This is a genomic window from Streptomyces sp. NPDC020597 (assembly GCF_044335095.1).
Lineage (GTDB): Bacteria > Actinomycetota > Actinomycetes > Streptomycetales > Streptomycetaceae > Streptomyces.
Genome location: NZ_JBIRUL010000007.1, coordinates 1 through 366,447, shown reverse-complemented (window position 1 = coordinate 366,447; position 366,447 = coordinate 1). Strand labels below are relative to the sequence as shown.

Annotated in this window: 315 protein-coding genes, 9 pseudogenes and 1 riboswitch; of the genes and pseudogenes, 174 read left to right on the top strand and 150 right to left on the bottom strand. The window is 71.5% G+C overall.

Annotated features, from left to right (window positions below; translation table 11 throughout):
- Window positions 1-275: helix-turn-helix domain-containing protein (locus ACH4ZA_RS15825; RefSeq protein ID WP_398429863.1), on the bottom strand; the 275-nt coding region annotated here is incomplete at its 3' end.
- 840 nt (window positions 276-1,115) lie between these two features.
- Window positions 1,116-1,400, bottom strand: coding sequence for a hypothetical protein (locus ACH4ZA_RS15820; protein ID WP_398429861.1), 285 nt, complete (start codon window positions 1,398-1,400; stop codon window positions 1,116-1,118).
- A 566-nt stretch (window positions 1,401-1,966) separates the two neighbouring features.
- Between ACH4ZA_RS15820 and ACH4ZA_RS15815 the strand changes: the two are divergent.
- Window positions 1,967-2,148: pseudogene (locus tag ACH4ZA_RS15815) on the top strand (IMP dehydrogenase); the annotation flags it as partial.
- 73 nt (window positions 2,149-2,221) lie between these two features.
- Here ACH4ZA_RS15815 and ACH4ZA_RS15810 read toward each other — a convergent pair.
- Complete coding sequence (locus ACH4ZA_RS15810) at window positions 2,222-2,854, bottom strand: DUF2461 family protein (protein WP_398429859.1); 633 nt, start codon at window positions 2,852-2,854, stop codon at window positions 2,222-2,224.
- A 331-nt stretch (window positions 2,855-3,185) separates the two neighbouring features.
- Here ACH4ZA_RS15810 and ACH4ZA_RS15805 point away from each other — a divergent pair.
- From ACH4ZA_RS15805 to ACH4ZA_RS15790, 4 genes and pseudogenes are all read left to right on the top strand, one after another.
- Window positions 3,186-3,557 (top strand): annotated as a pseudogene (locus tag ACH4ZA_RS15805) (DUF317 domain-containing protein).
- Window positions 3,558-3,661: 104 nt separating this feature from the next.
- Window positions 3,662-3,943, top strand: a complete 282-nt coding sequence (locus ACH4ZA_RS15800) for a hypothetical protein (protein ID WP_388818965.1) — start codon at window positions 3,662-3,664, stop codon at window positions 3,941-3,943.
- 78 nt (window positions 3,944-4,021) lie between these two features.
- The gene (locus ACH4ZA_RS15795) at window positions 4,022-4,708 is read left to right on the top strand and encodes a DUF317 domain-containing protein (RefSeq protein WP_398429882.1); all 687 of its coding nucleotides are present in this window, start codon (window positions 4,022-4,024) and stop codon (window positions 4,706-4,708) included.
- 179 nt (window positions 4,709-4,887) lie between these two features.
- Entirely contained in the window at window positions 4,888-5,958 is a 1,071-nt protein-coding gene (locus tag ACH4ZA_RS15790) for a hypothetical protein (RefSeq protein WP_398429858.1), read from the top strand.
- Between the two features lie 82 nt (window positions 5,959-6,040).
- Here ACH4ZA_RS15790 and ACH4ZA_RS15785 read toward each other — a convergent pair whose 3' ends face one another.
- Entirely contained in the window at window positions 6,041-6,733 is a 693-nt protein-coding gene (locus ACH4ZA_RS15785; RefSeq protein WP_398429857.1) for a hypothetical protein, read from the bottom strand.
- Window positions 6,700-7,263 carry a hypothetical protein gene (locus ACH4ZA_RS15780; RefSeq protein WP_398429886.1) on the bottom strand — a complete coding sequence of 188 codons (564 nt, stop codon included), beginning with the start codon at window positions 7,261-7,263 and terminating at the stop codon, window positions 6,700-6,702. Before ACH4ZA_RS15780 ends, ACH4ZA_RS15785 begins: the two co-directional genes overlap by 34 nt.
- Between ACH4ZA_RS15780 and ACH4ZA_RS15775 the strand changes: the two genes are divergently transcribed.
- Window positions 7,164-8,063 (top strand): IS5 family transposase, encoded by a 900-nt coding sequence (locus ACH4ZA_RS15775; RefSeq protein ID WP_398429856.1) that lies wholly within the window; start codon window positions 7,164-7,166, stop codon window positions 8,061-8,063. The two genes, ACH4ZA_RS15780 and ACH4ZA_RS15775, sit on opposite strands and share 100 nt — an antisense overlap.
- Here the strand turns inward: ACH4ZA_RS15775 and ACH4ZA_RS15770 are convergent.
- On the bottom strand, window positions 7,981-8,712 hold the full coding sequence (locus ACH4ZA_RS15770; protein ID WP_398429855.1) for a hypothetical protein: 732 nt from the start codon (window positions 8,710-8,712) through the stop codon (window positions 7,981-7,983). The two genes, ACH4ZA_RS15775 and ACH4ZA_RS15770, sit on opposite strands and share 83 nt — an antisense overlap.
- Here ACH4ZA_RS15770 and ACH4ZA_RS15765 point away from each other — a divergent pair.
- Window positions 8,705-9,571: a LuxR C-terminal-related transcriptional regulator gene (locus ACH4ZA_RS15765; protein WP_398429854.1), complete on the top strand. Its 867-nt coding sequence runs from the start codon at window positions 8,705-8,707 to the stop codon at window positions 9,569-9,571. The two genes, ACH4ZA_RS15770 and ACH4ZA_RS15765, sit on opposite strands and share 8 nt — an antisense overlap.
- 28 nt (window positions 9,572-9,599) lie before the next feature.
- On the opposite strand, the gene ACH4ZA_RS15760 is transcribed toward ACH4ZA_RS15765, so the two are convergent.
- A complete protein-coding gene (locus ACH4ZA_RS15760) occupies window positions 9,600-10,994 on the bottom strand; it encodes a cytochrome P450 (protein ID WP_398429853.1) in 1,395 nt (464 codons plus the stop codon).
- A 195-nt stretch (window positions 10,995-11,189) separates the two neighbouring features.
- On the opposite strand from ACH4ZA_RS15760, the gene ACH4ZA_RS15755 reads away from it, so the two are divergent.
- From ACH4ZA_RS15755 to ACH4ZA_RS15730, 6 genes are all read left to right on the top strand, one after another.
- Window positions 11,190-12,245, top strand: a complete 1,056-nt coding sequence (locus ACH4ZA_RS15755; RefSeq protein ID WP_398429852.1) for a 3-oxoacyl-ACP synthase III family protein — start codon at window positions 11,190-11,192, stop codon at window positions 12,243-12,245.
- A gap of 2 nt (window positions 12,246-12,247) precedes the next feature.
- Window positions 12,248-13,204, top strand: coding sequence for a hypothetical protein (locus ACH4ZA_RS15750; protein WP_398429851.1), 957 nt, complete (start codon window positions 12,248-12,250; stop codon window positions 13,202-13,204).
- Window positions 13,201-15,240 carry a fatty acid CoA ligase family protein gene (locus ACH4ZA_RS15745; protein WP_398429850.1) on the top strand — a complete coding sequence of 680 codons (2,040 nt, stop codon included), beginning with the start codon at window positions 13,201-13,203 and terminating at the stop codon, window positions 15,238-15,240. Before ACH4ZA_RS15750 ends, ACH4ZA_RS15745 begins: the two co-directional genes overlap by 4 nt.
- Window positions 15,237-16,277, top strand: coding sequence for an NAD-dependent epimerase/dehydratase family protein (locus ACH4ZA_RS15740; protein ID WP_398429848.1), 1,041 nt, complete (start codon window positions 15,237-15,239; stop codon window positions 16,275-16,277). The genes ACH4ZA_RS15745 and ACH4ZA_RS15740 overlap by 4 nt, the downstream gene beginning before the upstream one ends.
- Window positions 16,278-16,620: 343 nt before the next feature.
- Window positions 16,621-17,151, top strand: a complete 531-nt coding sequence (locus ACH4ZA_RS15735) for a hypothetical protein (protein WP_398429846.1) — start codon at window positions 16,621-16,623, stop codon at window positions 17,149-17,151.
- Window positions 17,152-17,469: 318 nt separating this feature from the next.
- Window positions 17,470-18,285, top strand: a complete 816-nt coding sequence (locus tag ACH4ZA_RS15730; RefSeq protein ID WP_398429845.1) for an SDR family NAD(P)-dependent oxidoreductase — start codon at window positions 17,470-17,472, stop codon at window positions 18,283-18,285.
- 160 nt (window positions 18,286-18,445) lie between these two features.
- Here ACH4ZA_RS15730 and ACH4ZA_RS15725 read toward each other — a convergent pair whose 3' ends face one another.
- Both ACH4ZA_RS15725 and ACH4ZA_RS15720 read right to left on the bottom strand, forming a co-directional pair.
- Window positions 18,446-19,615: an acyl-CoA dehydrogenase family protein gene (locus tag ACH4ZA_RS15725; protein WP_398429843.1), complete on the bottom strand. Its 1,170-nt coding sequence runs from the start codon at window positions 19,613-19,615 to the stop codon at window positions 18,446-18,448.
- A gap of 43 nt (window positions 19,616-19,658) precedes the next feature.
- Window positions 19,659-20,858: a CaiB/BaiF CoA-transferase family protein gene (locus ACH4ZA_RS15720; protein ID WP_319366558.1), complete on the bottom strand. Its 1,200-nt coding sequence runs from the start codon at window positions 20,856-20,858 to the stop codon at window positions 19,659-19,661.
- 130 nt (window positions 20,859-20,988) lie between these two features.
- On the opposite strand from ACH4ZA_RS15720, the gene ACH4ZA_RS15715 reads away from it, so the two are divergent.
- The 9 genes from ACH4ZA_RS15715 to ACH4ZA_RS15675 all read left to right on the top strand — a co-directional run bounded on the left by ACH4ZA_RS15715 (window position 20,989) and on the right by ACH4ZA_RS15675 (window position 30,680).
- Window positions 20,989-21,942: a LysR family transcriptional regulator gene (locus ACH4ZA_RS15715; RefSeq protein ID WP_398429841.1), complete on the top strand. Its 954-nt coding sequence runs from the start codon at window positions 20,989-20,991 to the stop codon at window positions 21,940-21,942.
- Between the two features lie 37 nt (window positions 21,943-21,979).
- Window positions 21,980-22,792, top strand: a complete 813-nt coding sequence (locus ACH4ZA_RS15710; RefSeq protein ID WP_398429840.1) for an alpha/beta fold hydrolase — start codon at window positions 21,980-21,982, stop codon at window positions 22,790-22,792.
- Window positions 22,793-22,935: 143 nt separating this feature from the next.
- The gene (locus ACH4ZA_RS15705) at window positions 22,936-23,472 is read left to right on the top strand and encodes a thiamine pyrophosphate-binding protein (protein WP_319366555.1); all 537 of its coding nucleotides are present in this window, start codon (window positions 22,936-22,938) and stop codon (window positions 23,470-23,472) included.
- Window positions 23,472-24,065: a thiamine pyrophosphate-dependent enzyme gene (locus ACH4ZA_RS15700; protein WP_398429839.1), complete on the top strand. Its 594-nt coding sequence runs from the start codon at window positions 23,472-23,474 to the stop codon at window positions 24,063-24,065. The genes ACH4ZA_RS15705 and ACH4ZA_RS15700 overlap by 1 nt, the downstream gene beginning before the upstream one ends.
- 15 nt (window positions 24,066-24,080) lie before the next feature.
- On the top strand, window positions 24,081-25,547 hold the full coding sequence (locus ACH4ZA_RS15695; protein ID WP_398429838.1) for an aldehyde dehydrogenase: 1,467 nt from the start codon (window positions 24,081-24,083) through the stop codon (window positions 25,545-25,547).
- A 49-nt stretch (window positions 25,548-25,596) separates the two neighbouring features.
- Window positions 25,597-26,961: an MFS transporter gene (locus ACH4ZA_RS15690; protein WP_398429837.1), complete on the top strand. Its 1,365-nt coding sequence runs from the start codon at window positions 25,597-25,599 to the stop codon at window positions 26,959-26,961.
- 42 nt (window positions 26,962-27,003) lie between these two features.
- Window positions 27,004-27,873 (top strand): hypothetical protein, encoded by an 870-nt coding sequence (locus ACH4ZA_RS15685; protein WP_398429836.1) that lies wholly within the window; start codon window positions 27,004-27,006, stop codon window positions 27,871-27,873.
- Complete coding sequence (locus tag ACH4ZA_RS15680; RefSeq protein ID WP_398429835.1) at window positions 27,870-28,694, top strand: HpcH/HpaI aldolase/citrate lyase family protein; 825 nt, start codon at window positions 27,870-27,872, stop codon at window positions 28,692-28,694. Before ACH4ZA_RS15685 ends, ACH4ZA_RS15680 begins: the two co-directional genes overlap by 4 nt.
- Before the next feature lie 435 nt (window positions 28,695-29,129).
- On the top strand, window positions 29,130-30,680 hold the full coding sequence (locus ACH4ZA_RS15675; RefSeq protein WP_398429834.1) for an amino acid permease: 1,551 nt from the start codon (window positions 29,130-29,132) through the stop codon (window positions 30,678-30,680).
- Between the two features lie 566 nt (window positions 30,681-31,246).
- On the opposite strand, the gene ACH4ZA_RS15670 is transcribed toward ACH4ZA_RS15675, so the two are convergent.
- Genes ACH4ZA_RS15670 through ACH4ZA_RS15650 form a run of 5 tightly spaced genes read right to left on the bottom strand, consistent with a single transcriptional unit; the run spans window position 31,247 to window position 35,208 of the window.
- Window positions 31,247-32,059 carry an alpha/beta fold hydrolase gene (locus ACH4ZA_RS15670; protein ID WP_398429833.1) on the bottom strand — a complete coding sequence of 271 codons (813 nt, stop codon included), beginning with the start codon at window positions 32,057-32,059 and terminating at the stop codon, window positions 31,247-31,249.
- Between the two features lie 5 nt (window positions 32,060-32,064).
- Window positions 32,065-33,246, bottom strand: coding sequence for an aminotransferase class I/II-fold pyridoxal phosphate-dependent enzyme (locus ACH4ZA_RS15665; protein ID WP_398429832.1), 1,182 nt, complete (start codon window positions 33,244-33,246; stop codon window positions 32,065-32,067).
- Window positions 33,247-33,254: 8 nt separating this feature from the next.
- Entirely contained in the window at window positions 33,255-33,869 is a 615-nt protein-coding gene (locus ACH4ZA_RS15660; RefSeq protein ID WP_398429831.1) for an RraA family protein, read from the bottom strand.
- The gene (locus ACH4ZA_RS15655) at window positions 33,866-34,546 is read right to left on the bottom strand and encodes an RraA family protein (protein WP_059081754.1); all 681 of its coding nucleotides are present in this window, start codon (window positions 34,544-34,546) and stop codon (window positions 33,866-33,868) included. Before ACH4ZA_RS15655 ends, ACH4ZA_RS15660 begins: the two co-directional genes overlap by 4 nt.
- Window positions 34,543-35,208, bottom strand: a complete 666-nt coding sequence (locus ACH4ZA_RS15650; protein WP_398429830.1) for an RraA family protein — start codon at window positions 35,206-35,208, stop codon at window positions 34,543-34,545. The genes ACH4ZA_RS15655 and ACH4ZA_RS15650 overlap by 4 nt, the downstream gene beginning before the upstream one ends.
- 74 nt (window positions 35,209-35,282) lie before the next feature.
- On the opposite strand from ACH4ZA_RS15650, the gene ACH4ZA_RS15645 reads away from it, so the two are divergent.
- Window positions 35,283-36,185: a LysR substrate-binding domain-containing protein gene (locus ACH4ZA_RS15645; protein WP_398429829.1), complete on the top strand. Its 903-nt coding sequence runs from the start codon at window positions 35,283-35,285 to the stop codon at window positions 36,183-36,185.
- Between the two features lie 870 nt (window positions 36,186-37,055).
- On the opposite strand, the gene ACH4ZA_RS15640 is transcribed toward ACH4ZA_RS15645, so the two are convergent.
- From ACH4ZA_RS15640 to ACH4ZA_RS15620, 5 genes are all read right to left on the bottom strand, one after another.
- Complete coding sequence (locus tag ACH4ZA_RS15640; protein ID WP_398429828.1) at window positions 37,056-38,501, bottom strand: family 43 glycosylhydrolase; 1,446 nt, start codon at window positions 38,499-38,501, stop codon at window positions 37,056-37,058.
- Between the two features lie 82 nt (window positions 38,502-38,583).
- Window positions 38,584-40,071 carry a family 43 glycosylhydrolase gene (locus ACH4ZA_RS15635; protein WP_398429826.1) on the bottom strand — a complete coding sequence of 496 codons (1,488 nt, stop codon included), beginning with the start codon at window positions 40,069-40,071 and terminating at the stop codon, window positions 38,584-38,586.
- Between the two features lie 128 nt (window positions 40,072-40,199).
- Window positions 40,200-41,594 carry a glycoside hydrolase family 43 protein gene (locus ACH4ZA_RS15630; RefSeq protein ID WP_359258450.1) on the bottom strand — a complete coding sequence of 465 codons (1,395 nt, stop codon included), beginning with the start codon at window positions 41,592-41,594 and terminating at the stop codon, window positions 40,200-40,202.
- A 130-nt stretch (window positions 41,595-41,724) separates the two neighbouring features.
- Window positions 41,725-43,155, bottom strand: coding sequence for a glycoside hydrolase family 43 protein (locus ACH4ZA_RS15625; RefSeq protein WP_359258452.1), 1,431 nt, complete (start codon window positions 43,153-43,155; stop codon window positions 41,725-41,727).
- Between the two features lie 275 nt (window positions 43,156-43,430).
- A complete protein-coding gene (locus tag ACH4ZA_RS15620) occupies window positions 43,431-45,617 on the bottom strand; it encodes an RICIN domain-containing protein (protein ID WP_398429825.1) in 2,187 nt (728 codons plus the stop codon).
- 343 nt (window positions 45,618-45,960) lie between these two features.
- Here ACH4ZA_RS15620 and ACH4ZA_RS15615 point away from each other — a divergent pair, with 343 nt between their 5' ends.
- Entirely contained in the window at window positions 45,961-46,959 is a 999-nt protein-coding gene (locus ACH4ZA_RS15615) for a LacI family DNA-binding transcriptional regulator (RefSeq protein ID WP_398429824.1), read from the top strand.
- Between the two features lie 23 nt (window positions 46,960-46,982).
- Here ACH4ZA_RS15615 and ACH4ZA_RS15610 read toward each other — a convergent pair whose 3' ends face one another.
- The 7 genes from ACH4ZA_RS15610 to ACH4ZA_RS15580 all read right to left on the bottom strand — a co-directional run bounded on the left by ACH4ZA_RS15610 (window position 46,983) and on the right by ACH4ZA_RS15580 (window position 56,454).
- Window positions 46,983-49,337: a glycoside hydrolase family 3 N-terminal domain-containing protein gene (locus ACH4ZA_RS15610; RefSeq protein WP_398429822.1), complete on the bottom strand. Its 2,355-nt coding sequence runs from the start codon at window positions 49,335-49,337 to the stop codon at window positions 46,983-46,985.
- A 117-nt stretch (window positions 49,338-49,454) separates the two neighbouring features.
- The gene (locus ACH4ZA_RS15605; RefSeq protein WP_398429821.1) at window positions 49,455-50,390 is read right to left on the bottom strand and encodes a carbohydrate ABC transporter permease; all 936 of its coding nucleotides are present in this window, start codon (window positions 50,388-50,390) and stop codon (window positions 49,455-49,457) included.
- Window positions 50,387-51,238, bottom strand: coding sequence for a carbohydrate ABC transporter permease (locus tag ACH4ZA_RS15600; RefSeq protein WP_398429880.1), 852 nt, complete (start codon window positions 51,236-51,238; stop codon window positions 50,387-50,389). The genes ACH4ZA_RS15605 and ACH4ZA_RS15600 overlap by 4 nt, the downstream gene beginning before the upstream one ends.
- Window positions 51,239-51,291: 53 nt before the next feature.
- Entirely contained in the window at window positions 51,292-52,470 is a 1,179-nt protein-coding gene (locus ACH4ZA_RS15595; RefSeq protein WP_398429820.1) for an extracellular solute-binding protein, read from the bottom strand.
- Between the two features lie 770 nt (window positions 52,471-53,240).
- The gene (locus tag ACH4ZA_RS15590) at window positions 53,241-54,407 is read right to left on the bottom strand and encodes an alanine racemase (protein ID WP_398429819.1); all 1,167 of its coding nucleotides are present in this window, start codon (window positions 54,405-54,407) and stop codon (window positions 53,241-53,243) included.
- A gap of 59 nt (window positions 54,408-54,466) precedes the next feature.
- On the bottom strand, window positions 54,467-55,885 hold the full coding sequence (locus tag ACH4ZA_RS15585; protein WP_398429818.1) for an amino acid permease: 1,419 nt from the start codon (window positions 55,883-55,885) through the stop codon (window positions 54,467-54,469).
- A 110-nt stretch (window positions 55,886-55,995) separates the two neighbouring features.
- On the bottom strand, window positions 55,996-56,454 hold the full coding sequence (locus ACH4ZA_RS15580) for a RidA family protein (protein ID WP_398429878.1): 459 nt from the start codon (window positions 56,452-56,454) through the stop codon (window positions 55,996-55,998).
- A 232-nt stretch (window positions 56,455-56,686) separates the two neighbouring features.
- On the opposite strand from ACH4ZA_RS15580, the gene ACH4ZA_RS15575 reads away from it, so the two are divergent.
- On the top strand, window positions 56,687-58,336 hold the full coding sequence (locus tag ACH4ZA_RS15575; protein WP_398429817.1) for a PucR family transcriptional regulator: 1,650 nt from the start codon (window positions 56,687-56,689) through the stop codon (window positions 58,334-58,336).
- A gap of 53 nt (window positions 58,337-58,389) precedes the next feature.
- Here ACH4ZA_RS15575 and ACH4ZA_RS15570 read toward each other — a convergent pair whose 3' ends face one another.
- Window positions 58,390-58,710, bottom strand: coding sequence for an NAD(P)H-binding protein (locus ACH4ZA_RS15570; RefSeq protein ID WP_398429816.1), 321 nt, complete (start codon window positions 58,708-58,710; stop codon window positions 58,390-58,392).
- A gap of 103 nt (window positions 58,711-58,813) precedes the next feature.
- Window positions 58,814-59,290, bottom strand: coding sequence for a MarR family winged helix-turn-helix transcriptional regulator (locus tag ACH4ZA_RS15565; RefSeq protein ID WP_398429815.1), 477 nt, complete (start codon window positions 59,288-59,290; stop codon window positions 58,814-58,816).
- Window positions 59,291-59,506: 216 nt separating this feature from the next.
- Here ACH4ZA_RS15565 and ACH4ZA_RS15560 point away from each other — a divergent pair, with 216 nt between their 5' ends.
- Window positions 59,507-60,562: an ABC transporter substrate-binding protein gene (locus ACH4ZA_RS15560; protein ID WP_398429876.1), complete on the top strand. Its 1,056-nt coding sequence runs from the start codon at window positions 59,507-59,509 to the stop codon at window positions 60,560-60,562.
- An 800-nt stretch (window positions 60,563-61,362) separates the two neighbouring features.
- Window positions 61,363-61,692: a hypothetical protein gene (locus ACH4ZA_RS15555; RefSeq protein ID WP_398429813.1), complete on the top strand. Its 330-nt coding sequence runs from the start codon at window positions 61,363-61,365 to the stop codon at window positions 61,690-61,692.
- On the opposite strand, the gene ACH4ZA_RS15550 is transcribed toward ACH4ZA_RS15555, so the two are convergent.
- Window positions 61,649-62,260 (bottom strand): hypothetical protein, encoded by a 612-nt coding sequence (locus ACH4ZA_RS15550; protein ID WP_398429812.1) that lies wholly within the window; start codon window positions 62,258-62,260, stop codon window positions 61,649-61,651. The genes ACH4ZA_RS15555 and ACH4ZA_RS15550 overlap by 44 nt on opposite strands.
- 426 nt (window positions 62,261-62,686) lie before the next feature.
- On the bottom strand, window positions 62,687-64,351 hold the full coding sequence (locus ACH4ZA_RS15545; protein ID WP_398429810.1) for a PucR family transcriptional regulator: 1,665 nt from the start codon (window positions 64,349-64,351) through the stop codon (window positions 62,687-62,689).
- A 101-nt stretch (window positions 64,352-64,452) separates the two neighbouring features.
- On the opposite strand from ACH4ZA_RS15545, the gene ACH4ZA_RS15540 reads away from it, so the two are divergent.
- The 5 genes from ACH4ZA_RS15540 (at window position 64,453) to ACH4ZA_RS15520 (ending at window position 68,570) form a co-directional block, all read left to right on the top strand.
- On the top strand, window positions 64,453-65,253 hold the full coding sequence (locus ACH4ZA_RS15540; RefSeq protein ID WP_398429809.1) for a GNAT family N-acetyltransferase: 801 nt from the start codon (window positions 64,453-64,455) through the stop codon (window positions 65,251-65,253).
- Between the two features lie 2 nt (window positions 65,254-65,255).
- Complete coding sequence (gene menC, locus ACH4ZA_RS15535; RefSeq protein WP_398429875.1) at window positions 65,256-66,365, top strand: o-succinylbenzoate synthase; 1,110 nt, start codon at window positions 65,256-65,258, stop codon at window positions 66,363-66,365.
- Window positions 66,362-67,471: a M20/M25/M40 family metallo-hydrolase gene (locus ACH4ZA_RS15530; protein ID WP_398429808.1), complete on the top strand. Its 1,110-nt coding sequence runs from the start codon at window positions 66,362-66,364 to the stop codon at window positions 67,469-67,471. The genes menC and ACH4ZA_RS15530 overlap by 4 nt, the downstream gene beginning before the upstream one ends.
- A 315-nt stretch (window positions 67,472-67,786) precedes the next feature.
- Window positions 67,787-68,035 carry a hypothetical protein gene (locus ACH4ZA_RS15525; protein WP_398429807.1) on the top strand — a complete coding sequence of 83 codons (249 nt, stop codon included), beginning with the start codon at window positions 67,787-67,789 and terminating at the stop codon, window positions 68,033-68,035.
- A gap of 385 nt (window positions 68,036-68,420) precedes the next feature.
- Window positions 68,421-68,570: a hypothetical protein gene (locus tag ACH4ZA_RS15520; RefSeq protein WP_398429805.1), complete on the top strand. Its 150-nt coding sequence runs from the start codon at window positions 68,421-68,423 to the stop codon at window positions 68,568-68,570.
- A 346-nt stretch (window positions 68,571-68,916) separates the two neighbouring features.
- Here ACH4ZA_RS15520 and ACH4ZA_RS15515 read toward each other — a convergent pair whose 3' ends face one another.
- Complete coding sequence (locus ACH4ZA_RS15515; RefSeq protein ID WP_398429804.1) at window positions 68,917-69,786, bottom strand: helix-turn-helix transcriptional regulator; 870 nt, start codon at window positions 69,784-69,786, stop codon at window positions 68,917-68,919.
- Between the two features lie 107 nt (window positions 69,787-69,893).
- Complete coding sequence (locus ACH4ZA_RS15510; RefSeq protein ID WP_398429802.1) at window positions 69,894-70,742, bottom strand: helix-turn-helix transcriptional regulator; 849 nt, start codon at window positions 70,740-70,742, stop codon at window positions 69,894-69,896.
- Window positions 70,743-71,198: 456 nt separating this feature from the next.
- On the opposite strand from ACH4ZA_RS15510, the gene ACH4ZA_RS15505 reads away from it, so the two are divergent.
- The 9 genes from ACH4ZA_RS15505 to ACH4ZA_RS15465 all read left to right on the top strand — a co-directional run bounded on the left by ACH4ZA_RS15505 (window position 71,199) and on the right by ACH4ZA_RS15465 (window position 79,555).
- Complete coding sequence (locus tag ACH4ZA_RS15505; protein WP_284434739.1) at window positions 71,199-71,531, top strand: carboxymuconolactone decarboxylase family protein; 333 nt, start codon at window positions 71,199-71,201, stop codon at window positions 71,529-71,531.
- A gap of 98 nt (window positions 71,532-71,629) precedes the next feature.
- A complete protein-coding gene (locus ACH4ZA_RS15500) occupies window positions 71,630-72,037 on the top strand; it encodes a cupin domain-containing protein (RefSeq protein WP_398429801.1) in 408 nt (135 codons plus the stop codon).
- 26 nt (window positions 72,038-72,063) lie between these two features.
- Complete coding sequence (locus ACH4ZA_RS15495; protein WP_398429800.1) at window positions 72,064-73,080, top strand: zinc-dependent alcohol dehydrogenase family protein; 1,017 nt, start codon at window positions 72,064-72,066, stop codon at window positions 73,078-73,080.
- A gap of 114 nt (window positions 73,081-73,194) precedes the next feature.
- Window positions 73,195-73,620: a nuclear transport factor 2 family protein gene (locus tag ACH4ZA_RS15490; protein WP_398429799.1), complete on the top strand. Its 426-nt coding sequence runs from the start codon at window positions 73,195-73,197 to the stop codon at window positions 73,618-73,620.
- A gap of 72 nt (window positions 73,621-73,692) precedes the next feature.
- Entirely contained in the window at window positions 73,693-74,775 is a 1,083-nt protein-coding gene (locus ACH4ZA_RS15485; protein ID WP_398429798.1) for an MFS transporter, read from the top strand.
- Window positions 74,772-76,358, top strand: coding sequence for a Na+/H+ antiporter (locus tag ACH4ZA_RS15480; protein ID WP_398429796.1), 1,587 nt, complete (start codon window positions 74,772-74,774; stop codon window positions 76,356-76,358). The genes ACH4ZA_RS15485 and ACH4ZA_RS15480 overlap by 4 nt, the downstream gene beginning before the upstream one ends.
- Window positions 76,359-76,415: 57 nt before the next feature.
- On the top strand, window positions 76,416-77,375 hold the full coding sequence (locus tag ACH4ZA_RS15475; RefSeq protein WP_398429794.1) for an amidohydrolase family protein: 960 nt from the start codon (window positions 76,416-76,418) through the stop codon (window positions 77,373-77,375).
- A gap of 142 nt (window positions 77,376-77,517) precedes the next feature.
- Window positions 77,518-78,504 carry an aldo/keto reductase gene (locus ACH4ZA_RS15470; RefSeq protein ID WP_398429792.1) on the top strand — a complete coding sequence of 329 codons (987 nt, stop codon included), beginning with the start codon at window positions 77,518-77,520 and terminating at the stop codon, window positions 78,502-78,504.
- Window positions 78,505-78,610: 106 nt separating this feature from the next.
- Window positions 78,611-79,555, top strand: a complete 945-nt coding sequence (locus ACH4ZA_RS15465; RefSeq protein WP_398429791.1) for an amidohydrolase family protein — start codon at window positions 78,611-78,613, stop codon at window positions 79,553-79,555.
- A 413-nt stretch (window positions 79,556-79,968) separates the two neighbouring features.
- On the opposite strand, the gene ACH4ZA_RS15460 is transcribed toward ACH4ZA_RS15465, so the two are convergent.
- From ACH4ZA_RS15460 to ACH4ZA_RS15440, 5 genes are all read right to left on the bottom strand, one after another.
- On the bottom strand, window positions 79,969-81,099 hold the full coding sequence (locus ACH4ZA_RS15460; RefSeq protein WP_398429789.1) for a sensor histidine kinase: 1,131 nt from the start codon (window positions 81,097-81,099) through the stop codon (window positions 79,969-79,971).
- Between the two features lie 26 nt (window positions 81,100-81,125).
- Window positions 81,126-81,830, bottom strand: a complete 705-nt coding sequence (locus tag ACH4ZA_RS15455) for a response regulator transcription factor (RefSeq protein WP_398429788.1) — start codon at window positions 81,828-81,830, stop codon at window positions 81,126-81,128.
- A 333-nt stretch (window positions 81,831-82,163) separates the two neighbouring features.
- Window positions 82,164-83,249, bottom strand: a complete 1,086-nt coding sequence (locus ACH4ZA_RS15450) for an amidohydrolase family protein (protein ID WP_398429787.1) — start codon at window positions 83,247-83,249, stop codon at window positions 82,164-82,166.
- A gap of 368 nt (window positions 83,250-83,617) precedes the next feature.
- On the bottom strand, window positions 83,618-83,797 hold the full coding sequence (locus ACH4ZA_RS15445; RefSeq protein ID WP_398429785.1) for a hypothetical protein: 180 nt from the start codon (window positions 83,795-83,797) through the stop codon (window positions 83,618-83,620).
- A 206-nt stretch (window positions 83,798-84,003) separates the two neighbouring features.
- Window positions 84,004-84,603 (bottom strand): TetR/AcrR family transcriptional regulator, encoded by a 600-nt coding sequence (locus ACH4ZA_RS15440; RefSeq protein ID WP_398429784.1) that lies wholly within the window; start codon window positions 84,601-84,603, stop codon window positions 84,004-84,006.
- A gap of 143 nt (window positions 84,604-84,746) precedes the next feature.
- Between ACH4ZA_RS15440 and ACH4ZA_RS15435 the strand changes: the two genes are divergently transcribed.
- Window positions 84,747-85,541 (top strand): alpha/beta fold hydrolase, encoded by a 795-nt coding sequence (locus ACH4ZA_RS15435; protein ID WP_398429783.1) that lies wholly within the window; start codon window positions 84,747-84,749, stop codon window positions 85,539-85,541.
- Between the two features lie 92 nt (window positions 85,542-85,633).
- Window positions 85,634-86,005: an antibiotic biosynthesis monooxygenase family protein gene (locus tag ACH4ZA_RS15430; protein ID WP_398429781.1), complete on the top strand. Its 372-nt coding sequence runs from the start codon at window positions 85,634-85,636 to the stop codon at window positions 86,003-86,005.
- 242 nt (window positions 86,006-86,247) lie between these two features.
- On the opposite strand, the gene ACH4ZA_RS15425 is transcribed toward ACH4ZA_RS15430, so the two are convergent.
- The 6 genes from ACH4ZA_RS15425 to ACH4ZA_RS15400 are packed head-to-tail and all read right to left on the bottom strand — an operon-like array spanning window position 86,248 to window position 94,151.
- A complete protein-coding gene (locus ACH4ZA_RS15425; protein WP_398429780.1) occupies window positions 86,248-87,909 on the bottom strand; it encodes a (2,3-dihydroxybenzoyl)adenylate synthase in 1,662 nt (553 codons plus the stop codon).
- Window positions 87,899-89,959 (bottom strand): acetate--CoA ligase family protein, encoded by a 2,061-nt coding sequence (locus tag ACH4ZA_RS15420; RefSeq protein WP_398429778.1) that lies wholly within the window; start codon window positions 89,957-89,959, stop codon window positions 87,899-87,901. Before ACH4ZA_RS15420 ends, ACH4ZA_RS15425 begins: the two co-directional genes overlap by 11 nt.
- On the bottom strand, window positions 89,956-91,509 hold the full coding sequence (locus ACH4ZA_RS15415) for an FAD-dependent monooxygenase (protein WP_398429776.1): 1,554 nt from the start codon (window positions 91,507-91,509) through the stop codon (window positions 89,956-89,958). Before ACH4ZA_RS15415 ends, ACH4ZA_RS15420 begins: the two co-directional genes overlap by 4 nt.
- A 16-nt stretch (window positions 91,510-91,525) precedes the next feature.
- Complete coding sequence (locus ACH4ZA_RS15410) at window positions 91,526-92,251, bottom strand: maleylpyruvate isomerase family mycothiol-dependent enzyme (protein WP_398429774.1); 726 nt, start codon at window positions 92,249-92,251, stop codon at window positions 91,526-91,528.
- Window positions 92,248-93,078: a fumarylacetoacetate hydrolase family protein gene (locus tag ACH4ZA_RS15405; RefSeq protein ID WP_398429772.1), complete on the bottom strand. Its 831-nt coding sequence runs from the start codon at window positions 93,076-93,078 to the stop codon at window positions 92,248-92,250. Before ACH4ZA_RS15405 ends, ACH4ZA_RS15410 begins: the two co-directional genes overlap by 4 nt.
- The gene (locus tag ACH4ZA_RS15400; RefSeq protein ID WP_398429770.1) at window positions 93,075-94,151 is read right to left on the bottom strand and encodes a cupin domain-containing protein; all 1,077 of its coding nucleotides are present in this window, start codon (window positions 94,149-94,151) and stop codon (window positions 93,075-93,077) included. The genes ACH4ZA_RS15405 and ACH4ZA_RS15400 overlap by 4 nt, the downstream gene beginning before the upstream one ends.
- 121 nt (window positions 94,152-94,272) lie before the next feature.
- Here ACH4ZA_RS15400 and ACH4ZA_RS15395 point away from each other — a divergent pair, with 121 nt between their 5' ends.
- Window positions 94,273-95,058, top strand: a complete 786-nt coding sequence (locus ACH4ZA_RS15395; protein WP_398429769.1) for an IclR family transcriptional regulator — start codon at window positions 94,273-94,275, stop codon at window positions 95,056-95,058.
- 127 nt (window positions 95,059-95,185) lie between these two features.
- On the opposite strand, the gene ACH4ZA_RS15390 is transcribed toward ACH4ZA_RS15395, so the two are convergent.
- On the bottom strand, window positions 95,186-96,391 hold the full coding sequence (locus ACH4ZA_RS15390) for an amidohydrolase family protein (RefSeq protein ID WP_398429768.1): 1,206 nt from the start codon (window positions 96,389-96,391) through the stop codon (window positions 95,186-95,188).
- Window positions 96,392-96,944: 553 nt separating this feature from the next.
- On the opposite strand from ACH4ZA_RS15390, the gene ACH4ZA_RS15385 reads away from it, so the two are divergent.
- A complete protein-coding gene (locus tag ACH4ZA_RS15385; protein ID WP_398429766.1) occupies window positions 96,945-98,009 on the top strand; it encodes a zinc-binding alcohol dehydrogenase family protein in 1,065 nt (354 codons plus the stop codon).
- A 629-nt stretch (window positions 98,010-98,638) separates the two neighbouring features.
- Here the strand turns inward: ACH4ZA_RS15385 and ACH4ZA_RS15380 are convergent.
- From ACH4ZA_RS15380 to ACH4ZA_RS15360, 5 genes are all read right to left on the bottom strand, one after another.
- Window positions 98,639-98,929, bottom strand: a complete 291-nt coding sequence (locus ACH4ZA_RS15380) for an SDR family oxidoreductase (protein WP_398429884.1) — start codon at window positions 98,927-98,929, stop codon at window positions 98,639-98,641.
- The gene (locus ACH4ZA_RS15375; RefSeq protein WP_398429765.1) at window positions 98,836-99,213 is read right to left on the bottom strand and encodes an NAD(P)H-binding protein; all 378 of its coding nucleotides are present in this window, start codon (window positions 99,211-99,213) and stop codon (window positions 98,836-98,838) included. The genes ACH4ZA_RS15380 and ACH4ZA_RS15375 overlap by 94 nt, the downstream gene beginning before the upstream one ends.
- Window positions 99,214-99,324: 111 nt before the next feature.
- Window positions 99,325-100,428, bottom strand: coding sequence for an alcohol dehydrogenase catalytic domain-containing protein (locus ACH4ZA_RS15370; protein ID WP_398429764.1), 1,104 nt, complete (start codon window positions 100,426-100,428; stop codon window positions 99,325-99,327).
- Window positions 100,428-101,417, bottom strand: a complete 990-nt coding sequence (locus tag ACH4ZA_RS15365) for a hypothetical protein (protein ID WP_398429762.1) — start codon at window positions 101,415-101,417, stop codon at window positions 100,428-100,430. The genes ACH4ZA_RS15370 and ACH4ZA_RS15365 overlap by 1 nt, the downstream gene beginning before the upstream one ends.
- A gap of 96 nt (window positions 101,418-101,513) precedes the next feature.
- Window positions 101,514-102,257: a hypothetical protein gene (locus ACH4ZA_RS15360; protein ID WP_277437018.1), complete on the bottom strand. Its 744-nt coding sequence runs from the start codon at window positions 102,255-102,257 to the stop codon at window positions 101,514-101,516.
- 416 nt (window positions 102,258-102,673) lie between these two features.
- On the opposite strand from ACH4ZA_RS15360, the gene ACH4ZA_RS15355 reads away from it, so the two are divergent.
- On the top strand, window positions 102,674-104,413 hold the full coding sequence (locus ACH4ZA_RS15355) for an FAD-dependent monooxygenase (protein WP_398429760.1): 1,740 nt from the start codon (window positions 102,674-102,676) through the stop codon (window positions 104,411-104,413).
- Between the two features lie 10 nt (window positions 104,414-104,423).
- On the opposite strand, the gene ACH4ZA_RS15350 is transcribed toward ACH4ZA_RS15355, so the two are convergent.
- The 9 genes from ACH4ZA_RS15350 to ACH4ZA_RS15310 form a co-directional block, all read right to left on the bottom strand.
- Window positions 104,424-105,008 (bottom strand): TetR/AcrR family transcriptional regulator, encoded by a 585-nt coding sequence (locus tag ACH4ZA_RS15350; RefSeq protein ID WP_398429758.1) that lies wholly within the window; start codon window positions 105,006-105,008, stop codon window positions 104,424-104,426.
- 235 nt (window positions 105,009-105,243) lie between these two features.
- A complete protein-coding gene (locus ACH4ZA_RS15345; protein ID WP_398429756.1) occupies window positions 105,244-105,444 on the bottom strand; it encodes a hypothetical protein in 201 nt (66 codons plus the stop codon).
- Window positions 105,445-105,677: 233 nt separating this feature from the next.
- Window positions 105,678-106,346, bottom strand: a complete 669-nt coding sequence (locus ACH4ZA_RS15340; protein WP_398429754.1) for a response regulator — start codon at window positions 106,344-106,346, stop codon at window positions 105,678-105,680.
- Window positions 106,343-107,602, bottom strand: coding sequence for a sensor histidine kinase (locus tag ACH4ZA_RS15335; protein WP_398429873.1), 1,260 nt, complete (start codon window positions 107,600-107,602; stop codon window positions 106,343-106,345). Before ACH4ZA_RS15335 ends, ACH4ZA_RS15340 begins: the two co-directional genes overlap by 4 nt.
- A gap of 51 nt (window positions 107,603-107,653) precedes the next feature.
- A complete protein-coding gene (locus tag ACH4ZA_RS15330) occupies window positions 107,654-108,493 on the bottom strand; it encodes an ABC transporter permease (protein ID WP_398429753.1) in 840 nt (279 codons plus the stop codon).
- Window positions 108,490-109,437 carry an ABC transporter ATP-binding protein gene (locus ACH4ZA_RS15325; protein WP_398429751.1) on the bottom strand — a complete coding sequence of 316 codons (948 nt, stop codon included), beginning with the start codon at window positions 109,435-109,437 and terminating at the stop codon, window positions 108,490-108,492. The genes ACH4ZA_RS15330 and ACH4ZA_RS15325 overlap by 4 nt, the downstream gene beginning before the upstream one ends.
- Window positions 109,438-109,698: 261 nt before the next feature.
- Complete coding sequence (locus ACH4ZA_RS15320; protein WP_398429749.1) at window positions 109,699-111,195, bottom strand: aldehyde dehydrogenase family protein; 1,497 nt, start codon at window positions 111,193-111,195, stop codon at window positions 109,699-109,701.
- A 235-nt stretch (window positions 111,196-111,430) separates the two neighbouring features.
- Window positions 111,431-112,957, bottom strand: a complete 1,527-nt coding sequence (locus ACH4ZA_RS15315; protein WP_398429747.1) for an aldehyde dehydrogenase family protein — start codon at window positions 112,955-112,957, stop codon at window positions 111,431-111,433.
- Window positions 112,958-113,602: 645 nt separating this feature from the next.
- Window positions 113,603-114,394 carry an SDR family NAD(P)-dependent oxidoreductase gene (locus tag ACH4ZA_RS15310; RefSeq protein ID WP_398429746.1) on the bottom strand — a complete coding sequence of 264 codons (792 nt, stop codon included), beginning with the start codon at window positions 114,392-114,394 and terminating at the stop codon, window positions 113,603-113,605.
- Window positions 114,395-114,466: 72 nt separating this feature from the next.
- On the opposite strand from ACH4ZA_RS15310, the gene ACH4ZA_RS15305 reads away from it, so the two are divergent.
- The 3 genes from ACH4ZA_RS15305 (at window position 114,467) to ACH4ZA_RS15295 (ending at window position 115,987) form a co-directional block, all read left to right on the top strand.
- A complete protein-coding gene (locus ACH4ZA_RS15305; protein ID WP_398429745.1) occupies window positions 114,467-114,940 on the top strand; it encodes a MarR family winged helix-turn-helix transcriptional regulator in 474 nt (157 codons plus the stop codon).
- A gap of 294 nt (window positions 114,941-115,234) precedes the next feature.
- Complete coding sequence (locus ACH4ZA_RS15300) at window positions 115,235-115,690, top strand: MarR family winged helix-turn-helix transcriptional regulator (RefSeq protein ID WP_284434780.1); 456 nt, start codon at window positions 115,235-115,237, stop codon at window positions 115,688-115,690.
- 123 nt (window positions 115,691-115,813) lie between these two features.
- Entirely contained in the window at window positions 115,814-115,987 is a 174-nt protein-coding gene (locus tag ACH4ZA_RS15295; protein ID WP_398429744.1) for a hypothetical protein, read from the top strand.
- Window positions 115,988-116,049: 62 nt separating this feature from the next.
- On the opposite strand, the gene ACH4ZA_RS15290 is transcribed toward ACH4ZA_RS15295, so the two are convergent.
- The 4 genes from ACH4ZA_RS15290 to ACH4ZA_RS15275 form a co-directional block, all read right to left on the bottom strand.
- Window positions 116,050-117,213, bottom strand: coding sequence for an XdhC family protein (locus ACH4ZA_RS15290; protein ID WP_398429743.1), 1,164 nt, complete (start codon window positions 117,211-117,213; stop codon window positions 116,050-116,052).
- Window positions 117,214-117,336: 123 nt separating this feature from the next.
- Complete coding sequence (locus ACH4ZA_RS15285; RefSeq protein WP_398429741.1) at window positions 117,337-119,523, bottom strand: xanthine dehydrogenase family protein molybdopterin-binding subunit; 2,187 nt, start codon at window positions 119,521-119,523, stop codon at window positions 117,337-117,339.
- A complete protein-coding gene (locus ACH4ZA_RS15280) occupies window positions 119,520-120,500 on the bottom strand; it encodes an FAD binding domain-containing protein (protein WP_398429739.1) in 981 nt (326 codons plus the stop codon). The genes ACH4ZA_RS15285 and ACH4ZA_RS15280 overlap by 4 nt, the downstream gene beginning before the upstream one ends.
- A 12-nt stretch (window positions 120,501-120,512) precedes the next feature.
- Window positions 120,513-121,157: a (2Fe-2S)-binding protein gene (locus tag ACH4ZA_RS15275; protein ID WP_398429738.1), complete on the bottom strand. Its 645-nt coding sequence runs from the start codon at window positions 121,155-121,157 to the stop codon at window positions 120,513-120,515.
- A gap of 926 nt (window positions 121,158-122,083) precedes the next feature.
- Between ACH4ZA_RS15275 and ACH4ZA_RS15270 the strand changes: the two genes are divergently transcribed.
- From ACH4ZA_RS15270 to ACH4ZA_RS15260, 3 genes are all read left to right on the top strand, one after another.
- On the top strand, window positions 122,084-122,593 hold the full coding sequence (locus ACH4ZA_RS15270; RefSeq protein WP_398429737.1) for a response regulator transcription factor: 510 nt from the start codon (window positions 122,084-122,086) through the stop codon (window positions 122,591-122,593).
- A 443-nt stretch (window positions 122,594-123,036) separates the two neighbouring features.
- Window positions 123,037-123,600 carry a MarR family winged helix-turn-helix transcriptional regulator gene (locus tag ACH4ZA_RS15265; protein ID WP_398429735.1) on the top strand — a complete coding sequence of 188 codons (564 nt, stop codon included), beginning with the start codon at window positions 123,037-123,039 and terminating at the stop codon, window positions 123,598-123,600.
- A 271-nt stretch (window positions 123,601-123,871) separates the two neighbouring features.
- Window positions 123,872-124,411: a heme-binding protein gene (locus ACH4ZA_RS15260; protein WP_398429734.1), complete on the top strand. Its 540-nt coding sequence runs from the start codon at window positions 123,872-123,874 to the stop codon at window positions 124,409-124,411.
- Between the two features lie 267 nt (window positions 124,412-124,678).
- Here ACH4ZA_RS15260 and ACH4ZA_RS15255 read toward each other — a convergent pair whose 3' ends face one another.
- Entirely contained in the window at window positions 124,679-124,837 is a 159-nt protein-coding gene (locus tag ACH4ZA_RS15255; protein WP_398429732.1) for a hypothetical protein, read from the bottom strand.
- 92 nt (window positions 124,838-124,929) lie between these two features.
- Here ACH4ZA_RS15255 and ACH4ZA_RS15250 point away from each other — a divergent pair, with 92 nt between their 5' ends.
- From ACH4ZA_RS15250 to ACH4ZA_RS15200, 11 genes and pseudogenes are all read left to right on the top strand, one after another.
- Window positions 124,930-125,928 (top strand): FAD-dependent monooxygenase, encoded by a 999-nt coding sequence (locus ACH4ZA_RS15250; RefSeq protein WP_398429731.1) that lies wholly within the window; start codon window positions 124,930-124,932, stop codon window positions 125,926-125,928.
- A 441-nt stretch (window positions 125,929-126,369) separates the two neighbouring features.
- A pseudogene (locus ACH4ZA_RS15245) lies at window positions 126,370-126,459 on the top strand (IS5/IS1182 family transposase); the annotation flags it as partial.
- Between the two features lie 473 nt (window positions 126,460-126,932).
- A complete protein-coding gene (locus ACH4ZA_RS15240) occupies window positions 126,933-127,844 on the top strand; it encodes an alpha/beta hydrolase (RefSeq protein ID WP_398429730.1) in 912 nt (303 codons plus the stop codon).
- Between the two features lie 185 nt (window positions 127,845-128,029).
- Entirely contained in the window at window positions 128,030-128,629 is a 600-nt protein-coding gene (locus ACH4ZA_RS15235; protein ID WP_398429729.1) for a flavodoxin family protein, read from the top strand.
- 52 nt (window positions 128,630-128,681) lie between these two features.
- Window positions 128,682-129,074 carry a nuclear transport factor 2 family protein gene (locus ACH4ZA_RS15230; RefSeq protein ID WP_398429728.1) on the top strand — a complete coding sequence of 131 codons (393 nt, stop codon included), beginning with the start codon at window positions 128,682-128,684 and terminating at the stop codon, window positions 129,072-129,074.
- A 37-nt stretch (window positions 129,075-129,111) separates the two neighbouring features.
- Entirely contained in the window at window positions 129,112-129,810 is a 699-nt protein-coding gene (locus ACH4ZA_RS15225) for a type 1 glutamine amidotransferase domain-containing protein (protein WP_398429727.1), read from the top strand.
- 145 nt (window positions 129,811-129,955) lie between these two features.
- A complete protein-coding gene (locus ACH4ZA_RS15220) occupies window positions 129,956-130,825 on the top strand; it encodes a helix-turn-helix domain-containing protein (RefSeq protein ID WP_398429726.1) in 870 nt (289 codons plus the stop codon).
- A 563-nt stretch (window positions 130,826-131,388) separates the two neighbouring features.
- Window positions 131,389-132,321 carry an NADP-dependent oxidoreductase gene (locus ACH4ZA_RS15215; protein WP_398429725.1) on the top strand — a complete coding sequence of 311 codons (933 nt, stop codon included), beginning with the start codon at window positions 131,389-131,391 and terminating at the stop codon, window positions 132,319-132,321.
- A gap of 467 nt (window positions 132,322-132,788) precedes the next feature.
- Window positions 132,789-133,364, top strand: a pseudogene (locus ACH4ZA_RS15210) (EmrB/QacA family drug resistance transporter); the annotation flags it as partial.
- A gap of 524 nt (window positions 133,365-133,888) precedes the next feature.
- On the top strand, window positions 133,889-135,157 hold the full coding sequence (locus tag ACH4ZA_RS15205) for a sensor histidine kinase (protein WP_398429724.1): 1,269 nt from the start codon (window positions 133,889-133,891) through the stop codon (window positions 135,155-135,157).
- A complete protein-coding gene (locus tag ACH4ZA_RS15200) occupies window positions 135,154-135,819 on the top strand; it encodes a response regulator (protein WP_398429723.1) in 666 nt (221 codons plus the stop codon). The genes ACH4ZA_RS15205 and ACH4ZA_RS15200 overlap by 4 nt, the downstream gene beginning before the upstream one ends.
- Before the next feature lie 241 nt (window positions 135,820-136,060).
- On the opposite strand, the gene ACH4ZA_RS15195 is transcribed toward ACH4ZA_RS15200, so the two are convergent.
- Window positions 136,061-136,546, bottom strand: coding sequence for a MarR family winged helix-turn-helix transcriptional regulator (locus tag ACH4ZA_RS15195; protein ID WP_398429722.1), 486 nt, complete (start codon window positions 136,544-136,546; stop codon window positions 136,061-136,063).
- A gap of 84 nt (window positions 136,547-136,630) precedes the next feature.
- On the opposite strand from ACH4ZA_RS15195, the gene ACH4ZA_RS15190 reads away from it, so the two are divergent.
- The 3 genes and pseudogenes from ACH4ZA_RS15190 (at window position 136,631) to ACH4ZA_RS15180 (ending at window position 139,024) form a co-directional block, all read left to right on the top strand.
- Window positions 136,631-137,683, top strand: a complete 1,053-nt coding sequence (locus ACH4ZA_RS15190) for an ABC transporter permease (RefSeq protein ID WP_398429720.1) — start codon at window positions 136,631-136,633, stop codon at window positions 137,681-137,683.
- A 139-nt stretch (window positions 137,684-137,822) separates the two neighbouring features.
- Window positions 137,823-138,284, top strand: a complete 462-nt coding sequence (locus ACH4ZA_RS15185; RefSeq protein WP_351693824.1) for a MarR family transcriptional regulator — start codon at window positions 137,823-137,825, stop codon at window positions 138,282-138,284.
- Between the two features lie 99 nt (window positions 138,285-138,383).
- Window positions 138,384-139,024: pseudogene (locus ACH4ZA_RS15180) on the top strand (TetR/AcrR family transcriptional regulator).
- Between the two features lie 69 nt (window positions 139,025-139,093).
- Here the strand turns inward: ACH4ZA_RS15180 and ACH4ZA_RS15175 are convergent.
- On the bottom strand, window positions 139,094-139,855 hold the full coding sequence (locus ACH4ZA_RS15175; protein WP_398429719.1) for an ATP-binding cassette domain-containing protein: 762 nt from the start codon (window positions 139,853-139,855) through the stop codon (window positions 139,094-139,096).
- Between the two features lie 173 nt (window positions 139,856-140,028).
- Between ACH4ZA_RS15175 and ACH4ZA_RS15170 the strand changes: the two genes are divergently transcribed.
- The 4 genes from ACH4ZA_RS15170 to ACH4ZA_RS15155 all read left to right on the top strand — a co-directional run bounded on the left by ACH4ZA_RS15170 (window position 140,029) and on the right by ACH4ZA_RS15155 (window position 145,021).
- Window positions 140,029-141,069, top strand: a complete 1,041-nt coding sequence (locus tag ACH4ZA_RS15170; protein WP_398429718.1) for a substrate-binding domain-containing protein — start codon at window positions 140,029-140,031, stop codon at window positions 141,067-141,069.
- Window positions 141,070-141,109: 40 nt separating this feature from the next.
- Window positions 141,110-142,120: an ABC transporter permease gene (locus ACH4ZA_RS15165; RefSeq protein WP_398429716.1), complete on the top strand. Its 1,011-nt coding sequence runs from the start codon at window positions 141,110-141,112 to the stop codon at window positions 142,118-142,120.
- Window positions 142,121-143,303: 1,183 nt separating this feature from the next.
- Window positions 143,304-143,735 (top strand): 4-oxalocrotonate tautomerase family protein, encoded by a 432-nt coding sequence (locus ACH4ZA_RS15160; protein WP_398429715.1) that lies wholly within the window; start codon window positions 143,304-143,306, stop codon window positions 143,733-143,735.
- Between the two features lie 65 nt (window positions 143,736-143,800).
- On the top strand, window positions 143,801-145,021 hold the full coding sequence (locus ACH4ZA_RS15155) for a metallophosphoesterase (RefSeq protein WP_398429714.1): 1,221 nt from the start codon (window positions 143,801-143,803) through the stop codon (window positions 145,019-145,021).
- A 100-nt stretch (window positions 145,022-145,121) separates the two neighbouring features.
- Here ACH4ZA_RS15155 and ACH4ZA_RS15150 read toward each other — a convergent pair whose 3' ends face one another.
- Together ACH4ZA_RS15150 and ACH4ZA_RS15145 are read right to left on the bottom strand one after the other, a co-directional pair.
- On the bottom strand, window positions 145,122-146,441 hold the full coding sequence (locus ACH4ZA_RS15150) for an RICIN domain-containing protein (protein ID WP_398429871.1): 1,320 nt from the start codon (window positions 146,439-146,441) through the stop codon (window positions 145,122-145,124).
- A gap of 100 nt (window positions 146,442-146,541) precedes the next feature.
- Window positions 146,542-147,972 (bottom strand): endo-1,4-beta-xylanase, encoded by a 1,431-nt coding sequence (locus ACH4ZA_RS15145; protein WP_398429713.1) that lies wholly within the window; start codon window positions 147,970-147,972, stop codon window positions 146,542-146,544.
- Window positions 147,973-148,610: 638 nt separating this feature from the next.
- Here ACH4ZA_RS15145 and ACH4ZA_RS15140 point away from each other — a divergent pair.
- Window positions 148,611-150,077 carry a non-reducing end alpha-L-arabinofuranosidase family hydrolase gene (locus tag ACH4ZA_RS15140; protein WP_398429712.1) on the top strand — a complete coding sequence of 489 codons (1,467 nt, stop codon included), beginning with the start codon at window positions 148,611-148,613 and terminating at the stop codon, window positions 150,075-150,077.
- A gap of 310 nt (window positions 150,078-150,387) precedes the next feature.
- Entirely contained in the window at window positions 150,388-152,091 is a 1,704-nt protein-coding gene (locus ACH4ZA_RS15135; protein ID WP_398429711.1) for a TROVE domain-containing protein, read from the top strand.
- Between the two features lie 120 nt (window positions 152,092-152,211).
- On the opposite strand, the gene ACH4ZA_RS15130 is transcribed toward ACH4ZA_RS15135, so the two are convergent.
- The 3 genes from ACH4ZA_RS15130 to ACH4ZA_RS15120 form a co-directional block, all read right to left on the bottom strand.
- Entirely contained in the window at window positions 152,212-153,468 is a 1,257-nt protein-coding gene (locus ACH4ZA_RS15130) for a cellulose binding domain-containing protein (RefSeq protein ID WP_398429710.1), read from the bottom strand.
- 133 nt (window positions 153,469-153,601) lie between these two features.
- Window positions 153,602-155,095, bottom strand: coding sequence for a glycoside hydrolase family 43 protein (locus tag ACH4ZA_RS15125; RefSeq protein ID WP_398429709.1), 1,494 nt, complete (start codon window positions 155,093-155,095; stop codon window positions 153,602-153,604).
- Complete coding sequence (locus ACH4ZA_RS15120) at window positions 155,092-156,738, bottom strand: glycoside hydrolase family 27 protein (RefSeq protein ID WP_398429708.1); 1,647 nt, start codon at window positions 156,736-156,738, stop codon at window positions 155,092-155,094. Before ACH4ZA_RS15120 ends, ACH4ZA_RS15125 begins: the two co-directional genes overlap by 4 nt.
- Window positions 156,739-157,197: 459 nt before the next feature.
- Between ACH4ZA_RS15120 and ACH4ZA_RS15115 the strand changes: the two genes are divergently transcribed.
- Both ACH4ZA_RS15115 and ACH4ZA_RS15110 read left to right on the top strand, forming a co-directional pair.
- Window positions 157,198-158,838 carry a glycoside hydrolase 43 family protein gene (locus ACH4ZA_RS15115; protein ID WP_398429707.1) on the top strand — a complete coding sequence of 547 codons (1,641 nt, stop codon included), beginning with the start codon at window positions 157,198-157,200 and terminating at the stop codon, window positions 158,836-158,838.
- Window positions 158,839-158,892: 54 nt separating this feature from the next.
- Complete coding sequence (locus ACH4ZA_RS15110; protein WP_398429706.1) at window positions 158,893-160,908, top strand: non-reducing end alpha-L-arabinofuranosidase family hydrolase; 2,016 nt, start codon at window positions 158,893-158,895, stop codon at window positions 160,906-160,908.
- A gap of 105 nt (window positions 160,909-161,013) precedes the next feature.
- Here the strand turns inward: ACH4ZA_RS15110 and ACH4ZA_RS15105 are convergent, their stop codons facing one another.
- From ACH4ZA_RS15105 to ACH4ZA_RS15095, 3 genes are all read right to left on the bottom strand, one after another.
- Window positions 161,014-162,066 carry a LacI family DNA-binding transcriptional regulator gene (locus ACH4ZA_RS15105; protein ID WP_398429705.1) on the bottom strand — a complete coding sequence of 351 codons (1,053 nt, stop codon included), beginning with the start codon at window positions 162,064-162,066 and terminating at the stop codon, window positions 161,014-161,016.
- A gap of 339 nt (window positions 162,067-162,405) precedes the next feature.
- Window positions 162,406-162,969 carry an MBL fold metallo-hydrolase gene (locus ACH4ZA_RS15100; protein ID WP_351683463.1) on the bottom strand — a complete coding sequence of 188 codons (564 nt, stop codon included), beginning with the start codon at window positions 162,967-162,969 and terminating at the stop codon, window positions 162,406-162,408.
- Window positions 162,970-163,018: 49 nt separating this feature from the next.
- Window positions 163,019-163,633, bottom strand: a complete 615-nt coding sequence (locus ACH4ZA_RS15095; protein WP_398429704.1) for a TetR/AcrR family transcriptional regulator C-terminal domain-containing protein — start codon at window positions 163,631-163,633, stop codon at window positions 163,019-163,021.
- 148 nt (window positions 163,634-163,781) lie between these two features.
- On the opposite strand from ACH4ZA_RS15095, the gene ACH4ZA_RS15090 reads away from it, so the two are divergent.
- Both ACH4ZA_RS15090 and ACH4ZA_RS15085 read left to right on the top strand, forming a co-directional pair.
- Window positions 163,782-165,467 (top strand): amidohydrolase, encoded by a 1,686-nt coding sequence (locus ACH4ZA_RS15090; RefSeq protein WP_398429703.1) that lies wholly within the window; start codon window positions 163,782-163,784, stop codon window positions 165,465-165,467.
- A gap of 83 nt (window positions 165,468-165,550) precedes the next feature.
- Window positions 165,551-167,038 carry an APC family permease gene (locus ACH4ZA_RS15085; RefSeq protein WP_398429702.1) on the top strand — a complete coding sequence of 496 codons (1,488 nt, stop codon included), beginning with the start codon at window positions 165,551-165,553 and terminating at the stop codon, window positions 167,036-167,038.
- Between the two features lie 250 nt (window positions 167,039-167,288).
- Here ACH4ZA_RS15085 and ACH4ZA_RS15080 read toward each other — a convergent pair whose 3' ends face one another.
- Window positions 167,289-168,605 (bottom strand): ferric reductase-like transmembrane domain-containing protein, encoded by a 1,317-nt coding sequence (locus tag ACH4ZA_RS15080; protein ID WP_398429701.1) that lies wholly within the window; start codon window positions 168,603-168,605, stop codon window positions 167,289-167,291.
- A 546-nt stretch (window positions 168,606-169,151) separates the two neighbouring features.
- On the opposite strand from ACH4ZA_RS15080, the gene ACH4ZA_RS15075 reads away from it, so the two are divergent.
- The gene (locus ACH4ZA_RS15075; RefSeq protein ID WP_398429700.1) at window positions 169,152-170,666 is read left to right on the top strand and encodes a glycoside hydrolase family 43 protein; all 1,515 of its coding nucleotides are present in this window, start codon (window positions 169,152-169,154) and stop codon (window positions 170,664-170,666) included.
- Window positions 170,667-170,735: 69 nt separating this feature from the next.
- Here ACH4ZA_RS15075 and ACH4ZA_RS15070 read toward each other — a convergent pair whose 3' ends face one another.
- The 3 genes from ACH4ZA_RS15070 to ACH4ZA_RS15060 all read right to left on the bottom strand — a co-directional run bounded on the left by ACH4ZA_RS15070 (window position 170,736) and on the right by ACH4ZA_RS15060 (window position 174,662).
- Window positions 170,736-172,415, bottom strand: a complete 1,680-nt coding sequence (locus ACH4ZA_RS15070) for a hypothetical protein (protein ID WP_398429699.1) — start codon at window positions 172,413-172,415, stop codon at window positions 170,736-170,738.
- Between the two features lie 532 nt (window positions 172,416-172,947).
- A complete protein-coding gene (locus ACH4ZA_RS15065) occupies window positions 172,948-173,784 on the bottom strand; it encodes an LLM class flavin-dependent oxidoreductase (RefSeq protein ID WP_398429698.1) in 837 nt (278 codons plus the stop codon).
- Window positions 173,781-174,662 carry an alpha/beta fold hydrolase gene (locus tag ACH4ZA_RS15060; protein ID WP_398429697.1) on the bottom strand — a complete coding sequence of 294 codons (882 nt, stop codon included), beginning with the start codon at window positions 174,660-174,662 and terminating at the stop codon, window positions 173,781-173,783. The genes ACH4ZA_RS15065 and ACH4ZA_RS15060 overlap by 4 nt, the downstream gene beginning before the upstream one ends.
- Before the next feature lie 94 nt (window positions 174,663-174,756).
- Between ACH4ZA_RS15060 and ACH4ZA_RS15055 the strand changes: the two genes are divergently transcribed.
- Together ACH4ZA_RS15055 and ACH4ZA_RS15050 are read left to right on the top strand one after the other, a co-directional pair.
- A complete protein-coding gene (locus ACH4ZA_RS15055; protein WP_398429696.1) occupies window positions 174,757-175,653 on the top strand; it encodes a LysR family transcriptional regulator in 897 nt (298 codons plus the stop codon).
- Between the two features lie 96 nt (window positions 175,654-175,749).
- Window positions 175,750-176,967, top strand: a pseudogene (locus tag ACH4ZA_RS15050) (NF041680 family putative transposase); the annotation flags it as partial.
- A 13-nt stretch (window positions 176,968-176,980) separates the two neighbouring features.
- On the opposite strand, the gene ACH4ZA_RS15045 reads toward ACH4ZA_RS15050, so the two are convergent.
- Window positions 176,981-178,000 (bottom strand): LacI family DNA-binding transcriptional regulator, encoded by a 1,020-nt coding sequence (locus ACH4ZA_RS15045; RefSeq protein WP_398429695.1) that lies wholly within the window; start codon window positions 177,998-178,000, stop codon window positions 176,981-176,983.
- 275 nt (window positions 178,001-178,275) lie between these two features.
- Here ACH4ZA_RS15045 and ACH4ZA_RS15040 point away from each other — a divergent pair, with 275 nt between their 5' ends.
- From ACH4ZA_RS15040 to ACH4ZA_RS15015, 6 genes are all read left to right on the top strand, one after another.
- Window positions 178,276-180,273 (top strand): glycoside hydrolase family 127 protein, encoded by a 1,998-nt coding sequence (locus tag ACH4ZA_RS15040; RefSeq protein WP_398429694.1) that lies wholly within the window; start codon window positions 178,276-178,278, stop codon window positions 180,271-180,273.
- Window positions 180,274-180,420: 147 nt separating this feature from the next.
- Window positions 180,421-181,674, top strand: a complete 1,254-nt coding sequence (locus tag ACH4ZA_RS15035; RefSeq protein WP_398429692.1) for an extracellular solute-binding protein — start codon at window positions 180,421-180,423, stop codon at window positions 181,672-181,674.
- A gap of 136 nt (window positions 181,675-181,810) precedes the next feature.
- Window positions 181,811-182,794 (top strand): carbohydrate ABC transporter permease, encoded by a 984-nt coding sequence (locus ACH4ZA_RS15030; RefSeq protein WP_398429691.1) that lies wholly within the window; start codon window positions 181,811-181,813, stop codon window positions 182,792-182,794.
- Window positions 182,791-183,624 carry a carbohydrate ABC transporter permease gene (locus tag ACH4ZA_RS15025; RefSeq protein ID WP_398429690.1) on the top strand — a complete coding sequence of 278 codons (834 nt, stop codon included), beginning with the start codon at window positions 182,791-182,793 and terminating at the stop codon, window positions 183,622-183,624. Before ACH4ZA_RS15030 ends, ACH4ZA_RS15025 begins: the two co-directional genes overlap by 4 nt.
- Window positions 183,625-183,922: 298 nt before the next feature.
- Window positions 183,923-185,629: an RICIN domain-containing protein gene (locus ACH4ZA_RS15020; protein WP_398429688.1), complete on the top strand. Its 1,707-nt coding sequence runs from the start codon at window positions 183,923-183,925 to the stop codon at window positions 185,627-185,629.
- Window positions 185,630-185,759: 130 nt separating this feature from the next.
- The gene (locus tag ACH4ZA_RS15015) at window positions 185,760-187,757 is read left to right on the top strand and encodes an SMI1/KNR4 family protein (protein ID WP_398429686.1); all 1,998 of its coding nucleotides are present in this window, start codon (window positions 185,760-185,762) and stop codon (window positions 187,755-187,757) included.
- 7 nt (window positions 187,758-187,764) lie between these two features.
- Here the strand turns inward: ACH4ZA_RS15015 and ACH4ZA_RS15010 are convergent, their stop codons facing one another.
- Window positions 187,765-188,223, bottom strand: a complete 459-nt coding sequence (locus ACH4ZA_RS15010; RefSeq protein WP_398429684.1) for a cupin domain-containing protein — start codon at window positions 188,221-188,223, stop codon at window positions 187,765-187,767.
- Between the two features lie 268 nt (window positions 188,224-188,491).
- Between ACH4ZA_RS15010 and ACH4ZA_RS15005 the strand changes: the two genes are divergently transcribed.
- Window positions 188,492-189,187 (top strand): type 1 glutamine amidotransferase domain-containing protein, encoded by a 696-nt coding sequence (locus ACH4ZA_RS15005; protein WP_398429682.1) that lies wholly within the window; start codon window positions 188,492-188,494, stop codon window positions 189,185-189,187.
- A gap of 134 nt (window positions 189,188-189,321) precedes the next feature.
- On the opposite strand, the gene ACH4ZA_RS15000 is transcribed toward ACH4ZA_RS15005, so the two are convergent.
- The 4 genes from ACH4ZA_RS15000 to ACH4ZA_RS14985 all read right to left on the bottom strand — a co-directional run bounded on the left by ACH4ZA_RS15000 (window position 189,322) and on the right by ACH4ZA_RS14985 (window position 195,153).
- On the bottom strand, window positions 189,322-189,978 hold the full coding sequence (locus tag ACH4ZA_RS15000; RefSeq protein WP_351683286.1) for a response regulator transcription factor: 657 nt from the start codon (window positions 189,976-189,978) through the stop codon (window positions 189,322-189,324).
- Entirely contained in the window at window positions 189,975-191,291 is a 1,317-nt protein-coding gene (locus tag ACH4ZA_RS14995) for a sensor histidine kinase (protein ID WP_398429681.1), read from the bottom strand. The genes ACH4ZA_RS15000 and ACH4ZA_RS14995 overlap by 4 nt, the downstream gene beginning before the upstream one ends.
- A 167-nt stretch (window positions 191,292-191,458) precedes the next feature.
- Window positions 191,459-192,556, bottom strand: a complete 1,098-nt coding sequence (locus ACH4ZA_RS14990) for an AI-2E family transporter (RefSeq protein ID WP_398429680.1) — start codon at window positions 192,554-192,556, stop codon at window positions 191,459-191,461.
- Between the two features lie 338 nt (window positions 192,557-192,894).
- Window positions 192,895-195,153 carry an MMPL family transporter gene (locus tag ACH4ZA_RS14985; RefSeq protein WP_398429678.1) on the bottom strand — a complete coding sequence of 753 codons (2,259 nt, stop codon included), beginning with the start codon at window positions 195,151-195,153 and terminating at the stop codon, window positions 192,895-192,897.
- Window positions 195,154-195,612: 459 nt separating this feature from the next.
- Between ACH4ZA_RS14985 and ACH4ZA_RS14980 the strand changes: the two genes are divergently transcribed.
- Entirely contained in the window at window positions 195,613-196,542 is a 930-nt protein-coding gene (locus ACH4ZA_RS14980) for an alpha/beta hydrolase (RefSeq protein WP_398429676.1), read from the top strand.
- 46 nt (window positions 196,543-196,588) lie between these two features.
- Here ACH4ZA_RS14980 and ACH4ZA_RS14975 read toward each other — a convergent pair whose 3' ends face one another.
- The 5 genes from ACH4ZA_RS14975 to ACH4ZA_RS14955 all read right to left on the bottom strand — a co-directional run bounded on the left by ACH4ZA_RS14975 (window position 196,589) and on the right by ACH4ZA_RS14955 (window position 205,579).
- Window positions 196,589-198,337, bottom strand: a complete 1,749-nt coding sequence (locus tag ACH4ZA_RS14975; protein WP_398429675.1) for a sensor histidine kinase — start codon at window positions 198,335-198,337, stop codon at window positions 196,589-196,591.
- Window positions 198,334-199,056: a response regulator transcription factor gene (locus ACH4ZA_RS14970; protein WP_398429870.1), complete on the bottom strand. Its 723-nt coding sequence runs from the start codon at window positions 199,054-199,056 to the stop codon at window positions 198,334-198,336. Before ACH4ZA_RS14970 ends, ACH4ZA_RS14975 begins: the two co-directional genes overlap by 4 nt.
- A gap of 31 nt (window positions 199,057-199,087) precedes the next feature.
- A complete protein-coding gene (locus tag ACH4ZA_RS14965; protein ID WP_398429674.1) occupies window positions 199,088-200,689 on the bottom strand; it encodes a streptophobe family protein in 1,602 nt (533 codons plus the stop codon).
- Between the two features lie 316 nt (window positions 200,690-201,005).
- A complete protein-coding gene (locus tag ACH4ZA_RS14960) occupies window positions 201,006-202,865 on the bottom strand; it encodes a ricin-type beta-trefoil lectin domain protein (RefSeq protein WP_398429673.1) in 1,860 nt (619 codons plus the stop codon).
- 482 nt (window positions 202,866-203,347) lie between these two features.
- The gene (locus ACH4ZA_RS14955; protein ID WP_398429672.1) at window positions 203,348-205,579 is read right to left on the bottom strand and encodes an alpha-L-fucosidase; all 2,232 of its coding nucleotides are present in this window, start codon (window positions 205,577-205,579) and stop codon (window positions 203,348-203,350) included.
- 637 nt (window positions 205,580-206,216) lie between these two features.
- Here ACH4ZA_RS14955 and ACH4ZA_RS14950 point away from each other — a divergent pair.
- Together ACH4ZA_RS14950 and ACH4ZA_RS14945 are read left to right on the top strand one after the other, a co-directional pair.
- A complete protein-coding gene (locus ACH4ZA_RS14950; protein ID WP_398429671.1) occupies window positions 206,217-207,098 on the top strand; it encodes an amidohydrolase family protein in 882 nt (293 codons plus the stop codon).
- 220 nt (window positions 207,099-207,318) lie between these two features.
- A complete protein-coding gene (locus ACH4ZA_RS14945) occupies window positions 207,319-208,083 on the top strand; it encodes a FadR/GntR family transcriptional regulator (protein ID WP_398429670.1) in 765 nt (254 codons plus the stop codon).
- Window positions 208,084-208,213: 130 nt separating this feature from the next.
- On the opposite strand, the gene ACH4ZA_RS14940 is transcribed toward ACH4ZA_RS14945, so the two are convergent.
- Window positions 208,214-209,377: a hypothetical protein gene (locus ACH4ZA_RS14940; protein WP_398429669.1), complete on the bottom strand. Its 1,164-nt coding sequence runs from the start codon at window positions 209,375-209,377 to the stop codon at window positions 208,214-208,216.
- Window positions 209,378-209,590: 213 nt separating this feature from the next.
- Between ACH4ZA_RS14940 and ACH4ZA_RS14935 the strand changes: the two genes are divergently transcribed.
- Entirely contained in the window at window positions 209,591-210,787 is a 1,197-nt protein-coding gene (locus tag ACH4ZA_RS14935) for an aromatic acid exporter family protein (protein ID WP_398429668.1), read from the top strand.
- Between the two features lie 212 nt (window positions 210,788-210,999).
- On the top strand, window positions 211,000-211,170 hold the full coding sequence (locus ACH4ZA_RS14930; RefSeq protein ID WP_398429667.1) for a hypothetical protein: 171 nt from the start codon (window positions 211,000-211,002) through the stop codon (window positions 211,168-211,170).
- 75 nt (window positions 211,171-211,245) lie between these two features.
- Here ACH4ZA_RS14930 and ACH4ZA_RS14925 read toward each other — a convergent pair whose 3' ends face one another.
- On the bottom strand, window positions 211,246-213,708 hold the full coding sequence (locus tag ACH4ZA_RS14925) for a SpoIIE family protein phosphatase (RefSeq protein ID WP_398429666.1): 2,463 nt from the start codon (window positions 213,706-213,708) through the stop codon (window positions 211,246-211,248).
- A 265-nt stretch (window positions 213,709-213,973) separates the two neighbouring features.
- Here ACH4ZA_RS14925 and ACH4ZA_RS14920 point away from each other — a divergent pair, with 265 nt between their 5' ends.
- The 16 genes from ACH4ZA_RS14920 to ACH4ZA_RS14845 all read left to right on the top strand — a co-directional run bounded on the left by ACH4ZA_RS14920 (window position 213,974) and on the right by ACH4ZA_RS14845 (window position 236,069).
- The gene (locus ACH4ZA_RS14920; RefSeq protein ID WP_398429665.1) at window positions 213,974-216,040 is read left to right on the top strand and encodes a SpoIIE family protein phosphatase; all 2,067 of its coding nucleotides are present in this window, start codon (window positions 213,974-213,976) and stop codon (window positions 216,038-216,040) included.
- Between the two features lie 278 nt (window positions 216,041-216,318).
- Complete coding sequence (locus ACH4ZA_RS14915; RefSeq protein ID WP_398429664.1) at window positions 216,319-218,118, top strand: phage tail sheath family protein; 1,800 nt, start codon at window positions 216,319-216,321, stop codon at window positions 218,116-218,118.
- An 11-nt stretch (window positions 218,119-218,129) separates the two neighbouring features.
- The gene (locus ACH4ZA_RS14910) at window positions 218,130-218,651 is read left to right on the top strand and encodes a phage tail protein (RefSeq protein ID WP_351681530.1); all 522 of its coding nucleotides are present in this window, start codon (window positions 218,130-218,132) and stop codon (window positions 218,649-218,651) included.
- A 4-nt stretch (window positions 218,652-218,655) separates the two neighbouring features.
- Window positions 218,656-219,393 (top strand): hypothetical protein, encoded by a 738-nt coding sequence (locus ACH4ZA_RS14905; RefSeq protein ID WP_398429662.1) that lies wholly within the window; start codon window positions 218,656-218,658, stop codon window positions 219,391-219,393.
- A 2,182-nt stretch (window positions 219,394-221,575) separates the two neighbouring features.
- Window positions 221,576-222,796, top strand: a complete 1,221-nt coding sequence (locus ACH4ZA_RS14900; protein WP_398429661.1) for a DUF4255 domain-containing protein — start codon at window positions 221,576-221,578, stop codon at window positions 222,794-222,796.
- Window positions 222,793-223,098 (top strand): hypothetical protein, encoded by a 306-nt coding sequence (locus tag ACH4ZA_RS14895; protein WP_398429660.1) that lies wholly within the window; start codon window positions 222,793-222,795, stop codon window positions 223,096-223,098. Before ACH4ZA_RS14900 ends, ACH4ZA_RS14895 begins: the two co-directional genes overlap by 4 nt.
- Window positions 223,095-223,733 (top strand): hypothetical protein, encoded by a 639-nt coding sequence (locus ACH4ZA_RS14890; protein WP_398429659.1) that lies wholly within the window; start codon window positions 223,095-223,097, stop codon window positions 223,731-223,733. The genes ACH4ZA_RS14895 and ACH4ZA_RS14890 overlap by 4 nt, the downstream gene beginning before the upstream one ends.
- A 68-nt stretch (window positions 223,734-223,801) precedes the next feature.
- Window positions 223,802-224,128, top strand: a complete 327-nt coding sequence (locus tag ACH4ZA_RS14885) for a LysM domain-containing protein (protein WP_398429658.1) — start codon at window positions 223,802-223,804, stop codon at window positions 224,126-224,128.
- A complete protein-coding gene (locus ACH4ZA_RS14880) occupies window positions 224,125-225,243 on the top strand; it encodes a hypothetical protein (protein WP_398429657.1) in 1,119 nt (372 codons plus the stop codon). Before ACH4ZA_RS14885 ends, ACH4ZA_RS14880 begins: the two co-directional genes overlap by 4 nt.
- The gene (locus tag ACH4ZA_RS14875; protein WP_398429655.1) at window positions 225,240-225,770 is read left to right on the top strand and encodes a phage baseplate assembly protein V; all 531 of its coding nucleotides are present in this window, start codon (window positions 225,240-225,242) and stop codon (window positions 225,768-225,770) included. Before ACH4ZA_RS14880 ends, ACH4ZA_RS14875 begins: the two co-directional genes overlap by 4 nt.
- Window positions 225,771-225,783: 13 nt before the next feature.
- Window positions 225,784-226,134: a hypothetical protein gene (locus tag ACH4ZA_RS14870; RefSeq protein ID WP_398429654.1), complete on the top strand. Its 351-nt coding sequence runs from the start codon at window positions 225,784-225,786 to the stop codon at window positions 226,132-226,134.
- A gap of 5 nt (window positions 226,135-226,139) precedes the next feature.
- Entirely contained in the window at window positions 226,140-226,505 is a 366-nt protein-coding gene (locus ACH4ZA_RS14865) for a GPW/gp25 family protein (protein ID WP_398429868.1), read from the top strand.
- Window positions 226,502-229,336 carry a putative baseplate assembly protein gene (locus ACH4ZA_RS14860; protein ID WP_398429652.1) on the top strand — a complete coding sequence of 945 codons (2,835 nt, stop codon included), beginning with the start codon at window positions 226,502-226,504 and terminating at the stop codon, window positions 229,334-229,336. Before ACH4ZA_RS14865 ends, ACH4ZA_RS14860 begins: the two co-directional genes overlap by 4 nt.
- Window positions 229,333-232,512 (top strand): putative baseplate assembly protein, encoded by a 3,180-nt coding sequence (locus tag ACH4ZA_RS14855; RefSeq protein WP_398429651.1) that lies wholly within the window; start codon window positions 229,333-229,335, stop codon window positions 232,510-232,512. The genes ACH4ZA_RS14860 and ACH4ZA_RS14855 overlap by 4 nt, the downstream gene beginning before the upstream one ends.
- Window positions 232,509-234,647 carry a hypothetical protein gene (locus ACH4ZA_RS14850; RefSeq protein WP_398429650.1) on the top strand — a complete coding sequence of 713 codons (2,139 nt, stop codon included), beginning with the start codon at window positions 232,509-232,511 and terminating at the stop codon, window positions 234,645-234,647. The genes ACH4ZA_RS14855 and ACH4ZA_RS14850 overlap by 4 nt, the downstream gene beginning before the upstream one ends.
- A 48-nt stretch (window positions 234,648-234,695) precedes the next feature.
- Window positions 234,696-236,069 (top strand): DUF6519 domain-containing protein, encoded by a 1,374-nt coding sequence (locus tag ACH4ZA_RS14845; protein WP_398429649.1) that lies wholly within the window; start codon window positions 234,696-234,698, stop codon window positions 236,067-236,069.
- A gap of 10 nt (window positions 236,070-236,079) precedes the next feature.
- Here the strand turns inward: ACH4ZA_RS14845 and ACH4ZA_RS14840 are convergent, their stop codons facing one another.
- On the bottom strand, window positions 236,080-236,712 hold the full coding sequence (locus ACH4ZA_RS14840; protein ID WP_398429648.1) for a hypothetical protein: 633 nt from the start codon (window positions 236,710-236,712) through the stop codon (window positions 236,080-236,082).
- Between the two features lie 3 nt (window positions 236,713-236,715).
- The gene (locus ACH4ZA_RS14835) at window positions 236,716-236,874 is read right to left on the bottom strand and encodes a hypothetical protein (RefSeq protein ID WP_398429647.1); all 159 of its coding nucleotides are present in this window, start codon (window positions 236,872-236,874) and stop codon (window positions 236,716-236,718) included.
- 234 nt (window positions 236,875-237,108) lie between these two features.
- Between ACH4ZA_RS14835 and ACH4ZA_RS14830 the strand changes: the two genes are divergently transcribed.
- Complete coding sequence (locus ACH4ZA_RS14830) at window positions 237,109-237,630, top strand: hypothetical protein (protein WP_398429646.1); 522 nt, start codon at window positions 237,109-237,111, stop codon at window positions 237,628-237,630.
- On the opposite strand, the gene ACH4ZA_RS14825 is transcribed toward ACH4ZA_RS14830, so the two are convergent.
- The 4 genes from ACH4ZA_RS14825 to ACH4ZA_RS14810 form a co-directional block, all read right to left on the bottom strand.
- A complete protein-coding gene (locus ACH4ZA_RS14825; protein WP_398429645.1) occupies window positions 237,593-238,225 on the bottom strand; it encodes a TetR/AcrR family transcriptional regulator in 633 nt (210 codons plus the stop codon). The two genes, ACH4ZA_RS14830 and ACH4ZA_RS14825, sit on opposite strands and share 38 nt — an antisense overlap.
- Before the next feature lie 40 nt (window positions 238,226-238,265).
- On the bottom strand, window positions 238,266-240,320 hold the full coding sequence (locus tag ACH4ZA_RS14820; protein WP_398429643.1) for a discoidin domain-containing protein: 2,055 nt from the start codon (window positions 240,318-240,320) through the stop codon (window positions 238,266-238,268).
- A gap of 316 nt (window positions 240,321-240,636) precedes the next feature.
- Window positions 240,637-241,353: an alpha/beta fold hydrolase gene (locus ACH4ZA_RS14815; protein ID WP_398429641.1), complete on the bottom strand. Its 717-nt coding sequence runs from the start codon at window positions 241,351-241,353 to the stop codon at window positions 240,637-240,639.
- 22 nt (window positions 241,354-241,375) lie between these two features.
- Entirely contained in the window at window positions 241,376-242,344 is a 969-nt protein-coding gene (locus tag ACH4ZA_RS14810) for an alpha/beta hydrolase (RefSeq protein WP_398429639.1), read from the bottom strand.
- A 312-nt stretch (window positions 242,345-242,656) separates the two neighbouring features.
- Here ACH4ZA_RS14810 and ACH4ZA_RS14805 point away from each other — a divergent pair, with 312 nt between their 5' ends.
- Window positions 242,657-243,505 carry an alpha/beta fold hydrolase gene (locus ACH4ZA_RS14805; RefSeq protein WP_398429637.1) on the top strand — a complete coding sequence of 283 codons (849 nt, stop codon included), beginning with the start codon at window positions 242,657-242,659 and terminating at the stop codon, window positions 243,503-243,505.
- Window positions 243,506-243,560: 55 nt separating this feature from the next.
- On the opposite strand, the gene ACH4ZA_RS14800 is transcribed toward ACH4ZA_RS14805, so the two are convergent.
- Complete coding sequence (locus ACH4ZA_RS14800; RefSeq protein ID WP_398429635.1) at window positions 243,561-243,854, bottom strand: DUF6355 family natural product biosynthesis protein; 294 nt, start codon at window positions 243,852-243,854, stop codon at window positions 243,561-243,563.
- A gap of 343 nt (window positions 243,855-244,197) precedes the next feature.
- Here ACH4ZA_RS14800 and ACH4ZA_RS14795 point away from each other — a divergent pair, with 343 nt between their 5' ends.
- The 5 genes from ACH4ZA_RS14795 (at window position 244,198) to ACH4ZA_RS14775 (ending at window position 249,029) form a co-directional block, all read left to right on the top strand.
- Window positions 244,198-244,788: a hypothetical protein gene (locus ACH4ZA_RS14795; protein ID WP_398429634.1), complete on the top strand. Its 591-nt coding sequence runs from the start codon at window positions 244,198-244,200 to the stop codon at window positions 244,786-244,788.
- A 2-nt stretch (window positions 244,789-244,790) separates the two neighbouring features.
- Window positions 244,791-244,958, top strand: a complete 168-nt coding sequence (locus tag ACH4ZA_RS14790) for a hypothetical protein (protein ID WP_398429633.1) — start codon at window positions 244,791-244,793, stop codon at window positions 244,956-244,958.
- A 43-nt stretch (window positions 244,959-245,001) separates the two neighbouring features.
- On the top strand, window positions 245,002-246,570 hold the full coding sequence (locus ACH4ZA_RS14785) for a hypothetical protein (RefSeq protein ID WP_398429632.1): 1,569 nt from the start codon (window positions 245,002-245,004) through the stop codon (window positions 246,568-246,570).
- Between the two features lie 144 nt (window positions 246,571-246,714).
- On the top strand, window positions 246,715-248,088 hold the full coding sequence (gene dacB, locus ACH4ZA_RS14780; protein ID WP_398429631.1) for a D-alanyl-D-alanine carboxypeptidase/D-alanyl-D-alanine-endopeptidase: 1,374 nt from the start codon (window positions 246,715-246,717) through the stop codon (window positions 248,086-248,088).
- A 242-nt stretch (window positions 248,089-248,330) separates the two neighbouring features.
- Window positions 248,331-249,029, top strand: coding sequence for a LuxR C-terminal-related transcriptional regulator (locus tag ACH4ZA_RS14775; RefSeq protein WP_398429629.1), 699 nt, complete (start codon window positions 248,331-248,333; stop codon window positions 249,027-249,029).
- 72 nt (window positions 249,030-249,101) lie between these two features.
- On the opposite strand, the gene ACH4ZA_RS14770 is transcribed toward ACH4ZA_RS14775, so the two are convergent.
- On the bottom strand, window positions 249,102-250,082 hold the full coding sequence (locus ACH4ZA_RS14770; RefSeq protein WP_398429627.1) for a hypothetical protein: 981 nt from the start codon (window positions 250,080-250,082) through the stop codon (window positions 249,102-249,104).
- Between the two features lie 245 nt (window positions 250,083-250,327).
- Here ACH4ZA_RS14770 and ACH4ZA_RS14765 point away from each other — a divergent pair, with 245 nt between their 5' ends.
- Window positions 250,328-250,618 (top strand): zinc-ribbon domain-containing protein, encoded by a 291-nt coding sequence (locus tag ACH4ZA_RS14765; RefSeq protein ID WP_398429626.1) that lies wholly within the window; start codon window positions 250,328-250,330, stop codon window positions 250,616-250,618.
- 13 nt (window positions 250,619-250,631) lie between these two features.
- Here ACH4ZA_RS14765 and ACH4ZA_RS14760 read toward each other — a convergent pair whose 3' ends face one another.
- Window positions 250,632-251,717: a sugar ABC transporter substrate-binding protein gene (locus tag ACH4ZA_RS14760; protein ID WP_398429624.1), complete on the bottom strand. Its 1,086-nt coding sequence runs from the start codon at window positions 251,715-251,717 to the stop codon at window positions 250,632-250,634.
- Complete coding sequence (locus ACH4ZA_RS14755) at window positions 251,714-254,071, bottom strand: SpoIIE family protein phosphatase (protein ID WP_398429623.1); 2,358 nt, start codon at window positions 254,069-254,071, stop codon at window positions 251,714-251,716. Before ACH4ZA_RS14755 ends, ACH4ZA_RS14760 begins: the two co-directional genes overlap by 4 nt.
- A 121-nt stretch (window positions 254,072-254,192) precedes the next feature.
- Between ACH4ZA_RS14755 and ACH4ZA_RS14750 the strand changes: the two genes are divergently transcribed.
- The 6 genes from ACH4ZA_RS14750 (at window position 254,193) to ACH4ZA_RS14725 (ending at window position 262,347) form a co-directional block, all read left to right on the top strand.
- Complete coding sequence (locus ACH4ZA_RS14750; protein WP_398429622.1) at window positions 254,193-255,284, top strand: sugar ABC transporter substrate-binding protein; 1,092 nt, start codon at window positions 254,193-254,195, stop codon at window positions 255,282-255,284.
- A 38-nt stretch (window positions 255,285-255,322) separates the two neighbouring features.
- A complete protein-coding gene (locus tag ACH4ZA_RS14745) occupies window positions 255,323-256,096 on the top strand; it encodes an ATP-binding cassette domain-containing protein (RefSeq protein ID WP_398429621.1) in 774 nt (257 codons plus the stop codon).
- 5 nt (window positions 256,097-256,101) lie between these two features.
- Entirely contained in the window at window positions 256,102-257,301 is a 1,200-nt protein-coding gene (locus tag ACH4ZA_RS14740) for a sugar ABC transporter permease (RefSeq protein ID WP_398429866.1), read from the top strand.
- Between the two features lie 196 nt (window positions 257,302-257,497).
- A complete protein-coding gene (locus tag ACH4ZA_RS14735) occupies window positions 257,498-259,756 on the top strand; it encodes a nitrate- and nitrite sensing domain-containing protein (RefSeq protein ID WP_398429620.1) in 2,259 nt (752 codons plus the stop codon).
- Between the two features lie 174 nt (window positions 259,757-259,930).
- Window positions 259,931-261,169 (top strand): nitrous oxide reductase family maturation protein NosD, encoded by a 1,239-nt coding sequence (locus tag ACH4ZA_RS14730; RefSeq protein ID WP_398429619.1) that lies wholly within the window; start codon window positions 259,931-259,933, stop codon window positions 261,167-261,169.
- A gap of 110 nt (window positions 261,170-261,279) precedes the next feature.
- A complete protein-coding gene (locus tag ACH4ZA_RS14725) occupies window positions 261,280-262,347 on the top strand; it encodes a methyltransferase (protein ID WP_398429618.1) in 1,068 nt (355 codons plus the stop codon).
- Between the two features lie 83 nt (window positions 262,348-262,430).
- Here ACH4ZA_RS14725 and ACH4ZA_RS14720 read toward each other — a convergent pair whose 3' ends face one another.
- From ACH4ZA_RS14720 to ACH4ZA_RS14665, 12 genes are all read right to left on the bottom strand, one after another.
- The gene (locus ACH4ZA_RS14720; RefSeq protein ID WP_351678178.1) at window positions 262,431-262,763 is read right to left on the bottom strand and encodes a TcmI family type II polyketide cyclase; all 333 of its coding nucleotides are present in this window, start codon (window positions 262,761-262,763) and stop codon (window positions 262,431-262,433) included.
- A gap of 22 nt (window positions 262,764-262,785) precedes the next feature.
- A complete protein-coding gene (locus tag ACH4ZA_RS14715; protein ID WP_398429617.1) occupies window positions 262,786-263,265 on the bottom strand; it encodes an SRPBCC family protein in 480 nt (159 codons plus the stop codon).
- A gap of 1 nt (window position 263,266) precedes the next feature.
- Window positions 263,267-263,521 (bottom strand): acyl carrier protein, encoded by a 255-nt coding sequence (locus ACH4ZA_RS14710; RefSeq protein WP_057580843.1) that lies wholly within the window; start codon window positions 263,519-263,521, stop codon window positions 263,267-263,269.
- Window positions 263,522-263,564: 43 nt separating this feature from the next.
- Complete coding sequence (locus ACH4ZA_RS14705; protein ID WP_398429615.1) at window positions 263,565-264,815, bottom strand: ketosynthase chain-length factor; 1,251 nt, start codon at window positions 264,813-264,815, stop codon at window positions 263,565-263,567.
- A complete protein-coding gene (locus tag ACH4ZA_RS14700) occupies window positions 264,812-266,080 on the bottom strand; it encodes a beta-ketoacyl-[acyl-carrier-protein] synthase family protein (RefSeq protein WP_398429614.1) in 1,269 nt (422 codons plus the stop codon). The genes ACH4ZA_RS14705 and ACH4ZA_RS14700 overlap by 4 nt, the downstream gene beginning before the upstream one ends.
- On the bottom strand, window positions 266,077-266,520 hold the full coding sequence (locus tag ACH4ZA_RS14695; protein WP_398429613.1) for a cupin domain-containing protein: 444 nt from the start codon (window positions 266,518-266,520) through the stop codon (window positions 266,077-266,079). Before ACH4ZA_RS14695 ends, ACH4ZA_RS14700 begins: the two co-directional genes overlap by 4 nt.
- Window positions 266,521-266,591: 71 nt before the next feature.
- Window positions 266,592-267,749, bottom strand: a complete 1,158-nt coding sequence (locus ACH4ZA_RS14690) for a SchA/CurD-like domain-containing protein (RefSeq protein ID WP_398429612.1) — start codon at window positions 267,747-267,749, stop codon at window positions 266,592-266,594.
- A gap of 137 nt (window positions 267,750-267,886) precedes the next feature.
- The gene (locus tag ACH4ZA_RS14685) at window positions 267,887-268,624 is read right to left on the bottom strand and encodes a class F sortase (RefSeq protein ID WP_398429611.1); all 738 of its coding nucleotides are present in this window, start codon (window positions 268,622-268,624) and stop codon (window positions 267,887-267,889) included.
- 115 nt (window positions 268,625-268,739) lie between these two features.
- A complete protein-coding gene (locus ACH4ZA_RS14680; protein ID WP_398429609.1) occupies window positions 268,740-268,883 on the bottom strand; it encodes a hypothetical protein in 144 nt (47 codons plus the stop codon).
- 134 nt (window positions 268,884-269,017) lie between these two features.
- The gene (locus ACH4ZA_RS14675; RefSeq protein WP_398429607.1) at window positions 269,018-270,673 is read right to left on the bottom strand and encodes an FAD-dependent oxidoreductase; all 1,656 of its coding nucleotides are present in this window, start codon (window positions 270,671-270,673) and stop codon (window positions 269,018-269,020) included.
- A 182-nt stretch (window positions 270,674-270,855) separates the two neighbouring features.
- The gene (locus ACH4ZA_RS14670) at window positions 270,856-271,839 is read right to left on the bottom strand and encodes an anti-sigma factor RsbA family regulatory protein (protein WP_398429605.1); all 984 of its coding nucleotides are present in this window, start codon (window positions 271,837-271,839) and stop codon (window positions 270,856-270,858) included.
- A complete protein-coding gene (locus tag ACH4ZA_RS14665; RefSeq protein WP_398429603.1) occupies window positions 271,836-272,192 on the bottom strand; it encodes an STAS domain-containing protein in 357 nt (118 codons plus the stop codon). The genes ACH4ZA_RS14670 and ACH4ZA_RS14665 overlap by 4 nt, the downstream gene beginning before the upstream one ends.
- Before the next feature lie 204 nt (window positions 272,193-272,396).
- Between ACH4ZA_RS14665 and ACH4ZA_RS14660 the strand changes: the two genes are divergently transcribed.
- The 3 genes from ACH4ZA_RS14660 (at window position 272,397) to ACH4ZA_RS14650 (ending at window position 276,723) form a co-directional block, all read left to right on the top strand.
- On the top strand, window positions 272,397-273,041 hold the full coding sequence (locus ACH4ZA_RS14660) for a DUF6629 family protein (RefSeq protein WP_398429865.1): 645 nt from the start codon (window positions 272,397-272,399) through the stop codon (window positions 273,039-273,041).
- Window positions 273,042-273,121: 80 nt separating this feature from the next.
- Window positions 273,122-274,693 (top strand): sigma-70 family RNA polymerase sigma factor, encoded by a 1,572-nt coding sequence (locus tag ACH4ZA_RS14655; protein WP_398429601.1) that lies wholly within the window; start codon window positions 273,122-273,124, stop codon window positions 274,691-274,693.
- A 386-nt stretch (window positions 274,694-275,079) separates the two neighbouring features.
- Entirely contained in the window at window positions 275,080-276,723 is a 1,644-nt protein-coding gene (locus ACH4ZA_RS14650) for a purine-cytosine permease family protein (RefSeq protein ID WP_398429599.1), read from the top strand.
- 61 nt (window positions 276,724-276,784) lie between these two features.
- On the opposite strand, the gene ACH4ZA_RS14645 is transcribed toward ACH4ZA_RS14650, so the two are convergent.
- Window positions 276,785-278,071, bottom strand: a complete 1,287-nt coding sequence (locus tag ACH4ZA_RS14645; protein ID WP_398429597.1) for a ricin-type beta-trefoil lectin domain protein — start codon at window positions 278,069-278,071, stop codon at window positions 276,785-276,787.
- A 286-nt stretch (window positions 278,072-278,357) separates the two neighbouring features.
- On the opposite strand from ACH4ZA_RS14645, the gene ACH4ZA_RS14640 reads away from it, so the two are divergent.
- Window positions 278,358-278,807, top strand: coding sequence for a carboxymuconolactone decarboxylase family protein (locus tag ACH4ZA_RS14640; RefSeq protein WP_398429595.1), 450 nt, complete (start codon window positions 278,358-278,360; stop codon window positions 278,805-278,807).
- Between the two features lie 345 nt (window positions 278,808-279,152).
- Here ACH4ZA_RS14640 and rox read toward each other — a convergent pair whose 3' ends face one another.
- Window positions 279,153-280,580: a rifampin monooxygenase gene (rox, locus tag ACH4ZA_RS14635; protein ID WP_398429594.1), complete on the bottom strand. Its 1,428-nt coding sequence runs from the start codon at window positions 280,578-280,580 to the stop codon at window positions 279,153-279,155.
- 440 nt (window positions 280,581-281,020) lie between these two features.
- Window positions 281,021-281,284 (bottom strand): annotated as a pseudogene (locus ACH4ZA_RS14630) (site-specific integrase); the annotation flags it as partial.
- Here ACH4ZA_RS14630 and ACH4ZA_RS14625 point away from each other — a divergent pair.
- Window positions 281,231-281,569, top strand: a complete 339-nt coding sequence (locus tag ACH4ZA_RS14625; protein ID WP_398429883.1) for a hypothetical protein — start codon at window positions 281,231-281,233, stop codon at window positions 281,567-281,569. The pseudogene ACH4ZA_RS14630 and the gene ACH4ZA_RS14625 sit on opposite strands and share 54 nt — an antisense overlap.
- A 274-nt stretch (window positions 281,570-281,843) precedes the next feature.
- Window positions 281,844-283,055, top strand: coding sequence for a phosphodiester glycosidase family protein (locus ACH4ZA_RS14620; protein ID WP_398429593.1), 1,212 nt, complete (start codon window positions 281,844-281,846; stop codon window positions 283,053-283,055).
- Between the two features lie 63 nt (window positions 283,056-283,118).
- On the opposite strand, the gene ACH4ZA_RS14615 is transcribed toward ACH4ZA_RS14620, so the two are convergent.
- From ACH4ZA_RS14615 to ACH4ZA_RS14595, 5 genes are all read right to left on the bottom strand, one after another.
- A complete protein-coding gene (locus ACH4ZA_RS14615) occupies window positions 283,119-283,313 on the bottom strand; it encodes a hypothetical protein (protein WP_351685260.1) in 195 nt (64 codons plus the stop codon).
- A gap of 161 nt (window positions 283,314-283,474) precedes the next feature.
- Window positions 283,475-284,560: an acyl-CoA dehydrogenase family protein gene (locus ACH4ZA_RS14610; protein ID WP_398429592.1), complete on the bottom strand. Its 1,086-nt coding sequence runs from the start codon at window positions 284,558-284,560 to the stop codon at window positions 283,475-283,477.
- Window positions 284,557-285,741, bottom strand: a complete 1,185-nt coding sequence (locus ACH4ZA_RS14605; RefSeq protein ID WP_398429590.1) for an acyl-CoA dehydrogenase family protein — start codon at window positions 285,739-285,741, stop codon at window positions 284,557-284,559. The genes ACH4ZA_RS14610 and ACH4ZA_RS14605 overlap by 4 nt, the downstream gene beginning before the upstream one ends.
- A complete protein-coding gene (locus ACH4ZA_RS14600; RefSeq protein WP_398429589.1) occupies window positions 285,738-286,709 on the bottom strand; it encodes an NADPH:quinone oxidoreductase family protein in 972 nt (323 codons plus the stop codon). Before ACH4ZA_RS14600 ends, ACH4ZA_RS14605 begins: the two co-directional genes overlap by 4 nt.
- 87 nt (window positions 286,710-286,796) lie before the next feature.
- Window positions 286,797-287,369, bottom strand: a complete 573-nt coding sequence (locus ACH4ZA_RS14595; RefSeq protein ID WP_398429588.1) for a helix-turn-helix domain-containing protein — start codon at window positions 287,367-287,369, stop codon at window positions 286,797-286,799.
- Window positions 287,370-287,457: 88 nt separating this feature from the next.
- Here ACH4ZA_RS14595 and ACH4ZA_RS14590 point away from each other — a divergent pair, with 88 nt between their 5' ends.
- From ACH4ZA_RS14590 to ACH4ZA_RS14575, 4 genes are all read left to right on the top strand, one after another.
- Window positions 287,458-288,996 carry an ATP-dependent DNA ligase gene (locus ACH4ZA_RS14590; protein ID WP_398429586.1) on the top strand — a complete coding sequence of 513 codons (1,539 nt, stop codon included), beginning with the start codon at window positions 287,458-287,460 and terminating at the stop codon, window positions 288,994-288,996.
- Window positions 288,993-289,466, top strand: a complete 474-nt coding sequence (locus ACH4ZA_RS14585) for an NUDIX domain-containing protein (RefSeq protein WP_398429585.1) — start codon at window positions 288,993-288,995, stop codon at window positions 289,464-289,466. Before ACH4ZA_RS14590 ends, ACH4ZA_RS14585 begins: the two co-directional genes overlap by 4 nt.
- A gap of 76 nt (window positions 289,467-289,542) precedes the next feature.
- On the top strand, window positions 289,543-290,928 hold the full coding sequence (locus ACH4ZA_RS14580) for an NADP-dependent succinic semialdehyde dehydrogenase (RefSeq protein WP_398429584.1): 1,386 nt from the start codon (window positions 289,543-289,545) through the stop codon (window positions 290,926-290,928).
- A gap of 25 nt (window positions 290,929-290,953) precedes the next feature.
- Window positions 290,954-291,190, top strand: coding sequence for a DUF6213 family protein (locus ACH4ZA_RS14575; protein WP_398429583.1), 237 nt, complete (start codon window positions 290,954-290,956; stop codon window positions 291,188-291,190).
- A gap of 139 nt (window positions 291,191-291,329) precedes the next feature.
- On the opposite strand, the gene ACH4ZA_RS14570 is transcribed toward ACH4ZA_RS14575, so the two are convergent.
- Window positions 291,330-292,556 (bottom strand): acyl-CoA dehydrogenase family protein, encoded by a 1,227-nt coding sequence (locus ACH4ZA_RS14570; protein ID WP_398429582.1) that lies wholly within the window; start codon window positions 292,554-292,556, stop codon window positions 291,330-291,332.
- Between the two features lie 174 nt (window positions 292,557-292,730).
- Between ACH4ZA_RS14570 and ACH4ZA_RS14565 the strand changes: the two genes are divergently transcribed.
- A complete protein-coding gene (locus tag ACH4ZA_RS14565; RefSeq protein ID WP_351685236.1) occupies window positions 292,731-293,375 on the top strand; it encodes a TetR family transcriptional regulator in 645 nt (214 codons plus the stop codon).
- 147 nt (window positions 293,376-293,522) lie between these two features.
- Here the strand turns inward: ACH4ZA_RS14565 and def are convergent, their stop codons facing one another.
- On the bottom strand, window positions 293,523-294,068 hold the full coding sequence (def, locus tag ACH4ZA_RS14560; RefSeq protein WP_398429580.1) for a peptide deformylase: 546 nt from the start codon (window positions 294,066-294,068) through the stop codon (window positions 293,523-293,525).
- 157 nt (window positions 294,069-294,225) lie between these two features.
- Between def and ACH4ZA_RS14555 the strand changes: the two genes are divergently transcribed.
- The 5 genes from ACH4ZA_RS14555 to ACH4ZA_RS14535 all read left to right on the top strand — a co-directional run bounded on the left by ACH4ZA_RS14555 (window position 294,226) and on the right by ACH4ZA_RS14535 (window position 298,772).
- Window positions 294,226-295,464: a MurT ligase domain-containing protein gene (locus ACH4ZA_RS14555; protein ID WP_057580793.1), complete on the top strand. Its 1,239-nt coding sequence runs from the start codon at window positions 294,226-294,228 to the stop codon at window positions 295,462-295,464.
- A 22-nt stretch (window positions 295,465-295,486) separates the two neighbouring features.
- Window positions 295,487-296,215 carry a type 1 glutamine amidotransferase gene (locus tag ACH4ZA_RS14550; RefSeq protein ID WP_398429579.1) on the top strand — a complete coding sequence of 243 codons (729 nt, stop codon included), beginning with the start codon at window positions 295,487-295,489 and terminating at the stop codon, window positions 296,213-296,215.
- 242 nt (window positions 296,216-296,457) lie between these two features.
- Complete coding sequence (locus ACH4ZA_RS14545; protein WP_398429578.1) at window positions 296,458-297,483, top strand: 6-phosphofructokinase; 1,026 nt, start codon at window positions 296,458-296,460, stop codon at window positions 297,481-297,483.
- A gap of 106 nt (window positions 297,484-297,589) precedes the next feature.
- Window positions 297,590-298,540, top strand: a complete 951-nt coding sequence (locus ACH4ZA_RS14540; protein WP_398429577.1) for a cytochrome c oxidase assembly protein — start codon at window positions 297,590-297,592, stop codon at window positions 298,538-298,540.
- Between the two features lie 61 nt (window positions 298,541-298,601).
- Window positions 298,602-298,772, top strand: a complete 171-nt coding sequence (locus ACH4ZA_RS14535; RefSeq protein ID WP_107445193.1) for a hypothetical protein — start codon at window positions 298,602-298,604, stop codon at window positions 298,770-298,772.
- Here the strand turns inward: ACH4ZA_RS14535 and ACH4ZA_RS14530 are convergent, their stop codons facing one another.
- Genes ACH4ZA_RS14530 through ACH4ZA_RS14515 form a run of 4 tightly spaced genes read right to left on the bottom strand, consistent with a single transcriptional unit; the run spans window position 298,773 to window position 302,863 of the window.
- Complete coding sequence (locus tag ACH4ZA_RS14530; RefSeq protein ID WP_398429575.1) at window positions 298,773-299,978, bottom strand: sensor histidine kinase; 1,206 nt, start codon at window positions 299,976-299,978, stop codon at window positions 298,773-298,775.
- Window positions 299,975-301,699 (bottom strand): cation acetate symporter, encoded by a 1,725-nt coding sequence (locus tag ACH4ZA_RS14525; protein ID WP_398429574.1) that lies wholly within the window; start codon window positions 301,697-301,699, stop codon window positions 299,975-299,977. Before ACH4ZA_RS14525 ends, ACH4ZA_RS14530 begins: the two co-directional genes overlap by 4 nt.
- Before the next feature lie 13 nt (window positions 301,700-301,712).
- The gene (locus ACH4ZA_RS14520) at window positions 301,713-302,111 is read right to left on the bottom strand and encodes a hypothetical protein (RefSeq protein WP_398429573.1); all 399 of its coding nucleotides are present in this window, start codon (window positions 302,109-302,111) and stop codon (window positions 301,713-301,715) included.
- Window positions 302,112-302,113: 2 nt separating this feature from the next.
- The gene (locus ACH4ZA_RS14515; protein ID WP_398429571.1) at window positions 302,114-302,863 is read right to left on the bottom strand and encodes a LytR/AlgR family response regulator transcription factor; all 750 of its coding nucleotides are present in this window, start codon (window positions 302,861-302,863) and stop codon (window positions 302,114-302,116) included.
- 77 nt (window positions 302,864-302,940) lie between these two features.
- Here ACH4ZA_RS14515 and ACH4ZA_RS14510 point away from each other — a divergent pair, with 77 nt between their 5' ends.
- The 6 genes from ACH4ZA_RS14510 to ACH4ZA_RS14485 all read left to right on the top strand — a co-directional run bounded on the left by ACH4ZA_RS14510 (window position 302,941) and on the right by ACH4ZA_RS14485 (window position 310,534).
- Window positions 302,941-303,426 (top strand): Lrp/AsnC family transcriptional regulator, encoded by a 486-nt coding sequence (locus tag ACH4ZA_RS14510; protein ID WP_398429570.1) that lies wholly within the window; start codon window positions 302,941-302,943, stop codon window positions 303,424-303,426.
- Window positions 303,427-303,593: 167 nt separating this feature from the next.
- Entirely contained in the window at window positions 303,594-304,406 is an 813-nt protein-coding gene (ddaH, locus tag ACH4ZA_RS14505) for a dimethylargininase (protein ID WP_398429569.1), read from the top strand.
- Window positions 304,403-305,632: an ornithine--oxo-acid transaminase gene (gene rocD / locus ACH4ZA_RS14500; RefSeq protein WP_398429567.1), complete on the top strand. Its 1,230-nt coding sequence runs from the start codon at window positions 304,403-304,405 to the stop codon at window positions 305,630-305,632. Before ddaH ends, rocD begins: the two co-directional genes overlap by 4 nt.
- A gap of 134 nt (window positions 305,633-305,766) precedes the next feature.
- Window positions 305,767-308,334 (top strand): SpoIIE family protein phosphatase, encoded by a 2,568-nt coding sequence (locus tag ACH4ZA_RS14495; protein ID WP_398429566.1) that lies wholly within the window; start codon window positions 305,767-305,769, stop codon window positions 308,332-308,334.
- 66 nt (window positions 308,335-308,400) lie between these two features.
- Complete coding sequence (locus ACH4ZA_RS14490; RefSeq protein ID WP_398429565.1) at window positions 308,401-309,654, top strand: PP2C family protein-serine/threonine phosphatase; 1,254 nt, start codon at window positions 308,401-308,403, stop codon at window positions 309,652-309,654.
- Between the two features lie 139 nt (window positions 309,655-309,793).
- The gene (locus tag ACH4ZA_RS14485; protein WP_398429564.1) at window positions 309,794-310,534 is read left to right on the top strand and encodes a lysophospholipid acyltransferase family protein; all 741 of its coding nucleotides are present in this window, start codon (window positions 309,794-309,796) and stop codon (window positions 310,532-310,534) included.
- A gap of 135 nt (window positions 310,535-310,669) precedes the next feature.
- On the opposite strand, the gene ACH4ZA_RS14480 is transcribed toward ACH4ZA_RS14485, so the two are convergent.
- The 8 genes from ACH4ZA_RS14480 to ACH4ZA_RS14445 all read right to left on the bottom strand — a co-directional run bounded on the left by ACH4ZA_RS14480 (window position 310,670) and on the right by ACH4ZA_RS14445 (window position 317,777).
- Window positions 310,670-312,271: an alpha/beta hydrolase gene (locus tag ACH4ZA_RS14480; RefSeq protein WP_398429563.1), complete on the bottom strand. Its 1,602-nt coding sequence runs from the start codon at window positions 312,269-312,271 to the stop codon at window positions 310,670-310,672.
- A gap of 118 nt (window positions 312,272-312,389) precedes the next feature.
- The gene (locus ACH4ZA_RS14475; protein ID WP_398429561.1) at window positions 312,390-313,148 is read right to left on the bottom strand and encodes an urease accessory protein UreD; all 759 of its coding nucleotides are present in this window, start codon (window positions 313,146-313,148) and stop codon (window positions 312,390-312,392) included.
- A gap of 1 nt (window position 313,149) precedes the next feature.
- Window positions 313,150-313,827: an urease accessory protein UreG gene (gene ureG / locus ACH4ZA_RS14470; protein WP_398429560.1), complete on the bottom strand. Its 678-nt coding sequence runs from the start codon at window positions 313,825-313,827 to the stop codon at window positions 313,150-313,152.
- A gap of 155 nt (window positions 313,828-313,982) precedes the next feature.
- The gene (locus ACH4ZA_RS14465; RefSeq protein WP_398429558.1) at window positions 313,983-314,657 is read right to left on the bottom strand and encodes an urease accessory protein UreF; all 675 of its coding nucleotides are present in this window, start codon (window positions 314,655-314,657) and stop codon (window positions 313,983-313,985) included.
- Between the two features lie 16 nt (window positions 314,658-314,673).
- Window positions 314,674-316,395, bottom strand: coding sequence for an urease subunit alpha (locus ACH4ZA_RS14460; protein ID WP_398429557.1), 1,722 nt, complete (start codon window positions 316,393-316,395; stop codon window positions 314,674-314,676).
- Entirely contained in the window at window positions 316,388-316,699 is a 312-nt protein-coding gene (locus ACH4ZA_RS14455; RefSeq protein ID WP_319282059.1) for an urease subunit beta, read from the bottom strand. The genes ACH4ZA_RS14460 and ACH4ZA_RS14455 overlap by 8 nt, the downstream gene beginning before the upstream one ends.
- Before the next feature lie 13 nt (window positions 316,700-316,712).
- Window positions 316,713-317,015, bottom strand: coding sequence for an urease subunit gamma (locus tag ACH4ZA_RS14450; RefSeq protein WP_057580927.1), 303 nt, complete (start codon window positions 317,013-317,015; stop codon window positions 316,713-316,715).
- 132 nt (window positions 317,016-317,147) lie between these two features.
- Window positions 317,148-317,777, bottom strand: a complete 630-nt coding sequence (locus tag ACH4ZA_RS14445; protein ID WP_319282056.1) for a TetR/AcrR family transcriptional regulator — start codon at window positions 317,775-317,777, stop codon at window positions 317,148-317,150.
- Window positions 317,778-317,908: 131 nt separating this feature from the next.
- On the opposite strand from ACH4ZA_RS14445, the gene ACH4ZA_RS14440 reads away from it, so the two are divergent.
- On the top strand, window positions 317,909-318,901 hold the full coding sequence (locus ACH4ZA_RS14440) for an ABC transporter permease (RefSeq protein ID WP_398429555.1): 993 nt from the start codon (window positions 317,909-317,911) through the stop codon (window positions 318,899-318,901).
- A 143-nt stretch (window positions 318,902-319,044) separates the two neighbouring features.
- Here ACH4ZA_RS14440 and ACH4ZA_RS14435 read toward each other — a convergent pair whose 3' ends face one another.
- The gene (locus ACH4ZA_RS14435) at window positions 319,045-319,323 is read right to left on the bottom strand and encodes a type II toxin-antitoxin system Phd/YefM family antitoxin (protein ID WP_319282052.1); all 279 of its coding nucleotides are present in this window, start codon (window positions 319,321-319,323) and stop codon (window positions 319,045-319,047) included.
- 74 nt (window positions 319,324-319,397) lie between these two features.
- On the opposite strand from ACH4ZA_RS14435, the gene ACH4ZA_RS14430 reads away from it, so the two are divergent.
- From ACH4ZA_RS14430 to ACH4ZA_RS14420, 3 genes are all read left to right on the top strand, one after another.
- Complete coding sequence (locus ACH4ZA_RS14430; RefSeq protein ID WP_319282050.1) at window positions 319,398-320,036, top strand: ATP-dependent Clp protease proteolytic subunit; 639 nt, start codon at window positions 319,398-319,400, stop codon at window positions 320,034-320,036.
- Between the two features lie 7 nt (window positions 320,037-320,043).
- Window positions 320,044-320,349, top strand: a complete 306-nt coding sequence (locus tag ACH4ZA_RS14425) for a hypothetical protein (protein WP_319282048.1) — start codon at window positions 320,044-320,046, stop codon at window positions 320,347-320,349.
- A gap of 370 nt (window positions 320,350-320,719) precedes the next feature.
- Window positions 320,720-320,931: riboswitch (cyclic di-AMP (ydaO/yuaA leader) on the top strand.
- 3 nt (window positions 320,932-320,934) lie between these two features.
- A complete protein-coding gene (locus ACH4ZA_RS14420; RefSeq protein ID WP_319282046.1) occupies window positions 320,935-321,408 on the top strand; it encodes a C40 family peptidase in 474 nt (157 codons plus the stop codon).
- A gap of 116 nt (window positions 321,409-321,524) precedes the next feature.
- On the opposite strand, the gene ACH4ZA_RS14415 is transcribed toward ACH4ZA_RS14420, so the two are convergent.
- Window positions 321,525-322,016 carry an ATP-binding protein gene (locus ACH4ZA_RS14415; protein WP_398429554.1) on the bottom strand — a complete coding sequence of 164 codons (492 nt, stop codon included), beginning with the start codon at window positions 322,014-322,016 and terminating at the stop codon, window positions 321,525-321,527.
- Window positions 322,017-322,229: 213 nt separating this feature from the next.
- On the opposite strand from ACH4ZA_RS14415, the gene ACH4ZA_RS14410 reads away from it, so the two are divergent.
- Together ACH4ZA_RS14410 and ACH4ZA_RS14405 are read left to right on the top strand one after the other, a co-directional pair.
- The gene (locus ACH4ZA_RS14410; protein ID WP_319282043.1) at window positions 322,230-323,102 is read left to right on the top strand and encodes a helix-turn-helix transcriptional regulator; all 873 of its coding nucleotides are present in this window, start codon (window positions 322,230-322,232) and stop codon (window positions 323,100-323,102) included.
- A 9-nt stretch (window positions 323,103-323,111) separates the two neighbouring features.
- Window positions 323,112-323,360, top strand: coding sequence for a DUF397 domain-containing protein (locus ACH4ZA_RS14405; protein ID WP_319282041.1), 249 nt, complete (start codon window positions 323,112-323,114; stop codon window positions 323,358-323,360).
- Window positions 323,361-323,414: 54 nt separating this feature from the next.
- Here the strand turns inward: ACH4ZA_RS14405 and ACH4ZA_RS14400 are convergent, their stop codons facing one another.
- Complete coding sequence (locus tag ACH4ZA_RS14400) at window positions 323,415-324,542, bottom strand: 8-amino-7-oxononanoate synthase (protein WP_398429552.1); 1,128 nt, start codon at window positions 324,540-324,542, stop codon at window positions 323,415-323,417.
- Between the two features lie 147 nt (window positions 324,543-324,689).
- On the opposite strand from ACH4ZA_RS14400, the gene bioB reads away from it, so the two are divergent.
- Genes bioB through bioD form a run of 3 tightly spaced genes read left to right on the top strand, consistent with a single transcriptional unit; the run spans window position 324,690 to window position 327,902 of the window.
- Entirely contained in the window at window positions 324,690-325,901 is a 1,212-nt protein-coding gene (gene bioB / locus ACH4ZA_RS14395; protein WP_398429550.1) for a biotin synthase BioB, read from the top strand.
- Window positions 325,894-327,183 (top strand): adenosylmethionine--8-amino-7-oxononanoate transaminase, encoded by a 1,290-nt coding sequence (locus tag ACH4ZA_RS14390; RefSeq protein WP_319282035.1) that lies wholly within the window; start codon window positions 325,894-325,896, stop codon window positions 327,181-327,183. Before bioB ends, ACH4ZA_RS14390 begins: the two co-directional genes overlap by 8 nt.
- 2 nt (window positions 327,184-327,185) lie before the next feature.
- Window positions 327,186-327,902, top strand: coding sequence for a dethiobiotin synthase (gene bioD, locus ACH4ZA_RS14385; protein ID WP_319282033.1), 717 nt, complete (start codon window positions 327,186-327,188; stop codon window positions 327,900-327,902).
- Between the two features lie 180 nt (window positions 327,903-328,082).
- On the opposite strand, the gene ACH4ZA_RS14380 is transcribed toward bioD, so the two are convergent.
- Window positions 328,083-330,326, bottom strand: a complete 2,244-nt coding sequence (locus ACH4ZA_RS14380) for a LuxR C-terminal-related transcriptional regulator (RefSeq protein WP_398429548.1) — start codon at window positions 330,324-330,326, stop codon at window positions 328,083-328,085.
- 109 nt (window positions 330,327-330,435) lie between these two features.
- On the opposite strand from ACH4ZA_RS14380, the gene ACH4ZA_RS14375 reads away from it, so the two are divergent.
- Both ACH4ZA_RS14375 and ACH4ZA_RS14370 read left to right on the top strand, forming a co-directional pair.
- A complete protein-coding gene (locus ACH4ZA_RS14375) occupies window positions 330,436-331,122 on the top strand; it encodes an alpha/beta fold hydrolase (protein WP_319279970.1) in 687 nt (228 codons plus the stop codon).
- A gap of 82 nt (window positions 331,123-331,204) precedes the next feature.
- Entirely contained in the window at window positions 331,205-331,891 is a 687-nt protein-coding gene (locus tag ACH4ZA_RS14370; protein WP_319279969.1) for a class I SAM-dependent methyltransferase, read from the top strand.
- Between the two features lie 37 nt (window positions 331,892-331,928).
- On the opposite strand, the gene ACH4ZA_RS14365 is transcribed toward ACH4ZA_RS14370, so the two are convergent.
- Together ACH4ZA_RS14365 and ACH4ZA_RS14360 are read right to left on the bottom strand one after the other, a co-directional pair.
- Window positions 331,929-332,303: a fic family toxin-antitoxin system, toxin component gene (locus ACH4ZA_RS14365; RefSeq protein WP_319279968.1), complete on the bottom strand. Its 375-nt coding sequence runs from the start codon at window positions 332,301-332,303 to the stop codon at window positions 331,929-331,931.
- Between the two features lie 4 nt (window positions 332,304-332,307).
- Window positions 332,308-332,550, bottom strand: a complete 243-nt coding sequence (locus ACH4ZA_RS14360; protein WP_319279967.1) for a toxin-antitoxin system HicB family antitoxin — start codon at window positions 332,548-332,550, stop codon at window positions 332,308-332,310.
- A gap of 140 nt (window positions 332,551-332,690) precedes the next feature.
- Between ACH4ZA_RS14360 and ACH4ZA_RS14355 the strand changes: the two genes are divergently transcribed.
- From ACH4ZA_RS14355 to ACH4ZA_RS14310, 10 genes and pseudogenes are all read left to right on the top strand, one after another.
- A complete protein-coding gene (locus ACH4ZA_RS14355) occupies window positions 332,691-333,584 on the top strand; it encodes an ABC transporter ATP-binding protein (RefSeq protein ID WP_319279966.1) in 894 nt (297 codons plus the stop codon).
- 3 nt (window positions 333,585-333,587) lie between these two features.
- Entirely contained in the window at window positions 333,588-336,155 is a 2,568-nt protein-coding gene (locus ACH4ZA_RS14350) for an ABC transporter permease (RefSeq protein WP_398429544.1), read from the top strand.
- A 77-nt stretch (window positions 336,156-336,232) separates the two neighbouring features.
- On the top strand, window positions 336,233-336,670 hold the full coding sequence (locus ACH4ZA_RS14345; protein ID WP_398429543.1) for a GNAT family N-acetyltransferase: 438 nt from the start codon (window positions 336,233-336,235) through the stop codon (window positions 336,668-336,670).
- Between the two features lie 244 nt (window positions 336,671-336,914).
- Complete coding sequence (locus ACH4ZA_RS14340; protein WP_319279962.1) at window positions 336,915-338,249, top strand: hemolysin family protein; 1,335 nt, start codon at window positions 336,915-336,917, stop codon at window positions 338,247-338,249.
- The gene (locus ACH4ZA_RS14335) at window positions 338,246-339,259 is read left to right on the top strand and encodes a hemolysin family protein (RefSeq protein WP_319279961.1); all 1,014 of its coding nucleotides are present in this window, start codon (window positions 338,246-338,248) and stop codon (window positions 339,257-339,259) included. Before ACH4ZA_RS14340 ends, ACH4ZA_RS14335 begins: the two co-directional genes overlap by 4 nt.
- Before the next feature lie 84 nt (window positions 339,260-339,343).
- Window positions 339,344-340,129 carry an SGNH/GDSL hydrolase family protein gene (locus ACH4ZA_RS14330; RefSeq protein WP_319279960.1) on the top strand — a complete coding sequence of 262 codons (786 nt, stop codon included), beginning with the start codon at window positions 339,344-339,346 and terminating at the stop codon, window positions 340,127-340,129.
- 180 nt (window positions 340,130-340,309) lie between these two features.
- A complete protein-coding gene (purB, locus tag ACH4ZA_RS14325) occupies window positions 340,310-341,755 on the top strand; it encodes an adenylosuccinate lyase (protein WP_319279921.1) in 1,446 nt (481 codons plus the stop codon).
- Window positions 341,752-342,297: a G/U mismatch-specific DNA glycosylase gene (gene mug / locus ACH4ZA_RS14320; RefSeq protein ID WP_319279973.1), complete on the top strand. Its 546-nt coding sequence runs from the start codon at window positions 341,752-341,754 to the stop codon at window positions 342,295-342,297. Before purB ends, mug begins: the two co-directional genes overlap by 4 nt.
- 138 nt (window positions 342,298-342,435) lie before the next feature.
- Window positions 342,436-342,519 (top strand): annotated as a pseudogene (locus ACH4ZA_RS14315) (DNA-binding response regulator); the annotation flags it as partial.
- A 97-nt stretch (window positions 342,520-342,616) separates the two neighbouring features.
- Window positions 342,617-343,774 carry an ROK family transcriptional regulator gene (locus tag ACH4ZA_RS14310; protein ID WP_319279920.1) on the top strand — a complete coding sequence of 386 codons (1,158 nt, stop codon included), beginning with the start codon at window positions 342,617-342,619 and terminating at the stop codon, window positions 343,772-343,774.
- Between the two features lie 189 nt (window positions 343,775-343,963).
- Here ACH4ZA_RS14310 and ACH4ZA_RS14305 read toward each other — a convergent pair whose 3' ends face one another.
- Window positions 343,964-344,725 carry a GntR family transcriptional regulator gene (locus ACH4ZA_RS14305; protein ID WP_398429540.1) on the bottom strand — a complete coding sequence of 254 codons (762 nt, stop codon included), beginning with the start codon at window positions 344,723-344,725 and terminating at the stop codon, window positions 343,964-343,966.
- A gap of 270 nt (window positions 344,726-344,995) precedes the next feature.
- Here ACH4ZA_RS14305 and ACH4ZA_RS14300 point away from each other — a divergent pair, with 270 nt between their 5' ends.
- Window positions 344,996-345,826 (top strand): alpha/beta fold hydrolase, encoded by an 831-nt coding sequence (locus ACH4ZA_RS14300; protein WP_319279918.1) that lies wholly within the window; start codon window positions 344,996-344,998, stop codon window positions 345,824-345,826.
- Between the two features lie 45 nt (window positions 345,827-345,871).
- Here ACH4ZA_RS14300 and ACH4ZA_RS14295 read toward each other — a convergent pair.
- Window positions 345,872-346,708: pseudogene (locus ACH4ZA_RS14295) on the bottom strand (DMT family transporter); the annotation flags it as partial.
- Between the two features lie 48 nt (window positions 346,709-346,756).
- Here ACH4ZA_RS14295 and ACH4ZA_RS14290 point away from each other — a divergent pair.
- The 3 genes from ACH4ZA_RS14290 (at window position 346,757) to ACH4ZA_RS14280 (ending at window position 351,555) form a co-directional block, all read left to right on the top strand.
- Complete coding sequence (locus ACH4ZA_RS14290; protein WP_398429538.1) at window positions 346,757-348,193, top strand: PLP-dependent aminotransferase family protein; 1,437 nt, start codon at window positions 346,757-346,759, stop codon at window positions 348,191-348,193.
- A gap of 131 nt (window positions 348,194-348,324) precedes the next feature.
- The gene (locus ACH4ZA_RS14285; RefSeq protein WP_319279916.1) at window positions 348,325-349,911 is read left to right on the top strand and encodes an alkaline phosphatase D family protein; all 1,587 of its coding nucleotides are present in this window, start codon (window positions 348,325-348,327) and stop codon (window positions 349,909-349,911) included.
- Between the two features lie 216 nt (window positions 349,912-350,127).
- Entirely contained in the window at window positions 350,128-351,555 is a 1,428-nt protein-coding gene (locus tag ACH4ZA_RS14280; protein WP_398429536.1) for a GNAT family N-acetyltransferase, read from the top strand.
- 185 nt (window positions 351,556-351,740) lie between these two features.
- On the opposite strand, the gene ACH4ZA_RS14275 is transcribed toward ACH4ZA_RS14280, so the two are convergent.
- Window positions 351,741-353,012: a trans-sulfuration enzyme family protein gene (locus ACH4ZA_RS14275; RefSeq protein WP_398429535.1), complete on the bottom strand. Its 1,272-nt coding sequence runs from the start codon at window positions 353,010-353,012 to the stop codon at window positions 351,741-351,743.
- Between the two features lie 60 nt (window positions 353,013-353,072).
- Here ACH4ZA_RS14275 and ACH4ZA_RS14270 point away from each other — a divergent pair, with 60 nt between their 5' ends.
- Together ACH4ZA_RS14270 and ACH4ZA_RS14265 are read left to right on the top strand one after the other, a co-directional pair.
- Window positions 353,073-353,564: an Lrp/AsnC family transcriptional regulator gene (locus ACH4ZA_RS14270; protein WP_319189114.1), complete on the top strand. Its 492-nt coding sequence runs from the start codon at window positions 353,073-353,075 to the stop codon at window positions 353,562-353,564.
- A 33-nt stretch (window positions 353,565-353,597) separates the two neighbouring features.
- Window positions 353,598-355,301, top strand: a complete 1,704-nt coding sequence (locus ACH4ZA_RS14265; protein ID WP_398429533.1) for a DUF885 domain-containing protein — start codon at window positions 353,598-353,600, stop codon at window positions 355,299-355,301.
- Window positions 355,302-355,550: 249 nt separating this feature from the next.
- Here the strand turns inward: ACH4ZA_RS14265 and ACH4ZA_RS14260 are convergent, their stop codons facing one another.
- Window positions 355,551-356,027, bottom strand: coding sequence for a rhodanese-like domain-containing protein (locus ACH4ZA_RS14260; RefSeq protein WP_319279911.1), 477 nt, complete (start codon window positions 356,025-356,027; stop codon window positions 355,551-355,553).
- Window positions 356,028-356,159: 132 nt separating this feature from the next.
- On the opposite strand from ACH4ZA_RS14260, the gene ACH4ZA_RS14255 reads away from it, so the two are divergent.
- Window positions 356,160-356,606, top strand: coding sequence for an Lrp/AsnC family transcriptional regulator (locus ACH4ZA_RS14255; protein WP_107445146.1), 447 nt, complete (start codon window positions 356,160-356,162; stop codon window positions 356,604-356,606).
- Here ACH4ZA_RS14255 and ACH4ZA_RS14250 read toward each other — a convergent pair.
- The 5 genes from ACH4ZA_RS14250 to ACH4ZA_RS14230 form a co-directional block, all read right to left on the bottom strand.
- Complete coding sequence (locus ACH4ZA_RS14250) at window positions 356,567-359,590, bottom strand: AAA family ATPase (RefSeq protein ID WP_398429532.1); 3,024 nt, start codon at window positions 359,588-359,590, stop codon at window positions 356,567-356,569. The genes ACH4ZA_RS14255 and ACH4ZA_RS14250 overlap by 40 nt on opposite strands.
- Window positions 359,587-360,750, bottom strand: a complete 1,164-nt coding sequence (locus tag ACH4ZA_RS14245; protein ID WP_319282600.1) for an exonuclease SbcCD subunit D — start codon at window positions 360,748-360,750, stop codon at window positions 359,587-359,589. Before ACH4ZA_RS14245 ends, ACH4ZA_RS14250 begins: the two co-directional genes overlap by 4 nt.
- A 119-nt stretch (window positions 360,751-360,869) precedes the next feature.
- On the bottom strand, window positions 360,870-361,496 hold the full coding sequence (locus ACH4ZA_RS14240; RefSeq protein ID WP_319282602.1) for a YigZ family protein: 627 nt from the start codon (window positions 361,494-361,496) through the stop codon (window positions 360,870-360,872).
- A gap of 135 nt (window positions 361,497-361,631) precedes the next feature.
- Window positions 361,632-362,174: a histidine phosphatase family protein gene (locus ACH4ZA_RS14235; RefSeq protein ID WP_319281782.1), complete on the bottom strand. Its 543-nt coding sequence runs from the start codon at window positions 362,172-362,174 to the stop codon at window positions 361,632-361,634.
- The gene (locus ACH4ZA_RS14230) at window positions 362,171-362,944 is read right to left on the bottom strand and encodes a hypothetical protein (RefSeq protein ID WP_319281780.1); all 774 of its coding nucleotides are present in this window, start codon (window positions 362,942-362,944) and stop codon (window positions 362,171-362,173) included. The genes ACH4ZA_RS14235 and ACH4ZA_RS14230 overlap by 4 nt, the downstream gene beginning before the upstream one ends.
- A gap of 119 nt (window positions 362,945-363,063) precedes the next feature.
- Between ACH4ZA_RS14230 and ACH4ZA_RS14225 the strand changes: the two genes are divergently transcribed.
- Window positions 363,064-363,480, top strand: a complete 417-nt coding sequence (locus ACH4ZA_RS14225; RefSeq protein ID WP_319281777.1) for a CoA-binding protein — start codon at window positions 363,064-363,066, stop codon at window positions 363,478-363,480.
- A 7-nt stretch (window positions 363,481-363,487) separates the two neighbouring features.
- A complete protein-coding gene (locus ACH4ZA_RS14220; protein ID WP_319281774.1) occupies window positions 363,488-364,696 on the top strand; it encodes a 4-hydroxybenzoate 3-monooxygenase in 1,209 nt (402 codons plus the stop codon).
- 9 nt (window positions 364,697-364,705) lie between these two features.
- Here ACH4ZA_RS14220 and ACH4ZA_RS14215 read toward each other — a convergent pair whose 3' ends face one another.
- Window positions 364,706-365,065: an ArsR/SmtB family transcription factor gene (locus ACH4ZA_RS14215; protein ID WP_398429531.1), complete on the bottom strand. Its 360-nt coding sequence runs from the start codon at window positions 365,063-365,065 to the stop codon at window positions 364,706-364,708.
- Window positions 365,066-365,127: 62 nt separating this feature from the next.
- Between ACH4ZA_RS14215 and ACH4ZA_RS14210 the strand changes: the two genes are divergently transcribed.
- Window positions 365,128-366,357, top strand: a complete 1,230-nt coding sequence (locus tag ACH4ZA_RS14210; RefSeq protein WP_398429529.1) for a cation diffusion facilitator family transporter — start codon at window positions 365,128-365,130, stop codon at window positions 366,355-366,357.
- Window positions 366,358-366,447 lie beyond the last annotated feature (90 nt).

The following is a 366,447-nucleotide window of genomic DNA, read 5'->3' as shown; positions in this document are numbered from 1 at the left end:
TGATCCAGTACGGCCTGCCGGACCGCCTGCTGCTCGACCGCGTCGAGAACCTGATGTTCCCCGACCCGGCGCCCACGCGGCCGGGCCACAAGCGCTTCGCGTCCGCCGGCAAGCCACTTCGCCCACCAGTTGTCCACGGCCTTGAGCGAGACCTGGAACACCGCCGCGACATCCTCACGCGTCCGGCCGGCCACCAACGCGGCCACCGCCCGCAGCCGAAGGGCCTCCTGCGCCGACGGCGACAACTGCCTTGCGTCTCCCACCAGTTCACTCACGCAGGGATCAACGACTCAGAACACCTACCGTTTCGGATCAATATGTATCGCCCTGCACTACGAAGGCTGCTCATCGCGCCTGTTTCCGCCTCGATCACGCGGTACGAGCGGAGGACGAGGGTGCGCCATCCGTGACGAGCACGGGCAGCCTGCCGCCGGTGAGCCGATCGAGGTCACGGGCCCTACTACCTCACAGCGCCAACAACCCAGGCGCCGTTGCGCGTTGCGGTACTGCGGTGCGCAGCGATGCACGTAGTGGCCCCTCGGCCACGGCGGTTACCGCGTTACACCAGATCCTGGCGTGCAGACACGAAGAGGCAGAGCCCTGGAAATGGCGCCAAAGCCCTCCGTCCCCGGGGCAGTCCAGGCGTTCGCGGCGCCGAGCGGGATAGGGCGCGTGATGAGGACGAACTGGAAGGTGGGACTCGACAGATGGACCTCCTCGGAGCGGGACACGGTCGTGAGACCGAGCAGCGCGGGATGCGTACTGCCATAGCGGTCAGCCCCTCTGCAGGCTGACCTTCAATGGCGCGACTCATGGCTGACCTGGCGTTTTCAGGGTCGTTGTACGTTGACATGATCCCGAACGGGGTTCCAGTCCCGTGGGCCACTTTCTCGTCTGCCGTGGGCGAATGCCGGAGCCTCGTCACGCAGAGCCACTCGCCTCTTGATGATCCCCGCTGTGGATCCGGCCGACTTCTCGGACGGTGACCAATGCGTGCGATGCCCATGGTCCAGTGCTACTGCGCTGCAGTGATCAGCTGACCGAGGTCGGCACCAAATCCCGGCAGCGCACGACTGTTTGAGGGAAGAGGGAGGCTGGCTGATCACTCACGCAGCTCACCGAGTTGCACGCCCGGAATTGGAGAAGCGCGCAAGGCTGTCCCGGATCACGATGTCGCTGGCGCTGAGAGCCGACGTCAGCTGTTCTTGCAACTCGCCCTGAATAGTCCCTGCCCCGAGGGCGCAGGCATGCACGAGAGCGCGGCCGCCGTTGTCGACCAGATAGCGCACAGCGTCGGGCATCTCGCGATGGCAGTACGCCTCCGGACGCCCGCCCCTCTTCAGCAGCCAGGCCGGCACCGGCATCGCGGCGCGGACCTCGGCCCACTCCACATCCGTCATGTCACTCGGATAGCAGCCTGCCCGCCGTCCCGGGGCGAGCGAACCGAACCGGTGTACGTAGCAGTCACACCCAGGGGTGACCGCGGTAGACGCAGCCACAGTGGTGCTGCTCAACTGATCAGGCAACGGGCTTCCTGGTCGTGCTGGTGTCGTAACCGCGTCACTACCAAGGGGCCCGTTCTCTCATGCCCGCGACCGCACCCGAACCTCCGTCCAGACGACCACCCGCTGCCGCTCGAACAAGATCCGGTTTGCCACAACGCACTCAGCAGTTGAAGCGCGGGCTCGATCCTGACGTCAGCCCGGCAGCCGCGTGTCGGTCAGCATCAGTGGCTGCCGGGTCTCGGACGGGTTGGGCGGACCATGGCGCGGTAGAGGGCAGCGGAGGCGAGAAGTGATGTCAGCTCCCAGATACGCCACCACTGGTTGACATCCAACCTAGTCGGCCCAGGTCAACAGGTTGCACACGACTGACCTTGCTGTAGGGTCAGATCGCTGACCTGCGATGTTTCACGGCCCGCTATGACCCGGGACGGCTTTGCGGTCGGAGTTCGTTCTGCCGCCGGATGCTCGACCGCAACGTCACGCTGCGCGGGGGCATCGCCCCGGCCCGCGCCTGCATTCCCAAACTCCTGCCGAGTGCGCTCTCCGGGGCCCTCGATCCGGGTCTGTCGTCGACGGTGCCGTCTCCCTGGCCGAGGTGCCGGACGGTTATCGGGCGATGGATGACCGGTCGGCGCTGAAAGTGCGCAACACCGTCAGAGTGCGGGGGCCGGCGGCACGGGCGTGGTTCCTCGCGTGCCGCCAGCGCCCTCGTGATGTCAGGCGGCGCGCTTCACGTGGCGGACCAGCCACATCAGCAGGGCATCCAGGTCGGCGGCGGCCGAGAGGACCCGGTCGACCGCCTCGGGGGTGTGCAGCCACTGCTCGCAGCCGAGGGGACGGGCGGCGATCAGCGAACGGTGGCGCAGCAGGTTCGTACGGGAGTGGTCGGTCGGGTAGCCGCGCGGGGGGCGTTTCATCACGTCCCCGGAGACGTCGTAGCCCTTGTTCCGCACGTCCTCGACGATGGCGGACAGTTCGCGGCCGCTCCCCTCGGAGGCCACGGCTTTGCGGAACATGTCCACCTGGCCGGGATCGGGGTACCACCAGGCGCCCTGGATCCGCAGGCCGTCCAGGTCGAACCGGAGACCGATCTCGATCTTGCGGCCGAGCCGGATCACCGCGCCTTGGTGCTGCCACCACCAGGAGTCGGTGCGGTAGTGCCAGACGGAGAAGTCCTCGTACCGGGGATCGGTGTCCGCGACCTCGTTGAGCAGGGCGATCATCGGCTGCCGGACCAGGCGTTCGCGGTCCGCCCGGCAGCGCTCGCGCGTCGCGTGGGTCGGTTCGCCCTGGAGCTGCCACAACACGTCCATGGCCTGCTCCGGCCAGCCGGTGAACTGTCCTCGCATGCGCGGAGGATAGCTCACCCATGATCCGCCGCGGAGAGTAAGACGGGCAGGGAGGCGTAACCCCAGACAAGGTGGGAGGTGCGGCGGCGGGGCTCGCCGGCCAGGTCGATGTGCCGTGCACGGTGGGCGAGTTCGTTGAGAAGCACGGAGAGTGCTTTCGCTATGCAGCGGGCAGTGAGATTAGGCAGCCGAACTTGAGATCCCACATCGCCGTCAACGGACAGTTCGCCGGTGGCAGACAAGGAAGATCGCCCAAAGGGCTGGTGGACGCTGCAACGGCATGTCAACCTGAACGACCTTCCGGAAAACCCCAGGTCAGAAAGGTGATGCTGTGGCATTGGATGCCGCGCAACCTGGATTCACCACGACGGTCGCGGCCCTGCGGCTCCGCTCCTGGAAGCTCGGTGCCGGCCAGGCGATGGAGGTGATCGACCAGTTTTCGGAGGCCGACTTCACGCACATCGTCGACGACCGCGCCGACGTGCACGTCAGCTCGCGCGACGGCCGGTTCTACCTCGGCTACTTCCCGAACGGCCGGCCCGGCGGCGCTGACGAAGACTGAGTGACGGGTGAGGGCTGGGCCATCGCCGTTACCGGTACCGCCAACGTCCCTGGCTACCGGATGGCCTTCGGTACGGACACGCCAGCGGAGATCGTTGCCGGCGTCGTGGCCTGGATCCTGTCAACCTCCCGGCCCCTGTGACGGGCGCATTCTCTTCCTTATATACGCGACGCGTACCCTGCCCCTGCTCTCGCGGCTTCGTCCGCTACCGCTAGGAGAACGTCTTGGACCCGCACTCGCCCGAGATGACCGTCGGCGACATCCTCGACTTGCTGTCCACCTGCGACCGCGACACACCCGTCCGTCTTGCCATCAACCCCTTCTTCCCCATGGCCCACCGTCTGGGCGGCGTGGAGAAGACGGTGGACGAGCATGGTCGGCCGATGGTCTACATCGCCGAGTCCCCGGAGGCCGAGCAGTTCGGCTCGCTGCCGCCCGCCGTGGCCGTCGCGCTGACCTGGCAGGACCCGGTCGAGGCGCCCCCGCGCCGCCGACGCGGCGCGGCCGGGCCGAACGGCGGCCAGTGATTCACCCCCGAACCCACGGAGGCGCCCCTGCATCCCCGCCATCCCATCGATCCATCCCACCCCATCTTGCCGGATCCGGTGTACTGGGTCACCCCGCGTCACCTGGCCGGTGATGACGGCGTCCTCGCCGAGCGAATCGGCGACACACTGACCGAGCTCCGCTGGCGCATGTGGCCGACCTCCCGCAACACCCTGCTCTATGTGAGCCCCGACGGCCTATGCGGCGCCGAGTGGATCCTCGCCGCCTACCCGTTCGAGCTGGGAGGTCTCTCGGTGGCCTGGCAGCTCTCCGCTCGCCTGCACGCCGCCTCGGCCCTGACCGAGTGGAACGCGTACTTCACCGCTGGCGTACCGCACGAGGCGCTCACCGATTTCCTCCTCGCGCTCGACGCGAGCGAGACACCCGATACCGGGCTCGAGAACGCCGAGTCGGTGCTCACCGCGCTCAGCGCGCGGGGTTGGCTGCGCGACATGGACCGTCCGCACACGACTGCCACCGACCCCGGTTTCTCCACGAACGTCTCGCTGGAGATGCTGCCGCCGCTCATCCACGACGCCGACCCCCGTGACGACCTTCTGGGGTGGCAGGCGTGGGCGGAGCCCGTGCTCGGGGCGCCGTACCTGTGGTGCGCGAGCTTCAGCGCGAGTACCCCGCACGAGCTGGTCGCGGCCTTCGCCTCGTCCCTCGCAGGACCCGGTCCGGTACCGCGTCGCACGCTGCCCGAGGGAGCGGAGGACCGTCTCACCGTCGTACGACGCGGCTGACGACCTGCTCATAGCCGGTGACCGAGGCGGGGAATCGGCGGGGGATGTCCCCTCTTCCAGGCCCGGTGGTTCCACTCCCTTCACGGGAGTGGAACCACCGGGCCTTCGCCGTACCGGCATCAGCGAATCCCTGACGGCGCCCTGGAACCAAGATCCAGGTCGTGCGTACGATCGCCGTCGTGGCAGGCAAAGTAATCGGCAAAGGACCACTGCGTGGCTACCTCCTGGAGGAGGTGCTGGCCTGGTTGTTGCGGTCCAGCGGCTTCGAAGTCCTCACGGCTAACGACGACAAGGACAAAGAGCCATGGAAGGTGTTGAAGCAGGACAAGAACGGTCTGCTGGTCCGTGGACGCGGGGCGTGGCACCAGGTCGACGCGCTCGGACAGTTCCGGTATGTCCCGCCGTTCTCACTGCCTGTCCGCCTGTTCGTGGAGGCAAAGTACCTGACCACAACGCCAGTTGGTCTGCCCACTGTACGCAACGGCCACGGCGTGATCCACGACGTGAACGAGGGCGAGACCACCACGCTCACCGCCCCAGGGACTGGCCGGCCGCGGACGCGATACCGCTATAGCTACGCGATCTTCTCTACATCCGGCTTCAGCCTGGAGGCGCAGGACTACGCTCTGGCCCACCAGATATCCCTGATTGACCTCTCCGCACCGGACTTCGCTGTACTGCGGAATCTCGTCGAGACCACCGCCGACACGATTCACGCAGCACTCGAAGTGACTCCCGCGGCCGAGCGGCCGAAGGTGCGCGACATACGGGCATACCTTCGCGGCCCGCTGCTGGATATGTACGACGCCGTGGACCTGACCGATTCGTTCCGCGTACCACTCGATTACCTGGCGCAGGCCCTGCACAGCCGGTCGCAGCTGGGGCTTGTCCTGGCCTTTCCTGCAGCGGCGTTCGTCTTGGGACTGGCCTCGGATGATCTGTACGCCTTCGTGGATTACGCGAGAGCGCACCCCACGCACGCGGTGCGCCTGCGTCGCATCAATCAGGCAGCGTCACATCCGGTTTGGGAACTGCGCTCCGCGGAGCACCCAACTGCATACGCGTTGAGGTTCGGTCTGCCGGAGCGGGTGGAAGCCTGGATCGTCGAACAGGACGAAGGGATGCCCGCGCGGACTCGGTATGTCAAGCGCAGCATGCTGTCGACCATGACCCTGTACTGGATGGACGGGGAGCACGCCCAGACATTCCAACTCCGCTACGAGCCCCGCGAACTCCGCTTCGCCAGCTGATCGCCTCACACGCCGAAACCCCGGTGTCCGGCCTGTCGGACGGACGGACAGGCCCGGACTCCGGGGCAGCTGGAGGAGCGGGTCAGCGTGCGGTACGGGCCTTGGCGAGCGCCTTGTCCAGGTGAGCGTCGACGAGGCCCGGCGAGCCGGAGACGATGACCAGGATGTTGCCGATGCGGATCGCCGTCTGCTTGACGACGCTGCGCCGTCCGCCGGCGGAGTAGGCGAGCAGCTGGCTCCACTGCTCGTCGCCGAGGTTCGGCGCGGACGTCTTCTCGGTGCCCATCTCGACGACCGTGCTGCCCGAGGTCACCTGATACGAGGGGCAGGAGAGCATCGCGTCGAAGACCTTCCCGATGCCCTTGGACAGCTTCGCCGGGCCGTCGCTGTACAGCTCCTCGCTCACCTCGGAGTTGCTGCTGCCGGTGTAGGTGAAGGACTCCTTCGCCTCCCCCATGAAGTCGAAGCCGGAGCCGGTGGCCGGGTTGCTGCCCAGGTTCTCCTGCGCCGGGCAGCCGATGACAGTGACGTCGTCGTTCCAGAGGGCGGGCTCGGGCTTGTGGGAGTAACCCTCGCCCAGGTCGCTCTCGTTCAGCAGCCGCTTGTTCAGCTCGGTGGAGGACAGCGGCGCGGATGCCGAGGGTGCGCCGCCCCGGTGTGCGGGTGCGGAGGACGCCGCCGAGGCTCCGGCGGGCTCGGTGTTGCTGGAGCAGCCGGTCAGGGCGAGGACGGTGAGGGCGCTCAGGCTGAGGGCGGTCGTGGTGGAACAGCGCATGCGGAACCCCTTGATAGTGCGAGATGGAGGGTCTGACCGAGTCGGCCCTCCGGGTGCCGACGAACGCAGGGGTGGGAGGAGGGGTTTCGGGCTTCAGCGGCCGAGGTGGCGCAGTCCGTCTTCGAGAGTGGGGTGGAAGTGGTCGACCGACCTGAGTTGCGGTTGTACCAGGCGGTGTTCAGCCGGATCTCCTCCGCTTCGTGGCCGACCAGGCAGCGGAGCCACACCGAGCCGTCGCGCATGTTGAAGACGATCCAGTTCCGGTACGCACCGCAGTGGCACGCGTGGACCTCGCCGTCGATGACGAGCGGCAGGTCCCAGCGCATCATGAACCCCGAGACGTCCTGGCGGGACGGTGCCCGGAAGTCCGGCGGCAGGAAGTCGGGCAACACCGTGGCTGTCGGCGCCGCCGAGGCAGCGACAGGGTCGGGTGCGTCCGGCAGCGGCAGCTCGGTGTGCATCGCCAGCACCGCCTGGCCGGCACGCTGGGCTTCACGGAACTCTCGGTCCGCACGATTGCGTCGGAACATGCGGTCTCCATTGGACGGCCGGTGCCGAAGATGGCTACGCGGCCCGCGAGAACCTGGCGCACCCTCTGTTCACCGCGATCGCCACGGACAGGCAAGCCCACGGCGTGAAGTGGGTGGCCATGCCGGTCGACTTCCCGTACTGGCGGGCGGTCTACGACTTCTTCCGCCGCTGGCGGGCCTGCGGCTACGTACGTGAACTGCACGAACGCCTGCGCCGCACGGCGAGGGAACGCTCAGGCCGCAACACTGAGCCCAGCGCGGGAGTCATCGACAGTCAGTCGGTGGACGCCTCCGAGACCGTCGGCGAGGACAGTCGCGAATACGACGGCGGCAAGTCACGTGACGGGCGCAAGCGTCACATCCTGACCGATACCGAGGGTCTGCTCCTGGAGGTGACCGTGACGACGGCCGATGTGCACGACTCCAAGGCCGCCCCCGCACTGCTGGAGACGTTCATGGACCAGCCGGGCCAACTGCTGAAGCTGGTGTGGGTCGACAGCGCCTACCAGGGCCCGGCCTTGGCCGAGGCGTTCGCCCGTCACGGGGTGCGCGTCGAGGTCGTGCGCCGCGCTGACGGGCGGCGCGGATTTGTCGTACTGGCCCGCAGGTGGATGGTGGAGCGCACGCTGAGCTGGCTTGCCCGCTCACGCCGCCTCAACCGCGACCACGAACGCCGCCTCGACCACCACGTCCAGATGGTGTGGTGGGCTGCCGTGATCAGGCTGTCCCGGCGCCTAGCCGGGGACGCTCCGCGCTGGCCTGAGAAGCGTCCCGGTCGACTGCTCCGGGCGCGGGCATGAACCGTCCGTCCCTCGCCCGCACCAGCCAGCCCCGCTTCTCCAGCACATAGGCACGGTGACGGATCTTCTCCACCTCGTTCTTGATCTCCGCTTCCCGGCCCACCGCCCGCGTCAGCTCCACCCCGTTCACCGGCCCCGAAGCAGCCACCACCGCGGCGAACACCTCCCGATACAGGCCGCTGAGCACCTCCTCGCCCATGCCCGACCGCCACACCGGCGGCCGCTCGCCATGCCCCACGCCCGGGCCGCCCGATCCCACGGCAGCAGCCGTCTCACCACCGGACGGCACGGAAACCGGCGTCGTCACCGGGCCCTCCCCGGCCAGCACCGACACGAGCTCCTCACGCCCCACCCGGGCCCGCTCGACCCGCTCCCGCGCGGCATCCACCTCGGCCTGAGCCTGCTCCAGGACCTCCGTCCAGGACTCCAGATCCTGCCTCGCCCGCGCCTCACGCTGTTCCATCAACCCCAGCACCGACGGCATCGCACCCTCCTCGATCAACAACAAGCCGCCCGCTGCCTGTCCCTGCCCCGTCGCAATCATGCCCCGCACACGAAGAAGCCCCTGCTCATCGAGCAGGGACTCCCTTTGCCACAACGCACTAAGCGTTTCCCTGATCAGGATGTGGGATAGCTTTGCTATGCACACCTTCTTCTCTCGTTCCGTGCTGTCGATGGCCGCGATACGCCGGGGCGATCTCGTGGCCGCCGCCCGGCATATCGAGGCGGCCCCGCGTGCGGCGTCGGCCGACCAGATCGCCCGGTACAACTGGTTACTGATCCAGTTCTCGGCGGCGTCGAACGGCGCCGCGCCCACGGTGTCCCGGCTCGCCGCGGAGCAGCCCCGGCTGCTCACCGACGGCGATCTGTTCGAGCTGGAGCCGGGTGCGGCGCCCTGGTTCGTACGCGTCATGCTGCGGGCCGGTGACCGGAAGTGCGCCGAGGCGGTCGTCGAGTCGGCCGGCCGGACGTCTCCGCTGGGGCAGTTGCATGCCCAAAGCCTCCTGGACCGCGACGCCGGGGGCCTCCGCCGGGCCGCGGCCGAGCACCATGACCCATGGGCCAGCGCCTTGGCCAGCGAGGACCTGGGTAGGCAACTGATGGCCGGTTCGGCGGGCCAGCGGACTGAAGCGGAGAGCCAACTGCGGAAAGCGGCCGGAATCTACCGGGAAATCGGTTGCCTCAGCGATGTCGAGCGGGTTTCCGGAATACAGCGAGAATTGTGTTCCCGAATTGAAGCCGGGGTTCGCGGTGAAAGCGGAGCCCAGGGCGAGACCGGCATCAGCGGTGGATCCGGGGCCCGCGGTGCAGCTCCGGGATTCTCCTGGGCATCCCTGACCGAGACCGAGCGGGCGGTCGCCCGGCTGGTGGGGGAGGGGTTCACCAACCGGGAGGTGGCGGCCAGGCTCTTTGTCTCTCCGCACACCGTCGACTTCCATCTGCGCCGGATCTTCCAGAAGGCGGGAGTCCGGTCCCGAGTACGGCTGGCCAGCGTACTCGGCGGCTAGGGCGCGGCAAGGCGTACCCGACGCAGACCTACGGGCTGCCCGGCGAGCGGGGCACCGTCCGGCAGCGGATCCTGCCGAGGTCTTGGATCATCAGTGCCCTGCCCAGCTCGACCCCGGTGTCCACGGGAGTGATGGTGAACCGTTGCAGCAGTACCGCCAGGCACAGGACCGACTCCAGCATGGAGAAGCGCTGTCCGATACAGGCCCGCGGGCCCCCGCCGAACGGGAACCACGCATAACGGTGGCGGCCCGCCTCAGCCTCCGGTGAGAAACGCTCGGGATCGAAACGGTCCGGGTCCGGCCAGTACGCGGGATGGCGGTGGGTCACCCCTGAGCAGACGACGACATCTGCACCCGCCGGTATGCGGTGGCCGCCGATGACCATGTCCTCGACCGAGCGGCGGCCGATGAACTGGATGGGCGAGTGGAGGCGCATCGCCTCCTTGAGCACCATTGTCAGATACGGGAGGTCTTCGAGGTCGGCGGCCCCCGGACGTCGTCCGGCGAGCGCCCCGTCGATCTCCGCGTGGGCCCGTTCCTGCGCTTCGGGATGGCTGGCGAGCAGGTGCAGCGCGACGGCGAGTGAGGTCGCGGTGGTCTCGCTGCCGGCCAGGAGGAAGACGAGCAACTGGTCGCGCAGCTCGTCCGCGACCACTGCCTCACCGTGTTCGCTGTGGGCATCGATGAACAGACTCAGCATGTCGTCGCCCCGGGCGCCGCTGTGTGCCGCGGCCCCCGAACCGGCCCGCCCGCTCAGTCGCTCGGCGATGATGCGGTCGCAGACCGCGTACAGCTCCCGTTGTCCGGCCGCCGCACGGCGGTTGGCCGGGGTGGGCCAGTGGCGCGGGATGTTGACCGGCGAGAAGCCGCGGTCGAGTGTGTACGTGACGAAGTGCTCCAGACGCCGGCGTATCACCTCGACGGCGGTGTCCATGTCGGCGCCGAAGAGAATGCTCGACAGCGTACGGACGGTGAAGTCGGGCATCTCGGTGACGAGGTCCACCACCCCGTCGGGCGCGCTGCCCCACCGCTCGGCGAGGGACGCCGCCTGCGTATAGGCGGCGTCGCCGTATCCCTGCACCCGGCGGTTGGTGAACAGCGGCTGGATCAGGCGGCGTTGACGCAGATACTCGTCATCCTGACTCGTCACCAGGCCGTTTCCGATGGACTCCCGGATCTCTTCGTAAATGTGGTTGTCCTTGCGGAAGTTCACCGCTTGGGAAGCCAGCACCTCCTGAACGCCCTCGGCCGAGAAGACCGCGTACAGCTTCATCCGCAGTCCGGGCAGGCCCCCGGTGAGGCGGACCACGTCGCCGTGTTCGCGCCGGGCCCGCGCCAGGGCGCCGATCGGATCGCGCCGCAACTCCAGCAGTGAGCCGATCAACGGCCTTCCCGCCGGGCCGGGCACAGATGTCTCCGCCATGGCTTCCCCTCCTCGCGTACTTGTCCCGTCGAGCGTGGCAAACGCTCCCCGCCCACGGGACCACGCGGATACGTGGCAGCGGACTACGGACCTGCGGGAAGCCCCGAACGGCCAAGGCCGCCAACGATGTTCGGGACGTAGTGGGAGCCCGTGGTGGCAAGCCCGTCGCGGGACGAGGGCGGTGAGAAGGCGGCAATGGTGACGGACTCGAGGTACAGCCGTTTCGAAGCACTGGGGGCATGCCTGCCCTCCGCCGTGCAGTCGAGTGCCGATCTGGCAGCCCAGGTCACCGAGGTGCCCAGGCTGTTCCTGGAAAGGATCACAGGGGTCGCCGAGCGCCGGGTCGCCGACATCGACGCCGGAGAGGACTCCTTCCATCTGGCCCTCGCCGCGGCGCGGGACGCACTCGCCCGTTCCCGCTACGACGCGGCCCAACTGGACGTGGTGATCTCGGCGTCCATCAGCCGGGCCAAGGGCGGGGACAACCTGCACTTCGAGCCGTCGTTCGCCCGCATGCTCTGCGAGGACCTGGGCGCCCACTCGGCCATCAACTTCGACATCTCCAACGCCTGCGCGGGAATGATCACCGGTGTCTATGTCCTCGACCGGATGATCCGGGACGGACTGGTCAGAAACGGGATGGTCGTCAGCGGCGAGCACATCACGGCGGTGGCACGCACCGCGGCGGCCGAGCTGAGAAGTGTCCGCGACCCGCAGTTCGCCTCCCTCACGGTGGGGGACTCCGCCGCGGCGGTCATCCTCGACGAGTCGAGGGACGACGCCGACCGCATCCACTACGTCGAGATGATGACCTGCTCCGAGTACTCCCACCTGTGCAAGGGCATGCCCAGCGACCGCTCGGCCGGCTTGGCGCTCTACACGGAGCACCAGCGCATGCAGGAGGAGGACCGGCGCAAGTTCTGGCCGCTCTTCCACCGCGACTTCCTCGCCAGGAACGGCACCGACTTCGCGAGCGAGAAGTTCGACTACGTCATCCACCACCAGGTCGGCGCCCGGTTCGTCGAGCTGTACAACGAGACGGGGGAGTCCGTGCTCGGTGTCTCCATGCCGGAGAGCCTCTCGGTGCTGCGCGAACTCGGCAACACGTCCAGCACCTCGCACTTCATGGTGCTCCATCAGCATCTGAAGGCCGGAACCGCCGGCCCGGGCTCCAAGTTCCTCCTGGTGCCCAGCGCCTCGGGCCTGGTCCTCGGCGCCCTCTCCGCCTCCATCTCCGAGCTGGAGGTGTGACGGTGGGTACGGTCATCAGGGCCGCCGCCGTCGCGGCGCCGCCACTCGGGTACACGTCCGAGACCTCGGTACGGCTGGCCGCGCGGGCCGCGAACGAGTGCCTCTCCCAGGCCGGGGTGCCGCCCCGGGCGGTGGGCGTACTCATCAACGTCGGTGTCTACCGCGAGGACAACACCGCTGAACCGGCGATGGCCGCCATGGTGCAGAAGGACGTCGGCATCAGTCTGGACTACCTGGCCGAGCCGGCCGCAGGCTTCTCCTTCGACCTGATGAACGGTGCCTGCGGAGTGCTCAACGCCGTACAGGTCGCACAGACCCTGCTGAACACGGGCAGCACCGAGCGGGTGCTGATCACCGCCGCCGACACCCATCCGGCGGGGCGCGCTGCCGACGACCCCGACTATCCGTACGCCGACCTGGGCGCCGCCCTGCTCCTGGAGCGTTCCGGCGACGGTGGCTTCGGACGGGTACGGACGTACGGCGCGCGGGGTCCCGTGGGCACGGCCGGTCTGGTGGACATGGCGCGCGTAGGCACCGAAGGACGCTGGAGGATCTCGGTGGAGCGCGACGACGACTGGGAGGAACGGCTGCTCGACCTCACCGTCCGCAGCGTCATCGACCACGTCCGTGAGGAGGGCACGAGCCTGGACCGTACTCTCCTGATCTGCAACCGGCCCACCGCGGGCTTCCCGCAGTTGCTGGCTCAGCGGCTGACCCCGGCCCCAGCGGCCGTCATGGCGCCCGAGGCACCGGATACGACGGACGGTGAGCCGCACACGGCCGCACCCTTGCTCGGTTACCTCCGGGCACTGGCCGAGGGCGTCTCCGACGGCTGTGACCGGCTGCTCTTCGTCACCGCCGGCGCCGGGCTGAGCGTGGCGTGCGCGCACTACGAATTCCCGGCCGGGCCTGCCGGGGGCACGGCCGCGGCGGCCCTCGCCGGGCAGGTGACCGCGTGACGGCCGCCGGGCCGTCCGGGCTCCTCGTCGACCGGGGCATCGGCCTGGCCGAGATCCTGGCGCACAACGCCCGCACGCACCCCGACAAGACGGCGATCCTCCATCCGGAGGGACGCGGCCCCGGCCATCGCTCCGGCAGCGGCCGAGAGATCCGTTACGGAGAGCTGACCTATCGTCAACTCCAGGACCGGGTCGAGCGGTTGGCGGACGGTTTCGTCCGGGCCGGACTGGTCCGGGGCACACGCACGGTACTCATGGCACGCCCCGGCCCCGACCTCTTCGCGATGGCCTTCGCCCTGTTCCGGGTCGGTGCGGTCCCCGTCCTGGTGGACCCGGGCATGGGGCTCCGTCGCATGCTGCACTGCTACCGAGAGGTGGGCGCGGAGGCGTTCATCGGCCCGCCGCTCGCCCACGCCGTACGCGTCCTGGGCCGCCGTACCTTCGGCGGGATACGCACCCGGATCACCCTGGGCCGTCGCTGGTTCTGGGGCGGCGAAACCCTTCAGCGGCTTCAGCGGCCGGGAGGGCCGGAACGGCAGGAACACGCCGGACTCCCGGCCACCGCTGACTCCGCGCCGCGGCCCGGCGGCGACGACCTACTGATGATCGTCTTCACCACGGGCAGCACCGGCCCAGCCAAGGGCGTGGAGTACACCCACCGGATGACCGCGGCCATGGCCCGGCAGGCACAGGAGGCCTTCGGCTACGACGGCCGGGACATCTCGCTGGTCACGCTGCCCATGTACGGCATCCTCGATCTGCTCTTCGGATCCACTGTGGTGCTCGCCCCACTCTCCCCGGCCAAGATCGCGCAGGCCCGCCCGGAGCCGCTGATCGAGGCCATGACCCGGTTCCGGGCCACCACCCTCGCCGCCTCCCCGGCCCTGCTGCGGGTGCTCGGACGGTACCTGGCGCAGCACCCGACCGACCTGCCGGATCTGCGGTTCGCCGCGGCGGGCGGCGCCCCGGTGGCCCCGGAGGTGGTCGCCGACCTCCGTACAGCCCTGGGCCCGAAAGCGGCGCTCCACGTCACCTACGGCGCGACCGAGGCGCTGCCGATCTCGTCCATCGAGTCCGCGGACATACTCGCCGACACCGCGGTTCTGTCGGCGCGGGGCGCGGGCACCTGTGTCGGCCGTCCCCTGCCCGGAACCGAGGTACGGATTGTCCGGGTGCCGGACGCACCGGTGTCCCGCTGGCAGCCCGAGTCGGTCCTTCCGGCGGGGGAGACCGGCGAGATCGTCCTCTCCGGGGAGTCGGTCAGCCGCCGCTACCACGCCGACCCCGCAGCCGACGCCCGGCACAAGATCCGCGAGGAGCGCCCCGACGGCACCGTGCGGCTGTGGCACCGTACCGGCGACCTCGGCTATCTCGACACCTCGGGAAGGCTGTGGTTCTGCGGACGCCGCTCCCAGGTCGTGCACACCTCCGACGGGGAACTGCACACGGTCAGTTGCGAGGGGGTGTTCAACGCGCACCCGGAGGTCCGGCGCACCGCGCTGGTGGGCGTCGGAGAGCCCGGCGCACAGCGGCCGGTGGTCTGTGTCGAGACCGAACCGGGAGTCGGCGACGCCCAGTGGCGGCGCGTCGTCCAGGAACTGCGGCAGTTGGCCGCCCGGGAACGGGTGACCAGAGGACTGACGGAATTCCTGCGGCACCCTGCCTTCCCGGTGGACATCCGGCACAACGCCAAGATTGACAGGGAACTGCTCGGGCGCTGGGCCGGCGGACACCCGGCGCCGGGCCGCGCCCCGGCATCCGCGCGCGACCGGGCACAACGCGCCGTACCCCTGGTCGGCTGGGCCTATCTGTTGGCAGGGCTCGTCCATCCCTTTGACCAGCCGCTCCTGCGGACGCTGTGGTGGGCGGACGCCTTTCTGTGTGTCGTCGCCCATGCGGCCCAGATCCCCTGGGCCATGGAGCGCGGCCGCGCCGCTGGCCACCGCCCTGCGGCCGTGATCGGCCGCACCATGCTCTACGGCGCGGCATGGTGGCACGGCCTGCCGAAGCCCGCGCCCAGCCGGAGGAAGCCATGAAGATCCTGGTCACCGGCGCGTCCGGATTCCTCGGCGGACATCTGGTGGACGCCGCACTGCGCCAGGGCCACCAGGTCAGGGCGCTCGTCCGGGAAACCAGCGAGCTGAGTCGGCTGTGTGCCCTCCCGGGGCTGGAACTGGCGTACGGAGACCTGGGCGACGCCGCTTCGCTGCGGCGCGCGGTCGAAGGGGTCGACGTCGTCCAGCACAGTGCCGCGCGCGTCGTCGAGCACGGGACCCGCGCACAGTTCTGGAACAGCAATGTCACCGGCACCCGGCTCCTGCTGGACGCGGCACGGGACGCGGGCGCGGGGCGTTTCGTCTTCATCAGCAGCCCCAGCGCGCTGATGCGGGTGGGAGACGGCGACCGGTACGGCATCGACGAGAGCGCGCCCTACCCCACGCGCTTCCACAACCTCTACTCCGAGACCAAGGCAGCCGCCGAACGCCTCGTACTGGCCGCGGACCAGCGGGAGTTCACCACCGTCGCGCTGCGCCCGCGCGGTGTCTGGGGCCCGCGCGATCACGCCGGATTCCTGCCCAGAGTCATCGCGAGGATGGCGGCGGGACGGTTCCCCGACCTCCTCGGCGGCCGGCGCGTCCTGGCCTCGCTCTGCCACTGCGACAACGCGGTGGCGGCCACACTGCTGGCGTCCACCGCCCCGGCCGAACGCATCGCGGGCAAGGCGTACTTCGTCGCCGACAAGGATCCGGCCGACGTCCGGGAGTTCCTGGAACGGGTGGCCGGCCTGTTCGGTGTCCCGCCGCCCACCCGGCGGATTCCCCCGCTCGTCCGGGATGCTCTGGTCGAGGCGGTCGAACTCGTATGGAAACTACCGCTGTTGGCCGCCCGCGAGCGCCCGCTCAGCCGCTACTCGGTCGCCCTGCTCACTCGCTCCACCACCTACGACATCGGTGCCGCCGAACGCGACCTCGGCTATGTCCCGGTGACCGGCCAGGAGACCGGCCTCCGCGGGTTCGAGACCTGGGTCCGCTCCCTCGGAGGCCTTGAGGTGTTTCTCCGTACCATGCGGTGAGCCCGGTGCCCCGCAGCAGAGGGGTCAACGCCGTGAGACCGGTGTCGATCGAGTCCTGCCGGTTCTCGACCAGTCCTTCGGTGTAGAGGGCGAGCAACGAGCCCGGTGCGAGCAGCAGTTCCCAATGACAAGGCCGGCTATGCGCTGCGGTCCGCCGTCGACGCCATACCCGTTCCCGTTCGGCTCGACGCCACAGTGCCCGGACGCCCGGTGGCCCTGCCTGTCCCCGTGCTGCAGCCGACGGTGTCCGCTTTGCTGCCGATGCTCGTCGGGATCACTACCGCCACGGGGAGGGGCGCAGGCAGCGCCGCCCCACCTCGCCGTTCTCCTGGGCACGATCGGGATGCTCGGCGTCGGCTGGATCGTCTCCGCCTACGCACGCCGGATCCAGGCCACGGGCTCGCTCTACAACTACGTCGGCGAGGGCCTCGGGGCCCGGGTCGGCGCCGCCGCGGGCTACGTCTACCACCTGGGTGCATTAGTCCTGGGAGCGGGTATCGCCGTCCTCATCGGAGGCACGCTGCACGACGTCCTCAAGGCGGAGTTCGGCTTTGCCGCCCTGCCCGTTTGGGCCTGGTTCGCCGTCTACATCGGCATCTCGGTCTCGGCCACCCGCGGGTTGCTCACCATGTCCCGCGACGGCTGGCTGCCGAGATCTCTGGGCAGGCTCAGTGCACGTCGGCGCACCCCGGTCGGCGGCATCGTCGTGTTTGGCGCCTCCTTCGCCGCGATGATCCTGGTCAGTCAGGCCTTTCCGGGCGCGGTCGCGGTACCGGGGCTGCCCGACCACGTCAGCTGGTTCGCCTGGCTGTCCGCCCTCGGGGTGTTCAGCCTGGCCGCCATCTACCTGGCCATGTGCCTCGGGGCTGCGTGACCACGCCAACAGACCACCGGTATGGGGGAGTTCGCTCGTCGGTGTGTCGATCACCGGCGGCGCCCTCTTCGGCGCTCTGTACAAGGTGTCGGCACCCACCATCTGGGCCCGCTGGCACCGCCATCGCCGCCATCGTGGTGGCCCTCCTGGTGGCGCCGCGTCTCGGCATCGCACCCGCCCGGGCGCCCGCCTCTGCCGAAGCCGCCCAGACCTGACCGCAGGACAGCCTTCGAGCATCTGAGCCGAAGGGTTGTTCATCCGGTCCGGGCTCGCCGTACGCCGGCGCGGGCCCGGACCGCTTCTCACAAGGGAGTACTCATGCACCGTCCTGGATCCGCATCGCACGAACCCGTCCACCTGGTCGCGGGAGCCAGCAGCGGTATCGGTGCCGCCGTGGCCGGGCAGGCGGCCGCCGCGGGAGCCCGCGTCGCCGTCTGCGGACGGCGGCCCGACACACTGCGCAAGGTCGCGGACGACTGCGGTGCCACCGCCTACGTCGCGGACGTGACCGACCGCACCCAGGTCGAGGAACTGGTGGCCGCCGTCGTGCGGGACCACGGCCGCCTCGACGGCATCGTCGCCAACGCGGGCGTCATGCGACCCGGCGGAGTGCTCGACCTCAGCGACGAGGACTGGAACACGACCCTCCGCACCAACCTCACCTCCGTGTTCCTGCTCGCCCGCGCCGGACTGCCCCATCTCGTCGCATCAAGAGGGGCCTTCGTGACCGTCGGCTCCATCGCCGGGCTGCGTGCCCCGGTGGGCATGTCCGCCTACGCCGCCTCGAAGGCTGGTGCCGCCATGCTGACCGCCACCCTCGCGGCCGAGTTCGGGCCTCGCGGGGTGCGCGGGAACACCGTCTGCCCGGGCTGGACCCGCACCGAGATGGCCGACGAGGAGATGCGGGAGTTCGGCGGGCCGCTGGGTCTCGGGATCGAGGAGTCCTACGCCGAGGTCACCGCTCTCGTGCCCCAGCGCCGCCCCGCCGAGCCGCATGAGATCGCCGACGCCGTGCTGTGGCTGCTGGGACCGCAGTCCTCCTATGTCAACGGCGCCACACTCACTGTCGACGGCGGCACCACCGTCGTCGACCCGGGAGCCGTGGCCTTCGACTTCCGCCTCTCCGAGCGCTGACACACCGGTATGACGGCACGTCATTCCTTCGGCGCAGCTCGTCGTCGTCCAGCTCGGGCAGCAAGCAGGCCAGTCCTCCCGATCGAAGTCAGATCCGGTCCGGTCACGGGGAGATTCCAGTCACCCACTGCGGGCAGGTACTTCACAGCGGCAAGGCTCCTCATGCGTGCAGACCGCCGCGCTCGACGAGCTGCCTCGCGATAACGTTCCGCTGAATCTCGTTGGTGCCCTCGCCGACGATCATCAACGGAGCGTCGCGGAAGTAGCGTTCGACGTCGAACTCCGTGGAGTAGCCGTAACCGCCGTGGATGCGCACGGCGTTGAGGGTGATCTGCATGGCGGTCTCGGAGGCGAACAGCTTCGCCATCCCGGCCTCCATGTCCACCCGACGTCCGGCGTCCGCCTCCCGGGCCGCGTACAGGGTGAGCTGGCGGGCCGCCGTCAACGAAGTGGCCATGTCCGCGAGGTAGTTGCCGATCGACTGGTGCTGCCAGATCGGCTTGCCGAACGACTCCCGCTCCTGGGCGTAGGAGAGAGCGTCCTCGAACGCCGCCCGGCCGACGCCGAGCGCGCGGGCGGCGACCTGGAGGCGGCCGGTCTCCAAACCCTTCATCATCTGCGCGAAGCCCTTGCCCTCCGCACCGCCGAGTACGGCGTCGGCCGGGGCCCGGTAGTCCTCGAAGGACAGCTCGCAGCTCTCCACCCCCTTGTAGCCGAGCTTGGGCAGGTCACGGGAGACGGTCAGCCCCGGACCGTGCTCCACGAGCAGGATCGAGATGCCGTGGTGAACCGGCGTGGCGTCCGGGTCGGTCTTGCACAGCAGGGCGATCAGGCCGGACCGGCGGGAGTTGGTGATCCAGGTCTTCGCCCCGTCGACCACGTATCCGCGATCACCGTCCTTGCGGGCGACCGTGCACATGGCCTGCAGGTCGGAGCCGCCGCCCGGCTCGGTCAGGGCCATGGTCGCGCGGATCTCACCGGTGGCCATCCTGGGCAGGTACCGGCGCTTCTGCTCCTCGGTCCCGAAGTGCTGCAGCAGCTTGGCGACCACGGTGTGGCCGCCCATCGCGCCGGCCAGGCTCATCCAGCCGCGCGCCAGTTCCTCGGTGATCAGGACATAGCACGGGGTGGAGACGGGGGTGCCGCCGTACTCCTCGGGGACGGCGAGGCCGAAGACGCCGAGCCGCTTCATCTGCTCGATCAGAGCCTCGGGGTAGGTGTTCGCGTGCTCCAGTTCCCGGACGACCGGTTTCACCTCCTTGTCGACGAAGTCGCGCACCGTACGGACGATGAACTGCTCGTCCTCGGACAGGATGTCGAGAGTGCTCATGGGGCGGGGCTCCTTGCTGAACTGGCGGGTGCCGAAAGGCGGTTCAGATGACGCGTTCGGCCCTCAGGCTGTCGATGTCGGCCGTGCCGTACCCCAGCTCGGCCAGGATCGTCTCGGTGTGTTCGCCCGCCGCGGGGACGGGATCCATGCGCGGCGCGAGGCCCGCCAGGTCTGTCGGCGGCAGCAACGCCGGCACCGTGGCTCCGCCGGGAATCCGTACGTCCCGCCAGCGGTCCCGGCCGCCGAGGACCGGGTGCTCCAGGAACTCCGTCACGTCGTTCACCCCGGCGTTGGCGATGCCCGCCGCGTCCAGCAGCTTCATCACCTCGTCGCCGTCCAGCTCAGCGAACCGCTCGGCCACGATCGCGTTCAACTCCTCACGGTGGGCGACCCGGGAGGAGCCGCCGGCGAAACGCGGATCGGCGGCGAGCCCTGGCAGACCGAGGAACCGGTCACACAGTGCGGCCCATTCGCGCTCGTTCTGGACGGAGAACAGCACCGCCTTGCCGTCGGCGGCGGTGTAGGCGCCGTACGGGGCGATGGTGGCGTGCTGGGTGCCGAGGCGCGGGGGCTGGGTGCCGCCGAAACGGGTGTAGTAGGCGGGCTGGTTCAGCCACTCGGCCAGTGCCTCGAACAGCGAGACCTCTACGGCACGGGCGACGCCGGTGGTGGCGCGGGTGAGCAGCGCGGTGAGGATGCCGGAGTAGGCGTACATGCCTGCGGCGATGTCGGCGATCGAGACGCCGACACGGGCGGAGCCGTGCTCGTTGCCGGTGAGCGAGACCAGGCCGGTCTGGCACTGCACCAGCAGGTCGTACGCCTTGCGTTCGGCCCATGGGCCGCTGGAACCGTAGCCCGAGATGGAACACGGGATGAGGGAGGGAAATCGTTCGGCGAGCGCATCAGCGCCCAGGCCCATGCGTGCGGCTGCGCCGGGGGCGAGGTTCTGCACGAACACGTCCGCGTCTGCGAGGAGTTGCTCCAGGACGGCTCTTCCCGCGTCCGACTTCAGGTCGAGCGTGACGGACTCCTTGGACCGGTTGAGCCACACGAAGTAGCTGGACTCGCCGTGCACGGTGGTGTCGTAGCGGCGGGCGAAGTCGCCTCCGCCCGGCCGCTCCACCTTGATGACCCGGGCACCGAGGTCGGCCAGCTGGCGGGTGGCGAAGGGGGCGGCGACCGCCTGTTCGAGGCTGACGACGGTCAGGCCGGCCAGCGGCAGCGCTTCGGTGGGCTCGGTCATGGATGACCTCCAGGGGGATGCGGGTCCCGAACCGGGGCTACCATCATGAATGCTCATGGTGATGCCAGTGAAATAGCATTGCGTGATACCCCCATGCACACACCGGATGGCTGCGGAAGGAAGGCCCCTCTTGGACGTCAAGCAGCTCAAGGCGATCGTCACGGTCGCCGAGGTGGGCAGCGTCACGCGCGCCGCGGCGCTGCTGCATCTGGTGCAGCCCGCGGTGACCCGGCAGATCCGCACCCTTGAACAGGAACTCGGCGTCGACCTCTTCGAGCGGACCGGGACGGGCATGCGCCCCACCGAGGCGGGCTCGATCATGGTCGACCGTGCCCGGCGGGCCCTGAACGAGCTGGAGCGCGCCCGCGCCGAGGTGCAACCGGCCCCGGGCGAGGTGTCCGGCATCGTCACCGTCGGCCTGCTGGAGAGCACCAGCGACCTGCTTTCCGAGCCGCTGGTGACCGCTGTCGCCCGCAGCCATCCCGGCGTCGAGCTTCGACTGATGACCGCCTACTCGGGTCACCTCCAGCAGTGGCTCGACGACGGCGACCTGGATCTGACCCTGCTCTACAACCTGGACAGCACGCCCTCGCTCAACGCCCACCCGCTGGTGCGCGAGCGTCTGTGGGCGGTCGCTCCGCCGTCGGCCGGCCTGCGTGCCGACCGTCCGGTGCCGTTCGCGGAGGCGGCGGGGCATCGGCTCGTCATGCCCGCCTCGGGGCATGCGCTGCGCCGACTGATCGACGCGGCGGCGGTGCGCGCCGACTCCGCCCTGGACGTCGTCGTGCAGACCAACTCCATGCGGGTGCAGAAGCAACTCGTCCGTGCGGGGCACGGCTGGACGGTGCTGCCCGGCGTGGGCATCGCCGAGGACGTCGCACAGGGCACCCTGAGCGCCGCGCCGCTGAGCGAGCCCGACGTGTGGCGGTCGATCGTCCTCGGCACTCCGCGGTCCGGGCGCACCCCGCCCGCCGTGGAGGTCGTCGCGCGTGAACTGGTCCGCAGGATCAACTCGGCGGTGGGCGAGGGCAGATGGCCGTCCGCCCGGATCCAGGGCACCGATGCCGCCGCCGAGGACGAGTGACGCCCCGCACCCCGAGAACACCGTCGAAGGAACCTCCATGAACGACACCGGCCCCCGGTCCACCGCCATCGCCCGCGCCCAGGACGGCATCGCGCTGTCCTACCAGCGCCAGGGCTGCGGATATCCGCTCGTCCTCCTGGCCGGGCAGGCGAACAATCACCACTGGTGGGACGCCGTTCGCGGGGACTTCCACGCCACGCACTCCACCATCACCCTCGACCAGCGCGGCACCGGTGACAGCGACAAGCCACGCGGGCCCTACTCCACGCAACAGTTCGCCGAGGATGTCATCGCCGTCCTCGATCACGCGGGCGTCGAGCGGGCCGACGTCTACGGCACCTCCATGGGCGGACGCGTGGCCCAGTGGGTGGCCGCCCGCCACCCGGACCGCGTGCGGCGGCTCGTCCTGGGCTGCACCTCGCCAGGCGGCCCGCACGCCGTCGAGCGCGACAGGTCAGTCCGACGGGCCCTGGCCCAACCGGACCCGGAGGCCGCCCGGCAGGCGCTGACCGACCTGATGTACTCCCCCGCCTGGCGCGCCACCCACCCCGGCCCGTACACCACCCTCGGCGATTCCGGCATGCCCCCGCACGCCCGCCACGGCCATCTGGTCGCCAGCAACGGGCACGATGCCTGGGACGCCCTCCCTCTCATCACCGCCCCCACGCTGATCCTGCACGGCGACCAGGACCGGCTCACTCCGCCGGACAACCTCCCCCTGCTCGCCGCCCGCATACCCGACGCCCGGACGCGTCTGTTCCCTGGCGCCCGCCACGCCTACTTCGAGGAGTGCCGCACGGAGGCCGGTCCGCTCGTCGAGGCGTTCCTCGGCGAAGGCGAGCGGTCGTAGCCGAACCACGGGCCATCGGGGCCCGCGGCTCCCGCTATGCGAGCAAGGCATGCGGATATCACGCATTTCTATTGTCCAACCTCATCCATCAGCACTCATGATGTGTGGCACCTTGAGCCGACCGATCAGCGGAGTCGCAACGGATGAGCCAGACACATGCCCCGGCACCCTCCTGGCAGGAGGACGTGTTCACCGCGCTGAAGAAGCACGGAGTCCAACAGATCGCCTACGTCCCCGACTCCGGTCACTCCCACACCATCCGTGAGGCCCGACGCGATCCGGACATCCACGACGTGGTGCTGACCACCGAGGAGGAAGGGGTCGCCGTGGTCAGCGGGGCGTGGCTGGGCGGTCAGCGGGCGGTACTGCTGATGCAGAGCAGTGGCGTCGGCAACTGCGTCAACATGTTCTCCCTGCCGCAGATGGCCCGGTTCCCCTTCCTCACGCTGGTGACGATGCGGGGCGAGTACGCCGAGTTCAACCCGTGGCAGAGCCCCATGGGCCGCACCACCCAGCAGGCCCTGGAACTCATGGGCATCACCGTCCTGCGGGCCGACGACCCCGAGGACGTCGCGGAGACCGTCGAGGCCGCTCTGGACTCGGTGTTCGAGGCCGGTGAGCGCGTCGCCGTGCTCCTCGGACAGAAACTGATCGGCCGCAAGAAGTGGGAGCGCAACTGATGACCGCCGCTCTCCCCCGCCTCGACCGGCGCCGCTTCGTCGCCGACCTGATCGGCCGCCTCCCCGAGGACGCCCTGATCGTCACCGGCCTCGGCTCGCCCAGCTACGACGTGTTCGCCGCCGGCGACCGCCCCGGCACGTTCTACCTCTGGGGCGCGATGGGCGCCGCCGCCCCGCTCGCCCTCGGCCTCGCCCTGGCCCGGCCGGACCGCCCGGTCGTCGCCATCACCGGCGACGGCGAACACCTCATGGGCATCGGCGCCCTGGCCACCATCGGGGCCGTACTCCCGCCCAACCTGACGGTCGTGGTACTGGACAACGCCCACTTCGGCGAAACCGGTATGCAGCCCAGTCACACCGGGCTCGGCACCGACCTCATGGCCGTCGCCCAGGGCTTCGGCATCCGCGATGTCGTGCGGATCACCGACGCCGACCGGACGGAGGACCTCGCCCTGCGGATCAAGGCGCGCGCGGCGACGACGTACGCGCAGGTGCTGATCACCACCGACGAGCCGCCGCGCGCCCTGCCGCCCCGCGACGGCGTCGCCAACAAGAACTCCTTCCGCGCCGCACTCGGTCTGAGCACCTTCTAGCCGACAGGACTCGCCATGCAGCGCTACGAGATGTTCATCGACGGGGAGAACCGGAAGCCCGGCGCGGGCGAATGGTTCCCCACCGACAACCCCTACCTGGGCACCCCATGGGCCGAGATCGCCAAGGGCACAGCGGAAGACGTCGACGACGCCGTCCGAGCCGCCCACCGCGCCCTGCACAGCGGACCCTGGGCCGAGCTCACCGCTAGCGCCCGCGGCGCGCTGCTCCGGCGGCTCGGCGACACCATCGCCGCGCACGCCCGCCGCCTCGCGGAGACCGAAGTCCGCGACAACGGCAAACTGTTCACGGAGATGTACAGCCAACTGACTTACGTCCCCCAGTGGTTCCACTACTACGGCGGGCTCGCCGACAAGATCGAGGGCACCGTCCCCCCGTTGGACAAGAAGGGCTACTTCGCCTACACGAAGAAGGAACCCGTCGGGGTCGTCGCGGTCATCACACCGTGGAACTCACCGCTGTTGCTGCTTGCCTGGAAGATCGCCCCGGCCCTGGCCGCCGGCTGCACGGTGGTGGTCAAACCGTCGGAGTTCGCCTCGGCCTCCACCCTCGAACTGGTCCGGCTCCTCCACGAGGCGGGACTGCCGCCCGGCGTGGTCAACGTCGTCACCGGCTTCGGCGAGGACGTCGGCGCCGCCCTCGTCGAACACCCCCTCGTCCGCAAGATCACGTTCACCGGCTCGGACACCACCGGCCGCCGCATCAACGAGGCCGCCGCACGCGGCTTCAAGCGCGTCAGCCTCGAACTCGGCGGCAAGTCGCCCAACATCGTCTTCGCCGACGCCGACCTGGACGCCGCTGTGAACGGCGCAGTCTCCGGCATCTTCGCCGCCACCGGGCAGACCTGCATCGCCGGCTCCCGGCTCCTGGTGCAGCAGAGCGTGCACGACGAGGTCGTGGGCAGCTTGGTAGACCTCGCGCGCACCGCCCGGATGGGCGACCCCATGGACGAGGCCACCCAGGTCGGACCCATCACCACCCCGGCCCAGTACGCAAAGATCCTCGACTACATCGACATCGCGCAGCGCGAAGGCGCCCGGCTCGCGCTCGGCGGCAAGGCCGCGGGCGACAAGGGCCGGTTCGTCGAGCCGACCGTCTTCACCGGCGTACGCAACAGCATGCGCATCGCCCAGGAGGAGGTCTTCGGTCCCGTCCTCGCAGTGATCCCCTTCCACGACGAGGACGAGGCCGTCACCCTCGCCAACGACAGCCGCTACGGCCTCGGCGCCGGCGTCTGGACCAGCGACATCGGCCGCGCCTTCCGCATGGCCGACCGCATCCGCTCCGGCACCGTCTGGGTCAACACCTACCGCGCGGTCAGCTACCTGACGCCCTTCGGCGGCTTCAAGGACTCCGGCATCGGCCGGGAGAACGGCATCGGCGCCGTCACGGCGTACCTGGAGGACAAGAGCGTCTGGATCAACACCGGTGCGGCCACCGGCAATCCGTTCGTCCTGCGCTGAAAGGCCCCACAAAGACATCTCCCCGGCGACACGAGCAACGGAGCTTCCCATGTCGCAGTCCAGCACTCCCGTCCCCGCACCGACCCGGGTCACCGCCAACGTCGTACGTGGCTGTCTGGGCAACCTCGTCGAGTGGTACGACTGGTTCATCTACGCCACGTTCAGCATCTACTTCGCGTCCGTGTTCTTCCCCAAGGGCAACCAGACGGCCCAACTCCTGTCCACAGCGGTCGTCTTCGCCGTCGGCTTTCTGATACGTCCGCTCGGCGGCTGGCTGCTCGGCGCATACGCCGACCGGCACGGCCGCCGCCAGGCACTGACCCTGTCGGTCACACTCATGAGCATCGGCTCGCTGACCATCGCGTTCACCCCCTCCCACGACGCCATCGGCCTCTGGGCACCGGCCCTCCTGGTGCTGGCGAGGCTCACCCAAGGACTGTCCGTCGGCGGCGAGTTCGGCTCCAGCGCCTCCTACCTCGCCGAGATCGCCCCGCCCGGCCGACGGGGCTTCTACTCCAGCTTCCAGTACGTGTCCATCGTGCTCGGCCAGCTGGCGGCGCTGCTCGTGATGATCGTGCTGCAGAACCTGTTGACCGAGGGCCAGTTGCAGAGCTGGGGCTGGCGCATCCCCTTCGTGATCGGCGCCGTCTCCGGTCTGGTCGTGATGTACCTGCGCCGCACCATGGAGGAGTCGCAGCACTTCCAGGAGGAACAGGCGAAAGCCGCCGCGCAGGAGGCGGACGTCAAGGAGCGCAAGGGGTTGCGGGCTCTGTTCGCCGAGTACCCGCGCCAGCTGATCGCCGTGTTCGGGCTGGCCATCGGCGGCACCGTCGCCTTCTACACCTACACCACCTACCTGCAGAAGTACCTGGTGAACACGGCGGGCATCCCCAAGTCGACGGTCTCCGTCATCGGCTTCGCCGCCCTGTTCGTGTTCATGCTGCTCCAGCCTGTGGCCGGCCATCTGTCCGACCGCGTAGGCAGACGCCCGGTGATGTTCGTCTTCTGCGTCGGCGGCATGCTGCTCACCGTCCCGATCATGACCGTCCTCGGCCGCACCGGTAGTCCGTGGATCGCCTTCCTGCTGATGACGATCGCCCTCACCTTGGTCAGCTGCTACTCGGCCCTGGCCGCCATCATCAAGGCGGAGATGTTCCCCACCAAGGTCCGGGCCCTGGGCATCGGCCTCCCGCACGCCCTGGTCGCCGCCACCTTCGGCGGGATGACCGAACCCATCGCCCTGGGCCTCAAGAACAGCGGCCACGAGACGGTCTTCTTCTGGTATGTCACCGGGTGCATCGCGCTGACCTTCCTGGCCACCCTCCTCGTACCCGAGCCGTCCCGCACCTCGCTCCTGGAGGCCGCCGAGACACCCGCCTCCCGACCCCGGCCGAAGACGGCACCGCTCACCTGACCACAGCCCAGCCGCACGCAAGACCTCAAGGACGGAAGGACGATGCAGCCCACCCCACCCCCGCTCAGCACCTACGTGGAGTCGTGGACTCCGGGGCCGGTCGAGGAGGAGGACCCGCTGGACGCCGGCCCGGCGGCGGCCCTGTCGGCGGTCCTGAACCTCCCCGGCCCCGGCCCGAGGGCCGGAGAGCCGCTCCCTCCGCTGTGGCAGTGGCTCTACTTCCTCAACTGGCCCGCCGGGCGGGAACTCGGCGCCGACGGCCACCCGGCGAACGGACACTTCCTGCCGCCCCTTCCCCACCGGCAGCGCATGTGGGCGGGCGGCCGCTGCGAGATCACCGAGCCGCTCCGCCTCGGCGTACCCGCCGAACGTCACAACTCCCTCGCTTCCGTGACCGCCAAGCGGGGGCGCACCGGGGAGATGCTGTTCGTCACCGAGCGCCGCGAGTTCCGCCAGCACGGGCGGACCTGCCTCGTGGAGGAGCAGGACATCGTCTACCGCTCCGGACGCAGCACCGGACAACACTCTTCCAGCGTCGACGAGTTGACTGCCCCTCACGGGGACGAGCCGTGGCAGCTTCCCCTGCACCCTGACCCTGCCCTGCTCTTCCGCTTCAGCGCCCTGACCGCGAACGCCCACCGCATCCACTACGACGCCCCGTACTGCCGGGGTGAGGAGGGCTACCCCGGACTCGTCGTCCACGGCCCCCTGCTGGCCCTGCTGATGCTGGAACTCGCCCGCCGTCACGCCCCCGACCGCCAGGTGCGCTCCCTGTCGTACCGGCTGCGTCGGCCCGTGTTCGCCGGCGAACACCTCCTGGTCTGCGGCACGCCTCGCGGCGACCGCGCCGAACTGCGCGTCGCCACCCATCGGGAGGAACGGCACGCCGGGGCGGAGGTGACCTTCGCATGATCCCGGTGCTCTCCGCCCGCAGCCTCCTCTTCGTGCCGGGACACCGGCCCGACCGCTTCGACAAGGCCGCCTCCTCCGGCGCCGACGTGGTGATCATCGACCTGGAGGACGCGGTCGCCGCCGAGGAGAAGGACCGCGCCCGCGCCAACGCCGCGGCCTGGCTCGCCCTGGGCAACCGCGCGATCGTGCGGATCAACGCGCCCGGGACCCCGTGGTCTGAGGCCGACCTGCGCGTGGCGGCCGACCACGGCTGCCCGGTCATGGTGCCCAAGTCGGAGGACTCCGCCGTACTGGCCGACCTGGCCGCGCGGACTGCCGGCCGATGCGGCCTCGTCCCACTCGTCGAGACCGCGCTCGGCGTGGAACGGGCGCGCGAGGTGTGCGCCGCACCGGGCGTCACCCGTGCCGCCTTCGGCAACGTCGACCTGGCCGCCCAACTCGGCATCGCTCAGGACGATCACACGGCCCTGGCCTACGCACGCTCCAGAGTGGTCGTCGCCTCGGCCGCAGCGGGCATCTCCCCGCCCGTCGACGGCGTCACCACCGCCGTACGGGACATGGACACGCTCTCCGCCGACATCGCCCACGCCCGACGGCTGGGCTTCACAGGCAAGCTCTGCATCCATCCGTACCAACTCCCCCGAGTGGCCGAGGGGTTCGCGCCCTCGGCCGAGGAAGTGCGGTGGGCACGCGCGGTCCTCGGCGCCGGGGACGCGGTCACCACGGTCGACGGGCAGATGGTCGACAAGCCGGTGCTGGAACGCGCACGACGCGTCCTGGCACAGGCTCACGGACCGCACGGACCGCACCCCGCAACCTGACAGGGCTGGTGCTCCGAGCGCGGGTGTGACGAAGTACGACGCACGTGCCGGGTGGTGGCGGTGCAGTCGGGGTGGTTCACATGTGCCTGCGCCGCCTCACTCGTGAGGCTGACTGTGGCCAGGTGGCCGGGACCGCGCACTGCCCCTCGCGACGGGCGTGGTCCAAGGACGGGTTCCAGGCACCGTCTTCGGGAGCCCGCCCTGAGGATCGGCGAGTTGCGCCGCCTCTCATTGTGAGACGAGATCGGACCTTCTCCTCATAAATGGCTTGCCCTTTAATGGTGCCCACTCCACGCCGACGCCCCGGCCCCTCGCCTATCGGGAATTCCAGCATTCAGAGAACGCGATCTGGGCCAGAAGTCCAGAACGAGAACGCAAGCCAAGCAGTCTACGGCTGAGGTGCGCCGACCCTCTTTCCCTGCCCGGAGGAATTCAATGAGCCATTCGTCGCCAACTCCACCTGACCTCGTTCCATCCATTCCGGGGTCATCGAGCTCTCCACCGGAAGGGGGCTCGGCCCCGGAAGGGTCGGGATATCGCAAAGCTCTGAAAAATCGTCAGATCCAAATGATCGCAATCGGTGGCGCCATCGGAACGGGTCTCTTCATGGGGGCCGGCGGACGCCTGAACCAGGCGGGTCCGTCCCTCATCCTCATCTACGCCGTCTGCGGGTTCTTCGCTTTCCTCATGCTTCGGGCGATGGGCGAACTGATTCTGCACCGTCCGTCATCCGGGTCGTTCGTCTCGTACGCCCGTGAGTTCTACGGCGAGAAGGCGGCGTACACCGCCGGCTGGCTGTACTGGCTCAACTGGGCGATGACCTCCATCGTGGATGTGACGGCGGCGGCCCTGTACATGAACTTCTTCAAGAAGTACTGGGAGCCGATCTCCTCGGTCCCCCAGTGGGTGTGGGCCCTGACCGCCCTGGTCGTGGTACTGACGCTGAACCTGTTGTCCGTCAAGGTGTTCGGTGAGATGGAGTTCTGGTTCGCCCTGATCAAGGTGCTGGCGCTCGTGGCCTTCCTGGTCGTCGGGACGCTGTTTGTGATCTTCGGGACTCCTGTCGACGGCCACGAGGTCGGCTTCAGCGTCATCGGTGACCACGGAGGGCTGGTTCCCAACGGAGTGCTGCAGGCGGTCGTCCTCGTCCAGGGTGTGATGTTCGCCTATGCGGGAATCGAACTCCTCGGCACGGCCGCGGGCGAGACCGAGGAGCCAGGCAAGATCATTCCTAGGGCCGTCAACTCCGTCATCCTGCGCATCGCGATCTTCTACGTCGGATCGGTGCTCCTGCTGACCCTGCTCCTGCCGTACACGGCCTATCAGGCCGGAACCAGCCCGTTCGTCACGTTCTTCGGCTCCATCGGAGTCAGCGGCGTCGACGCGATCATGAACCTGGTCGTTCTCACGGCCGCTTTGTCGTCGCTCAACGCGGGTCTCTATTCCACCGGCCGCATCCTGCATTCCATGGCCAAGAACGGGTCGGCGCCGCAGTACGCCGCACGCATGACCCCGTCAGGCGTGCCCTACGGCGGAATAGCGCTCACCGCCATCGTGACGCTGGTGGGGGTCGCTTTGAACGCGGTCGTCCCGTCCCAGGCATTCGAGATCGTCCTCAACATCGCCTCTCTGGGCATTCTGGCAAGCTGGGGAACGATCGTGCTCTGCCAGTTGAAGCTGTACCGAATGGCTGAACAGGGAAGCGTGGAACGGCCTAAGTTCCGGCTGTTCGGAGCCCCGTACACCTCGTATCTGACTCTTGCCTTCCTGGCCGCCGTGCTCGTGCTCATCGGACTCGACTATCCGGTCGGTACCTATACGATGTTCTCCCTCCTGCTTGTCATTCCCGCACTCGTCGGTGGGTGGTTTCTCTGCCGTGACCGCATCGCCCTGATAGCGAGTCAGAGGAGGGGGCACGACAGCCGGGTCGCGCCCGTCGGCGTACCGGCCCAATCGGCGGGATTCGATTCCTCCGGCACGACCTGATTCCCTCGGTTCGTCGCCGCGGTGAGACCGATCACGGCGGTAGGCGGTTGTGTGCCTCGACCGGGGCACACAACCGCCCTTCCCGTTCCGATCCCGACCGGCAGCGAGCAGGAACTCGGCGAGGCCCCGGGGACTGGTCGTCCCGTCGACGAAGCCACGGACCGAACCGCAAACGCCCTAGCGCCGAAAGTGCCGTCGCCCCATGTCCGTACGGGCGCGGAACAACGCGTCTGTGCACAGGCTTTCGGGACGACGCGAGAGCTGTCCGACGCCGAAGCGACGGCCGAGCCGGTCATGAGTGCTCTTTCCTGCCGTCCGTCGTCACCGAGGCCCACTCGGAAACCCGCTGGCAGGCCACGCTCTGCCCGGTGCCCGACTCCGGACTTCCGTGCTGTTCACGAGGCGGAGGCCGCCGAGCCGGTCCCTTTGTCCCGAGGGCTCCCGTCCGACAGGACGGCCCCGTCGACGGTGACGTCGACGGGGCCGTTGGGGTTCGTGCGGAGTCGGTCCTGTGGCGGCTGGACGTCGCCGCCGGCACGGCCGACGTCGTCTCTGGGCCCGAGCCGTCAGGCGCCGGCGTCCGCGCGTGAGACGAGGTCAGCGATACGGGCCCACATCTGCGGCGGGTTGGAGTACATCGGGAAATGGGCGCAGTGTTCGATCTCGGCGAGCTCGACGCCGCCTTCGGCCAGGGCGGGGAGGTAGGACAGCGTGTTGTTCTGCTCCCCGTACATGAACGTCTTCGGCGTGGGGAGCCCGAGGAACCGGTCGAGCAGCTTGCCGTGGTCGGAGAGGTCGACCATGGACTCGAAGATCGCCCTGACCGCTGCGGCCCGGACCTTTTGGGGAAGGCTCGACGCATACAGGGCGCCGCCGTAGAAGCGGGAGCCGGCGACGCGTTCGGCGAACAGGTCCAGGAACTCGTCGGGATCGTCGTGGGCGTGGGTGACGATCTGACGGCTGAGGAAGCAGTCCTCGGGTGCGACGTTGCCCTCGATATTGGTGAAGCTCGCGACCCTGCCGGGGTCGCCGTCGGCGAGCAGGAGCGCCGTCAGGCCGCCCATCGAGTGCCCGACGACGTGGAACCGGTCGATCTGCCGAGCCTCCAGGACCCGTTCGGCGACGGAGACGAGGAAGGGGATGGAGACGGCGCCCAGGTCCGCACAGGTGCTGTCGCCGCAGCCTGGCGCGTCGTAGGCCAGGACGGGCCGGTCGGCCAGCGCGGTCTGATGGACGACGTCCGCGTAGTCCTCCTTCGTCGAGCCGAAGCCGTGCAGGAAGACCAGGGGCGTGCCGGTCCCACCGCGGTGGAGGCCGGACACCTCGACGCGGGTCGCGCCGACGGTAAGAGGGAGCGTGAAGCGTTCAAGCTTTCTCACCGGGCTCATCGGACCTCCTCCAGTTGTTGCGCGGCCGTCTCTCGCACCGTGGTTCCGAAGGCGGTCCGCAGTCGCTCGATGGCGGTGATCAGCGTGTCGTCGTCGACAGCGAAGCACACGCGGATGTGTCGAGGCGCGTTGAACGCCTCGCCGGGTACGACCGCGAGATGGACCGTGTCGAGGAGCCACGCGGCGAGGTCGGCGCTGCCGGCCCAGCCGCGGTCGCGGAGCAGTCCGCTGACGTCGGGGAAGGCGAACATGCCGCCGTCGGGCAGCGGGCAGTCGATGCCGTCGATCCCGTTCAGCGCCTCCACCAGCAGCGCGCGCCGGCGCCGGTAGTCGCGTGCGGCCTCGACGGGGGTGCCGGTGTCGCCCAGGGCGGCGAGGGCGGCCCGCTGGTTGACCGTAGGGACATGGGTGATGGTGCGGGACACGTGCCGTCGCGCCGAGGCGATGACCTCCGGCGGCGCCGCGAGCCAGCCGACGCGCCAGCCGGTCATGGCATGTTCCTTGGACACTCCGCCGACGACGACGGTACGGCCGCGCAGTTGCGGAGCCACCCGCAGGATCGACCGGTAGGTCCCGGTGTAGTCGAACGCCCGGTAGATGTCGTCGCTGATGACCCAGATGCCGTGCTGGTGCGCCCAGTCGGCGATCTCCCGCAGCCGCGCCTCGGGGTGGACGGCCCCGGTGGGGTTGCCCGGGCTGGAGAGGATCACCGCCCGGGTGCGCGGGGTACGGCAGCGGTCGAGGGCTTTGGCCAGGAGCCGGAACTCCTCGTCGGTGGCGACCGGGACGGCGACACCGCCGGCGGCGGTGACGACTTCGGCGTGCCCGGGCCAGCCGGGCGCGGCGACCAGGACCTCGTCACCGGCGTCGATCAATGCCTGGGTGGCGAGGAAGAGGGCGTGCTTCGCACCGAGGGCGATCTGGACGTCGTCCGCGCTCCAGGGGAGCCGGGTGTCACAGGCGACGGTGGTGGCGACGAGCGCGCGCAGGGCCGGGTCGCCCTGGGCGGTCCCGTAGTGGTGGGTGGCGGGGTCGCGGACCGCGGCCATGGCGGCCTCCACCACCGCGGCACTGCTGGCGGCCTGGGGCTCACCGGCGGCGAGTGTGATGACGTCCGCGCCCCTGGCCCGCAGCGCTTCGGCTTGGGCGGCCACAGCGAAGATCGGGTTGTCCGTCATGGGTGTCGTCACCGCCCGGCAGTTTCGAAGTTGTTGTACAGGTCAAGGGTGCTGCGGCCTTCCCGAAGCTGCTTCATCAGCTCGTTCTCGTGGGCCACGCGCGCGTCGGCGCGGTCGAGGATCCGCTCGGTGTCGGACGCCGGGAGCGCCACGACTCCGTCGACGTCGCCGACGACGAGGTCGCCGGTGTGGACCGTGACGCCACCGACCTTGACGGGGCGCCCGAGAACGCCGCGGAAGTCCTTGCGGGTGCCGAGGATGGAGTTGTTGCGGGAGAAGACCGGGAAGCCGAGCGCCTCGGTCTCCGCCGCGTCGCGGACGCCGCCGTCGATGAGGAGGCCCGCGATCCCGCGCTGCCGGGCGGCCACCGTGAGAATCTCGCCCCAGTGGCCGAAGCGGGCGCCGCCGAGGTCGGCGACGAGGACCGACCCGGATGGGGCCTGCAGTACGGCGTGGTGCAGGGCGAGGTTGTCGCCGCCGGCGCCCTGCACGGTGAAGGCCGGGCCACACAGCCGGGCACCGGACCACAGCGACCGGATCTGGGGGGACAGGGCCACGGGCAGTCCGGACGCCTCGGACAGAGTCGCGCTGGAGTGGCCACGGGCTGGGTCATGCGTGCTCACGAGGGGTCCTTCCGGGTCTGGTCGTTCGGGGTCTGGAGCGAGTGGTAGCCGTGCCGCGCACGCGCCTCGGCAAGCGTGGCACCGGTGCGGACGGAGTCGACGATGGCGTCCTCGACGCGGTCGATACGGCGGGCGAGGCCGGCGACCTCGTCCCAGCGGGCGGCCGGGACGGCCACGGCTCCGTCGTCGTCGGCCACGAGGATGTCGCCGGGATGGACGAGGACGCCGTCGATGGTGACGGCCGTCTGAACCGCGGCCACCCGGACGCGGTCCTTGCCGGTGCGCATGAAACGGGAGACCGACCAGATCGGGTAGCCGGCGTCTGTCGCGATGGCGACGTCACGGCAGGTGCCGTGGATCACGGTGCCCGCAATGCCGCGCGCGTGGGCGATCTGGCTCATGATGCCGCCCCATACCGTGCAGTCGGTGCGGCCGGCGTTGTCGATGAGGATCACCGCGCCGGCGGGGACGTCGTCCAGGAAGTCGCCCACCGTGCCGCCGGCCTCGTCGACCGGTTCGTAGGTGACGGTGAAGACCGGTCCGACCGTCCTCTGGCCCTGGCGCAGCGCGCCGATGCCGTGCAGGGATCCCGGGAGCCCGAGCGAGTCGAGGGCGTCGGAGACCGACGCGGTGGGCAGGTCGGTGGCGAGGTTCGATGGGGCGGTGAGGTCACTCATCGGGCCGACTCCTTCTCTCCGGCGAGGCGGGCGTCGTGCATGGCCTGGGAGAGGGGCGCGCCCGCGCGCACCTCGTCAGCGATGGCGCGCTCCCGGGCGACGATCGCGGTGGCGATCTCGGCCACTTCCTCGGCCCGGTCCCGGGGGACGACGACGAGACCGGTCTCGTCGGCGAGGACGACGTCGCCCTGCTCGACCGTGAGCCCGGCGACGCTGACCGGCTCGCCGGTGGAGCGCTGCTGCAGCCTGCCCCGCGCCGTGGCCGGGACCGCCCCCCGCGAGAACACCGGGAAGTCCAGCTCACGGGCCTCTGCCACATCGCGGCACACACCGTCGGCGACGACGCCGCGCACACCGCGCAGGGAAGCGCCCAGGCTCAGGATGCCGCCCCAGCACGACACGTCGGTGCGGCCCTGGTTGTCGACGACGATCACGCTCCGGCCGTCCGCGTTCTCGACGGCCGTGGTGGCGATGTGGGCTCCGGCCGGTCCTTCGGCGCGCGGTTCGAGCCCCACAGTGACAGCGAACCCCACCACTGCTGCGGGACCCCACACCGGACGGATGCCGCCGACTCCGGAGGGGAGCCCGAGCTGGTCGAGCGCGTCGCTGACCGCGGCGGAGTCGAGTGCCGCGAAGCGGTCCAGGAGAGATGAGTTGCTCATGGCTTCCACTTCAACAGCCACCAGCTATATTCGGAAGGTCTGATTTCCACTATCAGTAAGAGGCTGAGCGAATCATGGTCGAGATCCGGCAGGCCCGCTATTTCGTCGCGGTCGCCGAAGAGCTCCACTTCGGCCGCGCGGCGCAGCGGTTGCAGATGTCCCAGCCGCCGCTGTCCCAGGCAATCAAGCAGCTCGAACAGCAGCTCGGCTGCGAACTGCTGCACCGCACCCAGCGGTCGGCCGCCCTCAGCCCCGCCGGGACCGTATTCCTGGACCACTGCCGCGCACTGGTCCGACAGGCCGAGGAGGCGGAGATCGCCGCACGCCAGGCCGCCACCGGACAAGGTGGGCGACTGACCCTGGGTGCGGTCACCTCGGCGTTCTCCTGGCCGTTGCCCCTTGTGCTGAAGCGGTTCCACGAGGCGCTGCCGGACGTCGAGATCCGCACCCGGGAAATCGATACCCACGAGGCCGGCCCGGGCCTCCTCGACCGCTCGCTCGACTGGGCGATCGTCCGCCAGACCGCCCCGGTCCGCGGCACCACGGCAACCTCGCTCTACGCCGACAGGTTCGTGGCGGCCCTCCCCTCGGGTCACCCGGCGGCGGACGACGCCGGTCCACTGGATTTGGCGGACCTCGCGGGCGACGCCTGGGTGTGGCTGCACCGCCACATCTCGCCCGACTACCACGACGCCATGGCGGCCATGTGCCGAGCCGCCGGCTTCAGCCCCGTTCCCAACCACTGGGCACGGTCGGTGACCTCGCAGATCGCCATGGTCGAGTGCGGGCTCGGCGTCACCGTCGTACCGGCCGCCGCGTCCGCGTCACACCCCGCCGTACGATTCAGAGCACTCCGTCACGCGACGGCGACCATCGAACTGGCCGCCATGACGAGGTCCGAACCTGGTGCGCTGGCCGAACGCCTCAGCGCCATCGCGTCGCAACTGACCACAGCGTCGGCGCCGCCGCACGACTGACTCCGGGCGAACAATCAGACGTCGTACTCGACTTTCAGACTGATCGGAAACGGCTGACTCCCTGGCGCATTTCAATCGTCAACACCGGTGACAGCCTCGGTGCGCTTCCTTCGTCGGCGAACAGGCGAACGCCGTCCGCTCCGCACCACTGGCGGCCATCCGGCACACGATGGTTGCGTCACCGGAGCCGGCATCCGCCACCGCCTGCTTCACGGCGTCGGCGCGGCACCGATCTGCTCCTCGGCTGGTGGTCACCGGCTGTTCTCTCTCCCACAGCGGGTGGTGGCGCTTGGCCCACGGGAGAGGAACGAGGCCGGTACGCAGCCCGCTGCGTACCTCGGGATCCCGGGACGCCATCCGGATAGGGCCGCCGACCAGGGACCGATGAGCAGGGCCAGCCAGTCGTGGACGAACGTTGCCCCCATACGCAGGTACAGCGGCGTGAGACGCGGGAACCACAGATGAGGCCGGTGCCGATCATCACCAATGCGTCAGCCGTGGACAACGGACAAATCCAAACCTTGTCCAGCCGGTCGGTACCTGCGGTCCCGGCACAGTTACCGGGCGACGCCTGTGTGTGGCTCAGCCCCGTCCCCAACCACTGGGCAGCGTCGATGACCTCGCCAATCGCCACGGCCGAGTGCGGGCTCGGCGTCACCGTCGCACCCGCCGCGGCTTCCGGGGCGCGGCGGGCCGTCAGGTTCCCTCCCTCACGGAACGGCGAGCATCGAGCTCAACGCTATGACCAGGTCCGGCCCAGACGCACTGGTCAGGCGCGTTACGGCGCTCGCGACGCGCCTGACGGCGGCGCGAAGCCCCACGTGACGGGAGGGCGTCGACCGCACCGTGGTGTCGCGAGCGGTGAGCTTGCTACTCCGCGTAGTAGGTGGCGTCCTGCCGGTCGAGTGTCGTGCTGACCGGTTGGACGTAGAGCAGGTTGTTGTAGTGGCGGATGTAGCGGGCGGGAAAGTTGTACGACTCGAAGGAGATGCCGTCGGCGGAGTCGGCGAGGCCGGCGCGCTGGGTGAAGGAGGCATCGCTTCTGAAGACGGTCGTGCCGTCGTTCTTCTCGACCCAGACCTCGAAGTTCTTGTGGCGCAGGTAGTACCCGGGGAAGTTGGCCGACTCGAGGGAGACCGTGCCGGTGCCGGCTAGGCCGGGGACGACGCGGAACTGAGAGTCGGCGAGGTTGGTGACGTTCACCTGGGTCTTGGCCCTGAACCCTTCGTGCCGGATGTAGCGGTCGGGGAAGTTGTACGAGGAGAAGCGGACGGGGGTGACGCCGTCGGCCACAGGGATGCCGAAGTTGGGCGTGCCGTCGGCGTTCCAGTACAGCTTCTGGAAGCGGGTGCGGCGGTTGGGGTCGTTGAGCGGGTCGCCGCTGATGTCCTTGTAGCTGCGGTCGTGGTAGACGAGGATGTCCGACTTGCCGTCCTCGGAGACGGTGAAGGAGTTGTGGCCGGGGCCGTACTGGCCGGTGGCGTCGTTGCTCTTGAACACCGCCTCGCTGCTCTTGGCCCAGGACCCGGGATCCGTCAGGTCGGCGGTGGCGTTGGCGGTCAGCATGCCGAGGCAGTAGTTGGCGTCGGTGGCGCTGGCCGAGTAGGTGACGAAGATCTTGCCGTTCCTCTGCAGGACGGCCGGGCCCTCGTTGACGTCGAATCCCTGCTTCTCCCAGGCGAACTCAGGGGTTGACAGACGTACTTGCTCTCCGGTGATCGTCCAAGGGTTGGACATCTTCGCCAGGTAGATGCCGCCGGGGCCGGAGGGGTTGGATTGCGCCCAGACAAGGTAGCGGGTGCCGTTGTTGACGAAGGTCGTGTGGTCCAGGGACCAGGAGTCCCAGTTGGTGGTGATGCGGCCCTTCTCGGTCCAGGGGCCGGTCAGCGGGTTCGCGGCGCTGGACTCCAGCGCGTACATCCGGATCTTCCACTTGTCGCCTGCGGAGCCGGCGGAGAAGTAGACGTACCACTTGCCGTCGATGAAGTGGATCTCCGGGGCCCAGATGTGGGCGCCCATCTCACCGCTGGCGTGCTTTGTCCAGATGGTGGTCTCGGGGGCGGTGGCGAGGCCCTGGAGGGTGGTGGCCCGGCGCATCACGATCTTGTCGTACGCCGGTACCGTGGCGGTGAAGTAGTAGAAGCCGTCGGTGTGCTTGAAGACGTGCGGATCGGCGCGCTGGAGCGCGACCGGGTTGGTGAAGTTCGCGGCCGAGGAGGCCGGCGCGGCAGCGCGGGCGGGCGCACCGGTGGTGGCGAAGACGACCAGTGCGATGGCCCCCGCGGTCAGCGCGCGGCGGCTTATGGGACGGGTCATGGGGCGGATCTCCTGGGGTCAGGCGTGGAAGGGGAAGACGGGTGGCTGCCAGGGGGAAGCGGCGGCCACCACTCGGGATTGCTCAGGCGACGGGCCTGAGCTGCCACTGCTGGCAGTCGTTGTTCAGCCAGGTCCACTGGCGTACGTCGGCGCCGTCGGTGGTGGAGCAGTTGGCGACGTCGGCGACCTTGCCGGTGGCCTCGTTGACGATCCGGACGTAGTCGCCGGTGGCTGTGTGCACGAGCCGGAACTTCTGGCAGTTGTTGTTCAGCCAGGACCACTGCCGGATGTCGGCGCCGTCGGCGGAGCCGCAGTTCGCGATGTCCATGACCTTGCCGGTGGCGACGTTCACCAGCCTGCTGGTGTCGTTGCCCTGGTCCTCGACGCGCCACTTCTGGTTGGCGCCCGTATGGCAGGCCCACTGCTGGATGTTGGTGCCGTCAGCGGGGCCGCCGTTCGCGACGTCCAGGCACTTACCGCTGTGGCGGTTCACCAATTGGTAGGAGGTCGGGGTGAGTGCCGTCTCCCCGGAAGGGCCGGGCAGGGTGGTGCCGAGCGCGACCGGGGTGCCGAAGTTCGGGGTGCCGTCGGCGTTCCAGGTGAACTTCTGGGCCCGGGTGGTTCGGCCGTTGCCACAGCCTCCGTTGGTGGTGTCGTTGGCGTGGTAGACGATCCAGTTCTCGGTGCCGTCGGGTGAGGTGAAGAACCCGTTGTGACCGGGTCCGTAGACGCCCGCCGCGTCATCGCGCTGGAAGACGGGGGTCTGCTTCTTCGTCCAGGAGGAGGCAAGGAGCGGGTCACTGCCGGTCAGCTCCAGCTGGCCCAGTTTGTAGTCCGGTGTGGAGCAGAAGCTCGCGGAGAAGGTGAGGAAGGTCCGACCGTCGTGGTAGAGGGGTTCGGGCCCCTCGTTGACCGGGGTGCGCGATCTCTCCCAGCTCAGGGTGGGGCTGGAGATGATGTTGAAGGTCTGGCTGCTGAGCGTGTACGGGTTGCTCATCGGCGCGATGACCAGGCTCTGCGTACTGCCGTTGATGAAGCCGCTGCCCACCAGGTACAGCTTGTCGTCGTGCTTGAGCACGCTGGCGTCGATGAGCCAGCCACCGGTCGACAGGTTGGAGCCGGTGAGTATGTTCTTGTACGTGTACGGACCCATGGGGTCCGTACCGGCGCTTTCCAGGACGTGGGTGCGCTGGGAGTCGCAACAGGCGACTCCGGCTGGGCCGGCGGAGTAGTAGAGGTACCAGTGGCCGTCGAGGAAATGCAGCTCCGGCGCCCAGATGTTGTTGTTGCGAGCCGGGTTGGTGTCGCTCCAGACCTGGACGCCGGCGGCGGTGGAGAGACCGGCCAGGGTGGGCGACTTCCGCATGGTCAGGACGCCGGTGAAAGTCGTGGTGATCAGGTAGTAGTTGCCGTTGTAGTACTCCAGCCAGGGGTCGGCGCCCTTCTGCGACTTGACCGGGTTGGTGAACGGTCGGCCGTCGGCAGCGCCGGCGGGCTGCGTGGTGACCAGTGAAGCGAACAGGGTCAGCAGAACTGCCCCGAGTACGAACCAGTGACGGGTGCGGAACACGGAAGGTCCCCTTCGGCAGTGCGTTCGAGAATTCGAACGTCGTGCGTAACATCGGACAGAGGTGGGCGGAGGGCCCGCCGTACCCGGTCGACCGCGGTACGGCGGGCTCGCCCGGCGAGTCAGCTGAGTCAGTAGACGGCTTTGAAGGTGGCGTCCGCCCGGCCGGCCGCGGTCGAGATCTCGTCGAGCCTCAGCACGAAGGACGAGTGCCGGAGGTAGCGCGTCGGGAAGCGGGCCGAGCGGAACGACGACCAGGTTCCGTCGGCGAGGCCGGCGACACGGGTGAACGTGGCGTCGGTGGCGAAGCCCGACGTTCCGTCGTTTCGGGCGACCTTGATCTCGAAGTTGTCCTGTCTCAGGTAGTAGCCGGGGAAGTTGACCGACTCGAACGACACTGCGTTCGGGTCGGACAGCCCGGGCCGCAGCCGCCACTGCGCGTCCTGGTAGGGGTCGAAGGGCATCTCACTGATGCGACCGACGAAGCTCGCGTGCCGGACGTAGTGGCCGGGGAAGTTGTAGGACTTCAGCAGGTTCCAGCTCGTGCCGCCGTACCGGGCGAGGAGCCGGTCGCGGTCGGCCGCGGTGATCGGCTGGATGGTGTTGTGCTTCGCATTCAGCGGCGCGGTGTAGGACTGGCGGCCCACCTTGGTCCACATCCCCGACACCAGGTCGCCCTGCCACAGGTCGAACTTCGCGTTGGGGCAGAAGGTGTCACCCCACAGCGACCAGGTGGACGAGGTGAGGGACTTCACCAGCGTGGGGGCCTCGGTGCACCGGTTCTCGGCCACGCCCTCGGTGTACTTGGTGAAGCTGCCCGGTTCCACCGACGTCGACCGCGCGCCGGCCAGCCGGCCCGTCGCGTTGCTCTTGTAGTAGAGGTAGTTGGATCCGTCGACGTCGGTGACGACGTGGGAGTCGAGGATGCCGGAGCCCGTGTCGTAGAACACCACCGGGTCGGTGGCGGTGACGAAGTCGGTCGTGTAGGCGGCGGCGATCACCGAGTGCGAGAAGCCCTGCGGCACGGTGGTGAACGTGATGCCGTAGGCGCCGCGGACCGGGTCCCAGTGGACGGCCGGGGCCCAGCTGTAGGAGTTCGCGTTGGTGGCGTTGACCTTGAGCAGCCGGTCCGCCGACCAGTTCACCAGGTCCGGTGAGGTCCAGACGTGGATGTTCGGGTTGGGCTGCGTGAAGCTTCCACCGACGGCGATGTCGGTCGCGAGCGCGACCCAGCTGCCGTCCCGCAGCCGGTACAGGAACGGGTCGCGGATACCCTTGGTGCCCGCGGTCGGGGTGAGTATCGCGTTGTTGTCGTTGAGCGGCGTCCACTCCCGGCCGTCGTCGCTGACGGCGAGATGCAGGGCGTTGACGTTGCCCGCTCCGCTGATCGACTCCTTGAAGTAGCCCATCACGTAGGCGGAATCGGCATCAGCCGCTTCGGCCGTCTGCGCGGGTGCGACCACACCCGCGACGATCGCGGTCAGGGCGACCAGGAACGCCCATCTTCGGATCAATCGAGCCAACATGCTCTCTCTTCCTCTCGGTGAGAGGCCGGGCGGGTGGCACACGCCACCCGCCCGGCTACGACGGACCTCAGTGATGAAGACGGCACCGAGGGGAACGACCTGCCGGGCCGGCGCCGGCTTCCCTGTCGGGTCAGCTCGTGACGCGGAAGGTGGCGTCGTTGCGTGCGGTGGCGGTGGTGATGGGGTCGAGCTTCAGTTCGAAGGCGTAGTGGCGGATGTAGCGGTCGGGGTGGTTGTACGACTGGAAGGACGACCAGGAGGAGTCGGCGAGTCCGGCGACCTGCCGGAAGGTGGCGTCGGCGGCGAACTGGGCGGTGCCGTCGTTGTAGACCAGCTGGAAGTCGAAGTTGGTGTGGCGCAGGAAGTAGCCGGGGAAGTTGACCGACTCGAAGGAGACGGTGCCGGAGCCGGCCAGGCCGGGCCGCAGCCGGAACTGGGCGTCCTGGCTGGTGATGTTCTGGTCGATGCGGACATCGAAGTTGGTGTGCCGCACGTAGCGGTCCTGGAAGTTGAAGGACTGGAGCCGCTTGGGGGCGACGTTGGCGTAGCGCGCCTGCACCCGGCTTTCCTCGGCGGCCGTCAGGGTCAGGATCTCGCCGTGGCGCTTCTTCGTCCCACCCATGGAGTAGCTTCCCGACGCCGGGAGCCGGTAGCTGCTCGACGTGGACGGGTCGGTGGACAGGACCGGCATGTAACCGCGGCTGGTGGCGTACTGGTCGAGGTAGAGGGCCCACTCGTTGCGGTCACGGAACTTCATCCACATCGGGCCCTCGACCTGGGCGCCGGTGAGGCCGATGCCGGACAGGTTGCCGATGGTGGACCAGGTACCCAAGATCGAGTTGCTGCCCTCGAGGGTGATCTGACCGTCGCCGGAGGCACGCACGTAGCGGTACTGACCGACGCCCGTCGGCTGCTCGATGATCTGGGTGTCGATGATGCCCTGGGTGCCGGGGCGGTCGATGTACAGCTGCGGTGTCGTGATGGTGTGGAAGTCCGAGGTGCGGGCGTAGTAGATGCGGTGCTTCAGCACGCCGCCCAGGGTGGCGTTGGTCGCCCAGTACAGGACGTAGTCATTGGTGTCCTCGTCCCAGATCGCTTCCGGCGCCCACGCGTTGCGCCCGTCGGGGATCGCGCCGGCGACGTTCAGCAGCCACGGCTGCGACCAGGTGACCAGGTCACTCGACTCCCACACCACGAGATTGCGGCTGCCGTTGGACGTGGAGTCACCCCACGACTGCCCGCAGCCGATGCACAGGTCGGTCGCGATGATCCAGTACCTGCTCCCGTCGGGAGAACGGACCAGAGCGGGGTCACGCACCCCGCGCGTGCCCACCGTGGAGCGCAGGACCATGCCCCCGCCGTTGAGGTCGCTCCAGTTCAGACCGTCCGAGCTGTGTGAGAAGTAGATCTGCTGCCCCGTCGCCCCCTCCCCGATGAAGTGCGCCATCAGATAGCCCGGATCGGCGGCGGCGGCTCGCTGGGGCGTGGTCAGGACCTGGGCGGTGAAAAGCAGGCAGGCGGCGACCAGTATCGCCGTCAGCCGGGCTCGAAGCATTGACATGTGCATACCTTGTCTTTCTGGGGCCACGATCAGGTGAAAGTGGAGTCGAGGGGGCGCTCGCGGTCTCTGCGCCGCTGGGGGATCTGTTGCCGCGCGACGCGGCGCTCTGCCGAGTAACCGCCGAACAGTCGGTTCGCCTGTGCGTGATCAGGACCGTAGACACCTCCGGCACGGGGAGGGGCACCCCGCGCCGGCCATGGGCAGGCGTCGAATCACAGGGCCCAGAAGATGTCCTCAGGGCCGACCCGCTCGATGTGTCCGCGCGCCGCCGCTGACTAGCCTCGGCTCCACTTCTGCGTGGCGTTGCCGAGAGCCGTCCACAGCTGGACCGGCGATCCGTTGGCCCTCGCCGAGTTCTTCACATCGATCGCGAGTCCGTTGGAACGGTTGATGACGGAGCCGTCCATGCGGAACCACCACTTCTGGCTGGACTTGCCGTTGCAGGTCCAGAGGATCAGCTTGGTACCGGCGGTGGTGCCGTCACCGGCCGCGGCCAGGCAGTCGCCCGCGACGCGGAGTTCACCTGCGGCGGTCTGCGTGATGGTCTGGTTCTGGTTCCCGGAGCAGTCCCAGATCTGTACCTGCACGCCTGTCTGCCCGTTGGGCACATCGAGGCAGCGACCCGAGTTGGCGCCCTTCAGCGTGAAGGGGTTCGCCGGTGCCGGGTCCTGGACGAGCTGCCACTCCTGTGCGTCGTCCGCCGAGGGGTCCGTGGCCGCGTTGATCGACGCCTGCAGGGTGACGGGTCCGCCCTGGGCGGCGCCCGTCATGAAGAGGCTCGTGTTACGGACCGATCGGATCTTGTAGTAGCCGTCGGTCGAGGGGACGAGGGTCCACTGCTTGTCGGTGGCTCCGTCGTCGACCCACTGGGCCAGGCGCTGCCCTGCTGTCGCGCTGCCGGTCCAGACGGCGACCGAGCGGCCACCGGCCTTGTTGAGCAGGGAGACGTTGCCGCCCTTCTCCGTCACGTGCCAGCGCTGCGTGTCGTCCGCGGCATCCTTGTCGCGCAGGACGAGGTCGGGCGCGTTCCCGGTGAGGTTCGCGTCCTGCGTCTTTCCGGCGTCCGGGCTGAGGACCTGACCGGTCGCGCGGTTGACGAGGGTGCTGTAGGCGCCGGCGGACCGGCCGAGGTCGACCTCGGCGTATTTCACCGGACCGACGCTGCCGCCCGCCCACGCGGCCTGGAGGATCAGGACGCGTCCCGTGCCGTCCACGTACTGGAGGTTGCGGCTGTACCCGGCGGCGATCGGCGTCTGGTACTCCTTCCAGGTGCCGTCACTGCGGCCGGACTCGTTCACCCAGACGTTCTTGTCACCGGCGGCGTTCATCACGATCCGTCCGTCCGGCAGGGGCTGGAGCACCGGGCTACCGCCGGTCGGCAGCGTGCGCCCACCAGCCGGCACGGGCAGCTCGGTGATCGGGTGGTCGGCGGCGGCGTAGAACTTCAGCGGATCGTCCGCGATCCTGTAGCGGACGTCCGGTCCGCCGACGAAGTACTCGTAGGTCATGATCCACTTGCCGTCGGTCGTCGGGGCCAGCGTCGTCATGCCCGGGCGTTTGCCGCCGATCTGTGTCTTGCCGTTGCCCCGACTGACCGTGGTACCTGCCATGTCGACGACCGGCTGGCTCCAGGACGTGCTGCGGCCGTCCCAGACCTTGTGCGCGAGGATCTGGCCGTCCGAGTCCGGCGCGGTGTCGTTGTCCGGGTCGAGGACCGGTATGCCGGTAGTGGTGTCGTAGCTGAGATAGTCGTTCTCGTCGGAGTAGTAGGCGACGAGTTTGCCGTTGCGGGCGAGCAGGTACGGCTCCCAGACCGGGTCCTGCTGCCGGTTGGTGTTGGCGCTCGAGTCGGTCCCGCCCTGCCAGCTGCCGGTGGCGATGATGTTCTCGACGCTCCAGGTCGCACCCTGGTCGGTACTGGCGTACAGGGCGATCGCCACGTCCTTGCGGTCACCGTTACCGGTCGGCGCCCAATTGGGGTCGCCGGCCTTCTTCTCCTTGTAGTAGTAGTCGTCCCCCGAGACCACGCTCGCCAGAAGCAGCGTGCCGGCACTCAGGTCTCCGACGTCCTGCGGGAGCACGTAGAAGTAGGGGTTGGTCCAGTTGCTCGTGTACTTCGCGTACTGGGGGTCACTGGACAGCTGGGCGGGCGGCTTCACATCGGTCAGCTTCTGCCAGGTCGTGCCGTCGTCGTCGCTCTTGTAGACGGGCAGCGTCTGTCCCACCGGAGCGCTCTGGCTGTTCTCGAACGACGCCACGATCCGGCCACCCGGCAACTGGGCGGACTTCGGGTAAAGGACACAGGGCCTCTTGTTGCAGGCGGCGGAATTGTCCGCCGCATACAGATTCGACGAGCTCGGCTGATATGCCGACGCACTCGTCCCGGAGGCAAGGGCCACTGCCACGCCGACGCAGCCGGCCGTCGCTGCCGCAAAAGCCTTCCGTACCAAGGGTCTTGTCATTGCAGGTCCTCTGAGCTCATGGCGGTGGCGGGTGAATAACCTGGTGCCTGTGTCATCGGAGTATCAGGAAGCGGAGCCCTGATGTCACCGGCGCGTTTCCGAAAGAGTTTCGTAGCCCGGTCGTCCTCGGGTGTTGACTGCGGCGACCGGGGCCCACGGCCACGTGACCGGTGGTTTTCGTCGTCCGTGCAGTGCTCTTGCCGCCGCCTGCCGAGCCCCGTTACTTTGCAGCGGAGTTTTGGCAGATACGCGGCGCGGTCCGGCACATCGGTGTTCGGCGAACAGGACGGGCATCGAGGAAGTGACAGATCGAGGTCGGGGCCGACAAGAAGCGCAGTACGGTTTGCTGACGAACATCGCCGCCGAGGCGGGAGTCTCGCTCAGTACCGTGTCCAAGGTGGTGCACCGACGTCGGGACGTCGGCGCGGCGACGCGCGCCAAGGTCGAGGAGCTGCTGGACCGCTACGGCTACGCCCGCCCGTGGGAGCGGGATCCCTCGACGCCACGGCAGATCATCGCGGTGTTCCGTGACCTGTCGGGCCCGTACACCTTGGAGGTGGCGCGCGGGATCGTGGACGCGGCCGGTGAGCTGGGCATCGACGTGGTCACCGGGACCACGGGCCGCCGGTCCATTTCCGGATGGCTCGAGGAGTGCGTGGCGCTCGGTGCGGCCGGGATGGTCATCGTGATCTCGATGCTGGCCGAAGAGGATCAGCGCCGGATCGTCGAGCAGCGGATCCCCGTGGTGCTGATCGACCCGCTCAGCGCGCCGACGGAAGACATTCCCAGCATCGGTGTGACGAACTGGAGCGGCGCCCGGGAGGCCGTACAGCACCTGCTGGACCTCGGGCACACCCGGATCGGCATGGTCGCGGGCCGCTCGCATTCGCTGGCCGGGGCGGCACGCGTGCACGGCTACCGGGCCGCCCTGGAGGAAGCCGCCCTGGGCTACGACCCCGCGATCGTCCGCTCGACCGACTTCGACTACGACGAAGCGCTCGCCGCCAGCCTGCAGATCCTGCGGGCCGACGACCCGCCCACGGCCGTCTTCGCGGCCAGCGACGCACAGGCGCTCGGGGTGCTGGAGGCCGCTCGTCAGCAGGGACTGGGCGTTCCGGACGACCTGGCGGTGATGTCCTTCGACGACACCCTGGTGGCGGCCATGGCCTGCCCGCCGCTGAGCGCCGTACGGCAGCCGTTCGAGGAGCTGGGGCGCGAGGCTACGCGGGTTCTCCTGGAACTCGCCCAGGGCCGGCCGACCGCGTCCCCGCGCATCGAGCTCGCCACGGAGCTCGTGCTGCGGACGTCGACGAGGGCTCGCGCTCCGGCGGTTTCCGGGTAACCGTTCGTCCGCCTCCCGCCGGCTCACTCCCGCTCGACGGACACGGGAACCGTGTGATTCCGCAGGACCGTCGCGTCCCGCTCCACGCCGACCAGCTGCAGGACCTTTCGCGCCGGTGTGTCCAGACTGGAGGAGCCCGCGTGGAGCACGATCTCGCCGGGTTCGACGACGCGTCGGCCGTCCAGGCCGGTGAAGGCCAGGCGGTCGGTGTGCACGTGGAAACGGATGGTCGCCTGCTCGCCGGGAGCGAGGGCGACCTTGGCGAAGCCGAGCAGGAAACGCACCGGTCGGGTCACCTGCGCGACCGGGTCGACGGCGTACACCTGGACCGTTTCGGCGCCCGCCACCGCTCCCGTGTTGCGCACCCGCGCGCTGACCGTGAACTCGCCGTCCGTGGGCACCTGGTCTCGGTCGACGGTCACCAGGTCGGTCTCGAACGTGGTGTACGACAGTCCGTGGCCGAACGGGAACGCGGGGGTGGGGTCGAGGTTGGACAGGAAGCTCTGCCGGTCGCCGAGCGGCGGGTGTAGGTAGGTGTACGGCTGGCCGCCCGGCGAGGCGGGGATCTGCACGGGGAGCTTTCCGCTGAAGTTGGCCCGCCCGGAGAGGAGTTGCGCCACCGCCCAGCCGCCTTCCTCCCCCGGCAGGAAGACCTGCACCAGGGCTGCGGCGGCGGGCGCGAACCGGCCCAGGGCGTAGGGCCTGCCGCTGCTGACGACCACCACGACCGGTTTCCCGGTAGCCAGGAGCGCCTCGACCAGTTCCTCCTGGACGCCCGGCAGCCGCAGGTCCTCCACGTCGCAGCCCTCCCCCGAGGTACCGATGCCGAACATGCCCGCCTTGTCGCCGACGACGAGGACGGTGAGGTCGGCCGCCGTGCAGGTCGCCACCGCGGCCGGGATCCCGGAGCGGTCCTCGTCGCGGATCGGGCAGCCCTGCGCGAACTCCCAATGAACAGAAGGGAGTTCCTCGGCGAGTGCGGTACGCAGGGAGGTCGCCTCGACGCCGTCGCCGAGGTCGTCGCGGTCTGCGAGGACGTGGTTGGGGAAGCTGTAGCAGCCGAACATGGTGCGCACGTCGTCGGCGCACGGGCCGATCAATGCGATCCGGCCGGCGGACGGGAGAGGCAGGGTCCCGTCGTTCGACAGCAGAACGGCGCTCGACTGTGCCACGGCGTAGGCAAGCCCACGGTTCTCCGGCTTGTCGAGGTCCAGTTCGCCCGCGCGCAGAGCGGGGGGCCGTGGGTCCCAGTCGGGATCCAGCAGTCCGAGTTCGATCTTCTGCAGCAGCACCCGGCGCACCGCGCGGTCGACCAGGTCTTCGTCCACCAGCCCCTGTTGTACGGCGTGGACGAGGGCGTCGCCGAAGCCGCGCTGGTCGGGCAGTTCCACGTCCATCCCGGCGCTCAGCGCGAGAGCGCCGGCGTCGCGAGGGTCGGCGGCCACCCGGTGGGCGCTCACCAGGAAGGGCAGGGACCAGTAGTCGGAGACGACGGTCCCCTCGAACCCCCACGCCTCACGCAGGACTTCGGTCAGCAGCCACCGGCTGGCGGCGGGCGCCTCGCCGTCGATCTCGGCGTACGAGTTCATCACCGAACCCACGCCCGCGGCGACGAGCCGTTCGAAGGGCGGCAGGATGACGTCGAACAGTTCGCGGCGGCCGACGTGCACGGGGGCGTGGTTGCGGCCGCCCATGGACGCGGAGTACCCGGCGAAGTGCTTGAGGGTGGCGTACACACCGGCGCTCTGCAGCCCGGTGACGTACGCCTCGGCCACCTCACCCACCAGGTACGGGTCCTCGCCGTAGGTCTCCTCGCAGCGCCCCCAGCGGTAGTCGCGGATCACGTCGACGACCGGGGCGAGCCCCTGGTGAACGCCGGCCTCGGCCATGTCGGCCCCGATGGCCTCGCCGACTCGGCGGATCAGTTCGGGGTCGAAGGTGGCGGCCATCGCCAGCGAGGTGGGGTAGATGGTGGCACCGTAGGCGGTGAAGCCGGTCAGGCACTCGTCGTGCGCCATGGCCGGGATGCCGAACCTGCTCTGTGCCACCACCTGCCGCTGGTGCTCGGCCAGGAGGCGGGCCTGCTCCAGAGCAGGGCGGGGCAGGGTCCCGTAGGGACGGGTGAGCTGCCCCAGACCGTGCCGGGCGGTTTCGTCGAGGTCGCCGACACGGCCGAAGTGGTTGCTGCCCGGGGCCACTTCCGGGCCGTCGGCCTCGATGTCCTCCCAGGTGCTGCTGAGCTGGGCGACCTTCTCGGGGAGGGTGAGCCGGGCGAGGAGGGCCTCAGCCCGGTCGGGGGCCGACCGGGCGAGATCGGCCCAAGGCCGGTGGTCCTGTTCCTGGGGGATGCCGCCGTGGTCCGGCATGGTGGTCGTCATTCACGACTCCTCGGGGATGGCCGACGCGCGAGGGGGCGCGCGGGTGTGCGTGGGCATCCCGACGGGACCGGGCGCGCTGCCCGGCCTCGTGCGAGGCGAACTGCCCTACAAAATGGGCTACTTGGAGAAACCGGCGGTGAGGCCGGCGACGAGCTGACGGCGGGCGAGGATGAACAGCGCGAGCATCGGCAGGGTGGAGAGCACCACCGCGGCCATCGTGGCCGGTACGTCGATGCCGAACTGGCCCCGGTAAAGGGTCAGCGCCAGTGGCAGTACGGCTTTGTCGCCGCTCTGGGTGAGGATGAGCGGGAAGAGGAAGCCGTTCCAGACCTGCAGCGCGTCGTAGACGGCGACCGTCATCAGCGCCGGGCGCGCCAGCGGCGCCGCGAGCGAGACGAGCGTGCGCCAGTCACCGGCGCCGTCCATGATCATCGCCTCGAACAGGGAGCGTGGCACGTCGCGCAGGAAGCTCACCAGAATCATCACGGTGATCGGCAGCGCGAACGCCGCCGAGGGCAGAACGATCGCGAGCAGACTGTCGTACAGGTGCATTCTGATGATCAGCAGATACACCGGGATGATCACCGCCTGCAGGGGGATCGCCAGGCCCAGCAGGTACAGCCGGAAGGACACGCGGGAAAGCCTGCTTCCGGCGTTGCGGACGATCGCGAACGAAGCCATGAGGGCGACGACGACAGCGACCACGACCGTCGCCGCGGTGACGATGACGCTGTTGAGCAGATAGGTCGTGAAGTCGCCGGCCAGAACGGTCCGGTAGTTGTCGAACGTGGGGTGGCCGGGCAAAGCCAGTGGACTGTCGGCGGTGAAGTCGGCACGGCTGCGCAGGCTGGTGATCACCAGCCAGTACACGGGTATGACGACCACCGCTGCCCAGAAGAGCGTGGCGCTGCCTGTGAGGGCCCGCCACAGCACGCCGACGGCCATGACCCGACGGAGGGATCCGGGCCGCGGCGCCGCTACACGGTGCTCGGCACCACCTTCGCGGTCGTTGCCGGTACGGGGATCGCGGGTCTTGGTGACGATGGTGCTCACATGCCCTCCTGCTGGCTGTCCATCCGGGTGAAGCCGGACAAACGGGTGGTCAGCAGCGACAGACCGAGGCCGAAGACCACCAGGAGGGCGGCGACGGCGCTGGCCCGGCCCATGTCATGGGCCTGGAAGCCGGTGATGTACATGGAAAGAGGAAGGACGCGGGTGGCGGTGCCCGGGCCGCCGGTGCCGCCGGACAGGACGAAGATCAGGTCGAAGTAGGTCAGCGACCCGACGAGCATGAGCGTGCTGGACGTGACCATCGTGTACTTCAACTGCGGAAGCGTGATCCGCCGGAAACGGGTCGCCGGCCCGGCGCCGTCAAGAGCGGCGGCCTCGTACAGGACGGTCGGGATCTGCCGTATGCCGGCCTGATAGAGCAGGGCGTGGAACGGCACGAACTGCCATGCGATCACGAAGATCACGGTGTACAGGGCCAGGTCCGGGGAGCCCAGCAGCGGCTTCGCCAGCCAGTGCAGTCCGGGTGTGGCGCCGATGCCGAAGGACGGATCGAGCAGCGCCTGCCAGGTCAAGCCGATCGCCACGGCGGACAGCAGCAGCGGGAGGAAGAACAATACGGCGAACAGGGCGCGCAGCCTCCCGCGGGGCGCCTGGAAGATGCCGAGCGCCAGGGCGACGGGCGTCTGGACCAGCCAGCTGATCACCATCACCTTGACGGTGAGCCACAGCGCCTGCCAAGTGGCACCGTCGGTCAGGACAGCGCTCCAGTTGGCGACGCCCGCCCAGCCGACGGAACCCAGGCCGTCCCAACGGGTAAGACTGAGCACCACCACGCCCACGAGCGGGACGAGGCCGAACAGCCCGAAGAGGAGCAGGGCGGGGGCGGCCATGAGGAGGCCGCTGGAGCGGCGACCCCCTGCACGGCCGACTCGAACAGCGGTGGTCACGATGTCGCCTTGCTCATGTTCGTGCCGAACTCGGCGGGCGAGATCTGGCGCAGGAGCGATTTGTCGGTGTTGGTCAGCAGCGGGTCGGCCTGGTCGGACGGCAGCGCCTGGTCCCAGGAGAGCTGGAAGCTCGGCGCGTTCTGCACCAGGCCGTAGACGAACGTGAGCCACGCCTTGTCGGACGACGACTTCACCGCCGTAAGTTTCGACTCCAGGCCGTTGACCGGCGGCACACTGCCGGCGGCGAGGTAGGCGTCGATCTGGGAGTCGTTCAGAACGTAGTCGTTGAAGTACGTCAGCGCGGCCGACTTGTTCTTGGTGCCCGAGTTCAGCGACAGGAAGTTCGAGGGGTTGCCCACGATGCTGTTCGCCTTGCCGGCACCGCCGGGCAGCGTCGGGAAGGCGGTGTAGCCCAGGTCGCCCTTGGCCAGGAAGCCGGGCGCGGCCTTGGCGATGTTGGCGTACTCCCAGGTGCCCATCACCTCCATCGCCGCCTTGCCCGTGTAGAGCAGGGCCGTGGAGGCGCCCTGGTCGTAGCTGACGGAGGAGGCGCTGTCGCCGAAGGCGCCGGCCTTCGACAGGTCCTGCAGGTACTGGTTGGCCTGGGCGACCGAGGGGTCTTTCCAGGCCGAGGCGTCACCGGAGGCGATCTTCGTGAAGACGTCGGAGCCGCCCTGGCGGTCGAGCAGGTACTCCAGGTACATCAGCGTCGGCCACTTGGAGTTCGCCGCGAGCGACATCGGCACGACGTCCTTCGCCTTCAGCTTCTTCACGGCCGCCAGCAGATCGGCGTACGTCTTCGGCGGCTCGACGCCCGCGTCAGCCAGCACCTTCTTGTTGTAGTAGAGGACGACCGGGGCGAGACCGTTGGCGGGCACACCGTAGACCTTGCCGTCGAAGGTGGCACTCTGCATAACGCTGGGGGTGAACCGGTCGGACTTCACGTCCGACGCCTTCAGTGTGTCGACCTTGCCCGCCTTGACGTAGTCGTTCAGCGCGCCGCCGCCCCAGCTGAAGAAGATGTCCGGAGCCTGGTTCGCGCCGAAGGCGACGCACAACTTCTGCTTGTAGTCGTCGTTGGCGAACAGCCTCAGGGTGATCTTCTCGTCCGGGTGGTCCTTGTTGTAGGCGTCGACGGACTCCTTCAGGATCGTCTGGTCGTTGAGCGCCCACATCGTCAGGCCCTTCGCCGACGAGGTCGTGGACGGCCCAGACGTCCCGCACGCCGCGAGGCCCAGGGCCGCCGACGCGGTGACCGCGAACGCAACGGCGCCTCGAATTCTGGGAGTTCCGAGAATTCCGCTGACAGGGATTCCCCGCATGGTGTGCCTCTCTTCTCTCGGCATGCCATTGGCATGGGTGAGGCAGGCGAACCGGAAACCGCCACGAAAAGGTTTCGGATGCCCCACCGCGGGTGGCCTGCCTGCTGACCGGGACCCTGACACGACATTCACACCGGAGACAAGGACGGGAATTCCTCGGTTACGAAACACTTTCGCGCGCCGCGCGGAAATGCCGAGCAGGATGACCGCCCGCCAGCGAGCGGAACCCCAGAGGGGGCGTCCGACGAAGGGCATGCGGACATCAGAGGGCTCGTCACAGGCCGACGTCGCCGGGCACCCGGATGACCCGGGCGGCGATGCCGTCGAGTTTCGGCCGAGCAACGTCACCGGCTCGGGATGCCGGGATACCAACGTCAATGACGGTGGGGCCGGGCTGGGCACGCTCCGACGGGACGAGACAGGGCACGTCCGTGGTCACGACGTCGCACGGCGTGCATGCCACGCACGGCGTCATGATCCTTGACCAGCTCCTTTCTGACTGCTCCTGAGCAGACCGGATGTCGAATCCGACGGCATACAGCGCCTCCACCGTAGAGCAGCAGATATGTGCTTTCCGTCGCCGATCCCCGTCCCTGATGGCGGCGTCCCTGTGGCCAAGGTAGTCACGCCCTTCTCGCCGACTCGTTGAGGGTTGTGTCGATCGACGACCGGCGGAAGTCGGTGCACCAGACATCGATCACGTCACCGTGGTCGTTGATGACGAGGTACTCGGGCCACCGGTCAAATGCCGAGCACGGATGCGAGATCCCGAACTCGACGACGTCCGTCACCTCAAGATTCCATGCGTCGGAGAGCACGGTGTGGTGGTCGTACAGCGCGCTGACGTGTCCGCGGACATCGGACTTGTCCTGTCCGGCGGCCGTGCTGGCGGACAGAAGGATCGGTGCCTCGGTGTCGTAGGGAAGGTCGCGCTTCCCGGCTCCGATCACCGCGGTGCCGTCCTCGGCGGCGGACACGACGACCGCGCGCACGGCCAGGGCCGGGACGAGGCCGGGAATCGGGCTCACGCGGGCGTAGACACCGTGATCGTGCGTGACATAGCAACCCGACCTGAGCAACCGGATGGTGCCCGGAACGTCGTCGTCCGTCGGGAGGAAATCGACGACACGGTCGGGAAAGGCCGATCCGCCCATCGAGTACACGGGGCGGTCGGTCTCGAAGAGTCCGGCGACGTCGAGGTAGACGTCGCGGACCCGGCGGCAGTGTTCGTCCACGGCCGCAAGCGTTTCGTCGGTCCTCGTGTTCGGGGCGACGCCTTCGTACCCGGCGACTCCCACGAGCCGGAGTCCGGGAGCTGCTCGGACAAGCTCCGCTGCGCGGCGGGCCTGCTCCGGGTCGCGGATACCTGTGCGGCCACCCGGGGTGCCGATGTCCAGCAGCACTTCAAGAGCGGGGCCGTGCGCGCCGAAAACCTGTTTCGCTGCGGCGATCCCGGCCGCGGAGTCGACGAAGCACCGGATCTTCCGTTCCCGCTCGGCGGTGAGCCAGGCCCGAAGTCGTGCCAGTCCGAACGGGTCGACGATCTGGTTCGCGATGAGGACGGTGTCGTGTCCCCAGCCGAGCACGGTCGCGACCTGGTCGACGGTGGCAACGGTGACGCCGACGGCGCCGGCCGCGATCTGTCGTTCGATGATGGGAGCGGACATCGTCGTCTTGACGTGGGGGGCAAGCGCGACGTCATGGGTGTCGCACCAGTCGGCCATGACGCGGATGTTGTGATCGAGGGCGGCGGCGTCGAGACGCAGTTGGGGGTATGCGGCGGAAATCACGGCTGTTCCTTCAGGTGGATGCTCGGCAGGGCGCCAGCGCCAGTGGAGGGACTCACGGCTCACAGCGCGCTCGGTGCCCGGGCCGGGACGTGCTCCTTGCGGGCGGCGTTTCGCGACGACATCCGGTAGCCGCCGATGAGAACCGCTGCCCAGACCGGCAGGGCGTACAAGGCGATGCGTTGGCCCTCGTCGAACGCGAGGAGAACCGTCAGGGCTGCGAGGAAGGCGAGAGTGGCCCAGCACAGGGCCTTGGCGTAAGGGAGCCGGAACGTACTCGCGGGTGCCTCACCGCGTTCGACGCGACGCCGGTAGACGAGGTGACATACGACGATCACACCCCAGCTCCAGATTCCTCCCAGGGTGGCGACCGACGAGATGTACGAGAACGCCTTCTCCGGGACGATCGCGTTGACCGCGACGCCGACGAGCATCAGAGTGCCGGAGGCGATGATGGCGGCCGCAGGCACGTGACCGCGGCTGGTCTTCTCGAACACCTTGGGCGCGAGCCCGTCCGCGGCGAGCTTCTTGAGCAGGCGTCCGTTGCTGTACAGCCCGGCGCTGCACGCCGACAGAGCGGAGGCGAGGACGACGAAGTTCATGACGCCGGCGGCCGCGGGAAGTCCGATCTGGGAGAAGCTCTTGACGAACGGGCTCTCGTCCGCGCTGAACTGATCCCAGGGGAACAGCGACATCAGCACGATCAGGGTGCCGACGTAGAAGATGCCGATACGCCAGGGCACGGAGTTGATCGCCTTCGGTATCACGGTCTCCCGGTTCCTGGTCTCGGCCGCGGTCATGCCGATGAGTTCCACGCCCTGGTAGGAGAAGACCACGATCTGGAAGGCCAGCAGGACCGCGAGCAGCCCGTGCGGGGCGATGCCTCCGTACTTCCAGAGGTTCTCGATCCCGCCTGCCTGGCCGGCTTCGCCGACGTTGAAGACCAGCGCGAAGATGCCGCCACCGATCAGGGCAAGGATGGTGACGATCTTGATCGACGCGAACCAGAATTCCGCCTCCCCGAAGAATCCGACCTTGGCCAGGTTCAATCCGACGAGTGCGAGCAGAGCGATCAGTGCCGTGAGGTATTGCGGCATCGACGGGAACCAGAACTTGACGAAGACCCCGGCCGCGGTGAGCTCGGCCATCCCGATGATGGTCCACGTGATCCAGTAACCCCAACCGGTGACGAAGCCGTATGCAGGGCCCAAGAACTCGCGGGCGTACTCGGCGAAGCTCCCAGCGACGGGCCGGTACATCAGCAGCTCGCCGAGGGCACGCATGATGATGAAGATGAACACACCGGTGACCGCGTAGACGCCGATCAGGGCCGGCCCGGCGTAGGAGATGCCTTTCCCGGATCCGAGGAAGAGCCCGACTCCGATGGCGCCGCCGATCGCGATCATGCGAATGTGCCGCTTGGTGAGTCCTTCCGCGAGGCCGTCCTCGTTCGCCCCTGCGGGGGAGCTGTCGACTGTCATGATGTGTCCTTGTTCGAGATCAGTGTTCGGATATGGATGTCTGGTCGGCGGGGACAGCCCTGGCAGACCGCGCCGGGCGTCGCTCGGTCGGGTCCGGCTGGGTAAAGGGGTCAGGCAACCTCGACGATGAGTTCGACTTCGACGGGGGCGTTGAGTGGCAGTTCGGCGACGCCGACAGCCGAGCGCGCGTGTGTACCGGCATCGCCGAAAACGCTTGCAAGCAGATTCGAGGCACCGTTGACGACGTCGGGCTGGCCGGCGAAGTCGTCCGCGGAAGCGACGAACCCGGTCACCTTCACCACCCGTACGACCGAGTCGAGGCCGATGAGGGCATCGATCGCAGCAAGTGCATTCAGAGTGCAGATTTCCGCTGCCCTCGACGCGTCCGTCACCGAAACCTCGCGGCCGACCTTTCCCGGTCGTTCGATCGATCCCCGCACCAACGGCAACTGGCCAGAGGTGTAGACCAGGTCACCGGTCCGTACCGCCGGAACATAGATGCCGATCGGCGTGGCCGTCGACGGCAGTTCGAACCCGAGCTCGGCGAGGTTGTCCGCCCGTGACGACATGGACGACGTGGAGACAGTTCGCCGCGCGTGGTCGGATGCACCGTTGGTGGATGGTGTCGAGAACATGTAAACGCTGCCCTGCTTTCGGGGGTGGGGGTGTCGATGGGCATCAGGGTGCAGTGCGTCACCACGACGTGCATCGTGCGGCTGCACCAATCACAACCGAGGTGTGGTGTGGATTCACGAACGACGTACTGTTGGGGCAGCAGGCAGCGAGCGAAGGGTGCCGATCATGACCAGCCCTGGAGCCAGGCTCGACAACGTCGTGAGCAGGCTCGCCGGCACTCTGCTGCAGGTTCTTGCGGGGATCGTCGACGGAACTACGTTGATCACCGACGTCGTCGTCGACGATCCACGGGAACAGGCCCCGGCTCGCCCTGGGGCCATGCTTCTGTGTACCGCCGCCGACGTCCGAGATCTGCCGGCCTTGCTCGATCGTGCGGTCACACGCCAGGCGCCCGCCCTCGTGGTACGTGCGCCGCTGGATCTCGAGCCGGAGCTGCGTGCTCGCATCGATCGCAGCGGTGTGGTCCTGCTCGGCCTCGCCGGCGGAGCGACGTGGGCACAGTTGGTCGTTCTGCTCCGCTCGCTGCTCTCCAGCAGTAGGAGCGGTGAGGAACTGCTGGCCGGAATGCCCGCGGAAGACTCGTTCGCCCTGGCCAACGCGATCGGATCACTACTCGACGCGCCGATCACCATCGAAGATCGCGACTCACAGATTCTGGCGTTCTCCGATCGCCAGAACGAGGCTGATCAAACGCGGATCGAGACGATTCTCGGACGGGTCGTCCCTCAACACGCCCGCCTCGCGCAGGAACGAGCCGGCGTCTTCAAGCGGCTCTACGCCGGCGAGAAACCGATCTTCATCGACACACCGCAGATCGAAGGAGTGCCAGGTCTTCCGCGCGTGGCGATAGCCGTACGCGCAGGTGACCAAGTACTCGGTTCGATCTGGGCGGCTGTCCCCGGGCCCTTGAGCGACGAGAAGGAGCAAGTACTCGTCGATGCCGCGAAAGTTGTCGCGCTGCAGCTGCTGCGGCACCGCATCGGTACAGACATCGACCGGCAGATTCGCGCGGACCTCATCGCAACCGCATTGACGGGAGGCGCGCCGGCCTCGGGCGCGATCGAGCGTCTTGGGCTTGCGCACCGGACCGTCACCGTGCTCGGTCTGTCCCTTCCGAATGGAAACTCGGCCGACGAGGCGGCCGCCGCGCAAACGCAACGGCAGACCTTGGAACGGATCACCGACTCCTTCGCGTTTCACCTGTCCGTCGCGGTCCCCGGCGCGGTCGCCGCATTGGTCGGCGACGTGTGTTATGCGATCGTGCCGGCGCCGATCCGGAAAGGAAGAGAAAACGTCACGGCCATGGCCCAGCGGGTTTCGAACGATTTCCTCGACCGTGCACGGGACAGACCTGGAGGAGTGGCGATCGGCATCGGCCGCGAAGTCTCGTCATCCGATCCGGCCGGCCTCGCTCGCTCGAGGCACGATGCGGACAGAACCCTACGTGTCCTGCGCCAGGAACCAGCCGGCCGAGTGGCGATGGTCGCCAACGTCCAAGTCGACGCACTCTTGCTGGAGATCGGTGACCGACTGCGCAACGAGGGTGGGCTGCTGGACGGCCCCATCGCCCGGCTGCGTCACCACGATCGAGAACACGGAACCTCGATGACGGAAACCGTGGCCCTGTGGCTCGACCACCTCGGCAACACCCTGAACGCATCTGCGGCTATGGATGTACACCCCAACACATTCAGATACCGCCTTCGCCGGGCGGCAGAAATCGCACAACTGAACCTGGACGATCCCAACGAACGCTTTGCGGCGATGCTCGAGTTCCGGCTCACTCGGCAACGACCGTCCGCGGAAAGCGGCTGACCCGCCGGCGCGAGCGCGATCGCCGTACCGGCGGAGCCGATGAGGGTCGGCGCTCACCGGGACGTCACCGTGCACCGGGCATCCGGCCTGTACGTTGACTCAATCAGCCGGGCGAATGCGGGTATCCGGTCAGAGCGGCAGACGGCCAGGAGCGGGGCAGTCGGGTCGGAGCCGTCGCGGGGCTGGGAGAGCGCGAAGACCACCGTGTCATGGCCGGCGGCGGCCTCGGCCACCTTGCCGGGCACGGAGGCGTCGAGAACCAGCGGGGTCAGGGCCGGGTGCTCGGGCAGGGCGGCGGCCGAGCCGTAGCAGGTCTCGGCTGTCACCGCATGGCCGCGGCTCAGCGCCTCCGCGACGAGGCGGGAGCCGATCACGCCCGTGGCCGCCGATCAAAAGGATCTCCACAGGGGTACTCCTGTTCGTTTCCGGATGCGTCTCAGGTGGGGAATGGCTGAAGGGGAGGGCGAGGCTGACCGGTCACGCTCGCGCGGGGCCCTGCACCGTGCCGCGCGCGGAGTGGGCCAGCAGCTTGGTCACGAGCTCGCGCAGGATCAGCCGCTCGACGGGGGTGAGCGGCTCCATCAGGTCGGTGGTGACCTGCGGGACGTGCGCGGCGAGGGCACGTTCCAGCAGTTCGCGACCCTTTGGAGTGGCTTCCAGCAGCGCGGCCCGACGGTCGTCGGGGTGGGGGTGGCGGGCGAGCAGCCCAGTTTCCTCCATGCGCGCGATCAGACGGGTCAGCCCACCCGAGGTGAACGACAGGTCTTCGGCCAGGCGGGCACTGGTGATCCGGTTCTCCCGGTGCCGGGCCAGACGAAGGAGCACCTCGAACTCGGAACCGCCCAGTCCGGCGGCCTCACGGATGGTGCGCTCGGCCCGTCCTCCGATCGCATCCGTCAGCCGCAGGATGTCGCCGTACAGGACGACTGTCTCGTCGTTCAGCAGCTCACTCATAAAGCTGACGATACAGCTACCTTGCGGCTCCCTAAGAGACACAAAAGGGAGGAATTATGCCATGCTGCCAAAGTTGAAGACTGGAATAAAGCTGCTGACGCAGGTATCTTCTCCACCGACCATTGCACTGAAGCACCGCTCTGAAGGGGAACAGTCATGCCGGTCGGATGACGTCAGGTACTCGCCGCAGGTTCGCTCACGGCCGCCGGGGTCGCGCTGGGCGCCGGAACGGGATACGCCGCGCGGTCAGGTGAGGAGACCCAGGGTCTGAAACAGCTGTACCGCGAGGCGAAGGCGGAGGGCGGCACCCTCACTGTCTACGCGGGCGGCGACACCGCCACCCAGCAGGACGGCAACAAGGCCGCCTTCGAGAAGGCGTTCCCCGGCATCACGCTGAACATAGTGGTGGACTACAGCAAGTTCCACGACGCCCGCATCGACAACCAGCTCGCCACCGGCTCCCTCGTCCCGGACGTCGTACAGCTGCAGACCCTTCAGGACTTCTCCCGCTGGAAGAAGGAAGGGTTCCTGCTTCCGTACAAGCCCGCCGGATTCTCCCGCGTCCACCCGGCCTTCAAGGACCCCGACGGCACCTGGACCGGCATATTCGTCGACGCCTTCTCGACCATCTACAACGTCGACAAGGCAGGTGGGAAGGCACCTGCCTCGGCCCGGGACCTCCTCGCCCCCCGGTGGAAGGGGAAGATCGTCTCGACGTACCCGAACGACGACGACGCGGTGCTGTACCTGTACAAGCTCATCGTCGACAAGTACGGCTGGGAGTGGCTGCGGCGGTTCGTCGGCCAGGACGTGGCCTGGGTGCGCGGTACGCAGGAACCCGCCGACCGGGTCGAGGCGGGCACCGCGGCCGTCGCACTGGGCACGGACGGCATGCTGAGCCCGGCGGCGGGCGTGAAGACTCGCTTCGTCGTCCCGAAACACGACCCGTTCATGGCCTGGGCCCAGCGCGCCGCCATCTTCCGGCACGCGAAGCGTCCCGCTGCCGCGAAGCTGTACTTGAACTGGTGGCTGTCGAAAAAGACCCAGTCCGACTTCTATATGTGGTCGGTACGCACCGACGTCCAGCCCCACGCGGGCTACCGCCCCATCTGGGAGTACCGCAACGCCCACCTCGACGGCTTCGAGGGCTTCATGGCGGACCGGAGCCTCGTCGAGCGCTTCAGGCAGCAGCTCACTCTCTACGTCGGCGAGGTGACGGGGGCGCCCTCCCCTGGGTGGCTCGGTCTGCACCCGGGACGCGGGAGTGTCTGATCAACGGCCCTGTCTCACATTCGGTGGTGACGGAGGGTTGCCAAGGTCGTTGACATTCACGTGCGAGATGTCAACGACCTTGTAGATGCGGTGTTCTCGGGGCTGACACCACTGGTCTTCAAGGACTTGACCGACGAGGGCGAGCGGATCCTGGTGCGAACACGGACGCCGGCGGACATGGGGTGTCGCCGAGGTAAGGCCACCCCCGCCAATAGTTGCTCTTGCGGTTGCAAGACATCGCGACCCGCCACCCGTTCGGTCGAGTGTCGTTGGTGGTGATGCCTGTCGTCTGTACCGGGTGGATGGTGACCCTCGATCGGCCGGACCGCTTGTCCGCGGTTCAAGAGGCTGATCACCGCGCATGAGCTGCATCTGTTCTTCACTCCGATGAGCATCGGCTCGCGTTGCTGCTGGCTCTGAAGTCGTATCAGCGGATGGGGCACTCCCCGAAGCCGGAGGAGTATCCGGACATGGTCGTCGACTTCGTGCGCCGCGCGGTCGAATTGCCGGAGGGCACGATGCCGTCGTGGGGGGGGCGGACCGGGCCGCCGAGCGCCAGCGTACGGAGGTGCGCCGACGGGTGGGCGTTGGCCTCCCGCAGTCGGCTCGCCGATGCCCGAGGTCTGAAGGCCGACGCGGGCTCGGCACCCATCACCGGCACCTCCGGCAAGAGGCACCACGTCGCACGCCGCAGGGGCATGACCAGCTCCAACAGCCCGGAGAACATGGTGCCCAACCGTCGCTTGCTCGATCAGGCGAATTCAACTCGGCCTTTTGCTCTAACTGACAGTAACTTCGCCGTGCAGGTCCTGCTGCGGCAAGTCACCGACGCACGCCACCAGTTGGAGCTGGTCTGGGCCGCCGGCGGCTACACCGGCTGCCTCGCCGAGTACTGCCTGGCCATGCTCGCGCTGGTCCTGGCGATCGTCAAACGCAGCGACGACATGCGCGGCTTCGTGGTCCTGCCCAAGCGGTGGATCGTCGAGCGGTTCTTCGCCCACCTGATGCGCACCCGCCACCTGGCCCGTGACTACGAGCACCGCACCACCAGCTCCGAGCCGATGATCTGCTGGTCGATGACCCTGCTCATGACCCGCCGTCCGGCCTGGCCAGGCCCTGGGCCAGGGTGAACCGGCCCGGCTGCCGCTCGGCCAGCCAGCCCCGCGCGACCAGGCGTTTCGCCTTCGACCGCAATGCCTCCACCTTGGCCGGCACCGCGTCAAGGCCGAATGCTACGGCCATCCCCTGGCAGGTCAGCGGCCCTTGACGGAGCCGATGCCGGTCCGTGAGGGCCTGAAGGACGGACTGATAGTTCATCGACAGTACCGACCAGGCCAGCCGATCACGCCACACCGGCACCTGCGACTTCGGCCTCGCCGCCTGCCCGGGCGCCGAGCGCGTGTCCACGTCCCGTGGGCCGGAGACGGCCTCCTCATCAACGACGTTGCCGCCGTCCGGAGCCAGGACCGTGCTTACTCGCCTGCGGGCGATCACCCACTCCTGCCATTCCTGCTCGGCGTCAGCCAGTTCGGCCTGGATGCGATCGACTTCCTCACGCAGCCTGTCGACCCGACGGCGAGCTCGTGCTGTTCCAGCAGTCTGACGACCGACGGCATCCGCAACCTCCCGGGGAGCGACGACATGACACGCCATCACTCCCGCCGAATCACCGACCCTATGCCTGACCAGCGAAAACACTGACCTCAGACTCGGCAACGACAACAGCCACCAAGCACCACCTGATCCGCGACTGCAACGGCACCCCGACCAAGGTCGTTACCTCCGCAAGCCGGGCCGTCCGCGCAGGCGTCCCAACGCCCGGCTCGGCGAGGAGGGCTACGACAGCAACCCCAACCGGCGCGAGTTACGTGGGCGACGCATCCTCCCGGTGATCTCCCCGCAAGGGTGCCCCGAACATCAAGGCCCCGGGCAAACTCCGCTACGTCGTCGAGCAGACCTTCTCGCTGCTGCACCGCTTCAAGCGCCTGGCCGTCTGCTGGGAAAGACGCCTCGGCCTGCACGAGGCCCTCGTCCCCCTTGCCTGCGGCCTCATCTGATGGAGACGCCGAAGAAGGTCCGCCCGTGATCGTGTCACGAGCTCTATGCGCGGCCAGGTGACGACAATCAGGACGTGAGAAGCCGGGCCTTCTCGTCCGTGTGAAAAGCGGCCGTCGTCTCGCGCAGCCGCAGCTGTAGCTGGGCCAGGAGCATCTGATCGGCGTCATGGAAGTCCAGACCTGACACCTCCCTGATCCGGCGCAGCCGGTATCGCAAGGTGTTGACGTGCACCCGCAGTCGGGCAGCAGCGTCCTCGGTCAGACATCCCGCGGCCAGGTAGGCCGCGAGGGTCTCGGTGAGGACGCCGTCTGGGCCGTCGTGCTCGACGAGCCGGCGCAGCGGACCGGTGGTCGGCGGCAGGCCGAGCGACTGGGCGACGTCGCCGAGGCGGTCGAGCAGCACCTGGAGTGCCGTCTCGTCGAGGGTGGCCACGGCGGGCGCCGAGCCCCCGGCACCGCGCAGGGCGCGCAGCACGGCGTCGGCCTGGGCCCGGACGGCGGGGACACGGCCGGGCTCGGCGGCGGGCCCGGCGACCGCGGCCAGATAGTCCCCTCCGGGCCCTCCCGGCGACCGGGCGACGAAGTCCGCGGCCAACGAGCGGGCCGCGGCCAGGATCTCGTCTCTGGACGGCTGCGGCCAGGCCACCAGCACGTACACCGCACGGTCGCCGCGCACGGCCACCGCCGAGGGCCGCACTGCGGTGAGGTAGAGCGTCAGGGCGTCCTCCAGTCTGCGAAGGCCGGCGGCTGAGACGGCGGCCTCTGCGGGGGCGGTGTCCGAGGCAGCGTCCGAGGCGATGTCCCGTGGGCGCAAGCCCACGGCGATCAGGCACAGCGCCCCGGTGTGCAGCTGTAGCTCACGGACCGCGCCCTCCCCGGCCGGGCCTCCGGCGAGCACTGCCGCGGCCAGTTCGCGGCGCTGCTGCCGGGCCCAGGTGGAGCCGTCGGAGCGGGTGTTGGCCAGATGCAGGGCGACGACCGGGGCGAACAGTTCGAGCCATCGGGTGTGTTCTTCCGGCAGCGGGGCGGTGACGACTGCCCAGACGTAACCGAGGACTTCGGAGTTGGCACGTACGGCAATCGCCACCCGGGGCAGGAGGCCCGGTTCGTACGATTCGATGTACACCGGCGCGGTGGAGGAGTGCAGCCGGTCGAAGGCGCCCTGCTCCGCGAGCTTGTGCAGTCGGCTCGGATGCACCGCGCGGCTGAGGATCGTCTCCACCCTTGATTCGTCCGTGTCGTCCTGTCCTGCCGACCAGGCCAGCACCGCCGAGGCCGCGTCCTCGATGGTGACCGGGGCCTGGATCATCGCGCTGACCGTGTTGGCCAGCGCGAACAGGTCGCTGGTGGCGCCCGCGGGCTCCCACTGCGCCCGCGAGTGGTCCAGCAGGCGCTGCCGCAGGATCGTCGCGACGTGCATCCAGGAGGCGTCCGGGTTGACCTCGACGACCGGCACCGGGCAGTCGGCGGTCTCGGCGGGGAGCGGTCCCTTCACTGCGAGGCCACGCGCACCGGCGCGCTGCGCGGCGCTGCCGAGGGTGAGCAGCTCTGCCCCCCGGGTCACGCCCACGCACAGCACCAAGCACCCCGCCTCCATTCCCTCCGCGTCGGCCGGGTCGTGAATGGCCACCCCGGCGAGGGGCTGGTCAGCGCCGCCCGGACCGACGGCGAGCCGCAGCAGGGGCTCGCCGATGTCCTGGACGAGGCGGTGCAGGGTAGGGGCTTGCTCCATGGCGCCACCCTAGCCGGATTGTCGTGGGCACCCACTCGACGACCTCAGGTTTGACGCTCAGCACAAAACCTCGTGGGACATGATCCGGCAGGCTACAGCCCATGGTCGTGAACACGGAGGTACGGGAGCTGACCGGCGTCGAGGAACTGCTGGCGGCGACCGACCTGATCACCGAGGTATGGCAGGCGGAGATTCCGCCGGTGCCGTTTCCCTTCATGCGGGCACTCAGCCAAGCCGGGGCACAGGTGCTCGGCGGCCTCGTCGACGGGCGGCTCGCCGGTGTGGCGGTGGGCTTCCTCGGCTCAGATCCGGACGGGACCCTGCTGCACTCGCATGTGGTCGGCGTCGGTAAGGAGTGGCGGAGCACGGGTGTGGGCCGGGCGATCAAGCTCGGCCAGCGCGACTGGTGCCTGGAGCGCGGCATCAAGCGGATGGCCTGGACCTTCGATCCGCTGCGGACCGCCAACGCCTCCTTCAACCTGGCCGGCCTCGGCGCCACGGGCGTCTCCTACCACGCGGACTTCTACGGGCAGATGAACGATGCCTTCAACCGCGGGATACCGACGGACCGAGTCCTCGTGCACTGGGATCTGGCGGCCGCCGAGCCCGGCCGCTCGCCCACTCCGGCCCGTTCCGACAGCCCCCTGTTGGATATCGGTGAGGCGGGAGGGCCGGTGCGCCGGGCCATGGATCCCCGGCCCGCCGAGGAGGTGCGGCTGCGCGTCCCGGCGCTGCTGCCTGATGACGTTTCCCTGGTCCTGGACTGGCGCCTCGCTCTGCGCAAGGCGATGCGGCCGCTGCTGCGGTCCGGATACCGATGGACGGGAGCCGACCGGAACGGCACCTACGTCCTCACCACTCCCCTTGACCTGAAGATCACGACGAGCCCGAGGAACCAATGAACCTGAAGATCGAAGCTGTCGAACTGCGGCGGGTCGCCATCCCGCTGGCGTCCCCGTTCCGCACCTCGTTCAGCACCCAGACCGAGCGCGACGTGCTGCTGGTGCGGGTGATCACCGACCAGGCCGAGGGCTGGGCCGAGTGCGTCGCGATCGCCGACCCGCTGTACTCGAGCGAGTTCACCGACGGTGCGCAGCGGGTTGTCGCGGACCATCTGCTGCCGCGCCTGTTCGCCGCGGACCGGCTCAACGCCGATCTGGTGGCCCCGCTGATGGAGCCGGTACGCGGGCACCGGATGGCCAAAGCAGCGGTGGAGACGGCTGTGCTCGACGCCCAGTTGAAGGCCGCCGGAGTTCCGCTGAGCCGCCACCTGGGGGCGACCGCGACGCATGTCGACTCCGGCGTTTCGGTGAGCATCTACGACGCCGTACCGGAGCTGCTCGACGCGGTGGCGGGCTACCTGGACGCCGGATACCGCCGGCTCAAGCTCAAGATCGAGCCGGGCTGGGACATCGAACCGGTCGCCGCGGTGCGGGAGAGATTCGGCGACGACGTGCTCCTCCAGGTGGACGCCAACTCCGCCTACACCCGCTCCGACGCCCGCCACCTCGCGCTCCTCGACGCGTTCGGGCTCCTCCTGATCGAGCAGCCACTCGACGAGGAGGACATCGCCGGCCACGCCCAGCTCGCCCGCGTCGTGCGGACCCCGATATGTCTCGACGAGTCGGTCGTCTCCGCCCAGGCCGCGTACGAGGCGATCCGCACCGGCGCCTGCGGAATCGTCAACATCAAACCCGGCCGGGTCGGCGGCTACCTCGAAGCGCGCCGCGTGCACGACGTCTGCGCGGCAGCCGGCATCCCCGTCTGGGCCGGCGGCATGCTGGAGACCGGCATCGGCCGGGCGGCCAACCTCGCCCTGGGCGGCCTGCCCAACTTCACCCTGCCCTCGGACATCTCGGCCTCCGACCGCTACTTCGAGCAGGACCTGACCGAGCCGATCACGATGACCGAGGACGGCCGCATCGAAATCCCCACCGGGCCCGGCATCGGCGTCGCCCCGATCCCCGAAGTACTGGCGGAACTCACGGTCACCACACAGGTGCTCAAGCCGTGACCCTCCTGGACGAACTGACAGCGCGCACCGAGGAGATGGCCCGGGCAACCCTAGACCTGTGCCTGGTGGAGTCGCCGTCCGAGGACTTCGGGCGACTGGCCCAGGTCGCGGAGCATACCGCCGAGCTGGGCACCCGCCTGCTCGGCCGCGCGCCCGAGCGGCTCACCGAGCAGGACCGGCCGGCGCTGTACTGGGAGCCGGCACCGGGTGGCGTGCTGCTGCTCGGCCACCTCGACACGGTGTGGCCGGTCGGCACCCTGGCCCGCTGGCCGAAGCCGTTGCGCACTCGAACCACCCTCAGTTGCCCCGGCGTCTTCGACATGAAGGCCGGGGTCGTGCAGGGCCTGTACGCGATGGCGGCGCTCGGCTCCCCCGCGGGCTGCGGCATGCTGCTGACCACCGACGAGGAGATCGGCTCACCCGTCTCCCGACCACTGATCGAAAAGGTTGCCGCCCGTGCCGGGGCGGTTCTGGTGCTGGAGGCCAGCGCGGACGGCGCGCTCAAGACCGGCCGCAAGGGCGTAAGCCAGTATGTGGTGCGGGTCCTGGGGCGGGCCGCGCACGCCGGCCTGGAACCCGAGAAGGGCGTGAACGCGCTCCTGGAGCTCGCCGAACAGGCCCGCACCGTCGCCTCGTTCGGTTCCGGCGGGCTCACCGTCACTCCCACTCTCGCCGCCGCGGGCACCACGACCAACACCGTCCCGGCCGAGGCCCACTTCCACGTGGACGCCCGCGCCGGCACCCGCGCCGAGCAGGACGCCCTGCATGCCCGGATGGCCGCACTGTCCCCGGTGCTGCCCAGTGCCTCGGTCACCGTCGAGGGCGGCCCCAACCGCCCGCCGATGGAGGCGGGCCAGGCCTTGCCCCTGCTGGATGTCGCGCGCCTCGCCGCCAGGGACCTCGGTCTCGGAGACATCCGCGCGGTCAGTGTCGGCGGCGCGTCCGACGGCAACTTCACGGCCGGGATCGGCATCCCCACTCTCGACGGCCTCGGCGCGGTCGGCGCACACGCGCACGCCGAAGGCGAGTACGCCGTCATCGCCGAAATGCCCCGCCGGGCGGCCCTCGTCGCCGGCCTCGTCGCCCGCCTGCTGCCACCTGTGTGACGTCGCCGCAGCCCTGGCGTCCATCCCTCGGCCCGGAAACCGGCGACGTCGAGGCTCTCGAGCCTCGGCGCACCACGCACCATAGGTACGGACGAAGCGCCGGACCGCCCGCGGCGTGTGGCCGGACGCACCCCGGTGTCCAACAACAGGCCGACCTGCCTACCCGCGGCGTCATCCAGGCCGACACCTGGTATCTCGCACTGCGCAAGGCCGGCCCGGCTTACGTCGTCGCGCTCAAGCCGCACCGCGGCACCTGGGCTCGCGCCGACCAGCCGCACACCCTCATCGAAGCGGCCCACGCCCTGACCTGGCGCGATGCCAAGCATCCAGGCGACCGGGCACCCGTTGAGCGTCACTTCCGCGACGGGCGCTCAGACCTGGTGGGCCGCCGATGTCCGCCTCGGCGGCCACAGCCCCGGCTCACCCTGCCGACTGATGGTGGCCACCACCGACCCGGCCACCCTGCCGGAAGAGGCCACCTGGTACCCGGCCACCAACTGCCCCACCCCGACGCACCCCGTACAGCCGGCGGCCCGGACCCACCCCCCGGCCTCCAGACCCTGATCGACGCGGTCACCACCGGACACGGCATTGACGTCCGCCACCGCATTCAACGAACTACCGCTAGCGGACGCCGCCCTGCCGCAACGGTGTGCAGGCCGCGATGGGCACCGGTGCCACTGCCCGGCCGGAACCACGAGCAGTTGCCGCAGAGCCCGACCGCTGGACCGCTGCCTACCCCCAGGCGGCTGCCCCGGACCAAGGAAGCTCCGGACCATTCCCGGACCACGTTGCCACCCGCCCGCCGACAGCGCACCGTCACCGCAGATCAGCGTGGGTACTGCTCGTGTACCACCAAGAGACGAAGAACCTCCTCGTGTCGTACTCGCCGAAGAAACTGGGCTTCTTCCAAACGCCAAAAAAGGGCGCCTGAACAGGCACTTCACCAGTGTCCGGGCACGGTGCCCGGCTCGTCCGGGACGGCGGCGAGTTCCACTTCATCGACACCGGCTTCCGTGAGCTCCAGGAAGGCGAGAACGTGAATACGACGTCACCAGGGCAAGAAGGGCCCCCGGCGGACAACATCACCCCCGCCTGAACGGCATGCGTCTACACGGCACCCGCTCGGCGACACCGCTGGGCGGGTGCGTGCGTTCTGGAGCTGACCTCCCGGCAGAGCACCAGCTGCTCCCGGCACCTCAGTACGGCGGCCGTCGTGTGGCGAGGGCGATGTCGCCAGGGTCGTGCCACTTACAGTCCCCGCCTGGGCTGCCCGCCCGACACGCGGGTGCGCGTTGGGCGGGCAGCTGTGGCTTGACGCGCCACCGGTCGGTGTCACGAACCGCTCCGGCAGGAAACCGGTCCGGTCGATGCCCTGACGGGATTCATCGCCAGCCCCGCTCAGGACCAGGCACGACGGCGTAAGCCGTCTTCCCCCGTCACGGTCAAGCTGTCGCGTCCCCGGCCGGCGTGTGCGGGTCCGCGGTCCACGACGCCAGGAAGAGCAGCCCGTCATGGGACGGGGTCCCGGGAGCGGCGGTCGCGGTCACCAGCTTCTGTGCGGGGTCGGCTGTGCAGGTCAGGCTGTCCCAGTCGAGGGTGAGGTCGCCGACGAGCGGGTGGCGCAGCCTCTTGGTGCCCATCCGCAGGCCGGTCATCTGCCGGCCTGCCCACCACAGCCGGAAGTCGGCGTCGGCCACCGAGAGCTCGCCGACGAGTGCGGCCAGACCTGGGCCGCCAGGGTGCTTGGCAGCCTCCAGGCGCAGGTGGGCGACGCAGATCCGAGCGTTGGTCCGCCAGTCGAGGTAAAGCTCCCGAAAGGCGGGGTCGGTGAAGAGCAGCCGTGCGTAGTTGCGTTTCTTCTCGGGGACCTGGTCGAAGTCGGTCAGCAGAGCGGCTGCCAAAGCGTTCCAGGCCAGGATGTCCAGCTGCCGGCCCAGAACGAGCGCGGGAGTCGCTGTCAGCTCGTCCAGGATGCGCCTGAGCCGCGGATGGACCTTCTGCGCCGGTCGGCGGCGCGGTTCACGCTCGCCGATCGCAGCCAGCTCGAACAGGTGGTCACGCTGGTCGTCGTCGAGGTGCAGGACACGGACGAGGGCGGTGAGCGTCGGCCTCGACACAGGGGCGCGCCCCTGCTCCAGCCGGGCGTAGGAGTGGGTGCTGATGCCCGCGAGTCGGGCGACCTCCTCACGGCGCAGCCCCGGCACCCTTCGGGGCGCCCCGGACTCGGGGAGGCCCACGGTCCGCGGGCTGAGTTGGGCTCGGCACTCCTTGAGGAATTCCCCCAGTTCACTCACATGTTCCTTGCTGTACATAGCAGCCAGTGTCGCAGCATTCACCGGAGGAATGAGGGGGAGATTTTTCTCCCGGGGTCCGGTGGTCACCCCGTCTTTCCCGACTCCGGGCGGATCAGACCGTCAGGTCAGTCGGTCTGACCGGCGGCCCGTGCGGCCAGGTCACGTAGCCCGTCGTACGACGGTGTGCCGGGCTCCGCCGTCCAGACGACGAGTTCCTGATCGGGAGCGCCACCGCACGTCAAGGTGTCCCAGTCGAGGACGAGTTCACCGACGACGGGATGGTGGAACCTCTTCATGCCCAACCTGCGCGACGGCACCTGACGGCTTCCCCACCACTTCCCGAAGTCCCGGTCCTCCACGGAGAGTTCGCCGACCAGACTGGTCAGCCGCGGATCGTCCGGGTGCTTGGCGGCCGTCATGCGCAGATGGGACACACAGCCACGGGCGACCGCACGCCAGTCCGCATACAGCGTCCGCATGGCTGGATCGGTGAACAGGATGCGGACGCAGTTCCGCTTGTCTTCCGGCACCTTCGCGAAGTCGGTGAGCAGGGCGGCGGCAAGCGGGTTCCACGCCAGGATGTCCATGCGGCGGCCGAGCACCACGCCGGGACTCGCGTTGAGATCGTCGAGCAGGCGGCGCAACTGCGGGTGCGCCTTCTGCGCGGCCGGGCGGCGGTGCCGTGCTCTCTGTCGGCCGGCCAGCTCGAACAGGTGGTCACGCTGGTGATCATCCAGATGCAGGACATGCGCGAGAGCGGCCAGTACTGACGGGTCCGGCGGCTGGATGCGGCCCTGCTCCAGCCGGGTGTAGTAGTCGGTGCCGATGGCGGCGAGCAGGGCGACCTCTTCCCTGCGCAGGCCCGGCACCCGTCGGCCTCCGGTGTCGGGCAGGCCGACGGTGCGCGGGCTCAACGCGGCCCTGCGTGCCTTGAGGAATTCTCCCAGCTCGTTCAGACGCGCGTCGCTGGTCATGACAGCCAGTGTTGCATCGCTCGGTCTCCGGCAGGGGGGTAAGGATTCCTCCCCTGGATAAGCGATTCCCAGGATGGAATTCTCCCCTTTGCGGGTTCCTGGGAAGGTGGCAGGGTCGATGGCGCGTCCGGCGACCAGAATCTTTCTGTCGCGAGCATTGACTCGAACAAGCGAAAAGTCCAACCCCTGGGAGAAATTACTTTCCGGATTCCGAACGTCACCGGGGTTCCGTATTTCCCCGTGACATGCGGCGGAGGCGAGTGATCGACGAGAGGACATCGGACCAGCTTCCGCAGGTGCCACGAGTACCACCGCAGTGCGCGAGGGCGGGCGAACACGCCTCCCCCCGCCCCCGCCGAGCTCGCCTCGCTCTTCGGTGAGCGCCCCGACCAACCCCCGGTCGAAGGCCGGGCAGCCTGAATCCCCCCACACAACGCACGCAAGGAGCACCACCGCATGTCCGAACGGAAGAAGTTCGCGCCGCCGGCCATCCAGGAGTTCGCCCCCAAGCTCGCGGAGGTGACCGACACGGTCCTCTTCGGCGACATCTGGGAGCGGCCGGACCTGTCCCCCCGCGACCGCAGCCTGGTCACCGTCACCGCTCTCGCCGCCCTGTACCGAAACGACCAGCTCAGCTTCCACCTCGGCAAGGCACTGGAGAACGGCGTGACCAAGGACGAACTGGTCGAGGCCATCACCCATCTGGCCTTCTACGCCGGATGGCCCAACGCCATGACCGCGATGACCCAGCTCAAGGAGATCGTGGACAAGGCCGACCAGTCCGGCTGAGGCTCCTCCGCCCGCACGCACCCCACCTCGCGGGCTCTCCCCCACACACCGCCGCCGCACGGCCCGGCGGCAGCAGCACACCCGAGGGATGTCACACCATGGAACTGCTGAAACAGCCTCCGACCATGAAGCTTCCGGCCGCGTGGTTCACCGGCGACGCCTACGCCGACGTGATCCACCGCGGCGAGGACCCCTCCCGCATACGGGCCAACATGGTCCGGTTCACTCCCGGAGCCCGCACCGCCTGGCACTCCCACGGCCTGGGACAGACCCTCTACATCGTCGAGGGCATCGCCCTGGTGCAGTCCCGTGGCGGCGACATCATCGAGGCCCATCCCGGCGACGTCATCCACACACCCCCGGGTGAGGAGCACTGGCACGGTGCCGCTCCCGACCAGTTCATGGTCCACCTCGCTCTGTGGGAGACGGACGACACCACCTGGCTCGAACACGTCCCGGACGACGACTACAACGGCCCGCGCGTCAGCACCCGCACCCGTCCCTGACGCCACGACAGAGCTGAGAAGGCATCATGCGAGCAACCATCCTGCACGCACCCGGTGACATCCGGGTGGAGAACGCCCCAGAACCGAAGATCACGGCACCGACGGACGCGATCATCCGCACCGTCGCCACCTGCGTGTGCGGCTCCGACCTGTGGAGCTACCGGGGCATCAACCCGGTCCCCCAGCCGCAGCCGATCGGCCACGAGTACGTCGGCATCGTCGAAGAGGTCGGCAGCGACGTCTCGAGCGTCAGGCCGGGCCAGTTCGTCATCGGCTCCTTCATCGCCTCCGACAACACCTGCCCGAACTGCCAGGCCGGCTACCAGACCAACTGTCAGCACCGTGACTTCCCCAACGGCTGCCAGGCCGAGTACATCCGCATCCCCCTCGCCGACGGCACCCTGGTCACCACCCCGGAACAGCCGACCGACGAACTGATCCCGGACCTGCTGACCCTCTCCGACGTCATGGGCACCGGCTGGTACGCCGCCAAGGCCGCCGAGGTGAAGCCCGGTTCGATCGCCGTGGTCGTCGGTGACGGCGCGGTCGGCCTGTCCGGCGTCATCGCCGCCAAGGAGCTGGGCGCCGAGCGCATCATCGCCATGAGCCGGCACGAGTCCCGGCAGAAGCTCGCCCTGGAGTTCGGCGCCACCGACATCGTCACCGAACGCGGCGAGGAAGGCGTCGCCCGCGTGAAGGAACTGACGAACGGCATCGGCGCTGACTCGGTCCTCGAGTGCGTCGGCACACAGGAGTCGATGCACCAGGCCCTGCAGTCCACCCGCCCGGGTGGCAATGTCGGATTCGTCGGCATGCCGCACGACGTGCAGATCGACGGCCAGCAGCTCTTCTTCTCCCACGTCGGTCTGCGCGGCGGCCCCGCCCCCGTGCGCGCCTACCTTCCCGACCTGATCGACCGCGTCCTCAGCGGCCGTATCAACCCGGGCAAGGTCTTCGACCTCACCCTGCCCCTGGACGAGGTCGCAGAAGGTTACAAGGCCATGGACGAACGCCGCGCCATCAAGACGCTGCTGCGTCCCTGACCTGAAGCCCGGGGGTGGTGGGCGCCCAATCAGCCGCGCCCACCAACCCCCGGCACCACCGAGCGCCACCGGCCGCTTGCCGTAGGAGCCGCCGAGCAGAACGGACCGACAGTCATGACCAGCGAGGCGATCGCCACCGTCGAGGCGTACTTCGAGGCCTTCGGCACGCGCGACATGGAGCGCGTCCTCTCCCACTTCACACCCGATGCGAACTGGACGATCCCGGGCGATCCCGGCCTGACCCCCTGGGCCGGGAGCCGCACCGGACCGGAGGAGATCCGGCAGTCCCTCACCGCGTTCTTCGCCGCCGTCGAGCCACTCACCTTCGAGCTGGGGACCATGGTGGAGACCGACGGACGGGTCCTGGCACCGGGCCGGTACGCCTCCCGGTTCCATCCCTCGGGACAGGTACTCGAAAGCGAGATGATTTTGCGCTTCACCGTCGCCGACGGACTGATCACCGACTACCGCGTCTTCGAGGACTCGCTCGGCATCACCCGCACCCACCTCGGTGAGCCGCTCACCACCACTCCCGCCTGACCACGGGTCTTCCGGCACCGTCCACGACAGCGGCGCCTGCCCCACGCCCTGCCCGGCCCCAGGAGTTCCCGCATGTCCGCCCCGCCCGCCGCCTCCTCACCGACCGTCGAAGGCGCCCCGCGCCGCGGTCCCGCCCCTGTCTTCGCGCTCTCGGCCGCTCTGCTCGGCTTCTTCGTCATCACCCTCGACGCCTCGGTCGTCAACGTCGCTCTGCCTGACATCCGCAGCGATCTCGGCGGCGACATGAGCGGCCTGCAGTGGGTGATGGACGGCTACACGCTGATGTTTGCGGCGCTGCTGCTGTCCGCGGGGTCCCTGAGCGACCGGGCCGGAGCACGGCGCGCCTTCGGGATCGGTCTGGCGGTGTTCGTGGCCTCCTCGACGGCCTGCGGCCTGGCGCCCGACCTGGTGACACTGGTCGTCGCCCGCATGGTGCAGGGATTGGGGGCGGCGACGATGACACCGTCGTCCCTGGCGCTGATCCGCGAGGCCTGCGACGACCCGGTCAAGCGGGGCCGGGCGATCGCGCTGTGGACCATCGGCGGCGCCGTGGCCGCGGCCGCCGGGCCCGTCGCGGGCGGTTCGCTGGCCCTCGTCAGCTGGCGAATGATCTTCTTCATCAACCTGCCGGTCGGTCTGGTCGCGCTGTTGCTGCTGCTGCGGTTGGCGCACTCGCCGCGACGTGACGTGCCGTTCGACTGGATCGGACAGATCGCGGCGGTACTGGCCATGGGCGCGCTGACCTTCGCGGTGATCGAGGCCGGCGCCGAGGGTCTCGGCGGCCCCCGGGTGCTCGTGTCGCTGGCGATCACCGTCCTTGCGCTGGTCGTCTTCGTCGCCGCTCAGGCTCGCGGAACGCAGCCGATGGTTCCGCTGGACCTGTTCCGCTCCCGCACCGTGGTGATCGCCTCGGGTACCGGCTTCGCGTTCATAGGCGGCTTCCAGGGAATGGTGTTCGTCTACAGCCTCTACTACCAGCAGCAGCGCGGGCTGTCCTCCTTGGCCACGGGGCTGGCCTTCGTACCGATGCGTCGATCCCATGGTGGCGGCACGTTCCACGACCCTGCGGCTGGTACCCAGATGACCATGACGATCCCGGTGGAAGCCGCCGAGCCGCCGCTGTCAGCCAGTCCCGCACAGGAGCAAGTGTCATGATCGGTCTCGAACTCGTCGTCGTCCTGGGTGCGGCCGTGCTGGTGGGCAACGTCCTGGGGCAGCGCTTCCGTGTCGCGCCGCCCATCGTGCTCCTGGTCGTGGGTGCCCTCATCGGCCTCGTCCCGGCCGTCCGGCAAACCCAACTCCCGCCCGAAGTGGTGTTGTTGCTCTTCCTTCCGGTGCTGCTGTACTGGGAGAGCCTGACCACGTCGATGCGGGAGATCCGTTCGAACCTGCGCGGCATCGTCCTGCTCAGCACGGTCCTGGTGATCCTCACCGCAGGCGCCGTGGCGGTCGCCGGGCACGCGCTCGGACTGCCGTGGGGGCCGGCGTGGGCCCTGGGCGCGGCCGTGGCTCCCACCGACGCCACGGCGGTCAGCGCCCTGGCCGGCTCCCTGCCGCGCCGTCAGATCACCGTCCTGCGTGCGGAAAGCCTCGTCAACGACGGCACCGCACTGGTCATCTACGGCCTGGCGGTCGGTATCACCGTCGGCGAGGAGCACCTGACCCTGCCGCACGTCGGAGCGCTGTTCCTGCTGGCCTACGGCGGAGGGACCGCGGTCGGCGTGGCGGTCGCCTGGGTCAACATGAACCTGCGGCGCCGACTGGACGACCCCCTGCTCGGCAATCTCGTCATGCTCCTTGCCCCGTTCACGGCATATCTGCTGGCCGAACAGATTCACGCCTCCGGTGTCCTCGCGGTCGTCGTGAGCGGACTGATCATGGCCCAGGTGGCGCCGAGCCTCATCCGCGCCGATCACCGCCGCCAGGCACTGGCCTTCTGGCCGCTGGCCACGTTCATCATCAACGGCGCCCTGTTCGTCCTGGTCGGAGTGGAACTGCAGTACGCGCTGCGCCACCTGAGCCGGTCCGACCTCCAACATGCCCTGATCGCGATCGGGGCAGTCAGCGTGGTCCTGGTCGCGGTCCGGTTCGCGTTCCTGTTCTCCTCCGCCTATCTGATCCGCGCGATCGACCGGCGCCCCGAGCAGCGCCTGCGGAGAATGAGCGACCGGGCACGAGTGGTCAGCGGCTTGGCGGGCTTCCGGGGCGCTGTATCGCTGGCCGTGGCGCTCTCCGTACCGGAGACCCTCGACTCCGGCGCGCCCTTTCCCGACCGCGCCTTCATCGTCTTCGTCACCTCCGGCGTCATCGTGGTGACCCTCGTGGTGCAGGGACTGCTGCTGCCGGGCGTGGTGCGCTGGGCCCGGCTGCCACGCGACACCTCCGTCGACGAGGAGCACGTCCTCGCCGAGACCACGGCGACCGAGGAAGCCATCAAGGCGCTGCCCCGGCTAGCCGCCGAACAGGGCACCGCTCCGAAGGTCGTGGAGTGGCTGCGCCAGGAGTACGAGGCCAACCTGGCGACCGTACGGGCAAGGGGCGCGGGAACCGACGACGATCCGGCCCTGCTCCACAACCGCCACTACACCGACCTCCGCCTCGCTCTCATCGCCACGAAGCGTGCGACCGTCGTCCGCCTGCGCGACGAGTCGCGGATCGACGACACCGTGCTCCGCCGTCTCCAGGCAGCCCTGGACAACGAAGAGGTCCGGCTGGCCGGAGGCGAGCAGGTGGAGTAGGCCGCTTGCGGTATACGCCCTGACGACGCGCGCCCCACGAGAAGGAATCCCGCTGCCATGTCCTCCGGCCTCATCGATGTCCACGCCCACCTCCTGCCCGACTTCTACGTCCAGCAGGCAACAGCGGCCGGCCACGCCCACCCCGACGGCATGGGCGGCTGGCCCACGTGGTCCGTGCAAGCCCACCTCGACCTGATGAACCGCAACAGCATCGACACCGCGATGCTCTCCATGTCCTCCCCCGGTGTGCACTTCGGCGACGACAAGGCGGCCTGCCTCCTGGCCCGGCGCGTCAACGAATACACCGCCGAACTGACCCGGAACCACCCGGGCCGCTTCGGCAACTTCGTGTCACTGCCCCTGCCGGACGTCGACGGCACACTGGAGGAGATCGCCTTCGCCTTCGACGAACTCGCCGCCGACGGCGTGGCCCTGATGACGCACACCCACGGTGTGTACCTGGGCGACCAGCGCCTCGAACCGGTCTTCGCGGAACTCGACCGCCGCCGCGCCGTGGTCTTCCTGCACCCCACCTCACCCGCGTGCTGGGAACAGTCGGCGCTCGGGCGACCGCGGCCGATGGTCGAGTACATCTTCGACACCGCCCGCACCGTCACCGACCTGGTGATGGCAGGCGTCCTGACGCGTCACCCGAACATGCGGGTGATCGTCCCGCACTGCGGCGGCGCGATTCCCGTCCTGGCCGACCGCATCAACGAGTTCATGAAGCTGTTCCTGCCTTCGCAGAAGTCGCCCTCCCCCGACGCCGTCAAGCAACTCCGCGGCCTGTACTACGACATGGCGGGTACAGCCTTCCCGCGCCAGGTCCCCGCACTGGTGAACCTCGTCGACCCTGACCGCGTGCTCTTCGGCAGCGACTACTGCTGGACGCCTCCCCCGCTGGCCGACGCCCACATCGCGGCGATCGACGCGGCCGAACCACCGGTGGAGGGGGCCACCTGGCGTTCCCTGACGACAGCCAACGCCCGGCGCCTGTTCCCGCCGACGGCGCGGTGAACCGCAGTAAGCGGGCCCTCAGCGCGACCACGCGAATGGAAGGCAACCTGCGACAACACCGAATGCGGCGGCGGCCTGCCTATGGCCTGAAGCCCACCCACCGGCATTGACAGCACCGAGTTGGCAGCAACGAGGAGGAAGAATGCACACCCGAACGCTCGGACGCGACCTGCATGTCTCCGCCATCGGTCTCGGCGTCATGGGAATGTCCCAGAGCTACGGCCCCAATCCCGGCGATCGAAGCGACATGATCGCCGTACTGCGTGGCGCCGTCGAGCGCGGAGTCACGTTCTTCGACACCGCGGAGGTGTACGGCCCCTACGTCAACGAAGAGCTTCTGGGAGAAGCCCTCGCCCCGGTGCGAGACCAGACGGTGATCACCACCAAGTTCGGATTCCGCATCGAGAACGGCGCCCCCGCCGGACTCAACAGCCGGCCCGAGCAGATCCGAGCCGTCGCCACGGCCTCCCTCAAACGGCTCAGGGTCGAAACGCTCGACCTTTTCTACCAGCACCGCGTCGATCCGGACGTGCCGATCGAAGACGTCGCCGGAGCCGTGGGGGAACTCGTACAGGAAGGCAAGGTGCGCTGTTTCGGGCTTTCCGAGGCCAGTGCGCAGACCATTCGCCGCGCCCACGCGGTCCACCCGGTGACGGCAGTGCAGAGTGAGTACTCGCTGTGGACCCGGGACCCCGAACACGAGGTTCTGCCGACCTGCTCGGAACTCGGCATCGGATTCGTACCCTTCAGCCCGCTCGGCAAGGGGTTCCTGACCGGGACGGTGGACGCCACGACGCCGTTCACCGCCGACGACGTCCGCACGAACATCCCGCGGTTCACAGCCGAGAACCGGGCAGCGAACCAAGCGCTCGTCGACCACGTCACCCTGCTCGCGCAGGCCAAGGACGCCACACCGGGCCAGGTCGCGCTCGCCTGGCTGCTCGCCCAGCATCCGTCGGTCGTTCCGATCCCCGGAACCCGGCGCACCGCACGCATCGAGGAGAACATCGGCGCCACCCAACTACCGCTCTCCGCCGACGAACTCGCCGACCTCAACGGACTCGTCGGCCGCGTCGGAGTACAGGGAAACCGCTACAACGAGCACCACATGTCCCTGGTCGACAAGTAGCTCGGCGAATCCATTTCGCCCAGCGGTCTTTCCTGCACCGCTGGAACGCGCTCCCATCTCCCACCACCCTCCTTCCCCCTTCCCGCGACGACTGAGGAACTCCGTCATGCGCATCGACACGCACGCTCACGTCTACCCCAGCGACTACCTGGACTTCCTGGCCGACTCGGGCGTCACGACCACCGGCGGCCAGCGCGGGCTCGGGGCCGACGACACCGACAAGGAACTCGAGGCCCGCTTCTCCCTGATGGAACGGGCCGGTGTGGATCGGCAGGTGATCTCGGCCTCACCGCTGACGGGCGCACTGCCAAATCCGGAGCGGGCCGCCGCAGCCGCACGCATGATCAACGACCGGTACGTCGACCTGGTGGACCGCCACCCCGATCGCTTCCTGGCCTTCGTCGTGCTCCCTCTGCCGCACGTCGACGCGGCCTTGGCCGAACTCGACCGCGTCCTCGACGCGCCGGGGGTGGTGGGCGTGGCCCTGACCACCTCGGCCGCGGGCCGGGCGCTGACCGACCCGGCCTTCGCACCGGTGTGGCAGGAACTCAACCGCCGCGGCACCGTGATGTACCTCCACCCCGCCGGCGACGGCGTCGCCTCCCCGCAGATCACCGACCACCACCTCACCTGGATGGTCGGCGCGCCCGTGGAGGACACCGTCGTAGCGGCCCAGCTCATCACCCGTGGGTTCGTGACGCGCTACCCCCGTGTGCGCATCCTCAACTCCCACTTCGGCGGCGCGTTGCCCATGCTGCTGGAGCGGTGGGACAACCTCGCCCACTTCGAGGCACCTGACGCCCCCCTTCCGCCGAGCCAGGCGGCGCGCCGGATGTGGTACGACACCGTCGCCCACAGTTCCCAGGCAGCGCTGCGGGCCGCGGTCCAGGCGGTCGGTGCGGACCGGCTCGTCCTCGGCAGCGACTTCCCGTACCAGGGCGGCGAGCACTACCTCGACACCGTCGCCTACATCGAGCGGGCCGGTCTCGACGCGGCGGACACCCGAGGCATCCTGGCCGGCAACGCCGAGGCGCTTCTTGGACTGGCCTGATCCTGGGGGCTGTCGAACGCATCCGGGGCCGACAGGACAGCGGTGGTCGGATGTCAGGACGGGATGGGGGTGGGACCGACGGACGCCGGCGGTCCCACCCCCATCCCGTGGAGCAGGAAGCACCGCCCCTGGTCGGCCGGCCCCTGCGCGACGCCGACGCGAACCAGCGCACGGTGTTGTACCGCGGTACCACTTGATAGACCAGCCAGGCGCGCCGTACCGACACCCCCTACGCCAAGGTTCCCGCGCTCACCGCGCTCTTCTGGGTCGTGTCGCCGGCCAGGCTCCCGCGCCGCGCCGGCCGCACGCGCCCTCGCCGTCTCCGGAGTGGGCGACACTCACTGGATGCACGGCTCGGCGTCCTTCGTGACCGCGCCCTGCTCATCACCGCCGCTCCGGGGGGGTCGATGGAGTCAGCGGGAGGCCGGAGGCCTGCCGGCTCCGGGGCCGTCTGCCTGCGGCAGGCGCAGGGTGAACGTTGCTCCCTTGCCCAGCCCGTCGGATTCCGCGGTGATGTCTCCGCCGTGGGCTCGGGCGATGCCCCGGGCGATGGTCAGGCCGATGCCACTGCCACCGGCAGCAGCAGGTCGACCGAGACGCTCGAGGCGTTCGAAGCGGTGGAAGACGCGTTCGAGGTCGTGTGCGGCGATGCCGATGCCGTCGTCCCTGACACGGACGATGACGTGGCGTGCGGGAGCAGGTTCGGTGTGCACGGACAGCGCCACATGCCCGTGCGGATCGCATGCGGCCAGTGCGTTGCCCAGCAGGTTCACCAGGATCTGAGTGATCCGGTCCGGGTCGCAGAACGTGCCGACGGGTGTGCCTGCGTCCACGGTCAGGGCTACCGTCTGGTCGTCGTACTGGGGGCGCAGCCGCTCGGCCGTGGCCTGGGCCAGCGTGGCCACGTCGGTGGGCCTGCGGTGCAGATCGAAGGCCGCCTCCTCCGACCGGGACAGGCTGGAGAGGTCGTCCGCCAAGCGCTCCAGCCGGTGAAGGTCGTCGGCGAGGGAGGCGAACATCGCCTCATCGGGGACGAAGATGCCGTCGGCCGCACCCTCGATCTGGCCGCGGAGGATGGTGATGGGGGTGCGCATCTCGTGGGCGACCTCGGAGATGAGCCGGGCGCGGCGGCGTTGGGTGTCAGCGAGGGCTGCCGCCAGCGTGTTGACGTCCTGGACCAGCGCTGCCAGGCCCGGCTCGCTGGGGAGTTCGAGGACGTCGTCGTAGTGTCCCTCGGCGAGCCGACGCGTGGCGGCGCGCACCCTGTCGAGGGGACGCAGCAGAAACCGGCTCAGGGCGAGGGACGCCGGGAAAGCCGCGGCCCCTCCGAACAACAGGCCGATCCGCAGGACCACGTCGCCCTCGATGTCGTCAAAACCGAGCCACACCTCGATCAGCGCGCTGATCGCCGCCATGGCCGCCAGAGCCAGGAGGAGGACCATGACGTGCGAGAGCACCAGCCGGTCACGCAGCGACATCCGCTGCTGGATTCGGCGCAGCCGCGCACGAAATCGGCCGTAGGCCGGGAAGCCGGAGAACGGCATGGACAGGTGTCCTTCCTGGCCGCCGGCTAGGCGGGGCGCCCGACGAACCGGTAGCCGATGGTGCGGACGGTGCCTACGAACCGAGGTGCGCTCGCCTCGTCGCCCAGCGCGCGCCGCAGAGTACGGATGTGCACGTCCACGACGCGCTCGTCGCCGAAGAAGTCCTCGCCCCACACCTGGGCCAGCAGGCCGCGCCGGGTGAAGACCCGCCCGGGGACACGCGCCATGGCGAACAACAGATCGAAGTCGAGAGCGGACAGCTCCACCGTCCGGTCGGCATCGACCTGCACGGTCCGCGTCACGCGATCGACAGTCAGTCCGTCGAAGCGCAGCACGCCGTCCTCGTGATCCGCCTCGGACCGGCTGTCGGTGCGCCGCAGGATGGCCCGCACCCGTAGTGCCAGTTCGCGAGGGCTGAACGGCTTGGTGACGTAGTCGTCGCTGCCGGTGGTGAAGCCGATCAGCCGGTCGACCTCCTCGTCGCGGGCGGTGAGCATGATCACCGGGATCTGGCTCGCCTCCCGGATGCGGCGCAGGACCTGGAAACCGTCCAGGCCCGGAAGCATCACGTCCAGTACCACGAGGTCCGGTCGGTCACGGGTGACCGACCGCAGGGCGGACGGTCCGTCCGCGGCTTCGACGACGTGGAACCCGTCCGCCTCCAGGTAGCCGCGCACGGTCATGCGGATCTTGGGCTCGTCATCGACGACCAGAACGCGCCGCGTGCTCATCGTGCTCGCTTTCCATCGCCGAGGTAGGAAGAGGGAGGGGGAAGCAGTCATGGCCGCGGGACACCGGCGGCATGGAGGCAGCGGGCCTCGAATGCAGCCAGCGTACGGTGTCTGCAGTGGCCGGCGACGCTTTGTGGGCCGGCCTCACCCAGTGAGCGCCGCCCGGTCCGGTTGGCTTCCCGTCCTCCGTGACGCGTTCGCCCGGCCGGCCGACGCCGCTCCCCGTCGATGGTCTTCCCCGTCGGCCGACGCCGGCCTTTGCACAGAGCCCGTCCGCGCTCGCGCCCCTTGCCGGGCGGCGGGCGGCAGGCCGGGCCTGCGTACGGTCGCGGGTCAGCGAGAGCCGGAGCGGCGTATACGCGCCTTCAGCTTCGGGAACTGCTCAAGGGCGTTGTTCCGCTCCAGAGCGATCCGCTGGCGCCGGCTGTAGATCTCGTCGACGGTCGGTTCGGGGTCGCCTGTCTTGAGATTCGGCAGGCTGCCCTTGAGGAAGGGCATCGTCTCGACGTTGTCGGCCGCGTAGAGATGGCGGGTCGCCGGCCAGTCACTGCCGAACATGATGTGGCTGTCGGGCACCAGTGACGACAGCGGCTGCAACTGCGCGGCGGTGAACGCCTGTGCGTTGTCGAAGTACATCCGCTTCATGTAGTCGAGGGGGCCTTCGGGCAGCACCTCGTTGAACGGCGGGAAGGCCGAGTGCCGGGTCGCGAGCCGGAAGGCCAGGAACGGCAGTGCCCCGCCGCTGTGGGTGAAGTGCCAGCGGATGTTCGGGTAGTCCCGCAGGACACCGTTGTAGATCAGGCTCGTCATCGCTCGGGTCGCGTCGAAGTTGTACTCGAAGACGTTGTTCCCGGCCGGGATGTCGGGGCCGAAGCACAGCTTGGGAGCCGGGTTGTTCTCCGGCCCCGTCGGGTGGACGTAGACGTAGGCACCGCGGTCGTTGAGGATCTCGTACAGAGGCGCGAACGAAGGGTCCCCCAGGTAGGTGCCCTTGTAGTTGGTGAGCAGGCAGATGCCGTCGAGATCCAGTTCGCCGAGCGCGCGGTCCACCTCGGCCACCGAGCCCTCGATGTCGGGCATCGGGGTGACCGCGAAGATCCCGAACCGGTCACCTCGGGTCTGCACGAGGTCGCGGGCGTAGTCGTTGACCGCGCGGGCGGTGGCGCGCCGGTCGTCGACCGGACCGACGGTCACTTGGAGGTCGCCGAACGACAGGACGCTGGCCTGGATCCGGTACTGATCCATGAAGGCCACGTGCCGCTCGACCGACCAGGGACCGTACGCCCCGGTAATGGCGCCGAGGAGGCCGTAGCGCTTGAGGTAGTCGTTGTACACGTCGGGCGAGTAGTGCGCGTGGGTGTCAATACGCCAGTTCCCCTTCGGCAATCCCTGGCCGGACGGTGCCGCCTCCCCAGCCATGGCAGCCGGCATCGCGGCCGCCGCCGCCCCGACAAGCGCCGCGGCCGATGCCCCTTCGATCATCCTTCGACGTGAGATATTCCGTCGCAGGTTCATTTCAAGTTCCTCTCTTCGTTCTGTGTGCGAGTCAGTTCATGTGTGCGTGCGTCGCCGGGCAGGCAGGGCCTGCGCGGAAGGGCGATGGCCCCCGCGATGGTGGAGACCGCTCTCTCCCCGGGCCGGCGTGCACGCGGTCCGGCCACCCGGGGAGCGTGAGCGGCCAAGTCGCTTTTCGGCCCGGGCGGTTGCCGCCGAGAGATCGGTCCGACGCTCAGGCGTGGGAACCCACAGCACCGACGTGGCCGCGTAGGCCGGCGTTCACCGGTCGGCTAGTGGAGCGGACCCGCGAGCAACACCGTCGCTGCCCCCACCGAGGTGAACAGGCGGGCGGTTCCTTCATGCAGTGCGTCATCGCCGAGCTCCGACAGCGGTGTGCCGACCGCGGCAGTCAGGTGCCGCACAGCAGGGTGGTCGACGTTGTCCACCGGCGGGACGAGGAGTACGCGCATGACCGCCAGACAACAGCCGCCTCATAAAGCACGTACCACTCAGCACATGAAGCCTCTATGAAGCCGATCGCCGCACCGGCGACCGCTCCTTCGAGAGCGGACGGCGAGGCTCACTCGGCAGAGGCGGCGATGACGGGTCGTCAGGAGCCGCGTCCAGCTGCCTGAACGCGGTTGTTCCCCTCCGTCAGGAGCGTTCGGTGGGACTACTACCGGGAGTCCCGCTGGCCGTCGGCAGGCTGCAGTGTGGTGAGCCATTGGGTGACGGTGGTGTCGATGAAGGCATCGGTGACGTGGCCGCGGTCGAGGAAGAGGCGGGCGAGGACGGGTCCGTAGAGGAGGGTGAACTGGTCGTCGTTGATCTGGATGCCGGAGGGCTCCAGGAGTTTGTTGAAGCCGGTGTGGCGGTCTTCGCCGATGCGGAGGAGTGCGCGGGCGCTGTCGGGGTCGTGGTCGGCCTGCGCGGTGACGGCCAAGGCCGCGGCTCGTACGGCGGGCACACTGACGCCGGCGCGCAGGCTCTTGAGCCAGGCGGTGGCCACGGCTCGTACGTCGCTGCCCGGTTGGGGGTAGGTGCCGAGGTCGGGGCCTTCGAGGACGAGGTCGAAGAGCAGCGCGGCCCTGGTGGGCCAGTGCCGGTAGAGGGTCTGGCGGGTGACGTCGGACCGCTCGGCCAGCAGGGCGTAGGTCAGTCCGGCCGGTCCGACCTCGGGCAGCAGTTCTCGCGCGACCGCCAGCACGCGGTTGCGGGTGCGCTGTACGCGCGGGTTGCCCGGTGTCGGCTGACGGCGGTGGAGGGGCTGCTTCATGCCACCACCTTACCCGCACATCATACGGCGTGTGTGATTGACGTCACAGGCAGCAATCATACGTACCGTGTGATAGACCTGAGGAAGCAATCACACGCACTGGATGATTCTCGTGTGTCGGCGCATCCGAAAGGCAGACCCTCATGTCACCCCGCAACCTCACCGCACCCACCTACGCCCGCACCCGCCTCGGCTCCGGCCCCGGCCTGCTCCTCGCCCACGGCGCCGGCAGCAGCCTGGCCGGCACCTACGGCCCCGTCCTGGAAGCCCTCGCCGCCCGCCACACCCTCGTCGGCATCGACTACCCCGGCAGCGGCGACACCCCCCGCTCCACCACCCCGCTGTCCGTCGACGACCTCGCCGACCAACTCGTCGCCGCCGCCGACGCCGAGGGCCTCGACCGCTTCGCCGTGTCCGGCTACTCCCTCGGCGGCCCGGTCGCCATCCGCACCGCCACCCGCCACCCCGAACGCGTCACCGCACTCGTCCTGACCGCCGCCTTCCCCCACCGCGACAACCGGCTCGCCCTCGCCTCCTCCATCCAGAGCAAGATCGCCGCGTCCGGCGACCGCGACCTGCTCGCCGCATTCCAGCTCATGATGGCCCTCGGCACCCAGGCACTGGAGTCCATGCCCGCCGAGCAGCTCCAGCAGACCCTCGGCTACCTCGCCGCCAGCACGGTCGACGGCAGCGCCGAGCAGACCGACCTCGTCGGCCAGATCGACGTCCGCGACGACCTCGCCGGCATCACCGTCCCCACCCTGGTCATCTCGACCACCGACGACCGCCTCGTCTCCAGCAACCTGCACCGCCGGCTCGCCGAGACCATCCCCGGCGCCCAACTCGCCGAAATCGCCACCGGCCACCTGCCGATGCTGGAACGGACCGAGGAATGGCTCCACCTCATGACCGACTTCCTCGACAAGCACCACGCCTGAAGACACACCACGAGCGGTACCACAGGGGCCTGGCCCCTCACCCGGACCGCTCCCTGATCACAGCTCACCACACGCGCGTATATGGAGTAACCATGCTCAGTTTCGGCCGGCTCGACGAGTCCACCCACTTCCACGACCAGCAGAAGGAGGAGGCCGGCCCGGTCACCATCATCAACACCTTTGTCGCCCCGGAGGGCAACGAGGACGAGGTGGTGGCCGCCTGGAAGGACGACGCGGAGTACATGCAGAGGTCGGGGAGCCTCCTCTCGGTGCAGCTGTACCGGGGCATAGCCGGCAGCCGGCTTTTCACCAACGTCGCAGTCTGGAAGTCCACCGAGCACCTCCGTGCAGCGCTCGGCACGCCGGAGTTCGCCTCGCATCTGGCGAACTACCCTGCCGGCACCGTGGCCTACCCGCACCTCTACCAGAAGTTCGCCGTAGAGGGCGTCTGCGACGGGGAATGACGACCGCCACCCGAGTCCGGGCTGCCCATCCGCGTCCGCCGACCGACCGGCTGGTGTTCGACGTACTCGGCCTGGTCCGCACGGAGAGACACTCAGCGGCAGGACGTAGGAGAGGACGCCTGTCGCTGGTCACCGGGACGGCGTACATCCCGCTGCCTGCCGGTCCGACGGCCGGGACACGGGGCGACGGCGACGGCGGTACCTGGAGCTGCTCCCCAGGTACCGCCGGAAGGCCGGCGCCGTCACACCGCCTCGACGGAGTCCGCCTCGCCACGGACGACCTCCCGCAGACGCTTCTTGTCGATCTTGCCGACCTTCGTCAGCGGCAACTCGTCCACGACCAGCAGGTCTTCGGGGAGTTTGTAGCGCGCCACCTGCATCGCGGTGAGGGCGGCACGCACCGATTCGAGGCTCAGGTGAGTGCCCGGCTCGACGACCACGACAGCGCACACCCGCTCCCCCAGGTCGGGGTCGGCCTTCGCGACGGCCGCGACGCGGGCGACACCGGGCAGGCAGTAGATGAGGTTCTCGACCTCCTCGGCGGAGATCTTCTCGCCGCCCCGGTTGATGAGGTCCTTGTCTCGTCCTTCGACGACGAGATTGCCCGACGGGTGCAGCCGGACGACGTCGCCGGTGCGGTACCAGCCGTCGGGGGTGAACGCTCGGGCGTTGTGCTCGGCGGCCCGGTAGTAGCCGCGTGGGGTGTACGGGCCGCGGGTGAGCAGGGCGCCCATCTCGCCGGGCGGGACCGGGTTGTCGGAGGCGTCGGCTACGAGGATCTCGTCGTCCGGGCACATGGGGCGACCCTGCGTCTCGATCTTGATGTGGTCGAGGTCATCGGGGCGCGTGTAGTTCAGCAGCCCCTCCGCCATGCCGAACACCTGCTGGAGCGTGCCACCGAGCACGGGTTCGGCGCGGCGGGCGACCTCCGGCGCGAGGCGTGCGCCCCCCACCTGCAACAGCCGTAGTGCGGGCGGGGCGGGGTGGCGGCCGGAGGCCACCGCATCGATCCAGCGCTGGACGACGGCTGGTACGGCGGCGGTGACCGTCACGCCCTCGGCGGCCATCAGCGGCAGCACCTTGGCGGGATCCGGGGTGCGGGCCAGGACGACCCGGCCGCCGTTCATGAGGGTGCCCAGGATGCCGGGGCAGGCCAGGGGGAAGTTGTGTCCGGCGGGCAGGGCCACCAGGTAGACGGAGTCGGCGTCGAGACCGCAGACCTCGGCGCTGCGGCGGGCGTTGTACTCGTAGTCGTCATGTGTGCGGGTGATGAGCTTCGGCAGTCCGGTCGTGCCGCCGGAGAGCAGGAAGACGGCGATGTCGCCGCTGTCCGGAGCGATGTCGTCGAGCCGGGCCCGCGCGCCGGCCGGGTCGTCGGCCGGTTCGGCCAGGGCGCGCAGGTCCGTGGCGTCGGTACCGGCAGTGCCACCAGCGACGAGCAACAACCGTACGCTCGGAGTGTCTTCGGCGACCTCCCGCCCCAGGGCCTGGTGGTCGAAGTCGCCGAGTCGGTCCGGTACGGCGATCGAGGTGACCTCGGCATGGGCGGCCAGGTAGCGCAGTTCGTGACCGCGGTGCGCGGGCATCGCCATCACGGGAGCGATTCCGGCCCGCAGACAGGCGAGGGTGAGTGTGACGAACTCCCAGCTGTTGGGCAGTTGGAGGAGCATCGCGTCACCGGGTTTGAGGCCACCGTCCAACAGGCGGCATGCCAGTCCGTCAGCTCTGTCGACGAGTTGGCGGTATGTCAGACGTGTGTCGCCGTCCACTACGGCCACTGTGTCGCCGTAGGTCTCCGCCCATTCGTGCAGGTACGAGCCGAGCGGCCTGCCACGCCAGTACCCGGCCTCGCGGTAGCGGTCGGCCGCCTCCTCGGGCCAGGGCACGAATCCCTCAAGCGTCATCGGATCCTCCTTGATCCCGGGGGTCTCGCAGCAGCACTACGGCGTCGAGCCCGACGACGTCGCCGTCGGGCAGGACGCGCAAGGGGTTGATCTCGCACTCGGCCACGGCGTCGTCGGCGGCGAGGGAGGCCAGGGCGAGCAGCACGTGGGTGAGTCGCGCGCGGTCGACCGGGGCGGCGCCGCGCGCGCCGAGGAACAGCTGGCGGGTGGCGAGCTCGTCGAGCATCGCGTGGGCCTCGTTCTCGGACAGAGGCGCGAGGCGCAGGGAGACATCGCCGAGGATTTCGGCGGCCGTTCCTCCGGCACCCAGAGCCAGCACGGGGCCGAAGACCGGGTCCCGACGTACGCCGACGATGAGTTCGGGACCCGCGGGGGCCATCTGCTCCACCAGCAGAGCGGGGCTCGCGGGCATGCGGGCGAGGGCTTCGTCGAGCTCGTCGTGCGTGCGGATGCCGACCTGGACCCCGCCCACTTCCGTCTTGTGCAGGATGTCCGCGTCGAGGATCTTCACGACGACCGAGCCGCCGAGCTCGTCGAGAGCCGCGTGTGCTTCGGCGAGGTCGGCGCACACGCGGCGTACGGGCGTACGGATGCCCAGGTCCGCGAGGACGCTCTTGGCGGTGTGCTCGTCGACCGGGCCCAGTGGGGGCAGGGTGGGTGCATCGGAGCTGGTGACGACGGTGGCTCCGAGGCGGGCGCGCGCAGCCGCGTCCTCGACGAGCGCGCGCACCATGGTCGATCCGGCGGCCGGCGTGGGCGCGCAGGGAATGCCGGCGTCGCCGAGTTCACGGCGGGTCCGCCGGGCCTGTTCCACGGGTCCGCCGACGACGGCGACGAGCGGGGTGGCCGTACGGGCGGCGGTCAGCGCGGCCGGGAGGTCCACGGTGGTGGGTTCCAACAGCCCGTAGACGGCGGTGACGTCGATACCAGGATCCTCCGAGACCCGCTCCACGATCTGCGTGATCGTGGGTGAGGGCCGACCGGTGTCGACGGGGTTGTTCAGATAGGTGAGGGCCGGGAGCAGGTCGCGCAGCTCCTTCACCGTCCGTTCGACGAGCGGAGGAACCTGGATGCCGTGGGAGCGCAGGTCGTCCGTGAGCAGCAGTCCGGGTCCGGCCTGGGCGGTGACCAGGCCGACGCCTGCACGGGGATGCGCGGGGAGTCGTACACGGCTGAGCGCGGTGACGGCGTCGACGAGGTCGCGTTCGTCGTCGACGAGGCAGGCTCCGGCCTGGCGCAGGGCAGTCCTGGTCACGCGCCAGGAGGTGGCCAGGGCGCCGGTGTGCGAGCGGGCGAAGTCACCGATGTCGCTGCGGCCCACGACCAGGGCCACGACGGGTACCCGATCGGTCAGGCGGCGTACGGCCTCGGTGAGGCGGCGGCCTTCCGCGGCGGTCTCCACGTGCAGGGCGACGGCCCTTACGACGTCGTCCTCGGCAAGGTGGCCCAGGACGTCGCCCTGGGTGACGTCCAGGCTGTTGCCCAGCCCGACCCCCAGACGCAGGCCCACGCCGGCCTCGGCCAGGGCGAACGCCAGCGCGTGGTTCACGCCGCCGCTCGCGGCCACGACCGCCACCGGACCCGGTTCCAGGTCGGCCACGCCCGGGACGAAACTCGCGGTGAGCTGTCGGTGGGGGGCGAGGAATCCTGAGGTGTTCGGCCCGAGGACGCGGATGCCGGTGTCCCGCACCACCTCGGCCAACGCCCGCTGGTGCAGCGCACCGTCGGCGCCGGCTTCCGCGAACCCGCCGGCGCACACGAGTGTGGCGCGGGCGCCGACGGCTGCCGCCTCGCGCAGTGCGTCGGCGGTCACGGCGGCCGGGATGCAGGAGACGACCAGGTCGGGCGTGATGCCGTGGCTTGCAGCGGCCTCACCGACGGTGGGGAAGAAGCCCCGATCGGGGTCCGGGCGGCCGGAGTTGACCTTCATCACCGGCCCTGGGAAGGAAGCCAAGGAGTCGGCCATCGCCGCGCCGAGCTTCCCTGGCGTGGCCGATGCGCCGAGCACGGCGATGGCGCGGGGTGCGAACAGCGCGTCCAGGGCGGTCACTTGGTGCCTCCGACGAGGTCGGCCCGGCCGGAGAGGACGAGCGTGGTCGCGGTGTCGTCGTCGTACGCGCCGACGATCGCGGCGGGCAGGCTGTGCACGAGCCGGGCCTCCTCCGCGACCAGTACGCGGGTCAGCGCCGTACCGCCGCGGACACCGACGAGCAGGGCGCCCGCCTGTGCCGTCTCACGCACCTCATCAAGGGCGAGCGGCAGGCCCTCCTCGGTGTCCGGGGCGTCGATCCATACGCCCGCCTCCGACGACTGACCTCTGAAGGGGACCATCGGGATGCCGGTGCCGTCGGTCCCGGTCAGGACGTCGTCGTCGGCCGTCACCCGCCGGGTCGGAAGGCGGTAAGACCCGCACCGGAAAGGCGTCTTCAGGGGCCCCGCATCGTGACGGCCCCGCCACCATCCGTCGACGCGGTCCACGTACAACGCGTCGCGCACGGCGAGTTTGCCCCGCGGGATGCTGCGGGTGAGGAAGTGGAAGGCGAACTGCGTCGGGTCGTCGAGCGTACGGACGTAGCGGCCGAAGTGCTCCCACCAGGACAGGCTGGGCCGCGCCGAGTTCTGGATCTTCTCCACCTCGGGGCGGCGGCGCTCCTCGTAGATCTCCAGTGCCTCCGGCACGCTGTGCGACGCCTCCCCCAGGGCCTCGGCCAGCGCGACCGCATCCTCCATGGCCATCTTGGTGCCGGACCCGACCGAGAAGTGCGCGGTGTGCGCGGCGTCGCCCAGCAGCACCCACTTGCCTCGTCGCCACGAACGGGCCCTGCGGGTGGCGAAGTTGGCCCAGCGGGAGTTGTTGCCGACCAGTGGGTGCCCGTCGATCTGCTCGCGGAACAGGTTTTCCAAGTAGCCCTTGGTCTTCTCGTCGCTCATGCCCGGCGGGGTCGACGGATCGAAGGCGTCGAGACCGGCCCTGGTCCAGGAGTCCGCGTCGGTCTCGACGATGAAGGTGCTCAGCGAGTCACTGATCGGATAGGCGTGGGCGGCGAAAACACCGTGGGGGCCGTCCTCGTGGACGAAAGTGAGCCCGTCGAACGCGTAGGTCGTGCCGAACCAGATGAACTTCGCGCTCGCCACGTCTGCGGTCGGTCCGAAGTCGTCGGCGAACAGGGTGCGGAAGCGGCTGTTGGCGCCGTCGCACACCACGACGAGGTCGAAGTCGTCCAGCTCGGAAGGGTCGCGGACCTCGTGCTGGAAGCGCATCTGCACGCCCTCGGCGCGGGCTCGCTCCTGCAGCAGGCTCAGCAGCGTCTTGCGGACCACGGCCGCCATGCCCATTCCGCCCACGCGCTCCCGGGCGCCGTGCACGCGGACCTCGATGTCGTCCCAGTGCCGGCCGTGCTTCTCCAGCGCCTCGCTGAGGACGGGGTCGGCGGCGTCGATGGCGTCGAGTGTGGCGTCCGAGAAGACCACTCCGAAGCCGAACGTGTCGTCCGGGCGATTGCGTTCGAAGACCGCGACCTCGGCGTCGGGCCGGCTCCGCTTGAGCAGTGTGGCGAAGAACAGTCCTCCGGGCCCTGCGCCGATGCAGGCAACTTTCATCGTCTTTCCTTCGTGCTCACAGCCACGCGGGCAGCTTCGGCAGGAATCCCCCGCCGGTCGGGTACAGGGGGCCGGGCACAGGCCGCCCGGTCGCATAGGCGGCCAAGGTGGGCAGGTCACCGCTGACCACGACCGGCTCGACGCCGTCCGAGTCGCCCAGAAGCCAGGTGTGGGCACCGTCCTCGGACCGCAGCCGGACGGAGGGACAGTCCGGACGCCCCCGCAAGGAGGCGGTCACGTCGTCGACGAGAGCCGAGCACACGTCGTGCGGTACGTCGTCGAAACTGGTGTCGATGTTCAGGTCGACGGCGTGGACCCATACCTCGCGCACCCGCATCCAGGGCACCTGAGAGACGGGCACCTCACGTCCTCGCGCGGTGCGCACGGTCGCCGCCCAGCACTCGTCGGGCAGCGCGGCGAGCTCCTCGGCGAGACGGCCGTCGGCCGCGAGCAGCTCGGCACGCAGCTTTTCGGCCGGCTGCCGGGCGCCCTCCTCGATCTCCCGCGCACGCTGGTCGCCACTTGCGTACATGGGCGTCTCGACACCTGTACGCGCCCAGATCAGCAGGTTGCCGAGGGCGTCGGCGTTGCGGGCGACATGGGCGACGACGTGGGCCCGGCTCCAGCCCGGCAGGCACGAGGTCCTGGTGAATCCCGGATCGGTCAGCCGGTGCACGGCGGCTTCGAACGCCGCCGTGCCCTTGGTCACCCGCCCCAGCATCGCGGCCGGGCGTTCGCTCACCGTGTCTCCCGACGGCAGGTGTTGCGGATCTCGCCGATCCCCTCGATCCGGGTGACGAGGAGTGTTCCGTCCTGCAGATAGCGTGCGGGCTTGCGGGCGTGGCCGACCCCGCCCGGAGTGCCGGTGGCGATCACGTCGCCGGGTACGAGGGTGACGACCTCGGACAGGTACGCGACGAGCGCGGCCGGGTCGAAGACGAGGTCACCGGTGTCGGCCTTCTGAACCGTGTCGCCGTCGACCTCGCATGTCAGGCTCAGGCCCTGTGCGCAGACCGCGGGGTCGTCGGCGGTCACCAGCCACGGCCCGATGGGCGTGGTGGCCTCGAAGTTCTTGCCCTGGTCCCACTGGGTGGTGCGGTACTGCCAGTCGCGGGCGGTGAGATCGTTGAGCACGGTGTACCCGGCGATCGCGGCCCGCGCCTGCTCCGTGTCGGCGTGCCGGACCTCGGCACCGATGACGACGCCGAGCTCGGCCTCCCAGTCCATCTGCGTGGACGCGGCGGGCAAGATCAGGTCGTCGTACGCGCCGACCAGCACCCGCGCGAACTTGGAGAACAGCGTCGGGTGCGAGGGGAGTTCGCGGCCCATCTCCAGAATGTGGGTGCGGTAGTTGAGACCGACGCACACGACCTTCTCCGGGGCGACGACCACGGGGGCGTAGTCCAGGGCGCCTTCGTACGTCTCACCGTCGGCGTCCGCGGCACGCGTCGCCCAGTCACTGTGGCGCAGGAACGCCACCAGGTCGCTCTCGCCGAGGTCGACGGCCTTGTCGTCGTCGATGCGGACGGCGCGCGTGGTGCCGTTGACCCGGATGGTGGCGAGCTTCACTTGTGTTCTCCTCGGGAGGTACGGGCGAGACCGAGGGCCTCGTAGACGGGCTCGTCGCTGAAGCGGAAGAGGTCGACCTGGGTGCGGGCGGACAGCGAGACCTCGCACCAGGACGGGACGACGAACAGGTCGCCCTTGGCGATCTCGAAGACCCTGTCGCCGACCTGCGCGACCGCCTCGCCCTCGAACACCTGCCAGACCGCGGAGCCGACCGTGCGCACCGGGGTGGTCCGGGCGCCGGCCCTCAGGCGGCGCATCTCGGTGCGGATCGTGACCAGGGCGTCCTTGCCGGTGGTGGGGTTCGAGAAGCGGACTCCGGCGTGCCCGGGCTCGAGCACGCCGGGGACGCCTTCGTCCTCCAGTTCCAGCTGGGCGGTCAGAGCGGCATCGGTGTGCTCCCAGCGGTACGCGTTCAGCGGGGAGTTGGGCTGGTCGGGCCGGCTGATCGGGCGCAGTCCGGGGTGGCCCCACAGTCGCTGGCCGCGTGAGCGCTCGGGGGTTTCGCGCGTGGAGAGCTCGTCGGGGCCGAACTCGAAGAAGCCGGCGTCCAGTTTGGATACGAGCGGGATGTCCAGGCCGTCGAGCCAGGCCATCGGCTCATCGGTGACGTTCTGGTGCTCGTGGAACGCCCAGCTCGGCGTGAGCAGCAGGTCACCCCGTCGCATCGCCACCGCGTCGCCGTCGACGTTGGTCCACACGCCTTCGCCTTCGACTATGAACCGGAAGGCACCCTGGCTGTGCCGGTGCGAGGGGGCGACTTCGCGCGGGCCCAGGTACTGGATGGCGGTCCACAGCGTCGGGGTGGCGTAAGGCAGGCCCGGAAGGCCGGGGTTGGAGAGGGCCATGGCGCGGCGCTCGCCGCCACGGCCCACCGGCACGAGTTCTCCGGAGCGCTGTGCGATGGGCAGCAGCTCCGCCCATCGCCACAGGTGCGGTAGCGCCGCGGGCTGCGGCGACATCGGCATCAGGCCGTCCACCTGCGTCCACAGCGGGATCAGGCCCGCGTCCTCGAAATCCGCGTACAGCTCGTCGAGCAGCTTGCGCTCGGTCTGTTCGCTGGTGGTGTCGGTCATGGAAACCTCCACGTTCGTGTCGTACGGCGACCGCCGGAAGAAGCGCGCATCGTTCCGCGCCGTCCCTGACGCTACGCCGCGATTTCCCCTCATCGGAATCCATGAGGGGTAGAATTCCTCTATGGAGAATTCAGGCAGTCCTTCGCCGAGCCCCTCGCCGAGCCCTTCGTATCCGGTGAGCGCCGCCGGCAACGCCCTGCGCGTCGTACGGCTGCTGCACGAGCTCGACGAGCTTCGGGTGATGGACGTCGCCGAACGGCTCGGCGTCGCGCGCTCGACCGCGCACCGGATCCTCGCGATGCTCGTCTTCGAGGGTTTCGCCGTGCAGGACCGCCACAAGGTGTACCGGCCGGGGCCGGCTCTGCGGGCGATCAGGGGAAGCCAGGCGCCCCCTCCTCCGGACCTGATCACCATCGCCCATCCCCACCTGCAACGGCTGGCGGACGCCGTCCGGGAGACGACCCACCTGATGGTGCTCGAGGGCAACGGCAGCCGCTTCCTCGACGGCGTGGAAGGCCCGCAGGCACTGCGCGTCAGCTACCGCACCGGCACACTCCTGCCCGCCCACGTGACCTCGGGCGGCAAGGCCCTGCTCGCCGCGCTGCCGACTGACCGGCTCCGGGCCCTCTACCCCAACGGGCTCCCTGAGGACCGGGCCGAAGCACCCAAGGACTTCGAGAGCCTGATGAAGGAGCTGGTGTCCGTGCGCCGCCACGGCTACGCCCTCAATTTCCAGGAGAGCGAGCGCGGAGTGCACGCCGTCGGCGTGTGTGTGCGCGACCGTACGGGTGCCGCCGTAGCCGCCGTGGTCGTGGCGGCTCCGTCCGTCCGGTGCACCCGCGCACGGCTCGCTGAACTGTCCCAACCCCTGCTCGCGACAGCGCGGGACATCGGTCAGGGTCTGTGAACGGCGGCGGCGCACGCCACCTCGACCCACAGGGTGGCGCGCGCCGTAGCAGTCGTCGAGGAATGCCGCACGACCTCCGCGAAGGGACCCCGGTGAACGCGCAGTCGCAGTCTCGGACGATCTCTGGTCACAGCCTCAGAACGCGCTCGGCGTTGCCGTGCGCGATGCTCGCGAGGTCGGCCGGCGCGTACGGTGCCGAACGCAGGAACGCCACCGCCTCGGCGCTGGACTCGAACGGGTAGTCGATGGAGAACAGCACCCGGTCGACACCGACGGCATGGACGGCTCCCAGCAGCGCGGCATGGGACATGACTCCGCTGGTGGTGGCGTACACGTTGTTCCGCAGGTAGTACGAAGGCTGGTGCCGCACCCTCTTCTCAACCGGGACTTGGACGGGGTAGCGGCTGTCGAGCCGAGCCATCTGGAACGGCAGCAGCTCGCCCATGTGACCCAACATCACTGACGCGCCCGGGAACTCGTCGAACACGCCACCGTAGATCAGCCGGAGCGCATGGGCGCCCACCGTCGCGGTCCAGCCCCAGGACGGCCCGACCAGCAGGGGATACCCGTCGAAGACACGCCAGTTGTCGGCCGGAATGACAGCCGGATGCAGATACAGCGTCACGCCGAGGCGCTCCAGCTCGGCCCATACGGGCCTGAACTGCGGCTCGTCCAGGTAGTGCCCCCGTACATGGTCGTTGTACAACACGCCCTTGAGCCCGAGCTCCTTCACCGCTCGACGCAGCTCCACGACCGCGGCCTTCGGGTCCTGCAGCGGAAGCACCGCGAAGCCCGCGAACCGGTTCGGATGACTGGCGACCACCTTGGCCAGATAGTCGTTGACCCGCCGCGCCACGGCCACCGCCTCCGCCGGATCCTCGATCACTTCGAGACCCGGCGTGGAGTACGAGAGGACCTGTATGTCGACGCCATTGGCGTCCATGTCCGCCAGCCGCAGTTCGGTCACGTCGTCCAGGCGCCGGAACCACTCCCGCTTGGTCTCTTCCGTTGCCTCCAAGCGCTGACGGATCGCTGCCTCCTGCCGGATGACTCCGGGAATGGAGAACGCTTCCTCCACGGCCACGATGCGCATCTTCTTCTCCTTTTTGGCGTTCCGATGGTCTTTCGAGCCGCCGACCGTCATGGAGTCACGGCTACCAGGGACTACCTCCGCGGCGAGCGCGGGTTGTCCCGCAGCCAGACCGCCGACCACGGCAGTTCCTCCGGCAGCGGCAGCAGTGGCGATGAATCTTCGCCGGGTGGACTTCGCAGGAGGCTCGGTACGGGGCTCAGCGGGCGGATCCATGGCTTGGAAGGAACGGTCGTCGGGCATGTCCACTCTCCCTCTGGGGCGCGCGGGTGATTGCCAGGGTCCTGCCGATGGCTGTTGCGCTCCGCGAGGGTGCGCGTCGTTCACGATCAGGCCGATGGCCCTTCGAGCCGCAGCCGTCGAAGGCATGGCGGCAGGCAGGGAGTGGGCTGGTGGTGACCGGCTCGCAGAGTTGACGGGCCGCGTCCGACGGCCGGGTCACACTCCGGAGCGCTCCTGGGTGACGTGGGGCTGCGACCCACTCCCTCTCTTGAACTGGAGCCAAGCTAGTTCTAGGATATTTTCCAGTCAAGGCCAGTGACGTAGCAGAGACAGACTCGGCCTTACCTCATGACTCATAGTCAAGAACCCGAGCGGTCTGTCCATCTGTACCGACCGCCACGGCCAGCCCACACACGGGCTACCCCGAATCGTCAGACTGGTCAGCTTCCTGGTCCGTCCCGCATGAGCCGCGTGGTCGGGGTCTGCTCGCGCAGGGTCTTCCCGGGGCGGGTGAGGTGCCGGCGGCTGTGCCGGGCCTGCGATGAGCCGCGTAACGATCTGAAGGAACGTGAGAGTGGAACAGACCATGATGGCGGTCCGCCTGTTCGAACATGGCGGGCCCGAGGTGCTCAAGTACATCGAGGCACAGATCCCCGACATCGGCCCCGACGACGTCTTGTTGCGCGTGCACGCCACGGCCGTAAACAGCTGGGACCTGCGCTACCGCTCGGGCAACCTGCCCCAGCCTCTGCCGGGACGGCCGGCCTGGCCCCTGCCGTTCCAGCTCGGCCGTGACGCGGCCGGTGAGATCGTCGCCACCGGCGAGAACGTCACCCGCTGGCGCACCGGCGACAGGGCGGTCCAGCTTCCGCACCCGCCCTGCCGCAACTGCGCCCTGTGCGTACGGGGACTCGAAAACCTGTGTGTCGACACCGCCTATCCCGGACACCAGGTCTTCGGCGGATACGCCCAGTACGTCGCACGCCGCCAGGACGCCGTCCTGCCCATCCCCGACGGCGTCGACTACGAGACGGCCGCGGCCACCATGTGGACCTACACCACCCCGCTCAACTGCGCCCGGCAAGCGCCCGTCGGCCCCGGCGACACGGTGGTCATCACCGGCGCCAGCGGCGGAATGGCGATCGCCTGCGCACAACTGGCCAAGCTGAGCGGGGCCACCGTCATCGGCACCACAACCAAGCCGGACCGCGACGAAGCACTCCGCAAGCTCGGCTACGACCACATCGTGCACTCCACCGACCCCCGGATGCCGGCACAGGTTCGGGAGCTGACCCACGGCCTGGGCGCCGACGCCGTCTGGGACTGCGTCGGCGGCAACGACTTCTTCCAGCTCTCCCTTGCCTGCACACGCCTCGGCGGAACGGTCATCGTCCTTGGCACACCGACCGACCAGGGATCCCGCCTCGAACTGGACGCACTCGCCCTCATCGGCCAACAGGTCAAGATCGCCAGCGTGCGCGGCGCCACTCTGCGCGACCAACAACTGTGCCTGGAACTGCTGGCAGACAAAAAGATCACCCCGATCATCGACCGCGCCTACCCCCTCGAAGAAGCGGCCGAAGCCCACACCTACCTCGAAAGCCAACGACAGACCGGCAAAGTCATCCTCCTGCCCTGACGCCCGGCCAACCACCGAAGGGGTACGGATGCGGTCCGGGGCGGCGGTCTTCACGGGCCGCCCCGCCGCTGTTCGCTGCGTGACCCCGCCGGGGGCTTCGCGCACACCGTGCGCAGCCTGGCCTGAGCGGGACACAGGTCGTCAGGCGCAGGTACGGGGAACTCCGTACGGGCGTCGACCTGGAACTGACCGTAGACATGCTCGTCGGGACCCTGCTCCACGGTCTACGGCCCGTCGCCTCCCTGCGCTGACACCTGGCTCCGGCGCACCGCACGCAGTGGGAGCGCGAACCCGGCATGGTGGTGGAGTCCCTGTGCGGGGTGCCTCTCCCCTTCTTCAGAGACACCCCGCTGCGTCAAGAGGGCTCAGTCTCGCGCGGCGAACGCGGTGGCCGCTTCCTCGAAGGACGCGGGTTCACGGTCGAGCAGCATCCGCAGGACGTTGCTGTTGCCGCGCAGGCCGTGCCGGTCATAGTCCTGCCACATGGCGCGCATGTCCAAGGCTCGGGACGCGGAGTCGACCACTCCCGGCGGGAGCGGTGCGACCGCCCAGTCCACCGTCCTCGCCTCCAGATCCAGTCCTCGTGCACGCCCGGCGAAACGCACCGCCTCGGCCAACGTCAGGGCGGGTCAAGCGAGTTCGTAGGCAGCCGAACCGTGCCCCTGTTCGGAGAGCACTCTCATTCCGGCTTCCCCGAAGCCGCGCAAGTCGATGAACGAGAACTCGTTGTCGACGCCGAACGGCACCTCGACGGGGCCGGCCGGAGCCCTCCCCCACGTCGACAGGACGATCTGCGCGAACATCGAGGGCTGGAGGACCGTCCAGTTCAGCGGCGAGGCCCGCACGGCGGCTTCGGCGTACGCCTTGCGCAGGTGGTGGCGCAGCCCGGGGGTGTGCGGGTGGAGGACGGACAGGTACACGAACCGGCGGGCGCCCGCGTGCTCAGCCTCCTCAAGTGCCCTGATGGCGAGCAGTCTTCCTCCGGGTGGAACGCCGGCGGAATCATGAACACGAAGTCCGCGTCCTTCAGTGCCTGGCGGACTGTGTCCGGCGTCTCCAGGCCGGCCTCGACAACGTCGTCCACGCCCAGGGCAGCCACCCGTTCCCGCCCCGCCGGTCCGTGCACCACGGCCCGGACCCGGAACGGAGTTCGCAGCGCGGCCTCCAGCACGTACCTGCCGCAGAGCCCGGCCGCCCCGACCACTGCGGTCAGGGGGGTTCCTGGCTGCGTACGGCTTCTGATTCGGACACTTTCCCGGCCTCCTCCTGCTGTTGTGAGGCGGCTCCGCGGAGCCGGTGACAATTGTGCGTCGGGTCAGGGGTTGATCACGGTCATCCACATCGGGTCGTCGGCACGTTGCTCTATGGCGTCCATGGCCTTGAGCGCTTCGGTGAGCGGGAACCGATGGGTGATGAGCTCGTCGGCGGTGAGGGTGCCTGTCTCGAGCAGCCGCAGGACATCCGTCGTGTCCTCGCGCGTGCACGCGCGAGTGGTGACGAAGCGCCAGCAGTTCATCATCAGGACGATAGGGGGCAGCGACAGCGGGGTGGAGTTGGCACCCATGTGCACGAGTGTGCCGCCGGTGGCCATGCCGGCCATCGTCTGGCCGAGGGCGGGACCCTCCGGGATGAAGTCGATGACGGCGTGGGCTCCCTCGGGTGCCAGCCGGCGCAGCCTGCGGGTGAGAGTGCCGTCGGTCGACCAGTCCTCAGGGAGTTCGTCGAGTGCGACGATGTCGGCCGGTATGCCGCCGGCGAGCCCCGCGACGCGCTGGAGACGCTCTGTGTCGCGGCCTACGAGGATGAGACGGGCGACTCCGAAGTGCTCCGCGAGTCTGACCGTCGCGGTTCCCATGGTGCCGGTCGCGGCGGTCACCACGAGAGTGGCCCGTTCCGGAAGGTCGGCGCACTTGAGTGCGCGTACGGCGTTGGCCAGATCCTGGACCTTGGCCGCGACGTCGAAGCTGACGGAGTCCGGCAGGGAATCGATCAGCCAGTGCGGGACACGGACGTACTCCGCGAGTCCGCCGTCGTGGTACTGCTCGTACAGGGGCATCGGAGCAGGCCCGAAGGCGGCGTGGCCGAGCATGGCCTGCTGGGCGCACATCATGTCCCGGCCGGTACGGCAGTAGTCGCACTCACGGCAGTTCAGCAGGGGGTGGACCCGCACCCGGTCGCCAACCGCGTGGCCGGTGACGTCGCGGCCGACGGCGGAGATGACGCCTGCGGCCTCGTGTCCCAGGGTGGTGGGCAGGTGCTTGATCGCCCCCATCTGGAGCAGGCGCATGATGCCCGGCGCCAGGCCGGCGGAGGCGACCTTCACGACCACGTCGAGCGGACCTGGCTCGGGGACGGGTATCTCGTCCAGTGCGAGTGCTTCGGCGCCTTGGTGCGCTCGCAGGGCAAGCATCGTGGCCATCAGTGGACCTCCACGGTGAGGCTCGGAAGTTGTTCGGGGGTGTAGGCGTTCGCCGTCCGTGCGGTCTCGGCGACCTGGTGCAGTTCCTGGTGCGAGAGGAGACTGACGTAGTCACCGGGCTCGGTCACCACGCTGGCGTGGGAGATGCCGAGCGGGATACGCACGAAGTCGCCCGGCTCGAGGTCGAGGATGCCGCGCTGGGTGATCAGCGTGCGGTGGCCGTGGGCCTGGTACTGGATCTCGTCGGCGTCGAGGGTGCGCCGGTAGCGGCGCTGTCCGCCAGGGGTGGTGGTGACCATGCCGAGGCGGATGCGATCGGTCGTGTACAGCCAGGTGACGTCCTGACCGGGATCGGCCCGGAGCACCGCCATCCGCTGGTCCTCCTGGTGCACCTGCTCGAGCAGGAGCTGTTCGTCGACCCCGAAGACGGTGACGTCGTGGCCGGCCGCGGCCATGCACTGGGTAATCGCCTCGTTGGCCTCGCCGGGCTGCCAGCCGGGAAAGGGCGGGAACACGGCCCCCGACTCCCGCTGGGCCGGCGCCAGCTCGGTGACCGGTGCGGGGATGTAGAACAGCAGGTGGCTGTCCTCGCGGCCGTAGTTGTCGTGGGCGACCCCGCGGGGGATACGGGAGAACTCGCCGGACTGGAACTCGATCACGCCGAGTTCCGACATCAGGGTCCGCTCGCCGCCGATCTGGTAGGAGATCTCGTCGACGTCGCAGTTGCGGTGGTAGAACGGCTGCCGGCCGTCCATTTTCTGCCACTCGACACGGATCTCGTCGTTCTCGTAGACATCGCGCGGCCGGGCGAATGCCTCTGGCTCGTACTGCTGCGGGTAGTGCACCACGGTCAGCAGCGGGTGCTCCTGCCACAGTTTGACGGGCACCTTCGGGGGATGCGGCGGCGAGAGCAGCAGATCCTCGTCGCGGACGATACTGCGCAGCGGATGGTCGGAGCCCAGGGCCATGACGTCTTCAACGACACTCACGGGGACCTCCTTGTCCTTCGGTGAACGGCTGGATCAACTTGGGCGACATGGAGTGAATGTGTGCCTCCGCCTGCTGGCCGAAGCTCGTGGCAGTGGTCACCTCTTTCGGCCCCAGTACATCTCGATGCCCTTCCACTCCATCAGCTGAGGGCTGTCGACCTTGTCCCCGAACGCCTCGCGGATCTGCTCTCCGGAGTAGTAGGGGATGTCGTCCACGGGGACGTGCCCGAAGAGTTTGTCGAACCACTGCCGAAGGTGGACGTCGGAGTCGATACGGGAGAAGAACGTCGCTCCCTTCAGGACCGCTTCGGCCAGCACAATGCGCCGGCCGGGCTTCATCACCCGCAGCAGGTCCGCAGCCGTCTCAGGCCAGTCGTCACAGTGCTGTGTCGCCTGCAGCACGGCGACACAGTCGTATGCCTCGTCGTCCACCGAGTCCGTGTACGACCAGCGCCAGCAGCCGACCTGGCCGTTCCGCCCGGGAACCTTGCCCAGGACGGCGTTTCGTCCGTCCTTGATGATCTCCACGGTGTCGATGACGCCCTCCGGTCCCACCAGGGCCCGCATGTCCTCGACCCACCCGGCGGGAGCGATGCCCTCACCGATGAGCAGAACCCGGTCTCCGCGACGGAGTTCGAGGAGACCGTAGACGATCTCGGAGATCGGCCGCGCCAGCTCCTGCCAGATGTACGGCAGGCCACCGGCGATGGCCATGGCCATTTCCCACTTCGCCCGCAGCTTGACATCGTGGATCTCCGGGCCGAAGCGCTCCTCGTCCCACGGCTGGATGTACCCCCACGGGTCTCCGCCACCGAAGCTGTCCTTGGCTTCCGTACTCATGTCGTCATGTCCTCCGTTGACTGCCGGAATCGTGTGGTGAGGGCGGCATTTCACCGGCTGGAACGCCGCCGCCGCGCCCTGACCTCAGGGCGCCGATGCCTTCGACCTCGAAGCGCACCTCGGTGCCCCCGTCAATTGGTGAGGCGCAACGGCACCATCGGGCTGCCGCATATGGGCAGTCACGCGGATGGTCTGCCGTCTGCTAACAGGTCGATCCCGGCAGCGGGCCGGCCCAGAGCCAGGCAGTGGCTCCCGGTATCGCTGTGATCAGCGGGAGTCACCATGACACTCCCTCTCTCTTGAACCCAAGACGAGCGTAGCACCGCACACTATCGGTCAGAAGTCTTGTGTTTTTCCAGGTCTTCCATACAACGACATCCGCGTGTAATTCTGACCCGGGTTCAAGAGATGGGACCATGAGTGGTCCGACCCTTGCTCAGGAAGGCAGATCTTCAATGTCTGACCAGCACGAGAGAGCCGCATCCCGGCGCGTCCTGATCGTGGGAGCAGGGCCTGTGGGCCTCGCCCTCGCGACCGAGTTGGGGTGGCGTGGTGTACCGGTCACCGTGATCGAACAGGGCGACGGCCACGTGCCCTTTCCAGCAGGTGAAGCGATCTTTTCGCGCACCATGGAACATCTGCGCCGCTGGGGGTGCGCGGAAGAGGCACGCACGGAGTCGGCACCGCCCCCGGACTACCCGCATCGCACGGTGTTCGCCACCTCCGCCACGGGGCGCGTCCTCACCGACTTCGACTACGGGGTCACCAACAGGTCTCCGGGCGTGTACACCCAGCTGACGCCGGAGGGTCCCGCGTTCCTGTCCAAGTTCTCGTTCGTGCCGTTGCTCGCGCGCACCGCCGGCGAACTGCCGGGAGTCGAGATCAGGTACGGCACCCGCCTGGAGACCATGGAGCAGGACTCCGAGGGTGTCCTGGCCGTGGTGCGCGACGTGGCGAGCGGCGCCACCGAGACGCTGGCCGGCACGTATCTGGTGGCCTGCGACGGAGGCCGCAGCGGCATCCGTCGGGCACTCGGCATCGAGTTCGAGGGCATGTTCGCCCAGGGGCACAACTTCGCCGTGCACTTCCGTGCACCGCAGCTACTGGACCTGCTGCGGGAACGGCTGGGCGGGCCCGCGGTGCAGATCCACACACTGTCGTCGGCACGCAGGCCGTACATCACGGTCGTCAACGGCGTGGACGAGTGGCGGCTCTCGGTCTACCTGGACGAGGAGCCCGACCCCGATGACGCGGTCGCCTGGATACGCGAGGCCGCCGGTGCGCCGATCGACGTGGAGATCCTCGCAGCGCAGCCCTGGAGCGGACACTGCGTGGTGGCCCGCACCTACCGTGAGGGGCGGGTGTTCCTCGCGGGCGACGCGGCGCATCTGCTCTGGCCCAAGGGAGGCTTCGGCGCCAACACCGGGATCGGTGACGCCGTGGACCTCGGCTGGAAGCTCGCCGCGACACTCCAGGGATGGGGAGGCCCGGCGCTCCTGGACAGCTACGAGCAGGAGCGGCGGCCGATCGCCGTCCGCAACGTCACCGAAGCCTCCAGCAACTGGAAGGCCGACGCGCGGCTCGTCCCCGATCCGGCGCTCGACCGCATGGACGCGGAAGGCGAACGGCTGCGCCGTGAGCTGGGCGAGGAGATCCGCCGGTCCCGGGCCAAGGAGTTCCGCTGCACGGGTGTCCAGCTCGGATACCGCTACAGCGGCTCCCCGATCTGCGTGCCGGACGGCAGTCCGGAGCCGCCCGACGAGCCGGACGAGTACGTGCCGTCGACATGGCCCGGCTGCCGCGCACCGCACGTCTGGCTGCCCGACGGCAGTTCGGTGCTCGACCACTTCGGGCGCGGGTTCACGCTCGTGGTCTCGGGTTCCGCGGACCCGACGCCCCTGGTGGAGGCCGCCCGCCGGTGTGGTGTGCCGTTGACGGTGCTGCGCCTCGCCGACCCGGCCGCCGAGGAGCTGTACGAGCGGCCGCTGGTGCTCGTCCGCCCGGACGGTCACGTCGGCTGGCGGGGCAGGCAGGCTCCGGCGTATCCCGCCGCCATGCTCGACGTGCTGCGCGGGGCGGCACTTCCGCCCCGGGACGCGGAAGCGGCCGGTGCGAGGCGGGCGGTGTCAGCGGGAGTCGGGCCTCACCTCGTCTGAGGTACCGCGTTCAGCGCTTCCGCCCCTTGGCCGCCGTACTCCTGGCCACGACGGACTCCAACAGGAACCGGATCATCTCGTGGGCCGGTCTGTTCCAGTCGTTGGGCACGTGCGCCCCTTCGAAGACGGCGACCGCGACATCGCGGACGAGCTCGGCATCGATGCCGGAGGAGTCGTCGAGGCCGCGCTCGGCCAGGAACTCGTCGACCAGTCCGACGATCCACTTCAGGAAGGTGTTGTGGGCCTCGCGAACTGCCTCCGAATGGGGAAGCCGGTCGTGCATGGCCTGGTGCAGCGGCCGGGAGTAGCGCATGTCGGACAGCCCGCGCACCAGGCGGCTCAGTGGGTCGGCACCGGCCTGCTCCTCGTTCAGGATGCGGATCTCGCGACTGAGCATGCGGTTGATGACGGCGGCGAAGATGTGGTCCTTCGAGTCGAAGTACCAGTAGACGTTGCCCCGGGCCACGCCGGCGGCGGCACTGATGTCCGCCATCGTCGTCTTGTCGTAGCCCTTCGCCAGAAAGAGCTCGGTGGCCGCGGCTAGCAGATCACCCGTGCGCTCCTCCCGGGGGATCTGCTGGCGGTTCCGCGGCATCCCGACTCCTCCCGTGAGTTCACTCGTCTCCCGTGAGTGTAGACACCCGGCAGGCCGCCCCCTGTGCGGGAGGAAGGAGTGCCGTGCCCACCGGGCCCCGGCGAGGAGTCCCCGGAACCTTCGCCGCGGAAGTGGCGGCGCGTTCCACGCACGGCGACGGCGGACATCGGCGCGGCGGCAGGGGTCGCCCGGGGCAATGTCCACGGGTCCTACTCGTCGCGGTGATGGACTCGCCCTATCGGGCGTCGTACGAGCGACTCGGCCACTCGTCGGCTGTGCGGGAGACCCACGAGCGGTTCCTGCACCGGATGTGGTCGAGTTCGGTGGCGATGCGGGCCGTGCCGGCCGGGATGAGCAGGCTGGCCCGGTGGGATGCCAGGTGCGGTTCTTCGGCGATCTTGAAGTCGTCCGGGCCCCGGATACGGGCAGACCGCACCGCCGGCCAGGTCGGAGCGTTCGACGGTCTCCCGTGAGGGGACGCGTTTCGGTGTCCGCCGCCAAGGACCGGATGGCCCGATTGACCAAGCCCAGCGCGGCCGGTCGACGCTTGTTGCAGGCGGGCCCCGGGGGCGCCCTGCCTCCGCCTGAGAACTGCGCACTCGGACCTGCTCGTCGGCGCTCGGTTCCAAGGCCGACGGACGGCGTTCCTCCAGGCCGCCGCTCGTCGGTTCAGTCCGTTGTGGGCCGGGCGAGGCCGTGGTCGTAGGCGAAGATCACGGCCTGGATGCGGTCGCGGGCTCCGATCTTGGCCAGGACACGACCGACATGCGTCTTGACCGTGGACTCGGACAGCACGAACCGCGTGGCGATCTCCCCGTTGGTCCAGCCTTTGCCGACGGCCACGAGGATCTCGCGTTCACGGTCGGTCAGGGCGGTGAGCCTCGGGTCCTCGGCCGGGTCGGTTCTGTGGGAGGGGACGTACTGGGCGTACTCCTCGAGGAGGCGGCGGGTGAGCGCGGGCGCGATGACCGCGTCGCCCACGGCGACCGCGCGGATCCCGGCGAGGAGCTCCTCGGGGCGGGCGTCCTTGAGGAGGAAACCGCTCGCGCCGGCCCGCAGGGCGGCGTGGACGTACTCGTCGAGGTCGAACGTCGTGAGCACGAGGACGTGTGAGCGGCCGCCGGCGGCGACAATGCGGCGGGTGGCCTCGATGCCGTCCATGCCGGGCATGCGGACGTCCATCAGGACGACGTCCGGGCGCAGTTCGGCCGTCTTGCGGACGGCCTCGGCGCCGTGTCCGGCCTCACCGACGACGTCGGTCTCGGGGACGGAGTCCAGGAGCAGGTGGAAGCCGTAGCGTTGCAGCGGCTGGTCGTCCACGATGAGCACGGTGGTCATCGGTCACCGCCGCTTCCCGGCGTGAGGTCGAGGACGGCCTCGACGCTCCATCCTCCGCCGGCCGTCGGTCCCGCGCTGACATCGCCGCCGTACAAGGCCGCTCTCTCCCGCATGCCCACCAGGCCATGTCCTTCCTCGTTCGGCGGTCCGGGCGATGTGTCCGAGCCGGTGTCCTGGACCCGAAGGGTCAGCCGGCTGTCCTCGACGAGGATCGCCAGGTGTACCCGGGTGTCGGGTGCGGCGTGCTTCAGGGTGTTGGTGAGGGCTTCCTGGACGATGCGGTACACCGTCAGCTGCACCCCGCTGTCCAGGGCGTCGACGTCGCCGGAGGTCCGGTAGACAACTTCCAGTCCGGCGGCGCGCACCGTGGCGCACAGGGCGCCGAGGTCCAGGATGCCGGGCTGCGGGCTGAGCTCGGGCTCACCGGTTGGACCGCCACCGGCCTCGCGCAGCACGCCGAGCACGCGCCGCAGTTCGCCGAGGGCCTGTCGGCCGGTGTCGCCGATGAGCAGCAGGGCCTCCTTGCCTCGCTCGGGTTGGGTGTCCGTGGCGTAGGCTCCGGCGTCGGCGAGCGTGATGATGACGGACAGGTTGTGGCCGACGATGTCGTGCATCTCGCGGGCGACACGGGTGCGTTCGGTGGCCGTGGCCAGCCTGCTGCGCTGGTCGCGCTCGATCTCCAGCCGGGCCGCCCTCTCGCGCAGTCCGGCGAGCTGGGCGCGGCGGATCCGGACCATCATGCCAAGCGCGAGGGCCGCGGTCGCCGTGCTCAGCAGGAAGAAGAGTGCGTCCCCGACGGACACGACCGAGGACACGCGGACCGCGACCAGCACCATGGCGGCCGCCATGGCCGCACAGGCGTACGACAGCTGCCGCAGCCGCCCGTGCAGGGCCAGGCTGTACAGAGCCACGAAGAGGGCGATGTCCGCGCGCAGCGCGGCGCCCAGGGACCACTGCAGGACGAACACCGCGGCGATGAGGCCGAAGGCCACCGCGGGCTTGCGCCGCCGCCACAGCAGCGGCAGTACCAGGCCGGCCTGCAGGGCCAGCACTCCCACCACGGGCAGGTGGGTGAAGGCGACCCGCAACCGGCGCGGGCTGTCGCCGTCGTCCACACCGCCGTGAATCAGGTCGGGCAGGCAGAACATCAGGAAGACCAGGACGACGATGGCCGTGTCCAGCATCCAGGGACGTGTCCGGTCGGCCTGCCGCAGCCGCTGGCCGCCTCGGGAGAGCCGGGCGACCAGCGGTCCCATGCCGCTGATGTCTTCGGTGGTCACGGACGTCACCTGCCCATGATGCGGGCGTCAGACGTCACTGCGTACGAGCCGGTACGCCGCGCCGCCCAGCGCCAGCACCGTCCAGCAGAGGAAGACCAGCAGTCCCGCGCCCGGCGAGAGGGTCGTGGAGTCGTGGGTCAGGGCGAACATCGCTTCACCCGCGTTGGACGGCAGGTAGGGACTGATGTCGTTCTGCCAGGAACTGGGCAGCAGGGAGATGAGCCCCGGGATCAGCATGAACGTGGCGACCAGGACCGAGATCCCGCCGGCCACCGACCGCAGCAGTGCGCCAAGGGTTGCGCCGATCACCCCGACCAGGCCGAGGTACAGCCCTGCGCCGAGCAGACTCCGCAGGACACCCGCGTGGGAGAAGCTCATGTCCGCGGGCGTGCCCGAGACGATGCCGCTCCCGATCAGGAAGGTGACGAACGCACCCAGCGTCCCGACCGCCAGGGCGACCAGCCCGAACACGGCTGCCTTGGACCACAGCACGGGCAGTCGGCGGGGCACCGCCGCGAGCGTCGAGCGGATCATGCCGGTCGAGTACTCGCCCGCCGTGACCAGCACGCCGAGCACACCCAGGGCCAGCTGGGCGAAGTTCGTACCGAACAGGGACAGGCTGACGGTCGTCGAGTCGGCGAAGTCCGAGTCCAGGTTGCCGGAGTCGATTCCGGACTTGTAGCGGCTCGCGGCGATGAGACCGAAGGCGACCAGGAAGAGCAGGCCGAGGCCCAGGGTGATCCAGGTCGAGCGCAGGGACCACAGTTTGGCCCACTCGGAGGCCAGCACGCGTCGTCCGGTTACCCGGTAGACGGGTCGGGCGGGGGTGGTGCGCGGTTTCTCGGCGGTTGCGGTGAGAGTGCTCACGCGGGCCTCCCGGCGGCCTCGAGGGTCTCGATCCCCGTCGTGGTGCCGTGGTACTCCACGGCATCCCTGGTCAGGTCCATGAACGCCTCCTCCAGCGACACCGTCCGCGCGCTCAGCTCGAACAGCGCGATCCCGTGTTCGGCGGCCTTCAGTCCGATCTCGCGGGCGGTCAGACCGGTCACCTGGAGTTCCTCGGAGCCGATCCGGCCGGTGACGTCGACGCCCGGCCCGGCCAGCACGTCCCGCAGACGCGCCGGGTCCTGGGCCGCGACGTTCACCATGTCGCCGCCCGCCTTGCGGATGAGTTCCGCCACGGTCGTGTCGGCCAGTAGCCGGCCGCGTCCCACGATGATCAGGTGGTCCGCCACCAGGGCCATCTCGCTCATCAGGTGCGAGGACACGAACACCGTCCGGCCCTCGTCGGCGAGCCCCTTGAGCAGGTTGCGGATCCAGAGGACGCCCTCCGGGTCCAGCCCGTTGACCGGCTCGTCCAGCATCACCGTCTGCGGATCGCCCAGCAGTGCCGCGGCGATGCCGAGCCGCTGGCCCATTCCGAGAGAAAAGGCGCCGGCTCGCTTCTTCGCCACACTGCCCAGTCCGGCGAGGCCGATGACCTCGTCGACCCGGCTGCCTGGAATGCCGTGAGTCAGCGCGAGTGCCTTGAGGTGGTTGTACGCGGAGCGGCCCGGATGGATCGACTTCGCCTCCAGGAGAGCACCGACCTCCTGCAACGGCGCCTGGTGCCGGGCGTAGTGGTGACCGTTGACGGTGACGGAGCCGCTCGTCGGGGCGTCGAGGCCGACGATCATGCGCATGGTCGTGGACTTGCCCGCGCCGTTGGGCCCCAGGAAGCCGGTCACCGTGCCCGGCTTCACGACGAAGTCCAGCCCGTCGACAGCCGTCTTCTCGCCGTATTTCTTGGTCAACTGCCGTGCGTCGATCATGCGCGTTCTCTCTCTCGGGCTCCGGCGTCCGTCACTTCGACGCCGCACCGGCAACGCTAGGTGCCGAATCACCCCGATCCGGTGGTACCGGGAGGCTGACCTGCGCCGTACGCGTGGTACCGCGGTACTACGCACCCACCTCCGGTGCTTTCCGTGTTCGTCGGCTCCGCCGTGGTCACGGCAGGCACCCGGCCACCGCGGAACGCGACCCACCCGCGCCGCACCGGCGAGGCGGTTACGGTGCCCCGAAGACCGGGTCGTTCATTCCTCGTGTCCGGTCACCTCGAGGGACGGCGCCCAGCGCGGGATCTCGCCCCTCCCGGAGACCAGGCGGATGTTCTTGCTGTAGCCGTACTCGCGCAGGGTTTCCGCCGCGGTCTCCCGGCCGAAGCCGCTCGCACCGACACCGCCGAACGGCGCGCCCGTGAAGTTCCGGTTGTAGTTGTTCACGAAGACGAACCCGGTGTGCAGGGCGCGGCTGACCCGCAGCGCGCGCTCGGAATTCGGCGTGAACACCGCGGCGACCAGGCCGAAGTCGGTGCCGTTGGCGATCCTGACGGCTTCGTCCTCGTCGCGGAAGGGGATCATCGAGATGACCGGGCCGAAGATCTCCTCCTTCGCGATGCGCATGTCCGGGCTGACGCCGGTGAACAGCGTCGGTGCGACGTAGAAGCCGCCTGCCAGCTCCGGGTCGTCGGGGAGCGGCGCCTGTGCGGCGATCGTGGCCCCCTCCTGGACGCCGATGTCGATGTAGTCGAGCACCCGCTTGCGCTGGGCGGCGGACACCATCGGTCCGATGTGCGTGCCGGGGTCGGCGCCGTTGCCGACGCGCAGCCGCTTCACCGCGTTGCCGTAGCGGCGCGCGACCTCGTCGTAGATGTCGGCGTGCACCAGGACGCGGGACGCCGAAGTGCAGGCCTCACCCTGGTTGAAGAGACCTCCCTCGATCGCCCACGGCAGCGCCAGGTCGAGGTCCGCGTCCTCGAAGATGATGAACGGGTCCTTGCCGCCGAGCTCCATCAGGGTCGGGGTCAGGTTGTCGGCCGCCGTCTTGATGACGGAGACGCCGGTGGTGGGCGACCCGGTGAACGAGACCTTGCCGACGAGCGGGTGCCCCGCGAGCTGCGACCCGATCGGGCCGGTGCCCGGAATGATGTGCACCACGTCGTCGGGCAGGACGGACTGGATGATCTCCACCATGCGCAGGGCCGACAGCGGGGCCTGCTCCGGCGGCTTGATCACCACCGCGTTGCCGACGGCCAGCGCCGGGGCCAGCTTGCTCGCGGTGTGGATCGGCGGCCAGTTGAACGGCACTATCGCGCCGATGACGCCGTAGGGTTCGAGCACCGTGATGTCCAGCAGACTTCCGCCGTCGTTGACCTGGCCGGGCATGGAGTCGCACAGGCTCGCGAAGTACTCGAAGATCCCGATCGCCGCATTCACGTCCCAATTGCGCGCCTGGGAAAGGGGTTTGCCGTTGTCACTGCACTCCAGGACCGCGATCTCGTCGGCGTGCTCGCGCACCGCCTGGGCGACCTTCCGCAGCCAGCTGCCGCGTTCGCGGGCGGTGCGGGCCTTCCAGGAGAAGTGCGCGTCGTAGGCCGTCTGAACAGCCTGGTCGACTTCCTTGTCGCCTGCGCCCTGCACGACGGCGAGCGGCGCGCCGGTCGCGGGGTTGTCGACGGTGAACTGATCGGCGGCGTCCTCGGACGACCACCGGGTGCGGATCGCACGTTCGGTTTGTGACGACCTTGCCATGGTTCTGCTCCGTTCAGGGATGTGCTGCGGGGTGACGACTCGCTCGCCGGATGCGGCAGCGGTCGCTTGGCGATGGCCCCCCAGGGCATGAGAACGATCTGGCCGTTCGTGTCTCGGCGTTCCAGCGCTCGGAAGCCTTCTCGAAGTCCGCCGAGCCGGTGGACGCCTTCGCCGGGGATTTCCAGTTCCCAGGCGGCGATCAACCCGTCGTCGCCCCCACCGCGCGAACCGGCTTCTACTGACCGTCTTCGGCCAGGATCCTGTTGCGTACGCCGGCGAGGGCTCCCGCCATCGCGCCCGCGGGCCTGCCGAAGGTGGTCGCCGAGAACTGGGCGGGGCCGGTCTTGGCCGTGAAGGAGTGCGGGTAGGCGAACTCCCGGAGTCCTTCCTCGCCCTGCTTGCGTCCGTAGCCGCTGTCGCCGCGGCCGCCGAAAGGCACGGCGGGGTTGATGGAGAACACCAGGGCGTCGTTGATGCTGGTCATTCCGACGCGGAGTTGACGGGCGATGGCTTCGCCGCGGTCGCGGCTGAAGACGGCGCTGCCCAGTCCGTACCGCCCTGCGTTGATGTGCGCGATGGCCTCCTCCGCGTCGGTGACCTTGACGACGGCCAGCGTGGGCCCGAACGTCTCCTGCGTCACCGCCAGGGCGTCGGGGCTCACGCCGACGAGGATGGTGGGAGTGACATAGCGTTCCCCCACCGCGTCGATGCCACCGACAGTGGCTGTCGCGCCGCGATCGAGAGCGTCCTGGATGTGCTCCCGGATGATCGGGATCTGGGTGGGCAGGGGAACCGGCCCGATCTCCGCGTCGTCGTCGCTGCCGACGCGTACCTGCTTGGCGAGGTCGCTGATCTTCTCGACGAACTCGTCGTGAACCGACTCGGCGACGTAGGCCACTTCGAGGCTGATGCAGCCGTGGCCGGTGTTCTGGAGGGCGCCCCAGACCACGTGCCTGGCGGCTTCGTCCAGGTCGGCGTCCTCAGCCACGATGACGCCGTCCTTGCCGCCGAGTTCCAGCAGTACGGGGGTCAGGGTCTGCGCGCACTGGGCGGCCACCGTCTTGCCCGTGGTGACGCTGCCGGTGAACGCGAGCTTGTTCAGGCCGGCCTCGATGAGCGCTCCGCCGGTGGCCCCGAATCCGTTGAGGCACTGGAGGACGTTCGGGAAGTCGGGGACCGCACGCTGCCAGGTCCGGACGATCCACTCCCCGACGCCGGGCGTGATCTGGCTGGGCTTGAGGATTGCGGCGTTTCCGGCCGCGATCGCCTCGATCAGGATGGCCCCCGGCGTCAGGAGAGGGAAGTTCCACGGGCCGATGACACCGACGACGCCGTAGGGCTGGTATTCGACCCATGCTCGCTGGTTGGGCACGGTGGGGCTGGCGGGGAGCTCCCGGCGTCCCAGTACGCGCTCGGCGTTCTCGATGGCGTACTGCACGTGCTCCAGAATCCCGAGCACTTCGACGCGGGCGTCGTCGAGAGGCTTGCCGTTTTCGGTGTGGATGAGGGCGGCCCCCTCCTCGCCGCCTACGGCTATCTCCCGCCGCCACGCGCGCAGTCGCTCCGCCCGGCCCTCGAATCCGAGGTCCCACCAGGGCCCGGCGGACGAGCGTGCGGCAGCGACAGCCGCGACCGCCTCTTCCTTGCCGGCCACGGGGTACCGGGCGAACTCCGCCCCGGTGGCCTGATCGACGGTGACCACCTGGTTGCCGTCCTGGCCGATGGCTCCGTCACGCGTGATCGTCGAGGTGTTGTTGATCATGAAATTTCCCACTTTCTCGGGACCGCCGGCATCCGGGCAGCACCCTGCGGGTGGTGGCAGATGGGGGACACGGCCTTCGGCGCGATGATGGGCCGCCGCACAACAGCGGGGGCACGCCGACATGAATGACTTCTGCGAAGACTCGCGAGCCTGACAACACGCAGAATATCAATCGACTGCATTGTGTCAAGCGCTTGATGGCTTGCAAGATTCCTGTTACTCAGCAAGTCCCCCAGGAACGTCACAACGCCGCTGTCCTCATCGAGGTCGCAGCGGCGACAGTCACCCTCAAGCGACCCGAACCGGCCGAGCGGCGGGCGGACGTGCAGGGTCTCGGGCTCAGCCCGTGCTTGAGCGAGATCACCTGCGAGCCGGCGGCGGTGAACACGCACCGCGGTTTCTCATGTCGGGCACCATACGGTCCGGGGATTGCCGGTTCAGGCCAACGACCCGGAGCACCCCCGCCCAGTTCACCGACCACCGGATCGAGCACCGCCTCCCGCACCGCGGCCTCGCCCGGTTCGGCATCCACCCACCAACGGGAACTGCCACCATGTGCGCACATCGCACCGGCCGACCCGCGCGGGGAAGGCAGCCGCAGGCAGGCGGCTGGTGACACTCACCTACCGGCCGGCTGTCACTGCCCTAGTCTCGCGGCTCCGTGTAGCGAACCGCGGGTGTCGGCTGGTTGCCGCCCGTGACAAAGGCGGCCTCCGCGGCGAGCAAGGCGTCCAGGGCTGAGTCCTGGCCCTCCAGACCAGGGGCACAGACGGTCTCACCGAGGCGCAGCCCGGCCAGGCTGGCCGCTGCGACGTCCTCGGGCGACATCGCCCAGGGGATGCTGCGGCCGGCGCCGCTGTTCCACTCTGTTGCCACAACGCCGGGGCACACCACCTGGACGCGAACCGGGGTGTCGGCGAGCTCAGCGGCGAGGGTGCGCGTGAAGCCCAGGACGGCGGACTTCGCGGCGACATACAAGGTGCGCCGGGGTGCCCGCGAGTCAGCAAGGCCCGCACTGAACGCGAGGAGCGAGGCGACGGTGACGATCACACCATCGCCCGCCGCGAGCATTCCGGGGAGTGCGGCGTGGACCAGCCGGACGGGGGCGACGGCGTTGAGGGTGAGCAGGCGGTCGATATCGGCAGGGTCGACGTCGGCGAGCGGGGCGTAGCCGCCGGCACCGGCATTGCTGATCAGCATGCGCACGCCCCCGGCGGCCAGCCGGTCGGTGACAGCGGCGATGCCGTCATGGGCCATGAGGTCGGCGGGCAGCACCTCGACGGCTGCTCCTTGGGCGCGGAGTTCCTGGGCAAGATCGGCGAGCCGGTCGGCGCGTCGCGCGACCAGGACCAGGTCGTGATCGTCTGCCAGGAGACGGGCGTAGGCGGCGCCGATGCCGGAGGAGGCGCCAGTGATCAAAGCGATGGGGCGAGTCATGGAACCAGGGTTCATCAACCTCTAGGCACATGCCAAACACTTGACACCTCTGAAGTGTCGTATCCTTCTCGCGTGATACGCAATGATGAGGAGCCGGTCGGGCTCGGCGCACTCGACCGGGTGACCTGGGCATTGCGCCGCGCGGAGCTGGCGGTGCAGAGCCTCAAGGAGCAGCGGCTGCGTCCACTGGGCATGGTGGCGGCGCACTACACACTCCTGATCTCCGTGCACGACGAGCCGGGGCTGACCGGCGCCGAACTTGCCCGCCGCCTCAACGTGACCCCACAGGCCGTCGCCTCACTGGTGGCACGTCTGGAGGGCCGCGGCCAGCTGGAGAGACGTGAGCATGCACGCCACCGGCACATCCAGGAGCTGCACCTCACCGACGCCGGCCGGGAGGCGTTGCGCGCGGCCGACGCAGTGATCGCCGACATCGAGCGGCAGGTCACCGATGGTCTCGGCTCCGAGACAGCAAAACTGCGAGGACTGCTCGACCAAGTGACTGAGGCGGTTCGCGAGGTCTCGGCCCACGGTCCCGTCGACTGAGCGTCACCCAAGCCGGTGGCCTCCGAGGCGGCCCGCGGGGAGGACCGACGCCGTGGCTCGCCGACCGCACGCAGATCACGAGGATCAGGCGACGCACGCGCGGAGGTGTCGGATTCGACCTCCTTCGTCATCACACCCTCCCGCCTCGGGGGACATCCGGCGTCACCACCTGCTGCACGCCAGGCCCTTTCGCGCGATGCAGGACATCAGCCGCCCGGCTGGATCCAGATTGAGCCATGCACTTGAGGGCAATCAAGTAGCTTGACAGACGCCCAGGTGTCGTATCCTCATCGGGTGACAAAGGATGATGAACGGTCGATCCCTGCCGAGCACCTGACCCGGGTGACCTGGGCCCTGCGGCGGGCGGAGTGGGCCGTGCAGGCCCGGAAAGAGCAACGGCTGCGACCGCTGGGCATCGCGGCCGCGCAGTACACCCTGCTGATCTCCGTCCACACCGATCCCGGCCTGACCGGCGCGGAACTGGCCCGCCGCCTGAACGTCACTCCGCAAGCAGTGGCCTCCCAGGTGGCCCGCCTGGAGGAGCGGGGTCAACTGGAACGCCGAGCGCACCCGCGCCACCGTCACGTGCAGGAGCTGCACCTCACCGACGCCGGCCGCGACTCCCTGCGGGATGCCGAGGCCGTGATCGTGGACATCGAACAGCGGATCGCCGAGAAGCTCGGTCCGAAGAAGGCCGCACAACTGAGGGCACTGCTGGACGAGGTGGCCGACGTGGTCCGGGAGGCGTGAGCCGACGGGCCTGCCGACCTACTCCCCTGGAGATCAGCGCGGCTTCACGGGTGGTAGGCGCCTCGTGAGTCGGCTGTTGGCCGTCGGCCATTCAGCGCGTTCCCATACCGCCCTCGACGACGGATGCCTCGCGCCACGTCGCCGGGCGGGCTGGTGCACCGCGACGCGGCGGGAGCTTCGTCGGCCGCGCTTCGCACGGCCGGTCTGCGCTCCTCACCGCTCGGCGTCCACGTCCACGACCGCGCCCAGCTCATGGTGATCGCCGACCGGGACGGCCGCGCCCACCCCGGTGCGTGACCGACCGCTCACCACTCGGTGCGCCGGGGGCCTGCGGCTGCAGGAAGCGCTTGTGCGGGGGGTTACGACGCCGTCACCAGGCCGGGTAGAGGCTGCGCGGGAACGTGTATGGGGCCGGTGCTGTGTGAAAGAGGCCGACCCGTGGCGCGGTTGGTGTGGGCGATGATCTCCGACGTGATGGAGATCGCTGTCTCCTCGGGCGTAAGGGCTCCGATGTCCAGGCCGATCGGTGAGTGCAGACGCTCCAGTTGGTCCTGCGAGACGCCGGCTTCCCGGAGCAGGTCGACGCGACGCTCGTGGGTGCGTCGCGAGCCCATGGCGCCGACGTAGCCGACGGGAAGGGTCAGTGCCAGACACAGCAGGGGGATGTCGAACTTGGCGTCGTGAGTGAGGACGCACACGACGGTGCGGGCGTCGGTCTCGGTGGCCGCGAGGTAGCGGTGGGGCCACTCGGTGACGACCTCGTCGGCGTGCGGGAAGCGGGCCGGGGTGGCGAAGACCGGGCGGGCGTCGCAGACGGTCACCCGGTAGCCGAGGAAGCTCCCCGCCCGGCTGAGGGCGGCGGCGAAGTCGACGGCGCCGAAGATCAGCATACGGGGGCGGGACGCGTGTACGTGGACCAGGACGGTGAACTTGCGTGGGCAGGTGCCGTTGTCCGGGTTCTCAGCTTCTCCCCCACCGCCGCCGACCTCGATCGAGGCGGTACGGCCCGCCCGCAGGAGTGCACGCGCATGCGCCACGACCGCCCGGTCCTCGCTCTCGACCCCGAGTGTGCCGTCGTGGGTGCCCTCGGCGGGGATGTGGAGCATACGGCCGACGAGTTCACCGGGACCGTCGACGACGTGGGCGACGGCCGACGGACGCCCCCCGATCACGGCATCGAGGGCAGCCGCGAGATGGGGTTGGGCGCCGGGCTCCACGCGCTGTACCAGGACACCGATCTCCCCGCCGCAGGTCAGGCCGGCGGCGAGGGCATCCGAGTCGGAGTACCCGAAGGAAACGCGTGCGGGGGCAGCGCGGTCTGCCAATACTTGGCGGGCCAGTTCGTACACCGCTGCTTCGACGCAGCCGCCGGATACGCCACCGACCGCGTTGCCGTCGGCGTCCACCGCCAGTGCGGTGCCGACCGGCAGGGGTGCGCTGCCTCTGACGTCGATGACGGTGGCGAGGGCGAACGGCCGGCCCTCGTGGCACCAGTCGTGCAGTGTGTCCGTGATGTTCAGCATGGGGGGCTTTCCGTGAGGTGGGGGTCAACGGGCCGTCGCCGCGCCCTAGGGGAGGAGACCGCGACGACGGCCCTGGCAACCCGGGTAGCCGCGTGTTGTGGGGTACACCGGCCGCCCGGGGGCTCAGAGCAGTGCTTCCGCGGTGATGGGCAGTTCGCGGATGCGGCGGCCGGTGGCGTTGAACACCGCGTTGGCGATGGCGGGCGCCACTCCGACGATGACGACCTCACCGAGTCCCTTGACGCCGATGGGGTCGGCTTCGTAGTCCTCCCCGTCGATGAAGATCGCCTTCAGGTCGTGGATGTCGGCGTGGCTCGGCACGAGGTAGTCGGCGAAGTTCGCGTTGACGATCCGGCCGTCGCGGTGATCGGTGACCGTGTGCTCAAGAAGGGCCTGGCCGATCCCGCCGGTCATGGCCCCGATGGCCTGGCTGTCGGCGAGCCTCGGGTTGACGATCCGGGCGGCGTCGTACACGCCGAGCATGCGCCGGACCCGGACCAGGCCGAGTCGGGCGTCGACGGCCACCTCGGCGAAGATCGCGGAGTAGGCGTAGAGAGAGAACCTCTCGGGTTCCGGCGCCCCGGCGTACGAACCCAGCACTTCGAGATGGGTCCGGTCATTGCGGGCCAGGAGCCGCTGGTACGTCTCCCCGCGGGTGGGCTCGCCCTTCGCATAAAGGCGGCCGCCTCGTACGACGATGTCGGCGGCGTCGACGCCGTACAGCGGTGATCCCTCGTCGTGGACCGCGAGCGTGATCGCCTGCCTGCGCAGCTTGTCGCAGCCGTCCTGGACGGCGGATCCTACACTGGCCATGGTCATCGAGCCTGCGTGGACGGGGGCTGGGGGCATGAGGGAGTCGCCGAGCCGGAAGGTCACCTGACGCATGGCCAGGCCGAGGGCGTCGGCGGCGACCTGGCTCATGGACGTGGCCGTGCCGGGGCCCATGTCGCTGGTCGAGGACTGCACCAGGGCGGTGCCATCGGCGTCGAGCCTGACCGAGGCCTGGGCCTGGCTGCGCGCGGTGTCGTAGACACCGGCGGCCATACCCATGCCGATGAGCCGGTCACCGTCACGCGTCGAGCGCGGTTTCGGGTTGCGCCGGTGCCAGCCGAACTCACGGGCACCCGTGAGGTAGCACTCGCGCAGGCGGCGGGTGGAGAACGGCAGGCCGCTGGACTCGTCGTCGGCCGGTTCGTTGCGCAGGCGCAGCTCGATCGGGTCCACGCCCAGTTCGTGGGCCAGTTCGTCCATGGCCGACTCGACGGGGTAGGTGCCGCTGGCGTAGCCGGGTCCGCGCATGAACCACGGCGTGCTCACGTCCAGCGGGACGTGGTCGTACGCCTGGCGGACGTTGGGCGTGCTGTAGAGCATCCGGCCCGGGACGAGAACGCTTTCGCTGTACGTCTCGTAGCGGGAGGACTCGGCGCGGACGTCGTGCGTCGACGCGGTCAGGCGGCCCCCTCGGTCGGCGCCCAGTCGTAGTCCGTACTCGTATGCGGGCCGGAATCCCACGGTGAAGTACATCTGCCTGCGGGTGAGGACTAGTTTTACGGGGCGTTTCACTTCGCGTGCGGCCATCGCCGCGATGACGGAGTGCACCCAGGTGCGGGCGGCGTTGCCGAAGGCTCCGCCGACGAACGGCGAGATGACGCGGATGTTGCCCGGAGGGATGCCGAACTCGCCGGACAGGGTGAACACGGCGCCCTGCACGTACTGGGTCTTCTCCCAGACGGTCAGCCGGTCGCCGTCCCAGTGGGCGACGATGCCGGCCGGTTCCATCGGGTTGTGGTGGTTGCGGGCCGTCCGGTACGCGCTCTCAAGCCGGACGGGGGCGGCGTCCAGGGCCCGGTCGGCATCGCCGCGTGCATAGGTCTGGGTTTCTCCGGCGGCGTCGGCGACGCTCAGGTCCGTCGAGGAGGTCTCGGCGGCGTAGGAGACCTTCACCAGGCTCGCCGCGTGCTGAGCGACCTCCAGCGTGGTCGCCACCGCGACCGCGACGGGCTGTCCGAAGAACTGGACCCGGTCGTCCTGGAAGGCGCGCAGCGGCTTGCCCGGCGGGAACCGCCCTTCGACGGGCGGCAGCTTGGGCGCGTTGAGGTGGCTGATCACCTTCAGGACGCCGGGCTGGGCTTCGGCGGCGCGGGTGTCGACGCCCGTGATCCGGCCGCGGCCGATGCTGCTTTCCACGATGACCGCGTGCACGACTCCGTCGGGATTGTTGTCGGCGGCGTACTTCGCTCCCCCGGTCACCCTCAGCCGTGCGTCGACCCGGGGCAGCCCCGCACCGACTGCTGCCTGCGGCTGGCTCATCTGATGCCTCCAACGGTGCGCAGCTGGCGCTCGACGGTGCGTTTGAGCAGCTCGGCCTTGAAGCCGTTGTGCGTGAGGGGGTGGGCTCCGTCGGCCGCGTGCTCGGCGGCCTCTGCCCACAGCCGGTCGGAGGGGCGTTCGCCGATGAGGTGGGCCTCGACGGCAGGCAGCTTCCACGGCACGGTGCCCACGCCGCCGGCGGCGACCTTCGCCTCGCGGATGATGCCGCTGCGGATGTGCATCGCGACCGCGGCCGAGGTGAGCGCGAACTCGTAGGACTGGCGGTCGCGCACCTTCAGGTAGCCGGACTTCAGCGGGCGCGCGTGGGCCGGGATTTCCACAGCGGTGATCAACTCTCCCTTTTGCAGGGCCTGTTCGCGGTTCGGCGTGCTGCCCGGCCGGAGCAGGAAGTCGCCGAAGGCGACACGGCGCTCCCCGTCCGGGCCCACCAGGTGCACCGTCGCCTCGAGTGCCGCGAAGGCCACGGCGACGTCGGAGGGGTGGGTGGCCACGCAGTGGTCGGAGGTGCCCAGGATCGCGTGGCCGCGGTTGTAGCCGTGCAGCGCGGCGCACCCGGAGCCGGGCTCGCGCTTGTTGCAGGCGGCGCTCACGTCACGGAAGTAGGCGCAGCGGGTGCGCTGCATGATGTTGCCGCCGATGGTGGCCATGTTCCGCAGCTGGGCCGAGGCGCTCAGCTCCAGCGCCTCGGAGATGACGGGGTACAGGACACGCACCCTGGCGTGGGCGGCGGCCTCGGCCATACGGACCAGGGCGCCGATGCGCAGGCCCCCGCGCGCGGTGACGGTGACCTCGCGCAGCGGCAGGGTGCTGATGTCGACCAGCGAGCCGGGGCGTTCGACGGTCTCCCGCATCAGGTCGACGAGCGTCGTGCCGCCGGCGATGTAACGCCCGCCGCGCCAACCAGCGTGGAGGGCCTCACGCAGGTCTGCGGCTTTGGTGTAGGTGAAGGGATACATGGAGAGCGGTCCTCACTTCCGGCCGGCGGCCTGCTCGACCGCCCGCTCGATCTTCACGTAGCAGCCGCAGCGGCAGAGGTTGCCGCTCATCCACTCCCGGATCTCCTCCGGTGAACCGGTGTGACCCTCCTGGATGCAACCGACGCCGGACACGATCTGGCCCGACGTGCAGAAGCCGCACTGGAAGGCGTCCTGATCGATGAACGCCTGCTGCAGTGGGTGAAGTCGGTCGCCCTTCGCCAGGCCCTCGATCGTGATGACCTCGGCGCCCTCCAGCCGCACCGCCAGCGTCAGACAGGAGTTGACCCGGCGTCCGTCGACCAGGACCGTACAGGCCCCGCAGGCACCGGCGTTGCAGCCCTTCTTCGAGCCGGTCAGGTCGAGGTGCTCGCGCAGCAGGTCCAGTAGCGAGGTGCGGTTGTCGACCGTGACGGTGCGCCGGACGCCGTTGACCGTCAGGGAGAGGCGGCTGCCTGGCGGACCCTCGGCACCCACCGCTCCCTCGGCGGCGAGCGCGGGCGGCGCCGCGATCAGGCCGCCTGCCACAGCGGCTCCTCCGACAACGGTGGTCGCGACGATGACGGTACGCCGGGTGGGTGGTGGTGTGGGGGTCGCACCAGGGGGAGTCGCGGCTTGGGGGGAACGTTCGGTGGACATGTCCACTCTCCCTCGGTGGGGGGGCCGGGTGGTGGTCAGGGCCGTATCGATGGCCGAGCCGCATCGCGAAGGCGCGTGCGGACTGCTGATGCCGCTGGCGTGACGGCAGGAGATGGGTGGTGGCGCTGGGCAGCAGGGCGGATTCGGCGCCCCGGTGGGTGTTGAGCGCGAACCCCTTGTCTTCCGGGCCCGGCACGTACACCCATTCCTCCGGGCGCAGCCCGGCGAAGTCTGCGGAGCGGCGCGAAGCCGCCCACTTTGGCGAGGCCCTCCCAGAACCGGACGTCACCGGCGGTCAGCAGGTCCGCCGCCGCTGTGTGGGCCCGGCGTCGCTTGATGGCCGGCCCGTTCGGCCGGGCCGCCGGGAGGAATGCGCGGCCGTCGGCCAAGGGCACGGCACAGGCGTGACCGTCGGCCGAAGAGCCGTCGGTGATCAGGGCCAGCGTTCGATGCACCTGCCCAGCATTAACTGCTTGATTCACATCAAGCAAGCCTAATTGCATCAAGCATCTTTACACTCACTCCTGTGGCTCGACGCCCGTGTCCACACCAGGGACCGCCGGCGAGGAGGGCTGTCGACCGCGTGCTGCACGCTGCCGCGCCCGTACTCAGGACGACACCGCGTTCGGCCGTAGGACCGATCCTGGGTAAACGGCCGGGCGAACTCCCACCGGGGGCCAAGGAGGGCCGACCGGCCAGGGCGGACCGGGCAGGGCGGACCGGGCTTGGAAGCACCTCAGCCCTCCGGTCCGGCGCGGAGGATTCACTGGACAAGGTGGTCAACGGCCACGGGACGCGCCGCTGCCCCCTCTCATGATGGGACGAAGCCGCACAGCGCACGTGACAGGGCCGTGCGCCGCGCCCCGGGCCCGGCTCCCCCGGCTGGGGAGGCGCGCCGCGGCGCTCAGCCCGGCGGTGGGAGCGACATGGCCGGCGGAGTGGCGGTGGGCCGCACCAACCAGGAGATCTGCGGCGAGCTCTACGTGTCCCTGGGCACGGTCAAGACCCACCCGGCCAACATCAAGGACAAGCTCGGCGTGCGCAACCGCGTGGAAATCGCCGCCTGGGCCTGGGAAACCGGGCTCGTACACGACCCCAGACACCGCCCGCCTGACGCGGAAGCCGGCCTCCAGGCCGACCCCGCCCGCACGCTGTCGGCCTGCGGGCCGAAGCGCGGCCACCGTCAGCGGCGGCCCACTCTCCCGGTGACAGCCGCCGTTGCCGTGGGCGGGCTCGCGTATGTGGCCGCACCGCGGCTGCTGAGCACGGAGTCGACCAGCGCCGGTCGGTTCCACGGGGAGCGTGAGCCGTGCGGAGGTCGAGAAGCAGGTCCGCGAGAACCACTCCCTGCCGCTCGTCCGGAAGACGCCGGAATCCGTGAGCTGCGCCCGGAGGTCTCAGGCCGCTACAGCGCGACTCGGTCGAGTGCACGGTGACGTCCGAAAACGGGAAGCAACAGCAGACCATGGTGTCCGTGACCAAGGCCGACGGACACAGCGTCTCGTACGACTACGCGGTGCCGGCGGACTGAAGTCGGCCCAAGCCCAAAGGTGTTGTCGGTGTCGTTGAGGTCGTCGACGGCATGAACAGGGCGTCTTCGGAGGGATCACCGATGTGGTCACCGTTCTCGCTGTCGGCGCAGTGGTACGGAGCCGCCATGCGGCATCTCTCCCTTGTGCGACGCACTGACGGGATTCCGGGCCGGCATGGCACGTGGGTCGGTCGGCCCGGCCGGGTCGGAGCCGGTCGTTGATCGCGGCGATCTGGACGTCGACCTCCGAGCGGGCGGTGAGTTTGCCCAAGCGGGTGGCGACGGCCCGGTTCCTCGGCCGCTTCGCGAGCAAGGTCACCTGTCCTGCCTCGCGCATAGAATCTGCTCATGGCCAAGAACCGCGCCGTGAAGCGAACCCTCAGCGCAGCCGCAGGCGAACACGGCCCCGGCAGGCAAACCGAGCCGGCAAAGAGCAGCGAGACTGCGGAACCGATCCGGTGGCTGAACGAGGAGGAACTCCACGCCTGGATGGCCCTGGTCGGCATGGTGACCAAGTTGCCCGCGGCAATGGATCGGCAGCTCCAGCAGGACGCCGGGCTCACCCACTTCGAGTACCAAGTCCTCGTGGGCCTGTCCCGGGCCCCCGAGCACACCCTTCGCATGAGCGAGCTGGCCGGCTTCACCGCGAGTCAGCTGCCGCGTCTCTCCCAGGTCGCCACCCGCATGGAGCGGCGCGGCTGGCTCACCCGCCGCCCTGATCCCACCGACGGCCGTTACACCCTGGCCGGCCTGACCGAGGCAGGGATGGTGAAGCTGGAGGCCAGCGCCCCTGGTCATGTCAGCGCGGTCCGCCGCCTCGTCTTCGACAGCCTCTCCCCCACGCAGGTGCGTCAGATGGGCCAGATTGCGCGGCGCATCATGCAGGCAGCGGGTAGCGCCGAACTCCACTGAGCCTTGAGGCCGTGACGCCTCGGTTCAGGCACGCGACATGACTTCACGCGTGAAGTACGTCACTCGACACATCGTTGCGCCATGAAGTGACGCCGGATATAACTTCATGCATGAAGTGATCGGGAGGGCACGGCGAACACGCCATCGCCCACCGTCCGCACCAGGCATCCAAGGTCGACGGCCACGTCATGCCCGTCGACGCGGGCAGGTCGCCGAGGAACGACTCCGAGATGCGTAAGCACGTCCCACACCAAGACGCGGGAGCAATGTCATGACAGAAGAGTCCGGCAACACCCTGGCCACGAGGCGCGGAATGATGGGGATGGCGGGGGCGGTCGCGGGCGGACTGGCGGTCAGCCAGATGGCTGCCGGCAGCGCCTCGGCCGCCACCGGCACCAGCGGATCGACCGCCACGCGGACGATCAGCCTGGCCCAGGCCCAGCGGCTCACCGAGGCCGCCATCCGCTACGTGCGCGCCCACTCGACCCTTCCACCCATGTATGTCCTGGTCGTCGACTCCGCCGGCGAAGCCAAGGCATCCCTTCGTATGGACAACAACAGCTCGGCGGCGGCCGCATTGGTCCCGCAGAAGGTACACACCGCACGCACCTACCGGGCCGCCACCGCCGACCTGGCCTCCAACATCAAGGACCCGGCCCAGATCGCCTCCCACGTCGCCAATGGCGCCAGCCTGCTGGCCGGCGGTCGACCGATCTTCGAGAACGGCCAGTTCATCGGCGCCCTCGCCGTCGGCGGAGGCACCCCGGCCCAGGACGACGAAGTCGCTCGCGCCGCACTGGCCGCACTCTGACTCCCTGCGGAACAGGCAAGCCATCTTCACCCCTGCACACCTCGTGCAGGACCGCCCGCCCCGTGGTCACCACGGCTGCGGATGCCCCGTCGGCCGGCGCATCCGCAGCCGCGCATCACCGGGACCCCCCGCGCCTGCCCGGCTGCAACCCGTGGCCGGCCGGCTCACCCCTCCCGGCCATCGTGCCCCCCATCTCAGCCGGCGCATCGCCGCCAGACTCACCACCACTGAACGCATCGGTCGGCCGGTTCAGGACCCTCTCGACGTTCACCGACTCTGCCGTTCGGCCCGGACCTCCTGAAGCCGCTCAGCCAACTCCTCGGCGAGCGTGCCCGGTTCACTCCGGCGAGTCGTGATCCGCTCGTCCACCCGGTACGGCTCGTCTTGGCGAACCAGCTCAACGGCGACCTGGAAACCGGCGTCCATTCAATGAGGACAACCGTTCCTGGAGCGCAGGACGCCCGTCAGGATCTGGAGTGGCCAGTTCATTGGCATCGACGACCCAGAGGAGTCCATCAATGCCTGCCACCGTGCCGGGTCCGCGCATTGCCATCGTCGGCGGTGGCATCGGCGGTCTCGCCGCGGGTGCCTTCCTGCACCAGGCGGGGTTCACAGCCACCCTCTACGAGCAGGCGCACGCACTCACCGAGGTCGGCGCCGGGCTCGTGATGGCTCCCAATGCCGTTCGGCTGCTGCGGCGTATCGGCGTCATGGCCCAGTTCCTCCGCCGGGCCGTGCCACTGGACTGGGGGTGGGAGTTCCGCCGCTGGACGGACGGCAACGTGCTCTCGGTCGAGAAACTGAGCGGCGTCTGTGAACGGCTCTACGGCGAGCGCACCTATGTCGTGCACCGGGCCGACCTGCTGGACTCGCTCAAGACGGCTGTGCCCAGTGAGCGGGTTCGCCTGGGCGCACGGTGCACGGCGGTCGACGTACGCAAGAACGTCGTACTGCTGCGTTTCGCCGACGGCAGCCAGGTCGAGGCGGACATCGTCATCGGCGCCGACGGCGTGCACTCCGTCGTCCGCGGCGCGGTGACCGAGCCCTCACCGCCGACGTATTCCGGTATCTGCGCCTTCCGCACGATCGTGCCCGCCCGAGCCGCGCCTGGCTTCGCTCTGCGCCGTGCCCAGACCCTCTGGCTGGGGCCCGGACGGCACTTCGTGCACTATCCGGTCGCCGGTGGGCAAGCCGTCAACGTCGTCGCCTTCGCCCCGGCCGGGAACTACACCGACGAATCCTGGAGTGCGACCGCCACCATCGAGGAGTTCCAAACCGAGTTCGCCGACTGGGACCCGCGGACGGCAGCTTCAATGTACAGATCGTCGAGTCGAGCCTTCAGGGCCTCAGCCTCGATAGGAGCGGACCAAGGTTCGTGCGGCGACAACCGTGGACCGCCTCACCCAAGCCCTCCCGGCCGATACGCAGCCCCGAGGCACGCCGTGGAGCAGCCTGAGCCAGCGGTTCAACTGGATGCTGGCGCACGGCGAGGACGACGACCCGCGATACGCGTATAACGCGGTGATCCGAAGGCTCTCCGGAGAAGTCGTCGGGACGCGGCTGATCACCATGGCGCAGTACGCGCTGGTGTTGAACATGGCCCACGGGTACCCGGGGCGCCCCTGACCCCGCCACGGCGACGCCCGTCCAGGCGAGCGGGCCTTCCTGCTCGGGCAACAATCGGCCCCCGCCCCGGTCACCCCGTGAACCCTGCCCGCCACCGAGACCGTGCGCCACACCCTCGCCCGGCACACCCTGGACGGCGCGCTGATCCGTGACGCGCTGCTCGAGCTGGTCATGCGACTCGGCACCGCCGTCGGACGTCCAGCTCGGCAGTGCGGGCCCCGGCCGCAGGGTGTGCACACGGTGAACGGGCCCGTCTCGTGGGGCGGCGGCGAACAGGATCCGCAGTCGGGCCATGGGCTCAGTACAGGCACGACCGGTCGTACCCGGCCCCCCATGCGAAGGTGCGGGCACTGGTCGAACAGGCCATCGCCACCCTCAAGTCCTGGCGGATCCTGCGCAAGCTCCACTGCTCGACCACCTGAATCACGAACCTCGTCCAGGCTGTCCTCACGCTCCATCTGGCCAGTTCAGACTGAGGATGGAAAAGACTCAAAAATTGATTTCCGAACGTCACCGGCATGCGATATTCCACCGATGCCATTCGGGGAGCTGGGGCACCAACGCACCGGCGAAGCGGACCGGGGTGGCTGACGTCTCAGGTAAACGCTCACCTATACCCGATCACCGCGACGGACGGTCTGTGAGGGGAGCCTGCGGCGCGGTAGAACTTTGACACGCCGATCCGGGTCGACTCCAACGAAATGCTTTCGGGTCGCATGCACTTCTCGATGTGCGGTCAGAGCCTCCCCATCAGGGAACGATTGCTTACCTGGCGAGCGGTATCCAGGGGAAGGATTCCTCCCCCTACCACGAGTAGACATGCTCTGAGCTTCGACAGATCATGATTTGAGGGTCGCCCGACGGCGAACCGAAGGCCGAAAGAGGGGCGCGCGCCGTGGTCGAAATCATTTCGTTCAGGAACAAGGAAGTGGAGATTGCTGGACATCTCCATCTGCCGGAAAACTTCAGCGAAGGAAAGAAGTATCCGGCACTCGTCGGAATTCATCCGGCAGGAGGCGTAAAGGAACAGACCATCGGCACCTACGCCAAGAGGCTTGCTGAGCACGGATTCGTCACTGTCGTCTACGACTCCTCCTATCAGGGAGCGAGCGGTGGCGAACCCCGCCTGCTGGAGGACCCGACAACTCGGGTCGAAGACGCTCGCTGTGCAGCCGACTTCCTCACCACTCTTCCGTTCGTGGACTCCGAGCGAATGGGGGTCTTCGGCATTTGCGCCGGCGGCGGCTACGCGATCAGCGTGGCCCAAACCGAACGTCGTTTCAAGGCAGTGGCTACGGTCAGCGCAGCTCCGATGGGTGAGGGTTCCAGGGGCTTCCTGGGGCATCTTTCCCCGGTGGCCGAGCAGATCGGCACGCTGGAAATGGTCGCCCAACAGCGCACGGCGGAAGCAAGGGGAGCAGAGCCGGCCTACGCCCCGTTCGTCCCGGAAACGCCGGAGGAGATCAACGAAACCACGCCGGACCTTTTGCGCGAAGGGTACGACTACTACAGGACGCCGCGAGGCCAGCACCCCAATTCGAAGGGCCGTTTCCTGCTGACCAGCATGGACAAGATGTTCGCCTTCTCGGCTTTCGACCAGATCCCGGAACTGCTGACCCAGCCGCTGCTCCTCATCGCAGGGAGCAAGGCGGACACAAAGGTGTTCAGCGACCAGGCCTACGAACTTTCCAAGGGGCCGAAGGAGTTGTTCGTCGTCGACGGCGCGACGCATATCGCACTCTACGACGTGCCTACGTACGTGGACCAGGCGATCCCCAAGATGGCGGAGTTCTTCGCCGTTCTTTAGTGGTTCACAACGCATCAGCTCCACGAGGATGCGGTACAGGCCACTCTGCAGGAACGGCCGCCGGACCGAAATCGCGTACGTGGAGAGCGGTAGGCAGGGGAAAATTCCTTCCCCCTCACAGCGCGCTCTTCCGGTGCAAAGCTTGGTCACACACCGCACAAAGACCCTCGAGGAGCCAGTTCACCATGTCCCATTCCGGTCGCCCCACGATCGCCGTTGCCTTTCATTCGGGCTACGGGCACACAGCTGTCGTCGCCGAAGCCGTGGCGCGTGGCGCAGCGGAAGCGGGCGCCGAGGTGGTCTCGATCTCCGTGGACACCATCACCGACGAGCAGTGGGCGCAGTTGGACGCCGCTGACGCGATCATCTTCGGTTCCCCCACGTACATGGGCACCGCCTCCGCGGCCTTCCACACGTTCGCCCAGGCCAGCACCAAGCGCTGGTACTCACAGTCCTGGGTGGACAAGCTCGCCGCGGGCTTCACCAACTCCGGTGCCAAGAGCGGCGACAAGTCGTCCACCTTGGGCTACTTCACCACCATGGCCGCCCAGCACGGAATGCACTGGATCAGCCTGGGTCTGCAGCCGGGCTGGGATTCCACCACGGGCAGCGAGGACGACATCAACCGGCTCGGCTTCTTCGTGGGCGCCGGCGCCCAGAGCCCGACCGACGCCGGTCCGGAAGCAGTCCACACGTCGGACATCGCCACCGCGGAGCACCTGGGAGCGCGGGTCGCTCGACAGGCTGCGGTCTTCCGGGCCGGACGGGCCGCTCTCGCCGCCTGATCACCAGACTTTCTTTCCGTATCCGATCCACCACCCCCCGCAAGGAGCAACCATGTCCGACTCCCCGAACCTCGCCCTCATCCGCCGACTGTACGAGTCCGGAATGTCCCCGGAGGTCACGAGCGAGGTCATGGCCCCCGACCTCGTCTGGGACATCACCCCCGGCTTCCCGAACAGCGGCGTCTACCACGGCTGGGCCAGCGCGGCGCAGGACTTCTTCGGCAGGACGATGCCGAACTACGAGTCCTTCGGCGCGGTGCCCGAGGAGTTCTACGCGGACGACGAGGGCCACGTCTTCGTGTTCGGGCACTACCACGCCGAGACCAAGACCGGGAACAAGGCCGACGTCCGGTTCATCCACCTGTGGACCGTCCGCGACGGCAAGGCCGTGAGCATGCGACAGGCCGCCGACAGCCACGTCCTCCAGGAAGCCCTCAAGGGCTGAAACCCCCACCACTTCATCAGGCCATCAGGAGCAAACCATGGCGAAGATCCTCTTCGTGATCACCGCGTCCGACCACTGGACACTGGCCGACGGAACCCGGCAGCCAGCAGGATTCTGGGCCGAGGAAGCAATCGGCCCGTACCAGGTCTTCAAGGAGGCCGGATACGAGATCGCGGCCGCGACACCCGGCGGTGTACCGCCCACGGCGGACGCGCTCAGCCTCACCGCGGACTTCAACGGCGGCGAGGAAGGCGCCGAGCGCATGCGGACCGCCCTGCGCGAGGCGACCGAGCTGGCCAACCCGATGCGCATCGAGGACGTGGCCATCGACGACTACGTGGCCGTGTTCTACCCCGGTGGCTGGGGCCCGATGGAGGACCTGCCCGACGACACCGCCTCCGGCAAGCTGCTCACCGACTGGCTCGCCTCGGGCAAGCCGGTGTCCCTGGTGTGCCACGGCCCCGCCGCCCTGCTGGCCACCATCGGTCCCGACGGGACGTCCCCGTTCACCGGCTACCGGCTGACCGGCCTCTCCAACGCCGAGGAGAAGTTGAACGGTCTCGCGGACCGCGCGAAGTGGCTGCTGCAGGACCGCCTCGTGGGCGAACTCGGCGCGGACTATCGCGAGACCGAGCCGTTCACCCAGCACGTCGAGGTCGACCGCACCCTGTTCACCGGCCAGAACCCGGGCTCGGCGGTTCCGCTGGCCCAGGAGCTGGTCAAGGCACTGAGCTGACACTCAGCTGCACCCGGTAGTGGACTCGGCGGCCCGGTACGTATTCCGGGCCGCCGAGTCCCCTACCCTCGTGCCCGGGCTGCCGCCCAACGTAGGCAAGATCTCTCCCCATCACAACGCCGGGCTTCTGTGCGAGGCTGCACATATGAACCGCAACCCCCATCTGAACGAGCTGGGTGAGTTTCTCAAGGCCCGCCGTGCCGAGCTCAGCCCCTCCGAGGTCGGACTCCGCGGAGGGCAACGACGACGCGTGAGCGGTCTGCGCCGTGAGGAAGTGGCCCTCCTCGCCGCGATCAGCACCGAGTACTACACGCGCATCGAGCAGGGCCGCCTCCAAGCGTCGGCCCCCCTGCTCGACGAGATCGCCCAGGTGCTCCGCCTGAACGACGACCAGCGCACCTACCTCTTCGACCTCGCGGCGAAAGAGCGGGCGCGCCCGTCCGCGTCACCCGAACGCCAGCAGGTGGACACACAGCTGCAGCGCATGCTGGACGATCTCACTGCCTCCCCCGCCTTCGTCATCGGCCGACGCACCGACATCCTCGGCTGGAACCAGCTCGCCGCCGCCCTGTGGACCGATTTCGGACACTACCCGGAACAGGAGCGCGTCTTCGTCCGGCTGCTGTTCACCGAACCCTGGATGCGCGAGCTGTACGCGGACTGGGAAGAGGTGACCCGGCTGGCCATCGCCCAGCTGCGCATGGAGAGCGCACGATACCCCGGCGACCAGCGCCTCACCGCCCTGGTCGAGGAACTCTCCGCCCGTGACGCACAGTTCCGGCAATGGTGGACCGAACACGACGTCGCGGCGCGGGGCAAGGGCACCAAGAAGCTTCATCACCCGGTGGTGGGCGAACTGACCCTCGACTGGAACACGCTCACCTGTGGCACGGACCCGGACCAGCACATCATCGTGTGGAACGCCGAACCCGGCTCCCCGTCCCACGACGCACTGCGCCTCCTGTCGTCCTGGGCCGCGGACCAGAAACGGACGGCGTCCGACACTGTCACCTGAGCCCTCTCCCTCGTGCGTCCGCAGGGGGAAGTCATTTCCCCGGCCAGGGCTGCCCTGCTGAACAGAATTTCGCCTGCACAGGCTCGAAAAAGTCAGCGGGCATTACTGAACGAGCACATCTCACCGGCCTGCCTCTCCTGCAGAGCCCCGACCGGCGGAGAAAACGGCCTCTCTCACGAGCAACTCGACTTCCCCGGCGCGATCGGCTCGGCCGCCGCCTCGGTGCTGTGGGCGACGGGCGGCTGGACGGCCGCGACCACCATCGGCATGCTCCTGAGCGGCTTCGTCGTCCACGCTGTCCGGACGCTCGGACCGTCGGGACCGCTCTTTCCGCCCTCGGAATGAGCCTGCCTCGGACTCCCCCACGTACGTGCTCTCATCGAGATGCCACAGCGCGACCGAGTTGAGCATCACGTCTCTCGCCGGTGCCGGTGTCATAGGGGGGAGGTATTCATCCCCCCTATAGCCGCATCCCAGCCAAGAACCTTCCCCTTTTCCCGGCACGTGCGAGGCGGAAATGTCGGACACCTCAACGACCGCATGCCGAGCAATGAGGTAATTCGATGAAGGCTGTAGGTTTCACGGAATTCGGCGGGCCTGAGGTGCTTCGGATCCTGGAGCTGCCCGCCCCCGAGGCCGGTCCGGGCGAGGTGCGCATCCGGGTGCACGCCGCGACCGTCAACGCGGTCGACGCCCTCCAGCGCAGCGGACCCGCCCGGTCGCCGGACGCCCAGCCGCCGTTCGTTCCCGGCATGGAAGCCGCCGGCGTCGTGGACCAGATCGGCCCGGGTACGGACACGGATCTGAGCGTCGGCGACCATGTGATGGCGATCGTCCTCCCCAGCGGCGCGCACGGCGCCTACGCCGAGCAGATCGCGGTCCCCGTGGACTCCGTCGTCCGCGCTCCCCGCGGCGCGACCGACGCGCAGGCCGCGTCGCTGCCGATGAACGGCCTGACCGCACGCCTGGCCCTGGACACGCTCGGCCTGGAACCCGGACAGACCGTCGCGATCACCGGAGCGGCCGGCGCGGTCGGCGGCTATGCCGTCCAGCTCGCCAAGGCGGACGGGCTGCGGGTGGTGGCCGACGCCTCGGAGCAGGACGAGACCCTGATCAAGGAACTCGGTGCCGACGCCGTACTCCGCCGCGGAGCCGAGTACCCGGACCGGGTACGCGCAGAGGTCCCTGACGGCGTCGACGGAGTCGTCGACGCCGCGTCACTCGGCGCTCTCACGGCTCGGGCGGTCCGGGACGGCGGCCGAGTGGTGACCCTGCGCGGCTTCGACGGACCCGGCGAACGAGGCATCGCCTTCGAGCCGATCGTCGTGTTCCGCTACGCCAGGGAGCGCGCCAAGCTCGACCGGCTCCGGCAGCAGGTGGAGGAGGGCCGCATCACGCTGCGGGTCGCGAAGACGTTCCCGGCGGAGCAGGGCGCCGAAGCGCACCGGCTCCTCGCCGCGGGCGGTGTGCGGGGCCGACTGGTGCTGACGTTCTGATCCGAGGCACGTATGGGCGCAGGGGCGGCGGCCCTCAACGCCGTCTCATGGCTGCGGCCGGGCTTCGTACGAAGCCCGGCCGCAGCCATGAGGGATCGGTCAGAGCCGGGCCACCGTTGGATCCTTCGTGAGGGGTCCCACCACACGCTGGTACCTGCACTGTCCGTGGCGCCGTCGGCCACGAACTTGCGGCCGCCACCGTTCACCCGGTTTCGGGGAGTCCGGATGTGCATTTTGATTCCGCACAGCTACCGTCAATCGCGCGGCCCGGCCGGACGAGGAGGAATCGACAGAGAAAACCCTTCCCTTTGTCCCATGTCGCGACGGGCGCCGGAACTGCCCGATATGAGAGTCCTGAAATACTTTGAGGCCGCAGTTCGGTCGAGGCTTGCGCAGCCCACGCTCCCGCGGGCCGGGGCGAGGCGTCGGGGGCAGATCCGGGCAGGCCCGGCGTCGTCGGCGACATCGAGATGAGCCTGTACTTCTTCGTGTTCGGCTTCGGGCTCGGCCTGGTCATGCAGGTGCTCGTGCTGATCGTGCAGAACGCGGTGTCGTACGAGGACCTGGGCGTCGCCACCGCGGGGGTCACGTTCTTCCGGTCGATCGGGGCCGCGTTCGGCGTCGCGGTCTTCGGCACGATCTTCACCAGCCGGCTCGACGACAAGCTGCGCGAGCCTTCGCGGGCACGGCGCAGCCGGAGGCGGCCTCCGCGCTCGAAGCCCGACCCGCGCTCCATATCCGAACTCCCGCCCGAACTGCGCCCGTCCGCGCTGCACGCCTACGCCACCTCGATCACCGACGTGTTCCTCTACGCGGCCCCGGTCGTCCTGCTCGCCTTCGTGCTGGCCTGGCTGTTCAAGGAGACCAGGCTGCGCAGCTCGGTCACCGCCCCCGACATGGCGCAGACCCTGAGCGTCCACCCCGTGCACCGCTCCTCGCGCGAGGAGGTGCAGCGGGCGCTGTCCGTGCTCGGATCGCGGGACGGGCGGCGCGGCATCTACGAGAAGATCACCGCCTCCGCCGGATACGACCTGCTGCCTGCGCATCAGCGACGACGGCGGCGGCCGACGCCGCCTGGCGGCCCACCGACACACCGTCGCACGGCCGTGACCTGCATAAATTCATGAGGTTCAGGACTTTGAAACCGCCCTGAGCAGGGCGTGGACAGCGGTGTGCAGAAGAAGGTGCTCTCCAGACGACCCCCTTTTCTCGCTGCAACCAAAGCACATCGGTACTCATCTCACATAGCTGTAACCGCCAAATGGCATCCAGAGAGTTGCGACGCGTTAGCCTCGAAGGTTCGTGACGGTCCACCGGTATACCCAGGAACTCAGCCCTTAAGGGGGGAAGGATTTTTCCCCAGGATAAGCCCTTCCCCTTTACACGGATTGCTGACCGTGCAAGCTTTTCATGTGCTTCTGGCCGGCGCGACAGTCATGCTCGGGCGGCGCGATGCGTGAGCCCGGTTGCAGCGGCACACCACCGACCCTCGTAATCCTTCAAGCGTGAGAAACGGGCTGCCGCATCTGCCCGAAACCGAGGACCTGTATCAAGGAACGGTGAAGTCGTGATCGGACCGGCGTCGCTGCAACGGGTCACCGGCGCTCACCCGCGCCTGCTGGACGCCGCTCTCGCCATCCTCGTGGGTGGTCTCGGCCTGCTGCCCCTGCTGTTCGGACGGTGGCCCGACGGCGTACACCCCTCGGGCGCCGGCGCCGTGGCCGCGGCGGCCGCGTTCCTGCTTGTGCTGGCCCGCCGCCGGGCACCGCTGCCCGTCCTGGCGCTGACCGTGCTCGGGGAGGTGGCTTTCACCGTCCTCGAGTCGTATCCGTCGCGGGTGCTGAAGACGGCCGCGTTGATCGCGGTCTACACCGTGGCCCGAACAGTCCGTCGGCGGATCGCCGTGATCGCCGTCTCGGGCACGGCCCTCGCCCTGTACTCCGTCATCACCTACTCGACGGATTCGGCCACCGGCCCGGAGGCCGGCGCCGTGTTCGCCTGGACCGGGATGTTCGCCGCCGTCGGCGCCACCGTACGCACCTGGCACGCCTACGCCGCCGCGATGGAGGAGCGAGCGCTGCGGGCGGAGGCGACCAAGGAAGAAGAGGCCCGCCGCCGGGTCGCCGAGGAGCGGCTGCGCATCGCGCGGGAACTCCATGACGTGATCGCCCACCACATCACCCTGATCACCATTCAGGCCGGGCTGGCCGATCGCTTCCTGCGAGGCCGGCCGGATCAGGCCGAGGTGGCGCTCGGCCACATCCGTGACGCCGGCCGCATGGTCCTGGACGAGCTGGGCCCGCTGCTGCACGTACTACGACAGTCCGACGACGAGCCGGACGAGGTCCAACCGACCGACCCCGTGCCCGGCCTGTCCCGCCTCGGAGCGCTCCTCGAATCGCTGGCCGCGGCCGGGCTGAGCGTCCGCCATCAGCAAATAGGCCACCCACGTCCCCTGCCGACCGCCATCGACCTGGCCGCCTACCGCGTCATCCAGGAAGGCTTGACCAACGCCCACAAACACGGCGCGACTGCCGAGACGGACCTGCTCCTCGACTACGGGCCCGACGATCTGTACATCCACATCACCAACCTGCCACACGTCGGCCCGTCCCCGGTGTCGACAGCGACGGGCTCCGGACACGGGCTGACGGGAATGCGCGAGCGCGCCCAGGCGGTCGGCGGCAGCCTGCTTGCCGGAGCAGACACCGACGGCCGCTTTCGCCTCGCCGTGCATCTGCCTCTGCCCGCGGTCGGCCCACCGACCGGCACCCGCGCATCAGATCGGTCCGGCACGGCCCTGCGCGCGAACTCCGCAGAGGGGAGGCAGGGATGACCATCCGCGTTCTGCTCGTCGATGACCAGGCCCTCGTCCGCACCAGCTTTCGCATGCTCATCGAGTGTGAGCCGGACTTGGAGGTCGTCGGAGAGGCTGCGACGGGCGAGGAGGCGGTCAGGCTGGCCCGCAGCACGTGCGCCGACGTCGTGCTGATGGACATCCGGATGCCCGACATGAACGGCCTCGCCGCCACGCGCGCCATTTCGGCGGACGAAGACCTCGCGGGCGTACGGGTGCTGATCCTGACGACCTTCGAAGCCGACGAGCACGTCTTCCAGGCGCTGCGTGCCGGGGCCAGCGGGTTCTTGGGTAAAAGCGTGGACCTCTCCTACCTCCTCGACGCCATCCGGCTGGTCGCCCGAGGAGAGGCGCTGCTGTCGCCCAGGGCGACCAAGGCACTCATCGCTCACTACCTCACCACACCCGACGTGACGAGCACTCCGGTGCCGGAGCTGTCGAGCCTGACCGAACGCGAGCGCCAAGTGCTCGGCCTCGTGGCCGGCGGCCTGTCCAACGACGCCATCGCCGAGCAGCTCCACATCTCGCCCTCGACAGCCAAGACCCACGTGAACCGCATCATGGCCAAGCTCGACGTCCGCGCCCGCGCCCAACTGGTCGTGATCGCCTACCAGACCGGCTACGCCCACCCCAGTGCATGACCCGACGGCAGGCGTACTGGCAAGTGCCCGACCGTGCTACCAACCGCCCCCAGGAGCGCATGTATCGGCGCCTCGGGGCCGGGTTCATCTCTCGGGGTCCGTCTGTATGAGGCCCACACACCAGGCCTTCCGGACGCAGCCCAGGTCCGCGTCCGGAAGAACCGCCACTACGACGGCACGACGCAACGGGGACAACTGCCGGAGACGGCGCACCAACGCCTCTCTGCGAAGCCCACCTCGATCACGCCGCTCCGGAGTCCGCACCGCGCAGATCCAACGGCGGCAGGGCATCAGGATTGAGCTCGGCAAGCACGCGGAGCAGCAAGGAATGAATTGCCGCCTGCTCGGCGGGGGCGAGGACCGCGAGCGCCTCCGTGTCCAGTCGCTCCACCAGCTCCCGCGCCCGATCGGCGAGCTTCGCGCCGCTGTCGGTGATGGTCAGCTGCACGGTTCTCCGGTTCGAAGGATGCTCGCGGCGCGCCAGAAGGCCGCGGTCGACCAGCGCGTTGACGGCGGCACCCATGGACTGGGGAGTCAAGCCGGTCCGACGCGCGATTTCCGCGGCGGAGGTTCCCGGCGTCCAGCCGACGTGCTGCAACGCGTTGTGCTGCGCCGCCGTGAGGTCGAGCGAACGCAACGCTCTCTCGAGCCGCGTTCCCATCACGTGGACCACCTGCCATGCCAGATAGCCCATGCGCGTGGACGGATCTGCGTACGTGCGGCTCACCAGCGACTCCGACAGTAAGGTGCCTGACATTTCTATGGTACAACTATAAGGCACCTTCTAATCAGAGATGGAGAACCTTCTCCCATGTCCACATCACCCACCACGTCCGCCGAGGCGCGGCCCGCACCCCATCACCACGCGATGGACGCCGCTCCAACGCCGCAAGGTGCCACCGGAGTGAAGGGAGTTCTGCTACCCGTCGCGATCGTGCTGGTCATCGGCTCGATCTTCGTCAGCGTGTTCCTGGCCGCCTTCCACGCCCCCCGGCCCCACGACCTTCCGGTCGCCGTCGTCGGGACGACCCAGCGACTCGAACAGGTCACCGGAGGGCTGGAGCTCGGGCTGTCCGGCGGCTTCGAGGTGAAGCGCTACGCGGACGAGAACACGGCCCGCCGCGCGCTGCAGGACCGCAAGGTGTACGCCGCTTATGTCACCGGCCCCGGGAAGTCCGCCACCCTGCTGTATGCCGGAGCCAACGGCCCTTCGGTGACCTCGACGGTCACCGGCGCCTTCTCCGGTGTCGCCAAGGCGAACAATGACCGGCTGACCGTGCGCGACCTCGTGCCGGCCTCGGCGGGCGACACCCGCGGCATGTCGGTGTTCTACGCCGGGTTCGGCGTCGTGCTGGCCGGATTCCTGTTCGGCATGATGACCTACCAGATGGCTCCGCGACTGGAGTACCGGTGGAGGTTGGCCAGCCTGGCCACTTTCAGCGTCCTCGCCGGCGTCCTCGTGGCGGCGATGGCCGGCAGCCTCGGCTTCGCGGCACTGCCCGGGCCCTTCCTGGGCATCGCAGGGATCATCGCCCTGATGGCCGCGGCCGTCGGCAGCGCGACCATGACGTTCATGCGCCTCTTCGGCCGCGCCGGGATGTCGCTGGCCGCCGTGGTCCTGCTGACCTTCGGCAACAGCACGAGCGGTGGCACGCTGCCCACCGCCTACCTGCCGGACTGGCTGCGTCCGCTCTCAGAGGTCCTCCCGGTGGGAGTCGGCGTACGAGCCGTCCAGGGCTTGTCCCACTTCAACAACGACGGTCTCACCGCGGGTATCGTCATCCTGGTGGCATGGATCCTCGTCGCCGCCGTGGTGCTCTTCTGGCTCGATGCCCGCGGATCCCGCCGCGCAGCCGTCGGCTGACCCGGCTCCTGCCCTGCCCCGTGCCCAGGCACCGTCCGTGGGGAACGGCAGTGATATTGGTCCATGGCACGGGGACGCAGCTCGGCTGCCCGGCGACGACCCGGCGAGCAACACACCTCGCTCTCGTAGACTGCGGCCCGTGACCGACGCCGCGTTCCCCACCACCGGATACCTCGCCTGGCAGTTCTCCCAGATCATCGCCGGACGGCTGGAGCGGGCACTGCGCGCGGAAGACCTCACACTGGCGCAGCACAACGCTCTGCAGCAGGCCCTCTGGACGCCGGGGGTGTCCGCCGCAGAGATCGCGCGCCGCTCGGGCATCACGGCCCAGTCCATGGGAGCCGCAGTGAGTCAGCTCGTCGAGAGAGGACTCCTACGACGCGAGCCGCACCCGACCAGCCGCCGCAGCGTGCGCCTGTTCGCGACCACCGAGGGAGAGGCGACTGCCGCTCGTGCCGCTTCGATCGCCCGGCGGATCGAACGGGAGACGACCTCACCACTCTCCCCGGACGACAAGGACAGCATTCACCGTCTGCTCTACCGTTTGGTCGAGGAACTGAACCCCGATGCCCTCGCCATCGACAGTCGCTCCTCGAACTAGCCCTGGAGCCCTGGCTGTCCAGCCGATGCCCCTGTCGGCTCCGCCGCGTCGATGGGAGCAGGAGACAAGAGACATGGCGAGACTGAGCGACGGAGAGCCATGAACCGTGCCGGAAGCCGTCCGCCGTCGAACGGCTCCGCCCGCGGGCGCCCCCGCAGCAAAGCCGTGGAACAGGCCATCCTGGAGGGGTGATGAACCTCCTGGAGGACGGCGTGCCACCGGGCGATCTCTCCGTCGAGCGGATGGCCCGCACAGCCGGCGTCGGCAAAGCGGCCATCTACCGCCGCTGGAGCGACAAAGAGGATCTGTTCGTCGACGTCATACGCGCTGCCGAGTCCGCCGTACCCGCGCTCCCCGGCAGCTCGATGCGGGACGACCTCGTCGTTCTGCTGGAGTCACTGCGGCAACGCAGCATGGTCGGCCGCTTGTCGGCGATCCTGCACAACGCGCACGCCCAGACGAGGAACAGCCCGAAGACATGGGCCGCCTACCATGCCGGCGTGATCACTCCCCGGCGTGACCTCGGACTGGCGATCCTCCGTCGAGGCCGGACGAACGGGGAACTTCGTACGGACGTCGACCTGGACCTGGCCGTCGAAATGTTCGTCGGTCCTCTGCTCATGCGCTCGTTCGCCGGCCCCGAGCCCGACCTCCCTGACGGACTGCCCGCGCAGATCGTCGACACCGTGCTCCACGGCATGGTTGCGCTTCAGGCAATCCGATACAGGTGTCACGCTTGATCTCCAGGTGCACCGCCCCGGCGGGGGCGACCGCGAGCCAATGGCACACCTCCTGGAACCACTTCCGGGTCAGGGGCTGCTCGAGATGCCTGTGATGGAGGAGATGATCCGGTCCTGAGATGTGGTCGGCACGTGGAAGAAGCCGTTGTTGTAGCCGAGCCGCAGCACCGCCGCCCGGTCCGCGACTGCCTTGACGTCTCCCATGTTGTGACTGATGAGGATCACCCCGATCCCCTGTTCGCGGAGCTCGTCGACCAGGTCGAGGACATGGCCCGCCTGCTGTGTGCCGAGTGCCGCGGTGGGCTCGTCGAGCAGGACGGCCTTCGGTTTGCCCAGGAGCGCTCGGGAGATCGCGACCGTCTGCCGCTGGCCCGCCGACAGCGTGGCGACGGGGGTGCGCACGTCGGGGACGTGAATGCCGAGTGCGTCCAGCTGTCGACGTGCCTCCGCACGCATGCTGCTCTTGTCCATGTGCCGGAAGAGGCGGCCGAGGACACCCGCGCGTATCCGCTCCCGGCCGAGGAAGAGGTTTTCGGCCACATCGAGGCCGTCACACAACGCCAGGTGCTGGTACACGGTCGCGATACCGAGGTTTTGGGCGACCTGAGGGGTCCTGATCTGCACCGCCCGGCCCTCCCACTCGATGACGCCGTCGTCGGCCGGTGCGACGCCCGCGATGACCCTGACGAGAGTGGACTTGCCGGCGCCGTTGTCCCCCAGAAGGGCGACGACCTCGCCGGGGTGGACTTCCAGCTCGACGTCTTTGAGGGCCTGCACGGCACCGAACCGCTTGGAGATGCCACGCAGTGCGAGCAGCGGCGAACCGGTCACGCGTACCTCGCCTCCTCCGTGCGACGGCGCTGAACGTACAGTCCTCGGCGGAAATCCGCCCCATGGTCAACGGTAGGTCAAAGCTCGCTTACATCGCCTTTCGGAATAATCTCGACACGTGAGGCAGAGGCAGGAATCGGCGGGCGTTGGACCAGCCGAAGGAGGGCGTGACCATGACGCACGACCATTCGGGCCGCGAGCGTGCATGTCAGTGGCGTTGCCGACGGGGAGCGGCGCTCCTCATGGCGGGTGGCCTTCTGCTCGGGGCCGCAGGATGCGGCGGCGGGCGAAGCGACAGCGGTGGCGCGGGGTCGGGGAAGGTCAAGATCGGCCTCGTGACCAAGACCGAGACCAATCCGTACTTCGTGACCCTACGCAAGGCCGCCGAGGCAGCGGCGAAGGAGAACGACGCAAAGCTCATCGCCCTGGCCGGCCGGTTCGACGGGGACAACGAGGGCCAGGTCGCCGCGATGGAGAATCTCATCTCCGGCGGCGTGAAGGGCATCCTCATCACCCCGTCGAACGGCACGGGGCTCCTGAGCACCATCGCGGAGGCCCGCCGACAGGGCATTGTGGTGATCGCGCTGGACTCCACCACCGAGCCGCCGAGCGCGACCGACGCCACCTACGCGACGGACAACGTCAAGGCGGGACGCCTCCAGGGTGCCTACCTCAGGGCTGCTCTCGCCGGCCGACCGCCCAAGGTGATCATGCTCGACGGCACGGACGACTCCACCGTCAGCGAGCAGCGTCACGAGGGGTTCCTCAAGGGCTTCGGCATCGCGAAGGACTCCCCGGCGATCCGCGGACAGGCGAACACCAATGGAGAACGCAATCCGGCACAGGCTGCGACGGAGAACCTCCTGGAGCGCACGAGCGACATCAACACGGTCTACACGATCAACGAGCCGGTGGCCGGCGGCGCATCCGCGGCCATGGCGGCCCGCGGCCTCACCCACCAGGTGACCATCGGCTCCATCGACGGTGGGTGCGACGGCGTCCGCGACGTCCGGTCCGGCAAGTACGCCGCCACGGTCATGCAGTTCCCGGACAGGATGGCTGTGCGAGGCGTCGACTCGGTCGTCGAGTACGCAAGGAGCGGGAGGAAGCCGCACCGAGTCTCGGACACGGGCACCGTCCTCATTACCGACAAGCCAGTGGACGGACTGGCGTCGCAGGACACGGACTGGGGTCTGAAGCATTGCTGGGGATGACGTACCGACGTCGAGCGGTCGAAGGGGATCAGGCTGACCGATGAGAACACCTACCACCGGACGCGCCGTCGACAACAAACGGCACGCCCGGCTCCGGGAGAGACTCCGGTACGCACTGCGCACGCCGACCGTCGGCCCTCTCGCCGCTCTGCTCCTTGCTGTGGTGGTCTTCTCGATCACCACGGATACGTTTCTGACGTTGCAGAACCTCTCGCTGGTGCTCCAGCAGTCCATCGTGATCGGCACTCTGGCACTGGGCCAGTCCCTGATCATCCTCACAGGCGGCATCGACCTCGCGAACGGCGCCATCGCGGTCCTCGGCACGATCGTCATGGCCAAACTTGCCTTCGAGGGCAGCGACCCCGGCGTGGCCCTGCTTCTCGGCCTGGCCGTGGCGACGTTCGTGGGACTGGTGAACGGCCTGCTCGTCGCCCGGCTGGGCTTGCCCCCCTTCATCGTGACCCTGGGCGCCTTGACCGTCGTCTTCGCGGTGAGCAGGCTCTACGCCGGTTCGCGCAGCTACCAGGTGACCTCCGATCTGCTCCTGTTCTGGGGAAACGGCATCCAGCTCGGAGCGATGCGCCTCACCTGGGGGACGTTCATGCTCATGGGCCTTTACGCGCTGTTTTGGTACGTACTCGCCAACACCGCCTGGGGCCCGCACGTCTACGCCGTCGGCGACGCACCTGAGTCCGCCCGCCTGACCGGCATCAACGTGTGGCGCACGGTCCTCTCGGTCTACGTCACCGCCGGATTCCTCTACGGCATCGCCGCCTGGCAGGCCCTCGGCCGGATCGCCAACGCCGACCCGAACGCCTACCAGACGGCCAATTTGGAGAGCATCACCGCCGTCGTGCTCGGCGGCACCAGCTTGTTCGGCGGCCGGGGCAGCATCATCGGCACGCTCATCGGAGCCCTCATCGTCAACGTGCTCCGCTCCGGTCTCACTCAGGCGGGCATCGACAGTCTCTACCAGGATGTCGCGACCGGGACCCTCGTCGTCGTCGCGGTCGGCGTCGACCAGGTTCTGCGGAGAAGCGGCTCACGCTGAGGCCAGTGGTCCCGTCCGCGCCTGCCGTTCGGCTTCTACCGGCCTTCCCAGCAGGTTTCGGCCGCGCCCTGATGCCGTCATCCGGGACGGCATCCGCCCTACGGCGCGTATCGAGTCGTCCGCGGCCATCAGCAGCCGTCGTTGCCGCTCATCCCGCCATGCGGTCGGCTCCGGTGCGGACAGTGGCACGGAAGACCTTGCGGTGGTCCCCCTCCGGACCTGGGTCAAGGTCCACAGGCCGTCGCCCGCCTGGGAGCCGCCTCCGGACGGGGCCTCGGAGTGCTGCGCGACCAGCGGCAGCAACCTCATACGTCGACCGAGCGGGGGTGACCACCGCCTCCGGCATTCCTCCGGCCCGGCTTCGACGGCGGTCGATGTCGCCGGCGACAGCATCGAATCGCTACGACCGCCTCGAAGTGGACCACTGGAGTCGGGGCATGAGGGCGTAGCACCAGTGCTGGGGAGGTCGCCATGTCGTCCGGGTCGCGGACCGGATTCGGTTTGGAGTTCCACGTCGAACGCGACCCGTACATGCTGTGCGTCGACATCTTCGTCGGCGGGCTCCATGTGAACACGTGGGACAACGCGTTCTATCCGCCGATGCTGGTCAGGAAACTCAAGGACGGGCTCGGTCGCTTTCGCACGCCCGTCGCGGCGCCGACGGGGTTCACCTCGCCGCTCAGGGCGTTCCGCCTTTCAGGAAGGTGCTCGTGGAAGCGCTGGAGGACGCCCTCGTCATCGCCGAACGCGAGTGGTCTGCCCGACTCGCCGCCGGCGAGGCCCCGTGAGACCCGCACCGCCGACCGGGTGGGTCGGACCAGGACACGGTGCCGGGACACGCGGCGCGGGGGCGAGGCAGATGGAACACGGCGTCGCCTTCAGCGAGGCCTGCCGGATCCGGACGGGGACCGCGAGGACCGGTGGGAGGTGGAGGTCGATGGCCTCCAGGGCCCGCCGCCGGCGCGCCGGTGTACACCTGGGCCGCGCGGTCGTCGGCGGCCTCGGCGTGGCGGGCGAGTGCTGGAGGCAGCCGTGAGAGCAGGTGCTCGGCCTTGCCGGTCCGGCAGTTCGCGGCCGCCGGAGGCAGACGGCCGGTTCTGCGGCCCGCGCCGGCCGGGTCAGAATGACCGCGGCTGACAGTGCCTCACGACGATGACGCGTACGGCGGACAGGAGATCTCCCCATGTCGATGATCCGGCTCACCGCGCCGCAAGGCTCCCTCACCCCGGAGGGCCGCAAGACGGTCCGGCGCGACCTGGCCGATGCGCTGCTGCGCTGCGAGGGGGCGCCCGACGCAGCTTTCTTCAGGGCCCAGTTGTGGAGCTACCTCGTCGAACTCCCGGAAGGGGCGCAGACCACCGCCGAGGACGACGCCGCGCGCTTCCTCGTCGACGTGACGGTCCCGCAGGCCGTGCTCTCCGAGGAGGGCAGGGAACGCCTCGTGGCCGAGGCCACCGGGATCGTGTTGTCCGCCGCCGGGCTCGTCGAGGCCGATGCGCCGCGGGTGTGGGTGCTCGTGCACGAGCAGCCCGACGGAACGTGGGGTGCGGGAGGCTCGATCGTCCGCCACGCCGATCTCGTGGCCCTCGCTCGCAAGCAGCGCACCGGGGAGTGACGCGGGCGGCCGAAGGACGACCGGATACCCTGCGCGAGACAGCAGCCCGGCCGAGTGGGGGAAGCGTGACCGACACCAGCGACACCCGGCCCGCCGAGGGCGAGGCGCAGGCTGCCCGGCAGAGCCGGCTGCACCGCCTGATGCGTCTCCTCCCCCTGATCGCCCCCGTCCTGCTGTGGACCGTGCCCTGCTGGGTCCTCCTCCACGCCGGACAGCACTGGCCGCTGACCGTCACGCTGGCCGGCACCGCGCTGTTCGTCCTCGGTCTCGTCGGCATGCCGCTCGCCATGGTGCGCGGCCACGGCCGGCGTCAGCAGGATCGGGCGGCGATCGTCGGCGACACCCTGCTGGGCACGAGCTGGGTGCTGTTCACCTGGTCCGTCCTGCTCGGCGTCTTCCTGCGGCTCGCCCTGACCGTGGCCGGCGTCGGCGAGGGTCAGGACCGGGCCCGGATCGTCACGTGGGCCGTCCTCGGCGTGGGCTCGACCCTGCTCGGCTGGGGGTACGCCGAGGCCCGGCGCGTGCCGCGGGTGCGCCGGCTCGACGTACGGCTTCCGCGGCTGGGCGCCGGGCTGGACGGCCTGCGCGTCGTCCTCGTCACCGACACCCACTACGGCCCGCTCGATCGCGCCCGCTGGTCGGCGCGGGTGTGCGAGACGGTGAACTCCCTGGAAGCCGACGTGGTCTGCCACACCGGCGACATCGCGGACGGCACGGCCGAGCGCCGCCGCGCCCAGGCACTCCCCCTCGGTACCGTGCGGGCCACCCGGGCGCGTGTCTACGTCACCGGCAACCACGAGTACTACAGCGCGGCCCAGGGCTGGGTCGACCTGATGGGCGAGCTGGGCTGGGAGCCGCTGCGCAACCGCCATCTGCTGGTCGAGCGCGGAGGCGACACCCTCGTGGTGGCGGGCGTGGACGACGTCACCGCCGAGTCCTCCGGCCTGGCAGGCCATCGCGCCCACCTCGCCGGAGCCCTGCAGGGCGCCGACCCCGAACTGCCCGTCCTGCTCCTGGCGCACCAGCCCGCGTTCGTCGACCGGGCGGCGGCAGCCGGTGTCGACCTCCAGCTCTCCGGCCACACCCACGGCGGCCAGATCTGGCCGTTCCACCACCTGGTCCGCCTCGACCAGCCCGCCCTCGCCGGCCTCAGCCGCCACGGTGCCCGCACCCTCCTCTACACCAGCCGCGGCACCGGCTTCTGGGGCCCGCCGTTCCGCGTCTTCGCCCCCAGCGAGATCACCCTGCTCGTGCTCCGTTCCCCGCAGCCGCCCGCCTCGCCGTAGCCATTCGGCGGACCGTCGATCCGGCCGGGGGCCGGTCCGGGGGCAGACGTGGACGAGTGGGACCGGGGTGGTCCCGGCCCCACTCCCTCGTGCGGACGTGTCACTGGAACTGGGTGAAGAACCTCCAGATCTCCGCCTTGGTCCAGGTGGTGACCCCGCTTTCGCCGGATGAGCCGTCCACCGGACCCGGCAGGTGGCCTCCGTCGAACGCGGCCCACTGGACCGGGTAGCCGGCACGGCAGCCCGAGTAGGCGGTGGTGATGTGCGTCCGGCTGCCCGGGGCGGGTTCGCGCGGGCTCTGGGCGGTGCAGCCGTTGTTGCGGACGAACCTGTCGCGCAGGGACCGTCCTTGCGCGATGTTGAGGACGGAGTCGCTGACGCCGTGGATTCCGAAGTAGGCGATGGGCTGGGTCCCGCCGCTGCACCCGCTGATCTCGGCGCCGGAGAAGACCGCGACGGCCCTGAAGACGTTCGCCCGGCTGCAGGCGAGGGAGTAGCTCATGCCGCCGCCCCAGCTGAATCCCGTGGCGAAACGCTGGGCCGGGTTGACACAGAGTCCGCCCTCGATGCGCCGGATCATGTCGTCGACGAACGTGACGTCCTCGTTGCCCGTGTTGGCCCAGCCGTTGCCGAGGCCCTGCGGGGCCACGAGGATCGCGGAGTTGTTCGACTGCTCCTGCTGGCCGTAGTAGGACCAGGCGCTCCCGCTCGTGCCGCCCGAGGCGACGTCGCCGGCGGTTCCGCCCCGCCAGTGGAACGCGAAGATCAGTCGGTAGCGGTGGCTGTTGTCGTAGTTGGCGGGAACCCTGAGGATGAAGCTGCGGCTCTTGCCGCCGCTCTGGATCGTGTACGTACCGCTCGCCAGGGTCGGTGCGCTGCCGCATGCGCCGCTGCCGCCGCCACCTCCACCGCCGTCGGACGACAGCTTGATCATCTGCCACTGCTGATTGGCGCCGCCCCAGTCGGCGTACTGGACGACGCTGCCTCCGTCGGCCGTGGAGGCGCCCTGGACCTCCACCGCCTTGCTGCTCGCGCGGCTGATCAGCCGTATGTGGCCCGCATCGGAGTCGGCCAGGCGGAACTGCTGGTTGGTTCCGTTGTGGTCGGTCCACTGCTGGATCGCGGCGCCGTCGGCGCTCGAGGCCCCGGCCACGTCGAGAACCTTGCCCGAGTGCCGGGCCTTGAGCCGGTAGAAGCCGCCGCCGGAGTCCACGAACTGCCACTGCTGGTCGGCCGCGTCGTTGCGCGTCCACTGGCTGACCCGCGCGCCGTCGGCGGTCGGCGCGCCGGTCACGTCCAGCGCCTTGCCGCTGTTGCGGTTGACCAGGACGTACCAGGCGTTGGTGTCCACCGTCGCCGCCTCGGCGGGCGCCGGATTCACCGCGGCGAGCGTGCCGATCGCGAGGGCCGCCGCGACCACGCCGGCGATCCTGGACCACCAGCGTTGCCTGTGCGGAGGGGCGGAGGTGTCCGCGCCGTCGGTCTTCATCGATTCACCCTTTCGGCCATGAGGGATCCCATCAGGTGCGGGTCCAGCGCTGGTTGCCGCTGTTGGAACAGGAGGAGAGCTGGATCAGGGTGCCGTTGGCGGTGCCGCCCGCGACGGTGTCGAGGCAGAGGCCGGACTGGACGCCGGCGATGGTTCCGTCGGAGTTGAGACGCCACTTCTGGTTGTCGCCGCCCCAGCAGCTGTAGATCTGCACCTTGACGCCGTTGCCGGTGCCGGCGGCGTCGAGGCACTTGTTGCCGTAGACCATGAGCTCGCCGGCGGCGGTGTACGCCCACTGCTGGTTGGTGCCGCCGTGGCAGTCCCAGAGCGCGAGTTGGGTGCCGTCGGCGGTGCTGGTGCCGGGCACGTCCAGGCAGCGGCCCGAGGCGACGCCCTTGATCGTTCCGGAACCCGAAGGAGGCGTGGAGGTACCGCCGTTGAGCGCGTCGAGGACGGCGGTGTAGGCGGGCTTCTTGCTGCCGTTGCCGTTGAACAGCAGCGGGGTGTCCTGCGATCGCCAGGAGTCGCTGTCGCGCACACCCCACACGGTGATGCCGAGGCAGCGCGAGACGGCCAGGCAGTCCTTGGTCACGTTGGCGTAGGTGGTGGACGAGGCGCCCTGGATGTCGAGTTCGGTGATGGCCACGTCTACGCCGAGCGCGGCGAAGTTCTGCAGGGTGGTGCGGAAGTTGCTGTTGTAGGGGCTGCCGCTGTTGAAGTGCGACTGGAAGCCGACGCAGTCGATCGGCACGCCGCGCTGCTTGAAGTCACGGACCATGGAGTACATGGCCTGGGTCTTGGCCCAGGTCCAGTTCTCGACGTTGTAGTCGTTGTAGCAGAGCTTGGCGGCCGGGTCGGCGGCGCGCGCGGTGCGGAAGGCGACCTCGATCCAGTCGTTGCCGGTGCGCTGCAGGTTGGAGTCGCGCCGCGCTCCCGAATTTCCGTCGGCGAAGGCCTCGTTCACGACGTCCCACTGGGCCATCTTGCCCTTGTAGTGGGCCAGCACGCCGTTGATGTGGCCGATCATCGCCTGGCGCAGCGCGCTGCCGCTGAGGCTCTGCATCCAGCCGGGCTGCTGGGAGTGCCAGGCCAGGGTGTGGCCGCGTACCTTCTTGCCGTTCTGCACCGCCCAGTTGTAGACGCGGTCACCGGCGGCGAAGTTGAACTGACCCCGCTGCGGCTCGGTGGCGTCGATCTTCATCTCGTTCTCGGCCGTGACCGAGTTGAACTCGCGGCTCGCGATCGACGTGTACGCCGAGTCGCCCAGCCGGCCCGAGGCGATGGCGGTGCCGAAGTAGCGGCCGCTCTGCGCCGCGGCGGCGCCGAGCGTGCTCTCGGCGGCGTGTGCGGTCGGCGGCACGGCCAGTGCGGCGACCACGGCGAGGACGCCTGCGACCAGCGCCAGCAGCAGGCCGCGGATCTTCCGGCGAACGGCGGGTCTGGGAAGGGCGTACGAACCCATGACGGTGCCTCCAAGGTAGGAATCACAAAACGACTGAACCGCAGGGGGACGCGTCGTCCGCTCCCCCTCGGCCGACGAAGGGCCGGAGTTCGGGCAGCACGGAGTCACCGGACACCGGTCCTGGGACCGGGACGATCTCGACCGGCACGTACGGCGCCCGGCCGGTCGTCGGCGGACGGACGGTGGGCGGAACGTGACGGGGTGGCGCGGTTCTGGTGCGCGGATCTGGTGTGCGGCCATGCAGGGAGCTGCCGTGCAGCACCGATTTGGTTCGACATCGCGAACAGCGACCGGCTCCTCAGGCTCGGATGATTGAGGTATTGACGATGACTCGTCAATACTCCCCGCAGAAAGTTTCCGTTTCCCGTCCGAAACTTCCGGAATCCCGCCGGACGGCCGGCCGCATCCTGGACAGCGGGGGCCTTCGGCCGGAGCGACAGCCTCCCGAGCCCGGAGGGGAGGCGCTGTTTGTGGACAGATCGGCGACAGACCTTGACCAATGAGCCGGGGATTCCTACCTTGTGGCGTCGAAGCTTCCGGGAATTCTTCGAAATGTTTCGGAATTCCATACGCCCGGCACGTCCGCTCCGTGGTTCATCGGGGGCACCTCACCCCCGTCCCCCGAAGGAGGCCTTCCTGTGCGGTTCCCCCACCCGTCCCCGGCCCACCTGAGACGGTTGCTCGCCGTCCTCGCGCCCCTGCTGCTCGTGGTCACCTTCCTCGGCGCCCAGCCCGCCGGCGCGGCGACCGTGGACCCCAACGCCTCGTACGTGCTGGTCAACCGCAACAGCGGCAAGGCCCTGGACGTCTACAACATGGCGACCGGCGACGGCGCCCGCATCACCCAGTGGACCAGGAACGATCAGAATCAGCAGCAGTGGCGGTTCGTCGATTCCGGGGGCGGCTACTACCGCATCGTGTCCCGCCACTCGGGCAAGGTCCTGGACGTCCAGAACCGGTCCACCGCGAACGGGGGCGCGATCGTCCAGTGGGCGGACCAGAACGCCACCAACCAGCAGTGGCGGCTGGCCGACAGCCCTGACGGCTACGTGCGGTTGATCGCACGCCACAGCGACAAGGCCCTCGAAGTGCAGGGCGCCTCCACCGCCGACAACGCGAACGTCGTCCAGTACGACGACTGGGGCGGCGCCAACCAGCAGTGGCAGCTCGTGAAGGTCGGCGCCGACAGCCCCGGCACGTGCGATCTTCCGTCGGGATACCGCTGGTCGTCCACGGGCGCCCTGGCGCAGCCCAGGTCGGGCTGGGTCTCGCTCAAGGACTTCACCGTCGTCCCCTACAACGGCAGGCAACTCGTCTACGCGACGACGCACGACACGGGGTCGAAATGGGGCTCGATGAACTTCGGCCTGTTCACCAACTGGTCGGAGATGGGCTCGGCCAGCCAGAACGCCATGTCGAACGCCACGGTCGCACCCACGCTCTTCTACTTCGCGCCGAAGAACATCTGGGTGCTCACCTACCAGTGGGGCGGGACCGCCTTCTCCTACCGGACGTCGAGCGACCCCACCAATCCCAATGGCTGGTCCGCCCAGCAGGTGCTCTTCTCCGGAAGCATCCCCGGTCCCGGAACGGGCCCCATCGACCAGACGCTCATCGGTGACGGGACGAACATGTATCTGTTCTACGCCGGTGACAACGGCAAGATCTACCGTGCCAGCATGCCCATCGGGAACTTCCCGGGCAGCTTCGGCTCGAACTCGACAGTGATCATGAGCGACACGACGAACAACCTGTTCGAAGCCCCGCAGGTCTACAAGCTGCAGGGCCAGAACCGCTACCTCATGATCGTCGAGGCGATCGGCTCGCAGGGCCGCTACTTCCGCTCGTTCACGGCCACCAGCCTGAACGGCTCATGGACGCCCCAGGCCGCGACCGAGAGCAGTCCCTTCGCCGGCAAGGCCAACAGCGGCGCCACGTGGACCAACGACATCAGCCATGGCGAACTGATCCGCACCGGCCCCGATCAGACCATGACCGTCGATCCCTGCCACCTCCAGTTGCTCTACCAGGGACGCAACCCCAACTCCGGTGGCGACTACGGTCTTTGGCCCTACCGTCCGGGGCTGCTGACACTGCAGCGCTGACGGTGCGACGCGAGTCCGGTTCCGACGGGAGCCGGCGTGGCGGGCTCGGCGAAAGGCCGGGCCCGCCGTCGTCACGCCACGAGGCCGGTGCTCGCACGGCGGGGAGGGCGGGGCCGGCCCGGGCGGGCAGCCGGTCCTCTTAAATTCGCATGCGCTCCTTCACCGCACCGGCTAGCGTGCGTGTTCGACGCCTTCCGATGCGCTGTGCCCCGGTTACTTCATATCTGACGCGCAACACCAACCCGGTGCCACTACTGATCTCGGAAGGCGTCACCCTTCTTCCCGGAACGTCTCCCAAGGGACCTTCTGCATGCCCCATTTCAACCGTCAGCGGGCCAAGTCCGAAGCCAGGAACGAGATCCAGGCGGAAATACCGGGCCTGACCGCAGGCGGAGCGACGTCGTCGCTCTCCACCCACGGCCGGTGGCTGCTCCCGCCGTCCACCGCCACGCGAAACCCGCGGCATCCTGCCGCCTTCCGGTCCCACCACCGCACCCATCAGGGCGGCGCCGGCTACGCCCGCACCCCGAAGGCGGAACTCTTCCTCCTGGCCATGGCCAACATGGTCGGCCACCACAGCTTCTACGAAGACGCCGTCGCCCGCGACCAGCGCTACGAGCAGCTGGTGCGCACGCTCGCCGTCAGCGACCCCGAGTGGACCCTCGGCCTGCTGGGCTGGCTGCGCTCCGAGGCCCACATGCGCACCGCCTCCCTCGTAGGCGCCGCCGAGTTCGTGCGGGCGAGGCTGGACGCGGGGGCCGCCGGCCACTCACGCCAGGCCGTTGCCGCCGTACTCCAACGTGCCGACGAACCGGGCGAGTTGCTGGCGTACTGGACCTCCCGGCACGGGCGGGCTGTCCCGCAGCCGCTCAAGCGCGGGATCGCCGACGCCGTACGGCGCCTCTACACCGCACGCGCGCTCCTCAAGTACGACACCGCCTCGCACACATACCGCTTCGGTGACGTCATCGAACTCACCCACCCCACCGCGGACCCCCGACGTCCCTGGCAGGGCGAGCTGTTCAGGCACGCCATCGACCGCCGCCACCGACCCGACCGCGCCCTGCCCCCGCCCGGGCAGACGCTGCTCGCCGCACACCGGGAGCTGATGACCGTGCCGGTCGGGGACCGGCGCGCCCTGGTGACCGGGCCGGACGGCGCGGAGCGGCTCAACGCGGCCGGGATGACCTGGGAGTCGGTGGCCGGATGGCTGCAGGGGCCGCTCGACGCGGCGGTGTGGGAAGCCCTGGTCCCCTCGATGGGACCGATGGCCCTCATACGCAATCTGCGCAACCTCGACCAGGCCGGCGTGAGCGACGAGGTCGCCGCCGCGGTGGCCTCCCGGATCTGCGACCCGGCCGAGGTGCGCCGCTCACGCCAGTTCCCGTTCCGCTACCTGGCCGCCCACCGCAACACGCCGTCACGCCGCTGGGAGGAGCCTCTGGAGGCGGCCCTCGGGCATTCCCTCGCCAACGTTCCCGGACTGGCGGGCCGCACGCTGGTCCTGGTGGACCGGTCGGGCTCGATGTTCGACCAGCCCGGCGAGCACAGCCGGCTCAACCGGGCCGATACGGCCGCCGTGTTCGGTACGGCGCTGGCGCTGCGGGCCGAGCAGGCGGACCTGGTGGAGTTCGGGACCGACAGCCGTCGCATCGCCCTCACCCCGGGAGAGTCCGTGCTGCGCGTCCTGGACCGCTTCCACAACCTCGGCGGCACCAACACGGGCGCGGCGCTCAGGCGGAACTACGACCGTCACGACCGGGTGGTGGTGGTGACCGACGAACAGACCGGGGCGAGCCAGTGGGCCGACCCGCTGCGGACGATCCCCTTCCACGTCCCCGTCTACACCTGGAACCTGGCGGGCTACGCCCCGGCCCATGCCCCGTCCGGCCCGCACCACCACACCTTCGGCGGTCTGAGCGACGCCGCGTTCCGGCTGATCCCGCTCATCGAGGCCGGCCGGGACGCACAGTGGCCGTGGGAGAGCGGCGCTTGCGACCCCGATCCCACGTGACGCGTCCGGTGCCCCGGACCACGGGTCATCGGGCACCGGCCGTCCGCGGCGGGCGCGCGCATCCGGCGCCGCGTACCGTCGCCGGCCCCCGAAGAGGGGCCGGCGACGACGGACCGTGGGTCACCTCCGCATGTTCGTGGTCGTGGCGCAGGCCGTGCCGTTGAGGGTGTAGGAGCTCGGCGGAGCGGTGTTGCCGGTGTGGGTCGCCTGGAATCCGATGTCCACGGACGCACCCGGAGCGATCGTCGCGTTGTGGGCGACGTTCCTGGCCGTCACCTGGCCGGCGGCGGGCGCATAGGCGGCGTTCCATCCGGAGGTGACGGTCTGGCCTGCCGGCAGGGTGAACTGCAGAGACCATCCGTCGATCGCCGTCGTGCCGGTGTTGGCGATGGCGATGCTCGACGTCAGGCCGGTGTTCCAGGCGTTGACGGTGGCGGTGACCCGGCAGGTCGCCGGCGCCGGCGACGGGTCGGAGGTCTGGAACTGGGTGAAGAACTTCCACACCTCAGTCGGCAGCCACGTCCTGGAGCCGCTGTCACCGGCGGCCCCGTCCTGCGGAGCGGCGATGTGCCCCTCGTCGAACGCGGCCCAGACGACCGGATGCCCGGCCGAGCAGCCCGTGTAGGCCGTGACCCGGTGGGTCAGGCTGCCCTGTGGCGGCTCGGGTGGGTTCTGGGCGGCGCAGCCGTTGTTCCTGACGAACCTGTCCCGCAGTCCCCGACCGCCGGAGATGCCGAGGACGCTGTCCCTGACGCCGTGCACCCCGAGGTAGGCGATGGGCTGCGTGCCGCCGCTGCAGCCGCTGAGCTGCCCGCCGCTCTGGACCGCGACCGCGCGGAAGACCGTCGCCCGGGAGCACGCGAGGGCGTACGACATCGCGGCGCCGTAGCTGAACCCGAGGGCGAAGCGCTGTGTGGTGTCGACGCACAGGTCCGCCTCGATCCGCCGGAGGATGTCGTCGACCAGGGTGACGTCCTCCCCGCCCGCGTTGCCCCAGCCGTTGTCGAGGCCCTGGGGCGCGACGAAGACGGTGCTGTTGTTCGCCAGCCGCTGGAGCCCGTAGTAGGCCCACGTGCCCGTCTCCACCGTCCGGCCCGTCGCCACGTCGGTGGAGGTGCCCCCCAGCCAGTGGAATCCGAGGACCAGACGGTACGGGTGGTTGCGGTCGTAGCCGTCGGGGAGCTTCAGGATGAAGGTCCGGTTCTTGCCGTTGCTCTGGATCGTGTACGTGCCGCTCGTCAAGGTGGGGGCCTTGCCGCAGCCGGCGGTCGGGGCGGCTGCCGCGGTGTGCGCGGCGGACACCGCGCGCGGGACGTCCGGGCCAGGGCCGTCCGCCAGCGCCGTTCCCCCGGTGGTCAGGGTGAGCAGCACCGCCATGGCGGCTCCCCATGACCGCACGCCCGCCCTCGGCCTCCACCACGGTGGCCTTCTCCTCGTCCCTCCCGCTGCCATTGCCATGCGACTCCCCTTTCCTGTGTCGGATCCTCGCCGTGCACGGACAGGGGCCGGGTCACCGCGGTGCGGTCGCGGCGGCGCCGGAGGCGAACCGCCACCAGTCCATGTTGAGCAGATAGCCGCTGCCGCCGGTGAACCGCAGATAGAGATCCTGGGTTCCGGTGGCCCCGCCGACCGGGCAGGTCACGGTCGTCCACTTCTGCCAGCCGCCGGTGCCCGGCACGGCGCACCGGCCGACGACGGCGCCGTTGGCGGAGCCCAGGCGCAGTTCGACGGTCCCTCCGCTGTTGCCCGACGCCACGCGTGCGGTGAACGAGGACGCACCCGCCCCGAAGCCCACTCCCTTGACCTTGATGTAGTCGCCGTTGTCGATCCAGCCGACGTTCATTCCGCCTTCGGCGGCCGGCTCGGTCTCGATCCCGGCCCCCCAGGCGATCGTCTCTGCTTCCTGGCGGACGTACGGGTCGAGCGTGCCGGCCTGGGGCGCCCCGGCGGCCGTCATGTTGATCACCGGGATCGTGCCGTCGGCGTTGTAGGCGAACCTCTCCACCGCGACCGAGCGGGTGTAGCCGCCCCCGCCCGGCAGTGCGCCGTTGTGGTAGAAGAAATACGAGTTGCCCTTGAAGTCGGCGATCCCCGGGTGGTTGGTGAAACTGCCGCCCTGGGTGGGCATGATCGTCCCGCGGTAGGTCCACGGTCCGGTCGGGCCGGGCGCCGTGGAGTAGGCGATGAACTCCGAGCAGCACTTGGCCGCGAACACCAGGTAGTACAGACCGTTGCGCTTGTAGACCCAGGGGCCTTCCTCGTACAGCGTGGGACGGTTGGCGTCGCCGGTGCGCGCGCCGAACCCGGCGGCGGTGAGCGGGATCCTGGTGACGCCGCCCGCGTAGGACGTCATGTCGGCGTTCAGCCGCACATACCACAGGTTGGGGTTGCCCCAGTACAGGTAGGCCTGACCGTCGTCGTCGACGAAGACGGTCGGGTCGATCTCTCCGTTCTCCACCAGCGGACGGCCGAGGGCGTCCCGGAAGGGGCCGGTGGGGCTGTCCGACACCGCCACGCCGATGGCCATCCTGCCGGTGGCCCGGCTCTTGACCGGCACATACCAGTAGAACCGGCCGTTGCGGTTGACCACCTGGCCCGCCCACGCGTCGGCGGACGCCCAGCTGAAGGTCGTCAGGCTGAGCGGTGAGCCGTGGTCGGTCCAGTTGACCATGTCGGCGGAGGACCACACCCGCCAGTCCTTCATGGTGAAGTAGGTGGAGCCGTCCTCGTCGTGTCCCGTGTAGAGGTAGACCCGCCCGTTGTGGACCAGCGGGGCCGGGTCGGCGGTGTAGACGTGTTGCACGATCGGGTTGTCGGCCCTGGCCGCGGTGGGCTGCACCGCCGCGGGCACTACGGCGAAGGCGAGCACGAGAGCCGCGATCCAGGCGGCCGCCCGCGTGAGCCTCGCGGCCGCGGGGCGGGCCCCGGGCGTGGTCGCCGTCTGCGGCGGGCGACGGCCTGCGGGTGAGGGCCGCCGGCCGGGCGACGGACGCAACTCCCTCATGTCCGGCTCCACTTCTGGCCGGCCCGGCCGTCGCACGCCCACAGGACCAGCAGGGTGCCGTTCGCGGTGCCGGAACGGTCGACGTCGAGGCACAGTCCGGACAGCGCGTTGCGGACCGATCCGTCGGAGCCGACGGCCCACTTCTGGTTGCTCTGTCCGTTGCAGGGCCAGGTGACGACCTTGGTGCCGTTGGAGGTGCCCTGGTTGTAGGCGTCCAGACACTTGTCGCCGAAGACGCGGATCTCACCGCTGGCCCACGTGGTCCACAGCTGGTTGGCGGCCGTGTGGCAGTCCCAGAGCAGGACGGTGGACCCGGCCGCGGTGGAGCCGTTGTCCACGTCCACGCAGCGGCCGGAGCCGCTGCCGCGCAGCCGCGAGGTGGTGGCGGCGAGCGGACTGCCGCCGGACACCCGGTACACCGCCACGCCGTGCGCGGGGACACTCGCCGAGATCGCTCCGGACGTGTTCGACGTGCCGCCGGTCCACAGGTCCGTCAGGGTGAAGGACCCTCCCGAGAGGCCGACCTGAGCTGCCGTGGCGCTGACCGTCGCGGCGGCGCCGCCCCGGTTGAACAGGCCCACCGCGACGGAGCCGTCGGACAGGGGCTTGGCGAACACCTCGGTGCTGCCGTCGTCGCGTACGCGGCGCCCGCCCGCCCCCAGCGGGTCCTGGTTCACCGCCAACAGCCTGGGATTGCGCAGGATCGCGCTCACGTCGGCCGACATGGTGCGGATGTCGTTGCCCGCCATGAGCGGGGCGCTCAGCAGCGACCACAGGGCGAAGTGGGAGCGCGACTCCGTCAGCGACAGACCGGGACGGCCGACGACGAGCATGTCGGGGTCGTTCCAGTGGCCCGGGCCCGATTGGGCCGCCAGTGGAGCGGTGACGTCGAGCACGTTGCCGACGCCCATCGGGTAGCTGTTGGTGTTCCCGTTCTGCCAGATGTCGAGCAGGTCCTCGGTCGTCCGCCACAGGTCGGCGACCTCACCCCAGTTGTAGTTGGCGCCGGTGATGGCGTGAAAGCTGTTGGGGTTGATGCTGTAGACGATCGGCCGCCCGGTGGCGCGCAGGGCGTTGCGCATGATCGTGAACCGCGCGACCTGCTCGTCACGGGTGCCGCTGGAGGAACACCAGTCGTACTTGAGGTAGTCGACGCCCCACGAGGCGAACGCGGCGGCGTCCTGCGCCTCGTGCCCCCTGCTGCCCGTGGACCCCGGATAGGCGCCGCTGGTCTGCGCACAGGTGCGCTCGCCGGGCACCTGGTAGATGCCGAACTTCAGGCCCTTGCCGTGGATGTAGTCCCCCAGTGCCTTCATCCCGCTCGGGAACTTGGACGGACTGGCCCTCAGGTTGCCGGTCGCGTCGCGCTGCGGGTCGAACCAGCAGTCGTCGACCACCACGTACCGGTAGCCGGCGTCCCGCATGCCCGAGGACGCCATCGCGTCGGCGGCCTGGCGTACCTGCGCCTCGGTGATCCCGCACCCGAAGCTGTTCCAGCTGTTCCAGCCCAGGGGCGGGGTGAGTGCGGGGCTGCCGGGGGCGGCCGAGGCGGTGGAGTGGGCGGAAGCCGTCACGGACGCGGTGACCGCCAACGCGGCCGCCGCGAGGAGGCGGAGGAGGCGTCCGCCTGATCGTCTGGGCACCGAGGGATCCTTTCCCGGCAGGCGTCACGACCTGTGACGCGCGAATGTCGCGTGCATGACACACGCAAGAGCGAGGTGAACGAGCGATTCGAACGTTCGCATTCCGTTCGGAAACTACGGGTCCCACGGATACTAGGGAGGCGGGCAGGCATGTCAACACCTGCCGCCACATCCACCTGCGATCCAGCCATTCCACCGCCATTGCACCGACATATCGGCACTATCCCGACGCAAACCCCTCCGCTTCATGGGATGGATTTCTTCGAATGTTTCGAAGTTTTCGACGATTCATGCGAGAAGGATTGACGGCACCCCAGGGCTCCCTATCATCCTGAATGCTCGCCACGCCGATCCCCGTTCGAGATTCCGAACGCACGGCAGCCGCTCCACATGATCCAGCAGGGCACCTCCGGACACTCCAGCCGCCCACGGCTGGGCCACAGAGGGAGTACGCCACCGATGCATATGTCATGGACTCGTCACGCCTTGTCCCGGCGTCGCGCGCTGACGGCCGCCTCCGGACTGGCCGCCGGCGCCCTGCTGCCTCCGGTGGGGATCCTCGGCGCCGCCCCGGCCCGAGCGGCGGACCTCACGACCGCGGCGGCCTTCACGAACCCCGTGATCTGGCAGGACTTCGCGGACATCGACGTCATCCGCGTCGGTGACGTCTTCTACGCCTCGGCCTCGACCATGCACTACTCGCCGGGCGCACCCGTGCTGCGGTCGTACGACCTGGTGGACTGGGAGATCGCCGGTCACTCGGTGCCCGTGCTCGACTTCGGCGCCAAGTACGACCTGAACGGCGGCCGCGGCTACGTCCGGGGGATCTGGGCGTCGTCCCTGGCCTACCGGCCGAGCAACCGGACGTTCTACTGGCTCGGTCAGATCGACTTCGCCCGCACCTACGTCTACACCGCCACCGCCGCCGAGGGGCCGTGGAGCCGGCTCACGACGATCAACACCCCTTACTACGACGCGGGATTGCTCGTCGACACCGACGACACCCTGTACGTGGCCTACGGGAACTCCACGATCAACGTGGCGCAGCTGTCCGCCGACGGCCGCACCCAGGTCCGTACACAGCAGGTGTTCACCACGCCGTCGAGCGTCGGCACCCTGGAGGGCTCCCGTTTCTACAAGATCAACGGGCAGTACTACATCTTCCTGACCCGCCCCGCGAACGGCCAGTACATCCTCAAGTCGACCAGCGGCCCCTTCGGCCCCTACACGATGCGGCAGGTCCTGCTCGACCTGCGCGGGCCCATCGCCGGAGGCGGCGTCCCGCACCAGGGCGGGCTGGTGCAGACGAGAGGCGGCGCCTGGTACTACCTGGCCTTCGTCGACGCCTACCCCGGCGGCCGGATGCCCGCCCTGGCGCCGGTCACCTGGACCGCGGACGGCTGGCCGGTCGTCCAACTCGTCAACGGCGCGTGGGGCGCCTCGTATCCCCGCCCGGACGTGCCCCCGCCACCCCGTCAGGTCACCCCGATGACCGGTGTGGACGCCTTCGACGGCACCGTCCTCAAACCGAGGTGGGAGTGGAACCACAACCCGGACAACTCCAAATGGTCGGTGAACGGCGGCCTCACCCTGCGGACCGCCACCGTCACCAACGACCTGTACGCGGCGCGCAACACGCTCACCCACCGCATCCAGGGTCCCACCTCCACCGCGACGGCCGAGCTCGACTTCTCGGCGATGCGCGACGGCGACCGGGCAGGACTGGCCCTGCTGCGCGACTCCTCCGCCTGGATCGGCCTCAAGCGCGACGGCGGCGTGACACGGCTCGTGATGGTCAACGGGCTGACCATGGACGGCAACTGGAACACCACCGGCACCGGCGTCGAGGTCGCGAGCGCGCGCGTGTCCGGCAGCCGGGTCCGGCTGCGCGCGACGGCGGACATCCGGCCCGGTGCCGCGCGCTCCGCGGCCTTCTCCTACAGCACCGACGGCGGCGCCTTCGTCCGCCTCGGCCCCACCTTCTCCCTGGGCAACGACTGGCGGTTCTTCATGGGCTACCGGTTCGCCCTCTTCAACCACGCCACCCAGGCACTCGGCGGCGCGATCCGCGTCCTGCGGTTCGAGCTGTCCACGCCCTGACCGGCTCCCACCGACCGCACCACCCAACCCCCCGCCAACCGTACGAGGAGACACATGAACCCGCTCAAACGGCTCGGCCGCCGCCGAGCCACGGTGTTATCCCTGCTGGCAGTGACCGGCCTGGTCACGCCGGTGGCAGCGACCGCCGCTCCACCCGACGCCGTCCGGGCCTCCACGCTCGGCGCCCAAGCGGCCCAGTCAGGACGGTACTTCGGGGCCGCGGTGGCCGCCGGTCGGCTCGGCGACGGCGCGTACACCTCGATCCTGGACCGCGAGTTCAACCAGGTCACACCCGAGAACGAGATGAAGTGGGATACCGTCGAGCGGTCCCGCGGCTCGTTCAACTTCGGCCCCGGCGACCAGATCGCCAACCGTGCGGCCTCGAAGGGCCAGCGTCTGCGCGGCCACACACTGGTCTGGCACAGCCAACTGCCCGACTGGGTCGGCTCCATCAGGGACGCCAACACGCTGCGCAGCGTGATGAACAACCACATCACCACCGTGGCCAACCACTACAAGGGCCGCGTCTACGCCTGGGACGTGGTCAACGAGGCCTTCGCCGACGGCGGCAGCGGCCAGCACCGCCCCTCGGTGTTCCAGAACCTCCTGGGCGACGGCTTCATCGAGCAGGCGTTCCGCACCGCCCGGTCGGCGGACCCGGCGGCCAAGCTCTGCTACAACGACTACAGCATCGAGGACTGGAACTCCGCGAAGACGCAGGGCGTCTACCGCATGGTCCGCGACTTCAAGGCGCGCGGCGTGCCCATCGACTGCGTCGGCTTCCAGTCCCACTTCGGCGCGGGCGGGCCTCCCGGAACCTTCCAGACGACGCTGTCGAACTTCGCCGCGCTCGGCGTGGACGTGCAGATCACCGAACTGGACATCGCGCAGGCGCCGGCGAACGCCTACGCCAACACGGTGCGCGCCTGTCTGAACGTCGCGCGCTGCAAGGGCATCACCGTCTGGGGCATCCGCGACAGCGACTCCTGGCGCTCCGGCGAGAACCCGCTGCTGTTCGACCGCAGCGGCAACAAGAAGGCCGCCTACCGGTCGGCACTGAGCGCGATGGGCGGCACTCCCGCCGCCCGCACCGCGGTCGCGCCCCGCACCGCCGCCGCCCTGCCCGCCAGCTTCTCGTGGAGCTCGAGCGGCCCCCTGATCGCCCCGAAGCCGGACTCGACCCACAACATCGCGGGCATCAAGGACCCGACGGTCGTCTACTACAACGGCAAGTACCACGTGTTCGCGAGCACCGCGAGGGCCGCCGGGTACAACCTCGTGTACCTGAGCTTCTCCGACTGGTCGCAGGCCGGTTCGGCCACCCACCACTACCTGGACCGCACGGCCATCGGCTCCGGGTACCGGGCCGCGCCGCAGGTCTTCTACAACACGCAGCAGCGCCTGTGGTACCTCGTCTACCAGACCGGCAACGCGTCCTACTCCACCAACCCCGACATCAACAACCCCAACGGGTGGAGCGCGCCGCGCAACTTCTACGCGTCGATGCCGGACATCATCAGGCGCAACATCGGCAACGGCTACTGGGTCGACATGTGGGTGATCTGCGACAGCGCCAACTGCTACCTGTTCTCCTCCGACGACAACGGGCACCTGTACCGCTCACAGACGACCGTCGGCCAGTTCCCCAACGGGTTCACCAACACGGTCATCGCCGCGCAGGACAGCAGGAACAACCTGTTCGAGGCGAGCAACGTCTACAAGGTGCAGGGCACCAACCAGTACCTCCTGATCGTCGAGGCGATCGGATCGGACGGCAGGCGGTACTTCCGCTCGTGGACGTCGGGCAGCCTCGCCGGCTCCTGGACGCCGCTCGCCGCGTCCGAGAACAACCCGTTCGCACGGGCCAACAAGGTGTCCTTCCCGTCCGGCGCGTGGACCCGGGACATCAGTCACGGTGAGATGATCCGCTCCGGGTACGACCAGACGCTGACGATCCCGAGCTGCCGTCTGCAGTACCTGTACCAGGGCCTCAACCCCAACGCGAGCGGCGACTACAACAGCCTGCCGTGGCGGCTCGGCCTCCTGACCCAGACCAACTCGAGCTGCTGACCGACCGGACCGAGGGGGGCGTCTCCGACGGGGGCGCCCCCCGACCCGACCCCGCCCGAACCGGCCCCGCTCGACTCCGCGGTCCGACCCCTCGGGTCGTCGCGGTCACGGAGCGGCGCTCGCCCGGCCTGCCTCGCGCCGGGTGGACCGGCGGGGCAGCAGCACGGGTGGCACGAGCCGACGCCGGTTCACCCCGCTGCGGGAGTTGATGACGGAGATCAGAAGGTCGACCGCTTCGGTGCCCACGAGGTCCGGTCGCAGACCGAGGGTGGTGACGGGCGGTGCTGTGCTCGCGTACTCCGGGTCCTCGCTGACGCACGCCACCAGCAGATCCCGCGGCACGCGCAGTCCGTGGCGGCGGGCGGCGGCGAGAATGTTGTGGCCGGAGTCGGAGTACACGCCGATGACGGCGTCGGGGCGCGGATCGCGCTCGAGCAGCCGGCCGACCGCGCGCTGTTCGGCCGTGAAGTAGTCGGGCAGCACGGCGTACTCCTCCACCAGGGCGGGCATGCGGTGTTCGTCGCACCAGCACCGGTAGGCGTGCACGACCAGCTGCGGATACGCGTCGTCGTGGACGGGCAGGGACAGCCCGATCCGCCGGGCCCCGGACTCCACGAGGTGGTCGAGCAGGAGACGGAGGCCGCTCTCGTGGTCGGAGTCCACCCACGCGTCGCACGGGTGCGGCCGCGGCGGCCGGCCCTCGCTGACCATGGGTATGCCCCGTTCCCGCAGGATGGCGGCCACCGGGTCGTCGGTGCGCGGTTCGACGTGGATGACGCCGTCCATCGGCGTGTTGAGCCACATCCACGGTGACATCGAGCTGGGCATCGTCAGGAGCAGATAGCCGCGCTCGTGCGCAGCCGCCATGGCGCTCAGCGTCAGGGCGGCGTAGAACGGGATCTCGGTGTACGAGACGGGCAGGTCGCCGTACGTGGTCATGGTCAGGCCGAGCACGCCGGTGCTGCCGCGGGCCAGGGCACGGGCCGTGCTCGCCGGGGCGTAGCCCAGTTCGCGTGCCGTGGCCAGCACGCGTTGCCTGGTTGCCTCGGAGAGCCGTCCGGTGCCGTTGAGCGCGTTCGACACCGTGGCGGTGGACACGCCGGCCCGGGCGGCCACGGCGTCGAGTGTCGGACGCCGCCAGACGCGTGAGCTCTCCATGGGCACCCCAACCGCCGTGACCGCTCGTGGTGAAGAACTGCTCCCCCGGCCCGCCGGGCGACGGCGGCCGGACGGTCGCCGGGCCGAGGGGCGATCGGATGCCGGATGTCTTCGACGGCATCCTAGGGCGTGCTCCGACCGTGCCGTCCGCCCGGCGACGCCCGGTCCGCAGCGTCGCTCACGCGGCGCTGGAGCATCACCGTCGAGGGACGGATCGGGGGGCGGATCGACCAACGGATCGCCTGCGGGAGCGGGGTGCCGCCGCTGCCTTCGCCCCGTCGGGTCACCGCCCGGCGGGACGTGGCGGGACGTGCGGGACGCGCGACGTCGCGGGCCGGGTCAGACGGGCGTCGAGGCCGACGGGGCGAAGGGCGCGCCGTGTCCCGGCACGATCAGCGCCGGGCCGAGGGCCAGGACCTTCTCCCTGGCCGCCCGCAGCTGCTCGCGATCGGGCGCGAAGGGGTCGTCGGCGGGTCCCTCGGCGGTCCACCACAGATGGGTCAGGACCACCAGGCCCTCGGCGGCCGTGACCAGGGTGCTGACGTCCTCGGCGGTGTGGCCGGGGGTCGTCATCAGCGTGATCGACGGCGACAGCCGGTATCCGTCGGCGTCGCGGTCCTCCCAGACGTCGTCGCGGTAGATCGCCATGTGATCGTGGAAGCGGGCTTCGGGGAACAGGGCCGCGTTCAGCGTGTGGTCCGGGTGGTGGTGGCTGAAGATCACGTCGGTGACGTCCTGCGGGCTCAGCCCGTGGGGCGCGAGCGGGTCCAGGATGAGCCGACGGTCCGCGACCATGCCGGGATCGACGATCGCGACGGTCTCGCCGTCGACGAGCAGGGTGACGGTGCCGGCCACCCGCTCGTCGGCGTAGCCCGTGGTCAGGACGTGGAAGGCGGCGGTCATGAGGGACTCCTCGGGGGTCGGGTGCGGCGCGGGCCGCCGGACGGGCCGCTCACCGGGGAAGCAGCGCCCGGAAGCCGGTGAGCAGCGCGCGCAGACCGGTGTCGAAGGCGAGCTCGGCCCGGCGGTGGTCGGTTGGGGTTTCGTCGAGTACGGCGCTGAGGTGCGGCGCCGCCTCGCGGGTCACGTCGGAGACCATCACCGGCGGCGCGACGAGGTCGAGGGCCGAGCCGAGGATGAAGTTCTCCAGCGCGTTGATCAGGGGCATGACCTGGGCCGCTCCGAAGCCGGCGGTCAGCAGGAGTTCGGCGACCCTCTCGTACCTGGCGTGCATGAAGGGTTCGGCCAGGGGGGCCGTCGCGAGCAGGGGGACTGCCCCGGGGTGGGCGGCGAAGGCGGTGCGATAGGAGCGGGCCCAGGACTCCAGGGACGTTTCCCAGAGCTGTGCGGGATCCCAGTCGTCGGGTCCGGTTTCCCGGCTCAGCTCCTCCCTCATGAGCGACACGATCTCCTCGCGACCGGACACATGGTGGTACAGCGCGGACGGAGCGACTCCGAGTTCGCGGGCCAGGGCGGGAATGCTGAGGGCGCCCTGCTCGTCGGCGACTCTCAGTGCGCCCGCGCCGATGCGGCGGCGGTCCAGCAACGGGGTGCGCGGCCTTGGCACGTGGGCTCCTCTTCCTGGGGCTCCCGGGCGGCGGTGTCGCCGCTCGCGTGTCGTCGCCCGGAGTTTACCGAATAACTTTCAGTAAAACCCTTCCCGGCCGTCCGGACGCGGGCCTACATTACTGAAACCGAATCGGTTTCAGTTCGGGGTGGGCGAGGACGGGAAGGGCATCACCGCCATGCAGGCCGACATCGTGTTCACCGGAGGAACGGTCAGGACCGGAACCGCCGACCGCCCGGCGCTGGACGCCCTCGCCGTCACGAATGGCAGGATCAGCGCGCTCGGAGCGCAGGCGCTCGACGCCCGCGGCAGCGGCGCCGTCGTGATCGATCTGCACGGCGGCGCCCTGCTGCCCGCGTTCGGCGACGGACACGCACACCCTCTCGCGGGCGGCCTGGGACTGCTCGGCGCCCCGGTCCGCGAGTGCACCTCCGTGGAGCAGATCGTCGAGGCCGTACGGCAGTGGGCGGACCGGAACCCCGAAGCCGCGTGGATCACCGGTGACGGTTTCGACGCCTGGCTGGCCCCCGACGGCCGGTTCGACGCCCGCTGGCTGGACGAGGCCGTCCCCGACCGTCCCGTCGTGCTGCGCACGATGGACCACCACACCGCCTGGGTGAACAGCGAGGCGCTGCGCCGGGCCGGGTTCTCCGCCGGCACGCCCGACCCGCGAGGCGGGGAGATCGTCCGCCGCGAGGGCTCGGCCGAACCGCTCGGCACCCTGCGCGAGTTCGCCGCCGTCCTTCCCGTCCTCGATCTCGTCCCGCAGCCGTCCCACGGCGCGCAGGTGAACGCGCTGCGCGCGACCGCCGCCCGGTTCGCCGCCTCCGGGGTGACCTGGGTGCAGGACGCCTGGGTGGAACCGCACCACGCCGACGTCTGGATCACCGCGGCGACCAGCGGACCCGGCCTGCCGGTCCGCGCCGACCTGGGCTTCTTCCTGGGCCCGGAGCGCTGGCGCGAGCGGGTCGGCCTGCTCGCCGCGGAGCGTGCGCGGGTGCAGGACGCCGCCCCCGGGCTGCTCACCGCGCACACCGTGAAGTTCTTCGCCGACGGGGTGATCGAGTCCGGCACGGCCGCTCTGCTGGAGCCGTACACCGACTGCCCGCACTCCCACGGCATCGCCAACTGGACCCCGGCGGAACTGGCGGACGCCGTCACCGCGGTCGACGCCCTCGGGTTCCAGCCGCACATCCACGCGCTCGGCGACGGCGGCGTCCGGGCCGCGCTGGACGCCGTCGAGGCCGCGGCCCGCACCAACGGCCCCCGCGACCGGCGCCCGGTCATCGCCCACGCCCAGCTGATCCACCCCGCCGACCTGCCGCGCTTCGCCGCACTCGGGGTGATCGCCAATCTGCAGCCGCTGTGGGCGCAGCCCGACCGTCTGATGACCGACCTCATCCTGCCGAAGATCGGCCCGGAGCGCGGGGCGCGCCAGTACCAGATCGCCGCCCTGCTCGCCTCCGGCGCGCGCATCGCGTTCGGCAGCGACTGGCCGGTCACCGATCACGAACCCCTGCGGGGCATCGCCACCGCAGTGACCCGCCAGACACCCGAGGGAGTCCCCGGGGGCGGCTGGCTTCCCCAGGAGCGGATCGACACCGCGACCGCCCTGGCCGCCTACTCCGCCGGATGCGCCCACCAGGCGTTCGAGGAGGAGGAATGGGGCGTTCTGCGCCCCGGTATGCGCGCCGACCTGGTGCATCTCGCCGCCGACCCGGTCGGGACCGCGCCCCGCGACCTCGCACGCCTGCCCGTCCTCGGGACCTGGCTGGCAGGCCGGCGCACGCACGGCTCCGGCACCCCCGGCCCCGTGGCCGCCGTGCGACGATAGCCTCTCGACGTCGTCTCGGCCGGGCCCGCGTGCCAGGGAAAGTCCCCTCCCCCGTCGACCTCACGCATCACGCGGAGACCTCCATGTCCGAGCCCCGCACCTCCCTCACCCCCCAGCAGCCCCCGGCGGCCTCGGGGACGGATCCGACCGGCCGGCTGCCGCGTGCCACCCTCGGCGTCAGCGACATCGTCTTCTTCGTCGTGGCGGCCGCCGCGCCGCTCACCGTCATGGCCGGCATCGCCCCGCTCGCGATCCTCTTCGGCGGCATCGGCGCGCCCGTCGCGTATCTGGCGGTCGGCGTCGTGCTGTGCCTGTTCGCGGTCGGTTTCACCGCCATGACGCCGTACATCCGCAACGCGGGAGCCTTCTACTCCTACGTCGCCCGGGGGCTCGGCCGCCCGGCCGGGCTCGGCGCCGCCCTGCTCGCCCTGTTCTCCTACAACGCCCTGCAGATCGGCACCTACGGGGCGTTCGGATTCTTCGCGGCCGCCACCGCCGACGACCTCCTGGGCGTCGACCTGCCCTGGCCGGTCCACGCCTTCGCCGGGATCGCCGTGGTGTGGTTCCTCGGCTTCCGGTCGATCCACGTCGGCGCCAAGGTGCTCGCCGCCCTGCTGATCGCGGAGACCGCCGTCCTGGCGCTGCTCGCCGGCGCGATCCTCCTCAAGGGCGGCGCGAACGGGCTGAGCCTTGCCTCCTTCGCCCCCTCCCATGTCTTCACCTCGCAGATGAGCGCACCGCTGGGTCTCGCCGTGGCCGCCTTCATCGGGTTCGAGGCCACCGCCCTCTACCGCGAGGAGGCCCGCGACCCCAACCGCACCGTGCCCCGCGCCACCTACCTGGCCGTCGGATTCCTCGGCCTGTTCTACACGTTCGTCGTCTGGGTCATCGTCCAGGCTTTCGGCGACGACGGGGCCGTCGGGACCGCGGCGCACAACCCCGCCGAGATGTTCTTCACCGCCATGACCCGCTATGTGGGCGGCTGGGCGACCGACCTGCAGCGCGTGCTGATCGTCAGCAGCCTGCTGGCCTCCCTCCTCGCCTTCCACAACGCCATCACCCGGTACGGCTACGCACTGTCCGCAGAGGGCGTCGCCCCCGCGGCCCTCGGACGCATCCATCCCCGGCACGGCTCCCCCTGGGTCTCCGGCATCGCGCAGACCGCGCTGGCGGCCACCGTCACGGCCATGTTCGCCGCGATCGGCGTGCACCCGTACAACGAGTTCCTGCTGTGGGTGAACACCCCCGGCGTCGTCGGCATCCTCGCGCTGCAGACGCTCGCGGCCTGCGCCGTGGCCGCCTTCTTCCGCCGCAGCCCCGGCGCGCACGCGGTGGGACGCCTGCGCACGGTCGCCGCACCGGCGACCGCCGCGCTCCTCCTCGCCGTGATCACCGGGCTGGTCTGCACGCGCCTCAATCTCTTCACCGGCGCCGCACCGCTCGTCAACTGGACGCTGATCGCGCTCACCCCGCTCGTCTTCGCGACCGGGGCGGTCCTCGCCCTGCGGATCCGCCGCAGCCGGCCCGACGTCTACGCCGCACTCGCCACCACCGACGTGGACTGCCTCTGACCGAGGGCACGGGGCCCCGTCGCGGGACGTGACGTCACCGCGGCGGGGCCCCGTGCCCTTGGGCACGGCTCCACGACGCCGGTCCGGACGCTCGACCCCGAACGGCGCCGACGGCCGGGACGACGACCGGGGCTGCGCGCCCGGCGTGCAGCCCCGGTGATCGTGGAACGGCGGGGTGCCCGGCACGCCGTGGACCGGCGGCCGGGCACCGCCCCGGGTGGGACGCGGGTGGGGCCGCCCCGGGCGGGTCTCAGGCCAGGCCGAACCGCTCGGCGTGCACCTGCCCCCGGGGGACCCGCAGGTCGCGCAGGGCGCCGAGCACGGCCGCGGTCATCGCGGGCGGCCCGCAGACGTACACGTCGCGTTCGCCGATGTCGGGAACCGTCGCCCGCAGGCTCTCCGGCGCGAAGGGCGCGCTGCCCTCTCCCGTGCGGCCGGTGAGCAGGTGCAACTGCCCACCGCGTTGCGCGACCAGGGTGCGCACCTCGTCGACGAGCACGGCGTCCGCCTCGCTGCGGACCCGGTAGAGCACGACGACGTCGCCCGACTGCTCCTCCTCCAGGAGGGCCCGGACCGGGGTGATCCCCACCCCTCCGGCGATCAGCAGCGCGCCGGGGCGTCCGCGGTGCAGCGAGGTGAACGCGCCGTAGGGCCCTTCGACGAACGCGCGGGTGCCGACCGTGAGATGCCGCAGTCCGGCGCTGGCGGCGCCGGCCGCCTTGGCGGTGAGCCGCAGCGTTCGGCCGTCGGGCGCCGCCGACAGCGAGAACGGGTTCGCCAGCCACCAGTGGTGGTGTTCGGGGAACCGCCAGATGCAGAACTGCCCGGCCCGGGCGGGCAGCTTGTCGAGGTGCCGGCCGGTGACGTGCACCGACACCACGTCGTCCGACTCCACCACCACCTCGGCGACCCGGAACCGGTGGTAGGAGTTGCGCCACACCGGCAGCACGATCCGGCCCACGACCAGGGCGCCGAACGCGAACAGCCACAGGGCCCACCAGTAGAGCTTCGCGGGCAACGACGAGCTGAAGGTCGTCGTCTCCTGCAGCTGATGGACGAAGGCCAGCCCCAGCGCCAGATACAGCAGCAGGTGCAGGCCGTGCCAGACCTCGTACCGCAGCCGCTGCCTCACATACCGGGCGGAGACCGCGGCGACCACCACGATGATCGCCGCGGCGAGCATCCCGAGCAGCGAGGCCGGCACTCCGGCCAGCGAGAAGAACGTCTTCGTCATGGACGTGCCGCTGAGATCGGCATAGCCCAGCACCACCAGCACGGCGTGGGTGAGGACGGTCCACAGCAGGGTGAAGCCGACCCATCGGTGCCACACCGTCAACCGGTCCATGCCGATACGGCGGTCCAGCCACGGCAGCCGTGCCACCAGCAGAAGCTGGAAGAGCATCAGCACGGCGGCGTGCAGGCCGAAGAACTTGGCGACGGTGAGCACACCGTTCTTGCCGGTCCCGGAGGTGAGGAACAGGGCCTCCACGATCACCGCGTTGATGATGACAAACGTCCACAGCGCCCACCGCGCCGCAACGACCGGAGGTATGGTGCTCTGCCGCACCCGTGAAATCGTCGCCTCCACCGCTTCCCCTCTTGTTCACGTGACGTACGTGTGCCGATCGCGGCACCGCGACGGTCGATGCTCCACAGGCCGGGTTCCGGCTCACCTGCCTCGACCCGCCGCCGTCGCTGCGTACGCTGGGTGATTAAGCCCTTAACCACAAGCTGTCCCTGGGTTGTTGGGACATCCGTGACCTGCCACGGCGCCGCGCTCGTCGTCGCGCTCGGGGACCTCGTCGCCCGCGCGCAGGACGCCGGTCGGGAATCGGGGCCGTATCGCACCCTCGAACCCCCGTCGATCGAAGCGCTTCGACAACGGCGCGATTCCTTGCGGCGTGTGCGAATCAGCCCAGCACGAAGCGGTATTGCCAACGTAGGGCAGCGTAGGGCACCTTGAGTGCGCGATGCCGGTCCGTTAGCTTACGCGAGGAAGTGAAGCGCTTCGACAGTCGCGCTCCGGCAGTCGACGGTCGCCTGCCGACCGACACCGCGCCTGCTTCACGTACCGCCGCGTCACCGACGAGATACCGACGAGAGGACCTCTCAGGTGCCCGCTCTGCGCCAGCCGGACGGACCCGTCGCCAACCCCGTGATCCCCGGGTTCCACCCCGACCCCAGCGTCTGCCGCGTCGGCGACGACTACTACCTGGCCTGTTCCAGCTTCGAGTACTTCCCGGGGGTCCCCCTCTTCCACAGCCGGGACCTGGTGCACTGGACCCAGATCGGCAACGTGCTGGACCGGCCGGAGCAACTGCGTCTGCCCGCCTCCATGCCCTCCTCCGGCGGGATCTACGCACCCACCCTGCGCCACCACGAAGGCCGCTTCTGGCTGATCGTCACCAACTGCAGCGAGGACGGCGGCAACCTGATCGTCACGGCCACCGACCCCGCCGGGCCCTGGTCGGATCCCGTCCGGGCGCCGGGCGTCCCCGGCATCGATCCCGACCTGGCCTGGGACGAGGACGGCGTCTGCTGGTGCACGGTCGCCGGCGTCTCGCAGGTCCGCATCGACCCGTTGACCGGGCAGACGTACGGCACTCCCCGCAGGCTCTGGTCCGGCGGTCCCGGCGCCAAGGCCCCGGAGGCGCCGCACCTGTACCGCATCGGCGAGTACTGGTACCTGCTCATCGCCGAGGGCGGCACCGAACGCTGCCACGGCGTCTCGATCGCCCGCGGCCCTACGCCCGCCGGCCCGTTCGAGCCGTGCCCGGCCAACCCGATCCTCACCCACCGGGGCACCGACCGTCCCGTCCAGAACACCGGGCACGGCGACCTCGTCCAGGGGCCCGACGGGTCCTGGTGGATGGTGCTTCTCGGCGTCCGGCCGGGCGGCGGCACACCGGGCTGGCACGTGCTCGGCCGGGAGACCTTCCTCGCCCCCGTGACCTGGGAGGACGACTGGCCGGTCGTCGGCGAGGTCGCCCTGGACCTCCCCGAACCCCCCTGGCCGCTCTCCCCCGGCCCCGCCGAGGAGCACCGGGACGACTTCGAGCTCGCCGAACTGCGCCCGTACTGGATCTCCGTGCGCGACCGGCCCGCCGAGCACTGCACCGCCAAGGAGCGCCCCGGCTGGCTGACGCTCCGCGCGCGGGGCGGCTCCCTGGACGAGCCCGACGTGGTGTTCACGGGCCGGCGCCAGCGGCATCCGTCCTGCAGGGCGCGCACGCTGGCCGACGCCGCGGACGGAAGCGGTGGTCTCGCCGTCCGGCTCGACGAGCGGCACCACTACGCGATCGAGGCGTCCGGCACGCGGGTGCGCGTGGTCGCCCGCGTCGGATCGCTGCGCACGGTCGTGGCCGAGGAGTCCGTGCCGGCCGGGCCGGTGGTCCTCGCCGTCACGGTCACGCGATCCCCGTCCCCGCACGGGCCGTGCACGGGGCCCGACCTCGTCTCGCTCGGCGTCGAACAGCCCGACGGCACGGTCTCCGAACTCGCGACCCTGGACGGCCGCTACCTGTCCACCGAGGTCGCCGGCGGCTTCACCGGACGCGTCATCGGCATGTACGCGGCGACCGGCGTCGTCCACTTCGACTGGTTCGACTACGAGCCGCTCGACGACTGAGCCGGGGCCGCGGCGGCGTCGTCGACGGCGGTCTTTGCCGGACGCCGGTCCGGCGGAGACGACGACCCCTCACCCTGCCGTCGGGCAGCCGCTCTCGTCGACGGACTCCGCGGCGTAGTCCGACGTCAGCCGGTACACGCCCGCCCGGGGCACGGTGAGCCGGGTCCACGGGCCGTCCGCGGTGACGCACGCTCCCTCGGCACGCAACCACGGCGAATACGCGATCCGCACGACGCTCGACCCGGCGCCGGGCATGCTCAGCGTCAGATCCGCCTCGCCCGCGCGCAGCAGTTCGGCCGGGGCGGAGACCAGCGGCAGAGTGTCGCGGACCCGGTAGACCTTCCAGTAACGGTCCTGCCAGACGGGCTCCAGCCAGCGCTGTCCCTCCTTGATCAGAGCCGTCTCGCGCTCCGCGGACCGATCGGGCGTGCCGTCGTGGAGGACGACGAAACCCACCGCCCAGTGACGCAGCCAGGCGTAGTACTGCGGCCCGTCCAGATGCCCTTCGTAGAACAGGCGTCCCCGTTCGACGTCCAGCTGCTGGTTCCAGCCCCGCATCAGCTCGAAGTGCGGACCGAGCAGGGTGGCCCCGCGATGGTCGTCGTCCGTCGGCAGCTCGACCCGCCCGCGGTCCGCGCCCAGCCGGTCGAGCGCGGCGATCACGCCGTCGGTGTGGGTGACCCAGCCCGGGACGGGGTCGGGGCGGCGCAGATGCGTCAGCGACGTCGCACAGAGGTAGGAGACGGACAGAGCCGTCACCAGGGCCATCGCCCGCATGCGGGTTCGCCGGCCCCCGTGCCGGAAGGCTCCGGAGCGGCGGTGCAGCGCGGCCGCGAGCAGCACCGCGGGCGCGAAGAGCAGGGCGAGGCGCTCCACGTTGTTGCCGACCGGCGAGGGGACCACCCAGGTCAGCACGACCCCGACGGCGTACACGACGCCGCTCGCCCGCACCACCCGCCACTCCCGCGGAGACGCCCACACCACGGCCGCGGACAGCAGCACGGGCAGGATCATGCGGCCCCAGGCCATGGGCTGTTCGCCCTGGAAAGGGAAGAGCAGGGTCGTCACACCGACGACGGCGACGGGCGGGAGACTCAGGGCGAGGCACTTGGCGTACTGCCGGTCGACCAGGTATCCGGCTCCCGCCACCAGCAGGAAGAGCCCGGCCACCGGGCTGCCCATGGTCGCGAACAGCGCCCCGAGCGCGGCGGCGGCGAGCCTGGCGGGCCGGGGCGCGCGATCCGCGACGGCGAGCAGGCCCGCGAGAGCGAAGGCCAGACCGAGTGCGAACGTGGTGCGGCCGAGCACGACGTTGTACCAGAGGCCCAGCGCGCCGACCAGCGCGGGCCACATCGACACGCGCGGAAGGGTGCGCTCCAGCAGCGTGGCCAGCAGCCAGGTGGCGCCGACCCCGGACAGCACGGAGACGGCCCGGACGCCGAACAGAGCCATCAAGTGCGGTGAGATGACGCTGTAGTTGACGGTGTGGACACCGCCGAACCAGAAGAGCCCGTACGGCGTGGCCGGGTGCCTGCCGACGAACCCCGCCCACGCGTACTGCGCGGCGAGGTCACCGCCGTCCGTCGCGAGAACGGCGTCCCACCCCCAGTACAGGGGGAGGAAGGCGGCGATGACGAGGAGCGGGACGCGGTACCTCGCCGATCCGGTCGAGCGGCGGTTCCGGCGCAGCGCCGGCAGGGACGGCCGCAGCGAGGAGGGGACCGACAGGGTGGAGGTCTGTGAGGGCATGATGGCTTTCCCGGTGCGGTACGGACGCGGTGCAGGTCCGGCGAGGAGTTCGCGGCCCCGAGGGCTCCTGGAACTCACCGGCCTGTACCGGCGTCACGGCCGGGCTTCTCCCGTCCGTCGCGCCCATGTGCCTGTCGCGCGGCACGCCGGCCTCGGGAGCCGCGCCGCCCGGACCGCGCCCGGCGGCCCGTTTCTCAGCCCGTGGTCGTCGCGCGGCAGGCCCCTGCCGGCGGGCCCCCCGTCCGCTGCGGCGGCGTGCGCGTGGAACGACGCCGCGCGGACCGCGCAACTCGCCGACGGCGCCAGCACCAGGAGGCCGACTTCATGCACTGAACTGCTCCGGAATCGGTGGAGGACCCGGACTCGGGCCTCCTGCCCGGCAGGCCACGGACAACAGCCGGTTCGCACCTCGCGACCATGATGTTGTGGACCACATCCCGGGCCGGCGACCCCCACCGGCTTGTGCAGAGGCTATTTCCACAGGTCAGCCACATGCAAGGCGCGTGCCGCGCGGAGGAAGAACCCGCTGGTCTCACCCGGTGCCGGGCCCGCCGGCGCCGGCCGGGCCGTCGCGGAGTACGCCGCGCACCCGGTCCAGCGACACGGTCTGCGGCGCGAATTCCGCCAGCCACCAGGTGGCGCCCGCTGCGGCGTACGGCGCCGGATCGACGCCGGGCGGGAGGGCGACGGCGATGTCGTACGGGCTCGTCCTCCCCTCGCGCAGACCGGCGAGGGTGGCGACGGCTTCGGCGAGCCGGTCCGGGTGTTGGAGGTTCACCGGGAAGAAGCCGTCGTGCCGGGCGGCGCGGCGCAGCGGTCCGACGTTGCCGGGCAGGCCCGCGGCCCACACGGGCACGCCGGGTCGCTGAACCGGCCTTGGCAGGAAGGAGACGCCGTCGACGGTGTAGTGCGGGCCGTGATGGCGCACCGGCCTGCCGGACCACGCCGCGGTGAGGATCTGCAGTGACTCGTCGAGCATGCGGCCCCGCCGCCGGTCGTCGAGTTCCTCGCCCGTCGCGCTCCACTCGCCGGCGAAGCGGTCGCTGCCGAGACCGACGCCGAGGGTGAGGCGGCCGCCGCCGAGCCGGTCCAGCGTCGCGGTCTCCCTGGCGACCTTGGGCGGCCGCCGGCGGGCGAGGGGGGTGACCATGGGGCCGAACCGCACGCGCCGGGTGGCGGCGGCGATCGCGGCCAGCGTGATCCACGGGTCGGCCACCCGCCGGACGGGCTCGCGCCAGCGCAGGTGGTCCCAGACGAACACCCCGTGCCAGCCGGCCTCTTCCGCCTCGACGGCCAGCCGGGCCACCGCCGAGGGGTCGGCGAGCTCCTCGAAGAGCGGCAGCCAGAGCGCCGACCGCAACGGGGTCATGTCCGGCCGCGCGCGGTGTGCCGGAGGAGGGCCGGGACGAACACGTCCCACAGCGGCTTCGGCAGGTCGTGCCCGGCGCCTTCCAGGACCAGCAGCGTCGCACCGGGAACCGCCTCGCACAGGGCGCGGCCGTGAGGGAGCGGGAGCACCGGGTCGTGGTCGCCGTGCACCACCAGGGTCGGCGCCCGGACGGAGCCGAAATCACGGGACGACCCGTCGAAGGACATCGCGTAGTGGTTGACGAGGGTGGAGGCGATGTCGCGGGCACGGGCCACGTCCTGCTCCACGAGCCTGCGCGTCGCGCTCTCGTCGAAATAGGGCGAGCCGCCCGAGCAGGCGAGTGCCGAGGCGACGACGAAGTCCACCACGGCGTCCGGGTCGGCGGGGTCCGGATCGGCGGGGATGCCGGCGGCGAGCTCGTCCGAGGAGGGAGGGAGTCCGTCCTCGCCGGTGGAGGTGGAGACGAACGTCAGGGACTCCACCCGGCCGGGGTGGTCCACCCCGGCGATGAGGCCGATTCCGCCGGCCATGGACCGGCAGACGAGGTGGGCGCGCTCGACGTCCAGGGCGTCCAGGATGCCGAGGGCGTCCCCCGCCAGGTCGGTGTACGTGTAGCCGGGCCGTCCCGGCGGGTAGCCGGTGGATCTGCCGGTGTCACGGTTGTCGTAGCGGATCACGTACCGGCCGCCCTGGGCGATGCGGGCGCACAGTCCGGTCTCCCACCACAGCATCGAGGCGGCGGCGCCGTCGATGAGGAGGATCGCCGGGTCGGCGGGGTTCCCGAAGGTCTCGACGCACAGCTCGACGTCGCCGACCTCGACGAGCTTCTCGCCGTGGGAGAGGCGGTGGGAGAGGTGAGGGGAAAGGTGATCGGTCATGAATGTCACGCTAGACCTGACAGTCCATCGTAAAAAGCGATAGTTTGCGATCGATTCGATCGTTGAAGCCGATCACTGCTGGTGGAGGTGGACCATGTCCGACGTCGAACTGCGGCACCTCGCCGCCATGGCCGCCGTGGCCGACGAGGGCTCCTTCGGCCGGGCGGCGGCGCGGCTCGGGTACACACAGTCGACGGTGAGTCAGCAGATCGCGGCGCTGGAGAAGGCCGTCGGCGGCGCCGTGTTCGACCGGCCCGGCGGTCCGAAACCGGTGCGGATCACCCCGCTGGGCGCGGTGGTGCTGACCCACGGGCGCGCGCTGCTGGCCGGATCCAGGGCGATGGCGGACGCCGTCGACCGGTTCAAGGCCGGCGACGGCCGGGTCGACATCGGCACCTTCCAGAGCGTGTCCAACGTGATCCTGCCGCTGGTCGTACGCAGGCTCCGGGACGAACACCCCGGCTGCGACATCCGGCTGTTCGAGGAGGAGACCGACCGGCCCCGGCTCGACGACCTCGACCTGATGTTCTTCGACGGCCGCGTCGACGGCGACGTCGAACACCGCAAACTGCTCGACGATCCCTATGTGCTGGTGGCCCGACGCGGCGTCTTTCCCGACGGTCCGGTGCGCCCGGCTCGGCTCGACGGCGCGCCGATGGTGGCGCACCCGCCGATCTGCGACCAGGCCCGGCTGGAGCGGGCGCTGGCGCGCCGAGGCGTCCGGCCGCAGATCGTCTGTCGTACCGCGGGCAACGAGACCGTGCTGTCGATGGTGCGCGCCGGCATGGGCTCGGCGGTCCTGCCGCGGCTCGCCGTCCGCGGCGCCGACCTCGGCTCCGACGCGTCACTGTGCGTCCACGCGCTCGAGCCGGGACTCCCTCCGCGCGAGATCTTCCTGCTGTGGCAGGCCGGCCGCACGCACTCGCCCCTCGCCGCGCGGGCGATCGAGATCGCCGTGGACGTCACGGGCGAGATCGCCGCCCGCCCCTGAGCGGACGCCCTCCTCCCGCCGGCGCACCCGACCGGCGTCGGGTCACCGACGGCCGGCGGCTCAGCTTGTTCTTTTTCTTCCGGCCTCGAACGGTGTCTCGACATGGATCGGCTGCGGACGGTGCTGTCCGGGCTGTCGCTGCCGCGTTTCGACGGCGGGCGCCTGGTGCTGGCGGTCGACGTGTCGCCGTGGCTTCGCTCGGACGCGCCGTGTTCGGCGGAGCGGTTGTTCTGCCACGTCTACGGCCGTGCGAAGACGGCGTCGCAGTTCATTCCGGGCTGGCCCTACTCCTTCGTGGCCGTGCTGGAGCCTGGCGCCACGTCCTGGACCGCGATCCTGGACGCGGTCCGGCTCGGACCGGTGGACGACGCCACCGCGGTCACTGCCGCCCAACTGCGGGGTGTCGTCGAGCGGCTCATCGCCGCAGGCCAGTGGCAGATCGCGGACCCGCACATCGTGATCGTCAGCGACGCCGGCTACGACGCCACCCGCCTGGCCTGGGTCCTGCGCGACCTGCCCGTCGAGATGGTCGGCCGAGTCCGCTCCGACCGCGTCATGCGTCTGCCGAAACCACCGAGGATGCACGGCGTCAACGGCCGGCCGCCCAAGCACGGCCCGGAATTCCGCTTCACCAAGCCGGAGACCTGGCCCGAGCCCGCGATCACCACCGTCACCGACACCACCGACTACGGCAAGGCCGAGACCCAGGCATGGGACCGAGTCCACCCAAGGCTCACCCACCGCTCGTCCTGGCTCGTCCACGACGGTGAACTTCCGTTGGTCGAGGGGACGTTGATGCGGCTGAAGGTCGAGCATCTGTCGAAGGACCGGGATGCCCCGCCGGTGTGGTCATGGTCCTCCAAGACCGGTGCCACCCCGGACGACGTGGACCGCTTCTGGCAGGCGTTTCTCCGCCGCTTTGATCTGGAGCACACCTTCCGCTTCGCGAAACAGACCCTCGGCTGGACCACACCGAAACTCCGTACCCCCGAAGCCGCGGACCGCTGGACCTGGATCCTGATCGTCGCCCACACCCAGCTCCGGCTCGCCCGGCCCCTCGCCGAAGACCTCCGCCGCCGCTGGGGGAAACCCGCCGCACCCGACCGGCTCACCCCGGCCCGAGTCCGCCGGGGGTTCAGGAACATCCGCGCTCACCTCGCCTGCCCGACCCGTGTTCCCAAACCCCGAGGCGCTGGCCCCGGACGGCCACTCGGCGCCAAGAACAAACACCGGGAACCCCGCTACGACGTCGGCAAGACCGTCAAACGCCCCGAGACCCTCAAGGCCATCGGCAAGCCCGGCAGGTCTTGGTAGATAAAGAACAAGCTCAGGTCGATTCGCGGACGACGAGGCGGCAGGGCACGGTGTGCCGGCCCGGCTCCGGTGCGGAGCCGATGGCGTCCAGCAGTCGCAGGGCGGCCTGGCGGCCGATCTCGGCGAGGTCCGTGTCGATCGTGGTGAGCGGCGGGCGGCAGGCGAGGGCCATCACGTCCCAGTTGTCGTAGCCCACGATCGCGATCCGGCCGGGCACGTCCAGCCCGTTCTCGCGCAGCGCGTCGGCGACTCCCCTGGCGATCTGGTCGTTGCCGCAGAAGAAGGCGTCGGTGTCGGGCGCCGTCCGCAGGACCGCCTCGGCGGCGCGGCGGCCCCACGCCTCGCTCCACTCGCCGAAGTGCACATGACCGGTGGCGAGCTCCAGCGAGGAGCGTTCGATCAGTTCGACGGTGTGGTGGGCGCGGTCGCGGGCGGCGGCGTGATGGGCCGGGCCGGTGACGTGCGCGATCCGGGTGCGGCCGGTCGCCAGCAGGTGCTCGACGGCCAGCCGTGCCCCGCTCCGGTCGTCGGAGACCACGCAGATGTCGTCCGGGTCCGTGGACGGGGAGAGCGCGTAGACCGTCGGGATCGGGTCGATCCCCTTCAGGGGCGGCCGGGGGTCGGTGCGCCGGCCGGTCACGATGATGCCGTCCACCCGCCGGTCCACGAGGTTGCTCAGATGGTGCTGTTCGCGGATGGCGTCGCCACGGGTGTCGCACAGCAGCACGGAGATCTTCCCGGCGCCGAGCGCGTCCTCGGCGCCCAGCAGCACGGGCGTGCTGAAACGGCCGATGCCGTCGGTCGTCATCAGCCCCACGGTCCAGCTGCGGCCGGTGTGCAGGCTCTGCGCATGCTGGTTGGGACGGAAGTCGAGCGCCTCCACGGCCGCGAGGACCCGCTCCCGGGTCTCGGGCCGCATCCTGCCGCTGCCGTTCAGTGCTTTCGAGGCTGTGCCGACACTGACCCCGGCCAGCTTGGCGACATCGGCGAGCTTGGCCCGCCCGCTCGGCGGAGAACCTGGAACGGCGGTCACGCGCAACCCTTTTCCTAGACGACCTCGGCGACCTACATCGTGACATCGTTCACGGTCGCTGAACAGCCCTGCCCCCTGCACTGAAGATACTTGCGCGTACCTCTTGACTCACGCTCCTCACCTTTCTACCTTTCCGGACAGAAAAACGTTTGCTCAAACGGGAACGAGAGATCGCACCGCCTGTCGGCAACCCGAGACGCCGGCCCGCGGCGCCACGAGCCCCGCATACGCCGGACCCCTCCAACCCGCCTTCCCCTCCAACGCTCCGGAGAGCCATGTCCCGCCCACGTTCCGCCGTGCCTTCCTCCCTGCCGTCGGCCCCGTCCCGACGCAGAGACACCCCCCAGGGCCCGGTCCGTCACAGCCCGGACGCCGAGGCCGCGCTCGCCCCCGCCGCCGTCGCGGTGCACGGCGGATTCTGGGACGCCCGCCGCGAGGTGAACGCGCGCATCTCCATCCCCCAGGGCCCCGGACTGCTGGAGTCGGCGGGGAACCTGCGCAACCTGCGGCTCGCGGCCGGCACGGGCGAGGGAGAGTTCCAGGGCGCTTACCCGTTCGTGGACTCGGACGTGTACAAGTGGCTGGAGGCGGCTGCCTGGCAGCTCGCCCGGACCCCGGACGGCGGCCTCGCCGACGAGGTCGCCCGCATCGTCTCCCTCGTCGCCGCCGCGCAGCAGGACGACGGCTACCTCAACACCTGGTTCCAGCTGCTCAAGGGCGGCGCGCGCTACCAGGACCTGCGGTGGGGTCACGAACTGTACTGCGCCGGGCACCTGATCCAGGCGGCGGTGGCCCACCACCGGGCCACCGGCGGCAGCGAACTCCTCGACGTGGCCGTGAAGTTCGCCGACCACATCGACTCGGTCTTCGGCCTCCCCGGCAGCGGCAGGCCGATCGACGGCGTCGACGGGCACCCGGAGGTCGAGACCGCCCTCGTGGAGCTGTACCGGGAGACCGGCGAGCGCCGCTATCTGGACCTCGCAGGCTACTTCGTCGACCGCTTCGGCCACGGCCTGCTGGGCGGCGAGGTGTACTGCCAGGACCGTGTGCCGCTGCGCGAGGCGACGAACGTCGAGGGGCACGCCGTACGGCAGTTGTACCTGCTGGCCGCCGCGACCGACCTCGCCGTCGAGACCGGGGACGCCGGACTGCGCACGGCCGCCGAGCGGCTGTGGGAGGCGATGACCGCCACCAAGACCCACATCACGGGCGGGCTCGGCGCCCACCACGACGAGGAGGACTTCGGCGACCCGTACGAATTGCCCAATGAGCGCGCCTACTGCGAGACCTGCGCCGCCATCGCCTCCGTCCAGTGGAGTTGGCGCATGGCCCTGCTCACCGGCGAGGCCCGGTACTCCGACCTCGTCGAGCGCACGCTCTACAACGGCTTCCTGGCCGGCGTCTCCCTCGACGGCGAGCGGTGGCTGTACGTCAACCCGCTCCAGGTCCGGGACGGCCACACCGACGCCGGCGGCGACCAGTCGGCCCGACGCACCCGCTGGTTCCGGTGCGCCTGCTGCCCGCCCAACGTGATGCGGCTGCTGGCCGGACTGGAGCACTACCTGGCCTCCACGGACGGCGACGGACTGCAGATCCACCAGTACGTCGCCGGGCGCTACACCGGTCACCTCGACGGGTCCGCAGTCGTCGTCAGCGCCGAGACCGACTACCCCTGGCAGGGCACGATCGCCCTGAGCGTCGAGGAGACGCCGCGGGACCGGCCCTGGACGCTCTCGCTGCGCATTCCGCAGTGGTGCCGCGACTACCGGGTCCGCGTCGGGGACAGCGTGTACGACACGGCGGGCGCACCCGTCGCCGACGGCTGGCTGCGACTGGAACGCACATGGGCGCCCGGCGACCGGATCGTCCTCGACCTCGGCATCGAGCCTCGCCTCACCGCCGCGGACCCGCGGGTGGACGCCGTGCGCGGCTGCGTCGCCATCGAGCGCGGCCCGCTCGTCTACTGCCTGGAAGGGGTCGACCACCCGGGCGGCGGGCTGGACGACATGGTGCTCGACACCACCCGTCCGCTCGCCGTCAAGCACCGTCCCGATCTGCTCGGCGGCGTCGTCACCGTCCTGGCCGCCGGTCGTCGCCGGAGCATCGCCGACGCCGGCTGGTGGCCGTACCGGACCGCGGACGCCGCTGCCGACGCCGACGAGCGCCACGGCGCAGAGTCAGCCGACGAACCCCTCGAGCTGACCGCGATCCCCTACTACGCGTGGGCCAACCGTCAGGACGGCAGCATGCGCGTGTGGCTGCCCACCTCCTGACCCGTCGCCCCCCGTCGCCCTGCCGGCCTTCCCTCCCCCCTCCTCACCTCTCCTGTCCTTCCTGTCCTTCCTGTCTCTCCTGCCTTCCCTGTCTTCCCTGCCTTCCTCCTTCGCTCACCACGAGCCGCACCAGACAACGAGGTCACCGTGAGAAACACCCGCCGCACCCTGGTCGCCGCGATCGCCGCAATAGGCGCGCTCACCTCCGTCGCCGCCTGCGGGGGCGGAGACTCCGACTCCTCCGCCTCCGGGTCCGGCAGCACCGGCGGGACGTACGCCTTCTGGGACCCCTACCCGCAGTTCGACGCCTCCTCCGACTGGGGCAAGCTCGTCAGCAAGTGCGGCACGGACGCCGGCGTCAAGATCAAGCGCACCGCCATGGACACCACGGACCTGGGCAACAAGGCGCTGCTCGCCGCCCAGCAGGGCAACGCGCCCGACGTGATGCTGGTGGACAACCCGGTCGTCTCCACGCTGGTGGCGGCGGGCATCGTCACCAAGACGAGCGATCTGGGCCTGGACACGAAGTCGATACAGCAGAACATCCTCGGCGCGGGCACCATCGACGGCGCCTCCTACGGCGTCCCGATCGGCGCCAACACGCTCGCCCTCTATTACAACAAGAAGGTGCTGGCCGCGGCAGGCGTCGACCCTGCCGCCATCAAGGACTGGAACTCGCTGACGGCGGCCCTGAAGAAGGTCAAGTCGGCCGGGAAGAAGGGCATCACCTTCTCCGCGATCGGCACGGAGGAGGGCAGCTTCCAGTTCCTGCCGTGGTTCTGGGGCGCCGGCGCCGACCTCACCGCGCTGGACTCGGCGAAGGGCGTCGCCGCGCTGTCGCTGTGGAAGGGCTGGGTCGACGACGGGCTCGCCCCCAAGGACGTCCTGCAGAACACCCAGACCACCAGCTGGCAGGAGTTCGCCACCGGCGACTACGCGTTCGGCGAGAACGGCACCTGGCAGCTCGGCAACGCGGCGAAGGCCGGCTTCGAGTACGGCGTGATCAACGTGCCCGCGCAGAACGGGGGTTCGGCTCCGGTGCCGACCGGCGGCGAGTTCGTCACCGTGCCCGTGCAGAAGGACACCGCCCGCTACGACGTCAGCAAGAAGATCGTCACCTGTCTGACCAGCGGCGCCAACCTGCTGTCCACGGACACGACCCTGGCCTACGTGGCGCCGACCGCGGCGGTACAGGCCGAGCAGGTCAAGGCGAACCCCGCGCTCAAGCCGTGGGTCGACGCCGTGGCCGCGGCACGCGGCCGCACCAGCGGCGGCCTCGGCACCAAGTACCCGACCATCTCCCAGCCCATGTGGACCGCCGTCCAGGCCGCGCTGTCCGGCGGCCAGAGCCCGCAGGCCGCCCTCGAGGCCGCCCAGAAGGCCGCCGGCAAGGCCGGCTGACCTCCGCCGCGCCGCCCACGGCGCTTCGCGAGCCGTCTTCACACCGCACGCACGACAGCGCTTCGCTGCCCGGACACCGTCACCGGACCGTCCGGGCAGTCCACCGCATTCCTGCCACCCGCATCCAGGAGTTCGCATGACCACCGCCCGCGTCGACCGCCGACCGCAGCGGTCTCCGGTGAGGTCTGGGGCGACCGACGCCGGACAACGGACGGAGATCCCGGCGCCGCAGCGCCGGCAGCGCCGCAGGAGCCGGTTGACCGCCCTCGCGTTCCTCGCGCCGCTGGCCGTCTACCTCGCCGCGTTCTACCTCTATCCCCTCTACCGCAACCTCGACCTGAGTCTGCGCGACTACACCGTGCGGTCGTTCGTGTCGGGCGACGCGCCGTTCTCCGGGCTGGACAACTTCCGGACCGTCCTGGACGATCCCACGTTCGGCCCGGCCCTGCGCCACACCATGGTCTTCACGTTCGTGTCGATCGCCTTCCAGTACGCGGCCGGGCTCGCCCTCGCCGTCTTCTTCAACCGCCGGTTCCGCCTCGCCGGAACCCTCCGGGCGCTGTTCCTGATCCCCTGGCTGCTGCCGCTGATCGTGTCGGCGTCGACCTGGTCGTGGATGTTCAACAGCGAGTCCGGGGTGCTCAACTACGCCCTCCAGCTGGTGGGCGTCGGGCCGGTCGACTGGCTGACCTCGCCCGACTGGGCGCTGACCTCGGTCATCGTCGCCAACATCTGGATCGGCATCCCGTTCAACCTGGTCATCCTCTACAGCGGACTGCAGAACATCCCGGGCGAGCTGTACGAGGCCGCGTCGCTGGACGGGGCGAACGCCTGGCAGCAGTTCCGGCGCATCACCTTCCCGCTGCTGCGCCCGGTCTCGGCGATCACCCTGCTCCTCGGACTCGTCTACACCCTCAAGGTGTTCGACCTGATCTGGATCATGACCAAGGGAGGCCCAGGTGACGCCTCGTCCACCCTGGCCACCTGGTCCTACCAGCTCGGATTCGGCACGCTGCTGCCCAAGTTCGGCCCCGGGGCCGCCGTCGGCAACATCCTCATCCTCATCGCCGTCGCCTTCGGGCTGCTGTACATCCGCGTCCAAAGGAGGCAGCAAGCATGACCGCCGCCCACCGCCCCGCCCGGCGCTCGCGTCTGCACACCGCCGTCGGCGTCCTGCTCACCGCCGTCATGCTGTTCCCGGTGTACTGGATGCTCAACGTGTCCCTCACCCCGCAGCAGGACATGCGCAAGAGCCCGCCCGACCTGCTCCCCCTGCACCCCACCTTCGAGGGCTACCGGGCCGTCCTCGACGACCAGCTGCCCTACCTCGGCACCAGCCTGCTGATCGGCCTCGGCACGGTCGCCCTCACCCTCCTGCTCGCCGCCCCGGCCGGCTACGCGCTCGCCAAGCTCCGCCCGCTCGGCGGCGGCGCCCTCGGTCTGTTCCTGCTGATCGCCCAGATGATCCCCGGCATCGTCATGGCCATGGGCTTCTACGGCATCTTCCTCGACCTCGGTCTGCTCAACTCCTGGTGGGGACTGATCATCGCCGACTCCACCATCGCCGTGCCGTTCGGCGTCATGATCTTCACCGCGTTCATGTCGGGCATCCCCGGCGAACTGATCGCCGCCTCCCGCATCGACGGCGCCGGCCCCTTCCGCACCTTCTGGTCGATCGTCCTGCCGGTCAGCCGCAACGCGCTGGTGACCGTCTCCCTCTTCAGCTTCCTGTGGGCCTGGTCCGACTTCGTCTTCGCCAACACCCTGGACGGCGGCGGCGACTGGCGCCCCATCACGCTCGGCATCTACCACTACATCGGCAACAACAACCAGGAATGGAACGCGATCATGGCCACCGCCGTCGTCGCGTCCCTCCCCGCCGCCGTGCTGCTCGTCCTCGCCCAGCGCTATGTGGCCGCGGGCGTCACCGCGGGCGCGGTCAAGGACTGACCTCCCGATGCCCGCGGTCCCCGGTCCGCCGAGCGGACGGGGGCGTGATCCGCCCTGCCCCGCCGCATCCGCACACCGTGCCCGGCTCCCACCTGTCAGGAGGCGAGAGCCCACGTCCCGTCCGTGCGACCTGTCCATGGACCCGCCCGTCACCCCCGCAGTGCCCGCAGCAACCCCATTGCCCGCAGCAATCCCTGCGCTCGCAGTGCCCACCCCTCCCTCAGGAGAGCCGCTGATGTCATACCTGAGCCCCCGCCACCGACCCGGAAGCCCTCGGGCCCGCGTCACTGCAGCCGCCGTGGCCGCGACGCTGGTCACCGGCGCCGTCGTGCTGACCGGCGCGTCCGCGCAGGCCAGCCCCACCTCCGCCACCACCCTGGTCGTCAACGCGAACCAGGTCCTGCGTCCGGTCACCCACGTCGGCACGGGCAGCCTCTACGGCCTGGCCGACAACGCCACCCCCTCCGACAGCCTCACCAACGCGCTGAAGCCGAACACCTTCGTGCAGATGGCCCCGGGCGGCTCCCAGTTGCCCAACGGGGAGCCCGCTCCCGCCGGTGACGCCCTCGTGGTGGCGCCGAAGGCGGCCCGCGCGGGCGCCAAGGTGGTCGCACGAATGCCGGACTGGTACCCGGACTTCCCCTACAAGTGGGTCAGCATGAGCAACTGGCTGTCCGCCGTGGACCAGCAGATCGCCGCCGTCAAGGCTTCCAGCGCCACCAACATCTCCGCGTGGGCCATCTGGAACGAGCCCGACGGGAACTGGGACACCGCCAAGGCCGGTCCCTTCGACGCCGCGTGGAACACGACGTACAAGGAGATCCGCTCCAAGGACACCACCACGCCGATCCAGGGTCCGAGCTTCGCGACGTACACCCGCGCCAAGATGCAGACGTTCCTGCAGGACGCCATCGCCAACAACGCCGTCCCCGACGTCATCGCCTGGCACGAACTGCAGACCAGCTCCACCATCGCCTCGCACATCGCCGACTACCGCGCGCTGGAGTCCAGCCTCGGCCTGAGCCCCCGTCCGATCGACATCGAGGAATACGGCACCCCGTCCGAGATGGGCAACTCCGGCGCCCTCATCGGGTACGCCGCCAAGTTCGAGCGCGGCGGCGTGCGCAACGCCGAACTCGCCTTCTGGAACCACTACGGCACCCTCGGCGACACCCTCACGGACACCGGCGGCTCGCCCAACGGCTCCTACTGGACCTACAAGTGGTACGGCGACATGTCCGGAAACATGCTCACCACCACCCCGCCCGCACAGACCGGCATCGACGGACTCGCCTCCCTCAACGCCGCCGGCAACCAGGTCAGCGTGATAGCAGGCGGCTGCACCGGCTCGTGCGCGGTCACCGTCAACGGCCTCTCCTCCCTGGCGGCCTTCGGCAGCACGGTGCACGTCAAAGTCGAGTACTCCCCCGCCACCGGACGCCTCAACGCCTCCCCCGGCCCGATCACCGTCTCCGACGCCAGCTACACGGTCTCGAACGGCTCGATCACGGTTCCGGTCGTCATGAACGCCAACGACGGCTACCACGTGGTCGTCACCCCCAGCGGCACCAACACCTCGCTGGCCGGCCGCTACCAGATCACCAACAAGAACAGCGGCCTCGCCCTCGACACCCTGAACGCGGGCACCGGCCAGGGCACCTCCGTCGTCCAGGCCACGTCCACCACGGGCACCGACCAGAACTGGACCCTCGTGGCCGCCGGGAGCGGCCTGTACAAGATCCAGCAGCAGGCCAGCGGCCTGCTGCTGGGCATCACCAACGCGGGCACCGCCGACGGAGGCACGGCCCTGATCTGGGGTGACAACGGCACCGCCGACCACCTCTGGCAGGTCATCCCGGCCCCGGGCGGCTACTACAAGATCGCCAACTACAACAGCGGACGCCTCCTCGGCGTCAACGGCATGAGCACGGCCTCCGGCGCCCAGGTCCTGCAGTGGTCGGACAACGGCACCGCCGACCACCTCTGGACGCTCACCGCGCGCTGACCCCGCCCGTCCCACGGTCCCTCGCCCGCCGCCCGGCGGGCGAGGGACCGTCCGTCTGTCCGCACGGTGTCCCGCGTGCGGTCGGCGCCCCGACGCGGCGCTGTCAGTGGCGGGTGGCAGCATCGCGAGCATGACGGACACCACGGCATTCGACTGGCGGCCCTTCCTTCAGGCCTGGAGCGGAGAATGGGCGGACTCCCTGCCGGACGACGAGGAGCGGAGCGAGGACGACGAGGCCGCACGCAGGGCCCGGTGGCTGGGGCTCCCTCCCGCGTCGGAGGAACGGATCGCGGCCATGGAGGAGCGTCTCGGCCGCCGGATGCCCCCGTCCTACCGGCGCTTCCTCGAGGTCAGCGACGGATGGCGGCACGCGGGCGGGTTCGTGTGGCTGCTCGCGGGGACCGAGGAGGCGCACTGGCACAACGACGAGTCCGGACTCGCGGAGATGTTCGAGGAGGACCTCGACGACGACGCGAGCCCCGAGGAGCGGCGGGAGGCCGACCTCTGGCGGCGCGGGCTGCAACTCGACGTGGAGTCCGACATCACGCACGTCCTCCTCGATCCCGACGACGTGGACGAGGACGGCGAATGGGCCGTGTACACCTGGGCGAGCTGGCGCGCCGAGCCGCCGGAGCGGCACGCCGACTTCCTCGAGTTCATGCGGGCGATGCACCGGGAGTTCCACAGCCTGCAGGCGCGCCGCAGCGACACGGAGCCGGAGTTCGCCAACGACACGACACGCGAGCTGGACGCCAGGGTGGCGCAGGCCCGGCTGGACGCGCTGCGCGGCGACTGGGAGCGGGCCCAGAAGTCGCTGAACGAGGCGAAGGCGTACGGCAGGCCGAGGGCCGCCGGACTGGGCGACCAGATACGCCGCCTGCTCGGACAGACCTACATGGTGTACTTCGACGGCCTGGTGACCGACCCCCGGTACGCTCCGGAGCTGTTGCCGCCGCTGGTCGCCGCGCACGCGGCGAACACGCACTGGGACGACTCCACGCTGACGTTCCATCTGCGGGGCGCCGACGAAGGCGTCGTGTCGCTGGCCTTCGAGACGCTGGATCAGGTGCGCAGCGGCACATACCAGTACACGGCGACCGGCCCGTTCGGGGAGACGGTCGTGCGGGCGCGGGAGATGGCGCGGTGGGGGGACGCCGACGGGGCGTGGCGGACCCTGCTGGAGGCCCTGCCCCGTTGGGAGCCGCTGGGGCCCGACCATCTGGCGCCGCTCGGATGGGTGGCCGACCCGGTGCTCGGGCCGCTGCTGACCGCGGAGCGGGGCCGTGAACTGCTGTCCAGTCCACGGGCCGGGCAGGCCGGTGAGGCGCCGGCGCCGACGGCCGTGCCCGACCCGGGCGGCCTCGCGTGGCTCGCGGAGCCGGACCGGCACCGTGACCTCACGTCGTACCGGTTCGTCCTGGTGGAGGGAGCAACGCCGGAGGAACTGCCCGCACGCCTCGCGGACGGGGAGGACGGCGACGGGGGCGAGGGCGGTGACAAGGGCCGGGGCGAGCGCGCCGTGCTGAGCGCGCCCATGACCTTCCGGGAGGCGCGCCACAAGTCGCTGGAGGGCCGCAGGGAGTTCTCCTCCTACGACGACCGGGCTCTGATGGCGGTCGGCCGAGCCGGCGCCGACTGGAGCTTCGCCTTCGACGGCGACCCGGCGGGGTTCGCCGGGCAGCGGTTCGTCTCCCCGGCCGCGGCCGCGAGCGCGGGCGCCCGCGCGGTGGTGGTGTGGTGCGGCCTGAGGGCCCGGCACGGGAGGCCGTTCTTCCACCTCTCCGTCGCGTGCGACGGCGTGGAGCAGTACGCGTTCACCTACGAGGACGGTGCGGTCCGGCACAGCGGAGAGACACCGCGGGCACTGGACCCGGGCCGGTTCTTCGGCGACGTGTCGGACGCCGCCGGGACGGAACGGGCGCTGCTGACCGCGGTGGCCGCGGAGTTCGGCGTCTCGCTGCCGCGTCAAGCGCTCGTGCACGGGCGGCTGCACACGTTCACCTCCCGTTCCTGGACCCGCCCGCCGCAGGAGGGAGAGACGTACGCGGTGATCCGGCTGCACGTGGGGGGATCCGCGCTCCCGGCGGACGGCGAGCGGGCGGCCGACGGCGGGGCGGAAGGCCGGTAGCGAGCTGTCAGCCGGTGGGAGACGGCGGGCCGTCCCCGGTCGGCCGGGAGCGGATCTGCATGCCCGGCCGACGCGGGTGGACGGTGAGATAGGACAGCCCGTCGCCGTGCGCCGTGATGCTGCGGCTGGATTCCTTCGGCAGCCAGACGAGCTTGCCCTGGGCGAGGGGCTCCGCCTCGTCGGGCGTTCCCAGGACGCCGTCTCCGGCGACGACGAGGAGAAGGACGTCCAGTTCCGGTTCGACGTGGGCGTGGACGTGCCGACCGGCCGGAAGGCGCACGAGGTTGGCGTCGAGCTGGCGTCCGGACTCGGCGAGCCTCCACAGTGCGCCGGAGTCGGCGAGGGGAAGTCCGGTCAGCTCCATGACGTCGCACAGGACGCCCGCGGCGGGCGCCGGCGTCCGGTCCTGGTCCTTCGCCGACGGGGCCTGAGGAACAGTGCCGTCCGCTTTCATGCCGTCACCCATGTGCACCAGTATGCCGACGGGCCGGCCGTCCCTGGAAGCGGGCGGCGCGGACACGCCCTCCGGCGGGGTGTCGCGTTCGCGTAGTACCGGAGTACCGGTCGGCGGGAGCCGATGTACTTCCCCGGTACCGGGTGTGACCGGCGATCACCTCCTATGGTGGTACCGGCCTGAAGGGAACAGCGGCCCGACCTGGTGTCGCCGGCGAGGCCGCGCACGGGGCCGCACGTGTCCGCACGGCGGCGCCGGCCCTCTGAACAGAAGGACACGGATGTCCCCCACGAAGCGCATTCTCATCATCGTCACCAGCACCGGCGAGTACGAGAAGGTCGGTTACCGCACCGGTCTCTGGCTGGGCGAGCTGACCCATTTCTACGACGTCGCCGAACAGGCGGGCTTCGAGCTCACCGTCGCGAGCATCGAGGGCGGCCCCGTGCCGCTCGACCCGGAGAGCCTCGCCCACAGCGTCCTCGGCGACCTCGGCACCGACAAGCGGTACGCCGACCGCGCGTTCATGGACACGCTGCGGGACGTCGTCGCCGTGAGCGAGGTCGACGTCAACGACTACGACGCCATCTACCTGACCGGCGGTCACGGTGTGATGTTCGACTTCCACCAGAGCCGGGCCCTGGAGACGCTCATCGCGCGGTTCTACGAGAGCGGCCGGATCGTGTCGGCGGTCTGCCACGGCCCCTGCGGCCTGCTCGACGTCACCCTCAGCGACGGCGAGCAGCTGGTGAAGGGCAAGAACGTCACGGGCTTCTCCTGGCGGGAGGAGGAACTCGCCCAGCGCGCCGACGCCGTCCCCTACAGCCTCGAGGACCGGCTGAAGGAACTCGGCGCGCGGTACAGCGTCGCGGAGAAGCCCTTCGACACGTACGTCGTCGAGGACGACCGTCTGATCACCGGGCAGAACCCGGGCAGCGCCAGGGCGGTCGCCGAGGCCGTGGTGCGCCGGCTCGGCTGAGCGGCGGCCGGACGAGGGGGACCGCCCGGCACGGCGCCGGTCGGCTCCCCACACCGTCCGGAGCGCCCGCGCGTCCGCGCCCACCGCCGTGGCCATCGTCGTGGTCTTGGGCTTGGGCGACGGTGCGCGCGGGTTCAGGCCGGCCGGACCAGCCCCGCGTCGTAGGCGAAGATGACGGCCTGCACGCGGTCCCGGGCGCCGACCTTGGCGAGGATGCGGCTGACGTGCGACTTGACGGTGGTCTCGGCGAGATGGAGGCGCTCGGCGACCTCGGCGTTGCTGTAGCCGCTGGCGACGACCGTGAGAACCTCGCGCTCGCGTTCGGTGAGCACCGCGAGCCGTCTTTCCTGGTCGCCGGTGTGACCGGGCAGTCGGTTGCTGAAGGCGTCGATGAGCTTGCGGGTCAGTCCGGGCGAGATGACGGCGTCCCCGGCGGCCACCGCCCGGATGCCCGCGACCAGTTCGTCGGGCAGGGCGTCCTTGAGCAGGAACCCGCTCGCGCCGGCGCGCAGTGCGTTGTAGGCGTACTCGTCGAGGTCGAACGTCGTCAGCACCAGCACCCGGGAGCGGCCCCCGGACTCCACGATGCGGCGGGTGGCCTCGATGCCGTCCATGCCGGGCATCCGGATGTCCATGAGGACGACGTCGGGGTGCAGTTCGGCCGTCATGCGGACGGCCTCGGCGCCGTGGGTGGCCTCGCCGACCACGGTGAGGTCCGCGTGCTGTTCCATCAGCATGCTGAACCCGAGGCGCTGCAACGCCTGGTCGTCGACGATCAGGACGGTGGTCATCGTGGGTCCTCCTGGGCGGGGGTGGACGGCGGGGTGGTGTGCAGAACGGCGCGGACGGTCCAGCCGCCCCGCGGATTGGGTCCCGTGCTGACGGCGCCCTGGTAGAGGGCCGCGCGTTCCCGCATGCCGAGCAGTCCGTGGCCGCCGCCGTCCGCGGTGGGTCGCCGGGGGGCGCGAGCCGGGCCGGTGTCCTCGACGGTGACGCGCACCGTGCCCTTCTGCGCGACGACGGTCACCTCGACGGCGGTGTCGGGAGCGGCGTGCTTGAGGGTGTTGGTCAGGGCTTCCTGGACGATCCGGTAGACGGCCAGCTGGAGGGCCGCCGGCAGAGCGGCCAGGTCGCCCTCCGTGTGCAGGGTGGCCGCCGGGCCCGCGGCCCGGACCCGTTCCAGCAGCGCGTCGAGGTCGGCGGTGCCGGGCTGCGGACTGAAGGGGGCGTCGGGGCGCTCGTCGTCGCGGATGGTGGCCAGCAGGCGGCGCAGGTCCGCCAGGGCGCCGCGCCCGCTGTCGGCGATGATCCGCAGGGTGTCCGCGCCCCGCTTGGGCTTCGTCTCGGCGAGCCCGGCCGCCCCGTCGGCCAACCCGACGATCACGGCCAGGGTGTGGCCGAGGATGTCGTGCATCTCCCGGGAGACACGGGCGCGTTCCGCCGCCTCGGCGAGTCGCGCCCGTTGGTCCCGCTCCACCTCCAGACGCACGGCACGGTCCTCGAGGGCGGCGATGTAGGAGCGGGCCACGCGGCCGGCCAGGCCCAGTCCGGCGATGGCGAGCATGCTGAGGACGAGTTCGGTCGTCACGGCCGGCGAGCTGTCGACGCGCTCCAGCTGCCGGTCGTCGGCGTAGGCGACGATCGTCACGATGGTCTGGGGGACCGCCACGCAGACGGCGACGGCCAGTTGGGCGGGCGGCGCGAACCGTGCGAGGTTGTACAGCATGATCAGCTGAGCGAGGAAGTGCGCGTTGGTCAGCACTCCCGAGGCGGCCTCCGCCATCGAGAAGGCCGTCACCACCGCGAAGACGAGCAGCGGGCGGCTCTCCCGCCACAGCAGCGGCACGGTGAATCCGGCCAGGAGCAGCATCGCGACGGGAAGTCCGGGCCGGCCGTCCTCGCCGGCGACGAACAGCGCCGGAAGACCGATCCCCGCGCACACCAGCGGCGCCGCCCACTTCCGGAACCGGGGATGGGCCTGGTTCATCCGGCTCATCGACATCAGCATCGTCAGGAGCCGTACGACGGTGCTCTGCTCGGGGCCGCTCAGCAGGGCGCCGGGGTCGACCGGGCGGGCGTCTGAGGATGACGTCACGGCGTGCATCTCCGGGAGTGCGGGCGGAGCGTCCGTCGGCTCCGGGGAGGAGCCGGCCGACGGACGACGACGGAGTGGTGGTGGACGACGCTACGCGATCGGCATGCGCGGTGATCACGCCCGACCGTCGGTTCGCGGCGCCCGGGCGTCCGGAGCGGTCCGACAGGTGCGCGCCGTCATTCGGCGACGGCCCTTGCCCGGGCGGTCGACGGGGACGGCGGTTCGCTCCCCGGGCGGGGTCCGCGAAGCTCCGAGACCACTCCGAACACCGCGGCGGTCAACGGGACCGCCAGCAGCATGCCGAGGATCCCGGCGACCGACGCACCCGCCGTGAGCGCCAGCAGGATCACCGCCGGGTGCATCTGCAGGGTTCGGCCCTGGATGATCGGCTGGAGCACGTTCCCCTCGAGGACCTGCACCACGAGGACGACGGCGAGCACCCACAGCGCGGTGCCCGTGCCGCGGTCCGCGAACGCGACGAGCACCGCGACCGCGCCGGAGAGCAACGCGCCCAGGTAGGGGATGTACGCCCCGATGAACACCAGCGCGCCGAGCCCGACCGCGCCCGGCACCTGAAGGATCAGCAGGACTGCGGTGATGCAGACGGCGTCGATGAACGCGACGACGGTGGTGCCGCGCATGAAGCCCTCGATCGCCCGGAAGGCACGACGGGCCATCACCACCGCGGTGTCGCCCGAGCCGCGCGGCGCGAGCGCGTGCAGCGACGCGACGGCCTTGTCGGAGTCCCGCAGGAAGAAGAACAGCAGCAGGATCGCGAGCGTTCCGGTCGTGGCCGTCTCCACGACCACGCCGACTCCGCTCAGCACGCCGGAGACAGCGGTGCCGCCGAACCTCGACGCCAGGTCCTCGGCGTTCGCGGCGAGGCCGTCCAGGGAGGTCCCCGCGAGCTCGAACCTCTCCCCCAGCGACCGCGCGGCGTCGCGCAGGCCGGAGATGATCTCGTCGCCGGTGTCGATCAGGGCGCTCACCACGATGTAGGTCGTCCCGCCCATGACGAGGAGCACGGCGGCGCAGGTCAGCGCGGCGGCCAGGGACTTGTTCAGCCTCATGGCGACCAGCCGCCGGTGGAGCGGGCCCAGCAGGGCCGCGCCGAGCAGCGCGAGCAGGACCGGTGTCACCGTGGTCTCGAACGTGACGCAGAACCACACCACGACGGAGACGACCCCGCTGACGAGGAGCAGCAGCACGCTCCCGGCGGCGACGCGGCGGGCGGCCTCGGACAGCGGACTGCGCTCTTCAGGTGCTGTGCCCATTTCACCCCGGCCGCGTGCGGCTGCGGCGGCCGTTGCTGCGGCTGCGGGGTGCCGGATCACCGGGCGGGGCCGGTGCACCGGCGCGCCCCGACGGGCCGGCCCGCCTGCGCGGCGGGCTGTCCGGGCATCCCCGGCAGGGGTGTTCATTCCGCTTCGTCTCCGCTCACGGGTGGCGCTCTCGGCGGCCACGGCTCGGCTCTTGTTCGGTGCTCTCGCACGGGACCGTCCGCCGGTCCCCAGGGGGGAAGAGGGACCGGCGGACGGTGGCTCGGGGAGGTGACGGCCGGCGCCCGTGAAGTGGGGGGTCGGGCGCCGGCCGTCGCTGGTGGGGTGAGCGGTCAGTTTCCACCGGGGGGCACGGCGGTGAGCCGCCTGCGTTCCTCGGCGTCGGCGTCGGGACCGGCGGGCGCCGCCGTCGTCAGAGTCCCGTCCGCCAGGGCGCGGCGCAGGTTCTCGCCCTCGACGTCCACGTTCGGCAGGATCCGGTCGAGCCAGCCGGGCAGGTGCCAGGCGCGGCGGCCCAGCAGGGTCATGACGGCGGGCACGATCGTCATCCGCACGACGAAGGCGTCGAACAGCACGGCGGAGGCGAGGCCGAGGCCGATCGACTTGATCAGCGAGGCGTCGGCGAGCAGGAACCCGGCGAACACGGAGATCATGATGACGGCGGCGGCGGTCACCACGCGGGCGCCGTGACGGAAGCCCGCGACCACCGCCTCCGTGGGCTCGGCGCCGTGGACGAACTCCTCCCGCATCCGGGTGACGAGGAAGACCTGGTAGTCCATGGCCAGGCCGAACACCACACCGATCATGAAGATCGGCATCACGCTCACGATGGGCGCGGTCGTGTCGACGCCGAAGAGCTCCTTGAGCCAGCCCCACTGGAAGACCGCGACCAGGACGCCCAGGGTGGCCGTCACGCTGAGCAGGAAGCCCAGCGTCGCCTTGAGGGGCACCAGGATCGAGCGGAACACCAGCAGCAGGAGGATCACCGCCAGGCCGACGACCACCGCGAGGTAGGGCAGCAGGGCGTCGCCGAGCTTCTTGGAGACGTCGATGTTGAGCGCCGTCGTACCGGTGATCACCACTTCAGCGCCCGTCGCCCGGTGCACGGCCGCGGCACTGGTGTCCCGGATCTCGGAGACCAGGTCGATCGTCTGCGTGCTGCTCGGGGAGCTCTTCGGGACGGCACGGATCAGGGCCACGTCACCGCCCTGGTTGAACACCGGCGAGCTCACCGAGGCGATGTCCGGCAGTGCGCCGAGGACGGCGCCCGTCTGCTGGGCGGCGGCCCGGGGGTCCTTGCTCTCGCGGGCGTCGACGACCACCGTCAGCGGGCCGTTGTAGCCGGCGCCGAAGCCCTTGCTCAGGGTGTCGTAGGCGACCCGCTGGGTGCTGCCCGGTGCGGCGGTGCTGTCGTCGGGCATGCCGAGGCGCAGCGACAGCAGCGGAATCGACAGGATGCCGAGGCAGGCCACCGCCAGGACGAGCGCCTGCCACGGTCGGCGGATGACGAGCCGCGCCCAGCGCACGCCCATCGTCTCGCCCTCGCCGTGCTCCAGTGCGCGCATGCGCCGCGTCTTGAGGTTCCCCTTCATGATCCGCAGCCCGGCGAATCCCAGCACCGCGGGCAGCAGGGTCAGCGCCACGAACACCGCGACGACGACGGCGAAGGCCGCAGCCATGCCCAGGTCGGTCAGCATCCGGATCCCGATGACGCTCAGGCCGGCCAGGGCGATGACGACGGTCAGTCCGGCGAACACCACCGCCGAGCCCGCGGTGCCCAGGGCCCGCCCGACGGCTTCCTCGGGTTCGTGGCCCTCGCGGATCTCGCTGCGGTAGCGGGACACGATGAAGAGCGCGTAGTCGATCGCCACTGCCAGGCCCAGCATCAGCGCGAGGGTCGACGAGGAGGAGCTCATGTCCACGAAGGCGGTGGCGAGGGTGATCGACAGGATGGCCACCATGACGCCGAGGAGCGCGGTCAGCAGGGGCAGCCCGGCCGCCAGCAGGGAGCCGAAGGTGATCACGAGCGCGACGGCGGCCACCGCGAGCCCGATGAGCTCACCCGCGTTGGCCCCTTCCTTCTCCTGGACGGCGTTGCCTCCCAGGCTGACGGTGAGGCCGGCCTTCTCTCCCTTGTCGGCGACGGCGTGCAGCGCGTCGCGCGCCTGTGACGTGACGTCGGCCTGAGCGACCCGGTACGTCACCTGCGCGTAGGTGATCGTGCCGGACGCGCTGACCAGCCGGCTCTGATAGGGGTCGGTGACGTTCGCCACCAGCGGGGCCTTCCTCAGGTCCGCGATCAGCGACTCGACCTCGGACCGGTGCGTCCCGGACGTGACCTGCTTCCCGTCCGGCGCCTCGAACACGACGCGGGCCGTGGCCCCGGACGCGGACGCCTGCGGGAACTCCTTCTCCAGCAGGTCGAGCGCCTTCTGGGACTGGGTGCCGGGGATCGTGAACTGGTCCGACGTCTTGCCGGACAGGGTCGCGGAGCCTATGCCGACGGCCGCCAGGACCACGATCCACAGCATCAGCACGAGTCGTCGTCGCCGGAAGGCGAACCGGCCGAGCCGGTAGAGGAAAGTGGCCACGGGAGTACTCCCACCTGGAAATCACTGGAAATGAACGGAAGGGGTGACGAAAGATCGGCGGGCCCTGCGACCCGGATCTCACGTTAGGCGCGGATTTCCGGCCGCCCACGGCACCCGGGAAGCGAATACGGCCGGGCGGGGCGGTACCGGGGTACCGGCCGCACTCATCCGAAAGCACGTACGCGGGACGGGCCCGAGCCGCGCGCTCGACCCCCGGCCGTGGCGGGAGGGCCCGCCGCCGACGCGGACGCCGCGGCGCCGTACCTCCTGGGGACGAGGCCGACCAGTACCCCGGTACTGCCGGGTCCCGCCGTTTTCCCTCCCGCAGGGCCTCGGTCACGGGCCCGGCGGCTCCTACGCTGAACGCGTCGCCGCGGCGATCCGCACGCGCGCGGACGCCGCTCCGCTCCGACGCGCATCGCCGTCGGCCTGGGCGACCCTTTTCCGAACGGAGCCGTCATGTCCCTTCTCGCCCGGCCGAAAGTCGCCTCCGTCGCCGCGAGGACGATGCAACGCCTCAACGCCCTGCTGGCCGACCGGCATGTCGCGTCGACCCTCCACCCCCGGTATCCGGAGTACCCCCGCAACACCTACGAGCTGACCGTGCCGTCGTCCGTCGCCCCCGCGCGGGCCGTGGTGTACCTGCCCGACGGCCCGGCGGCCGGGCCCCTGCCGGTGTACGTCAACTTCCACGGCGGGGGCTATGTGCTGCCTCCGATCGAGCTGGACGATCCGCTGTGCCGCCACCTCGCCGCGGAGGCGGGAGCGGCGGTGGTGAACGTCGACTACGCCGTCGCCCCGCAGCACCCCTTCCCCACGCCGCCGCACCAGGCGTACGACGTGGTCCGCTGGATCGCCGAAAACGGCGCCGAGCACGGGTGGGACGGCAGCCGGCTGGCGGTGGGCGGACAGAGCGCCGGGGGCGCCCTCGCCGCGGCCGTGGCGCGCCAGGCTCTGGAGAAGGGCGGCCCGTCGATCGCGCTCCAGGTCATCCACTACGCGCCGCTCGACCTCGCGACCGACGCCCGGGAGAAGCGCTCCACGGCGGCCAAGCCGGTGCTGCGCCCGTGGATGGCCGACGTCTTCGACTCCGCGTACGTCCCCGACCGGGGTCGCCGCAGCGACCCGCTGGTCTCGCCCGCGCATCCGTCGGACACGGCGGACCTGACGGGCATCGCGCCGGCCTTCGTCATCACGGCGGAGCACGACCTGCTCCGCGCGGAAGGCGTCCGGTACGCGGAGCGGCTGCGCGGTGTCGGGGCGCTGCTCGACCACTACGACGTGCCCGGGGCCGACCACGGCTACGACCAGAGCGACGCCGAGACGGCCCGGGACGTCTACGCCCTGATCGCCGGACACATGCGCCGGGCCACGGCTCCGCGTCCGTAGGACGCGCGGGGAGGCGGCGGCGCGCGCACGGGGCCCCTGCCCTGTCTCAGGGGAGGGCGGCGTCGGCGCGCGAGTCCGTCTGCCGCGGCGTCGCCGAGCCGGAGGGTACGGCGCCGGGCTCGGTCGGGGGGTTCGTGCGGGCCTCGTCGAGAGCTTCCGTGAGGGGCTCGGCCTGACGGGGCAGCAGGACCCGGAAGACGGCGCCCCGGCCCGGCGTGGTGTCGACCTCCACGCGCCCCGCGTGGGCGGTGACCAGGGAGTGGACGATGGCGAGGCCCAGACCCGCCCCGCCGGTGGCGCGGGCGCGGGAGGCGTCGGCGCGGTAGAAGCGGTCGAAGATGCGGGCCGCCTGCTCCTCGGTGAGGCCCGGCCCCTGGTCGGCCACCTCCAGGACCGCCTCGTCGCCGACGGTTCCGACGCCCACGCGCAGAGGCGTTCCCGGCGGCGTGTGGGTGACGGCGTTGCCTATCAGGTTGGTGACGACCTGTCGCAGGCGGGACTCGTCGGCGAACGCGGGGGCACAGGCCGGCGGACCGTCGCCGTCCGGACCGGTGAGCGAGACGGGGCGGCTCACGTCCAGCGCGCGTGCGTCGTGCAGGGCGTCGGCCGCCAGGGTGCGCAGGTCCATGGGGGCGCAGTCCAGGGAGAGTGGGAAGGCCGTCGACGTTCCCGGCCCGTCCTCGCCGGCCCGCAGGGCGTGCTCGTCAAGCCGGGCGAGCAGCAGCATGTCCTCGACGAGCCGCGTCAGGCGGTCCGACTCCCGAGCGATGCGGGACATGGTGGCGTCGACGTCCTGGCGATCGGGCAGGGCGCCCATGCGGTGCAGATCGGTGAGTCCCCTGATGCCGGCGAGCGGGGTGCGCAGTTCGTGGCCGGCGTCGGCGACGAAACGGCTCATCCGCGCCTCGGACTCGGCGCGGGCGGCGAAGGCCGCCTCGATCTGGCCGAGCATGCCGTTGAGCGCGGCGGCCAGCCGGCCGACCTCGGTGCCCGGCCCGGCCAGGTCCGGCACCCGGCGCGACAGGTCGCCGCGGGCGATCTCGGCGGCGGTCTGCTCGATCCGGGTCAGGGGGCCGAGGCCGGAGCGCACGGCGAACCATCCGGCCAGGGCCAGCAGCGCCAGCAGGCCGAGGCCGGTCGTCTCGTAGACGCGCCACATCCGGTCCACGGTGCCGTCCACCGGGGCCATGGACGTGGACACGATCACGCTGCCGCCGTCCTTCAAGGGGGCGCCGTCCGGCACCGCGACGCCGCCCTGCACGGGGCCGCCGTCCTTGGCTGCGGCTGCTCCGAGCGCGTCGCGCAGGGCCCTGATGTCCGCCGCCGACACGGCGATCACGCGCCAACGCCCGTCGCCCTGGCTGCTGTCGACGGTGAAGGGACGGCCTCCGCGGGCGGCGACCGACGCGGCGTCCAGGCGCGGCAGCGCCGGGCCGCGGGCGTCGCCGGACCGGTTGCGGCCGGCGAGCGAGTCGATGCTGCTCACCGTCGTCCCGTCCTCGGCGACATAGGTGACGACGGGGTTCCCCAGCACCTCGGTGCTGAAGTCGGCGAACCCCGCCGGCGGGGTCCGGCCGGCGCCGCTCTCGGCGACCCTGGGCGGCAGCAGCGAGAACACCTGGGCGGAGGCGCGCAGTTGGGCGTCGAGACGGTCTTCCAGGTAGGCGCGCAGGGCGTTGCCCGTGACGACGCTGAACGCCGCGAACCCGACTGTCAGCAACGCCACCGCCAGCAGGAGGACCCGGCTGCGCAGGGAGGCGCGCGCCCACCCCGCGCCGATGCGTCGGCCGGTCACGCCTTCGGCCCTCGCAGCACGTAACCGACTCCGTGCACGGTGTGGATGAGCTTCGGGCCGCCGTTGTCGATCTTCCGGCGCAGGTAGCTGACATAGGTGTCGACGATGCCGGTGTCGCCGCCGAAGTCGTAGTCCCAGACCCGCTCGAGGATCTGCGGTTTGGACACCGTGCGCCCGGCGTTGGTCATCAGGTAGTGCAGAAGCCGGAACTCGGTGGGCGACAGCCGGATCGGCTCGCCGGAGCGGGTCGTCTGCACCCCCTCCGGATCGAGCTCCAGATCGGCCACCCGCAGCAGCGCCGTGGGGTCGCCGCCGGTACGACGCAGGACGGCGCCGATGCGCGCGATGAGCTCCTGCAGGTCGAACGGCTTGGTGACGTAGTCGTCCCCGCCTAGGACCAGGCCCTCGATCTTGTCCCGGGTGTCGTCCCGGGCGGTGAGGAACACGACCGGGACATGCCCCTGGCTCACGGCTCCGGCGGGCGACTGCCGCTCGCGGAGCCGGCGGATCACTTCGAAGCCGGTCATGTCCGGGAGCATGACGTCCAGCAGGACGAGGTCCGGCGCCGCGGCCCGGGCCCCGTCCAGCGCTTCCTGCCCGGTGCCGGCCGCGGCCACGGTGAACCCGGCGTGCCGCAGGGCCGCGCAGAGCAGCTCCCGCACGGTCGGTTCGTCGTCCACGACCAGCAGGTGCGCGCCCGTGGCGCCGGCCTGCGGGATGTCACGCCGGGCCGGCGCCCGGGAAGAACGCTCAGCGGTTGCCAACGGGTGTCTCCAAGGGGGCACGATCCGCTCCCGGGACCGCCGCGCCCGGGGCGCCCATGCGGTGCTCGCCGCCCGCGGCGGCCGGGGTTTCGTCCGCCACCCTACGGAAGCGGCCTGTCTTCCCCCCGTAAAGGCCGTACAGCAGGCTTCCCGCGTAGCCGGCGGCCGCGCCGGCGATCAGGGCCAGCACGACGACCGTCGGCACACTGCCGCTGAGTTGTGCGTGCGTGCCGCCCATCCGGCTGCCGAACACGGTGGCCGAGATCCGGCCGTCCGCCTGTGCGAGCCAGGCCGCCGTCCCCAGGAACACGGCCATGACGACGGCGAGCCGTCCAGCGAGGGCGAGGTGCTGTCCGTGGCGTCCCGGGCCGGGGTGCGCGGACTGCGACCCCGTCCGTGCGGTGGCGCGCGCCGCCGCGTGACCGCAGACCGACAGGGCGACCACGGTCAGCGCGAGGGCGATCGCCCACAGCGGCCAGCCGCCCGGGGACAGGTGCCTGAGGTTCTCCACACGGTCGGGCCTGGCTTCGGACTGCCGGCTTCCGAGCCATTGCAGCAGTGAGGCGAGCGGGTTGCCGCCCTCGCTCTGCACCTGCCGCGTCGAGGCGGTCCAGGAGGCTCCCAGGCCCAGGGTCAGGAACACCGCCACCGCGTCCGGGGCCATCAGGATCGCGGCGCTGGCGGCGGTCGCGGCCTTCCCGCCGACGGCGACCCCGACGAACACCACGGCGACGAGCGGTACCACGGTCAACGTCAGGAACATGCGCGTGACCGCCGAGACGCACGGGGCCCATGCCGTCCTGAGGCGGCTCGCGGCCCACGGCTCGGGCATCTGCGCTCGCCGGGTGACCAGGCAGCCCAGCGCGACGACCACGGCCACCCAGAGCGTCGCGCCCCAGGCGGCGGAGCCCGCCTGCACCTGGTAGTTCATCACGAGGTCCTGCGCCTTCGAGGCTCCGCCGCCGAGACCGCCTCCCAGGCCGCCGCCGAGGTCGCCGAGCCCGCCGCCGAGACGCCCGCCGAGGTCGCCGCCGAACAGGCCGCCCAGCGAGCCGCCTCCGCCGAGACCCCCGCCGCCGGACGCGGCGTCCTCACCTCGCATGCCGCTCATCGCCGACGCCGGCAGCGTGAACGCGCCCCGGGCGAGGTGCGCCACGACGAGAAGGGCGCACAGGGACGCCGCCGCCGCGCCGCCGGTCCGGGCCGCCAGTTCGCCGACGCCGAACCGTCGGCCCCGCATCCGCCGGGAGAACACCAGCCACAGCACCAAAGCGCCGGCCAACGACACTCCCAGCGGCATCGCGTGGGCCGTGCCGCTCATCGACGGGCTCATGCCGCCGCCCAGCAACCCCGCGAGACCGGAGCCCGACGAACCGGAGGAGGCCGCCACGGGCTCCACCGAACCGCCGACGGACATGGCCGTGACCGTCAGGGCCAGCGACCACGACGATCCGACGGAGCCCGCGTCGAGCAGGGACAGCGCCAGGGCCGAGAGGGCGACCATCGCGATCACCGCACACAACGCGGCCGCCGCTCCCCCCAGGGCGTTCTCCAGCAGACCTTCCGGGCGGCCGGGTCGGGTCCGCACGGACCCTCCCGGCCTGGACTTGACGGTGACAGCAGACATCCGAGCCGCACTCCGCTCCGTTTCGATGACGCACGCGCCGCGAGGCCGCGTGTCGCTGGACAGGTACAGGCTGGGCCGCGCGACTGCCACCTTCCGGAGAGGTTCTGGGAGTCTCCTGGGAATGCCTCCGGGATCACCGCAGGTCGGGCGGCGGACCCGGGCGGACGGGCCGCACTCTCCCAGAGAACTCCCAGAACCTGCGACGACCGGGAAAAAAGGGGTGCGCCCGGCACGGCCGTGGGGGGAGCCACGCCGGGCCGGGCGCCGTCCGTCGCGGTCAGCCGCCGCTGGAGGCGGACCACTTCTGGTTGGAGGCTCCCGTGCAGCTCCACAGCTGCAGCTTGGAGCCGTTGGCCGTGGCCGTGCCGGTCACGTCGAGACACAGGCCGGACAGGTCGTTGGTGAGGCTGCCGTCCGCGTGGAACGTCCACTTCTGGCTCGCGCCGCCGTTGCAGTCCCAGGTGACGACCTTCGTGCCGTTCCCGGTGCCGTTGCCGTACGCGCCCAGGCACTTGCCCGCGACCTGCAGCTCACGCCCCGCCGAGTACTGGTACTGCTGGTTGGCGTTGCCCGCCGTGCAGTCCCAGATCTGCTGCTGGACGCCGTTGGCCGGGTTGCCCGTGTCGTCCACGCACCGGTTCGAGCCCTGGCCCACGATCTGGCCGGCCGCCGTCTGCGCGCCCCGGGTGAAGGTGACCGTGGCGTGCGAGGGGAGGGTGTAGGAGAAGGACCCGGCGTTGTTCCAGGTGGTGGTGAACGTGGTGGCGGTGGAGTTGTTGTTGTAGGCGACCAGCGCCTCGCCGCCGTCGGGGTTCTGATAGGCCTGCGCCCAGATCCCGCCGCCGTCGCTGTAGCCGATGCGGGTCGCGCCGGGGACGACGAACTTGGAGAACTGGCCCAGCTGGTAGTAGTTGTCGGTGTAGGTGGCCTTGCCGGTGGCCTGGTCGACGGTGACCAGGCCGGTGCAGTTGTCGCAGCCGACGCCCATCTTGGGGCCGCCGTTGGTGTCGAGGGCCAGGTTCCACAGCAGGGCGCCGTTGGCCCAGTTGAACGTGGACTCCAGGGCGAGCTGGGCGGCGTTCATCGGGGCGATGCCGGGCCCGGTGGAGCACTCGCTCTCGTAGATCCGCTTGTCGGGGTAGGAGTTGTGGATCGTCGTCATCTTGCCGAGGTCGTTCTGGTAGCAGTGCCACGCGGTGCCGTACATCGCGTCGCGGGCCGCCTGGTTGGCCATCAGCGTGTTGGCGTAGTTGACGTCCACGTGGTCGGCGTCCCCGCCGAGGATCTTCGTTCCGCCCAGTCCCGCCTGCTGCAGCGCCGGGGCCAGGTTGTTCGCGATGAACGTCGCCTCGTTGCCCGCGGGCCACGCCATCGCCGAGTACGTCGACGGCGAGATCGTCGGCTCGTTCTGCGGGGTGACGCCCCACACGTCGACGCCCTTGGCCTTGTATTCCTGGAGGAACTTCACGTAGTACTGCGCCAGCGGCCCGTACATGTCCGAGCGCAGGGTGCCGTTGCCCTGCCCCAGCATGGTGTTGGTGGTCTTCATCCAGGCCGGCGGGCTCCAGTCGTTGGCGAACAGCTTCATCGCCGGGTTGAGCGCCTGGGCCTGCTTGATGACCGGGATGACGTAGGCGTCGTCGTGCGCGGTGGAGAAGTTCGCCAGAGTGGGGTCGGCGACGCCGCCGTTGTCGTCGTAGGAGTACGTGCCGGGGCTGCTCACCGGGGTGGCGGTGTAGTCGGAGGAGCCCATCGGCGTGCGCATCAGCGACAGTCCGATGCCCGGGCCGCGGGTGAACAGATCGCGCATCACCCGGTCGCGGACAGCCGCGCTCAGCTTGTTCTGCAGCAGGTAGGCGGAGGTGTCGGTGAAGGCGGCCCCGAACCCGTCGATGGTCTGGAACGACTGCGTGTCGTCCACCTTCAGATTCACCGCGCCCGAGGACAACGGCCCCAGCGCGACGCCCGGTTGGGGAGTCAGCGCCTGGCTCAGGTCGGACGTCGTCAGGGTCACGCCGATCGTGCCGCTCGCGGCCTGCGCGGGCGCCGCGGCCAGGACCGCCACACCGCCCGAGAGGGCCAGCGTCAGCGCCACGGCTTGCGCGCTCAGCCTGCGCAGCGGTTGTCTCATGTTCATGGGAGCATCCCTGTTCACTTGTGGTCGGGTCGTCTGGCTTCGGCGCGGGCCGGACACGCGTCTTCGAGCCGCTCGGCCCGCGCGATCCGGTCGCAGCCGTGGTGCACGGCCGGCTGCGGCGGGGTCCTGCCTGTTCGCGTGACCCGGTGCGCAGAGCCCTCGGGGACGACGCGGACGTGTTCGCCGCCTGCCGGGCTCGGATGGGAAAACGTTTTTCTGTGTGGAAAGGTAGAAAGGCGGGGAGTGTGAGTCAAGACGTACGCATGAGTATCTTGGGGCGTACGTCGGGCCAGTTCAGTGGAGTTGGGAGGGCCGGTGCGGGCACGGCCGACCGCGAAGGAAAAAACGGTTGCGCAAAAGGAGCGCAAGGGGGTGTTGCGCCCGGAGGGCCCGTCTGTGCGTCACAGCCCGGTGCGGGCCGGTGGGGCCCGGTGCGGGCCCGGTTCGAGCGCCGCACCGGGGTAGGGGGTCCCGGGAGTAGGTCAGACGGGGCTGACGGTCCACTGCATGTTGGTGCTGTTGCCCCAGTCCCACATCTTGGTGACGGAGCCTTCGGCGACGTTGCCGCCGCCGTCCAGGAGCTTGCCCGTGGTGCGGTTGACGATGTTGTACTGACCGCCCCCTCGGTGCGTGATCTTCCACTGTTGGTTGGTGTGGCCGTTCCAGGCCAACTGCTTGCAGGTGGCGCCGTTGTTGGTGGCGCCCCAGCTGTCGGCGACCATGCCGTTGGTCCGGTTGACCAGCTTGTAGTAGCCGCCTCCGACCTCGACCGCCTGCCACTGGAGGTTGCCGTTGTCGTAGTAGTGCCACTGCTTGAGGTTGGATCCGCCGACGACGTTGCCGCCGCTGTCCAGGGCCAGGCCGTCGGTGTAGTTGATGATCTTGAGGTAGGTCGACGGGTTGAACTGCACCTTCAGCGAGGTGATCTTGTCGTTCTGGCCGGTGACCCTCAGGTCGGCGTTGTCGGCGGTGAAGGTCCACTGGGTGCCGGTGAAGTTGTCGCCGGAATAGGCGACGATCTGCTGGCCGGGGGCGAGCTTCAGCGAGGAGATGCTGAGGGCGGGTATCCCGTGCAGGTCGAGCTGGTCGGCCGTGTAGTCGCCCAGGCCCAGCGCGGCGGAGGTACCGGCGTAGTTGACGTCCGTGTAGACCAGCGCGCCGTCGACCGGCTGCAGCGTGGGGATCTGGCCGGCGAAGGTCAGCTTCAGCACGTACATGGGTGCGGAGAACGGCGCCGACGACGGCAGGGTCACCTGGAGCCCCGACGCGTCCTGGGTGCGGTTCGGGAGGTTGATGTAGGCGCCGGCGGTGCTGTCCAGCAGCTGCACCGAGCTCAGCGAGCCCAGGTTGATGCGTCCGGAGCCGAGCGTCTTGATGGTCAGCGAGCTGCCAGGATAGCCGAGCACCGTGGCGTACAGGACGGTGTTCGCCTTGTTCCGGGTGAAGCGGATGTCCTGAGCGGTGCCGGCGCTCGGGTTCATGAAGGTGCCGCCGCCCATCTTCGTCGGCCCCTCCCCGTAGGCGGTCCAGGCCCGGGTCGAGTACACCGACTCGCCGAAGCGCTTCAGGTAGTCGCCGATGCCCAGCAGGATGTCCCGCTGACCCTGGGGGATGGTGCCGTCCGCCTTCGGCGCGATGTTGAGCAGGACGGTGCCGTTCTTGCTGATCCGGTCCATCATCGCGTGGAGCAGCAGCTGCGACGTGTAGTAGCCGATGCCCTCGGTGTAGCACCAGCTCGTGCTGGACACGCTGTCGTCGGTCAGCCAGTAGGGCGATGTGACGTCGGCCGGGCCGCCGCGCTCGTAGTCGAAGACCTCGCCGTGGCTGTTGAAGGCGTCCTTGTAGGTGGCGATGACCTCGCGACCCCAGGAGTTGGCCTGGTTGTAGTAGTAGGAGAGGAAGTTCAGCAGCTGCGTCTCGGCGATCTGGTCCAGGTGGACGTCCTGGTAGATGATGTCCGGCTGGGCCAGGTCGATGACTTCCTTGAGCTTGTCGTACCAGAGCTGGTCCTCCGTGGCCTTGTCCAGCTGCCCGTAGAGCTTCTTCAGGCTGGGGTCGGACTGCGTCGGCACGGCCTGGAAGTAGCCGAGGTAGTTGTAGGCGTGGTGCATGGACACCAGCAGCTTGAGGTTCTTCGCGCGGACGGCGTCGGTGAACAGCTGCAGCAGGTTGAGCTGCGGACCCTTGTCGACCGAGTTCCACTCGTTGACCTGGCTGTCCCACATCGAGAAGCCGTCGTGGTGCTCGGCGACCGGCCCGGCGAACTTCGCTCCGGCGTCCAGGAACAGCTGCGCCCACTCGTCGGGGTCGAAGTTGCCGCCCGCCGACTTCAGCTTCGGCGCGAACTGGGTGAAGTTGCCCGCCTTGTCGTTCGCCCCGTTGATGAAGTTGTGGTACGGCCAGGCGGTCGTGGTGCCGTAGGTGGCGACGTGGTGGTTGTTCACGTTGCTGCCGTTGAAGTACATGTTGCGCGGGTACCACTCGCTGTCGTACGCCGGGACGCTGAAGACGCCCCAGTGGAAGTAGATCCCGAACTTGGCGTCCTGGAACCAGTCGGGGGCCGCCGGGTGCTGGTTCACCGAGCCCCAGGTGGGCGTGTAGGTGGACGGTGCGGCGAAGGCCCGGCCTGAGCCGAACACGCCGCCGGCGACCGCGACCGCCGCGACGGCGGTGGTGCCGGCCAGGAACTGCCGTCTGTTGATCGCTCTCGCCATGGCGAGACCTCCGGTGCAACTGATGTGGTGCGCGGGTGGCGGGGAGATCGCGGGAGCCGGGCTCCAGCATGGGTGTCCGGCGGTTGGGAAGCGGAATCACCGTTCGAGGCCCTCGATTGCTGGGATGTTTCCCGAGCTGCGAGGACGTTACGGCGACGTCACCGGCGATGACAAGAGTTCATGGACAGGATTCCTGTGGCATGCGGCACGATGCACAGGGGAAAAGAGGGCACGACACTCGCCCACGGGCCCTCCGCATGCCTCCGAACTGCCCTTTCACGCCCTTGGGTGCCTGGACGCCAGGCTCGGGAAAGTCTGCGACACGCCGGCGCCGACCCCGGGCGCCTCGCGCGATCGCCCACGACCGGGGTGACACACAGCGGGAAGTCCCGGGTAGACTCGCCCAGCGCCCGACAGACGGGCTGTTACCGGTCAGTATTGGACCCGGTCGACTCCTCATACACCCCATGTCTCCATCGCCGGCCCGACCGGTGACGTCTACAGTCGCCGCACACCAGACCTCCGATGACTCCGTTGTCCGCGCCGACTTCGCGTGACTCGTGAGCGGCCCCGGTCTCCCTGATTCGCACAGGAGTTGCTGTCATGATCGTCCACTTTGACGGACCGGACGCGGCCCGTGTCTGACCGCGCACGCCCCGGACTCGTCGACGCCCACCACCATGTGTGGGATCTCGACCGAAGGCCCCAGCCCTGGCTGAACGAACCGGGTCACGAGCCGATCCGTCGCACCTTCGACATCGGCGACCTGCGCACGAACGCGACCCGTACGATCGCGGGCCGCCGCCTGGAGCAGACCGTGGTCGTCCAGTGCGTGGCGTCCCTGCCCGAGACGCGCGAACTGCTGGCCCTGGCCGCACGGGACCCGCTGATCGGCGGCGTCGTCGGCTGGGTGGATCTGGCCTCCCTCGCCATCGACGACATCCTCGACGCGCTGCGCGCCGGACCCGGCGGCTCCTACCTGCGGGCCGTGCGCCATCTCGTCCAGGGCGAGCCGGACCACGCATGGCTGCAACGGCCCGTCGTGGAGTCGGGGTTGCGCGCGGTGCGCGACCGCGGACTCGGCTACGACGTGCTGATCCGCGCCCACCAGCTGCCGCAGGCGATCCGGCTCGCCGAGCGCGTACCCGGCCTGCCGCTGGTCCTCGACCACGCGGGCAAGCCGCCGATCGCCGACGGCGACCTGGGCGACTGGGAACGGCGGATCCGTCTGCTGGCCCGGCATCCGCAGGTCCGGTGCAAGGTGTCGGGCCTGGTCACCGAGGCCGACCCGGAGAAGTGGGATATCACGGACATCCGTCCCGTGTGGGACGTGCTGCTCTCCGCCTTCGGCCCGGCGCGGCTCATGTTCGGCTCCGACTGGCCGGTGTGCGACCTCGCCGGCGGCTGGAACGTCTGGGCGGCCACCGTCGAGGAGCTGCTGCAGGACTGCTCCGGGGCCGAGACCCGGGCGATCCTCGCCGGCACCGCGACCGAGTTCTACCGGCTGCGGCCCCGATGACCGCTCCGCCCCGAGCCGCCACGGCGGTCGCGTCCCGCCGCGTCTTCCCCGGTATCGTCGCCGTCGCCGTCGCCGTCGGCACGCCGGGTCCGGACCGGGTCGCGCGCGACGGCGGGCCGCTGGGCCGTCGCGTCCGCGGAGGCCTCCGGGACGAGCCTCGGGCCCAGGGCCCGGCCGGACCGGGTGGTCCCGGGCGGCGCGCACAAGGAGAGGGGTCGCGTTGTCCCTGACGGACAAGGCCATCGAGCAGATCCGTGAGCTGATCCGGACGGGCGTGCTGCCCCCGGGCTCGAAACTGCCTCCGGAAGCGGAGCTGGCATCCCAGCTGGGGCTCTCCCGCAACCTGGCACGCGAGGCGGTCAAGGCCCTGGCGGTCGCCCGCGTGCTGGAGGTGAAGCGGGGCGACGGCACGTACGTCGGCAGCCTCCAGGCGAGTGTGCTGCTGGAGAGCGTCGGTGGGGCCGTGGAACTGCTGCAGGGCGACTCGGCCGCGCTCCTGGACCTGATGGAGGTGCGGCGGCTGCTCGAACCCGTCGCCACCGCACTGGCCGCCCAGCGCATCTCGGACGAGCAGCTGGCCCAGGTGAAACGGCACCTGGACGCCATGCGAGACGCCCGGGACGACGTGGAACGGCTCAACACGCACGACGCCGCGTTCCATCGCGCGGTCGTCGCGGCCACCGGAAACGAGTCGCTGCTCGCCCTCCTGGAGGGCGTCTCGGGGCGCACGCTGCGCGCCCGCGTCTGGCGGGGTCTGGTCGACACCCGGGCCGCCGGCCGGACGCTCACGGAGCACGAGGCGATCTACGAGGCGCTGGCCGGGCGGGACGCCGCGCTCAGCCAGGCGGCGGCGCTGCTGCACGTGACCAGCACCGAACGTTGGCTGCGCCGGCACCTCGAGGCAGGTGACCTGCTCGCCCACGCCGGTGACCTCCCCGCCCGCACCCCCGCGGTCTCCGGCCGACCCGCCGTCGGCACACCTTGACCGGCGCTCCGCGTACGGGCGGTCCGCGTACGGGCGGTCGGGGCGCGGGAGGCGGGGCGGCCGCGGCCGCCGGCGCGTGGCCCTACCGGGCGGCTTCCGGGCGGCTTCCGGGCCGGTCGCCGCGCCGGCCCTACGGCCGGGCGGGTTCCGGTTCGGCGGCCGGCGTGTCCGCGGTCGGCCCGCGGCCCCCGGCAGCCCGCAGGGTCACGGTGGCCGCGGCTCCCGCCGCCACCCCCCAGACGAGGGCCGCCGGGACTCCGTCGCCGATGCCCGCGGACAGGTACATCAGGTCCCACTTCAGGGTCGACCCGTCCAGCGCCACCCGCAGCAGCTGACTCGCCAGGAGTCCGAGCACGGTCACGCACACCGTGGCCGTCGCCATCGCCGGAACCGTCACCCGCGTGAGCATGGCGGGCAGCCGCCGCAGGGCCGTCCACACCAGCGCCAGCACCAGGACGTCCGCCGCCCGGTACAGGAGCCAGTCCCCGAACGACACCCCCGCCGGAGCGGACCAGGCGCCGAGGAGCAGCCACTGGCGGAGCAGGTCACCCGGTTCGGAGAGCATCCCGCTGCCCGAGAAGGACGTCTGCAGACCGGCGGCGACCGACTCGTACGAGAGGACCACCAGGGACAGGGCGATCAGCGCCGTCCCCACCGTGGCGGCCAGCCGGGCCGCACGCGGCGCGACAGCCTGGCGCGGCAGCGGGTCCTCGCCCCTGGCGATCACCCGCGCGGCGAACACCGTGGCCAGCGACGCGAACAGCGCGGTCACCACCAGCATCTGCCGCCCCGAGGAGATGACGCCCGCCAGCTGCGGAAGGAGGCGGTAACTGCCGCGTCCCCGCGAGGCGATCAGCCACGGCGCGGAGACGGTCACCGCCAGGGTCCCGGCCACGACGCCCCAGCCCCACAGGGCGAGCAGCGCGGCGGGCAGCCGGCCGCCGACCGGCGGCAGCCTGCGGACCAGGAGCATCGCCCCCGACACGAAGAAGACGAAGACCGCGGCGAACCGGATCTGCAACGCCGTCTCGTACAGCGAGAGATAGCGGGTGGCGTCGCCGCCGGCCGGGTCCCCGACCTCGCCGAGCACGCCGTAGCCGAACTGGACCGACGTCGGCGGGTCGTACGACCAGGGGGCGAGCCACTGCTGGAGTTCGGCGACGACCCGGCCGCCTAGCGCGTCGGTGGCGCCCTGCAGGTGCAGCGCCTCGCTGCTCGCTCCGGCCCACCACAGCAGCGCCGTGAGCACCGCCCCGCCGATGAGCGCCGGTATCGCCGCACGCCGATGTGTCATGTGTGTCCCCCGTACTGGTCGAGCGCCCGCGAGCCGAGTCCTGCGGTCGGCTGGAGACTACGCCGCACTGATCACATACGGATCACGGTCGGGCGTTGGCCGGTTGACAGAGGCCGGGTGACGGCACGGCACTGCGCGGGGAATCCCGGGGCGGTCGCTGTGAGGTCGCGCACGGTAGGTGCGTTGCGGGCCTGGTGTGGCACTTGATGTGCCATGGAGTGCACTCACGGGACGACGACGGGGGCGACGCGGACGGCCTGGCCCGTCCGGCTGGTGCGGGCGGTCCGGCTGAGCGGCGGGAACGTCGTGCGGACCGCACGACGGGCGTGGGCCGAGCCGGGCCGGGAACGGGATCTCGTGGCGCAGGCCGGCAAGGCCGCGCTGGCCGCGTGGGTGGCCTGGGCGGTGGCGGGCTGGTGGCTCGCGGCCCCGATGGCGTTCGTGGCGCCGTGGGTGGCGGTCGTGCTGGTGGAGGCGACGGTGTACCGGTCGGTGGCGCACGGTCTGCAGCAGCTCGCGGCGATCGCGGCGGGCACCGTGGTGGCCACCGCGGTGGCGTTGCTGCTGGACGGCACGATGGTCACGATGGCCCTGGTCCTGCCGGCGGTGCTGCTCCTCGGGCAGTGGCACCGTCTGGGCAGTCAGGGCGTGTACGCGGCCACCGGCGCGCTCTTCGTGCTGACCGGCGGCCAGGTCACGATCGCCTCGTCGGCGGCCCGGGTCGCGGAGGCGGTGTTCGGTGCGGCGGTCGGCGTCGCGGTCAACGCGCTCGTCCGGCCGCCGCTCTATCTGCGCGACACCCGCTCCGCCCTGGAGGACTCGGTCCGCGAGGCGCAGGAGATCCTCGACGCGGTGGCCGACGGACTGGCCGACGGCGAGTGGGACGACCGCGCGGCCGCCGAGTGGCATGCGCGCGCCCTGCGTCTGGACCGCCTGGTCGACCAGGCCCGGTCGGCGATCGGCCGCAGCAAGGAGAGCATGCGGGGCAACCCGCGCGGGCGGCGGCTGTACGCCGCGGCGCAGCCCGACAAGACGTACGCCGACGCCCTGGTCGTGCTCGACTACATCGCCGTGCACACCGCCGGCGTGACCCGGACGGTGTGGGAGGCCGTGGACCACGGCAGCAAGGCCGCTCAGCCGACGGCGGAGATCGCGGGTCCGTACGCGGACTTCCTGCACCGCACGGCCCACGCCATCCGGCTCTACGGCAGCGCGCGCTTCGCGCCGGCCGGCCAGGACTTTGCCGCCGACGACGAGCTCCGCGAGGCCGTCGAGGAGCTGCACCGCACGCTGGACGCGCTCCGCCGTCGGCTTCCGGGCGCCGTGCGGGACGACCCCGACGCACTGCTGACGTACGGGACGCTGCTGGCCCAGGCCCACCGGCTGGCCGATCAGCTCGTCCAGGACTGACCGCCGCACCGGTCCGGCAGTCGCGCTCCTGCGCGGTGCGGGCCTGGCGAACGGGAGCGGCGGCGGACGGAGGCGCCCTTGCGCGCGAACGGGGCGGCTGTGTCAACCACACGGAGCATGTGGGCAACTCTTGTCCGACGGTTCCCCCTCATCTCCCCGGACGGCCGTGCTGCGAGGCCGAACGCCCGTGGTCACGGGCCCCGAGCTCGACGATGCTGGACCATCTGTCGCCCCGCGGCCACGGGACGCCCATGGAGCTCCCCGACTTCGCGGAGCGGTGCGCGAGCCAGGCCCCGTACGGGTCGCCGGTGGCCCTGCCGCCCCACGTCGCCCCGGACGCGGCCCCCGACTTCCAGTGCCGGCGCGACCGCGCGCTGCGCTGACCGGGACGCATCCGTGCGTCGGGGACTGCGTCGCGCTCGCCGCGTCGGGAGGCGCACGCGCTCGTCGACGCCGTGTCAGGGGATCTCCTGCTCCGCCCAGATGACCTTTCCGTCGGCCGTGTACCTGGTGCCCCAGCGGTGGGCGAGCTGGGCCACCAGGAAGAGGCCCCGCCCGCCCTCGTCGGTGATCCGGGCGTGCTTGAGCCGGGGAGCCGTGCTGCTGGCGTCGGTGACCTCGCAGGTCAGACGGGCGTCACGGAGAAGCCGCAGCCGGATGGGCGGGGTCGCGTAGCGCACGGCGTTGGTGACCAGCTCGCTCACGATGAGCTCGGACGTCATGGCCAGCTCCGGCAGGCCCCAGTCCTCCACCTGCCGGGTGGCCCGGGCGCGGACCTCGGAGACGGCGGCCGGGTCGACGGGCACCTCCCAGGAGACGACGTGTTCGGCCCGCAGGGCGTGGGTGCGGGCCAGCAGCAGCGCGACGTCGTCGGACTGCGGCGCCGGAACCAGCCGGCTGACCGCCGAGGTGCAGAGCGCGTCCAGGTCGGCGCCGGGCCGGGCCAGCACCTCGCCGAGCCGGGACATGCCCACTTCCATGTCGTGTTCGGCTCCCTGGACGAGGCCGTCGGTGTAGAGGCCGATCAGGCTGTTCTCGGGAAGGGTGATCTCGGCTGCCTCGAAGGCCATCCCGCCGAGTCCCAGCGGAGGCCCGGCCGGCGGCTCCGGGAAGGACACCCCGCCCTCCGGCGTGACGACGACGGGCGGCGGATGCCCGGCCCGGGCCATCGTGAACCGCCGGGTGGCCGGGTCGTAGACGGCGTACAGACAGGTCGCGCCGAGGAAGGCGGTGGCGCTCTGCTGGGCCGCGGGGTCGTCGGCGCGCTCCGTGCTCAGCCGGAGCACGAGGTCGTCGAGGTGCGCCAGCAGCTCGTCCGGCGGCATCTCCATGTCGGCCAGGGTCTGCACGGCGGTGCGCAGCCGGCCCATGGCCGCCGCCGCCGCGATGCCGTGCCCCACCACGTCGCCGACGGCCAGCCCCACCCGCGCCCCGGACAGCGGGATCACGTCGAACCAGTCGCCGCCGACGCCGTCCGTGGGGTCCGCCGGCTGATAGCAGGAGGCCACCTCCAGCGCCGTTCCGCCGGCCAGGGCGTGCGGCAGCAGACTGCGCTGCAGGGTGACGGCCGCCGTGTGCTCCCGCGTGTAGCGGCGGGCGTTGTCGACGCACAGCGCCGCCCGGGCCACCAGCTCCCGGGCCAGCAGGACGTCGTCCGGGCCGAACGAGACGGGGTTGAGCGACCGGACGAACGTGGCGAGACCGAGTGCGGTGTCGCGCGCCCGCATCGGCACCGAGATCAGGGAGTGCAGCCCGTACCTGCGGATCGTCGCCGTTCTCTCGGGCTGTTCGGCCAGCCACAGTTCGTCGTCGGGGTCCAGGACGGGAAGCAGGATCGGCTCGCCGTCGATGAGCAGTTTCGCGTCGTGCGGCGGCGGCAGGAAGTCCACCCGCTCCCCCACCCGGGCCACGGCCTCCGGGCAGCCCTCGCGCACCGAGCTCAGACCGGCCCGGCGCATCACCGGCCGCACCGGGGCGGGCCCGGCGTCGGTGAGCCACGTGCCGTGTCCCTCGGTGCTGAGGACCGGCTCCAGCAGGTCGACGATGACGAAGTCCGCGAACCGCGGGACGGCGAAGTCGGCGAGCTCCTGGGCGGTGCGCATGACGTCGAGGGTCGTGCCGACGCGCGCCCACGCCTCGTTGACCAGTGCCAGCAGCCGGCGGGCGGTCCACCGCTCGGTGACGTCCTGCACCATGTAGCAGACCCCGGTCACCGAGTCGTCGGAGCCGACCAGCGGGAAGAAGGACGTGGAGTAGGCGCGCCGGCGGTGCGGATCGGCCCAGCTCCACCCGAGGTACTCGTAGTCGTTGACCGGGGCGCCGGTCTTCAGGACCTTGCGCATGAGGCTTTCGATGGAGTCCGCCTGGAGGCCGGGCAACAGCTCGCTGAGCCGTCGTCCCAGGCGCTGTTCGCGGGGCACGCCGCCGAGGCGTTCCAGCGTGTCGTTCAGCCACACGTAGCGCAGCTCCAGGTCCAGCACCGCCATCCCGACCGGGGAGCGGACGAGGAACCCGTCGAGGACGGACTGGCCGACCGTCCACTGCCGGCTCTGCTCGCGTGCCGAGAGCAGAAAGCACTCGTCCGGGCCGATCCGGAAGGACGCGGAGACGCGCAGGGCCACGTCGACGGGACGGCCGTCGCTGTGCCGTGCCGTGAGCTGGCCGCTCCATCCCCTTCCGGTGCGGCACCGGGCCGCGACCGCCGCCACCCGCGACGGGTCGCGCGGCATCGCCACCAGCGCGGCGGCCGGCCGGCCGACGACCTCGAACGCGGGATGGCCGAGCAGTGCCTGTGCGCCCCGCGTCCAGGCGAGCACGATGCCGTCCACGGTCACGATCGCCGCCGCGTCGGTGGACGCGTCGAGGAGATCGCGTGGTCCCGCGGGCGTCGGGGCCTCGGAGACTTCTCGCGCTGGATCCATGAGTGCCGTCCTCTACAGGACCATGGTGCTGCTTGTCGGCCCGATGCGCACGGCGCCGCCGCGACCCGACGACGACGCACGGCGCGCATCTCCTCGACCCGGCGGCGGCGCACCGCGCGGCCTCGTTGCGCCGCACGCACCCGGCCGTGCACCCCGGCCGGCGTGCGTCCCGTGTGCCGACCGCCCGCGCCGGGCGCGCGACGGGGCCCCGCTACCGGGCGCGCCCAATGAGGCGCAGCATGGAGGTGCGGGAGGAGGCTCCGCGATGACAGCCGAACCCATCCGGTCCGACGGGACCGCGTACGCCCGGGAGGCGCCGCCGCCGACCGGTCTGCTGGACGTGCTGAGCGTCTCCGCGATGGTCGTCGACGCCGAGGGACGCATCGTGTTCTGGACCCCTCAGGCGGAGGAGCTGTTCGGCTACACCGCGCAGGAGGCCCTCGGCAAGTACGCGGCGCGGCTGTTCATCCACCCCGAGCACCTGCAGTCCGTGGTGCGGCTGTTCACGGAGGTGCTGGAGACCGGCCGGAGCTGGGCCGGCGCCTTCCCCATCCGGCACAAGGACGGAAGCAGCCGTCTCATGGAGTTCCGCAACATGCGGCTCCAGGACGATCTCGGAGACGTCTACGCCCTCGGCATCGCCGCGGACCACGAACTGCTGCAGCGCGTCGAGACCGACCTGGCCCTGTGCGAGCGGCTGATCAACCAGTCCCCCATCGGGCTGGCGCTGCTCGACCCGGACCTGCGCTACCTCCTGGTCAACCCGGCGCTCGAGCGCATCGACGGCATCCCGGCCGAGGCCCACGTGGGCCGGCGTCTGCGGGAGACCCTGCCGCTGCCCGACGTCGACACCATCGAGTCCGCGCTGCGCCAGGTGCTGACCACCGGCACGCCGCTGCTCGACCAGTACCACGTGGGCCGGCCGCGGACCGACCCCGAGCACGAGCACGCGTGGTCGCTGTCGTTCTACCGGCTGGAGGACCCGGGCGGCCGGGTGCTGGGCGCGGCCGCCTCGGTCGTCGACGTCACCGAACGGCACCGGGTGGCCGCGGAGGCCGACCGGGCCCGCCGCCGCCTCGCCCTCATCGCCGAGGCCTCGACACGGGTCGGCACGACGTTGGAGGTGGAGCAGACCGCCCGTGAGCTGGCCGAGGTGGCGGTGCCGCAGCTCGCCGACGTGGTCGCGGTGGACGTCCTGGACTCCGCGCTGGCCTGCCGTCGCGCCCGCCGGCCGGACGACGGGCCCGAACTCTTCCGCGCCCTCGCGCTCAAGGCGGCGCATCCCACCGTGGCGCTGCGGGCCGCCGACCCGCCGGGGGACGTCGCCGCCTACCAGGGCGACCAGCTGGTCACCCTCTGCGTGCACACCGGCCGGCCGGTCCTCGTGAGCCACGTCGGCGACCAGGACCTGCCGCGCATCGCCCGGGACGCCGAGGCCGGCTCCCTGCTGGCCCGCGCCGGGGTGCACTCGTATCTCGCCGTGCCGTTGATCGCCCACGGAGAGGTGCTCGGCGCCCTCGACCTCAAGCGCACCCGCAACCCGCTCCCGTTCGACGAGGACGACGTGCTCCTCGCTGTCGAGCTGGCCGGCCGGGCGGCCGTGGCCATCGACAACGCCCGCTGGTTCGAGAGCGTGCGCAACACCGCCCTCACCCTGCAGCGGAGCCTGCTGCCGGAGCACCCGCCCCACCACCTGGGCCTCGACCTCGCCTCCCGTTACCAGCCGGCGCAGGCCACCAGCGAGGTCGGCGGCGACTGGTACGACGTCATCCCGCTGGCCGACGACAAGACCGCGCTGGTCGTCGGCGACGTCATGGGCAACGGCATCGACGCGGCCGCCACCATGGGCCGGCTGCGCACCGCGACCTGCGCCTACGCGGACCTCGACCTCGAACCCGGCGCCGTGCTCCAGCACCTGGACAAGATCACCTGCGACCTGGAGCACTACATCGTGACCTGCCTCTACGCCGTGTACGACCCCCGCACGGGGCAGTGCCGGATCGCCAACGCGGGCCACATGCCGCCCGCGCTGGCCGGGCCCGGCCGTCCGGCGACGCTGCTCGACCTGCCGTCCGGGGCCCCGCTCGGCGTCGGCGGCGTCCCCTTCGAGACCACCACGGCCACGCTCGCCTCCGGCGACCTCCTGGTCCTCTACACGGACGGTCTCGTCGAGACGCGGCAGCACCCGATCGACGACCGTCTGGCGGTCCTGGTCGGTTTCCTGGACGAGCCGCACCGGCCGCTCGAGGAGATCTGCGACCTCCTGCTGTACGGCCTGCGCCATCCCGACGACCACGACGACGTGGCACTGCTGGTGGCGCGGGCCCGGTAGAGGTCTGCGCACATCGGCGCCGCACCGGGACTCCGGCCCCCTCACTCGCACTCACCGCACTCACCACGTCCACCGCGTCACGGCACCCACCGCACCCACCGCACTCACCTGATCGACGCAGTACGGGGCTCCCCGGAGCGCATTGTCACCATATGTGCGTATACGGTTAACCCGGATCACGACCAGCGTCCTTCCAGGTCGACGCCCGCGGCCCCCAGGCCCGCCCGCACTGCCCGGCATCCGGGACAGGCGCGTCCAGGATGGAGAAAGGGGCCGGCATGCCGGTGAACGTCACCTACCCGGGTGTCTACATCGACGAGGTCAAGAGCGCCGTCAGAACCATCACCGGGGTGGCGACCTCGGTGGCCGCCTTCGTCGGATACGCGCCCCGCGGACCGGCCGACCGGCCCGTGCACATCACCGGCTGGGCCGACTACGAGGCGGCCTTCGGCGGACTGCAGGTGAACTGCCCGATGAGCTACGCCGTCTACCAGTTCTACCTGAACGGCGGCAGCGAGGCCGAGATCGTCAGGGTGGTGAACACCGACGAGCCGACAGTCACCCTGTCGCTCGCGCGACCCGCGGGGGAGCCCGTCCGGTCGTCCCCTGCCTCCTCGACCCCCGCCGCGGCCGGGGGCGGCGAGGGCGGCGAGGCCGCCCCGTCCGCCGACGACGCCACCGCCGACGACAAGAAGAAGGGGCGGAGCGGGAACGACGCCGGCGGCGGCGCGAACGCCAGGGGAACCGCCGCGGGACGTTCGAGCAGCGCCTCCGCCGCCGTTCCGGTCCTCACCGCGGCATCGCCGGGGCGGTGGGCGCTGAATCTCCGTGCGCGCGTCGACTACGACACCTCAGAGGGCAAGGACACGCCCGATCCGAAGCGCAAACTGTTCAACCTGACGGTCCATGACCTGGAGACCCGCGCCGAGGAGCGGTACCTCAACGTCAGTGTCGAACAGGGCAGCCCACGCAGCCTGGAGCACCTCCTGGAGTCCTCACGGCTCGTGCGCGTCGCACCCGGCGACCCGGCCGACACGGTGCCCCGGCCCAGCCCGGACCCGGACCCGGAGGGCAAGGACACCAACCCCTTCACGGCCACATCCTCGGACGGCACCCCCTGCTCCTACGCCCCGACGCAGCCCTCCACCGGCTCCGGGACGGACACGGCTCTTCCGCCGGAGGCCGCCTACCTCGGGAAGGCGGCGGAGAAGACGGGTCTCTACCAGCTGCTGAAGACGGACATCTTCAACATCCTGTGCCTGCCGGACCTCGGTTCGCTCGACCCCCCGGCACCCAATCTGCGGGTCCAGGCCCAGCGACTGTGCGTCGAGCGGCGGGCCGTCCTCCTGGTCGACCCGCCCAAGAGCTGGACCACCGACCCGGCCTCCGTCATCGCGCGTCTGCAGGACGTCCAGGGCGACGACTCCGACAAGAACGCCGCCGTGTACTACCCCCGCGTCCTCGCGCCCGACCCGCTGCTGCCGGGGGTGGTGCGTGCCTTCCCGCCCTGCGGTGTCATGGCCGGCGTGCTGGCCCGGACCGACGTGCAGCGCGGGGTCTGGAAGGCGCCGGCCGGCACCGACGCCTCGCTGACCGGGGTCAGCGACCTCGAAGTGCCGCTCACCGATCTGGAGATCGGCCGGCTGAACCCGGTCGGCGTCAACTGCCTGCGCCGGCTGCCGGCGGCCGGTCCGGTGGCCTGGGGAGCGCGCACCCTGCGCGGGGCCGACCGGCTCGCGGACGAATGGAAGTACCTGCCGGTGCGCCGGCTGGCGCTGTTCATCGAGGAGAGCCTGTTCCGGGGCACCCAGTGGGTGGTGTTCGAGCCGAACGACGAACCGCTGTGGGCGTCGGTGCGGCTGAACGTCGGCGCGTTCATGAACTCCCTGTTCCGCGCGGGCGCCTTCCAGGGCCGCACTCCTCAGGAGGCCTACCTGGTCAAGTGCGACAAGGACACCAACCCGCAGAACGACATCGACCGCGGCATCGTCAACATCCACGTGGGCTTCGCCCCGCTCAAACCCGCCGAGTTCGTGATCGTGCACATCCAGCAGCTCGCCGGTCAGATCCAGGTCTAGGAGGACGACGGATGCCGGAAGTCACGCGCCGGGACCCCTTCAAGAACTTCCGCTTCCGGGTGAAGTTCAGCGGGGAGACCGCCTACATCGCGGGAATCAGCAAGGTCAGCGGACTCAAGCGGACGACCGAGGTCATCCGTCACCGCGACGGGGGCGACCCGGGCACCAGCCGCAAGCTGCCCGGCCGCACCGAGTACGAGGCCATCACCCTCGAACGGGGGTGCACGGTGGACACCGCCTTCGAGGAATGGGCGAACCGTGTCTGGAGTCTGAAGAACTCGGCGGGCGGTCTGGAGACCTCCCAGAAGGACTTCCGGCGGGACCTCGTCATCGACGTCTTCGACGAGGGCGGCCAGCAGGTCCTGTCGTACTCCGTCCACGAGGCCTGGGTCTCCGAGTACCAGGGTCTGCCCGAACTCGACGCCGGATCCAACGCCGTCGCCTTCGAGCACATCAAGGTGGAGCACCACGGCTGGGTGCGGGAGCACACCAACGCACCGCAGGAGTCGCAGTTCAGCGACACCGCCGGGTGACCGCGTGACCCACCGACTGACGGAGGCGAACGTGCTCGAGGTGTGGGAGGGCGGGCTGGGCACCACAGCAGCGGCCCGCTCCCTGCTGCTCGCCTCGCTGGCCGCCCCGGACGGTGAGGACGTCGCGGACCTGCCTCTGAGCACCCTCAACCGGCTGCTGCTGGAGCTGCGTCGCACCGCGTTCGGCGACCTGTTGCCCTGCACGGCGGACTGTCCCGCATGCGGCGACAGCCTCGACGTCACCGTGGCGGCGACGGAACTGCGGCCCCCGTCGCAGAGCGCGGCGGAGCACGGGGCCGAGGGCCCTACCCCGGTGACGGCGACCCTGACGACGGGCGGAATGACGGTCACCTTCCGCGCCCTCACCGGCGGGGACGTCCACGCGGTCGACCCCGCCGCGCCCCTGGCGCGCCGCACGCTGCTGCGCCGGTGCGTCGTGGACGTCAGTCCGCCGCCCGTGGACGACATGCCCGACGAGATCCTCGAACAGGTCGCCGGACGGCTGGCGCAGCTCGACCCGGGAGCCGACACGGTGCTCGCGCTGACCTGCCCGCAGTGCGCCCACCGATGGGAGGCGGCGCTGGACCTCGCCGATCATCTGTGGGCCGAAGTATGCGGCTACGCACACCGGCTGATGCACGAGGTACACACGTTGGCGCGGGCCTACGGCTGGTCGGAGGCCGACGTGCTGGCGATCAGTCCGCAGCGGAGGCGGTTCTATCTGGAGGCGAGCGCCGGATGAACGACTTCGTGGACCGGGTCCTGGGCGCGCCGGGACCGCTGCTCAGGCCCCTGACTCCGAACGTGTTCGACCCGGGGGCGCCGCGACTGCCCCGCGGGAGCCAGGAGGTCGGGCGGACGGTGATGCAAGGGCGCGGGCAGGGGGTGGGCGTCTCCGTCGCGCGTGCTCCGTCCGGCGCCTCCGGCACGTCGGTCGCGTTCGATGCGCCGGAGCCGCCGGATCCGCCGGTTGCGGCTGAGTCCTTTCCCGCTGTTGAGTCCTTTCCCGCTGTTGAGTCCTTCCCCGCTGTTGAGCCCTCCCCTGCTGGGCTCTCGGCTGCGGCTGGAACGCCCCAGGCGGCTGAACTGATCGGTGCGCCCGGGTCGTCGGGCGACCGTGAGCCGCCCGGTGCGTCCGCTGCTCCCGGCACGCCGGCCCTGCCCCCGCCGTCGCTCGCGCAGGCGTCCCCCACGTCTCCGACGACGACCGGCGGCCCGCCCTCGGCCGGTGACCGCCTCGTCGCGCACATCCAGGACTCCGCAGCGGAACTCCCGTCGTACACCGAGCGGTTGGCTTGGTCCCGGCTCGACGCGGACGGGCGGCGCACCGCGCCGACCGCGCACCCCGGCCCGGACGCCCATGGAGCGAGCGCACCGCCGCGGAACGCGCCGGCGCCGCACGCCCCCGCGCCGGCGGCCCCCGCAGACTCCGGCGCGGCGACACGGGCAGCGGCCGAGAAGTCGACGACGCTCCCCGCGCGCCCCCCGGAACCGGCGGCGCCACGTGCGGCGGCCGGCCCCGTGCCGCTCAACGACGCCTTGCCGACGGCGGTTCCATCGGCGCATGCCGCATCCCGGGGCCTCGCCCCGCATCGCCCGGACGCACCGGCCGAGCCCTCTCCCGCTCCCGCTCCCGCCCCGACGGGCGCTCCGACGCCGGCTGGGACACCCGCCGATGCCGGGGAATCCACCGGAGGCACCAGGGACGCCGCTGGGGACGCGCCACCGTACACGCCCTCCCCCGCACCCCCGACGCCCCTCGCCGCGCCGTCCCCGACCGCGGCGGCGAACACCAGCACCCCGCACGGGGGCCGCACTTCGTCCCACACCCCTGAGCGCACCGGACGGCGCAGGCCCGGCCCGCTCCCCCGGCCGGACGGTGCCGAAGAGACCCGCCCCACCGCACCGCGGACGCTCCGGCCGGTGAACGGCCCACAACCCGGGGCGCCCTTGCCGCCGCCGCCCGAGCGCGCCCCACAGCACGAGCCGAGCCCTCCCACCGCCAACGCTGCCGCTCTCGACGCCTCCGCCACCCCGAACACGCGGTCACCGGGTTCAAGGGCTACGGACGCCCCCTCGGGGAGCCGCCCGGACACCCGGCCGCGACCACCGGCCGGGGGCCCGCCGTCGACACCGTCCGCCCCGTCCGCCCCGTCCGCCCCGTCAGCGCCGTCAGCGCCGTCCAAGGCGTCAGAGTCGCCTCGCCGCGGCCAGAACCCGCCCTCCCGCACACCGGGTTCACCGCCTCGTGCGTCCGATGCCCCATCTCCGCACCCCGCGGCGGCGCGCCTCGTCGAGCGCGATGCCGCAGCCGAGCCCTGCGCCCGACCGCACCCCCTGCCTTCAAGCCCGCCGGCACGCACCGAAACGCCGTCGGCCGAGGCCCCCGAGGCGCCGAGCACGCCCCTCGCCGGCCGGGCCCCCGCTTCCCCGCCCCTGTCCTCGCCTCCGCCCTCGACCGCGTCCGGGACTTCCGAACCGTCCGCCCCGCCCACGCACCACCACACCGCCGCCGCACCGCCCCCCTCACCACTCGTCGGAGCTCCCTCACCACTCGAAGCCCCTTCACTGCTCGGGGCCTCCTCCCCGGTCCGGACGCCCCCGTCGCCCACTGTGCCGCCGGCCGACGCGCGCCCCCGCACGGCGGCCTCCGGGACGCATCCGCGTCCCGCGGCGCCGCCTGCACCGTCGGCAGCACCGCCGCCGGCGTCAGCCGCGACCGCGCGGCTCACCTCCTCCGCCGTCCGCGCCGCCCCGGGGCCCGCGAAGCCGTCCGACCTGCCGAAGCCCGCAGACGAGGTCGTCGTGCGGGTCGCCATCGACCGCCTGGTGGTCCGCTCCGCGGCCGCGCGGCCCGTCGGCGACGCGCCCGCCGCGCGGCGGCAGTCGCGGACGAGCCTCGAGGAGTACCTCGGGAGGCGGTCATGAGCGACGCGCTGGCCGTCGCCGCGGTGACGGAGACGCTGCGGGCCGCCCTGCAGACGGCGGTCCGTCGTGCGGCGCCCGACGCGATGGTGACGGCGCGTCACCCCGCCGCGCCGGAACTCGCCGACGACACCGACGGCACCGGCGACGAGGCCGGCCGGCGGGCGCCGACCCTCAACGTGTTCCTCTACCGCACCAGCGTCGACGCCGCCTGGCGGAACACCGACCCGCCGGGGACGCGCCCCGGTGAGACCCGGCCCCCGGCGCTTCCCCTCGTCCTGCACTACCTGTTCACCGGATACGCGCCCCGGGACACCGACTCCACCCTGCCCGAGCGGCTCCTCGGCGCCGCCATGTCCGCGCTGCACGACCAGCCCGTGCTGCGCGCCGACGCCCTCCGGGCGGCCGCGGACTTCAGCGATCTGCACCGGCAGCCCGAGCCGGTGCGGCTCACTCCGGCGGTGATGCCGGCCGACGAGATGTGGCGGTTGTGGACGGCGCTCGGCCACGGCTACCGGCTGTCCGTGGCGTACGACGCCCGGGTCGTGCTCCTCGACAGTTCGGCGCCGGGCCGGACCCCGCTGCCGGTGCTGCGCCGCGGGTCCGCCGGCCTGGGCCCGCAAGCCGCGCCGACCCCCGCGGACCCGTGGCCGGTCCTGCGCTCCGTGCGGCCCGCCGTCGCCGCGCCCGGCGCCGACGTCGTGCTGAGCGGAAGCGGCCTCGACCCGGGTGAGGCGACGGTCCGGCTGACGCATCCGCTGCTCGGCGGGCCGGTGGTGCTGCCGGCCCGGTCCGAGGGGAGCGCCGCCGTCCGCGTCACCCTGGACGAGGAGCTCGCCGCGGGCCGCTGGTCCGCGGTGGTCGTGCTCTCCTCGCCCGACGGCGGCGCCCGGACCAGCGCCCCCGTGGGCCTGCGCATCGCTCCCCGGCTCACCGGCGCCCTGCCGCTGACCGTCGCGCGGGCCGCGAAAGGGACGACGGTCCTGTCGGTGGAGTGCGCTCCCGCCGTCCACCCCGGTCAGCGGGCGGAGCTCCTCGTGGCGGACCTGCCGGTGCCCGCCGAGCCGTTCACGCGGGTCACGCGCAAGCTGCGGTTCCGCCTGCCCGGCGGGCTGCCGGGACGGTACCCGCTGCGGCTGCGCGTCGACGGCGTGGACAGTCCGCTCGCCGACGCGCAGGCCGAGCGGTTCGACGCCGACGCGGCGGTGGTGATCACATGACGACGACCCGGGTGGACGTGCGCATCCGCCGGCTGGTGCTGGACTCGCCCCACGAGGTGTCACGAGCCGCGCTGTGCGCCGCGGTCGAGGCGGAGCTCTCCGCGATGCTCAGCCGCTCCCCCGACGGCGGTCGGGAGCACGGCAGCGGTCCGCGGCGCGGCGGCGCGCCCCGGCCGTCAGGGGTCGCCGACGCCCACCTCGCGCTCCTCGCCCGGGCCGTCGCCCGGGCGGTCCACCGGGCCATGGCGGCCGGGGAGCAGGCGGGGCCGGACCGGCCTGGGCCGCAGGCGGGCGCCTCATGACCGGGCCGGCGCCGCGGCGGGGCGGCTTCGTCTTCCTCGACCCCGAACAGGGCCGGGTGCTGCGGGTCGTGCCGTTCCAGTACAACCCCGACGGCGTCACCCGCACGCTCCAGCCGCGGGGCATCGGTGCCGACGCCGGGGACCGGCTGGAGGCGCTGCGCCTGCAGGGCCCGCCCCGAGAGACCTTCCGCATCGACGCGGAGTTCGACGCCACGGACCGGCCGGCCCCGGTCGGCGGCCCGGCGCCGCCCGCCACGTCCGGCCTGCTCGGCATGCTGTCCGCGCTGGAGACGGCGGTCGCGCCGACCGGCGCGCAGTTGACCCGGCAGAACGACCTGGCCGCCCAGGGCATCCTCGAGATCGCTTCGATCCAGGCGCCGCTGTCGGTGCTGGTGCTCGGGGCGCACCGGGTCCTGCCGGTGCGGATGCTGGATCTCGACGTGAGCGAGGAGGCGTACGACGGCGAGCTGAACCCGATCAGGGCGCGGGTCACTCTGACGGTGCGCGTCCTCACCGTCGACGACGTCGGGTTCAGCCACCGGGCCGGCGGACTGTACCTGCAGTACCAGCAGGGCAGGGAGCGGTTCGCGGCGCTCGTCGGATACGGCCCCGGCTCGGTCGGCTATGCGGGGTGAGGAGCCGTGCGGCGAACGGCGGGGACGACAGCAAGGGGGCACCGGGCGGCGGCCGGAGGAGGCCAGTGATGTTCGAGCCGAGCAGCAGGTATCACGCGATCCCGACCACGACCCGCACGCTCGCGGACGGAAGGACCGTTCGGCACCTGCGACGACGTTTCCTGCCCCGGCCCGAGGAGCTGACGGTCGTCGGCGAGCACGTGGTGGCGGCCGGCGACCGACTGGACCTGGTCGCGCACCGGCATTTCGGCGACCCCGAGCAGTCGTGGAGGATCGCCGACGCCAACCGCGCCGTGCGCCCGGACGAGTTGACGGCCGTACCCGGCCGCCGGCTGCGGATCGCCCTGCCGGCCGAGGCGTCCACGGCGGCCGGTCACGATGCGGGGCCGCGATGACGCACGGCCTGCAGCTCCTCCTGCTCGTCGGGGACACCGTGCCGGCCCCGGCCCCGGCGGAGCTGGTGGACGCCCTGCAAGGGGTGCGGATCAACTCCGCGAGCGGCCGGACCAGCGGCTTTCAGCTGACGTTCGCCGTCAGCCCCCGGTCGCCGCTGGGCGCTGCGGTCCTGCCGGGCGGGTCGCTGCACCCGAAGCGGCGGGTGGTGGTGGCCGTGGTCCTGTCCGGCCGGTGCCATGTGCTGATGGACGGTGTGGTGACGCATCAGGAGATGCACGTGGGCCGGGCTCCCGGGTCGGCCTCCCTGTTCGTCATGGGCGAGGACCTGACGGTGCTCATGGACCTCGTCCACGTCCGGCGTGCGTACCCGGGGCTGCCGCCGCAGCTGCGGGCGGCCGCGGTCTGCGCCGGGTACGCGCAGTACGGCATCAGCCCGCGGACGGTGGCGCCGGTCCTCACCGACCAGCCGAACCCGGTCGTCGACATTCCGGTGCAGTCGGCGACCGACCTGGCGTATCTGCGGGCGACGGCCGCGGAGGTCGGGCACGTCTTCCACCTGGCACCCGGGCCCGCGCCGGGCGCGAGCACGGCGTACTGGGGGCCGCAGAACCGCGACGGCGCCCTGCAGCCGGCCCTCACCTGCGGGTGCGGTGCCGCCGACAACGTCGAGGAGCTGACCTTCTCCTTCGACGGGCTGGCGACCGCCGGCTACGGCGTCGAGCGGTACGAGCCGCCCTCGACGACCGCCTCCGAGGTCACCGCACCCGAGCCGGGCGTGCTGCGCAGGAGCCTGGCGGCCCACCCGGCGCCGGCTCTGCGCACCGGCGCGCTCACCGGGCAGACCGGCCGGTCCCTGACCCGGACCCTGCTGGCCGGGCTCGGCCGCGAACTCGCCGCCGACGCCGTCACCGCCCGCGGGACCGTCGACGTGCTGCGGTACGGCCATGTCCTCGACGCCCACGGGCTGGTGGGGGTGCGCGGGGCGGGCCGGGCGTACGACGGGCGCTACTTCGTGGCCTCCGTGACCCACGACCTCTCCCGGGACACCTACCGGCAGCACTTCACGCTGGTCCGCGACGGACTCGGCGCCGACACCCAGGCGGTGACCCCTTGACGACGGCACAGGTGAATCAGTGGCACGGGATGTACGAGGGGGTCGTGGTCTCGGCCGTCGACCCGACCGGCGTGGGCAGGCTCCTCGTGCGGGTCCCCGAGGTGCTGGGCGACGACGCCCCCGTGTGGGCCGCGCCGCTCACCCCGCTGGCCGGCTCGGACTGCGGCATGTACGTGGTGCCGCCGCCGGAGGCCTGCGTGTGGGTGCGGTTCCAGGACGGGGACCCCGGACGGGCGGTGTGCGCCGGGTTCCGGCGCGGCGGCTCGGGGGACGTGCCGTCGGCCGCGAAGTCCGCCCCTCCGGGCGTCCCGCAGATCGTGCTGGCCACGCCGACCGGCAACGCGCTCGTCATCAGCGACATGCCGGGGCCCGCCGGCGGGATCAAGCTGCAGCTGCACGGCGAGAACGGTCCTTTCATCAAGATCAACGAGACGTCGATCGAGATCTCCTGCGGCCCCGGACTGGCCACCCTGCAACTCGTCGGACCCCAGGTCACCGTCAACAACGGCGCGCTGACGGTGCTGTGAGGAGAGCCAGACCATGCCCGGACTGCTGTTGCACTACGGCGCCCTGATGATGTGCGCCCACCCGCCCGGCCTCGTGACCGCCGCCGCGCCGGTCCAGCAGCGCGTCCTGGTGGGGGCGCAGCCGGTCCTCACCGGCGCGGACGTCCTCCTCGTGGCGGGCTGCAGCTTCCCCGCCGCCTCCATGGGGGCGCCGCCGTGCACGGGCGTGACCTGGCTGCAGACCTCGACGAGGGTTCTGGTGAACGGCCTGCCCGCGCTGCTGCAGCCGACGCCGTCCGGCGTGGCCCCGGCGATCGGCGTGGGCACTCCGCCGCCGAATCCGCCGATGGTGCTGACCATGCAGTTCCGGGTGCAGGGGATGTGAGCGCGATGGACGTCGGCTTCCCCTATCGGACGGACGCCTGCGGCCGCACGGCGCGGGCCGGGCACGCCGACCACGTCCGCGACATGGTCGAGCTGGTGCTGTTCACCAGCCCCGGGGAACGGGTGAACCGGCCCGACTTCGGCTGCGGCCTGCTCGACATGGTCTTCACGGCGAACAGCCCCGAACTCGCCGCGACCCTGGAGATGACCGCCCAGGCGGCGCTGCAGCGCTGGCTGGGCGACCTCCTGCGGGTGGACTCCGTCACGGCGACGTCCGAGGAAGCCACCCTGCGGGTGGCCGTCTCCTACACGCTGACGGCGACCGGCGAACGGCACGCCGTCACGATCACCGGCGGGGGGAACCCGTCGTGAGCGTGGTGAACCACTCGCCCGGGGCGCGCGGCGCGGACGGACCGGCCGGCATCCACGAGGTGCGCACGCACGGCGACCGGCGCACGCTCACCGTCACGTTCTTCGGAGTGCTCCCGTCGGGCATGGACCGCACCCGGTTCGTCGTCGAGGGCGGCCGGCGGGTCGTCGGCGTCCGCGTCCTGCGGGTCGCTCCGGTCGCCGGCCCCGAGGACGACGGCGCGGGAATCCGGCTGCGGCTGACGCTGGACCGGCCGGGCGACGACTCCACGTACCGGCTGCGGCTGCTGGGGCGGGGCTTCCACGGCGGTCACGACCACGCGGACTTCACCTTCCACCCAGGCGTCCGCCGAACGCCGGACCGCGCGGCGGAGCGCTCACCGGGCCGTGCACCGCTGGCCGGCGACCCCGGCGGGCCGTCCCTCCCGCCGGCGCCCGCGATCGACTACCTCGCCAAGGACTACGCCAGTTTCCGCCGTCTGCTCCTGGAGCGGCTCTCGCTCACCCTGCCGCGCTGGAGCGACCGCCACGCCCCCGATCCGTGGGTCACCCTGGTGGAACTCCTGGCGCACGTGGGGGACCGGCTCAGCTACCAGCAGGACGCCGTGGCCACCGAGGCCTACCTGGACACCGCACGGCTGCGCACCTCCGTGCGACGTCACGCCCGGCTGGTGGGGTATCCCATGCACGACGGCTGCGCCGCCCGCACCGTCGTCTGCATGGAGACGGCCGCGGAGGCGAGCGTGGACACCGGGGGGCTCGCGTTCACGGCCCAGCCCGACGACGCGCCCGCCCCGCCGCCGGGCGGGCCGGTGATCCCGCCCGAAGCACTCGCCTCGGCCACCGGTCCCGTCTATCACCCCCTGGAGCACCGCACCATGCGGCTGACCCCCGCCCACAACGGGATCCGGCTGTGGGCCTGGGGGCAGGAGGTGTTCGAGCTGCCCGCCGGGGCCACCCGGGCCGCCCTCCTCGACGGCGACGGGACACATCGGGCGCTGGATCTGCGGGTCGGCGACCTGCTCGTCCTCGAGGAGACCCACGGTCCGGGCGAGGACCCGCCGCATCCCTCGCACCGGCAGGCCGTCCGGCTCACCCGCGCCACGCGTGACGTCGACGCGGCATCCGGCACGACCGTCGTGAAGATCGCGTGGGCCGACGAGGACGCCCTGGCCTTCCCGCTGTGCGTGCGCAATCCGCAGGGGCCCGACGGGCAGCCGAGTGCGAGCGTCCTGGCCCGTGGCAACGCCCTCCTCGTCGAACACGGCCTGCCGATCACCTGGTGGCCCGAGGAGGCGGGCACCCGGTCCGGTGAACTCGTGCAGACGCCCGAGGCGGGGCCGGGCGGGGCGACGGCCGGCCGGCCCGGGCGGCGGGTGTCGCTGAGCCGGGGGCCCGTCACCTGGTCGCCGCCGCATCCGCGGCCCGCCGACGTGGCCGCCGCGCAGGCGGACCGGCTGCTGAGCCTCGCCGCCGAGGCCCGCGACGGCCTGCGCGATCTGCATCACGGGGCGGCCGGGCTCCGGCCGGAGAGCCGGGAGCTGCTGGCTGCCCTCTTCGGGCCCTCCTTCACCGACGACATCGCCGGGCTCGCCGACGACGCCGAACGGCACGGCGCCGTGGCGCGGTTCCTCTGCGTCTTCGACGACTTCTTCGAACCCCGGCTGCGCCGCCTCGAGGCGCTCGCCCGCCGCGCGCGGGCCGGCTATGTGCTGGACCGGGAGGACGCGAGCTGGGAGATCGCCCAGGCGTGGGGCCGCCGCGCCGCGGACCGCCTGGACCCCGCCGACCCGGCCCTGCACGGACCCGCGAGCGCGGCGCTGCGCCCCGACCCCCGTGAGGCGCTGCCCGCCCTGAAGCTCGCGGAGACGCTGCCCGGCGGACCCTGCTGGACCCCCCGCCGCGACCTCCTGGACAGCGGGCCCCGCGACCGGCACGTGGTGGCCGAGGCCGACGACGAGGGCAGGCTCGCCCTGCGCTTCGGCGACGGCCGGTGCGGCCGGGCCCCGCAGCCGGGAGCCGTGCTGTACGCGGACTACCGGGTGGGCAACGGCAGGGCGGGCAACGCGGGCAGCGAGGCCGTCAACCGGATCGCCCACCGGACGATGCGCCTGGACGGCCTGGTCACCCGGGTGCGCAACCCCGTGCCGGCGACGGGCGGCGTCGACCCGGAGCCGACGGCGGAGGTCCGGCTGGCCGCACCGCGCGCCCCGTTCCGCACGCTGCTGCGCGCCGTCACCGCCGAGGACTACGCCGCTGTCGCCACCGGCCGTCCCGGCGTGCAGCGCGCCGCCGCCTCCCTGCGCTGGAACGGCAGCTGGTACGAGGCCGACGTGGCGCTCGACCCGGCCGGCGCGGCCGTGCCGTCGCCGGCGCTGCTGGAGGAGGTACGGGCAACGCTGCGCCGGTACCGGCGGATCGGCCACGACGTCGTCGTCCGGCCGGCGCTGCAGGTGCCGCTGGACGTGGCGCTGAACGTGCTGGTCGACCCGCACCACGTCACCGCCGACGTGCGGGAGGCGCTGATGCGGCGCTTCCTGCCGGGCCGCCGCCCCGACGGCGAGCCCGGGTTCTTCGACCCCGCCGAGCTCACCTTCGGCACCCCGGTGCGGGCGAGCGCCCTGGTGGCGCTGTGCCTCCAGGTGCCCGGTGTACGGCACGCCGAGGTCATGCGACTGCGCAGGATCGACGGACTCGGCGCAGAGGCCCCGGGGCAGGACGCGCCGCCCTCGGGGGAGCTGCGGATGGGCCCGCTGGAGGTGCCGCGGCTCGACGGCGACGTCACCCGGCAGGAGAACGGGTGGCTCACCCTGCGTCTGCGAGGTGGACGATGACCGACTGCTCCGCGGACCGGTCCGGGCCCGCGCCGGTGTGGAACCGGCCCGGGCTGCCCGAGCTGGCCTACCGGGTGGGAGTCCACCGGCAGTTCCTCGACGCGATGCTGGCCCGGCTGCCCGACGCCGGCGGCCGCGCGGCGCTCGGCCCACTCACCACCCGGGAGCCGGACGACCCGTCGATCGCCCTGCTCGACGCCTGGGCGGTGGTCTGCGACGTGCTGACCTTCTATCAGGAGCGCATCGCGAACGAGGGGTTCCTGGCCACCGCCACGGAGCACGAGTCCCTGGTCCGGCTCGGGCGGCTGGTCGGGCACCGGCCGCGCCCGGCGCTCGCGGCCTCCGCCCATCTCGCCTTCACCCTGGACCCGGGCGCGTCCTCGGTCGTGCCGGCCGGCACCCAGGCCAAGAGCGAGCCCGAGCCGGGCGAACTGCCCGTGGTCTTCGAGACCGCCGAGGACCTCGTGACCCGCGCGGAATGGAACCGGCTGCCGGTGCGCGCCACCCGGCCGGCCGCCCTCACGGCCGACGTCGCGACCCGGGTGCGGTCCCTGGACTTCGAGGGCGTTCAGGCCGCGCTGCGCGCCGGCGACCGGCTGCTGTTCGTCTATCCCGACGCCCGGCTGAACCTCACCCGCGTGGTGGAGGACGCCGAACCCGATCCCGCGCGCGGGCGGACCACGGTGCGGCTGCGGGTGCCGGACGCTCCGCGGCAGCTGGACAACGCGGTGGACGCGCTGCGGGAGGACCTGGAGCATGCCGCACGCCGGACGTCGTCCGAAGGGCCGTTCGAGGAGCTGCTGGCCCTGCTGCGGGAGGTCCGCGAACGCGCCGGTGAGCTGCGCGACCCGGACACCTTCGCGGCCCGCCTCGACCGCAGGCTGCGGCGGCTGCGCGAGCGGCTCTCCGGGCTCCGCGACGATCTGGACGTCGACGCGCTGACCGAGCGTGCCGCCGTGCGGCTGGCGACCGTACGAGACGCGGTACGGCGCCTGACGGAACCGCCCGAGCGGCCGGCGCCGACGGCCGGGCAGGCGCTGCTGCGCGACCTCGCCGATCCCGCCGGTCGCGTGCTGCACGCCCTCGACCCGCTGCTGGACGCGCTCGGCCCGGGCGAGCCGCCGCGCCGCACCCAGGCCCCGTTGGCCGAGACGCTGGGCGCGGGCTCCGACGCGCTGCCCCGCCTGCTGGCGGCGAACCGGACCGGTCTGGCGGACTCCCTCTACACGGCGATGTCGGTGGTGGCTCCCCCGGTCGCCGCGCCCGGCGTGTACCGCTTCCGGGTCGTCGCGGCGCCGCTCGGCGCATCGATCCCGGACGACGCACGCGTCCGGCGGCTGCTGCGCGGCGCGCAGCCGCCCCGGGCGGAGGGCGGCGCCGCGCTCCCGGGCGACGTGCTGCTCCTCGACGCGGTGCACGAGGAGATCCAGCCGGGCAGCTGGATCGCCGTGCGGACGGCCGGGCGGCCGCGCACCCGTGTCGTCCGGGTCGCCGAGGTCGCCCGGCTGTCCGTCGCCAACGACGTGGACGCCGTGCGGGTGACCCGGCTGGTCCTCGACGAACCGTGGACCGAGGACTGCGAGGACGTCGCCGTGCGGCGGGCCACCACCGTGTGGGCCGCGGGCGAGCCGCTGGCGCTCACGGCGTCGCCCGATCCGGCGGATGTGACGGGCGCGGCCGTCGAGTTGGACGGCACGTTCGAAGGACTCGCCCCGGGCAGGTCGGTCGTCGTCTGCGGGGAGCGGACCGACGTCGTGCCCGAGGCGGGCGCGGGCGTGCCGGGCGCGGAGCTCGCGGTCCTGGCCGGGGTGCGTCACGCCTTCGACGGCGCCGCGTTCGACGACCGGGTGCGCACCACGCTGCTGTTCACGGCCCCCCTCGCGCACCGCTACCGGCGGGACTCGGTCACCGTGCACGGCAACGTCGTCCGGGCGACCGCGGGCGAGACCGTCGAGGAGGTCCTCGGCAGCGGCGACGCCGGACGGGCGGGTCAGGTGCTGTCGCTGCGCAGGAACCCGCTCGTCTGGCTGCCGTCGGCGAGCGCCGAGGGCGGTGAGGAGTCGCTCACCGTCCGCGTCGACGGGGTGGCGTGGCGACGGACCGCGGACCTGGGCGAGGAGGGGCCCACCGCTCAGGTGTTCCGGTTGCGCACGGGCGTCGACGGCCGGGCGGCGGTGGAGTTCGGCGACGGCCTGCACGGCGCCCGTCCGCCCACCGGCACGGAGAACGTCACCGCCCGCTACCGCGTCGGCGGTGCCGGCGCGGGCAATGTCGCGGCGGGGCGCATCAACCAGATGGCGAGCAGGCCGTTCGGGGTCGCCGGGGTCACCAATCCACTGCCCGCGACCGCCGGGGCGGAGGCCGACGGCCCGACGCGGATGCGCCGGACGATCCCCCTGCGGCTGGCGGCCTTCGACCGGCTGGTGTCGGTGCGCGACTACCAGTCCTTCGCCCGCGCCTTCGCGGGCGTCGGCCAGGCCGTGGCCCGCCGCTGCCTGGAGGACGGCCGGCCGCTCCTGCACGTCACGGTGGTCGCCGCCGACGACGCCCCGATGGACGCCTCCGCACCGCTGCCGGCCGCGCTGTGCTCGGCGCTGCGCCGGTACGGCGACCCGGCGCTGCCGGTGCGGGTCGAGCCCTGCGAACGAGTGCGGCTGGTGGTGGCGCTGGGCGTCCGCACGGCGGACGGTCATCTCCCCGAGAAGGTCGAACAGCGGGTGCGTGAGGCGCTGGTCGCCCGTCTGGGCTTCGCCGGGGCGTACCTGGGCCATCCCGTGTACCAAAGCGCGGTCGTCGCCGCCGCGCAGGCGGTGCCGGGCGTGGACTTCGTGGACCTGGACGCCTTCGGGGGCGTCGCGGAAGGCTCCGGCGCGGCCGACGTGGCGCGGTTCGCCGAGCACCTCACGGTCGCCGCCATGGTGCCGGCCCTGCCGGCCGGTCTGCGCCCGGTGCGCGGTCCGGTCCCGCACGGCGGCGGCGCGGACGGCGGATCGTCCGATCCGGACCGCCCGGACGACGTCGCGCACGCGCCCACGGTCGTGCTGCACCGGCCGCCCGTCGCGGACCCCGCCGGGGTCGGCCCGCCGGCCGTCCCGCGTCTCGCCCTGCGCCCCGCCCAACTGGTCCTGCTCGACCCGGCGGTGCCCGGAACCCTGATCCTGCGGAGGATCCCATGACCCCGGACGAGCTGTACGCGCTGCTGCCCGCCGTGCACCGCAGACGCGACGCCGAGCAGGGCGGCCCGCTGTACGCGCTGCTGACGGTCGTCGCCGAACAGGCCGCGGTCGTCGAGGCGGACATCGAGCGGCTCTACGACAACTGGTTCATCGAGACCTGCGACGACTGGGTGACGCCCTACATCGGCGACCTCGTCGGCTACGAGATCCTGCCCCGGATCGCCGCCGCCCTGTCCGACGACGTCACGCGCGCGGCCGGGCTGCCGGCCGCCGCGGTGCCCCGCAGGGACGTCGCCGACACCGTCGTCAACCGGCGGCGCAAGGGCACGCTGGCGCTGCTGGAGGACCTCGCGTCGGCGGTGGCGGGCTGGCCGGCCCGGGTCGTGGAGTACCGCCGGCTGCTCTGCGTCACCCAGCCGGTGCGGCGTTACAGCGCGGACGGCTCGGACGCGCGGCGCAGAAGGACCCGCGGCACGCTGGTGAACGTGCGGGACGCCGGGGCGCTGGCCCGGCTGGGCGGCCCCTTCGACTCGCTGGCCCGCACGGTGGAAGTGCCCCGCGCCGGTTCGGTCCGCCGGGTCGGCCGGTACGGCATCCGGTCCGTCGGCCTTCATCTGTGGCGGCTGCGCGCCCACGCGGTGACCCGTGCCCCCGCCCACTGCCTGGACCGCGACCGTGCCTGCTACACCTTCAACGTGCTCGCCGTGGACACCCCGTTGTTCACGGCCCCGGTGCCCGAGCCCTCGAGCTTCCACATCGCGGACGAGTCGAACGTCCCGGAGCCCATCGGGCGACGGGCGCTGGCGGACCGGCTCTACGACTACTACGGGCCGCGCAGGAGCCTGTGCGTGTGGACCGGACCCGACCCGGACGCCGACGTGGTGCGCCTGGAGCGGATCGTCGTGGCGGACCTGTCCGACTGGCGGTTTCGGGTCGGCGCCGGCGAGGTCGCGGTCGACCCGGAACTGGGCCGTCTGATGCTGCCGCCGGGCACGGCTCCGGCGCACGGCGTCCGGGTGACGTACCATCACGCGTTCTCCGGCGACTTCGGCGGCGGCGAGTACCCCCGGCCCGAACCGGCGCCGGACGGCCCGGCGGAGCGCTACCGGGTCGGGCCCGGCGAGGACCACCGGAGCATCGCCGAGGCGATCGGCCGTTGGCGCGCGGAGAAGCGGTCGCACGAGCACAAGGCGGAGGCGGTCGTGGAGATCACCGCCAACGAGGTGTACGAGGACCTGACCGACATCCGCCTCGACCCCGGAGACCGGCTCACCGTCCGCGCCGCGGACGGGGTCCGTCCCGTGGTCCGGCTGTCCGGCCGACGCGACGAGAACCGCCGGCGGGTCCTGGCGATCACCGGATCGGGGAGCCCGGACGGCTCCCGGGCGACGGCGCGGCTCGTCCTCGACGGGCTGCTGGTGACCGGTGGCGGGGTGCGGGTGCGCGGCGGCGTGGGCGAGCTGGTCGTGCGGCACTGCACGTTCGTGCCGGGCTGGGAACTCGAGGTCCGGGGCACGCCTCTGGCGCCCGGTGCGCCGAGTCTGGACATCGCCGACAGCCCGGTGCGCACCGAGATCCGGCACAGCGTCCTCGGCGCCGTCACGGTGGCCGCACGCGACGGGCGCGCACCCAACCGGCTCGAGGTGTACGACAGCGTGATCGACGCGACCGGGAGCGAGGCGTCGGCGCTCGGCGACCCGGACGGGGGTGAGGCCGGCGTCGTCCTCAGGGCGCGGTGCACCACCGTCGTCGGCGCGCTGCGCCCGCACGCCGTGGAGCTGCTGGAGAACTGCCTGCTGGCGGGCGAGGTGCTCGTCGGCCGCCTCGATCAGGGCTCCGTACGGTTCTGCTGGCTGCCGAGGGGCAGCCGGACGCCGCCCCGCTTCCACTGCGAGCCCGACCACTCCGGCGCCCGGGCGGCGGAACTGCGCTTCGCCGCCCTGCGGTACGGCGCGCCCGACTACGTCCGCCTGGCCGACGACTGCGCCGAGGTGATCCGCCGCGGGGGCGACAACGGCTCGGAACCCGGCGCGCTGCACCATCTGTTCCAGCCGCAGCGGGAGGACAATCTCCGCACCCGGCTGGCCGAGTACACACCGGCCGGATGCGACCCGGGGCTCTTCTTCGTCACGTGAACCGCCACCCCGTCACCGTCCGCCCTCGGCAAGGCAGGAAGCCCATCCATGCACGGCGACTTCTCCCGCGTCACCTTCGATCCCGCTCGGCGGTTCTCCGCCGTGCTGTCCCAGCAGGGCCGGGTCCAGCTCGATGCCGAGATCAACGAGCAGACGGCGATCCTGCTGCACTACGTCCGCACGCTGGCCGCCGACCTCATGGGGCCCGCCGCGTACCCGCCGTCGGACGACGGCCTCGGCGGCTTCGGCGTCGACGACTACGACGGCGACACCTTCACCGTGGCCCCGGGCCGCATGTACGTCAACGGCGTCCTGTGCGAGTGCGACGGAACCGACTACTGGGACCAGCCCGACGGCTGGCTCGACCCGGACCGCGAGAGCGACCGGCTGCCGTCCGAGCCGTTCCTGGTGTACCTGCGGGTGTGGGAGCGTCTCGTCACGGCGTGGGAGGCGCCCTGGATCCGGGAAGTGGCCCTCGGCGCGGACGGCCCGGACACCACCGCGCGCAGCCGCGTGGTCTGGCAGGTGTGCGTGCTGCCGCTGGGGACCGGATCGCCGGTGCCCGACATGCGCAGCGCCTCGCGTTACCTCCGGGACCGTGTGCGCGGCGTGTTCGAGCCGCGGGGACTGCTCGCCGCGGCGACCGGGCGTGCGCAGGACGAGGACGCGGGTGACGCACCCGAGCCGTCCCCCGGGTACCGGGGGCCCGAGAACCAGCTGTACCGGGTCGAGGTGCACCGGGGTGGCACCGCGGGGACGGCGACGTACAAGTGGTCCCGGGAGAACGGCTCCGTGGTCCTGCCCGTCCGGTCCGTCGCCGGTGCGTCGGTCGAGCTGGAGACCCTGGGCCGGGACGACCGACTGGGCGTGGACACCGGCGACGTGGTGGAGCTCCTGCACGACGCGGCGGTGTGCCGGGGCGCGTCCGACCGGTTCGACGAGAGGGGTGGGGACCGCCTGTACACCGTCACGAGGGTCGATCACGCCGGATTCCGGGTCGAGCTGGACCGCTCCCCCGACGACGACCACGGCCACGGCCACGAGAGCGCCGGCCGGCCGCGGCGCCACCCGTATCTGCGCCGCTGGGACCACCGCACGACCGGCGGGGCGGACGGCTCTCCGGACGCGATGAGGAGCCTGCCGTTGCGGGAGGGGCGGTGGCTGCCGCTGGAGGACGGCGTCCAGGTGCGCTTCCACTCCGGCGACGGGGAGCCGCGGCGCTACCGCCGTGGCGACTACTGGCTGGTCCCGGCCCGGGTGCTGACCGGCGACGTGGAGTGGCCCCGCAGCCGTCAGGGGGAGCCGCTGCGCAGGCGCCCGCACGGCGTCCCGTACCACTACGCCCCGCTCGCGTACGTGGATCCCCGCGGCGACGACTTCCGGCTGGTGGATCTGCGCGTGCCGATGCCGCACCGGTTCTAGGGCGACCGGACTAGAAACGTCCGGTGATCGCGAAGATGAACACCATCCACCCGACGAAGAGCAGGATCACGACGGCGATCACGATCGCCGGCGTGGTCCGGGCCGTGACCTCGGCGCCGGTCGTCAGGTTGCGCAGCTTCTTGACGCGAAGCGTGCCGTTCTTGACCCGGCCCGTGGCGCGCACCCGGTCGCCGTCGTCGACGGCGCCCTCGAACAGGTCGCCGCGCATCGTCACGGGGACCAGCCCGACCGGACGGCCCTCACGATCGCGCATCTCCAGGCGGAAGTCGCACACGACGGTGGTGTTGACCTCGCCGTCGCTGCCGCTCACCTCGGTGCGCATCCGCACCTGTCGGGCGACGCCGTAGACGGTGCCGCTGCCCTGGAGCACGCCGGCCGGGACGTGACCGGCGTCCCGCCGGGGCCGCGGACCCCCGTCGCGGGAAGGTTCCTTCCGGCGCAGGACCGGCATCGTGCGTTGCGGCGCCTGCTCCGTGCGGAGGTGGATGCGGTGCCAGGGCCACCACGCCCGCGGCTCCTCGTCCTCGCCGTAGGCCGGGAGCCAGGCGCCGCAGTTACGGCACCGCTGTGCGTCGGGCGGCGCCTCGGCGCCGCACCGCTCGCACATCCATGCGCCGTCCACGGGTTAGTCCACCCGGTGGTCGACGAGGTACACCGAACCCTCGGCGGGCGACGAGGCGGCCTTGGCCGTCGGGCCCTCGCCGAGTTCGTGGCGGACGTGATCGGCGCCGAGGACGCCGATGACGTCACCGGGTTCCATTCGGGCTGCGTCAGTCCAGGTCATAGGGGCTCCCCAGGATAAGAGGCGGGGCACCGGACGTCGCGAAGCGGCATGCGCCACCACCATCATGACGCCGTTGCGAGGACCCCGCCACACGGATCACCTTCGTTTCAGATTCGACTTTCTCCTGGGGCAACGCGCCTTTTCCGCACAGTGGTTGCCCCCGCCACGCACCTCCCTCCGCCCGATACTGGAGCGTGGAAAGGAAAGGCAGGGGGGAGAAGGCGGGAGGCGGACATGTCCGCATTCACCATCGACGTGTCGAATCCGTTCGCCGCCGGATACACCGGCGCACTGGGCGGGCCCGGTGAAGGAGGCCACCAGTCCGAGAACTGGTACATCCAGTACGGCATGGACCTCGGTGCGGGCCCGGGCACCACGGTCCGGGCCGCTTTCGACGCCCACATCACCAAGTACAGCCCGCACGACCCGTCGGCGGACACCGCCAAGGTCTACGGCGCCCAGTTGTTCATGCGGGCCCCCAACGATCAGATGGGCGGATTCGTCACGCACGTCACCAACGTGCCGCCCGGCCTGACCGTCGGCTCCCAGGTGTCCCGCGGGGACGTGCTCGGCGAGGTGTACGAGGTGGCCGGCACCTCGTCACACCTGCATCTGGCGCTGGTCGAGATCATCGGCGGCGCGCCCGGCGGCCAGTACCAAGGGGTGGACCTCTACGGGATGTTCCTGGACACGGCGAACTCGGAGACGGTCACCCCGGTCACCTTCCACCAGGACGGTTCGCCTCCGTCGCTGTGACGTCGGCCGTGACCAGTCCCGCGACGTGGGCCGTGACGGTGTCCAGGATGTCGGACCAGGCCGTTTCGTCGCCGAGCACGAGGTAGTTGAGGGTCAGCCCGTCGGTCATGGCGGCGAGATAGCGGGCCAGGACGGGGACGGGCACGCCGAGCCGCAGCCCCATGCTGCGGCACAGCTCCCCGAGGAGCTCGGCGTAGGCCTCGCCGTACAGCTCGTACTGACGGCGGGCCAGGTGCTCGAACCCCGGCTGGCGCAGGGCGTACTGAGTGAGCTCGTAGGTCAGCATGTGCGCGTCGGGGTGGGCGCGGACGTGGTCCCAGTACGCCGCGAACCCGGCCCGGACCGTCTCCTCGAGCGTGGCGCGGGGGCGGATCGCCTCCCGCACGACGCTCACCGACTGGGCGGTGAGCGTCGTGATGACGGACTCGACGAGGGCCTGCTTGGAGTCGAAGCAGTAGTGGAAGACGCTCAGGGAGACACCCGCCTCGGCGGCGATGGACCGGGTCGTCGTCCTGGGGACGCCGTCCCGGGCCATCGCTCTGATCGCCGCCTCCGTCAGCTGTCGTCGTCGCTCCGCCGACGGCATGCGCGCCATGCGTGTCCCCCGAGTGTCGTTTCCGCGGTCGTCTCCGCGGCTAGGCGCTGTGGACTCCCACTTCGTACAGGGAGTATCCCCAGTCCGTGCCCCGGTCCAGACCGTGCACCCGGACGTAGCGGGCCGGGGCGCCGGCGAACTTCGCCGTGTCCAGGCCTCCGTCGCCGGACGTGGTCGACCAGGCGGTCGTCCAGTTCACGCCGTCGGTGGACAGTTCGACGCGGTACGACTTGGCGTACGCGCGCTCCCAGTCGAGGGTGACGCGGGAGACCCGGTTGGTGGCGCCGAGGTCGACCTGCCAGTACTGGTCGTCGCTCCAGTCGCTGGCCCAGCGGGTGCCGTCGTCGCCGTCGACGGCCCGGCCGGGCTGGTAGCTGGTGAAGGGGTTGGACTCCGACGAACTGGCGGTGGCGGCACGGCCGCCGGCGAGGTCGACCGAGGCCTGGTGCTGCTCGGTCGAGCCCCAGGTGGAGAGGTAGGACTCGGCGCCGCGGAGGAGGTCGTCCACCACGTCCTGGCCGCCGACGCGCCGGATGTCCTCGATCCAGTCGGGGATCATGCCGACGTGCGCGGCGCCGTCGGTGTTGAGGTCGAAGGTGCGTGAGCCGGTCGTCTGACGGTCGATCATGGAGCCGCCGTCGGCGCTCTTGAACGGGTAGACGACCTTGTCGGCGGCGTCGGCGCCGCGGGGGGCGGGGTGGTCGCCGATGCCGTTGAAGTCGGTGCCGAAGCCGTATCCGACGTGGTACTGGTCGCGCAGCGCGTTCGTGCGCTTCGCCTCCGCGGCGAACCCTTCGGAGCCGTGCATGTACTGCGCGACGAAGCCGCCGAGGGCGTACACGCGCTCGGTCCAGTTGAGGTCCATCCAGCTGTGCGAGGACAGCACGCCGGGGTAGCCGGCGGCCTCGAAGATGTCGAGCGCCTGACCGGTCGCCTTGACGCTCATGTGGTCGACCTCGAGCATCATCTTGCGCTTCATCATGCCGCGCACCGCGTACTCGCCGAGGGCGGTGAGGCCGCGGGTGTTGCACTGCGCGTCGGCCTTGTACGACGGGACGTCGGTGCCCGCCGGGAGGTCCGCCTCCGCCTTCGAGGCGGCGCTGCCGATGGGGTTGTCGTGCTGCGGTCCGGTGCACTTCTCGGTCTGCCAGAAGGTGCCGGTCGACAGGAACTGCCCGACGTTGATGGCCGTTCCCAGACCGCCCTCGTCGAAGCGGACGCCGCACAGCGCGTTGTCGAACTTGTGGCACAGGAACATGCTCCGCACGCCCAGCCCGTACAGCTCGTCGAGCCCCTTGTCGACGTCGGACTTGCTGCACTGCGCGATGTCGAGGATCTGCTTGCAGCCGAACGGCTCGGAGGTCTCGACGCCGAGGACGACCGCGAGCTTGCCCTGCTTGACGACCTCACGCGCCTGCGCGCTGTCGAGGACGATCCGGAACCAGCCCTTGCCGGGGCCGCCGTACATCTTGTCGATGTGGGCCTGGAGGTCGTAGCTCAGCTTGGCCTGCAGGCGGATCGAGGTCATCTCGTCGCAACTGCGTTCCTTGAACGGGTAGATGGAGCAGATCATGCCGTTGGTGACCAGGTCGTTGACGAGCACCCGCTGCCCGCCGCGCCAGGCCCGCTCGACCCAGGCGTAGTAGTTCGCCTGGTGGGTCATGGAGTCGTAGGCGGGCCAGTCCTTGAAGGTGGGCCAACCGGTCGGGTCGTGCTTGCCGTCGCCGCCGTGGGTGATGTAGTCGAAGATCGCGAGAGTGCCGTCGGGGTAGTGCTCGGGGCAGTCCTTGAGCGCGTCGGCGACGCCCGCCTCGGAGAACACCTTGCCGCAGATCAGCCGTCCGCCGAAGGCCTCGTTGGAGAACAGGTGGTTGTGCGCGTCGACGAAGCCGCGGACCTGGCCCGCCGCGTTCGTGCCGGTGAACGGCTCGCCGGTGACGCCGATCTGCGAGTCGGGGGCCGGCCGGGCCGTGGGCGTCCACCAGTCCGAGGCGGCCGCCGAGCTCGGCGTGGGCCCGAGGACGGCGGCGAGAACGAGAAGGAGGAGCGAGACGACGGTGGCGTCTCTGCGTCTGCGGTACGGGCGTCCGGTCATGGTCACAGCCCACGTCCCTCGGTCGGCGGGGATCGCGCCGTCGACGAGGGCTCTTTGGAAACCCTTGAGCTTGTCATGACCGGCGCAAGATGGTGCGACGAGGATCGCGACTGACTCTGCTGCGAGTCAATAGTCCGGGACGCTTGACCTGATGAGCCGACGCGGCGGGAACGGCGTAAAACCCCACATCCGCCCGCCAGTTGCACCAGAGCCGGAGCGCGGGCGGCCGCCTGGGTCGGGCGGCCGCCCACACAGCAGCCCGGTTCCGGCCCTCCCTGCCGTCCCGGCCGTCAGGCCGTCGCGGCCGTCCCGGCCGTCAGCTCGTCGCCCGCACCGCGTCGAGGATCAGGTCCGCGACCGCCTTCGGCCGGGAGACGGCCACCGCGTGCGAGGCGCCCTCGAGCTCGACGATCGTCGCCCCGGCCCGCTTGGCGCCGAAGCGCTCGACCTCGGGGTTGATCGCCTCGTCCGCGGCGGCGACCAGCGCCCACGACGGCTTCGTCCTCCACGCGGCCGCCGAGGCGGTCTCCTCGAACGCGGCGGCGGCCAGCGGGCGCTGGGCCGCGGCGAGGACCCTGGTGACCTCGGCCGGCACGTCCGCGGCGAACACCCACGGGAAGGCGTCCTCGGCGATGGTGACCTCGACGGCCGGGTCGCCGCCGGGCACCGGGTACCTCCACTCCTTGAGGTTGCCGACCAGCGGCGAGAGCGGGAAGCGGCCCTGCAGCTCGCCGAGGCTTTCGCCCTCCTCCGGGACGTAGGCCGCGACGTAGACGAGGCCGACGACGTTCTCCACCGTGCCGGCCACGGTGATGAGGGCGCCGCCGTACGAGTGGCCGACGAGGATCACGGGGCCGTCGATCTGCGCGGCGACGGACGCGACGTACGCGGCGTCGGAGGCGAGGCCGCGCAGCGGGTTCGGCGGGGCGATCACGGCGACGCCCCGGCCCTGCAGCTCGGAGATGACGCCGGACCAGCCGGCGGCGTCGGCGAACGCGCCGTGGATCAGGACGACGGTGGGGGTGGCGGTCATGACGGTGTGCTCCTTCTGGGGGTCAGCCGTGCAGGGCGTCGCGCAGGGTGCCGACGGCGAGGTTGATCGCGGCTTCGGCGGCATGGGTCGGACGCAGGGCGTTGAGCATCACGAAGTCGTGGATGACGCCCTGGAAGCGGACGGCGGTCACCGGGACGCCGGCCTCGCGCAGCTTGTTCCCGTACGCCTCGCCCTCGTCGCGCAGCACATCGGCCTCACCGGTGATCACCAGGGCCGGGGGAAGGTCCTTCAGCTGCTCCGGCGTCGCCCGCAGCGGTGACGCGGTGATCTGTGCGCGTTCGGACTCGTCGGTCGTGTACTGGTCCCAGAACCACTGCATCGCGTCACGGCGCAGGAAGTAGCCCTCCGCGAACTGGTGGTAGGAACCCGTGTCGAAGGCCGCGTCCGTCACCGGGTAGAACAGCACCTGCTGCACCAGCGGCACACCGCCGCGCTCCTTGGCCATCAGCGTCAGCGCGGCGGCCATGTTCCCGCCCACCGAGTCGCCCGCGACCGCGATGCGCGCCCCGTCCAGGTCCTTCGACGCGCCCTGCTCCACGATCCACCGGGCCACCGCGAAGTTCTGCTCGATCGCCACCGGGTAACGCGCCTCGGGCGAGAGGTCGTACTCCGGGAACACGACCGCGGCCCCGGCCCCCACCGCCAGTTCGCGCACCAGCCGGTCGTGCGTGTGCGCGTTGCCGAAAACCCACCCCGCGCCATGGATGTACAGCACCACCGGCAGCACGCCCTCGACGCCGGCGGGCCGCACGACACGGACCCGAACGGTCCCCGTCGGACCGCCCGCGACCGTCACCCACTCCTCGTCGACGGCGGGCTTGGCGATCTCACCCGACTGCACCTCGTCGACCGCCTTCCGGCCCTCCACCGGACCGAGATCGAAGAGGTAGGGCGGGTCGGCGGTGGCCTCGGCGAACGCCGCGGCCTGGGGTTCGAGCACCGGCGTGACCGGCTCGACGAGGTCGGACATGGAAACTCCCGCTGTTCTCGTGGTGCGTTGTCTCGAGTCATCACGCTAGGACGCGCGGGCGCCCGGGACTTGGCCGTGCGTGCACCGTCAGTGGTCCCCCGGTGCACCATCGCGGAGGCGGACCGGCCCGGATCCGTCCGCACGGCGCGGCGCGACCGGCGGGGTCGTCGGGGTCGTCGGGTCGTCGGGGTCGCCCCGCGAGCGCCGGTCGGCGGCCCTCGCGGGAACTCGGATGCACGGCTCTACCTAGGTGAACTAGCCTAAAACCTAGAGCCTCTAGCCATTACTGTCTCAGCCCTGCAGGAGCAAGCGTTGAACGCGACCCGTACCGGCACCCTCAAGGTGCCCGGCGCCACCCTCCACTACGAGATCGCCGGCAGCGGGCCGGTCCTCCTCCTGATCCCCGGCGGAGCCGGTGACGCCGGGATGTACGCGGGCATGACGCCGCGGTTGGCCGCTCACCACACGGTGGTCGCCTACGACCCGCGCGGCCTGTCCCGCAGCCCCCTCGACGGCCCGGCCGGCGCCCCGCACGCCGACGAGCAGGTCCGGGTGTGGAGCGACGACGCCCACCGCCTGCTCGAACTGCTCGCCCCCGACGGGGAGGCGGCCGTGCTCGGCTGCAGCTCCGGCGCGGTCGTGGCGGTCGACCTGCTGGCCCGACGGCCGCGGCTGGTGCGCAGGGTGGTCGCGCACGAGCCGCCGCTGGTGGAGCTCCTCGAGGATCCCGCTCCGCACCGAGCGCTCTTCGCCGAGGTGCGCGAGATCCACCGGCGGGCGGGAGCCGCAGCCGCCATGGCACGGCTCGGCGAGGGCCTGTCGGAGGGGACGGGGCGACAGGCGCCCGAGCAGCCGACGGAACTGCCGCCCGGCATACGGGAGATGGCCGGGCGGATGCACGCCAACCTGCCGGTGTTCCTCGGCCGGGTTCTGGTCCCGTTCTCCTCGTCCGTGCCCGACCTCGCGGCGCTCCGCCGGGTCGCCGACCGGCTGACGCCGGCCGCGGGGCGGGACTCCCGCGACCAGGCGGCGCTGCACGGGCCGGCCGTGCGGCTCTCGGAGCTCACCGGATCCGAGTTCGCGGAGTTCCCCGGCGGCCACCTCGGCGCCGTCGAGGACCCCGAGGAGTTCGCCGGACGCCTGCTGACCGTACTGAACTGAACGGCCCCGCCCCCTGAGGAGGACAGGGGGCGGGGCCGCCGTTCACCGCACCGCATCAGCACAGACGGCCGACGTAGTGGGCGCCCTGGATCTTTCCGGCCGGCCCCAGCCAGGTCGTGCCGGGGCCGACACAGCGCTCGTAGTCCGGCGCCAGGGCGACCTCGACCTTGACGACCACCCGGGAACCGTCGGACGTGCAGTGGTTGTAGTAGGCGTCGGAGCTGGTCTTGTAGAAGCCGCACGGGTCCGCGGCCGCGGGGCTCGCGGTGGCGGCGGTCACCGCGCCCAGCGAGGCGACCACCAGAGCGGCGGAACCGATGGTGCTGAGCACCGTACGAAGAAGGCGCACGACGAAACTCCTCGACCGATCAAAAATCAAGAGGGCCGCGCGGGGCGGATCCCCCGGCCGGCCGGTGGCGGTTGCCTGCCCCAGGATCGGGGCGCGGCGCCGGGGACGGCCACGGGTCGCGTCGGCGTTCACCCCGGGAATCGTTTCGCCGGTCCGCCGTTGGAGTGGATCTTCCTTCGAGGGCGACTCGACGGCGTGGATCCGGGGCAGGGCGGGCGGTTTCACCCGGCTGACCGCCCTGAGTGGTGGACCGGCGCGCGCTGCCTGACGGTGGATCACGTCAGGCCGGGTCAGGTGAGCTGACGAGGTGTCGGCTGCCCGGTCGGGACGGAAGGACCATCAGATGCGCTCTGCTCGAATGATCCTGGCCACCGCGGCGGCCTCGGCCGCCCTGGCGATCGGCGCCCCGGGCGCCTTCGCCGCCGACGGGGACTGGGACCACGACAGCTCCTCCTACAGCAAGGAGGACGGCTCCGCGTCCAAGGAAAACGGCTCCTGGTCCGGCAAGGAGCACGGCAAGGAGGACCACGGGAAGGAAGAGCACGGGAAGGAAGAGCACGGCAAGGGGGAGCACGACGGACCGCACGGCGGGATGCACACCGGCGGCGGCGCCCTGACCGCGGTGGACCAGGACGGCGACCACGGCGCGGCGAAGGACCCCCGGTTCGACCCGGAGACCTACAAGGACAAGGACAAGGACTGGGAGGCTGCCGACACCAACAAGGAAGAGCACGGCTCGGGCTCCTGGGAGGGCGGCAAGGAGGAGTCGGGCGGCTGGAGCGGTAAGCACGAAAAGCCCAGCGGCGGCATGCACACCGGCGGCGGCGCCCTCGCGGGCCCCTCGGTGACCGCGGCCGGACTCGGCGTCCTCGCCGTCGCCGGCACCGGCGTGTACGCCCTGCGCCGCAGGAGGACGGCGGGGGGTGTGGCCTGATCATGCCTGACGCGATAGCAGCCGCGGCCGCCACGCTCGCCCCGCGTGGCGGTCCGGCCGGCCGCCGGCGACCGCCGGCGGCCCCCGGCGCCGACGTCCTCGTCGGCGCCGGCCCCGTGCGCTTCGCCGCCGTCACCCCTGTCGGCGGCCCCGCTGCGCCCGTACACTGACAAATCGCAGATGTGCGGACGCAGTTCAACGGGGGGAGCCGCCATGTCGGGGGACCAGTACGGCAGATACGACCAGACCTTCAGCGTTCCACCCATGCCGTCGGCGCCGCCGCCGGCCCCCGCGGACGGAGTGCGGGCCGTCGCGGTCGCGGTGCTCAACCTCAGCGGACTCGGGCTGGGGTACGCGCTGACGCGGCGCTGGGTGCTGACGGCGCTGTGCTGGGCGGCCACCGCCGCCCTGCTGCTCGTGGCACTGCCGGCCGACCCGGACGGCGTTCCGGGTTCGGCGCTCGTCCTGTACGGCGTGTTCCTCGTCGCCGTGGCGGCGCACGGGGCGCGTGTGGGCCTGCGCACGCCACTGACGGGACTGCGCAACGCGCCCCTCGCACTCGGGCTCGGGCTGCTTCTGCTGGTGGCCCCGGCCGGCGGGGCGGTGCTCTACGACGGAGCGCGCGACGAAGCGATCCAGCAGATGCTGCTCGACCGGCTCGACGAGGCGAACCGCCTCGTGGAGGCGGCCGGCGACCGGCCCTTCGACTCGGCGCAGGCCGACTACCGCAAGGCTCTCGACGCCTACGCCGCCCTGCAGGCCGATCACCCCCGCTCCCGGGCCGCCGAGCGGGTGCCCGCGCAGATGAAGACCTTCTACCGGACGGTCGGCGCCTCCTACGACCAGGGGGACCACTGTGCGGCGACCGCGCCGCTGAAGTTCCTGCGCACCGTGCCGAAGAGCCTGCCCGGGACGGATCTCGGCGATCTGAAGACCTGGCCCGACGACCGGCTGGCCACCTCGCTGTACGAGTGCGCGTCCGCGTCGCTCACGGCGGGCGAGGCCGGCTGGACGGGACAGTTCGGGGAACTGCTGACGACGTTCCCCGCGTCGGCGCAGGCGGCGAAGGTGGAGCCGGCCGTGGCGGCGGCCGTCGTCAAGACGGAGAAGGACCTGGGCGGAGCCGAACCCTGCGCGGCGGTCGAGCGACTGTCCACGCTGAGCTCGCAGATCGACGGACTGCCGGCCGAGCGGACGACCTTCGCCGGCGCCCTCGACAAGGACGCCGCCCGGGCCACGGCGAGCGCCGACACGGGTGAGTACGCCTGCGGTGTGGACCAGTACCGGGACGGCGACTTCAAGTCGGCGCAGACGACGATGACCGAGTACGCGTCCGGCCACAAGAGCGCGGGGAACGCGGCCCTGGCGAAGAAGTTCGCGATAGCGGCGGAGATCGCCCAGACCGTCCCGGCAGCGGGAAAGAAGCCGCCGACGGCGCGTTCGGGCGGCAGCATCTCGGTGACGGTGCAGAACGACAGCCCCGACCAGATCACGGTTCTCTACACCGGTCCGGTCACCGGCAGTTTCACCCTCAAGGGATGCGGCAGCTGCAAGGCGTACTCCCTCGGCAGCACCCTGAACCCCGGTTTCGAGCCCTGCAGCAACAGCAGCAAGAAGTATCCGGAGCGCACCATCAGCCTGCCAGCCGGCACCACGTTCTTCCTGCACAAGCCGATGAGCGGGAGCCTCGACACGCCTGCTTCGGACACGGCCAAGCTGGAATCCGGCTACATCTACACCGAATGCGCCTATACGACGCAGCGCCTGGGATCGCTCTCCTGAACGTGGGGGAAACGCGTGGGGAATTCCGTTCGCTGAATTTCCGTCAGTTTCCGAATTCATTGCCTGTGGAGCACATGTGACAGGTGATAAGGTGCGCCGGAATTCCCCTTGCGCGACCCCCCACGAAAGCCCTGAGAAACCCCCATGGACGACATAATGCCGGAATCCTCCACCTCTTCCTTCACGCCGGGCGGCCGGCGCAGACACCGCAAGGCCCGGCAGAGCGGCGTGGGCCTGCGCAGGGCGCTCGTGCTCGCACTGGCCGTGCCCGTCACCTCGGCCGCCCTGGCGGGCCCCTCGGCGTTCGCCGTGGACAAGGGCGTCGGCACGACGGCCAAGGACACGTCCCCGTCCCCGGGTCTCGACACGGACGACCAGCAGATGGCCGCCAATCTCGCGACCCGGGTCCTGGACCAGCGGCTGGGCTCCGACGTCAGCGGCGTGGTCCTCGACGCCGATTCGGGCGCCGACCTCTGGGACCACAACGGGGCGACGGCGCTGATGCCGGCGTCCAACGTCAAGCTCGCCACGTCGACCGCGGCGCTCACCGTGCTCGGGCCCGACCACCGGTTCACCACCAGGGTCCTCTACGGGGACGGCACTCTCACCCTCGTCGGCGGCGGCGACCGCACGCTCACCGGCGCGGACCTCGGCGAGCTGGCGAGCAGCGCGGTGGCCGGCCTCAAGGCCGCCGGGCTGACGTCGGTGAAGGTCGCCGTCGACGACAGCCTCTTCCCCGAACCCACTCTGGCCAACGGCTGGAACACCGGCTACTACCCCGACTCCGTCGCGCCGGTGCGTGCGCTGGTCGTCGACGGACACGGCGTGCAGGACACCTCCCTGGACGCCGGGCAGGCGTTCGCGCGGCAGCTCACCGCGGCCGGCGTCACCGTGGACGGCGCCGTCACCCGGGCCACGGCGAAGGCGACGGACTTCCCGGTCGCCCGGCACCGGTCGGCGCCGCTGTCGGACATCGTCCACAGGATGCTCAAGACCAGCGACAACAACATCGCCGAGACCCTGCTGCGGATGACCGCCCTGGGCGCGGGCCGTCCGGCCACCTTCGAGGCGGGCACGGAGGTGGTGCGTCAGGTGCTGAGCGGGCGGTACGGGGTGTCGCTCGACCACTTCGAGATGTACGACGGCAGCGGCCTGTCCCGGGCGGACCGGATCCCGGCCGCCACCCTCGCGGACATCCTCGAACTGCTGACGAAGCCGCGCAACGCCCACGTCCTCGGCTCCATCCTGGACGGACTGCCCGTCTCCGGCGAGGCGGGCAGCACCCTCGGACCGGAGTGGGGCCGCTTCGACGACGTGAACTCCAAGTGCGCGGTCGGCAAGGTGCACGCGAAGACCGGCACCCTCACGGGAGCCATCGCACTGAGCGGCCTCACGCAGGGCAAGGACGGCAAGTGGAAGGTGTTCTCCTTCGTCGAGAACGGCTCCACCGCCAACCCGAACGACATCAAGGACGCGATGGACGGGCTCGCCGCGACCGTGAACGGCTGCTGGGCCTGACGCCGACAGCCGGGAAGTGACGAGAGAGGGCCGGCCGCCGACAGGCGCCGGCCCTCTCGCCCTGCGCGACCCCGCCATGACGCGCGCCGTGACGCGGCCGCGGGCGGTGACGTGCGCCGTGACGCACGCCACATGGAAACGATGCCGTTTCGATGGCTCCGGGGTCTATTCTGACTCACAAGTGAACGAAACAGTTTCGTTCCCTCGAGGCGTTCGCCCCCACCGCATGGAGAACGACAGCCATGGCCTGCGTACTCATCGTCGACGATCAGTCCCTCCAACGTGCCGGCCTGCGCATGCTGCTGGCCGCCGTACCCGACATCACCGTGGTGGGCGCCACGGCGAGCGGCGCCGAAGCGGTGCGCATGAGCGCGGCGCTCCGCCCCGACGTCGTCCTGATGGACGTCCGCCGTCCGCTCCCGGACGACATCGACACCATCCGCCGCATCGCCCGCCCCTCCCCCCTCGCCGCGGTCGGCGAGGGGGGAGGGGCGCCCGGGCGCGCGCCGCGCGTGCTGGTCCTGACCTCCACCGGTGACGCCGCGTACGCCTACGCCGCGCTGCGCGCGGGCGCCGGGGGCTTCCTGCTCAAGGACGCCACCCCCGACGAGCTGACCGCGGCCGTCCGCGTGGTGGCGGCGGGGGACGCCGTCATCACGCCCGGACTGACCCGGGCGCTCATCGACACCGTCCGCCACGACCGCGCCGCGCTCCCCCGCAAAGGCGCGGCCGGGCCCGACGCCCTCACCGAGCGCGAACGCGACGTGCTCGTCGCGGTCGCCTCCGGCCGGTCCAACGCGGAGATCGCCGCGCGGCTGTCCATCGCCCCGACCACCGTCAAGTCGCACGTCAGCCACATCCTCGCCAAGATCGGCGCCCGCGCCCGCGTCCAGGCGGTCGCCTACGCCTACGAGTACGGCCTGGTCCATCCGGCGGCCTGACGCGGCCCGGGCCGCTCCGACGGCCCCGGCGCCCGCTTCACGGAGCCGGGCCGCCGGCGCCTTCGGTGCGCCCTAGTTCCGGGCGCGCTGGCGTACCTGGGCCAGGACGAGGTTGGGGTCCTTCTGGGTGAAGTACGCCGCGCCGGTGACGTAGGCGGTCCGGCCGCGCACGGCCACGGCGGTGGGGTTGGACAGTCCGGCCTTGCGGTCGAGGACGACCTGGTGGGCGCCGTCCGGGCGGACCAGGGCGACCTCGCTGCCGCCGGTCAGCGCGACGAGGGCCGTGTCGCGGTGCCGCTCGACGAACCCGAAGTCGTCGAGCGCGTAGAGGCCCGTCGCCCGGGTCTCGATCGGGCAGGCCGAGCCGTTCTCCCGGACCGGGATGCGCAGCAGGGTTCCGGCGTTGGTGTTGGACACCCACACGGAGCCGCGGTGCAGGCGCAGACCGTTGGCTCCGACCCGGGCCGCGGGCCGCGCGTTGCGCGGCTCGAGCTCCGCGCCCGAGGCCCACGCGGTGGGCCTGCCGCCCGCGCGCGGTACGCGCCAGACGGTACCCAGCACCGAGTCGGCGACGTAGAACACGCCTCGGCGCTCGTCGAGGGCGAGGCCGTTGGGGAACCCCGTCGCCGGCAGCTGGGCGATCTGGCGGGGCCTGCCGCCGCCGGCGGGGACGCGCCAGATGCCGGTCGCGCGGGTGCCGGTGGCGTAGGTGACGTACAGGGTGCCGTTCTGCGCGCGGGCGATGCCGAGCACGACGGCCCTGCCGACGACGGGCGTGGACGCGTCCGGCACGGCGGGCAGCGTCGCGAGGAGCCGCTTGCGGCCCTCGCGGGTGACGTTGACGACCTGCCGGGCGGTCGAGAACGTCAGGTCGGCAGAGCCGTCGGGTTCGAGCGCGATGTTCTCCGGTGACTCGCCCTTGGCGAGGTCGAAGTGGGCGACGACGCGCGGCGCCGACACCGTCGGCTCGTCTCCGGCGGCCGGCGCCGTGGCGAGCAGCCCGAGGGCGAGTACAGCGGCGGTGACGCCCGCCGAACGGGGAAGTCGGGTCATGAGACCTCTTCTCGGAGGAAGCCTGAACCGCCTTGTGCGGCGGCCAGACGACCATGGCGGCGCCCCGGCGGCGACCGTCGCCGTCGCGGCCGGGAGATCGCCCGCGTGGCCCACGGCATCGACCCGCCTGCCGCTCACCCGGGTGATCCCGCCATGCAGCAGACTGTGCGGTGCGACAGCCGTCCCGAAGGACACCCGGACGGACCCTCGTCCGGACGGACACCCACCCCAGAAGGAAGCACGACGTGATCATCTTCGGCACCAAGGGATACCTCTACCAGCTGGCGATACTGACGCTGGTGTGCGGCCGCTGCGGCAACCCCGCCGCGCACACCCTCAGGAAGCGGGTCACGAAGTTCACGCTGTTCTTCGTGCCGTTGTTCCCGATCTCCTCGAAGTACGCGACCCAGTGCACGTTCTGCGGCGCGGAGCAGCAGGTGGCCAAGGAGCAGGCCGAGCAGCTGCAGGCGCAGGCCGCCGGTCACGTCGGCGGTCAGGCTTACGGGCAGCCGCAGCAGCAGCCGTACCAGCGCTGACGCCCGACGGGGCTCACGAGGTGAGCCCGACCCGGTCGCAGGCCGTGCGCAGTGCCGGGGTGCAGATCTGGGCGACGGTGTAGACGCCCTTCTCGACCAGGACCGGTTCGATGTCCTCGGCCGTCACGGCGGTCGGGGTGAGCAGGACCGAAGGGATGTCCTCGGTGGTGGGGCTGTCGACGGTCGTGGCGGCGCTGTCGCGGGGATCGTCGCCCCGTCCCACGGCGACGGCCATGGCGGCCACCGCGGAGGCCTCGTCCTTGAACGGCTTGTACACCGTCATGTACTGCTCGCCCTTGACGATCCGCCGCACGGCGTCGAGGTCGGCGTCCTGGCCGGTGACGGGCGGGAGCTCGGTGACGCCGGCGCTCTTGAGCGAGGAGATCACACCCGAGGCGATGGAGTCGTTGGCCGCCAGCACGCCGTCGATCCGGTCCGGGCCGAGGGCCGCGATGGCGGCGGACATGTTGGCGTGGGCGTTCTGCGCGCTCCAGTCCAGCGTGTTGTACGACCTGGCGATCGTCACCTCGCCGGCGAGGACGGAGAGCGCGCCCTTGCGGTACAGGGCCGCGTTGGGGCTGGTGGGGTCGCCGTTGACCATGACGACGTCGGCGTTCTCGGCCCGCCTGCCCAGGGCTTCGAGGAGCGCCGCGCCCTGGAGCCGGCCGACCTCGTGCCCGTCGAAGCCGACGTAGCCGGTGACGGGGCCCTCGGCGAGGCGGTCGTAGGCGACGACGGGGACGCCCGCGCGGCGCGCCTCCTGGATGGAGGAGCGCAGCGCCCGGGTGTCGGCGGCGTCGAGGATCAGGACCTTCGCGCCCTTGGTGACCATGGACACCATCTGCTGCCGCTGCCTGGTCACGTCGTTCTCGGCGTTGGCGTACTCGACTTTGCAGGCCGGGCACAGCTTCTTCACCTGCGCCTCGATCAGCGGCCGGTCCGAGTGCTCCCAGCGTGGGACGGCCCGGCTGGGGAGCAGCAGGCCGACGGTGAAGCCCCCGTGGTCGCCGCTCTGCCCCGCGCTGTCGCAGGAGGCCAGGGGCAGGGTGAGAAGGGCCGCGCCGGCCACCGCGGCTGCGTATCTGCGTCGGGTGCTCACGGCACTGCCTCCGGTACGACGATCTCGCTCCACACCTGTTTTCCGCCGGCCACCGGGACCGAGCCGAACGTGTCGGACATCGCCTCGACCAGCAGCAGGCCGCGGCCGCCGGTGGACTCCCAGTCGACGATCACCGGTTTGGCGGGGGCGCGCGGCGAGGAGTCGCTCACGCAGACGCGGACCCGGTCGCCGCGCAGGATCAGGTCCAGACGGACGGGCCCCTGTGTGTGCACGAGGGCGTTGGTGACGAGCTCGGAGACGACCAGCAGCACGGCGTCGGCCGCCTCCTGGACCTCCCAGCGGCGCAGGGTGCGCGCGGTGAAGCGGCGGGCGTGCATCACGGCGTCGGGCAGCCGCCACACCATCCAGCCGGCCCGGATGGGGCGGGTCTTCATGCCGTCGTAGCGCAGGAGCAGCAGCGCCACGTCGTCCTCGCGGCGGCCGGCGTCGCCGAGCAGGAGGTCGGCCGTGCGGCCGAGGTCCACGGGGTCGGCCGCGGCGAGCGCGGTGCGGGCGCGTCGCATGCCCTCGTCGAGTGGGAGGTCGGCGGCCTCCACCAGGCCGTCGGTGACCAGGGCGAGGACGGTGCCGGGGGTCAGTTCGACGGCCGTCATGGGGAAGTCGGCCTCGGCGAGGATGCCCAGCGGGGGGCCTCCCGCGACCTCCACCTCCTCGGTCTCGCCGTCGGGCCTGCGCAGCAGGGGCGCCAGATGACCGGCCCGCACGAACAGGGTGTTGCCCTCCTCCATGTCCAGTTCGGCGTAGCAGCAGGTCGCGAACAGGTCGGTCTCCATGCCGACGAGGAGCCGGTTGGCGTGGGAGACGACCACGTCGGGCGGGTGGCCCTCCATGGCGTAGGCCCGGACCGCCGTCCGCATCTGGCCCATGATCGTCGCGGCTCCGGCGCTGTGTCCCTGCACGTCTCCGATGACCAGCGCCACCCGGTCCTGGGAGAGGGCGATGACGTCGTACCAGTCGCCCCCCACCTGCAGGCCGCGCCGGGCCGGCAGATAGCGGGCGACGGCGGTTCCGCCGGGGAGTTCGGGCAGGCGCCGGGGCAGCAGGCTGCGCTGGAGCATGGTGGCGAGTTCCTGCTCGGCGTCGTGCGCGTGGGCCCGTTTGAGGGCCTGGCCGACGAGGGCGGCGGTCGCGGTGAGCAGGGAGCGCTCCTCGGGGACGAACTCGTGCGGCCGGTCCCAGCCGACCAGGCACACGCCGGCGACGCTGCCCTTGGCGGGCAGCGGCAGGACGGCCAGTCCCCCGGGGCCGATGCCGGACAGGCCGGGTTCGAGGTCGGCGTCGGTGGGCCACAGGTCCATCCGGCCGTCGCGCAACGCGTCCCGCAGGGTGGGCAGGGCGCGCAGCGGTGCGTCGGGCCATTCGGTGCGCCATTCCGAGCGCCAGGCCTCGGGCCAGGCCGCGGGCTGGGGCGGGTCGAGGACGGTGACCATGAGCCGGTCGTCCTGCAGCGCGGCGAGGGCGACGCGGTCGGCGGCCAGCGGCTCCCGCAGGGCGGCGACCACCACGCGGCCGACGTCGCGGACCGTCGCGGCGTCGTCGAGGGCGGCGGTCAGCCACTGGATGCGGGAGACGTCGTCGGCTCCGCGGCGCAGCACCGGGGTCGCGGTCACCACGCCGAGCACGCCGTCGGGGCGGCCGTCGGCGGCGGGCGCGGTCCGGCAGCTCAGGCTCAGCCAGCGCATCTCGCCCTTGGGGCCGCGGACCCGGAACTCCAGGTCGCGCCGGCCGGACTCCAGGTCCGCGGGCTCAAGGACCGTCATCAGGGCGTGCATGTCCTCCGGCAGGGCGTGGGCGAGCAGGGTGTCGACCTTGCCGTCGAAGTCGTCGGGGGTGATGCCGACCAGGTCGAGCAGGGTCTCGTCGGCCTCTATCAGGCCGGTGTCGGGGAAGAGGACGAAGGAGCCGACCCGCAGGCTGTGCAGGGCGGGCGCCAGCAGGGACGCCGTCTCCGTCGGTTCGGCGGCCGGTCCGAGCAGGACGGCGACGGCGTCGGCGTACCGCTCCAGGAACCGGCGCTGTTCGTTCTCGAAGCCGTCCGCGGACGAGCCGAGGACGAGGAGGCAGCCCAGCCGCCGTCCTTCCGCGTCCAGGGGGAGCGCTCCGAGTGGTCCGGGAGGGGTGCCGGGGGGCAGCCAGAGGGGGCGGTCGGTGCGGTAGGCGAGCACTGCGGGCGAGTCACCGGACAGCGGCAGGCGCTCCGGCGGCCGCTGTCCGGAAGGGGTTCCTCCGGACGTGTCCACCAGCCGGAGTTCTCCTTCGGCTGCGCCGGGCGCGTAGACCGCCGCCAGCGTCGCTCCGGCGAAGGTCAGGGCCCGGTCGAGGCATGTCCGCAACGTACCTCCCGTCCTGCCGCAGGTGCCGAGAGGTTGAGATCGGGGCACCCACCCACCAGAATCGCATATAAGGATCAGCCGAACATATCCACCTTATTGTCGTCTACGGCAGGTATCGCATATGAAGGCCTGCATTCGGGACACGGTGATGGCCCTGACCGTGCTCTGCGCGGCGGTGGTCCTGGCCGCCTGCGGGGCGGACGCCGGAAGCGAGCCCCGCGGCGGCGGGAGCGGGCCGCGCATCGGTCTGCTGCTGCCGGACTCCACCACACCCCGCTGGGAGGGCCAGGACAGGCCGCTGCTGGAGAAACGGATCGCCCGTCTCTGCGGCGACTGTAAGGTCGAACACGCCAACGCCAAGGGGGATGTGGCGCTCCAGCAGGAGCAGATGGATTCGATGATCACCAAGGGCGTCGACGCCATCGTGCTGGTGGCCGTGGACGCGCGCTCGCTCGGCCCCGCGGTCGCCAAGGCCCATGAGGCCGGCATCCCCGTCATCGCCTACGACCGGCTCGCCGAGGGCCCCATCTCGGGCTACGTCTCCTTCGACGGGGTGGAGGTCGGCCGGCTCCAGGGCAGGGCCCTGCTGCACGCGATGGGCGACAAGGTGCCCGGCGCCCAGATCGTCATGATGAACGGCGACCCGAGCGACCCCAACGCCAGGGCGTTCCGGCGGGGCGCGCTCTCCGTGCTCGCCGGCAAGGTGAAGATCGGCAAGGCGTACGACACCCCGCAGTGGCGGCCGGAGACCGCGCACATGAACATGACCGGGGCGCTGGCGGCACTCGGCCCCGAGTCCGTCGACGGGGTCTACGCGGCCAACGACGGTCTCGCCGGCGGCAGCATCTCGGCGCTCAAGGCGAACAAGGTCACCCCGCTGCCGCCGGTCACCGGACAGGACGCCGAACTTCCCGCGCTGCGCCGCATCGTCGGCGGCGACCAGTACATGACCGTCTTCAAGCCGTTCGGGCCCGAGGCGGCGGCCGGCGGCGCCATGGCCGTGGCGGCGGCGCGCGGGGAGAGCCTCGAGCCCGTCGCCACCGGCGAGGTGCCGACACGCGGCGGCGAGCCCGTCGCGTCGGTGCTGCTCACACCGGTGTCCGTGACGGTCGACAACATCGGGGACACGGTCGTCAAGGACGGCCTGCACACCGTCCAGCAGATCTGCACACCTCAACTCCGGGCCGCCTGCGACAGGGCCGGACTCACCTGACGCCGCGCGTCCCCGCTCCCGGGAAGAAGGTGGTTTGCGTGCCGGACCCCCCGTTGCTGGCGCTGCGCGGGGTGTGCAAGCGCTTCGGCGTCGTCCGGGTTCTCGACGACATCGATCTGGAGATCCACTCCGGCCAGGTCGTCGCCCTGCTCGGAGACAACGGGGCCGGCAAGTCCACCCTGGTCAAGGTGATCTCCGGAGTGGCACCCGCGGAGAAGGGCGTCATCGAGTGGCGTGGCGCGCCGGTGCACATCCGGCGTCCGCACGACGCCCGCGACCTCGGCATCGCCACCGTCTACCAGGACCTGGCGCTGTGCGGGAACCTCGACGTCGTCGGAAACCTGTTCCTCGGCCGGGAGATCCGCCGGTTCGGGTTCCTGGACGAGGTGGAGATGGAACGCCGCACCCGGCAGCTGCTGGAACGCCTCACCCGGGGCATGCCCGATCTGCGCGGCCCCGTCGTCTCGCTCTCCGGCGGTCAGCGGCAGACGGTGGCCATCGCCCGCTCGCTCCTGGGCGATCCGAGAGTCCTGCTGCTGGACGAGCCGACCGCGTCTCTCGGGTTCGAGCAGAGCACCGAGGTGCTCGACCTGGTGGACCGGTTGCGCGACCGCGGGCTGGGCGTGCTGCTCATCAGTCACAACATGGGCGACGTGAAGGCGCTCGCGGACCGGGCCGTCGTACTACGGCTGGGGCGCAACAACGGCTTCTTCGACGTGAACACCGCATCGCAGGAACAGATCGTCTCGTCCATCACCGGCGCCACGGAGAACGTGCCGCGCCGGCCGGCCGGCCGGGAGGCGGGGTGGTGAAGAGCATGCGGGCCGTCGCCCGCGCGATGGAGAGCGCAGTGACGTCGTTCCGGCGCAGGCTGAGCGCCGGCGAACTGGGTTCGCTCCCCGTCGTCCTCGTCCTGGCCGTCGTGTGGATCACCTTCCAGTCCCTCAACGAGAACTTCCTCTCGCCGCGCAACCTCTCCAATCTCAGCGTGGACATCGTGGGCACGGGGCTGATCGCCGTCGGCATCGTCTTCGTGCTGCTGCTCGGCGAACTCGACCTCTCCGTCGGCTCGATCAGCGGCCTGGCCGCGGCCGTCTTCGCCGTGCTGAACGTGAATCACGGGGCGCCGGAATGGCTCGCGCTGATCGTCGCGGTGCTGGCGGGCACGGTCGCGGGGACCGTGCAGGGCTACTCCATCGCCCGGACCCGGGTGCCGGCGTTCGTGGTCACGCTGGCCGGTCTGCTCACCTGGAACGGCCTCATGCTCGCCATCCTCGGCGACAGCGGCACCGTCAACCTGGACGAGAACGGCCTGATCGCCAGGCTCACCAGCTACTACTTCACTCAGGACGCCGTCGCCTACGGCCTGGCGGCACTCGCCGCGGGGGCGTACTTCTTCGCCTGCGACCGGGACCGGCGCCGCCGCCGGGTCCTCGACATGCCGCACCGCTCGCTGCGCGGCACCGTGGTGCGCACCGCCGCTCTCGCGGCGGTCGCCTTCGCCGTGGCCTACCTGCTGAACCGGTTCCAGGGGCTGCCGCTGGCCCTGCTGGTCTTCCTCGTGATGGTGGCCGGCCTCGACGTCATGCTGCGCCGCACGCACTACGGACGCCAGGTCTACGCGCTGGGCGGCAGCGTCGAGGCCTCCCGCCGGGCCAGTCTCAGCGTGACCTGGGTGCAGACCGCGGTGCTCGCGGTCTCGGGCACGATGGCCGCGATCGGCGGTCTGTTCCTGGCCTCGCGCATCACCTCGGTGAGCCAGAGCTCGGGGTCCGGCGTCCTGCTGGTGAACGCCATCGCCGCGGCCGTCATCGGCGGCACCAGCCTGTTCGGCGGACGCGGCACCACCTGGTCGGCGGTGCTGGGCATGCTGGTGATCCAGTCGATCGCGTCGGGCATGGCCATCACGGACACTCCGCCGGCCGTCCAGTTCATCATCACCGGCGGCGTGCTGTTCGCCGCCGTGGTCATCGACGCCCTGTCACGGCGCTCGCAGGAGTCGCACGGCCGCGCGTGAGTGCGCCCCGTGACTCCGCCCGGCGCGCGCCGCGGCCGTCGTGGGCAAAGTCATGCGGTCACCGGTAGCCAACGGGACGTGAACAGCACTAGTTTGGTGAAAGTTGCACCACTTCTGAACGCAGTGCTGCCGACGCGCCGTAGTGAGGGGTACCGGCGCATCCCGCGCGGGGCGTTCCACAGGCGATGAGGACAGCGTGCCGAACAACTCACCCGCAGCGGAGGGACGGAGATCCCTCACTCGCAACTGGCCCGTGGGCAGACGGCTGCGCGCCGTTCTCCTCATCCCGGTGCTCGTGGCCCTCGTGTTCGGGGGCATCCGGGTGAAACGTTCGGTGGACACCTGGCAGGACGCCGACGACGCGGTCCGCGTGGCGGAACTGGTCCAGGCCGCGAACAAGTACGCGAGCGACGCGATCAACGAACGCGACGTTTCGGTCATCCCGCTCGTGGCGGAGAAGAAGGAGACCGCCGCCGTCGTGCAGGCCCGGCAGATCACCGACGCAGACGCGAAGGCGTTCAACGCGGCGGTCGCCCGGATGCCGCAGAACAGCGGCCTCGTGCGGCGCGTGCAGCTGGTGCGCGAGGGCGAGAAGCAGCTCCCCGCCGTACGGGCCAACGCCTTCACCAAACGGATGTCCGGGGTGCAGACGGAGGAGAGCTACCACACCGTCCAGCACCCCCTGATGGAGATCTCCAACGAACTCGGGTACGGCAGCGACAACCAGGCCAGCTTCGGCCGGACGCTCTACGCCGTGTCCCTGACGCAGGCCGCCGAGTCCCTGATCCGCGCGATCGGCACGCATCTGCTGGTGGACGACCGCGACGCCCTCGCCCCTGGCGAACTGGAGACCCAGCTCGCCTCCTTCCGCTCGTACGCCTACCTGGAGCAGGTGGGTCTCCAGGAGTTCGCGGGCGCCGCCACCACCGCGGACATGGCACGCCTGCAGAAGGCGCTGACCGACGCCGAGGCCCGGGGCAAGCAGCAGACCGCAGCGGCCGCCGCCCAGGCCGAGGCGGCGGGGCAGAAGTACGTCGCCCCGCCTTCGATGGATGCGATGATCGCCGCGATCGCCACCGGGAAGCCCGCCGCGGACCTCGCCGAGCAGGGCATCACCCCGCAGTCCTTCTTCGCCGCGTCCACCCTGGGCTTCGACGCCTACCGCGGCGTGCAGGTGTATCTCACCGACGCCGCGCTCGCCAGCGCCCAGGACATCGCCGACCAGGCGCGCGGGGACGCGATCACCAACGCCGCGCTGGTGCTGGCGGCGGTGCTCGTCGCCTTCCTGCTCGCCACCTGGGTGGCCCGCACGATGGTCACCGGCATGCGCAAGCTGAGCGCCTCCGCCATCGAGATCGCCGGACAGCGGCTGCCCGCCGTGATCGACCAGCTGTCGCAGAGCGACCCAGGCAAGGTGGACACCCGGGTCACCCCCATCGCGATCGACACCACCGACGAGATCGGCGAGGTCGCCCGGGCCTTCGACCACGTACACCGCGAGGCCGTCCGGCTCGCGGCCGAGCAGGCGCTGCTGCGCGGCAACATCAACGCGATCTTCACCAACCTCTCGCGCCGCAGCCAGTCCCTGATCGAGCGCCAACTCGCCATGATCACCAGCCTGGAGGACAACGAGACGGACCCGGAGCAGCTGGAGAACCTCTTCAAACTGGACCACCTCGCCACACGGGTGCGCCGCAACGGCGAGAACCTCCTGGTGCTGGGCGGGGAGCGGCCCGCACAGCAGTGGGACCGCCCGCTGCCGCTGGTCGACGTCGTCCGCGCGGCCTCCTCGGAGGTGGAGCAGTACGAGCGCATCCGGTTCGCCGGCCTCCCGGAGGCCCAGATCCAGGGCCAGGCCGTGACCGACCTCGTGCACCTGCTCGCCGAACTGCTGGAGAACGCCACCGCGTTCTCCTCCCCGCACTCGGCGGTGCGGGTCACCGGCTCCCGGCTTCCCGACGGCCGGATCATGATCGAGATCCACGACGAGGGCATCGGCCTCGATGCGGACGACTTCGCGGTGATCAACCACAAACTGGCGAACCCGCCGACCGTCGACGTCGACATCGCCCAGCACATGGGACTGTTCGTGGTCGGCCGGCTCGCCGAACGCCACGGCATCCGCGTCCAGTTGCGCCCGTCCGCGGAGAAGTCCGGCACCACGTGCCTCGTCATGCTGCCCGACACGGTCGCCCAGCGTCCGGCGGACGCGATGCCCGATTCCGACACCCTGGCGCTGGCCATGGTCAGAGACCTCCCGGCGGCGCGGGGCGCGGGCGGCGCGGGGCCCTTCGGCGGTCCGGACTCCGGCGACGCCTTCACCGACTACGAGGCCTGGCAGGACGACGCGGGCAGGACGAGCCCGGTGCAGGAGGGGCCCGCCGCAGCCCGTCCGCCGCGACTCCCCCGCCGCTCGTCCGGAAACAGCCGGCGGGGCCGGGGCGACGGACGCTGAGGCCGACGGACACCGGGCGCGCCGCCCGAGCGGCGCGCCCCGGGAACCGGCGACGGCCGGCACGCCGGACACACAGGGCACGACGGATACGCCGAACGCACCGGACACGCCGGACACGCCCTTGGATGGCCCATCCCGCCGGGTAACCCGGCATCGGGTCATAGCGTGCGCAATATGAAGAAATGCCATATCGCGTACCTGGCGTGCAGTGCGACCCTCCTCGGGACGGGGCTCGGCGCCGCCGCCCCCGCCACCGGGCAACCGGCCCACCGTGTGCACGTGGTGCATCCGGGACAATCGATCCAGCGGGCCGTGGACGCCGCGGCGCCGGGCGACACCGTTCTGGTGGCCTTCGGCACGTACCGCGAGAGCGTCACCGTGAAGACACCCGGACTGACCCTGCGCGGCATGGGCCGCGGCACGGTCATCCGCCCGGCCGCAGCCGCCCCCGGCGCGACCACGGCGGGCACCGGGGCGACGGCCACCGGCGCCGCCCAGTCCGCGGCGAAGCCCGCCGCGAAGCCGGCGGCCAAACCCGCGACGAAGCCCGCCGCGAAGCCGGCGGCCAAACCCGCGGCCGAGCCGGCCGCCCCGGCCGCGGGCTGCGCCGAGAGCGGCAACGGCGTCTGCGTGCTCGGCACGAAGGAACAGCACGTCGAGGACGTCACCGTCGCGAACCTGACCGTCACGGGCTTCACCCGGTCGGGCGTCTACGCCATGGCCGCCGACAACCTGACGGTCCGCAACGTCACCGCCGAGAAGAACGGCGTGTGGGGCATCGCCCAGGAGGGCTCCCTGCACGGCGTGTTCCGGGGCAACACCGCACGGGACAACGGCGACGCGGGTCTCTTCCTCGCCAACTCGGTCAAGGAGGAGATGGGCGCCGTCGACACCGGGGGAACGGTCGTCGAGCACAACCGGCTCGAGGGCAACCGGATCGGCGTCACCGTCCGCAGGCTGCGCAACCTCACCCTCGCGGCCAACCGCCTCACCGGCAACTGCGCGGCGGTGTTCGTCGTCGGCGACGAGAACAAGCCGCGGGCCGGCCTGGTGACGGTGACGGAGAACCGTATCGAGCGCAACAACAAGTCGTGCCCGAAGACCGCCCGTCTGGACGCGCTGCAGGGCTCCGGCATCGTCCTGACCGGCGCCGAGGACAGTCTGATCACCCGCAACGTCATCAGGGACAACGTCGGCGCATCGCCGCTGTCCGGCGGCATCGTGCTGTTCAAGAGCTTCGTCGGCACCCCCAGCGAGCGGAACAGGATCAGCGACAACACGCTCGAGGGCAACGCCCCGGCCGACCTCGTCAACGCGGACACCGCGGGCAAGGGCAACACCTTCGAGGGCAACGCCTGCGCGGCGTCGAAGCCCGCCGGCCTGTGCCGCCCGGCCGACCGCACCCGTCGCTGACCCCGCGACGCACCACGGCACGGCGCGGCACCGAAGCACCGAAGCACCGAAGCACCGAAGCACCGAAGCAAGTCGAACCTCTGGGACCCGAGTACGAAGGAAGGCGGCACATGACGACCGTTCAGTCCCCCAAGCTGTCGGACCCGCCCGAGCAGGACCCGCCCCCCGCACCGCCGCCCTCCATGCGGATGCGGGAGCTCGCGTTCGGGGCCGCGTGCGCCGCCGCCCTGCGCGCGGCCGCCCGGCTGGGCGTGGCCGACGCCCTCGGCGACAGCCCGCTGCCCGTGGAGGACCTCGCGGCCGCGGTCAAGGCGGAGCCCCGGCAGCTGCGGCGGCTGCTGCGGGCCCTGTCCTGCTACGGCGTCTTCGCCGAGCGGCCGGACGGGACGTTCGCGCACACCGACGTCTCACGGCTGCTGCGCGAGGACGACCCGAACAGCCTGCGGGCCATCACCCTGTGGTGCACCGAGCCCTGGACCTGGGACGCCTGGCCGCTGCTGGACGAGGCGGTGCGCACCGGGCGCAACGTCGTGGAGGGCCTGTACGGGAAGGAGTTCTTCTCCTACCTCAACGAGGACGCCCCGGAGTCGGCCGACGTCTTCAACCGCGCGATGACCACGTCCAGCGTGCAGTCGGCGCGGGACGTCGCGGCGTTCCTGGATCTGTCGGGATGTGCGTCGGTCGCCGACCTCGGCGGCGGCCAGGGCCACGTGGTGGCGAGCCTGCTCGACAAGTACCCGGCGATGCGGGGCGCCCTGCTCGACCTGCCCCGGGTGGTGGAGAACGCGGTGCCGAGGCTGCTGCCGGGCGGCGACCTCGCCGACCGCGCCCGGATCGTGCCCGGCGACGTGCGCGAGGCCGTGCCGGTCGAGGCGGACGTCTACGTCATCAAGAACATCCTCGAGTGGGACGACGAGAGCACCGCCCGCACGCTGCGCAACGTCCGCGAGGCGGGCGGCCCGGGCACCCGGGTCGTGGTCATCGAGAACCTCGTGGACGACACGCCGTCGATGCGGTTCAGCACCGCGATGGACCTGATGCTGCTCCTCAACGTCGGCGGGGCGAAGCACACCACCGAGAGCATGGTCGCCCGGCTGACCGCCGCCGGACTGGTCATCGACGACGTCAGCCCGGTCAACCCGTACCTGCACGCGTTCGACTGTCACGTCGCGGGCTGAACCCGCACCCGTACCCCCTCGGACCACCGGTCGCCGGGCCCGCCGCGTCGCGGGCCCGGCGACCGGTGTGGTCCGGCGCGGCCTCAGCCCGCCGGCTCGCGCTCCCAGAGGTAGAAGCGCTGCGCCATGGCGTCCTTGGGCGACCGCCAGGTCTCGGGGTCGTACGCGCTGACGTACGAGGACAGCCGCTCGCTGACGTCCCGGAACTCCGGGTGCCCGGTGATCTTGGCGATGGCGGGGCCGGGGTCGCGCTCGGACTCGATCAGATGCATGTAGACGTCGCCGAACTGGAAGAGGCTGCGCCGGACGACGCCGACGAGCCGCGGGAGCTCACCGCGGTCGGACTCCTCGAACACCTTGGCGATGTCGGGCGCCGATCCGGGGGCCATCCGGGCGACGATCAGTGCTTGGTGCATGGGGGGCCGTCCTCCGTGAGGGTCAGTCGGTCAGACCGGGCGTCGCGCCGCGCTCGGCGGCCGCCTTCTCGATGCGGTCCCGGATCAGGGCCATCTGGACCTTGGAGTTCCGGTTGATGTTGTCGGTCATCCACTCGTCGTCGACCGGCGCCTGCGGTTTCATCGCGAAGTCCTGCGTCCAGACCATCCGCGTGCCGCCCGGCACCTCCTCGTACCGCCAGTGGATGTCCATGTGGTCGAAGGGTCCCGTCTCGACCCGGCGGGCCTTCACCGTGCGGGTGTCCCGGTCCGGCTCCCGCTCCGAGACCCAGCTCCACACGGTGCCGTTCTCGTCCGGGTGCATGGTCAGCCGGAAGGTGGTCTTGCGGCCCTCGCGGGAGAGGATCTCGACCGAGGCGTACTCGCTGAACAGCCGAGGCCAGTTCTCCAGGTCGTTGGTGATCTCCCAGACCAGTTCCAGGGGCGCCGCGATGGTGATCTCGTTCTGCGTGTGTCCGGACATCTCACGCTCCTGTCATGAGTGCGCTGTTGACGAGGTCGAGGAACTGCCGGGGCGTCTTGGAGCGCTCGGCGTCCGGGGGCATCGGCGTGCCGTACCGGTTCTCCAGCTCGCCCACGATGCCCAGCAGCCCGAGCGAGTCCACGCCCAGGGTCGCGAAGGCGGTGTCCTGCTGCCGGAGCTCGTCCGGCGCTACGGTGACGCCGGCGGACTTCTTCATGAGTTCGGCCAGCTCTTCCACGGTGATGCGGTCGGTCATGGGGTTCCTCTCCTCTGCTGCTTCCCTGCTGCGCGACGCCCCGCTACGAGGCGTCGGCGACGCCGTGCCGCAGCACGAGCGCCGAGTTGGAGCCCATGAGCCCCCGGCTCAGGACCAGTGCCGTGCGCACCTGTGCGGTGCGGGCGCGGCCGGTCACGAGGTCGAGGTCATGGCAGATGTCGAAGACGTTGGGGGTGGGCGGGATCAGCCCGTGTTCCATGGCGAGCACGGCGGCCGCGGTGTCCATCAGCGGCGCCGCGCAGTAGCCGCGGCCGATACCGGTCTTGGGCGCGGTGACGGGCACCCTGGCGCCGTGCGGGCCGAGCGCGTCGACGATGGCCAGTGCTTCGGCGCGGTCCGCCGCCGGGACGCCGAGCGCGTCGGCGAAGACCACGTCGATCTCCTCCGGCGCGCAGTGCGCCTCCTCCAGAGCTCCCCGGATCGCCTCGGCGAGGCCCTGCCGGGACTCCTCCCAGCGGGAGGCTCCGGTGAAGGTGGCCGCGTGACCGGCGAGGAAGGCCCGCACCCGCGCGCCGCGCGCCCGGGCCGACTCCGCCGCCTCCACGACGACCATGGCTCCGCCCTCGGCCGGTACGAACCCGCAGGCCGCGGACGTGAACGGGCGGTAGGCGCGGGCCGGGTCGTCGACGGTGCTGAGTTCCTCGTAGCCGAGCTGGCAGACCATCGAGTACGGCGCGATCGGCGCCTCGGTCGCCCCGGCCACGATCACGTCGGTGCCGCGCCGCACGGCCCGCGCCGCGTGGGCGAGGGCGTCGAGACCGCCGGCCTCGTCGGCGGCGACGACCGAGCAGGGGCCCTTGAACCCCCGGCGGATGGAGATCTGGCCGGTGCTGGCGGCGTAGAACCAGGCGATGGACTGGTAGGGGCCGACGAAACGGCTGCCCTTGCTCCACAACTGCTGGAGCTCGCGCTGGCCGAACTCGCCGCCGCCGGAACCGGCCGCGGTGACCACGCCCACGGAGTACGGCGCGGCGTCGGTCTCCGGCCGGCCGAGGCCGGCGTCGTCGAGAGCGAGGTCCGCGGCGGCCATCGCGAAGTGCGTGAACCGGTCGGTCTGGACGAGGAAGCGCTCCTCGATCGCCGCCGACGGGTCGAAGTCGCGGACCTGGCCGGCCACCCGCAGCGGAAGGTGCTCACAGCCCTCACGGGTGACCCGTTCCAGGACGCTGATGCCCTCCTTCGAGGACTTCCAGAAGGTCTCGGTGCTGGCTCCGTTGGGCGCGACCACGCCGATTCCCGTGACGGCCGCGCGCCGTGGCAGGGGTTCGCTCATCGTGTCTTCTCCCTCGGCCGGTTCATGACCACCGCGGACTGGAATCCGCCGAACCCGCTGCCCACCGAGAGCACACTGGAGAGCTTGCGCTCCCGGGCCACGCGCGGGACGTAGTCCAGGTCGCACTCGGGGTCGGGCGTCTCGTAGTTCGCGGTCGGCGGTACCACCTGGTGAGCCAACGCCAGGACGCAGGCGACGAGTTCGATCGCTCCGATGGCGCCCAGCGAGTGGCCCACCATCGACTTGATGGAGCTCATGGGGGTGTCGTAGGCGTGCCGGCCCAGGACCCGCTTCACCGCGGCGGTCTCGTGGCGGTCGTTCTGCTTGGTGCCCGAGCCGTGCGCGTTGACGTAGTCGACCGCGGTGGCGTCGGTCCGCGCGTGGTCCAGGGCGTCCTCGATGGCCCGGGCCATCTCCAGGCCCTCGCTGGTCAGGCCGGTCATGTGGTAGGCGTTGCCGTAGGTGGCGTACCCGCCGAGCTCGCAGTACACGTGCGCGCCGCGGGCCCGCGCGTGCTCCAGCTCCTCCAGGACGAGCACCGCGCCGCCCTCCCCCATCACGAACCCGTCGCGGTCGGCGTCGAAGGGACGCGAGGCGTGGGCGGGGTCGTCGTTGTTGCAGGATGTCGCCTTGATGGCGTCGAAGCAGGCCATGGTGATCGGGGAGATCGGCGAGTCCGAGGCGCCGGCGATGCAGATGTCGGCCCGGCCCTCCTCCACCGTGTGGAAGGCGTACCCGACCGCGTCGAGGCCGGAGGTGCAGCCCGTGGAGACGGTCTGCACGGGCCCCCGCGCGCCGAACCGCTCGGCGACCGTCGAGGCGAGGGTGCTGGGCGTGAACGCGCGGTGCAGCTGCGGGGCTGCCTGGCGGTGGTCGACGTCCCAGCGCTGTCCGTGCCCGCTGACCAGCACGTAGTCGTTCTCCAGCCGGGTGGTCCCGCCGACCGCGGTGCCCAGGGAGACGCCCACCCGCCAGGGGTTCTCCGCCGCGAGGTCGAGGCCCGCGTCCCGGACCGCCTCGTCTCCGGCGACCATGGCGAACTGGATGTAGCGGTCGCAGCGTTCGACGTCCCCGGCGTCCAGTCCGTGCGCCGCCGGGTCGAAGTCGCACTCGGCGGCGATCCTCGACCGCAGCCCGGCCGGGTCGAAGAAGGTGATGCCCCGCGTCGCCGTGCGGCCGTCGACGAGGAGGTTCCAGAAGGCGGGGACGCCTATGCCGCCGGGGGCGACGATGCCTATGCCGGTGACCGCCACCCGTCTCGTCATGACCGGACCTGACGTCGGCCGGCGGCCTCGGCGCCGATCACCACGGCCTCGGCGTCGGTCCCCTCGGTGTCGACGTGGCCGAGCGGCGGGCTCGGGGCCAGCGGACCGAGGTGGAAGACCATCCGGGCCTCCACCTTGCCGACGTTGCGGAAGCGGTGGCGCATGCCGAGCGGGATCAGCAGGCCCTGCTCCGGCTGCAGCTCCTGGGCCTCGCCGTCGAGGTCCACCTCCAGCTGCCCGCACACGACGTACACGAACTCCTCGGAGTACGGGTGGTAGTGCTCGCCGATGCGGTCGCCGGGCTTGATGATGGCCAGGCCCATGAAACCGCTGGTCGAGCCGACGGTGGCCGGGGTCAGCATGGCGCGCAGGTCGCCGCCGCGGCGGGTGTTGGGCTCGATCTCGCTGAGATCCACGACTCTGGGACGGGATGTGATCACGACGTTCCTCCGATGGTGTACTGCGCCGAGGTGGGGGGGCGGGTCGCCGCCCCGGCCCACGTGATGACGGATCAGGCGTCGGGCGACCTGCGGTCGGTGACGAGGTCCATGCGCGCGCGCTCGAGGAACCGCGCGAGCAGGGCGTCCTTCGCGCCGGCCGGAGCCGCGTCGGCGACGCCTTCCGCGAGCGTCGTCAGCTCCGCGGCCTGCGCCGGGTCGGACAGGCCGAGGGCCTGGCCGGGGTCGGCGCCGTCGAGTCCGCCGCGCACGTCGATCAGCCGTACGACGACGTCGTCGCGCTGGAAGATCGTGCTGCGCAGCACGGGGTTGCGCAGGTCGTCGGCGGCCGCCTCGTCCTGCCGGGCGAGCAGTTCGGCCAGCTTCATGCCGCGGTCCGGCCGGGCCGGGTAGTACAGGGCGTACCGCTCGGCCTGGGGGTCCTGCCGGTCCGCCGTCACGTGGTGGACGGCGGGCAGCGCGGCGCGGGTGAAGAAGACCCGGGCGGACTCGGGGTCGTTGAGGTCCCGGTCCTGCTCCAGATAGGGGTTGATGGCCTCCTCCACGGCCCGCACCTCGGGCTGCCGGGAGACATGGCGCAGCGCGGACAGCAGGTCGCCGCGCACTTCGATGGCCCGCACCACGCGGTTGCCGTGCATGAACAGCGAGGTGCGGCACAGCCGGGTGGTGTCGTCGACCTGCGGCTCGGGCGAGGCGTAGTCGGAGAGGATCTTGGCAACGATGTCCTCGCTGCCCGGCTTGACGGTGAAGGTGAGCGCGTGCCGGATCACGCCGTCGCCGATCCGGGGCGAGGTCTGCAGCCGGCGGCCGTTCGCCTTCGCGTCCGCCGCGGGTCCGCCGGTCTCGCGGACCACGTGGAAGCGCAGCGACCTGGTGTCGCGGACGCAGCTGTGCAGCGGCTCCACCATCCGCACGTGCTCCTCGCTGTTCACCCAGGCGAGGAACGGCGGCGCGCTCTCCCACTCGCTGGTGATGAGCCACTGGGAGGGGTTCTCGATGGACTGGCACAGCTGGTCGCTCACATGCCCGGGGACGGACGCGACCTGGTTGCACAGCTGCTCGTAGGCCTCCAGGAACTGCTGCTGGGCGCCGTCGTAGACGTCGACCAGCAGGACGACCCGGAGCCGGGAGCCGTCGAACACGGACTGCGAGACACGTTGCGACGCCTGTCGCGCCCGCGAACCTGCAACACGTTCGGACGTGGTGGTCATCCTGCGCACATCTCCTTCGCGGAGGGGGGAAGGGAACGTCGGCCGCGTGATGCGACGTCAGCGTTCCTCGATCGTGTGCCCGTCCCCGTGAGCGCGCGACCGGGGATGAACTACGCGGGTGACTGGGCGGGCCGGCGTCACAGGAGATGCGCGAAGACCACCAGGTTGTCCGTGTAGTCCTTGGCCCGGCGGTCGTACTCCCCCGCGCAGGTGATGAGCCGCACCTGCGCCTGGGGGGTGTCGCCGTACACGCGTTCGTCGGGGAAGTCGGCCTTCTCGAAGGTCTCCACGCTGTCCACCCGGAAGGACGGCTTGCTGCCGTCGGCCCGCACGACCTGGAAGACGTCGCCCTCGGTCAGCGCGCTGAGCCCGGCGAAGACGGCGGGGGACGTCCTGGTGTCGACGTGCCCGGCGATGATCGCGGTGCCCGCCTCGCCGGGAGAGGCTCCTGCGGCGTGCCAGCCGACCAGGTTGACGTTGTCCGCCGGGGGCGGGTCCAGCCGGCCGCTGGGGCCGATGGCGAGGTCGGTGAAGGGCGCGTTCACCGAGATCTTCGGGATGAGGAGGCGTACCGGTCTCGACCGGCGCAGATGCCTGCCCGAGGGCTCCTCGTCACGGGCGCCCGACGAGGAGGGGGCCGGCGGGGCGGCGGCGCGGGTGGCCTGACCGGAGGCGTGCAGGGGGCGCCCGGCGCCGGTCGACGGCTCGTTGCCGCCGCACAGACCCACGGCGAGGAAGACGGCGACCGTGGCGCAGAGCATCATCACGCCGGTGCGGGAGCCGCCCTCCGAGGGGGGCGCGGAGGACGCCGAGGACGCGGAGGGTGTGGGGGAGGAAGAGGGAGGAGGGGAGGACGGTGAAGGGGGGACTGCCATCGGTGGAACACCTCATTCGGGCGCGGCAGCGGGGCGGACGGGCGCGGGGAGCGGGCCGGGCCGCCGCACGGGTGCGCGGGCGGCGGCCGCGGCTGCGCTATCGCGGCCGGCACGGTCAGGCCGCGCCGGCGGCGGTCCGGCGGCACAGGGCGCAGACCCCGGCGACGGCGAGGACGCCGAGTCCTGCCGCGGTCGCCGAGGGGTCCGCGGGGGCGGCCGGGGCCGCCGCGGTGACCGGGATCGTCCGGGCAGTGCGCATCTGATGGCCTTTCCGTCACGGCCGGGCGACCGACACCTCGTCAGCTCGTACGATCCGACCGGGACGTGATCCACCGTCAGCCGACGGACGCCGCGGCACCACTCGGGGCGTTCACTCGGGTGAAGGGCGCCGGATCAGCCCAGTCCGAGGCCGGTCTGCAGGACGTGGCGCAGCGTGGACTCCGCGTCCGGGTCCGGGCCCGGCGACCGCCAGGCGACGAATCCGTCGGGCCGTACGAGCACCGCGCCCCCGCGGGGCGTGCCGTGGCGCTCCGCCCAGTCGGCGTCGCCCTCCGGCGTCAGGTCGGCGTCGGGGCCTTCGCCCACCCGGTACGACCTCAGCGGCACCGACAGCTCCCGGGCGAGGCGCCCGGCGGCCTCGTGCCAGCCGCTCGGCCGGGCGGCGTCGCTGAGCAGGACCAGGGACCGCTCGTAGAGGTCGAGGGTGGAGATCCGTTCGTCCCCGCGCCGCACCCACAGGTGGGGGGCCCGGCTGCCGGGTGCGCCGCTCAGGTCGAGACCCTCCGGGACGACCGGGACCGTCTCGTCGGCGCCGACGACCGCACCCTGCGGGTAGCGGTAGCCGAGAGCCACGTTCAGGATGCCGCGCTGCGGGCCTCCCGCGGAGCCGGGCGGCGGGGCGAAGCCGGGGTGGCTGTGCTCGGCCGACCGGGCGGCGGCCCGGGCGCTGGTGGCCTCCGCGACGGGACGGCGCTCGGCGTCGTAGGTGTCGAGCAGTTCCTCCCCCGCCCAGCCGTCGAGCACGGCGGCCAGCTTCCATGCGAGGTTGTGCGCGTCCTGGATGCCGGTGTTGGAGCCGAACGCCCCGGTCGGCGACATCTCGTGCGCCGAGTCGCCGGCCAGGAACACCCGGCCCGACCGGTAGCTGCGGGCGACGCGCTGGGCGGCGTGCCAGGGCGCCTTGCCGGTGATCTCCACGTCGAGGTCGGCGACCCCGACCGCGCGGCGGATGTGCTCGACGCACCGCTCGTCGGTGAACTCCTCGAGCGTCTCGCCGTGTTCGGGGTGCCAGGGAGCGTGGAAGACCCAGTTCTCGCGGTTGTCCACCGGCAGCAGGGCGCCGTCGGCGTCCGGGCTGGTCAGGTAGCAGACGATGAAACGGCGGTCGCCCACGACGTCGGCGAGGCCGCGGGAGCGGAAGGTGAGGCTGACGTTGTGGAACAGGTCGCCGGGGCCGCTCTGCCCGATGCCGAGCTGCTCCCGGACGGGGCTGCGGGGGCCGTCGGCGGCGACGAGGTAGTCCGCGCGGATGGCCAGGTGCTCACCGGTCTCACGGCTCTTGGCCACCGCGGCGACGCCGTGGGCGTCGGCCTCGAACGACATGAGTTCGGTGGAGAAACGCAGGTCGCCGCCGAGTCGCCGGGCGTGGTCGAGCAGCACCGGCTCCAGGTCGTTCTGACTGCACAGGCACCAGGAGCTGGGGCTGAAGCGGGCCAGGCCGCCGCCCGGGTCGATGTCCCGGAACAGCCATTCGCCGGCGTCGCCGACGAGGGTGGGCGCCTGCAGGATGCCGTGGTTGTCGGCCAGTGTTGCGGCCGCGTCCTGGATTCCCCGCTCCACGCCCGCCACCCGGAACAGCTCCATCGTGCGGACGTTGTTGCCGCGGCCGCGCGGATGGATGGAGGTGCCGGCGTGCCGCTCCACCAACAGGTGCGGTACCCCCAGCCGTCCGAGGAACAGCGAGGTCGCCAGACCCACCAGGGAGCCGCCGACGATGAGGACCGGGACCCTGAGGGTGGGGGGGCCGGCCTTTCCGGCTCGTTCGTTCATCACTCTCGCCTCCAGCGCGTCGTGTCCGCCGACCCGGCCGGATACGGCGGAGACCACATGCATGCCCCGTGGAGCTGACGGCGCTTCAGGCTTCACCCGGCTGCGTCGCGGCCGCGGGAGGGACCGCCGTGGTCGTCAGGGACGGTCCGGGAGGCGTGGGGGGCGGCGGAGCGGACGCGCCGTCAGCGGCCGACGCCGTCGAGGCGACCGACGAGGCCGGCGCCGGCGAGAGGGGCGACGCGGTCGAGATAGAAGCGGACGGTCGTCCCGTCGTCGGCGGTGTGCACCCGCACCAGGTCGGCCACGTAGTGCACGAGCATCAGGCCCCGGCCGCCGATCTGGCCGTGCGCGGGCGGCCTGCGGCCGGCGAGCGGGTCGATCATCCGGCCCGCGTCCCGGACCTCGCACACGACCTGCCCCCCGTCCTCCCAGAGAGCGAGCGTTCCGTGGCCGCCGCCGTGAACCACGCTGTTGGTCGTCAGCTCCGCCACCGCCAGCTCCGCGTCGGTGAGCCGCTGCCCCGTCAGGCCCAGCCGCTCGGCGCGCTCCACCGCGAAGGCTCGGGCCGCGGGCAGTTCCCGCGCGCCGAAGGAGAACTCCGCGGCGTCCGGCGCGGGCGGCAGCGGCGCGTTGTAGCGGGCGACGACGGAGCGCCAGTCGTAGGCGTCGCTCGCCGACTCCGTGTCGCCGAAGCGCACGGTCGGGTGGGTGATCCGCGCGTCGGTGAGCGCCTGTTCGTCCAGACCGGTCTCGTCGTAGGGGCACAGGACGGTCACCGCGCGGCCCTCGAAGGCCGCGTTGATCAGCGCCTCGTGCTGGGCGCACGCGGGGTACTCCAGGGCGCTGCGGCCCGGCCAGACCGGCTCGCCGATGATCCGCACCCGGCTTTGCCGGTGGGCGTCGGCGAAGCCGCGGAGCACCTTGGGGATGATGCGGCCCGGGTTGCGGCCCGCCTCGGCCATGTCCAGCAGGAGGACGGCCCGCGCGTCCGCACCGAGGGCCCGTCCGATCAGCTCCAGATGAGGGCCGGGCACGGCCACCGCGACCGGCTCGCCGGCGTCCAGACCCTGCTGGACGAACGACACCGTCCGCTCCACGTACTCCTGCTCCGAGCGGTAGAACAGCGCAGGGTGCTCGAACCTCCCCTCGACCGCGGGCGTGCTCATCGCGGCGACACCTCGATCCGGTGCAGGTCCGGCCAGAACAGGCTCAGCACCCTCGGCACCTGCGGCGGCGGATGCTCGACGACCACCCGGCCGTCGGGCAGGCCCAGCACCGTGACGGCGAGCGCCGCGACTCCGGCGACGTCCACGAATCCGACCTCAGACAGCTCCACGTAGGACACCCCGGCGTGTCGCCGGGCCAGGCCCGCCAGGGCCTCTTCCCACGGCGAGCGGGTGACCGGGCTGATCTCGCCCCGGGCCCGGATGCCGGGCCGGCCGGGCAGCGGGATCACCTCCAGCACAGCGGTCCCGCCGTGCGGCAGCCGGAACCCACCCACTCTCTGCGGGGCGTTCACCACCCTCGGTCTCCTTCGCTGTGCGCCCGGGTGTCCCGCGAGCGCGGGACGCCGACGCCGCCCTCTCCCGGGCGGCCCTCAGGACTGCCCTTACCCGTCCTGGCCGGCCTGACGCCGCTCCTGCGGGTGCATTGCCGGAACGCGACGTAGCGTGGCATGCACGGAGCAACGGAGGCGGACGACGGCCGAACCCCGGGGGACGCGATGTGCTGGAGTGCGACGGCCGATCTGGCGGCGGGGGCCGGACTGACGGCCCTCGCCGGCGTGGCCGTGGCGCGGGTCCGCCGCCGCCGGGACCTTCCGCTGGCCGCGCTGCCGCTGCTCCTCGGGGCGCACCAGATCGTGGAGGCCTTCGTCTGGGACGCGGGCGGGGGCAGCGGAGCCGCCACCGTCGTGTGGACCGTGATCGCGCTGCCGCTGCTGGCGGTGTGGGTGCCCGCGGGGGTGTGGTGCGCGGCCCGGCCGTCCGCCCGGCGCGGCGTCTCGTGCACGCTGGCCGTCGGCGTCGCGACCGCCGTGCCGCTCGCGTACGGCATCGCCGCCGGTCCGGTGACCGCCGAGATCCGCGGGCACCGGATCGGCTACCTCGTCGACCTGCCGTACCCGCCCGTCCTGGTCGCGGGCTATCTGGTGGCCACGGTCGGCGCGCTGCTCCTGTCGGGCGACCGTCGGCTGCGGGCCCTCGGGGCGGTGGCCGCCGTGGGGGCGGCGGGGTGCTTCGCGCTGTGGCGGCTGGAGTTCGTATCCACCTGGTGCGCCTTCGCCGCGGTCTGCTCGGTGATGCTGCTCGGCTGGGCCCGTGCGCCACGTCGTGAGGTGAGTCACATCTCTCCTCGATCGCAACTTTAGTTGAAAGTTCCGGCATCTAAGGTCACACAGCGTTCCGCAGAGCCTTCCGCCACCTCGCCCGGCAACTGGAGCCGTCCTCCATGACCGACAGGTCTTCCACGGCGCCCGCGCCGCCCTCCGCCGCAACCGGCGCCGCCACCGACGCCGCCGCTGCCGCCACCGCGGAGTACGCCCGGATCTACGCGGAGCAGCAACCGCGGCTCGTCGCGTACGCCCGCTCGCTCACGAGGAACGCCTGGACCGCCGAGGACCTCGTCGCCGAGGCCCACTTCCGCGTGTGGCGCCGTCTGGCCGCGGGGCACGGGATCGACAACGTGCCGGCCTATCTGAGGACGACGGTGCGGCATCTCGCGATCGCGTCCGGGAGCGCGGCGCGGGAGGCGCCGAGCGACCCGCAGGCGCAGGCCCGGGAGCGGGCCGAGACGGGCACGCACGGGGAGGATCCGGCCGACCGGGTGGCCGGCGTCGACCTGGTGGTCCGGGTGCTGGGCCAGTTGCCGGAGCGCTGGGTGAAGGCGCTGTGGCTGGCCGAGGCGGAGGGGCAGCCGCTGGCGGCGATCGGGCCGCAGCTCGGCACCAAGGACGGCGCGACGGCCGTCCTGCTGCACCGGGCGCGCGAGGGCATGCGCCAGGCCTTCCTGCGGGCGCAGACCGGTGCTCCGGACGACCCCGCGTGCCAGGTCCACTGGGCCCGGATGCCGGCGTACGTCCGTGGCGCCGCGACCGCGCGCCAGAGCGAGCGGCTGCTCGGACACGTGGACACGTGCGACGCGTGCCGCGGGTCGCTCGCCGCGCTGATGAGCGCCAACGACCGGCTGCCCGCTGTCGTCGGCCCCGCCCTGCTCGTCCTCGCCCTGGGCGGCGCCGCCAAGTTCCTGCCGGTCTTCACCGCGGCGTCGGCGGGCGCCACGGGCGCGGTCGGGGCCCACGGTGCGGGCCTGCTGCACGGAATGCGTCATGCCGTGTCCGCCGGGGCCCGGACGCCCGCGGCGACGGCGGGCGCGCTCGCGGTGGGCGCCGCCGTGGTGTGCCTCGTCCTCGGCTGGACGGACTCCGCGCCGGCGCCGCACCCGCCGGCCGCCGCGACGCCGGCGGCCGAGGCTCCGGTCGGCCGGGGCCCGGCCGACGAAGGCCCGGGGACCGGGCGGCCGGTGCCGTCGCCGACGCCGTCACCGAGTGCGGCGCGGGCCGAAGTCCCCCGCACGTCGGCGCGGGACACCGAAGGCGAGGGAGCCGGTACGCGGACCGCCGCCGCACCACGGGGCGGTGACGGCGCGGCAGGACGGGCCGCGCGACAGCCCGCGTCCGCCGTCGAGGGAACGACGCCGCCCACGCCCGCTCCGGCGCACGAGCCCTCGCCGCAAGCCCCGCAGAAGACACCGCCGCCGGACGAGGGTACCGTCGGCACGCCGCAACCCACCCCGCCCGTCGACGATCCCGGCCCCGAGCCCCCGCCGACGACGGATCCCGGACCCGACGACCCCGAGCCCGGCGGCGACGGCGGACACAAGGGGCCCGGTGGGCACGGGAAGGGATCAGGGGGCCACGGTGGGCACGGGAAGGGGCAGGGCGGCCACGGCGGGCACGGGAAGGGGCCGGGGAGCGGCGGCTGCCCGGCCGACCCCCCGCCCCCGCCGAACCCCGCCCCGTGAAATCCTGACCCCTTGACCCCCCGAACGGCCGAACACCCGGGCGGGGAACAGGAGTCACGCGAGAACCGCATCCCCTCCGTTGTCCTCCTGGGTTCGGTTGCTCCCCACGCATTCCGTACGTTCCCAGGGGCGTGATCCCTGCCCCGCCGCCCCGTTCGGGACGGCGGCGGGCCGAATTCGTGCCGCTCAACGGCCCCCGGCAGCCGTGCCCTCGGACGGGCCCCGCGTCCACGGGCGGCGCGTGCGGAAACCTGCCGTTCACGGCCTGAGGGACCGCGGGAAACACACGGTTCCTAGCATCCGGACGAACACGCCAGGACACCGTCCCGCTCGTCCACCGCCTCCGCAGTCCGGGGATTCCCGCCCCGGCTCTCGAAGGGCTGATCATGACGACCACCGAGTCATCCCCCACCGCGACCCGGCCGACGTCCCCCACCAGTCAGGCGACGAAGGAGACCCTGGAGGACTACACCCTCCGTTTCGCGCCCCGCAGTTACCGCCGCTGGACCCCGATGGTCGTCGCGACGACCGCCCTCGGCGGCATCGCCTACATGGCCGACTTCTCCATCGGCGCCGGCATCGGACTCGCCCACGGCACCGGCAACGCGCTCCTGGCGATCGCCGTCGCCGCCGTCGTCATCTTCGTGACCGGCTTCCCGCTCGCCTACTACGGCGCCCGCTACAACATCGACCTGGACCTGATCACCCGCGGTTCCGGCTTCGGTTACTACGGCTCGGTGCTGACCGGCGTCATCTTCGCGAGCTTCACCTTCATCTTCTTCGCCCTCGAGGGCTCGATCATGGCCCAGGGCCTGAAGCTGGGGCTCGGGCTCCCCCTGTGGCTGGGCTACCTGGTCTCCACGCTGATGGTGATCCCCCTGGTGATCTACGGCATGAAGGCGCTCAGCAAGCTCCAGGTGTGGACGACGCCGGTCTGGCTGCTGCTGATGGTCGGACCGCTGGTCTATCTGGTCGCCACCGACCCGGGCACGGTCGACCGCTTCCTCGCCTACGCCGGCGCCGACGGCGAGGGCGGGGTCGACACCGCGTCCGTGCTGCTGGGCGCGGGCGTATGCCTCTCGCTCATCGCGCAGATCGGCGAGCAGATCGACTACCTGCGGTTCATGCCGCCCAAGACCGAAGCGAACAAGCGCAGTTGGTGGACCGCCGTCATCATGGCCGGACCCGGCTGGGTGATCCTCGGCGCGCTGAAGCAGGCCATCGGCGTGTTCCTCGCCGTGTACATCCTGGCCGAGGTGGGCGCGGACGCCGCTCCCGAGCCGATCCAGCAGTTCAAGGGCGCGTTCGACGCGATGATGCCGTCCTGGATGGTCGTCCCGCTCGCCGTGATCAGCCAGATCAAGATCAATGTCACGAACGCCTACTCCGGCTCGCTGGCCTGGACCAACTCCTTCACCCGCGTCACCCGGCACTACCCCGGCCGCATGGTCTTCGTTCTGGTCAACCTCGGCTTCGCGCTGGTCCTGATGGAAGCCGACATGTTCAGCTTCCTCAACGACATCCTCGGCTTCTACTCGAACTGCGCCATCGCCTGGGTGGTCACCGTCGCCACCGACATCGGCGTCAACAAGTACCTGCTGAAACTGTCGCCGCTGCAGCCGGAGTTCCGCCGCGGCATGCTGCACGCCGTGAACCCGGTGGGCGTCGTCGCCTTCGTCGCCGCGTCCGGTCTCTCCATCGCGATGTACTTCCACGCCCTCGGCGACACGCTTCAGCCGTACTCGCCCGTCGCCGCGGCCGTCATCGCGTTCCTCCTCACTCCGTTCATGGCCGCCGTCACCAAGGGCCGGTACTACCTGCGACGCACGGACGACGGCATCGACGAGGCCCTGCTCGACGCGGACGGCAACCCTGCGGCGACGACGTACGACTGCCATGTCTGCCACCAGCCCTACGAGCGCCCCGACGTGGCCGCCTGCCCGACCCACGACGCGGTCGTCTGCTCCCTGTGCCTGAGCACGGACAGGACCGGCGACCACGTCCTGCCCGGGCAGGCTCCGGTGATCTGAGCCTCGCCCGGCAGTGACGAGGGGCCGCCCCGGCCCGTGATCGCGGGACGGCCCCTCGTGGTCAGCGGGTCGCCGTCCACTTCTGCTGAGCGGCGCCGGTGCAGGTCCAGATCTGGAGCCGGGTGCCGTTGGCGGAACCGCCGCCCGCGGCGTCCAGGCACTTGTTCGCCTGCGGGTTGACGATGTCCCCGGCGGCGGGGAGGGCCCACTGCTGGGCGGCGGTGCCGTTGCAGTCCCAGAGCTGCACGGCGGTGCCGTCCGCCGTGCCGCCCGAGGCGACGTCCAGGCACTTGCCGAGCGCGCGGATCGTGCCGTCGGTTCCCACGGTCCACTGCTGGGCGGCGGTGCCGTTGCAGTCGTACAGCTGCACGGCCGTGCCGTTGGCGGAAGCGGCCCCGGCCACGTCCACGCACTTGCCGCCGATCCCGGTGATCCGGCCGGCGGCCGGCTGGGCGGCGCCGGTGCTCACGCGGACGTGGTCGACCAGGAGCTGCCGGGGGAACGCCGTGCCGCCGTCGGGGTCGCCGGGCCAGTAGCCGCCGACCGCGAGGTTGAGGATCAGGAAGAAGGGCTTGTCGAAGACCCATCGCCGTCCGCCCAGGTCGGCGGGGGTGCGCCGCTGGTAGACGGCGCCGTCGACGGACCAGGTGATCGCGTTCGGGCTCCAGTCCACGGCGAAGGTGTGGAAGGCGTCGGCGAACGCCTGTCCCCCGGGCAGGCTGTACCCGGCGCCGATGCCGCCCGAGCCCGAGTAGCCCGGGCCGTGCAGCGTGCCGTGCACCGTGGCCGGCTCGAAGCCCACGTTCTCCATGACGTCGATCTCGCCCGAGTCGGGCCAGCCGACCCGGCCGATGTCGTCGCCGAGCATCCAGAACGCGGGCCACATGCCCTGGCCGCGCGGGATCTTCATCCGCGCCTCGACGTGACCGTACGTCGTGGTGAACCGGCCGGCCGTGTTCAGCCGGGCGGAGGTGTACTCGCACCGTCCGTACCAGCAGGGGTAGTTGCCCGGGTTCTCCCGCCGCGCGGTGATCACCAGGTGGCCCTGTCCGTCGAGGGCGGCATTGCGGTTGCCCGGGGTGTAGTACTGCCGCTCGTGGTTGTTGACGTTGTCACCGGTCTCGATCTGCCACTTCGTCCCGTCCACGGCCGCGCCCGCCGGCCCGTCGAACTCGTCGGAGAACGTGACGGCCACCGCCGCCCGGGCCGCGGGGGACCCGGCGAAGCGTGCCGCGGGGTCCGCGGCGGACGGTGACGCGCCCTGCGCCGGCAGCGCGGACAGTGAGGCGAAGGCCATGAGTGAGGCGAGACAGACCAGCAGGCGCCGGGTCGGGCGCGGAGGGTTCATGACTCCCCCTTCAGGGGCACGAGGGGTTGATTAAGGCATGTTCATGACAGGTTCGGGGCAGATCACATGTGGTTCGCGAGCGGTCCGCGACCGACCGGCGAGCCGCCGGAGGCCGGGCCGGCCGGGTGGATGCGGGGTGGGTGAACGAGCTTTGGCAGATGCTTAGTTCATTACGTGATTTAAGAAGTGAGCAATGCCGGTGTCAAGGGTTTGGTATATACCGGTCGGCGGCGATGTCCGGGGGCGGCGGCACACGGCGGCCGCGGTGCGGCGAAGATGGTCGACCATGACGGCACGCATCTTCATCGACAAGCAGAGCCCCAAGGCCTACCACGCGCTGGTCCAGACGTCCGAGGCGGTGCGGGCGACAGCGGCCGAGGCCGGTCTGGAACGGATTGTCGTGGAGCTGGTCAACCTCCGCGTCTCCCAGCTCAACGGGTGCGCGTCCTGCCTCGACGTGCACACCCGGGCGGCGCTGCGCGCGGGCGAGGACACCCGGCGGCTGGGCGTCCTCGCCGCCTGGCGGGACACGGCCCTCTTCACGCCCCTGGAACGGGCGGCCCTGGCGCTGGCGGAGGCGACCACTCTGCCGGCCGACGCCGCCGCACAGGAGGCCGCGTACGCCGACGCCCGCGCGGTGCTCACCGACGACCAGATCTCGGCGGTGATCTGGGTGGCCGTCACCATCAACGCCTTCAACCGCGTGTCCGTCCTCAGCAAGCACCCCGTGCGCTGAGGCGACCGGAGCGGGAGGCCAGGCGAACCTCCAGGAGGGCCGCCCCTCCCTCGCCCGGAAGATCTTCCATGGCCGGTCCGGGCAGCTCTACCAGCACTACCAGTACGGCATGGAGGACCAGATCGGCGCCCTGGGCGGTCCTCCATGCAGTGCGGCCTCTGCGCGACCCGGATGCCGCCGAGGGCGAGTGACCGGCGTCTCAGCCGCCTCCCACTCCATCTCCGCGTCAGTGCTGGTCAGTGGCCTGGAGCGGGTACAGCGTCTCCTCACGAGTGACAGCTTTGCTTTGCGCACCCGCTCCGTCCGGCGGCAGGCCCGGTGGGCTTTCGTGCCCCGAATGCGCGCTCAGCCGACCGCAGCGCCGAACCACTGGGGAAGCCGGTCGAGCAGATCCTGCTGATCGTCACCGACCCACGCCACGTGGCCGTCCGGCCGCAGCAGCACCGCGGGCGCGTCCAGTTCCTCGCTGATGTCGGCGACGTGGTCGACTCGATCTGCCCAGCCTGCCACCGAGAGGCGGCCGGTCTGGTCGAGCAGCAGCCCGCGGCCGCCGTGCATCAGCTCGTACAGGCGACCCCGCTTCAGCGCCACGTCCCGCAGCCGTCGGCCGAGCAGTTCATGCCCCTCGCCGAAGTCGTAGCGGACCCCGATCGCCGTGATCTTCTCCATCAGGTACCGGTTCACCTCCTCGAAGTCCATCAGTTCCGACACCAGCCGGCGCACTGCTCGGGGACCCGGCTCGACGGACATCAGTTCCATCTGCGCGCGGGTGTTGTCCAGCACATCGGCGGCCACCGGGTGCCGTTCGGTGTGGTAGCTGTCCAGCAGTCCCTCCGGCGCCCAGCCGTTGACTTCGGCGGCCAGCTTCCAGCCGAGGTTGAACGCGTCCTGGATGCCGAGGTTGAGCCCCTGCCCGCCGGTCGGCGGGTGGATGTGCGCCGCGTCGCCGGCCAGCAGCACCCGGCCGGTCCGGTAGCGCTCGGCCAGCCGGGTGGCGTCGCCGAAGCGGGAGAGCCAGCGCGGTGAGTGCACGCCGAAGTCGGTGCCGGCGAGCTTTTGCACCTGCCGCTTCAGTTCGTCCAGGGTCGGCGGGACCGTGCGGTCCTCGGCCACCCCTTCGGCGGGTGCGACGAGGCGGTACACCCCGTCCCCGAGGGGCATGGCGCCGAACCGCTTGTGGGTCTTGCGGACTTCGGCCATCACGGCGTTCAGCGTGTCCGGCGGCACGGTCACCTCCACCTCGCCCAGCAGCGTCTCGACCCTGGAGGGCTCGCCGGGGAAGCCGACGCCGAGCAGCTTGCGCACTGTGCTGCGGCCGCCGTCACAACCGACGAGGTAGCGCGAGCGCAGCCGCGTGCCGTCGGCTAGTTCGGCGGTCACCCCGTGTTCGTCCTGGCTGAGCCCGACGAGTTCGCAGCCGCGCCGGATCTCGACGCCGAGTTCGATGGCGTGCTCGGCAAGCAGGCGATCGGTGGTGGTCTGCGGAATGCCGAGGGTGTACGGATGTGCGGTGTCCATCCGGTCCGGCGCCGGCTTGCCGATGGCGGCGAAGAATCCACCGACCGGGTGCTGCCTGCCGAGCGCGAGGAACCGCTCCAGCAGACCGCGCTGGTCCATCACCTCGACGCTGCGCGCGTGCAGGCCGAGTGAGCGGACGATCCTGGTCGGCTCCGTGTCCTTCTCCAGCACGAGCGCGTGCACGCCGTGCAGCCGCAACTCGCCGGCCAGCATCAGGCCGGTCGGTCCGCCGCCGGCAACGATCACATCAATCATGAACCCCCCACTCAACAAGGTTGCATTTCGGCCAGCTGCTCTACGCAGTCCGGCGGCACGCACACCCGGACCTCCGCGCCGCGTGCCCGCAACCGCACCGCGAGTCCCACCCGCGGTTTCCCATCCCGCAGAAGCCACAGTCGACAAAGGCGCACGTACTTCGCGAGTCCCTGATTTCCTCAAGTCCTGGCCTCGGCCGACGATTCTGCGCCACAACCCGGGCCTTGCCGCAAGGCCCCCCGTGCGCTATACGTTGAGAGTGGCAAGGAGTGGGTAACCTCCTTGCCTTTGCTTTTTGCCGTCCGTTGTGAACGGACAGAGCCTTTCCGCATCGGGGCCCGCGATGCGCGGTCGGCAGCCGAGGCGTGGTCGCCGAAGGCGGCGATCCTCGCCCGGACCGCACCGCGTGTGAGGGCCGGCGTCCCGGCTGACTGGGTGGATCACCGCCGGGCGTCGCCGGGTGCGAGCAGGCTGGTGACTTCGGCGATCGCCTCGGCCACGGGCTTGAAGCAGCGGAGGTTCTCCGGCTTCCTGTGCCGGGACTCGGCGATGAGCATCAGCGGAGAGGCGCTCTGCTCACCGAGGTGGGTCAGGGCGCAGTGGCGGTACTCGTGCAGGTCCCAGCCCGTTCCGGGACCACGCACCGCGGTGTGCTCGTCCAGCAGGGCGCGGGCCTGTCCGCAGGAAAGCCGGGCCGGCCCGGTAGCCGTCCCGGTGGGCTGCGGGCCGCCCCGTCGGACGTCCGGCTGCTGGGCACCGTGTTCGACGGGGTCGGCGGCATGGCGCGGATGACGGTCGGCGCTGTGGTGACCCGCCGGCAGGGCGAGCCGGCCGACCAGCCCGGCGAGAGCGTCGGCGACTGGCGTCGGCACGCCCTCGACCGCCGGCCTCCGGCCCTGTTCGAGTGCAGCGCCCAGTCCCTCGCCGTGTGGCGGCCGGACCCGCCGATCGACGTCGCCCAGGCCCACTGCACTCCGTACGGCTCCTGACCGGACGGCGGTACGCGTCGGGCGCCCGGGGGCGGCGGGTCGGGCCGCACGAGGCGTGAGGCGGGGTGGGTGGGCGGGTCCGGTAGCACAAAGGCGGCCGCCGTGCGGCCGAACGGCGACGCGAGCCACCCGGAATCGTGCCTTTCCTCACCCGTTCTCGTGGACTCCCCGCCCGCCTGCCGCGGGTCGTTCCCGCAGGTCGTGGGAGAGTGACGGCCGGAATCGGACAGGGGGGCCTGTGACGCGTCGACAGAAACGTTCCAGGGCAGCCGGAATGCCTGCGCACCGCGGGTTTCCGGCGCTGCTCGTCGCCCTCGCCCTCGTGGCCGGTGCGACGCTCGCGGGAGCGGCCCCGGCCGGCGCCGCGACCTGGACAGGCGTGGCGCCGGGAGTGACGTACCGCCAGTACGACCTGGCCGCCGCGGCCGGCACGGCGCGTGCGCACGTGCTCGCCGTCGATCTCGCCAACCCCCGCGTCAGCCTGGGCCTGTTGTATCCGGGGGGGACGGCCGCCCGCGCGACCGTCTCCTCGCTGGCCGGCCGGCAGAGGGCGGTGGCCGGCGTCAACGGCGACTTCTTCGACATCACCGAGACGCAGCACCCGGGCGTCGCGGCGACCGGGGCGAGCGTCGGTCCCGCGGTCGCCGGGGGACGGGCGTTGAAGGGCGCGGTCCCCGACGCGCAGCGGTTCGGCCCCGCGCCGCCGCCGGGCACCGACACCAGGGCCGTGGTCGGCGTCGGCGCCGACGGCAGGGCGAGGCTGGACAGTCTGACCCTCAACGGCTCGTACACCGTGACGGGGCGGCGGATGCCGCTGGGCGGCGTCAACCAGTACGCCCTGCCGGAGAACTCGGTCGGCGCGTACACCTCGGACTGGGGCGGCGTCTCGCGCCGGCGGGCCACCTGCGGCTCGGACACCGAGCGGGCCGCGCCCTGCAGCGCGAGCACGTACGAGGTGACGCTGAGGAGGGGGCGGGTCGTGTCTGCCTCGGTCACGCCGGGCAGTGGCGCGATCGCCGCGGGCACCACGGTCCTCGTCGGACGGGAGGCGGGCGCACGGCGACTGCGGACGCTCGTCACGGGACAGCGGGTGGCGGTGCGCTACGCGCTGACGTCCGCTTCGGGCTCGGCGTACCGCTTCGCCGTGGGCGGATTCCCGGTCCTGTCGGGCGGCCGGCCGCTCGCCGGTCTCGACACGGCGGTCTCCGCGGTGCGCACGGCCGTCGGCATCGGCGGCGGCGGCCGGCGGGTGTTCCTGTTCGCGCTGGACGGCGCCGCCCCCTACCGCCGGGGTCTGACGCTCGCCGAGGTCGCCGCCGCCCTCCGCGGACTCGGCGCGACGGAGGGTTTCGGCCTGGACGGCGGCGGGTCCTCGACGCTGGTGGCCCGTCCGCGGGGCGCGGTGGCCGGCGTCACGGTCCGCAACCATCCGTCCGACGGGGCGGAGCGTCCCGTGGCGAACGGCGTCGGGGTCTTCGTCGGCTGACCCGGGATCACCGGACGTTCCCGGCGATCCCGGCGATCCCGGCGATCCCTGCGCCGCGGGGCCTCACGGCCGGAGGCCGCCGACGATGTCGGCCGTCGCCGTGAGTCCGCCGGCGATGGTGGGAGCCATGCTGGTGCCGGCCAGGAGGAATCCGAGCAGCAGACAGACCAGGGCGTGCGAGACCTTCAGTCCGCCGTTGCGCATGAAGATCACCGCCAGAACCAGCAGCAACAGCACCGCGGAAATCGAAACGGCCACCGTCAACCTCCTCTAGATCCGTTTTAACGGCGTTCGGCCGTAAGTGTGGCGTAAAGGAGGTTTCGTCCGGGTGGCTGACCCGTCCGCCGAAGGAGTGGTGTCACGGAGAAGCCCGCCCCCGGCATGCGCCCGGGGCGGGCCTCACCGCGTGACGGCCGGGATCAGGGCGCCCGCAGGTCGACGAGTTCGGCGACGGCCGCCCGGTGGGCGCCGGCGGTGCCGTAGGCGATCGAGTCGGCCTTGGCGCGCTTGAGGCACAGGTGGACGGGGTGCTCCCAGGTCATGCCGATGCCGGCGTGCAGTTGCAGCGCCTCCTCGGCGGCGCGCACGGCGACTCCCGCGGCGTAGCTCTGCGCGACGGCCGTCGCGAGGTCGGCGTCCTCGCCGTTCGCCAGCGCGTCGGCCGCGGCGCGGGCGGCGGCCCGGAGGTTGACGACCTCCAGCCACAGCTGCGCCAGACGGTGCTTGAGTGCCTGGAAGCCGCCGACGGACCGGTTGAACTGCTTGCGCTCCTTCAGGTAGCGCACGGTCTCGGTCAACGCCCATTCGGCCAGCCCGAGTTGCTCGGAGGCGAGCAGTCCGGCACCGGCGCGCAGGGCCCGTCGCACGGCGGGTCCGGCGTCTCCGAGCCGGCGGCCGGCGGCGACCCCGGAGAGGGTGACGGTCGCGAGGGGCCGGGTGAGGTCGAGCGACACCTGCGGGGTGACGGTCACGGCCGAGGCGTCGACCGCGTACAGGCCGCCGTCGTCCGCGGGGACGAGCAGCAGGTCGGCGGCCACGGCGTCGGCGATGCCGGTCAACTCGCCGGACAGCAGCCCGTTCTCGAGTCGCACGGCCGGGAAGGCGGCGCCGGGCGCGATGTGCAGCCCCACGGCGAGCGCCCCGACCGTGGTCGCCGACGCCAGCCCGGCGAGCAGGTCGTCGGCGCCGCACGCCAGCAGCGCCTCGGTGGCCACCACCGCGCTGGTCAGATAGGGCACGGGCGCGACCGCGCGGCCCAGTTCCTCGAGGACGACGGCCGCCTCCCGGTGCGTGGCGCCCTGTCCGTCCAGCTCCTCGGGGATCAGCAGGCCGGCGAGGCCCATGTCGCCGGTGAGCGTCTTCCACAGGGAGACGTCGTGGGGGGCGTCCGACTCGGTCCGCGCGATCGCGCCGGCCGGGTCGAGGCGGTCGGTCAGCAGGTCCCGGACCGCCGACCGCAGCGCCTCTTCCTCTTCGGAGTAGAGGAGATCCGGCTGTGTGCTCATCGGGCCAGGTCCTTCCAGGCGACGTCCTTGTCGGTGCGCGGCTCGGACGGCAGGCCCAGGACGCGCTCGGCGACGATGTTCAGCAGGACCTCGCTGGTCCCGCCCTCGATGCTGTTCCCCTTGGAGCGCAGGTAGCGGTACCCGGCGTCGCGGCCGGTGAAGTCCACGAGCTCCGGGCGGCGCATCGTCCAGTCGTCGTACAACAGGCCCTCCTCGCCGCGCAGTTCCACTTCCAGGCCGCTGATCTCCTGGTTGAGGCGGGCGAAGGCGAGCTTCATGCCGGCGCCCTCGGGGCCGGGCTGGCCGGACGCGAGCTGCTGGCGCAGGCGTTCGCCCGTGAGGCGGGCCACCTCGGCCTCCACCCACAGCTTGAGCAGCCGCTGGTGCAGGTCGTGGGTGCGCAGTTCGGGCCGTTCGCGCCACGTCCGGGAGACCGGGCCGATCATGCCGCCCTCGCGGGGCAGCCGCATGCCGCCGATGGCGACGCGCTCGTTGTTCAGCGTGGTCTGCGCGACCCGCCAGCCCTCGCCGACCTCGCCGAGGCGGCGTGTGTCGGGGATGCGCACGCCGGTGAGGAAGACCTCGTTGAACTCGGCCTCACCGGTGATCTGGCGCAGCGGCCGCACGTCGACGCCCGGGTCGGTCATGTCGCAGAGGAAGTAGGTGATGCCCGCGTGCTTGGGCAGGTCCGGGTCGGTGCGGGCGATGAGGATGGCCCAGCGGGCGACGTGGGCACTGGAGGTCCACACCTTCTGCCCGTTGACGATCCAGTCACCGTCGTCCGCACGGACGGCGCGCGTGCCGAGCGCGGCCAGGTCGGAGCCGGCGCCGGGCTCGCTGAACAGCTGGCACCAGACCTCCTCGCCCGTCCACAGCGGCCGCAGGAACCGCTGCTTCTGCTCGTCCGTGCCGTACTTCAGGATCGTCGGCGCCGCCATGCCGAGGCCGATGCCGATGCGCCGGGGGTCGTTGTCGGGGGCGCCCGCGGCCTCCAGTTCGGCGTCGACGACGGCCTGGAGGGAGCGGGGGGCGCCGAGGCCGCCGAGGCCCTCCGGGTAGTGCACCCAGGCGAGCCCGGCGTCGAAGCGGGCCTTCAGGAAGGCCGACCGCCCGGTCGTGGCGGGCGGGTGGTCGGCCAGCAACTGCGCCGTGCGGCGCTGGAGTTCGGCTGCGTCGGTCATACGGCGGCTCCGTTCTGCGGTACGACGGCGACCCGGCCGGTGGTGACGCCGTCGGCGACCCGCTGCACGGCGGCCGCGGCCCCGTCGAGCGGCGTCCGCTCGCTGATCAGCGGCTTGATCGCACCCCGGGCGGCCAGTTCGGTGAGCTGCTCGTGGCAGTGCTGGACCAGCTTCGGGTTCTTCGTGTTGTACAGGCCCCAGTGCAGGCCGAGGATCGCGTAGTTCTTCACCAGCGCGTGGTTCAGCGCGGGGCTCGGGATGGTCCCGCTCGCGAAGCCGACGACGACGATCCGGCCCTCGAAGGCGACGGTCTTCGCGGACTGCGTGTAGGCCTCGCCGCCGACGGGGTCGTAGATCACGTCGGCGCCCCGGCCGCCGGTGGCCTCCTTCACGGCGGCCACGACGTCCTCGGCCCGCCGGTCGATCACCGTGTCGCAGCCCAGCTCCCTGGCGACGGCCGCCTTATCGGCGCCGCCCACGACGCCGATGACCCGCGCGCCCGCCGCCTTCCCGAGCTGTACGGCCGCGCTGCCGACGCCTCCGGCGGCGGCGTGGACGAGCAGTGTCTCGCCCGCTTCGAGGCGCGCCCTGCGGTGCAGACCGAACCAGCCGGTCTGGTAGCCGATGTGCAGGGCGGCGGCCTCGGCGTCGTCGAGCGACTCGGGGGCGGGCAGCAGGGCTGCGGCGTCGGCGACGGCGTACTCGGCGAAGCCGCCGTGCGGCAGGGCCGGGTTGGCGATCACACGGCGCCCGTCCTCGGTCTCGCCGCAGATCTCCACGCCCGGGGTGAACGGCAGCGGCGGCCGGACCTGGTAGTGGCCCCGGCACATCAGCACGTCCGGGAAGTTGATGTTCGCGGCGCGCACCCGGAGCAGGACCTGGCCGTCGCCGGGCGTGGGCCGCGCCACGTCCGCGAGCCGCATCACCTCGCTCGGCTCGCCGTTCTCGTGCACCTGCCATGCCTGCATGCGGAGCCTCCACGGGACTACGTCGTCGGACCCTGGTTCCCCTGCATACTAAGCGGTCGCTTGTCGTCCGGGGAACCGTTGCGTGCGTCACCTCCGCGACGGCCGCGCCCGCACGTGCATCCGCTCGCCCTGCGGACCGAAGAGGCTGAGGAACTCCGCCGGCCCCTCTCCCGTCGATCCGAACCAGTGCGGCACACGCGTGTCGAACTCGGCCGCCTCCCCCGCCGTCATCACCACGTCGTGCTCCGCGAGCACCACCCGCAGCCGTCCCGACATCACGTACAGCCACTCGTAGCCCTCGTGGGTGCGCGGCTCCGGCTCCTCCTCGCGCTGCGGCACGAGCACCTTGAACGCCTGCAGACCGCCGGGCTGCCGGGACAGCGGCCAAAAGGTCCGCCCGTGCCGCACCAGGGGCTCGGCACGCACCCGGGGGTCGCCGACGGGGGGCGTCCCGACCAGCTCGTCCAGCGCCACCTGATGGGCCCGAGCGATGGGCAGCAGCAGCTCCAGACTGGGCTTGCGCAGCCCGGACTCCAGCCGGGACAGGGTGCTGACGGAGATGCCGGTGGCGCCGGACAACGCCGCGAGCGTCACCTCCCGCTCCTTGCGGATGCGACGCAGCCTGGGTCCGACCTCCGCGAGGACGTCATCGGTAGTCATCTCCCCATCTTGCCGAACCGGCAAAGACGTTTGTCAATCCCGTGCGGGCCGGGGTGTGGTCACCGGCTCCCCGTTGCACCATGGCTGCATGTTGCTGACCCGGCTCGCCGACGTGTCCCGGGAGGTCGCCGCCGTCCCGGCGCGCTCCCGCAAGATCGCCCTGCTCGCCGAGCTCTTCCGGGAGACGGACGCGCAGGACGTCCCCGTTGTGATCCCCTATCTCGCCGGGCGGCTCCCCCAGGGCCGTCTGGGCGTCGGCTGGAAGGTGCTGAGCCGCCCGGTCGCCCCGGCCGACGAGCCGACCCTCTCCGTGCGGGAGGCGGACGCCCTGCTCACCGAGCTCGGCACGGTCTCGGGCCCCGGGTCGCAGGCCGAAAGGGTGCGTCTGGTGGGCGAGTTGATGAGCGCGGCCACCGCGGACGAACAGCGGTTCCTGCTCGGCCTGATCACCGGTGAGGTCCGGCAGGGCGCGCTGGACGCCCTCGCCGTGGAGGGCCTGGCACAGGCGACCGGCGCGTCCCCCGCGGACGTGCGGCGCGCGGTGATGCTGGCCGGGTCACTGCAGTCGGTGGCGCGGACGCTGCTCGCGGAGGGGCCCGCGGCGCTGGGGTCGTTCCGGCTCACCGTGGGCCGCCCGGTGCAGCCGATGCTCGCGCACACGGCGTCCTCCGTCACCGAGGCGGTCGGCAGGCTCGGCGCGTGCGCGGTCGAGGAGAAGCTCGACGGCATCCGCGTCCAGGTGCACCGCGACGGCGACGACGTGCGCCTCTACACCCGCACCCTCGACGACATCACCGACCGCCTGCCCGAGGTGACCCGCGCGGCGCGGGGGCTGGCGGGGACGCGGTTCATCCTGGACGGCGAGGTCATCGCCTTCGACCGGGCGGGCCGCCCGCGCTCGTTCCAGGAGACCGCGGGCCGGGTCGGCTCCCGGGTGGACGTGGCGACGGCCGCGGAGGAGGTGCCGGTCTCCCCCGTGTTCTTCGACGTGCTGTCCGTGGACGGGCGTGACCTTCTCGACCTGCCGTTCGCGCAGCGGCACGCGGAGCTGGCCCGGCTGGCCCCCGAGCCGATGCGGGTGCGCCGCACGCTCGTGTCGGGCCCGGACGAGGCCGAGGCCGCGGAGGAGTTCTCCCGGCAGACGCTGCTGCGCGGCCACGAGGGCGTCGTCGTCAAGGCCCTGGACGCGCCCTACAGCGCGGGCCGGCGCGGCGCGTCCTGGCTGAAGGTCAAGCCGGTGCACACGCTCGACCTGGTGGTCCTGGCCGCCGAGTGGGGCCACGGGCGGCGCACCGGCAAGCTGTCCAACCTGCACCTCGGCGCCCGGACGCGGGACGGCGGCTTCGTGATGCTCGGCAAGACCTTCAAGGGCATGACCGACGCGATGCTGGCCTGGCAGACGGAGCACCTGCGGGGGCTGGCCGTCGAGGAGAGCGGGTACGTGGTGACCGTCCGGCCCGAGCTCGTCGTCGAGATCGCCTACGACGGACTGCAGCGCTCCTCCCGCTATCCGGCCGGCGTCACCCTGCGCTTCGCCCGCGTGCTGCGCTACCGCGAGGACAAGCCGCCCGAGGAGGCGGACACGGTGGAGACCCTGCTCGCCGCGCATCCGCAGGTGCGCCCGTGACCGCGCGCACAAGCGCCGGTCTGCTGCTGTTCCGGCGGACCGCGACGGGACTGGAGGTGCTGCTGGGTCATATGGGCGGCCCCTACTTCACCGGCAAGGAGGCCGGCGCGTGGACCGTCCCCAAGGGGGAGTACGGGTCCGACGAGCCGGCCTGGGAGGCGGCCCGGCGTGAGTTCCGCGAGGAGCTGGGGCTGGCCCCGCCCGACGGCGAGCCGATCGCGCTCGGCGAGGTGCGGCAGAGCGGCGGCAAGACCGTCACCGTGTGGGCCGTCGAGGCGGATCTCGACCCGGCCGCGGTCGAGCCGGGCACCTTCACCATGGAGTGGCCGCCCCGCTCGGGACGCGTGGCGGAGTTCCCGGAACTGGACCGGGTGGCCTGGCACGGCCTGGAACAGGCCCGTGCGGTGATCGTCACGGCGCAGGCCGCGTTTCTGGACCGGCTGGCGGAGCACTCGTCATCGGGTGCCTGAGCGGACGCGCACGCGTTGCGCCGTCCGGTGCGGCGCGCGAAGGTCGGAACACAGCCAGCTCCCCAGGAGGTCGGTCATGCCCATCGCGACGGTGAACCCGGCGAACGGCGAGACGCTCGAGACGTACGAGGCCATGGACGAGGAGGAGCTGGAACGCCGGCTCCAGCTCGCCGAGGCCACCTTCCGCACGTACCGGACGACGACGTTCCCCGAACGCGCACGGATGCTGAACCGGGCGGCCGACCTGCTCGACGAGGACCAGCGGGACATCGCCCGGACCATGACCGTCGAGATGGGCAAACCGGTCGGGCAGGCGCGGGCCGAGGCGGCGAAGTGCGCCCGGGCGATGCGCTGGTACGCCGATCACGCGCAGGAACTGCTCGCCGACGAGGAGCCGGCCGCCGCCGACGTCAAGGACTCCGGCGGCTCGCGCGCCGTGGTCCGGTACCGGCCGCTGGGCCCGGTGCTCGCGGTGATGCCGTGGAACTTCCCGCTCTGGCAGGTCGTGCGGTTCGCCGCGCCGGCGCTGATGGCGGGCAACGTGGGGCTGCTCAAGCACGCCTCGAACGTGCCGCGGACCGCGCTGTACCTGGAGGAGTTGTTCCACCGGGCGGGCTTCCCCGCGGGGTGCTTCCAGACCCTGCTCGTGGGTTCGGGCGCGGTGGACGGCATCCTGCGCGACGAACGCGTCAAGGCGGCGACCCTGACCGGCAGCGAGCCGGCCGGACGGGCCGTCGCCGCCACCGCGGGCGAGATGATCAAGAAGACGGTGCTGGAGCTTGGCGGCAGCGACCCGTTCGTGGTGATGCCGTCCGCGGACGTCGACCGGGCGGCCGAGGTCGCGGTGACCGCGCGTGTGCAGAACAACGGGCAGTCGTGCATCGCCGCCAAGCGGTTCATCGTTCACACGGACGTGTACGACGCGTTCACCGAGCGGTTCGTCGCGGGCATGGCGGCGCTGAAGGTCGGGGATCCGCTGGAGGAGGGGACGGACGTCGGCCCGCTGGCGAGCGAGCAGGGGCGGTCGGACCTGGAGGAACTGGTGGACGACGCGCGGCGCTTCGGGGCCCGGGTGCTGTGCGGGGGCGCGCGGCCCGAGGGGCCCGGCTGGTACTACCCGCCGACCGTCCTGGCCGGGGTCACGCGGGAGATGCGCATCCACCGCGAGGAGGCGTTCGGGCCGGTGGCGACCGTGTACCGGGCGGCCGATCTGGACGCGGCGGTGCTGATCGCCAACGACTCGCCGTTCGGGCTGAGTTCCAACGTCTGGACGCGCGACGAGGCCGAGGTGGACCGGTTCGTCCGGGACCTGGAGGCCGGCGGGGTGTTCGTCAACGGGATGACCGCGTCCCATCCGGGGTTCCCGTTCGGCGGGGTGAAACGGTCCGGATACGGCCGTGAGCTGTCCGGGCACGGAATCCGGGAGTTCTGCAACATCACCACGGTTTGGCACGGTGCGTGACCGCCGCGCGGCTACGATCCCGGATGTGAACCGCGAAGTGACCCTGCCCCTGATCGTCGACGACCGCGGGACCCTGCAGGTGGCCGCGGCGGATGTGAGCAAGCTTCTCCGCACGCTGGGGGGCCGGTGGCTGCATCTCGTCGAGGCCGGGGCGGAGGGTCTCGACGAGGACACGGTGGCCGCTCTGACCATCGAACTGGCCAAGCTGGCCGACCGCATCGACGTGGCGTGCATCGCCCACAGCAGCGGGGGGACTTCGTAGGAGGGCGGTTCGCCGCCGGGTGCGGGTGCGTCGCGGCCTGTCACGCGGTTCCCCGCGCGCCTTGGGCCCGTCCACCGCGCCCGGCGTCAGGGGCGCGGGGAACTGTGCGAACAGCCCCCACGCGCCCGCTGCCGCCGCACTACCGGATGGACATCCCGGAGAGCGTCCTGGCGATCACCAGGCGCTGGATCTCGCTCGTGCCCTCGAAGATGGTGTAGATGGCGGCGTCGCGGTGCATGCGCTCCACCGGGTACTCCCGCGTATACCCGTTGCCGCCGAGGATCTGGATGGCCTGCGCGGTGACCTTCTTCGCGGTCTCACTGGCGTACAGCTTCGACATCGAGCCCTCGGCGGCCGTGAACGGCTTGCCGTTGACCGCCATCCAGGAGGCCCGCCAGACCAGCAGCCGTGCGGCGTCGATCTCGGTGCGCATGTCCGCGAGCTGGAAGGCGACGCCCTGGTTGTCGATGATCGGGCGGCCGAACTGCTCTCGTGTCCTCGCGTAGTCGAGGGCGACCTCGTAGGCGGCGCGGGCGGTGCCGACGGCCATCGCGCCGACGGCGGGGCGCGAGGCCTCGAACGTGGCCATCGCCGCGTTCTTCACCCGCTCGCCGCCCGTCTTCGCCCGCTCGCGGGCCCGCGCCAGCCGCTCGTCCAGCTTCTCCTTGCCGCCCAGCAGGCACGAACCGGGGACGCGCACGTCGTCGAGGACGACCTCGGCGGTGTGCGAGGCGCGAATGCCGTGCTTCTTGAACTTCTGGCCCTGGGCGAGACCCGGGGTGCCCGGCGGGACGATGAAGGAGGCGTGCCCCTTGGAGCCGAGTTCGGGGTCCACGGCCGCCACGACCACGTGGACGTTGGCGATGCCGCCGTTGGTCGCCCAGGTCTTGGTGCCGTTGAGCACCCACTCGTCCTTGGCCTCGTCGTACACGGCCCGCGTGCGCAGGGAGGCCACGTCGGAGCCGGCGTCGGGCTCGGAGGAGCAGAAGGCGGCCACCTTGACGTCGTTCGCGTCGCCGTACATCTGCGGGATCCAGGTGCCGATCTGCTCCTCGGTCCCGTTGGCGAGGACGCCCACGGCGGCCAGCCCGGTGCCCACGATGGACAGGGCGATGCCCGCGTCGCCCCAGAACAGCTCCTCCATGGCCATCGGGATGCCGAGGCCGGTGGGGTCGAAGTACTGCTGCGCGTAGAAGTCGAGGGAGTAGATGCCGACCTTCGCGGCCTCCTGGATGACCGGCCAGGGAGTTTCCTCACGCTCGTCCCATTCGGCTGCCGCGGGGCGGATGACGTCGGCGGCGAAGCCGTGCAGCCAGTCCCGGACCTCCTTCTGTTCGTCGTTGAGCTCCATGGTGAACTCGGCCATGTCCCCTCCAGCGGCGGTGCGTGTTACTAGCGGTAACGCGAGTCTGTTACCGGTCGGTAGGAAAAGTCAACTCCTGATGACGGCACAGGAGCCCTTCCACCCGTTCGATGTCAGGCTGCTGTCAGGTGTTAGTTTGCGCAGGCGTCACCGAAACAGCACGGGTGGGGAGAGCACATGGACACCACGCAGCGGACCGAGCAACAGCGGTCCGCCGACCGCCGACGACGCGAGCTGCTGGAGGCCGCCGACCGGGTGGTGCTGCGCGACGGCCCACAGGCGTCCATGAACGCCATCGCGGCGGAGGCCGGCATCACCAAGCCGATCCTCTACCGCCACTTCGGCGACAAGGGCGGACTCTACGCCGCCCTCGCCACCCGGCACACGGACGCCCTGCTGGACTCGCTGCGCGCCGCGCTGGACGCGCCCGCCGAACGGCGGGAACGGGTCGAGGCGACCCTCGACACCTACCTCGCCGCGATCGAGGCCCGGCCGCAGGTGTACCGCTTCCTCATGCACCCGTCCGACACGGGCACGGGCCCCGACCAGGGCTTCGACGTGGGCAAGCACAGCGCGCCCCTGCTACGCCGGATGGGCGAGGAGCTGGCCCAGGTGATCGAGGACCGGCTGGATCTCGGCCCCGGCAGCCAGCAGCTCGCCCGGGTGTGGGGGCACGGGATCGTCGGGATGATGCACGCGGCGGGCGACTGGTGGCTCGGCGAGCGGCCGTGTTCCCGCGCCGAGCTGGTGCGGAGTCTGGCCGACCTGCTGTGGGGTCGTCTCGCGGCGGCCGGCGACAAGGTCGGCGGCCCCGGCTTCTGACCCGGGACCGCCGCGCGGGTACGCGGGGCGGTCCGCACGCAGGTGGATCCGGAGGGCGTCGGCACCCCACCCGGCCGCCCTACCCGGCCGCCCCGTCCGGCCGCCCTGCCCGGTGGCCGGCGCGGCCGACCCGTACCGCCCGAGCCCCTACGGGGTGTCGTGCCAGGAGGCCCGGCGCACCTGGCGCGCCAGCCGTCTGCCGCGCCAGCCCGACACCCGGTCCGCGTACACCACGCCCTCCAGGTGGTCGCACTCGTGCTGCAGGCATCTGGCGAAGAATCCCGTGCCGTGGACCCGCAGCCGCTCCCCCGTCATCGTGCGGCCCTCGACCACGGCGTGGTCGTGGCGCTCCGTCCCCGCCTCCAGCCCGGGCAGGGACAGACACCCCTCGGGACCGCGCAGAACCAGGCCGTCGGCCTCGACCAGGCGCGGGTTCACCACATGGCCCACATGACGGGCGTCCTCGTCGTCGGGGCAGTCGTAGACGAACACCCGCAGCGCCTCGCCGACCTGGTTGGCCGCCAGGCCGACGCCCTGGGCCGCGTACATCGTCGCGAACATGTCCTCGACGAGACGCGCGAGTTGGGGGCCGAAGTCGGTGACGTCCTCGCAACGGGTGTGCAGGACGGGGTCGCCGAGCAGAGTGAGGGGCCGGACGCGCCCGCGGGCGCCCGGGATGGAGCCGTGTCGCATGGCGGCAAGGGTACGGTCCTTTCTGACACGCGCATGCCGCGGGCGACGTGAAGCGGTGCCGGGATTCGGGAGTGCGAATGGATCTCGATAGGCTGACCGCCTACCACGTTGCCGTACGGCAGAGGCGCGGCGCGTACGCAAGGAGGATCGAGAACTGATGGCAGGCAACTCGGACCCGCTCACGCCGCGGGCCAAGATCGCCGTGACCGCGGGCAAGGCGGTCGCGGCGGCGTCGCGCGCCGCGGGGCGCGGCAGCGGTTCGGTGATCGGCGGCCGGGTGGCGCTCAAACTCGACCCCGACCTCCTCGCCAGGCTCGCCCAGAACCTGGACGTGGTCCTCGTCTCGGCGACCAACGGCAAGACCACGACCACCCGGCTGATCGCCGAGGCGCTGCGCGCCGCCGGCCCGGTCGTTTCCAACGCGCTCGGCGCCAACATGCCGGCCGGCATCACCTCGGCCCTCGCGGGCGGCTCCGAGGCCCGCTACGGCGTGATCGAGGTCGACGAGAAGTACCTCGCGGGCGTCGCCCGGGACACCGCGCCCAAGTGCATCGCGCTGCTCAACCTCTCCCGCGACCAGCTGGACCGCGCCGCCGAGACCCGGATGCTCGCGGAGAACTGGCGCGAGGGGCTCGCCGGCTCCAAGGCCGTGGTGGTCGCCAACGCCGACGACCCGCTGGTGGTCTGGGCGGCCTCCTCCTCCCCCAACGTCGTCTGGGTCGCCGCCGGCCAGATGTGGAAGGACGACGCCTGGTCGTGCCCGTCCTGCGGCGGCGTCATGCAGCGGCCCGGCGACGACTGGTTCTGCGGCGAGTGCGGCTTCCGCCGTCCGACGCCGAGCTGGGCGCTCTCCGGCGACCACGTCATCGACCCGCACGGATCGGCCTGGCCGATCCACCTCCAGCTGCCGGGCCGCGCCAACAAGGCCAACGCCGCCTCCTCGGCCGCCGTGGCCGCCGTCTTCGGCGTGCCTCCGCAGGTGGCGCTGGAGCGGATGTACGCGGTGCAGGCCGTCGCCGGGCGCTACGACGTCGTCCAGTTCCAGGGCCGCGACCTTCGGCTGCTGCTGGCGAAGAACCCGGCCGGCTGGCTCGAGACGTTCAGCCTCATCGACCCGCCGCCGACCCCGGTCATCCTCTCGGTGAACGCGCGCGGCGCCGACGGGACCGACACCTCCTGGCTGTGGGACGTCGACTACACGCGGCTGACCGGCCACCCGATCTTCGTCGTCGGCGACCGGAAGCTGGACCTGGCGGTGCGCCTCGAAGTCGCCAACCAGCACTTCCAGGTCTGTGAGAACCTCGACCAGGCCGTGCAGCAGGCGCCGCCCGGCCGGATCGAGGTCATCGCGAACTACACCGCGTTCCAGGACCTCCGCCGCCGCGTCGGCAACTGACCCGAAGGACGATCCCATTCCCATGAGCGACAACCAACTGCGGCTGGTGTGGATCTACCCGGACCTGCTGAGCACCTACGGGGACCAGGGCAACGCCCTCGTCGTGGAGCGCCGCGCGCGCCAGCGCGGCCTCGACGTGGCGCGGCTCGACGTGCGCAGCGACCAGCCGATCCCGACCTCCGGCGACATCTACCTCATCGGCGGCGGCGAGGACCGGCCGCAGCGGCTCGCGGCGGAGCGGCTGCGCCGGGACGCGCACCTGTACCAGGCGGTGAACAACGGCGCGATCGTGTTCGCGGTCTGCGCCGGCTACCAGATCCTGGGCCACGAGTTCGTCAACGACCTCGGCCAGCGCGAGCCGGGTCTCGGCCTGCTGGACGTGACGACGACGCGCGGCGAGGGCGAACGGTGCGTCGGCGACGTCCTCGCGGACATCGACCCGCGCCTCGGCCTGCCGCAGCTGACCGGGTTCGAGAACCACCAGGGCATCACCCACCTCGGCCCGACCGCCCGTCCGCTGGCCCGCGTGCAGCTCGGCCGGGGCAACGGCACCGGCGACGGCACCGAGGGCGCGTACAACGACACCGTGTTCGGCACGTACATGCACGGTCCGGTGCTCGCGCGCAACCCGCTGATCGCGGACCTGCTGCTGAAGCTGGCGCTCGACGTGAACGCGCTGCCGCCGATCGACGACCGCTGGTACGAGGCGCTGCGCAACGAGCGCATCGCCGCCGCCCAGCAGCCCGCGTGACCCGGCGCCCCGCGTGACCTGGCAGCCCGCGTGATCCGGCGCCCCGCGTGACTCATCTGTTCACCTGCTCTTCGGGGCGCCGTCAGCAGCCCGTCTGACGGCGCATCCGCACAGGTGAGCAGGTGCGTCCAGCAGGCGGACGCGTGCTTCGGCCCCGCCCCCTCCTGCCGCTAGGGTGGCGGGGATTCGAGCCGGACAGTGTGGTCCGGACCAGGCCCACGTGGAGAAGGTTGTTTCGGGCTATGCGCATTGGTGTCCTCACGTCCGGCGGCGACTGCCCCGGCCTGAACGCCGTCATCCGGTCCGTCGTGCACCGCGCCGTCGTCGACCACGGCGACGAGGTCATCGGCTTCCGGGACGGCTGGAAGGGCCTCCTGGAGTGCGACTACCTCAAGCTCGACCTCGACGCGGTGGGCGGCATCCTCGCCCGCGGCGGCACCATCCTCGGTTCCTCGCGGGTCCAGCCCTCGCATCTGCGGGACGGCGTGGAGCGGGCCAGGGGCCACGTCCAGGACCTCGGGCTCGACGCGATCATCCCGATCGGCGGTGAGGGCACCCTCAAGGCGGCCCGGCTGATGTCCGACAGCGGGCTGCCCGTCGTCGGCGTGCCGAAGACCATCGACAACGACATCGCCGTCACGGACGTCACCTTCGGCTTCGACACGGCCGTCGGCGTCGCGACCGACGCGCTGGACCGGCTGAAGACCACTGCCGAGTCGCACCAGCGGGTTCTGGTGGTCGAGGTCATGGGGCGGCACACCGGCTGGATAGCGCTGCACTCCGGCATGGCGGCCGGCGCGCACGCCATCGTCGTGCCGGAACGGCCCTTCGACATCGAGGAGCTGGCCCGCCGGGTCGGCGAACGGTTCGAGGCGGGCAAGCGGTTCGCGATCGTGGTGGCCGCCGAGGGCGCCAAGCCGGCCCCCGGCGGCATGGCCTTCGACGAGGGCGCCAAGGACGTCTACGGCCACGAGCGGTTCGCCGGCATCGCCCGGCAGCTCTCCATCGAGCTGGAGTCCCGGCTCGGCAAGGAGGCCCGGCCGGTCATCCTCGGGCATGTGCAGCGCGGCGGCACGCCGACCGCCTACGACCGGGTGCTGGCCACGCGGTTCGGCTGGCACGCCGTGGAGGCCGTGCACCGCGGCGAGTTCGGTCACATGACGGCCCTGCGCGGCACGGACATCGTGATGGTGCCGCTGGCGGAGGCCGTGGAGACGCTGAAGACGGTCCCCGACGAGCGGTACGCCGAGGCCGAGACCGTCCTGTAGGAGGGCCACGACTACAGCCGCCCCCGGTGACGAAGATCGCCGGGGGCGGTTCTACTCTTGGGGCGGCAGGAAACGTACAACCCCCCACGAATCAGGAGCCGGCGCAATGGACCACGGCGGGCACGGCATGACGATGGATCTGCCGCCGTTCACGCTGGGACGGGGCCTTCAGTGGTCGGCGGACCCGTTCTTCCTCGTCGCCTGTCTCCTGGGGCTCGGACTGTACGGGTGGGGCGTGCTGCGGCTGCGGCGGCGCGGGGACGCGTGGCCGGTCGGGCGGACGGTGTCGTTCGCCGTGGGCGTGCTGACCGTGATGCTGGTGATGTGCACCGGCCTGAACGACTACGGCATGGTCATGTTCAGCGTGCACATGGTGCAGCACATGGTGATCAGCATGCTCTCGCCGATCCTGCTTCTGCTCGGCGCCCCCATGACGCTCGCGCTGCGCGCGCTGCCGGCCGCCGAACGGGGGCGCAAGGGGCCGCGTGAGCTGCTGCTGATGCTGCTGCACAGCCGCTACATGCGCGTCGTCACCCATCCCGCGTTCACGATCCCGCTGTTCATCGCGAGCCTCTACGCCCTGTACTTCACCCCGCTGTTCGACTTCCTGATGGGCTCGAAGACCGGGCACCTCGCGATGATGGTGCACTTCCTCGCCGTCGGTGTGGTGTTCTTCTGGCCGATCATCGGCGTGGATCCGGGTCCGAACCGGCCGGGCTATCTGATGCGGATGCTGGAGCTGTTCGCGGGCATGCCGTTCCACGCGTTCTTCGGCATCGCGCTGATGATGGCCTCGCAGCCGATGGTGAAGACGTTCGAGAACCCGCCGGCCTCCCTCGGCATCGACGCGCTCGCCGACCAGAACGCGGCCGGCGGCATCGCCTGGGCGTTCAGCGAGATCCCCTCCGTGCTGGTGCTGATCGCGCTGCTCTTCCAGTGGTACGGCTCCGAGCAGCGCCAGGCCCGTCGCAAGGACCGGGCCGCCGACCGCGACGGGGACCAGGAGCTGGAGGCCTACAACGCCTATCTTGCGTCACTCGACGCACGCGGGCGCTGATCCCGGGGCACCATGGAGGGGGACCCGCCCGGCGGAGGGCGGCCCTGAGGAGGGTGTCGCGATGGCCGGTACCACGGACGGTTCCACGAAGACCATGGGCGTGCTCACCGTCGGCGGACTCGTCGCGGTGACCGCCTACACGGTGGCGCTCGGCAGCAACGGCTGGCTGTGGTTCGGCTGGGTGGTGCTCGGGCTGATCACCCTCGCCCTGGTGGTGATGCGGACCACCTGATCACGCGGGGCCGAGCCGGGCCGCCGAGTGCACGCCCGGCTGGTACTTCGGCAGCCGGGCGGTGATCTTCATACCCGCCCCGAGAGCCGTCTCGATGACCAGGCCGTGGTCGTCCCCGTAGACCTGGCGCAGCCGGTCGTCCACGTTGGACAGGCCGATGCCGCCGGAGGGCCCGACCTCTCCGGCCAGGATGCGGCGCAGCGCCCCCGGGTCCATGCCGGCTCCGTCGTCCTCGATGACGACGAGTGCCTCGGCGCCGGCGTCCTGCGCGGTGATCTGGATGTGACAGGTGCCGGCCTTGCCCTCCAGACCGTGCTTGACGGCGTTCTCCACCAGCGGCTGGAGGCACAGGAACGGCAGCGCCACCGGGAGCACCTCGGGGGCGATCTGCAGGGTGACGGCGAGGCGGTCGCCGAAGCGGGCCCGCACCAGCGCCAGATAGTGGTCGATGGCGTGCAGCTCGTCGGCGAGGGTGGTGAAGTCGCCGTGTCTGCGGAACGAGTAGCGGGTGAAGTCGGCGAATTCCAGCAGCAGTTCGCGGGCGCGCTCGGGGTCGGTGCGGACGAACGAGGCGATCACGGCGAGGGAGTTGAAGATGAAGTGGGGGGAGATCTGGGCGCGCAGGGCCTTGATCTCCGCCTCGATCAGCCGGGTGCGCGACTGGTCGAGGTCTGCCAGTTCCAGCTGGACGCTCACCCAGCGGGCCACCTCGCCCGCCGCCCGGACCAGGACGGCGGACTCGCGGGGCGCGCAGGCGACGAGCGCGCCGTGCACCCGGTCGTCGACGGTGAGCGGGGCGACCACGGCCCAGCGGACGGGGCAGTCGGCGTGCTCGCAGGCCAGGCGGAAGGCCTCGCCGCGACCGCTGTCCAGCGGGCCGGCCAGCCGTTCCATGATCTCGGCGCGGTGATGGGCCCCCACGCCGTCCCAGACCAGCACCTGCTCCTCGTCGGTCAGGCACAGCGCGTCCGTGCCGAGCAGGGTGCGCAGTCTGCGGGCCGACCTGCGGGCGGTCTCCTCGGTCAGTCCCGCCCTCAGCGGGGGCGCCGCGAGGGACGCGGTGTGCAGGGTCTGGAAGGTGGCGTGCTCGACAGGGGTGCCGAGGCCCCCGAGGCGCTCCGGCCGTCCGGTCCGCCGCCCGAGCCAGAAGCCGGCGGCGAGGAACGGCAGGATGGCGATGCAGACGCCCGCCAGGAAGCCGCTCACGGCTTCGCCTCCGCGGCCGGCGCGGTGCGCAGTTCCTCCGGCAGGTGGAAGCGGGCCAGGATGGCGGAGGCGCCGGACGGGACGCGGTTCGGGGTGGCCAGGGACACCAGGATCATGGTGAGGAAGCCGAGCGGCACGGACCACAGGGCGGGCCAGGCGAGCAGGGCGTGCGCCGGGCCCGCGCCGGGGAGGCCGGCCATCGTCGCGGCGACCGCGACGAACGCCGATCCGCCGCCGACCAGCATGCCGGCGGCCGCGCCGGGCGGCGTCAGCCGGCGCCACCAGATGCCGAGCACCAGCAGCGGGCAGAACGAGGACGCCGACACCGCGAAGGCCAGCCCCACGGCGTCGGCCACCGGCAGTCCGCCCACCAGCAGGCTGGCGGCCAGCGGGACGGCCATGGCGAGCCCGGTGCCGAGCCGGAAGTGCCGCACGCCGCGGGTCGGCAGAACGTCCTGGGCGAGCACCCCGGCCACCGCCATCGTCAGTCCGGACGCGGTGGACAGGAACGCGGCGAAGGCGCCGCCGGCGACCAGCGCGCCCAGCAGCTCGCCGCCGAGGCCGCCGATCACCCGGTCCGGCAGCAGCAGGACGGCCGCGTCCGCGTCGCCGGTGAGGGCGAGTTCGGGCGTGTAGATGCGGCCGAGGGCGCCGTAGACGGGCGGCAGGAGGTAGAACGCGCCGATCAGGGCGAGGACGGCGACCGTGGTGCGGCGGGCGGCGACGCCGTGCGGGCTGGTGTAGAAGCGCACGACGACGTGCGGCAGGCCCATGGTGCCGAGGAAGGTGGCGAGGATCAGCCCGTAGGTGGCGTACAGCGGCCGCTCCTCACGGCTCGTGGCGAGCGAGGTGGACATGCCGCCGCTGCTTCCGCGTTCGGCGGCGGGGACCGTGGCGCCTTCGGCGAAGGTGAGGCGGGCGCCCCGCTCGATGCGGTGGGTGCCGGCGGGCAGCCGGAGCAGCGCGTCCTCGTGCGGGCGGCCGTCGACCGTGCCGTCCACGGTCACGGTCAGGGGGCGGTCCAGCTTCAGGTCCAGGGTGTCGCCGACCCGCACCACCCGCTGGTCGCGGAAGGCCGCGGGCTCCTCGAAGACGTCGCGGGGCGCGCCGTCGCTCTGCCAGGCGAGGACCAGGAAGAGGACGGGGACGAGGAGCGCGGTGAGTTTGAGCCAGTACTGGAAGGCCTGCACGAAGGTGATGCTGCGCATGCCGCCCGCGGCGACGGTGGCCGTGACGACCAGCGCGACGATCAGCCCGCCGAGGGAGTCGGGAGCGCCGGTGAGCACCGTCAGCGTCAGTCCTGCGCCCTGGAGCTGGGGCAGCAGGTAGAGCCAGCCCACACCGACGACGAAGGCGCCCGCGAGCCGTCTCACGGCCTGCGAGGCGAGCCGCGCCTCGGCGAAGTCGGGGAGGGTGTAGGCGCCGGAGCGGCGCAGCGGGGCGGCGACGAAGATCAGCAGGACCAGATAGCCGGCGGTGTAGCCGACCGGGTACCAGAGCATGTCCGGGCCCTGGACGAGGACGAGGCCCGCGATGCCGAGGAAGGAGGCGGCGGAGAGGTACTCGCCGCTGATGGCGGCCGCGTTGAGTCGGGGGCCGACGGTGCGGGAGGCGACGTAGAAGTCGGAGGTGGTGCGGGAGATGCGCAGGCCGAAGGCGCCGACCAGTACGGTCGCGACGACCACCAGGGCGACGGCGGGCACGGCGAAGGTCGAGTTCATCGTCGCTTCGCCCTCACCGGTCCTCGACCAGCCGGACGAAGTCCCGTTCGTTGCGCTCGGCGCGGCGCACGTACCACCGGGCCAGCAGGACGAGCGGGGCGTACAGGCAGAAGCCGAGGACCGCCCATTCGAGGCGGTGGGCGTCGGGCATCGCCGCGAAAAGCAGCGGCAGCGGGCCCACGAGGAGCGCGAGGACGGCGAACACCGTGAGTGCGGCGCGCAGTTGGGACCGCATCAGGGAGCGGACGTAGGTGTCGCCCAGGGTGGTCTGCTCGTCGATCTCGGTGCGCGGGCGGTAGTAGCCGGAGGCGTGCGGGTGGCGTCCGCGGGAGCGGAGCCGGGCGTGGGGCACGGCGCGGCGGCCGGGGCGGGTGACGACGACACGTCGTTCGGCGGGGTCCTGATGGGGCACGGTCAGGGCCTCCTCATCAGCAGGTCCCGCAGTTCGCGGGCGTGACGGCGGCTGACCTGGAGTTCCTCGCCGCCGACGAGGACGCTCACCGTGCCGGCGTCGAGCCGGAGTTCGCCTATGTGGCGCAGGGCGACGAGATGGCGGCGGTGGATGCGCACGAAGCCGCGGGCGCCCCAGCGGTCCTCCAGGGTGGACAGCGGGATGCGGACGAGATGGCTGCCGCGGTCGGTGTGCAGCCGGGCGTAGTCGCCCTGCGCCTCGACGTGGGTGATGTCGTCGACGGCGACGAAGCGGGTCACGCCGCCGAGTTCGACGGGTATGTGGTCGGGGTCGGGTTCGTGGACCGGGATGCGGGGCGCTGCGCCGCGCAGTTCGGCGGCGCGGCGGACGGCTTCCGCGAGGCGTTCCTTGCGGACCGGTTTGAGGACGTAGTCGACGGCCTTGAGGTCGAAGGCCTGGACGGCGAAGTCCTCGTGGGCGGTGACGAAGACGACCAGCGGGGGCCGGGCGAAGCCGGTGAGCAGACGGGCCAGGTCGAGGCCGTCGAGGCCGGGCATCTGGATGTCGAGGAAGACGACGTCGACGGCGTGGGGGCCGTCGGGTCCGGACTCCAGTGCGCGGTTGATGCGGCGCAGCGCCTCGGTCGCGTCGCCGGCGCCCTCCACGCTGCCGATGCGGGGGTCCGCGGAGAGCAGGAAGAGCAGCTCCTCCAGCGAGGGGCGTTCGTCGTCGACGGCGAGGGCGCGCAGCATGAAGGTGGAGTGTAGGGGTGATCGGCGCGGCGGGACATGTACGGGGACCGGACGTTCGTGCTGGATACAGTGCGGACATGAGTGACGGCGGCGCCCTTTTCGACGATCTCGACCGGAAGATCATCACCGCGTTGATGGCGAACGCCAGGACGAGCTTCGCCGAGATCGGCACGGCCGTCGGGCTGTCGTCGACGGCCGTCAAGCGCCGGGTGGACCGGTTGCGGGAGACCGGGGTGATCACGGGGTTCACGGCCACGGTGCAGCCGGCGGCGCTGGGCTGGAGCACGGAGGCCTACGTCGAGGTGTACTGCGAGGGCGCCGCGCCGCCGAGGCGGCTGGCGGAGGTGGTGCGCAACCATCCGGAGATCACCGCGGCGATGACGGTGACGGGCGGTGCGGACGCGCTGCTGCATGTGCGGGCGCGGGACGTGGAGCACTTCGAGGAGGTGCTGGAGCGGATCCGGGTCGAGCCGTTCATCCGGAAGACGATCAGCGTGATGGTGCTGTCGCATCTGCTGCCGGAGAGCCCGGAGGCGGGCGCGACGCAGCCCGCTCCCGAATAAACCTGCGAACAAACCTGCGATGACGCAGCGAACCTGCGTCAGCAGGGCGAATCACGCAGCGTTCGTGCGTGGACACGCAATGCTCGTTGCTTGTCGGGCATCCCCGTCGGTTCCTACCGTGGTGTCAACCCTCAGTCGACACCGCAGGAAAACGGAGGAACCCCTCTGTGACCGAAAGCCGTGTGCGGCGCCCCCGGCGCTTCCTCGTCTGCGAACCCAGACACTTCGCCGTGCAGTACGCGATCAATCCGTGGATGCATCCCGACACCCCCGTCGACGTCGACCTCGCCCAGGCGCAGTGGCAGGGGCTGATCAGCGCCTACCGCAGCCACGGCCACACCGTGGAGGCCGTGGAGCCGGCTCCCGGCCTTCCGGACATGGTCTTCGCCGCGAACTCGGCGGTCGTCGTCGCCGGCCGCGTCTTCGGCTCCCTGTTCCACGCGCCGGAGCGGCGTCCCGAATCCGTCCACTACGACACCTGGTTCAAGGCGGCGGGCTACGAGGTCCACCGCCCGGAGGCCGTCTGCGAGGGCGAGGGCGACCTGGTGTGGACGGGCCGGTACGTGCTGGCCGGCACCGGGTTCCGCACGACCCGTGAGGCGCACCGCGAGGCGCAGGAGTTCTTCGGTCACCCGGTGATCAGCCTGACCCTGGTGGATCCGCACTTCTACCACCTGGACACGGCGCTGTTCGTCCTCGACGACGACAACGTCGCGTACTACCCGGAGGCCTTCTCGCAGGGCAGCCGCGAGGTGCTGGCGCGGCTGTACCCGGACGCGGTGCTCGCCACCCGCGACGACGCCATGGCGTTCGGCCTGAACTCGGTGTCCGACGGCCGTCATGTGTTCATCGCGCCCCGGGCCGAGGCCCTCGCCGCCCGGCTCGGCGAGCGCGGCTATGTCCCCGTCCCCGTCGACCTCTCGGAGTTCCAGAAGGCCGGCGGGGGCATCAAGTGCTGCACTCAGGAGATTCGTTCATGACCGCACCCGTCGTCCCGACGCGCTCCTCCGCCGATCTGATCCGCGCCGAGGAGCCGGTCCTCGCGCACAACTACCACCCGCTGCCCGTGGTCGTCGCGAGCGCCGAGGGCGCGTGGGTGCAGGACGTCGAGGGCCGCCGCTACCTCGACATGCTGGCCGGCTACTCGGCGCTCAACTTCGGCCACCGGCACCCCGCCCTGATCGAGGCGGCCCACCGCCAGCTGGACCGGCTCACGCTCACCTCCCGCGCCTTCCACAACGACCGCCTCGCCGGGTTCGCCGAGCGGCTCGCGGAGCTGACCGGCCTGGACATGGTCCTGCCGATGAACACGGGCGCGGAGGCGGTCGAGAGCGGCGTCAAGGTGGCCCGCAAGTGGGCGTACGACGTGAAGGGCGTCCCCGCCGACCGGGCGACGATCGTGGTGGCCGCCGACAACTTCCACGGCCGCACCACGACGATCGTGAGCTTCTCGACGGACGAGACGGCCCGGGCGGGCTTCGGCCCGTTCACGCCGGGTTTCCGGATCGTCCCGTACAACGACCTGGCCGCGCTGGAGGCGGCGGTCGACGAGACGACGGCGGCGGTGCTGATCGAGCCGATCCAGGGCGAGGCCGGCGTCGTCGTCCCCGACGACGGGTATCTGGCGGGGGTGCGGGAGCTGACCCGCCGGACGAACTGCCTCTTCGTCGCGGACGAGATCCAGTCCGGGCTCGGGCGGACCGGGCGGACGCTGGCCGTGGAGCACGAGGAGGTCGTGCCCGACGTGCTGCTCCTCGGCAAGGCGCTGGGCGGCGGCATCGTGCCGGTGTCGGCGGTGGTGGCCCGGCGGGAGGTGCTGTCGGTGCTGCGGCCCGGCGAGCACGGGTCGACGTTCGGCGGCAATCCGCTGGCCGCCGCGGTCGGCACGGCGGTGGTGGAGCTGCTCGAGACGGGTGAATTCCAGCGCCGGGCGGCCGAACTGGGCGTCGTGCTGCGCGAGGGGCTGACCTCGCTGGTCGGCAAGGGCGTCGTCGGCTTCCGCTCGCGCGGGCTGTGGGCGGGGGTCGACGTGGACCCGGCCCTCGGCACGGGCCGAGAGGTGAGCGAGCGCCTCATGCGGGAGGGCGTCCTGGTCAAGGACACCCATGGCTCGACCATCCGGCTGGCGCCGCCGCTGACCATCACCGGCGAGGAACTGGCCGCGGCGCTGGGCGCGTTGGAGCGGGTGCTGACGCGGGGCGCCTGACGGCTCCGCCGTCTGCCCGGGGCCGGTGCGGGTGGGTCCCGCGTCGCCCCGGGTGGCCCGGCCGCACTTGTGCAGGCAGGGTGAAGATTGGGTCGGGAGGTGGTAGACCACTCTCAGCGACAGAGAGGCCGGCCGTGGGCATTGAGGACGAGGACGACACTGCCCGCCGGCGGTTCGACGTGGCGGACACCGCGCCCCTGCTGCTCGACGAGCGGGGCGTGGTGACGAGCTGGACCAGGGACGCCGAGCGGCTGCTGGGGTATCCGGCGGCCGAGGCCGTGGGCAGCGACCTGGCCGCACTGCTCACCCGCGCCGACGCCGGACGGGTACCGGACGTTCTCGCGCGGTGCCGCGAGGACGGCGGCTGGGCGGGGCTGCTGTCGGCTCGCCGCAGGGACGGGCGCCCGGTGCCGGTCATGGTGCGTCTGACCTCCGCCCACGAGCCCGGCGGTCCCGCGCGCTGGCTGGCCCTGCTGAACGAGATGTCCGACGCCCCGGGCTGGAACATGAGCCGTTCGGTGCTGGAGCAGATGGTCGGCGACTCCCCGATCGGCATAGCCATCGTCAACACCGATCTGCGTTTCGTGTGGTCCAACGCGGCCCTGGCGCGGTTCGGCGGCGGGCCTCCGGAGCGCCGGCTGGGGCTGCGCCTCGCGGATGTGCAGCCGGGCCTGGACTCCGCGTCGATCGAGGAGCAGATGCGCCGGGTGCTGGAGTCCGGGGAGCCCGTCATCGGCTACGAGCTGCTGGGCACGGTGCAGGCGGCTCCGCACCGGGAGACGGCGCACATGCTGTCCTTCACCCGGCTGGAGGACGAGCGGGGCGGCCCGATGGGCGTCTACTACACGGTCGTGGACATGACCGAGCGGCATCGCGCCCGGCAGCGGCTCGCCCTGCTCGACCGGGCCGGCCGGCGTATCGGCCGCAGCCTCGACATCACCCGGACGGCACAGGAACTGGCGGACGTGGCGGTGCCGGACTTCGCCGACGTCGTCACCGTGGACCTGCTCGAGCCGGTGCTTCGGGGCGCGGAGCCCGCGCCGGCCCGGTCGGCGTGCGGCCCCGACGACGCCGTGACGCTGCGCAGGGCGGGGCGGCGGCGGGCCGGGGACGCCGAGACGACCTCCGACGCCGACGGTCCGGCCGCGGCAGCCGGGGCCGCCGCGGTCGTCTACCCCGCGGGTTCGCCGCCGGTGCGCGCTCTGGCCGACGGACGGCCCTGGCGGGTGGACCGGCTCGAGCCGGTCGGCCCGCGGGGAGCGTGGCGCCCGGGCGGCCCGCAGGACCTGGGCGCCCCGCAGGACGCGGGCCGCCCGCGCGCCGGGCGCGCCGAGGAATGGGCCGCCGTGCAGCCCGCCGGGTCGGGCCCGCCCAGCGCCCTGATCGTGCCGGTACGGGCGCGGGGCACCGTCCTGGGCGTCACCACGTTCCTGCGGAGCGACCGGCGCGAGCCCTTCGACGAGGACGACCTGGCGCTCGCCGAGGACCTCGTCTCGCGGGCCGCCGTCTGCGTGGACAACGCACGGCGCTACACCCGCGAACGGGACGCGGCCCTGGCACTCCAGCGCAACCTGCTCCCGCGCAGGCTGCCCGAACAGGACGCCGTCGAGGTGGCCGCCTGCTACCGGCCGGCCGACGAGCTGACCGGCCTCGGCGGTGACTGGTACGACCTGATCCCGCTGTCGGGGGCCCGGGTGGCGCTCGTCGTCGGCGAGGTGCCCGGGCACGGCATCGACGCCGCGGCGGCCATGGGGCGGGTGCGGACCGCGGTGCGCACCCTGGCGGCGCTGGACCTGCCGCCCGCGGAGGTCCTCGCCCACCTCGACGACCTGGTCACCCGCATGGACGAGGAGGAGGACGACACCGGGGACGAGAAGCCCGTCACGGAGGACTCCGGGTCCGGGACCGACGGCAGGCACGCGGCGGGTTCGGCGTGCGTGTACGTCGTCTACGACCCGGTCGACGGGCGGTGCGTGATGGCCGCCGCCGGACACCCCGCGCCGGCCGTCGTGCTGCCCGACGGGACCGTCGAGTTCGTCGATCTGCCCCAGGGACCCGCGCTCGGTGTGGGCGGGCCGCCCTTCGAGTCGGCCGAGCTGGTCCTGCCGGAGGGCAGCACGCTCGCCCTGCACACGGACGGCCTGCTGGCCGACGACGAGCAGGGGGCGCCGGACACCGACCGGGAACGGCTGCGCCAGGCCCTGGAACGCCCGGCCGACGCCCTCGACCTGCACTGCCGGACGGTGATCGACGCCCTCGTCCCGGCCCGTCCGTACGACGACGTGGCCCTGCTGATGGCCCGCACCCGCCGTCTGCCGGCCGGCCAGGTGGCCGACTGGGAGCTGCCCGCGGACCCGGCGGCCGTCGCCGAGGCACGCAAGGCCGCGAGCCGCCGGCTGGCGGAGTGGGGGCTCCCGGAGCTGTCGTTCACCACCGAGCTGGTCGTCAGCGAGCTGGTCACCAACGCCATCCGGTACGCCACGGGGCCGATCCGGCTCCGGCTGATCCGCGGGCGGACCCTGTTCTGCGGGGTCTTCGACGGCGGCGCCACCGCACCCCATCTGCGCCATCCGAGGGCCACCGACGAGGGCGGCCGGGGGCTGCTGCTGGTCTCCCAGGTCACCCAGCGGTGGGGCACCCGCTTCCTCCCCGAGGGAAAGGTCATCTGGGCGGAGCAGTCGCTGACGGACCCCGACGTGTGATCGGCAGGACACATTCGTCGTATCACATGAGAAAATGGCGCAATACCGGCAGATGGGGCGCAGGCCATGAACGACACGGCGATCGACTACGCGGCGGTGTTCCAGGCCCTGCCGGGCATGGTGGCGCTGCTCACGCCCGAGCTGGTGTACGCGGACGCCAACGAGGAGTTCCTGCGGGTGGCCGGGCGCAAACGCGAGCAGATGGTCGGCCGGCACCTCTTCGACGTCTTCCCCGACAACCCCGAGGACCCCGGCGCCAACGGCATGCGCAACCTGGAGGCGTCGCTGCTCCGGGTGCTGACCACCGGCGAGCGGGACACCATGGCGCTGCAGCGCTACGACGTCGAGTCGGCCGAACGGCCCGGCGAGTGGGAGGAGCGCTACTGGAGCCCGGTCAACGCCCCGGTGTACGGCCCGGACGGGTCGGTGGTGCTGCTGGTGCACCGCGTCGAGGAGGTCACCGAGCTGATCCGGGCCCGCGGTGGGCGCGGGTCGGCAGCCGACGGCGGGCGGGCCGGCAGCCGAGGCCGGGTGCTGGAGGCCGAGCTGTACACGCGCGCCCGTGAGCTGCAGGAGCTCAACGAGCGGCTGCGGCTGGCCCACGCCCGCGAGCGCGAGGTGGCCCTCGCCCTCCAGGAGGCGATGCTGCCGACACGCCTGCAGGCCGGGCACCACCGGGCCGCGGTGCGCTACCGGCCGGCGGTCGGCGCGCTCAACGTGTGCGGGGACTGGTACGACCTGGTCGACCTGGTCGGCGGCAACCGCATCGGGGTGTCGGTCGGCGACGTCGTCGGACACGGTCTGGAGGCCGCCGGGGTGATGGGCCAGCTGCGCAGCGCGCTCAGCGCGACCTCCCGGGTGGCCCGCGGCCCGGGCGAGGCGCTGAACGTCCTCGGGCGGTACGCGCACGTCGTGGACGGAGCCGAATCGGCCACCGCGGTCACCACGTTCATCGACCTCGACCGTCACACCATCACGTACAGCAGCGCCGGACACCCGCCGCCCGTCCTCGTGCACGCCGACGGGCGGGTGGAGTTCCTCGACCGGGCGACCGATCCCCCGCTGGACGCCCGGCCCGACCCCGCCCCGCGGACCGAGGCGCGCACCACCTACAGCGAGGGCGCCACCCTGGCCCTGTACACGGACGGTCTGATCGAGCGGCGACAGGAGGACATCTACACGGGGCTGAACCGGCTCGCGGAGTCGCTGGCCCGGCATCGGGACGCCGACCCGGAGAGCCTCGCCGACGCGGTGCTGTGGGAGCTCCTGCCGTCGGGCGGCGCGACCGACGACACGGCCCTGGTCGTCGTACGGCTGTGACGGGCGAGGGGGGCGGGGGCCGAAACGGAACGGTTCCGGCAGTTGCCGCCTGCCCCTACACTGGCACCCCACACCATGCCGGTTGACCTGCTGGAACACGGCCACGAGCCGATCCGCCGGACACGAGGAGCGACACCCTTTGTTCTACTACCTCCTGAAATACGTGGTGTTGGGGCCGCTGTTGAGACTGCTCTTCCGCCCCCGAATAGAGGGTCTGGAGCATGTGCCGGACTCGGGAGCGGCCATCATCGCGGGCAACCACCTGTCGTTCTCGGACCACTTCCTGATGCCCGCGATCCTCAAGCGGCGGATCACGTTCCTCGCGAAGGCCGAGTACTTCACGGGCCCCGGCCTGAAGGGCCGGCTGACCGCGGCCTTCTTCCGCAGCGCGGGTCAGATCCCGGTGGACCGTTCCGGCAAGGAGGCGGGCCAGGCAGCGATCCGCGAGGGCCTGGGAGTCCTGAGCAAGGACGAGTTGCTCGGCATCTACCCGGAGGGCACCCGCTCGCACGACGGCCGGCTCTACAAGGGCAAGGTGGGCGTCGCCGTGATGGCCCTGCGGGCGCAGGTGCCGGTGATCCCCTGCGCGATGATCGGCACTTTCGAGGCGCAGCCGCCGGGCAAGGTCGTACCGACCCTGCACCCGGTCGTGATCCGGTTCGGCAAGCCCCTCGACTTCTCCCGCTACCTCGGCATGGAGCACGAGAAGGCCGTGCTGCGCGCGATCACCGACGAGATCATGTACGCCATCCTCTCGCTGTCCGAGCAGGAGTACGTGGACCAGTACGCGGCCGTCGCCAAGGCGGAGGAGGCCGCCGCGAAGGCGGAGGCGGAGAAGTCCGGGAAGGGACGCAGGTTCCCCCGTCTGCCGTCGAAATGACGCAGCGTCAGCCCGGCAGGGTGCTCGGGTGAGGAACAGCTGAGGGGCGGCCGGATCCATCCGGCCGCCCCTCGTCGCCCCACGGGGCGGTGTCCTACCGCTCGAGCGTCACCGCCCGAGTCCTGCCCTCGAGCCCTACGGCTTGGGCGTGGCGTGCGGCGCGCACGTCACGTCCGACCGGTCCAGCTTGCCGGTGAGCAGGTAGGCGTCGACCCGGCTGTTGATGCAGGTGTTCACCAGGCTGGTGACACCGTGGGAGCCCGCGCCCTTCTCGGTGATCAGGCGGGAGCCCTGGAAACGCTTGTGCAGCTCCACGGCGCCCTCGTACGGGGTGGCCGCGTCGTTCGTGGACTGCACGATCAGCACCTGCGGCAGACCCTTGTGGGTGGTGACGTGCACCGGGGTCTGCTGCTTGACCGGCCAGGTGGCGCAGGGCAGGTTCATCCAGGCGTTGGCCCACGTCATGAACGGGTGGTTCTTGTGCAGCGCCGTGTTGTCGCGGTCCCACTTCTTCCAGCTGGTGGGCCACTTGGCGTCGGTGCACTCGACGGCCGTGTAGACGGCGTTGCCGTTCTCCGAGGAGATGTTGCCGGCGGTGTCCGTCAGGTCGGGAGAGGCCGCGTCGACGAGGGCCTTGACGTCCCCGGCGAAGTACGCGCTGAAGACGGTGGCGACCGGCACCCACGAGGAGTCGTAGTACGGGGCGCTCTGGAAGAAGGAGATGAGCTCGGCGGGGCCGACGACGCCGCCGATGGGGTTCTTCTTCGCGGTGGCGCGCAGCTCGAGCCACTTCGCCTGGACGGCGGCGCGGGTGGTGCCGAGGTGGAAGGTCGCGTCGTTGGCGGCGACCCAGTCCTGCCAGTCCTTCCAGCGGCCCTCGAAGGCGACGTCCTGGTCGAGGTTGGCCTCGTACCAGACCTTCTCGCGGGAGGGGTTGACGACGCTGTCGACGACCATGCGGCGCAGGTGCCCCGGGAACATCGTGCCGTACACGGCGCCGAGGTAGGTGCCGTAGGAGACGCCGAGGAAGTTGAGCTTGCGCTCGCCGAGCGCGGCGCGGATCACGTCCAGGTCGCGCACGGTGTTCGGCGTGGTCATCTGCTGGAGCATCGCCTTGCCGGTGCGCTCGGCGCAGCCCTGCGCGTACTCACGGGCGAGCTTGCGCTGGGCGTACTTGTCGGCCGTGGTGTCCGGGACCGGGTCGGCCTTGGGCGCCTTGACGAACTCCTGCGGATCCATGCAGGAGATGGGCGCGGAGTGGCCCACGCCGCGCGGGTCGAAGCCGACGAAGTCGTAGGCCTTGGCCACGTTGGCCCAGACGGGCGCCTTGGTGGTGACGCGGCGGGGGAAGCGCAGGCCGGAGCCGCCGGGGCCACCGGGGTTGTAGACGAGCGCGCCCTGGCGCTCCTGTGCCGTGCCCGTGTTGCCGATGCGGTCCACGGCGAGCTTGATCTGCTTGCCGTTCGGCTTGGCGTAGTCGACCGGAACGGTGACCCAACCGCACTTGATCGGCTTCTCCAGGCCCCAGTCGGCCGGGCAGTCCTGCCAGTCGATGCCGGCCTTCGCGGCGCGCTCGGCGGCGATCGCCGCGCCCCGCGCCTCGCGGTCCTGGCCCGGGCGGCTGCTGCTCGCGCTCGCCGCGGGCGCGTTGACGGCGCCGGCGAGCAGTGTCGCGGTGACGAGTATGCCCGCCGAGCCCAGCGCTGCGACGCGCTTGTTCGGTCGTATGTCCTTCAAGTGGGAACTCCCCTACCTGGTTATGGCGGCAGGGTGGATCCTCGCTGCTGTGAGGCGCCTGAGAAAAGGTGTCGTTGACCTTCTTTGCCAATCCGATAACCGGAGAGGAAGGTACCGTTCATCGGATGCGCAGGTCGGCGAGGGCTTCGTCCAGTACGCGGCGCAGCCGCAGTGCGTCGGGTGCGAGGGCCGTGACGAGCGCGGCAGGGCCGGCCAACGGCATGATGCAGGCCTGTTCGCCGAACGTCCGGGCCGTCGCCGGCCGCTCCGCGAACTCCGGCCGGACGACGACGAGTTGTCCGACGGCGCGGTGTCCCGCGAGAACGGCGGGTCCGTCCCAGCCGCCGGGCGCGCCCGGGCCGCACGCCAGCTCCTGATCGAGGACGGTCCGCCCGGCGACCTTCACGACCAGCCGACTGGTCAACCGGCCCGGCTCCTCCCCCACCCGCCCGAGCACCTGCTCCTCGCGCAGCACCAGGCGGCCGCCGGCGCCGAGGTCGGCACGCGTGGAGACGTACAGGTCACTGCCGGCGGCGGAGATCAACTGCTCGGGCGTCCAGTGCAGTTCGCCTCCGTCGGCGACGGTGAGCCGCACGTCGTAACGCGCCTCGTCCTTGGCCTGACCGGGCAGGGCGATGGTGGCGGCGGCCGAGCCGACCCGCAGCCGGGCCCCGGCGCCGACGTCCGCCTCCACGGCGAACCGGTCGCCGCCGAGGGGCCCGCTCATCGCCCCGACCAGCAGGACGCGCGCCTCGTCGCCGACGGCCCGGGTACGCCGCAGGGCGAGCGGCCCGTCGCTTTCCAGCACGGGCAGGGAGGTGCCTCCTCGGCCGTCGGCGATCGCCCCGATGCGTGCGGTGGCGCACACCCCGCCCATGTCACGCCGCCCAGGCGGCGAGCCGTGAACGCACCCACGCCGCGACGTCGGTGACGCCGCCGTCGCCGCGCAGGGACTGGAGGACGACGGGCAGTTCGGCCCGTTGCGCCTTCGCGTCGGCGGCCATGCGGGCGAGGTCGGAGCCCACGTACGGCGCGAGGTCGGTCTTGTTGACGACGAGCAGATCGGCGGTGGTGACGCCCGGGCCGCCCTTGCGCGGGATGTCGTCCCCGCCCGCCACGTCGATGACGAAGATCTGGGCGTCCACCAGCCCCCGGGAGAAGGTGGCGGTGAGGTTGTCCCCGCCCGACTCGACCAGGATGAGGTCCAGCGGCCCCACGGCGTCCTCCAGGTCCTCCACGGCTTCGAGGTTGGCGGAGATGTCGTCCCGGATCGCGGTGTGCGGGCAGGCGCCCGTCTCGACGGCCGTGATCCGCTCGGGCGGCAGCACGGCCTCCCGCAGCAGGAACTCGGCGTCCTCACGGGTGTAGATGTCGTTGGTGACGACGGCCAGGGACAGTTCGTCCCGCAACGCCCGGCACAGGGCCGCGACGGTGGCGGTCTTGCCGGACCCGACGGGCCCGCCCAGGCCGATGCGCAGCGCACGCCGCGAGCCGTCGGGCCGACGGGCGTCGGCGCTGACGGCGGCGGGACCCTGATGGATGTGATCGAGATGCACAACGGCTCCATTCAGCCGAGCGGGGCACTACGGCCCGTCTGGGGGTGCCCCCTCTGGGGGAGTTCGAGGACAAGGCCCGTCCAGGGCCGAAGCGGGGGCACGGGGGCGGCAGCCCCCGAGGCCGGGGTGGGAAGGGGTGGCGGGGGCGGGGAGACTCAGGACGCGAACAGCCGCACGGGCCAGGCCGCATGCACCTCCGCCCCTGTCTCCAGCAGCGGAGCGGACGCGGAGGGCAGCACGTCGACGCCCTCCGTCGGCGCCGCCGTGCCGCAGGACACGGCCCGGTCGACCACCAGGTCCAGCTCCGGCGCCAGCCGGGCCAGCACGGCGGTCGCCTGGAAGGGGTCGAGGCTCAGCAACCGCACGACGGCGGTGGCGGGTCCGCTCACGCTCTCGTAGACCGCGCAGTAGGCGGCGTCCGCCGCCCCCAGGCCGGCCGCCCGCGCCGTCAGCCCCAGCACGACCGGCTGATGCGCTCCCTTGGGGAACTCCCGCGCCAGCGCGTCCAGTTCGGCGCTCGGCCAGGCGGACCGGGCGGCCCGCATCAGCTGCCGCCCGAGTCTGCGCGCGGCCAGCCGCAGCGCCGGGGAGGGGGTGCGGGCGTCCGCCGCGGCGTCCAGTCGCGCGGGGTCCGCCCCGGCGGCCGCCGCCGCGGCCAGCGCCGCCGCCACGAGTCCGGCGGTGTGCAGCCTGCCCCGGCAGAACGCCTCGAGGCTTGCCGCGCCGGTGATCCGCCCCGCCTTGACGGCTTCCTCCGCCCCGCCGGAGTGCGCGTGCCCTCCGGCGGGGAAGCGTCCGTCGGCGAGGACGAGCAGTGCCGCTCTGGTCACGGTGTGGTCCTCGGTCTCAGAACAGGAAGTAGCGCTGCGCCATGGGCAGTTCGGCGGCCGGAGTCGCCTCGACGAGCTCCCCGTCGATGTGCACGGCGAAACTGTCGGGGTCGACCGCCACATGCGGCCGGGCGTCGTTCTCCCGCATGTCCGCCTTGGTGACACCGCGCGTGGACTCGATGGCGACGAACTTCTTGCCCAGCTGCAGACGCTCGGGCAGTCCGTCCTCGATCGCGAGCGGCGCCACGAAGTTGAACGAGTTCGAGGCGGGCGCCCGGCCGATCGCGCCGTACATCGGGCGCGGCAGGATCGGCTGCGGCGTCGGGATGGAGGCGTTGGCGTCGCCCATCTGGGCGTACGCGATCTGCCCGCCCTTGATGACGAGGTGCGGCTTGACGCCGAAGAACGCCGGCTCCCACAGCACCAGGTCGGCGAGCTTCCCGCTCTCGACGGACCCGATCTCGCGGGCCAGTCCCTGCGCGAGAGCCGGGTTGATCGTGTACTTGGCGACGTAGCGGCGGACCCGGCGGTTGTCCGCCCGCCCGTCCCCGGACAGCGCGCCCCGCCGCCGCTTCATCACGTGCGCCGTCTGCCAGGTCCGCAGGATCACCTCGCCGACCCGGCCCATGGCCTGCGCGTCGGAGGAGATGATCGAGATCGCCCCGAGGTCGTGCAGGACGTCCTCGGCGCCGATGGTCGACGGCCGGATCCGCGACTCGGCGAACGCCAGGTCCTCCGGGACGGCCGGGTTGAGGTGGTGACACACCATCAGCATGTCGAGGTGTTCCTCGGCCGTGTTGACCGTGTACGGCCGCGTCGGGTTGGTCGAGCTCGGCAGCACGTGCGGCTCGGAGACGACGGTCATGATGTCCGGCGCGTGCCCGCCGCCCGCGCCCTCGGTGTGGTACGCGTGGATGCCGCGTCCGGCGATCGCTCCCAGCGTGTCGCCCACGAACCCGGCCTCGTTGAGCGTGTCGGTGTGGATCGCGACCTGGATTCCGGTGCGGTCGGCGACGGTCAGCGAGGCGTCGATGACGGCCGGGGTCGAGCCCCAGTCCTCGTGCAGCTTCAGCCCCAGCGCCCCGCCGCGGATCTGCGAGAGCATCGCGTCGTGCGAGACGGTGTTTCCCTTGCCGAGGAAGCCGATGTTCAGCGGGTAGTGCTCCATCGCCTCCAGCATGCGCGCGAGGTGCCAGGGGCCGGGCGTCACGGTCGTCGCCTTGGACCCCTCGGCCGGTCCCGTGCCGCCGCCGACCAGGGTGGTGACACCCGACGCGAGGGCCTCGTCGGCGATCTGCGGGCAGATGAAGTGGACGTGCGCGTCGACCGCGCCGGCCGTCAGGATCCGCCCGTTGCCGGCGATGACCTCCGTCTCCGGGCCGATGACCAGGTCCGGGTGGACGCCGTCCATCGTGTCGGGGTTGCCGGCCTTGCCGATGCCGGTGATCCGCCCGTCCCGGATGCCGACGTCGGCCTTCACCACGCCCCAGTGGTCCACGATGACCGCGCCCGTGACGACGGTGTCGGGCGTGCCCTCGGCGCGGGTGGCCCGCGACTGTCCCATGGACTCACGGATGACCTTGCCGCCGCCGAAGACCGCCTCGTCACCGGCGAGTCCGGGGCCGCCGCAGCGGTCCTCCTCGATCTCGATCAGCAGGTCGGTGTCGGCTAGCCGGATGCGGTCGCCGGTCGTCGGGCCGAACAGGTCGGCGTACGCGGCTCGCGAGATCTCAGGCATCGAGAGCGCCTCCGGTCTCCCCGCGCAGCCCGGGCACGATCCGGTCGCCCGCCAGGGGGACGAGTTCGACCTCGACGGGGATCCCGGGCTCGAAGCGCACGGCCGTGCCGGCGGCGACGTTCAACCGCCTGCCGTGCGCGGCGGCGCGGTCGAATTCCAGACCCGGGTTGGTCTCGGCGAAGTGGTAGTGGGAGCCGACCTGGACGGGCCGGTCCGCGGCGTTGAGCACGGTGAGCCGGGTCACCGCACGGCCTTCGTTGTACACGACCGGCCCCTCGGCGAAGAGGATCTCTCCGGGAATCATGGCGGCCTCTCCCTCAGACGATCGGGTCGTGGACGGTGACGAGCTTGGTGCCGTCGGGGAAGGTGGCCTCGACCTGGACGTCGTGGATCATCTCGGGGATGCCCTCCATGACGTCGTCACGGGTGAGCAGCTTGCGTCCCGAGGACATGAGCTCGGCGACCGTACGACCGTCCCGCGCGCCCTCGAGGATGTGCGAGGTGATGAGGGCCACCGCCTCGGGGTGGTTGAGCTTCAGCCCGCGGGCCCGGCGCCTCTCGGCGACGTCGGCCGCCACGTGGATCAGCAGCCTCTCCTGCTCGTGCGGGGTCAGTTGCACGTCCCACCTCACATCCTCGCTCCGGACCGTGCGGGGCCCGGTTGCCGCGGCCACGGGGGGAATGCCCCTGGTGGCATGGATCGGCAGGCTAGTTGGAGAGCGTTTCGGGCAAGTTAACCCAGCTGTGACCGCTCAGGCCGGCGACGGTGGGGGCGACACGCTCATCAACGCGCGCAGGCCGTCGCCGAGCACCTCGACGGGCGCGGGGCCGAACAGCGACTGCTGGACCACGAAACCCAGGACGGTGGCGATCAGCGTGCGGGCCACGTGGTCCGGGGAGACGTCGGACCGCATCATCCCCGCGGCCTGGTAGGCGGCGACGATCCGCGCCCAGGACTCGCGCACGCCGCCGTAGCCCTCGCTCAGGACCCCCGACAGCTCCTCGTTGCGCAGCGTCTCCGCCCACACCTGGACGACCAGGCGGGGAAAGGCGGGGCGGCCGTCGACCGTCAGGGACGCGCGGGCCGCGAGGGTCCGGCCGAGCACCGCGGCGACGAGCACGTCGGGCGGCGGGGGCGGGCTGGGCCGGGCCTCCTCCTCGAAGGCCTCGCGGACCTGGCCGAGGACCTCGCCGACGATCGCGGCGATGAGCTCCTCCTTGCCGCTGAAGTAGCGGTACACCGCCCCGGCCGACAGGTCTACCTCCTTCAGCACGTCCTGCATCGAGGTGGCGTGGAAGCCGTTGCGGGCGAAACAGACCGCCGCACCGTCGAGGATCTGACGGCGGCGGGCGTCGAGGTGGGCCTGGGAGACACGAGCCATGCCCCCAACGTAAAACGAACATTCATTCTTGACAAGCGAAGCGCCGGGCGGGACCGTGGAGCACGTAAAACGAACGATCCTTCTTTCTGCGACTCCATACCGTCACCACAGCATCACCCCTGGGGGTATCCATGTCCGTCACCCGGCGCCTGATCGCCGTCGTCCTGCTCGTGCCCGCACTCGCCGCCACGGCCCTGTGGGCCTTCGCCTGGCCCGCGGCCCGCACCGCCCCCCGCGACCTGCCGCTCGGCGTGGCCGGTCCGGCCGCCGTCACGGCCCCGCTGGAACAGCGACTCGCCGGGCACGGGGACGCCTTCGAGATTCACCGCTACGCCGACGAGGCGGCGGCCCGTGACGCGATCGCGCAGCGGACCGTATACGGCGCGGTCGTCGTCACCGCCGACGGGACTGAACTGCTGACGGCGTCCGCCGCGAGCCCGGTCGTGGCACAGCTGCTGCAGCAGGCCGTGACCCGGCAGGCGGCCGCCGACGGCACTGCGGTGAGGACGGTGGACGTGGTTCCCGCCCCGTCGGCCGACCCGCGCGGCGCGGCCCTCACCGCGAGCGTGCTGCCCCTCGCCCTCGCGGGCATCATGGCCGGCGCCGCGGTCACCCTGCTCGGGCTGCGCGGGGTCCGGGCCGCGCTGGCGCTGACCGGCGCCGCCGTCCTCGTGGGGATGGTCGCGGCCGCCCTGGCGCACAGCTGGCTCGGCGTGCTCACCGGCGGCTGGTGGGCGGAGGCCTCGGTGTTCTCCCTGTCGACGCTGGCGGTGAGCGCCGCGGTGGCGGGCTGCGCCGCACTGCTCGGCCCCGCGGGCATCGGCGCCGGGGCGCTCGTGATGATGTTCCTGGGCAACCCGTTCTCGGGGGCGGGCTCGGCCCCGCAGATGCTGCCCGAGCCGGCCGGCGCGATCGGACAGTGGCTCCCGCCGGGCGCCGGCACGACCCTGCTGCGCTCGGTGGCGTTCTTCGACGGCGCCGCGGCGACGGGCCCGGCGCTCACGCTGTCCTGCTGGGCGGTCCTTGGCCTCGGAGCCGTCCTGCTGGGCGCCCGGCTGCGGTCCCGGGCGGCAGGGGCGGACGCGGCCGCCGCCGGGGAACGCGCACCGGCGCTCGTCGGCTGAACGACGGCGGCACATGCGGGCCGTGCGCCTCAGGGCGCACAGCCTCTCGCCTTTTCGCGGACCCTTTCGCCGGCGCCGCAACGGGCCGGGCCCCACGACGCGACGGGCCTCACGACTCGTCGGGCCCGACGACGCGACGGCCCCTACGACGCTCCGGGCCGCCGGTGCTCCGCGGCGATCCCGAACCGCTGCTGTTCGCGGGGAGCGGAGGCGACCTCGCGCACGGCCGACACGGAGCGGATCACCTGCTCCTCGGCAGGGCGGTCCAGTTCGTCCAGTCGTTCCAGGTCGGCGGCGGAGACGAGGGCGACGAGGGGCTTGCCGTGCCGGGTCACGACGACGCGCTCACCGCCGTACACCACGCGGTTGATCAGGTCGGCGAGTTCAGCCCTGGCTTGCGTCACCGGAATCTCGTAGGCCATGGACCCATTCTAACGTCACGTACGTCCTGTACATTTCTTACAGACGCGCCAGACGTAGAGGAGGGGGCACACCCATGCAGCGACCGCTCGCCCGCCATGTCCTGCCCGAGTTCACCGAACGGACGAGTTCGGGGCACCGCCGCACGATGGATCCGTACTCCAAGCTGCTGGAGGAGCGGATCGTGTTCCTGGGGGCCCCGGTCGACGACGTCTCGGCGAACGACGTGACGGCCCAGTTCATGTACCTCGAGCACAAGGACCCGGACCGGGACATCGCGCTGTACATCAACTCCCCCGGCGGCTCGTTCAGCGCGATGACGGCTCTGTACGACACGATCCGGTTCGTCACGTGCGACGTGTCGACGACCTGCCTGGGGCAGGCGGGCACGTCGGCCGCGGTCCTGCTGGCCGCGGGCACGCCGGGCAAGCGGTTCAGCCTGCCGGGGGCGCGGATGACGATCCGCCAGCCCTCGCTGCCCGAGCCGGTCGAGGGGCAGGCCGGCGACCTGGCCGTCCAGGCCGAGGAGCTGGCCCGCACCCGCGCGACCCTGGAGGAGATGCTCGTGCGGCACACCGGGCGCACCCCGGAGCAGGTGACCGCGGACATCGAGCGCGACATGTTCCTCACCGCCCCGCAGGCGGTGGAGTACGGCCTGGTGGACGGGATCATCCCGAGCCGCAAGGCGCCGTCCGGGACGCAGGACGGGAGGTGAGCCGGCGATGGTGCCCGAACTGCCGCCGCTGCCCGCGCTGACCCGCGCGGAGGCCGAGCTGATCGACGGCTACCTCGACGTCGTCGACCTGCTCGGCCGCATCAACCCCGCCCACCACACGGACACCTACCGCGGACTGCGCGCCGCCCAGGCGCTGGTGAGCAAGGCGGCCGCGCTGCGCGACGCGCTGACGCTGATGCACCAGCGGGGGGAGAGCGAGTTGCACGCGCCGACGCTCGCACGGGCGCTGCGCGTCCTGGACGGGGAGCGCCGCACGGCGCGCGTCACGCTGCCGCCGGCCTCCGGGAGTTGACCGGGTACGGCTCGCGGCTCCGGCGGCCGGCGGCACGGGCGCCCTCGGCGAGGACGACTCCCGACTCGGACGTGACGTCCGGGCCGGAGTCGAAACGGCCCAGAAGGCGTACCCCCGTTCGGCAGAACGTCTACTGTTCCCCCGGACGCCCAGAACTTGCGCGAAAGGGCGCTCTTCGAGCGGAACAGAAGACGTCGCCGCTGGTGGGAGCCCCTGAGACGGCGCGCCACCTGATCACCCGTCAGGGTGTTCACCCGAACGGGTGAGTGGTGAGTAACCCCACAAATCCCCGGTTCCGTTGGGATTTTCGGACATCCGTGAGCCAAGATCCCTGACTGACGACAAGCCCCCGCCACAAGCGGCGGGGCGGTCCGGGTGGACGCCGAGTCCTGCCGCCTCCCGGATGACCGGTCGACAGGAGTGCATCGGCAGGAGTGGAGGACCCAAGCACGACGGGTCGCCGGAACGGTCACGCCATGACCGGGCCGAGCAGCCCTTGGGGTGAAGCCGCTGACGCGGCCGGGCAACTTCGCCAGCCCGAATCCGACAGGTCATCCTTCACAGGCGGCTGACGAAGGGTTGCGCATGACTGCGCTCAATCGTGTCCCGTCGCTCATGGCCCGGGCCGGTACGGCCTCGGCGTTCGCCATCGCCGCCGTCGGCGGCACGGTCGTGGTCCCGGGGCTCGCTCCGGATGCCGCGGCCGCCACACCGGCGACGAAGGCGCTGCAGGTCGCGGCTTCCAAGAAGGGTGCGCCGTACAAGTACGGGGCCACCGGGCCGAAGAGGTTCGACTGCTCGGGGCTCACGATGTACTCGTTCAAGAAGGCGGGCAAGAGTCTGCCGCGGACGGCGGCCCAGCAGTACAACAAGACGAAGCACATTTCGGCGTCCAGCCGCAAGGCGGGCGACCTGGTGTTCTTCCACTCGGGGTCGAACGTGTACCACGTCGGGATCTACGCGGGTAAGGGCAAGATCTGGCACTCGCCGAAGACCGGGGACGTGGTGAAGCTGCAGAAGATCTGGACCAAGAGCGTCTGGTACGGCCGGGTCCGCTAGGCCCGGGGCGCCGATCCGCCGGGTCCGACGGGACCTGGCGCCGATCTGCCGGGTCCGGCCGAGCCGCCGGGCCCATCCGGACCTCCCGGGGCCGTGTACGGCGTCCTGACACGCCCTCACCGCCCCGGGAGCTCGCCTTCCGCGGGGACCGCCGGGACCGCCAGGACTCCGGCAGCAGGCTCCGCCGCCGGGACGGCCCACGGGAGCTCGACGATGACCGTCTTGCCGCCCTCCCGGGTGGGCCGCACCCTGAGTCTGCCGCCGGCCTCCGCGGTCAGCCAGCGAATGATCACCATGCCTCGGCCGTTGTCCTGCTGGACGGCGGCCGGCAGTCGTTGCGGAAAGCGCGGGTGGCTGTCGGTCACGCCGATGCTCAGACGTTCGTCGCGGTCGAGCACGAGGTCCACCGTGAAGGTGGGTGACTGACCGAAGGTGTGCTGCACGGCGTTGGTGGCGAGTTCCGAGACGATCAGGCGGACGGTGTCGGCCGCCTCGGCGTCCGCCGGCAGGCCCCACTCGCCGAGGGCGCCGACCACGAACGCGCGGGCCGTGGAGACCGAGGCGGGATCGCTCGGCAGAGTGACGGTTGCTTCCAGGTGATCTGCCATGGCGACGTCGTACCTTTCCCACGGGACCGGAGCCCGATACGGCGCGGATCGTTCGAGTACGGTCCCGGACTGGTGCTTCTTCGCCAGACTGCCATCACGACGCCGGTCACGGGTGGCGATCCACCAAGATGTGCATATATCTGTCGCTCGATGCGGTGAACTCTGCGACGACAGAGCGTATTTGCTCGGCCTGTCAGGAGTAAGGAGAAGCCCGTGCAGCACGGACCGGCGGTGCGCCGCCGCAAGCTGGGCGCGGAACTGCGCACTTTACGCGCCCAGGCGGGCCTCACCAGCGGTGAGGCGGCCCGGCTCGCGGGCTGGCACCAGTCCAAGGTGAGCCGTATCGAGACCGGCACCAGTGGATCGAAACCGGCCGATGTGCGGTTACTCCTCGACGTCTACGGGGTGGCCGATCCGCAACTGCGGGAGCTGATGCTGGCGTTGGCGGGCGCCGACTCCGGCGCCGGCGGTGGCGGCGGCCGGGACCACTGGTGGCACGCCTACCGCGGGGTGCTGCCGCCCGCCTACCGGGACTTCATCAGCCTGGAGTCCCAGGCCAGCGCGATGCGCACGCTGGAGACGACCGTGGTGCCGGGTCTGCTGCAGACGCCCGAGTACGCACGCGCGGTGACCCTGGCGGCCGTCGAGGGCCTCGACGAGGAGCAGCTGGACGCCCTGGTGGAGGTGCGGCTGGCCCGCCAGGACGTGCTGCGCGCCCAGCCGCCGCTGGAGCTGAGCGCGGTGCTCGACGAGTCGGTGCTGCGCCGCGAGGTGGGCGGTCCCGAGGTGATGGCGCACCAGCTGCGACGGCTTGCGGAGGCCTCCCGAATGCCGCACGTGAGTCTTCAAGTGCTGCCGTTCAGGGCGGGTGCGCATATCGGGGTAACCGGCCCTTTCGTTATCTTTTCATTTTCGCGCACTTCTGATCTGGATGTGGTTGTTCTCGACCACTTGACGAGTAGCCTCTATCTCGAACGGAAAGAAGACCTCCAGGCCTATGCCCAGGCCTTCAACGCCCTTAGGGCGCAAGCCCTTTCGCCCGGGGAATCATCGGATCACCTCGCCGCTCTCGCCGGCGGCGCATAAGGAGGCACCATGTCCGCAGTACCGCGGAACGTACCTTCCCGTACCGGTCCCGACCCTCTCCCGCCGATGCGGTGGCTGCGCAGCAGCTACAGCACCGGAGCCAACAACTGCGTCGAGACCGCCCGGCCCGACCGCGGCCCCTGGGCCGGTCTGCTCGCCGTGCGCGACTCCAAGAACCCGGCCGGCCCCGCCCTGCTCTTCTCCCCCGAGAGCTGGACGGGCTTCACCGCCGCGCTCCGCCGACCGAGCCGCAGCTGACGACGCCGCAAGGCGCCCTCCGTCACCGGCGGCCCACGGCCCTGTCCCGCCGACTCACGGCCGCGTCCCGCCGATCACCCGCACCGCCCGTTCCACCTCGGCCCCGGAGAGGTCCGCACGGGCGGTGAGCCTCAGGCGTGAGATCCCGTCGGGCACGGAAGGGGGTCGGAAGCAGCCCACGGCCAGGCCTGCCGTGCGGCAGTCCGCCGCCCACTGCAGAGCCTCCTCCGGGGACGGAGCACGCACCGAGACGACCGCGGCGTCGGGACGCACCGCTTCCAGGCCCGCGGCCGTCAGCCGGGCGTGCAGTTCGGCCGCCACCGCACGCGCGCGTGCCGCGCGTTCCGGCTCCCGGCGCAGCAGCCGCAGGGCCGCCAGCGCGGCGCCCGCCGCCGCCGGGGCCAGGCCCGTGTCGAAGATGAACGTGCGGGCCGCGTTCACCAGGTGCTCGATCACCCGCGCGGGGCCCAGCACCGCGCCCCCCTGGCTGCCGAGCGACTTGGACAGCGTGAGCGTCACGACGACGTCGCCGGCGCCGGCGAGACCGGCCGCGTGCGCGGTCCCCCGGCCGCCGTCCCCGAGCACGCCCAGTCCGTGGGCGTCGTCGACGACGAGTCCGGCGCCGTGCTCCCGGCAGGCCGCGGCGAGACCGGCCAGCGGGGCCGCGTCGCCGTCGACCGAGAAGACCGCGTCGGAGACGGCCACGGCCGGTCCGTCGTGGGCGTCGAGCGCCTTGCGCACGGCCTCCGGGTCGGCGTGCGCGACGACCTGGACGGCGCCCCAGGCCAGCCGGCAGCCGTCGATGAGCGAGGCGTGGTTGCCCGCGTCGGAGACGATCAGCGAGCCGTGCGGGGCCAGCGCGGTGACGGCGGCGAGGTTGGCCGCGTAGCCGGAGGAGAAGACCAGCGCCGCCTCGAAGCCGCAGAAGTCCGCCAGCTCCCGCTCCAGCTCGCCGTGCAGCTCGGTGGTGCCGGTGACGAGGCGGGAGCCGGTGGCGCCGCCGCCCCAGGTGCGGGCGGCGTCCGCGGCGCCCTCGACGACCTCGGGATGACGGGCCAGACCCAGGTAGTCGTTGCTCGCGAGGTCGAGCAGCGGAGAGTCGGCCGGGCGCGGCCTCAGCGTCCGTACGAGTCCGGCCCGGCGGCGCAGCTCCGCCTGCTCGTCGATCCAGCCGAACGCCATGGGTCCTCCGGGGCTTTGTAGGTAGCGGACAGACCCTAGCGGCAGGGCCGCCCGCCCACGGTGTGGCAATACCCACACGTCGAACCGGGTGTGTTGTGTGATCCCTACCTTGGCCCGGAGCGGGTGCGTAGGACAGGATCGGCTCTCATGGACCTGCTGAACACGCTGGTGGACAAGGGGCTTCGGCGCGAGCTGCCGACCCGCGAGGAGGCTCTGGCCGTCCTCGCCACTTCCGACGACGACGTGATGGACGTGGTGGCCGCGGCCGGGAAGGTGCGCCGGCACTGGTTCGGGCGACGGGTGAAGCTCAACTACCTCGTCAATCTCAAGTCGGGCCTGTGCCCCGAGGACTGTTCGTACTGCTCCCAGCGGCTGGGCTCGACGGCCGGCATCCTGAAGTACACCTGGCTCAAGCCCGAGGAGGCCTCGCAGGCCGCCGCGGCCGGTCTCGCCGGGGGCGCCAAGCGGGTCTGTCTGGTGGCGTCCGGGCGCGGGCCGACGGACCGGGACGTCGACCGGGTCTCCGACACCATCAAGGCGATCAAGGAACAGAACGAGGGCGTCGAGGTGTGCGCCTGTCTGGGTCTGCTCTCCGACGGCCAGGCCGAGCGGCTGCGCGAGGCGGGCGCCGACGCCTACAACCACAACCTCAACACGTCGGAGTCGACGTACGGGGAGATCACGACCACGCACACCTACGCCGACCGGGTGGACACCGTCACCAAGGCGCACGCGGCGGGCCTGTCGGCCTGCTCGGGTCTGATCGCCGGCATGGGCGAGACGGACGAGGACCTGGTGGACGTCGTCTACTCGCTGCGCGAGCTGGACCCGGACTCGGTGCCGGTCAACTTCCTCATCCCGGTCGAGGGCACCCCGCTCGCCAAGGAGTGGAACCTCACCCCGCAGCGCTGCCTGCGCATCCTGGCCATGGTGCGGTTCGTCTGCCCGGACGTCGAGGTCCGCATCGCGGGCGGGCGCGAGGTCCATCTGCGCACGATGCAGCCGCTCGCGCTGCACCTGGCCAACTCGATCTTCCTCGGCGACTACCTCACGACCGAGGGCCAGGCGGGCAAGGCCGACCTGGAGATGATCGCGGACGCCGGCTTCGAGGTGGAGGGCGCGGACCAGGTCACGCTGCCCGGCCACCGGGCGGCGCGGGGCGGCTGCGGGTCCCACGCGGGCGGCGGCTGCGGCTCCGAGGAATTGGCGGGTTGCGGGTCGCACGAGGGCGGCGTCTGCGGCTCCGTACCCGCTGCGGCGACCGCCCCCGCCGCCGCGGCGGCCGCCGGGGAGGCCCGCACCGACCTGGTCGCCGTGCGCCGCCGCGGCGCCGGCACCGACCTCGCGCCCAATGCCTGAGCCGTCCCCGCTCGGCGTGCCGGAGCTGCTGGAACTCGACCGGCGGCATGTGTGGCACCCCTACGGTCCGATGCCCGGCCGGGCCGAACCGCTCGTCGTGGAGTCGGCGAGCGGGATCCGGCTGCGGATGGCGGACGGCTCGGGCGAGCTGGTCGACGGCATGTCGTCCTGGTGGTCGGCGATCCACGGCTACAACCACCCGGTGCTCAACGACGCCGTGCGCGAGCAGCTGGGACGGATGAGTCACGTCATGTTCGGCGGGCTCACCCACGAGCCCGCCGTCCGGCTGGCCAAGCTGCTCGTCGACATGTCGCCCGAAGGCCTCGAGCACGTCTTCCTCGCCGACTCCGGTTCGGTGTCGGTCGAGGTCGCCGTGAAGATGTGCCTGCAGTACTGGCGTTCGCTGGGCCGTCCGGCCAAGCGGCGCCTGCTGACCTGGCGCGGCGGCTATCACGGCGACACCTGGCAGCCCATGTCCGTGTGCGACCCCGATGGCGGGATGCACGACCTGTGGACCGGGGTGCTGCCCCGGCAGGTCTTCGTGGACGCTCCCCCGGCGGAGTACGACGAGGCGTACGCCGAAGGGCTGCGCGCGGCCGTCGAACGGCACGCCGACGAGCTGGCAGCGGTCATCGTGGAGCCGGTGGTGCAGGGCGCGGGGGGGATGCGGTTCCACTCCCCCGGCTATCTGCGGGTGCTGCGCGAGGCGTGCGACGCGCACGACGTGCTGCTGGTGTTCGACGAGATCGCGACCGGTTTCGGCCGTACGGGCGCGCTGTTCGCGGCGGGGCACGCCTCGGTCACGCCGGATGTGATGTGTGTGGGCAAGGCGTTGACCGGCGGTTATCTGACGATGGCGGCGACGCTGTGCACCGCGCGGGTGGCCGACGGGATCTCGCGGGGCGAGGTGCCGGTGCTGGCGCACGGTCCGACGTTCATGGGCAACCCCCTCGCCGCGGCCGTGGCCTGCGCGTCGATCGAGCTGCTGCTCGGACAGGACTGGCTCGCGGAGGTCAAGCGGATCGAGTCGGGCCTGCGGGAGGGGCTCGCGCCGGCGTCGGGGCTCCCGGGCGTGCGGGACGTACGGGTTCTCGGCGCCGTCGGGGTCGTCCAGCTGGACCACGAGGTGGACATGCGGGCGGCCACCGCGGCGGCCGTGCGCGAGGGCGTCTGGCTGCGGCCGTTCCGCGATCTCGTCTACACGATGCCGCCGTACGTCACGTCGGACGAGGACGTGGCACGGATCGCGCGTGCGGTGTGCGCCGCGGCGCGGGAGGAGTGAGCATGCCGATCCTGGTGATCACGGGGACGGGCACGGAGGTCGGCAAGACGGTCACGACGGCGGCGGTCGCCGCGGCGGCGCTGGCGGCGGGCCGGTCGGTGGCCGTGCTGAAGGCGGCGCAGACCGGTGTGGCGCCCGGCGAGCCGGGGGACGCCGAAGAGGTCGCGCGGCTGGCGGGGACGCTCACGGCGGTCGAAGTCGCCCGCTTCCCGGAGCCGTTGGCGCCCGCGACTGCGGCGCGGCGGGCGGGTCTGACGCCCGTGCGCCCGAACGACGTGGCGGAGGCGGCGCGGAAGCTGGCGGCGGCGCACGACCTGGTGCTCGTCGAGGGGGCGGGCGGGCTGCTCGTGCGGTTCGACGAGGCGGGCGGGACGCTGGCCGACGCCGCTCGGCTGCTGCGGGCGCCGGTGCTGCTGGTGTCCTCGGCGGGGCTGGGCACGCTGAACACGACGGAGCTGACGGCTCGTGAACTGCGTGGGCGTGAGCTGGAGCTGCTGGGCGTGGTCATCGGCGACTGGCCGAACTCCCCGGATCTGGCGATGCGGTGCAACGTCACCGACCTGCCGGACGTCGCCGGGGCCCCGCTGCTGGGCGCGCTGCCGACGGGCGCGGGGGCGCTGGCGCCCTCCGCCTTCCGCGCGGCGGCCCCGGGCTGGCTGGCGCCACGGCTCGACGGGACGTGGGACGCCGACGCCTTCCGGGTGCGGGTGGCGGACTGAGCCGGGGCCGCGAGGCGTCGCGGCCCGTCCGCCCTCGCGGGACTCGCGGATCCCATGGGAGGTCGACGGCGGTCCGCCCGCGTCCGCGGGCCGGGCGGGCGGGCGCTCGCAGCCCGGGGAACGGGCGGGCCCGACGCCCCGTCCGGACGGCCGGGCCCGGCGGTTCCGACCGGTGGGACCTCACGGGCCCGAGCGGCGGACGTCGTCCGGGACGTCTCGTTCCTGCGGCGGCCCGGAACCCGTCCCCTGGGCGTCGGCCTGGGCGATCAGCCGGACGAGTTCGATGCGGGAGCGGATGCCCAGCCGGTTGAAGACGCCGCGCAGGTGGTGGTCGATCGTGCGATGGCTGAGGGCGAGACGGACGGCGATCTCCCGGTTCGTCGCGCCCTCGGCGGCCATCCGGGCGATCAGGAACTGCTGGGCCGTCAGCAGGACGGCCGGGCTGTCCGCCCCGCGGGCCGGCGTCGCGGGAGCGCCGAGGGCGCGGAGTTCGGCGCGGGCCGCTTCGGCGCAGTGCGGGGCGCCGAAGGACTCGAACGCCTCCCGGGCGCTGTGCAGCCGGTCGCGGGCCTCCGCGCGGTGCCGGAGCCGGCGCAGCGCGCTGCCGAACAGCAGCTCCGTGCGGGCGTGTTCGAAGGGGCGGGCGCCTTCGGCGTGCAGCTCGAGCGCGGCGCGGTAGTGCCCCAGGGCGTCGGCCCCGGGGGTCAGCAGGGCGCGGCAGCGGGCGCTGAGGGCCAGTTCGTCGGCGCTGTGGACGGCACGGGCCCAGCGGTCGTAGTCGGCGTGCGCGGCCCGGGCGACGCGTGTGTCGCCGGTGCGCACGGCGGCCTCGACGTAGTGCGGGGCAGCCGAGTGGCGGACGGCGCGGTGGCCGTGTCCGGGTCCCAGGGCGGCGAGGGCGCGCAGCCGGGCCGCGGCGGGTCCGTAGCGTCCGGTGCACAGGTCGAGGAAGGCGAGCGCCCACTGGGCGAGCGCGGCGGGCAGGCCCAGGCCGTGGGCGAGGGCGTGGGACCGGGCCGCGGCGGCGCGCCTTCGGCACAGCTCGCCGTCGCCGGTGAGCGCGGCGAACATGGCGAGGGCGGCCTGCAGATGACAGGCGCCGTTGTCCTGTCCGGTGGCGTGCGCCTGCCGTAGCGCGTCCAGCGCGGCGGCCTCGGCGGCGCGCGGCCGGCCGGTCCAGAAGTCGGCGTGGGCGCGGAACTCCAGTGCCTGCGGGACGAGTGCGGTGAGTCCCCGGGTGCGGGCCGCGGCCGCCGCCCGGACGGTGGCGGTCGCGGCGCGGCGGTGGTCGCCGAGCATCAGGGCGGCGATGCCGGCGTGCAGCAGGTCGGTGGGGTCGCCGCCGGGGCCGCATCTGCCCGCGGTCGCCTCCAGCAGGTCACGGGCGTCCTCGTAGCGTCCGTCGACGGCGGCGGCGATCCCGCCCAGCACCCCCGGGGACGCCACGCCCGACTGCCGTGCCACCGCCACCGCTTCCCGGCAGCGCCGCAGGTCGCCGGTGTGGACGGCGGCTTCGGTGGCGCGGGCCAGCAGGGGCGCCGGGTCGGCGCCGGCCGCGGCGCCCGTCAGCAGCGCGTCGAACGCCTCGGCGGCGTGGCCGGCGCGCAGGGCGAGGACGCCGGTGAGGGCGCCGGCGTCGGTGCGGGCGGCCAGGGCGCGGGAGCGGTCGGCGTCGCCGGTGCTCCAGGCGTCCTCCGCAGCGCGGGCGAGCAGGCGGGAGCGTTCCCGGGGGGCGGGGCACAGGACGGCGGCGCGTTCGGCCAGGGCGGCGGCCAGGGCCGGGTCTGCGTCGGCGCGGGCCCGGTGTGCCGCGGTGGCCAGTTCCGCGGCGAGGCGTGCGGAGGGGCCGAGTGCGGCCGCGCCCCGGTGCCAGGAGCGCCGGGGCAGTTCGGCGGCGTCGTGCAGGACGCGGGCCAGCAGCCGGTGGACGTCGCGCCGGTCGGCCGGGGCGGCCGTCTCGTAGGCGGCGATCCGGGTCCAGGCGTCGCGGAAGCCGACGCCGCCCGCCGTGGCGTACGCCAGGCCGGCCGTCTCGGCCGCCTCCAGCGGCCGGGTGTCGAGCCGGGCGGCGGCGACGGCGCGCAGGAAGGCGTGGGTGGCCACCGGGTACTGGTCGGCGGCGGCGAGCAGGAGCAGCAGCCGGGTGTCCTCGGGCAGGGCGCGGACCGCCCGGCGGTGTGCGCGCAGGACGCCCGGGGCCAGTTCCGCCGGCTCGGTGGGCAGCGGGTCGAGGCCGGCCGCCTGGCGTTCGGTGAGCCGGGCCGCGAGCTCGACGGCGGCGCGCGGGTCGCCGTGCACGAGGCGCAGGACGCGCACCCGGACGCCCTCGGGCAGCGCGGCGACCGGGCGCGGACCCGCGTCCGGCGGCCTCGGTGGCGAAGTGCGGTCCAGAGGTGGGGGGTTCACCGGAGTCACCACCCACATGACGTTACTGGCGGGTTACTTGAACCGTAAAGACCGGCGATATCACCGATGCGGCGCGCGTAGACCCGGCCGGACACTCCTGGCAACCCCACCCGTTTCAGGAGGCATCATGCAGCGCCGCAAGCGTCGCATCGCCGCGGTCCTCTCGGCCGCGGCCACTTCGCTCCTTCTGTCACTGTCCCTCTCCGCCCCCACCGCCCACGCGGCGACCCACGACCCGATCGTCTTCGTGCACGGCATCAGCAGCTCGTCGAGCAGCTGGGACGACTGGGTCGGCTACTTCAAGGCCGACGGCTACACGGCCGCCGAGCTCGACGCGTGGACGTACAGCTGGTCCCAGTCGAACGCCACCACGGCCGCTCAGCTGGCCACCGAGATCAAGAACGTGCGCGCGAGGACCGGCGCGAGCAAGGTCGACGTGGTCGTCCACTCCATGGGGGCGCTCAGTTCCCGCTACTACCTGAAGAACCTCGGCGGGACGGCCTTCGTGGACGACTTCGTCTCCGTCGCCGGCACCAACCACGGCACGTCGGTCGCCTCGCTGTGCAGCTGGCTGTACAGGTCCTGCGCCGAGATGGTCACCGGCAGCTCGTTCGTGACCGCCCTCAACTCCGGTGACGAGACGCCGGGCAGCGTCAACTACGCCGCCTACTGGTCGAACTGCGACGCGGCCGTGGACCCGGACTCCTCGGCGCTGCTGAGCGGGGCGACGAACGTGGGCGTCGGCTGCATCTCGCACGACGACATGAACAACGACCACGGTGTCTACGCACAGGTGCGCGCCTTCGTCCAGTGACCGGCGCGGGCGGCACGGCGGGGGTGCGGCGGGCCGGCACGGGGAAGGATCCGGGTAGGCCCGTCCTGCCCGGGAGGTCGCCATGCCGATACGGTCCACGGGTTCCGGCAAGGTGTCCGGTGACCCCGTCCACCATCCGCTGTTCGCCCGCTGGTATCCCGCGGTCAGCACCGCCGCGGAGGCCCGCGGCGGTCTGGCGGCGGTGCGTGGGCGGCTGCTGTCCGGACTGTCCGGCCGGGTCGTCGAGATCGGCGCGGGCAACGGGCTGAACTTCGCCCACTACCCGCGCACCGTCGCGGAGGTCGTCGCGATCGAGCCGGAACGCCGCATGCGGGCCCTGGCGCTGGAACAGGCCCTGCGCGCCGGTACGCCCGTGGACGTGGTCCCGGGCGTCGCGGAGGCGCTGCCGGTCAAGAGCGAGGCCTTCGACGCGGCGGTGGTCTCACTGGTGCTGTGCAGCGTGCGGGACGTGCCGCGGGCGCTGGCCGAGCTGCGGCGCGTGCTGCGGCCCGGCGGCGAGGTGCGGTTCCTCGAGCACGGGCCGGGCGGCGGCCCGGTCATGCGGTTCACGCAGCACGCGCTGGACCGCACCGTGTGGCCGTATCTGGCGGGCGGCTGCCGTCTCACCCGGGACACCGTCGGCGCGCTGCGGGAGGCGGGCTTCGATCTCGGCCCCTACCGGCGCGTGCGGCTGCCGGAGAACGGGCCGCGGCTGCCGTTCTCCTACTGTGTGACGGGGACCGCCTGGCGGCCGGGGGCGCCGGGCTGACGCCCCGCCCGACCGACAGCGCCGGTCGGCGGCCGCATCACCCGGTCCACTCGCGCAGCTCCCGTGCGATGTCGGCCACGGACGCCTCCCCGTTCTTCACCAGCCGGGCCAGGTCACGAACCTGTTCGGGTGAGGTGATCACCTTCAGGCCGCTGGCCACGAGGTAGGCGTAGGCGACCGCGCAGGCGAAGAGCGCGTTGGAGCGCTCCAGGGCCGGGACGTGGATGAGGAGCTGGAGCAGTGCGGCGGCGCGGGCCGGCGGGTCGTCGTAGACGGGGACGTCGAATATCTGCGCCTGATGGCGCGCCACGGCCGCGACCAGCGCGCCCCAGTCGGTGACCTGCGGGTCTCCCGGGGTCTTCTGTTCGGCGAGCATGAGGAGCCAGGCGAGGTCGATGCGGAGGTCGCTCAAGGGTTCAGCGGCGACCTTCGCGCGTGCCGCCCTCGCGGTCGGCGCCGAACTCCTCGGCGAAGAGCGACTCGTACTGCTTCATGAAGTCACCGGCGGCCTCGACGAAGGTCTGGCCGACTTCCCCGGCGTCCTGTCTGACCAGCTCTTCTATGTAGCGGTTGACGCTCATGCCGCGGGCGGTGGCGCGCTCGCGGGCGACCTGGGCCGTGCCTTCGTCGACGCGCACGTTCAGCTGGGTCTTCGCCATACCTCGAAGCTAGCGCCGATGTGCTAGCAACGGCAAGGGCGGCCGGAATCGAAAAGTGATACCGGCTGTGCGGCGCATCACACTACGCTCGGCCGGACGGTTCAGCGACGGCGGCACGATCACCGAGCGAGGAGACAGCCTTGTCCACACCTGCTGCGCAGCACGCCCCCGGTCCGGCCTCGGCCGACGGAGTCGCGGCCCGCGCCCGAGGTCTGACCAAGGCGTACGGCTCGGGCGAGACGGCGGTGATCGCCCTCGACTCGGTGGACGTGGACATCGCGAGCGGCCGCTTCACCGCCGTCATGGGGCCGTCCGGCTCCGGGAAGTCCACGCTCATGCACTGTCTGGCCGGCCTCGACACCGTCTCGGCGGGCCAGGTGTGGCTCGGCGGCACCGAGATCACCGGGCTGAAGGAACGGGAGCTGACCCGGCTCCGGCGGGACCGGATCGGGTTCATGTTCCAGTCGTTCAACCTGATCCCGACGCTGAACGCGGCCGAGAACATCACCCTGCCCATGGACATCGCCGGCCACAAGCCCGACCAGGAGTGGCTGGACCAGGTGATCGACACGCTCGGCCTGCGGGCGCGGCTCAAGCACCGGCCCGCCCAGCTCTCCGGCGGACAACAGCAGCGGGTGGCCTGCGCCCGGGCGCTCGCCTCCCGTCCCGAGCTGATCTTCGCGGACGAGCCCACCGGCAACCTCGACTCACGGGCCGGGCTCGAGGTCCTCGCGTTCCTGCGGCAGGCCGTCGACGACCTCGGCCAGACGGTCGTCATGGTCACCCACGACCCGGGCGCCGCCGCCCACTCCGACCTGGTGCTCTTCCTCGCGGACGGCCGACTGGTGGACCGGATGGAACAGCCCTCGGCGGACGCCGTGCTGGAACGCATGAAGCGCTTCGACGTGGGCCGCGCCCCATCGGCCGGCGGCCCGCCCGACGGCGCCGCCGACGAAGCGTCCCGGGGCAGGGCCGACGACCCGCCCGAGGGCAGGACCGGCGGCCCGCTCGGCAGCGACCCCGAGGAGGGCTGACCCGTGCTGAAGGCGACCCTCAGAAGTTTCCTGGCGCACAAGGGACGGCTGCTGCTGTCCGCGCTCGCCGTCGTCCTGTCGGTGGCGTTCGTGGCCGGCAGCCTGATCTTCTCCGACACGGTGACGCGCACCTTCGACCGGCTCTTCGCGTCCACGTCGGCTGACGTGACGGTGGAACCCGCCGACGACCTGACCTCCTCCGTGCCGACCGGCGCGACCCAGACCCTCCCCGCCGCGCTCGCCGCACGACTGGCCCGGGTCGAGGGCGTCGCGTCCGCCCACGCGGACGTGAGCGTGCAGAACATCACCGTCGTCGACGGCGACAACAAGTCGGTCGGGCCGACCACCGGCGCGCCGACCGTCGCCACCGACTGGTACGTCACCGACCGCAGCCCGGTGAAGCTGACCTCCGGCCACGCCCCGCGCGACGCCGGGGAGGCCATGCTCGACGCCGACACCGCCGACAAGAAGCACGTGCGGATCGGCGACACCCTGACGGTGATGGCCCAGCCGGGCTCGTTCAAGGTGAAGGTCGTCGGGATCGCCACCTTCACCACCACCAACCCCGGCGCGGCCCTGGTCTACCTCGACCCCGGCACCGCCGCCGCCCAGCTCCTCGGATCGGCGGACAAGGCGACCGGCATCTCCGTCGACGCGGCCCCGGGGGTGAGCGACACAGTGCTGGAGCGGCGGGTCCTGGCCGCCCTCGGCGACGGACGGTACGACGTGCAGACCGCCGAGGAACGGGCCAAGTCGTCGGCCGAGGCGCTGGGCGGGTTCCTCGACGTCATCAAGTACGTCATGCTCGGCTTCGCCGGGATCGCCGTCCTGGTCGGCGTGTTCCTCATCGTCAACACGTTCTCGATGCTGATCGCCCAGCGCACCCGTGAGCTGGGCCTGCTGCGCGCCCTGGGCGCGGACCGCCGCCAGGTGCGGCGCTCGGTCCTCACCGAGGCGGTGCTGCTCGGGCTGGTCGGCTCCACGCTCGGGCTGGCCGCCGGCGTCGGCCTCGCCGCCGGGCTGATCAAGCTCATGGGCGTGTTCGGCATGAACCTGAAGACCACCGAGATGGCGGTGGGCTGGGCGACTCCGGTGGCGGCGTACGTCGTCGGCGTCGGCGTCACGTTCGTCGCCGCGTATCTCCCGGCCCGCCGGGCGGCCGGCGTGTCCCCGATGGCGGCTCTCGCGGACGCGGACATCGCGGGGGTGGGCCGTCCGCTGAAGACGCGTGCCGTGGTCGGCGCGGTCGTCGGTGCGCTGGGCGTGGCCGCGCTCGCCGGCTGCGCGGCCTCGTCGAGCACGTCGTCCGCGGCGTCCCTGCTGGGCCTGGGCGTCGTCCTCACCCTGATCGCGACCGTCATCGCGGGCCCGCTGCTGGTCCGGCCGGTGATCCGGGTCCTCGGCGGCGCCTTCCCCGCGCTGTTCGGCTCCGTCGGCCGGATGAGCCAGCGCAACGCGCTGCGCAACCCGCGCCGCACGGGAGCCACCGCCGCCGCGCTGATGGTGGGCCTCGCCCTGGTGGGCGGCATGTCGGTGGCCAGCGCCTCGATGTCCAAGTCGTTCGACCAGCAGATCGACAAGACGCTCGGCGCCGACTTCGTCGTCCAGAACGCCAACTTCGCGCCGTTCTCCCAGGAGGTCACGGACGCGGTGCGCGACACCGAGGGCGTCGGCCTCGTGGTGCGGCAGCGGTTCGCCCCGCTCGCCGTGCGGCTGCCCGACGGCAAGCGCGTCGAGACGACCGCCGCCGGCTACGACGACCGGGTCGACGACGTCGCGCACATCCCGTACGCCGAGGGGAACACGGCGGCCGCGCTGGCCGACGGCGCCCTCGGCATGGACGTCGACTTCGCGAAGGAGCACGACGTGCGGATCGGCAGCGTGCTGCCGGTGGAGTTCCCGGGCGGCCGGACGACGTCGCTGAAGGTCGGCGCGCTCACCGACCAGGAGTCCGGCGACGGGTTCGGCATGCAGGGCGGGCTGTTCCTCGGCATCGCCGCCGTGGAGAAGTACGTGCCCGGCGGGCAGGACTCCGCCCTGTACGTCAACGCCGGCTCCGGCACGAGCGGCGAACAGCTGCGCCCCCGGCTGGAGAAGACGCTGGACGCGTACCCGCAGGTCCAGGCGCGCGACCAGGCCGACTACAAGAAGCTGGTGCACGACCAGATCGCCGTCCTGCTGTACCTGGTCTACGCCCTGCTCGGACTGGCGATCGTCATCGCGGTGCTCGGCGTCGTCAACACGCTGGCGCTGTCGGTGGTGGAGCGGACCCGGGAGATCGGGCTGCTGCGTGCCATCGGGCTGGGGCGGCGGCAGTTGCGCCGGATGATCCGGCTGGAGTCGGTGGTGATCGCGGTGTTCGGCGCGGTGCTCGGACTCGGGCTCGGACTGGTCTGGGGCGTGTGCATCCAGCAGGTGCTGGCGTTGCAGGGGATGAAGGCCTTCGCCGTGCCGTGGGGCACGATCGTCGCGGTGGTCGTCGGCTCGGCGGTCGTCGGCGTCGTGGCGGCGATGCTGCCGGCCCTGCGGGCGTCCCGGATGAACGTGCTGGCGGCGATCGCGCACGAGTGACGGCGCCGGCCGGCCCGGAGTGCGTCCGGATCCTGGAATTCCGGGTCCGGACGCATCGCCCGTGATGGGATCGCCGTATGTCTGATCTGCGCATACGGGCGGCGACGCCCGAGGACCTGGACGCCGTGCTCGCCTTCTGGAAGGCCTCCGCCGAGGGCACGAGCATCAGCGACGACCGCGACGGGGTGGAACGGCTGGTCGCCCGCGATCCCGAGGCGCTGATCCTCGCCGAACGGCTCTCCGGCCAGGGGGTCGAGCTCGTCGGCACGGTGATCGCCGGGTTCGACGGGTGGCGGTGTCATCTGTACCGGCTGGCGGTGCACCCGGAGCGCCGGCGTCAGGGCGTCGGCACGGCGCTGCTCGCCGCCGCGGAGGAGCGGTTCGTCCGGCTGGGCGGACGGCGCGGGGACGCGATGGTGCTCAGCCGCAACGAGACGGCGCATCATGCCTGGCGCGCCGCGGGGTACGCGCCCGAGGAGAAGTGGCGGCGCTGGGTCAAGCCGCTCACCGGCTGACCCGAGCCCCGCCCGGAGTGCTTTGCCGATCCTTTACCCTTGAGGACCGTGCGGATCGCCCGCACGGTCCCCGACGACCTCATGAAAGGTGTGAGCGTCCGCCCATGGGCGAGCCTCCCCGTACACCCGCCCGCGCCCCCGCACCCTCCGGCGCACGCACGCGTTCCGGCGCACGCACGCGTGCCCGCGTCCGTTGTCGCGCGCTCCGTCCCGCCCTGCCCGATCATGGGACGGAGGAGACCCGATGACCGAAGTGCTGCTGCTCCTGGTGGCGATCCTGCTGTCGTTCGCGTGCGGTGCCTTCGTCGCCGCCGAGTTCTCGTTGACCACGGTCGAGCGCAGCGAGCTGGAGCGGGCGGTGGAGCGCGGCGAACGCGGCGCGGCCGGGGCGCTCAAGGCGGTGCGCAACCTGACCTTCCAGCTCTCCGGCGCGCAGCTCGGCATCACCGTCACCAACCTGGTGGTCGGCATGCTGTCCGAGCCGTCGATCGCGAAGCTGATCGCGGGGCCGCTGGAATCGCTCGGTCTGTCCGGCTCCACGTCCAGCTCCGTCGCGTTGGTGCTGGGCACCGCTCTGTCGACCGTGTTCCTGATGGTCGTCGGCGAGCTGGTGCCGAAGAACTGGGCGATCTCCTCCCCGCTCGCGGTGGCCAAGACCGTGGGCAACGCGCAGCGCTGGTTCAGCGCCGCCTTCCGGCCCTTCATCAGCCACCTCAACGACACCGCGAACCGCATCGTGCGCCGCGTCGGCGTGGAGCCCACCGAGGAGCTCGCCGCCGCCCGGGGTCCCCAGGAGCTCGCGGCCCTGGCCCGGCACTCCGCTCGGGAGGGCGCCCTGGAGGCGGACACCGCGGAGCTGTTCGTGCGGACGCTGAACCTGGCCGACCTCATGGCGGAGAACGTGATGACCCCGCGCGTGCAGGTCATCGCCCTGGACGCGACGGCGACCTGCGAGGACGTGGCCAACGCGACCCGGGCGACGGGTCTGTCCCGCTTCCCCGTGTACCGCGGGAACCTCGACTCGGTGGTGGGGACCGCGCACATCAAGGACGCGCTGGCGGTCCCCGCCGGGCGACGCGCGCGCGTGCCGGTCGCCGAGATCATGCGCGACCCGCTCCTCGTCCCCGAGTCGCTCACCGTGGACCGGTTGCTGGACCGGCTGTCCGGCAAGCGGACGATGGCCGTCGTCATCGACGAGTACGGCGGAACCGCGGGCGTGGCGACGCTGGAGGACATCGTCGAGGAGGTCGTCGGCGAGGTCCGCGACGAGCACGACCCCCACGAGACGCCGGAACTGGCGCACGCGGGCACCGACGACGACGGCCGCGCCCTGTACTCGGCCGACGGCGCCGCCCGCACCGACCGGCTCGCGCGCGTCGGCCTGCACGCGCCCGAGGGACCGTACGAGACGCTGGCCGGGCTGGTGGCCACCGAACTGGGCCGGATACCGGCCGTCGGGGACACCGTCGAGATCGCCGGCTGGCGGATGGACGTGGTGGACGCCTCCGGCCGCCGAGCCGCGCGCGTGCTGCTGCACGCCCCGCTCGCCGACACCCACGTGGAAGGGACCGGGCAGTGACCGCCGTCCAGTTGCTCATCGGGCTGGCGACCCTCGTCGTCAACGCGTTCTTCGTCGGCGCCGAGTTCGCGCTGATCTCGGTACGCCGCTCCCAGATCGAGCCGTACGCCGAACAGGGCGACCGGCGCGGACGCAGCGTGCTGTGGGGGCTGGAGCACGTGTCCGCGCTGATGGCCGCGGCGCAGCTCGGCATCACGCTGTGCACGCTGGTGCTCGGCGTGGTCGCCGAGCCGGCCATCGCGCACCTGCTGGAGCCGGTGTTCCACGCGGTCGGCGTGCCCGAGGGCGCCGGGCACGCGGTGTCCTTCGTGATCGCGCTGGCGGCCGCCACCTATCTGCACATGCTGCTCGGCGAGATGGTGCCGAAGAACATCGCGCTCGCCGAGCCGGTGCGCAGCGCGCTGCTGCTGGGACCGCCGCTGGTCGCGCTCGCCCGGGCGCTGCGGCCCGTCATCTTCGCGATCAACGCGTTCGCCAACGGGCTGCTGAAACTGCTGCGCATCGAGACGAAGAACGAGGTCACCGCGACCTTCTCGGACGCGGAGCTGGCACAGATCGTCCGGGACGCCGGCGAGGCGGGCCTCATCGACGACCGCGCCCAGGAGCGCCTGCACGACGCCCTGGAACTGGGCCGCCGCCCGGTGCGCGACGTCGTCCTGCCGCTGGAACGCGTGGTGTACGCGCGTGTCGGCGTCACTGCGGAGGGGCTGGAACAGCTCGCGGCGGAGTCCGGGTTCTCCCGCTTCCCCGTGGTGGACGAGGGACGCCGGATCGTCGGCTACCTGCACGTGAAGGACGCGCTGGACGCCTCGCCGCGCGACCGGGCCTTCCGGCTGCAGGACATGCGGGCCATCGCCCGGGTGCGGGAGGCGACCCCGCTGGACGACGTCCTGACCGCGATGCGGGGCAGCCGGACGCATCTGGCGGCCGTGCTCGGCTCCGACGGCCGGCTGGCCGGCCTGGTCACCATGGAGGACGTGCTCCAGGAGCTGTTCGGACAGCGGACGTAGGCCGTCCGTGCCGCTTGGACAGGTCGGGCCGGACGGGTCCGACCGACCGGCGGGTATGAGACTCGGGCTACCATCGGTGTCGCCATGCAGACGAACACCATTCCCCCGTACTCCAGCCTGGTCGCCCTCGGCGACTCCTTCACCGAGGGCATGTCGGACCTGCTGCCCGACGGCTCCTACCGGGGCTGGGCCGACCTCCTCGCCGCGCGGATGGCCGTGCGCACCCCCGGCTTCCGGTACGCCAACCTCGCGGTGCGCGGCAAGCTGATCGGACAGATCGTCGAGGAGCAGGTGCCGGTGGCCGCCGCGATGGGCGCCGACGTGATCACCCTGGTCGGCGGCCTCAACGACACCCTGCGCCCCAAGTGCGACATGGGCCTGGTCAAGGGCCTGCTGACGGAGGCGGTGGAGCGGCTGGCCCCGTCCTGCAAGCAGCTCGTGCTGATGCGCAGCCCGGGCCGGCAGGGGCCCGTCCTCGACCGGTTCCGGCCGCGCATGGAGGAGCTCTTCGAGTGCGTCGAGGAGCTGGCGGAGCGGCACGGCGCGCTCGTCGTCGACCTGTACGGCGCCGCCTCGCTCGGCGACCCGCGCATGTGGGACGTCGACCGGCTGCACCTGACGGCGGACGGCCACCGCCGGGTCGCCGAGGCCGTCTGGCAGACCCTCGGACACGAGGCCGAGGATGCCGACTGGCACCTGCCGATGCCGCCCACCCCGCCGCCGGGCTGGGCCGCCCGACGGGTCGCGGACGCACGGTTCACCCGGCAGTACCTGCTGCCGTGGATAGGCCGCCGGCTGACGGGCCGGTCCTCCGGGGACAGCCTGCCGCCCAAGCGTCCCGAACTCCTTCCGTACGAGAGCCAGGTGTAGGCGGACGAAGGCGATCGGCGCAGCCGGGCAGGACACGGGGCGCCGCCGATCCGCGCACGGCGACGCCCCTCCGCCCGCGGGGTGACGCCCACCCGCCCACAGGGTGACGCCGGTCTCGTAGGTTCCGCCGAACCGGACCGCGGCGGCGACCTGCACGAAGCGCCAGTAGAATCCCTCCACGTGACTTCCGCTGCCGCCGCCAAGCCCCGCATCCCCAACGTCCTCGCCGGACGCTACGCCTCCGCCGAGCTCGCCACGCTCTGGTCGCCCGAGCACAAGGTGAAGCTGGAGCGTCAGCTCTGGCTCGCCGTGCTGAAGGCCCAGAAGGACCTCGGGATCGAGGTGCCGGACACGGCGATCACCGACTACGAGCGTGTCCTCGACACCGTCGACCTGGCTTCGATCGCCGAGCGCGAGAAGGTCACGCGCCACGACGTGAAGGCCCGCATCGAGGAGTTCAACGACCTCGCCGGGCACGAGCAGGTCCACAAGGGCATGACGTCCCGCGACCTCACGGAGAACGTCGAACAGCTGCAGATCCGCCTCTCGCTGGAGCTGGTCCGCGACCGCACGGTGGCGGTCCTGGCGCGGCTGGGCCGGCTGGCCGCGGAGTACGGCGAGCTGGTCGTCGCCGGCCGCTCCCACAACGTCGCCGCCCAGGCCACCACCCTCGGCAAGCGGTTCGCGACCGCCGCCGACGAGCTGCTCGTGGCGTACGGCCGGGTCGAGGAGCTGCTGGCGCGCTACCCGCTGCGCGGCATCAAGGGCCCGGTGGGCACCGCGCAGGACATGCTGGACCTGCTGGGCGGCGACGCCGCGAAGCTGGCCGAGCTGGAGGACCGGATCGCCGGCCACCTGGGCTTCTCTCAGGCGTTCACCTCGGTCGGCCAGGTCTACCCGCGCTCGCTGGACTACGAGGTCGTGACCGCGCTGGTGCAGCTCGCCGCGGCCCCCTCCTCACTGGCGAAGACGATCCGGCTGATGGCCGGACACGAGCTGGTGACCGAGGGCTTCAAGCCCGGCCAGGTCGGCTCCTCCGCCATGCCGCACAAGATGAACACCCGCTCCTGCGAGCGCGTCAACGGCCTGATGGTCATCCTGCGCGGCTACGCGTCGATGACCGGCGAGCTGGCGGGCGACCAGTGGAACGAGGGCGACGTGTCCTGCTCGGTGGTCCGCCGGGTCGCGCTGCCGGACGCGTTCTTCGCGCTGGACGGCCTGCTGGAGACCTTCCTGACGGTGCTCGACGAGTTCGGCGCGTTCCCGGCCGTCGTCGCCCGGGAGCTCGACCGCTATCTGCCGTTCCTCGCCACCACGAAGGTACTCATGGGCGCCGTGCGCGGGGGCGTCGGCCGTGAGCTGGCGCACGAGGCGATCAAGGAGAACGCCGTGGCCTCGGCGCTGGCGATGCGGGAGCAGGGCACCGAGCGCAACGAGCTGCTGGACAAGCTGGCCGCCGACGAGCGCCTGCCGCTGGACCGCGCCCAGCTGGACGCGCTCATGGCCGACAAGCTGTCGTTCACGGGTGCCGCGGCAGCCCAGGTGGCCGTGGTCGTGGGCCGGATCGAGGAGATCGTGAAGCAGCGGCCGGAGGCGGCCGGTTACACGCCCGGAGCGATCCTCTGACGCGTTTCACCCAGGCCGAACTGGAGGCCGCCCGCGACCGTCTCGTACCCGACGTGATCGCGGACGGTCTCCACGTGCTGTTCTGCGGCATCAACCCGGGTCTGATGACGGCGGCCACCGGCCACCACTTCGCCCGCCCGGGCAACCGCTTCTGGCCGGTGCTGCACCTGTCGGGCTTCACCCCGCGGCTGCTGAAGCCTGCTGAGCAGCGGGAGCTGCTGACCTACGGGCTCGGCATCACCAACGTGGTGGCTCGCGCGACGGCCAGAGCGGACGAGCTGAGCGCCGAGGAGTACCGCGAGGGCGGGCGACTGCTCGCGGACAAGGTGGGACGGCTGGAACCCCGGTGGCTGGCGGTGGTCGGCGTGACCGCCTACCGGGCGGCGTTCGACGACCGCAAGGCCGTGGTGGGCCCGCAGGAGCGCCGCATCGGCGACACCCGCGTGTGGGTGCTGCCCAACCCCAGCGGCCTGAACGCGCATTGGACGGCCGCGACGATGGCCGAGGAGTTCGCCCGGCTGCGGCTGGCGGCGGAGGACTGACGGCGAGGGACTGCAAAGAGGCCCCGCCTGACAATGGGCGGCCCGTCAGCGTCCACCCCACCCCAGACGCCCCGCCCGCCCCGCCTCCGTCATCCCGTCTCGGGCAACCGCCCACGCCCCGGCCGGTCGCCGGCGGTCGCGGCGCCGGCGAAGCTCGGGGTGCGGGATCGGACGCAGGCGGTGATCACTGCGTACGAGTCGGGGTTCGTCGAGCCGGGCTGAGGGGCCGCGGGGTCGTCGGTGCCGGCCGGGCACTCGCCGGGGTGCGCCGGGCCGAGTACGATCCGCCCAACACGCGCACGAGCTGGGAGGACGGACGTTGGGGCAGCTGACCGGCGGGGACCCCTCCCTGCTGCGAAGGATCAATTCCGCGGTGGTGCTGCACGCGCTGCGCGCCACGGACTGCGCGACGCTCACGGAGATCACCCGCGTCACCGGGCTGTCCCGGCCGACGGTGGAGGGGGTCGTCGAGGATCTGATCGCGGCGGGGCTCGTCGTCGAGAAGGCGGCGGACGAGAGCGTCGCCCGCCGGCAGGGGCGGCCCGCGCGACGGTTCCGGTTCCGGGCGGAGGCGGGGCATCTGCTGGGCCTGGAGATCGGGTCCCATCGGGTGGCCGCGCTGCTGTCCGACCTGGACGGCCGTGTGCTGGGCGCCCAGGCCAGGGAAGTCGACGAGGCGGCCCCGGCCGACGAGCGGCTGGAACGGCTGCGCGCGGCCGTCGCCGAGCTGCTGCGCCGGGCGGGCGTCCCGCGCAGTTCGCTGCGGGCGGTCGGGGTCGGCACGCCAGGGATCGTGGAGGCGGACGGCACGGTGCGGCTGGGCACCGCGCTGCCCGAGTGGACGGGGCTGCGTCTCGGCGAGCGGCTGAGCCGTTCCTTCAAGTGCCCGGTACTGGTGGAGAACGACGCCAACGCCGCCGCCGTGGCCGAACACTGGAAGGGGTCGGCCACCGAGTCCGACGACGTGGTGTTCGTGCTGGCGGGGCTGAGCCCCGGGGCCGGCGCACTGATCGGGGGGCGGCTGCACCGCGGGTACGGCGGCGCGGCCGGAGAGATCGGCGCACTGCACCTGCTGGGCCGTGAGGCGACACCGGAGACGCTGCTGTCCACGACGGACGAGCCGCTGCACCCGCTGGACGAGCAGGCCGTCGCGAAGGTGTTCGCGCAGGCCCGGGGAGGCGACCGGCGGGCCCGGGCAGCGGTGGACCGCTTCATCCAGCGGCTGGTGCACGACGTGGCCGCGCTGGTGCTGGCGCTCGACCCGGAGCTGGTCGTGGTCGGCGGCTGGGCGGCCGGCCTGGACGGCGTACTGGAGCCGCTGCGCGCGGAGTTGGCGCGCTACTGTCTGCGGCCGCCGAGCGTGGCCCTGTCGATGCTCGGGGAGGCGGCGGTGGCGACGGGGGCGCTGCGGCTCGCCCTCGATCACGTGGAGGAGCAGTTGTTCGCGGTGGAGGGGACGGTCACGGCGCGGCGGTGAGCCGCGGCTCGGAGCGCCGTCCGTGACGGGTGGAACGCCGGGCGCCCTGGACGCCGGGTGGACGGCTGCTCGGTGCTCGGCGTTCGCGGGCCGCCGGACGGAGACTCCGGGTGCGCTCGCGGGCGGGCCGTGCGGACCGCCGCAGGCCGTCGTCGGCCTGCGGCACGCGGTCCGCGGCGCAAGCCGGGCTCAGGAGGCCTGCTGCTCCGGACCGTGGTGTATCTCCACGCCGCCGGACGCGCCGAACGTCAGCCGGCAGGTGTCCGCGCGGTACGTGGCCACGGAGAGCGCGGCGGTACGGCCCTGGGCGAAGTAGCGGGTCGTGACCACGAGGACGGGCGCGCCGGGGAGCCGGTCGAGTTCCCTCGCGTCGTCCGCGCGCGCCGAGCCCAGCTCCACGGCGCTGTCCTGGCCCTGCAGTTCGAGGTGATGCAGCTCGCGCAGCACCGCACGCGCGTGTGCGGCCTCGGACGGACCGTCGATCGCGCCGAGGCCGGGAGCCGACGTCTGCGGGACGTACAGCAACTCGGCGGCGACGGGCTGACCGTGCGACACCCGTGAGCGCCGCACGATGTGCACGCTCTGCTCGCGCGGGGTCTCCAGGGCGGCGGCGACGGCCGCGGGCGGTACCGCGAGCGTGCAGCCGACGGCCTGCCAGGCGTCTTCCCCCAGGCCCGGCCAGACCTGCTGCTCCGTGCCGACGGCGACGCCCATCCGGGGCGGTGCGACGGTGGTGCCGACGCCTCGGCGGCGGTGCAGCCGGCCCTCCAGCTCGAGCTGCTCCAGCGCCTGACGGAGCGTCGCCCGGGCGACGCCGAAGCGGGCGGCCAGCTCACGCTCGTTGGGCAGGATCTCGCCCACGGCGAACTCGGAGTCGAGCGCTTCGCTGAGCACGGTCTTGAGATGCCAGTACTTCGGTTCCGGCACCGATTCCAGTTGCGTGGTCCCCACCCTGTCCTCCGCAATCGCCGTCATCCTGCGGCGTTTTCGCGCCCTTGTTTATTAAAGGTTGTTGTACTTCTCTCGCGACCATAGGGCGGCCCCCACCCTTGGTCAATACCAATCCTCCAACCCTGTGGCCACCGGGAGGGAAAGCGCTCACTACACGTCCCAAATGACAGGATTCACTCGAAGGACGAACGACAGGGCTACCCGCCGGTAGCAATTGCTGACAAGCTGTCTACGGCGTCTGCCGGCCCGCTGTCAGAACGAGGAGCTCCCATGCCCGCCACCGTCTCCTTCACGGTCCCCTCCCCCAAGGGCCCGCTGCCCGTCACGGTCTCCTACGCGCGCGTAGGCCGCGGCGAGCCGCTCCTGCTGCTGCACGGCATCGGGCACCATCGGCAGGCCTGGGACCCGGTCGTGGACATCCTGGCCGCCGAACGCGATGTGATCGCCGTGGACCTGCCCGGCTTCGGCGTCTCCCCCGCCCTGCCGGACGGCCTCGCCTACGACCTGCCCACCACGGCCGCCGTGTTCGGCGCCTTCTGCGAGGCGCTGGAGCTGGACCGCCCCCATGTGGCGGGGAACTCGCTCGGCGGTCTGCTCGCCCTGGAACTCGGCCGCGAGAAGCTCGTACGGTCCGTCACGGCGTTGTCCCCGGCCGGGTTCTGGTCGGAGGCCGAGCGGCGCTACGCCTTCGGCGTGCTGGTCACGATGCGACAGATCTCCCGCCGGCTGCCGCTGCCCCTCGTGGAGCGCCTGGCGAGCACGGCGGCCGGCCGCACCGCCCTCACCAGCACCATCTACGCCCGCCCGGCCCGCCGCTCACCCGAGGCCGTGGTCGCCGAGACGCTGGCCCTGGCACGGGCCACCGGGTTCGACCAGACGCTGCGCGCCGGCACCACCGTCCGGTTCACCGACGACCTGCCCGGCATCCCGGTCACCGTCGGCTGGGGCGCCCGCGACTGGCTGCTCGTGCGCCGGCAGGGCGTCCGCGCCAAGCAGGTCATCCCGGCCGCCCGCCTCGTGCGGCTGCCCGGCTGCGGCCACTGCCCGATGAACGACGACCCGGCCCTCGTCGCGCGGGTGATCCTCGACGGCAGCCGCTGAACCCCCGCGGGCGCGCGACAGGGCGCCCGCGCCCACCGCGACGCCGGCCCCGACCAGCGCGCTCCCCACGGCCTGCACGGGGCCGTACGAGCCGATTCCCACGAGCGGGGCGGTGCAGGCGGCCGCCACGGGGATGAGACCGGAGAACAACGTGGCGCGCTCCGCGCCGATCCGCTGCATGCCCATGTACCAGCACACGAAGCCCACGACGGTGACGACCGCCGACTGCCACAGCAGCGCGGCGGCCTCCCCGCCGTCCGGCCGCCGCAGCCACTCGCCGCCGTCGAGCAGCAGTCCGGCCGCCGCCGACTCCAGCGTGGCGAGCCCGCACACCGTGGCGGACAGCAGCCGTGGCCCCAGCGGCCGCAGGACGGGCACGGCGAGCACCGCGAAGCCGACCTCTCCGGCCAGCGCGCACACCGACCAGGCGAGGCCCGCGCCGTCCGTCCGGCCCCAGCCCTGCACCGTGAACGCGCCGACGGCGACCAGCGTCGCCCCGTACAGCGGCTCGCGCCGGGGCCGTCGTCCCTCCACCGCCGGCGCCACGACGGCCACCACGACCGGCGCACAGCCGACCAGGACACCGGGGACGGCGGGCTCCGCGGAGCGCTCGGCGGCCAGCACGGCGAGGTTGAAGCCGACCATCCCGACCGCCGCGAGCAGCGTGAGCCGCATCCACAGGCGAGGGGGGAGCGCGCGCAGCCGGGCTCCCGCGCCCGCCCCGGCGAAGGGCGCGAGCAGCAGACAGGCGAGGCCGTAGCGCAGGGCCTGGCCGCCCGCGTACGGGTAGGCGCCGAGGACGCTGTTGGCGGTGAAGGATCCTCCGACGAGGACGCAGGCGAGCGCCGCGAGCAGCGACCCGCGCAGAGCGGTGACGTTCATGACGTTCGACGCTAGGAGCGGCGGCGGCACGGTTTAAGGTCCACTTCCATGACGTCATCGGGGACCAATCCCGAAGGGCCCTCGCCGTCGGCGGCCTGGGAGGTGCTGCTGCCGGCCGCTTCCGCGCCGGCACGCGCGCGTGGACGCGCCCTGCGGGCAGCGCTGCGGGACGCCGTGCGCTCCGGGCTCCTCGCCCCGGGCGCCCGCCTGCCGTCCAGCCGGGACCTTGCCGCCGACCTCGGGGTCTCGCGGGGGCTCATCACGGAGGCGTACGAGCAGCTGACGGCGGAGGGGTATCTGCGCAGCGGGCGCGGCGCGGGCACCTGGGTGGGCGGCGCCGTCCGGGCCGCCCACCCGCGCGCGCGTGACCTCGCTCCGCGCCCGCCGGGCGCGCGGGCCGACTTCGTGCCGGGGACGCCGGACCTGTCGCTGTTCCCGCGGGCCGCGTGGGGCGCCGCGCAGCGGGCCGTGCTGGCCGGCCTGCCGCACCACGAGCTGGGCTATCCGGACCCGCGCGGGCTGCCCCGGCTGCGCCTCGCGCTCGCCGGACTCCTGGCCCGCCGGCGGGGCGTGGTCGCCGATCCGGAGCGCCTCGTGGTCGTCTCCGGCGTCGCGCAGGCGAGTGCGCTGCTCGGCCTCGCCCTGCACGCGCGCGGGACGGCCGCCGTCGGCGTGGAGGACCCCGGCAGTCCCCAGCACAGCGCCCTGTACGCGGGGGCGGGCGTCACGGCCGTCCCGCTGCCGCTGGACGGCGAGGGCCTGGCCATGGACCCGCTCCGGGCGTCGGGCGTGCGGGCCGTGGTGACGACGCCGGCGCACCAGTTCCCCACCGGGATCGCGTACTCGGCGCGGCGGCGGGCCGAGTTGCTGGACTGGGCGAGGTCGGTGGACGGCTTCGTCCTCGAGGACGACTACGACGGAGACTTCCGTTACGACCGCGCCCCCGTGGGCGCCCTGCAGGGCCTGGACCCCGAGCGCGTGGCCTACACCGGTTCGGTCAGCAAGTCGCTCGCACCGGGACTGCGCCTCGGCTGGCTGCTCGTTCCGGAGGCGCTGACCGAGGCGGTCGTCGAGCGCAAGCGGACGACGGACCTGGGCCATCCCGCGCTCGACCAGGCGCTGTTCGCCCGGTTCGTGGAGCGCGGCGACTACGACCGTCAGCTGCGCCGCTGCCAACGGGCCTACCGCGAGCGCCGGGACGCCGTCGTGAGCGCGCTTTGCGAGAACTTCCCCGGGGCGCGGGTGTCGGGCGTGGCGGCGGGACTGCACGCCATCGCCGAACTCCCCCGGCGCTACGGGCCGCAGGAGCGGTTCCTCGAAAGGACGGCCGCCGCGGGCGTCGACGTCCGCACCCTGGACCAGTACGCGTACACGCCCGTGCCGGACGACGGGCCCGTGCGCCTCGTGCTGGGTTACGCGCACCTGTCGCCCCCGCGCGTCCACGAGGGCATACGCCTCATGGCGGAGGCCGTCGCGACCAGGTGACGCGCGACAGCGCGCGGGCGGCGGCCTTGTGTGCGCGTTCAGTTGTTCATCCGCGGTTTCCGTATGCGCTGCGGCGCCCGCGTAGACGTGTCGGTGCACACCGGCCGGTTCCCGCCCCAGGAGGCACCTCCATGTCACACCGTCCGTTTCCGGGGCGCCGCGGCGTCCTGCGCGGTTCGCTCGCCGCGTCCGCGGCCCTGACCCTGCCCGCCGCGCTCGGCGCGGCTCCCGCACTCGCGCTGTCCGGGCGGCCCAGGGCGGCCTGGGGCGTGCAGAGCGGGGACGTGACGTCCGACTCCGGGCTGGTGTGGGTGCGGTCCGACCGTCCGGCGCGGATGATCGTCGAGACCGCGGCCACCGAGTCGTTCCGGGGCGCCCGCCGGCTGCACGGTCCGCTGCTCGGCGCCGGCACGGACTTCACCGGCACCGTCCGGTTGCACGGGCTGCCGGCCGGCGAGCAGATCCACTACCGCGTGCTGCTCGCCGACCCGGACGATCCGCGCCGCACCGGTGAGCCGGTGACCGGCGCCTTCCGCACCGTCCCCCTGCGGCGCCGGCGCGGCGTGCGCTTCCTGTGGTCCGGGGACCTCGCCGGCCAGGGCTGGGGCATCAACCCCGACCTCGGCGGCTACCGCATCTACGACGCCATGGCGCGACTCGATCCGGACTTCTTCCTGTGCAGCGGCGACAACATCTATGCCGACGGCCCGCTGACGGCGACGCAGGCGCTGCCCGACGGCAGCCTGTGGCGCAACGTCACCACCGAGGAGAAGTCGAAGGTCGCCGAGACCCTCGCGGAGTTCCGCGGGAACTTCCGCTACAACCTGCTGGACGAGAACCTGCGCCGCTTCAACGCGCAGGTGCCGTCCGTCATCCAGTGGGACGACCACGAGGTCCGCAACAACTGGTACCCGGGTGAGGTCGTCGCCGCCTCCGATCCCCGCTACACGGAGAAGAGCGTCGACGTGCTCGCGGGGCGCGCGCGGCGGGCGTTCAGCGAGTACTTCCCGATCTCGACGCTGCGTCCCGGCGCCCGGGAGGGCCGGGTCCACCGGGTCGTGCGCCACGGGCCCCTTCTCGACGTCTTCGTGCTGGACATGCGGACCTACCGCAACGCCAACTCACCCGACACCCAGGTCACGGACCCGCAGGGCATCCTGGGCGCCGAACAACTGGCGTGGCTCAAGCGGGAGTTGTCCCGATCGCGCGCGGTGTGGAAGGTGATCGCCGCCGACATGCCGCTCGGCCTCGTCGTGCCGGACACCACGGAGGGCCGGCCGAACATCGAAGCCGTCGCGCAGGGCGACCCGGGGGCGCCGCTGGGTCGCGAGCTGCAGATCGCGGAGCTGCTGCGGTACATCAAGCACCGGCGGATCACCGGGACGGTGTGGCTGACGGCCGACGTGCACCACACGTCGGCGCAGCACTACCGGCCGTCGCGGGCCGCGTTCACCGACTTCGAGCCGTTCTGGGAGTTCGTCTCCGGGCCGCTCAACGCGGGCGCCTTCCCGGCCAGCGCGCTGGACGGCACCTTCGGCCCGGAGCGCGTCTTCGTGAAGGCCCCGACCACGTCCAACGTGTCGCCCGCGGGCGGCTACCAGTTCTTCGGCGAGGTCGACATCGACGGCGACAGCGGGGAGTTGACGGTGCGGCTGCGCGAGCAGGACGGCTCCGTGCTGTTCACGAAGGTGCTGCGGCCGGGACTGGTCGGGCAGTGACACGCCGCTCGCCCTGAAGGGGGGCGAGGGGGCCGGGGGCCGGGGGGCCGGGGATGAGGGTTCCGGCCTTCCCGGCCGTTGGCACGGCGGCGGCAGGTCGCGTCGCGCGCTGCCGTAGAGTGATGGAAGGATCAACAAAACGGGCATTAGCGGCCCTTTACCCGTCAGTCACACACCGTTCGTGATCACGCAACACAGTTCCTCCACAGTGGCTGCATGACTCGAGAACTGACTGATGTGACGCGCGCGCGGCGCGGACGCCCGGTGCACCACTGGCGGCGGGACGTGGTGGAACTCGCCGCCCTCTTCACGGCCGTCGCGGTGGCCGACGGAGTGGCGAACCTGGTGGGCCACGGTCCGGACGGCCCGGCGCTGCTGGCGGTGTCGGCGGTCGCGCTCGCCGCCACGGCCGGGTTCCACACCTGGTGGGCACGCCGCCACGGTCATGCGCCGCCCGCCGGGGATACCGGCGCCCGGCCGGGCTCCGAGGAGCCGCAGGCCGGGCCGTCCGCGCTTCCCTCGCCGGCCGGCGAGGAGAGCACCCTCTGGCGGATGCGGACGACGGTGCAGGACGCCCCCGGGTCGCTGGCCGCCCTGTGCGCGGCGCTCGCCGGGCGGCGGGTGGACATTCTGAGCCTGCAGACGCACCCGCTGGGCGAGGACACCGTGGACGAGTTCCTGCTGCGGGCCCCAGGTGGTCTCGCGGCGGGCGAGATCACCCGGGCCGTGGCGCTGGGAGGCGGCCGCGACACCTGGATCGAGCGGGCCGACGCCCACGATCTGGTGGACGCGCCGACCCGGGTCCTCGGGCTGGCCACCCGTACCGCTCTCGACGCCGCAGAACTGCCGCTCGCACTGCGGCAGTTGCTCGGCCGCTGCACGATCCGCTCGCTCCCCGCGGCGGCCGGCCGCGGTGGCGCGAAGGCCGCCGTGGACGTGCCCGAGGAGGGAGCGCTGGAGGACACCGTGATGCGCCTGCCCATGCCGGACGGCGGGGTGATCACGGTGGAGAGGGCGTATCTGCCGTTCACCCCGACCGAGTTCGCCCGCGCGCGTGCGCTGGTGGAGCTGGACGCCCGGCTCGGCCCGCGGGTCCCGCACGGCCAGGACGTCCTGACGCTGTCCGAGGGCGAGGACATCACCGTGCGCCGGGCGGACACGGGTGACGTGGCCGCGGCGAAGGACATGCACGAACGGTGCTCCGCCCGCACGCTCGGCATGCGCTACCACGGGCCGGTCGGCGACGCGGACCGCTACCTCAACCATCTGCTCAGCCCCCGCTTCGGCCGCACCCTCGCCGTGCAGACGCGGTCGGGCCGCATCGTCGGCCTCGGCCACCTGCTGTGGGACGGCGACGAGACGGAGGTCGCGCTGCTCGTCGAGGACGGCTGGCAGCGGCGCGGCATCGGCGCGGAACTGCTCGGCCGCCTGGTGGCGATGGCCCGGGACGCGGGCTGCGGGAGCGTGTACGCCGTGACGCAGTCCTCCAACACCGGCATGGTCGCGGCGATGCGCGGCCTCGGACTGCCCCTCGACTACCAGATCGAGGAGGGAACCCTGGTCATCACCGCCCGCCTGGAGAAGGCCGCCGCGGCCCGGGGGTCGTCCGAGCAGCGCCACGAGGAAAGCGTCCGACGCGACTGAACGTCCCTCCGCGAACGAGTACCGGGCGGGCGGGCGACGGACGCGCGACGCCGGACGCTGGGTGCCGGTCACGGGGCGGCAGGCTGCGGACGACGGGCGGCGGGCGACGAATACGTACGACGACGTAGGTCGACGGCACAGGGCGGGCGGCCCGGCGGTGCGATGCCGCCGGACCGCCCGCACCGTCACACCGCGGCAGCCGCTTCCCGCCCGGACCCGGGAACGGTCTCCCCCAGCCGTTCGTGACGGCCTTGCGCTCCCCCTTCGCGGACCGGACCGGCTCCGTCGAGCGCCCGGTCCAGGTCCTCCCACAGGTCCTCGACGTCCTCCAGCCCCACCGACAGCCGCAGCAGCCGGTCGCTCACGCCCGCGCCGCGGCGTTCCGCCGCGTCCACGATGCGATGGCTGATCGACGCCGGGTGCTGGATGAGCGTGTCGACGCTGCCGAGACTCACCGCGGGGGTGATCAGACGGACGCCCGCGATCACCGCGTGCGGGTCGCCGTCGACCTCGAAGGCGACCATCGCGCCGCCGATCCTCGGATAGTGCACGCGCGCGATCCGCGGGTCCGCGGCCAGCCGGCGGGCCAGCTCGGCGGCGGTCGCGGAGGCGGCCCGCACCCGCACGGGCAGCGTGGACAGGCCGCGCAGCAGCAGATACCCGGCCAGCGGATGCAGCACGCCGCCGGTGGCGAAACGTATCTGCCGCAGCTGGCCCGCGAACTCCTCGTCACAGGCGACGACGCCGCCCAGCACGTCCCCGTGGCCGCCGAGGTACTTGGTGGCGCTGTGCAGGACCAGTCGCGCGCCCTGCTCCGCCGGCCGCTGGAGCACCGGTGTGGCGAAGGTGTTGTCGGCGAGCAGCGGGACGGAGCCGCAGGCGTGGGCGACCGCCCGCAGATCGACCTCCGCGAGCGTCGGATTGGCGGGAGACTCGACCATGACCAGCCCGGTGTCGGGGCGCAGCGCGTCCGCGATCCCCGCGGGGTCGGTCCAGGTGACCTCCGAGCCGAGCAGCCCCGCCGTCAGCAGATGGTCACTGCACCCGTAGAGCGGGCGCACGGCCACGACGTGCCGCAGCCCGGCCGAGGCGCGCGCGAGCAGCACCGCGGTCAGCGCCGCCATCCCGCTGGCGAAGGCGACCGCGCTCGGGGTGCCTTCGAGGCGGGCCAGCGCCGTCTCGAAGCGTGCCACCGTCGGGTTGCCCAGCCGTCCGTAGACGGGCGGCCCGTCCGGCTCCGCCCCGGTCGCGGCGAACGCGTCGATGCGGGCGGCCTCGGCGCGGCTGTCGTAGGACGGGTAGGTGGTGGACAGGTCGATCGGCGGGGCGTGCAGGCCCTGCCCGGCCAGGTCGTCCCGTCCGGCGTGCACGGCCTCGGTGGCCAGTGCCCGCGCGCGGGGCGCTCCGTACATGCGTACGCCGTCGTACGCGTGCGTCTTCGCAGCGGTTGAGTCCATGGACGGCAGAGTGAACATCGGACGGGTGATCGGATCCGGACTCCGTGCTACGTTCGGCCGATGGCCGAATCCGTCGTACTGGACCCGGTCGATCTCCAGCTGCTGCGGCTGCTGCAGAACGACGCCCGGACCACATACCGCGACCTCGCCGCGCAGGTCGGCGTCGCGCCGTCGACGTGCCTCGACCGCGTCACGCGGCTGCGCCGCTCCGGCGTGATCCTCGGGCATCAGCTGCGGCTCGATCCGGCCAAGTTGGGCCGGGGCCTGCAGGCGCTGCTGTCGGTGCAGGTCCGCCCGCACCGCCGGGAGCTGGTCGGGCCGTTCGTGGAACGGATCCGGGCGATGCCGGAGGCGCTGACCGTCTTCCACCTGACCGGGCCCGACGACTATCTCGTCCATGTGGCCGTCGCGGACATGGCGGATCTGCAGCGCCTGGTGCTCGACGAGTTCACCTCACGGCGCGAGGTGGCCCGTGTCGAGACGCGGCTGATCTTCCAGCAGTGGGAGTGCGGACCCCTGCTGCCGCCGACGGGTTCGGGACAGATGCCGTGACGCGCACCGCGCCGTCGTACGAGGATGGAGCGCATGTCACACACCACCAACCCGCTTCCCCGCGAGATCGCCGACGCCTATGTCGACGACCTCATCGCCCTCGACCCGGTGACCGGCACCTACCTCGGCGTGCAGGAGAGCTCGAGCCGACTGCCCGACCTCTCGCCCAGGGGCCAGGAGGCCCTCGCGCGGCTCGCGCGCGACACCCTGGCGAAGCTCGACGAGGCGGAGCGCAGGCCCGGCGCGGACAGTGACATCGAGCGCCGGTGCGCACGTCTGCTGCGTGAGCGGCTGACCGCGCAACTAGCCGTGCACGACGCGGACGAGGCGCTGCGTACCGTCGGCAACATGGCCACACCCGCGCACCAGGTGCGCGAGGTGTTCACCGTCACGCCCAGCCGGACCGACGAGGACTGGACGGCGATCGCCGAGCGGCTGCGCGCGGTGCCGGCGGCGCTCGAGGGCTACCGCGAGTCGCTGACGCTGGGCCTGGAACGCAAGCTCTACGCGGCCCCGCGGCCGACGGCCACCTTCGTCGAGCAGCTCACCCAGTGGTCGGACGCGGACGGCGAGGGCCGCGGCTGGTTCGAGGAGTTCGTGTCCGCCGGTGCCGAGTCGCGGCCGGACGCCCTGCGCGCCGAGCTGGACGAGGCGGCCCGCGCAGCCACGGCGGCCGTCGAGCGGCTGCGCGACTGGGTCCGGGACGTGTACGCGCCGACGATCGAGGGCGCGCCGGACACCGTGGGCCGGGAGCGCTACGCCCGCTGGTCGCGGTACTACAACGGCACCGACCTCGATCTCGACGAGGCCTACGCGTACGGCTGGGCCGAGTACCACCGGTTGCTCGCCGAGATGAAGAAGGAGGCGGAGAAGATCCTGCCGGGCGCACCGACGCCCTGGGCGGCGCTCGCCCACCTCGACGAGCACGGCCGGCACATCGAGGGCGTGGACGAGGTCCGCGAATGGCTGCAGGGCCTGATGGACCAGGCGATCGAAGCCCTCGACGGCACCCACTTCGAACTCGCCGAGCGGGTGCGGAAGGTCGAGTCGCGGATCGCTCCGGCGGGGAGCGCGGCCGCCCCCTATTACACGCCTCCGTCGGAGGACTTCTCACGACCCGGCCGCACCTGGCTGCCGACCATGGGGCAGACCCGCTTCCCGGCCTACGACCTCGTCTCCACCTGGTATCACGAGGGCGTTCCCGGCCACCACCTCCAGCTCGCCCAGTGGGCGCACGTCGCCGGGGACCTCTCCCGTTACCAGGCGTCCATCGGGATCGTCAGCGCCAACGCCGAGGGGTGGGCGCTGTACGCGGAGCGGCTGATGGACGAACTGGGCTTCCTCACGGACGCGGAGCAGCGGCTCGGCTACCTGGACGCACAGATGATGCGGGCGGTGCGGGTCATCGTCGACATCGGCATGCACCTGGAGCTGTCGATCCCGGCCGACTCGCCCTTCCACCCGGGTGAGCGCTGGACGCCGGAGCTGGCGCAGGAGTTCTTCGGCGGGCACAGCAGCCGCCCCGCGGACTTCGTCGAGAGCGAGCTCACCCGCTATCTGACGATCCCCGGCCAGGCCATCGGCTACAAGCTGGGCGAGCGGGCCTGGCTGCTCGGGCGGGAGAAGGCCCGGGAACGCCGGGGCGACGGCTTCGACCTCAAGTCCTGGCACATGGCGGCCCTTTCGCAGGGCTCGCTGGGCCTCGACGACCTGGTGGACGAGCTGGCACGGCTCTGACCCTCCGCGTCGCACCCCGCTCCGATCCCGGACCTGCCCGGTTCCGGGGTCGGGGCGGGACCAGCGGGGCCGTTCCGAGCGGACCTACGCGAACGCGCCTGCCCGAACGGGCCTGCCCGAGGCGGTGGTTGTCCAGGCGACGGTCGTCCACGGCGACGGTCGTCCACGGCGTCGGTTGTCCACGGAGCGGTGCACGGCGTCGCGCAGGGCCGAGGAAGGGAGGCGAGGGGATCGTCGCCTCCGATGGGTTCAGCAGCCGCAGTCCGGCGCGTCGGCCGGGGCGGTGAGCGGATCGGCGGCGCGCCGCGCGCCGCCCTCCCAGGTCTCGTACGCGAAGCCCTCCCGCACCCAGTACTCGAACCCGCCGAGCATCTCCTTGACGCGGTAGCCGAGTTCGGCGAGCGCGAGGGCTGCCCGGGTGGCTCCGTTGCAGCCGGGACCCCAGCAGTACGTCACCACCGGCACATCCCGGTCGAGGAGCCGCTCTGCCTGCTCGGCGATGAGCGCGGTGGGCAGGTGGACGGCGCCCGGGACATGGCCCTGGTCCCACGACGCGGTGGACCGGGAGTCCAGGACCACGAAGCCCGGTTCGCCGGCGGCGAGGGCGGCGGCCACGTCGGAGACGTCGGCGTGGAAGGCGAGGCTCGCCCGGAAGTGGGCGGCGGCCTCGGCCGGGGCCGCGGGGGCGACGCGCAGCACCGGGTCGAGAGAGGTCGTGGCAGTCATCGCTGGGGCCTTTCCGCAGGATTCCGAGAGGTTCGCTACGACCGCAAACCTATGGCGGCGATCGCCCCGGCTGAAGGAGCGTTCCACGGCCTCGGTCTTGCTTCGCCGTGGATTTCCCTGCAGTCTTCGCCCATGACCGCGTATTCCCCGGACGCCACCGACTGGCGCATCCTCGAGGTCCTCCAGCGGGAGGGCCGGGCCAGTTTCGCCGACCTGGCACGTGCGGTGGCGATGTCGGCGAGCGCCGTCACCGAGCGGGTGCGCAGGCTGGAGGAGGCAGGCGTCATCCAGGGCTACGCGGCCGTCGTGGACCCGGAGCGGCTGGGCCTGGGCATCCTGGCGTTCGTGCGGCTGCGCTACCCCAACGGCAACTACAAGCCGTTCCACGATCTGGTGTCCGTCACGCCCGAGATCCTCGAGGCGCACCATGTGACGGGTGACGACTGCTTTGTGATCAAGGTCGCGGCCCGTTCGATGCGTCATCTGGAGGAGGTGTCGGGGAAGATCGGCGCGCTCGGGTCGGTCACGACCAGCGTCGTCTACTCCTCGCCGCTCCCCCGGCGCCCGCTGGGCAGATAGCCCCGCTGCCGCACCACCGATCCCGACCTGCCCTTCACCACCTCCAGCTGGGCGTGGACCCGCCGCCGCAGATCGGCGACGTGGCTGACGATGCCGACGCTGCGGTCGCGTTCGCGCAGCGAGTCGAGGACGTCGAGGACCTCGTCGAGCGTCTGGTCGTCGAGGCTGCCGAATCCCTCGTCGATGAAGAGGGTGTCGAGCCGGACGCCGCCCGCCTCGTCGGTGACGACGTCGGCGAGGCCGAGCGCCAGGGCGAGCGAGGCGAAGAAGGTCTCGCCGCCGGACAGCGTCGACGTGTCGCGCTCGCGCCCGGTCCAGGCGTCGACCACGTGCAGCCCGAGCCCGCTGCGCCCGCGGCCCGCCCGGTCGTCGGAGTGCACGAGGGTGTAGCGGCCTGACGACATCCGCCGCAGCCGTAGGGTCGCGGCGGCCGCCACCTGTTCGAGGCGGGCCGCCAGCACGTAGGCCTCCAGCCGCATCTTGCGCTCGTTGTCGGCCGAGGTGCCCGCGGTGAGGCCCGCCAGCCGGGCCACCCGCTCGTACTCCTCGCGCACCGGGGCGAGTCGGCGCACGCCGCTCTCCGCGCGCGCCGAGAGCTGGTCGAGCTCCGCGCAGCGGCGGGCCGCGGCGTCCTGCGCGGAGGCGGTGGCGCGCAGCCGTTCGGCGGCGGCCGCCGCGGCGGCCTGCGCGGCCGCGAGGTCGGCGGGCGGCTGCCCGGCCGCGGCCACGGTGTCGGGCTCGGCGAGCACGGTCCGTACGGCGGCCTCCTCGGCCTGGCGGACGTCCAGGGCGCGTTGCAGTTCCCGGTGGGCGGCGGCGTCGAGCAGGGCCTCGGCGGCGGCGCGCGGGGTGTCGAAGCCGGCCCGGAACGCGGCCTCGTCGAGGCGGCCGTCGGCCGCCTTGAGGCGCGCGGCGCTCTCCTCCTCGGCGTGCGCCGCCTCGGCCGCCTCGGTGAGCCGGGCCGCGCGCAGCTCCAGCTGGGCGGCCCGGGCGGCGACGCTCTCCGCCGTGCCCCGGGCCTGCGTCAGCTCCGCCTCCAGCACGGCGCGCTCCCGCTCCAGCCGGTCCCGGTGGCCCACCCGGGACGCGGCCCGCACCGCGGCCTCGCGCTGGGCCTCGGCGCGGCGCTCGTGCTCCTGCTCGGCCTGTCGCAGCTCCTCGCGCGCGAGGTGCAGCGCGGAGGCCTCACGGCGGGCCCGGGCGTAGGCCTGCTCCACGTCCTGCGCCTCGGCGAGGAGCCGGTCCGCGGGTGCGTCGCCGGCCTCGGCGGTCGCGGCGGCGAGCGCCTCGCGCACGACGCCGAGACGGCGTTCGTCCGCGGCGTGGCCCTCCTCGGCGACCCGGCACGCGGCGAGGGCCTGCTCCTCGGCCTCGCGGTCGACGTGCCCGGCGTCCTTGCGGGCGGGGGCGGGGTGCTCGGTGGCGCCGCAGACGGCGCACGGCGCACCCTCGGCGAGGGTGGCGGCCAGCTCGGCGGCGATGCCTTCGAGTCGCTGCTCCTTCAGGGCGAGCCAGTGCGCGCGGGCGGCCTGCGCGTGCTCCCCGGAGGCGAGGGCCCTGCGCCGGGCGGCCTCCAGTTCACGGGTCAGCTCGTCGCGCCGCCGGGCCGCCTCGAGGCGGCGGCGCGCGGGCTCCCGCCGGCCGTCGAGCTGTTCGGCGTGGGTGGCGGCCTCCTGGGCGGCCTCGACGGCGGCCCGCAACCCGTCGCGGACGGCGCCCCACCCGGCGAGCCAGGTCCCGCTCTCCGCCAGGACCTCGTCGTCGTCGCGCTCCCGCAGGTCCAGTTCGGTCCGCTCGGCGACGAGGTCGGCCAGTCGCCGCTCGGCCCGGCGGGCGGACTCCAGCCCGCCCAGCTCCTCGGCGGCGCGGCGGGCGGCGGCGGCCAGTCCCGCGGCGCCGGCCTCCGTGAACCCCTCCGGAAGCAGGGCACGCGCGCGTGCGGCACGGGCCGACGCGTCACCGTGCTCGGCGTCGGCGGACTCCCGCAGCTCCAGGGCCGGCGCGACCGCCTCCGCCTTACGCGCCCTTTCCATCCGCGCCTGCGCCTCCCGGTGGGCGCCGGCCCCTTCCTCGAGGGCGGCGGCGCGCTCTCGCGCTTCGGCGAACCGCTGCTGCAGCCGGGCCCGTTCACGCATGTCGGCCAGGGCGCGTCCGGCGGCGGCCTCGGCGGACTCGGCGGCGAGGCGGCCGCAGTGGGCGACGGTCAGCCACTCGCGTGCGGTGCTGCGGGCGACGGCCGCGGCGGTCAGCACCGCCTCGGCGAGGCCCGGTTCGCCGGGGGCCGCCTCGGGCAGTTCCATGGCCTCCCCCGCCGCCTGCTGCATCCGGTGGGCGTCGGCGAGCAGGGCCGCATCGCCCTCGCGCACGTGCGCCTCGGTGGTGCGGCGGCGTTCGGCGAGCCGTTTCTCGACCTCGGCGAAGCGCCGGGTGTCGAAGAGGCGTCCCAGCAGCCGGCCGCGCGCCTCGGCGTCGGCGCGCAGGAACCGCGCGAAGTCGCCCTGGGGCAGCAGCACGACCTGGCAGAACTGCTCGCGGCTCATGCCGAGCAGCTGGGTGATCTCCTCGCCGATCTCCTGGTGGGAGCGGCTGAGATCCTTCCATGCGCCGGCGGCCGCGTCGTGCTCGCGCAACCAGCTCTGCGCCTTCTCCACCGTCGTGCCGACGCCGCGCTTCTTGGGCCGCTCCCAGGGCGGCTGCCGGGTGATCTCCAACCGGCGTCCGGCGACGGTGAGTTCGAGGGTGATCTCGGTGCGGGCGCCGGCGGCGGCATGGTCGCTGCGCAGGGTGGGACCCTGGCCGTTCTGGCGGGCGCCGGGCACGGAGCCGTACAGCGCGTAGCAGACGGCGTCCAGGATCGAGGTCTTGCCGGCGCCCGTGGGTCCGTGCAGCAGGAAGAGCCCGGCGGCGGACAGCTCGTCGAAGTCGACGCTCTGGGTGTCGCCGAACGGGCCGAAGGCCGTCAGGACGAGCCGGTGCAGCCTCATCGGGCCACCTCCCGCGCCGTGTCGTCCGCGCGCACCGCGTCGAAGGCGTCCCGCAGCACGCCCTGTTCGCGGGCGTCGGGCCCCGCGCCGCGCACATGCGCCACGAAGTCCTCGGCGATCTCCTGGTCGCTGCGGTCGGCAAGCCGCCGCGCGTACGACACGTCCGGGTCGTCGGGGGCGCGTTCGGGGGCGAAGACGAGACTCAGGGTGTGCGGGAAACGGACGGCGAGCCGGGCCATGGGCTCGGCCGGGCGGACGGCGTCGGTGAGCGTCGCCTCGACCCAGGCGTCCTCGTGGCGGGCGAGCGCCGGGTCGGCGAGCAGGTCCTCCAGGGCGCCGCGGATTCGGGCCAGCGGGCGCGGGACCGGACAGTCGATCCGCTCGGCGGCGATCCCGCCGTCGGGGCCGAGGTCGACGAGCCACATGGTCTTGCGGTGCTCCGCTTCGGAGAAGGAGTACGGCAGCGGCGAGCCCGAGTAGCGCACGCGCTCGGTGAGGGTCTGGCTGCCGTGCAGATGGCCGAGGGCGGTGTAGTCGACGCCGTCGAAGACGCCGGCGGGCACGGACGCGACCCCGCCGACGGTGATGTCGCGCTCGCTGTCGCTCGGCTCGCCGCCGGTGACGAAGGCGTGGGCGAGGACGACGGAGCGGGTGCCGCGCGCGCGGGTGGCGAGGTCGGCGCGGACCCGGTCCATCGCGGCGGCGAGCACGGCCTCGTGGCTCGCCTTCTGGACCCCGAACTCCTCCTTCACCAGGGCGGGTTCGAGGTAGGGCAGGCCGTAGAAGGCGACGTCGCCGTGGGCGTCCCGGAGGACGACCGGGGTGGCGGCCGCCGTCGGGTCCGTGCGCAGGTGGATGCCGGCGCGGCCGATGAGTCCGGCGCCGACGCCGAGCCGACGGGCCGAGTCGTGGTTGCCGGAGATCATCACCGTCGGCACGCCGGCGTCGGCGAGCCGGTGCAGGGCGTCGTCGAACAGCTCGACCGCGGCGAGCGGGGGCACCGCACGGTCGTACACGTCCCCCGACACGACCACCGCGTCGACCGCGCGCTCGCGCACGGTGGCGACCAGGTGACCGATGAACTCGGACTGGGCGCCGAGCATGTTCACCCGGTGGAACGCCCGGCCGAGATGCCAGTCGGAAGTGTGCAGGAGCCTCATGATCCCCGAGACTAACGGCCGGGTCCGACAGCACGGGCGGTTACTCCCGTATCGCACCGTCATGACAGGTGACACAAGGGTGCGTTACGGACATTGCGACCAGGTGGGTGTCGGACAGGTCACGCGTCGCCGTACGCCTCCCCGCCCAGCTCGAAGCCGGCCGTGCCCGCCGTCGCGTCGGCCAGCCAGGCCCGGAAGGCGTCCACCTCGGCCTCCGGAAGGCCGATCTCGATGGTGACCGCCTCGCCGTAGTCGACCTCGCGCACGTCGCGCCCGGTCGCGTGGAGGTCGTTGTGGACCTTGCCGGCCCGCTGGTGGTCGACGGTCACGGTGGCCAGGCGGAACCGGCGACGGGTGCGCACGGGAAGGACGTCAAGCGCCTCGCCGACCGCGCCGCCGTACGCCCGGATGAGACCGCCCGCGCCGAGCTTGACGCCGCCGTAGTAGCGGGTGACGACGGCGACGACGTACCGCATCTCGCGGCGCAGCAGCATCTGGAGCATCGGCAGGCCCGCGGTGCCGCCGGGCTCGCCGTCGTCGCTCGCCTTCTGCACGCCGGCGTCGGCGCCGATGACGTACGCCCAGCAGTTGTGGGTGGCGTCGGCGTGCTCCCTGCGCACGGACGCGATGAAGTCCTGGGCCTCCTGCTCGGTGGCCGCGGGGGCGAGGGCGCACAGGAAGCGGGAGCGGTTGACCTCGGTCTCGTGCACGCCCGCGCGGGCGACGGTGCGGTACTCCTCCTGCATCGGGCCAGCCTATGCGGTGCGGCGCGGGTCGCCGACGGCGACGGCGCGGCGACGGTCCGCCCGGCGGCCGGCGGCGCCGCAGGGACCGCCGCCCGACCGCCGGGACCGCCCGGCGCGCAGGGGCCGGCCGGGCGGCTACGGCGTGCGGTCGCCCCTCGGCACGGTCGCCGACGCCAGCCTGGCCGCGCCGGGGGTCAGGGAGCGCCAGTCGGTTCCGTGCCAGGTCAGGACGGCCAGCGCGGAGGTCGGGAACTTGAGCCGCACCGCGTCCAGGGCGGCGGGCTCCCCGTCCCCGGCCAGGTCGAGGACGAGTTCCTCCAGGCCGGGATTGTGCCCGACCAGCAGCAGCGTCCCGACGCCGGCGGGCGTCTCACGGACGACGTCGAGCAGCTCGGGCACGTCCGCCCCGTAGAGCCGGGGGTCGAGGCGGACCGGCGCGGGTGCGTCCCACTGGGCGCACGCCAGCTCCCAGGTGCCGCGGGCGCGCACGGCGGTGGAGCACAGCGCGAGGTCGGGGACGCATCCGGCCGCGGCGACGGCGCGGCCCGCCGCCGGGGCGTCCCTGCGGCCGCGCGGGGCGAGCGGGCGCTCATGGTCGGGGACCCCGGCCGGCCAGGCCGACTTGGCGTGCCGCAGCACCACCAGGCGGCGCGGCGCGACGTCGTCCGGGCGATTCATTCCGGGGCTCCCACGCAGCGGGTGAGTTCCAGGCCGAGGAGACGGTCCGCGTAGGCGAACGTCTCGAAGCGGGCGCCGTCCGGCAGCTCCGGTCCGGCGTCCTCCGTCCAGCGCAGCACCTGCAGCACACCGGGCAGGTCCAGGTCGTCCTCCCACGCGGTGCGCAGCCGTGCGCGCACCTCGTCGGGGACCGGACGCGAGGGCCGTCGCGCCCAGTCGGCGACGGCTCGCCGCCAGCGCGCGAGGGTGTCGCGGGCCTCGTCCAGCGCGGCCGCGTCGAGCCGGAGGGGTTCGGTGCGCTCCACCGCGAGCAGGGCGAGGCGCAGGACGGCGGGGTCGGGATCCGGTGCCGCGTCGCCCGCGGCCGGTTCGCCGCGGCCGGCGGCAGCGCCCCGCCAGTCGGGCACGGTCCCCTCCGCGGGGGCGACGGCGACCCGTACGCCGTCCGTGGCCGGGCCGTCCGCCCCGACGACGTGCAGCACCTGCGCCGCGCCGGTTCCCGCGGTGGCGTCGCGGACGTCCTCGAAGGGGTGCATGCCCAGGGCGGCGGCTCCGGCGCGCAGCTCCGCCCGCCCGCTCGTCCCCTCGCTCAGCAGGGCCCACGCGGGCGTGCCGTCCATCTCCAGGGCGCGGACGAGGAGATCCGCGACGAGCAGGACGCGCAGCGACGCCGCGCCGTACTCGCGGGCATGCGCCTCGACCCGGGTCGGGCCCCGCCGGACGGAGGCGGCGACGGGTCCGCCGGTTCGGGCGTCGATGATGCTCAGCACAGGGCGAGCCTAGGCGGGCGGAGCGCGGTGCGCTGGCAGGAGCCGGAATCAGGGTGCGCCGTGCGGTGTTGCAGGGGGAGCCAGGCTGTGGACGATTTCCCACTCGGAGGAGGCCGCCGGTGTACGGCGACGAGGCAACGATCCGCGAGATCCTCACCGGACTCGGTGACACCTGGGCCGTGGTCGGCCTGTCGACGAACCGCAGCCGCGCGGCCCACGGCGTCGCCGAGGTGCTGCGGCGCTTCGGCAAGCGGGTGGTGCCCGTCCATCCGAAGGCGGAGACGGTCCACGGGGAGCAGGGGTACGCGTCCCTCGCGGACATCCCCTTCGAGGTGGACGTCGTCGACGTCTTCGTCAACAGCGAGCTCGCGGGCGCCGTCGCCGACGAGGCGGTGGCCAAGGGCGCGAGGGCGGTGTGGTTCCAGCTCGGCGTCGTCGACGAGGCGGCCTACGAGCGCACGCGGGCGGCCGGCCTGGAGATGGTCATGGACCGCTGCCCGGCGATCGAGATCCCCCGGCTGGGGACCCGCCCATAATGGGAGGGTGACCGCCGAATCCCCCTCCTCCCAGCACACTTCGGTCGTCGTCGTGGGCGCGGGACCCGCGGGTCTGACCGTCGGGAACATCCTGCGCGCCGCGTCCGTCGACTGTGTCGTCCTGGAGGCGGAGAGCCGTGCCTTCATCGAGCGACGGCCGCGCGCCGGAGTCATCGAGGAGCGGGTCGTCCGCGGACTGCGCGAACGCGGCCTCGCGCAGGGCCTGGTGGAGCGGGCGCAGCGGCACTCGGCGTGCGAGTTCCGCTTCGGCGGCGAGCGTCACCGCCTGCCCTACACCGAGCTGACAGGACATCACCACTGGGTGTATCCGCAGCCGTTGCTGGTCACCGACCTCGTCCGCGAGTACGTCGAGGTGCGCGGCGGCGACGCCCGCTTCTCGGTCCGCGACGTCGGGCTCCACGACCTCGACTCGGCTCGTCCCTCCGTGTCGTACACCTGCCCCGATTCGGGCGAACGGCGGCTGCTGACCTGTGACTTCGTGGTCGGCGCGGACGGCGCGCGCGGGGTGAGCCGGGCCGCGCCCTCGGCCGGGCGCGCGCGGATCGCCCGGCACGACTACGGCATCGGCTGGCTGGCCCTGCTCGCCGAGGCGCCGCCGTCCTGCGACTGCGTCCTGTTCGGCGTGCATCCGGACGGTTTCGCCGGGCACATGGCCCGCAGCCCCGAGGTGACCCGGTACTACCTCCAGTGTCCGCCCGGCGACGACCCGGGGAACTGGCCGCACGACCGGATCTGGTCCGAGCTGCGCCGGCGACTCGAGGTGGCCGGGGCGCCGCCGCTCGCCGAGGGCCCGCTGATCGAGAAGCGGGTGCTGGACATGCACGACTACGTGGTCGAGCCGATGCGGTACGGGCGGCTCTTCCTGGCCGGAGACTCGGCGCACCTCGTCGCGCCCATCGCCGCGAAGGGCATGAACCTCGCACTGCACGACGCGTTCCTGCTCGGCGACGCGCTGGCCGCCGCCTTGGAAGCGGGCGACGAGGCCGGTCTGGAGGGCTACTCGGAGGCCAGCCTGCGCCGGGTGTGGGACTACCAGGAGTTCTCGCAGTGGCTGTCCGAGGTCTACCACGGGACGGCGTCCGGCGACCCGTTCCGGGCGGGGGCCGCGTCCGCCCGGCTGCGCCGGCTGTTCACCTCGCCGGCCGCCGCTGCCGCCTTCGTGGAGCAGTACCTCGGGACGGCCGAGCGCTACTGATCCCCCGGGTCAGTCGTGCGGCGGCTCGTCGCCGAGCCGGTGGTCCGCCACGTTCAGCGCCTCGTCCACCAAGCGGCGCAGATGTCCGTCGGAGAGTGAGTAGACCACGCGGCGGCCCTCCTTGCGGGTGCTGACGAGCCCGGCCAGCCGCAGCCGCGCGAGGTGCTGGCTGACCGCCGGCCGGGCCGCGCCGCAGGCCTCGGTCAGCGTGGTCACGTCGGCCTCGCCCGAGGTCAGAGCATGCAGCAGGGCGAGCCGGGTGCGGTCGCCGAGGAGGGCGAGCAGTTCGGCGGCGAGGGCGAACTGCTCCTCGCCGGGGGTGCGCGGATGCGCATGGTGCGCAGATGACAGGTGCATGCGTGCGCTCATAAGCACATAATGGCCGGGTGGGCGCGCACCCGTCCACCCCGGCGCACCGGAAGGGGATCGACGTGAGCGAGCGGCACGACCACGGACACCGGACGGACGACGAGCATGACCACGGACACCGGACGGACGAGCACCGCCCCGATCACGAGCACGCACACCACCACTCAGCCCACCGGCCCCGTGGTCACACGCACCACCGGCCGCACGATCACGCCCATGACCACCCGCACCGCCCCGCCGGCCGCACCGGTCCCGATTCGCCTGCCTCCGCACCGTCCGCCGCCTCCCGCGCCCGCGCTCTGCGTCACCGCCTCGGGCATCTCCTCACGCCCCACTCCCACGAGACGGCCGACAAGCTGGACGCGGCCCTGGAGAGTTCCGCCCGGGGCATGCGAGCGCTCTGGGTCTCCCTCGCGGTGCTGGGCGTGACGGCCGCCGCCCAGGCGGTCGTGGTCGCGTTCTCCGGGTCGGTGGCCCTGCTCGGCGACACGGTGCACAACGCGGCGGACGCGCTGACGGCCGTCCCCCTCGGCATCGCCTTCGTCCTCGGCCGGCGGGCGGCCACCCGCCGCTTCACCTACGGTTACGGCCGGGCCGAGGATCTGGCGGGCATCGCGATCGTCCTGACCATCGCCGCCTCCGCGGCCTTCGCGGGCTGGACGGCGGTGGAGCGGCTGCTGGACCCCCGGCCCGTCCACCACGTGGGGGCCGTCGCCGTGGCCGCGCTGGCGGGTTTCGCGGGCAACGAGTGGGTCGCGCGGTACCGCATCCGGGTCGGCCGCTCCATCGGCTCGGCCGCGCTGGTCGCGGACGGACTGCACGCCCGCACGGACGGTTTCACCTCGCTCGCGGTGCTGCTGGGCGCGGGCGGCTCGGCGCTCGGGTGGCGCCTGGCCGACCCGGTCGTGGGACTGGCGATCACGGCGGCGATCGCCCTGGTGCTGCGGGACGCCGCCCGGGAGGTGTTCCGCAGGGTGATGGACGCCGTCGACCCGGCGCTGGTCGACCGGGCAGAGCGGGCGCTGCGGGAGGTCGAAGGGGTGCGCGGGGTGGGCGAGTTGCGGCTGCGGTGGATCGGGCACCGGCTGCGCGCCGAGGTCGCGGTCGTGGTGGACGGCGACTTGACGGTACGTCAGGCGCACGGGGTCGCCGTGTCGGCCGAACACGCCCTGCTGCACGCGGTGCCGCGTCTGACGGCGGCTCTGGTGCACGCCGATCCGGCGGCAGCGCCCGGCGAGGAGGATCCGCACCGGGCGCTCGACCACCACCTCGCCGCCGCGAGCACGCCCTAGGTGTATTGCCCTGAGAGGTTGGGGACGCGGCTGGCGGGTGGTTGGCCCTTCAGCGCGGTGTGTCCGCGGTGGTGATTGTAGGTGTGCAGC

Excerpts from the sequence above, each read along its gene's own strand:
- ACH4ZA_RS15690 (WP_398429837.1), top strand. The coding sequence starts at position 25,597 with ATGTCGCAGTCCAGCACTCCCGTCCCCGCACCGACCCGGGTCACCGCC.
- ACH4ZA_RS15435 (WP_398429783.1), top strand. The coding sequence starts at position 84,747 with ATGTCACCCCGCAACCTCACCGCACCCACCTACGCCCGCACCCGCCTC.
- ACH4ZA_RS15065 (WP_398429698.1), bottom strand. The coding sequence starts at position 173,784 with ATGACCCCGTTGCGGTCGGCGCTCTGGCTGCCGCTCTTCGAGGAGCTC.
- ACH4ZA_RS15490 (WP_398429799.1), top strand. The coding sequence starts at position 73,195 with ATGACCAGCGAGGCGATCGCCACCGTCGAGGCGTACTTCGAGGCCTTC.
- ACH4ZA_RS14890 (WP_398429659.1), top strand. The coding sequence starts at position 223,095 with ATGACCGGGCCGGCGCCGCGGCGGGGCGGCTTCGTCTTCCTCGACCCC.
- ACH4ZA_RS14690 (WP_398429612.1), bottom strand. The coding sequence starts at position 267,749 with ATGACCACCACGTCCGAACGTGTTGCAGGTTCGCGGGCGCGACAGGCG.
- ACH4ZA_RS14435 (WP_319282052.1), bottom strand. The coding sequence starts at position 319,323 with ATGGCCTACGAGATTCCGGTGACGCAAGCCAGGGCTGAACTCGCCGAC.
- ACH4ZA_RS15160 (WP_398429715.1), top strand. The coding sequence starts at position 143,304 with ATGTCGATGATCCGGCTCACCGCGCCGCAAGGCTCCCTCACCCCGGAG.
- ACH4ZA_RS15700 (WP_398429839.1), top strand. The coding sequence starts at position 23,472 with ATGACCGCCGCTCTCCCCCGCCTCGACCGGCGCCGCTTCGTCGCCGAC.
- ACH4ZA_RS14550 (WP_398429579.1), top strand. The coding sequence starts at position 295,487 with ATGAGCGACAACCAACTGCGGCTGGTGTGGATCTACCCGGACCTGCTG.
- ACH4ZA_RS15215 (WP_398429725.1), top strand. The coding sequence starts at position 131,389 with ATGAAGGCTGTAGGTTTCACGGAATTCGGCGGGCCTGAGGTGCTTCGG.
- ACH4ZA_RS15735 (WP_398429846.1), top strand. The coding sequence starts at position 16,621 with ATGCTCGGCGTCGGCTGGATCGTCTCCGCCTACGCACGCCGGATCCAG.
- ACH4ZA_RS14845 (WP_398429649.1), top strand. The coding sequence starts at position 234,696 with ATGCACGGCGACTTCTCCCGCGTCACCTTCGATCCCGCTCGGCGGTTC.
- ACH4ZA_RS15275 (WP_398429738.1), bottom strand. The coding sequence starts at position 121,157 with ATGTCCACCGAACGTTCCCCCCAAGCCGCGACTCCCCCTGGTGCGACC.
- ACH4ZA_RS15725 (WP_398429843.1), bottom strand. The coding sequence starts at position 19,615 with ATGAGCACTCTCGACATCCTGTCCGAGGACGAGCAGTTCATCGTCCGT.
- ACH4ZA_RS14870 (WP_398429654.1), top strand. The coding sequence starts at position 225,784 with ATGCCCGGACTGCTGTTGCACTACGGCGCCCTGATGATGTGCGCCCAC.
- ACH4ZA_RS14730 (WP_398429619.1), top strand. The coding sequence starts at position 259,931 with ATGAAGAAATGCCATATCGCGTACCTGGCGTGCAGTGCGACCCTCCTC.
- ACH4ZA_RS14555 (WP_057580793.1), top strand. The coding sequence starts at position 294,226 with ATGGCAGGCAACTCGGACCCGCTCACGCCGCGGGCCAAGATCGCCGTG.
- ACH4ZA_RS14715 (WP_398429617.1), bottom strand. The coding sequence starts at position 263,265 with ATGTCCGGACACACGCAGAACGAGATCACCATCGCGGCGCCCCTGGAA.
- ACH4ZA_RS14710 (WP_057580843.1), bottom strand. The coding sequence starts at position 263,521 with ATGACCGACCGCATCACCGTGGAAGAGCTGGCCGAACTCATGAAGAAG.
- ACH4ZA_RS14240 (WP_319282602.1), bottom strand. The coding sequence starts at position 361,496 with ATGCAGGAGGAGTACCGCACCGTCGCCCGCGCGGGCGTGCACGAGACC.
- ACH4ZA_RS14535 (WP_107445193.1), top strand. The coding sequence starts at position 298,602 with ATGGCCGGTACCACGGACGGTTCCACGAAGACCATGGGCGTGCTCACC.
- ACH4ZA_RS14430 (WP_319282050.1), top strand. The coding sequence starts at position 319,398 with ATGCAGCGACCGCTCGCCCGCCATGTCCTGCCCGAGTTCACCGAACGG.
- ACH4ZA_RS15280 (WP_398429739.1), bottom strand. The coding sequence starts at position 120,500 with ATGTATCCCTTCACCTACACCAAAGCCGCAGACCTGCGTGAGGCCCTC.
- ACH4ZA_RS15455 (WP_398429788.1), bottom strand. The coding sequence starts at position 81,830 with ATGAGCACGCGGCGCGTTCTGGTCGTCGATGACGAGCCCAAGATCCGC.
- ACH4ZA_RS15800 (WP_388818965.1), top strand. The coding sequence starts at position 3,662 with ATGACCGTCGGCGACATCCTCGACTTGCTGTCCACCTGCGACCGCGAC.
- ACH4ZA_RS14620 (WP_398429593.1), top strand. The coding sequence starts at position 281,844 with ATGCCTGCGCACCGCGGGTTTCCGGCGCTGCTCGTCGCCCTCGCCCTC.
- ACH4ZA_RS14645 (WP_398429597.1), bottom strand. The coding sequence starts at position 278,071 with ATGAACCCTCCGCGCCCGACCCGGCGCCTGCTGGTCTGTCTCGCCTCA.
- ACH4ZA_RS14770 (WP_398429627.1), bottom strand. The coding sequence starts at position 250,082 with ATGACCCGACTTCCCCGTTCGGCGGGCGTCACCGCCGCTGTACTCGCC.
- ACH4ZA_RS15230 (WP_398429728.1), top strand. The coding sequence starts at position 128,682 with ATGTCCGACTCCCCGAACCTCGCCCTCATCCGCCGACTGTACGAGTCC.
- ACH4ZA_RS15710 (WP_398429840.1), top strand. The coding sequence starts at position 21,980 with ATGAACGACACCGGCCCCCGGTCCACCGCCATCGCCCGCGCCCAGGAC.
- ACH4ZA_RS15720 (WP_319366558.1), bottom strand. The coding sequence starts at position 20,858 with ATGACCGAGCCCACCGAAGCGCTGCCGCTGGCCGGCCTGACCGTCGTC.
- ACH4ZA_RS15040 (WP_398429694.1), top strand. The coding sequence starts at position 178,276 with ATGTCCCGCCCACGTTCCGCCGTGCCTTCCTCCCTGCCGTCGGCCCCG.
- ACH4ZA_RS14595 (WP_398429588.1), bottom strand. The coding sequence starts at position 287,369 with ATGACTACCGATGACGTCCTCGCGGAGGTCGGACCCAGGCTGCGTCGC.
- ACH4ZA_RS14900 (WP_398429661.1), top strand. The coding sequence starts at position 221,576 with ATGAGCGACGCGCTGGCCGTCGCCGCGGTGACGGAGACGCTGCGGGCC.
- ACH4ZA_RS15640 (WP_398429828.1), bottom strand. The coding sequence starts at position 38,501 with ATGACCCGTCCCATAAGCCGCCGCGCGCTGACCGCGGGGGCCATCGCA.
- ACH4ZA_RS15125 (WP_398429709.1), bottom strand. The coding sequence starts at position 155,095 with ATGAGGGAGTTGCGTCCGTCGCCCGGCCGGCGGCCCTCACCCGCAGGC.
- ACH4ZA_RS15760 (WP_398429853.1), bottom strand. The coding sequence starts at position 10,994 with ATGGCGGAGACATCTGTGCCCGGCCCGGCGGGAAGGCCGTTGATCGGC.
- def (WP_398429580.1), bottom strand. The coding sequence starts at position 294,068 with ATGCGACACGGCTCCATCCCGGGCGCCCGCGGGCGCGTCCGGCCCCTC.
- ACH4ZA_RS14275 (WP_398429535.1), bottom strand. The coding sequence starts at position 353,012 with ATGGACTCAACCGCTGCGAAGACGCACGCGTACGACGGCGTACGCATG.
- ACH4ZA_RS15630 (WP_359258450.1), bottom strand. The coding sequence starts at position 41,594 with ATGTTGGCTCGATTGATCCGAAGATGGGCGTTCCTGGTCGCCCTGACC.
- ACH4ZA_RS15135 (WP_398429711.1), top strand. The coding sequence starts at position 150,388 with ATGCCCCATTTCAACCGTCAGCGGGCCAAGTCCGAAGCCAGGAACGAG.
- ACH4ZA_RS15695 (WP_398429838.1), top strand. The coding sequence starts at position 24,081 with ATGCAGCGCTACGAGATGTTCATCGACGGGGAGAACCGGAAGCCCGGC.
- ACH4ZA_RS15250 (WP_398429731.1), top strand. The coding sequence starts at position 124,930 with ATGCCTGCCACCGTGCCGGGTCCGCGCATTGCCATCGTCGGCGGTGGC.
- ACH4ZA_RS15290 (WP_398429743.1), bottom strand. The coding sequence starts at position 117,213 with ATGCTGAACATCACGGACACACTGCACGACTGGTGCCACGAGGGCCGG.
- ACH4ZA_RS15015 (WP_398429686.1), top strand. The coding sequence starts at position 185,760 with ATGACGGACACCACGGCATTCGACTGGCGGCCCTTCCTTCAGGCCTGG.
- ACH4ZA_RS14785 (WP_398429632.1), top strand. The coding sequence starts at position 245,002 with ATGTCGGGGGACCAGTACGGCAGATACGACCAGACCTTCAGCGTTCCA.
- ACH4ZA_RS15340 (WP_398429754.1), bottom strand. The coding sequence starts at position 106,346 with ATGACCACCGTGCTCATCGTGGACGACCAGCCGCTGCAACGCTACGGC.
- ACH4ZA_RS14930 (WP_398429667.1), top strand. The coding sequence starts at position 211,000 with ATGCTGGACCATCTGTCGCCCCGCGGCCACGGGACGCCCATGGAGCTC.
- ACH4ZA_RS14855 (WP_398429651.1), top strand. The coding sequence starts at position 229,333 with ATGACCGACTGCTCCGCGGACCGGTCCGGGCCCGCGCCGGTGTGGAAC.
- ACH4ZA_RS14725 (WP_398429618.1), top strand. The coding sequence starts at position 261,280 with ATGACGACCGTTCAGTCCCCCAAGCTGTCGGACCCGCCCGAGCAGGAC.
- ACH4ZA_RS14925 (WP_398429666.1), bottom strand. The coding sequence starts at position 213,708 with ATGGATCCAGCGCGAGAAGTCTCCGAGGCCCCGACGCCCGCGGGACCA.
- ACH4ZA_RS14245 (WP_319282600.1), bottom strand. The coding sequence starts at position 360,750 with ATGAGGCTCCTGCACACTTCCGACTGGCATCTCGGCCGGGCGTTCCAC.
- ACH4ZA_RS15780 (WP_398429886.1), bottom strand. The coding sequence starts at position 7,263 with ATGTTCCGACGCAATCGTGCGGACCGAGAGTTCCGTGAAGCCCAGCGT.
- ACH4ZA_RS14885 (WP_398429658.1), top strand. The coding sequence starts at position 223,802 with ATGTTCGAGCCGAGCAGCAGGTATCACGCGATCCCGACCACGACCCGC.
- ACH4ZA_RS14655 (WP_398429601.1), top strand. The coding sequence starts at position 273,122 with ATGACCGACAGGTCTTCCACGGCGCCCGCGCCGCCCTCCGCCGCAACC.
- ACH4ZA_RS14460 (WP_398429557.1), bottom strand. The coding sequence starts at position 316,395 with ATGCCTGAGATCTCGCGAGCCGCGTACGCCGACCTGTTCGGCCCGACG.
- ACH4ZA_RS15005 (WP_398429682.1), top strand. The coding sequence starts at position 188,492 with ATGTCCCCCACGAAGCGCATTCTCATCATCGTCACCAGCACCGGCGAG.
- ACH4ZA_RS14370 (WP_319279969.1), top strand. The coding sequence starts at position 331,205 with ATGCCGATACGGTCCACGGGTTCCGGCAAGGTGTCCGGTGACCCCGTC.
- ACH4ZA_RS14790 (WP_398429633.1), top strand. The coding sequence starts at position 244,791 with ATGCCTGACGCGATAGCAGCCGCGGCCGCCACGCTCGCCCCGCGTGGC.
- ACH4ZA_RS15505 (WP_284434739.1), top strand. The coding sequence starts at position 71,199 with ATGTCCGAACGGAAGAAGTTCGCGCCGCCGGCCATCCAGGAGTTCGCC.
- ACH4ZA_RS14415 (WP_398429554.1), bottom strand. The coding sequence starts at position 322,016 with ATGGCAGATCACCTGGAAGCAACCGTCACTCTGCCGAGCGATCCCGCC.
- ACH4ZA_RS15220 (WP_398429726.1), top strand. The coding sequence starts at position 129,956 with ATGAACCGCAACCCCCATCTGAACGAGCTGGGTGAGTTTCTCAAGGCC.
- ACH4ZA_RS14420 (WP_319282046.1), top strand. The coding sequence starts at position 320,935 with ATGACTGCGCTCAATCGTGTCCCGTCGCTCATGGCCCGGGCCGGTACG.
- ACH4ZA_RS15350 (WP_398429758.1), bottom strand. The coding sequence starts at position 105,008 with ATGCCGCGGAACCGCCAGCAGATCCCCCGGGAGGAGCGCACGGGTGAT.
- ACH4ZA_RS15200 (WP_398429723.1), top strand. The coding sequence starts at position 135,154 with ATGACCATCCGCGTTCTGCTCGTCGATGACCAGGCCCTCGTCCGCACC.
- ACH4ZA_RS14300 (WP_319279918.1), top strand. The coding sequence starts at position 344,996 with ATGCCCGCCACCGTCTCCTTCACGGTCCCCTCCCCCAAGGGCCCGCTG.
- ACH4ZA_RS15565 (WP_398429815.1), bottom strand. The coding sequence starts at position 59,290 with ATGAGTGAGCTGCTGAACGACGAGACAGTCGTCCTGTACGGCGACATC.
- ACH4ZA_RS15425 (WP_398429780.1), bottom strand. The coding sequence starts at position 87,909 with ATGACGCTTGAGGGATTCGTGCCCTGGCCCGAGGAGGCGGCCGACCGC.
- ACH4ZA_RS15675 (WP_398429834.1), top strand. The coding sequence starts at position 29,130 with ATGAGCCATTCGTCGCCAACTCCACCTGACCTCGTTCCATCCATTCCG.
- ACH4ZA_RS15470 (WP_398429792.1), top strand. The coding sequence starts at position 77,518 with ATGCACACCCGAACGCTCGGACGCGACCTGCATGTCTCCGCCATCGGT.
- ACH4ZA_RS15070 (WP_398429699.1), bottom strand. The coding sequence starts at position 172,415 with ATGCCCTCACAGACCTCCACCCTGTCGGTCCCCTCCTCGCTGCGGCCG.
- ACH4ZA_RS14610 (WP_398429592.1), bottom strand. The coding sequence starts at position 284,560 with ATGAGCACACAGCCGGATCTCCTCTACTCCGAAGAGGAAGAGGCGCTG.
- ACH4ZA_RS14995 (WP_398429681.1), bottom strand. The coding sequence starts at position 191,291 with ATGCACGCCGTGACGTCATCCTCAGACGCCCGCCCGGTCGACCCCGGC.
- ACH4ZA_RS15665 (WP_398429832.1), bottom strand. The coding sequence starts at position 33,246 with ATGACGGACAACCCGATCTTCGCTGTGGCCGCCCAAGCCGAAGCGCTG.
- ACH4ZA_RS14440 (WP_398429555.1), top strand. The coding sequence starts at position 317,909 with ATGTCCGTCACCCGGCGCCTGATCGCCGTCGTCCTGCTCGTGCCCGCA.
- ACH4ZA_RS15010 (WP_398429684.1), bottom strand. The coding sequence starts at position 188,223 with ATGGGTGACGGCATGAAAGCGGACGGCACTGTTCCTCAGGCCCCGTCG.
- ACH4ZA_RS15755 (WP_398429852.1), top strand. The coding sequence starts at position 11,190 with ATGGTGACGGACTCGAGGTACAGCCGTTTCGAAGCACTGGGGGCATGC.
- ACH4ZA_RS14360 (WP_319279967.1), bottom strand. The coding sequence starts at position 332,550 with ATGGCGAAGACCCAGCTGAACGTGCGCGTCGACGAAGGCACGGCCCAG.
- ACH4ZA_RS15395 (WP_398429769.1), top strand. The coding sequence starts at position 94,273 with ATGGAGAATTCAGGCAGTCCTTCGCCGAGCCCCTCGCCGAGCCCTTCG.
- rox (WP_398429594.1), bottom strand. The coding sequence starts at position 280,580 with ATGATTGATGTGATCGTTGCCGGCGGCGGACCGACCGGCCTGATGCTG.
- ACH4ZA_RS14475 (WP_398429561.1), bottom strand. The coding sequence starts at position 313,148 with ATGGGCGGGGTGTGCGCCACCGCACGCATCGGGGCGATCGCCGACGGC.
- ACH4ZA_RS15335 (WP_398429873.1), bottom strand. The coding sequence starts at position 107,602 with ATGGGACCGCTGGTCGCCCGGCTCTCCCGAGGCGGCCAGCGGCTGCGG.
- ACH4ZA_RS14910 (WP_351681530.1), top strand. The coding sequence starts at position 218,130 with ATGCCGGAAGTCACGCGCCGGGACCCCTTCAAGAACTTCCGCTTCCGG.
- ACH4ZA_RS15295 (WP_398429744.1), top strand. The coding sequence starts at position 115,814 with ATGCCTCGCGCCACGTCGCCGGGCGGGCTGGTGCACCGCGACGCGGCG.
- ACH4ZA_RS14525 (WP_398429574.1), bottom strand. The coding sequence starts at position 301,699 with ATGAACTCGACCTTCGCCGTGCCCGCCGTCGCCCTGGTGGTCGTCGCG.
- ACH4ZA_RS14545 (WP_398429578.1), top strand. The coding sequence starts at position 296,458 with ATGCGCATTGGTGTCCTCACGTCCGGCGGCGACTGCCCCGGCCTGAAC.
- ACH4ZA_RS14380 (WP_398429548.1), bottom strand. The coding sequence starts at position 330,326 with ATGTGGGTGGTGACTCCGGTGAACCCCCCACCTCTGGACCGCACTTCG.
- ACH4ZA_RS15645 (WP_398429829.1), top strand. The coding sequence starts at position 35,283 with ATGGTCGAGATCCGGCAGGCCCGCTATTTCGTCGCGGTCGCCGAAGAG.
- ACH4ZA_RS14920 (WP_398429665.1), top strand. The coding sequence starts at position 213,974 with ATGACAGCCGAACCCATCCGGTCCGACGGGACCGCGTACGCCCGGGAG.
- ACH4ZA_RS14490 (WP_398429565.1), top strand. The coding sequence starts at position 308,401 with ATGAACGACACGGCGATCGACTACGCGGCGGTGTTCCAGGCCCTGCCG.
- ACH4ZA_RS14600 (WP_398429589.1), bottom strand. The coding sequence starts at position 286,709 with ATGCAGGCATGGCAGGTGCACGAGAACGGCGAGCCGAGCGAGGTGATG.
- ACH4ZA_RS14330 (WP_319279960.1), top strand. The coding sequence starts at position 339,344 with ATGCAGACGAACACCATTCCCCCGTACTCCAGCCTGGTCGCCCTCGGC.
- ACH4ZA_RS15360 (WP_277437018.1), bottom strand. The coding sequence starts at position 102,257 with ATGAGTACGGAAGCCAAGGACAGCTTCGGTGGCGGAGACCCGTGGGGG.
- ACH4ZA_RS14265 (WP_398429533.1), top strand. The coding sequence starts at position 353,598 with ATGTCACACACCACCAACCCGCTTCCCCGCGAGATCGCCGACGCCTAT.
- ACH4ZA_RS15580 (WP_398429878.1), bottom strand. The coding sequence starts at position 56,454 with ATGTCGTCACGGGCGGACAACCTCGCCGAGCTCGGGTTCGAACTGCCG.
- ACH4ZA_RS14255 (WP_107445146.1), top strand. The coding sequence starts at position 356,160 with ATGACCGCGTATTCCCCGGACGCCACCGACTGGCGCATCCTCGAGGTC.
- rocD (WP_398429567.1), top strand. The coding sequence starts at position 304,403 with ATGACCGCACCCGTCGTCCCGACGCGCTCCTCCGCCGATCTGATCCGC.
- ACH4ZA_RS14260 (WP_319279911.1), bottom strand. The coding sequence starts at position 356,027 with ATGACTGCCACGACCTCTCTCGACCCGGTGCTGCGCGTCGCCCCCGCG.
- ACH4ZA_RS15460 (WP_398429789.1), bottom strand. The coding sequence starts at position 81,099 with ATGCCGTTCTCCGGCTTCCCGGCCTACGGCCGATTTCGTGCGCGGCTG.
- ACH4ZA_RS14650 (WP_398429599.1), top strand. The coding sequence starts at position 275,080 with ATGACGACCACCGAGTCATCCCCCACCGCGACCCGGCCGACGTCCCCC.
- ACH4ZA_RS14250 (WP_398429532.1), bottom strand. The coding sequence starts at position 359,590 with ATGAGGCTGCACCGGCTCGTCCTGACGGCCTTCGGCCCGTTCGGCGAC.
- ACH4ZA_RS14685 (WP_398429611.1), bottom strand. The coding sequence starts at position 268,624 with ATGGCAGTCCCCCCTTCACCGTCCTCCCCTCCTCCCTCTTCCTCCCCC.
- ACH4ZA_RS15450 (WP_398429787.1), bottom strand. The coding sequence starts at position 83,249 with ATGGCTGGGGAGGCGGCACCGTCCGGCCAGGGATTGCCGAAGGGGAAC.
- ACH4ZA_RS15060 (WP_398429697.1), bottom strand. The coding sequence starts at position 174,662 with ATGACCGATCACCTTTCCCCTCACCTCTCCCACCGCCTCTCCCACGGC.
- ACH4ZA_RS15100 (WP_351683463.1), bottom strand. The coding sequence starts at position 162,969 with ATGACCGCCGCCTTCCACGTCCTGACCACGGGCTACGCCGACGAGCGG.
- ACH4ZA_RS15785 (WP_398429857.1), bottom strand. The coding sequence starts at position 6,733 with ATGCGCTGTTCCACCACGACCGCCCTCAGCCTGAGCGCCCTCACCGTC.
- ACH4ZA_RS15545 (WP_398429810.1), bottom strand. The coding sequence starts at position 64,351 with ATGGAGCAAGCCCCTACCCTGCACCGCCTCGTCCAGGACATCGGCGAG.
- ACH4ZA_RS14700 (WP_398429614.1), bottom strand. The coding sequence starts at position 266,080 with ATGACGAGACGGGTGGCGGTCACCGGCATAGGCATCGTCGCCCCCGGC.
- ACH4ZA_RS14570 (WP_398429582.1), bottom strand. The coding sequence starts at position 292,556 with ATGGCCGAGTTCACCATGGAGCTCAACGACGAACAGAAGGAGGTCCGG.
- ACH4ZA_RS14680 (WP_398429609.1), bottom strand. The coding sequence starts at position 268,883 with ATGCGCACTGCCCGGACGATCCCGGTCACCGCGGCGGCCCCGGCCGCC.
- ACH4ZA_RS15765 (WP_398429854.1), top strand. The coding sequence starts at position 8,705 with ATGCACACCTTCTTCTCTCGTTCCGTGCTGTCGATGGCCGCGATACGC.
- ACH4ZA_RS15500 (WP_398429801.1), top strand. The coding sequence starts at position 71,630 with ATGGAACTGCTGAAACAGCCTCCGACCATGAAGCTTCCGGCCGCGTGG.
- ACH4ZA_RS15625 (WP_359258452.1), bottom strand. The coding sequence starts at position 43,155 with ATGTCAATGCTTCGAGCCCGGCTGACGGCGATACTGGTCGCCGCCTGC.
- ACH4ZA_RS14810 (WP_398429639.1), bottom strand. The coding sequence starts at position 242,344 with ATGTCCGACCTCGTCGAGCCGGTCACGCCGGTGCTCGAACCCCAGGCC.
- ACH4ZA_RS15265 (WP_398429735.1), top strand. The coding sequence starts at position 123,037 with ATGGCCAAGAACCGCGCCGTGAAGCGAACCCTCAGCGCAGCCGCAGGC.
- ACH4ZA_RS14660 (WP_398429865.1), top strand. The coding sequence starts at position 272,397 with ATGTGCTGGAGTGCGACGGCCGATCTGGCGGCGGGGGCCGGACTGACG.
- ACH4ZA_RS14455 (WP_319282059.1), bottom strand. The coding sequence starts at position 316,699 with ATGATTCCCGGAGAGATCCTCTTCGCCGAGGGGCCGGTCGTGTACAAC.
- ACH4ZA_RS15525 (WP_398429807.1), top strand. The coding sequence starts at position 67,787 with ATGCCAAGCATCCAGGCGACCGGGCACCCGTTGAGCGTCACTTCCGCG.
- ACH4ZA_RS15115 (WP_398429707.1), top strand. The coding sequence starts at position 157,198 with ATGCATATGTCATGGACTCGTCACGCCTTGTCCCGGCGTCGCGCGCTG.
- ACH4ZA_RS15655 (WP_059081754.1), bottom strand. The coding sequence starts at position 34,546 with ATGAGTGACCTCACCGCCCCATCGAACCTCGCCACCGACCTGCCCACC.
- ACH4ZA_RS15680 (WP_398429835.1), top strand. The coding sequence starts at position 27,870 with ATGATCCCGGTGCTCTCCGCCCGCAGCCTCCTCTTCGTGCCGGGACAC.
- ACH4ZA_RS15820 (WP_398429861.1), bottom strand. The coding sequence starts at position 1,400 with ATGACGGATGTGGAGTGGGCCGAGGTCCGCGCCGCGATGCCGGTGCCG.
- ACH4ZA_RS14580 (WP_398429584.1), top strand. The coding sequence starts at position 289,543 with ATGCCCATCGCGACGGTGAACCCGGCGAACGGCGAGACGCTCGAGACG.
- ACH4ZA_RS15440 (WP_398429784.1), bottom strand. The coding sequence starts at position 84,603 with ATGAAGCAGCCCCTCCACCGCCGTCAGCCGACACCGGGCAACCCGCGC.
- ACH4ZA_RS14675 (WP_398429607.1), bottom strand. The coding sequence starts at position 270,673 with ATGAACGAACGAGCCGGAAAGGCCGGCCCCCCCACCCTCAGGGTCCCG.
- ACH4ZA_RS15085 (WP_398429702.1), top strand. The coding sequence starts at position 165,551 with ATGTCCGAGCCCCGCACCTCCCTCACCCCCCAGCAGCCCCCGGCGGCC.
- ACH4ZA_RS15370 (WP_398429764.1), bottom strand. The coding sequence starts at position 100,428 with ATGGCCACGATGCTTGCCCTGCGAGCGCACCAAGGCGCCGAAGCACTC.
- ACH4ZA_RS14605 (WP_398429590.1), bottom strand. The coding sequence starts at position 285,741 with ATGACCGACGCAGCCGAACTCCAGCGCCGCACGGCGCAGTTGCTGGCC.
- ACH4ZA_RS14865 (WP_398429868.1), top strand. The coding sequence starts at position 226,140 with ATGGACGTCGGCTTCCCCTATCGGACGGACGCCTGCGGCCGCACGGCG.
- ACH4ZA_RS15355 (WP_398429760.1), top strand. The coding sequence starts at position 102,674 with ATGAGTGGTCCGACCCTTGCTCAGGAAGGCAGATCTTCAATGTCTGAC.
- ACH4ZA_RS15315 (WP_398429747.1), bottom strand. The coding sequence starts at position 112,957 with ATGATCAACAACACCTCGACGATCACGCGTGACGGAGCCATCGGCCAG.
- ACH4ZA_RS15620 (WP_398429825.1), bottom strand. The coding sequence starts at position 45,617 with ATGACAAGACCCTTGGTACGGAAGGCTTTTGCGGCAGCGACGGCCGGC.
- ACH4ZA_RS14425 (WP_319282048.1), top strand. The coding sequence starts at position 320,044 with ATGGTGCCCGAACTGCCGCCGCTGCCCGCGCTGACCCGCGCGGAGGCC.
- ACH4ZA_RS15325 (WP_398429751.1), bottom strand. The coding sequence starts at position 109,437 with ATGATCGACGCACGGCAGTTGACCAAGAAATACGGCGAGAAGACGGCT.
- ACH4ZA_RS14835 (WP_398429647.1), bottom strand. The coding sequence starts at position 236,874 with ATGACCTGGACTGACGCAGCCCGAATGGAACCCGGTGACGTCATCGGC.
- ACH4ZA_RS15495 (WP_398429800.1), top strand. The coding sequence starts at position 72,064 with ATGCGAGCAACCATCCTGCACGCACCCGGTGACATCCGGGTGGAGAAC.
- ACH4ZA_RS14235 (WP_319281782.1), bottom strand. The coding sequence starts at position 362,174 with ATGAATCGCCCGGACGACGTCGCGCCGCGCCGCCTGGTGGTGCTGCGG.
- ACH4ZA_RS14345 (WP_398429543.1), top strand. The coding sequence starts at position 336,233 with ATGTCTGATCTGCGCATACGGGCGGCGACGCCCGAGGACCTGGACGCC.
- ACH4ZA_RS14270 (WP_319189114.1), top strand. The coding sequence starts at position 353,073 with ATGGCCGAATCCGTCGTACTGGACCCGGTCGATCTCCAGCTGCTGCGG.
- ACH4ZA_RS14670 (WP_398429605.1), bottom strand. The coding sequence starts at position 271,839 with ATGAGCACGCCCGCGGTCGAGGGGAGGTTCGAGCACCCTGCGCTGTTC.
- ACH4ZA_RS15595 (WP_398429820.1), bottom strand. The coding sequence starts at position 52,470 with ATGTGGGCGCTCAACGACCAGACGATCCTGAAGGAGTCCGTCGACGCC.
- ACH4ZA_RS15465 (WP_398429791.1), top strand. The coding sequence starts at position 78,611 with ATGCGCATCGACACGCACGCTCACGTCTACCCCAGCGACTACCTGGAC.
- ACH4ZA_RS15480 (WP_398429796.1), top strand. The coding sequence starts at position 74,772 with ATGATCGGTCTCGAACTCGTCGTCGTCCTGGGTGCGGCCGTGCTGGTG.
- ACH4ZA_RS14285 (WP_319279916.1), top strand. The coding sequence starts at position 348,325 with ATGTCACACCGTCCGTTTCCGGGGCGCCGCGGCGTCCTGCGCGGTTCG.
- ACH4ZA_RS14280 (WP_398429536.1), top strand. The coding sequence starts at position 350,128 with ATGACTCGAGAACTGACTGATGTGACGCGCGCGCGGCGCGGACGCCCG.
- ACH4ZA_RS14980 (WP_398429676.1), top strand. The coding sequence starts at position 195,613 with ATGTCCCTTCTCGCCCGGCCGAAAGTCGCCTCCGTCGCCGCGAGGACG.
- ACH4ZA_RS15030 (WP_398429691.1), top strand. The coding sequence starts at position 181,811 with ATGACCACCGCCCGCGTCGACCGCCGACCGCAGCGGTCTCCGGTGAGG.
- bioD (WP_319282033.1), top strand. The coding sequence starts at position 327,186 with ATGCCGATCCTGGTGATCACGGGGACGGGCACGGAGGTCGGCAAGACG.
- ACH4ZA_RS15740 (WP_398429848.1), top strand. The coding sequence starts at position 15,237 with ATGAAGATCCTGGTCACCGGCGCGTCCGGATTCCTCGGCGGACATCTG.
- ACH4ZA_RS15515 (WP_398429804.1), bottom strand. The coding sequence starts at position 69,786 with ATGTACAGCAAGGAACATGTGAGTGAACTGGGGGAATTCCTCAAGGAG.
- ACH4ZA_RS14540 (WP_398429577.1), top strand. The coding sequence starts at position 297,590 with ATGGACCACGGCGGGCACGGCATGACGATGGATCTGCCGCCGTTCACG.
- ACH4ZA_RS15705 (WP_319366555.1), top strand. The coding sequence starts at position 22,936 with ATGAGCCAGACACATGCCCCGGCACCCTCCTGGCAGGAGGACGTGTTC.
- ACH4ZA_RS14705 (WP_398429615.1), bottom strand. The coding sequence starts at position 264,815 with ATGAGCGAACCCCTGCCACGGCGCGCGGCCGTCACGGGAATCGGCGTG.
- ACH4ZA_RS14850 (WP_398429650.1), top strand. The coding sequence starts at position 232,509 with ATGACCCCGGACGAGCTGTACGCGCTGCTGCCCGCCGTGCACCGCAGA.
- ACH4ZA_RS15415 (WP_398429776.1), bottom strand. The coding sequence starts at position 91,509 with ATGAAAGTTGCCTGCATCGGCGCAGGGCCCGGAGGACTGTTCTTCGCC.
- ACH4ZA_RS14915 (WP_398429664.1), top strand. The coding sequence starts at position 216,319 with ATGCCGGTGAACGTCACCTACCCGGGTGTCTACATCGACGAGGTCAAG.
- ACH4ZA_RS14400 (WP_398429552.1), bottom strand. The coding sequence starts at position 324,542 with ATGGCGTTCGGCTGGATCGACGAGCAGGCGGAGCTGCGCCGCCGGGCC.
- ACH4ZA_RS14830 (WP_398429646.1), top strand. The coding sequence starts at position 237,109 with ATGTCCGCATTCACCATCGACGTGTCGAATCCGTTCGCCGCCGGATAC.
- ACH4ZA_RS15170 (WP_398429718.1), top strand. The coding sequence starts at position 140,029 with ATGACGCACGACCATTCGGGCCGCGAGCGTGCATGTCAGTGGCGTTGC.
- ACH4ZA_RS14445 (WP_319282056.1), bottom strand. The coding sequence starts at position 317,777 with ATGGCTCGTGTCTCCCAGGCCCACCTCGACGCCCGCCGCCGTCAGATC.
- ACH4ZA_RS14895 (WP_398429660.1), top strand. The coding sequence starts at position 222,793 with ATGACGACGACCCGGGTGGACGTGCGCATCCGCCGGCTGGTGCTGGAC.
- ACH4ZA_RS14750 (WP_398429622.1), top strand. The coding sequence starts at position 254,193 with ATGAAGGCCTGCATTCGGGACACGGTGATGGCCCTGACCGTGCTCTGC.
- ACH4ZA_RS14955 (WP_398429672.1), bottom strand. The coding sequence starts at position 205,579 with ATGGCGAGAGCGATCAACAGACGGCAGTTCCTGGCCGGCACCACCGCC.
- ACH4ZA_RS15255 (WP_398429732.1), bottom strand. The coding sequence starts at position 124,837 with ATGGACGCCGGTTTCCAGGTCGCCGTTGAGCTGGTTCGCCAAGACGAG.
- ACH4ZA_RS14820 (WP_398429643.1), bottom strand. The coding sequence starts at position 240,320 with ATGACCGGACGCCCGTACCGCAGACGCAGAGACGCCACCGTCGTCTCG.
- ACH4ZA_RS15585 (WP_398429818.1), bottom strand. The coding sequence starts at position 55,885 with ATGACAGTCGACAGCTCCCCCGCAGGGGCGAACGAGGACGGCCTCGCG.
- ACH4ZA_RS15270 (WP_398429737.1), top strand. The coding sequence starts at position 122,084 with ATGGCCGGCGGAGTGGCGGTGGGCCGCACCAACCAGGAGATCTGCGGC.
- ACH4ZA_RS15390 (WP_398429768.1), bottom strand. The coding sequence starts at position 96,391 with ATGCCCGACGACCGTTCCTTCCAAGCCATGGATCCGCCCGCTGAGCCC.
- ACH4ZA_RS14405 (WP_319282041.1), top strand. The coding sequence starts at position 323,112 with ATGTCCGCAGTACCGCGGAACGTACCTTCCCGTACCGGTCCCGACCCT.
- ACH4ZA_RS15285 (WP_398429741.1), bottom strand. The coding sequence starts at position 119,523 with ATGAGCCAGCCGCAGGCAGCAGTCGGTGCGGGGCTGCCCCGGGTCGAC.
- ACH4ZA_RS15600 (WP_398429880.1), bottom strand. The coding sequence starts at position 51,238 with ATGGCCGCCCCCGCCCTGCTCCTCTTCGGGCTGTTCGGCCTCGTCCCG.
- ACH4ZA_RS14940 (WP_398429669.1), bottom strand. The coding sequence starts at position 209,377 with ATGACACATCGGCGTGCGGCGATACCGGCGCTCATCGGCGGGGCGGTG.
- ACH4ZA_RS14720 (WP_351678178.1), bottom strand. The coding sequence starts at position 262,763 with ATGCACCAAGCACTGATCGTCGCCCGGATGGCCCCCGGATCGGCGCCC.
- ACH4ZA_RS15190 (WP_398429720.1), top strand. The coding sequence starts at position 136,631 with ATGTCCACATCACCCACCACGTCCGCCGAGGCGCGGCCCGCACCCCAT.
- ACH4ZA_RS15165 (WP_398429716.1), top strand. The coding sequence starts at position 141,110 with ATGAGAACACCTACCACCGGACGCGCCGTCGACAACAAACGGCACGCC.
- ACH4ZA_RS15475 (WP_398429794.1), top strand. The coding sequence starts at position 76,416 with ATGTCCTCCGGCCTCATCGATGTCCACGCCCACCTCCTGCCCGACTTC.
- ACH4ZA_RS15105 (WP_398429705.1), bottom strand. The coding sequence starts at position 162,066 with ATGGAGAGCTCACGCGTCTGGCGGCGTCCGACACTCGACGCCGTGGCC.
- ACH4ZA_RS15430 (WP_398429781.1), top strand. The coding sequence starts at position 85,634 with ATGCTCAGTTTCGGCCGGCTCGACGAGTCCACCCACTTCCACGACCAG.
- ACH4ZA_RS15540 (WP_398429809.1), top strand. The coding sequence starts at position 64,453 with ATGGTCGTGAACACGGAGGTACGGGAGCTGACCGGCGTCGAGGAACTG.
- ACH4ZA_RS14990 (WP_398429680.1), bottom strand. The coding sequence starts at position 192,556 with ATGGGCACAGCACCTGAAGAGCGCAGTCCGCTGTCCGAGGCCGCCCGC.
- ACH4ZA_RS14880 (WP_398429657.1), top strand. The coding sequence starts at position 224,125 with ATGACGCACGGCCTGCAGCTCCTCCTGCTCGTCGGGGACACCGTGCCG.
- ACH4ZA_RS15650 (WP_398429830.1), bottom strand. The coding sequence starts at position 35,208 with ATGAGCAACTCATCTCTCCTGGACCGCTTCGCGGCACTCGACTCCGCC.
- ACH4ZA_RS15235 (WP_398429729.1), top strand. The coding sequence starts at position 128,030 with ATGTCCCATTCCGGTCGCCCCACGATCGCCGTTGCCTTTCATTCGGGC.
- ACH4ZA_RS14795 (WP_398429634.1), top strand. The coding sequence starts at position 244,198 with ATGCGCTCTGCTCGAATGATCCTGGCCACCGCGGCGGCCTCGGCCGCC.
- ACH4ZA_RS15730 (WP_398429845.1), top strand. The coding sequence starts at position 17,470 with ATGCACCGTCCTGGATCCGCATCGCACGAACCCGTCCACCTGGTCGCG.
- ACH4ZA_RS15685 (WP_398429836.1), top strand. The coding sequence starts at position 27,004 with ATGCAGCCCACCCCACCCCCGCTCAGCACCTACGTGGAGTCGTGGACT.
- ACH4ZA_RS14935 (WP_398429668.1), top strand. The coding sequence starts at position 209,591 with ATGGAGTGCACTCACGGGACGACGACGGGGGCGACGCGGACGGCCTGG.
- ACH4ZA_RS15510 (WP_398429802.1), bottom strand. The coding sequence starts at position 70,742 with ATGACCAGCGACGCGCGTCTGAACGAGCTGGGAGAATTCCTCAAGGCA.
- ACH4ZA_RS15320 (WP_398429749.1), bottom strand. The coding sequence starts at position 111,195 with ATGGCAAGGTCGTCACAAACCGAACGTGCGATCCGCACCCGGTGGTCG.
- ACH4ZA_RS14740 (WP_398429866.1), top strand. The coding sequence starts at position 256,102 with ATGCGGGCCGTCGCCCGCGCGATGGAGAGCGCAGTGACGTCGTTCCGG.
- ACH4ZA_RS15225 (WP_398429727.1), top strand. The coding sequence starts at position 129,112 with ATGGCGAAGATCCTCTTCGTGATCACCGCGTCCGACCACTGGACACTG.
- ACH4ZA_RS14515 (WP_398429571.1), bottom strand. The coding sequence starts at position 302,863 with ATGCTGCGCGCCCTCGCCGTCGACGACGAACGCCCCTCGCTGGAGGAG.
- ACH4ZA_RS14375 (WP_319279970.1), top strand. The coding sequence starts at position 330,436 with ATGCAGCGCCGCAAGCGTCGCATCGCCGCGGTCCTCTCGGCCGCGGCC.
- ACH4ZA_RS15130 (WP_398429710.1), bottom strand. The coding sequence starts at position 153,468 with ATGGCGGTGCTGCTCACCCTGACCACCGGGGGAACGGCGCTGGCGGAC.
- bioB (WP_398429550.1), top strand. The coding sequence starts at position 324,690 with ATGGACCTGCTGAACACGCTGGTGGACAAGGGGCTTCGGCGCGAGCTG.
- ACH4ZA_RS14640 (WP_398429595.1), top strand. The coding sequence starts at position 278,358 with ATGACGGCACGCATCTTCATCGACAAGCAGAGCCCCAAGGCCTACCAC.
- ACH4ZA_RS15485 (WP_398429798.1), top strand. The coding sequence starts at position 73,693 with ATGTCCGCCCCGCCCGCCGCCTCCTCACCGACCGTCGAAGGCGCCCCG.
- ACH4ZA_RS15145 (WP_398429713.1), bottom strand. The coding sequence starts at position 147,972 with ATGGGTTCGTACGCCCTTCCCAGACCCGCCGTTCGCCGGAAGATCCGC.
- ACH4ZA_RS14215 (WP_398429531.1), bottom strand. The coding sequence starts at position 365,065 with ATGAGCGCACGCATGCACCTGTCATCTGCGCACCATGCGCATCCGCGC.
- ACH4ZA_RS15445 (WP_398429785.1), bottom strand. The coding sequence starts at position 83,797 with ATGCGCGTACTCCTCGTCCCGCCGGTGGACAACGTCGACCACCCTGCT.
- ACH4ZA_RS14510 (WP_398429570.1), top strand. The coding sequence starts at position 302,941 with ATGAGTGACGGCGGCGCCCTTTTCGACGATCTCGACCGGAAGATCATC.
- ACH4ZA_RS14390 (WP_319282035.1), top strand. The coding sequence starts at position 325,894 with ATGCCTGAGCCGTCCCCGCTCGGCGTGCCGGAGCTGCTGGAACTCGAC.
- ACH4ZA_RS15810 (WP_398429859.1), bottom strand. The coding sequence starts at position 2,854 with ATGCGAGGACAGTTCACCGGCTGGCCGGAGCAGGCCATGGACGTGTTG.
- ACH4ZA_RS15025 (WP_398429690.1), top strand. The coding sequence starts at position 182,791 with ATGACCGCCGCCCACCGCCCCGCCCGGCGCTCGCGTCTGCACACCGCC.
- ACH4ZA_RS15575 (WP_398429817.1), top strand. The coding sequence starts at position 56,687 with ATGACCAGCCCTGGAGCCAGGCTCGACAACGTCGTGAGCAGGCTCGCC.
- ACH4ZA_RS14290 (WP_398429538.1), top strand. The coding sequence starts at position 346,757 with ATGACGTCATCGGGGACCAATCCCGAAGGGCCCTCGCCGTCGGCGGCC.
- ACH4ZA_RS15610 (WP_398429822.1), bottom strand. The coding sequence starts at position 49,337 with ATGACGACCACCATGCCGGACCACGGCGGCATCCCCCAGGAACAGGAC.
- ACH4ZA_RS15260 (WP_398429734.1), top strand. The coding sequence starts at position 123,872 with ATGACAGAAGAGTCCGGCAACACCCTGGCCACGAGGCGCGGAATGATG.
- ACH4ZA_RS15055 (WP_398429696.1), top strand. The coding sequence starts at position 174,757 with ATGTCCGACGTCGAACTGCGGCACCTCGCCGCCATGGCCGCCGTGGCC.
- ACH4ZA_RS15110 (WP_398429706.1), top strand. The coding sequence starts at position 158,893 with ATGAACCCGCTCAAACGGCTCGGCCGCCGCCGAGCCACGGTGTTATCC.
- ACH4ZA_RS14565 (WP_351685236.1), top strand. The coding sequence starts at position 292,731 with ATGGACACCACGCAGCGGACCGAGCAACAGCGGTCCGCCGACCGCCGA.
- ACH4ZA_RS14815 (WP_398429641.1), bottom strand. The coding sequence starts at position 241,353 with ATGACCGCCACCCCCACCGTCGTCCTGATCCACGGCGCGTTCGCCGAC.
- ACH4ZA_RS14960 (WP_398429673.1), bottom strand. The coding sequence starts at position 202,865 with ATGAACATGAGACAACCGCTGCGCAGGCTGAGCGCGCAAGCCGTGGCG.
- ACH4ZA_RS14590 (WP_398429586.1), top strand. The coding sequence starts at position 287,458 with ATGTTGCTGACCCGGCTCGCCGACGTGTCCCGGGAGGTCGCCGCCGTC.
- ACH4ZA_RS15310 (WP_398429746.1), bottom strand. The coding sequence starts at position 114,394 with ATGACTCGCCCCATCGCTTTGATCACTGGCGCCTCCTCCGGCATCGGC.
- ACH4ZA_RS15000 (WP_351683286.1), bottom strand. The coding sequence starts at position 189,978 with ATGACCACCGTCCTGATCGTCGACGACCAGGCGTTGCAGCGCCTCGGG.
- ACH4ZA_RS14775 (WP_398429629.1), top strand. The coding sequence starts at position 248,331 with ATGGCCTGCGTACTCATCGTCGACGATCAGTCCCTCCAACGTGCCGGC.
- ACH4ZA_RS14340 (WP_319279962.1), top strand. The coding sequence starts at position 336,915 with ATGACCGAAGTGCTGCTGCTCCTGGTGGCGATCCTGCTGTCGTTCGCG.
- ACH4ZA_RS14825 (WP_398429645.1), bottom strand. The coding sequence starts at position 238,225 with ATGGCGCGCATGCCGTCGGCGGAGCGACGACGACAGCTGACGGAGGCG.
- dacB (WP_398429631.1), top strand. The coding sequence starts at position 246,715 with ATGGACGACATAATGCCGGAATCCTCCACCTCTTCCTTCACGCCGGGC.
- ACH4ZA_RS15400 (WP_398429770.1), bottom strand. The coding sequence starts at position 94,151 with ATGACCGACACCACCAGCGAACAGACCGAGCGCAAGCTGCTCGACGAG.